The sequence below is a fragment of the Streptomyces sp. NPDC030840 genome (assembly GCF_055572015.1).
The window spans coordinates 244,965-700,623 of record NZ_JBVIEE010000002.1 but is presented as its reverse complement, the minus strand read 5'-3'; the positions used below and the strand labels follow the sequence as shown (position 1 = coordinate 700,623).

At 71.6% G+C, this 455,659-nt stretch carries 399 protein-coding genes, 1 tRNA gene and 23 pseudogenes; 220 read left to right on the top strand and 203 right to left on the bottom strand.

Going from position 1 to position 455,659, the window contains the following annotated elements; translation table 11 throughout:
- Positions 1–103 precede the first annotated feature (103 nt).
- Positions 104–1,741, top strand: coding sequence for a serine/threonine-protein kinase (locus ACZ49J_RS07160; RefSeq protein ID WP_467452243.1), 1,638 nt, complete (start codon positions 104–106; stop codon positions 1,739–1,741).
- An 18-nt stretch (positions 1,742–1,759) separates the two neighbouring features.
- On the opposite strand, the gene ACZ49J_RS07155 is transcribed toward ACZ49J_RS07160, so the two are convergent.
- The 3 genes from ACZ49J_RS07155 to ACZ49J_RS07145 all read right to left on the bottom strand — a co-directional run bounded on the left by ACZ49J_RS07155 (position 1,760) and on the right by ACZ49J_RS07145 (position 4,312).
- Positions 1,760–1,891: a hypothetical protein gene (locus tag ACZ49J_RS07155; RefSeq protein WP_468348209.1), complete on the bottom strand. Its 132-nt coding sequence runs from the start codon at positions 1,889–1,891 to the stop codon at positions 1,760–1,762.
- Positions 1,892–2,134: 243 nt separating this feature from the next.
- Positions 2,135–2,422 carry a DUF1905 domain-containing protein gene (locus tag ACZ49J_RS07150; protein WP_467452240.1) on the bottom strand — a complete coding sequence of 96 codons (288 nt, stop codon included), beginning with the start codon at positions 2,420–2,422 and terminating at the stop codon, positions 2,135–2,137.
- Positions 2,423–2,464: 42 nt separating this feature from the next.
- Positions 2,465–4,312, bottom strand: coding sequence for a helix-turn-helix domain-containing protein (locus ACZ49J_RS07145; protein WP_467452239.1), 1,848 nt, complete (start codon positions 4,310–4,312; stop codon positions 2,465–2,467).
- 249 nt (positions 4,313–4,561) lie between these two features.
- Here ACZ49J_RS07145 and ACZ49J_RS07140 point away from each other — a divergent pair, with 249 nt between their 5' ends.
- The 4 genes from ACZ49J_RS07140 (at position 4,562) to ACZ49J_RS07125 (ending at position 9,280) form a co-directional block, all read left to right on the top strand.
- The gene (locus ACZ49J_RS07140) at positions 4,562–6,319 is read left to right on the top strand and encodes an FAD-dependent oxidoreductase (RefSeq protein ID WP_467452238.1); all 1,758 of its coding nucleotides are present in this window, start codon (positions 4,562–4,564) and stop codon (positions 6,317–6,319) included.
- A gap of 40 nt (positions 6,320–6,359) precedes the next feature.
- Positions 6,360–7,232 carry an intradiol ring-cleavage dioxygenase gene (locus ACZ49J_RS07135; RefSeq protein WP_467452236.1) on the top strand — a complete coding sequence of 291 codons (873 nt, stop codon included), beginning with the start codon at positions 6,360–6,362 and terminating at the stop codon, positions 7,230–7,232.
- Between the two features lie 26 nt (positions 7,233–7,258).
- On the top strand, positions 7,259–8,296 hold the full coding sequence (locus tag ACZ49J_RS07130) for a maleylacetate reductase (protein WP_467452289.1): 1,038 nt from the start codon (positions 7,259–7,261) through the stop codon (positions 8,294–8,296).
- Positions 8,297–8,368: 72 nt separating this feature from the next.
- Positions 8,369–9,280, top strand: a complete 912-nt coding sequence (locus tag ACZ49J_RS07125; protein ID WP_467452234.1) for a YceI family protein — start codon at positions 8,369–8,371, stop codon at positions 9,278–9,280.
- A 24-nt stretch (positions 9,281–9,304) separates the two neighbouring features.
- On the opposite strand, the gene ACZ49J_RS07120 is transcribed toward ACZ49J_RS07125, so the two are convergent.
- A complete protein-coding gene (locus ACZ49J_RS07120) occupies positions 9,305–10,666 on the bottom strand; it encodes a 6-phospho-beta-glucosidase (RefSeq protein WP_467452233.1) in 1,362 nt (453 codons plus the stop codon).
- Positions 10,663–11,415: a DeoR/GlpR family DNA-binding transcription regulator gene (locus ACZ49J_RS07115; protein ID WP_467452232.1), complete on the bottom strand. Its 753-nt coding sequence runs from the start codon at positions 11,413–11,415 to the stop codon at positions 10,663–10,665. Before ACZ49J_RS07115 ends, ACZ49J_RS07120 begins: the two co-directional genes overlap by 4 nt.
- 338 nt (positions 11,416–11,753) lie before the next feature.
- Between ACZ49J_RS07115 and ACZ49J_RS07110 the strand changes: the two genes are divergently transcribed.
- The 3 genes from ACZ49J_RS07110 (at position 11,754) to ACZ49J_RS07100 (ending at position 14,915) form a co-directional block, all read left to right on the top strand.
- Positions 11,754–13,031 (top strand): extracellular solute-binding protein, encoded by a 1,278-nt coding sequence (locus ACZ49J_RS07110; protein WP_467452231.1) that lies wholly within the window; start codon positions 11,754–11,756, stop codon positions 13,029–13,031.
- 163 nt (positions 13,032–13,194) lie between these two features.
- Positions 13,195–14,085, top strand: a complete 891-nt coding sequence (locus tag ACZ49J_RS07105; protein WP_467452288.1) for a carbohydrate ABC transporter permease — start codon at positions 13,195–13,197, stop codon at positions 14,083–14,085.
- Positions 14,086–14,135: 50 nt separating this feature from the next.
- Positions 14,136–14,915 carry a carbohydrate ABC transporter permease gene (locus ACZ49J_RS07100; RefSeq protein ID WP_467452286.1) on the top strand — a complete coding sequence of 260 codons (780 nt, stop codon included), beginning with the start codon at positions 14,136–14,138 and terminating at the stop codon, positions 14,913–14,915.
- A gap of 32 nt (positions 14,916–14,947) precedes the next feature.
- On the opposite strand, the gene ACZ49J_RS07095 is transcribed toward ACZ49J_RS07100, so the two are convergent.
- A complete protein-coding gene (locus tag ACZ49J_RS07095) occupies positions 14,948–16,630 on the bottom strand; it encodes a CocE/NonD family hydrolase (protein WP_467452230.1) in 1,683 nt (560 codons plus the stop codon).
- 100 nt (positions 16,631–16,730) lie between these two features.
- On the opposite strand from ACZ49J_RS07095, the gene ACZ49J_RS07090 reads away from it, so the two are divergent.
- Positions 16,731–17,447 (top strand): TetR/AcrR family transcriptional regulator, encoded by a 717-nt coding sequence (locus ACZ49J_RS07090; RefSeq protein WP_467452285.1) that lies wholly within the window; start codon positions 16,731–16,733, stop codon positions 17,445–17,447.
- A 131-nt stretch (positions 17,448–17,578) separates the two neighbouring features.
- Here ACZ49J_RS07090 and ACZ49J_RS07085 read toward each other — a convergent pair whose 3' ends face one another.
- From ACZ49J_RS07085 to ACZ49J_RS07050, 8 genes are all read right to left on the bottom strand, one after another.
- The gene (locus ACZ49J_RS07085) at positions 17,579–19,792 is read right to left on the bottom strand and encodes an MMPL family transporter (RefSeq protein WP_467452229.1); all 2,214 of its coding nucleotides are present in this window, start codon (positions 19,790–19,792) and stop codon (positions 17,579–17,581) included.
- 5 nt (positions 19,793–19,797) lie between these two features.
- The gene (locus tag ACZ49J_RS07080) at positions 19,798–20,013 is read right to left on the bottom strand and encodes a hypothetical protein (protein ID WP_467452228.1); all 216 of its coding nucleotides are present in this window, start codon (positions 20,011–20,013) and stop codon (positions 19,798–19,800) included.
- A 380-nt stretch (positions 20,014–20,393) separates the two neighbouring features.
- Positions 20,394–21,062 carry a response regulator gene (locus ACZ49J_RS07075; protein WP_467452227.1) on the bottom strand — a complete coding sequence of 223 codons (669 nt, stop codon included), beginning with the start codon at positions 21,060–21,062 and terminating at the stop codon, positions 20,394–20,396.
- Positions 21,059–22,222 (bottom strand): sensor histidine kinase, encoded by a 1,164-nt coding sequence (locus tag ACZ49J_RS07070; protein WP_467452226.1) that lies wholly within the window; start codon positions 22,220–22,222, stop codon positions 21,059–21,061. Before ACZ49J_RS07070 ends, ACZ49J_RS07075 begins: the two co-directional genes overlap by 4 nt.
- A gap of 25 nt (positions 22,223–22,247) precedes the next feature.
- The gene (locus ACZ49J_RS07065) at positions 22,248–23,426 is read right to left on the bottom strand and encodes an amidohydrolase family protein (RefSeq protein WP_467452225.1); all 1,179 of its coding nucleotides are present in this window, start codon (positions 23,424–23,426) and stop codon (positions 22,248–22,250) included.
- Between the two features lie 5 nt (positions 23,427–23,431).
- Positions 23,432–24,835 (bottom strand): type I glutamate--ammonia ligase, encoded by a 1,404-nt coding sequence (locus ACZ49J_RS07060; protein ID WP_467452223.1) that lies wholly within the window; start codon positions 24,833–24,835, stop codon positions 23,432–23,434.
- A 29-nt stretch (positions 24,836–24,864) separates the two neighbouring features.
- The gene (locus tag ACZ49J_RS07055; protein WP_467452222.1) at positions 24,865–25,668 is read right to left on the bottom strand and encodes an SAM-dependent methyltransferase; all 804 of its coding nucleotides are present in this window, start codon (positions 25,666–25,668) and stop codon (positions 24,865–24,867) included.
- Positions 25,669–25,713: 45 nt separating this feature from the next.
- Entirely contained in the window at positions 25,714–26,271 is a 558-nt protein-coding gene (locus ACZ49J_RS07050; protein WP_467452221.1) for a hypothetical protein, read from the bottom strand.
- A 500-nt stretch (positions 26,272–26,771) separates the two neighbouring features.
- On the opposite strand from ACZ49J_RS07050, the gene ACZ49J_RS07045 reads away from it, so the two are divergent.
- Positions 26,772–27,542, top strand: coding sequence for an NPP1 family protein (locus ACZ49J_RS07045; RefSeq protein ID WP_467452219.1), 771 nt, complete (start codon positions 26,772–26,774; stop codon positions 27,540–27,542).
- Positions 27,543–27,587: 45 nt separating this feature from the next.
- On the opposite strand, the gene ACZ49J_RS07040 is transcribed toward ACZ49J_RS07045, so the two are convergent.
- Positions 27,588–28,559, bottom strand: a complete 972-nt coding sequence (locus tag ACZ49J_RS07040; RefSeq protein ID WP_467452218.1) for a TauD/TfdA dioxygenase family protein — start codon at positions 28,557–28,559, stop codon at positions 27,588–27,590.
- Between the two features lie 186 nt (positions 28,560–28,745).
- Between ACZ49J_RS07040 and ACZ49J_RS07035 the strand changes: the two genes are divergently transcribed.
- Positions 28,746–28,822: transfer RNA gene (locus tag ACZ49J_RS07035), tRNA-Pro, on the top strand.
- Between the two features lie 113 nt (positions 28,823–28,935).
- On the opposite strand, the gene ACZ49J_RS07030 is transcribed toward ACZ49J_RS07035, so the two are convergent.
- The 4 genes from ACZ49J_RS07030 to ACZ49J_RS07015 are packed head-to-tail and all read right to left on the bottom strand — an operon-like array spanning position 28,936 to position 32,907.
- The gene (locus tag ACZ49J_RS07030; RefSeq protein WP_467452217.1) at positions 28,936–29,553 is read right to left on the bottom strand and encodes a GTP-binding protein; all 618 of its coding nucleotides are present in this window, start codon (positions 29,551–29,553) and stop codon (positions 28,936–28,938) included.
- Positions 29,501–29,944, bottom strand: a complete 444-nt coding sequence (locus tag ACZ49J_RS07025) for a DUF742 domain-containing protein (RefSeq protein WP_467452216.1) — start codon at positions 29,942–29,944, stop codon at positions 29,501–29,503. The genes ACZ49J_RS07030 and ACZ49J_RS07025 overlap by 53 nt, the downstream gene beginning before the upstream one ends.
- Positions 29,945–29,962: 18 nt before the next feature.
- A complete protein-coding gene (locus ACZ49J_RS07020; protein ID WP_467452215.1) occupies positions 29,963–30,439 on the bottom strand; it encodes a roadblock/LC7 domain-containing protein in 477 nt (158 codons plus the stop codon).
- A complete protein-coding gene (locus tag ACZ49J_RS07015; RefSeq protein ID WP_467452213.1) occupies positions 30,436–32,907 on the bottom strand; it encodes a sensor histidine kinase in 2,472 nt (823 codons plus the stop codon). Before ACZ49J_RS07015 ends, ACZ49J_RS07020 begins: the two co-directional genes overlap by 4 nt.
- Before the next feature lie 421 nt (positions 32,908–33,328).
- Here ACZ49J_RS07015 and ACZ49J_RS07010 point away from each other — a divergent pair, with 421 nt between their 5' ends.
- On the top strand, positions 33,329–34,486 hold the full coding sequence (locus ACZ49J_RS07010) for a substrate-binding domain-containing protein (RefSeq protein WP_467452211.1): 1,158 nt from the start codon (positions 33,329–33,331) through the stop codon (positions 34,484–34,486).
- A gap of 134 nt (positions 34,487–34,620) precedes the next feature.
- Here ACZ49J_RS07010 and ACZ49J_RS07005 read toward each other — a convergent pair whose 3' ends face one another.
- Together ACZ49J_RS07005 and ACZ49J_RS07000 are read right to left on the bottom strand one after the other, a co-directional pair.
- Entirely contained in the window at positions 34,621–36,432 is a 1,812-nt protein-coding gene (locus tag ACZ49J_RS07005) for an alpha-L-fucosidase (protein WP_467452284.1), read from the bottom strand.
- A gap of 5 nt (positions 36,433–36,437) precedes the next feature.
- Complete coding sequence (locus ACZ49J_RS07000; RefSeq protein WP_467452210.1) at positions 36,438–36,752, bottom strand: hypothetical protein; 315 nt, start codon at positions 36,750–36,752, stop codon at positions 36,438–36,440.
- A gap of 82 nt (positions 36,753–36,834) precedes the next feature.
- Between ACZ49J_RS07000 and ACZ49J_RS06995 the strand changes: the two genes are divergently transcribed.
- Entirely contained in the window at positions 36,835–37,005 is a 171-nt protein-coding gene (locus ACZ49J_RS06995) for a LacI family DNA-binding transcriptional regulator (protein ID WP_467452209.1), read from the top strand.
- Between the two features lie 380 nt (positions 37,006–37,385).
- Positions 37,386–37,631: a hypothetical protein gene (locus ACZ49J_RS06990; protein ID WP_467452207.1), complete on the top strand. Its 246-nt coding sequence runs from the start codon at positions 37,386–37,388 to the stop codon at positions 37,629–37,631.
- Positions 37,632–37,850: 219 nt separating this feature from the next.
- On the opposite strand, the gene ACZ49J_RS06985 is transcribed toward ACZ49J_RS06990, so the two are convergent.
- The 3 genes from ACZ49J_RS06985 to ACZ49J_RS06975 form a co-directional block, all read right to left on the bottom strand.
- Complete coding sequence (locus ACZ49J_RS06985; protein ID WP_467452206.1) at positions 37,851–40,070, bottom strand: NADP-dependent isocitrate dehydrogenase; 2,220 nt, start codon at positions 40,068–40,070, stop codon at positions 37,851–37,853.
- Between the two features lie 821 nt (positions 40,071–40,891).
- Positions 40,892–41,983 carry a mechanosensitive ion channel family protein gene (locus ACZ49J_RS06980; protein WP_467452205.1) on the bottom strand — a complete coding sequence of 364 codons (1,092 nt, stop codon included), beginning with the start codon at positions 41,981–41,983 and terminating at the stop codon, positions 40,892–40,894.
- A gap of 312 nt (positions 41,984–42,295) precedes the next feature.
- Positions 42,296–43,276, bottom strand: a complete 981-nt coding sequence (locus tag ACZ49J_RS06975) for a lysylphosphatidylglycerol synthase transmembrane domain-containing protein (protein ID WP_467452203.1) — start codon at positions 43,274–43,276, stop codon at positions 42,296–42,298.
- A 273-nt stretch (positions 43,277–43,549) separates the two neighbouring features.
- On the opposite strand from ACZ49J_RS06975, the gene ACZ49J_RS06970 reads away from it, so the two are divergent.
- Entirely contained in the window at positions 43,550–45,535 is a 1,986-nt protein-coding gene (locus ACZ49J_RS06970; protein WP_467452282.1) for an ABC transporter ATP-binding protein, read from the top strand.
- An 89-nt stretch (positions 45,536–45,624) separates the two neighbouring features.
- Here ACZ49J_RS06970 and ACZ49J_RS06965 read toward each other — a convergent pair whose 3' ends face one another.
- The 5 genes from ACZ49J_RS06965 to ppk2 form a co-directional block, all read right to left on the bottom strand.
- Entirely contained in the window at positions 45,625–46,374 is a 750-nt protein-coding gene (locus ACZ49J_RS06965; RefSeq protein WP_467452202.1) for a metallophosphoesterase family protein, read from the bottom strand.
- Positions 46,371–46,664, bottom strand: coding sequence for a hypothetical protein (locus tag ACZ49J_RS06960; protein ID WP_467452201.1), 294 nt, complete (start codon positions 46,662–46,664; stop codon positions 46,371–46,373). The genes ACZ49J_RS06965 and ACZ49J_RS06960 overlap by 4 nt, the downstream gene beginning before the upstream one ends.
- A complete protein-coding gene (locus ACZ49J_RS06955) occupies positions 46,636–47,301 on the bottom strand; it encodes a nucleotidyltransferase family protein (RefSeq protein ID WP_467452199.1) in 666 nt (221 codons plus the stop codon). The genes ACZ49J_RS06960 and ACZ49J_RS06955 overlap by 29 nt, the downstream gene beginning before the upstream one ends.
- 75 nt (positions 47,302–47,376) lie before the next feature.
- The gene (locus tag ACZ49J_RS06950; RefSeq protein ID WP_467452198.1) at positions 47,377–49,089 is read right to left on the bottom strand and encodes a SulP family inorganic anion transporter; all 1,713 of its coding nucleotides are present in this window, start codon (positions 49,087–49,089) and stop codon (positions 47,377–47,379) included.
- 304 nt (positions 49,090–49,393) lie between these two features.
- Positions 49,394–50,197 (bottom strand): polyphosphate kinase 2, encoded by an 804-nt coding sequence (gene ppk2, locus ACZ49J_RS06945; RefSeq protein WP_467452197.1) that lies wholly within the window; start codon positions 50,195–50,197, stop codon positions 49,394–49,396.
- A 259-nt stretch (positions 50,198–50,456) separates the two neighbouring features.
- On the opposite strand from ppk2, the gene ACZ49J_RS06940 reads away from it, so the two are divergent.
- The 5 genes from ACZ49J_RS06940 to ACZ49J_RS06920 all read left to right on the top strand — a co-directional run bounded on the left by ACZ49J_RS06940 (position 50,457) and on the right by ACZ49J_RS06920 (position 54,467).
- Positions 50,457–50,966, top strand: coding sequence for a flavodoxin domain-containing protein (locus ACZ49J_RS06940; RefSeq protein WP_467452196.1), 510 nt, complete (start codon positions 50,457–50,459; stop codon positions 50,964–50,966).
- Between the two features lie 227 nt (positions 50,967–51,193).
- A complete protein-coding gene (locus tag ACZ49J_RS06935) occupies positions 51,194–52,207 on the top strand; it encodes a 2-hydroxyacid dehydrogenase (RefSeq protein ID WP_467452194.1) in 1,014 nt (337 codons plus the stop codon).
- 101 nt (positions 52,208–52,308) lie between these two features.
- Positions 52,309–53,379 carry a zinc-dependent alcohol dehydrogenase family protein gene (locus ACZ49J_RS06930; protein ID WP_467452193.1) on the top strand — a complete coding sequence of 357 codons (1,071 nt, stop codon included), beginning with the start codon at positions 52,309–52,311 and terminating at the stop codon, positions 53,377–53,379.
- Positions 53,380–53,397: 18 nt separating this feature from the next.
- Entirely contained in the window at positions 53,398–54,087 is a 690-nt protein-coding gene (locus ACZ49J_RS06925) for a helix-turn-helix domain-containing protein (protein ID WP_467452192.1), read from the top strand.
- A gap of 101 nt (positions 54,088–54,188) precedes the next feature.
- Positions 54,189–54,467 carry a hypothetical protein gene (locus ACZ49J_RS06920; RefSeq protein ID WP_467452190.1) on the top strand — a complete coding sequence of 93 codons (279 nt, stop codon included), beginning with the start codon at positions 54,189–54,191 and terminating at the stop codon, positions 54,465–54,467.
- A gap of 234 nt (positions 54,468–54,701) precedes the next feature.
- Here the strand turns inward: ACZ49J_RS06920 and ACZ49J_RS06915 are convergent, their stop codons facing one another.
- The gene (locus ACZ49J_RS06915; protein ID WP_467452189.1) at positions 54,702–55,760 is read right to left on the bottom strand and encodes a hypothetical protein; all 1,059 of its coding nucleotides are present in this window, start codon (positions 55,758–55,760) and stop codon (positions 54,702–54,704) included.
- 384 nt (positions 55,761–56,144) lie between these two features.
- Here ACZ49J_RS06915 and ACZ49J_RS06910 point away from each other — a divergent pair, with 384 nt between their 5' ends.
- The 3 genes from ACZ49J_RS06910 to ACZ49J_RS06900 are packed head-to-tail and all read left to right on the top strand — an operon-like array spanning position 56,145 to position 58,973.
- On the top strand, positions 56,145–57,344 hold the full coding sequence (locus tag ACZ49J_RS06910) for a hypothetical protein (RefSeq protein WP_467452187.1): 1,200 nt from the start codon (positions 56,145–56,147) through the stop codon (positions 57,342–57,344).
- 11 nt (positions 57,345–57,355) lie between these two features.
- Entirely contained in the window at positions 57,356–57,946 is a 591-nt protein-coding gene (locus ACZ49J_RS06905) for a hemerythrin domain-containing protein (protein WP_467452186.1), read from the top strand.
- A 37-nt stretch (positions 57,947–57,983) separates the two neighbouring features.
- Complete coding sequence (locus tag ACZ49J_RS06900) at positions 57,984–58,973, top strand: SDR family oxidoreductase (RefSeq protein ID WP_467452184.1); 990 nt, start codon at positions 57,984–57,986, stop codon at positions 58,971–58,973.
- Between the two features lie 93 nt (positions 58,974–59,066).
- Here the strand turns inward: ACZ49J_RS06900 and ACZ49J_RS06895 are convergent, their stop codons facing one another.
- The gene (locus tag ACZ49J_RS06895) at positions 59,067–60,353 is read right to left on the bottom strand and encodes a cytochrome P450 (RefSeq protein ID WP_467452183.1); all 1,287 of its coding nucleotides are present in this window, start codon (positions 60,351–60,353) and stop codon (positions 59,067–59,069) included.
- Between the two features lie 250 nt (positions 60,354–60,603).
- Here ACZ49J_RS06895 and ctaD point away from each other — a divergent pair, with 250 nt between their 5' ends.
- The 7 genes from ctaD (at position 60,604) to ACZ49J_RS06860 (ending at position 71,830) form a co-directional block, all read left to right on the top strand.
- Complete coding sequence (gene ctaD, locus ACZ49J_RS06890) at positions 60,604–62,328, top strand: aa3-type cytochrome oxidase subunit I (RefSeq protein WP_467452182.1); 1,725 nt, start codon at positions 60,604–60,606, stop codon at positions 62,326–62,328.
- On the top strand, positions 62,328–62,699 hold the full coding sequence (locus tag ACZ49J_RS06885; RefSeq protein WP_467452181.1) for a hypothetical protein: 372 nt from the start codon (positions 62,328–62,330) through the stop codon (positions 62,697–62,699). Before ctaD ends, ACZ49J_RS06885 begins: the two co-directional genes overlap by 1 nt.
- Positions 62,700–62,890: 191 nt before the next feature.
- Complete coding sequence (locus ACZ49J_RS06880) at positions 62,891–64,480, top strand: TIGR02677 family protein (protein WP_467452179.1); 1,590 nt, start codon at positions 62,891–62,893, stop codon at positions 64,478–64,480.
- Positions 64,480–65,817 (top strand): TIGR02678 family protein, encoded by a 1,338-nt coding sequence (locus ACZ49J_RS06875; RefSeq protein WP_467452178.1) that lies wholly within the window; start codon positions 64,480–64,482, stop codon positions 65,815–65,817. Before ACZ49J_RS06880 ends, ACZ49J_RS06875 begins: the two co-directional genes overlap by 1 nt.
- Complete coding sequence (locus ACZ49J_RS06870; protein WP_467452177.1) at positions 65,814–70,019, top strand: TIGR02680 family protein; 4,206 nt, start codon at positions 65,814–65,816, stop codon at positions 70,017–70,019. The genes ACZ49J_RS06875 and ACZ49J_RS06870 overlap by 4 nt, the downstream gene beginning before the upstream one ends.
- A complete protein-coding gene (locus ACZ49J_RS06865) occupies positions 70,016–71,311 on the top strand; it encodes a TIGR02679 family protein (RefSeq protein ID WP_467452176.1) in 1,296 nt (431 codons plus the stop codon). Before ACZ49J_RS06870 ends, ACZ49J_RS06865 begins: the two co-directional genes overlap by 4 nt.
- A gap of 129 nt (positions 71,312–71,440) precedes the next feature.
- A complete protein-coding gene (locus ACZ49J_RS06860) occupies positions 71,441–71,830 on the top strand; it encodes a hypothetical protein (RefSeq protein WP_467452175.1) in 390 nt (129 codons plus the stop codon).
- A 66-nt stretch (positions 71,831–71,896) separates the two neighbouring features.
- Here the strand turns inward: ACZ49J_RS06860 and ACZ49J_RS06855 are convergent, their stop codons facing one another.
- Entirely contained in the window at positions 71,897–73,891 is a 1,995-nt protein-coding gene (locus tag ACZ49J_RS06855) for a flavin monoamine oxidase family protein (protein ID WP_467452174.1), read from the bottom strand.
- Between the two features lie 264 nt (positions 73,892–74,155).
- Here ACZ49J_RS06855 and ACZ49J_RS06850 point away from each other — a divergent pair, with 264 nt between their 5' ends.
- Positions 74,156–76,054, top strand: coding sequence for a CASTOR/POLLUX-related putative ion channel (locus tag ACZ49J_RS06850; protein ID WP_467452173.1), 1,899 nt, complete (start codon positions 74,156–74,158; stop codon positions 76,052–76,054).
- Between the two features lie 35 nt (positions 76,055–76,089).
- On the opposite strand, the gene ACZ49J_RS06845 is transcribed toward ACZ49J_RS06850, so the two are convergent.
- From ACZ49J_RS06845 to ACZ49J_RS06785, 13 genes are all read right to left on the bottom strand, one after another.
- Complete coding sequence (locus ACZ49J_RS06845; RefSeq protein ID WP_467452172.1) at positions 76,090–77,028, bottom strand: ABC transporter permease; 939 nt, start codon at positions 77,026–77,028, stop codon at positions 76,090–76,092.
- Positions 77,015–77,812, bottom strand: coding sequence for an ABC transporter ATP-binding protein (locus ACZ49J_RS06840; protein WP_467452171.1), 798 nt, complete (start codon positions 77,810–77,812; stop codon positions 77,015–77,017). The genes ACZ49J_RS06845 and ACZ49J_RS06840 overlap by 14 nt, the downstream gene beginning before the upstream one ends.
- Before the next feature lie 54 nt (positions 77,813–77,866).
- Positions 77,867–78,973, bottom strand: coding sequence for an aliphatic sulfonate ABC transporter substrate-binding protein (locus tag ACZ49J_RS06835; RefSeq protein ID WP_467452170.1), 1,107 nt, complete (start codon positions 78,971–78,973; stop codon positions 77,867–77,869).
- Between the two features lie 304 nt (positions 78,974–79,277).
- Positions 79,278–79,388: a putative leader peptide gene (locus ACZ49J_RS06830; protein ID WP_467452169.1), complete on the bottom strand. Its 111-nt coding sequence runs from the start codon at positions 79,386–79,388 to the stop codon at positions 79,278–79,280.
- A 213-nt stretch (positions 79,389–79,601) separates the two neighbouring features.
- Positions 79,602–80,501, bottom strand: coding sequence for a TauD/TfdA dioxygenase family protein (locus ACZ49J_RS06825; protein ID WP_467452168.1), 900 nt, complete (start codon positions 80,499–80,501; stop codon positions 79,602–79,604).
- 171 nt (positions 80,502–80,672) lie between these two features.
- Complete coding sequence (locus ACZ49J_RS06820; protein WP_467452167.1) at positions 80,673–82,043, bottom strand: LLM class flavin-dependent oxidoreductase; 1,371 nt, start codon at positions 82,041–82,043, stop codon at positions 80,673–80,675.
- A 131-nt stretch (positions 82,044–82,174) separates the two neighbouring features.
- Positions 82,175–83,104 (bottom strand): ABC transporter permease, encoded by a 930-nt coding sequence (locus ACZ49J_RS06815; RefSeq protein ID WP_467452166.1) that lies wholly within the window; start codon positions 83,102–83,104, stop codon positions 82,175–82,177.
- Positions 83,101–83,937, bottom strand: coding sequence for an ABC transporter ATP-binding protein (locus ACZ49J_RS06810; RefSeq protein WP_467452165.1), 837 nt, complete (start codon positions 83,935–83,937; stop codon positions 83,101–83,103). Before ACZ49J_RS06810 ends, ACZ49J_RS06815 begins: the two co-directional genes overlap by 4 nt.
- A 4-nt stretch (positions 83,938–83,941) precedes the next feature.
- Positions 83,942–84,979: an ABC transporter substrate-binding protein gene (locus ACZ49J_RS06805; RefSeq protein ID WP_467452164.1), complete on the bottom strand. Its 1,038-nt coding sequence runs from the start codon at positions 84,977–84,979 to the stop codon at positions 83,942–83,944.
- A gap of 246 nt (positions 84,980–85,225) precedes the next feature.
- The gene (locus ACZ49J_RS06800) at positions 85,226–85,318 is read right to left on the bottom strand and encodes a putative leader peptide (protein ID WP_467452163.1); all 93 of its coding nucleotides are present in this window, start codon (positions 85,316–85,318) and stop codon (positions 85,226–85,228) included.
- A 233-nt stretch (positions 85,319–85,551) separates the two neighbouring features.
- Positions 85,552–86,781: an acyl-CoA dehydrogenase family protein gene (locus ACZ49J_RS06795; protein WP_467452162.1), complete on the bottom strand. Its 1,230-nt coding sequence runs from the start codon at positions 86,779–86,781 to the stop codon at positions 85,552–85,554.
- A 19-nt stretch (positions 86,782–86,800) separates the two neighbouring features.
- Positions 86,801–87,364, bottom strand: a complete 564-nt coding sequence (locus ACZ49J_RS06790; protein ID WP_467452161.1) for a winged helix-turn-helix domain-containing protein — start codon at positions 87,362–87,364, stop codon at positions 86,801–86,803.
- A 380-nt stretch (positions 87,365–87,744) separates the two neighbouring features.
- Positions 87,745–88,044 carry an AMP-binding enzyme gene (locus ACZ49J_RS06785; protein ID WP_467452160.1) on the bottom strand — a complete coding sequence of 100 codons (300 nt, stop codon included), beginning with the start codon at positions 88,042–88,044 and terminating at the stop codon, positions 87,745–87,747.
- Positions 88,045–88,169: 125 nt separating this feature from the next.
- On the opposite strand from ACZ49J_RS06785, the gene ACZ49J_RS06780 reads away from it, so the two are divergent.
- Complete coding sequence (locus ACZ49J_RS06780; protein WP_467452159.1) at positions 88,170–88,337, top strand: hypothetical protein; 168 nt, start codon at positions 88,170–88,172, stop codon at positions 88,335–88,337.
- Between the two features lie 251 nt (positions 88,338–88,588).
- Here the strand turns inward: ACZ49J_RS06780 and ACZ49J_RS06775 are convergent, their stop codons facing one another.
- Positions 88,589–90,874, bottom strand: a complete 2,286-nt coding sequence (locus ACZ49J_RS06775) for a glycoside hydrolase family 3 C-terminal domain-containing protein (protein WP_467452158.1) — start codon at positions 90,872–90,874, stop codon at positions 88,589–88,591.
- 319 nt (positions 90,875–91,193) lie between these two features.
- Positions 91,194–91,898, bottom strand: a complete 705-nt coding sequence (locus ACZ49J_RS06770; protein ID WP_467452157.1) for a Clp protease N-terminal domain-containing protein — start codon at positions 91,896–91,898, stop codon at positions 91,194–91,196.
- Between the two features lie 150 nt (positions 91,899–92,048).
- Here ACZ49J_RS06770 and ACZ49J_RS06765 point away from each other — a divergent pair, with 150 nt between their 5' ends.
- Entirely contained in the window at positions 92,049–92,999 is a 951-nt protein-coding gene (locus ACZ49J_RS06765; protein ID WP_467452156.1) for a Rieske (2Fe-2S) protein, read from the top strand.
- 166 nt (positions 93,000–93,165) lie between these two features.
- Here ACZ49J_RS06765 and ACZ49J_RS06760 read toward each other — a convergent pair.
- Positions 93,166–93,306 (bottom strand): annotated as a pseudogene (locus ACZ49J_RS06760) (MmcQ/YjbR family DNA-binding protein); the annotation flags it as partial.
- Between ACZ49J_RS06760 and ACZ49J_RS06755 the strand changes: the two are divergent.
- Positions 93,301–93,672: pseudogene (locus ACZ49J_RS06755) on the top strand (helix-turn-helix domain-containing protein); the annotation flags it as partial. The pseudogenes ACZ49J_RS06760 and ACZ49J_RS06755 overlap by 6 nt on opposite strands.
- On the opposite strand, the gene ACZ49J_RS06750 reads toward ACZ49J_RS06755, so the two are convergent.
- The 3 genes from ACZ49J_RS06750 to ACZ49J_RS06740 are packed head-to-tail and all read right to left on the bottom strand — an operon-like array spanning position 93,635 to position 94,423.
- A complete protein-coding gene (locus tag ACZ49J_RS06750; RefSeq protein WP_467452154.1) occupies positions 93,635–93,979 on the bottom strand; it encodes a hypothetical protein in 345 nt (114 codons plus the stop codon). The pseudogene ACZ49J_RS06755 and the gene ACZ49J_RS06750 overlap by 38 nt on opposite strands.
- A gap of 49 nt (positions 93,980–94,028) precedes the next feature.
- Entirely contained in the window at positions 94,029–94,223 is a 195-nt protein-coding gene (locus tag ACZ49J_RS06745) for a hypothetical protein (RefSeq protein WP_467452153.1), read from the bottom strand.
- Positions 94,220–94,423, bottom strand: coding sequence for a hypothetical protein (locus tag ACZ49J_RS06740; protein WP_467452151.1), 204 nt, complete (start codon positions 94,421–94,423; stop codon positions 94,220–94,222). The genes ACZ49J_RS06745 and ACZ49J_RS06740 overlap by 4 nt, the downstream gene beginning before the upstream one ends.
- 95 nt (positions 94,424–94,518) lie before the next feature.
- Between ACZ49J_RS06740 and ACZ49J_RS06735 the strand changes: the two genes are divergently transcribed.
- Together ACZ49J_RS06735 and ACZ49J_RS06730 are read left to right on the top strand one after the other, a co-directional pair.
- Positions 94,519–94,653, top strand: a complete 135-nt coding sequence (locus tag ACZ49J_RS06735) for an ATP-dependent DNA ligase (protein WP_467452149.1) — start codon at positions 94,519–94,521, stop codon at positions 94,651–94,653.
- Between the two features lie 50 nt (positions 94,654–94,703).
- Positions 94,704–95,807 (top strand): GNAT family N-acetyltransferase, encoded by a 1,104-nt coding sequence (locus ACZ49J_RS06730; RefSeq protein ID WP_467452148.1) that lies wholly within the window; start codon positions 94,704–94,706, stop codon positions 95,805–95,807.
- A gap of 127 nt (positions 95,808–95,934) precedes the next feature.
- Here ACZ49J_RS06730 and ACZ49J_RS06725 read toward each other — a convergent pair.
- Both ACZ49J_RS06725 and ACZ49J_RS06720 read right to left on the bottom strand, forming a co-directional pair.
- Positions 95,935–96,009 (bottom strand): annotated as a pseudogene (locus ACZ49J_RS06725) (hypothetical protein); the annotation flags it as partial.
- A 322-nt stretch (positions 96,010–96,331) separates the two neighbouring features.
- The gene (locus ACZ49J_RS06720) at positions 96,332–97,411 is read right to left on the bottom strand and encodes an AraC family transcriptional regulator (RefSeq protein WP_467452147.1); all 1,080 of its coding nucleotides are present in this window, start codon (positions 97,409–97,411) and stop codon (positions 96,332–96,334) included.
- A gap of 255 nt (positions 97,412–97,666) precedes the next feature.
- Here ACZ49J_RS06720 and ACZ49J_RS06715 point away from each other — a divergent pair, with 255 nt between their 5' ends.
- The 3 genes from ACZ49J_RS06715 to ACZ49J_RS06705 are packed head-to-tail and all read left to right on the top strand — an operon-like array spanning position 97,667 to position 101,306.
- On the top strand, positions 97,667–99,013 hold the full coding sequence (locus ACZ49J_RS06715; RefSeq protein WP_467452146.1) for a flavin-containing monooxygenase: 1,347 nt from the start codon (positions 97,667–97,669) through the stop codon (positions 99,011–99,013).
- Complete coding sequence (locus ACZ49J_RS06710) at positions 99,010–99,888, top strand: SDR family NAD(P)-dependent oxidoreductase (RefSeq protein ID WP_467452144.1); 879 nt, start codon at positions 99,010–99,012, stop codon at positions 99,886–99,888. The genes ACZ49J_RS06715 and ACZ49J_RS06710 overlap by 4 nt, the downstream gene beginning before the upstream one ends.
- On the top strand, positions 99,885–101,306 hold the full coding sequence (locus ACZ49J_RS06705) for an aldehyde dehydrogenase family protein (protein ID WP_467452143.1): 1,422 nt from the start codon (positions 99,885–99,887) through the stop codon (positions 101,304–101,306). The genes ACZ49J_RS06710 and ACZ49J_RS06705 overlap by 4 nt, the downstream gene beginning before the upstream one ends.
- Before the next feature lie 107 nt (positions 101,307–101,413).
- Here ACZ49J_RS06705 and ACZ49J_RS06700 read toward each other — a convergent pair whose 3' ends face one another.
- From ACZ49J_RS06700 to ACZ49J_RS06680, 5 genes are all read right to left on the bottom strand, one after another.
- The gene (locus ACZ49J_RS06700; RefSeq protein ID WP_467452142.1) at positions 101,414–101,857 is read right to left on the bottom strand and encodes a Fur family transcriptional regulator; all 444 of its coding nucleotides are present in this window, start codon (positions 101,855–101,857) and stop codon (positions 101,414–101,416) included.
- Between the two features lie 308 nt (positions 101,858–102,165).
- Positions 102,166–102,411, bottom strand: coding sequence for a hypothetical protein (locus ACZ49J_RS06695; protein ID WP_467452141.1), 246 nt, complete (start codon positions 102,409–102,411; stop codon positions 102,166–102,168).
- A gap of 292 nt (positions 102,412–102,703) precedes the next feature.
- Positions 102,704–103,876: a GTP-binding protein gene (locus tag ACZ49J_RS06690; protein ID WP_467452140.1), complete on the bottom strand. Its 1,173-nt coding sequence runs from the start codon at positions 103,874–103,876 to the stop codon at positions 102,704–102,706.
- Between the two features lie 323 nt (positions 103,877–104,199).
- A complete protein-coding gene (locus tag ACZ49J_RS06685) occupies positions 104,200–104,463 on the bottom strand; it encodes an ArsR/SmtB family transcription factor (RefSeq protein ID WP_467452139.1) in 264 nt (87 codons plus the stop codon).
- Positions 104,464–105,041: 578 nt separating this feature from the next.
- Complete coding sequence (locus tag ACZ49J_RS06680; protein WP_467452138.1) at positions 105,042–106,241, bottom strand: YncE family protein; 1,200 nt, start codon at positions 106,239–106,241, stop codon at positions 105,042–105,044.
- Between the two features lie 95 nt (positions 106,242–106,336).
- Between ACZ49J_RS06680 and ACZ49J_RS06675 the strand changes: the two genes are divergently transcribed.
- The 14 genes from ACZ49J_RS06675 to ACZ49J_RS06610 all read left to right on the top strand — a co-directional run bounded on the left by ACZ49J_RS06675 (position 106,337) and on the right by ACZ49J_RS06610 (position 120,907).
- Complete coding sequence (locus tag ACZ49J_RS06675; RefSeq protein ID WP_467452137.1) at positions 106,337–107,320, top strand: ABC transporter substrate-binding protein; 984 nt, start codon at positions 106,337–106,339, stop codon at positions 107,318–107,320.
- A gap of 104 nt (positions 107,321–107,424) precedes the next feature.
- Positions 107,425–108,510, top strand: coding sequence for a FecCD family ABC transporter permease (locus tag ACZ49J_RS06670; RefSeq protein ID WP_467452281.1), 1,086 nt, complete (start codon positions 107,425–107,427; stop codon positions 108,508–108,510).
- A complete protein-coding gene (locus ACZ49J_RS06665) occupies positions 108,507–109,514 on the top strand; it encodes a FecCD family ABC transporter permease (protein WP_467452136.1) in 1,008 nt (335 codons plus the stop codon). The genes ACZ49J_RS06670 and ACZ49J_RS06665 overlap by 4 nt, the downstream gene beginning before the upstream one ends.
- A 17-nt stretch (positions 109,515–109,531) precedes the next feature.
- Entirely contained in the window at positions 109,532–110,353 is an 822-nt protein-coding gene (locus tag ACZ49J_RS06660; RefSeq protein WP_467452135.1) for an ABC transporter ATP-binding protein, read from the top strand.
- 58 nt (positions 110,354–110,411) lie between these two features.
- Positions 110,412–110,525 carry a streptamidine family RiPP gene (amiA, locus tag ACZ49J_RS06655; protein ID WP_381027742.1) on the top strand — a complete coding sequence of 38 codons (114 nt, stop codon included), beginning with the start codon at positions 110,412–110,414 and terminating at the stop codon, positions 110,523–110,525.
- Positions 110,526–110,619: 94 nt separating this feature from the next.
- Positions 110,620–111,441 carry a hypothetical protein gene (locus ACZ49J_RS06650; RefSeq protein WP_467452133.1) on the top strand — a complete coding sequence of 274 codons (822 nt, stop codon included), beginning with the start codon at positions 110,620–110,622 and terminating at the stop codon, positions 111,439–111,441.
- On the top strand, positions 111,438–112,919 hold the full coding sequence (locus ACZ49J_RS06645) for a CocE/NonD family hydrolase (protein WP_467452131.1): 1,482 nt from the start codon (positions 111,438–111,440) through the stop codon (positions 112,917–112,919). Before ACZ49J_RS06650 ends, ACZ49J_RS06645 begins: the two co-directional genes overlap by 4 nt.
- Complete coding sequence (locus ACZ49J_RS06640; RefSeq protein ID WP_467452130.1) at positions 112,916–114,295, top strand: YcaO-like family protein; 1,380 nt, start codon at positions 112,916–112,918, stop codon at positions 114,293–114,295. The genes ACZ49J_RS06645 and ACZ49J_RS06640 overlap by 4 nt, the downstream gene beginning before the upstream one ends.
- A gap of 9 nt (positions 114,296–114,304) precedes the next feature.
- A complete protein-coding gene (locus tag ACZ49J_RS06635) occupies positions 114,305–115,426 on the top strand; it encodes a nitroreductase family protein (protein ID WP_467452128.1) in 1,122 nt (373 codons plus the stop codon).
- Positions 115,423–117,162 carry an ABC transporter ATP-binding protein/permease gene (locus ACZ49J_RS06630; protein ID WP_467452127.1) on the top strand — a complete coding sequence of 580 codons (1,740 nt, stop codon included), beginning with the start codon at positions 115,423–115,425 and terminating at the stop codon, positions 117,160–117,162. The genes ACZ49J_RS06635 and ACZ49J_RS06630 overlap by 4 nt, the downstream gene beginning before the upstream one ends.
- A complete protein-coding gene (locus ACZ49J_RS06625) occupies positions 117,159–118,919 on the top strand; it encodes an ABC transporter ATP-binding protein (protein ID WP_467452126.1) in 1,761 nt (586 codons plus the stop codon). Before ACZ49J_RS06630 ends, ACZ49J_RS06625 begins: the two co-directional genes overlap by 4 nt.
- Positions 118,920–119,075: 156 nt before the next feature.
- Positions 119,076–119,810: a YqjF family protein gene (locus tag ACZ49J_RS06620; RefSeq protein ID WP_467452124.1), complete on the top strand. Its 735-nt coding sequence runs from the start codon at positions 119,076–119,078 to the stop codon at positions 119,808–119,810.
- A 70-nt stretch (positions 119,811–119,880) separates the two neighbouring features.
- Complete coding sequence (locus tag ACZ49J_RS06615) at positions 119,881–120,453, top strand: hypothetical protein (RefSeq protein ID WP_467452123.1); 573 nt, start codon at positions 119,881–119,883, stop codon at positions 120,451–120,453.
- A 49-nt stretch (positions 120,454–120,502) separates the two neighbouring features.
- On the top strand, positions 120,503–120,907 hold the full coding sequence (locus ACZ49J_RS06610; RefSeq protein ID WP_467452121.1) for a hypothetical protein: 405 nt from the start codon (positions 120,503–120,505) through the stop codon (positions 120,905–120,907).
- Between the two features lie 156 nt (positions 120,908–121,063).
- On the opposite strand, the gene ACZ49J_RS06605 is transcribed toward ACZ49J_RS06610, so the two are convergent.
- The 7 genes from ACZ49J_RS06605 to ACZ49J_RS06575 form a co-directional block, all read right to left on the bottom strand.
- Positions 121,064–121,597: a hypothetical protein gene (locus tag ACZ49J_RS06605; RefSeq protein ID WP_467452120.1), complete on the bottom strand. Its 534-nt coding sequence runs from the start codon at positions 121,595–121,597 to the stop codon at positions 121,064–121,066.
- 252 nt (positions 121,598–121,849) lie between these two features.
- Positions 121,850–122,014 carry a hypothetical protein gene (locus ACZ49J_RS06600; protein WP_467452118.1) on the bottom strand — a complete coding sequence of 55 codons (165 nt, stop codon included), beginning with the start codon at positions 122,012–122,014 and terminating at the stop codon, positions 121,850–121,852.
- Between the two features lie 498 nt (positions 122,015–122,512).
- Positions 122,513–123,469 carry a cytochrome c oxidase assembly protein gene (locus tag ACZ49J_RS06595; RefSeq protein WP_467452117.1) on the bottom strand — a complete coding sequence of 319 codons (957 nt, stop codon included), beginning with the start codon at positions 123,467–123,469 and terminating at the stop codon, positions 122,513–122,515.
- On the bottom strand, positions 123,466–123,957 hold the full coding sequence (locus ACZ49J_RS06590; RefSeq protein WP_467452116.1) for a DUF2243 domain-containing protein: 492 nt from the start codon (positions 123,955–123,957) through the stop codon (positions 123,466–123,468). The genes ACZ49J_RS06595 and ACZ49J_RS06590 overlap by 4 nt, the downstream gene beginning before the upstream one ends.
- A gap of 304 nt (positions 123,958–124,261) precedes the next feature.
- Positions 124,262–124,525: a hypothetical protein gene (locus ACZ49J_RS06585; protein ID WP_467452115.1), complete on the bottom strand. Its 264-nt coding sequence runs from the start codon at positions 124,523–124,525 to the stop codon at positions 124,262–124,264.
- An 83-nt stretch (positions 124,526–124,608) separates the two neighbouring features.
- Positions 124,609–125,283 (bottom strand): hemerythrin domain-containing protein, encoded by a 675-nt coding sequence (locus tag ACZ49J_RS06580; RefSeq protein WP_467452114.1) that lies wholly within the window; start codon positions 125,281–125,283, stop codon positions 124,609–124,611.
- Positions 125,284–125,441: 158 nt separating this feature from the next.
- A complete protein-coding gene (locus tag ACZ49J_RS06575; RefSeq protein ID WP_467452113.1) occupies positions 125,442–127,106 on the bottom strand; it encodes a RecQ family ATP-dependent DNA helicase in 1,665 nt (554 codons plus the stop codon).
- A gap of 253 nt (positions 127,107–127,359) precedes the next feature.
- On the opposite strand from ACZ49J_RS06575, the gene ACZ49J_RS06570 reads away from it, so the two are divergent.
- From ACZ49J_RS06570 to panD, 4 genes are all read left to right on the top strand, one after another.
- Positions 127,360–127,935: a hemerythrin domain-containing protein gene (locus ACZ49J_RS06570; protein WP_467452280.1), complete on the top strand. Its 576-nt coding sequence runs from the start codon at positions 127,360–127,362 to the stop codon at positions 127,933–127,935.
- A 277-nt stretch (positions 127,936–128,212) separates the two neighbouring features.
- Positions 128,213–128,680 carry a hypothetical protein gene (locus ACZ49J_RS06565; RefSeq protein ID WP_467452112.1) on the top strand — a complete coding sequence of 156 codons (468 nt, stop codon included), beginning with the start codon at positions 128,213–128,215 and terminating at the stop codon, positions 128,678–128,680.
- Positions 128,677–129,852 carry a zinc-dependent alcohol dehydrogenase gene (locus tag ACZ49J_RS06560; protein ID WP_467452111.1) on the top strand — a complete coding sequence of 392 codons (1,176 nt, stop codon included), beginning with the start codon at positions 128,677–128,679 and terminating at the stop codon, positions 129,850–129,852. The genes ACZ49J_RS06565 and ACZ49J_RS06560 overlap by 4 nt, the downstream gene beginning before the upstream one ends.
- Before the next feature lie 144 nt (positions 129,853–129,996).
- Complete coding sequence (gene panD / locus ACZ49J_RS06555) at positions 129,997–130,416, top strand: aspartate 1-decarboxylase (RefSeq protein WP_467452110.1); 420 nt, start codon at positions 129,997–129,999, stop codon at positions 130,414–130,416.
- A 512-nt stretch (positions 130,417–130,928) separates the two neighbouring features.
- On the opposite strand, the gene gndA is transcribed toward panD, so the two are convergent.
- The gene (gene gndA, locus ACZ49J_RS06550; RefSeq protein WP_467452109.1) at positions 130,929–132,368 is read right to left on the bottom strand and encodes an NADP-dependent phosphogluconate dehydrogenase; all 1,440 of its coding nucleotides are present in this window, start codon (positions 132,366–132,368) and stop codon (positions 130,929–130,931) included.
- 311 nt (positions 132,369–132,679) lie between these two features.
- Between gndA and ACZ49J_RS06545 the strand changes: the two genes are divergently transcribed.
- Positions 132,680–133,873, top strand: a complete 1,194-nt coding sequence (locus ACZ49J_RS06545) for a transglycosylase family protein (protein WP_467452108.1) — start codon at positions 132,680–132,682, stop codon at positions 133,871–133,873.
- 17 nt (positions 133,874–133,890) lie between these two features.
- On the opposite strand, the gene ACZ49J_RS06540 is transcribed toward ACZ49J_RS06545, so the two are convergent.
- Entirely contained in the window at positions 133,891–135,027 is a 1,137-nt protein-coding gene (locus ACZ49J_RS06540) for a DMT family transporter (RefSeq protein WP_467452107.1), read from the bottom strand.
- A 210-nt stretch (positions 135,028–135,237) separates the two neighbouring features.
- On the opposite strand from ACZ49J_RS06540, the gene ACZ49J_RS06535 reads away from it, so the two are divergent.
- The 7 genes from ACZ49J_RS06535 to ACZ49J_RS06505 all read left to right on the top strand — a co-directional run bounded on the left by ACZ49J_RS06535 (position 135,238) and on the right by ACZ49J_RS06505 (position 145,251).
- A complete protein-coding gene (locus ACZ49J_RS06535) occupies positions 135,238–135,981 on the top strand; it encodes a (2Fe-2S)-binding protein (protein WP_468348128.1) in 744 nt (247 codons plus the stop codon).
- A gap of 103 nt (positions 135,982–136,084) precedes the next feature.
- Positions 136,085–137,236, top strand: a complete 1,152-nt coding sequence (glgA, locus tag ACZ49J_RS06530; RefSeq protein ID WP_467452105.1) for a glycogen synthase — start codon at positions 136,085–136,087, stop codon at positions 137,234–137,236.
- A gap of 66 nt (positions 137,237–137,302) precedes the next feature.
- On the top strand, positions 137,303–138,523 hold the full coding sequence (gene glgC, locus ACZ49J_RS06525) for a glucose-1-phosphate adenylyltransferase (protein ID WP_467452104.1): 1,221 nt from the start codon (positions 137,303–137,305) through the stop codon (positions 138,521–138,523).
- A gap of 137 nt (positions 138,524–138,660) precedes the next feature.
- Positions 138,661–139,173, top strand: coding sequence for an SPW repeat protein (locus ACZ49J_RS06520; protein ID WP_467452279.1), 513 nt, complete (start codon positions 138,661–138,663; stop codon positions 139,171–139,173).
- 252 nt (positions 139,174–139,425) lie between these two features.
- Positions 139,426–142,053 (top strand): PA14 domain-containing protein, encoded by a 2,628-nt coding sequence (locus ACZ49J_RS06515; RefSeq protein WP_467452102.1) that lies wholly within the window; start codon positions 139,426–139,428, stop codon positions 142,051–142,053.
- A 239-nt stretch (positions 142,054–142,292) separates the two neighbouring features.
- Entirely contained in the window at positions 142,293–143,630 is a 1,338-nt protein-coding gene (locus tag ACZ49J_RS06510) for a wax ester/triacylglycerol synthase family O-acyltransferase (protein WP_467452101.1), read from the top strand.
- Positions 143,631–143,754: 124 nt separating this feature from the next.
- On the top strand, positions 143,755–145,251 hold the full coding sequence (locus ACZ49J_RS06505; RefSeq protein ID WP_467452099.1) for an SDR family NAD(P)-dependent oxidoreductase: 1,497 nt from the start codon (positions 143,755–143,757) through the stop codon (positions 145,249–145,251).
- Positions 145,252–145,315: 64 nt separating this feature from the next.
- Here the strand turns inward: ACZ49J_RS06505 and ACZ49J_RS06500 are convergent, their stop codons facing one another.
- Positions 145,316–146,122, bottom strand: coding sequence for an SDR family oxidoreductase (locus ACZ49J_RS06500; protein WP_467452098.1), 807 nt, complete (start codon positions 146,120–146,122; stop codon positions 145,316–145,318).
- A 504-nt stretch (positions 146,123–146,626) separates the two neighbouring features.
- On the opposite strand from ACZ49J_RS06500, the gene ACZ49J_RS06495 reads away from it, so the two are divergent.
- The 3 genes from ACZ49J_RS06495 (at position 146,627) to ACZ49J_RS06485 (ending at position 148,055) form a co-directional block, all read left to right on the top strand.
- Positions 146,627–146,803, top strand: coding sequence for a hypothetical protein (locus ACZ49J_RS06495; RefSeq protein WP_467452097.1), 177 nt, complete (start codon positions 146,627–146,629; stop codon positions 146,801–146,803).
- A gap of 54 nt (positions 146,804–146,857) precedes the next feature.
- Positions 146,858–147,340, top strand: coding sequence for a GNAT family N-acetyltransferase (locus ACZ49J_RS06490; protein ID WP_467452095.1), 483 nt, complete (start codon positions 146,858–146,860; stop codon positions 147,338–147,340).
- Between the two features lie 76 nt (positions 147,341–147,416).
- A complete protein-coding gene (locus ACZ49J_RS06485; protein WP_467452094.1) occupies positions 147,417–148,055 on the top strand; it encodes a LysE family translocator in 639 nt (212 codons plus the stop codon).
- A 41-nt stretch (positions 148,056–148,096) separates the two neighbouring features.
- On the opposite strand, the gene ACZ49J_RS06480 is transcribed toward ACZ49J_RS06485, so the two are convergent.
- Positions 148,097–149,443, bottom strand: coding sequence for an amidase (locus tag ACZ49J_RS06480; protein ID WP_467452093.1), 1,347 nt, complete (start codon positions 149,441–149,443; stop codon positions 148,097–148,099).
- A 250-nt stretch (positions 149,444–149,693) separates the two neighbouring features.
- Between ACZ49J_RS06480 and ACZ49J_RS06475 the strand changes: the two genes are divergently transcribed.
- The 3 genes from ACZ49J_RS06475 to ACZ49J_RS06465 are packed head-to-tail and all read left to right on the top strand — an operon-like array spanning position 149,694 to position 152,664.
- Entirely contained in the window at positions 149,694–151,541 is a 1,848-nt protein-coding gene (locus ACZ49J_RS06475; protein WP_467452091.1) for a family 20 glycosylhydrolase, read from the top strand.
- Between the two features lie 22 nt (positions 151,542–151,563).
- Positions 151,564–151,968 carry a VOC family protein gene (locus tag ACZ49J_RS06470; protein ID WP_467452090.1) on the top strand — a complete coding sequence of 135 codons (405 nt, stop codon included), beginning with the start codon at positions 151,564–151,566 and terminating at the stop codon, positions 151,966–151,968.
- Positions 151,969–152,016: 48 nt separating this feature from the next.
- Positions 152,017–152,664: a dihydrofolate reductase family protein gene (locus ACZ49J_RS06465; RefSeq protein ID WP_467452089.1), complete on the top strand. Its 648-nt coding sequence runs from the start codon at positions 152,017–152,019 to the stop codon at positions 152,662–152,664.
- An 81-nt stretch (positions 152,665–152,745) separates the two neighbouring features.
- Here the strand turns inward: ACZ49J_RS06465 and ACZ49J_RS06460 are convergent, their stop codons facing one another.
- Entirely contained in the window at positions 152,746–153,459 is a 714-nt protein-coding gene (locus tag ACZ49J_RS06460; protein ID WP_467452087.1) for a FadR/GntR family transcriptional regulator, read from the bottom strand.
- Between the two features lie 189 nt (positions 153,460–153,648).
- Between ACZ49J_RS06460 and ACZ49J_RS06455 the strand changes: the two genes are divergently transcribed.
- The 8 genes from ACZ49J_RS06455 to ACZ49J_RS06420 are packed head-to-tail and all read left to right on the top strand — an operon-like array spanning position 153,649 to position 161,590.
- Positions 153,649–154,722: a sugar ABC transporter substrate-binding protein gene (locus ACZ49J_RS06455; protein WP_467452085.1), complete on the top strand. Its 1,074-nt coding sequence runs from the start codon at positions 153,649–153,651 to the stop codon at positions 154,720–154,722.
- Positions 154,719–156,239, top strand: a complete 1,521-nt coding sequence (locus tag ACZ49J_RS06450) for a sugar ABC transporter ATP-binding protein (RefSeq protein ID WP_467452083.1) — start codon at positions 154,719–154,721, stop codon at positions 156,237–156,239. Before ACZ49J_RS06455 ends, ACZ49J_RS06450 begins: the two co-directional genes overlap by 4 nt.
- Complete coding sequence (locus ACZ49J_RS06445) at positions 156,232–157,266, top strand: ABC transporter permease (protein WP_467452082.1); 1,035 nt, start codon at positions 156,232–156,234, stop codon at positions 157,264–157,266. Before ACZ49J_RS06450 ends, ACZ49J_RS06445 begins: the two co-directional genes overlap by 8 nt.
- A gap of 45 nt (positions 157,267–157,311) precedes the next feature.
- Positions 157,312–158,691, top strand: a complete 1,380-nt coding sequence (locus ACZ49J_RS06440) for an L-fuconate dehydratase (RefSeq protein WP_467452081.1) — start codon at positions 157,312–157,314, stop codon at positions 158,689–158,691.
- On the top strand, positions 158,688–159,443 hold the full coding sequence (locus ACZ49J_RS06435) for an SDR family NAD(P)-dependent oxidoreductase (RefSeq protein ID WP_467452080.1): 756 nt from the start codon (positions 158,688–158,690) through the stop codon (positions 159,441–159,443). The genes ACZ49J_RS06440 and ACZ49J_RS06435 overlap by 4 nt, the downstream gene beginning before the upstream one ends.
- Entirely contained in the window at positions 159,440–160,414 is a 975-nt protein-coding gene (locus ACZ49J_RS06430; protein WP_467452078.1) for an aldo/keto reductase, read from the top strand. The genes ACZ49J_RS06435 and ACZ49J_RS06430 overlap by 4 nt, the downstream gene beginning before the upstream one ends.
- A 13-nt stretch (positions 160,415–160,427) precedes the next feature.
- Positions 160,428–160,742 carry an L-rhamnose mutarotase gene (locus ACZ49J_RS06425; protein ID WP_467452076.1) on the top strand — a complete coding sequence of 105 codons (315 nt, stop codon included), beginning with the start codon at positions 160,428–160,430 and terminating at the stop codon, positions 160,740–160,742.
- On the top strand, positions 160,739–161,590 hold the full coding sequence (locus ACZ49J_RS06420; protein ID WP_467452074.1) for an amidohydrolase family protein: 852 nt from the start codon (positions 160,739–160,741) through the stop codon (positions 161,588–161,590). The genes ACZ49J_RS06425 and ACZ49J_RS06420 overlap by 4 nt, the downstream gene beginning before the upstream one ends.
- On the opposite strand, the gene ACZ49J_RS06415 is transcribed toward ACZ49J_RS06420, so the two are convergent.
- Positions 161,578–163,014: a lipase maturation factor family protein gene (locus ACZ49J_RS06415; protein WP_467452073.1), complete on the bottom strand. Its 1,437-nt coding sequence runs from the start codon at positions 163,012–163,014 to the stop codon at positions 161,578–161,580. The genes ACZ49J_RS06420 and ACZ49J_RS06415 overlap by 13 nt on opposite strands.
- Positions 163,015–163,215: 201 nt before the next feature.
- Between ACZ49J_RS06415 and ACZ49J_RS06410 the strand changes: the two genes are divergently transcribed.
- Positions 163,216–164,076 (top strand): Fpg/Nei family DNA glycosylase, encoded by an 861-nt coding sequence (locus ACZ49J_RS06410; protein WP_467452072.1) that lies wholly within the window; start codon positions 163,216–163,218, stop codon positions 164,074–164,076.
- Between the two features lie 36 nt (positions 164,077–164,112).
- Here ACZ49J_RS06410 and ACZ49J_RS06405 read toward each other — a convergent pair whose 3' ends face one another.
- The 3 genes from ACZ49J_RS06405 to ACZ49J_RS06395 form a co-directional block, all read right to left on the bottom strand.
- Complete coding sequence (locus ACZ49J_RS06405) at positions 164,113–164,766, bottom strand: hypothetical protein (RefSeq protein ID WP_467452071.1); 654 nt, start codon at positions 164,764–164,766, stop codon at positions 164,113–164,115.
- A gap of 146 nt (positions 164,767–164,912) precedes the next feature.
- Complete coding sequence (locus ACZ49J_RS06400) at positions 164,913–165,428, bottom strand: hypothetical protein (RefSeq protein ID WP_467452070.1); 516 nt, start codon at positions 165,426–165,428, stop codon at positions 164,913–164,915.
- A gap of 199 nt (positions 165,429–165,627) precedes the next feature.
- Complete coding sequence (locus ACZ49J_RS06395; RefSeq protein ID WP_467452069.1) at positions 165,628–166,173, bottom strand: sigma-70 family RNA polymerase sigma factor; 546 nt, start codon at positions 166,171–166,173, stop codon at positions 165,628–165,630.
- 223 nt (positions 166,174–166,396) lie between these two features.
- Here ACZ49J_RS06395 and ACZ49J_RS06390 point away from each other — a divergent pair, with 223 nt between their 5' ends.
- Positions 166,397–167,563 carry a CapA family protein gene (locus ACZ49J_RS06390; protein WP_467452068.1) on the top strand — a complete coding sequence of 389 codons (1,167 nt, stop codon included), beginning with the start codon at positions 166,397–166,399 and terminating at the stop codon, positions 167,561–167,563.
- Between the two features lie 33 nt (positions 167,564–167,596).
- Here ACZ49J_RS06390 and ACZ49J_RS06385 read toward each other — a convergent pair whose 3' ends face one another.
- Complete coding sequence (locus tag ACZ49J_RS06385) at positions 167,597–168,052, bottom strand: universal stress protein (RefSeq protein WP_467452067.1); 456 nt, start codon at positions 168,050–168,052, stop codon at positions 167,597–167,599.
- A 157-nt stretch (positions 168,053–168,209) separates the two neighbouring features.
- On the opposite strand from ACZ49J_RS06385, the gene ACZ49J_RS06380 reads away from it, so the two are divergent.
- Positions 168,210–169,070 (top strand): polysaccharide deacetylase family protein, encoded by an 861-nt coding sequence (locus tag ACZ49J_RS06380; RefSeq protein WP_467452066.1) that lies wholly within the window; start codon positions 168,210–168,212, stop codon positions 169,068–169,070.
- A gap of 115 nt (positions 169,071–169,185) precedes the next feature.
- Here the strand turns inward: ACZ49J_RS06380 and ACZ49J_RS06375 are convergent, their stop codons facing one another.
- Positions 169,186–169,851 (bottom strand): class F sortase, encoded by a 666-nt coding sequence (locus ACZ49J_RS06375; RefSeq protein WP_467452278.1) that lies wholly within the window; start codon positions 169,849–169,851, stop codon positions 169,186–169,188.
- 334 nt (positions 169,852–170,185) lie between these two features.
- Between ACZ49J_RS06375 and ACZ49J_RS06370 the strand changes: the two genes are divergently transcribed.
- Positions 170,186–170,674, top strand: coding sequence for a hypothetical protein (locus ACZ49J_RS06370; protein WP_467452065.1), 489 nt, complete (start codon positions 170,186–170,188; stop codon positions 170,672–170,674).
- Positions 170,675–170,879: 205 nt separating this feature from the next.
- Here the strand turns inward: ACZ49J_RS06370 and ACZ49J_RS06365 are convergent, their stop codons facing one another.
- Complete coding sequence (locus ACZ49J_RS06365) at positions 170,880–171,644, bottom strand: bestrophin-like domain (RefSeq protein WP_467452064.1); 765 nt, start codon at positions 171,642–171,644, stop codon at positions 170,880–170,882.
- A 16-nt stretch (positions 171,645–171,660) separates the two neighbouring features.
- The gene (locus tag ACZ49J_RS06360; RefSeq protein ID WP_467452063.1) at positions 171,661–172,251 is read right to left on the bottom strand and encodes a hypothetical protein; all 591 of its coding nucleotides are present in this window, start codon (positions 172,249–172,251) and stop codon (positions 171,661–171,663) included.
- Between the two features lie 269 nt (positions 172,252–172,520).
- Here ACZ49J_RS06360 and ACZ49J_RS06355 point away from each other — a divergent pair, with 269 nt between their 5' ends.
- The 3 genes from ACZ49J_RS06355 (at position 172,521) to ACZ49J_RS06345 (ending at position 176,862) form a co-directional block, all read left to right on the top strand.
- Positions 172,521–173,537, top strand: coding sequence for an SCO0930 family lipoprotein (locus ACZ49J_RS06355; RefSeq protein ID WP_467452062.1), 1,017 nt, complete (start codon positions 172,521–172,523; stop codon positions 173,535–173,537).
- Between the two features lie 371 nt (positions 173,538–173,908).
- Positions 173,909–174,721: an SAM-dependent methyltransferase gene (locus ACZ49J_RS06350; RefSeq protein WP_467452061.1), complete on the top strand. Its 813-nt coding sequence runs from the start codon at positions 173,909–173,911 to the stop codon at positions 174,719–174,721.
- Positions 174,718–176,862 carry a putative bifunctional diguanylate cyclase/phosphodiesterase gene (locus ACZ49J_RS06345; protein ID WP_467452060.1) on the top strand — a complete coding sequence of 715 codons (2,145 nt, stop codon included), beginning with the start codon at positions 174,718–174,720 and terminating at the stop codon, positions 176,860–176,862. The genes ACZ49J_RS06350 and ACZ49J_RS06345 overlap by 4 nt, the downstream gene beginning before the upstream one ends.
- A gap of 246 nt (positions 176,863–177,108) precedes the next feature.
- On the opposite strand, the gene ACZ49J_RS06340 is transcribed toward ACZ49J_RS06345, so the two are convergent.
- Positions 177,109–178,005 carry a LysR family transcriptional regulator gene (locus ACZ49J_RS06340; RefSeq protein ID WP_467452059.1) on the bottom strand — a complete coding sequence of 299 codons (897 nt, stop codon included), beginning with the start codon at positions 178,003–178,005 and terminating at the stop codon, positions 177,109–177,111.
- Between the two features lie 119 nt (positions 178,006–178,124).
- Between ACZ49J_RS06340 and ACZ49J_RS06335 the strand changes: the two genes are divergently transcribed.
- The 5 genes from ACZ49J_RS06335 to ACZ49J_RS06315 all read left to right on the top strand — a co-directional run bounded on the left by ACZ49J_RS06335 (position 178,125) and on the right by ACZ49J_RS06315 (position 183,366).
- A complete protein-coding gene (locus tag ACZ49J_RS06335) occupies positions 178,125–178,796 on the top strand; it encodes a succinate dehydrogenase (RefSeq protein WP_467452277.1) in 672 nt (223 codons plus the stop codon).
- Position 178,797: 1 nt separating this feature from the next.
- On the top strand, positions 178,798–180,747 hold the full coding sequence (locus tag ACZ49J_RS06330; RefSeq protein ID WP_467452058.1) for a fumarate reductase/succinate dehydrogenase flavoprotein subunit: 1,950 nt from the start codon (positions 178,798–178,800) through the stop codon (positions 180,745–180,747).
- Positions 180,744–181,493, top strand: a complete 750-nt coding sequence (locus ACZ49J_RS06325) for a succinate dehydrogenase/fumarate reductase iron-sulfur subunit (RefSeq protein WP_467452057.1) — start codon at positions 180,744–180,746, stop codon at positions 181,491–181,493. The genes ACZ49J_RS06330 and ACZ49J_RS06325 overlap by 4 nt, the downstream gene beginning before the upstream one ends.
- Positions 181,494–181,780: 287 nt before the next feature.
- Complete coding sequence (locus ACZ49J_RS06320) at positions 181,781–182,554, top strand: GNAT family N-acetyltransferase (RefSeq protein WP_467452055.1); 774 nt, start codon at positions 181,781–181,783, stop codon at positions 182,552–182,554.
- The gene (locus ACZ49J_RS06315; RefSeq protein WP_467452054.1) at positions 182,554–183,366 is read left to right on the top strand and encodes a lysophospholipid acyltransferase family protein; all 813 of its coding nucleotides are present in this window, start codon (positions 182,554–182,556) and stop codon (positions 183,364–183,366) included. The genes ACZ49J_RS06320 and ACZ49J_RS06315 overlap by 1 nt, the downstream gene beginning before the upstream one ends.
- On the opposite strand, the gene ACZ49J_RS06310 is transcribed toward ACZ49J_RS06315, so the two are convergent.
- From ACZ49J_RS06310 to ACZ49J_RS06300, 3 genes are all read right to left on the bottom strand, one after another.
- Positions 183,363–184,361 carry an LLM class flavin-dependent oxidoreductase gene (locus tag ACZ49J_RS06310; RefSeq protein WP_467452052.1) on the bottom strand — a complete coding sequence of 333 codons (999 nt, stop codon included), beginning with the start codon at positions 184,359–184,361 and terminating at the stop codon, positions 183,363–183,365. The two genes, ACZ49J_RS06315 and ACZ49J_RS06310, sit on opposite strands and share 4 nt — an antisense overlap.
- A gap of 74 nt (positions 184,362–184,435) precedes the next feature.
- Positions 184,436–185,635, bottom strand: a complete 1,200-nt coding sequence (locus tag ACZ49J_RS06305; protein WP_467452051.1) for an epoxide hydrolase family protein — start codon at positions 185,633–185,635, stop codon at positions 184,436–184,438.
- A gap of 78 nt (positions 185,636–185,713) precedes the next feature.
- Positions 185,714–185,881 (bottom strand): hypothetical protein, encoded by a 168-nt coding sequence (locus ACZ49J_RS06300; protein ID WP_467452276.1) that lies wholly within the window; start codon positions 185,879–185,881, stop codon positions 185,714–185,716.
- Between the two features lie 374 nt (positions 185,882–186,255).
- On the opposite strand from ACZ49J_RS06300, the gene ACZ49J_RS06295 reads away from it, so the two are divergent.
- From ACZ49J_RS06295 to ACZ49J_RS06275, 5 genes and pseudogenes are all read left to right on the top strand, one after another.
- A complete protein-coding gene (locus ACZ49J_RS06295; RefSeq protein WP_467452050.1) occupies positions 186,256–186,735 on the top strand; it encodes a hypothetical protein in 480 nt (159 codons plus the stop codon).
- A gap of 105 nt (positions 186,736–186,840) precedes the next feature.
- A pseudogene (locus ACZ49J_RS06290) lies at positions 186,841–187,175 on the top strand (YceI family protein).
- A gap of 400 nt (positions 187,176–187,575) precedes the next feature.
- Positions 187,576–188,175 (top strand): sulfite oxidase-like oxidoreductase, encoded by a 600-nt coding sequence (locus tag ACZ49J_RS06285; protein WP_467452049.1) that lies wholly within the window; start codon positions 187,576–187,578, stop codon positions 188,173–188,175.
- Positions 188,145–188,909: a ferredoxin reductase gene (locus tag ACZ49J_RS06280; RefSeq protein ID WP_467452048.1), complete on the top strand. Its 765-nt coding sequence runs from the start codon at positions 188,145–188,147 to the stop codon at positions 188,907–188,909. Before ACZ49J_RS06285 ends, ACZ49J_RS06280 begins: the two co-directional genes overlap by 31 nt.
- A 1-nt stretch (position 188,910) precedes the next feature.
- Positions 188,911–189,192 carry a DUF6510 family protein gene (locus ACZ49J_RS06275; protein ID WP_467452047.1) on the top strand — a complete coding sequence of 94 codons (282 nt, stop codon included), beginning with the start codon at positions 188,911–188,913 and terminating at the stop codon, positions 189,190–189,192.
- Between the two features lie 125 nt (positions 189,193–189,317).
- Here the strand turns inward: ACZ49J_RS06275 and ACZ49J_RS06270 are convergent.
- Positions 189,318–189,691: pseudogene (locus tag ACZ49J_RS06270) on the bottom strand (MBL fold metallo-hydrolase); the annotation flags it as partial.
- Between the two features lie 117 nt (positions 189,692–189,808).
- Here ACZ49J_RS06270 and ACZ49J_RS06265 point away from each other — a divergent pair.
- Positions 189,809–190,681, top strand: coding sequence for an endonuclease/exonuclease/phosphatase family protein (locus ACZ49J_RS06265; RefSeq protein WP_467452046.1), 873 nt, complete (start codon positions 189,809–189,811; stop codon positions 190,679–190,681).
- 325 nt (positions 190,682–191,006) lie between these two features.
- Here the strand turns inward: ACZ49J_RS06265 and ACZ49J_RS06260 are convergent, their stop codons facing one another.
- Positions 191,007–191,252, bottom strand: coding sequence for a hypothetical protein (locus tag ACZ49J_RS06260; protein WP_467452045.1), 246 nt, complete (start codon positions 191,250–191,252; stop codon positions 191,007–191,009).
- A gap of 1 nt (position 191,253) precedes the next feature.
- Complete coding sequence (locus ACZ49J_RS06255) at positions 191,254–191,682, bottom strand: DUF1622 domain-containing protein (protein WP_467452044.1); 429 nt, start codon at positions 191,680–191,682, stop codon at positions 191,254–191,256.
- Positions 191,683–191,944: 262 nt separating this feature from the next.
- Between ACZ49J_RS06255 and ACZ49J_RS06250 the strand changes: the two genes are divergently transcribed.
- Complete coding sequence (locus tag ACZ49J_RS06250) at positions 191,945–192,829, top strand: alpha/beta fold hydrolase (protein ID WP_467452043.1); 885 nt, start codon at positions 191,945–191,947, stop codon at positions 192,827–192,829.
- 47 nt (positions 192,830–192,876) lie between these two features.
- Here the strand turns inward: ACZ49J_RS06250 and ACZ49J_RS06245 are convergent, their stop codons facing one another.
- A complete protein-coding gene (locus ACZ49J_RS06245; RefSeq protein WP_467452042.1) occupies positions 192,877–195,681 on the bottom strand; it encodes a beta-L-arabinofuranosidase domain-containing protein in 2,805 nt (934 codons plus the stop codon).
- A 463-nt stretch (positions 195,682–196,144) separates the two neighbouring features.
- On the bottom strand, positions 196,145–196,912 hold the full coding sequence (locus ACZ49J_RS06240; protein ID WP_467452041.1) for an SDR family NAD(P)-dependent oxidoreductase: 768 nt from the start codon (positions 196,910–196,912) through the stop codon (positions 196,145–196,147).
- A 479-nt stretch (positions 196,913–197,391) separates the two neighbouring features.
- Here ACZ49J_RS06240 and ACZ49J_RS06235 point away from each other — a divergent pair, with 479 nt between their 5' ends.
- From ACZ49J_RS06235 to ACZ49J_RS06180, 12 genes and pseudogenes are all read left to right on the top strand, one after another.
- Positions 197,392–198,381: a response regulator transcription factor gene (locus ACZ49J_RS06235; protein WP_467452040.1), complete on the top strand. Its 990-nt coding sequence runs from the start codon at positions 197,392–197,394 to the stop codon at positions 198,379–198,381.
- A gap of 276 nt (positions 198,382–198,657) precedes the next feature.
- Positions 198,658–198,948 (top strand): annotated as a pseudogene (locus ACZ49J_RS06230) (cytochrome P450); the annotation flags it as partial.
- A gap of 45 nt (positions 198,949–198,993) precedes the next feature.
- Positions 198,994–199,191, top strand: coding sequence for a ferredoxin (locus tag ACZ49J_RS06225; RefSeq protein ID WP_467452039.1), 198 nt, complete (start codon positions 198,994–198,996; stop codon positions 199,189–199,191).
- Entirely contained in the window at positions 199,188–200,372 is a 1,185-nt protein-coding gene (locus ACZ49J_RS06220; RefSeq protein ID WP_467452038.1) for an NAD(P)/FAD-dependent oxidoreductase, read from the top strand. The genes ACZ49J_RS06225 and ACZ49J_RS06220 overlap by 4 nt, the downstream gene beginning before the upstream one ends.
- 191 nt (positions 200,373–200,563) lie before the next feature.
- Entirely contained in the window at positions 200,564–202,393 is a 1,830-nt protein-coding gene (locus tag ACZ49J_RS06215; RefSeq protein ID WP_467452037.1) for a flavin-containing monooxygenase, read from the top strand.
- Positions 202,390–203,187: pseudogene (locus tag ACZ49J_RS06210) on the top strand (SMP-30/gluconolactonase/LRE family protein). The gene ACZ49J_RS06215 and the pseudogene ACZ49J_RS06210 overlap by 4 nt, the downstream one beginning before the upstream one ends.
- Before the next feature lie 66 nt (positions 203,188–203,253).
- Positions 203,254–203,814 (top strand): annotated as a pseudogene (locus tag ACZ49J_RS06205) (EamA family transporter); the annotation flags it as partial.
- 107 nt (positions 203,815–203,921) lie between these two features.
- On the top strand, positions 203,922–204,572 hold the full coding sequence (locus ACZ49J_RS06200; protein ID WP_467452036.1) for a GntR family transcriptional regulator: 651 nt from the start codon (positions 203,922–203,924) through the stop codon (positions 204,570–204,572).
- A gap of 164 nt (positions 204,573–204,736) precedes the next feature.
- Positions 204,737–205,495 carry a PIG-L deacetylase family protein gene (locus tag ACZ49J_RS06195; protein ID WP_467452035.1) on the top strand — a complete coding sequence of 253 codons (759 nt, stop codon included), beginning with the start codon at positions 204,737–204,739 and terminating at the stop codon, positions 205,493–205,495.
- Positions 205,495–206,205 (top strand): 4-carboxy-4-hydroxy-2-oxoadipate aldolase/oxaloacetate decarboxylase, encoded by a 711-nt coding sequence (locus tag ACZ49J_RS06190; protein ID WP_467452034.1) that lies wholly within the window; start codon positions 205,495–205,497, stop codon positions 206,203–206,205. The genes ACZ49J_RS06195 and ACZ49J_RS06190 overlap by 1 nt, the downstream gene beginning before the upstream one ends.
- Positions 206,202–207,347, top strand: coding sequence for a 4-oxalomesaconate tautomerase (locus ACZ49J_RS06185; RefSeq protein ID WP_467452033.1), 1,146 nt, complete (start codon positions 206,202–206,204; stop codon positions 207,345–207,347). Before ACZ49J_RS06190 ends, ACZ49J_RS06185 begins: the two co-directional genes overlap by 4 nt.
- Before the next feature lie 10 nt (positions 207,348–207,357).
- The gene (locus tag ACZ49J_RS06180) at positions 207,358–208,308 is read left to right on the top strand and encodes a catechol 2,3-dioxygenase (RefSeq protein ID WP_467452032.1); all 951 of its coding nucleotides are present in this window, start codon (positions 207,358–207,360) and stop codon (positions 208,306–208,308) included.
- Between the two features lie 128 nt (positions 208,309–208,436).
- On the opposite strand, the gene ACZ49J_RS06175 is transcribed toward ACZ49J_RS06180, so the two are convergent.
- The 5 genes from ACZ49J_RS06175 to ACZ49J_RS06155 form a co-directional block, all read right to left on the bottom strand.
- Entirely contained in the window at positions 208,437–208,985 is a 549-nt protein-coding gene (locus tag ACZ49J_RS06175) for a DUF1062 domain-containing protein (protein ID WP_467448302.1), read from the bottom strand.
- A gap of 380 nt (positions 208,986–209,365) precedes the next feature.
- Positions 209,366–210,319, bottom strand: coding sequence for an alpha/beta hydrolase (locus tag ACZ49J_RS06170; protein ID WP_467448305.1), 954 nt, complete (start codon positions 210,317–210,319; stop codon positions 209,366–209,368).
- A gap of 157 nt (positions 210,320–210,476) precedes the next feature.
- Positions 210,477–211,199, bottom strand: a complete 723-nt coding sequence (locus ACZ49J_RS06165) for an FAD:protein FMN transferase (protein WP_467448307.1) — start codon at positions 211,197–211,199, stop codon at positions 210,477–210,479.
- 1 nt (position 211,200) lies between these two features.
- Positions 211,201–211,599 (bottom strand): FMN-binding protein, encoded by a 399-nt coding sequence (locus tag ACZ49J_RS06160; RefSeq protein ID WP_467448308.1) that lies wholly within the window; start codon positions 211,597–211,599, stop codon positions 211,201–211,203.
- Positions 211,600–211,618: 19 nt separating this feature from the next.
- Positions 211,619–212,905, bottom strand: a complete 1,287-nt coding sequence (locus ACZ49J_RS06155; RefSeq protein ID WP_467448833.1) for a ferredoxin reductase family protein — start codon at positions 212,903–212,905, stop codon at positions 211,619–211,621.
- Between the two features lie 215 nt (positions 212,906–213,120).
- Between ACZ49J_RS06155 and ACZ49J_RS06150 the strand changes: the two genes are divergently transcribed.
- The 8 genes from ACZ49J_RS06150 (at position 213,121) to ACZ49J_RS06115 (ending at position 224,053) form a co-directional block, all read left to right on the top strand.
- Positions 213,121–213,819, top strand: a complete 699-nt coding sequence (locus ACZ49J_RS06150) for a response regulator transcription factor (RefSeq protein ID WP_467448310.1) — start codon at positions 213,121–213,123, stop codon at positions 213,817–213,819.
- On the top strand, positions 213,816–215,291 hold the full coding sequence (locus ACZ49J_RS06145; RefSeq protein ID WP_467448312.1) for a sensor histidine kinase: 1,476 nt from the start codon (positions 213,816–213,818) through the stop codon (positions 215,289–215,291). The genes ACZ49J_RS06150 and ACZ49J_RS06145 overlap by 4 nt, the downstream gene beginning before the upstream one ends.
- 53 nt (positions 215,292–215,344) lie before the next feature.
- Positions 215,345–215,863: a MarR family winged helix-turn-helix transcriptional regulator gene (locus ACZ49J_RS06140; protein WP_467448314.1), complete on the top strand. Its 519-nt coding sequence runs from the start codon at positions 215,345–215,347 to the stop codon at positions 215,861–215,863.
- Positions 215,864–216,586: 723 nt separating this feature from the next.
- Positions 216,587–219,493 carry a SpoIIE family protein phosphatase gene (locus ACZ49J_RS06135; protein WP_467448316.1) on the top strand — a complete coding sequence of 969 codons (2,907 nt, stop codon included), beginning with the start codon at positions 216,587–216,589 and terminating at the stop codon, positions 219,491–219,493.
- A gap of 174 nt (positions 219,494–219,667) precedes the next feature.
- Positions 219,668–221,215, top strand: a complete 1,548-nt coding sequence (locus ACZ49J_RS06130) for a sugar ABC transporter ATP-binding protein (protein ID WP_467448317.1) — start codon at positions 219,668–219,670, stop codon at positions 221,213–221,215.
- Positions 221,212–222,345, top strand: a complete 1,134-nt coding sequence (locus ACZ49J_RS06125; RefSeq protein ID WP_467448319.1) for an ABC transporter permease — start codon at positions 221,212–221,214, stop codon at positions 222,343–222,345. The genes ACZ49J_RS06130 and ACZ49J_RS06125 overlap by 4 nt, the downstream gene beginning before the upstream one ends.
- The gene (locus ACZ49J_RS06120) at positions 222,342–223,496 is read left to right on the top strand and encodes a substrate-binding domain-containing protein (protein ID WP_467448321.1); all 1,155 of its coding nucleotides are present in this window, start codon (positions 222,342–222,344) and stop codon (positions 223,494–223,496) included. The genes ACZ49J_RS06125 and ACZ49J_RS06120 overlap by 4 nt, the downstream gene beginning before the upstream one ends.
- A 35-nt stretch (positions 223,497–223,531) precedes the next feature.
- Positions 223,532–224,053, top strand: a complete 522-nt coding sequence (locus ACZ49J_RS06115; RefSeq protein ID WP_467448324.1) for a phosphatase domain-containing protein — start codon at positions 223,532–223,534, stop codon at positions 224,051–224,053.
- A gap of 33 nt (positions 224,054–224,086) precedes the next feature.
- On the opposite strand, the gene ACZ49J_RS06110 is transcribed toward ACZ49J_RS06115, so the two are convergent.
- The gene (locus ACZ49J_RS06110) at positions 224,087–224,302 is read right to left on the bottom strand and encodes a dodecin (RefSeq protein ID WP_467448326.1); all 216 of its coding nucleotides are present in this window, start codon (positions 224,300–224,302) and stop codon (positions 224,087–224,089) included.
- A 232-nt stretch (positions 224,303–224,534) separates the two neighbouring features.
- On the opposite strand from ACZ49J_RS06110, the gene ACZ49J_RS06105 reads away from it, so the two are divergent.
- Positions 224,535–225,797, top strand: a complete 1,263-nt coding sequence (locus ACZ49J_RS06105; RefSeq protein WP_467448327.1) for an extracellular solute-binding protein — start codon at positions 224,535–224,537, stop codon at positions 225,795–225,797.
- Between the two features lie 64 nt (positions 225,798–225,861).
- On the opposite strand, the gene egtD is transcribed toward ACZ49J_RS06105, so the two are convergent.
- The 4 genes from egtD to egtA are packed head-to-tail and all read right to left on the bottom strand — an operon-like array spanning position 225,862 to position 230,259.
- Positions 225,862–226,824, bottom strand: coding sequence for an L-histidine N(alpha)-methyltransferase (gene egtD, locus ACZ49J_RS06100; protein WP_467448329.1), 963 nt, complete (start codon positions 226,822–226,824; stop codon positions 225,862–225,864).
- Positions 226,821–227,651: an ergothioneine biosynthesis protein EgtC gene (gene egtC / locus ACZ49J_RS06095; RefSeq protein WP_467448331.1), complete on the bottom strand. Its 831-nt coding sequence runs from the start codon at positions 227,649–227,651 to the stop codon at positions 226,821–226,823. The genes egtD and egtC overlap by 4 nt, the downstream gene beginning before the upstream one ends.
- Positions 227,651–228,988: an ergothioneine biosynthesis protein EgtB gene (gene egtB, locus ACZ49J_RS06090; protein ID WP_467448333.1), complete on the bottom strand. Its 1,338-nt coding sequence runs from the start codon at positions 228,986–228,988 to the stop codon at positions 227,651–227,653. Before egtB ends, egtC begins: the two co-directional genes overlap by 1 nt.
- Positions 228,985–230,259, bottom strand: coding sequence for an ergothioneine biosynthesis glutamate--cysteine ligase EgtA (gene egtA, locus ACZ49J_RS06085; RefSeq protein ID WP_467448334.1), 1,275 nt, complete (start codon positions 230,257–230,259; stop codon positions 228,985–228,987). The genes egtB and egtA overlap by 4 nt, the downstream gene beginning before the upstream one ends.
- A gap of 264 nt (positions 230,260–230,523) precedes the next feature.
- Between egtA and ACZ49J_RS06080 the strand changes: the two genes are divergently transcribed.
- Positions 230,524–231,345 (top strand): TIGR02452 family protein, encoded by an 822-nt coding sequence (locus ACZ49J_RS06080; RefSeq protein WP_467448336.1) that lies wholly within the window; start codon positions 230,524–230,526, stop codon positions 231,343–231,345.
- A 54-nt stretch (positions 231,346–231,399) separates the two neighbouring features.
- Here the strand turns inward: ACZ49J_RS06080 and ACZ49J_RS06075 are convergent, their stop codons facing one another.
- The 8 genes and pseudogenes from ACZ49J_RS06075 to ACZ49J_RS06040 all read right to left on the bottom strand — a co-directional run bounded on the left by ACZ49J_RS06075 (position 231,400) and on the right by ACZ49J_RS06040 (position 238,916).
- On the bottom strand, positions 231,400–231,846 hold the full coding sequence (locus ACZ49J_RS06075; protein WP_467448337.1) for a type II toxin-antitoxin system PemK/MazF family toxin: 447 nt from the start codon (positions 231,844–231,846) through the stop codon (positions 231,400–231,402).
- A gap of 64 nt (positions 231,847–231,910) precedes the next feature.
- Positions 231,911–233,288: pseudogene (locus ACZ49J_RS06070) on the bottom strand (SPFH domain-containing protein).
- Between the two features lie 138 nt (positions 233,289–233,426).
- Positions 233,427–233,573, bottom strand: a complete 147-nt coding sequence (locus tag ACZ49J_RS06065; RefSeq protein ID WP_467448338.1) for a hypothetical protein — start codon at positions 233,571–233,573, stop codon at positions 233,427–233,429.
- 15 nt (positions 233,574–233,588) lie between these two features.
- A complete protein-coding gene (locus tag ACZ49J_RS06060) occupies positions 233,589–235,010 on the bottom strand; it encodes an amidase (RefSeq protein ID WP_467448340.1) in 1,422 nt (473 codons plus the stop codon).
- Between the two features lie 135 nt (positions 235,011–235,145).
- Complete coding sequence (locus ACZ49J_RS06055; RefSeq protein ID WP_467448342.1) at positions 235,146–236,162, bottom strand: helix-turn-helix domain-containing protein; 1,017 nt, start codon at positions 236,160–236,162, stop codon at positions 235,146–235,148.
- A 293-nt stretch (positions 236,163–236,455) separates the two neighbouring features.
- Positions 236,456–237,424: an alpha/beta hydrolase gene (locus ACZ49J_RS06050; RefSeq protein WP_467448343.1), complete on the bottom strand. Its 969-nt coding sequence runs from the start codon at positions 237,422–237,424 to the stop codon at positions 236,456–236,458.
- Positions 237,425–237,587: 163 nt separating this feature from the next.
- The gene (locus tag ACZ49J_RS06045) at positions 237,588–238,595 is read right to left on the bottom strand and encodes an FkbM family methyltransferase (RefSeq protein ID WP_467448344.1); all 1,008 of its coding nucleotides are present in this window, start codon (positions 238,593–238,595) and stop codon (positions 237,588–237,590) included.
- A 90-nt stretch (positions 238,596–238,685) separates the two neighbouring features.
- Positions 238,686–238,916 carry a hypothetical protein gene (locus ACZ49J_RS06040; protein WP_467448346.1) on the bottom strand — a complete coding sequence of 77 codons (231 nt, stop codon included), beginning with the start codon at positions 238,914–238,916 and terminating at the stop codon, positions 238,686–238,688.
- A gap of 114 nt (positions 238,917–239,030) precedes the next feature.
- On the opposite strand from ACZ49J_RS06040, the gene ACZ49J_RS06035 reads away from it, so the two are divergent.
- From ACZ49J_RS06035 to ACZ49J_RS06025, 3 genes are all read left to right on the top strand, one after another.
- Positions 239,031–239,936: a LysR family transcriptional regulator gene (locus ACZ49J_RS06035; protein ID WP_467448347.1), complete on the top strand. Its 906-nt coding sequence runs from the start codon at positions 239,031–239,033 to the stop codon at positions 239,934–239,936.
- 105 nt (positions 239,937–240,041) lie between these two features.
- The gene (locus ACZ49J_RS06030) at positions 240,042–241,076 is read left to right on the top strand and encodes a LacI family DNA-binding transcriptional regulator (RefSeq protein ID WP_467448348.1); all 1,035 of its coding nucleotides are present in this window, start codon (positions 240,042–240,044) and stop codon (positions 241,074–241,076) included.
- A 329-nt stretch (positions 241,077–241,405) separates the two neighbouring features.
- Complete coding sequence (locus ACZ49J_RS06025; RefSeq protein WP_467448350.1) at positions 241,406–242,842, top strand: benzaldehyde dehydrogenase; 1,437 nt, start codon at positions 241,406–241,408, stop codon at positions 242,840–242,842.
- A gap of 36 nt (positions 242,843–242,878) precedes the next feature.
- Here the strand turns inward: ACZ49J_RS06025 and trxA are convergent, their stop codons facing one another.
- Positions 242,879–243,271 carry a thioredoxin gene (gene trxA / locus ACZ49J_RS06020; protein WP_467448352.1) on the bottom strand — a complete coding sequence of 131 codons (393 nt, stop codon included), beginning with the start codon at positions 243,269–243,271 and terminating at the stop codon, positions 242,879–242,881.
- Positions 243,272–243,400: 129 nt separating this feature from the next.
- Here trxA and ACZ49J_RS06015 point away from each other — a divergent pair, with 129 nt between their 5' ends.
- On the top strand, positions 243,401–244,852 hold the full coding sequence (locus tag ACZ49J_RS06015) for a dihydrolipoyl dehydrogenase family protein (RefSeq protein ID WP_467448354.1): 1,452 nt from the start codon (positions 243,401–243,403) through the stop codon (positions 244,850–244,852).
- Positions 244,853–244,904: 52 nt separating this feature from the next.
- Here the strand turns inward: ACZ49J_RS06015 and ACZ49J_RS06010 are convergent, their stop codons facing one another.
- Positions 244,905–245,561, bottom strand: coding sequence for a peptide deformylase (locus ACZ49J_RS06010; RefSeq protein WP_467448355.1), 657 nt, complete (start codon positions 245,559–245,561; stop codon positions 244,905–244,907).
- A gap of 183 nt (positions 245,562–245,744) precedes the next feature.
- On the opposite strand from ACZ49J_RS06010, the gene ACZ49J_RS06005 reads away from it, so the two are divergent.
- The 4 genes from ACZ49J_RS06005 (at position 245,745) to ACZ49J_RS05990 (ending at position 249,108) form a co-directional block, all read left to right on the top strand.
- Entirely contained in the window at positions 245,745–247,139 is a 1,395-nt protein-coding gene (locus ACZ49J_RS06005; protein ID WP_467448357.1) for a PepSY-associated TM helix domain-containing protein, read from the top strand.
- Positions 247,140–247,240: 101 nt separating this feature from the next.
- Positions 247,241–247,588 (top strand): tetratricopeptide repeat protein, encoded by a 348-nt coding sequence (locus ACZ49J_RS06000; RefSeq protein ID WP_467448361.1) that lies wholly within the window; start codon positions 247,241–247,243, stop codon positions 247,586–247,588.
- Positions 247,589–247,750: 162 nt separating this feature from the next.
- A complete protein-coding gene (locus tag ACZ49J_RS05995; RefSeq protein ID WP_467448364.1) occupies positions 247,751–248,716 on the top strand; it encodes a pirin family protein in 966 nt (321 codons plus the stop codon).
- 35 nt (positions 248,717–248,751) lie between these two features.
- Complete coding sequence (locus ACZ49J_RS05990; RefSeq protein WP_467448368.1) at positions 248,752–249,108, top strand: hypothetical protein; 357 nt, start codon at positions 248,752–248,754, stop codon at positions 249,106–249,108.
- Here ACZ49J_RS05990 and ACZ49J_RS05985 read toward each other — a convergent pair.
- Both ACZ49J_RS05985 and ACZ49J_RS05980 read right to left on the bottom strand, forming a co-directional pair.
- Positions 249,105–249,689: a GNAT family N-acetyltransferase gene (locus tag ACZ49J_RS05985; RefSeq protein WP_467448373.1), complete on the bottom strand. Its 585-nt coding sequence runs from the start codon at positions 249,687–249,689 to the stop codon at positions 249,105–249,107. The two genes, ACZ49J_RS05990 and ACZ49J_RS05985, sit on opposite strands and share 4 nt — an antisense overlap.
- Positions 249,690–250,507: 818 nt before the next feature.
- Positions 250,508–250,897 carry an ArsR/SmtB family transcription factor gene (locus ACZ49J_RS05980; protein ID WP_467448374.1) on the bottom strand — a complete coding sequence of 130 codons (390 nt, stop codon included), beginning with the start codon at positions 250,895–250,897 and terminating at the stop codon, positions 250,508–250,510.
- Positions 250,898–251,039: 142 nt separating this feature from the next.
- Between ACZ49J_RS05980 and ACZ49J_RS05975 the strand changes: the two genes are divergently transcribed.
- Together ACZ49J_RS05975 and ACZ49J_RS05970 are read left to right on the top strand one after the other, a co-directional pair.
- Complete coding sequence (locus ACZ49J_RS05975) at positions 251,040–253,019, top strand: heavy metal translocating P-type ATPase (protein ID WP_467448376.1); 1,980 nt, start codon at positions 251,040–251,042, stop codon at positions 253,017–253,019.
- Between the two features lie 41 nt (positions 253,020–253,060).
- A complete protein-coding gene (locus ACZ49J_RS05970; RefSeq protein ID WP_467448378.1) occupies positions 253,061–253,420 on the top strand; it encodes a (2Fe-2S) ferredoxin domain-containing protein in 360 nt (119 codons plus the stop codon).
- 167 nt (positions 253,421–253,587) lie between these two features.
- On the opposite strand, the gene ACZ49J_RS05965 is transcribed toward ACZ49J_RS05970, so the two are convergent.
- From ACZ49J_RS05965 to ACZ49J_RS05930, 8 genes and pseudogenes are all read right to left on the bottom strand, one after another.
- A complete protein-coding gene (locus tag ACZ49J_RS05965) occupies positions 253,588–254,163 on the bottom strand; it encodes a metal ABC transporter permease (protein WP_467448379.1) in 576 nt (191 codons plus the stop codon).
- A 15-nt stretch (positions 254,164–254,178) separates the two neighbouring features.
- The gene (locus ACZ49J_RS05960; RefSeq protein ID WP_467448382.1) at positions 254,179–255,504 is read right to left on the bottom strand and encodes an MDR family MFS transporter; all 1,326 of its coding nucleotides are present in this window, start codon (positions 255,502–255,504) and stop codon (positions 254,179–254,181) included.
- A complete protein-coding gene (locus ACZ49J_RS05955; protein ID WP_467448384.1) occupies positions 255,501–257,336 on the bottom strand; it encodes an ABC transporter permease subunit in 1,836 nt (611 codons plus the stop codon). Before ACZ49J_RS05955 ends, ACZ49J_RS05960 begins: the two co-directional genes overlap by 4 nt.
- 95 nt (positions 257,337–257,431) lie before the next feature.
- Entirely contained in the window at positions 257,432–258,928 is a 1,497-nt protein-coding gene (locus ACZ49J_RS05950; protein WP_467448386.1) for an ABC transporter substrate-binding protein, read from the bottom strand.
- Positions 258,929–259,356: 428 nt separating this feature from the next.
- Positions 259,357–260,118: a TIGR03943 family putative permease subunit gene (locus ACZ49J_RS05945; RefSeq protein ID WP_467448388.1), complete on the bottom strand. Its 762-nt coding sequence runs from the start codon at positions 260,116–260,118 to the stop codon at positions 259,357–259,359.
- Positions 260,115–261,053, bottom strand: coding sequence for a permease (locus tag ACZ49J_RS05940; protein WP_467448834.1), 939 nt, complete (start codon positions 261,051–261,053; stop codon positions 260,115–260,117). The genes ACZ49J_RS05945 and ACZ49J_RS05940 overlap by 4 nt, the downstream gene beginning before the upstream one ends.
- 940 nt (positions 261,054–261,993) lie before the next feature.
- A pseudogene (locus ACZ49J_RS05935) lies at positions 261,994–262,236 on the bottom strand (STAS domain-containing protein); the annotation flags it as partial.
- Between the two features lie 134 nt (positions 262,237–262,370).
- Positions 262,371–262,637, bottom strand: coding sequence for a twin-arginine translocase TatA/TatE family subunit (locus tag ACZ49J_RS05930; RefSeq protein WP_467448390.1), 267 nt, complete (start codon positions 262,635–262,637; stop codon positions 262,371–262,373).
- Positions 262,638–262,780: 143 nt separating this feature from the next.
- On the opposite strand from ACZ49J_RS05930, the pseudogene ACZ49J_RS05925 reads away from it, so the two are divergent.
- Positions 262,781–263,044: pseudogene (locus ACZ49J_RS05925) on the top strand (transporter associated domain-containing protein); the annotation flags it as partial.
- Positions 263,044–263,238: pseudogene (locus ACZ49J_RS05920) on the top strand (CNNM domain-containing protein); the annotation flags it as partial. The pseudogenes ACZ49J_RS05925 and ACZ49J_RS05920, both read left to right, overlap by 1 nt.
- On the opposite strand, the pseudogene ACZ49J_RS05915 reads toward ACZ49J_RS05920, so the two are convergent.
- From ACZ49J_RS05915 to ACZ49J_RS05900, 4 genes and pseudogenes are all read right to left on the bottom strand, one after another.
- A pseudogene (locus ACZ49J_RS05915) lies at positions 263,238–263,573 on the bottom strand (transposase family protein); the annotation flags it as partial. The pseudogenes ACZ49J_RS05920 and ACZ49J_RS05915 sit on opposite strands and share 1 nt — an antisense overlap.
- A gap of 49 nt (positions 263,574–263,622) precedes the next feature.
- Positions 263,623–264,261 carry an HAD family hydrolase gene (locus tag ACZ49J_RS05910; RefSeq protein WP_467448835.1) on the bottom strand — a complete coding sequence of 213 codons (639 nt, stop codon included), beginning with the start codon at positions 264,259–264,261 and terminating at the stop codon, positions 263,623–263,625.
- 140 nt (positions 264,262–264,401) lie between these two features.
- A pseudogene (locus tag ACZ49J_RS05905) lies at positions 264,402–265,171 on the bottom strand (transposase family protein).
- A 379-nt stretch (positions 265,172–265,550) separates the two neighbouring features.
- The gene (locus tag ACZ49J_RS05900; RefSeq protein ID WP_467448391.1) at positions 265,551–266,957 is read right to left on the bottom strand and encodes a hypothetical protein; all 1,407 of its coding nucleotides are present in this window, start codon (positions 266,955–266,957) and stop codon (positions 265,551–265,553) included.
- 601 nt (positions 266,958–267,558) lie between these two features.
- Between ACZ49J_RS05900 and ACZ49J_RS05895 the strand changes: the two genes are divergently transcribed.
- From ACZ49J_RS05895 to ACZ49J_RS05875, 5 genes and pseudogenes are all read left to right on the top strand, one after another.
- Positions 267,559–269,079 carry a DUF1996 domain-containing protein gene (locus ACZ49J_RS05895; protein WP_467448394.1) on the top strand — a complete coding sequence of 507 codons (1,521 nt, stop codon included), beginning with the start codon at positions 267,559–267,561 and terminating at the stop codon, positions 269,077–269,079.
- A 195-nt stretch (positions 269,080–269,274) separates the two neighbouring features.
- Entirely contained in the window at positions 269,275–270,411 is a 1,137-nt protein-coding gene (locus tag ACZ49J_RS05890; protein ID WP_467448398.1) for a molybdopterin-dependent oxidoreductase, read from the top strand.
- Complete coding sequence (locus tag ACZ49J_RS05885) at positions 270,408–270,809, top strand: hypothetical protein (protein WP_467448400.1); 402 nt, start codon at positions 270,408–270,410, stop codon at positions 270,807–270,809. The genes ACZ49J_RS05890 and ACZ49J_RS05885 overlap by 4 nt, the downstream gene beginning before the upstream one ends.
- 483 nt (positions 270,810–271,292) lie before the next feature.
- Positions 271,293–271,523: a hypothetical protein gene (locus tag ACZ49J_RS05880; RefSeq protein ID WP_467448402.1), complete on the top strand. Its 231-nt coding sequence runs from the start codon at positions 271,293–271,295 to the stop codon at positions 271,521–271,523.
- 52 nt (positions 271,524–271,575) lie between these two features.
- Positions 271,576–272,314 (top strand): annotated as a pseudogene (locus tag ACZ49J_RS05875) (NAD-dependent epimerase/dehydratase family protein).
- 117 nt (positions 272,315–272,431) lie between these two features.
- Here ACZ49J_RS05875 and ACZ49J_RS05870 read toward each other — a convergent pair.
- Complete coding sequence (locus ACZ49J_RS05870; protein WP_467448404.1) at positions 272,432–273,544, bottom strand: sensor histidine kinase; 1,113 nt, start codon at positions 273,542–273,544, stop codon at positions 272,432–272,434.
- Positions 273,534–274,268, bottom strand: coding sequence for a response regulator transcription factor (locus tag ACZ49J_RS05865; protein ID WP_467448406.1), 735 nt, complete (start codon positions 274,266–274,268; stop codon positions 273,534–273,536). The genes ACZ49J_RS05870 and ACZ49J_RS05865 overlap by 11 nt, the downstream gene beginning before the upstream one ends.
- A gap of 139 nt (positions 274,269–274,407) precedes the next feature.
- Here ACZ49J_RS05865 and ACZ49J_RS05860 point away from each other — a divergent pair, with 139 nt between their 5' ends.
- The 8 genes and pseudogenes from ACZ49J_RS05860 to ACZ49J_RS05825 all read left to right on the top strand — a co-directional run bounded on the left by ACZ49J_RS05860 (position 274,408) and on the right by ACZ49J_RS05825 (position 281,203).
- Positions 274,408–275,139, top strand: coding sequence for a glycosyltransferase family 2 protein (locus ACZ49J_RS05860; protein ID WP_467448407.1), 732 nt, complete (start codon positions 274,408–274,410; stop codon positions 275,137–275,139).
- The gene (locus ACZ49J_RS05855) at positions 275,136–275,783 is read left to right on the top strand and encodes a TIGR04282 family arsenosugar biosynthesis glycosyltransferase (RefSeq protein WP_467448408.1); all 648 of its coding nucleotides are present in this window, start codon (positions 275,136–275,138) and stop codon (positions 275,781–275,783) included. Before ACZ49J_RS05860 ends, ACZ49J_RS05855 begins: the two co-directional genes overlap by 4 nt.
- Entirely contained in the window at positions 275,780–276,694 is a 915-nt protein-coding gene (locus ACZ49J_RS05850; RefSeq protein WP_467448409.1) for a class I SAM-dependent methyltransferase, read from the top strand. Before ACZ49J_RS05855 ends, ACZ49J_RS05850 begins: the two co-directional genes overlap by 4 nt.
- A 185-nt stretch (positions 276,695–276,879) precedes the next feature.
- Positions 276,880–277,221, top strand: coding sequence for a hypothetical protein (locus tag ACZ49J_RS05845; protein ID WP_467448411.1), 342 nt, complete (start codon positions 276,880–276,882; stop codon positions 277,219–277,221).
- 146 nt (positions 277,222–277,367) lie between these two features.
- Positions 277,368–278,675 carry a cation:proton antiporter gene (locus ACZ49J_RS05840; RefSeq protein WP_467448413.1) on the top strand — a complete coding sequence of 436 codons (1,308 nt, stop codon included), beginning with the start codon at positions 277,368–277,370 and terminating at the stop codon, positions 278,673–278,675.
- Positions 278,676–278,969: 294 nt separating this feature from the next.
- Positions 278,970–280,020, top strand: a pseudogene (locus ACZ49J_RS05835) (PP2C family protein-serine/threonine phosphatase).
- A gap of 34 nt (positions 280,021–280,054) precedes the next feature.
- On the top strand, positions 280,055–280,588 hold the full coding sequence (locus ACZ49J_RS05830) for a MarR family winged helix-turn-helix transcriptional regulator (RefSeq protein WP_467448414.1): 534 nt from the start codon (positions 280,055–280,057) through the stop codon (positions 280,586–280,588).
- 462 nt (positions 280,589–281,050) lie between these two features.
- Positions 281,051–281,203, top strand: a complete 153-nt coding sequence (locus ACZ49J_RS05825) for a hypothetical protein (protein ID WP_467448415.1) — start codon at positions 281,051–281,053, stop codon at positions 281,201–281,203.
- Positions 281,204–281,250: 47 nt separating this feature from the next.
- Here ACZ49J_RS05825 and ACZ49J_RS05820 read toward each other — a convergent pair whose 3' ends face one another.
- Positions 281,251–282,015, bottom strand: a complete 765-nt coding sequence (locus tag ACZ49J_RS05820) for a DUF4142 domain-containing protein (RefSeq protein ID WP_467448417.1) — start codon at positions 282,013–282,015, stop codon at positions 281,251–281,253.
- 620 nt (positions 282,016–282,635) lie between these two features.
- Here ACZ49J_RS05820 and ACZ49J_RS05815 point away from each other — a divergent pair.
- The 4 genes and pseudogenes from ACZ49J_RS05815 to ACZ49J_RS05800 form a co-directional block, all read left to right on the top strand.
- Positions 282,636–282,761, top strand: a pseudogene (locus ACZ49J_RS05815) (pirin family protein); the annotation flags it as partial.
- A 207-nt stretch (positions 282,762–282,968) separates the two neighbouring features.
- On the top strand, positions 282,969–283,337 hold the full coding sequence (locus ACZ49J_RS05810; protein ID WP_467448419.1) for a hypothetical protein: 369 nt from the start codon (positions 282,969–282,971) through the stop codon (positions 283,335–283,337).
- Positions 283,338–283,830: 493 nt separating this feature from the next.
- Positions 283,831–285,594, top strand: a complete 1,764-nt coding sequence (locus ACZ49J_RS05805; protein WP_467448421.1) for a hydroxysqualene dehydroxylase — start codon at positions 283,831–283,833, stop codon at positions 285,592–285,594.
- Between the two features lie 280 nt (positions 285,595–285,874).
- Complete coding sequence (locus ACZ49J_RS05800) at positions 285,875–287,392, top strand: glycoside hydrolase family 43 protein (protein ID WP_467448422.1); 1,518 nt, start codon at positions 285,875–285,877, stop codon at positions 287,390–287,392.
- A gap of 129 nt (positions 287,393–287,521) precedes the next feature.
- Here ACZ49J_RS05800 and ACZ49J_RS05795 read toward each other — a convergent pair whose 3' ends face one another.
- The 5 genes from ACZ49J_RS05795 to ACZ49J_RS05775 all read right to left on the bottom strand — a co-directional run bounded on the left by ACZ49J_RS05795 (position 287,522) and on the right by ACZ49J_RS05775 (position 290,140).
- On the bottom strand, positions 287,522–288,370 hold the full coding sequence (locus ACZ49J_RS05795) for a CAP domain-containing protein (RefSeq protein ID WP_467448423.1): 849 nt from the start codon (positions 288,368–288,370) through the stop codon (positions 287,522–287,524).
- 429 nt (positions 288,371–288,799) lie between these two features.
- Positions 288,800–289,417 (bottom strand): zinc-binding dehydrogenase, encoded by a 618-nt coding sequence (locus ACZ49J_RS05790; protein WP_467448425.1) that lies wholly within the window; start codon positions 289,415–289,417, stop codon positions 288,800–288,802.
- A gap of 120 nt (positions 289,418–289,537) precedes the next feature.
- Complete coding sequence (locus tag ACZ49J_RS05785) at positions 289,538–289,684, bottom strand: hypothetical protein (protein ID WP_467448426.1); 147 nt, start codon at positions 289,682–289,684, stop codon at positions 289,538–289,540.
- A gap of 2 nt (positions 289,685–289,686) precedes the next feature.
- A complete protein-coding gene (locus tag ACZ49J_RS05780; RefSeq protein WP_467448427.1) occupies positions 289,687–289,968 on the bottom strand; it encodes a DUF2218 domain-containing protein in 282 nt (93 codons plus the stop codon).
- A gap of 49 nt (positions 289,969–290,017) precedes the next feature.
- Positions 290,018–290,140, bottom strand: a complete 123-nt coding sequence (locus ACZ49J_RS05775; RefSeq protein ID WP_467448428.1) for a hypothetical protein — start codon at positions 290,138–290,140, stop codon at positions 290,018–290,020.
- 254 nt (positions 290,141–290,394) lie between these two features.
- Between ACZ49J_RS05775 and ACZ49J_RS05770 the strand changes: the two are divergent.
- Positions 290,395–290,562, top strand: a pseudogene (locus ACZ49J_RS05770) (cupin domain-containing protein); the annotation flags it as partial.
- A gap of 13 nt (positions 290,563–290,575) precedes the next feature.
- On the opposite strand, the gene ACZ49J_RS05765 reads toward ACZ49J_RS05770, so the two are convergent.
- Complete coding sequence (locus ACZ49J_RS05765; RefSeq protein ID WP_467448433.1) at positions 290,576–292,642, bottom strand: SpoIIE family protein phosphatase; 2,067 nt, start codon at positions 292,640–292,642, stop codon at positions 290,576–290,578.
- Positions 292,643–292,912: 270 nt separating this feature from the next.
- Between ACZ49J_RS05765 and ACZ49J_RS05760 the strand changes: the two genes are divergently transcribed.
- The gene (locus ACZ49J_RS05760) at positions 292,913–293,476 is read left to right on the top strand and encodes a hypothetical protein (RefSeq protein ID WP_467448435.1); all 564 of its coding nucleotides are present in this window, start codon (positions 292,913–292,915) and stop codon (positions 293,474–293,476) included.
- 36 nt (positions 293,477–293,512) lie between these two features.
- Here the strand turns inward: ACZ49J_RS05760 and ACZ49J_RS05755 are convergent, their stop codons facing one another.
- The gene (locus tag ACZ49J_RS05755) at positions 293,513–294,271 is read right to left on the bottom strand and encodes a class I SAM-dependent methyltransferase (RefSeq protein WP_467448438.1); all 759 of its coding nucleotides are present in this window, start codon (positions 294,269–294,271) and stop codon (positions 293,513–293,515) included.
- Between the two features lie 187 nt (positions 294,272–294,458).
- On the opposite strand from ACZ49J_RS05755, the gene ACZ49J_RS05750 reads away from it, so the two are divergent.
- The 4 genes and pseudogenes from ACZ49J_RS05750 to ACZ49J_RS05735 all read left to right on the top strand — a co-directional run bounded on the left by ACZ49J_RS05750 (position 294,459) and on the right by ACZ49J_RS05735 (position 297,906).
- Entirely contained in the window at positions 294,459–295,256 is a 798-nt protein-coding gene (locus ACZ49J_RS05750; RefSeq protein ID WP_467448439.1) for a VOC family protein, read from the top strand.
- 385 nt (positions 295,257–295,641) lie between these two features.
- A complete protein-coding gene (locus ACZ49J_RS05745) occupies positions 295,642–296,499 on the top strand; it encodes a DMT family transporter (RefSeq protein ID WP_467448440.1) in 858 nt (285 codons plus the stop codon).
- 104 nt (positions 296,500–296,603) lie between these two features.
- A pseudogene (locus ACZ49J_RS05740) lies at positions 296,604–296,929 on the top strand (beta-L-arabinofuranosidase domain-containing protein); the annotation flags it as partial.
- 230 nt (positions 296,930–297,159) lie between these two features.
- Positions 297,160–297,906 (top strand): flavodoxin family protein, encoded by a 747-nt coding sequence (locus ACZ49J_RS05735; protein ID WP_467448442.1) that lies wholly within the window; start codon positions 297,160–297,162, stop codon positions 297,904–297,906.
- Between the two features lies 1 nt (position 297,907).
- Here ACZ49J_RS05735 and ACZ49J_RS05730 read toward each other — a convergent pair whose 3' ends face one another.
- Together ACZ49J_RS05730 and ACZ49J_RS05725 are read right to left on the bottom strand one after the other, a co-directional pair.
- Positions 297,908–298,924 (bottom strand): PP2C family protein-serine/threonine phosphatase, encoded by a 1,017-nt coding sequence (locus ACZ49J_RS05730; RefSeq protein ID WP_467448444.1) that lies wholly within the window; start codon positions 298,922–298,924, stop codon positions 297,908–297,910.
- Between the two features lie 209 nt (positions 298,925–299,133).
- Positions 299,134–300,072 carry a phytoene/squalene synthase family protein gene (locus tag ACZ49J_RS05725; protein ID WP_467448445.1) on the bottom strand — a complete coding sequence of 313 codons (939 nt, stop codon included), beginning with the start codon at positions 300,070–300,072 and terminating at the stop codon, positions 299,134–299,136.
- Positions 300,073–300,289: 217 nt separating this feature from the next.
- On the opposite strand from ACZ49J_RS05725, the pseudogene ACZ49J_RS05720 reads away from it, so the two are divergent.
- A pseudogene (locus tag ACZ49J_RS05720) lies at positions 300,290–301,124 on the top strand (SpoIIE family protein phosphatase); the annotation flags it as partial.
- A 160-nt stretch (positions 301,125–301,284) separates the two neighbouring features.
- Here the strand turns inward: ACZ49J_RS05720 and ACZ49J_RS05715 are convergent.
- From ACZ49J_RS05715 to ACZ49J_RS05705, 3 genes are read right to left on the bottom strand one after another with little or no spacing between them, the layout of a single operon-like run.
- A complete protein-coding gene (locus tag ACZ49J_RS05715; RefSeq protein WP_467448447.1) occupies positions 301,285–302,412 on the bottom strand; it encodes an ABC transporter ATP-binding protein in 1,128 nt (375 codons plus the stop codon).
- Entirely contained in the window at positions 302,405–304,174 is a 1,770-nt protein-coding gene (locus ACZ49J_RS05710; protein ID WP_467448448.1) for an ABC transporter permease, read from the bottom strand. The genes ACZ49J_RS05715 and ACZ49J_RS05710 overlap by 8 nt, the downstream gene beginning before the upstream one ends.
- 30 nt (positions 304,175–304,204) lie before the next feature.
- Positions 304,205–305,410 carry an ABC transporter substrate-binding protein gene (locus tag ACZ49J_RS05705; protein WP_467448449.1) on the bottom strand — a complete coding sequence of 402 codons (1,206 nt, stop codon included), beginning with the start codon at positions 305,408–305,410 and terminating at the stop codon, positions 304,205–304,207.
- 586 nt (positions 305,411–305,996) lie between these two features.
- Between ACZ49J_RS05705 and ACZ49J_RS05700 the strand changes: the two genes are divergently transcribed.
- The gene (locus ACZ49J_RS05700) at positions 305,997–307,490 is read left to right on the top strand and encodes a DUF1996 domain-containing protein (protein WP_467448450.1); all 1,494 of its coding nucleotides are present in this window, start codon (positions 305,997–305,999) and stop codon (positions 307,488–307,490) included.
- A gap of 126 nt (positions 307,491–307,616) precedes the next feature.
- Here ACZ49J_RS05700 and hypE read toward each other — a convergent pair whose 3' ends face one another.
- The 6 genes from hypE to hypA form a co-directional block, all read right to left on the bottom strand.
- Positions 307,617–308,606, bottom strand: a complete 990-nt coding sequence (gene hypE / locus ACZ49J_RS05695; RefSeq protein WP_467448837.1) for a hydrogenase expression/formation protein HypE — start codon at positions 308,604–308,606, stop codon at positions 307,617–307,619.
- Positions 308,607–308,685: 79 nt separating this feature from the next.
- Entirely contained in the window at positions 308,686–309,789 is a 1,104-nt protein-coding gene (gene hypD / locus ACZ49J_RS05690) for a hydrogenase formation protein HypD (protein WP_467448451.1), read from the bottom strand.
- Positions 309,786–310,094: a HypC/HybG/HupF family hydrogenase formation chaperone gene (locus tag ACZ49J_RS05685; RefSeq protein WP_467448452.1), complete on the bottom strand. Its 309-nt coding sequence runs from the start codon at positions 310,092–310,094 to the stop codon at positions 309,786–309,788. Before ACZ49J_RS05685 ends, hypD begins: the two co-directional genes overlap by 4 nt.
- Positions 310,094–312,460 carry a carbamoyltransferase HypF gene (hypF, locus tag ACZ49J_RS05680; RefSeq protein ID WP_467448453.1) on the bottom strand — a complete coding sequence of 789 codons (2,367 nt, stop codon included), beginning with the start codon at positions 312,458–312,460 and terminating at the stop codon, positions 310,094–310,096. Before hypF ends, ACZ49J_RS05685 begins: the two co-directional genes overlap by 1 nt.
- Positions 312,457–313,221, bottom strand: a complete 765-nt coding sequence (hypB, locus tag ACZ49J_RS05675) for a hydrogenase nickel incorporation protein HypB (RefSeq protein WP_467448454.1) — start codon at positions 313,219–313,221, stop codon at positions 312,457–312,459. The genes hypF and hypB overlap by 4 nt, the downstream gene beginning before the upstream one ends.
- Positions 313,221–313,574, bottom strand: a complete 354-nt coding sequence (gene hypA, locus ACZ49J_RS05670; protein ID WP_467448455.1) for a hydrogenase maturation nickel metallochaperone HypA — start codon at positions 313,572–313,574, stop codon at positions 313,221–313,223. The genes hypB and hypA overlap by 1 nt, the downstream gene beginning before the upstream one ends.
- A gap of 146 nt (positions 313,575–313,720) precedes the next feature.
- Between hypA and ACZ49J_RS05665 the strand changes: the two genes are divergently transcribed.
- The 10 genes from ACZ49J_RS05665 (at position 313,721) to ACZ49J_RS05620 (ending at position 322,494) form a co-directional block, all read left to right on the top strand.
- Positions 313,721–315,427: an enoyl-CoA hydratase-related protein gene (locus tag ACZ49J_RS05665; RefSeq protein ID WP_467448839.1), complete on the top strand. Its 1,707-nt coding sequence runs from the start codon at positions 313,721–313,723 to the stop codon at positions 315,425–315,427.
- Positions 315,428–315,517: 90 nt separating this feature from the next.
- The gene (locus ACZ49J_RS05660) at positions 315,518–316,576 is read left to right on the top strand and encodes an NADH-quinone oxidoreductase subunit B family protein (RefSeq protein WP_467448456.1); all 1,059 of its coding nucleotides are present in this window, start codon (positions 315,518–315,520) and stop codon (positions 316,574–316,576) included.
- Between the two features lie 46 nt (positions 316,577–316,622).
- The gene (locus ACZ49J_RS05655; protein ID WP_467448457.1) at positions 316,623–318,413 is read left to right on the top strand and encodes a nickel-dependent hydrogenase large subunit; all 1,791 of its coding nucleotides are present in this window, start codon (positions 316,623–316,625) and stop codon (positions 318,411–318,413) included.
- An 11-nt stretch (positions 318,414–318,424) separates the two neighbouring features.
- Positions 318,425–318,985 (top strand): hypothetical protein, encoded by a 561-nt coding sequence (locus tag ACZ49J_RS05650; RefSeq protein WP_467448458.1) that lies wholly within the window; start codon positions 318,425–318,427, stop codon positions 318,983–318,985.
- A complete protein-coding gene (locus tag ACZ49J_RS05645; protein WP_467448459.1) occupies positions 318,982–319,641 on the top strand; it encodes a DUF5947 family protein in 660 nt (219 codons plus the stop codon). The genes ACZ49J_RS05650 and ACZ49J_RS05645 overlap by 4 nt, the downstream gene beginning before the upstream one ends.
- On the top strand, positions 319,626–319,832 hold the full coding sequence (locus ACZ49J_RS05640; protein WP_467448460.1) for a hypothetical protein: 207 nt from the start codon (positions 319,626–319,628) through the stop codon (positions 319,830–319,832). Before ACZ49J_RS05645 ends, ACZ49J_RS05640 begins: the two co-directional genes overlap by 16 nt.
- Entirely contained in the window at positions 319,829–320,527 is a 699-nt protein-coding gene (locus ACZ49J_RS05635) for a DUF6084 family protein (protein ID WP_467448463.1), read from the top strand. The genes ACZ49J_RS05640 and ACZ49J_RS05635 overlap by 4 nt, the downstream gene beginning before the upstream one ends.
- Positions 320,524–321,567 carry a hypothetical protein gene (locus tag ACZ49J_RS05630; RefSeq protein ID WP_467448465.1) on the top strand — a complete coding sequence of 348 codons (1,044 nt, stop codon included), beginning with the start codon at positions 320,524–320,526 and terminating at the stop codon, positions 321,565–321,567. Before ACZ49J_RS05635 ends, ACZ49J_RS05630 begins: the two co-directional genes overlap by 4 nt.
- The gene (locus tag ACZ49J_RS05625) at positions 321,564–322,328 is read left to right on the top strand and encodes a hydrogenase maturation protease (RefSeq protein WP_467448466.1); all 765 of its coding nucleotides are present in this window, start codon (positions 321,564–321,566) and stop codon (positions 322,326–322,328) included. The genes ACZ49J_RS05630 and ACZ49J_RS05625 overlap by 4 nt, the downstream gene beginning before the upstream one ends.
- Positions 322,329–322,335: 7 nt before the next feature.
- Positions 322,336–322,494: a DUF6893 family small protein gene (locus ACZ49J_RS05620; RefSeq protein WP_467448468.1), complete on the top strand. Its 159-nt coding sequence runs from the start codon at positions 322,336–322,338 to the stop codon at positions 322,492–322,494.
- A 76-nt stretch (positions 322,495–322,570) separates the two neighbouring features.
- Here ACZ49J_RS05620 and ACZ49J_RS05615 read toward each other — a convergent pair whose 3' ends face one another.
- Positions 322,571–325,756, bottom strand: coding sequence for a glycoside hydrolase (locus ACZ49J_RS05615; RefSeq protein ID WP_467448843.1), 3,186 nt, complete (start codon positions 325,754–325,756; stop codon positions 322,571–322,573).
- A gap of 287 nt (positions 325,757–326,043) precedes the next feature.
- Between ACZ49J_RS05615 and ACZ49J_RS05610 the strand changes: the two genes are divergently transcribed.
- From ACZ49J_RS05610 to ACZ49J_RS05600, 3 genes are all read left to right on the top strand, one after another.
- Complete coding sequence (locus ACZ49J_RS05610) at positions 326,044–327,339, top strand: DUF1479 domain-containing protein (protein WP_467448469.1); 1,296 nt, start codon at positions 326,044–326,046, stop codon at positions 327,337–327,339.
- Between the two features lie 302 nt (positions 327,340–327,641).
- Positions 327,642–328,856, top strand: a complete 1,215-nt coding sequence (locus ACZ49J_RS05605; protein ID WP_467448470.1) for an ABC transporter substrate-binding protein — start codon at positions 327,642–327,644, stop codon at positions 328,854–328,856.
- Between the two features lie 116 nt (positions 328,857–328,972).
- Positions 328,973–330,172, top strand: a complete 1,200-nt coding sequence (locus ACZ49J_RS05600; RefSeq protein ID WP_467448471.1) for an ROK family transcriptional regulator — start codon at positions 328,973–328,975, stop codon at positions 330,170–330,172.
- A gap of 201 nt (positions 330,173–330,373) precedes the next feature.
- Here the strand turns inward: ACZ49J_RS05600 and ACZ49J_RS05595 are convergent, their stop codons facing one another.
- The 8 genes from ACZ49J_RS05595 to ACZ49J_RS05560 all read right to left on the bottom strand — a co-directional run bounded on the left by ACZ49J_RS05595 (position 330,374) and on the right by ACZ49J_RS05560 (position 341,059).
- Complete coding sequence (locus ACZ49J_RS05595) at positions 330,374–331,411, bottom strand: LacI family DNA-binding transcriptional regulator (protein ID WP_467448846.1); 1,038 nt, start codon at positions 331,409–331,411, stop codon at positions 330,374–330,376.
- A 96-nt stretch (positions 331,412–331,507) separates the two neighbouring features.
- Positions 331,508–333,580 (bottom strand): alpha-L-fucosidase, encoded by a 2,073-nt coding sequence (locus tag ACZ49J_RS05590; RefSeq protein ID WP_467448472.1) that lies wholly within the window; start codon positions 333,578–333,580, stop codon positions 331,508–331,510.
- A 26-nt stretch (positions 333,581–333,606) separates the two neighbouring features.
- Positions 333,607–335,229 (bottom strand): hypothetical protein, encoded by a 1,623-nt coding sequence (locus tag ACZ49J_RS05585; RefSeq protein ID WP_467448473.1) that lies wholly within the window; start codon positions 335,227–335,229, stop codon positions 333,607–333,609.
- A complete protein-coding gene (locus ACZ49J_RS05580; protein WP_467448474.1) occupies positions 335,226–336,308 on the bottom strand; it encodes an ABC transporter ATP-binding protein in 1,083 nt (360 codons plus the stop codon). The genes ACZ49J_RS05585 and ACZ49J_RS05580 overlap by 4 nt, the downstream gene beginning before the upstream one ends.
- The gene (locus ACZ49J_RS05575) at positions 336,292–337,392 is read right to left on the bottom strand and encodes an ABC transporter ATP-binding protein (protein WP_467448476.1); all 1,101 of its coding nucleotides are present in this window, start codon (positions 337,390–337,392) and stop codon (positions 336,292–336,294) included. Before ACZ49J_RS05575 ends, ACZ49J_RS05580 begins: the two co-directional genes overlap by 17 nt.
- Positions 337,385–338,314 carry an ABC transporter permease gene (locus tag ACZ49J_RS05570; protein ID WP_467448478.1) on the bottom strand — a complete coding sequence of 310 codons (930 nt, stop codon included), beginning with the start codon at positions 338,312–338,314 and terminating at the stop codon, positions 337,385–337,387. The genes ACZ49J_RS05575 and ACZ49J_RS05570 overlap by 8 nt, the downstream gene beginning before the upstream one ends.
- Positions 338,315–338,321: 7 nt before the next feature.
- Positions 338,322–339,404 (bottom strand): ABC transporter permease, encoded by a 1,083-nt coding sequence (locus ACZ49J_RS05565; protein WP_467448479.1) that lies wholly within the window; start codon positions 339,402–339,404, stop codon positions 338,322–338,324.
- An 11-nt stretch (positions 339,405–339,415) separates the two neighbouring features.
- Positions 339,416–341,059, bottom strand: a complete 1,644-nt coding sequence (locus tag ACZ49J_RS05560) for an ABC transporter substrate-binding protein (RefSeq protein WP_467448482.1) — start codon at positions 341,057–341,059, stop codon at positions 339,416–339,418.
- 422 nt (positions 341,060–341,481) lie between these two features.
- Between ACZ49J_RS05560 and ACZ49J_RS05555 the strand changes: the two genes are divergently transcribed.
- Positions 341,482–344,544 (top strand): alpha-mannosidase, encoded by a 3,063-nt coding sequence (locus tag ACZ49J_RS05555; RefSeq protein ID WP_467448483.1) that lies wholly within the window; start codon positions 341,482–341,484, stop codon positions 344,542–344,544.
- Here ACZ49J_RS05555 and ACZ49J_RS05550 read toward each other — a convergent pair.
- A pseudogene (locus ACZ49J_RS05550) lies at positions 344,541–345,335 on the bottom strand (IS481 family transposase); the annotation flags it as partial. The gene ACZ49J_RS05555 and the pseudogene ACZ49J_RS05550 overlap by 4 nt on opposite strands.
- 54 nt (positions 345,336–345,389) lie before the next feature.
- On the opposite strand from ACZ49J_RS05550, the pseudogene ACZ49J_RS05545 reads away from it, so the two are divergent.
- Positions 345,390–346,217 (top strand): annotated as a pseudogene (locus tag ACZ49J_RS05545) (glycoside hydrolase family 2 TIM barrel-domain containing protein); the annotation flags it as partial.
- A gap of 5 nt (positions 346,218–346,222) precedes the next feature.
- Here ACZ49J_RS05545 and ACZ49J_RS05540 read toward each other — a convergent pair.
- Positions 346,223–347,293 (bottom strand): DUF2235 domain-containing protein, encoded by a 1,071-nt coding sequence (locus ACZ49J_RS05540; protein WP_467448484.1) that lies wholly within the window; start codon positions 347,291–347,293, stop codon positions 346,223–346,225.
- A 124-nt stretch (positions 347,294–347,417) separates the two neighbouring features.
- Between ACZ49J_RS05540 and ACZ49J_RS05535 the strand changes: the two genes are divergently transcribed.
- From ACZ49J_RS05535 to ACZ49J_RS05520, 4 genes are all read left to right on the top strand, one after another.
- Positions 347,418–348,587: a caspase family protein gene (locus ACZ49J_RS05535; RefSeq protein WP_467448486.1), complete on the top strand. Its 1,170-nt coding sequence runs from the start codon at positions 347,418–347,420 to the stop codon at positions 348,585–348,587.
- Positions 348,584–349,858 (top strand): hypothetical protein, encoded by a 1,275-nt coding sequence (locus ACZ49J_RS05530; protein ID WP_467448487.1) that lies wholly within the window; start codon positions 348,584–348,586, stop codon positions 349,856–349,858. Before ACZ49J_RS05535 ends, ACZ49J_RS05530 begins: the two co-directional genes overlap by 4 nt.
- A gap of 32 nt (positions 349,859–349,890) precedes the next feature.
- Positions 349,891–350,931: a ComEC/Rec2 family competence protein gene (locus ACZ49J_RS05525; RefSeq protein ID WP_467448489.1), complete on the top strand. Its 1,041-nt coding sequence runs from the start codon at positions 349,891–349,893 to the stop codon at positions 350,929–350,931.
- Between the two features lie 112 nt (positions 350,932–351,043).
- The gene (locus ACZ49J_RS05520) at positions 351,044–351,403 is read left to right on the top strand and encodes a cupin domain-containing protein (RefSeq protein ID WP_467448491.1); all 360 of its coding nucleotides are present in this window, start codon (positions 351,044–351,046) and stop codon (positions 351,401–351,403) included.
- A gap of 24 nt (positions 351,404–351,427) precedes the next feature.
- On the opposite strand, the gene ACZ49J_RS05515 is transcribed toward ACZ49J_RS05520, so the two are convergent.
- Positions 351,428–352,264, bottom strand: coding sequence for an EamA family transporter (locus ACZ49J_RS05515; RefSeq protein ID WP_467448495.1), 837 nt, complete (start codon positions 352,262–352,264; stop codon positions 351,428–351,430).
- A 266-nt stretch (positions 352,265–352,530) separates the two neighbouring features.
- Between ACZ49J_RS05515 and ACZ49J_RS05510 the strand changes: the two genes are divergently transcribed.
- Entirely contained in the window at positions 352,531–353,325 is a 795-nt protein-coding gene (locus ACZ49J_RS05510; protein ID WP_467448496.1) for an RNA polymerase sigma factor SigF, read from the top strand.
- 215 nt (positions 353,326–353,540) lie between these two features.
- Here the strand turns inward: ACZ49J_RS05510 and ACZ49J_RS05505 are convergent, their stop codons facing one another.
- Complete coding sequence (locus tag ACZ49J_RS05505; protein WP_467448498.1) at positions 353,541–353,885, bottom strand: ANTAR domain-containing protein; 345 nt, start codon at positions 353,883–353,885, stop codon at positions 353,541–353,543.
- A gap of 135 nt (positions 353,886–354,020) precedes the next feature.
- Between ACZ49J_RS05505 and ACZ49J_RS05500 the strand changes: the two genes are divergently transcribed.
- Positions 354,021–354,713: a UdgX family uracil-DNA binding protein gene (locus tag ACZ49J_RS05500; RefSeq protein ID WP_467448500.1), complete on the top strand. Its 693-nt coding sequence runs from the start codon at positions 354,021–354,023 to the stop codon at positions 354,711–354,713.
- Positions 354,714–354,733: 20 nt separating this feature from the next.
- On the opposite strand, the gene ACZ49J_RS05495 is transcribed toward ACZ49J_RS05500, so the two are convergent.
- Both ACZ49J_RS05495 and ACZ49J_RS05490 read right to left on the bottom strand, forming a co-directional pair.
- Positions 354,734–355,528, bottom strand: coding sequence for an SAM-dependent methyltransferase (locus ACZ49J_RS05495; protein WP_467448502.1), 795 nt, complete (start codon positions 355,526–355,528; stop codon positions 354,734–354,736).
- 179 nt (positions 355,529–355,707) lie between these two features.
- Positions 355,708–355,867, bottom strand: a pseudogene (locus ACZ49J_RS05490) (ATP-binding cassette domain-containing protein); the annotation flags it as partial.
- 239 nt (positions 355,868–356,106) lie between these two features.
- Here ACZ49J_RS05490 and ACZ49J_RS05485 point away from each other — a divergent pair.
- A complete protein-coding gene (locus ACZ49J_RS05485; RefSeq protein WP_467448503.1) occupies positions 356,107–356,934 on the top strand; it encodes an SAM-dependent methyltransferase in 828 nt (275 codons plus the stop codon).
- Between the two features lie 92 nt (positions 356,935–357,026).
- On the opposite strand, the gene ACZ49J_RS05480 is transcribed toward ACZ49J_RS05485, so the two are convergent.
- The 13 genes from ACZ49J_RS05480 to rhaI form a co-directional block, all read right to left on the bottom strand.
- Positions 357,027–357,851, bottom strand: a complete 825-nt coding sequence (locus ACZ49J_RS05480) for an ATP/GTP-binding protein (protein WP_467448504.1) — start codon at positions 357,849–357,851, stop codon at positions 357,027–357,029.
- A 113-nt stretch (positions 357,852–357,964) separates the two neighbouring features.
- Positions 357,965–358,669 carry a 3-oxoacyl-ACP reductase FabG gene (gene fabG, locus ACZ49J_RS05475; RefSeq protein ID WP_467448506.1) on the bottom strand — a complete coding sequence of 235 codons (705 nt, stop codon included), beginning with the start codon at positions 358,667–358,669 and terminating at the stop codon, positions 357,965–357,967.
- On the bottom strand, positions 358,669–358,953 hold the full coding sequence (locus ACZ49J_RS05470; protein WP_467448507.1) for a hypothetical protein: 285 nt from the start codon (positions 358,951–358,953) through the stop codon (positions 358,669–358,671). The genes fabG and ACZ49J_RS05470 overlap by 1 nt, the downstream gene beginning before the upstream one ends.
- On the bottom strand, positions 358,950–359,402 hold the full coding sequence (locus tag ACZ49J_RS05465) for a hypothetical protein (protein ID WP_467448509.1): 453 nt from the start codon (positions 359,400–359,402) through the stop codon (positions 358,950–358,952). Before ACZ49J_RS05465 ends, ACZ49J_RS05470 begins: the two co-directional genes overlap by 4 nt.
- Before the next feature lie 312 nt (positions 359,403–359,714).
- A complete protein-coding gene (locus ACZ49J_RS05460) occupies positions 359,715–360,725 on the bottom strand; it encodes an AvrD family protein (protein ID WP_467448511.1) in 1,011 nt (336 codons plus the stop codon).
- Positions 360,726–360,996: 271 nt separating this feature from the next.
- A complete protein-coding gene (locus ACZ49J_RS05455) occupies positions 360,997–361,482 on the bottom strand; it encodes a MarR family winged helix-turn-helix transcriptional regulator (protein WP_467448512.1) in 486 nt (161 codons plus the stop codon).
- A 178-nt stretch (positions 361,483–361,660) separates the two neighbouring features.
- Positions 361,661–363,361 (bottom strand): MFS transporter, encoded by a 1,701-nt coding sequence (locus ACZ49J_RS05450; RefSeq protein ID WP_467448513.1) that lies wholly within the window; start codon positions 363,359–363,361, stop codon positions 361,661–361,663.
- A gap of 142 nt (positions 363,362–363,503) precedes the next feature.
- On the bottom strand, positions 363,504–364,196 hold the full coding sequence (locus ACZ49J_RS05445) for a LutC/YkgG family protein (protein WP_467448514.1): 693 nt from the start codon (positions 364,194–364,196) through the stop codon (positions 363,504–363,506).
- Entirely contained in the window at positions 364,193–365,671 is a 1,479-nt protein-coding gene (locus ACZ49J_RS05440; protein WP_467448515.1) for a LutB/LldF family L-lactate oxidation iron-sulfur protein, read from the bottom strand. The genes ACZ49J_RS05445 and ACZ49J_RS05440 overlap by 4 nt, the downstream gene beginning before the upstream one ends.
- The gene (locus tag ACZ49J_RS05435) at positions 365,668–366,423 is read right to left on the bottom strand and encodes a (Fe-S)-binding protein (protein WP_467448517.1); all 756 of its coding nucleotides are present in this window, start codon (positions 366,421–366,423) and stop codon (positions 365,668–365,670) included. Before ACZ49J_RS05435 ends, ACZ49J_RS05440 begins: the two co-directional genes overlap by 4 nt.
- A 155-nt stretch (positions 366,424–366,578) precedes the next feature.
- Positions 366,579–368,030, bottom strand: a complete 1,452-nt coding sequence (locus ACZ49J_RS05430) for a rhamnulokinase (RefSeq protein ID WP_467448849.1) — start codon at positions 368,028–368,030, stop codon at positions 366,579–366,581.
- Between the two features lie 26 nt (positions 368,031–368,056).
- Entirely contained in the window at positions 368,057–370,096 is a 2,040-nt protein-coding gene (locus ACZ49J_RS05425) for a bifunctional aldolase/short-chain dehydrogenase (protein WP_467448518.1), read from the bottom strand.
- Between the two features lie 188 nt (positions 370,097–370,284).
- Positions 370,285–371,445: an L-rhamnose isomerase gene (gene rhaI / locus ACZ49J_RS05420; RefSeq protein ID WP_467448521.1), complete on the bottom strand. Its 1,161-nt coding sequence runs from the start codon at positions 371,443–371,445 to the stop codon at positions 370,285–370,287.
- A gap of 284 nt (positions 371,446–371,729) precedes the next feature.
- Here rhaI and ACZ49J_RS05415 point away from each other — a divergent pair, with 284 nt between their 5' ends.
- From ACZ49J_RS05415 to sigJ, 10 genes are all read left to right on the top strand, one after another.
- Positions 371,730–373,247, top strand: a complete 1,518-nt coding sequence (locus ACZ49J_RS05415; RefSeq protein WP_467448523.1) for a sugar ABC transporter ATP-binding protein — start codon at positions 371,730–371,732, stop codon at positions 373,245–373,247.
- On the top strand, positions 373,244–374,284 hold the full coding sequence (locus ACZ49J_RS05410; protein WP_467448525.1) for an ABC transporter permease: 1,041 nt from the start codon (positions 373,244–373,246) through the stop codon (positions 374,282–374,284). The genes ACZ49J_RS05415 and ACZ49J_RS05410 overlap by 4 nt, the downstream gene beginning before the upstream one ends.
- Positions 374,277–375,293, top strand: coding sequence for an ABC transporter permease (locus tag ACZ49J_RS05405; protein ID WP_467448526.1), 1,017 nt, complete (start codon positions 374,277–374,279; stop codon positions 375,291–375,293). Before ACZ49J_RS05410 ends, ACZ49J_RS05405 begins: the two co-directional genes overlap by 8 nt.
- Before the next feature lie 74 nt (positions 375,294–375,367).
- Positions 375,368–376,450, top strand: a complete 1,083-nt coding sequence (rhaS, locus tag ACZ49J_RS05400; protein WP_467448528.1) for a rhamnose ABC transporter substrate-binding protein — start codon at positions 375,368–375,370, stop codon at positions 376,448–376,450.
- An 18-nt stretch (positions 376,451–376,468) separates the two neighbouring features.
- Complete coding sequence (locus ACZ49J_RS05395) at positions 376,469–376,789, top strand: L-rhamnose mutarotase (protein ID WP_366828391.1); 321 nt, start codon at positions 376,469–376,471, stop codon at positions 376,787–376,789.
- A 54-nt stretch (positions 376,790–376,843) separates the two neighbouring features.
- Positions 376,844–378,274 (top strand): BNR repeat-containing protein, encoded by a 1,431-nt coding sequence (locus tag ACZ49J_RS05390; RefSeq protein WP_467448530.1) that lies wholly within the window; start codon positions 376,844–376,846, stop codon positions 378,272–378,274.
- Positions 378,275–378,397: 123 nt separating this feature from the next.
- Positions 378,398–379,423 (top strand): LacI family DNA-binding transcriptional regulator, encoded by a 1,026-nt coding sequence (locus tag ACZ49J_RS05385; protein ID WP_467448532.1) that lies wholly within the window; start codon positions 378,398–378,400, stop codon positions 379,421–379,423.
- Between the two features lie 123 nt (positions 379,424–379,546).
- Positions 379,547–380,848 (top strand): alpha/beta fold hydrolase, encoded by a 1,302-nt coding sequence (locus ACZ49J_RS05380; protein WP_467448534.1) that lies wholly within the window; start codon positions 379,547–379,549, stop codon positions 380,846–380,848.
- Positions 380,849–380,896: 48 nt separating this feature from the next.
- Complete coding sequence (locus tag ACZ49J_RS05375; protein ID WP_467448538.1) at positions 380,897–381,640, top strand: PIG-L deacetylase family protein; 744 nt, start codon at positions 380,897–380,899, stop codon at positions 381,638–381,640.
- A 12-nt stretch (positions 381,641–381,652) separates the two neighbouring features.
- Complete coding sequence (sigJ, locus tag ACZ49J_RS05370) at positions 381,653–382,570, top strand: RNA polymerase sigma factor SigJ (protein WP_467448539.1); 918 nt, start codon at positions 381,653–381,655, stop codon at positions 382,568–382,570.
- 135 nt (positions 382,571–382,705) lie between these two features.
- Here the strand turns inward: sigJ and ACZ49J_RS05365 are convergent, their stop codons facing one another.
- Entirely contained in the window at positions 382,706–384,487 is a 1,782-nt protein-coding gene (locus ACZ49J_RS05365) for a protein kinase domain-containing protein (protein WP_467448541.1), read from the bottom strand.
- 136 nt (positions 384,488–384,623) lie between these two features.
- A complete protein-coding gene (locus tag ACZ49J_RS05360) occupies positions 384,624–384,824 on the bottom strand; it encodes a DUF5999 family protein (RefSeq protein ID WP_467448543.1) in 201 nt (66 codons plus the stop codon).
- A gap of 168 nt (positions 384,825–384,992) precedes the next feature.
- Here ACZ49J_RS05360 and ACZ49J_RS05355 point away from each other — a divergent pair, with 168 nt between their 5' ends.
- Positions 384,993–385,823 (top strand): pentapeptide repeat-containing protein, encoded by an 831-nt coding sequence (locus ACZ49J_RS05355; RefSeq protein WP_467448546.1) that lies wholly within the window; start codon positions 384,993–384,995, stop codon positions 385,821–385,823.
- Here the strand turns inward: ACZ49J_RS05355 and ACZ49J_RS05350 are convergent.
- Positions 385,785–387,326: a cytochrome P450 gene (locus tag ACZ49J_RS05350; RefSeq protein ID WP_467448547.1), complete on the bottom strand. Its 1,542-nt coding sequence runs from the start codon at positions 387,324–387,326 to the stop codon at positions 385,785–385,787. The two genes, ACZ49J_RS05355 and ACZ49J_RS05350, sit on opposite strands and share 39 nt — an antisense overlap.
- A 121-nt stretch (positions 387,327–387,447) precedes the next feature.
- Here ACZ49J_RS05350 and ACZ49J_RS05345 point away from each other — a divergent pair, with 121 nt between their 5' ends.
- Together ACZ49J_RS05345 and ACZ49J_RS05340 are read left to right on the top strand one after the other, a co-directional pair.
- The gene (locus tag ACZ49J_RS05345; protein ID WP_467448548.1) at positions 387,448–388,059 is read left to right on the top strand and encodes a TetR/AcrR family transcriptional regulator; all 612 of its coding nucleotides are present in this window, start codon (positions 387,448–387,450) and stop codon (positions 388,057–388,059) included.
- A 188-nt stretch (positions 388,060–388,247) separates the two neighbouring features.
- Positions 388,248–388,973: a DUF2470 domain-containing protein gene (locus ACZ49J_RS05340; RefSeq protein WP_467448549.1), complete on the top strand. Its 726-nt coding sequence runs from the start codon at positions 388,248–388,250 to the stop codon at positions 388,971–388,973.
- On the opposite strand, the gene ACZ49J_RS05335 is transcribed toward ACZ49J_RS05340, so the two are convergent.
- From ACZ49J_RS05335 to ACZ49J_RS05315, 5 genes are all read right to left on the bottom strand, one after another.
- Positions 388,941–390,128, bottom strand: a complete 1,188-nt coding sequence (locus ACZ49J_RS05335; RefSeq protein ID WP_467448550.1) for a lactonase family protein — start codon at positions 390,126–390,128, stop codon at positions 388,941–388,943. The genes ACZ49J_RS05340 and ACZ49J_RS05335 overlap by 33 nt on opposite strands.
- A 177-nt stretch (positions 390,129–390,305) precedes the next feature.
- On the bottom strand, positions 390,306–391,379 hold the full coding sequence (locus tag ACZ49J_RS05330) for a hypothetical protein (RefSeq protein ID WP_467448551.1): 1,074 nt from the start codon (positions 391,377–391,379) through the stop codon (positions 390,306–390,308).
- A gap of 57 nt (positions 391,380–391,436) precedes the next feature.
- A complete protein-coding gene (locus tag ACZ49J_RS05325; RefSeq protein ID WP_467448553.1) occupies positions 391,437–392,699 on the bottom strand; it encodes an FUSC family protein in 1,263 nt (420 codons plus the stop codon).
- Positions 392,700–392,831: 132 nt separating this feature from the next.
- On the bottom strand, positions 392,832–393,326 hold the full coding sequence (locus ACZ49J_RS05320; protein ID WP_467448554.1) for an FBP domain-containing protein: 495 nt from the start codon (positions 393,324–393,326) through the stop codon (positions 392,832–392,834).
- A 223-nt stretch (positions 393,327–393,549) separates the two neighbouring features.
- Positions 393,550–394,233 carry a helix-turn-helix transcriptional regulator gene (locus tag ACZ49J_RS05315; protein WP_468348026.1) on the bottom strand — a complete coding sequence of 228 codons (684 nt, stop codon included), beginning with the start codon at positions 394,231–394,233 and terminating at the stop codon, positions 393,550–393,552.
- Between the two features lie 136 nt (positions 394,234–394,369).
- Between ACZ49J_RS05315 and ACZ49J_RS05310 the strand changes: the two genes are divergently transcribed.
- The 3 genes from ACZ49J_RS05310 (at position 394,370) to ACZ49J_RS05300 (ending at position 398,951) form a co-directional block, all read left to right on the top strand.
- Positions 394,370–397,594, top strand: coding sequence for a cytochrome P450 (locus tag ACZ49J_RS05310; protein ID WP_467448557.1), 3,225 nt, complete (start codon positions 394,370–394,372; stop codon positions 397,592–397,594).
- A 74-nt stretch (positions 397,595–397,668) separates the two neighbouring features.
- Positions 397,669–398,625, top strand: coding sequence for a phosphotransferase family protein (locus tag ACZ49J_RS05305; RefSeq protein WP_467448558.1), 957 nt, complete (start codon positions 397,669–397,671; stop codon positions 398,623–398,625).
- Positions 398,626–398,702: 77 nt separating this feature from the next.
- Positions 398,703–398,951: a hypothetical protein gene (locus ACZ49J_RS05300; RefSeq protein ID WP_467448560.1), complete on the top strand. Its 249-nt coding sequence runs from the start codon at positions 398,703–398,705 to the stop codon at positions 398,949–398,951.
- Between the two features lie 77 nt (positions 398,952–399,028).
- On the opposite strand, the gene ACZ49J_RS05295 is transcribed toward ACZ49J_RS05300, so the two are convergent.
- The 5 genes from ACZ49J_RS05295 to ACZ49J_RS05275 form a co-directional block, all read right to left on the bottom strand.
- Positions 399,029–400,057, bottom strand: a complete 1,029-nt coding sequence (locus ACZ49J_RS05295; protein ID WP_467448561.1) for an SDR family oxidoreductase — start codon at positions 400,055–400,057, stop codon at positions 399,029–399,031.
- 142 nt (positions 400,058–400,199) lie between these two features.
- A complete protein-coding gene (locus tag ACZ49J_RS05290; RefSeq protein WP_467448562.1) occupies positions 400,200–401,177 on the bottom strand; it encodes an SDR family NAD(P)-dependent oxidoreductase in 978 nt (325 codons plus the stop codon).
- A gap of 322 nt (positions 401,178–401,499) precedes the next feature.
- The gene (locus tag ACZ49J_RS05285) at positions 401,500–402,630 is read right to left on the bottom strand and encodes an FUSC family protein (protein ID WP_467448563.1); all 1,131 of its coding nucleotides are present in this window, start codon (positions 402,628–402,630) and stop codon (positions 401,500–401,502) included.
- A gap of 71 nt (positions 402,631–402,701) precedes the next feature.
- Complete coding sequence (locus tag ACZ49J_RS05280) at positions 402,702–403,367, bottom strand: HAD family hydrolase (RefSeq protein ID WP_467448565.1); 666 nt, start codon at positions 403,365–403,367, stop codon at positions 402,702–402,704.
- A gap of 118 nt (positions 403,368–403,485) precedes the next feature.
- A complete protein-coding gene (locus ACZ49J_RS05275; RefSeq protein WP_467448566.1) occupies positions 403,486–404,523 on the bottom strand; it encodes a PHP domain-containing protein in 1,038 nt (345 codons plus the stop codon).
- A gap of 156 nt (positions 404,524–404,679) precedes the next feature.
- On the opposite strand from ACZ49J_RS05275, the gene ACZ49J_RS05270 reads away from it, so the two are divergent.
- Positions 404,680–405,483: an SDR family oxidoreductase gene (locus ACZ49J_RS05270; RefSeq protein WP_467448568.1), complete on the top strand. Its 804-nt coding sequence runs from the start codon at positions 404,680–404,682 to the stop codon at positions 405,481–405,483.
- 77 nt (positions 405,484–405,560) lie between these two features.
- Positions 405,561–405,797, top strand: a complete 237-nt coding sequence (locus ACZ49J_RS05265) for a hypothetical protein (protein WP_467448569.1) — start codon at positions 405,561–405,563, stop codon at positions 405,795–405,797.
- Here ACZ49J_RS05265 and ACZ49J_RS05260 read toward each other — a convergent pair.
- The 3 genes from ACZ49J_RS05260 to otr(A) all read right to left on the bottom strand — a co-directional run bounded on the left by ACZ49J_RS05260 (position 405,794) and on the right by otr(A) (position 409,285).
- The gene (locus ACZ49J_RS05260) at positions 405,794–406,435 is read right to left on the bottom strand and encodes a VanZ family protein (RefSeq protein WP_467448571.1); all 642 of its coding nucleotides are present in this window, start codon (positions 406,433–406,435) and stop codon (positions 405,794–405,796) included. The genes ACZ49J_RS05265 and ACZ49J_RS05260 overlap by 4 nt on opposite strands.
- 119 nt (positions 406,436–406,554) lie before the next feature.
- Positions 406,555–407,220, bottom strand: a complete 666-nt coding sequence (locus ACZ49J_RS05255; RefSeq protein ID WP_467448572.1) for a DUF4230 domain-containing protein — start codon at positions 407,218–407,220, stop codon at positions 406,555–406,557.
- Between the two features lie 181 nt (positions 407,221–407,401).
- Positions 407,402–409,285, bottom strand: coding sequence for a tetracycline resistance ribosomal protection protein Otr(A) (gene otr(A), locus ACZ49J_RS05250; RefSeq protein ID WP_467448573.1), 1,884 nt, complete (start codon positions 409,283–409,285; stop codon positions 407,402–407,404).
- A 224-nt stretch (positions 409,286–409,509) separates the two neighbouring features.
- Here otr(A) and ACZ49J_RS05245 point away from each other — a divergent pair, with 224 nt between their 5' ends.
- A complete protein-coding gene (locus tag ACZ49J_RS05245; RefSeq protein WP_467448575.1) occupies positions 409,510–410,463 on the top strand; it encodes a ribose-phosphate diphosphokinase in 954 nt (317 codons plus the stop codon).
- Positions 410,464–410,594: 131 nt separating this feature from the next.
- On the opposite strand, the gene ACZ49J_RS05240 is transcribed toward ACZ49J_RS05245, so the two are convergent.
- Together ACZ49J_RS05240 and ACZ49J_RS05235 are read right to left on the bottom strand one after the other, a co-directional pair.
- Complete coding sequence (locus ACZ49J_RS05240) at positions 410,595–410,981, bottom strand: anti-sigma factor antagonist (protein ID WP_467448576.1); 387 nt, start codon at positions 410,979–410,981, stop codon at positions 410,595–410,597.
- A gap of 236 nt (positions 410,982–411,217) precedes the next feature.
- Positions 411,218–411,646, bottom strand: coding sequence for a MarR family winged helix-turn-helix transcriptional regulator (locus ACZ49J_RS05235; RefSeq protein ID WP_467448577.1), 429 nt, complete (start codon positions 411,644–411,646; stop codon positions 411,218–411,220).
- Between the two features lie 116 nt (positions 411,647–411,762).
- Here ACZ49J_RS05235 and ACZ49J_RS05230 point away from each other — a divergent pair, with 116 nt between their 5' ends.
- The 3 genes from ACZ49J_RS05230 (at position 411,763) to ACZ49J_RS05220 (ending at position 415,771) form a co-directional block, all read left to right on the top strand.
- On the top strand, positions 411,763–413,220 hold the full coding sequence (locus ACZ49J_RS05230; protein WP_467448578.1) for an aldehyde dehydrogenase family protein: 1,458 nt from the start codon (positions 411,763–411,765) through the stop codon (positions 413,218–413,220).
- 27 nt (positions 413,221–413,247) lie between these two features.
- Complete coding sequence (locus tag ACZ49J_RS05225) at positions 413,248–414,357, top strand: NAD(P)-dependent alcohol dehydrogenase (RefSeq protein WP_467448579.1); 1,110 nt, start codon at positions 413,248–413,250, stop codon at positions 414,355–414,357.
- A gap of 187 nt (positions 414,358–414,544) precedes the next feature.
- A complete protein-coding gene (locus ACZ49J_RS05220) occupies positions 414,545–415,771 on the top strand; it encodes a cytochrome P450 (RefSeq protein WP_467448581.1) in 1,227 nt (408 codons plus the stop codon).
- Between the two features lie 43 nt (positions 415,772–415,814).
- Here ACZ49J_RS05220 and ACZ49J_RS05215 read toward each other — a convergent pair whose 3' ends face one another.
- The 9 genes from ACZ49J_RS05215 to ACZ49J_RS05175 all read right to left on the bottom strand — a co-directional run bounded on the left by ACZ49J_RS05215 (position 415,815) and on the right by ACZ49J_RS05175 (position 425,026).
- Entirely contained in the window at positions 415,815–417,077 is a 1,263-nt protein-coding gene (locus ACZ49J_RS05215; protein ID WP_467448582.1) for a cytochrome P450, read from the bottom strand.
- Complete coding sequence (locus ACZ49J_RS05210) at positions 417,074–417,691, bottom strand: GTP-binding protein (protein WP_467448584.1); 618 nt, start codon at positions 417,689–417,691, stop codon at positions 417,074–417,076. Before ACZ49J_RS05210 ends, ACZ49J_RS05215 begins: the two co-directional genes overlap by 4 nt.
- Positions 417,672–418,028 carry a DUF742 domain-containing protein gene (locus ACZ49J_RS05205; RefSeq protein WP_467448585.1) on the bottom strand — a complete coding sequence of 119 codons (357 nt, stop codon included), beginning with the start codon at positions 418,026–418,028 and terminating at the stop codon, positions 417,672–417,674. Before ACZ49J_RS05205 ends, ACZ49J_RS05210 begins: the two co-directional genes overlap by 20 nt.
- The gene (locus ACZ49J_RS05200; RefSeq protein WP_467448586.1) at positions 418,025–418,444 is read right to left on the bottom strand and encodes a roadblock/LC7 domain-containing protein; all 420 of its coding nucleotides are present in this window, start codon (positions 418,442–418,444) and stop codon (positions 418,025–418,027) included. Before ACZ49J_RS05200 ends, ACZ49J_RS05205 begins: the two co-directional genes overlap by 4 nt.
- A 119-nt stretch (positions 418,445–418,563) precedes the next feature.
- Positions 418,564–420,378, bottom strand: coding sequence for a sensor histidine kinase (locus ACZ49J_RS05195; RefSeq protein ID WP_467448587.1), 1,815 nt, complete (start codon positions 420,376–420,378; stop codon positions 418,564–418,566).
- Positions 420,379–420,838: 460 nt separating this feature from the next.
- A complete protein-coding gene (locus ACZ49J_RS05190) occupies positions 420,839–421,414 on the bottom strand; it encodes a TetR/AcrR family transcriptional regulator (RefSeq protein WP_467448588.1) in 576 nt (191 codons plus the stop codon).
- Complete coding sequence (locus ACZ49J_RS05185) at positions 421,411–421,773, bottom strand: DUF1304 domain-containing protein (protein WP_467448589.1); 363 nt, start codon at positions 421,771–421,773, stop codon at positions 421,411–421,413. Before ACZ49J_RS05185 ends, ACZ49J_RS05190 begins: the two co-directional genes overlap by 4 nt.
- A 220-nt stretch (positions 421,774–421,993) precedes the next feature.
- Positions 421,994–423,346, bottom strand: coding sequence for a cytochrome P450 (locus ACZ49J_RS05180; RefSeq protein ID WP_467448590.1), 1,353 nt, complete (start codon positions 423,344–423,346; stop codon positions 421,994–421,996).
- Between the two features lie 240 nt (positions 423,347–423,586).
- A complete protein-coding gene (locus tag ACZ49J_RS05175) occupies positions 423,587–425,026 on the bottom strand; it encodes an MFS transporter (RefSeq protein WP_467448592.1) in 1,440 nt (479 codons plus the stop codon).
- A 311-nt stretch (positions 425,027–425,337) separates the two neighbouring features.
- On the opposite strand from ACZ49J_RS05175, the gene ACZ49J_RS05170 reads away from it, so the two are divergent.
- The 9 genes from ACZ49J_RS05170 (at position 425,338) to ACZ49J_RS05130 (ending at position 438,005) form a co-directional block, all read left to right on the top strand.
- Positions 425,338–427,116: a fatty acyl-AMP ligase gene (locus ACZ49J_RS05170; RefSeq protein ID WP_467448593.1), complete on the top strand. Its 1,779-nt coding sequence runs from the start codon at positions 425,338–425,340 to the stop codon at positions 427,114–427,116.
- Positions 427,113–431,087: a beta-ketoacyl synthase N-terminal-like domain-containing protein gene (locus tag ACZ49J_RS05165; RefSeq protein WP_467448595.1), complete on the top strand. Its 3,975-nt coding sequence runs from the start codon at positions 427,113–427,115 to the stop codon at positions 431,085–431,087. Before ACZ49J_RS05170 ends, ACZ49J_RS05165 begins: the two co-directional genes overlap by 4 nt.
- Before the next feature lie 63 nt (positions 431,088–431,150).
- On the top strand, positions 431,151–432,110 hold the full coding sequence (locus ACZ49J_RS05160; RefSeq protein ID WP_467448597.1) for an alpha/beta hydrolase: 960 nt from the start codon (positions 431,151–431,153) through the stop codon (positions 432,108–432,110).
- Between the two features lie 18 nt (positions 432,111–432,128).
- Positions 432,129–433,448 carry a crotonyl-CoA carboxylase/reductase gene (ccrA, locus tag ACZ49J_RS05155; RefSeq protein WP_467448598.1) on the top strand — a complete coding sequence of 440 codons (1,320 nt, stop codon included), beginning with the start codon at positions 432,129–432,131 and terminating at the stop codon, positions 433,446–433,448.
- 218 nt (positions 433,449–433,666) lie between these two features.
- Positions 433,667–435,376, top strand: coding sequence for a sensor histidine kinase (locus ACZ49J_RS05150; protein ID WP_467448599.1), 1,710 nt, complete (start codon positions 433,667–433,669; stop codon positions 435,374–435,376).
- Positions 435,373–435,783, top strand: coding sequence for a roadblock/LC7 domain-containing protein (locus ACZ49J_RS05145; protein ID WP_467448600.1), 411 nt, complete (start codon positions 435,373–435,375; stop codon positions 435,781–435,783). Before ACZ49J_RS05150 ends, ACZ49J_RS05145 begins: the two co-directional genes overlap by 4 nt.
- Positions 435,780–436,154 carry a DUF742 domain-containing protein gene (locus tag ACZ49J_RS05140; RefSeq protein WP_467448601.1) on the top strand — a complete coding sequence of 125 codons (375 nt, stop codon included), beginning with the start codon at positions 435,780–435,782 and terminating at the stop codon, positions 436,152–436,154. Before ACZ49J_RS05145 ends, ACZ49J_RS05140 begins: the two co-directional genes overlap by 4 nt.
- Entirely contained in the window at positions 436,135–436,740 is a 606-nt protein-coding gene (locus ACZ49J_RS05135) for a GTP-binding protein (protein ID WP_467448602.1), read from the top strand. The genes ACZ49J_RS05140 and ACZ49J_RS05135 overlap by 20 nt, the downstream gene beginning before the upstream one ends.
- Positions 436,737–438,005 (top strand): cytochrome P450, encoded by a 1,269-nt coding sequence (locus tag ACZ49J_RS05130; RefSeq protein WP_467448604.1) that lies wholly within the window; start codon positions 436,737–436,739, stop codon positions 438,003–438,005. Before ACZ49J_RS05135 ends, ACZ49J_RS05130 begins: the two co-directional genes overlap by 4 nt.
- A 112-nt stretch (positions 438,006–438,117) precedes the next feature.
- On the opposite strand, the gene ACZ49J_RS05125 is transcribed toward ACZ49J_RS05130, so the two are convergent.
- Positions 438,118–439,149 carry a 7-epi-alpha-eudesmol synthase gene (locus ACZ49J_RS05125; RefSeq protein WP_467448606.1) on the bottom strand — a complete coding sequence of 344 codons (1,032 nt, stop codon included), beginning with the start codon at positions 439,147–439,149 and terminating at the stop codon, positions 438,118–438,120.
- A gap of 551 nt (positions 439,150–439,700) precedes the next feature.
- Here ACZ49J_RS05125 and ACZ49J_RS05120 point away from each other — a divergent pair.
- Positions 439,701–440,093 (top strand): VOC family protein, encoded by a 393-nt coding sequence (locus ACZ49J_RS05120; protein ID WP_467448607.1) that lies wholly within the window; start codon positions 439,701–439,703, stop codon positions 440,091–440,093.
- Between the two features lie 74 nt (positions 440,094–440,167).
- Here ACZ49J_RS05120 and ACZ49J_RS05115 read toward each other — a convergent pair whose 3' ends face one another.
- Together ACZ49J_RS05115 and ACZ49J_RS05110 are read right to left on the bottom strand one after the other, a co-directional pair.
- On the bottom strand, positions 440,168–440,467 hold the full coding sequence (locus ACZ49J_RS05115; protein WP_467448608.1) for a DUF4235 domain-containing protein: 300 nt from the start codon (positions 440,465–440,467) through the stop codon (positions 440,168–440,170).
- 74 nt (positions 440,468–440,541) lie between these two features.
- A complete protein-coding gene (locus ACZ49J_RS05110) occupies positions 440,542–441,558 on the bottom strand; it encodes a glutathione S-transferase family protein (protein WP_467448611.1) in 1,017 nt (338 codons plus the stop codon).
- Positions 441,559–442,422: 864 nt separating this feature from the next.
- Here ACZ49J_RS05110 and ACZ49J_RS05105 point away from each other — a divergent pair.
- Positions 442,423–443,361 carry a cation diffusion facilitator family transporter gene (locus ACZ49J_RS05105; protein ID WP_467448612.1) on the top strand — a complete coding sequence of 313 codons (939 nt, stop codon included), beginning with the start codon at positions 442,423–442,425 and terminating at the stop codon, positions 443,359–443,361.
- 78 nt (positions 443,362–443,439) lie between these two features.
- On the opposite strand, the gene ACZ49J_RS05100 is transcribed toward ACZ49J_RS05105, so the two are convergent.
- Positions 443,440–443,889, bottom strand: coding sequence for a nitroreductase family deazaflavin-dependent oxidoreductase (locus ACZ49J_RS05100; protein ID WP_467448613.1), 450 nt, complete (start codon positions 443,887–443,889; stop codon positions 443,440–443,442).
- Positions 443,890–444,112: 223 nt separating this feature from the next.
- Between ACZ49J_RS05100 and ACZ49J_RS05095 the strand changes: the two genes are divergently transcribed.
- The 3 genes from ACZ49J_RS05095 (at position 444,113) to ACZ49J_RS05085 (ending at position 449,137) form a co-directional block, all read left to right on the top strand.
- Complete coding sequence (locus ACZ49J_RS05095; RefSeq protein ID WP_467448615.1) at positions 444,113–445,318, top strand: MFS transporter; 1,206 nt, start codon at positions 444,113–444,115, stop codon at positions 445,316–445,318.
- A gap of 120 nt (positions 445,319–445,438) precedes the next feature.
- Complete coding sequence (locus ACZ49J_RS05090; RefSeq protein WP_467448616.1) at positions 445,439–447,838, top strand: beta-galactosidase; 2,400 nt, start codon at positions 445,439–445,441, stop codon at positions 447,836–447,838.
- Between the two features lie 225 nt (positions 447,839–448,063).
- On the top strand, positions 448,064–449,137 hold the full coding sequence (locus ACZ49J_RS05085) for a LacI family DNA-binding transcriptional regulator (RefSeq protein WP_467448617.1): 1,074 nt from the start codon (positions 448,064–448,066) through the stop codon (positions 449,135–449,137).
- A 4-nt stretch (positions 449,138–449,141) separates the two neighbouring features.
- On the opposite strand, the gene ACZ49J_RS05080 is transcribed toward ACZ49J_RS05085, so the two are convergent.
- Positions 449,142–449,690: a TetR/AcrR family transcriptional regulator gene (locus ACZ49J_RS05080; RefSeq protein WP_467448619.1), complete on the bottom strand. Its 549-nt coding sequence runs from the start codon at positions 449,688–449,690 to the stop codon at positions 449,142–449,144.
- A 124-nt stretch (positions 449,691–449,814) separates the two neighbouring features.
- Here ACZ49J_RS05080 and ACZ49J_RS05075 point away from each other — a divergent pair, with 124 nt between their 5' ends.
- The 4 genes from ACZ49J_RS05075 (at position 449,815) to ACZ49J_RS05060 (ending at position 453,656) form a co-directional block, all read left to right on the top strand.
- Entirely contained in the window at positions 449,815–450,273 is a 459-nt protein-coding gene (locus ACZ49J_RS05075; RefSeq protein WP_467448620.1) for a nuclear transport factor 2 family protein, read from the top strand.
- A gap of 40 nt (positions 450,274–450,313) precedes the next feature.
- The gene (locus tag ACZ49J_RS05070) at positions 450,314–450,871 is read left to right on the top strand and encodes a flavoprotein (RefSeq protein ID WP_467448621.1); all 558 of its coding nucleotides are present in this window, start codon (positions 450,314–450,316) and stop codon (positions 450,869–450,871) included.
- A 332-nt stretch (positions 450,872–451,203) separates the two neighbouring features.
- Positions 451,204–452,685, top strand: coding sequence for an APC family permease (locus tag ACZ49J_RS05065; RefSeq protein ID WP_467448624.1), 1,482 nt, complete (start codon positions 451,204–451,206; stop codon positions 452,683–452,685).
- Positions 452,686–452,696: 11 nt separating this feature from the next.
- Complete coding sequence (locus tag ACZ49J_RS05060) at positions 452,697–453,656, top strand: hypothetical protein (RefSeq protein ID WP_467448625.1); 960 nt, start codon at positions 452,697–452,699, stop codon at positions 453,654–453,656.
- Between the two features lie 61 nt (positions 453,657–453,717).
- Here the strand turns inward: ACZ49J_RS05060 and ACZ49J_RS05055 are convergent, their stop codons facing one another.
- Positions 453,718–454,524 carry a phytanoyl-CoA dioxygenase family protein gene (locus ACZ49J_RS05055; RefSeq protein ID WP_467448626.1) on the bottom strand — a complete coding sequence of 269 codons (807 nt, stop codon included), beginning with the start codon at positions 454,522–454,524 and terminating at the stop codon, positions 453,718–453,720.
- Between the two features lie 64 nt (positions 454,525–454,588).
- Here ACZ49J_RS05055 and ACZ49J_RS05050 point away from each other — a divergent pair, with 64 nt between their 5' ends.
- Positions 454,589–455,497, top strand: coding sequence for a helix-turn-helix domain-containing protein (locus ACZ49J_RS05050; protein ID WP_467448628.1), 909 nt, complete (start codon positions 454,589–454,591; stop codon positions 455,495–455,497).
- Positions 455,498–455,659: the final 162 nt, after the last annotated feature.

Below are 455,659 nucleotides of genomic sequence, written 5' to 3'. Positions count from 1 at the left end.
TGAACTCACTTACACGCTGATCACATGCTCTCCTCCCCGCCCCCGGCGACCGGCCGCTCACCGCGTCACCTAAGCTCCTCGCCATGAACGAGGGGGAGAGTGCATGAACGACGGGGAGAGTGGCAGACGCGTCGTCGACGGGCGCTTCGAGCTGGAGTCCAGGCTGGGCGGCGGCGGTATGGGCACGGTGTGGCGCGCCCGCGATCTGCTGCTGCACCGCTACGTGGCCGTCAAGGAGGTACGGCCGGCGGACCCGGACCTCGCCGAGTACGACCCCGGCACGGCACGGATGCTGCGCGAGCGGGTCCTGCGCGAGGCCCGGGCGCTGGCCAGCATCCAGCACCCGAACGTCGTGACGATCCATCACATCGTCGACGGCGGCGAGGGCACGTACCCGTGGCTCGTCATGGAACTGGTCGGCGGCGGTTCCCTCGCCGACCGGCTGGCCCGGGGGCCGATGAGCCCCGCCGAAGCCGCCCGTGTCGGCCGAGGCGTGCTGGACGCCCTGCGCGCCGCCCACGCCGCCGGAGTCGAGCACCGCGACGTCAAGCCCGCCAACGTCCTTCTCCGCACCGACGGCCGGCCTGTGCTCACGGACTTCGGCATCGCGGCGATCCGGGAGGCCACCGCCCTCACCGCCACCGGCTCGATCATCGGCACCGCCGACTACATGGCCCCCGAGCGCGTCTCCGGCGACCCCGGCGGGCCCTCGGCCGACCTGTGGTCCCTGGCGATGATGCTGTACGTGGCCGTCGAGGGCGACCATCCGCTACGGCGGGGAACGACGCTGGCCACGCTGGCCGCGGTACTCCACGAGGACGTGCCGCCGCCCGTGCGCGCCGGGTCTCTGACCCCGGTACTGGGGCGCGTGCTGGTACGGGACCCCGCGGCGCGGCCGGACGCGGAGACCCTCGACCGGATGCTGGCCGCCGCGGCGGAGACGGTGCCCGAGCAAGCGGCGAAGTCCGGTGCCGCTCCCGCCACGACGTCCTACCGGCTGGCGCCGCCGCAGGACGCCGTCCCCGTCCCGCAACCGCCGACGCACGTCGTCCCCATGGCGCGGGCGCGCGGGCGGCGGAACCCGCGCCGCACCGCGCTGGCCACGCTCGCGGCCGGTGCCATGCTGGCGGGCGGACTGATCTGGGTCGCCTTGCCCGGCGGCGACGGGGGCGAGGGCGGCAACGGCGGTGCGGCGGCGGCACCCACCGGAGGAAAGACCCGGGCGACGCAGCGGCAGAGCCCCAGCCCCACGGGCTCGACGAAGACGCCCGCCACAGCGGCGTCCACCAACCTGCTCACGCCCGAGAACATCCGGACCGTGATCGCGGCCTTCGAGAAGGCGTCGGGAAGCGACCGCTTCGGCAGCTTCCTGATCTACCCGGACCACGCCTCCGCCGACATGATGGTGGACGGCAGCCAAACCCGGTACGTCAGCTACACCTACCGTCCCGGGGTCGGAGCGGAGGAGGGCATCATCAAGGGCACTCTCTCCGGCGGCAACACACCGGTGAGCCTGAAGGACTTCCGGTGGGACGCCGTGCCCGCCCTGTTCGCCCGGGCGGCCAGGGAACTGAAGGTCGAGGACCCGACGTCCCGCTACCTGTTGATGCGGAAACCGGACAAGGTCTTCGGCACACCCGCCGGCATGGCGGTCTATCTCAGCAACGAATTCGGCGAGAGCGGCTACTTGCAGGCCGACACCCAGGGCAAGGTGGAGAAGGTGATGCCGGCCGGAGGGTGAGCCGTTGGATCGTGTGCGTCAGCGCTTGATGTGCACGGTGATCTGGAGGGCGCCGCCCATGACGCCGGCGGCGCTGATCGCGACGGCGGCCTCCTCGTTGCCGGTGAGGGCGAGGACAAGCACCGTGGCGAGGGTGGCCAGAGTGGTCACGATCGTCGGCCATGGACAGAGGCGATCGGAGGGCTCGGTGCCCGCTGAGGGGCGGTCAAGGTACGTCACGGCTTCTGCCCCCTTACGACGGAACGGCAAGCCAACGTCTGGCGAGGGGAAGAGCCTGTCTCGCGAAGCCGAGATCGGCTCATGTGATGTGGATCACGTCGTTAGTATGCCTGATACATGCACAGAAGCGGAGTTGGACGGATCTCCCGCCGTTCGTGTCGCGGCAGCCGCTCGTCAGAGGCGGACGGTCATCTCCACGGTCACCTCGTCACCCGCCGAGAGCTTCTGCGGCTTGCGTACCGCGGCCTTCAGCGGCAGCAGGTAGACGCCGTCCTTGGGGAAGAGCGAGGTCTCGAAGGTGACTTCGCCGATCCGGGCTGCGACGGGGATCACCCCCCAGCCGTACGTGGCCATCGAGGCCACCTCACGGATGTCGGCGGACTCCATGTCGGGTACGGGGACGAAGTAGTACGGGGCCGGTCCGCGCCATTCGGTCACCGTGCCGGTGAAGGTGAGTTCCATGACGCCAGTCTCCCCGCCGGGTGACCCCGCTCCCACCGGGGGTCAGCCCCGGTAGCCCCGCAGTTTCCGGTACAGCGTGGCGCGGGCGATGCCCAGGGCCGCCGCGGCACGGGCCTTGTTGCCGCCGTGGCGGTGGAGGGCCTCCAGGATGGCGGTGCGCTCGGCGTGCTCCATCGGACTGAGGCGCCGGGCCGCGGGCCCCTCCCGCACGGGGTCCGGCAGCTCGTCGCGCCGGACGGGTCCCGTCGCGCGACGGCTCTCGGTCAACGCCCTTACCAAGTGGGCGAGTTCGGTGACGTTGCCGGGCCACGGATGCCGCTCCAGGGCGCGCAGCGCGTCCAGTGTCCAGGTGAGCGGTGGCTGTCCGGGCGCGGGCCTGGGAGGCAGGGCGGGGAGCAACTCCCTTATGTCTTCAGGTCGTTCACGAAGTGCGGGGAGGGTGACCGAGCGGGCTGCCAGTGTGTCCAGGAGACGTTGGAGACACGGGCCCGGAGGGGCTCCCGGGGTGTAGGTGACCAGCAGGGGCGCGCCCGGGTGCGTGTCGAGCAGGGAGTTGAGGGCCGCCACGTCGGGCTGCGCGAGACGTTCCGCGTGGCGGATGAGGAGAGGACGACCGTCCGCCAGCCCGCCGAGTCCGGCGCGGATCTCACCTTCGGCGGCGTCGACGGTCAGCGGCCCCGCGGCCAACTCCCGTGCGAGCGAGGTCTTCCCGGTGCCGCGCTCGCCGACGAGCAGCAGGGGCTCCCGGGTCAGGGCCAACTCCGTCGCGCGGCCGACGGCATGCCGCCAGGGCACGGAGCGTCCGGCCAGTGCCACGGTGGTTCGTCCGGCCGAGACCACTGGCGTACGAACCGCCGGTTCCAGCACGGCGACCGCACCGATGACGGAGCCGAGGTGCTGGACGAGCGTGACCGTCGCGGAACAGTCCGCACTGTCGGGAAGCCGCATGCGGAACGAGGTCGAAGGCGCCGGGCCGTCCGCGGCTCCCAAGACGGCACCACCGGCCATCGCGTGCGTCACCGCCCCGGGGGCTTCGGCGGGGCCGGCCGCCGCTTGCGCTGTGGCCGCGTGGGATTCGGTGAGCCCCCCGTCCCGCATCCACGCGACCGTGCTCCTCTCCAACGCCTCCAGCCCTTCCGGCGACAGCGACTGCCCCGCGGCCTCGCTGACGAGGCGGTTGCGTCCGTCGAGGGCGACGACCGCGCGCCCGTGCTGCCGTACCGCCCGCAGATACGCGTCCAGCAGCACACGTTCCGCCGCCCGCGACCGGGCGAGGAGTTCCGCCTCGACGGCGGTCGCCGCGGCCTCCGCGAGAGGGGCCCCCGGATGGGGGGTGACCTCGGCACGGAGCCCGGAGGCCACCGTCACCGTGCCGAGTGTCCGGCCGGTCTCCGGTGCCAGCACCGGCACACTCACCGCGGAGACGTCCTGCCACGCGTCGAGGAAGTGCTCAGGGCCGTGGACCTCGGCGCGGCGGCGCGTGTGGAGCGCGAGGGCCGCGCTGTTGTGGCCGACCGCCCGCTCGGAGAGGTCACGGCAGCGCGGGTCGCCCGGAGCGCATCCCGTGGCCCACAGCACCCGCAGCCGCTCGTCGGTGAGCACGAGCGCCCCCTGCCCGGTGCCGAGGGCCGGGGCGATCCGTTCGAGCACGGGCCGGGCCGCGGTGAGGAGGGTGGACTCGGCCGGTCGTACCGAGGTCCGCGGCGCCTGCGGAGCCGAGTCGGAGCCGGTCACGTCGTGCCGTACGCCGAAGAACCGGGCACGCTTCCACGCGGCGACGACTTCCTCGGGTACGTCGTCCGGCAGTTCATGCCCCGTCAGGAACAACTCACGGGCCCTGCGCAGGGAAGCGAGCGCGGGGCGGACGGAGGGATGCTCTGTGGTGGTCACAACGCCACTCACCGTACCGGGCGCGCTTGAACCGGCAACAGACGCCTGCGGCTCGCGGGGGCCGACCCGTGTCGTGCCCCACACCCGCGGTCGTGAACGAGCGCGTCCGCCGTCCCGTATCCAGTCTGGACGCGCACTGCCCCCTGCCCGGCCCACGCACTGTCTCCAATTGAGACACCCACGCTCCCGAACCCCCCTCCATGATCTTGAACGTTCGGCGCCTGTTCTCATTCCCTGGAGCGTCTCCCCGTGCACACCGTCGAGCCCGATGTCGTGACCGACGTACTGATCGTCGGCAGTGGCCCCGCGGGCGCCTCCGCCGCGCTCGCCCTGAGTACCTACGGCGTACCGAACATCGTCGTCACCCGCTACGCGAGCCTCGCCGACACGCCCCGGGCCCACATCACCAACCAGCGGACCATGGAGGTGCTGCGCGACCTCGGCGTCGAGGACGAGGTCGTCGCGAAGGCCACGCCCCAGCACCTGATGGGCAACACGACGTTCTGCACCAGCCTCGCCGGTGAGGAGCTCGGGCGGGTCCGCTCCTGGGGCAACGACCCGCTCGTCCAGGCCGCGCACGAACTGGCCAGCCCCACCCGCATGTGCGACATGCCCCAGCACCTCATGGAGCCGGTGCTCGTCGACGCGGCGGTCGCGCGCGGCACGAACCTGCGTTTCAGCACGGTCTACAAGTCCTTCGCGCAGGACGCCGACGGTGTGACGGTCACCGTCGAGGACCGGCTGCGCGGCGACGAGTACACCATCCGCGCCAAGTACCTCATCGGCGCCGACGGCGGCCGCTCGCAGGTCGCCGAGGACGCCGGGCTGCCGATGGGCGGACAGATGGGCGTCGCCGGCAGCGTCAACATCGTCTTCGACGCGGACCTGACGAAGTACACCGCCCACCGGCCGTCCACCCTGTACTGGGTGCTCGCCCCCGGTGCCACCGTCGGCGGCATCGGCGCCGGTCTCGTCCGCTGCGTCCGGCCCTGGAACGAGTGGCTCATTGTCTGGGGCTACGACGTCACCGCGGGCGCCCCCGACCTGACCACCGAGTACGCCGAGTCCGTCGTCCGCAAGCTGGTCGGTGACGACGAGATCCCGGTGACCATCAGGTCGTCCTCGGCCTGGACCGTCAACGAGATGTACGCGGAGACGTACTCCAGCGGACGGGTCTTCTGCGCCGGTGACGCCACGCACCGCCACCCTCCCTCCAACGGCCTCGGCTCCAACACCTCCATCCAGGACTCCTACAACCTGGCCTGGAAGCTCAAGCTGGTCCTCGACGGCACGGCGTCCCCGAAGCTGCTGGACTCCTACACCGCCGAGCGCGCCCCGGTCGGCCGGCAGATCGTCACCCGCGCCAACAAGTCCATCGGGGAGACCGCCCCGATCTTCGAGGCGCTCGACGGGCTGTCGCCCCAGACCCCGGAGCAGCTGTGGGCCAACATCGCCGCCCGCAAGGAGGACACCGAGGCGGCCGAGAAGCAGCGGGCGAAGCTGCGCGAGGCGATCGCCTTCAAGGTGTACGAGTTCAACGCGCACGGCGTCGACCTCAACCAGCGCTACACCTCACACGCGGTGGTCCCCGACGGCACCGACGACCCCGGCTTCGACCGCGACCCCGAGCTGTACCACCAGCCCACCTCCCGCCCCGGCGCCAAACTCCCGCACGCCTGGATCACCTCGGGCACCCGCACCCTGTCGACGCTCGACACGGTCGGACGGGGCCGATTCACCCTGATCACCGGCATCGGCGGCCAGGGCTGGGTGCGGGCGGCCGGCGCCCAGGACCTGGAGATCGCCACCGTCGTCATCGGGCCGGGGCAGCAGTACGAGGACCCGTACGGCGACTGGGCCCGGCTGAGTGAGGTGGCCGACGGGGGAGCCCTGCTCGTCCGGCCGGACGGGTACGTCGCGTTCCGGCACGCCACGGCCGCCGCGTCCACCGAGGACGCCGAGAGGTTGCTGACCGGGGCGGTGCGACGGATCCTCGGACATGCCTGACGGGAACAGGCGCGAAGAGCCGCGGGACCAGGGGAGCCGTATGAGCACCGCGTTCACCAGCCACATCACTGAGGCGGTCGTCGACAGCCTCGAAGGCACCGCCGACCCCCGGCTGCGCGAGATGCTCGGCGCCCTCGTCCGCCACCTCCACGACGCCGTCCGCGAGACCGAGCCGACCATGGAGGAGTGGGAGCGGGCGATCGGCTTCCTGACGGCGACCGGGCAGACCTGCACGGACACGCGGCAGGAGTTCATCCTGCTGTCGGACGTCCTCGGTGTCTCGATGCTCGTCGAGACCCTCAACGCCGACCGCGCCGGGCCCGGGGCGACGGAGTCGACGGTCCTCGGCCCGTTCCACATGAGCGAGTCACCGGTCCGGGAGCTCGGCGCGGACATCGACCTGGTCGGCGGCGGCGAGAGTTGCGTGGTCAGCGGCCGGGTACGGTCCGCGGACGGCACCCCGCTGCCGGGCGCCGTCCTCGACGTCTGGCAGGCGAACCCCGAGGGCTACTACGACGTGCAGCAGCCCGGCGTCCAGCCGCCGGGCAACGGGCGCGGGCTGTTCACGGCGGACGCCGAGGGCCGCTTCTGGTTCCGTACGTGCGTGCCGAGCCCGTACCCCATCCCCACCGACGGCCCGGTCGGTGACCTGCTCCGCGCGACCGGACGGCACCCCTACCGTCCCGCCCACATCCACTTCATCGCCTCGGCCGAGGGGCACGTGCCGGTCACCACGCACATCTTCGTGGCCGGCACCGACTACCTCGACTCGGACGCGGTGTTCGCGGTCAAGGAGAGCCTCGTCCAGGACTTCGCCGAGACCGACGACCCGTCCCTGGCGCGGGAGTTCGGGGTCGCGAACCCGTTCCGGCACGCGCGCTTCGATCTCGTCCTGAGGGAGGAGCGGCCGTGAGGGAGTTCGTCCACGAGGCCCGGCCGATGCGGGTCGTCTTCCGGCCCGGGGCCTCGGTGAGCGCGGTGCCGGGGGAGGCGGACCTGCTCGGGCTGAGGCGGCTGCTGGTCGTGTGCGGCCCCCGGGGCGAGGCCACCGCGCGGGCGGTCGCGGACTCCCTCGGTGACTCCTGCGCGGGGCTGCACGCCCAGGCCCGTATGCACGTGCCCGTCGAGGTCGCCGACCGGGCCGTGGACGTCGCGCGGGCCGCGGGCGCCGACGGTTGTGTCGCGGTCGGCGGCGGCTCCGCGATCGGCCTGGGCAAGGCCATCGCCCTGCGCACCGGTCTGCCGCTGATCGCCGTGCCGTCGACGTACTCCGGCTCCGAGATGACCTCGGTCTGGGGTCTGACGGAACAGGGCGTCAAGCGGACGGGCCGTGATCCGTCGGTGCTGCCGCGCAGCGTGGTCTACGACCCCGAGCTCACCCTGTCGATGCCGGCGGCCCTGTCCGTGACGAGCGGTGTCAACGCGGTGGCGCACGCCGCCGAGGCGCTGTACGCGCCGGACGCCTCGCCGCTGGTGTCGCTGATGGCCGAGGAGGGCGCTCGGGCGATGACCCATGCCCTGCCCGGGGTGGTGGCCGACCCCGAGGACCGCGACGCGCGCGGGCGGGCCCTGTACGGGGCCTGGCTGTGCGGCGCCACGCTCGGTGCCACCACGATGGGGCTGCACCACAAGCTGTGCCACGTCCTCGGCGGCACGTTCGGCCTGCCGCACGCCGCGACGCACACCGTGGTCCTTCCGTACGCCCTCGCGTACAACGCGTCCGCCGCCCCCGAGGCCATGGCCGCCCTGGCCCGCGCCCTGGGCACCGAGGACCCCGCCCTCGCGCTGTGGAACCTCTCCGCCCGCCTCGGCGCACCCCGCTCCCTCGCCGAACTCGGCCTGAGCGAGCCCGACCTGGCACCGGCGGCGGCACAGGCCGCCGGTCAGGCGTACGCGAACCCCCGCGAGGTCACCGCGGACGGCGTGCTGGAATTACTGCAGGCGGCGTACGAGGGCCGGGCCCCGCGGTCGTCGTGACCGCCCCGGCCGGGCCGCTGCCCGCGCCGACTCCACTGTGACCTCCTGATGAAGAACTGAAAGGTGAACTCCATGGCCCTCGGACTGCTCCGGCGGCGACTGAAGGGTGCCTCCGCGGGCACGGCAGGCAGCACGCTTCCGGTCCCGGCCGGCGCGGGCGTCGTCGTCCGTGAGGTCCTCGACCCCGTCAACCAGCCCATGGGCGGCGCCGAGGTGACGGTGACGGAACTGCGCACCCACCGGATCGCGGCACGCGGCACCACCGACCCGTACGGCTTCTTCACGGCCGTTCTGCCGCCGGGCGGCTACAGCCTGCTGATCGTGGCGGAGGGTCTGGAACCGCACCGCGAGACCGTCGACGTCGTCGCCGACACCGGCCTGTCCCCGCAGCGCGTATGGCTCCAGACGGCCCGGCAGCTCGAACTCCCGGTCCCCGGCACCTGGCTCTTCGACCCGCCGCACACGGCTATCCGCTTCATCGCCAAGCACGTCGGCATGGCCCATGTGCACGGCCGTTTCGAACGCTTCGAGGGCGGCATCCAGGTCACGCAGGACGTGTCCGAGTCCCGTGTGCACGTGCGCATCGACGCCTCCAGCATCAACACGGGCAACAACACCCGGGACGCACACCTGCGCTCCGAGGACTTCCTCCACGTCGAGCGCTATCCGCACATCGACTTCACCAGCACCCGCTTCTCCTACCGGGGCGGCAGCAAGTGGACGCTGCTCGGCACCCTCACCATGCACGGCGTGAGCCGGTCCGTGGGGCTGGACACGACGTACCTGGGCATGGTCAACGGCGGCTACGGCGAGGAGCTGCGCTGCGCGGCCCTGGCCAAGGCGGAGCTGCACCGCGAGGACTACACCCTGAACTGGCGTTCCATGCTCGCGCGTGGCATCGCGGTGGTCGGCCCCACGGTCCAGCTGGAGCTGGACGTCCAGGCGATGTACCGCACCCACGACACGCCGACGCCACCGGAGTGACCCGCCGCGGACGCCGGGAAGGGCTCAGCCGCCCAGGTAGGCGAGCTCGGGGAAGTGGCGCTGGTAGGCGTCCAGCAGGCGCCTGGCGACGGTGTACGAGTCGATCAGCGGGTGGATGGTCAGTGCCCTGACCGCGTGGGTACGGTCGCCGGTGGTGGCGGCACGGATGACCGCGCGCTCGACCGCCTTGACCGCGCACACCAGGCCCGCGCCGTGGTCGGGCAGCGGGGATCCGGCGATGGGATGGGCGCCGTTGGCGTCGACGTGGCAGGGGACCTCGATGACGGCGTCGTCGTCGAGGACCGGGATCCGGCCCCGGCCCCGGACGTTGAGGATGAGTGCGGTGCGCTCGTCCCGGGCGATGGCCCGCATGAGGGCGAGGGCCACCTGCTCGTACCCGCCGGACTCCAGGTCGCAGGAGTCGCGTTCGCCCATGCCCACGGCGTCGCGGTTCTCCGCCATGTACGTCGTCTCGCGCTCCAGGCGGGTGGCGTCCCAGGCGTCCCAGGCCGCGCGGGGTGCCGGCGGGCCGGCGCCGTCGGTGCCCATGGCGTCGTAGAAGCGCTGCTGCTGGGCGCGGAGGAAGGCGCCACGGGTCTGCTCGGCGGCCCGGGCGGAACCGACGGACTCGCGGTGGAAGTAGTAGTAGTGCAGGTACTCGTTGGGCAGCGCGCCGAGCGTGCGCAGCAGGCCGGCGCCGAAGAGCTTGCCCTCCTCGAAGGAGGTCAGCGCGCTCTCGTCGGCGAACAGGGACGGCAGCAGGTCCCGGCCGTCGGCGTACAGGCCGCACAGCCAGCCCAGGTGGTTCAGGCCCACGTAGTCCAGGCGGACGCGGGCCGGGTCGGCGCCGAGCGCCCCGGCGACACGGCGGCCGAGGCCCACCGGCGAGTCGCAGATGCCGATCACCCGGTCGCCGAGGTGGGCGGTCATGGCCTCGGTGACCATGCCGGCCGGATTGGTGAAGTTGATGACCCAGGCGTCGGGGGAGCGGGCCGCGACACGGCGGGCGATGTCGAGGGCCACGGGAATGGTGCGCAGTCCGTAGGAGATGCCGCCTGCTCCGACGGTCTCCTGGCCGAGGACGCCTTCCTCCAGGGCGATCCGCTCGTCCGCGGCGCGCCCGGCGAGCCCCCCGACCCGGATGGCGGAGAACACGAAGTCGGTCCCGGTGACCGCCTCGTCGAGGTCGGTGGTGACGGTGACGGCGGGCGGGTCGGGGTGCCCGGCCGCCTGGTCGGCGAGGACCTTGCGGATGGTCGCCAGCCGGGAGGCGTCCAGGTCGTGGAGGGTCACGTCGGTGACGCGTCCCTCGCCGCGGTCTCCCAGCAGGGCCCGGTAGACCAGCGGGACGCGGAAGCCGCCGCCGCCCAGAATCGTGAGTCTCATATCTCGACCACCTCGACTCCCGCCTCGCGCAGCCGGCCGCAGGTCGCCTCGTCTCCGGGGGCGTTGGTCACCACGATGTCGAGGTCCTGTGGCCCGCACACCCGGGCCATGCCGGTGCCGGGGAACTTGCCCGCGTCCGCCACCAGGACCACCTGGGCGCTCGCGGCGATCATCGCCCGTTTCACGGGCACCTCGACGGCGGTGGTGTCCAGCACCTGACCGTCGGGGCGGACGCCGCTCGTGCCGAGGAACAGCCGGTCCGCGTGGATCTGGCGCAGATTGTCCTCGGTGAGGAACCCGACGAGTGAACGGTACTCGCGCCGGACCACACCGCCCAGCAGGATCAGCTGGACGTCCTTGTCGTCCTGGAGCTCCTCGTAGACGGCCAGATTGCTGGTGATCACGGTCAGCCCCCGGCCGTGCAGATGGCGCGCCACCCGATGGGCGGTGGTGCCGATGTCGAGCAGCACCGTCTCGCCGTCCCTCACCAGTTCCGCGCACCACGCGGCCAGCGCGTCCTTGGCCTCCACCCGGACCGCGGCCACGTCGGCGAACGGGTCGTCCTCACCGTCGAGGGGGGCCGCGCCGCCGTAGACGCGCTTGAGCAGCCCCTCCTCCTCCAGCTGCACGAGGTCACGCCGGATGGTGGCCTGGCTGGCCCCGACCTTGTCGGCCAGGGAGGTCACCGTGGTCGGCCCCTCCGCGCGCAGGACGCGCAGGATCAGCTGATGTCTTCGGTCAGGGAGCATGCGCTGACCATACTCGCCAACTCGCCAAACTCAAGCAAAGTCGCGCATGAATGTCTCGATCTCTGCTTGACCCTTGTCAAACTCGCGCACCGGGTGCACTCTCTTGCGTAATTCGAGCCAGGCCCGGACCCCACTCCGGTCCGCCGAAGCGGAGAAGAGGCATATTTCGCCGCCCCGACGCATCGGCGACGTCCGAGAGGACCAGCTCACACCGTTCCGGGTAGCCAGGCGCGTTCGCGGACGCCGACGCTCTTCGGCCAGCCGGAACCCCCGCCGCGCCCGCCGCCGCCCACGACCAGCAGGTCCTTGCCGGACACGCCGAACACCAGGAGAAAACCGTGGACCTTTCCCGCAGACGATTCCTCGAGGCCGCCGTGCTGACGGCCGCGACGGCCGGTCTGACCGCCGCGTGCGGCGGCGGCTCCGGAAAGAGTGGCAGCAAGGACAGCAAGAACCTCAAGTTCTGGTACTGGGCCGGCGGCCTGAGCGACAAGGTCGTGGCCGACGCCAAGAAGCACTTCTCGGACGCCACCCTCAAGACGTCCGTGATCGGCGGTGACTTCAAGACCAAGCTGCTCACCGGCCTGAAGTCCGCCGCGTCCGCCCCCGACATCACCGGCATCAAGGGCGAGGACATCGCCTCCTTCCTGCCCAACGCCAACCGCTTCATCGACCTGAACACGCTCGGTGCCGACAAGCTGGCCCCGGACTACCTGTCGTGGAAGCTGAAGCAGGCCACCAGCCAGGACGGCAAGCTCATCGGCTTCCCGATCGACATCGGTCCCTGCGCGATGTACTACCGCGAGGACCTCTTCGACAAGGCGGGGCTGCCCACCGACCCGGCGAAGGTCTCCGCCCAGCTGTCCACCTGGGACGCCTACTTCGACGCCGGCGTCGAACTGCACAAGGCCCTGCCGAAGACGTTCCTGATCAACAACATCGGCTCGGTGTTCACGATGATGATCGGGCAGGGCACCACGCGGTTCATCGACGAGAACAACAAGTTCATCGGCGACCAGGACCACATCCGCACCGCCTGGACCACCGCGGTCAAGCCCTACACCCTCAAGATCGACGCCAAGATCAACGACAACACCTGGAACGCCGCCATCGGCAACGGCACCCTCGGGACCGAGATCGGTGCCGCCTGGCACGCGCTGGACATCTCCAACGCGGCACCGGGCACCAAGGGCAAGTGGCGGGTGGCGAGCCTGCCCGGCGGGCCCTCCAACCTGGGTGGGTCCTTCCTGGCGCTGCCCTCGACCTGCGCCAACCCGGACCTGGCCTTCAAGGTCATCACCTGGATCCTCAGCCCCGAGAACCAGGCCCGCGGCTTCACCGACGCGGCCCTGTTCCCGACCGCCCCGGCCGCGTACAAGCTGCCCGCGCTGACCGGGGGCGACGCCTTCTTCGGCGGTCAGAAGACCATCGAGATCTTCGGCCCGGCCGCCGAGAAGATCCCCGCCGCCTACGAGGCCCCGGCCGACGCGGCCGTCTCCGCCGCCTACTTCAACCAGCTGACCGCCATCGAGTCCAAGGGCAAGGACCCCGAGCAGGCCTGGAAGGACGCGGTCAGCCAGGCCAAGCAGATCGCCCAGCGGCAGGGAGTGAAGTGACATGTCGTCAAGCCCGGTAGCCGGCCCGGCTCCCACCGGTCCGCCCTCGGGACCCGCTGCCGGCCCCACCGGGCGTCCCGCCCCGGACCACCGCCGTGGTCCGGGGCGGCCCCGCCGGGTCCGGCCGGTGTCGGCCGGGGCCCGGCGCGGGCCGCGGCGCGGGATCGCCCGGTACTGGCCGCAGTACCTGGCGGTCTCGCCGTACTACCTGCTCTTCTCGGTGTTCATGCTCTTCCCGATGCTGTACACCGTGTACCTGGCGTTCCAGAAGTGGGACGGCATCGGGGACATGCAGTTCGTCGGGCTCCAGCAGTTCCGCTTCCTGTGGGACGACCCCATCTTCTGGCTCTCGCTGCGCAACACCCTGGTCATCTGGGTGCTGTCGACCGTGCCGATGCTCTTCATGGCGCTGGTGATGGCGGTCCTGGTGAACTCCACCAAGCGCTTCACCGGCTTCTACCGCGTCGCCCTGTTCATCCCCAGCATCACCTCGCTGGTGGCCATCGCGATCTTCTTCGGCGCGATCTTCAGCAACAACTTCGGCCTGATCAACGCCATCCTGAAGGGGCTGCATCTGTCGGCCGTGCCATGGATGAGCAACGAGTGGACGATCAAGCTGGTGATCGCGGCGCTGATGACCTGGCAGTGGACCGGCTACAACGCCATCATCTACCTCGCCGGTCTCCAGGCGATCCCCTCGGAGCTGTACGAGGCCGCGCGGATGGACGGAGCCGGCCCGGCACGGATCTTCTTCTCCATCACGATCCCGCTGCTGCGGCCCATCATCCTGTTCACCGTGGTGATCTCCACGGTCACCGGCCTGCAGAGCTTCACCGAGCCCCAGGTGCTGTTCGGCAGCGACGCCTCCACCAACCCCAACTCCGGAGGCCCGGGCCAGGCGGGCCTGACCACGCTGCTGTACTTCTACCACCAGGCCTTCGACAACAACGACTTCGGTTACGCCGCCGCGATCGTCTGGGCCTTCTTCCTGGTGATCCTGCTCATCGTCATCATCAACTGGCGCCTGGTGCAGCGTAAGGAGCGACGGCCGTGAACAGCCAGAACCGCAAACGCCTGAGGGGCCTGAGCGTCCACGCCGTCCTGATGATCTGCGTCGTCATCTCGGTGTTCCCGTTCTACTGGATCGTCGTCATGGCGACCAACACCTCGCAGGACATCTACAGTTACCCGCCGAAGCTGTGGCTCGGCGACAACCTGCTGACCAACATCCAGCACCTCTTCGACAAGATGGACTTCTTCGGGTCGCTGTTCAACACCGTGACCGTGGCGGTCTGTACGACAGCGCTCGTCCTGTTCTTCGACTCGCTGGCCGCCTTCGCCTTCGCCAAGTACGAGTTCCCGGGCAAGAGGTTGCTGTTCGGGCTGCTGCTGGCGATGTACATCCTGCCGACCCAGCTCGCGATCATCCCGCAGTACGAGATCATGGTGCAGCTGGGCTGGCTGGGCACCCTCAAGGCGCTCATCGTGCCGGCCGCGGCGAACGCCTTCGGCATCTTCTGGATGCGCCAGTACACCAGCACGGGCGTCCCCGACGAACTGCTGGACGCCGCCCGCATCGAGGGTGCCGGGTTCTTCCGGCAGTACTGGCACGTGGTGCTGCCCTGTGTCCGCCCGGCGCTGGCGTTCCTCGGCATCTACACCTTCATCGCCGCCTGGAACGACTACGTCCTGCCCCTGGTCATGCTGGTCGACCCGAGCCGGCTCACCCTCCAGGTGGCGCTGGCGCAGCTGTACGCCGGCCACTCCACCGACTACAGCATGGTGATGGCCGGGGTGCTGCTGGCGGTCATCCCGCTGGTGCTGGTGTTCACCTTCTTCGCCCGCGGATTCATCGCCGACGCCACGAAGGGAGCCCTGCGCTGACCAACTCCCCTCCGTCGCGTGGTGCGCGTCCCTCAGAGAGGGAGCAGCAGCGCCGAGTCCTCGTGGAGGGTGATGCGTACGGGGGTGAAGTCGACGGCGTCCACCCGTGACTCCCCGGTGCCGGGGTTGAGCGCGTAGCGCGGGTGGGCGCCCGCGCTGATCTGCCAGCGGACGCGGTGTCCGACGGCGAACCGGTGGGCGGTGGCGCTCATCTCCACGGTGACCTCGGTGGGAGCCGCGCCGGACGTCCGCACCGGGGCCAGCCCGTCACAGACGTTGACGGAACGGCCTTCGGTGTCCACGTCGCACAGGCGGGTGAAGACGTCGGCGTGTCCGGTGTCCGTCGCTACGGTCAGCCGTGCGGAGACCGGGCCGACGACGTCGACGGGCTCGGTCAGCGGAGGACCCGTGAAGGTCAGGACGTCCGGCCGCACCTCCAGGGTGCCGTTGTCGCGGGGGCCGGCGTCGGGGGAGAGCAGGGGCCCGCCGAGGGACGGTGTGGGGTCGGCCGGGTCGTGGCGGAGGGAGGCCAGAGGGGCGTTGTCCGTGGGGGCCTGCTGGACGAGGTGCCCGTCCGGCGTGGGAAACCACGCCGTGGTGGCGGCCGGGTCCGTCGGCCAGTCATCGAGGTCCCGCCAGGTGTCCTCCCCGCCGAGGTGGACGCGCACCGCGGTGGGGCGCAGCCCCGAGGCGTCGCCGCACAGGTGCGCGCGCAGCCAGGCGAGGCTCTCGGTGAACACCTCGGGCCAGCCCTGTCGCAGGGCGGAGGTATGGGTCCAGGGGCCGACGAGCAGAGCGGCCTCGCATCCGGCCCGGCGCAGTCGGCCGTACTGCTCCAGCGTCTGGTCGAGCAGGGCGTCGTGCCACCCGCTGATCAGACCGGTCGGGACGGTCAGCCCCTCCGCGGCCGCGGCCACTGACGCGCCGTGCCAGTAGGGGGCGTCGGCGTCCGGATGTGTCATCACGTCGTCCAGCCAGGGCACTTCGTCGCCGAGGGCTGACCCGTACGCCCCGCGCAGTGGCCGCGCCGTGGTGATCCCGCGCAGTCGGCGCTTCAGGCGCAGGGTGGCTTTCGCCAGGGGTAGGAGACCTCGGTGCTGGTACGTCATCCCCACGGCGACAGCGAGGGCGGTGTCCAGGCGCAGGGCGCCGTTCCCGTAGAACAGGGCGTGGGGGTCGTGCAGGCCCACCTGCACGACCATCGCCTTCAGCTCCGGTGGCGGATCCAGGGCCAGTGCCCACTGTACGTAGCCGAGATAGCTGGGGCCGATCGTCCCCAGGGCGCCGGTGAACCAGGGCTGGTCCCGCAGCCAGGACACCGTGGCCCGGCCGTCGGCGGCCTCGTTGCGCCACAGGTCGAAGGCGCCGCCCGAGCCGCCGGTGCCGCGGCAGCTCTGCAGGACAACGTGGAAGCCCTGTTCGGCGAAGAGCACGCCGTACATCGGGGACCACGGTATGCCCCTGCCGTAGGGCGAGCGCACGAGGAGGGTCGGGAAGTCGCCCTCGGCACGGGGGAAGTAGTGGTCCGTGACCAGCGGGCTGCCGTCGGCGCCCGGGACGGTCAGCCCCGGCTCCCGTCCGACCTCGTACAGCCTGGCCGGAAGGCGGCGCCAGGTCGCCCTCAACAGCCGGGAGGACAGCGGCGGTTTCCCGCCGGGCGGTGTCCAGGCAGGCCGGGGCGAGGCGTGTGCGGTGTCGTGGGTGTGTGAGGTCATCGGGGTCCCCCTTCTCTATTTCCGTACGTTGTACGAGAATAGAGCATGCTTGGATGACGTCCGCAAGGGCCGCAGTGACGAGGAGAGGAACGCGAGGACCGTGACCCGTGAGGGCGGGTCCGGCGCCACGGGCGTCGACCCCCAACAGCTCTGGCTCGGCGACGCCCGGCCCCGCAGGGGACGCAGGCCCGCCTTCAGCCGCGAGGCGATCACGGAGGCGGCCGTCTCCCTGGCGGACGCGGAAGGGCTCGAAGCGGTCACCATGCGGCGGGTCGCCGAACGCGTCGGAGCCGGAGTCATGTCGCTCTACAGCTACGCGCCCGACAAGGAGACGCTGGTGGAGCTGATGGTCGACCACGTCAGCGGGGAACTGCCGACGGCTTCCCCACCCAGCGGTGACTGGCGTGCCGACCTGCGGGCCGTCGCCCATCTCCAGCGTGACCTCATGCTGCGGCATCCCTGGCTGCCCGCCGCGCTGTCCACCCGCCGGGTGCCCGGCCCCAACACCCTCGCGTTTCTGGAGCGCGTGCTCGCCGCGCTGCGGCCCACCGGTCTCGACGGTGCGGCGAGGCTGGAGGCGTTCGCCCAGCTCACGGCGTTCGTGGCGGGGCATGTCGCGCATGAGCTGGCGCAGGCGTCCGTCGCCAGGTCCCCCGACCGGGCGGCGGCCGAGGCACGTTACCTGGCGGCCGTCGCGGCCGACGGCCGCCATCCGGAACTCGCCGACGTGCTCGCCTCGCCCGGGCGCGCCCTCGACCCTGCGGCCACGTTCGGGCGCTTTCTGAATCGGCTGATCGACGGTTTGGACATGGACTGATGTGGCGGGTCGGGGGACTCGTCCGCCGGCCGGGGCCATTGAGCACCTCTCCGTGGGGCCCGGCGGCCGCCGGGCCCCACGGCCGTCCTGAGGGAACCGACCGTGCGGCGACGGCCGCCGGAATCCACCTGTCAGTGACCGGGCTCCTCCAGGGCGGGCGTCAGGTGTTCAGCGGGGCGTTCGAGCGCCACCGTGGGCAGTCGCCGGGCGAGGGGAGCGGGCAGCCACCAGGCCCACGTGCCGAGCAGCTGCATGGCTGCCGGGACGATGAGGCAGCGGATGATCAGCGCGTCCATCAGGATCGCCACGGCGAGGCCGAGACCGAACTGCTGGAGCATCCGGTCGGTGCTCAGCATGAAGGCGCCGAACACCACGATCATGATGGCCCCGGCCGCCGTGATCACCTTGCCGGTGGCGGCCAGCCCTTCCCGCACCGCGAGGGAGTGGTCCTTCGTACGCTCCCACTCCTCATGGATCCGCGAGACGAGGAACACCTCGTAGTCCATGGAAAGACCGAACACGATCGCGAAGATCAGCACGGGGAGGAAGGCCTCGATCGGCCCCTGCTGCACCCCGAACCAGCCCTCCTGGAACACCAGGGTCATGGCGCCGAGCGCGGCGGAGATCGAGAGCAGGTTCAGCACAGCCGCCTTGACGGGGATCAGGACCGACCGGAAGACCAGCATCAGCAGCAGTGAGGACAGTCCGACGACGACGGCGACGAACAGCGGCAGCCGTTGCGAGACCGTGTCCGCGAAGTCCTGGGAGGCGGCGGTGGAACCGCCGACCAGGATGCCGGCGCCGGTGTCGCGCTCAATCTCCGGAGCCACGTCGTCGCGCAGGTGATGCACGAGGTCCGTGGTGCCCTCGTCCTGCGGCGCCGCCTCGGGGTAGACGATCACGGTGGACAGGGCGCCGTCCTCGGAGGGCATCGGGGGACTGGCCGCGGCCACGCCCTCGGCCTTGGCCAGTTCGTTCCGGACGGCCTCGCCGGCGGCCTCGTCGCCCTGCGCCAGGACCACCAGCGGACCGTTGAAGCCCGCGCCGAAGCCCTCGGCGAGCAGGTCGTACGCCTTCCTGGAGGTCGAGGTCCTCGGGTCGTTGCCCGCGTCGGCGAAGCCGAGCCGCATGCCCAGCGCCGGGGCGGACAGGGCCAGCAGGGCGAGGACGGCGACCAGCAGGGCCGGAAGCGGACGGCGCTGCACGCCCGCCGCCAAGGCCCGCCAGCGGCGGCCTTCGGCCCTGCCCTTGGCCGCGGCCCTGGCCGCGTGCTTCAGCACGTGGCGCTGGATGCGCCTGCCGAAGAGCGCCAGCAGCGCGGGCAGCAGGACCAGGGACGCGGCCATGGTGGTCAGCACGGTCAGGGCCAGGGCCAGCGCCACGCCCTGCAGTGAGCCGAGGCCGAGCGCCACCAGGCCGAGCAGGGCGATGATCACGGTGCAGCCGGCGAAGAAGACCGTGCGGCCGGCGGCGTTCAGGGCTTTGCGGGTGGCGACGGCCGGGTCGGCGCCGTCGGTGAGCTCGTGCCGGTAGCGGTAGAAGATCAGCAGGGCGTAGTCGACGCCGACGCCGAGTCCGACGAGCATCGTGATGGGCGGCGTGAAGTCGGCGACGGTGAAGACGTGCGAGGCGAGGGCGATCAGGCCGAGGGCCGAGCCGACCGCGAACAGGGCGGTGATCAGCGGCACGGCGGCCGCCACCAACGAGCCGAAGAGCAGACCCAGGATGACCAGGGCGGCCACGATGCCGGCCAGTTCCGCGGTCGGGCTTCCCTTGTCCTCCGCGCCTCGCACGGCGTCGCCGCCGAGCTCGACCTGGAGCCCGTTCTTCTCGGCACCCTTGGCGGTGTCGATGATCGCGGTGACGTCCTTTTTGGGCACGGACTCGGCCTTGCCGTCCAGCGTCACGGTGGCGTAGCCGATCGTGCCGTCCTCGGACACGGCGGAGGCGTCGGCGTACGGACTGCGGATCTCGGCGACGCTCGGCAGCGCCTTCACCTCGGCCAGCATCTTCTCGACGGCTTCCTTGGACCCGTCGACGCCCCGGCTGTCCTTCAGCACGATGTCGACGCTGTCGCCGGCCTGGGCGGAACCGTGCCGCTTGAACAGGTCGGTGGCGGCCTGGGAATCGGTGCCCGGCAGGGAGAAGTCGTTCCTGTACGCGGAGCCCGCGGCCTGCGAACCCAGCGTGACGGCGGCCAGGACGGCCACCCAGAGCAGCAGGGCAGTCCAGCGGTGACGCTGCGCCCAGCCGGCCAGGGCGCCGAACCGGCCGCCGTGCGGCGGATCCGACCGGCCCGGTGCGGGTGGGGCGACGGACGCGGCTGCGCCGCGAGTGGGAGACATGGTGACTACCTCGTATTCGAACGGGAGTGGCCTGGCGTAAGAAGCACGCCCACCACGGCGCCGCACACCGTGGGCACGCCCGTCCCGAGGGCGATCAGCACGCCGCCGATCTCCATCGCCAGGGCCCCGGCGGCCGTGACCAGCAGCATTCCGAAGGCAGCCCCGACGAGCGCGCCGACGAACGCGGCGATGCCCCGTGCCGGGAAGGTGGGTGTGTTCACGCACTGGATCGTCCCTGCGCGGCCGGGCCCGGGTCGTCAGTCCCCGGACGACACCTGGCGTACCCCAGCGGATGTAGGACACCATCGCGGCGTACCTCAGGGGTTGCCGAGCGGCTCGCCGTTGACGGCCCCGGGTTGTTGGTCTCCCGGCTCCGGGTTGCTGGGTGTCGCGTGGTGGGCGGCTCCGGGTTGCTGGGTGTCCCGTGGTGGGCGGCCCTGGGTTGCCGGGTCATCCCCGCCGGACGGCACCGGGTTGCCGGGTGATACCCCGACGGACGGCCCCGGTCGCCCGGGCTGCCTCGTGACGGGCGGTCCGGGCTGTCGGCTGCCCGGCGACCGACGGCCCAGGTCGCCGGCTCCCGTGCCCGGCCGCGGCCGGCCTACTCCGCCAGCCAGCCCGGGCTGACCATGCCGGACTCGTACGCCAGCACCACGACCTGCGACCTGTCCCGCGCCCCCAGCTTCGACATGATCCGGCTGACATGCGTCTTCGCCGTCGACGGTGACAGCACCAGCCGCGCCGCGATCTCGTCGTTCGTGAGCCCCGCGGCCACCAGCCGCATGACCTCGCGCTCCCGGCCGGTGAGGACATCGAGCCGAGGATCCGGCTCCGGGCCCTTCACCCGGCCCGCGAACTCGGCGATGAGCCGCCGTGTGACCGACGGGCTGATCAGGGCGTCGCCCCGGGCGGCGACCCGCACCGCGTGCAGCAGTTCCTCCGGCTCCGTGTCCTTCACCAGAAAGCCCGTCGCCCCGGAGCGCAGCGCCCCGTACACGTAGTCGTCCAGATCGAAGGTCGTCAGGATGACCACCTTCACCGACGCCAGCCGCTCATCCCCGGCGATGGCCCGGGAGGCTTCCAGACCGTCCATGCCCGGCATCCGGATGTCCATCAGCACCACGTCCGGACGGAGTTCGCGGCACGTCGACACCGCGGCCTGCCCGTCCGCGGCCTCCCCCACCACCTCGATGTCGTCCTCGTCATCCAGGATCGACCGGAACCCGGCCCGGACGAGCCGCTGGTCGTCCGCCAGCAGGACCCTGATCATCTGTCACTCCGCTCCATCTGTTCTCCTGTGACCCCGTACGGCAGCCTGGCCCGCACCGCGAAGCCGCCCTCCGGCCGCGGGCCCGCGGTCAGCTCGCCGCCCAGTGCCCGCGCCCGCTCCGTCATGCCGGCGATCCCGCTGCCGCCACCCGCCCCGGCCGAACGGGCCGCCGAGCCCACGCCGTCGTCCTGGACTCCCAGGGTCAGCTCCCCGTCCCCGTAGACGACCCGGACCGTGACCCGTCCGGCGCCGCTGTGCCGGACGGCGTTGGTCAGCGACTCCTGCACGATCCGGTAGGCGGCCAGGTCGACCGGGGCCGGCAGGGCACGCTCGGCCCCGGTCCGCTCGAACCTCACCGAGAGCCCCGCCAGCTTCGCCGAGCCCACCAGCTCCTCCACCCGTGCCAGACCCGGCGCGGGTGCCGTGGGCGCCGCCTCGTCGACCTGCCGGAGCACACCGAGCGTGGCCCGCAGCTCCCGCAGGGTCTCCCGGCTGCTCGCCTTGATCGCTCCGAGCGCCTCCTCGGCCCGGCCAGGGTCCTTCTTCAGCCGGTGCAGGGCCGAAGCCGCCTGCACGTTGATCATCGACACGTTGTGCCCGACCACATCGTGCAGCTCCCGGGCGATGCGCAGCCGTTCCTCGGTGGCCCGCAGCCGCGCCTCCTCCTCGGCGTACGCCACCCGGCCGTACCGCACGCTGCCGAGGGCGACGACGGCGACAAGCCAGCCGGCGAGCATGAACACCGCCGTGCCGTTGACATCGCGGTTGCCCGCGAGGGTGCCCGCGCCCACGCCGATCACCATGGTCGCCGCCATGGCGATGGCCGCTCGCAGCCGGCCCTGCGCCGCGATGGCGTACAACGCCACGATCGGAACAAGGATCAGCGGGCCGTCGACCACGCTCAGCAAGTAGTAGGCGCCCGTGACCACCACCGTGAACCAGCCCACGGTCACCGGATACCGGCGCCGGAACAGCAGCGCCCCGCACACCGCCGTGATCAGCAACCAGGACGCGATCAGTGAGGGCACCGGGACCCGGCCATGACTCAGCCGCTGCCCCTCGGCGCCCAGCGCCACCAACACGAACACCCCGCCGGCCAGCGCGGCGTCGGCGCGGGCCCCACGGGGCAGCCGCAAACGGGTCCGGTCGAAAGGCGGCACGCGTCCATTCTGCAGTGCCGCGCCTCTAAAGGCCCGGCGACCGCCGGGAGTTGAAGCCGTAGACGCGGCTCGCGTTGTCGCGGGCCGTCCACCTGGCGATGCGCAGGGCGTCCGGCAGGCTCAACTCGTCGCTGTCCACCCGGGACTGGAGCAGGGCGGCCAGGCCGTGGCGGAAGGTCAGGGAACCGAGGTGGTGGAACTCGGCCGCCCCGTACGCGTCCGAGCTGTGCAGGAGCTTGCGGAACGGGGTGATCTCCAGGGCCTCCTCCAGCACGGCCCGCGCCCGGGCGGGGCCGACGTGGTGCAGGGTGAGACCGACGTCGAGGTACACCTGCTCGAAGACCGCCGACAGGTAGGCGGCCTGGCGCTGGTAGGGCCAGCAGTGCAGCAGCATGACCGGGATGGTGCCGGACGTCAGATGCAGCCAGTCGGTCAGGTGGGTGGGGTCCACCCGGTGCATCCGGATGTCGTTGTCCCCGAAGCCGACGTGCAGTTGGAGGGGGAGCCCGAGGTCCACGGCGGTCCACAGCACGTGGCGCACGAGGACGGGGTCGTTCAGCCGGGGGACGGCTTCCGTGCTGTTCAGCCAGCGTGCGGCCGCCGCCGTGACGTCGGCGGCCGAGGGGCGGGCCGGGTCCAGGTCGAAGCCCGTGCGGTAGGCGGCCACCGACTTCACCGCCACGACGTCCCGCCGTTCGACCGCGTCCTGGACGGCGACGCGGAAGGCGGTGGCGTACTCGGCCGGCTCCACACCCTCCGCCGCCACGGCCTCGGCGACGCTCTCCAGACGTACGACCTCGTAGGCGACGGCGTTCCCGGCCGCCGCGGCGAGTTCCGCGGGTGTCGTGACGTCGTCGGGGGCGTACCCGGTGTCGACGCAGAACACCTCGGTGCCCGCGGCCGTGAGGAACCGCCCATTCACCTCGTGCGGTCCCAGCTCCGCACGCCGTGCCAGGTACGCCGTGGCGGGCGCGTGCCGCGGCAGGTCCAGGACGGGAGCGCAGTGGCGGCGGATCGCCACGCCGACAGGGGTGTCGAAGAGGGAGATCCCGCTGCCTGGCCAGGCATCACCCTCGGTGATCAGCGACTCGAACCCGTCCGGGCCCGGATCGGTGGTGACCACGCCGTGGCAGTGGTGGTCCACGAGGGGGAGGGCGGCGAGGGCCTCGTGCACCGGACCGGTGGCGGAGGACGGAGGGCTCACGGTGGTCAGTACTTCCAGCGGTACGCCGCCGCCACGAGCTCGTCGTCCAGTCCGGACACGGCCTCGATCTCGCCGGCGCGCACGGCGATCACCGCGTCGGCGAGGACCGGTTCCAGCGCGGCGCGCAGCACCTCGTCCCGGCGGAACTCCTCGACGGACGCCGCCAGTGAGGTCGGCAGGCGGCGCACGCCACGGGCCGCCGCCTCCTCGGCGGCCAGTCGTGCCGGGTCGCCGCTGGTCTCGTCGGGCAGGGCCGCGGCCGACTCCAGGCCGTCGAGCCCGGCAGCGATCAGGCAGCCCAGGGCGAGGTACGGGTTGGCGGCCAGGTCGACGGGCTTGACCTCCAGGTTCGCGTCCTGTGCCTGGCGGCCCGTCATCCCGGTGATGACGCGCACCGCGGTCTCACGGGTCTCGTGCCCCCAGGCGGTGAACACCCCGGCCCACTGCGAGGGCCGCAGCCGCAGATGGCTGGCCGGGGACGGGGCGGTGACGGCCGTCAGCGCCGGGAGGTGCCCGAGCAGGCCCGCCACGAACGACTCGGCATCGGCCGTCATGCCGTACCGCCGGTCGCCCCCGGCATGGAGGTTCACCCCGTTGCGCCAGGCCGAGAGGTGGATGTGCCCGCCGTTGCCGACGCCCTGGGCAAGGACGGCCGGTGAGAACGACGCCCTGAGCCCGTGGCGCCGCGACACCGCCCGGATGGTCTGCCGCACCAGCACGCTGCGGTCCGCGGCGGCCACCGGGTCCAGCGCGCCCACGGAGATCTCGAACTGGCCGGACGCGTACTCGGGGTGGATCTGGTCGACCGCGACGCCCTGTTCCGCTAACGACGTCAGCAACTCCAGTGCGTAGTCGCTCAGTTCGACCTGCCGGGTGGCGCTGTAGGCCGGGCCGGTGACGCCGGGGACGAACGTGTCGCCGGGCGCCGTGGCCTGCCCGACGGCCCACTCGACCTCGACGGCCGCCTTGAACTCGATGCCGTGGCGCAGGGAGGCGTCCCTGACGATCCGGCGCAGGAACGTGCGGCTGCACGCCGGGTGCCGCGCCCCCTGCTGGGTGATCCGGTCGACCGGGGCCCACGCCCAGCCGGGCTGCGCCGACAGGGCCACGACCTGGTCGAGGTCGGGATAGAGACGCAGGTCGCCGTCCGGTGAGCCGAGCACGTCGGTGGTGACGATGGAGTCGTTCGCGAGGAACGTGTCGAACACCGGCGACATGCCGACGCCCCAGGCCGACGCGGAGGCGAGCCGGGACACCGGGATCGTCTTCACCCGGCAGATGCCCGCGGTGTCGACGTAGGCGAGGACGACACCGTGCACGCCCTTGGTGGACAGGTCCTTGGCCTGTGCCCTGGCCCGCCCGACGTCTTTGGGGCGACCGCCGGGGACGGGGTCGGCCAGGGTCGTCATACGTCCTCCTCGCGCGCTCGCTGCTCCGCTCAGGGTTTCACGGCAACCGCCCCGAACTGCGGTACCACGACGGGGGAGCCGGAGTCGGCACGCCAGTGCGAGCACGACACCAGACCCGGATCGAGCAGTTCCAGTCCCTCGAAGAACGCCGTGACATCCGCGCGGGTGCGGGCGGTGATGGGCGGGGTGGCGTTCTCGTTCCAGAACCTCATGGCCGGGATCTGGCCCTCGCCGCCGAGGTCGGCGTCGGCCGTGGGGTGCGTCAGGACGAGGAAACTGCCGGAGGGCACCGCCGCCATGATCCGCCGTACGATGTCCCGCGCCTCGCCGGTGTCCAGGACGAAGTTGAGGACGCCCAGCATCATGACGGCGACCGGCCGGGTGAAGTCCAGTGCGCGCGCGGCCCGTTGGAGCAGGGCGTCCGGATCGCGCAGGTCGGCGTCGACGTACTCGGTGACGCCTTCGCGGGTGCCCGTCAGCAACGCGCGGGCGTGCAGGAGCACGACGGGGTCGTTGTCGACGTAGACGATCCGCGACTCGGGCGCGATCCCCTGGGCGATCTCGTGGGTGTTCTCCGCCGTCGGCAGCCCGGTGCCGATGTCGAGGAACTGCCGCGCCCCGCGATCCTCGGCCAGGAAGCGCACCGCCCGGCCCAGGAACTCGCGGTCGGCGCGGGCGATGTCCCGGATGACCGGGAACATCGAGGCGACGTGCTCTCCGACCCGCTGGTCGACCTCGTAGTGGTCCCTGCCGCCGATCCAGTAGTTCCAGACGCGTGCGTTGTGCGCCACGGAGGTGTTCAGCCGGCCCGGCAGTCTCTGATCCGCACTCACGTCTCTGCCCCTTTCGAACCGTCCGCCATTGTGCCGCCCGGTTGATCACCGTGTCAGCACCTCGACTCCTCCGCGCCTCGGCACGTCGTGGAACGCGGCTGCCCGGCGCGTCCGTACGCACCGGGCAGCCACCGCGAGCCGAAGCGGACTCAGTCCTCCGCGGGCCGCGGGCGGCGCGGGATGCCGAGCGCGCACAGGGCACCCGCGAACATCACGGCCACACCGACCCACACCGCGGGCCGCGGCCCGTCGACGAAGTCCTGCGGGGTGCGCGTGCTGCCGTACGCCACGAACACGGTGCTGAGGACCGCGATGCCGAGGGCGCCACCGACCTCGCGGATCCGTGGTGTTGGCGCCGGACGCCTTGCCCGCGTGCTCCTTGGCGACGGAGCCGAGGACGACGGCCGCGGTGGGCGCGAACACGAAGCCCATGCCGGCACCGGCCACGATCATCGGACCGACCAGGGACGAGTACGCCGTCTCGGTGTCCACGACGAGGTTGATCCAGCCGAGCCCCACACCCTGGAGGAACAGCCCGAGTGCCATCAGGCGGCCGCCGCCCACCTTGCCCGTGAGCAGACCGGCGACGGGTGCCACGAACATCGGCATGAGCGTCGGGTTGTCGAGCGCGACCACGCCGGGCGCGTCCCGTGTTTCGGCGGGGGCCCGGCCCCTTGGTGGTCGGAAGTGGCCCGGAGGCGGCCGGGGCGTATGGCTGCGCGACAGTGGTCCACCGTCGGGTACGGCGCGTGTCCCCGCCCTGGATCGTGGCCGGGGCGCCCTCCGAACCGACCGGGGGAGGGGGACTGTCGTTCCCGGCTGATCGCGCCCGGGTTCTGCCGTCCGGGCCGTGTCCTGGAGGGGCTCCCGCAGTGCGCGGGAGCCCTCTCCCCGCCCCGTCTCCGCCGGCCCTTCTCCCGGGTCCCGTCCGGGCGGCTGCCCAACTCCTCCGTCGGCAATGCCCGTTGTCCGACCCGTCATGGCCGTGGCATCGGTTGATCTTCGGTGCGTCAACGTGATTCGCAGGTGCTGTTCTGGGCATGTCAATCCTGTTCGCATGCCCCCACCCCCACCTCCCCCCACGGCAGCACCAGGAGGACGCAATGAACACGCGTGCGCGAAGGCTCCGCAGAGCATCCGTCATTTCCGGCAGCGCCGCGGCGCTGGTGATCGCCTTCCCCGGCAGCGCGCTCGCGGCCCCGCCCCAGGCGCTGCCCGCCAACGCGGACACGACCGAGCAGACCTGGCAGCCCGCGTACGACTACGACACGGACGGCTGCTACCCCACGCCCGCCATCGGCCCCGACGGAACCGTCAACGGCGGCCTGAACCCGGCAGGCGCCGTCAACGGCGAGTGCCACGACGCCTCGGACCTCGACAACACCAACGGCTACTCCCGCTACAAGTGCAACAACGGCTGGTGCGCCGTGATGTACGGCCTGTACTTCGAGAAGGACCAGGCCGTGGCCGGCAGCGGCGTCGGCGGCCACCGCCACGACTGGGAGCACGTCGTGGTGTGGGTGCAGAACGGCCAGGCCCAGTACGTCTCCACCTCGGCCCACGGCGGCTTCGACATCCACACCCGCGACCAGATCCGCTGGGACGGCAACCACCCCAAGATCGTGTACCACAAGGACGGCGTCAGCACGCACGCCTTCCGCCCCGCCGGCGCGGGCGACGAGCCTCCGGAGAACGACAAGGGCACCTGGCAGTACCCGCCCCTGGTCGGCTGGAACGGCTACCCCGCGGGCCTGCGCGAAAAGGTGAGCGCGTACGACTTCGGCAGCGCCAACTTCGGCCTGAAGGACGCCAACTTCACCTCCCACCTCGCGGCGGCCAAGCCGTCGGGTATCGCGTTCGACCCCAACGCCTGACAGCAGGACGGCGCCGGGCGCGCCCCTCACCGTCGGACAGCACACCTACGATGCGTCCGGCTGGTGCAGGGGCGCCCCGCTGACCGACTCGGACGGCCTGCCGTCCACCCCCACGGGAACGTCCCCCGCCGTCATGACCCGGTGCATGACGCGGGGGAAGTCCAGGTGGGCGGTGTCGCCCGGGGCCAGGTGGATCGTGGCGCGGTTGTCCCACATGGCCACGCTGCCGGGCTCCCAGCGGAAGCGGACGGTGTACTCGGGCCGCGTCACCTGCTCCACGAACATCTCCAGCAGCAGCCGGTTCTCGGCCCGCGAGACACCGATGATGTTCTCCACGTAGTACGGGTTGACGTAGAGCACCCGCTCGCCGCTCTCCGGGTGCACACGGACCACCGGATGCGCCGACGCCACCTGGTGGTCCTGCAGGTGCAGCATGTACGCGTCGGGACCCGAGCGCGGCAGGTAACCGACCCCGAGCCGGTGCTCCGCGCGGAGCCCCTCGGCGAACCTCCGCACGGGCTCGGACAGTCCCGCGTAGGCGGTGGCCAGGTTGGCCCAGGTGGTGTCCCCGCCGTACGGCGGCACGCGCTCGGCGCGCAGAACGGTCAGGGCCGGCGGGTCGATCCGCGCCGTGTGGTCCGCGTGCCAGCCCCGCAGCGTCGAGTGGCGCCGCCGCTCCAGCCACTCCGCGTGTGACATCCCGTGCCGCCCCGCCAGCTCCAGCCGGTCGGCCGTCGTCTCCACCTGCGGGAACTCGGCGGGCGAGGCGGAGCCCCGGGACCGCGGCGTGATCGGCTCCCCGAAGCGGCGGGCGAAGGCGACGTGCCCGGCGTGGTCGAGCTCCTGCTCCCGGAAGAACACCACCTTCCAGCGCAGCAACGCCGCCCGGACCTTGGCGACCGTCTCGTCCGTCAGAGGACCGGCCAGGTCGACACCGTGGATATCGGCCCCGATGTGCCCGGCGACCGGCCGCACCTCGACCGTGCCCGACCCGTTCCAGGACGTCCCCACATCCATCAGCTCCCCGCGACGCTCTCCGCCGGCCGACCCTCGTGCCGGATCTTCCCACCCCGCCGCAGGCCCATGCCGGACAGCCGCGAAGCGACCCGTTCCGGACGCGGCGGCCGTCACCCGGGGCGATGGTTCCCGTCCATGTGCGGTAGGGTTGACGTGCGTGATCACGCGGGACACCCGCGGACGCATCGGGACGTGGCGCAGCTTGGTAGCGCACTTGACTGGGGGTCAAGGGGTCGCAGGTTCAAATCCTGTCGTCCCGACCAGCTTTGTCGCAGGTCGGAAGCCGTTCTCTCCTCGGGGAGGACGGCTTTCCGCGTTGTCGGAGGAGGCGACGGTGAGGGGAGGCCGCGGCTTCGCGGGCGGCCTCCGGTACCGCTCAGCCCCCGGCGGCGGCCTTCTCGGCGCGGGACAGGGCGACGTCGAGTACGACCAGGAGCGCGTCCCTGACCGAGCCCGTCCTTCGTGCGTCGAAGGCGATCAGCGGTACCTGTTCGGTCAGGTCCAGCGCCCAGCGCACCTCGTCGAGGTCATGCTCGATCTTCCCGTCGAACGCGTTGACGGCGACCGCGAAGGGTATGGCTTTGTGCTCGAAGTAGTCCACGGCCGCATGGCAGTCGTCCAGGCGGCGGGTGTCCACGATCACCAGACCGCCGAGCGCTCCCTGGACCAGGGCGTCCCACATGAAACCGAACCGCTCCTGTCCCGGTGTGCCGAACAGGTACAGCTTCAGCGTCGGGTCGATCGTGAGGCAGCCGAAGTCCATGGCGACGGTGGTGGTGGTCTTGTCAGGGGTGTGCCTGAGGTCGTCCACGCCCGCCGCGACCTCGGTGATCGCGGCCTCGGTGGTGAGCGGCCGGATCTCGGAGATGGCGCCCACCGCGGTGGTCTTGCCCACCCCGAAGCCACCGGCGATGACCAGCTTGACCGGCAGCGGCGGCTGCTCAACCGCTGTTGCGGAGTGTGCCCCGTGAGTCGGGGACGGCACGGAGACCATCGATGACCCTTCGCAGTACGGAGATGTCCTGGGATGTTCTGGCATTCGGCACGTACACCGCCAGGTGGCCGGCGGCGCACAGGTCCTCGGTCAGCACCCGGACGACGTTGAGGTGCAGTCGCAGCCGGGCGGCCAGTTCCGCCAGCGACTGCGGCCGTTGGCAGGAAGTGACGAGGTCACGGTGTTCGAACTTGAGTGAACGAAGGGCGGCGAGCCCGTCCGAGGTGGCCACGACCTGCGTTTCGAGCGGGAGCGCGGACCCGGCGCCGCCACCCGACACCCGGCCGGCGGTCAGCAGGAACGGCCGGATGGCGGGGGCGCGGCCCACGGGCTCCGGTGCGCTGTCGCCGTCCCCTGCTGCCTCGCGTGGTCCTGGTCCACGGACGGCCATCACCATCCCTCCTCAGGGTCATCCGGCCGACGTGGCGCCGACGTTGTTCTTCAGTTCCAGCACCAGTTGGGGGGTGAGAGCGGCCCCGGCCCGGTTGGCGAAGAGAGCCATCTCGTAGGCGATGGTGCCGAGCTTCGCCTCCTTGGACGTGACCACTCCCAGTACGGCGCCGCTGCCTATGGCCGACACGAGCACATGGCCGCCCTCCATGTCGATGATGACTTTGTTGAGGCTGCCCAGGCCGTAGTTGCCGGAGGCGCCCGCGGCCAGACTCGTGAGGCCGGAGACGATCGCCGCGAGCCGCTCGGAGTCGGCCTGGTCGCGCAGTTGGGTGACCGCGATCAGCAGGCCGTCGGACGACACCGCGATGGCGTCGACGACCCCGGCGGTCTTGGTGGCGAACCGGTCGAGCAGCCAGGTGAAGTCGGCCGCCGCGGCTCGCAGGTCGGTGGGTTCCGTCTGCTCGGGACGGCTGTCACCTGTCGACGTGGTCACTGGCCCGGCTCCTTCTGGGATTGCTGTTCTGACGATGGCGACCGGTCCTCCTCAGGACCCGGCTGGGGCATGCTGCTGTCCCGCTCCGCCCTGCGGAAGGCGTCCTCGAACTCGTCGACTTCCGCACGGACCGCCTGGGCGTCGACGGGCCGCAGCACCGTGGGGATCGCCCGGTCGGCCGGAGGTGTGGTCATGGCGAGCGTGGCGCCCCGGACCCGCCGCCGCAGTGGAGTGCGCGACTCCTTCGCGGGTTCGTCGGATCCGGCGCCGAGCCCCGTTCTCGTACGGCGGGGCAGGTGGCCCTCCGGCGACGGGACCACCGGCCGGCGTTGCAGGACGGACGCGGTGGCGGCGGGCATCGGCAGGAGGGCGCCGGGCTCCCGCTCGGACGTGGCCGGGACGGTGGCCGGCCCGTCGGCCGGAACGGTCGCCGGTGCGCCGGCCGGGTCAGGCCCGGAGGGTGGTGTGGCGAACACGGGGCTCATCGTCAGCAGGAGTGTCGAGGGGATCCAGACCGTACTGGTGACGCCGCCACCGGGTGTGCGGCTCAGGGCCACCCGTATGCCCCAGCGCCGGGCGAGGGCTCCGACCACGAAGAGACCGAGGACCTTCGTCGGCACCAGGTCGAGGCGTTCCCGGCGGACCAGCCGGGCGTTCTCCTCGGTGAGGCGCTCCGCGCTCATGCCCAGGCCGTGGTCGATGACCTCGATCAGAGCCCCGCCGTCCGCGGTGACATCGGTGCCGGGCCGCACCGTCACCTCCACCGACGTGTCGGACGGCGAGAACTCGACCGCGTTCTCCAGCAGTTCGGCGAGCATCAACGTGAGGTCGTCGTGGATGTCGGGCGCGATGGTGACCTCCGTCTCCGACCGCAGTGACACCCGTTGGTACCCCTCGATCTGGCCGAGCGCGGCCCGGATGACATTGCCGAGGGTGGTGGGGCGGGCCTCCACGGCGGTCTCCCGGATACCGGCCAGCAGCATCAGGCTGTCGGCGTTGCGCTGCAGGCGCACGGCGATGTGGTCGATGCGGTAGAGCTGGTCCAGGAGGCCCGGATCGGTCTCCTCGCGCTCGACGGCGTCGATCAGCAGGAGCTGACGCGAGGTCAGGTTGCTCACCCGGCGCCCGACGTTGCCGAACATCTCGGCGACGTTGCGGCGGCTCTGCACCTGCCGCTCCAGCAGTTGGGCGGCTGCCGACTGCACCTGGTTGAACGCCTCGGCCAACTCGCCGATCTCGTCGCGGACCGGGACCGGGATGGGCCGTGTCCGCAGCGGAGCGCCGTCGGCGGCGTCGTCGTCCGCGACCCGTGCGAGTTCCTCACCCGCGACCTCGACGACCTGCTGCGCGGCACCGGTCAGGGCCGTCACCGGGCGCAGGACCGAACGCCGGACCAGGACGGAGAAGGCCATCCAGGCGGCGAAGCCCAGCACGAGCAGACCCACCATGAGCAGGGCCCTGCGCAGGGCACTGGCGGACGCGGCGTCGGCACGGGCGGCGATCTGCTCGGTCAACGACCCGGTGATCTCCAGGCGGGTCGCGGCCTGCTTGGTCGCGGTGGTGATCCCCTCGCGCAGCTGCGCCGGAGTCCGGCCCTGCAGCGACGCCGGATCGATCTGGAGCTCCGCGAACTGCGACTCGATGCCGTTCTGCTCGGCAGCGCGCTCGATGCCGCCGAGGAGCATGACCTGTTGCCGCGTGGCGATCCGCTCGAAACGGGCAGCGTGCTGCTCGTACAGCTCGTGGGCGCCGGCCGCCCGCGTGTACTCGGTGAGCGCGTTGGCATCACGGCTCTGCGCGGAGAAGACCGCACTCTCGAATGCCGCGTGCGCGGCGTCGGCGCGCAGGACCGTGTCGAGCAGGGTGATGACCGACGAGGACGAGCTGCCGGAGAAGCGGTCGAGCCCGATGCCGTCGATCAGGTAGTCGACCGCCGCGGCGTAGGCGGGGTCGATGTCGGCCGCGGGAACGTATCCCCTTTCCAGCTTGTCGCGCAGGACGGCCAGATCCCGGAGGTAGTCCAGGCCCCGCTCCTCATCCTTCGGCAGGCTCGAACCGAACGCCGAGCGCACGGCGGTGATCTGCGCGTCCGTGGCCCGCTGCGCCTTGCGGTACTCGGTGGTCGACGGCTGGGCGGCTCCCGGGCGGGCCGAGTCGTACCGCACGGACAGCACGAGTGCCAGCCGGTGCTCGGCCTGCACCTCGTTGATCAGCCGCGTGACCTGCTTGCTGTCGCGCACCAGCGCCGCGATCCGGTCGGCCTCCTGGGCCTGTTCCACCTGGTCGCCGACGCCGACGCCGAGCAGTGCGCCGACGACCACGACCGGTGCGATCACCAGGGTGTTGAGCTTGCGCCGGAACGGCCATCGGTCGAGGAGGGTCGCGGCCCGCCGCCGCCACAGGGGCGAAGGGCCCGCGGGTTCAGGCGGCGGTTGTGCGAGTGATGGGTCCACGGTGTTCGCGGGCACCCGGCCTCCTTCGACGGCTCGTGAGCGGCGACCGGCTGTCCTTGCCTCCGGACCGCGCCAACACCGGAGAGCGGACATGGCACCGGCCAGGTGCGCCCCGCAAGCAGTGAGAACATTCGGCCACTTGTCCGGAACTGGCCGTGTGAGAGTACCGCCTGCACGAGCGTTGACAAGGGGGCACTTGAACAACGGTTGATTACAAATCCCGTCTTTCGTCCGTCGCCGCGCGTAGATACCGCGTGCACCGTCCGTTGCCGACAGCCTCTCTCGGCACCTGCTACATTCCCACCCCAGCACGCCCGGGTTGCGACCCCGGTCGCCCTGACGCCGGGCCGTGCGCCGGGACCGTCGCCACCCGAGACCCGTCCCTCTCCTCCCCCACGCAAGCCCCCGTACCTCTCGCGCCCTGTGAGGAGACCCCGTGCACCACACCCGCAAGGCCGCCGTGGCGGCCGCCGCGCTGCTGGCGCTGACCGCCACCGCGATGGCCGGCTGCGAGGGCGGTTCCAGCGGCACCGCGTCCAGCGCCGGTTCCCCCGAGTCGTCCGCGGAGCCCGGCTGCCCCACCGTCCTCGCCAAGGCGAAGCGGGTCGTCAAGAAGGCGGAGGACGTCAACGCCCCCTGGAGCGGCCCCACCACCGGCCCCAGGGCCGTCCCCGACAGGACCGTCGTCTACATCGCCCAGACCCTGACGAACCCCGGTGTCGCCGGCGTGGCCCAGGGGGTCCGGGAAGCAGCGCAGGTCATCGGCTGGGACGTGCACACCATCAACGGACAGGGCACGCCCGCCGGCATCCGTGAGGCCTTCGACGAGGCGCTCGCGCTCAAACCCTCCGGGATCGTCATCGGAGGCTTCGACCCGAAGTCCACCGCCCGCCAGGTCGAGCGGGCCCGGCTCGCCGGAATCCCGCTGATCGGCTGGCACGCCGTCGCCGCCCCCGGCCCCAGCGAGGACCCCGAGCTCTTCAGCAACATCACCACCAGGGTCGAGGACGTCGCGAAGATCAGTGCCGACTGGATCATCGCCCGGTCGGAGGGCCGCGCGGGCGTCGTCCTGTTCACCGACGCGTCCATACCCTTCGCCAAGCGCAAGTCCGACCTGATCAAGAAGGAACTCGCCACCTGCTCCGACATCCGTCTGCTCAGCTACGAGGACATCCCCATCCCCCAGGCCAACAGCCGCACCATCAAGGCGGTCTCCTCCCTCCTGTCCCGCTTCCGCGGCAAGTGGACCTACTCCGCCGCCATCAACGACCTGTACTTCGACCACGCCGCCGCGGCCCTGCGCGCCAACGGCAAGGACGGGGACGGCGCCCCGTACAACATCGGCGCCGGCGACGGCGACCCGTCGGCCTTCGAGCGCATCAACGGCAGACAGTTCCAGGCGGCCACCGTCCCCGAGCCGCTGTCCGAGCAGGGGTGGCAGATCATCGACGAGTTCAACCGTGCCTTCGCCGGAAAGCCGGCCAGCGGATACGTCGCGCCCGTCCACATCAGCACCGCCGCCAACAGTGGCGGCGCGCTGTCCTGGGACGCCGAGGGCTACCGCGAGGCCTACCGCACGATCTGGAACAAGTAGCCGCACCGACTGCCGGCGGGGCCTGGTCGGGTTCGGCCGGCGGTGCGGGCCGGCCATGGCCGGCCCGCCGGTCTCACGGACCTCCAGCTGAGGCCTGGGCGAACCGGGCCTCAAGCCGCGCCGGGCCGGGTTCCTCAGACACGGGCGCCTCCTCCCGGGTGGTGCGTGGCCACGCCGATGTGGTCGATGCGCAGCTTGCGGTGGAAGGCGGGCACCGTTTCGGCCGCCCACGTGGAGTCGACGTCGAGCCGTACGTACCGGCAGCGCACCCCGAGACCGATGAAGCGGACGCCCTTCGCGCTCTCCAACACCCCTGCGGCTGTCGGCTCCTGACTCCATGCCACGCCGTCGTCGCTGACGGACACGCGGTAGTCCTTGATGCGGGCGGAGTCCTCCTTGCGGCCGAACGTCTCCCGGTTCTGCGTCGGCGACCACTCCCGCTGGTTGATCGCCAGGTACGCCAGGTGCCGCACTCTGCCCACGTCCAGCGTCACGGACACCGGAATCGTGTCGCCCGCGTCCCAGTACGTCGTGAAGTCGCCGTCGACCAGGTTCGCCGCGGGGTGACCGGACGCGGAGCTCGTCGCGGTCGCCGTGATCTCGGCGGGCGGGATCAGGCCGGTGCGGCGCGGTGCGGTGCGGATCTTCAGGACGGTGTCGTAGGCGTCCCAGCGCGTGATGCCCGAGACGGTGAGATACCCGTCCCGCTGCTCGAAGGCGAGCCGGCGCCCGGTGCGGAAGTCCTCGACGCGCCGCACCGTGTGGGCGTTGTCCCGGACCCTGACCGTGTCACCGGACGGGCGGGTGGTGATGTGCAGGTACTGCGTGGCCGGGTCGTCCCTGTCGACGGTGACCGTGACGAACCCGCCGTCGGGGATCCAGCCGGGCTGCAGCCCGCCGTACAGGTAGCCGCCGCCCTCCGTCCCCCCTAGCGAGCCCCACACACCGTCGAGCCATGTCTTCGCGGTGTTGTTGAACGCCTCGGTCCGCGCCGGGAACCGGCCGCCGTGCTGTGCCCCCTCGGCCACCAACGACCGTATGGACGCACCGCAGTTGGAGATGATGCGGCGCAAGGTGAGGGCCTCGTTGACCGCGTTGTCCGTGCCGTTGTACCACCAGCGTCCCGCGATCGTGAAGCAGCCCTCCGCCAGGCGCGGCAGCGGAGTCCAGGTGGCCGCCGCGTAGTCGTAGTCCGGCAGCATCCCGCTCTTCTGCTCATGGCTGACCATGTCCATGATCGGGGTGTCCTCGTTGTTGTTGCTGAGCGTCATCTCCGGACGCTCGCGGCGGATCCGCTCGTAGAGGCCGTTGCGTTCCCAGTACGCGTTGTCGTTGTCGATCCAGAACCCGGCGAGGTCCGGGTAGTCGGCCATGACCTCGACGAAGTTGTCGTAGGAGAACATGCCGAAGCCGTCGCGCGTCGTCAGGTCGACCGACTGGCCCTTGTAGGCGGAGTACGCGGCCGAGTCGAGGTACTCGAAGCCGGACTCGTCGTGCCACTGCGGGTCGTCCGTCATGTAGAGGACGACCTTGAGGCCCTTGGCCTTGGCGGCGGCGATCAGCTCGCCCAGGAAGTCGCGCCGGGTGCGGGGCGAGCCGGGGATGCGGGACGGCCAGGTGCGGGCATAGCCGAGCCTGGAGTGGAACGAGGCGAGGACCAGGTACGAGGCGTGCAGCTTGACCGCCTCGTCGACCCAGTAGCCGGCGTTCCAGCCGTCCCCGGTGACGCGCGCCTCCCACGCCTCGACGTCCGTGTACTCGGGGATGGTGCGCATGCCCCAGTGCAGGAACAGGCCGATGCGCGCGTCCCGCAGCCAGCCACGGCCTCGGTGGTGGGTGGGGGCCGCGGCGTACGCGGGGAGGGAGCCGAGGGCGCCGCCGAGGGTGACGGCGGCGGAGACGGCGACGGCGGAGGCGAGGAAGCCGCGTCGGTTCATCGCGGACATGGTGGTCACGACTCCTGGAGGTGTCGGGGACGGGTGGGCTTGGGCGGGTACGTGGCTCTGGGGCGTGTGGGCCAGGTCAGGACCGTGTACCGCATCCCCGCGTACCGGGCGGCGCCGGCCCAGGCCTCGGGGGCGTACAGGTCGGGGGCGAAGGGCAGAGCGGCGGCGGAGAACGGCGTGCGGCTGTGCGGCGTGCGGACCGTGCGGGGCCGGGACGAGCCCGTGGAGACGGTGCGTGCGGTGCGGTGCGTGCTGTGCGGGGCGAACTCTGCGCAAGCTTTCGCGACTTCGGCCGATTGGCCGTAACGTAAGAGAAACATCGGATGTCGTCAAGGACTCCCGCCGGTTGCCTCTGTGCCCCTTCGCTGTCTGAACTCGGAGGGGATCAAGGAGAGTTGCGTAGTGGCGAGGCGAAGGGTGCTGGCGCTGATCGCCGGCGAGACGGTGGTCTCCATGCCGACGGTCTCCAAGGTCCTGCATGGGAGTTCAGATGTATCGGCGGACACGCGGGAGCGGGTAGGGCGTCTGCTGCGGCAGTACGGCGGCTCGACGAGATGGCCGCCGTCACGGTGACCCGGCCGCGACGACGGGTACGGGCGCGCAGGTCGCCGTGAAGGTCCTGGACGACGCCATTGACAGGTGGGGAAAGCCTGCTTGGGTTCGCCGATACACCCGATGTCTCGAGGAGAGGATGCATCGGGACTGGAGGACGACGATGATCTCGCAGCCGGGCAAGCGCTCGCGAGCGCCGCACGTGCTGCGAGCTGTCACCCTGGGCGTCGTCACCGCACAGGCCGACCGCTCCATGGACGTCCGGCGCGCTCGCGGCACGCCACTCGCAGCCGGTCCCAGCGATCGCCGACCACCGCCACGCATCCGGGGGCCGCCGCACAGATGTCCCGTGGCGGAGCGGGGACGACGACTCAGGACCACGTTCGTGAAGGGTGGCGCACGTGAGTTCGTCCATCGGACTTGTCGTGCACGCAAGCCGCCGCGGGGTCTTCGAGGAGGCCGTCGAGCCGCTGTCCGGGATCTCGCTGAAGTGGGTCACCTACGGGCACGAGCAGGACATCCGGCCCCTCGTGCGGAGCCTCGTCGACGGGCACGCCCTGGACGGACTGCTGGTGGGCTCTTCCGCAGCGACAGCGTCTGCACACGCCTGGAGCGGGCTCCCCAGGCCCAACCGGTCAGCCCGATGACCAGCGCCACCGCGAACGGCCCTCCACGGCCCCGCAGATACCCGGCGAGGACGATGACCAGCGGCAGCCCGGGCAGGACGAGGAAGAAAGGCGGGGGCCGTTCACGGGCCGGGGACGGAAAACATGGGGCCGCCCCGGCCGGAAAGGCTTCCGGTCGGGGCGGCCGAGGCGCGGATCCGTGGTCCGCGGTGGTGCGTGCCGGTGGTGCCGGCGGATGCGTCAGGCGAGCGACGCCAGCGTCTCGTTCCAGGTCGCCGACGGGCGCATGACCGCCGCGGCCTTGGCCGGGTCGGGCTGGTAGTAGCCGCCGATGTCGGCCGGCTTGCCCTGGGCGGCGATCAGCTCGTCCACGATCGTCTGCTCGTTCGCGGTGAGCGTCTCGGCGAACGCGGCGAAGGCCTTGGCCAGGTCCGCGTCGTCGGTCTGCCTGGCCAGCTCCTGGGCCCAGTACAGGGACAGGTAGAAGTGGCTGCCGCGGTTGTCGATGCCGCCGACGCGACGGGTCGGGGACTTGTCCTCGTTGAGGAAGGTCGCCGTGGCGCGGTCGAGGGTGTCGGCCAGGACCTGCGCGCGGCTGTTCCCGGTGAGCTTGGCGTACTGCTCCAGGGACGGCACCAGGGCGAAGAACTCACCGAGGGAGTCCCAGCGCAGGTAGTTCTCCTTGACCAGCTGCTGGACGTGCTTCGGGGCGGAGCCGCCCGCGCCCGTCTCGAACAGGCCGCCGCCCGCCATCAGCGGGACGACCGACAGCATCTTGGCGCTGGTGCCCAGCTCCAGGATGGGGAACAGGTCGGTCAGGTAGTCGCGCAGCACGTTGCCGGTGACGGAGATGGTGTTCTCGCCGCGGCGGATGCGCTCCACGGACAGCTTGGTCGCCTCGACCGGGGACAGGATCTTGATCTCCAGGCCCTCGGTGTCGTGCTCCGGCAGGTACTGGTTGACCTTGGCGATCAGGTTGGCGTCGTGGGCGCGGGTCTCGTCCAGCCAGAAGACCGCCGGGTCGCCGGTGGCGCGGGCGCGGGTGACGGCCAGCTTCACCCAGTCGCGGATCGGGGCGTCCTTGGTCTGGCAGGCGCGGAAGATGTCACCTGCGGAGACGGTCTGCTCGATGACGGCGTCGCCGTTCTGGTCGACCAGGCGGACCGTGCCCGTGACGGGGATCTCGAAGGTCTTGTCGTGGCTGCCGTACTCCTCGGCCTTCTGCGCCATGAGGCCGACGTTCGGCACCGAGCCCATGGTGGACGGGTCGTAGGCGCCGTTGGCGCGGCAGTCGTCGATCACGGCCTGGTAGACGCCCGCGTAGCTGGAGTCCGGCAGGACCGCGAGGGTGTCGGCCTCCTGGCCGTCCGGGCCCCACATGTGGCCGGAGGTGCGGATCATGGCCGGCATGGAGGCGTCGACGATCACGTCGGACGGGACGTGCAGGTTGGTGATGCCCTTGTCCGAGTCGACCATCGCGAGCTCCGGGCCCTCGGCGAGCTCGGCGTCGAAGGAGGCCTTGATCTCGGCGCCCTCGGGGAGCGACTCCAGGCCCTTGTAGATGCCGCCGAGGCCGTCGTTCGGGGTCAGGCCGGCCTTGGCGAGCACCTCGCCGTACTTCGCGAACGTCTTCGGGAAGAAGGCGCGCACCACGTGACCGAAGACGATCGGGTCGGAGACCTTCATCATCGTGGCCTTCAGGTGCACGGAGAACAGCACGCCCTCAGCCTTGGCCCGGGCGACCTGCGCGGTCAGGAACTCGCGCAGCGCGGCGACGCGCATCACGGAGGCGTCGACGACCTCGCCGGCCAGCACCGGTACGGACTCACGCAGAACCGTGGTGGAGCCGTCGTCACCCTTGAGCTCGATGCGCAGGGTGCCGTCCTCGGGGATCACCACGGACTTCTCGGTGGAGCGGAAGTCGTCCACGCCCATGGTGGCGACGTTCGTCTTCGACTCCGGGCTCCAGGCGCCCATGCGGTGCGGGTGGGACTTGGCGTAGTTCTTCACCGAGGCCGGGGCGCGGCGGTCGGAGTTGCCCTCACGCAGGACCGGGTTCACGGCGGAGCCCTTGACCTTGTCGTAGCGGGCGCGGATCTCGCGCTCCTCGTCGGTCTTCGGGTCGTCCGGATAGTCCGGCAGCGCGTAGCCCTGGCCCTGGAGTTCGGCGATCGCGGCCTTCAGCTGCGGGATCGAGGCCGAGATGTTGGGCAGCTTGATGATGTTCGCCTCGGGGGTCTTGGCGAGCTCGCCCAGCTCCGCGAGGGCGTCCGGGATGCGCTGGCCCTCTTCGAGGTACTCGGGGAAGACGGCGATGATGCGCCCGGCCAGCGAGATGTCACGGGTCTCGACGGCGACTCCGGCCTGGCCGGCGTACGCCTGGATCACCGGCAGGAAGGAGTAGGTCGCCAGGGCGGGCGCCTCGTCAGTGTGCGTGTAGATGATGGTCGAGTCAGTCACCGGTGCTCCGCTCCACGTCTGCAACATTGCTCGACATCAAGATATCTCGTGGCGGACCTGGTCTCGACAGGGGTGCGGTATCTCTGGGGACGAGGGTGGGGCGGGGGCCGGCCTGGAGGGTTGTCGCCCCCGCCGCCCCTACCCGTCCCATCCCTGGGGGCTGCGCCCCCAGACCCCCGCTGTCGGCCTTCGGCCTCGTCCTCATACGCCGGACGGGCTGCAAATCAAAGCCCCGGCCGGCGAAGAATCCAGCCCCTCCGGCGTTTGAGGAGCGGGTCCGGGGTCGGTCCCCGGGAACAGGGTGCGGGGGCTGGGCCCCGAGAAGGGGGTTCGGGGGTCGGTCCCCGAGAACAGGGTTCGGGGTCGGTCCCCGAGAAGGGGGTTCGGGGGTCGGTCCCCGAGAACAGGGTTCGGGGTCGGTCCCCGAGAACAGGGTTCGGGGTCGGTCCCCGAGAAGGGGGTCCGGGGTCGGTCCCCGAGAAGGGGGTCCGGGGTCGGTCCCCGAGAACAGGGTGCGGGGGCTGGCCCCCGAGAACGGGGTCCGGGGGTCGGCCCCCGAGAACAGGGTTCGGGGGTCGGTCGCCGGGAACGGGGTCCGGGGGCTGGCCCCCGAGAACAGGGTTCGGGGGTCGGTCGCCGGGAACGGGGTCCGGGGGCTGGCCCCCGAGAACAGGGTTCGGGGGTCGGCCCCCGAGAACAGGGTGCGGGGGCTGGTCCCCGAGAACGGGGTCCGGGGCGGAGCCCCGGCGGGGTCGAAGGGGCAGCGCCCCTGGGGACGGGACGGGTAGGGGCGGCGGGGGCGAGGAGGAACCGCGCAACCCCTACGGCGCCACCTCGCTCACCTCCGCCGTCACCGCATCCCGCTGGTGGGGAATCCCCACCGCACCCGGCTGCTGGACCGTTACCGTGCGCCGCGGAGCCGGAATGCGGATGCCCTCCGTCTGGTACCGCTTGTGCAGCCGCTTGATGAACTCGTGCTTGATCCGGTACTGGTCGCTGAACTCGCCCACACCCAGGATGACCGTCATGCCGATGCGCGAGTCACCGAAGGTGTGGAAGCGGACGGCCGGCTCGTGGTCGGGCACGGCCCCGGAGATCTCCGTCATCACCTCGGCCACGACCTCCTCGGTCACCCGCTCCACGTGCTCCAGGTCGCTGTCGTACCCCACTCCCACCTGGACGAGGAGGGTCATCTCCTCCTCGGGCCGGTTGAAGTTGGTCATGTTCGTGCCGGCCAGCTGACCGTTGGGGATGATGACCAGGTTGTTGGAGAGCTCCTTGATCGTCGTCTGACGCCAGTTGATGTCGGTGACGTAGCCCTCCTCGCCACTGCTCAGCCGGATGTAGTCACCGGGCTGCACCGTCTTCGAGGCCAGGATGTGGATCCCCGCGAACAGGTTCGCGAGGGTGTCCTGCAGCGCCAGCGCCACCGCGAGACCGCCCACACCCAGAGCGGTCACCAGCGGGGCTATGGGAATGCCCAGCGTCTGGAGCACCACGAGGAAGCCGATGGCCAGCACCACGACCCGCGTGATGTTGACGAAGATCGTGGCCGATCCCGCGACCCCGGAACGGGACTGCGTGAGCGTGTGCACCAGCCCGGCGATCAGGCGGGCCGAGGTGATCGTCACCACGAAGATCAGCAGCACGGTCAGCGCCTGGTTGACGTTGTGCCCGACCGTCCGGGTCAGCGGAAGCACCGCCGCCGCGGCCGCCGCGCCACCGACGATCGCCCCCCAGGGCACCAGCGCGCGCAGCGCGTCGACGATGACGTCGTCACCGTTCCAGCGCGTGCGCGTCGCGTGCCTGCCGAGCCACCGCAGCAGCATGCGCAGCAGGAACGCCAGCAACAGGCCCGCGGCCAGGGCCACTCCGGCCATCACGAGGTCGTCGAGCGTGAGGTCCCGGTTCATCGGTCGCCTCCCGAAGGACGCGGGGAACGGCCCACGGGCCGGATGTGATGTGTCGTCACCTTGCCACCTGCTCGAATTCCGGTCTGCACGATCACGCCCGGATGTGTGTACGAAGGCGGGCGCGACCGCTCATCCTGCCCCATGCGGGTGGCCATCCGTCACAAGACCTGCGCTAACCGGCCACTGACGTCGTACGTGTATCTCGCATCAGTACTCATCGCGGCGTACGAGGGCATACGGTCCCGCGGCGCGGCCCGGGATTCCCGCGGTCCCGGCCCCGCCCGTGCCCGCCGACGGCCCCGCGCGCACCGTTCAGATCACCTTCAGGCGGACGAGCGCCCCCAGCGTCAACGCCCCCGGCAGCAGCGGCAGCCACACCGTGATGATCCGGAACGCCAGCACCACCGCCGTCGCCACGGCCACCGGACCACCGGCAGCCACCAGCGCGATCACCAGCGCTGCCTCCACGGAGCCGATGCCGCCCGGCGTGGGGATCAGCGCGACCGCGACCGTGGCGGCGAGATACGCGACGACCATGTGGGCCACCGGCACGTCGAGGCCCAACGCCAGCCCCACGGTGGTCAGTACGGCGGCCTGGAGCAGGGGGAAGGAGAGCGAGCCGCCCCAGAGGGCGAGCACACGGGCCGGCCGGGTGTGCACCGAACGGGCCTCGGTGAGCGCCGTGCGCAGAAAGGTCACCGCGGCCGTACGTACCCGTGGTACGGCGGCCAGGACCGCCACCGCGACACAGAGCACGGCTCCCGCCGCCGGCACCAGGGGGCCGGCCGCCGCGTCCGGAAGCAGGGCGCCGAACCGGAGTGCGCCGGGGAACGCCAGCAGCAGGGCGAGCAGCAGGCCGACGCGGGCGATCGACTCGGCCAGCAGGTAGAGCGCGAGCGCGGCGGAGGAGCGGGCCACGGACACCCCGCACACCGTCATGAAGCGCAGGTTGACCGCCGTCGCGCCGAGGCCGGTGGGCAGCAGGTGGTTGGCCGCGCCCGCCGCGAACTGCGTGGCGAGCAGCCGGCGCGCGGGCAGCCGCTCGACGAGCGCGCCCTGCCGGGTGACCGCCGCCGCGACCCAGGTGAGGCAGGTCGCGCCCACGGCCGCCACGAGCCACGGCCACTGGGCCGTCCCCAGGTGCCCGAACCCCTCCACGAGCACGTCGCGGTGGCGTACGGCCACCACCAGGACGAGCACGAGCGGGAGAAGGCAGAGGATCTGGCGGAGAGGGATACGCGGGGCGCGGCCGGAGGTTCCGGAACGGCCCTGGGGGAGTCGTACCGCTGTCACGTTCGAAGAGGTTCTCCGCCGCGCGCCAACAGGGAGTTGCAGCAGAGGGGACAGCGGCTGACGCTCCGGACAAGGGGAGGCGGCGGACGCCGGGGGGAGGCCGACGGAAGCCGGTGGAAGGTCGATGGAAGCCGGAGGACGGCCGGCGGAGGCCCGGGGAAGGGCGGCGGAGGTGTGCGCGAGACCGGCCGGTACCCGCGGAAGGCCCGCGGAGTCCCGCGAAACGCGCTTGACCTCAAGGAAGCTTGAGGTTCTACCGTCGCCTCCATGAGCATGGAGACCACCGCCTGGACCCAGTTGCACAGCGTCATGAACGCGCAGGAGGGCAGACCTCTCGCCCGCGCGACGCTGCGCCGCATCGCCGCCTTCGCCCGCCCGCACCGTCCCCGGATCGCGCAGTTCGTCCTGCTGAGCGTGGTGACGGCCTTCCTCGCCGTCGCCACACCGGTGCTCGCGGGGCGCGTCGTGGACGCCATCGTGTCCGGACACGACCAGGGAGTCGTCGTACGCCTTGCCGTGCTCATCGCCCTCATCGCGCTCGCCGAGGCGGGCCTCGGCCTGCTCGGCCGGTGGCTGTCGGCGACGCTCGGCGAGAGCCTCATCCTGGATCTGCGCACGGCTGTGTTCGATCATGTGCAGCGCATGCCCGTAGCGTTCTTCACACGTACCCGTACGGGAGCGCTCGTCAGTCGTCTCAACAACGACGTGATGGGCGCGCAACGGGCGTTCAGCAACACCCTGTCCGGAGTGGTCGGCAACCTCGTGACCCTGCTGCTCACCCTCGCCGTGATGCTCACCCTGTCCTGGCAGGTCACGCTGCTCGCCCTCGTCCTGCTGCCGGTCTTCGTGGTGCCCGCCCGGCGCATGGGCCGCCGCATGGCCGCACTCCAGAGGGAGGCGGCGAACCACAACGCCGCGATGGGCACCCGCATGACCGAGCGCTTCTCCGCCCCCGGCGCCACCCTCGTCAAGCTCTTCGGACGCCCCGGCGACGAGTCCGCGGAGTTCGCGGCGCGGGCCCGGCGGGTGCGGGACATCGGAGTCCGGACCGCGATGGCGCAGTCGGCGTTCATCACCGCGCTCACCCTGGTGTCGGCCCTGGCCCTCGCCCTGGTCTACGGCCTCGGCGGCTGGCTCGCGCTGCGCGGCACCCTGGAAGCCGGCGCGGTGGTCTCCCTCGCCCTCCTGCTGACCCGCCTCTACGCGCCGCTCACCGCGCTCGCCGGGGCACGCGTCGAGATCATGAGCGCCCTGGTGAGCTTCGAGCGCGTCTTCGAGGTACTGGACCTCAGGCCGCTCATCGAGGAGAAGCCGGACGCCCGTGCGGTGCCGGACGGCCCGGTCGCCGTGGAGTTCGAGGACGTCCGCTTCGGCTACCCGTCCGCCGACAAGGTCTCCCTCGCCTCACTGGAGGAGGTCGCCTCCCTCGACACCCGGGGCGGCGCCGAGGTCCTGCACGGCATCTCGTTCCGCGCCGAACCCGGGCAGACCGTGGCACTCGTCGGCTCGTCCGGCGCGGGCAAGTCGACCATCGCGCAGCTCCTGCCCCGCCTGTACGACACCGACAGCGGCAGCGTCCGCATCGGCGGCGTCGACGTCCGCGACCTGACCGCCGCGTCGATGCGCCGGACCCTCGGCATGGTCACCCAGGACGGCCACCTGTTCCACGACTCGGTACGCGCCAACCTGCTCCTGGCCCGCCCCGACGCCACGGACGACGACCTGTGGGACGTCCTGCGCCGCGCCCGCCTCGACGCCCTCGTACGCTCCCTGCCCGACGGTCTGGACACGGTCGTCGGGGAGCGCGGCTACCGGCTCTCCGGCGGCGAACGCCAGCGCATGACCATCGCCCGCCTGCTGCTCGCCCGCCAGCGCGTCGTCATCCTCGACGAGGCCACCGCCCACCTGGACAACACCTCCGAGGCGGCGGTCCAGGAAGCCCTCGCCGAAGCCCTGGAGGGCCGGACCGCCGTGGTCATCGCGCACCGCCTGTCGACGGTACGGGCCGCCGACCTGATCCTCGTGATCGAGGCCGGTCGGATCGTGGAGCGCGGCACGCACGAGGAACTCCTCGCGGCGGGCGGCCGCTACGCGGAGCTGTACCGCACCCAGTTCGAGAAGCACGCGGGCGAGGCCGAGACGGGGGGCGGGACCGGGCCACGGCCGAGGGCGGGCGCGGACGGCGACCACCCGCCCGTCCCCGGGAGCCCCGCACCCGTCACGACGGCGATCACTCCCCGTGAGGAGGCCGCGGCGTAGACAGGGCACGAGGGGGCGGCGGCGCGGCGCGGTCGGCCGAGGAGGCCGGGCCGCGCCCCGACGCGGGCACGGTGCCGTCGTGCTGTCGCCTACGCGCCGTGCGCTTCCGCCTCGCCGTCCAGGGGCAGCCGGTAGACGGCGAAGGCACGCCGGATGACCGGCTGCGCCACGTTCCGCACCCGGACTCCGCCGTCCGTGATTCCGTGCTCGCTGCCCAGGTGGGCGTGACCGTGAACGGCGAGGTCGGCTCCCGCCTCGTCCACCGCCTCGGCGAGCAGATAACTGCCGAGGAACGGGTAGATCTCCAGCGGTTCCCCGACCAGCGTGTCCGGTACGGGGGAGAAGTGCGTGAGCGCGATACGGACGGCGCACCCGTCCCGGGCCAGCCCGTCGAGGGCGCGGCGCAGACCGTCCGCGCACCGGCGGCTGTGCCGGACGAAGGCCTTCATCTCCGGTTCGCCGAACTCGCCGCCGCTGCGCCCGGCGAAGCCGCCTCCGAACCCCTTGGTCCCGGCGACGCCCACCCGGACACCGCCGGCCTCGACCACGGTCCCCTCGCCCTCCAGGACGGTCACGCCCGCCGCCCGCAGCACGGCCGTCACGTCGTCGGGCCGCTCGGCGTGGTGGTCGTGGTTCCCGAGGACGGCGATGACGGGCACCGGCAGCCCCGCCACCTCGTCGGCGACGACCCGGGCCTCCTGTGGGGTGCCGCGCCGGGTGAGGTCCCCGGCGAGCAGCAGGAAGTCGGCGTGCTCCGGCAGGGTGTCGAACGCCGGGCGGAGGAGGCCCCGGCTGTCCGGCCCCATGTGGATGTCCCCGACGGCCGCGACCCGGATCACGACAGCTCCTCGGGATGGTCGGGGGCGGTAGCGTCCGCCAGGGCGATGTCGGCCCTGATGGTCATGCCCGGCAGTTCCTCCGCGGCGATACGCAGAACCGCCTCTCGCCGGCCGGCGGTGGGCGCGGTGCCGGTGATGTGCACGGTGTCGCCGTGGGCCTCGATCCGCATGCCGAGCTCGGCGAGTTCGTCCCGGGCGAGCCGCTCCTCCAGGTGGGCGATGCGGTACTCGACGCCGTGCGCCGGGGGCCCGGCCCCGGCGTCATGTCCCGTGCCGTGTCCTGCTGCCATGCCCGTGCTCCTCCGGCTCGATCACATGGAGGCGTTCCAGCAGATAGAGGAAGGCGGCCGGCATGGGGTCGGAGCCGCACTCGCGCCGGACCCGGTGCCAGTCGATCTTCTCCCGCAGGGTCCGGGCGATCGGCAGCACGGCCCCGAAGTCGCAGTAGTGCTCGGTGAACGCCTTGAGACGGCCGATCAGCAGGTCGGTCGCCGCCAGGACCGGCATCCGCACGGACTCGACCGACAGCTCCTCCGCCCTGTCCAGGAGCTCATGGCTCACCGGGGCATGGGCCAGCTGGAAGATCAAATCGACGTCCTGCCCCTCGGACCGGGACTTCAGCAGCCAGTCCTCCGGAGGCTCGAACACCTCCAGCCCCGCGGCGGCCAGTGTGGCGGTGACGGCCTCCGTGTCCTCGGGCAGCACGCAGAAGTCGACGTCGTGCTGGAGCGTCCCCGGGCCCCCGTGGGCGTACACGGCGACACCACCCGCCAGCGCGAACCTGTGTCCCCCGGCCTTGAGCAGCCCCGCGACCTCCTTCGCCGCTTCCAGGATGGCCGGCGTGCGGTTCGGGGGGAGCTCGTCGGCGGGTTCGGCCAGGTCACCCGGCGGACGGCCGTTCCGCCCCTTGACGAACGGGGTCTCCATGCCTCCCACCATAGTGCGATCAACGCCGACGGCCAGGCGGAACGGGCTGTACGAGGACACGGCCGCAGACGGCACCTAACGGCCGCGCGACCACGTCCGGTACGCGGCCACGGCCGTCGGCAGGGTGGGAAAGATCCGTTCGTCGCCGACGGCGTCCGCGAGGCCGTAGGCCTTCAGGTCGTCCAGCAGGTCCTGTTTGACGCGGGCGAGCGCGAAGACGATGCCGCGGCCGGTGAGTTCGCGGCGCAGGGCGTCGACGGCGTCGAGGGCCGTGATGTCGACCTCCACGTTCGCCTCGGTGTTCAGGACGAACCAGCGCACAGGGCCCTCCTGGTCGTCCACGGCCGCCAGGGCCCGGCGCCGGAAGTCCTCCGCGTTGGCGAAGAACAGCGGGGAGTCGTAGCGGTAGACCAGCAGGCCGGGGATCGTACGGGCCTCGGGATAGTCGTCGACGTCGTGCATGCCGGCCACGCCGGGAACCAGGCCCTCGACGGCGTCGTGCGGCCGGGCCACCCGTGTCAGCAGCTCCGCGATGGACAGACCCACGGCGACCAGCACCCCGTACAGGATGTCCAGAGCCAGCACCCCGGCGAGGCAGCCGAGTGCCAGCAGCAGTTCCCCGCGCCGGAAGGAGGCCAGCCGCCGGAAACCCGCCAGGTCGATCATGCGGACGGCCGCGTAGACGACGAGCGCCCCGAGCACGGCCGACGGGGTGCGGGACAGCAGCGGGCCGAGGAGGAGCAGCACGGCCAGGACGGCCGCGCCCGCGACGAGTGAGTACGCCTGGCTGTGCGCGCCCGCCGAGGAGGCCAGCGCGGTTCGGCTGGCGCTGCTGCTCACCGGGAAGCCGTGCAGTGCCCCCGCCCCGAGGTTGGCGGCGCCCAGCGCGAGGAACTCCTGAGAGGCGTCAAGGGCGGTCGCGTCCGCGTCCCGGCCGGCGAAGGCCCGTGCGGTCAGGATGAAGTCGGTGTACCCGACGAGCAGGACGCCCAGCGCGGGCAGCAGCAGCCGCGGCAGCTCGGTCAGGTCCGGCCGGGCGAGTCCGGGCAGGCCCGCCGCGATGTCGCCGACGACCCTGACGCCGTGCCGCTCGTCGAGTCCGAGGAGGACCACCACCGCCGTACCGAGCGCCACGGCCAGGAGCGGGGCGGGCACGGCGCGGACGTACCGGGCGGTGGCGAAGAGGAAGGCCAGCGCGACGGCGGAGAGGACGACGGTGGGCGGATGGACGTCGGGCAGGTTCCGGACGAAGGACCACAGCTGCGGGAAGAACGCGGAGCCCGTGCTGTCGGCGCCGGTGAGCTTGGGCAGCTGGTCCGCCGTCATGATCAGCGCCACACCCGCCAGATACCCGATGAGCACCGGCCGGGACAGCATGTCCGCGACGAAGCCGAGTCGCGCCGCCCACGCCACCAGGCACAGCAGCCCGACCACGACGGCGAGCGCGGCCGCCAGCGTCGCGTACCGGGACGGATCCCCGGCGGCCAGGGGAGCGACCACCGTCGCCGTCATCAGCGCGGTCGTCGACTCGGGGCCGACCGAGAGCAGCCGGGAGGAACCGAGCAGGGCGTACAGGGCGAGCGCGGGCAGGATCGCCCACAGCCCGGCGACCGGCGGCAGCCCGGCCACCGAGGCGTACGCCATCACCTGGGGCACGAGGTACGCGGCCACCGTCACCCCGGCAAGTACGTCACCCCTGAGCCACGAACGCCGGTAGCCGAGGAGCGTGCCGAACCCGGGGGCCAGGCGGCGCCACAGCGGTACGTGGCCGGCCGCGCTGCGGTCCATGAGTCTCCCTTCAGCACGTCGTCGCAGGATCCGACGACGCGGCCCCCAGCGTGACCGCGGCTGTCCGTGCGGGCCAGGGGTCGTTCGGCCCAGGGCGGGGACCTGCGACCCCTGCACCGCGAACCCCCGCGTCGCGGGGCGGAGCGCGGCAGCGGAGCACCACCCGTGCGTGCCGAGGGGCCGGCGCACCGAGGAGGGCCCCGAACGCCGGACGGGCTGAAGGCTTCGGCGACTTGGGGGCACCTGTCAGCGGTGGCCGGGGAGTTCGAGGAGCGGGGTACGGGGCTCCGCCCCGGCTACCGGCTCAGAGGTTCGCGGCGTGATCGGGGACGTACGTCTGCAGCTCGCGCGGCGTCCGTTCGTAGCCGGTCGAGGGCGGGCGGGGCGGCAGGTCGAGCACGGTCGGCGGCACCTCGCGGTAGGGCACGGTGCCGAGCAGGTGCGCGATCATGTTCAGCCGGGCGCGCCGCTTGTCGTCGCTCTCGACGACGTACCACGGTGCCTCGGGGATGTCCGTGTGCACCATCATCTCGTCCTTGGCCCGGGAGTACGCCTCCCAGCGCGTGATCGACTCCAGGTCCATGGGCGAGAGCTTCCAGCGCTTCGTCGGATCCTCCAGCCGCTGCCGGAACCGCTCCTGCTGCACCTCGTCACTCACCGAGAACCAGTACTTGCGCAGCAGGATCCCGTCCTCCACCAGCATCCGCTCGAAGATCGGGCACTGGCGCAGGAACAGCTGGTGCTCCTCCTTGGTGCAGAAGCCCATCACGTGCTCGACTCCGGCGCGGTTGTACCAGCTGCGGTCGAACAGCACGATCTCCCCGCCGGCCGGGAGTTCCCCGACGTACCGCTGGAAGTACCACTGGGTGCGCTCGCGCTCGGTGGGCTTGGGGAGGGCCACGGTCCGGGCCACCCGCGGATTGAGGTGCTCGGAGACCCTCTTGATGGTGCCGCCCTTGCCGGCCGCGTCCCTGCCCTCGAAGACGACGACGAGCCGGGCCCCCTCCGCCCGCACCCACTCCTGCAGCTTCACCAGTTCCGTCTGCAGCCGCAGCAGTTCACGCTCATACAGCTTGCGCGGCACCCTTGCCGCGTCCTTGCCGGCCATGCCGCCTCCACCGCTCGATGACCCGACGGAACCCGTCCAGGGTCGAACACCTGAACAGAACCGTACTGACCGGCGCCGGACCACGCACCGTGGCGGGGCGTCCCCGGCCGTGCCGCCGAGCCGGGGGAACAGGGCCGCCCGGCCCTCGGATCGACCCCGGTCAGCCCATGGGGCGGCCCGGCGTACGGCTGGATGCTCGCAGTGCGGGAAGGGAAACTGGACATGCGGCAACCACGCTGCTGAGAGGAGGCGGACCGCCATGCCCGACAACGTGCTGGTCGCCTACGGAACGACGAACGGATCGACCGCGCGGATCGCCGAAACCATCGCGGAGGTCCTGCGCAAGGAGGGACTCACGGCCGAGGCGCTCCCGGCCCGGACCGTGCGGAGCGTGGCGCCGTACGAAGCCGTGGTGGTCGGTGGCGGACTGTACGCCGGGCGCTGGCACAAGGACGCCCGCCGATTCGTCCGCCGCCACGGCCACGACCTGGCCCAGCGCCCGCTGTGGCTGTTCAGCAGCGGCCCGCTCGACCCGTCGGCCTCCGAACGGGACATCCCGCCCGTACCCGGTGTGAAGAGGGCCATGGACCGACTCGACGCCAGGGAGCACGTCACCTTCGGCGGATGCCTGGAGGAGGGCGCCAAGGGATGGGTCGCGCGGATGATCCTCCGCAGCGGAAAGGGCGGCGACTTCCGCGACTTCCCCGCGATCGAGGCGTGGGCCGCCCGCGTCGGGGCGGAGCTCGCGGGTGTGTCGGGGAGGAGGTGACCACCGGCCGGGCGGTCCAGGTGCCGTCCTGAGCCCGGGCGCGAGACCTCGCGCGACGGCCGTCGCCCCCGCCAAGCTCAGGGGGCGACGGCCGTCGCGTCCACGCCTTCACTCCGCGCGTCCGTCGCCCAGAGGGCAGGGCCCCGCCGCCGCGGTCCTCCGCCCCCGTCGCCCTACGGTGGAGAAGTGACCACTCCGCCCGGAAGACCAGAGGGAGGACAGCACACGTGGAGATCGTCGCGTACGGCGTACTGAAGGACGAGGAGCCACTGTTGCGGGCGGCGTTCCACCGGTTGTTCGGAGACCGGCACGGGCTGCGCTGCCTGGGGCTGTTCCTGGACCGGGACACCGCACCGACCGCCGAGGGGTACGAGGTCGTCCTCTGCGGGGTCAACGACACCCTCGACGCCGAGGTCCTGCGCACGCTGGCCGCGGGCGGCACGCGGATGCTCGCCCAGCGGGCCACCGGCTTCAACAACATCGACCTGACGGTGGCCGAGGAACTGGGGCTGACGGTGGCCAGGGTGTCGTCCTACTCGCCGTACTCGGTCGCCGAGTTCGCCTGGGCCCTGGCGCTCGCCGTCGACCGCCGCATTGTCCGGGCCGCCCACCGGACCCGGGAGTTCGACTTCCGGCTCGACGGGCTGATGGGCCGCGACCTGCACGGCCGCACCGCGGGGATCGTGGGTACGGGCAGGATCGGAACCGCCTTCGCCCGCATCGCCCACGGGTTCGGCATGCGGCTGCTGGGCTGGGACATCACCGAGAACCCCGACTGCCTTGCGCTCGGCATGCGGTACGTCGAACACGAGTGGCTGCTCGCCGAGGCGGACCTGGTCAGCCTGCACGTGCCGCTGCTGTCGAACACCCACCACCTGGTCGACGCCGAAGCCCTGGCGCTGATGAAGGACGACGCGATCCTGATCAACTCCAGCCGCGGAGGCCTCATCGACACCGACGCCCTGCTGGAGACCCTGCGCGCGGGGCGCCTCGGCGGCGTCGGGCTTGACGTGTACGAGGAGGAGGCCGGGCTCTTCTTCCTCGACAAGTCCCTGGAGGTGATGACCGACGAGCGCCTCGCCCGGCTGATGACCTTCAACAACGTGCTGGTCACCTCCCACCAGGCGTACTTCACCCGGGACGCCGTCGAGCAGATCGTCGAGACGACCGCCCGCAACGTCGAGGACTACCTCGCCGGCCGCACCGGCGACAACACCCTCGTCCAGCCCGCGCGGGTCTGAGCACGGGCGACGCCGGGGCCGGCCGGTCCCGGGCGAACCTCCCCGGAGCCGGTCACTATGGAGATGAGGAACAGCCCACACATCGCAAGGTGGGGATCGTCATGAAGGGCTTCGTCTTCCACGGTCCGGGGCAGTCCGCCTGGCAGGACGTTCCGGATCCCGCCATCAAGGAGGCCACCGACGCGATCGTTCGCGTCGACGTCGTCACCATCTGCGGCACGGACCTGCACATCCTCAAGGGCGACGTGCCCGAGGTCCGCCCCGGCACGGTCCTGGGGCACGAGGCGGTCGGCGAGATCGTCGAGACGGGCCGGGACGTGCACACCGTGCGGCCGGGGGACCGGGTCCTCGTCTCCTGCATCACCGCGTGCGGCCGCTGCCGCTTCTGCTGGGAGCGGACGTACGGCCAGTGCCGGGGCGGCGGGGGCTGGATCCTCGGCCACATGATCGACGGGACGCAGGCCGAGTACGTCCGCGTGCCGTACGCGGACATGTCCGTGCACGCACTGCCGGGCGCGCTGGACAGCAAGGACGCCGTCCTGCTGGCGGACATCTTCCCCACCGGCTACGAGGTGGGCGTGCTCAACGGGCGCGTGCAGCCCGGCGACACCGTCGCTGTCGTCGGGGCCGGTCCCATCGGACTGGCCGTCGCCGCCACCGCCCAGCTGTACGCGCCGGAACGCGTCATCGCCGTCGACGTGGCCCCCGCCCGGCTGGACGCGGCCAAGCGGCTCGGCGCCGACGCCGTGGCCGACGCCCGCGAGGGTCCCGAGCAACTCGTCGCGGACCTCACCGACGGGCTGGGCGCCGACGTGGTCGTCGAGGCGGTCGGCGAGCCGGAGACCTTCGAGCTGTGCACGCGCATGGTGCGACCCGGCGGACACGTGGCCAACGTCGGCGTGCACGGAAAGCCCGCGACGCTGCACCTCGAAGACCTGTGGATCAAGAACGTCACCATCACCACGGGCCTGGTCGACACCTACTCCACGCCCACCCTGCTCCGGATGGCCGCCGCCGGCCGGCTGCCCACCTCGTCGCTGGTCACCCACAACTTCCCGCTGGACCAGATGGAGGAGGCGTACGACGTCTTCGCCGGCGCCGCCGACACGGGCGCGCTCAAGGTGGTGCTGGGCGAGCCGCAGCACGACGTCCTCGCCGTCCGGGCGGCCTGACAGAGGGAGTGAGGGGCCATGACCGACCAGGAACAGGCACCCTCGCACACGCGGGGCACAGCCGACGGACCGTCGCCCGGTGACCTCGGGCGCCGCCTCGCCGCGCGGCGCGCCGAACTCGGCCTGACCCGAAGGCAGGCCGCCACCCGGGCGGGCATCGCTCCCAGCTACCTCCGCTACCTGGAGGAGTACCCCGGTGCCGCGCCGGACGCGGGCGCCCTGCTCAGGCTGGCGGGAGTCCTGGAAACCACCGTGACGGAGCTGGGGGGCGGCCACGCCGGTCTTCCGCCCGGCCCCGGACGTGCCGCGGCGAACCCTCGGTTCACCGACCTGAGCGCGGAGGAGTGCAGGGCGCTGCTCGGTACGCACGGAGTGGGCAGGCTCGCGGTGTCCACGTCCTCGGGACCGGTCATCGTCCCCGTCAACTACAGCGTCGTCGACGGCGCCATCGTCTTCAGGACCGCGCCCGGGGCGGCACCTTCCCAGGCGTCGGGCCGCCAGGTCGCCTTCGAGGTCGACCGCATCGACGACGCCTTCAGCCAGGGGTGGAGCGTGCTCGTGCGGGGGCGGGCGCGGGCCGTCACCGATCCCGGCGCCGTACGCCTGCTCGCGGACCGGGTGTACAGCGCTCCCTGGGCGGGCGGACAGCGCGAGGTGTGGATCGGCATCGACCCGCTCGTCGTCACCGGGCGCCGGATCACGGCCTGAGGGGGCCACCCGGAAGGCCGAACGGCCCTGGTGGTGGCGTGCGGGGGATGGTTCGATGGAAGCGGCGGGAAGGCCCCGCGAAGGGCGCGGAGAAGCGGTCCGTGAGCCGCGCACCGCGCAATCAGGATCCGCGAGAAGCGGGTACGGGCCTTCCCGCCCTGCCGCTCCCCGCCGCGGCCCGCGGCGCCGCGCCGGTCAGCACCGCCGGCACCGCGACGACCGCCCTGTGGCCGGGCCGGCACGGGCCGCTCGCCGACGTAGACGCCCGCCAGGCCGGAGCCGTGCACGACGTGGTCGAGCTGGACCAGGGGCGTACGAGTGGCATGCCGACGGCCCAGGCGCGGACCCACCCGTGCCCGGGTTCGGCGTGGAAGCCGTGAGTCCCGCCGCGAGCGGCTCGCGCATCGGCGCGTGGTCGAGTGAACTGGGCGCTGGGCGCCGGCGCGCTGATCCGGGGCCTGCGCGGAGTAGCAGGGCGGGGCGGTGCCGGACGGCTTCGCCGTCGTCACCCGGGCCGCACCGGGGAAGGCGGCGAACCCCTCGGCCGAGCCGTCCTCCGCGGCGAGCGCGCGCCGGAGCGCGGTGGGCCGCGCGCGGCCGAGCGGTCACGAGGATCAGGAGGAGATGCGCGCCTCGGCGGCGGAGATGGCCTCCTGGCGTCGGCGGTGGCGCCGTTCGTACTCCAGGACCTGGCGGGCCTGGCTGGAGGGAGCGTCCCGCAGGCTCGCGGTGATCTCGCCCGTGTCCATGGCGTCGTAGCCGGTCCACGGCTCCTCCGCGCGCAGCTGCCCGATGGTGTCCAGAACCGTCTTCCGCTGGGCGTGTGCGCGCTCGTAGCCCTCGATCACGGTCAGTTCCAGCTGGGACAAGGTGGGCAACCGCGTCTGGATCTGGTCCGTGCTGAGCCGGCCGTACCCGGGAATCGGCAGGTCCTCCTCCCGCCGGACCGCTCCCAGGATCTCCTCGGCGACGGGGCCGGGCTGCGGCCTTTCCCGCACCGCGTCCTCGGCGTCTGCGACGGGCCGCCGGCCACCGTGCAGGGCGACGTCCCGCACCCGGTCGAAAGCGGTCCACACCGTCCGCACCGCCGATCCGACCAGGCCCGCGTCGCGGCTCTCGGCCGGCCCGAAACCGATCGTGGACGCCGCGACAGCGCGTGCCTGCTCCACGAGGCTGTCCTCCAGTTCCCGCAGCAGTTCCTCGTCCTGGCGGCGCAGTGAACCGAGCAGCTCCGCGGTGGCCTCGTCGGCGGTCTGCTCGGCGAGGACCTCCCCGGCCCTGCACGCCGCCAGTGCCCGCGCCGCGGCCGCGTACTCGACCTCCGCGTTCTTCAGCAGCTGGAGTGCGCCCGCCGGGTGCCTGTCGGGCCGCATGCCCGCCACGGCTTTCGCACCGACCGTCAGTGGCAGCATCGCCGTGCGCGCCGCGCTCCGTGAGACGAACCGCGTCAGATCGGCCGCGGCACCCAGCCATCCCTGGGGCCGCATGTCGCGCACCTGATGCTGGATGCGCTCCAGACTGACCTCCACCTCGCCCGCCTGACGTTCGAGCTTGTGCCGGTACGGCCCCGGCGGCGTGACCAGCGCGTCGGCCCGGAACCGGTCCAGGACGGCGACGTGAGCCTGGCGCGCGTTCTCCAGCGCCGGCACGAGTTCCTCCGTCATAACAGCCATGCGGGCTCCTGATCGAACAACGGGGCGGCGTTCTGCCGCTCAGGGGAAGGGACTGCCTCAGTGGCCTCCACGACAGGGCAACCGGCACCATCCTGCGGGACCCGCGGCCAGATCGCGCGGCGGGCGCACCGGGTGGGTGGCGCCCAGCCGGAGCGCGCGGCGGCCGAACGGGCCACCGGGTGCCGCTGACGCGGCACATGCCACAGGCCGAGCCGGCCGTCGAGCCGTCTGAGCCGGCCGGGGGAACCCCGTCGGCGCTCGGGTGCCGGCGGTGGCCGGAACCTGTCCGTGGTGCACAGACTGCGGTGGCGGATCCGTGTTCGTCGTCAGCGGCGGGGTACTCCGCCGACCCACGTGTTCCTTCCGTCGCCAGGAGGCACCCGCATGACGTTCAACCCACTGGAGCAGCGGGGCATCCCGCTGGACCGCCAGCTGCGGAGCTGGCGCGAGCTGGACGTGAAACCGATCGATCCGGACCGGTGCGATCCGTACACCCGGTGCCGGATCATCACCATGAACGGGATCGAGGTGGAGGCGATCCTCTTCAGCCACCAGCTCGCCCGCAACACGGTGGACCCGGAGATCAAGCGGCAGCTCGCCCGGACCCGCTACATCGAGGCACAGCAGCAGAAGGCCGTGAACTGGCTGCTGCCAGGGGTGGCGTCGGTGCTGGAGACGACGATCGCCTACGAGCAGGTGGCCGTCGACCTGACGGCATGGGTGGCACGGATGGAGCCGGATCCGTACCTGAAGCAGGCCTACCAGTTCGGTGTGCTGGAGGACTTCGACCACCTGTACCGGTACGCGAACCTGTACGAGATGATCGAGCACCGCAAGGCGGAGTCGATCGTCGACAACCTCACCGAGGTCATGCCGGGCCGGCCCACGAAGTACCACCACCGCGACCCCGTCGACAACGTCCGCGACCCTTACGACAAGGACACCACGAACCCGCTGTCGAAGCTGCACGCGCTGACGATCCTGTCGGCGGAGCAGCAGACGATGAACTTCTACATGAACACCGGCCCCACCTACATGGAGCCGATCGCCCGCCGGCTCTACCAGGAGATCGGGCTGATCGAGGAGGAGCACGTCACCCACTACGAGTCGCTGGTCGACCCGGGGGAGACGTGGTGGGAGCAACTGGTCAACCACGAGTACAACGAGTGCTACCTGTACTACTCCTTCATGGAGCAGGAGAGCGACCCGAAGGTCAGGGCGATCTGGGAGCTGCACCTGAACATGGAGCTGGAACACCTGCACGTCGCCTGCGACCTGATGCGTCGTCACGACGGGCGTGAGCCGCAGGAGGTTCTGGCGCCGGAGCTGCCGAACGTGCTCACCTTCGAACCGAACAAGCAGTACCTGCGTGAGTTGCTGGACACACAGATGGACCTGACCACGCTGGGCGCCGGCTATGTGCGCGAGGCGCACGAGCGGTTCGAGAGGATGCAGGAGCGCATCCACGGCGGCGAGGAGCCGCCGAGCGAGCGGGTCATGGCCGAGCACGACGAGATGTTCGGCCGCGAGTACCGCGTGCAGTCCGAGGGCGAGCACCCCGACCCCGCGATGCGCGAGAAGTGAGGCGGCCGGTCATGTCCGAACTGCACACTCCCCAGGCCGGTGACGACCGGGCCAAGGACATCGACGTCGTCGCGCTGCTGATGCGTCAGCACGGCGACATCCGCAACCTCTTCGACGAGGTCGAGCAGAGCGAGGGCGAGGAGCGCCGCGACGCCTTCCGTCGCCTGGTGCGGCTGCTGGCCGTGCACGAGACAGCCGAGGAGGAGGTCGTCCACCCCTTCGCCCGGCGGGCGCTGCCGGGCGGTGAGCAGGTCGTCGAGGACCGGCTCGCCGAGGAACGCGCGGCCAAGGAGACCCTCGCGGCCCTGGACGAGATGGACACCGACGACCCCGGGTTCCTGCCTCGGCTCAGGGAGTTGCGCACGGAGGTGCAGGAGCACGCCCGGGCGGAGGAGCGCTACGAGTTCACGCACATCCGCCGCAGCACCGACGTCACCAACCTCGCCGCCATGGCCAAGGCCGTCAAGGCCGCCGAAGCCATGGCCCCCACCCGCCCGCACCCCGGCGTCGAGTCAGGCGCGGCCAACGTGGCCCTGGGCCCCGTGGCCGCCCTCATGGACCGCACCAAGGACACCGTCCGCAAGGCCATGGGCAAAGGGTGAGCCCGCCGCCGGAGGACAGTCGGAGAGGAGGTAGGGCATGCGACTGAAGGATCACGTGGTGGTGGTGACCGGAGCGTCCAGCGGTATCGGGCGGGCCACGGCCGAGGCCTTCGCACGCAAGGGGTGCGCCGTGGTACTGGCCGCGCGCCGCGAAGAGGCACTGGAGGCGGCCGCGCGGGAGTGCGGGAAGCATCGCGGGGCACGGACGCTGGTCGTGCCGACCGACACGACGGACGTCGGCGAGGTCGAGAACCTGGCGCGGCGTGCCGTGGAGGAGTTCGGCCGGATCGACGTCTGGGTGAACAACGCGGCCGTGAACGCCTTCGGCCGCTTCGAGGACGTGCCCCTGGAGGACTTCCGCAAGGTCCTCGACGTCAACGTGATGGGCTACGTGCACGGGGCCCGCGCGGCCCTGCGGGTGATGCGGGAGCGGGGTACGGGCACACTGATCAACGTCTCGTCCGTCGCCGGAGCCGCGGCTCAGCCCTACAGTCACCCGTACAGCATGTCGAAGCACGCCGTCCAAGGGCTCGGATCTAGCCTCCGGCAGCAACTGCGCGTGGAGGGCGTGAAGGGCATCCATGTGTGCACCGTGATGCCCGCGACCATCGACACCCCGCACTTCGAGCAGGCGGCCAACTTCACCGGGCGCAAGGTGGTCGCCATGCCGCCCGTCTACAGCCCCGAACGGGTCGCCCGGGCCATCGTCGACCTTGTCCGCCACCCGCGCCGCGAACGCGTGGTCGGCCCCGCGGGCAGCGCTCTGGTACGGCAGTCCCGGTGGACACCGGCGATCGCGGAGCGGGCCATGGCACATCAGACGGACAAGAGCCATCTGTCGCACACCGAGGAGGCGCCGGCCACGCACGGTGCGCTGCACGTACCGGCTCCCGGACCGGGGGCCGTACACGGCGGCTGGGGCGGGCGGCGGCGCACCGCGATGCGCCGGACGGCCGTGGCGGCGGCACTGGCGGGAGCCGCCGTGACCGCCGGCCGGCGGATGAGCCGCGGCCTGGCGGGCGCCTGAGCCCGCCCGGCACGGGCCGCGTACGGGCTCCGGCCCGTACGCGGCCCGTGGCGTATGAGGGAAAGGCACGCACCGCGCACGGGCGCGCTGCGTTCAGCCGCCCTGCCCGGCCACCATGGCGTGGTCGTGGTGAGCCGGGACCGGGACGCGGACGTCCTCGATCACGAATCCACTGCGCACCCGGGTCGGCAGGCGGTTCAGCGGAATCCTCAAATCCTGTTCGGGCAGGGTGTACTCCAACCGGGCCAGCCGTGGCCCGAGGGCCCGCAGCAGCGCGATCGTGACGTCCTCCCCGGGGCAGCGATGGCCGGTGGCGCGGTCGCCACCGCCCTGCGGAACCAGTTCGTCCCGCTGGGGCGGCTGCTCCAGGAAGCGCTGTGGGGCGAAGGTGTACGGATCGTCCCAGAGGCCGGGGTCGTGGTTCTGCCCGTACAGGTCGAGCAGGATCAGGGTGCCGGAGGGGATCGGTTCTCCCTGCCACCGCAAGTCGGTGACGGCCCGTCCGCCGACGAAGGGGGCGAACGGGTAGAAGCGCCGGAGCTCGTGGGCGAACGCGACGGCGTACGCGGGGTCGTCCTCGCCCAGCCGCCCCCGGGCATCGGGCCTCAGACGCAGCGCATGGCCGGCGTAGGCGACGAACCAGGACACCGCCACGGTCGGACGGATGACATTGAGCAGTTCGACGGCGGCGGTGTGCGGGTCGAGAAGCCGGCCGTCGGCGTCCCGGTGCCGTACCACCACGTCCAGGGCGGACCGCGCGGGCGCGGTGGCGGACCCCTCCCGTACGTCCTCGACCAGGCGTCCCAGCCATGCCTCCGTACGGGCCCGCGCACGGCGAGCCCGCCAGTGGCGCGGCCCGGGAGTGGCGAAGCCGTCGACCATGGCCACCAGGTCCCCGGCCGTCGACGCCACATCGGCCAGGGGAATCCCGGCCCACTCGCAGACCCCCCGGGTGAGGATCCGGCTCGCCTCGTCGAACAGCACGATCGAGGGGCGGCCCGGCCACGACTCCACCGCCTCGTCCCATGCCGCGGCGACGCGTTCCACCAGGCCGGCGACCGCCTCGGGCCCGGTGAGCAGGGAGAGGAACATCTCCTTGCGCACGCGGTGGTCCTGGCCGTCCAGGGTGTGCACGGCTCCGTGCCCGAACAGTGTGCTCAGCACCGGACCGGGAAGTGCCGTCCGGCGCTCCACATGCCGCTCGTCATAGAAGAAGCGCACCGCTTCCGGACCGTGCAGGGCGACGACGTGCTGTCCCATGAGCCGGGCGCGCACGACGGGACCGGAGGCCCGGCGCCGGCGGTCGGGCAGCCAGGCGTACCCCTGGGCGAGGAGGGCGAGTGAACTGTCGACGAGTGGGGGGCGACCACGTTGGTTCATGGCGCCCCGGGTCCCCACCGACCGCGACGGAAAACGCGGTCCGGCCCCTGCCCACCCGAACGGCGGTCAGAATCCGTGGTGTGCGACCCACGCGGTCAAGGACGCGGAAAAGAATCACCCCGATCGGTTCCACGTCGGTGAAACGAACGCGTCGCCGTGCCTTCCACCGCGATGTCATGCGTAGCGTTCGGGAGGGCGGAATTCAGGCACGCCGCCGCGGACCTGCTCGTACTCGCGCTGGGAAATTCGCATGGTCACATCGACTGAGCCGGTAGCCCCTGTTCCGGTGAAGGGCCGAGGCTGGGGGAAGGTGATCGTCAGCTGGATGACGACCACCGATCACAAGAAGATCGGTCACCTCTATCTGATGACCTCGTTCACCTTCTTCCTGTTCGGTGGAGCGCTGGCCCTCCTGATGCGGGCGGAACTGGCCCGGCCCGGTATTCAGATCATTTCGAACGAGCAGTACAACCAGTCGTTCACCATGCACGGCACGGTGATGCTGCTGCTTTTCGCCACCCCGACGTTCGCGGGATTCGCCAACGCGGTCATGCCGCTGCAGATCGGTTCGCCCGATGTGGCCTTCCCACGGCTGAACATGCTGTCCTACTGGCTGTTCCTCTTCGGCGGTCTGATCGTTGTCGGCGGAATGCTGACCAGCAACGGAACCGCCGACTTCGGCTGGACCGCCTACACCCCCCTGAGCCGGGAGCAGCACTCGCCCAGTACCGGCGCCGACATGTGGATCATGGGCCTGGCGCTGTCCGGATTCGGCACCATCCTCGGCGCGGTCAATTTCATCACCACGATCATCGCCATGCGCGCCCCGGGGATGACGATGTTCCGGCTGCCGATCTTCACGTGGAACGTGCTGCTGACCTCGGTGCTGGTGCTGTTCGCGTTCCCGGTGCTGGCCGCGGCGCTTCTGGTGCTGGAGTCCGACCGCATCTTCGGCTCGCACGTCTTCGCGCCCGCGAACGGAGGGCCGATCCTGTGGCAGCACCTGTTCTGGTTCTTCGGCCACCCCGAGGTCTACATCCTGGCGCTGCCGTTCTTCGGGGTGGTCACCGAGATCCTGCCGGTGTTCTCCCGCAAACCGATCTTCGGATACATGGGCCTGGTGGGGGCCACCATCGCGATCACCGGACTTTCGGTGACGGTCTGGGCCCATCACATGTTCGCCACCGGAGCTGTGCTGCTGCCGTTCTTCTCCTTCATGACCTTCCTGATCGCCGTGCCGACCGGAGTGAAGTTCTTCAACTGGATCGGCACGATGTGGAAGGGCTCGATCACCTTCGAGACGCCCATGCTGTGGGCCGTCGGTTTCCTGGTGACGTTCCTGTTCGGCGGGCTCACCGGCGTCATTCTGGGATCGCCCCCGATGGACTGGCACGTCACCGACAGCTACTTCGTCGTGGCCCACTTCCACTACGTCCTGTTCGGCACGATCGTCTTCGCGATGTTCGCGGGATTCCACTTCTGGTGGCCGAAGATGACCGGCACCATGCTCGACGAACGACTCGGCAAAATCCACTTCTGGACGCTGTTCGTCGGCTTCCACATGACGTTCCTGGTGCAGCACTGGCTGGGCGCCGAGGGAATGCCCCGACGCTACGCCGACTACCTCGCGGCGGACGGGTTCACCGCCCTGAACACCCTTTCCTCCATCGGTTCGTTCCTGCTCGGACTGTCGACGCTGCCGTTCCTGTACAACGTGTGGAAGACCGCGCAGCGCGGCAAGCGCATCGAGGTCGACGACCCCTGGGGCTACGGGCGCTCCCTGGAATGGGCCACCTCGTGCCCGCCCCCGCGCCACAACTTCACCACCCTGCCCCGGGTCCGCTCCGAGTCCCCCGCCTTCGACCTGCACCACCCCGAGATCGCCCGCGTCGAGGCGCGCACCGAAGGACGGCGGGACGTCATCGAACCCGGCAAGGGCATCGCCAAACCCCTGTCGGACGACCAGGACACGTGATGGCGCGGCAGCCACGAGAGGACCACGACACCGCCGCCGGCATCGCCCGCCTGGAGGGCTACCTGCTGTGCCAGGCCGAGATCCAGCGGGCCCGCACGGAGGCCGAAGCCTTCGCCCGGCGGCTGCCGTGGCTGACCACCGCCCAGCAGGAGGAGGTCGTCCGCCACTACGCCGAGGATCGCCTGGCCGTGTCCAGGCAAGCCCTGCGGACGGTGGCGGCACGCTGTGCGGAACTGCGGGACGAGTACACCGTCCGCTACGACGCCCTCCGGCAGCGGCTGCTGCGCCGATGCGTGGCCCTGACGCTCGCGTCGGCCGCCCTGTGCGCGACCGCGTGCCTCGTCACGTTCAGCGGCGGGTATCCACGCTGACCGGGGTCACCCTCGTCTCCCGCAGCACAGCAGCCCGGACGCGCCGGCCCGGCGCCTGTACGGCATGCATGCCGACCGTGACGGCTTCCGCCACCGCGCCGAGCCCCTGCCCGACTGAGTCGCCCCCCTGAACGGCCGGTTTTCCGCGACTTTCCTCCAGAGTGTCAGTGCCGGTCCGTAGGCTCGACGCCATGGAGGGGAACGAGGGGAATGCGCCGGACGGTGAGGAAACCGGCGCGGAGGCGTGGCAGCGGCTGAGCGCGTACACGTACCTCAGCACGCGCGAGCGCCTGGAGTACGTCGCGGTGATGCGGGTGTTCTGCGGCACGCTGCTCGCCGACCTGTCCGTACCCGACCTTCTCGTCAGACTGGCCGAGACGGACGGCCCGGGGTCGGCGCTCGACGCGGAAACGCTCACACGCAGGCTCGAATTGCTCGTGCAGTGGGGCAATCTGCTGCGCAGCACGCACACCGTCAGAGCGACGAGCATCGCCGAGTACCAGCGCTCACGGTCCCGCTACCAGCTGTCGAAGCTCGGAGAGCGCGTGCAGCGGGACGCGGACGAGGTACTGGCCGGGGCGGACGCGGCACGCGAGGTGAGCAGTGAGCTGCTGGCCCTCGTCGACCGCGGCCTGCGCGAGATCGCCGCTCTGGCCGCGGCGCCGGGTGGTGCCGATCCGCAGCAGGCGCTGGAGCGGATCAGCACGCTCTTCGTGCAGTTCACCGAATTCGCCGAGTCCGTCCGGGACTTCTACGCCTATCTGGGCCAGGTGCTGGCGCGTTACGACCTCGACTCGGCCGAGTACCAGGGGTTCAAGGAACTGCTGCTCGACTACGTGGAGGCCATCACCGAGGACGTCTCCTTCCGGGCCCCGCGCATCGCGGCTCACCTGGACGCCGTGTGGCCGCACCTGCCCGCGCTGCTCGCCCGCATCGACGCGCACGCGGCGGGCATCGGAGCGCTCGCCGACGGGCTGCCCGAGACGCGGATCCAGCGCAGCCGCGGACGGGACCTGGCCGACTGGGAGGGGCTGCGCGAGTGGTTCACCGCCACCGGCGGGCACTCCAGCCAGGTGGACCAGCTCCGGGACGCCACCCTGCGCGCCCTGCAGTCGCTGCTCGCCAACGCCAAGCGGATGCTGCGCTCGGCCTCCGGCGAGATGTCCCGCCGCAAGGACCTGCTGCGGCTCGCGGCCTGGTTCGACGCCGCGGAACCGGAAGAGGCCCACGACCTGGCGGTCGCCGCCTTCGGGCTCTACGGCGCCCGCCATCTGGGGGTGGCACCGGACCCCGACCGGTCCGTGCCCGCGTACGTGAGCTGGTGGACCGGACCCGTGGTGGACGTGCCGGTGGCGCTGCGCGAGCGCGGCAGCAGGACTCCGCGCGGACGCGCCGCGACGGCCGAGGACCACTCCGAGCAGAAGCGCCGCCTCGTGGAGCAGGCGCGGCAACAGGCCGAGGCCCGGCGGGCGGCGGCCGACGAACTGCGCAGCGCCTCGGGACGATTCGAGCAGACGCGCCTCAGCACCCCGGCCATGCGACTGCTCCTCGAACTCCTCACGACCGCTCTCGGCAACGCCCGACTCGACAAGGAAGAAAGTGACTTCCTGCTCGACGGCGCGCAGGCCGACGACGCGGACCTCGGCATCCGGCTGACCGCCTGGCGCACACCCGGCCGGTCCACGGTCCTCAAGTCCGTGGACGGCGACCTGACCGCGGACGACCTCACCGTGGCCGTCGAGAGCGCCTCCGCGTCCGTGGTGGGAGAGGCGAGCGCCTGATGCCCCTGCCCTCCGCGCACGACGTCGCCCTCGCGGCCGAGCGCCGCACCGCCGCCCGGCTCCTGCTGGCCCACCCCCTCGTCACCAGCACCGGACCGCACAGCGACGCCTTCCCGCTCATCCGGCGGCACGCCGACTGGCTCGCCCAGCGCTTCCAGCAGGTGTTCGGATACCGCCTGCTGGTGGAGGCGTCGTACGCCCGCCTGTTCAAGGCCGGCCTCGGCCCGGGCTCGGGCCACCGCCTCGAACGGCCGTCGACAGGAACGCCGTTCACCCCACGGACGTACGCCTACCTGGCCCTCGCCCTGTCGGTCCTCGTCACCGCCCCGGAGCAGCTGCTGCTCTCCCAGCTCGTGGCCGACCTGCGGGCCGCGGCCGTCGACGCCGGCATCGAGATCTCCGACTCCGGGCGGCAGGCCGAGCGACGCACCCTCGCCGCCGCGCTGCGGCAACTCGTCGACTGGGGCGTCCTGGTGGAGACCGAGGGGCACGTCGCGGCCGTCGCCGAGGAAAGGGCGGGGGAGGCCCTGCTGACCGTGGACCGCGAGATCGCGCGTGTCGTCGTCGCCGGCCCGCTCGCCCAGAGCCGCGACGGCGCGGACCTCGTGCGCCGGGCCGCCGACCCCGGCTTCGGAGGGCCCCGTACGTACGTCCGCAGGCGGCTCGTCGAAACCCCCGTCGTCCATCTCGACGACCTCACGGACACCGAGCGCGAATGGCTGCGTACCCGGCAGCGGCGCGAGGCACAGGCGTTCTCCGAACTGCTCGGCCTGGAGGCCGAGATCCGCGCCGAGGGCATCGCCCTGGTCGACACCGACGACGAACTCACCGACCTCCACCTGCCGGGCACCGGGACGGTGGCTCAGGCCGCGCTGCTCCTCGTGGAGCGGCTGGTACACCGGCTGCGTCCCGACGACCCGGGCCACCCGGCGGTCGGTGGCCGGCTGGTCATCGGCGTGCCCGTCCCGGACGGACTGCTGCCCGATCTGCTCGGCGAACTGATCGACGAGTACGGCAGGCGCAGCAACTGGCAGCGCGGTCACCTTCAGGACCGGGACGGATTCCTCGCCGCCGTACTCGACCTCCTCGTCCGGATGCGTCTGATGGCGCCCGCCGGACCCGTGCGCGCGGACGGCCACGGCCTGCCCGAGGGATACGAGGAGACGGTGGCCGACGGCCGTTCCGTCACCGATGTCTCCCGGGCGCGCGGCCAGGGCCGCACGGACGGCGGCTGGATCCTGCTCGCCGCGGCCGCCCGGTACGCCACCACGGTGGCGGTCACGTCCCGTACCGACCGGCCCCCGGCCGACGACGTCCCCGAGGAGTCGCCCCGATGAACCGCCCGCCGGCCCCGCACCGCTACCGACTCCACCGCGCGGGCATCCGGAACGTCTGGCAGTACGACGAGCAGGAGTTCGCCTTCGGGGAGGGACGCCTGCTGCTGCGCGGCAAGAACGGCGCCGGCAAGTCCAAGGCGCTGGAGATGCTGCTGCCCTACCTCCTCGACGGTGACGCCCGCGCGCTGGACGCCACGGGAACCGGGCGCACCACCCTGGCCTGGCTGATGCTGGACGGCTTCGAGCAGACCAACCGGCTGGGCCACCTGTGGCTGGAGTTCGCGCGGACGGACCAGGAGGGCAACGACCACCATCTGACCATCGGCGCGGCCGTCCGCGCCTCCCAGTCGACCAGAACGGCCAAGCCGTTCTTCTTCACCACGCGGCTGCGGGTCGGCGAGGAGCTCCACCTCGCCCCCGCCGGGCAGCCCCTCCCCGTCGACCAGCTGAGGTCCCTCGTCGGCCCGGAGAACGTCACCGACCGAGCCGTCGAGCACCGGGCCACGGTCGCCCGCGAACTGTTCGGCCTCACCGACCCGGCGCGCTACCGCAACCTGCTCCACCTGCTGCACCGGCTGCGCCGTCCCACCATCGGCGACCGCATCGACTCCGGCGGACTCGTCTCGGTCCTCGCCGAGACCCTGCCCGCCCTCGACGACGACGTCGTGGAGAAGGTCGCCCGCAGCCTGGACGACCTCGACTCCGTAAGGGCATACCTCGGCCGCCTCGAACGCACCGACCAGGCACTGCGCACCTTCCTCACCACCTACCGCGGCTACCTGCACGGGGCGCTGCGCCACCGCACGGACCAGGTGAGCGGTGAACTCGACCGGCTGACGGAGTACCACAGGTCCGCGGGCGACGCGGCGCGCACGGCGCAGGGCCTCCGCGAGCGCGAGCAGGAGCTCGATCGCCGCGTCGAAGCCCTCGAAGGCGAGTCGAGTGCCGCCGAGACGGACCTGGCCGCGCTCCATGCCGGCGCCGGATACCGCAGCCTGAGGGAACTCGGGGAGAAACGCGCCACGGTCACCGCCCTGCACAGCGCGGCTGCCGCCGCCTTCAAGGCCGTCCGTCAGGCCCACAGCGCCCAGGAGGAGGCAGGGCGGCGGCTCACCGCCGAGGCCGGCCGGTTCGGTGAGGAACTCGTCGAACTGAGCACCGCACACGGCGATCTCGTGCGGGAGGCCGAGCGCTCCGGGATCGACCCCACGCACCTGGGGGAGCCCGTGGCGACACCCGCCGTGCCCGTGGCGCCCGCCACCACAGCCGAACTGACCGCTCCCGACGGCGACTTCCACCTGGTACGGCACAGTGAGGTGCTGGCAGTCGACACCGAGACCTGCACGACCGCGCTGCACGCCTGGGACGTACGACTCGACGCGGCCCAACCGGTGATCAGGAACCGCTCCCGGTTCGTCACCGAACTGGGAGCCCTCATCCAGCGGTCGAACGAGGCCCAGAGGGAGGCGGCCGAGGCCGACGCGGCCCGCGAACGCCTGGAGGAGCAGGCCGACCACGCCCGCGACCAGGCCGAGCAGCGCCGGCGGGAGACCGAGCGCGCGTCAGAGGCGTACGCCCTCGCGGCCAGAGCCTGGAGCGAGGAACTGCGGAACTCCACCGGGGTGCCCCTGGACGCGGTGCTCGCCCTGGTCGCGCACGACCCGGCAGACGGCCCGCTGCCCGCGCAGACCCCCGACGACGTGGCCGAAGCGGCCCGGTCGGCCGTCGACCCGTGGCTGGCGGAACTGGGCGCCGAGCGCGACGACCTCGCCCTGACCGTCCGGGAACTTCAGGCCGAACAGGGCAGCCTCCGGCACCGGCGCGAGGAATGGGAACGCCGCACCGACCCCGAACCCCCACCCCCGCCCCACCGCACCGCTCCCCGCACAGCCGGCACCGGAGCTCCCCTGTACCGGCTGGTGGACTTCGCGCACCACCTGGCGCCGGACGCGCGGGCGGGCGTGGAGGCCGCGCTGGAGGCGAGCGGCCTCCTCGACGCCTGGGTGTGCGCCGACGGCACCGTCCTGGACCCGGCCACGCGGGACACCCTCCTGGTTCCGTCGGCGCCCGTGGCCGGGGCGTCGCTCGCGCGGGCGCTGCGGCCTGTCGCCGCGCCCGACAGCGGAGTGACGGCGGAGCAGGTCGAGCGGGTGCTCGGGGCGGTGGCTCTGACCGAAGGCGGGGCGCTCACCAGCGGTATCACCGTGAACCCGACGGAGGCGGGGCCAGCCACAGCGATCGGCACCGACGGCTCCTGGAGGCTCGGCATCGCCCACGGCCGCCACACCAAGCAGTCCGCCGAGTACGTGGGCGCGGAGGTGCGGGCGGAGACACGCCGCCGGGCGCTGGCCGGACTCGACCGCCGACTCGCCGAGCTGGAGGACGACTTGGCGGAACGCGGACACAGCCTGCGCATCCTCACCGAGCACCGCGACCGGATCGGCGACACCCTGCGCCGCCCGCCCTCGGCACGTGGGCTGACCGACGCGTGGGCCCGTACGGTCGAGGCCGAGCGCGTCGCCGGGTCCCTCGCCTCGCAGGCGTCCGCGGCCGCCCGGGAGGCGGAGCAGGCACGTGCCCGCGCGGTCGCCGCGCGGCGCGAAGCCGAGGCCACGGCGAGTGCCCAGGACCTCCCGGCGGACCCGGCCGCGCTGGAGACGGTGGGTGTGGCCCTGGACCGCCTCGGACAGGGGACGAGGCAGCTGCGGCGGCGGGTGCGCGCGGTCCTCTCCGCGGCCGAGGGCCACCGCGGTGGCCGGACGGACTACGAGCGCGCCGAGTCGGCCCGCCGGGAGGCCGCGTCGGACTACGCCGAGCCGCTCGGCCGCCTGGAGGCCGCCCGCCGTACCGTCCGGGCGCTGGAAGAGGCCCTCGGAGCCACGGAACAGGAGATCCTCGCCCGCGAGGCCGACGCGAAGCGCCGCGTCGACGCCGTCGGACGCCAGCTTCCGCGTGTCCGGGAGGACCTGGCGGACCTGCACGACCTGCGCGTGAGAGCCGAAGAGGACGAGAGGGTGCGTCGCGAGACGCTCGCCGCCCAGGAGACCGAGGTGCTGGCCCGCGGCAGGAGACTGCGTGCGGCCCTCGCGCTGCCGGGCGTGATCAGAGGAGCGGGGCTCGACGCGGGCGCCGACGACGCGGCCCTGAAGTCCCAGGACCCCGTCCACCACGATGTGCGGGAGCGCGTCGAGGCGCTGCGCCTGCTGGTCGACTCCGTGCGCCACGGCCTGGACGCCGAGGGCCGTGACATCTCGGACACCACCCTCCTCAACCGCCACACCGAACTGCGTGACCAGCTCTCCGGCGGCTATGACGCGACGCTGGAGGAACACGACGGCATCAAGCTGTGCCGGCTCGTCGACGACCACGGCCCGCACGACATCGCGGCGGTCGGCGAACGCATCGCGGCCGAGGCCGCCGAGGCGCGGGACCGGCTGACGGAGCGCGAACGCGAGGTCTTCCAGCGCTTCCTGACCGGAGAGCTGGGCGACCACCTCTCCTCCCAGGTGCTGGCCGCCGGCGCCCTGGTCGCCGCCCTCAACACCACGCTCGGCACGGTCCGTACGTCACACGGCCTGGGCGTCACCCTCGACTGGAAGCTGGCCGACGGTGTGGAGGCGGACGTCAAGGCGGCCGTCGATCTCCTCCGCGGCCCTTCCGGTCTGCGCACCCGTGAACAGTCCGAGCAACTCCGCGACGTCCTCCAGCGCCGTATCGAGGACGCCCGCCGCGCCGACCCGGCCGCGGGTTACGCGGCCCACCTGCGCTCCGCCCTGGACTACCGCGACTGGTTCACCTTCACTCCCTGGGTGGTGAACGACGCCGCACCGGGCAGCCGCCGCAAACTCTCCGGCCGCACGGGCCTGAGCCAGGGCGAACAGCGGGTCCTCTCCTACCTGGTCCTCTTCGCCGCGGCGGCGGCCCACTTCACCAGCCTCGCCGAAGCAGCCCCGCACGCACCCCGCCTGATCCTCCTCGACGACGCGTTCGCCAAAGTGGACGAGCCCACGCATGCCCGCCTCGGCCGCATCCTGGTCGACCTGGACCTCGACTTCGTCCTCACCAGCGAGCGGCTCATCGGCAACTGGCCCGACGTACCGTCCCTCCACATCTACGAGTGCCTGCGCGACCCGCACGTACGGGGCGTGGCCACGCTGCACTACACGTGGAACGGGCGGCAGCGGAGGCTGATGTCGGTATGACAGGACCCGGACGAGCCGACGGACACTCCCTCGCCTCCGAAACGCTCGCGTTCCTCACCCGGCCGGGCCTCACCCGTCTCTGGACGGCGGCACGCGCCCGGCTCGAACGAGGCGGCCTCCAGCCGGCCGGGACCGTCAGACTGGAGCACCTCGACGCAACGGAGCGGGAGGCACTGTCCCTCCTCCTGGCCCGACCGGTCACCGGCCCCACCACCGTCCGCCTGCGGGACCTGGACACCCGCCTGCGCACCAGCGCGGCCGGACGGGGTCTGGCCTCGACGCTGGAGGCACTGGGCCCGCCCCTGACGGACCGCCGGGCGACCCGTGACGCGGCGGCGGCCGAACGAGCCCGCGTCTGGTCGGCGGCACAGGCCGAGGCGGAGGCCACCTCGCTGTCGGCCCGGCCCTGGACGGCACAGTGGCTGGAGGAGATACGACGCGGCGGCACACTCGCACGCCAGGACCCGCACACGGCGACCACCGTCATCACCCAGGCCGTCCACACCCTGGCGACACTCTTCCCCGGCACGGACGCACGCCCCGCCCCCGCCTCCTGGGGCCGCGGCGAGCTGGCCACCCGCGCCACCGGCTCGGCGCACGGCCTGGACGACGGCACGCTGCTGTCCCGGCTGGTCCTGCGGGGCATCGCGCTGGCGCACGGCGCCGAGTCCCCCACCGACGCGCCGGCGCGCCGGGCTCTGTGGCGCCTGGCTTCGGTGGTCCCCGACGAGGTCTCCAGCACCGTGCTCGCCTACGGACTGCGCCCCACCGGCGGCACCTGGCGTGAGGCCGCTCTGCGTGAGCGCGCCGACCACCACATGGAAACCCATCTGACCCTGCGCGAACTGCGCACGCTCACCCTGAAGATGCCGCCCGGCACCCGGGTCCACGTCTGTGAGAACCCCCGCGTCCTCGAAGCAGCGGCCGACACCGCCCGTACGGCGCCCCTGATCTGCACCTCGGGGAGCGCGACCACGGTCGTGCTCACCCTCCTGGAGGCGTTGGCGGCGGCCGGCTGCGCCTTTGTGTACCACGGTGACTTCGACTGGCCCGGCATAGCGCTGGCCAACCGGATCATGCGGCGGTACGGCGCCGAGCCGTGGCGTATGCGAGCGGCCGACTACGAGTACCTCGCGACCCGCACGCAGGTGAGCGGCACACCACGGATCGCCCTCAGCGGAACGCGCGCCGAGGCCGTGTGGGACACCGAACTGGCCCCCGCCATGAGCGCCCTGGGAATCGCCCTGCACGAGGAGGCCGCGCTCGATCTCCTCCTGGACGACTTGGGCTGATCCTCCCGGGCTCCGGTGAGAGAGGCTCTGGTGAGAGAACCTCTTGGCTTGCTCAAGGGGAGATTGAAGGTGCCGGAGCGGGGGGCATGGTCCGGACACCTGGGACGCCTGTCCCGGTGGAGGGGGGAAGTGATCGTGACTGTTCTGGTCGTGGTGGCCGCTGCCACGCTGGGAGTGGCCGGGTTGTGCGCCTGGTTCGTGCGGCGTGCCTGGCGGCGTGCCTGGGACGATCTGGGCCGGCAGGCGTCCGGGTACGGCTGGGGGAGTGGGCAGTCGTACCGGGCATGGCCGACGAGCGGCGGTGCGGGTGCGGCATCGGCGACAGGGGGCGCCGGCACGGGGTCCAGCTGTTCGTCCTGGTACGTGGCGGGTGACGCCTCCGCCGGATCGGCGTCCGGTTCCTCCTGCGGCGGTTCCTCCTCCTGCGGAAGCTCGTCGTCCTGCGGCAGCAGTTCGTCGTCCTGCGGAAGCTCGTCGTCCTGCGGCAGCAGTTCGTCGTCCTGCGGCAGTTCCTGCTGACGGCTGGGGCCCCGGCGCCGGTGCGTCGGAGCCCCAGCCGCGTCGTCGCTCAGCGGACCTCGTCGCTCATGAGGTGTGGATCTCCAGGGCGGCACGCACCGCGGACTCCACGGCTCCCTCGATCCACGCCGGTTTGACGGACGTGTGGTCCCCGGCGAAGTGCAACGGCCCCTCCCTCACGGGGATGGCGGGCAGCAACTCCGTGTGCTGCCCCGGCAGGAGCACGGACGCCTCCCCGTAGGCGTACGGGTCGCGCAGCCAGCTCTGGGTGCGGCCCGCGCCGGTGTAGAAGACCTCGATGCGCTGTCCGTAGACCTGCTGGAGGCCGCACAGTGCGTGCGGGTACCGCGCCTCGTCGTCCAGGGAGTCCCAGCGCAGCGCGTCGTCCGCCCAGCTGTAGGACGCCAGCACGACACCCCCCGCGCTGCCCGGAACCGGATGGGAGGGGTGGAACATGAACCGGTTGGCGTTGTCCGACACCGAGCCGCCGCCCACGACGCCGACCGCCTCCGGCTGGTCGCGCGCGATCGCGCGGTTGGCGGCGTAATGGGTGCGCTGGCCCGCTGTGATGTGCCCGCCGGGCACGGAGGGATGGGCGCCGAGCAGGCTCCCGTCCGCGGCGGCGCGGCCGGTGCGGTAGGCGTCGTACAGGCCCGGGTCGACGGCGTTCAGCTCCCGCTTCCAGTCTGCCTCGTCGAACTCCCACCAGCGGCGGCTGAACTCCAGCAGCACCTTGGTCGCGCTGTCGTAGTGCAGTTCGCAGACCGCGCGGCGCTTGCCGTACGACATGGGCGGGTCGATCTGTACGTGACGCAGTCCGGAGAACGGCACGGTGACCACGGCGACGTCCGCGGTGAACTGCTCGCGCACGACGGGACCGCCGCGGCCCTCGGACACGGTGTCCACCCAGACGTGCGGACCCTTGCGCCGGACGTGGCCCGTGTCCGGTGAAGGGCGGTCGGGGTGGTGGTACTCGACGCGCGTGACACGGCGGTCGAACCGCACCTCCTCGCGCACGCGTTCCAGCAGGGCGTCCGGCAGTACGGCCGTGCCGCCCTCCAACTCGTAGAACGGCGTGTCGGGGCTGATCAGCGAGGAGCCGATGAAGCTGTGGATGAAGGACAGCGGGAGGCGCGAGGTGAGGTTCTCCAGGGTGCCGATGAGGTCGATGGTCCGCTCGTCGAGGCCGGCGTGCTCGGTCAGGAAGCGGTACATCGACCAGTCACCGAACCGTTGCACCACGCGGGACCAGCCCCGCAGCCGCTCGGGGAGCGGCTTGCCGACCCGCTTGCCGTCGCGGCCGACGTAACTGAACTCGTCGCGGACCGGGTCCAGCGCGGAGCGCAGGATGGCGGACGCGGGTGTGTCCCAGTGGGCCCGGGGCACGCCGAAGGACCGGTTCACGCGCCGGGGCGTGCGGGCGTAGTCGGCGCGCCGCACACGGATACCGTTGACGTGGATCCAGGTGCGGGCGGCGGGACGTCCCTCGTTGTCGACGTCGACGTAGTGGAAACGCCGCTTCTTCAGGCCGAACTGGTCGATCAGCTCCATCACCAGGGGATGGCTGCCGGGGATGCGCATCGCGCCCGCCTCGGCGTACTGGCGGGGATCGGCGAAGGGCTGCTTGGCCTGTTCGTGGCCGCCGCTGCGGAAGGTCTTGACGCGTCCGCCGGCGCGGTTGCCGTTGGCCTCGAGCACCGTCACCCGGTGACCGGCCTTCTTCAGCAGCCACGCGGCCACAAGACCGGCCGGACCGGCGCCGATGACCAGGACGTTCTTGGGGCGTGTCCGCCGGTGGGACGGCAGCCCCTCCTTGAGGACGCGTTGGTAGCGCGGGACGAGGGGGCGGTCGTCGGAGTCCAGTACGAGGAGCGCGCGAGCGACGGCGAGGCACCGGTCGAAGTCGGCGCCACGGTTCCCGGCCGGGGCGGACGGTGCGGGCGCGGCCACGGCGACACCGTCGGTGAGGGCCGTCGCCACCGTGGCGGTGCCGACCGCCGCCGCGAAGCTCCTCCGGGAGAGACCGCCATCTGAACGCACCACCGCGTGATCTTCAGTCATGGCGGCTTTTGTACTGGCGGACGTGACCGGGCGCCCGGCCTTCGCTCCGGCGTTGACCCGAAGGAGCGAAGCCGCGACAAACCCTGACGTCACAGCAGGTCCGCCGACGTGGGCGGCTCGGGAAACCCGAAGGGATGAATGCCGAGCGAACCCCGTCCGCCGCCGCGACCGATCTCTCAGACTGCTCCATGCGTTTCGACATCCGTGCTCTTGGGCGGCCCCGACCCGGCCTCACGAGCGTGCGGGCCGACGGAGGGGAGAAGGGTGGCGCAGCGGTGCACCCGGTTCGGTGACAGAGCCCGTTACTGGTTCGACAGCACGCTGGCCCGCGGTGCCTCCGTTCTCGTCGGCTGGATGGCGCTGCTGTGTCTGGCCGTCGTCGTCCCGGCCAGCGCGGTGCTGGTGTGGACCGACCCCGACGCGCCGGCCCCTCTCACGGACCGGCTGGCGGCGGTATGGCGCCTCACCGGGGAGACGCTGCGGCTGGGCGGTGCGACGGGTACGCCGCTGCGCGTGACGATGTCGGTGCTGCTCGCCCTGGTCGCTCTGCTGTACGTCTCGACGCTCGTCGGCCTGATCACCACGGCGCTCACGGAACGGCTCACCGAGTTGCGGCGCGGCCGCTCCACCGTGCTCGAACAAGGGCACGCCGTGGTCCTGGGGTGGTCGGAGCAGGTCTTCACGGTGGTGAGCGAGCTGGTGGCCGCGGGCGCCAACCAGCGGCGGACGGCGGTGGCCGTGCTGGCCGACCGGGACAAGACCGCCATGGAGGACGCCCTGAGTACGAAGGTCGGTCCCCTCGGCCGTACGCGGCTGATCTGCCGCAGCGGCCCCACCACCGACCCGGCCGTGCTCACGCTGACCAGCCCGGCCACGGCCGGTGTCGTGCTGGTCCTGCCCCACGACGAGCCCGATGCCGACGCCGAGGTGGTCAAGACGCTGCTCGCGCTCAGGGCAGCCCTGGCCGGGGAGGAAACCCGTCCGCCCGTCGTGGCCGCCGTCCGGGACGACCGGTACCGGCTGGCCGCCCGCCTCGCCGCCGGACCGGGCGGCGTCATCCTGGAGAGCGACACCGTCACCGCCCGGCTGATCGTCCAGGCCGCGCGCCGCCCCGGGCTCTCCCTCGTCCACCAGGAACTGCTCGATTTCGCCGGCGACGAGTTCTACCTGATCACCGAGCCCGCCCTGGCCGGCCGCCCGTTCGGCGAAGCGCTGCTGTCCTACCCGACGTCGAGCGTCGTCGGGATCATGCGAGGAGACACCCCTCTGCTCAACCCCCCGTCGCAGACGGCCATCGCTCTGGACGACCTGCTCATCGTCATCTCCCGTGACGACGACACGGCCTGGCCGGCCGACTGCGCGGACCTGGTCGAGAAGGCGGCCATGGCGTCCGGCCCTTCGACGCCCGCACGACCGGAGCGTGTTCTCCTGCTGGGCTGGAACCGCCGGGCTCCGCTCATGGTCGAGGAGTTGCGCCGCCGGGCCCGGCCAGGATCAGCCGTCGAGGTGGTGGCGGACGGTGGTGAGGCGGCAGTCCGGCAGGTGAGCGAGGCCGACGCGCACAGCGGCACGGACCTGACCCTGACCCTTCACCACGGGGACGCCACCCGCCCCGAGACCCTGCGACGCCTGGACGTCCATTCCTACGACAGCGTGATCGTGCTCGGTCAGGACCCCGCCTCCGATCATCCGCCGGACGACCCCGACAACCGCACGCTCGTCACCCTCCTGCTTCTGCGCCAGCTGGAGGAAGCCACCGGGCGCGAACTGCCGGTCGTCACCGAACTGATCGACGACCGCAACCGGGCGCTGGCCCCCGTCAGTCCCGGAGCCGATGTGATCATCAGTGGCAAGCTCATCGGCCTGCTCATGGCACAGATTTCTCAGAACCGGCACTTGGCAGCGGTGTTCGAGGAGTTGTTCTCCGCCGACGGCACCGGAGTCCGCCTGCGTCCGGCCACCGACTACGTGCTGCCGGGACGTGAGACGTCCTTCGCCACCGTCGTGGCCGCGGCCCGTCAACGCGGCGAGTGCGCCATCGGTTACCGAAGCCACGACGACGCCTCGACGAGTCCACGCTACGGTGTGCGGATCAACCCGCCCAAAGCCGAGCGGCGCCGCTGGGCGGTCGAGGACGAGGTGGTCGTCGTCGCCAGGGACTGACTCCGGGCGCGTCCCCGGCGGTGGCGTCGCCTCCTTCAGCGGGTGACCAGCAGACCCCGGCCGCGCAGCACCCACCGCTCCAGCGGGCTGAAGACCAGCAGATCGATGGCGATACCGACGAGCAGGATCAGGAAGATGGCCAGGAACACCTGCGACATGCTGGCGTTGGTGCGCCCGTTCTCCAGCAACTGGCCGAGACCGACGCCCAGATCGGGTGAGTGGGCGATGATCTCGGCGGCCATCAGCGACCGCCAGGAGAACGCCCAGCCCTGCTTCAGCCCCGCCAGATAGCCGGGCAGCGCCCCCGGCATCACGATGTGCCAGGCACCACGCAGCCCGGTCGCGCCCAGCGTCCGCCCGGCGCGCAGGAACAGCGGCGGGATCTGGTCGATGCCCGCGACGAGCCCGTTGGCGATGGACGGGACCGCGCCGAGCAGGATCACGGCGTACATCATCGCGTCGTTCAGGCCCAGCCAGATCACGGCGGGCGGCACCCAGGCCACCGACGGCAGCGACTGCAGACCGGAGAGGATCGGGCCGATGGCCGCCCGGACGAACCTCACCCGGGCGACGAGCAGCCCGAGCGGCGTACCGATGGCGAGCGCCATCAGAAAGCCGAGCAGGCCGCGCGAGACACTGGTCCAGATGTAGTCGAGCAGCGTGCCCTGGAGCCAGGCGGTGCGCACCTCGCCCCACACGGCGGACGGCGCGGGCAGCTTGTAGTCGGGCGCCGCCCCGGACCACACCAGCGACTGCCAGACCACCAGCACCAGAGCGACAGCGGTGACGGGTGGCAGGACCTTGCGCGTCAGGGTCTCGCGCAGCGGTGTCCGGCCGGCCTGCACCGAGTCCAGCGCGTCGAGCCCGGCCTCCAGTCCGGCCAGACCGTTCGTGTCCTGGGGCTTCCCGGCTGCCGGGGAACCGCCTCTCCTGACGTCGGCCTCGACGTCGCCGCTGGTGTCAGTGCCGGCCATGGCGGCGGATCTCCTCACGCAGTTCCTCGGTGATCTCGACGGACAGCTCGGCGACCGCGCTGTCCTCGATGCGGCGCGGCTGCGGGATGCCGACCGTCCATTCCCTGGCGATCCGCCCCGGCCGCGAGGACAGCAGCACGACCCGCTGCGCCAGCTTCACCGCCTCGCGCACGTTGTGCGTGACGAACAGCACCGACAGTCCCGTCTCCTGCCAGATACGCGTCAGTTCGTCGTGCAGCACGTCCCGGGTGATGGCGTCCAGCGCCGCGAACGGCTCGTCCATCAGCAGCAGGCGGCTGTCCTGGGCCAGTGCCCGGGCCAGCGCGACGCGCTGGCGCATACCGCCCGACAGTTCGTGCACCCGCTTGCGGTGTGCGTCCTTCAGCCGTACGAGCTCCAGCAGCCGTTCCGCCTCGGCTCGGCGCTCGGGCCCGGCGACTCCGCGCAGCTTCAGCGCGAGTTCGATGTTCCTGCCCGCGGTCAGCCACGGGAACAGGGCATGCTCCTGGAACATCAGGGCGGGCCGGCCGTCCGTGCCGATGGAGCCGGCGGACGGCCGGTCCAGCCCCGCGACCAGGTTCAGCAGAGTGGACTTGCCACAGCCGGAGGCCCCCAGGAGGGTGACGAACTCGCCCGGTGCGACATCGAGCGTGATGTCGTCCAGCACGAGCTGCTGTCCGCCGGGCGTGCCCGGCGCGGGGAAGGACTTCGAGACGTGCTCGATACGGGCGGCGTGCGTCACCGCCGTGGCGTCCTGGACAGCCTTGGCGATCGTGGTGGCCATGGTCGTCACCTCCTGGGTACTCATCGGGGCGGTTGCCGTTTGTCAGCTGTTCGACTACTTGGCGCCGAGACCGGCGTCGTCGACCTCGTCCTTGCCCTCGGCCTTGAGGACCTTGTTGAGCGGTGCGAGGTCGTAGATGCCCTTCAGGTCGGGCTTCTCCAGCAGACCGGCCTTCACCGCGTGCTCCGCTTCGGTGTTGAGGGTGGAGGCCAGCGGGTCGTCGAGGAAGGTGATGGACTTCCAGGCCGGGTCGATGACCTCGGCGGGCAGGGCCTTGCCCGACTCCGCCTTCAGTGCCGCGTTGGCGGACGCCTTCGCCTTCTCCGGGTTGGCGTTGATCCACTCGTTGGTCTTCACCGAGCCGCGCAGCACGGCCTGGACGACGTCCGGGTGATCCTTCAGGAACTTCTGCGACACGATGATGTTCGTGATCACGAACTTCTTGTCGGGCCACAGGTCGGCCTCGTCGAGGATCACCTTCGCGCCCTCGGCGACCAGCTTCGACGCGGTCGGCTCCGGCACCCAGGCGCCGTCGATGGAACCGGACTTGTAGGCGTCCGGGGTGATCTTGTTGTCCGTGCGGACGACGGAGACATCGCCCTTGCCGCTCTCCGCGTCGACCTTCCAGCCCTTCTCCGCGATCCAGTTGAGGAACGCGACGTCCTGGGTGTTGCCGAGCTGCGGCGTGGCGATCTTCTTGCCCTTGACGTCGTCCAGGGACTTGATCTTCTTCGGGTTGACGACGAGCTTCACGCCACCGGAGGCGGAACCGCTGATGATGCGCAGGTTCTTGCCGCCCGACTTGGTGTAGCCGTTGATGGCGGGGGAGGGGCCGATCCAGCCGATGTCGATGGAGCCGGCGTTGAGCGCCTCGATCTCGGAGGGGCCGGCGTTGAAGGTCGAGGCCTTGATCTTGGTGCCGCCGAGCTCCTTTTGGAGCAGGCCTTCCTGGACGCCCACCAGGGCCGTGGCGTGGGTGAGGTTGGGGAAGTAGCCGATCTTCACCTCGTCGGCGGAGAGCTTCTTGGCGTCCGCCGCCACCTCGGTCTTCTTCCCGTCGTCGGTCGACTCGGATCCGTACCCGCAGGCGGTCAGCAGGACAGGGAGCGCCGCTATGACGGCGAGGGTGCGCAGGGTGGTGAGCGGTCTTGCGGCAGACACGGAGGTGTCCTCTCAGGGAATGGACGATCAGGGAGGTACGGAACAGCGAGGAGTGAGGCCCCTGGCGCGCACCAGTGGTCCACTCGCCGGCCCCCGGCAGACAGAACGCGGCCTGGGGCTGATGAGCGGATCGTGGGGGGAGTGGATGTCGCACCTCCGCCGCAGCCCCGTCTCGTCCGGAGCACGCGGTCAGGCAGGGGCGGTGGGAGCAGCCGGTCGAAGGGCGACCGGTCTGCCGAAGCCGACAGGCCGGGGGAGGAGCCCAGCGGTTGTCCGTGCGGTGCCGGACGGTTCCGCGGAGGTCTCAGACGGGCCGACAGATGGCACTGGACGTACGGACGAAGTCGATGTGGCGACGCGAGGTCAGCCGGGGCAGCAGGGGCAGCCACAGGGCTGTGCGGTTAAGCGTTCGCATGGCCACACCCCCTGGTTCCCTAGTTTTCCTACCTGGCTGATAGGGATCGTGGCAGAAGGTGCCGTCCATCCCAAGGGGGTGTTCACATGATGGACAGCACCGTCTCGATCTTTGGGATCAATAGGCGAATGGGTCGACGCGCCAGGGGTGGACGAGACCACCACGGGCGAGCCGCCGGGCGGGGACGGGTGCCCCCGCCCGGCGGCCGGGGGTTCAGACCACGGCGGGGGTGTAGTGGGAGGCGTCGTCGCCCTCGACGACATGGCTGAGAGTGCCGTCGACGCCGGCGGGGACGTCACCCGCGACGGTCACCCGGTGCAGCAGGCGCGGCAGGTCGCCGTAGTCGTCGGGTGCGTAGTGCTGGGTGATGCGGTTGTCGAACAGGACCAGGTCACCCGGTGTCCAGGCCACGCGCACGATGTTCTCGGGACGCGTGACGTATGACTGGAAGATGCGCAGCAGGTCGCGGGAGTCGGAGGGGCCGAGGCCGACGATGCTCTGGGCGAAGCCGCCGATGAACAGCCCGCGCTCCCCGGTCTCGGGGTGGACGCGGACGACCGGGTGCGCGGTGCGGTACTTCCGCGAGACGAACCGCCTGCGGTACTCGGCGGCCTTGTCGCTCTTCGGGGCGGCGTAGTCGTAGTCGTTGGTGTGCACCGCCCACAGCCTGTCGGCCAGCTCCCGCAGCGGGTCGGGCAGGTCGCGGTACGCGGCGGCCGAGTTGGCGATGAGGGTGTTGCCGCCGTAGGGCGGTACCACGATGCTGCGCAGCGTGGACGCCTTCGGGGGTGTCCGGACGAAGGTGACGTCCGTGTGCCAGCGGTTGGCGCGGATGCCCTCGTCGCCGTCGACGGGCAGGATCTGGGGCCGGCCGTCGACGGAGGGGACGGTGGGGTGCGCGGTGGTGAGCTCGCCGAAGAGGGAGGCGAAGCGGAGCTGGCCCGCGTCGTCGAGGTGCTGGTCGCGGAAGACGAGCGCCTTGTGTTCGAGGAGCGCGGAGTTGATCTCGGTGACGACGGCCGGGTCGAGGTCGGTGGAGAGGTCCACGCCGAGGATCTCGGCGCCGATACGGCCGCCGATCCTGCGGATGTCGAAGCCGGTGCTGGTGGTCATGCGCGGGTGTCCTTTCAAGAGGTGATCAGGTCCAGAGGTGATTGGGTCGAGAGGTGAATGGGGCGGGCGGTGAATGGGGCGAGAGGCGATCGGTGCGAGAGGCGATCAGTGCGAGAGACGATCGGTACGGGAAGTGATCAGTGAGGTGATCGGCGGTGAGTGCGGGTCCGGTCACGCGGGCGCCGCTCGCCAGGAGCGCTGTGCCGCTGCCGCTGCCGCGACCAGCCGGTTGGCGGGGCGGGCCAGGCCGTAGTTCTCGCGCAGGGTGCGGCCGGTGTACTCGGTGCGGAACAGGCCGCGCCGCTGCAGGATCGGCACGACGTGGTCGACGAAGTCCTCCAGGCCGCCCGGCAGATGGGGCGGCATGATGTTGAAGCCGTCGGCGGCGCCGTGGGTGAACCACTCCTGGAGCTGGTCGGCCACCTGCTCCGGGGTTCCGGCGAAGACGCGGTGGCCGCGGCCGGCGCCGAGACGGGCGATGAGTTCGCGCAGGGTGAGGCCGTCACGGCGGGCGAGTTCGGCGACGAGCGTGAAGCGGCTCTTGTTGCCGTTGATGTCCCGTTCCTCGGGCAGTTCGGGCAGTGGCCCGTCCAGCGGCAGCCCGGCCAGATCGGTGCCGAGCATCCCGGAGAGCTGGGCGAGACCGTACTCGGGGACCTGAAGCTCCGTCAGCTCCCGCTCCAACGCGCGGGCTTCGGCTTCCGTGGAGCCGATGACGGGGGCGATGCCGGGGAGGACCAGCAACTGGTCCGCGGTGCGGCCGTGGCGGGGCAGCCGGGACTTGAGGTCCTTGTAGAAGGCCTGGCCGTCCGCGAGCGTCTGCTGGGCGGTGAACACGGCCTCGGCGTACTGGGCGGCGAACTCCTTGCCGTCCTCCGACGAACCGGCCTGCACCAGCAGCGGGTACCCCTGCGGGGCGCGCGGTACGTTCAGGGGGCCCTGTACCCCGAAGTACTCCCCGCGGTGGTTGATCTCCCGCACCTTGTGGGTGTCGGCGTAGACGCCGTGCTCACGGTCGAGCAGGATCGCGTCGTCCTCCCAGCTGTCCCAGAGCTTGGTGGCGACCTCGACGAACTCCCGCGCCCGGTCGTAGCGCCGCCGGTGCTCCAGGTGCTGGTCCTGCCCGAAGTTGCGGGCCTCGTTCACGGTGCCGGAGGTGACGATGTTCCAGCCGGCCCGGCCACCGCTGATGTGGTCCAGGGAGGCGAACTTGCGGGCGGTGTGGAAGGGCTCGTTGAAGGTGGTGGAGACGGTGGCGATGAGGCCGACGTGCTCGGTGACCGCCGCCAGGGCGGACAGCAGGGTCAGTGGTTCGAAGCCGCCGAGCGCGTTGTGCCGGACCTTGCCCCACAGGGCGAGGCCGTCGGCGAGGAAGACCGAGTCGAGCAGGCCGCGTTCGGCGGTCAGCGCGAGGTGCTGGAAGTAGCGCAGGTCGGTGACGCGTTCGGGCTGGGTACGGGGGTGCCGCCAGGCGGCGTCGTGGTGGCCCGCGTTCATCAGGAAGGCGTTGAGACGCAGTTGACGAGGGCTGGTCGTGGGCATGCGGTTCCTCGGATCGGGGGAGCGGGACGAACGGGGGTAAGGGGCGTGGCGGTGGTCGTGAGCGGTCGCGGTCCACGAGTCGCGTGGCCCCACGCGAGGGGACCGGGAAGGGAGACGAGCCGGCGGCCGGGTCAGCCGCCCGCGGGTACCCGCCAGGAGCTGAGCCGCCGCTCCACGGTCACCAGGAACTGGTTGAAGACGACGCCGATGGCGGAGATCGTGATGATGCCCGCGTACATCTGCGGGATCGCGAAGTTGTACTGCGACGCGTTGATCAGGTAGCCGAGGCCCGCCTTGGCGCCGATCATCTCGGCGGCGACCAGGACCAGAATGGACGCCGCTCCGGCCAGCCGGATCCCGGTGAAGATCACGGGTACCGAGGACGGCAGGATGACCTTCTGGAACAGCCGGAGCGCCGACAGGTCCATCGACTTCGCCAGCTTCAGCAGGGTCGGGTCGACGTTGCGGACCGCGCTGATGGTGTTCAGCAGGATCGGCCAGGTGCAGGCGTACACCACGATGGAGATCTTCGAGGTCTCGCCGATGCCCAGCAGCAGCACGAACACCGGCAGCAGGGCCAGCGCCGCGGTGTTGCGGAAGACCTCAAGGAGCGGTCCGAGCAGGTCGGCGACCGGCCGGTACCAGCCGATCAGCAGGCCGAGTGGTACGGCGACGGCCACGGCGAGACCGAAGCCGCTGAACGAACGCACCAGACTGTCGCGTGCGTTGTCGGCCAGACTGCCATCGGCTGCCAGTCCCCACCAGGCACGGGCGACCTCGCTGAACGGCGGCAGGAAGGTCCGGTCGACCAGACCGAGCCGCGGTGCGGTCTCCCACAGCAGCAGCAGAGCGACGATCGCCGCGGACTTGGTCGCCCCCTTCCCCAGCAGGTACGGCAGCCGGCGCACCGCCCGGCGGGCCCTGGCCGTCGGGAAGGGCATTCGGCGCACGCGCGGCGCCGGTGCCCCCGGTGGCGTGGACGTGGCCGGGACGGCCTCGGCGGCACTCGCGGAGCCCGGTGTCGTGGTCCTGTCGGTGGTCGTGCCGGTCGTGGGGCTCATACGGAAGCCTCCTCCTTCTCCAGCTGCTGGGCCCTGGCCACCTCGTCGTGCAGCAGCGACCAGATCTCGTGCCGGTGGCGCGCGAACTCGGGACTGGAACGGAGGTCGTCCGTCGTCGTGCGGGAGTCGAGGGCGACCGGCACGATCTGCTTGATGCGGCCCGGCCTGGACGTCATGACGGCGACGCGCTGTCCCAGGTAGACGGCCTCGTCGATGCCGTGGGTGATGAAGACGACGGTCTTGCCGGTGCGCTCCCAGACGCGCAGCAGTTCGTCCTGCAGCGACTCCCGGGTCTGGGCGTCCAGCGCGGCGAACGGCTCGTCCATCAGGAGCACGTCGGGGTCGTAGGCGAGGCTGCGGGCGATCGCCACCCGCTGCCGCATCCCGCCCGACAGTTCATGGGGGTGGCGGTCCTCGAACCCCGTCAGGCCGACCAGATCCAGGAAGTCCCTGGCGCGTGCGGCCCGTTGGCGCCGTGGGACGCCGGTGGCCTCCAAGCCGAACTCGACGTTGCCCCGTGCCGTTCGCCACGGCAGCAGCGCGTACTGCTGGAACACGACGCCGCGGTCCAGCCCCGGTCCGGTGACGGGTTCGCCGTCCAGCAGGATCTGTCCGCCGGTGGGCTGGGCGAGGCCGCCGAGGAGATCGAGCAGGGTGGACTTGCCGCAGCCGCTGGGTCCGACAAGGACGACGAACTCGCCGGCCGTGATGTCCAGGTCGATGCCGTCGAGGGCGGTGAACCGGGTGGTCTGCCGCGCCCTCGTCCGGTCCTTGACGGTGAAGTCCTTCCGTACGTTCTCGAACACGATCTTGGGCTTGGTGGTTTCTGACATGGGGTCAGCTCCCGCTCGCAGAGGAAGTGGTGGCCGCGTTGAACTCGTTGGTGTAGAGGTCGGACACCTTGACCTGGCCCTTCTTGATGTCGCCGCGCTCGGTCAACCAGTCCGCCCACAGCCGCAGTTCCTTGCCGGCGATTCGGCCCGCCGTCTCCGCGACGCCGTAGGACCGCCAGTACTTCAGCGGGGCCGGGTCCTCGTTGCGGCCGCGCTTCTTGACGATGTCCGTCATCCGGGCGACGACTTCTTTGCGCGGGGTGGAACGGGACCACTCGATGGCCCGCCCCACGGCGGTGACGAAGACGCGGGCCGTGTCGGGGTTCTGCTGCAGGAAGCGGTCGGTCATCACATACGTGCCGGCGCTGAACGCGCCCAGCAGTTGGTAGTCGGTGAACAGCGGGCGGATACCGCCGGTCGCCAGGGCCTTGTCCCGCAGGATGCCGCCGAGTACGGCCACGTCGATCTGCTTCTGGCGCAGGGACTGCTCGGTGTTGACCGGGGGCACCACGAGCGGCTCGACCTTGCCGATCTGCGCCTGGGACAGACCGCCCCGCTGCAGGTAGATGTCGAGCATGGCCTCGGAGTGGGCTCCGAGGGTGTTCATCCCGACCTTCTTGCCGATCAGGTCCCGGCCGGAGCGGATCGGGCTGTCCTTGAGGACGTAGAAGCCGTTGTAGGCGTACTTGTCGGCGCCGTAGTAACTGATGACGGACCTGATGGGGGCCCCGTTCGCGGCCAGTTTGACGACCGCGCCGTTGAACGCGCCGCCGAAGTCGACCTGGCCTGTGGCCGCGGACTGGATGTCCTGCGGCCCGCTGATCGTGTTGCCGATCCACTTCAGTTTCACATCGCCGAGATAGCCGAGGTCCTCGGCCAGCTCGGGCAGGATGACCTGGCCCGCCCAGCCCTGATACCGGAGCGTCCTCGTCTGGCCCTGGCCGGACGTGGCTCCGGTCGCGGTCGTGCCGCAGCTCACCGACACCGCCGAAAGACCGAGCAGGGAGAGAAACTGACGTCGGGTCGAAGCCGTCGTGGCCATGAAAGAGGTCCTGTTCGAAATCGATGGAACGGCTGGAGTGCGCAGGGCGTTTCCCGGGTGCGCCGGTGCCGCCGGAGAAGTCCCGGGGGAGAAAGGAAAATGATGAGAAGAGGTTGCACGCAACGCCGGAAGGCGGAAGGAAGTCCTCACCGGAAATGGCGTGCGAAGCCCACCGTCTGCACAGGCAGAGGAAAGAGCTGGGCGCAGGAACCGACTGCGGATCGCGGCGCGGGAGAGCCGCGTTCGTCAGCGCGTACGACGGCCGACGGCACAGATGGCGCTGGCCTGACGTCGCAGGTCGACGTGCAGACGCGCGGCGAGGTTCCGGGACTTGCGCATAGCCATGAGAGTCGCAGCGAAATCAGGTCAGGTCAATGTCGTTCGCGTGGGCGTCTCACATTCTGAATCAGCTGACATGCGGGCGAAGTACGGCGTTCACAATTGTCCGGACGGCAGGCATGGTGAATTCACCCGTGCCACCCTTGCCCGGTTGCCGCGAGAGATCGGGGAAACGTCATGTGTGCGGCCATGCTCTTTCCTGTTGACCCGGGGCCCGGGTCGGCCCGTAGTCGTCAGGCAGGCAGGATGAACGGCGGGTGCGCGCCGTTGAGGAAGTAGTCCCCCACATCGCGGAGCCGGTGGGCGACGGGCTCGTACAGGGTGTGGGTCCGGGCATTGCGCCAGAAGCGGTCGAAGCCCAGGCGCGACGAGGCCGAGTGGGCGCCGACGATGTCGAGGGCGCGGGCGGTGGACTCCTGCGCGGCCCTGGAGGCGGCGGCTTCGGCCATGGCCACGAGGACGGCGATGTCGGCGCACTCGTCGTAGGTGAGGTCCTCGCCGCGCGCCAGCCCGCCGTGCACGGCCTCCAGTGCCTGATCGGCCAGTGCGGACGCGGAGCGGGTGAGGACGGTGAGTTCCCCGTAGGCGGTCAGCACCTGCGGGTCCTGAAGAGAGCCGAGGGGCCAGGCGGGGTGCGAGGAGGAGCGGCCCGCCCGGCTGTACTCCCGGGCTTCGGCGAGGACTCCTTCGGCCATGCCGAGACGGAGCTGTACGGAGAGGAGACGCCCTACGGGCGATACCAGAGCGGCCAGGGGGGACAGGAGATCCTCGTCCGCGGACAGGGAGCCGAGTACGTCGTCGGCGGCGACTGGCAGAGCATCGAACTCCACGCTCCCGCCGGCCGCGAGCCGCTGGCCGAAGGTGTCGGCGTCGTCGTCGATTCGCACGCCGCGCTGGGTGGGGTCGACGACGACGGCGAGCGGTTCGCCGGTGCCGGCCCGCACGGCACGCACGGCGAGGCGGTCGGCGACCAGAACTCCGGTGGCGTGGCTCTGCCGGCCGTCGAGCACCTGGCCGCCACCTGCCCTGCTCAGGGTCGGCAGGGATTCCTGAGGGGCGAAACCACCACCCCAGCACCACTGTTCCGCCGCGGACCGCCCCTCGACCCGGGCGGCGAGGGAGGGTTCGGTGAAGAACCGGGCGCACCACGACAGGAAGTAGTGGCAGCCGAGCAGTTGGGCGATCGCGCCGTCGGCCGCGGCGATCTCCCGGACCACGGAGTAAGCGGTGGGCCAGTCCCCGCCGCCGCCACCGGACCCGGCCGGTATGAGGAGCGTCAGCAGTCCCGCCTCACGCAGCCGGGACACCTCGTCGAACGGGGCCTTGCCCGCCTGCTCCCGTGCCACCGCGTCCGTGGCCAGGTCGTCCGCCGTCTCGCGGGCCACGCGCAGCCAGTGCGCACGGCCGGGCCCGGTGCGGCCGGATTCCGACGTGGGGCCGGACGGCGCGGTGGCAACGCCCATGGAAGCGGTCTCCTCGAGGTCAACGGCACGGTGGGGTGGGGGAGTTCTCTTGCTGGTCGGGCACGTACTTGTAGCCCACGCGCCGCACGGTGACGATCCGGTGCCGGTGGGCGGTGCCCAGTTTGCGGCGCAGGCGTGCGATGTGGACGTCGACGGTGCGGCCGTCGCCGATGTGGTCGTAGCCCCATATGTGGACCATCAGCCGCTCGCGCGAGTGCACCTGGTGGGGATGCAGCACGAGATGGGCCAGCAGTGCGAACTCCAGGTAGGTGAGGTCGAGTTCGACACCGTCCACTTCGGCCACATGCCGCGCGGGATCGATACGGACGGTGTCGCCTCCCGCGTGCGGCGCGGTAGGCGGGGCCGTGGAGGCGACCGGCCGGATCTCCGGCCGTGGTACGTCCTCGGCGAAGAGCCGGTTGGGGTCGGTGCCCTCGGGGACGAGCACGAGGTAGCCGACGAGGGGAGCGGAACCGTGTCCCTCGGCGCCGTCCTGCGCGCTGTCCCCCACGAGGCGGAGATGGCGCATGTCGGAAGGCGCCGCAGGGGATGGGGTGGCCGGGCCCGGAAGTGCCGTGGTCATGGCGGGTCGTCCTTCGGAAGTACGTGAGGCCGTCAGGCGCTGTGAGGTGGGTTCGCCTGATCACCTGGGAGGAGAGAGAAGGAACCGAGTGGCGCGCGCACCGTGTCAGCCGCGTGCCCTACGCACGACAGCAGGCGGCGCTGACGACGTGACCGAAGTCGACATGCCGACGGCGAACGAGTCGCTGCTGAGTGTGGGGCATGTGCATCATCCTGCGCACCCCGCCGGGAGGGCGTCAACACTTCCCCAGTAAATCGATCGGAAATATAGGGAACGCCACACCGCGGGTGGGCTCACCAGTGGACCAGTGGGGCGGCGACCATCAGCAGCCTGCCTGGTCGGCGTCGGCGGGCGCGCCTCCGGGCAAGGGCGGGACCCCGTCAGCCGTGCGAGTTCCTGAGCAACTGGGATCTGACCTCGTTCTTGAGGACTTTGCCGACCTTGGAGCGGGGCAGGTCGGGCCATACCTCGATCTGCTTGGGAGCCTTGCCGCTTCCGATCCGGGCCTTGACGAAGGTGTGCAGTGCGGAGTCGGTGACGCTCGTGGCGCTCGCCCCGGCGTGGAGCTGAACGACCGCGGTCACGCGTTCGCCCCACGTGTCGTCCGGCAGCCCGACGACCGCGCAGTCCTGGACGGCGGGGTGTTGCATCACCGCCTGTTCGACCTCGGTGGAGTACACGTTGAATCCGCCGGTGATGACTTCGCGACGAGGGTGGCCTACGCCTCCGCCCGTACGAGCCTGCGCGAGATCGCGCGGAACTCCGGGTTCTCGCACGGCGTCCCGCACTACTACTTCCCGACAAGGTGGAGCTGATCACCTACTGCGTGCGGCAGTGCAAGGCGGAGTGCGTCACCCGCTACGACCAGATCGTCATCACCGCCGGCTCGGCCGAGGAGTTCAAGGAGGGCTTCGCCGAGGCGATGGCCGCCACCCTGCCGCGCCGATGCAACAGGCGCTGCTCAGACACCTGACCGGTCACGACAGCGCGGCCGCCGACCTGCGGACGGGCGTGGAACGGCTCCTGGACCAGCTGGTCGTTCACCCCTGAGCAGGCGGGAGCAGCGACGCGCACGCGGCCCGCGAGGGCGGCCGGCTCCACCTGGCCGTCGAGGCCGGGGATCTCCGGGCCGCGCGTGCGAACCGGCAAGAGCGGCCCGCTGAGTGTCAGGGCACAGCGGGCCGCGGTCGGTGAGGCCGGTCACCAGGACCGGGCGCGTGGTGATCAGGTGTCGGCAGGTTCCGGGTGCGTCTCGCTCATCCTGATGAGCCGCTCCAGTACCTCGTGCGGAACGGGCCGGGGAAGGAACCCGGCGAACTGACGCATCGCCATGGACGACAGCGGGAGCAGCGCGTCGGCGTTCCCGTCCGCGTTCCCCTCCGCGTCCGCGCCGGACTCGTCCAGGGGGAGCCCGGACGACAGCGCCGCTGCCAGGGCGGGGCCGACGGTCGGGTGGCCGAACCACTCGCTGATGGGGGAGTCGAGGGTGAGCGGCGGCCGCGGCAGGACGTCGCCCGCCAGGTCGAGGGTGGCGGTGGCGACCACGTCGTGGGCGTTGTCGGCGAGCTGCACCTGGTACTGCCCGGCGGCGACGGTCCAGTCGTCCCGGGTGGTGTCCCAGTAGGCGAAGGCGCGGCGGTCGAGGGCGATCTCGACGGTCGTGCTCTCTCCCGGGTCGAGCGCGACCTTGGCGAAGCCGCGCAGTTCCCGGGCCGGGCTGCTGACCGGGCGTTTCGGCGCGGCGACGTACACCTGCACCACGTGCTTGCCGGAGCGCTCGCCGGTGTTGGTGACCGTGACGCTCGCCGTGGCGGTGTCCGGGCCGGTGGGTGTGACCTGGAAGCCGGTCTGTTCGAAGGTGGTGTAGCTCAGTCCGTGGCCGAAGGGGTGGCGGACTGCGACGTCGGCGGTCTCGTAGTAGCGGTAGCCGACCATGACGCCCTCGCCGTATCGGACGTGGCCCTGCTCGCCGGGGAAGTTCAGGAAGGACGGGGTGTCCGCGAGCCGGAACGGGATGGTTTCGGCGAGTCGACCCGACGGGTTGACCCGGCCGGTGAGCACGTCGGCGATCGCGCCGCCGCCCGCCTGTCCGGGCAGCCACGCCTCCACCACGGCGTCCACGTCGTCGTGCCAGTCCTCCAGGCTCACCACGCCACCGTTGAGGAGCACGACGACCGTACGTCGGGCGACACGGGCAACCGATCGCACCAACTCCACCTGGGTAGCCGGTAGTTGGAGATGGTCGCGATCGAATCCCTCGGACTCGTCCGCCTGGCGCAGGCCGATCACCAGGACGGCGGTGTCCGCCCGGCCCGCGAGGGCGACGGCCTCCTCGCGCAGGCGCCCGGCGTCCGCGGACCCGGCGATGTCATAACCCTGCGCGAAGTCGACCCGTGCCTCGGCCAGCAGGGCCCGCAGTTCCTCCAGGGGGCTGTCGACGCGGGTGGCGTTGACGTGCGAGCTGCCGCCGCCCTGGTAACGCGGGGCCGTGGCGAACTCGCCGATGACGGCGAGGTAGCCGGTGGGAGCGAGTGGCAGGGTCTGACGGCGGTTCCTCAGCAGCACCAGAGAGTCGGCGGCGACCTCGCGGGCCAGCTGGTGGTGCGCGTCGAAGTCCACCGTCACGGGGCCGGCCTGGGAGCCAACCCGCTCGGCCAGGCCACGCAGCCGGGCCACGGCGGTGTCGACGACGGTCTCCTCGAGCTCGCCGGAGCGGACGGCGGCGGCGACCTCCGCGCCGGTCTCGCGGTGGGTACCGGGCATCTCCAGGTCGGTGCCGGCGAGCAGCGCGGCGACGCGGTTGTTGACGGCGCCCCAGTCGGAGACGACCAGGCCGTCGAAGCCCCACTCCTCGCGGAGCACCTCGGTGAGCAGCCACCGGCTCTCGGCCGCGTAGGTGCCGTTGACCTTGTTGTAGGCGCACATGACGGTCGCCGGGCGGGCCTGGACCACGATCCGCTCGAACGCCGGGAGGTAGATCTCCCGCAGCGTGCGCTCGTCGACGTCGGCGCTGACCCGCATCCGTTCCGTCTCCTGGTTGTTGGCCGCGAAGTGCTTGACCGACGCGCCCACGCCCCGGCTCTGCACCCCGGCCACATGCGCCGTCCCCAGCACGCCGCTGAGCAGCGGGTCCTCGGAGAAGTACTCGAAGTTGCGGCCGCACAGCGGCGAGCGCTTGATGTTGACGCCGGGACCCAGCAGGACGTCCACTCCGAGCGCCCGTGCCTCGCGGCCGAGCGCCTCTCCCACCCGGCCGATCAGTTCCGGGTCCCAGCTGGAGGCCAGCGCGACCGCGGGCGGGAAACAGGTCGCCGGATGACTGCCGTGGAGGTCGAGGGCGCCGGAGTCCGGGCGCGGGCGCCGGAGACCGTGCGGACCGTCACTCAGGACGAGTGAGGCGATCCCCGCCCGTTCGGCGGGCCGGGTCGTCCACATGTCCCGGCCCGAGAGCAGTGCGGTCTTCTCCTCCAGGCTCAGCTCGGCTGCGCCGTGATCGTGGCTGTTCGCCATGGTACGGATCCTTGGGTGGGTGAGGGGTGCGGGATGGTTGCCGTCGCGCACCGGACGGGCACCGAGGCCGTCCGGCAGCGTCGCCGGCCAGGGTGAAGTCCACGAGCCGGTGCCCTGACGCAGGATCAGGCGTTGCCGTCCGGACCCGAGTTCGCCGATGACCTGTGGGGAGTACCAGCCTTCGGGCGGGAGGAACCGTCCGCCGGCCGCGGTGGACCGGCCGGACCGCAGTCGACTGGCTCCACCTCGCCCGGAGGTCCTGTCCCGTCCCGGGAACTCGCCGCTGTCCCCAGCCTCTGCGGACGCTTTGACTGCTCCGCTACGTGGTGACGGGCGATTCGTCCGCGGCGTTCGCGACGAACCTCTCGGCTGCCGCCGCGTCGACACCCAGCGAGGACAGCACCCCGGCACCGTCCTCCTCCTCCAGCAGCCCCAGCAGAACATGACCGGTGCCGACCCTGTCGTGGTCGAGCCGCAGGGCCGTCCGGAAGGTCAGTTCGAGCGCCTTCTTGGCGCGGGCGTCGTAGGGGATCAGCACGGGATCGGCGTCGCTGCGCTCCGGCAGGGCCGCCACCACGGTGTCCCGCGCCTGGCCGAGGTCGATGCCCTGCGCCCGCAGGGCGTCGACCGCGGTTCCCTCGGTCCCGAGCAGGCCGAGGACGATGTGCGCGGGGACGATCTCGGCGTTGCCGGCCAGCTTGGCCTCGTTCATGCCGCCGATGATCGCGCTGCGGGCGATCGGGGAGAACTTCTCGAAACCGTGCGACGGGCCGGCGTCGGCCTTGCCGACGAAGCGCTTCTGCGCGGCCTGCCTGGTGACGCCCATGCTGCGGCCGATGTCGGTCCAGGACGCGCCGGAGCGACGGGCCTGGTCGACGAAGTGACCGATGAGATGGTCGGCGACCTCGCCGATGTGGTCGGCCAGCAGCACCGCGCTGGCCAGCTGGTCGAGGGCGTGGGCGTGGTTGCTGGTGATCGCCGTGATCAGGTCGTCGAGCCTGACCGGCGGAGTAATCTGCGTCATGGTGTCAACCTTAGGTTGTCAGTCCAGGCCTTTGTCAACCCCGAGTTGACACTCCTTACCGCCGGCACGCACGCCACCCACGTTGCCGGACGCCTCCGGTCGGGGCCCCATGTCCGTTTGCCGTGTGTGCAGGTGGGGGACTCGGCGCCCATGACCACAACGCCACGTCGCCGTCGGGCGAAGCAGAACCGTGTGCTGTGGCTCCTGGACCGTCTGGAACGGGCGTCCTGGGCCGACCCGGTGATCGACAACCTTCGGACGGGCGTACGCTCCCTGCCGCTGGGGCGCGGACGTGACCTGCTGCACGGCAGGTGGCTGGGGCACCCCGTGCATCCGCTGATGGTGCAGGTACCGATCGGGAGCTGGCTGTCCGCCGCCGTGCTGGACACGCGGCCCGGCCGCTCCCGCGAGGCGGGTCTGCTCGTCGGGGTCGGGCTGGCCGCCGCGGCGCCCTCCGCGCTCGCGGGCGCCGTCGACTGGGCGGACCTGCACCGTGAGCAGGCGCGGGTGGGGCTGGTGCACGCCATGGCGAACTGGACGGCCGTGGGACTGTACGCGACGTCACTCGCCCTGCGTCTGCGGGGGCGGACGGGCGCCGGCCGGGCCTGCGGCTTCCTGGGGCTGGCAGCGGTCGGGGCCGGCGGCATGCTGGGCGGCCACCTGGCCTACCGCCAGGCGTCCGGCGCGAACCACGCGGAAGAGGTCCCGCACGTCGTCCGGGACCGCTGGCACCGGATCGGTGCCGTGGCCGACCTCCCGGCCGAGCAGCCCGTGCGGCGCCTCGTGGACGACGTGCCGGTCCTGGTGGTCCGCGAAACGGGTGGGACGATCCACGCGCTGGCCGAACGGTGCAGCCACCTGGCCGGACCGCTGTCCGAGGGCACGATCGCCGACGGGTGCGTCCAGTGTCCGTGGCACGGCAGCGTCTTCCGGCTCTCGGACGGCTGGAACGTACGCGGCCCCGCCACCGCACCACAGCCCGCCTTCGACACCCGGATCGTCGACGGTCATGTCGAGGTGCGCCTGCGCCGGTACGGCCGGGAGACGGACGGCGAGTGGAGCGCGAGCGGAGCGCACAGGGCCCATGGACACGCCGGCTGACGGTCGCCCGGCACGACGAGCGCACGGGTATCCGCGGCGCACCCGGCGGGAACCAAACCACTCGCTGGGGCGCCGCTACCACACGCTTCTGGGCGTCCGTGGCTGACACCGGGGAGGGCGAGGGCCACCTGGCGGGCGGTGTCCTGAAGCCGGTCGCCGGCCGCGCTCACCGGGCCGCCCGCGTGCCGTTGCCGTAGGTGTGCGGGTCGATGGGCTGCTCTGCCTTGGGCAGGTTGGCGACGACGAGCAGGTAGGACTCGGTGACGAGTTCCTCGACCAGCTTCCTGTCGACGCGCTGTCCGCCTTTTCGCCCGGCATCGCCCCCGCCGACGCGACGGCCGGCACGGGGCGTGGTGACACGTACGGACGGTTCGTGGACGCCCTGGAGCTGCGCTTCCGCGAACTGCACTGGGCCGCGGACTACGCCGGGCTGCTCGGCTGCTCGGGCCGCACCCTCAGCCGCGCCGCCCGGGACGCCACCGGCAAGGGGGCGCGGGAGCTCATCGACGAGCGGCGGCTGCTCGAAGCCCGGCGCCTGCTGGGAAGTGCCCAGTGGGACGCCCGGGCTGTGGCCGCCCACCTCGGCTTCACCGATCCCTCGAACTTCGGCCGCTTCTTCCGCGACCGCACCGGTCTCACGCCGGCCGCGTCCGCGGCCACCACCGACCCGTGAGCGGGGCGGCCGGAACGTGTCGGACGCTGTCCATGGCCGCCCGCGCGGCCCGGGTCGGCCGACGCCGGGTGCAGGTGGCCAGCGTCTCCAGGTAGCGGGCCCCTTCGGCGTACCGCACGTCGAGGGCGGCGAGGACTTGCCCGAGCCGGCAGCGCCGGCGCGCGACCAGCTTGCCCCGCGGCACCCTGACGTCGACGTCCTCCAGGTTGTTGCTCACGCTGCCCCCGTGCACCTTGATCACACCCGGCGGGAAGGCCGGGCCGAGCCGGCCTTCCCGGTTCGACGGCTTGCCCACGGTTCCGGGCATGCCGCGGGCCGACTGGCTCTGACCGGCGCAGACCAGGATGTGGATGTCTTCAGTCGTCGAGCAGCACCACGTGCTTGCCCGGGGGCGTGCCGGACTCGATGCCGGCCTGGGCGTCGCGCACCTGCTCCAGACCTCGGTGGATTTGCGCGACGGGGGCCTTGAGCCGGCCGTCGGCGATGGCCTGGAGCTGCTGCTGGAACACCTGGGCGGGCAGGTCGGTGGCCTCGCCCGCGTAGCTGGTCACCGCACCCCGTTGGGGATCATGAACGGGGCGAAGTCGGGGATCGTCCACTGGCCCGCCAAGGCGCCGGTGAAGCAGACGGTGCCGTGCCCGCACACGCATCCGAAGGTGTCCGGCAGGACTGTGCAGCCCACCAGTTCCAGCGCGGCGTCCACGCCATTCGGCGCGATGTCCGGCCATCCGAACCACGGAACGAGGAACATGAGCAGCTCCGCGACGACCAGGTCCCTCGATCCCGAACTCCGCGCTACCCATCGCCAGCAGCACCCTCGATGCCGTCCGGGTGCAGCCGGAGGTCGTGAGGGAAGTCGACATCGACGTCGCCCGCGACAGCGCCGGACGGTGGCGGCACCCGGCCCGCCCCCACCGCATCCGCGCGGACGCCGACGTCCAAGAGGTGCCACTGTCCGGCGAAGGCTGCGCCCTGCCCTGAGTCGACGCCAGGCCGTGGTCGGCTCCGAGGTCGGGCCGAACCAGGCGGGCATGGCGATCGCCGGACTGCTCGCCTCGCCCGCGGTGCACCTCCGTGGTGCGATGGAAAGAGGGGCGGGCCGCCGTGGCCGTGCAGTTGGCCTCCCGGGTGAGCGCCCGCTCCCACGTCGGAGGGAAAGAGCGATGATCCCACCAGCAGCGGAGCGCAAGAGTGGCGCGGCCCCGGTATCAGTCCGCCCGCTGGGGGAGGCGGACCTGGATCGGGCCGATGAGATCTGCAGGATCGCTTTCGGGACCTTCCTGGGGGTACCTGATCCGTTCGGGACCGTCGACTATGTCCGTACGCGCTGGGCGGCCGATCCGCGGGCGGCGTTCGCGGCCACGGTCGAGGATGAAGTGGTCGGATCGAACTTCGCCGCCGACTGGGGCAGCGTCGCCTTCTTCGGACCACTGACCGTACGCCCGGATCTGTGGGACCAAGGCATCGGCAGGCGCCTGATGGAGCCGGTCATCGACTGCTTCGACGCCTGGGGGAATCGCCACCTCGGCCTGTTCACCTTCGCGCACAGTCCCAAGCATCTTGAGCTGTACCGCCGGTACGGTTTCTGGCCTCGATTCCTCACAGCCATCATGAAGAAGCAGGTCACGGACGGCGCCGCGGTCCCCGGCCGGGTGCTCTATGGCGAACTGCCCGCTACCGAGCGGCCTGACGCGCTGAGTCTGTGTGGCGCACTGACCGGAGCCGTGTACGAGGGCCTGAACCTGGAACGCGAGATCGTGGCCGCGCAGGCGCAGGGACTCGGTGACACCATCCTGCTCCATGGCGCCGGCTCCGAGCTCGACGGCCTGGCCGTCTGCCACTGCGGGGCCGGGTCGGAGGCGGGCGTGGACGTGTGCTTGGTCAAATTCGGCGCCGTACGTCCTGGTCCGGGGGCCGCCGACCGGTTCGAGCGACTGCTCGACGCATGCGAGCGGCTGGCCGCCGAGCGCGGGCTGGGGCAACTGGACGCCGGCATGAACCTGGGTCGCCCGGATGCCTACCGGCGCATGATCGACCGTGGTTTCCGCACCTGGTTGCAGGGCGTGACCATGCACAGGCCCAACGAACCCGGGTACAGCCACCACGACGCGTATGTGATCGACGACTGGCGCTGAGACCACCGCCGCGCTCGGCCAGGCAGCAAGGCCGGAACCCGTGAAGCCGGCCGACCGCGGCAGCCGCGGTGAGCTGCTGGCGCAGGTGCAGGTAGCAGCGCAGCCGTACGCCGGGCTGACCGGCGTCCCATGTCGTCTGCTCCGCTGTGGCCGTCGCCCACCGGTCGGCGAGCAGTTGCTGGAAAGCAAACCTGGAAAGCAAGCCTGGAAAGCAGGCGCGGTGGCGTCGTCGGCCGCCGCGACGCGACGACGAGCAGGCCCGGCTCGCTCACGTGCGTCTGGTGGATCGGGCCCGGGGTCGTCGTGGACGCGGCCGTACACGCGGCCGCGCAGCAGCTGCTCATCGTCGCCGTTCATGCCGTTCATGCCGTGCAGCGGGGCACGCGGGCACCGCAGTCCGGACAGGGCCCCGTCACCTCGTCTTCGGCGGGCGCAGCAGGACGACCGCCATGGCGGCGGTGATGAATCCTGAGATCCCTCAGCGGGCAGGCCACCCCTTCCGGACATGCTGTACGACGGCACCGTCACGTGCGTGCCGGGCCGGTGGGCGGTGCCTCCCGAGCCAGCAGGCCAGTGCGCAACTCGAGCGGGGTCGCGCCGTGCCACCGGCGCACCGCCCGCCGAAGCGCACTCATGTCGGCGAACCCCGCCTGACGTGTGATGTCACGGAGCGTCAGTTCAGGCCGCCGCAGCAGCTGTTCGACCCGTTCGCGGCGCACTCCGTCGACGATCGCCTCGTACGTGGTGCCGCACTCGGCGAGGCGACGGCGCAGGGTGCGCTCGCTGGACGCGTGCCTGCGAGCCTGCTCGACGAACGACGGGACGACGGGAAGGCTCTGCGCGATGGAGATCTCCAGCACCTCGAGGAGGTCCTGCTGGCCGCGCCGTGACGCCATCTCCGTATCCAGCAGCTGCAGCACCGACGCGTAGGTGATGGGATCTCGCCCCGGCATCGCCGCACGGACCCACCGGGCGGGGATGACCATGCGGTTGCCGGCGGCTTCGAATCGCAGTGGGCAGCGGAACAGTTCGTCGAACGGGCGCCTGTCGCGCGGGGCGGGGAAGGCGAACTCCACTGCCTCCGGGGCGAACGAGGCACCGACGTTCAGACGGATGAGCGTGACGACGCTGGAGTACGCCTCCTCGATCAGGAAGACGGCGACCGTCGGATCCAGTGCGGGGTCCGGCAGGTCCGCGCGCAGCACGTAGCCGGCGTCCTCCCAGCGGGCCGACCACACCGTCATCGCTCCGGAGAGGTTCTGATAGCGCACCCCCGTCTCGATGGCGTCCTGCTGAGTGTCGGCGGCCATCACGGCGAAGCCGAGCAGTCCCCACGCGGTGAGGTGCTGCGCCGCGCCCACGCGCAGACCCAGGTGCTCGTCACCGGTCAGCTCCACCGCCTGGCGGATGACGTCACTGCCCTGCCGGTAGGAGACCCGGAGCGCGGCGGAGCCCATCACCGCCGGGTCCAGCCCGACCCGGCTGAGCAGCGGCTGCAGGTCGGCACCGTACTCGTCGGCGACCCGGACGAGGTAGCGCAGGATGTTCGGCGCGATGGTGGCCGAGGTGCTGCGGCTGGTTCCCGGGGCGGGGGCATCGGGCATCGCGTTCCTTCTCACCAGGGCGTTCTCGCCTCACTGTAGGCGGCCGGGTCCCGCCTGTCGCGGGCGTGGCCGCCAGACCTCAGAAAGTGTTCGAGCCGGAGCCGGGCCCCTGAGGGCAGCCTGGGGCGGCAAGCGCCTGGCCGCTCAGGCCCCCTCTTTGACCGCGTGGACCAGTTCCCACTGAACGGCCGATGAATAAGTTCTCTTCAGCCCTTCGGAAATGGGACCGCGAACAGTTGGAAAAAGGATCGGTTCATGGGAAAAGGCCAGTACGACACGTGTGTGATCGGAGCGGGACCTGCCGGGCTGGCGGTCGCCAGAGCGCTGACGGAGCGGAAACTGCCGTACACGCACCTTGAGCGGCACACGGGGCCCGGCGGCATCTGGGACATCGACAACCCCGGCAGCCCGATGTACGAGTCGGCCCATTTCATTTCCAGCAAGACCCTCTCGGGCTTCGGAGGTTTTCCCATGCCCGACGAATTCGCCGACTATCCACCGCACCGGCAGATCCTCGCGTACCTGAGGTCGTTCGCCGACGCCTACCAGCTGACGGAGCGCATCCAGTTCGGCGTCGAGGTCGAAAGCGTCGAGAAGAACGCGGACGGCACCTGGGTGGTCACCCGGACCGACGGACAGCGAACCGTGCACGGCCAGGTCGTGGTGTGCACGGGCGCCCAGTGGCATCCCAACGTCCCTGATCTGCCGGGGAACTTCACTGGCGAGGTCCGCCACACGGCCGGCTACCGCAGCGCGGACGAACTGCGCGGCAAGCGGGTCCTGGTCGTGGGAGCCGGGAACTCCGGCTGTGACATCGCCTGCGACGCGGCACGGAGTGCGGACCACGCGGTGATCAGCATGCGCCGCGGGTACTGGTTCATCCCGAAGCACCTCTTCGGGCGGCCGGTGGACACCATCGCGGCCGGCGGGCCGCATCTGCCGATGTGGCTGGCGCAGCGCGTCTTCGGCACCCTCCTGCGCATCCTCAACGGCGATCCGACGCGCCTGGGCCTGCAGAAACCGGACCACAAGCTCTTCGAGACCCACCCGGCGATCAACTCCATGCTGATGCACCACCTCCAGCACGGAGACCTCACCGCCAAACCGGGGATCGCCCGCACCGAGGGCAGGACGGTCCGTTTCACCGACGGCACCCGCGACGACTTCGACCTGATCCTGCTGGCCACCGGCTACGTCCACAAGGTGCCGGTCGCGCAGAAGTACTTCGGCGACGAGCAGCACCCCGACCTGTACCTGTCGTCGTTCTCCCGCGAGCACCAGGGACTGTTCGGCGTCGGCTTCGTCGAGACCAACTCCGGCGCGTACCGGCTCTTCGACACGCAGGCCCAGCTGATCGCCGGGTACATCCACGACGCGGGACACAAGCTGCCGAACGCCGAGCGGTTCGCCCGCATGATCCGTACCGATCGCCCGGACCTGTCCGGCGGCATCACATTCGTCGACTCGCCCCGGCACACCGGCTACGTCGAAAGCGGTGCCATCGTGAAGCACCTCGCCAAGGTCGCGGCTGAGATGGGGTGGCGCACCGAGGGCCAGCCGCCGCCCGCGCGGTCCCTGCGGCACGCCCGGGCGATGTCATGAGCGGCTTCGACTTCCACGACAAGGTCATGATGGTGACCGGCGGCGCAGGGGGCATCGGCAGCGCGCTGTGCGGTCGCTTCGCCGCCGGGGGCGCCCGCTGCGTCGTCGTCGACCTCGACGAGGCCCGCGCCAAGCAGGTCGCCGCCGCGCTTCCCGGCGCCGGCCACACCGCCATCGGCTGCGACCTGACGGACCGGGCCCGGGTGGAGCACCTTTTCGATCAGGTCGCCCGCGCGTACGGCCGCCTCGACGTGCTCGTCAACAACGTGGGGATGACCAGCGCCGAACGCTTCGACGTGCGCAGCGTCGAGAGCATCGAGCAGGAGATCACCGTCAACCTGACCTCGCCGCTGGTCGCCACCAGGATCGCGATCCCCCTGCTGCGAGCCTCCCGGGACGGCCGCGTGGTCACCACCGTCTCCCTCGGCGGGATCTTCCCGCTGGGCGAGACCCCGGTCTACACGGCCTCGAAGTTCGGGCTCCGCGGGGCGATGCTCGCCATCGGGCTCGACCTGAGGAGCAAGGGCATCCTGGCCGGGTCGGTGCTGCCGTCCGCGACCGACACCCGGATGCTGCGCCAGGAGGCCGTGGAAGGCGGGAACTCCCTGCAGTTCCAGGAACCACCGCAGCAGCCCGCCGATGTCGTGTCGGCGGTGGTGAGCCTGCTCGACAAGCCGCGCCTTGAGGCATACCCCCGGGCCGGTGAGTCCCGCCTGGTCCGCCTCGCGATGCTGGCGCCGAACCTGTTGCCGAGGCTGTTCCCGCTGTTCCGCAAACGTGGTGAGCGGGGCATGGCCCGCTACCTCGAGGAACTGCGCCGCCGCGGACTGGCACGCGAGGCCGACGGACACTGGGAACTGGCGGAGGAGAAATGACCACCAGTGGAAGCCGCACCACGATGGGCGTCGTCAACCCCACCACCGGGGAACTGATCACCACCGTGCCCGCCGCGAGCGCCGAAGACGTCGCCAAGGCCGCTGAGCGGGCCCGGCAGGTGTTCGCGTCCGGCGTGTGGTCGCGGCTGCGGGTGCGGGAGCGCAGCGGCGTGCTGCTGCGGCTCGCCGACCTGATGGAACGCGACACCGGGATCCTGGCCCGGCTGGACAGCGAGGACGCGGGGAAGCCGATCACGGAGTGTCTCACCGGCGACGTGCCCGGTGCTGTCGAGTCGATCCGCTGGTTCGCCGAAGCGGCCGACAAGGTGTTCGGCAGGATCGCGCCCGGCGGACGGGACGGCCTGGGCCTGATGAGCCGCGAACCGGTCGGGGTGGCGGCGGCGATCCTGCCCTGGAACTACCCGCTGGCCATGACCGCGTGGAAGGTCGGGCCCGCCCTGGCCGCGGGCAACTGCCTGCTGGTCAAGCCCGCCGAGGCGACCCCGCGCTCGGCCCTGCACCTGGCCGAACTCGCCGCGGAGGCCGGCCTGCCCGAGGGTGTCCTCACGGTCCTGACCGGCCACGGCTCCGTCACCGGCGCCGCCCTGGCCCGCAGCCCCGTCGTGGGCGCCCTGTCGTTCACCGGCTCCACCGGGACGGGGCGCCGCATCCTCAAGGACGCGGCCGACAGCAACTTCAAGCGCGTCTCGCTGGAGATGGGCGGCAAGAGCCCCCAGGTGCTGATGGCCGACGCGCTCACCTACGGGGACGAACTCATCGACCACATGATCGAGGCCGCGTTCCTGACGATGGGGCAGAACTGCACCGCCGGTTCCCGCGTCCTGGTCCACGACAGCATCGCCGACGAGGTCCTTGAGCGGTTCACGACCGCCGCGAAGCGCCTGGTCATCGGCGACCCCGCGGACCCGCGCACCCAGGTGGGGCCACTCATCGACCGGGCGGCCTTCGAACGGGTCGCGGCGGCGGTGGAAGCCGCCCGGGCCAAGGGAGCCCGCATCCACACCGGAGGTCTGCCGCACGGCCTGCCGCCGCACGGGTCCTACTACCCGCCCACCGTGATCACCCACGCGCCCGAAGGCAGCGACGTACTCACCAAGGAACTGTTCGGCCCCGTCGCCACCGTCCAGACCTTTGCCTCCGAAGAGGAGGCGGTGCACCTGGCGAACGCCACCGAATACGGGCTTGCCGCCTCGGTGTGGACCCGTGACCTCGACGCCGCACTCCGGTTGGCACGCGGCGTCCAGGCCGGCGTGGTCTCCGTCAACGCCTACAGCGAGGGCGACATCACCACACCGTTCGGCGGCTGGAAACAGTCCGGATTCGGCGGCGTGGAGAAATCGACCAACGCCTTCGAGCAGTGGACCCGGGAGAAGACCGTCTGGATCCGCGCCCGCTGATCCCGTCGGGCCACTGACGCCGGCCGTGCCCCGGTGCACGCACGAGGGCGCAGCCGGCCTGATGCCGCGTCACGCCATGAGGTGGTCGCCAAGAGTTGACCTTGTCACTAGGGGCGCTGCGCGTCCTGATCGGACCGCGGCCGGCACTGCTCGCAGATTCCTGTGAGTTCCACGGTGTGCTCCACCTCGGAGAACCCCGTGTCCGCGGCCACGTCGTCGGCCCAGCGCTCGACCGCTCCCGCTTCCACGGCACGACTGAGCCCGCAGCGCCGGCAGACGAGATAGTGCCGGTGACCGTCGGTGGGCCGCGGGCGGTAGAGCCGTTCCCCGGACATCTCCCGTATGACGTCGACGCGTCCGTCCCGCTCCAGCATCCGAAGGGTCCGGTACACCGTGGTGAGCCCCACAGCGGCGCCCCCGGCGGAGAGCGCCTCGTGCAGCTCCCGCGCGGAGACGAAGCCGGGGGAGTCGCGTAACACGCGCAGCACGGCGGTCCGTTGCCGTGTCGAACGCCAGATCGGCGATCGTTCCTCGGTCGATGAACCGTGCATGCCGCATACCTCCCGCGATGCTGGTACCGACTCGCCACGCCAGGCGAGTCGAACACGATGTCCATGACTACGGTGACGCGGTCGGCCGGCCTCACTCCTCGATGGCGTCGATTCGCGGTGAGCGCATCTTCCGGAGCGAGACGGACGGCGTCCCCTCGCTCAGTGCGTCCGGGCCGGCGCCGTCCCGGACCGGCAGGGGGGCCGGGGCAGCGGCCGGGGGCAGTCCGACGACCTGCTGTTCGTCACCCTCGCCCGGATACGAGCGGACGGCTTCGGTGGTGAAGAAGTACGGGCCCCGGCTCGGGAGGTCACGGTGTGGCCCAGTCCGCGTCTGTCACCGAAGCGGCGATCGCCGTCCGGTGCGGGGTGTCCCTGGAGAAGGCACGGCGCAGGACGATCGCATCGGGCAGGCCGAGGTCGAACCGGCGTGTGCGGCCCTTGTCGAGGCGCTCGTACCGTGCGTCGAGCCCGGTCCCGGCCTCGACGACCGCTCCGGTGGGGTGGGTGCCGGGGATGCCGGCGACCCACCGGCCGAACAGGCCGGTGCGCAGCACCGCATCGGTCGGACTCGGCAGGCCGCCGAAGCCGGGGGAACAGGCCGTCGAAACCGGGGGAAGTCGTGGTCGGTCGGGGCGACGATCCCCTTCGCCGCGTGACGCGCGGGACGGCGTCGGGCTCCCGGCTGTCCACCGCGTGCCCGTACGACGGGATCAGCAAGGTCTCCTGGGCCGCGCCCAGCCGTTCACCGTGCTCCGTCATGCCGGCCTCCCGATCCGGTGTCCGTGGTCAGGGGACGTACCGGGCCGGGCGGTGCCGTGGCTGCGTCCACCGCCCGGCCCGGAGCCTTCAGGGGCGTGCCACGAGTTCGGGCTGTTCGTGGTCGCAGGTGTCGTCGATGCCGTAGGTGTCCCAGGCGGGGAACGGATCCTCGGCGGGCGGGTTCTCGCCGTCCGCCATCAGGCAGTCGGTGAGCGCGGCGTGGAGCGCCTCGGCCTTCAGGTGCGTCCCGATGAAGACCAGCTCCTGGCCTGCCGGGCTGTCGGTGTCGCGGGCGGCGGAGGGCTCGAAACGGGCGACGGAGCCGGCCTGCGACCACAGCCCCGTCACGTGCGCGCGTCCGGCCAGGGTGAAGAAGCCCTTGGAGCGCAGGATGTGCCCGTGGCCGCCGCTGTCCATCTCCTCGGTCACGAACCGCCACAACCGCCCGGGATGGAAGGGCAGTTCGGCGCGGAAGACGGTGGAGGAGATACCGTACTCCTCGGTCTCCGGTACATGGTCGCCGTTGAGCTCCATGACCCAGCCGGGGGCCTGCTGGGCGCGCTCCAGGTCGAACAGCCGGGTGCCGAGTACGTCCTTGAGCTCCACGCGGCCGTGGACGGCGGGCACGATCCGCGCCATCGGGTTGAGGCGTGTGAGCGTCGCCCGCAGCCGCTCGGCGTCGGCGTCGTCGACCAGGTCGAGCTTGTTGAGCACGATGACGTCGGCGAACTCGACCTGGTCCATCAGCAGGTCGCTGACGGTGCGTTCGTCGTCCTCGTACTGGTCGAGGCCACGCTCGGCGAGCTCGTCACCGCTGGTCAGTTCGGGCAGGAAGTTGGCCGCGTCGACGACCGTGACCATGGTGTCCAGGCGTGCGAGATCGCCGAGGGTGGCGCCGTCGTCGCGGGTGAAGGCGAAGGTGGCCGCGACCGGCATGGGCTCGGAAATGCCGCTGGACTCGATGAGGAGGTAGTCGAAGCGGCCCTCGCGGGCCAGCCGGTCGACCTCCTCCAGCAGATCGTCGCGGAGCGTGCAGCAGATGCAGCCGTTGGTCATCTCGACCAGGCGTTCCTCGGTCCGCGACAGCGCGGCCTCGCCGCCGCGCACCAGCGCCGCGTCGATGTTGACCTCGCTCATGTCGTTCACGATGACCGCGACGCGCAGCCCCTCACGGTTGCCGAGCACGTGGTTGAGCAGCGTGGTCTTCCCCGCCCCGAGGAAGCCGGACAGAACGGTCACCGGCAGCCGGTCGTGCGTCATCCTCGTCCCCCTCAGCTCTCCGGCCGCAGCAGGACCGGAACCGGCGTCGGCAAGGTGGCCTTCCGCAGCGCGTGGCGGTGACGGGTGCTGCCGGGGGGCGTCTTCCACTGGGGGACGGCCATGGTTCTCCTCCTCGGGTGGGGCGAGGAAGAAGCTACATGAAAATGGATCCCATTACTAACGCGAGGGTGGCGGTCGGTCGGTGCTCGGCGGTCGGGTCGGGCGGTGGGCGTGCGGCGGGTGGGGGTCGGCGGGCTGTTGTGCGGAAACGGCGACGGTCACCCCGCGAAGGCCGGGCGGCCGTGGCGTCGTGGCCGTGATGGCTATTCCTGTGCGTGCCGGATGGCGTCCAGCACGATGTGCGCCACGTGGTCGTCGGTGAGGCTGTACTGCGTTTCCCTGGCCCGGCGGCGGGCGGTGACGCTCCGGGAGGTCCGCAGGACCCGCAGGTGCTGGGAGGCCAGTGGCTGGCTGACGCCCAGTGCGGTCACCGGTTCGTGGACGTACTTCCCGCCGCCGGCCAGTTCGCGCACGGTGCCGAGGCGCACCGGTGAGGCCAGGGCGCGCAGCAACTCGCCGGCCGCCATACAGCGATTCCCGCATGTGTCTGGCGCTCGTCTGTCGTCGAGCGCCACGCGGATCCTCCCTGCCGGCAGGTCACCGGTGGACCAAACGGTGGTAATGGTTTGCGGATGATCGGACTTCGCGGGCGGGATGCCGCAACGACCGTCACGGGCAGACGGCCGAGGGGTGTCCGGCCGGCGGGTGGGCCGGCCGGCGGCCGGCGCATCGCGATGACGGCATGACTGTCGCCGCACTGCCGGACCGCGCCCAGGCATTCCCTCGGGCCCGGCAGTTCCTCGATCTGCGCCGAGCAACGCCGTACACGCCCGCGAGGACGGCGAGGGCCGGCCCCGGCGCCCCTGGCGCGCCCGACCCCTCACCGCGGTTCGTCCTGCAGGCCGTGTCCAGTCCTCGGTCGCTTGACGCCCTGTTCGGCCTGTGCTGGGACGTGGCCTTCGGCGGGTGGCTCCGCGGTGGCCGGCGCAGGTGCGGTCTCCTGGGCTACGGCGCGGGCGCGGTCCCTGGGCTACGGCGTGGGCGCGGTCCCTGGGCTACGGCGTGGGCGCGGTCCCTGGGCTACGGCGCGGGCGGCCAGGGCCCTTTACCGCCCCGCGGGGTCACCTTCGGCCTCGTCGGTCCGCGTGCGCAGTATCACGTGGCCGCCGTGATGCAGAGGCGTGCCCAGCTTGAGACAGGCTGCCTCGCTGCCCGTTCGGGCATCGAAGAGGTGAACCTCGCCGTGACCGCCCCGGGTGACGGCGATCCAGTCCGAGCCCGGTGACGCCGCCACCGCCCGGCGCTGTACGCCCTCCCACGGAGTGCCGTCGCGGCGGGGTGCGCCGTCCATGGCGGGGAGGGGGACGCGGTGGGTGGTCCTGCCGTCGGCGTCCAGCAGGATCAGTTCGTCCCCGTCCGGGTGGATGCGGGTGAAGGCGGTGTGGTCCTTGGCGAGGGCGAGCCGGAAGACCAGCCCTGGGCCGAGCTCTGTCAGGGTCGTACGGCCGGTGTCCAGGTCGTGGCGCCAGGCCTGGTTCGTCCACTCCGGCCACCGAGGGGGGTCCGCCGGGCCGCCCCGTAGTGTCGACCACAGGGCCGGCCGCCGCGTGTCGAGCCGCAGATACCAGCCCCGTGCGGGCGCGCCCCACGGGATCACCGGCTGCGCGACGAGTGCGTCGCCCTTCCGGCGCGCCCGGTGCACACCCCCGCCGGTGGCCGCGAACACCTGACAGAGGGCCGGGACCTGGGCGTCCCCGTGCCCGTCGTCCGGCAGCGGAAGGTGTGCGTGGGGCGTCGCCGTCGGGCAGCCGGGCGGCGCGCCGAGCAGGTCGGCGAACCGGTGGACGGCCAGGGCGCCGGGCTCCCTGTGCCGCAGGACGACGAGGGGGTCTCCGCCCCCCAGTACGCTCACCCCCGGCTCGCCCACGCGCGTGCGCACCCGGGCCGCGTCTCCCGTGGCCAGGTCGACGACTGTCAGCAGATCGGACCACGGCTCGCCGTTCTCGCCCAGGCCCGTCGTGACGGCCACCCAACGGCCGGACGGGTCCACGGCGAGGTGCTCGGCCGGCACGGCGACCGGAATGGCGTCCTCCACCAGCTCGTGGCCGAACGGGTCGAGCACCAGCAACTCACCCCTGCGGTCGTCGACGCAGGCCACCCGGCCGCCGGGCAGCGCCAGGAACCCGGCGTGCTCGGAGAGATGGCGGCCCGTGAGGCGGCCCGTCTCGGTGCCGTCCGGCACGGTCAGCACATGGACGGATCCGCCCACGTGGTCGGAGACGAGCAGCAGTGGACCGACGGTCATCGGTGCCTCCCTCGCTAAAAAGGGGTCAGTTGAAAACGATTATCATGTATGTTCGACGGGTCTGAGGACCATCAAGGAAGAAGCGAGGGCAATCGATGCTGCGCTCACCGTCGAGATTCGTCCGAAGCGGCCTCGCCGCAGCGGTAGTGGGGTCGGTCCTGGTCGGATGCGGAGCGTCCACCGAACCCGCCGGCGAGCAGAACGCCGCGGCCGCGGCCGGTCCGAAGACCGCCGTCACCGTCGAACCCATCAAGGCCACGCGGGAGTTGACAGACGCGGGCGGCGTCAAGATCTCCCTGAAGGACGAACCGAAGCGCATCGTGTGCCTCTTCGCGCTCTGCGACGACATCCTGACCGAGCTCGGCATCGTCCCCACGGCCACGAACAGCGCACTGCTCGCCCACCCCGACTTCCTGGGCGAGGAGAAGGCCAAGGACGTCGACGTCATTCCCGGCGGTTTCATCGCTCCCGAGGTGGAGGCGATCCTCTCCCACAAGCCTGACCTCGTGATCGGCCTCGAGGACACCCACGGCAAGCTCGCCCCGGCGCTGAAGGGCGCGACCACGTTCTGGCCCATGCAGCCGGAGACCTGGCAGGACAGTGTGGGTTACCTGCGTGATGCCGCCGCGCTCACCGGCCGTACCGCCGAGGGCGAGAAGGCCGAGAAGGCCTTCCGCGCCAAGCTCGCCAAGGCCGAGCAGGCCAGGAGCGACAAGACGGCGCTCGTCATCTACGGCAGTGACGAGAACTTCGGCGTCGCCACCCCGGAGACGGATGTGGTCGCCGGCCTGTTCCCCAAGCTGGCCGACTATCCCTGGAAGTCGCGTGGCGTGGAGGGAAGTCACAGCCTTGAGGAGATCCTCGCGGCGGACGTCGACGTGATCTTCTCCGAGACGATCAGCTTCGGCGAGACGGACGGCAAGCTGTCCGAGAAGCTGGCCGAGAACCCGCTGTGGGGGAAGATCCCGGCCGTGCGGAACGGGGAGGTCCACGAGGTCGACTCCGAGGTCTGGGCCAAGGGGCGCGGCACGCGCTCGCTGGGAATCGTTCTCGACGAGGCCACGGCCGCGCTGCGGTGAGCGCGCCCCCTGCGACCAGGGCCGCGGCGTCCGACGTGACCGTGCGCCGCTGGAGGGCGGTACGGTCCGGGCGGCTGTGGCGACTCGCCTTGCCGGCCGTGCTGTTGCTGGTCGCCTCCGGCTGCGCACTGAGTCTGGGCACCCCCTATGTGCCGCTGTACCGGTTGCCCGGGGCGCTGGGGGAGGCCGACGCCACGCTCGCCGGGATCGTCGTCACCGAACTCCGCGTGCCCCGGCTGGTCCTGGCGCTGGTCGCCGGGGCCTGTCTGGGGGCCGCGGGGCTGGTGCTGCAGGAGGCGCTGCGCAATCCCCTCGCCATCCCCGAGATGCTGGGGGTTTCGTCGGGAGCCGCGCTCGGGGTCGCCGCACCCCTGGTGCTGGCGGTGTCCATCCCGGCCGCCGTCCAGCCGCTCATGGCGATCGGCGGGGCCGTGCTCGGCGGCGGACTCACCCTGTTCGCGGCCGGGTTGGGGCGCAGTCCGTCCGCCGTGCTGCTCACCGGGGCCGCGGTCGCCGCCGCGTTGCAGGCGGCGCTGCTCGTGCTCATGGTGATGGCGGACCAGCTCGACCTCCAGCTGATCTACCGGTACCTGCTCGGCTCGCTCTCCGCCCGCACCTGGGACGACGTCACCGGGCTGTGGCCATGGCTGCTCGTCGCGGCGCCCGCGCTCGTGCTGTGCGCACCGGTGCTCTCGGTGCTGCGGCTGGGGGACGAGGACGCCGAGGCACTGGGCGTCCGGGCGCAGCGGGCACGGTTGGCCGCGCTGGCCATCGCTGTCGTGCTCATCGCGCCCGTGACGGCCGTGTGCGGGCCGGTGGCGTGGGTCGGCTTCCTCGCCCCGCACCTGGCGCGACGGCTCAACCCCGCCGCGGACGCGGTGCGTTGGCTGCCCTGGTCGGCTGCGTGGGGTGCGGTCGTGGTGGCCGTCGCCGACCTTCCGGCCCGGCTGGCCCTGGCGCCCGTCGAGACACCGGTTGGCGCCTGGACGGCCCTGCTCGGTGTGCCGGCCGGAGTCGCCCTGCTCCGGTCGGGCAGGCGGAGGCCGGTTGCTCCGCGCCCCGCGGCGGTCTCCGGTGTCCCGCGCTCCGAGCTGTCGGGTTCGCGGGGCAGGGAACCTTCCCCGGAGGCCCGCGGGCATGACCAACGGCAAAGGCCCGATGCGCCGACGGGAACGGGGGAGGCCCGGTGAGCCGGCGTGTGGGGGCGCTCACCGCGCTCGTCGTCGTGTGTGCCTGCGCCGAACTGCTGGCGGGGCGTGGTATGTCCCCGGCCCTGGTCTGGGACGTTCTCGGCGGAGGCGGCGACGCGACGGAACGGCACATCGTGTTCCAACTCCGGCTGCCCCGGATGCTGGTGGCCCTCGGTGCGGGCGCGTGTCTCGGCGTCGCGGGCCTGGTCCTGCAGTCCGCTCTGCGCAACCCGCTCGCCGGACCCGAGGTCACGGGTGTGACGCCGGGCGCCGTGCTCGGGGCCGTCACCGCGACCGGCCTCGGCCTCGCGGGGTGGGAATCGCCCCTGGCCGTGGTCGTCGCCGCGTGCGTGGGGGGCTGCGCGGGGGCCGCGCTGCTGTGGTCGCTCGCCGGACGCGGCCGGGGCGACCCGGCACAGACCGCCCTGCACGGGGTCCTCGTCTCGGCGGTGCTCGGCGGACTCACCGCCATGGTGCTGCTGGTCGCGCCGGGCGAGTTGGGCAGCGTCGTCCAGTGGCTCGTCGGCACGACCGAGGGCAGGGTGTGGCAGCACTGGCACCTGCTGTGGCCCTGGGCGCTGGTCTGGGGAGCGGCGGCATGGCTGCTCGCCGGGCCGCTGACCCTGTTGCGCTGCGGGGACGAACTCGCCACCGCCGCAGGGCTGTCCGCTCGACGGGCCCGCACCCTCGCCCTGCTGTGCGCGGTCGCGCTGACGGCGGGCGCGGTGGCCGCCGTGGGCGCGCTGGGGTTCGTCGGGCTGCTCGTACCGCATGTCGCCGTGGCCGTGTTCGGCGCGGACCTGCGGTTGTCGCTCCCCGGCGCCGCCCTGGTGGGCGCTGCCGTGGTGTGCGGGTCGGACGCGGCGGCGCAGCTGCTGTCACGGCTGCTGGCGGCCGCCCTCGACTTCGGGCGGCTCACGCTGCCGGTCGGGGCACTCACCACCTGCCTCGGGGCCGTGCTGCTGCTGGTCGTCGTGCGTCGCGCGCCGAACCGAACGTTCTGATGTCGACGGAGGGAAGCATGACCGAGTCCGTGGGGATCCGCGTCGAGGGGGTCCGCTTCGGCTACCCCGGCCGCCCGGTGCTGCGCGGCGTCGACATGACCGTCGCGCCGGGCGAACTGACCGCCCTCATCGGGCTCAACGGCTGCGGCAAGTCAACCCTGTTGCGGCTGGCGGCCGGGCTGCTGCGGCCGGACGAGGGACGCGTCCTGCTCGGCGGGGACGACCTGGCCCGGCTCTCCCGGCGCGCCACCGCCCGGCGTGTCGCGCTGCTGCACCAGTCGGCCCCGGCCGTCCCCGGCATGACCGTACGGCAGCTCGTCCGGCAGGGACGGTACGCGGCCCGGGGGCCGCTCGGCATGCTGCGCGAGGGCGACGACCCCGTGGTGCGGCGTGCCCTGCGCGACGTCGGCGTGGAGCGGTGGGCAGAGCGCGACGTCGACGCGCTGTCCGGGGGCGAGCGGCAGCGGGTGCGGCTCGCGATGGCACTCGCCCAGGACACCCGCGTCCTGCTGCTCGACGAGCCGACCACGTACCTGGACCTGCATCACCAGCTCGACGTGCTGCAGACCGTGGTGCGGCTGCGCGAGGAACGCGGTCTCACCGTCGTGATGGTGCTGCACGACCTGGCGCACGCCGCCCGGTTCGCCGAGCGGATCGTGGCGCTGCGGGACGGCCGCGTGGTGGCCGACGGGGCGCCGAAGGAGGTGGTCACGCCCGGACTGCTGGCGGATGTCCTCCAGGTGGCGGGCCGGGTCGGTCAGGACCCCGAGGGCGGTTGGCCGGTGTGTTACCCGGATCACCCTCTTCAAGGACTAGTAAATGATAATCATATTCATTAAGGTCGCTGGTGCGGCGCTCACCAGAACGCCGCACCTCCCTTGCGGATAAGGAGAGTTCATGGAGAACGAGCAGGTCTTCGCGCCGATCGCCGACCAGGGCCAGCTGGCCCACGCCTCGGCCACCCACTCCAACGCGCTCGTCGAGAACCCCTTCGACGACACCGAGGAGTGAGCAAGGGATAACCGCCCTTGACCGTGGGCCCGCCCGCTGCCTTCCGGGCGGGCCCGCACCCGCCTCCACGGCCCTTCCCGACAGGAGAACCGACGTGTCCCGCAGTCAGCTCGCACCCGGTGTCGAGGTCGTCGCCGTGCCCGGGCGGGGTCTCGCCGTCCGTACGGCCGACGGGGAGTTCCTCAGCGTGCGGGCCGGCGAGGCGGACCAGAACGCACTCCTCGCCCGCCTGTCCGGCGCGGCGACGGACGAGCCGGACGTCGAACTCGACCGCCTCGTCCGTGCCTTCGAGGACGCCGGATACCTGGCACAAGGTCCGCGGCGCACGGCATGGCCCGCCGAGCGCCGGGACGTCCGGCTGGTGGGCGACCCCGTGCTGACCGGACCACTGGCCGCCTTCCTGCGGGCCGAGGGAGCCGATCCGCAGCCGACAGCGCCCGAGGAAGCGGCGGACGGACAGCCCGCCGCCGTCGTGTGGTGCCTCGACGGTCCCGTGCCCGAAGGGCTGTGGGACGCGGCCGACCGGCTGCCCGAGCGCGGTGTGGCCTGGCTGCGCTGTCACCGCGAGGGCTGGCAGGCCTACGTCGAACCCCTCGCGGCCACCGCCGGTGACGTCACCTCCGCCCACGTCCGCGCCCGCCGGCTCGCCGCCACGCCCGCGCACCGCGAGCTGGACGCCTACTGGACCGGCCCTCGGACCACCGGCCGATCCGTCCGCCTGACGGCTCCCGCAGCCGGATATCTCGCCGCCCTGCTCGCCGACGACCTCACCCGCTGGGCCACCGGCGCCCCCGAGACCGGCGGACTGCCCGCCCGGCGCCGGCTCCGCCGTGTCGACCTGCGCACGCTGACCGTCACCGAGCACCCCGTACTGCCCGTCCCCGACGTTGCCCCGATGCCCGAGAAGACCGGATGACGCCGTCCACCGCGGCCGTCGAGGGCCTCGCGACCGACATCCAGCTCCCGGACGGCGATGGGCCCTTCCCCGCCGTCCTCATCCGCACGCCCTACGACCGGCGACGCCATCACGCCGAGCTGCGCGGGTGGGCGCGGCGTGGGTTCGTCGCACTGGCCCAGGACGTACGCGGTCGGCACGCCTCGGCAGGGGAGTGGCACCCCTACCGGAACGAGGCCGCCGACGGAGCGGCGACCACCCGCTGGATCCGCCGGCAATCCTGGAGCGACGGGCGGCTGGTGGCGGCGGGCGCCTCCTACGCCGCGCACTGCGCGCTCGCCCTGGCGCTCGACGCACCCGAGGACGCCCGACCCGACGCCGTCATCGCGGCCGTGCCCGCGCTGGGCTTCGCCGAGACGGCTCGTGAACCGTCGGGCGTGGAACGGCTGGCGGCCCGCGCCGGGTGGTGGGCGGCCCACGGCGACCGTCGCGACTCCGACGAGGAAGCGCTACGGAAGGCCCTCGCCGGCGACCCCGGGCTGCTCGCCCATCTGCCGGTGTCCGGGCTCCCCGCGCGACTGGGCCGCGAGCTTCCCTCCTGGCCGGGCGTGTGGCGGCACCACGAGCGTGACCTGTCCGGCCCACGGGCCGAACGTGCCGCGATGCCGCTGCTCGCGGTGGGCGGCCACCACGACCACTTCACCGAGGACACCATCACGCTCTGGAACCGCTGGGGAGGGTCCTCGGCGCGCCTGCTGATGGGCCCCTGGGGCCACAGCCTCGTCGCGAACCCCGGAGCCGACGCCACGCCGGCACACCGGGTGAACCTCGGCGACCTCTACGCCCGCTGGGCCCACCTCGCCCTCGCCGGGGAACTCGGCCACGGGCACCGCGGCGCGGTGGGGCTGGGCGGCAGCTCTCTGTGGATGTCCGCCGGCACGGAGGGAGAGCCGTACAGTCCGCACGTACGGCTGCTGCACGGCGCCTCCTTCACCGCTGACCCCGAACAACCCGTGAAGTCGGCCGAGTTGACGGTCCCCGTGGATGGCACGCCCGACCGCTGCCTGCTCGTCACCCCTCCACTGCCTCGCCCGCTGGACGTCGTCGGACCCGCCGAGGTGCGGTTGCGGGCCACCGCCGACACACCCTCCGCCGACTGGTTCGCCAGACTCGCCGCGGTCACACCCGACGGCACGGCCGAACGGCTGGCGGTCGGCGTCGCGCGACGTGAGGAGCCTCCCGGCCGGGCCGCCGAGTTCGGCGTGGCGCTCGGCCGGCTCGCACGGCGGCTGCCGGCGGGCACCCGGCTCCGCCTCGAGATCGCCGGGCACCACTTCCCCGCCCACGCACGCAACCCCCACACCGGCGACGACCCGGTCACGGCCACCCACCTGCTCGCGTCCCGGCGCACGGTCGACCCCGGGCGCGTGGCGCTGCGGCTGCCCGTACTGCGTACCCGTCCCACTCCCACCGATCCCGCAGAGGAGATCCTGCGATGACGGCGCTGCCGCTGGAAGCTCTCGTCGACCCCGTCTGCGGCATCGTCCGCACAGTCGAGCCCGTCGAGCACCCCGCGGGCGCTCCGCCCCGCTACACCGCGCTCACGGCCGAGATCGCCGACGCGCGCAGGCTCGGGTTGTGGCCCGCCGACCGGGTGTCGCTCGGCACCACCTTCGGCGACCCCGAGGGCGCCCGCACAGCCGCCATAGCCGAGGGCATCGAACGGTACTGCGGCAACCGCGTACCGCCGCCCGGCCACCCCGACGCACCGCTGCGTGCCACGGCCGCCGAGCTGGCCGAGAAAGGCCTGCGTCTGTACGGACCGGACGAGCTGCCCTCGTACGCCGAATGGCAGTACGCCCGCGACAAGTTCCCCTACCGCCCCCTCACCCCCGACACCCCGTCCCTGTGGACGCGCGGCGAGGAACGACTGCCCGGCGGGGAAAGGACCGAGGTCTGGGCCCCGGTGGCCCTCACCCACCTCAACTGGCGCCAGGGCGGCCTGCGTTCGCTGCCCCGCACCCACCACCTCAACTACGCGGGCATCGCCACCGGGCAGGGGTTCGACGACGCCGTCGAGCGCGGCCTGCTGGAGGTCGTCGAGCGTGACGCGCTGGAGCTGTGGTGGCACCTCGACGGCCCGACCCGTGGCATCGAACCGGCCAGCGTGCCCGGTCTGACCGACGACCTCGCCGGATCCGGGCTCGACGTATGGGTTGCCGAGATGCCCTCGGAGTTCGCCCCCTGCATGGCCGCACTCGTCCACGACCCCCGGCTCGGCCTGTACGCCGCCGGGTTCGCCTGCAAGTACGACCCGGCCGAGGCCGCCCGCAAGGCCGTGCTCGAAGCCGTCCACACCTGGGTGTTCACCCAGGGCCTCACCGACCCCGGCGGCTGGGTGTTCCGCGCGGTCGAGGCCGGGCTGCTCGCCCGCGGCCTCTACCTGGACCACCGGGAGGACGGCCGGTATCTCGACTCCTGCGGCGACCACTTCGCGCACGTACGCGACCTGGGCGCGCACGTGCAGGTGTGGCTGGACGAGCGGATGGCACCCGAGGCACGGCGGTTCACCGAGCCCGCCCACGGAGTCGTGTCCGTCGAGGCGGTCGAACCCGGCAGCCGGGACCGGCTTCAGCACACGCTCCACGACCGGGGCCATCGGGTCATGACCTTTGACGTCACCACCGAGGACGTCGCCGAGACCCCGCTGCGCGTCGCCAGGGTCCTCGTCTCCGGTCTCCTGCCCAACGCGCCCGCCGCCTTCGGCTACTTCGGCTGTCCGCGCCTCGCCGAGGCCGCCGTCGAACGATGCTGGCGTACGACCGCGCCGATCGGGCCGGAGGACTTCACCCTCGCTCCTCCGCCCCACATGTGAGGGCCACCCGTGGATCTCGTCGCCGCCCTCGCCCACGCCCGCTCTCCCGAGCGGCCCGGCCCGGACACACCCGCCGGTCGCGCCGTCCGCGCGTGGCCGCAACCGCCGCGCCGGCTGCCGGAGCCCGGCCCCGACGAGCTGGACCCGGGCCGGCTGCTCCGCCTCTCGCTCGCGGCCTCGGACGATTCCGGACGGCTGCGGCCCGCACCGTCAGCGGGCGCGCTGCACCCGGTCGACGCCCAACTGGTCGTCGGCACCCACTGCCCACTGACGCCCGGGCGCTACGGCTACGACCCGCTGGCCCACCGCGTGCACCACCTGGGCCCAGGACCCGACGACGCGTCGCCCGGAGCCACCGTCGAACTCTCCGTCACCCCGCGACGCACAATCTCCCACTACGGCCACCGCGCCTGGCCGCTCATCCTTCTGGACACCGGGCACGCCGCCGCGGCGCTGTGGCTCGCGGGACGGGCGCTGGGCGTCGCGGAGCCCGTACTCGGCTTGGACGGGCTCACTGAAGAACCACTTGCCGCGGTGCACTTCGGCCTGCCCGACGGTGCGTCCGGCGGAGCGGCCCGGGCCGCGGACGGGCCCACGCCCCGCGACCTGCTCGCCCGCCGCAGTGCCCCGCCACCGCTGCGGGGCACCCCGCCCCGCGACGCCCTGAGGGCGCTGCTCGCCACCGCCGTCGACGCAAGCGCCGGCGAGCTCTCCTGGTGCGTCGCTGTCGGCGAACCACAGCCCGAACTCGTCGAGTTGGCACCGGACGGCACCCTGCGGCGCCTCGCCGCGGGCGAGGCCCGGCCGACGCTCGCCGCCTGGGCCGCGGGGCAGGGCTGGATCGCGAAGGCCGGCGCCGTCCTGCTCGGGTACGGCTGCCCGACGGACGCCGGAGCCCCGCTGATCCGCCGGGCGCACCTGCGCGCCGGGTTCGCCGTCCACCTGGCCCACGTGGCCGCCGCAGGACAGGGGCTGGCCGCTCGGCCGGTCGGCTCCTGGCAACAGGCCGACCTGGGCGCCGCGCTCGGCTCCGCGCGGGGCAAGGACTGGATCGTCCACGGCCTGGCCCTGGGCCGTGTCCGCACAGTCCACGGCCCAGGCACCACCCACCCCGAGGAGAGGACCTCGTGATCGTCCACCCCGAGCTGCGCCGCGCCGCACGGCACGCCCGGCGCCCCCTGCTCGCGGCCACCCTCCTGCAGGGGGCCGTCACCCTCACCCACCTCGCGCAGGCCGCGCTGCTCGCCGTCGCCCTCGCCGACCTGGCCGGGGGCGACACGGACCGGCTTCCTCCGCTCCTCGGGACCGTGCTCGCCGTCGTAGCCGTCCGGGCCGTGCTCGACAACCGGCAGCGACGCACCGCCACACGTGCCGGGGCGCAGGTCAGGGTGCGGCTGAGGGACGAACTCCTCGCCCACCTCGGACGACTGGGGCCCGCGCATCTCACCACCGCCCGCGCCGGGGCCGTCCGCACCACACTCGTCGACGGGGTCGAGGGCGTCGACGCCTACGTCTGCCGTTACCTGCCCCAGCTCCTCATCACCCTCACCGTGCCGCCCCTGCTGCTCGCCGCCCTGGCCGCCGTCGAACCGCGCGTCCTCCTCGGCCTCGTTCCCGCCCTGCTGCTCGCCCTGGCGGGGCCGCGTGCCTGGGACCGGCTCCTCGCCCAGCGCGGCAAGGAGCACTGGGACACCTACGAGGGCTTGGGCGCCGACTATCTGGAGGCCCTGCAGGGCATGCCCGCGCTGCGGGCCGCCGGCGCCGTGGGGCGTACCCGGGAGCGGCTCCAGGAGCGTTCGGCGGCGCTGCACCGGGCGACCGTCGCCAAGCTCCGCGTGTCGCTCGTCGACACCGGCCTGACCGATCTGGCCATCCAGGGTGGCGTCGTGGCCGCCGCCCTGCTCGGCTGCTGGTCGGCGGTCACCGGAACCACCACCGCGACGGGGACCTACCTGGTGCTGCTCCTCGCCTCAGAGTGCTTCCGGCCCGTCCGCGACCTGTCCCGCGAATGGCACGCCGGGTACCTGGGCGTGTCGGCCGCCGACGGGCTCACGGCGCTGCGCACCGCCGAACCCGCCGTCCCCGACACGGGAACAGCACAGGCGCACTGGCCGGCCCCGCCGGAAGTGCGCTTCCAGGACGTCGAGTTCCGTTACGACGGAGCGGAGGCCCCCGCGCTCCGCGGCGTCACCTTCACCGCCGAGGCGGGGCGCACCACGGCGATCGTCGGCCCGTCGGGCGCCGGCAAGTCCACGCTGCTCGCCCTGCTCCTGCGCCGGCGCGACCCGCAGCGGGGCAGGATCGGCATCGGCGACCGGGACGTGGCCGCGTACGCCCTCGACTCGCTGCGACAGGGCATCGCCGTCGTCTCCCAGGAGACGTACCTCTTCCACGCCACCATCGCCGACAACCTGCGCCTGGCAAGGCCGGACGCCACGGACGACGAGCTCGTGCGGGCGGCGCGCACCGCCGGCGTCCACGACGAGATCGCCGCCCTCCCCGAGGGCTACGCCACCGTCCTCGGCGAACGCGGCGCCACCCTGTCCGGCGGTCAGCGGCAGCGGCTCGCCCTGGCCCGTGCCCTGCTGGCCGATGCTCCGGTGCTCGTCCTCGACGAGGCCACCAGCGCGGTCGACGAACGACGTGAGGCGGACATCGTCCGCGAGCTGCTCGACGCCGCGGGCGGCCGAACCGTCCTGGTGGTCGCCCACCGGCTCGCGGCCGTCCGGCACGCCGACCGCATCGTGGTACTGGACGGCGGACGCGTGGACGCCATCGGCGAACACGCCGCCCTCGTCGAAGCCGGGGGCGTCTACGCCGGCCTCGTCAAGGCGGGACGCACCCATGAGGAAGGGCTCGCCGCATGAGCAGCACCACCGACAGCACCGTGGCCGAGCTGCCCGCCGTGCCCGCGCGTGGCTCACTGCGTGCTCTGCTGCCCGCCCTCACCGGGCACCGCACGATGATGGCCCGCACCTGTGCCGCCGCGCTCCTCGAACAGGGGTCCCTGGTCGCGCTCCTGACGCTGGCCGCGCACACCGTCGGAACCGCCGTCACCGAGGACCGAGCCCCCTCGGCCGGTACGGTCATCGCCCTGATGGTCCTCGTCCTGGTACGCGCCCTGACGACCTGGCGCGAGATGGACCTCTCGCACGACCTCGCCTACCGGGTGCTGGCCGAGTTGCGCGTGCGGATCTTCGACGGGCTCGCCCGCAGCGCGCCCGCCCGGGTGGCCGGCAGGCGCAGCGGAGACCTGGCCGCCACCGCGATGGCCGACGTGGAGGCACTGGAGTTCTTCTACGCCCACACCACGGCCCAACTCCTCGCCTCAGGTGTCGTGTTCACCGGCGGAGCCGCGGCACTGGCCACGGTGGAGCCGTGGCTGCTGGTGGCGGTGCTGCCGGTCGCCGTGCTGCTCGCCGTGGCGCCCTTCGCCGACGCGCGCGGACGTGCGGTGCGGGGAGCCCGCACCCGGTCGGCCGCCGCGAAGCTCTCGGCCGACACCGTGGAAACGGTCGACGGGTTGCGCGAGCTGCTCGCCTTCGGAGGGCTGGCCGAGCGGCGCGGTCAACTCGCCGCACAGGGGCGGAGGGTGGGTGAGGCGCAGCGGGCCGAGGCCACCTGGGAGGCCATGGCCGCCGCTGTTCGCGACGCCCTCATCGTCCTCGCGGTCCTCGGCGTGGTGGCCGCCGCGGCGCAGTCCGTGGCCTCCGGCCGCCTGCACGGCGCATGGGCCCCGGCGGCGATGGCGCTGGCCCTGTCGGTGCTGGGCCCGGTCGCCGAGTCGGCCAGAGCGGTGAGCCAGGCGGTCGGACTGCGCGCCGCGGCCGCCCGCGTCGACGCGGCGCTCCAAGCCCCCGCACTCGCCCCGCCGCCTGCCTCACCCCGCCCGCTCCCCCCAGGCCCGCTGGGCGTCCGGCTGCACCGGGTGAGCTTCGACTACGGGGGCCGGCCCGTACTGGAGGGGGTCGACCTGACGGTGCCGGCGGGGCAGACCCTCGCCCTGGTCGGCGCCTCGGGGGCCGGCAAGTCGACGTGCGCCCACCTGCTGGCCCGCTTCTGGGACCCCGCCGAGGGAGCCGTCCAGCTGGTGCCCGACGGAGACGACCCTGTCGATCTCCGTGACCTGACCGACACCCAACTCCGCGGTGCCGTCGCCGTGGTGGGCCAGGACACCCCCCTCTTCCACGGCACCCTCGCCGAGAACCTGCGCCTCGCCGCACCCGACGCCGACGAGGACCTCCTCGCCGAAACGGCCCGACGATGCGGCATCGACCGGATCGCCACCATGGACACACTCGTCGGGGAGCGCGGCTCCACCCTCTCCGGCGGCCAGCGCGCGCGCATCGCTCTCGCCCGCGCACTGCTCGCCGAACCCAGGGTCCTCGTCCTGGACGAGACCACCGCCCACCTGGACAACGCCTCGGACGCCCAACTCGCCGCCGCTCTCGGCAAGGAAGACCGCACCACGATCGTCATCGCCCACCGCCCCGCCACCATCCGCCGCGCCGACCGCATCGCCGTCCTCCGCGCCGGCCGCATCGCCGAGGAGGGCACCTGGGAGGAACTCATCGCCCGCCCCGACAGCGCGCTCAACCGCGTGCTCGCCGTCACGGCGTCCTGAAGGCCGCAGGCCTGGGCTGACTACCTTCCCTGAGCCGGGCGAGGCGTTTCGCCCGGGCGGTCCGGCGTCCTGGCCCCCTTCACGGCCGGTGCCGTTCCGCCCGCGGTGCAGGGCCCCGCGGGTTTCCTTCGATCGTGCGCGGGGGACCCGACGCCCGTGGTGGCATACGGAGCAGAGCAGCGGGTGCGCCTGCCGGCGCTGCGGGCGGGTTGGCTGACGCAGACGTTCGTCCACTGGCCGTTCCGGCCTGACGCGGTCCAGGCGCTCCTGCCCGGGGGACTGGTCGTGGACGAGTACGAGGGGGCCGCCTGGGTGGGGTTCACCCCCTTTGTCATGGCGGACGTGCGACCCCCCGGTGTTCCCGCCTCGATGCCTGGCCTGCCGACGTTCGCGGAGACCAACCTGCGCACGTACGTACGGCACCGTGACGGCCGGGACGGGCTCTGGTTCCTGTCCATCGAGGTCGCCTTCCCCCCGATGGTGGCGGCCCGCGCCATCGGCGCACCGTACAACCCGGGGACCCTCCGCGTGTCCACGGACGGGGACACCGTCTCGTACTCCGGTTCCCGATGGATCGGTGACGCCTCCTACCGCCTGGTCGTCCGGCCTGGCGACCCGATCGAGCCGTCGGATCGGGACGTGTGGCTGACCTCGCGCTGGCGGGCGTACACCCGCAGGCTCGGCATGCTCTGGGAGACGCCCGTCGAGCACGAGCCGTGGCCGCTGGCCGGCGCCGCTGTCGATGTACTGGAGGAGACGCTGACCGCCGCGGCGGGCCTCCGGGAAGCCCCCCTCGGTGAGCCCCTGGTGCACTTCTCGGAAGGAGTCAGGCATGTACGGCTCGGGCCCTCCAGGCCGTGCGTCCCGGAGCGTGTGTCCCAGCCTTCCTGACTCCCCTCGACGGCGTTCCGGCGCTGTCACGCGACGCCGACGCGTGCGCTTCGACGGCTGGATCGCGGGCATGGGCACCTCCTCCGGCACACGGATCGTGCTCGGACACTGGCAGGGGTCACCCTTCGGAGCGTTCAGCGACGTGATGCTGGAGCGGGCCGACGGGGACAGGATGCTGCTGGCCCCCACGCGGGAGACAGCGGACTTCATCAGTGGCACCTACGTCTTCGACACGGTCTGTGCCGTCCCCGTCGAGGTGAGCGTCACGGACCGCACCTGGACCGTCACCGCCGGGCCACTCGACCTGCGTTTCACCACCGGTCGTCGAGGGCTTCTGGGCTTCGCGCTGCGGACCGTACCCGGCGCGCTCGCCCGCCGTCCGGTATGGAGCGCGCTGACGGACCGGCCCGCCCGCCTGCTGCTGCCGGGCGTGCGCACCCGCGGCAGCGCCGGGCAGGGCCGCCGGGAATGGTACGGCGCCCGGGACCTGCTGCCGATCCGTGCCGTCTCGGCCGCCTACGGGGGCGCGGACCTCGGGGCGATGGCACCCGTCGAGCCGCCCGTGCGCTTCGGGTTCGGTTCGGTGCCGAGGAACCCCTCCGTCACCCGGGTCACGACGACGGTCGAACTGGGCCCGGAGTGAGTGCGCCCGGGCAGGGGTACCCGGCCGGAACCCAACGGAGGGATGTCCCTTGAGCAGAACCGGAGTGCGGGAGCCCGCCCACACGCTCGCGGTCGCGCACGGTGCCTTCAACATCGTGGGCGGGCTGTGGCCCCTGCTGCACCTGCGCAGCTTCGAGTGGGTCTTCGGCCCGAAGAACGACGTGTGGCTGCAGATGACGACGGGCGGACTGCTCGCCTCCGCCGGTATCGCCCAGCTGGCGGCGGCCGGGGACGCGCAGGGCCCGGCCCACGCCCGCCGGATCGGGCTGGGCACCGCCCTCACCCTGCTGGCCGTCGACCTGGTCTACGTACCCAAGGGGCGGATCCGGCCGACGTACCTCCTCGATGCCGCGATGCAGACCGGATGGATCGCCGCCTGGCTGCGTTCGTCCCCCGCGCCGAGTACGGGGGACGTCAGGAGCGGCCGACGGTGACGAGCGGCTCTCGTTCTCACCGCCCGGACGGTAACGACGCCCATCGAAGCGCTGGGCCCCCAGGTCACGCCTGATCGTCTCGGTGGTGTTCCACCCGACCCGGCCGGTGACACCGAGCCGACAAGCTCTGAACACCCGCAACTCGGACCGCTGGGTTCACGCCCCGTAGGCATGCCCGCGGGGCAGGGGTCCGACGTGGGCGTGGCGGCCGGGGCGGGCGGCGGCGTGGCGCTGTCCGGGGCCTGGGCCGCCACGGGCGGCCAGGGCGTCTGCGACGGCACCCGTGGCGAATGCGTAAACGCTCTTGTGCAGCAGGTCCACGACGAGTTCCTTGCGGGGCCAGGTCTGCGGTGGGGCGCCGACGCCGGTCGCGTTCTCCAGGATCTGGTCGTTGGTGAGACGGACGACGGCGAACTTGGCGGAGGCGACCGGTCCGCGCAGTCCGGCCTGGGCCATGACCGACCGGAGCACCCCGAGGAGGGCGGCCTGGCCGTAGTGCATGCCCCAGTTGACCGGCACCGGCTGGCGGCCGGGTCGTTCGGGCAGACCGGTCAGCCGCTGCAGGACCCGCGCGGGCACATGGGAATCGGGCCGGCCGGTGACGGCCTGCTCGATCTTCTCGCCGAGGGTCATCACGACGCCTCCGGCGGTACCGGCGAGCAGTCCCTGCCACAGTGCGCGCTTGATCATGCCCTGGCGAGTACCCGGTACGACCGCCTTCACCCACCGGCCGGGCGGCAGTCGGTGTCCCGGTGCGCGCCGGCGCGCGGAGAGTACCCCGACCGTGTCGCCCTGTCTCTCCCACGCCGCCCGGGCCCGGCACACGGACCGCGCAAAGCAGCGGACCGAGCTGGTCAGCGGAAGCGTCGCGCCCAACTCAGGCCCTGACCCGCCAGCCGGAGCGCCACGGACCCCGGGCCAGTAAGGTGCTGTCGTCTGCGTTCATGGTCCACCGTGCCGGGTTCGGACGGCTATCCGTCCTTGCCCTTGGCTTTCGTTGTCCAGCGCCGACGCCGGAACCACCACGACGGTGGCGGCGGTGATGATCAGTCTGGCGTCATCGGCGTCGGACCCGAGAAGCGCCTCCACGTGCTCAGGACGGATCATGAGGGTGTCTCCTCCCCCGGTGGCGGTCACACCTGTCGCTCCCCCTCGACGGGGCGGGGGACAGCAGCCCTGCGGTGGCCCTGTCGTGCAGGGAATCCAGCGTCTCGCTCTGCCGGCGGGCCCTGTGGGGCAGCTGGTCCAGCCGCCCCGAGTCCAGACGGGCGTCCTGCGGCGCCGCGGCGAGCAGAGCAGCCCGGACGGCGCCTTGCAGTGCGTCCCCAGCCGCAGCGCTTCCGGCTCGGCCAACAAGGAGAGGCCGGAGCGGCGCAGCAGGCGCCCGTTGGGCTTCACCCGCCCGGCCTTCTCGCCCAGCCGTGCCCCGTGGAGCATGTAGCGATCGACGGATACGCCGAGGTCCGCGAGGAGCCGCGGCCGGGCTTGCCGGTCCTGCGAGATCTTCTCCGCCGACGTCCTCAGTTCGTCGCCGTAGGGCGAATCTCCGTGCTCGTGAACCATGCGCCGGGCAAACTCCGCTCGGCCGCCCCACCGGCCAAGTGATCATTGAGAAAGATGTCCAGCCTTCTCGGCCGCATCCGGCTGTCGCCGGTCCCCGGTGCCGTCCCGCTCATCATGTCCCTCGGGGTCTCGAAGCTGCCGACGGTCACCGAGTGCCCCGGTTGCGCCGGTCAACCTCTGTTGGGAGCTGGCCGGGGCAGCTCCACGGCGGGTGCGACGGGCGCGGACACGTCCGCCGGCCGTGTACCAGCCCACCCCCAGCACCACCGCCAAGGCCGCGTCGACCACGTCGCCGCCGTAGTACATCCATTGGACGCCGCTGTGCAGGTCGGCAGGAGTGAAGTCGGTGCCGGGCGGCGGCAGTGCGTACAGGCTCTTGGCGAGCACCGCGTGCCCCGCGCCGGCGACCAGCAAAGTGGCACCGCGTACGGCGACACCCCAGCGACGGCGCACCGGATCCAGCTGGCACACGGCGAAGGTGAACACGAGCCCTGCCGCGAGCATGTGCGCGTGCACCACGCCGTGCAGCAACGGCTGGTGCCGCATGGCCGCGAACAACTCCGTCCGGTACAGCAGCCAGAGGCCGCCCACGTCCACCAGGGCCGCCAGCGGTGGGAGGACGAGCCAGCCGACGGGACGGGATCGCGCGAGGGTCAGCAGGCGTCGTCGTGCCCGGCCTGGACTGAGGGCTCGCAGGGCGAGGGTGAGGGGGCGGGCCACGACGAACAGCAGCGGGGCGGCCATGCCCACGACGAGGTGCTGGATCATGTGCCCGGTGAACGGCCCTCCCGGCACGATTCCCCCCGACGCCCAGGCCGTACCCACGCCCCCGGCGGTGAACGACACATCCCGCCACCCGGGCCAGGCATCCCCGCGCCGCCGCAGACGCCCCGCGGCCAGCAGATACGCCACCGCCACCAGCAGCGCGGCCACGGCAGTGAGCAGCTGGCCCGTCCCGGGTCCGGTGGCCGCGCCGGGGTGGACGTGCGCGAGTGTCACGACGCCGGCCCGGCCCCGCCGCGGCGGGCCGCACGCAGGGCCAGGATCACGCCGATGAGCAGCAGGACCAGACCGACGATGTTCCACGCCCAGTCGTACGGAGTGACATCCACCCCGTAGCGGATCTGGTGCAGACGCAGCAGCTTGTGATCCACGATTCCGTCGAACAGCTGGAAGACGCCCATCCCGAGGAAGAAGCCCGACCACGCGTGGGCCGGCGCCAGGGCCCTGCGGCGGCGCAGATCGGCGTAGAGGAAGAACCCCGCGACCAGACCCAGCAGTTCGGCGGTGTGCAGCAGTCCGTCGGACAGCAGGCCCACGCCGGAGGTGGACCGATCGTAGAAGTGGTGCCACCCCAGGATCTGATGGAAGACGATCTCGTCGACCGAGGCCATGACCGCCGCCCCGAGCAGCGCGCAGACGGCCATGGACCTGCGGGGCGCGGAGCCGGTGCCCGGCGCGGTGTCGGACCGGACGGAGTCGCTCATGGCTCTTCCTTCCTGCCGTACGACGACGTCGGCTGGGGATGCCGACGCCGGGTACCCGCCAGGACAGGGTCAGGCACAAGTACACCGGCCCTCAGAGGAGAGGAGAACACGATTCAGGACAGGAGGGGGGCGCCGCTCATGCGCGACCTCGCAGGAGCCGGAGCCCGGTTCCCGCGCCAACCGGCATCGCGGTGGTCACTCAGCGGGCGGGACGGCGAGGACATGGCAGATGCGGCACCCGGACGGCCGGCAGTCCAGCCCGAACGCCTGCTCGGCGATCACCGATGCCCTTAGGTGTCTTTCCCTACGTCGATTTCGTGGTCCCGTCGCCCTTTCCGGTGTCCGGTTCGGCGCGCTTCTCGGCGCCCGTCTCCAGGTAGCCGGGGTCGTCGCCCGCGACCCGGCCCACGAAGACGTCGTTGGGCGTCGTCCCCGTCGTGCTGTGCCGGTCCGCCGCCCCGGTGTCCGGCTTACCGCCCGTGTCCTCCGGCCGACCCGAACGGACCTCTGCGGAGGGCTCGGTCGTGCGCGCCCCCAGGTGTTCGCGGACCCATGACCACACGGACATGATGCCTCCCGATCACCAGATGCGTGCCGGCGTCGACGGCCTGTCCTCGGTGCCCTCGGCACTCAGCGACGCACCCGGTTGGCTCAACGTCGTCTGCGGCGCGTCGCGACGGCCGCGACCAGCACCAGGACCCCGGCGAGCCCGGTGAACACCTTCTTGGCAGCGGCCATGGACGTGCTCAGTCCGAAGGCGTCGCGCATCCGGTCGTAGAGACCGAGCGGTACGCCCAGGACCGCGTTGCCGGGCGGGCGCCGCGGGATGACGGGGTGGGGGTGGGTGGGCGCGCTGCGCCGCACCGTGTCCCATGCCGTGCCGAGCCGGCGCAGCTGCGCGGCGGGCAGCGCTTCCTGCAGCCGGGGCAGCACGAGGTCCTCCTCGTCGCGGATGTCCTGCCGTATCAGCGCGAAGGCACGCCGCACCTTCTCCTCACGCTCAGGAGAACCCGGACCCAGGCGTTCGATGTCGGCGACAAGATCGTTGATCTGCTGGTGTTCCTCCTCGACCCGCGAGGTCAACTCGTGCCCGTCCGCGACCGAGCGCCGGACGGCCGGCCACAGCACGGTCTCCTCGGCAAAGGCGTGGCTGAAGACCAGCTGTACGGTCTCCCGCAGGACCCGTTCGCGGTCCTCGTCGTCCGCAAGGGTCTGATAGCGGTCCATCAACCTGTCCATCTCGGCATGATCACGGCGTTGCCGGGCCAGCACGCTGCTCGGGCCGCCCAGTTGCCCAACCGTCTGCTCTTTGATCGTCTCGGGCATGGGGCCCTCCTCTGCGCAGACCGCCCGCAGACGCCCGTCGTACCGACGGCTGCCGGCAGTGTCCGGTTGCGGGTACCCCGATGCGGCGTTTCATGCCGTTTGTGGCGTTCTCACCTGTTGCTCGGCCCGGTCATGGCCCGGCCCGGTCGCCGGGCGCGTCAGGTGCCGGTGAGCAGGTCTCCCTCCTCTACCGCTGTCAGGGACAGCGTCTTGTAGCCGACCTGCTCGAACAGCACGACGAGGCGGTCCTCCTCCGTGCGCATCACGGTGCCCGCACCCCACTCCGCGTGGCGCACCCGGTCGTTCGTCTCATAGAGCCCGCCGTGTCCGGGCGGGGGAGCGGCGTCCCGGTGCCCGGCCCTGGTGGCGGGGTGCTCGGCCTCGCGGTCGCACACGTCGCACCGCCCGCACGGTGCGTCGAGCTGCTCGCCGTAGTAGCCCAGAAGGTACTGGCGGCGGCAGGTAGGAGTCTCGGCGTAGCCGCGCATCATCTCGATGCGCGAGCGGTCGACGCGGCGCCGCCGCTCGAACACCCGTGCCGCCTCTTCGGTGGCCTCGTCCGCCGTGCGGCCGGGCAGGGCCCGGACCGCGCGACGCCTGCCCTCGACAGTCACCGCTCCCGCCTCTTCCAGCAGGTTCAGCAGATCGCTGGTTTTCCGGCGCGACAGGCCGCACAGCTGCGCGGTCCGGCTACGGCTCTGCGGGGCGTCCTGGCCGAGCAGCGTGGTCATGATCCGGGCCAGTGCCTCGGCGTCCAGGGTTCGGGCCGTGAGGAACTTCTGCAGTCCCAGGTCCTCGGGGCGGTAGAACAGCACCGCGCGGGCCGGCTCCCCGTCCCGGCCGGCGCGTCCGATCTCCTGGTAGTAGGAGTCCAGGGACTCCGGGACGGACGCGTGGGCGACGAACCGCACGTCCGCCTTGTCGATGCCCATCCCGAACGCGGAGGTGGCCACCACCACGGCGGAAGCGCCGGCCATGAAGCTGTCGTGGATCCGGCGGCGGTCGGCTGCCTTCATGCCCGCGTGGTACGCCTCGGCGTCCACGCCGTCCTGCCGAAGTCGTTCCGCGTACGCCTCGGCGTCCTTGCGGGTGGCGGTGTAGAGGATGCCCGGGGAGGACGCCTGGGCCGTCCAGCGTGCGACGGTCTCGCGTTTGGCGGGGTCGTCGGTGAAGGTGCGCACCGCCAGATGGATGGTGGGCCGGTCGGTCCCGGTGGTCACGACGTGGGCCTCGCGCATGTGCAGGTGCTCGACGATGTCCGCTCTGACCGGGGCCGCGGCCGTCGCCGTCAGAGCGAGTACCGGCGGGCGGCCCAGCCGTTCGGCGGCCTCGCCCAGATTCAGGTAGTCGGGACGGAAGTCGTGTCCCCAGGCGGAGACGCAGTGGGCCTCGTCGACGACGAACAGCGAGGGGCCCAGTTCCCGCAGCTGTTCGACGACGCTGTCCTTGGCCAGCTGCTCGGGGGACAGGAACAGGTATTCGGCGTCACCGTCCCGGATCGCGCGCCAGCCCCTGTCGGTGGCCGAGCGGGGCTGCGCGGAGTTCACGGCCACGGCGTCCGGTGCCGCGCTCTCCCGCAGGCCGGTGACCTGGTCGCGCTGCAGGGCGATCAGCGGCGACACCACGACCGCGGGACCACCGAGCATGACGGTCGGCACCTGGTAGATCGCCGACTTGCCGGAACCGGTGGGCATGACGACCAGCACGTCGCGCCCGTCGAGCAGTGCCTCCATCGCCTCCGTCTGCTCGGCGGCCAGGTCGCTCCACCCGAACCGTTCCCGGGCGGCGCGGCGCAGCTCGGCGATCCGTTCGTTCCCGCTCATCGCGACGCCCCCTTCACGGCCCGGCACTCCTGGGGCCTGGCCCGGGTACCCCCGTCGCCGGCCGCGATGCGGTACGGCGCGGCAGCCGTGAGGGGTCGAGATCCCGGCTGCTCGCCTGGGTGATCACCTGCGCCGTTCGGGCCCGCGCGGTCGCGGCCGCCCGTCACCAGGCAGAACCTGGACAAAGCCCAGGTGCCCGCTTTCTGCGGGCCGACGCCGCCCGCACCCCAGGGAGAATCCCTTGACCGACGCCATGCCCCACCTCGACGACGCCGGCGAGAGCGACGACGTCGTGACACTGCTGATGCAGCAGCACCACCACATCCGTGATCTTTTCGCCGAGGTCGAGAACGCCACTGCCGACGACCGGGCGGAGGCATTCCGCAGGCTCGTCCGCCTGCTGGCCGTCCACGAGACCGCCGAGGAGGAAGTGGTCCACCCCTCAGCCCGCCGTCTCCTGCAGGACGGTGAGCAGGTGGTCGACGACCGTCTTCAGGAAGAGAGGGCCGCGAAGGAGAAGCTGAGCCGGCTCGATGACATGAACCCCGACGACCCCGGGTTCATGCCCGCCTTGCGGGAACTGCGCGCGGACGTGCTCCAGCACGCGGCTTCGGAGGAACAGTACGAGTTCCCCGGGCTGCGCGAGAAGGCCGGAGCACAGCAGCTTGCCATGATGGCCACGGCTGTACGCGCTGCCGAGGCCATGGCGCCCACCCGCCCGCATCCGGGAGTGGAGACGGCGGCGGAGAATGTCGCCGTCGGGCCCGTGGCAGCCGTGATCGACCGGACTCGTGACGCCGTCCGCAAGGCGATGGGCAAGGACAGCTGATCAGGTCGGAACAGAGTGGCCACACCGGCCCGCGCCTGAGCAGCTCAGCGTCGCGCTCGTCCCGGACACGGACGACGGCCGGCGGAACGGCATGACGTGAGCATCGGACGCCGGGGAGATTGCACGCCTGAGTGGGGGTACTCGCCGCGCACCGCGAGGCGCTCCGGGAGAGAAGGCCCACCATGACCCCGCGCACCCGTGCTCCCCTCTGCACGGGCCTGATCGCCCGGGGCGCTGCTCACCCGTCGTACCTGACCATCCGAGGATGTGACCGTCCATGACGCTCCGGAAAACACTGTGGGCAGCCGCTGCGGGACTCACCGCGGGTGCTGTCGTCGCCCTACGGCGCTCGACGGCACGTCCGGCGGACCCGGCCGCCGCTGACCGCTGGCTCACGGTGACGATCAACCGTTCACCTGCCGACATCCAGGCCGACAAGCTGCCGACGCCGCTGCAGGAGTACGGCGACCGGATCGAGACCCGGATCCGACCCGCACCCGGCGACCGGGGCACCGAAGTGGCGGTGCGCCTGAAGGACGTGCCGTCGGATGCCTCGTCCGTGCCCGCACGGCTCACGGGCCAGGATCCTCGTCAGGACCTGCGCCGTTCCCTGCGTGAAGCGAAGGCGCTGCTGGAAGCGGACGAGGTCCTGCTGCCCGACACACCGCCCACCACCCACGACACCCCCGGCGGGAAGCTCGTCGGTCTGCTGAGTCGCCGCGCGGGCGGGGAGGGAGTGCTGTGAAGGCGCTGTGCTGGGAAGGCGTCAACAAGCTCGCCGTGGAACAGGTGCCGGATCCCGTCCTGCGCAACGACCAGGACGTGATCGTACGGCTCATCGCGGGCACCACCTGCGGCTCGGACCTCCATCTCATCGGTGGCTACATCCCCTTCATGCGGTCCGGGGACGTCATCGGTCACGAGTTCCTTGGGGAGGTCGTCGAGGCCGGCGCCGGGGTACGCCGGCACAAGGTGGGGGACCGGGTGGTGGTCTGCTCGTTCGTCGGCTGCGGCCGCTGCTGGTTCTGCACCCACGACCTGTGGTCCCTGTGCGACAACACGAACACCAACCCCGGCATCGGGCAGGCCCTGTTCGGCGCCGACACCGGCGGCATCTTCGGCTACTCGCACGCCATGGGCGGACTGCGCGGCAGCCACGCCGAGTACGTACGGGTCCCCTTCGCCGACTACGGTGCCTTCCCCGTGCCGGAGGGCGTAGACGACACCAGCGCCCTGTTCGTCTCCGACTCGGTCCCCACGGGATGGATGGGCGCGGACCTGGCGGGCGTGAAGCCGGGTGACGTGGTGGCCGTGTGGGGCTGCGGGGCCGTGGGGCAGATGGCGGCGCGCGCTGCCATCCTGCTGGGCGCGGAGCGCGTGATCTCCATCGACCGGATTCCCGAGCGCCTGGAGATGACCGAGCGGCACGTCGGCAGTGAGGTCATCGACTACACCAGCACCGACATCGGGGCGGAACTGCGCGAGCGCACCGGCGGCCGTGGCCCCGACGTGTGCATCGAGGCGGTCGGCATGGAAGCCCACAGCGACAGCCCCGTCCACCTCTACGACCAGGCCAAGCAGCAGCTCCGGCTCCAGACGGACCGTCCCACCGCCGTACGGCAGGCCATCCACGCCTGCCGCAAGGGCGGCACGGTGTTCGTCCTCGGCGTCTTCGCCGGGGCGGTCGACAAGTTCCCGCTGGGCGCGGTGATCAACAAGGGCCTGACCGTGCGGGGCGCCCAGCAGCACGGCCAGCGCTACATCCCGATGCTGCTGGACCGGCTGGCGGCCGGAGAGCTGAGCACGGCCCACCTGGCGACCCATACCGTGCCCCTGGACGAGGCGCCGCGGGCCTACGAGATGTTCAAGGAGAAGAACGACGGCTGCGTGCGCGCGGTGATCCGGCCGGGCGGCTGACCGTGGTCCACCGCAGGCGGAGCCTTCGCGTCAGAGTGAAGCGATGTTCCTCACGATCTTCGAGTCCCAAGCATGCCCGTGTACAGTGAAGAACGCCCTTGACCTGCAAAAAGCTGGCAGGGAGCCGACTTCTAGGAGCACAGGATGCTGCGCACCATGTTCAAGTCCAAGATCCACCGAGCCACCGTCACCCAGGCCGACCTGCACTACGTGGGATCCGTGACGATCGACGCCGACCTCCTCGACGCCGCCGATCTCCTCCCGGGAGAGCTCGTGCACATCGTCGACATCACCAACGGCGCCCGCCTGGAGACGTACGTCATCGAGGGCGAGCGCGGCTCCGGGGTCATCGGCATCAACGGGGCCGCGGCCCACCTCGTCCACCCCGGAGACCTGGTGATCATCATCAGCTACGCGCAGGTCTCCGACGCCGAGGCCCGCTCCCTGAAGCCCCGGGTCGTGCACGTGGACCGCGACAACCGCATCGTGGCTCTCGGCGCGGACCCGTCCGAGCCGGTTCCCGGCTCGGACCAGGAGCGCAGTCCGCAGGCCGTCACGGTCTGAACAGGGTGACTGCCCGGCCACGCTCCGGGTACCCGTGGGGTAGGTCCAGAGCCGACGCACCGCATGGCTGGAGGACACCATGACGCACCCGTATCCCGACCCGGCGAAGCCGGGGCCGACCCCGGGACCGGGGCCCGACCGCCCGGAGCCGTTCCCGGAACCGGGGCCGACCCCGAGCCCCCCTGACCCCAACCCGGAACCGCGTCCCTCGCCGGAGCCGCCCCCGTCACCGATTCCGAAGCCCCCGGGGCCGGACCCGGTACCGGAACCCGAACCGGGGCCACCGCTTTCCTAACCGCATGAGAAACAGTTCGACGGCCCGGCGCGGCACACAGACCACGCCGGGCCACATCACGCGCGCCCCGTAAGGGGCGCGGGGAACTGCGCTAGAACCACGACCCACCCGCAGCATCACGACACGGCCGCAGCCCCGAACATCAGGGGCGCGGGGAACTGCGCAAAAAAACCGCGACCCACCCGCGCCCCACCCACCGGCGAACCCAGCGGAGCGCCTACGCCTCGACCTCCGAGCGGTCCTGCCCCCACAGCGTGTGGAACGACCCCTCCCGGTCCGTCCTCCTGTACGTGTGCGCCCCGAAGTAGTCACGCTGCCCCTGCGTCAGCGCGGCCGGCAGCCGCTCCGCGCGCAGCGCGTCGTAGTACGCGAGCGCCGCCGCGAAACCAGGGGTCGGCACACCCTGCCGGGTCGCCGCGATGACCACCTCGCGCCAGTCGTCCTGCGCGGCGGCGATCTCCTGCGCGAACGTGTCGTCCGACAGCAGGCTCGGCAGGTCGGGCCGGGTGTCGTACGCGGCACGGATACGGTCCAGGAACGCCGCGCGGATGATGCAGCCACCGCGCCAGATCGAGGCGACCTTGCCGAGGTCGATGTTCCAGTCGTACTCCTCGGTGGCCGCGGTGATCTCGTGGAAGCCCTGCGTGTACGACACGATCTTCGACGCGTACAGCGCCTGCTCCACCCGGTCCGCGAAGGCGCCCGCCTCGGCCGCGCTCAGCGCCGTGGGCTTCGGGCCGGCGAGTCCGCGTGAGGCCTCCCGCAGCGCACTGTGGCCCGAGAGCGAGCGCGCGAACACCGCCTCCGCGATCCCGGAGACGGGGACGCCCAGGTCCAGCGCGATCTGCACGGTCCAGCGGCCCGTGCCCTTCTGCTCGGCCTGGTCCTGGACGACGTCCACGAACGGCTTGCCCGTCGCCGCGTCCACGTGGGCCAGCACCTCGGCGGTGATCTCGATGAGGTACGAGTCCAGACGGCCGGTGTTCCACGTGCGGAAGATCTCGGCGATCTGCGCGGGGGTGTAGCCGGCGACGTCGCGCAGCAGCTGGTACGCCTCGCCGATGAGCTGCATGTCGGCGTACTCGATGCCGTTGTGCACCATCTTCACGAAGTGACCGGCGCCGTCCGGGCCCACGTGCGTCACACACGGCGCCCCGTCCGCCGCCTTCGCGGAGATCTTCTCCAGCATCGGACCGAGCGATTCGTACGACTCGGCCGGGCCGCCCGGCATGATGCTCGGACCGTTGAGCGCGCCCTCCTCGCCGCCGGAGATGCCCGCGCCCACGAAGTGGATGCCCTGTTCGCGCAGTGCCGCCTCGCGGCGGCGGGTGTCGGCGAAGTGAGCGTTGCCACCGTCGATGATCATGTCGCCGGGCTCCAGGAGCGGGGCGAACTCCTCGATCACCGCGTCGGTCGGGCCGCCCGCCTTCACCATCACGACCAGGCGCCGCGGCCGCTCCAGCGCCGCCACGAAGTCCTTGGCGCTCTCGGCCGCGATGAAGTCGCCCTCGTGCCCGTGTTCCTTGACCAGCGCGTGGGTGCGGGAGGCGGTGCGGTTGTGCACGGCGACCGTGTAGCCGTTGCGTGCGAAGTTGCGGGCGAGATTGCTCCCCATGACCGCGAGACCCGTGACGCCGATCTGGGCTGTTGTGCTCATACGGTTGGCTCCTAAAGGGATCCTGGTATCGGTGGTGCCGGTAGGTCCTGATATCGGTGGTGCCGGTTCGTGCCGTCAGTATTGCCCTTCGTATCGACTCTGCGGCCATCCTGACGTGCCGTGGCGCCGATCGCACTGCGCGGCCTGACGTGCTTGATTACGCAGGGATGGCCCCACCTGCCTCAACTGCTGACCGAACCCGCGTCGCTTACTCGCCAGTTCACGGCTCAGGGCGGCTGATTGCCGTCTTGTCATGGCCTGTTCCCCGCCCTTACTTTTGCGGCCTCTGGCATATGTGAGGGGGCATCTCGATGGCCGTACGCGGTCGGCACCGCCGGTACCAGCCGAACAGGATCAACCGGGCCTCGCTGACCGTCACGGCAGGTGGCGCCGGCATGGCGATTCCCCTCATCGGAACCGGCGTGGCGGACGCCGCCGACGTGAACACCTGGAACAAGGTCGCGGCCTGCGAGTCCACCAGCAACTGGAGCATCAACACCGGCAACGGCTACTACGGCGGGCTTCAGTTCAGCCAGTCGACGTGGGAGGCGTACGGCGGCACGGCCTACGCGGCCCGCGCCGATCTGGCCACCAGGGACCAGCAGATCGCCGTAGCCGAGAAGGTCCTCGAAGGCCAGGGCCCCGGCGCCTGGCCGGTGTGCTCGGTGCGCGCGGGCCTCACGCGCGGTGGGGACACACCGGACATCAACCCCCAGGGCACGCCGGCCTCGACCGCCAAGCCGAAACGGACGATCCGCGACGTCACCCCGCAGACCACTCCCCAGTCCCAGGCGGGCACCGCGGAGATGTACACCGTCGTACGCGGCGACACGCTTTCCGAGATCGCCGACTCGCGCAAGGTCCGGGGCGGCTGGCAGAAGCTGTACCAGGCCAACCGCAGGACCATCGGCGGCGACCCGGACCTGATCGTCCCCGGCCAGCGTCTGAACCTGCGGTCGAACGCACCGGGCGGGAAGCCCTCGAAGCAGAGCGCCTCTTCCAGCCGGCACAAGGCCACCGAGGACAAGAAGCCGGAGAAGAAGGCGGAGCGGAAGCAGGAGAGGAAGCAGGAGCGGAAACCGGAGAAGAGGGCGACGTCGGCCTCCTTCGTCGCTCCCGTGGACGCCTCGTCCGGCACGCCCTACCGCGCCGCGGGCTCCTCCTGGTCCAAGGGCTACCACACCGGTCTCGACTTCCCCGTGGCCACCGGTACGACCGTGAAGTCGGTGGCCGCGGGCGAGGTCGTCAGCTCGGGCTGGGGCGGCTCGTTCGGCTACCAGGTGGTCATCCGGCACGCCGACGGCCGCTACACGCAGTACGCCCATCTGTCGGCCATCTCCGTGAAGTCCGGGCAGAACGTGAGCGCCGGCCAGCGGATCGGCCGCTCCGGGTCCACGGGCAACAGCACGGGCCCGCATCTGCACTTCGAGGTGCGGACGGGGCCCGGCTTCGGCAGCGACATCGATCCGGTCGCCTATCTGAGGTCCGGCGGGGTCCGGGTCTGACCCCTGCCGGCGACGGATCAGGAGGTGACCCGGGTACGGTGCCGGTCGAGTACCGGCACCGGCACGTACGGGCCGCTGTGAAAGGGACCGTAGGCGTGTGGCGGGTCGTCGGACCGGCGCGGTCCGTCGTACGCGCCCTCCTGTTTCACCAGCGCGGGGGCCGGGATGAGAGCATCCCGGACCGGCCCGTGGTCCCCGCGGCCTCCGTGGACCGGCGCGACGGCCGGCTCGGGCAGCGCGGCGGCCAGCAGCTCCTCGACGGCGTCGCGGTCGGCCGGGACACCGGCCGCCGCGGGAGCCGTCGCGTCCACCGGCTCGGGCCGCGGGCTCGCGATCCGCTCCGTGGTCAGCAGGATCAGGCCACCCGCCGCGACGACACCGCAGCCCAGCGCCAGGACGGTACCGGTCGTGCCGTAGCGGAAGGTCTCGCCGAACATCGTGAGGCCCACCGCGGCCGCCACCACCGGGTTCACCACGGTCAGCGTGGCGAGCGGGGCTGCGAGCCCGGCGCCCCGGTACGAGGCCTGCGACAGCAGCATGCCGGCCGTCGCGAGGACGCCTATCACCGCGAGCGTCGGCACATCGGCGAGGGAGACCCCGCCCGTCCAGTCCACCGCGACCGTCTTGGTGAACACCGACGACATACCGAAGGCGACACCGGCCGCGACCGCGAGGAGGATGCTCCGGACCGCCGGGTGCCGGTGCGCCGCGCGCGCCGCCACCATCAGCGCCGCCACCGCGCCGCCGGTGGCCAGGGCCACCGCCACCCGCTGGGCGCTGTTGAGGGACTGCGCATCCGACGCGCCGACCAGCGACAGCAGACCCGCGAGACCTACCGTGGCCATGATCGCGCCCCGCCACGCCGTCGCGCCGGCCCTGCGGCCCACGAAGATCGCGGCCATCGGCAGCGCGCACACGATCGTCAGCGCGCCCAGCGGCTGCACCAGGCTCAGCGGGCCGTACGCGAGCGCGACCACGTGCAGCAGTCCACCGAGGCCGTTCAGCGCGACGGCCGCCCACCAACCCGGCCTGCGCAGCGGTGCGTAGCGCTTGTCGGGGGAGGACACCGCGACCCGCTCCTGCACGATCGCCCCGCCCGCGTAGGCGACGGCGGAGACGAACGACAGCAACACGGACAACGCGAGGGCGCTCATGAGCTGCTCCTCTGCGAGCGGCGGGGGCACGTGGCCCGGCGCGGCGTACGGTCGGCTTCCATGCTTACAACGATGCCTCGCGAACAGGCCCGCGTCGTCGTCCCTGAGCACTCATTGAGTCCTACTGCCGATGGAGTAGGACGGGCCGTTCGTCATCCCCAAGAGGGGGGACACCATGCGCCACCCAGCCGGTGAAGCCCCCTAGGGGGCTTGGTACTACTGCTCTTCGTGGCTCTCGACCCCGATCTCGGCGCGCTCAAGGCACTCGGCGGCTTCTTCGTACTACGCACGGGAGAACCGCCGGACGGCCGGCTCCCCACCCTCGCCCGGGCGTACACGGCGGGGCACGCGGACGAAAGTGGTGCCCCTGACGAGGTTTACACGAATCCCGTGATTTTCCGTGCCCAGAAGGTCGCAGACGGTATCCGCGCGCCGGAGCGGCGCGTCGCGGTCTCCATTGCGCACCAGGGACTCGTGGCCCGGCTGTGGGCGGTCGCCCTCGGATCCGCCGCCCTGGAGGACCAGGTTCCCGACCTGCGTCCGGAACTGCTGCGCTGGGACCCGGACGGCGGCGCCCCGGACGATCTGTGGCTGACCGAGGTGCGCGCCCTGCCGGCCGAGGCGATCGGTGAGGTCGTCCGCGAGGGGCATCTCGTCCCGCTGGCGGCCCTGCTGCGCGAGCGGTTCCGCATGTCGGAGCGGCTGTTGTGGGGCAACGCGGGCTCCGCGCTCATGGGCGCCGTACGCCAGCTCGACCGCTGGGCGCGTACCCACGGGCGCCCGGAGGTGGGGGACAGGGCCCGCGCGCACGCCGCGGACCTCTTCGGGCGGCCCGGCCTGTCGGGCAGCCTCGACCCGGCCACCCTGCGGCGCCGCAGCTGCTGCCTCTACTACCGGGTTCCCGGCGGCGGCCTGTGCGGCGACTGCTGCTTCGACCGCCCGCCCCGCCACTGACCGCGGGCCCGGGTCCGCGGTCTGCCGGAGGATCGCGGTCTTCCCCCCACCGGCACCTCTGGGTGACCATGGGGGAACCAACCGCTGAGACAGGGGGTTTCGGGTGCGAGTCGGCCTGCTGACCCGGGAGTACCCGCCGGACGTGTACGGCGGAGCGGGGGTTCATGTCGAGTTCCTCGCCCGGGAGTTGAGGTCGCTCACCGACCTGGACGTGCACTGCTGGGGCGAGGGCGCCGCGGGCGGGGTCGTCCGCCACCGCCCCTGGCCCACGCTCGACGGCGCCAACGACGCGCTGCGCACCTTCTCCGTGGACCTGTCCATCGCGGCCGCGCTCGAAGGCCGCGAACTCGTCCACTCGCACACCTGGTACGCGAACCTCGCCGGCCACTTCGGCAAGCTGCTGTACGGCATCCCGCACGTGATGACCGCCCACTCGCTGGAGCCGCTGCGCCCGTGGAAGGCCGAGCAGCTCGGCGGCGGATACGCGCTGTCCAGCTGGGCCGAGCGCACCGCCGTGGAGGCCGCCGACGCCGTCATCGCCGTGTCCGGCGCCATGCGTGAGGACATCCTCAGCTGCTACCCGGCGCTCGACCCCGACCGGGTCCGCGTCGTGCACAACGGCATCGACACCACGCTCTACCAGCCGGACCACGGCACCGACGTCCTCGACCGGTACGGCGTCGACACCGGCCGCCCCTACGTCCTGTTCGTCGGCCGGATCACCCGCCAGAAGGGCGTGCCCCACCTCCTGCGCGCCGTACGGGACATCGCGCCGGCGGCTCAGGTGGTGTTGTGCGCCGGCGCTCCCGACACCCCGGAGATCGACCAGGAGTTCCGCGCCCTCTTCCAGGAACTCAGCGCCGTGCGCGAGGGCGTGCACTGGATCCCGCAGATGCTGCCGCGCGCGGAGGTCATCCAACTCCTCACCCATGCCGCTGTGTTCGTGTGCCCGTCGGTCTACGAACCGCTGGGCATCGTCAATCTGGAGGCGATGGCGTGCGGGACACCTGTGGTCGCCTCCCGGGTCGGGGGTATCCCCGAGGTCGTCGAGGACGGTGTGACCGGGCTGCTCGTGCCGACCGGGGACGACTTCGAGGCGGGGCTCGCGCGGGCTCTCGACACGGTGATCGCCGACCCGGTGACCGCCTCGCGGATGGGCGCGGCCGGACGGGAGCGGGCGGTGGGGGAGTTCGGCTGGGACGCGGTGGCCCGACGTACCGTTCACCTGTACGAGGAAGTCCTCAAACAGGGGTAACAGGGGCGGGCAGCGGGCAGGGCAGAGCTGAGCACAGCGGCACAACGGGCGTAGAGGGGCGGCGGCATGCGACGCGGTGGACCTTCGGTACTGGGAATCGTACTGGCGGGCGGCGAGGGCAAGCGGCTGATGCCCCTGACCGCCGACCGGGCGAAACCCGCGGTGACCTTCGGCGGTACGTACCGCCTCGTGGACTTCGTACTCTCCAACCTCGTCAACGCGGACATCCTGCGGATCTGCGTGCTGACGCAGTACAAGTCCCACTCGCTGGACCGCCACATCACCACGACATGGCGGATGTCGAGCCTGCTGGGCAACTACGTCACGCCGGTCCCGGCGCAGCAGAGGCTCGGCCCGCGCTGGTACCTGGGCAGCGCGGACGCCATCCTGCAGTCCCTGAACCTGGTCCATGACGAACAGCCCGACTATGTAGCGGTGTTCGGCGCGGACCACGTCTACCGCATGGACCCGAGGCAGATGCTGCAGCAGCACATCGAGGGCGGCGCGGGCGTCACGGTCGCGGGGATACGGGTACCGCGTGCCGAGTCGTCGTCGTTCGGCGTGATCACCCCCGGCTCGGACGGGCAGATCGTCGAGCGCTTCCTGGAGAAGCCCGCCGACCCGCCGGGCCTCGCGGACGACCCCGAGTGCGTGTTCGCCTCGATGGGCAACTACATCTTCACCACGAAGGCCCTCGTGGAGGCGCTCCAGCGGGACGCCGAGGACGAGGAGTCCGTGCACGACATGGGCGGTTCGATCCTGCCGCAGCTCACCGACCGCGGCGAGGCCCAGTTGTACGACTTCAGCGCCAACCACGTGCCCGGCGAGACCAACCGCGACCGGGGCTACTGGCGTGACGTCGGCACCCTGGACGCGTACTACGAGGCCCACATGGACCTCATCGCCGAGCGTCCCGCCTTCAACCTGTACAACCGCAGCTGGCCCATCTACACGCACTCGTACCAGCTCTCCCCGGCCCGCTTCAACGCGGGCGGAATGGCCAGCGAGTCGATCATCAGCGCCGGCTGCCTGATCCGGGGGCAGGTGACGCGGTCAGTGCTCTCACCCGGTGTCGTGGTCGACCCCGGCGCGGTCGTACAGGGCTCGGTGCTGCACGACAACGTCCACATCGGGCGGGGCGCGGTCGTACGCGGCGCGGTCCTCGACAAGGGCGTCGAGGTGCCGCCGGGCGCGACGATCGGCGTCAATCCCGAGCGGGACGCCGAGCTGTACACGGTCTCCAAGGGCGGAGTGATCGCGCTGGGCAAGGGGCAGCGGGTCTCGTAGGGCGAGTCAGGCCAAGCCTGACATGTGCAGACATTTCACCCCATGCTGGGTATTTTCTTCTTATGGGTACCCGAGTGTGGAAAGAGCGCTGCTAGCCCCAGGAGGTGATGGGAGTGAGCACCACTCCCCGGTCGTCGATGGAAACCCATCCCGACATCCTCGAAATGCGAAGTCGTCACGAGAAGGCGGAGCGCGCCACGACCACCATGGCTGGGCAGGCCATCGAAACGCTGGCCCTGCTCACGGGTGTGTACCTCGCCATCTCGCCCTGGGTCGTCGGGTTCGTCACCTTCCCGACCCTGACCACCAACAACCTGATCGTAGGGATCGCCTACGCGCTGCTCATGAGCGGCGGCTTCGGGCGGGCTTACCACCGGACGCACAGCATGGCGTGGGCCAGCTGCGCACTCGGCCTGTGGACGATCATTTCGCCGTGGGTGATCTCGGCGAACGTCGACACCACGAAGACGGTCGTCAACAACGTCCTCGTGGGCGTGATCGCCCTTGTGCTGGCCATCGCCGCCACCATCGCCGCGACGCTGAGCGCGCGCAGCTCGCGCGGTCAGCGGGCCGCGCCGTACGAGGGCGAGCGAGCCGGGCGTTACGAGGACGAGCGGGCCGGGCGCTACGAAGGAGGCGCCGGTTCCTGAACTCCAGCAACCGCTGCCCTGCGGGGGAGAGCCCCGGCGGGACACCGGGGTCGGCGCGGCACGCGGCGCAGCACGCCCGCGTTCCGCGCCGACGCGTCTTCCGGTAGCCATCCGCGAACCTCTCACGCCGAGCGGTACGGATCTGGACGGCAAGCGCGATCCGTGCTGTCATGCCCATTGCCGTTCGTGACAACGTTGTACCGCTGAGAACTGAGCACCGAGCCGCCACCCGTCCTCACCCAAGGGGAATCCGTGCGCATCAGACGACTCAGAGACCGACTCGCGTTACCACTGGTGTTACTCCTCGCGGTCGCCCTCGGCATCACGGGACTCACCGCCGCCCCGGCCGCGACCGCCGCCGACCAAGACCCCGTGGAGGTCCACGGCCTGAAAGGCGAGTACTACACGCAGTCCGCCCCGGGCGTCTTCGACTTCCACGAGCTGAAGGCCACCCGTTTCGAGCAGAACCTCGACTTCGACAACCTTGAGCCGCGCCTGGCCGCCTCCGCCGGCCGGTCGGACGACGTCAGCGTCCGCTGGACCGGAAAGATCGTGCCGGAGAAGACCGGAGCCCACACCTTCTCGGTCATCGCGGACAACGGCTTCCGGCTCTGGATCGACGGAAAGATCGCCATCGACCACTGGGTCGACGACTGGGACCGCGAACAGACCGCCCAGCCGATCGAGTTGACCGCCGGCAAGGCCTACGACATCAAGGTCGAGTACTTCGAGCACTACGGCGGCTCCAACTTCCATCTGCGCTGGACCCGGCCGGGCGCCGCCAAGCAGCCCGTCCCGCAGTCCGCGTTCCGCCTGCCCGACGGCTTCGACTACGACGGCGCGGTCGCGGCCACGGTCCTGAGCGACGGCCGCACCCTGAAGCTGGACTTCGCACAGGCCCTCGCCGCGCCCCCGGCCTCCTTCACCGGCCACCTCACCGCGGTGATCGGCGGCGCCACGTGGCCCCTCGGCACGGCGAAGCCCGACCCCGCCGACCCGAAGGCCCTGCTCGTCGCCCTGAAGGAACCCGTCGTCGGCAACAAGACCGGCACGGCACGCGGCGCCACCGACCTCCACTACGACGGCCGGGGTGGCCTCACCGGAGCCGACGGCAACGTTGTCAGGGAGTTCTGGAGCAGCGGCCCCAACCGCTCCACGTACGAACTGCGCACCCGCTGGGCCGACGAGGTCGGTCCCGGCGACGCCGTCCTCCCCGAGTACCCCCGGCCCCAGCTGACGCGCGACGCCTGGCGGAACCTCAACGGCCGCTGGCAGTTCGCACCGGCCGAGGCGGGCGAGCGCCCGCCCGTCGGCAGGACCCTGGGGGAGCGCATCCTCGTGCCGTACCCCGTGGAGTCCCAGCTCTCCGGCATCCAGCGGCACGAGGACCGCATGTGGTACCGCCGCACCTTCACCGTCCCCCGCGACTGGCGCATCGGCTCCGGCAAACGGCTGCGGCTGAACTTCGGCGGTGTCGACTGGCGGTCCGAGGTGTACGTCAACGGCACCAGGGTCGCCGAGCATGAGGGCGGCTACGACAAGTTCGGCGCCGACATCACCGACGCGCTGAAGCCCGGCCGGGCCCAGGAACTCATCGTCGGCGTGTACGACCCGACCGACGCCGCGAACGGGGAGAACCCGCCGCTGGGCAAGCAGCGCCTGGACCCGAGCGGCATCTGGTACACGCCGTCGTCCGGCATCTGGCAGACGGTGTGGATGGAGCCGGTCGCGCCCGACCACGCCGACTCGCTCAAGCTGGTCCCGGACGCGGCGAGCGGCCGGCTCACCGTCGAGGCCAAGGGCGTACGCGACGGCGTACGGATCACGGCGACGGCGTACGACCGCGGGCGCAGGGTCGCCACGGCGAGCGGCCGCACCGGCGCTCCGCTGACCCTGACCATCCGCGACCCGCACCTGTGGTCGCCCGACGACCCGTTCCTCTACGACCTGAAGGTGAGCGTGGGCGCCGACCGCGTCGGCAGCTACTTCGGGATGCGCTCCGTCTCCGTCCAGAAGGTGAACGGCACCCCGCGCACCCTGCTCAACGGCGAACCCGTCTTCATGATGGCCACGCTCGACCAGGGCTTCTGGCCCGACGGCCTGCACACCGCCCCGACCGACGAGGCGCTCGCGTACGACCTGAAGGCGCACAAGAAGCTCGGCTTCAACGCCGTGCGCAAACACATCAAGGTCGAGCCCGACCGCTGGTTCTACTGGGCCGACAAGCTGGGCCTGCTGGTCTGGCAGGACATGCCCGCGATGACCGCGGGGGTGAACCCGGGAGCCGCGGCCCGCGCCGCGTACGAGCGCGAGATGAAGGAGATGATCGACGAGCACATCAGCAGCCCGTCGGTCGTCATGTGGGTCACCTTCAACGAGGGCTGGGGCCAGTACGACGTGGGCCGCGTCGCCGAGCAGGCCAAGTCCTGGGACCCGACACGGCTGGTCAACGGCCAGTCGGGCCTCAACCTCGGGGCCGACGGCGGCACCGGCGACATCATGGACGAGCACGGCTACCCGAGCCCGGCGCTCCCGCCCCGCCCCGACGGGGAACGGGCACTGGTCAGCGGTGAGTACGGCGGCCTGGGCCTCGCGGTGCCCGGGCACGCCTGGTCGGTCCAGCAGTCCTACGTCGACGTCGATCCGGCGACGTACACCGACGACTACCTGAAGAAGCTCGACGAGGTGCGCGCGCTGGTCTGCCGGGGCAGCAACGGCGCCGTCTACACCCAGATCACCGATGTCGAGGGCGAGTTGAACGGATTCCTGACCTATGACCGCGCGGTCATGAAGCCGGACGCCGGGCGGCTGAGGGCGGCACACGAGGCCCTGATCCGCGACGCGTCCCAGGCGGCTCCCGCGGGATGCCCGGCACCGTGACGGCCGACGGCGGGGCTCGGGCCGTCACGGACGGCCCGCACCCGAACGGGTGGGAGGTGTTTGCAAGGGTGATGCCCCTCCTGCCTACATGACCACAGGTGCCTCATGAGTCCCGCCCCTTTCGGAGGGGCGGGACTTAATCTGCTGTTAACTGTGTGTAGCCTGATCGTACTTGACCGTAATCGCTTGCCGACGATTGACTGCTGGTTTCCCACACTTCGTCGACGCGAGGCAAGCCATTGACTTCTGACCTGCTCGCACCACTCGACCTGGCGTTCTGGAACATCGAGTCCGCCGAGCACCCGATGCACCTCGGTGCCCTCGGGGTCTTCGCGGCCCACTCGCCCACCGCCGGCGTCCACGCGGCCGACCTGCTCGCGGCCCGCGCCGCCGCCGTGCCCGGGCTGCGCATGCGGATCCGGGACGTGTGGCGCCCGCTGGTGCCCTCCTTCCCGACCGCCTTCGGGGGCGCCGTCCGCGAGCCCGCCCCGGACTTCGACCCCCTCGACCACGTCAGGCTGCACGCGCCGACCGCGGACTTCCACGCGGTGGCCGGCGGCCTCATGGAGCGCCCGCTGGAGCGCGAGCGGCCCCCGTGGGAGGCCCACGTGCTGCCCGGCGAGGACGGCACCTCCTTCGCGGTGCTCTTCAAGTTCCACCACGCCCTGGCCGACGGCCTGCGCGCCCTGACGCTCGCCGCCGCCGTCCTGGACCCGACGGACATGCCCGCGCCACGCCCCCGGCCCGTCGAGCCCCCGCGCGGCCTGCTGCCCGACGTGCGCCGACTGCCGGGGCTCGTGCGCGGCGCGCTCTCCGACGTGGGCCGCGCCCTCGACATCGGCGCCTCCGTCGCCCGCTCCACGCTGGACCTGCGCCCCTGCCCCGCGCTCACCTCCCGGCCCAGCGGCACCCGCCGCACCGCCGGTGTGGTGCTGGACCTCGACGAGGTGCACACCGTGCGCAAGGCGGTCGGCGGCACCGTCAACGACGTCCTGATCGCGATCGTCGCGGGCGCCCTGCGCCGCTGGCTGGACGGGCGCGGGGACGGCAGTGAGGGCGTGGCGCCCCGCGCCCTGATCCCCGTCTCCAAGCGCCGCCCGCGTACCGCGCACCCACAGGGCAACCGGCTCTCGGGCTACCTGATACGGCTCCCCGTCGACGAGCCCGAGCCACTCGGCCGCCTCGCCACGGTCCGTAACGCCATGGACCGCAACAAGGACGCCGGCCCCAACCGGGGCGCGGGCGCCGTCGCGCTGCTCGCCGACCACGTGCCGCCGCTCGCCCACCGGCTCGGCGGACCGCTGGTCAGCCAGGCGGCCCGGCTCTGGTTCGACATCCTCGTCACCAGCGTGCCGCTGCCCGGCCTCGGCCTGAGGCTCGGCGGGCACGCGCTCAGCGAGGTCTACCCCTTCGCGCCGCTGGCCCGCGGCCAGTCCCTGGCGGTGGCGATCTCGACCTACCGCGGACGCGTCCACTACGGGCTCGTCGCCGACGCCGAGGCCGTACCCGACCTCGACCGGTTCGCCGAGTCCGTCTCCGCGGAGGTGGAGACCCTGCTCGACGCGTGCGCTCCGTGACCGGCCCCCGCCGCCGGTGACGGGATCGGGTTTGGCCACCCGGCCCGGCGCTCCGTACAATTCCGCGTTCGACAGCGAGCGCGGAAGGAGCGCCGCGACGGGTGACCAGGAAGCGGCAGCGGCGATGACGGTGACACAGGACGGCCCGGCGACCACGGACGAGGTGCCGTCGTACGGCCCCGGCATCGACCCGGAGCGGCTGGCGGTCTGCCTCAGCGTGCTGGAGGAGCTCGACAAGCTGGAGATCGACCACCCGGACGCGATCGCCGTGCGCCGGGCCACCGCGGGCATCTACCGCACGGTAAAGCAGCGCCGCCGCCAGGAGCGCAGGGCCGCCAAGACCGCCCACGACAAGGCGGTCACCGAGGCCACCGCCACCGGCTCGGCCCAGCGCATCGACGACGAGACGGAGGGACTGCTGCCCTCGTCGAACACCGAGGAGGGCCGGATCGCGGGGATACTCCAGCGCCCGCGCTCCTGCTACACCTGCAAGACCCGGTTCGTCGAGGTCGACTACTTCTACCACCAGCTCTGTCCGGACTGCGCGCGCACGAACCGCGCCAAGCGCGACGCCCGCGCCGACCTCACCGGCAAGCGCGCCCTGCTCACCGGCGGCCGCGCCAAGATCGGCATGTACATCGCGCTGCGGCTGCTGCGCGACGGCGCCCACACCACGGTCACCACGCGCTTCCCGAAGGACGCCATCCGCCGCTTCAAGGCCATGGACGACTCCGGCGACTGGCTGCACCGCCTGGAGGTCGTCGGCATCGACCTGCGCGACCCGGCCCAGGCCGTGGCCCTCGCCGACCAGGTCGCCGAGGCGGGCCCGCTCGACATCCTCGTCAACAACGCGACCCAGACCGTACGGCGGCTGCCCTCCGCGTACGCCGCCCTGGTCGAGGGCGAGAGTGCCCCGCTGCCCGCCGGGGAACTGCCCGCCCACCACGTCATCGGCGCCTTCAACTCCGGCGCGGTCGACGGCCTGGCCGCGCTGCCCGTCGGCACCAGCGGCCTCGACGCGCAGAAGGTCGCCGACCTCGCCCTGGTCGCGGGCAACGCCAGCGTGGCCCGCCACCTGGACGGCACCGCCATCGACGCGGGCGGGCTGGTCCCGGACGTGGTCGACTCCAACACCTGGGTGCAGACCATCGAGCAGATCTCCCCGGTGGAGCTCCTCGAGACCCAGCTGTGCAACTACACGTCGCCGTTCATCCTGATCAGCAAGCTGCGCCAGGCGATGGCCGAGGCCGCGCGCAAGGCGCCCAGCAAGCGCGCCTACGTCGTGAACGTCTCGGCGATGGAGGGCGTCTTCGGCCGCGGCTACAAGGGCGCCGGCCACCCGAACACCAACGCCGCCAAGGCCGCCATGAACATGGTCACGCGGACCAGCGCCCAGGAGATGTTCCAGACCGACGGCATCCTCATGACCTCCGTCGACACCGGCTGGATCACCGACGAGCGCCCCCACTACGACAAGCTGCGCCTCGCCGAGGCCGGCTTCCACGCCCCGCTCGACCTGGTGGACGGCGCGGCCCGGGTCTACGACCCGATCGTGCGCGGTGAGCAGGGCGAGGACCTGTACGGCGTCTTCCTGAAGGACTACGCGCCCGGGAAGTGGTGAGCCCCCCCTTGACGTGTCCGGGCGCCCGGACAAGACCGGGCGCCCGGAGAAGAGCTGGGCATCGTCACGAGTGACGTGGTGCCTGCGACCGCAGGCGGTCGTGGACGGCGTACGTGGGAGAGGCGTGCGCCGTCCTGACCCGGGTCCCGCCGTCCACCAGCAGGTCGGTCCCCGTGACCCACTCCGCCGCGTCCGAGGCCAGCCATACGACGGCCCTGGCCACGTCCTCGGGCGTGCCGAGCCGGCCCAGCGGGAGCCCCGCCGAGAGTTCCTCCTCCGCGCCCTCCCACACGAACCGTGCCATGTCGGTGCGGACGAGCCCGGGTGAGACGGAGTTGACCCGTACGGCCGGTGCCAGCTCGCCGGCGAGCTGCCGGGTGAGGTGCAGCAGGGCGGCCTTGCTGGTGCCGTAGGCGCCGACGTGGGGGCCCGCGTGGGTGGCGCCCTCGGTGCAGACGTTGACCACGGCGCCACCATGCTCGCCCATCCAGGCCCGCCACGCATGCTGGACCAGCCGCAGGGGTGCCTCGACGTTGACGGCGAAGGCGTCGCGCCAGCGGTCGGGATCGACACGCATGAGCGGTCCGTACGGCTCGTTCGTGCCCGCGTTGTTGACGACGAGGTCGATCCGGCCGAACTCCCGCAGCGTCAGTCCGGTCACCGCCCGCAGATGCGCCGGGTCGGCCACGGACCCCGCGAGCCCGACGCCGCCGAGTTTTTCGGCGGCCCGCGCCACGCCCGCCGCGTCACGCGCCGTGACGCACACCCGCGCACCGGCCGCCACCAGCGCCTCGGCGACGGCCAGTCCGATCCCGCGCGATGCCCCGGTGACGATCGCGGCCCGGCCCTCGAGTCCGTGCGGTGGCGTCATCCGCGTACGGTCTCATGACGGGCCGTCAGTTCACAGAGCGATGACGAAGACGTACAGAAGACGTCCGGCGGACCGGCGTGAAGGCGCAAGCGGGGCGTGGCTGAATCCGGATGCCGTTCTTCCGCGCGTGGCTGCGCCCGCCGTTGGTCCATCAGGGGGACGCCGGCTCGCCGCGGTCAACTGGGGTGCCGTGACCGGCGCCTGTGCCGCTGCGTCGCGGGCCGGACACGGAATGACTCAAGACAGTTACCTCGTGTTTTCAGCCCCATCGAGCGCTCATCCGCTCAAATGGGTACTCTGTAGCCGACGGACAGCCTTATATGGGTTCCACCCACACCCAGTCCGTCCCGGGACAAGCCGGTCACCACGGCTGATCTCGCCACAACTCGACAGGCGCCACCGCGTCCGATCCCTTTCCACACCACACCCCAGCGGGCGCCGAGCGCACGGAAGAACGGTGAGCCGGCCCGTCCCGAGGGTGACCCGACACATAAGGAGTGCGCGGTGACACCGGAGAAGAGCAATCGCGATCAACGCCCCAAGGATCGTACGGAGCGCGCGGGGCGCCGCCCCAAGAAGGAGCTCGGCAGTCTCGACGTGTGGGCCAGGTCCGCCCCGATCCGCCTTGCCGGGTACGAGGACGACCTCGCTGAGCCCCACATCCTCCCCAGCGTGGACTGATTCGGGCAGGACCATCGCGATCGCCGGCGGCACGGGCGTGCCAGACTCGCGCCCATGCTGATCAGAGAAGCCACGGCCGAGGACTGGCCGCGCATCTGGCCCTTCTGGCACCGCGTCGTCGCCGCCGGTGAGACCTACACCTGGGATCCGGACACCTCCGAAGAAGCCGGTCGCGCCCTGTGGATGGCGCCCGCCAAGCGCGTGTACGTCGCCGAGGACCCCACCGGGACCGTCGTCGGCTCCGCGTACCTCACGCCCAACTACGGCGGTCCCGCGGCCGCCGTCGCCAACGCGGGTTTCATGGTGGACCCCGACCACTCGGGGCGTGGCATCGGCCGCGCCCTCGCCGAGCACGTCCTCGCCGCGGCCAAGGCCGACGGCTATCGGGCCATGGTGTTCAACGCCGTCGTCGAGACCAACCCCGCCGTGGGGCTGTGGACATCACTCGGCTTCACCGTGCTCGGCACCGTGCCGGAGGCTTACGAACACCCCCGGCACGGGCGGGTCGGGCTGCACATCATGTACCGGGCCCTGTGACCCGGGGTGCCGGTCGCGTGTCCGGCCGCCGGAAAACCACTGGGGGCGGGAGCCGGCGCCGTGCTTGCATGAGCCCATGGTGCCCACCGACCGTCTCCTCGCCTTCGCGGCCATGTCGTTCCTGCTGATCGTGATACCCGGCCCCAGTGTGCTGTTCGTGATCGGCCGGGCCCTCGCCCAGGGCCGCCGGGCCGCGCTCACCACCGTGGTGGGCAACACGGCCGGTGCGTACGTCCTGGTGATCGCCGTCGCGCTGGGCGTCGGTTCCGTCGTGGAGCGTTCGGTGCTCGTCTTCACGGCGCTGAAACTGATGGGCGCCGCCTACCTGGTGTACCTGGGCGTGAAGGCGTGGCGCGGGCGGGGTTCACTGCGGGCCGCGTTCGACACCGACGGAGTGGCCCACGGCAGCCGCCGTACGTTGTGGGAGGGGTTCCTGGTCGGCGTGGCCAACCCCAAGACCATCGTGTTCTTCGCCGCCGTGCTGCCCCAGTTCGTGGACCGCGCCCAAGGGCACGTCGTGCTCCAGATGCTGTTCCTCGGGCTCGTCTTCAACGCCATCGCGGTGACCTTCGACAGCCTGTGGGGGCTCGTCGCGGCCACCGCGCGGGACTGGTTCGCCCGCTCGCCCGGGCGGCTGTCACTGGTCGGCGGAGTGGGCGGCCTCACCATGATCGGCCTCGGCGTCACCGTCGCCGCGACCGGCCGCAAGGACTAGTGCCTGTCGCGGCACCAGGCGCCCTCGGCGCCGCGGTGCTGTCAGGGCAGGGGTGCCGTGCGCTGCCAGGGGCGCAGTTCCTCCAACTGGGCCGCCACGGCGAGGAGATCGAGCTCGCTGCCGGGCCGGCCCACGAGCTGGACGGCACAGGGCGCACCGCTCGGCAGCGTGCCGAACGGCACCGACATCGCCGGCCAGCCGGTCAGGTTCCAGGGTGGCGTCAGCGGCGAGTAGTTGGTGTTGACCAGCACGTTGCGCAACCAGCCGCGCTCGTGCCAGGGCGCGGCGGCGGGGCCGCGCCGGGCCAGCGTCGGGGTGAGCAGGACGTCGTGCTCGGCGAAGAACGGCTCCATACGGCGGCGTAGTTGCTCACGCCGGTCGCCCTCGCGCACGCTCCGGACGAAGCGGCGGCCCAGGGCCGCGTGGACCCGGGTGCGGCGGGCGAGGCGCCGGGCGTCGAGCCCCTGGGCGTCGACCGATGTGCCCGCCGTCCAGTGCGCCAGGGACGTCGTGCCCAGCCAGAGCGGGTACGGCGGGTCGGCGCGGCGCACCTGGTGGCCGGCCCCTGACAGCACCTTCGCCGCCTCGCGTGCCGCGGTCGTGTACGGGCGGCTGACGGTGACGCCGAGCAGCGGGCTGCGCACGGACACCGCGATCCGGCGGGTCGCGGGCTCGGCCGGGCGGACCGCGTCCGGGGCGTCCGCCAGCACTGAGAACATCAGACGGGCGTCCTCGGCCGTGGTCGCCAGCGGCCCGTTCTCGGACATACCGAACCAGTCGCCGTCGCTGACGCCCGCCGGGACGACGCCGGAGCCCGGCTTGATGGTGATCAGACCGCAGTTGGCCGCCGGTATGCGCAGCGAGCCCATCCCGTCGTTGCCGAGCGCGATCGGCACCATCCCGGCGGCGACCGCCGCGGCGCTGCCGCCGGACGAGCCGCCCGCCGTGCGCGTGGTGTCCCACGGGTTGCGCGCGATGCCGTGGACGCTCTCCGACGTGCCGAAGACGCACAGCTCGGGCACGTTCGTCAGGCCCACGACCACGGCGCCCGCGGCACGCAGGCGGGCCACCGTGACATGGTCGTGGCCGGCCGGTGTGTCCGGCGTCGCCGCGCTGCCGACGCGCGTCGGCTCGCCCCGTACGGCGAGGTTGTCCTTGACGGCCACGGGGACGCCCGCGAGGGGGAGGCCGGCCAGGTCGGCGCGGTTTCCCACCTCGTCCGCCTCGGCCAGGGCCGCCTGCGCCCGCACCGAACGGAACGCCCCCACGCGGGCGTCCAGCAGCTCGATCCGCGCGAGGTGCTCCGCCACCACCTCCCGGGGCGTGATCCGCTTCTCGCGAACGGCGGCGGCGATCTCGGCGGCGGTACGGCCGACCCAGCTGGTCACGGGCGCTCCCTGTGCGTGAGAGGTGGGCGTACTCGCCAGTAGCCGACGTGTACGAGGAGCACTGTGCCCTGTGGGAGGCGTTACGTCGAGAGTCCGTTCCTCGTTCGTCCGTTCCTCATCCGACGAGTCCGTCCCCGTCTGTCGGCGGGAGTTTCAACTTCCCTGTGAGGACGTGCCATTGACAGCACACGTGTCGCACTCCAAGGATCAGGGATCCGATGACTGCGAACTGCCTGTGAGGTGGTGCGGTATGGCGTGGTCCAGAGTGGTCGGTGCCGCGGCCGGGCTGGTGCTGCTCGCGGCGGCCGTTCCGGCGGCGGCCCAGACACAGAAGGCGGGGCCGCCGCCCGTCACGGTGCCCGCACTGACCAACTGGTCGCCGGGAGAGGGAAGCTACGCCTTCGCGCGCAGTACCCGCATCGTCGCTCGCGATCAGGAGTCACGTGAGGTCGCGGACACCCTGTCCGATGATCTGCGCGCGGCGGGCCGCGGTGCCGTCCCCGTCGTCCGGGGCGTCGCGCCACGAACCGGAGACATCGTTGTCGACATCGATCCCTCGGCAGCGCGTCTCGGGGCCGAGGGATACGAACTCCGCGCGGGCTCCCGCCTGTCCATCACCGGCAGGACCGACACCGGCGCCTTCTACGGCACCCGCACCCTGCTCCAACTCCTCAACCAGGGCGACCGCGTGCCCGCCGGACGCACCGTCGACGTGCCCGAATACAAGGAACGCGGCGTCGGCGTCTGCGCCTGCTACATCCACATCTCCACCGAGTGGCTGGAGAACCTGGTGCGCGACATGGCGTACCAGAAGCTCAACCAGCTCCTGCTCGAACTGAAGGTGAGGAGCGACACCCACCCCGAGGCCAACACCTGGGGCTACTACACCAAGTACGAGATCCGCCGACTCGTCGCCCTCGGCGAGAAGTACCACGTGGAGATCATCCCGGAGATCAACTCCCCGGGCCACATGGACCCCTGGATCGAGAACCGCCCCGACCTGCAGCTCACCGACTCCGACGGCGTCAAGCAGCCGTCCCGGCTCGACGTCACCCGGCAGGCCGCCTTCGACTACTACACGAGCCTGATCGACGAGTACGCCCAGGTCTTCCCGGCCGCCTCCTGGCACATGGGCGCCGACGAGTACATGCTCGGCTCCGACTTCGCCAAGTACCCGCAGGTTCTGGCGTACGCGCGCCAGAAGTACGGTACGAACGCCACACCTCAGGACGCGTTCATCGACTTCGTCAACCGCGTGCACGCGTACGCGGCGAGCAAGGGCAAGAAGCTCCGCATCTGGAACGACGGGCTCACCGGCGCCAACACCGTGCCGGTCACGGCGGGGACGACCATCGAGCACTGGCTCAACGTGGCGGTGAAACCCAGCCAACTCATCGCGCAGGGCCATCCGTTGATGAACGCCTCGTACTCCCTCTACCTCGTGCGCGGCGGCTTCCACTCGGACACCAAGGGTTTGTACGACCAGAGCTGGGACCCGCGCGGCTTCGAAGGCGAGAAGCTCACCTCCCGCACCGGTGTCACCGGCGCGAAGATCAGCCTGTGGCCGGACAACGGACGCGGCGAGACCGAGAACGAGGTCGCCGTCTCCCTCGATCCGGCCCTCAGGCACCTCGCCCAGGCCACCTGGGGATCGCCCCACCCGGACGCCACCTACGCCGAGTTCACGGCCCGCGCGCGAGCCGTCGGCCACGCCCCCGGATGGCGGGACCTGACCCGCGTGCCCCTCGCCGACGGGACGTACACCTTCCGCGGCGGCGGTGTCACACGCGACCTCCGGGTCGCACGCACCCCCGACGGCTACGTGACCCTGAGGTCCGCCACGAACGGCACGTGCCTGGAGACGCGCGACGGAAAGCTCACCCTCAACGTGCCGCTGGAACCGGGAAGCGCCGTCGCCGAGGAGACCTGCGCCGCCTCGAACACCCTGCAGCGCTGGGTGCCCGTGCCCGCCCCCGGAGGCTACGAGCTCGTCAACGCGATCACCCGCATGGCCGTGCGCGTCACGGACGGCGGACGCCTCGTCCAGTACCCGCCGGACCAGCGCACGCCCACCGTGTGGCAGGTGACCGCCCGCTGAGATCCCAGGGCTACGATCACGCATGGATGCCTTGTATCCCCGCCTGCTCGTCGAGGACTTCGAGACCGCCGCTCGTTTCTGGACGGCGGCGCTGCGAGACCTCCTGGGCGTCGAACCCGCCCGGGTGGTACCCGCGGCGGGCTACGCCGGCTGGGACCTGGGCGGTGAGACGGTGTTCGGCCTGTTCTCACGCAAGGCCGTCGCCCAGGTCATCGGCACGGGCGGCCTGCCGTCGGACGTGTCCGTCCAGGACTCCGCGATGGTAGTCCTGCGTGTCGCCGACGTCGCCGACGCGGCGAGCTGCCTGAGCGGGCACGGCGCGTCCGTCCTCGCCGAGGCCCAGGACCGCCCCGAGTGGGGCCCGGCCCTGCGTACCGCGCATCTGCGGACTCCGGGAGGCACACTCGTGGAGCTGCAGTCCTACTAGAGCCTGTTCCGTCAGGCGTAACCAGCGGAAGGAAGGGAGGCGTCGGCCATGTCACTCGCCCGTGTCCACAACTTCTCCGTCTCGCTCGACGGCTTCGCCACCGGTGAGGGGCAGAGCCGTGACGCGCCGTTCGGCCACGCCGGCGAACGGCTGCACGAGTGGATGTTCGCCACCCGGTGGTGGCACGAGAGGATCGGCCGGCCCGGCGGGACCGGCGGCCTCGACGACGCCTTCGTGCGGCAGTTCGATCCTGGAATCGGTGCCGAGATCATGGGCGCGGGGAAGTTCGGCTACCCCGGATGGCACGAGGACCCCGAATGGAGGGGTTGGTGGGGGCCCAACCCGCCCTTCCACACCCCGGCCTTCATCCTCACCCATCACCCGCGCCCGTCGATCGAGATGGAGGGCGGCACGACGTTCCACTTCCTCGACGCCACGCCCGCCGAGGCACTCGAAACGGCCCGCCAGGCCGCGGGCGGCCAGGACGTCCGCATCGGCGGGGGGCCCACCGTGATCCGCGACTTCCTCGCCGCCGGGCTCATCGACCACCTGCACGTCGTGGTCGTCCCGATCCTGCTGGGCCGAGGCGTACGCCTCTGGGACGGGCTGGAGGACCTCGACAAGGACTACGTGGTCGAGGCGGCCTGCTCGCCCAGCGGCGTCACGCATATGACCTTCACCCGTACGGGCCTGTAACCGCCTCGGCCGAGGACCGGGTCTGTGAACCCCCTCGGCCGAGGACCGCCCGCCCTCCCGGCCGGCCCCCGATCCCCGGGGTCACTCCCGGAGCTGCGTCCGTAGCCACTGCTCCACCTCGCCCACGTGCGCGGCGGCGGCCGCCCGTGCCGCCTCCGGGTCGTGGGCGAGCAGGGCGCGGTGGATGGCGGCGTGCTCGCGGCGGGTGCGGGCGAAGGCGCCCTCCTCCTGGTAGCCGCGCCAGACGCGGGCCCGGAACGTGCGCGAGGACAGGCCCTCCAGGATCGCGGCCATGGTCTCGTTGCCCGCGGCGGCCACGATCTCGCGGTGGAAGGCGAGGTCGTGGGCGAGGATCTCCTCGGGGTCGTCCGTGGCGTTCATCGCGGTCAGGTGCTTCTCGACCTCCGCGAGTTGGTCCTCGGTGATGCGCGCGGCGGCCAGCGCGGTCGCCGTCGACTCCAGGATGCGGCGCACCTCCAGCAGCTCGACCAGCCGGGGGCCGCGGGAGAGGTCGGCGACCACACCGAACGTCTCCAGCAGGTCCCCGGCCTCCAGCTGCGTGACGTAGATGCCCGAGCCGTGGCGGGCCTCCAGGACCCCGAGGACCGTGAGCGCGCGGATCGCCTCGCGCATCGAGCTGCGGGAGATGCCCAGCTGGACCGCGAGGTCGCGCTCGGTGGGCAGCCGCTGTCCCGGCTCCAGGCGGCCCTCGGCGATCATCGCCTTGATGCGCTCGATGGCGCGCTGCGTCACCGTGCCCTTCTGCGGAGCGGCCTCGCTCTGAGTCTCGTCCACGCCACTCCTCCTGTCGTCCGTGCGCGGAAGTCTAACCAGCCAGGTGGTCGGACCACTACTGTCCAAAGGCAGGGAAATTTGGCGTAGGAGGGTGTTGTGGAGGGGAAGTGGTCTGATAAATATGCGACCACTTGCTCATGACTGCGTTATCCATGCTCGCTTGAACCACGCTCGACGAGGAGCTGACAGATGGCCGGCACAAACCCACGGAACGGGCAGACAGGGGCACGGAGGGCGCGCGCGGTGGTCGCCGCCTCCTGTGCCGCCCTCGTGCTCGCGGCGTGCGGCAGCACCAAGGACACCGCCTCCTCCGCCGGGGAGGGTGGCGGCGACGGCAAGGTCGGGGTGATCCTGCCCCTGCTGACCTCGCCGTTCTGGCAGTCGTACAACGACTACGTGCCCAAGATGGCCAAGTCCGAGGGCGTCGACGCCCTCAAGACGGTCAACTCGAACAGTGACCCGTCCCAGCAGATCACCGACATCAACAACTCCCTCAACCAGGGAGTCAAGGGCCTCGTCGTCGCGCCCCTCGACAGCGCCGCGATCGTCGCCGGACTCGACCAGGCCGAGCGCAAGGGCGTGCCCGTCGTCGCGGTCGACGTGGCGCCGGACAAGGGCAAGGTCGCCATGGTCGTCCGCGCCAACAACGTGGCGTACGGCGAGAAGGCCTGCGATTACCTCGGCAAGCAGATACCCAGCGGCAAGGTCGTACAGATCATGGGCGACCTGGCCTCGGTCAACGGCCGCGACCGCTCCGAGGCGTTCCGGGCCTGCGTCAAGAAGAACTACCCCAAGCTGAAGGTGCTGGAGATCCCCGCCAAGTGGGAGTCCGACACCGCGGCCTCCAAGCTGGACACCCTCCTCAACGCCAACCCCGACATCAAGGGCATCTACATGCAGGCGGGCGGCGTCTACCTCGCGCCCACCCTGCAGACCCTGAAGTCCAAGGGGATGCTGAAGACGGCCGGACAGAAGGGCCACATCTTCATCGTCTCCAACGACGGCATCCCGCAGGAGTTCGACGCCATCCGCAAGGGCCAGATCGACGCGACCGTCTCGCAGCCCGCCGACGCCTACGCCAAGTACGGCATGTACTACATCAAGGCGGCGATGGAGGGGAAGACGTTCAAGCCCGGCCCCACCGACCACGACTCCACGATCGTCAAGCTGCCCAGCGGCATCCTGGAGGACCAGCTGCCCGCCCCGCTGGTGACCAAGGACAACGTCGACGACCCCAAGCTCTGGGGCAACACGGTCAAATGAGCGCTGCCACCGCCACCCCCCTGGTCGAGGCCACGGGCATCGTCAAGCGCTACGGCCCCACCGTCGCCCTGCAGGACGGCCGGCTGACCGTCCTGCCCGGCGAGTCCCACGCCCTCGTCGGCCGCAACGGCGCGGGCAAGTCCACCCTCGTCACCGTCCTCACCGGACTCCAGGCCCCCGACGCGGGAACCGTCCGCTTCGACGGCGAGCCGGCACCCGCACTCGGCGACCGAGCCGCATGGCGGAGCAAGGTCGCCTGCGTCTACCAACGGCCCACCGTCGTCCCGGAGCTGACGGTCGCCGAGAACCTCTTCCTCAACCGCCAGCCCGACAGCCGGCGCGGCTTCTTCAGCTGGCGCCGGCTGCACGCGGAGGCCACCGAGGTCCTCGACACCTGGGACGTGCGCGTCGACCCCGACGCCCGCACCGCCGACCTCAAGGTCGAGGACCGGCAGATGGTGGAGATCGCCCGGGCCCTGAGCCAGGGCGCCCGCTTCATCGTCCTGGACGAGCCCACCGCCCAGCTCGACAACCGGGAGATCGAGCGCCTCTTCGACCGGATGCGCGCACTCCAGGAGTCCGGAGTCACCTTCCTGTTCATCTCCCACCACCTCCAGGAGGTGTACGAGGTCTGCCAGACGGTGACCGTGCTGCGTGACGCCCGCTGGATCACCACCGCACCCGTCGCCGAACTCCCGCGCTCCGCGCTGGTGGAGGCCATGGCAGGGGAGGCGGTCGCAGAACGGCAGGCGGCCGCGGCGGAGGCCGTGGCCGAACAGGACGGAGTCGACGCTCCCGTAGTCCTGGACGTGCAGAACCTGACCTCCGACACCTACCAGGACGTCGCCCTGACCGTCCGCCGCGGTGAGGTCCTCGGGCTCGCCGGTTCCAGCGGCAGCGGGAAGATCCCGCTCGCCGAGACGTTCGCCGGACTGCACACGCCGACGTCCGGAACCGCCCTGCTGGACGGCACACCGCTCCCGTTCGGCGACGTCCGGGCGGCGCTGAAGGCCGGCGTGGGCTGCGTGCCCCGCGACCGGCACGTCCAGGGGCTCGTCTTCGGCATGACCATCGGGGACAACGCCACGATGAGCGTCCTGGACCGGCTCGGCCGGTACGGGCTCGTCGGCACCGCCCGCAAACGCGGGGTCGCCACCGAACTGATCGACCGCCTCGACATCCACGCCGAGGGCCCCGACCAGCCCGTCTCGGACCTCTCCGGCGGCAACGCGCAGAAGGTGGTGATGGCCCGCGCCCTCGCCTCCGACCCGCGCCTGCTGGTGCTCATCAACCCCACCGCGGGCGTGGACGTGAAGTCCAAGGAGTCCCTGCTCTCGCGTGTGGACAGCGCCCGCGAGGACGGCACCGCCGTCCTGGTCGTCTCCGACGAGCTGGACGACCTGCGCCGCTGCGACCGCGTCCTCGTCCTCTTCCACGGCCGGGTCGTCGCCGAGCACCGGGCCGGCTGGCACGACCACGAGCTGATCGCCTCCATCGAAGGAGTGGAAAATGGCTGACACGAAGGCCCCGTCGGCCTCGACCACCATCTCCGCCAAGGCGCCCGACCCCGGGGCCGCCAGGGCCGTCCTGCTCCGCCGCGCCCGCGAACTCGCCCTCGTACCGGCCCTGTTGCTGCTCATGGTGTTCGGGGCGTTCGTCAACGACTCGTTCCTCACCGAACGCAACATCATCTCCATCCTGGGCGCTTCCGCGGCCCTCGCGATGGTGGTGCTGGCCGAGTCGCTCGTGCTGATCACCGGAAAGTTCGACCTGTCGCTGGAGTCGGTCGTCGGTATCGCCCCCGCCGTGGGCGCCCTGCTCGTGCTGCCCGCCGCGCAGTCCGGCTGGGGGACGGAGTTCCCGGCGGCCCTGGCCCTGCTCGCGATCCTCGTCGTGGGCGCGGCCATCGGCGCGTTCAACGGCGTCCTCGTGGTGAAGTTCAAGCTCAACGCGTTCATCGTGACCCTTGCGATGCTGATCGTGCTGCGCGGGCTGCTGGTCGGCGCGACCAAGGGCAAGACGCTGTTCGGCATGCCCGACGCGTTCTTCTCACTGGCGACCACCACCTTCCTCCGTGTGCCCATGTCGGTGTGGCTGGCGGCCGTCGCCTTCGGTGTCGCCGGTCTCGTCCTGCGCTACCACCGTGTCGGCCGCGCGATGTACGCGATCGGCGGCAACGTGGACGCGGCCCGCGCGGCCGGCATCCGCGTCGAACGGGTGATGCTCGGCGTGTTCATCGTTGCGGGCACCCTCGCCGCCGTCGGCGGCATCATGCAGACCGGGTACGTGGGGGCGATCAGCGCCAACCAGGGCAACAACATGATCTTCACCGTGTTCGCGGCGGCGGTCATCGGCGGCATCAGCCTCGACGGCGGCAAGGGCACCATGTTCGGCGCCCTCACCGGCGTACTCCTCCTGGGTGTCGTACAGAACCTGCTCACCCTCGCGCAGGTGCCGTCCTTCTGGATCCAGGCCATCTACGGAGGCATCATCCTGGTCGCCCTCATGATCGCCCGCGTCACCACGGGACGCGCCCAGGACTGACCCGCCGACTCCTCGTCACCGAGTTACCGACCGAAAGGGCCTTCCGTGTCCCCGACCTCCGACACCTCCTCCTGCGTAACCGCGGTCGACACCTACGACATCCGGTTCCCGACCTCGCGCGAGCTCGACGGCTCCGACGCGATGAACCCGGACCCCGACTACTCGGCCGCGTACGTCGTGCTGCGCACCGACGCGGACGACGACGCCGGTGCGACCGGCACGGCCGCCGGGCTGGAGGGGCACGGCTTCACCTTCACCATCGGGCGGGGCAACGATGTCCAGGTCGCCGCGATCGACGCCCTGCGGAGCCACGTGGTCGGACGGTCCGTGGACGAGCTGTGCGACGACCCGGGCTCCCTGTTCCGGGACCTGATCGGCGACAGCCAGCTGCGCTGGCTCGGACCCGAGAAGGGCGTGATGCACATGGCGATCGGCGCGGTCGTCAACGCGGTGTGGGACCTGGCCGCCAAGCGCGCCCACAAGCCGCTGTGGCAGCTGCTGGCCGACGCCGAGCCCGAGTGGCTGGTCCGGCAAATCGACTTCCGCTACATCACGGACGCGCTGACGCCGGACGAGGCGCTGGAGCTGCTGAGACAGGGCAAGGAAGGGGCCAAGGACCGTACGGCGCGGCTGCTGGAACGGGGCTACCCCGCCTACACCACCTCCCCGGGCTGGCTCGGCTACGGCGACGAGAAACTCACCCGCCTGGCCGCCCAGGCGGTCGCCGACGGGTTCCGGCAGATCAAGCTGAAGGTGGGCGCGGACCTCGCCGACGACGTACGGCGCTGCCGCGTGGCCCGGTCCGTCGTCGGCCCGGACATCCGCATGGCCATCGACGCCAACCAGCGGTGGAACGTCGACGAGGCCATCCAGTGGGTCAAGGCTCTCGCCGAGTTCGAGCCGTACTGGATCGAGGAGCCGACCAGCCCCGACGACGTGCTCGCCCACGCGGCGATCCGCGAGGCCGTCTCCCCCGTCAAGGTCGCCACCGGCGAACACGTCCAGAACCGCATCGTCTTCAAGCAGCTCCTCCAGGCGGGCTCCCTCGACGTCCTCCAGATCGACGCGGCCCGCGTCGGCGGCGTCAACGAGAACCTGGCGATCCTGCTGCTCGCGGCCAGGTTCGGGGTGCCCGTCTGCCCGCACGCGGGCGGGGTCGGGCTGTGCGAGCTCGTCCAGCACCTGTCGATGTTCGACTACGTGGCGCTGTCCGGCACCACCGAGGACCGGGTCATCGAGTACGTCGACCATCTGCACGACCACTTCCTCGACCCGGTGGTGATCCGCGAGGGACACTACACGGCACCCACCGTGCCGGGCTTCTCCGCCACCATGCGGCCGGAGTCCATCGCGGAGTACACGTTTCCGGGCGGCACCTTCTGGGCCGCCGACCTGAAGAAAGAGAAGAAGGGACAGGCGGCATGAGCGACTTCGAGGGTCTCAGGGCGCTGGTGACGGGCGGCGCCTCCGGCATCGGCCGGGCGACCGCCGAACTCCTCGCCGCCCGCGGCGCCCAGGTCGCCGTCCTGGACCTCGACCCGTCGTCGGTGGAGAAACCCCTGGTCGGCCACCGCGCCGACGTCACCGACGACACGTCCGTACGCGAGGCCGTGGCCGCCGCCGTCGCCGGCCTCGGCGGACTCGACGTGCTGATCAACAACGCGGGCATCGGCGCCCAGGGGACGGTCGAGGACAACGACGACGACCAGTGGCACCGGGTGCTGGACGTCAACGTCGTGGGCATGGTCCGGGTGGCCCGCGCCGCCCTGCCGCACCTGCGCGAGTCGGCGCACGCGGCCATCGTGAACACCTGCTCCATCGCCGCCACCGCCGGTCTGCCGCAGCGCGCGCTGTACTCCGCGTCGAAGGGCGCCGTCCTCTCCCTCACCCTAGCCATGGCCGCCGACCACGTCCGCGAGGGCATCCGCGTGAACTGCGTGAACCCCGGCACGGTCGACACCCCGTGGGTGGGCCGTCTGCTGGACGCCGCCGCCGACCCGGCCGCCGAGCGGGCCGCGCTCGAAGCCCGCCAGCCCACCGGACGCCTCGTCTCGGCAGCCGAGGTCGCGGGCGCCATCGCCTACCTGGCGAGCCCGCTGTCCGGCGCCACCACCGGCACGGCACTCGCGGTCGACGGCGGCATGCAGGGGCTGCGCCTCAGGCCGGTGGGCCAGTGAACACGCTCGGCCGGAGCGGCGTCGAGGTCAGCTCGCTGTCCTTCGGCGCCGCCGGCATCGGCAACCTGTTCACCGAGGTCGGCGACGAGCAGGCGGAGGGGGCCCTCGACGCCGCCTGGTCGGCCGGGATCAGGTACTTCGACACCGCGCCGCACTACGGCCTCGGCCTGTCCGAGAGGCGCCTGGGCGCGTTCCTGCGCGAGCGGCCGCGCGGCGCGTACGCGATCTCCACCAAGGTGGGCCGCCGCCTGGAGCCCACCGACGCGGGCGGCGACGACCTGGCCAACGGCTTCGCCGTACCCGCAACCCACCGCCGCGTGTGGGACTTCAGCGCCGACGGCGTACGCCGCTCACTGGAGGACAGCCTGGAGCGGCTCGGCCTCGACCGCGTGGACGTCGTCTACCTCCACGACCCGGACGACCACGCCGAACAGGCCTTCCGCGAGGGCTACCCCGCGCTGGAACGGCTGCGTGCCGAGGGCGTCGTCGGCGCGATCGGCGCGGGCATGAACCAGACGGCCATGCTCACCCGCTTCGTGACGGACACCGACGTCGACGTGGTGCTCTGCGCGGGCCGGTACACCCTCCTCGAACAGGGCGCGCTGGCCGACCTGTTGCCCGCGGCCGAGGAGCGGGGGACCTCCGTGGTCGTCGGTGGTGCCTTCAACTCCGGCCTGCTCGCCGACCCCAGGCCCGGAGCCACCTACAACTACGCGTCCGCACCACAGGAGTTGGTAGCCCGCGCCCTGCGGCTGAAGGGGATCGCCGAACGGCACGGTACGACGCTGCGTGCCGCCGCACTCGCCTTCCCCGGCGCGCATCCGGCCGTCGCGAGCGTCCTCGTCGGCGCCCGCTCGGCCGACGAGGCCCGCGACGGCGCCGAGCAGTTCGCGGCCGCCGTGCCCGCGGCCTTCTGGCAGGAGCTGGTCGCCGAGGAACTGCTGCCCAAGGACGCACCCGTACCCGCGTGAGGAGCAAGACACTGTGAGAGTCGCCCTGCACACCAAGGTCCGTGCCGACCGTGTCGAGGAGTACGAGGCCGCGCACCGTGAGGTCCCCAAGGAGCTCACCGACGCGATCCGGGCCGCCGGAGCCACCTCCTGGACCATCTGGCGCAGCGGCACCGACCTCTTCCACGTCCTGGAGTGCGAGGACTACGCCCGTCTCCTCGCCGAACTGGAGAAACTGCCGGTCAACGTCGCCTGGCAGGCCCGCATGGCCGAACTGCTCGACGTCGTCCACGACTACTCCGACGAGGGCGCCGCCGCGGGCCTGCCCGTCGTGTGGGAGCTGCCGTGACCGTGGACGCGCACCACCATGTGTGGGACCTCTCCGTACGGGACCAGGACTGGATCACCGGGCCCCGACTCCAGCCGCTGCGCCGCGACTTCACCATGGCGGACCTCGAACCCGAGGCCCGCGCCCTGGGCATCGACCGCAGCGTCCTCGTGCAGACGATCACCGTCGCCGAGGAGACCCCGGAGTTCCTGGCGCTCGCGGAGCGGCACGAACTGATCGCGGGAGTGGTCGGCTGGACGGACCTGACGAGCCCCGGCGTCGCCGACGAACTGGCCCGGCTGCGCGAGCTGCCCGGCGGACGCCACCTGAAGGGCATCCGCCACCAGGTCCAGGGCGAGCCCGACCCCGAGTGGCTGCTGCGCCCGGACGTGCGCCGGGGGCTCGAAGCGGTCGCCGCGGCGGGACTCGTGTACGACCTGGTGGTGCTGCCCCACCAGCTCCCCGCCTGCGTGAAGGCGGCCGCCTCCCTGCCCGGCCTCACCTTCGTCCTCGACCACGCGGGCAAGCCGCCCATCGCCTCCGGGGAACGCGAACCCTGGGCGTCGGACGTGAGGGCGTTCGCGGAACTGCCCAACACGGTGTGCAAGCTGTCGGGGATGGTCACGGAGACGGACCCGGGGACGTGGCGCTCGGGCTGGCCGACCGGGGAGCTGCGCCCGTACGCCGACACGGTTCTGGACGCCTTCGGCCCGGGCCGGGTCATGTTCGGGTCCGACTGGCCGGTGTGCACGCTGGCGGCGACGTACACCGAGGTCGCCCACGGCACGGGCGTGCTGCTGCTCGGCCTGAGCCCGGACGAGAAGAAGGACGTCTTCGAGAACACCGCCACCCGCGTCTACGGCCTCTGACCCCGTGCGGCCTGAGCGCCGGCCAGCCGGGTCGGCGGCAGGTACTCCCGTACGTAGGTCCGCTCCCAGCACGCGCCCGTCTCCCGCAGCTCCCGCCAGGTCGTGAAGCGGTAGCGGAACAGGCGGGCGCGGACATGGCGGGGAGGGGTGTCCGGCGGGAACGGGGAGTGGCGCAGCAGCTTCAGTGTGTCCCGGTCGTTCTCCAGCAGCCGCTCCACCAGGCCCCCGAACCAGGCGCCGGCGTACGCGGGGGAGAGCGCGGCGAACCACATCAGCCAGTCGAGCCGCAGGTGGTACGGCGCGAACTGACGCGGCCAGCGCCGGGGATCACCCGGCTTGCCGCGGAACTCGTACTCCCGCCACTCGGAGTCCTCCCGAGGCACCTCGTCCGCCGTGCCCTCGACCACCACCTCGTACCGGACGCGGCTCACGCTGCCGAACGCGCCGTAGGTGTTGACCAGGTGCAGCGGGTCGAAGGAGCGGTTCATGACCTGACCCCGGGAGATCATGTTGCGGACCGGGTGGTAGCTCAGTCCCGCCACCAGCGCGGTCGCGGCGATGACGACCGCCTCGTACCAGAGCGGCGCTCCGGACACGCCGACCGGCGCGGTGCCGCCGTAGTCCACGACGGACAGGGCGAGCACGATGGTGATCCAGTTCAGCCAGGAGAAGTTGCCCGACAGGACCAGCCACAGCTGGGTGAGGATCATCAGTGACGCGGCGGCCGTCGCCACCGGCTGCGGGGTGAAGAGCAGAATCGGCACGACGAGTTGGGTGAAGTGGTTCGCGGCCACCTCGACCCGGTGGAGCGGCTTCGGTAGACGGTGGAAGAACCAGCTCAGCGGGCCGGGCATCGGCTGCGTCTCGTGATGGTGGTCCAGGCAGGTCAGCCTCCGCCAGCACTCGTCCCCGCGCAGCTTGATCAGCCCGGCCCCGAACTCCAGGCGGAACAGCACCCAGCGCAGCAGGAAGAGCACCAGGACGGGCGGAGCGACCTCGTTGTTGCCGAGGAAGACCGCCAGGAAGCCCACCTCCAGCAGCAGCGACTCCCAGCCGAACGAGTACCAGGTCTGGCCGACGTTCACGATCGACAGGTACATCACCCACGGCACGAGCCACAGCAGCATCGCGCCCCACAGTGGAAGCAGCGAGTCCAGCCCGGCGAGCAGCGCGACCGACACCGCGCAGCCCGCCCAGGCCCAGGCCGCGAAGAAGCGGTCCGAGTAGTACAGGTGGAACACGCCGGGCGCCTGACGGAACGTGACCCGCCGCAGGAACACGGGCACCGGCAGCATCCCGCGCTCGCCGATCAGGGCGCGGAACTGCAGGGCCGCGGTGAGGAACCCGACGAGGTACACGCCGGCGAGGGCCCGCTGGAAGACCAGGCGGCTCGTCCAGTACTCGGGGGCGGTGAACCACTCCACGCTCGGTGCTCCTGGGGTGTGGGCCGAACAGGTGCACTACCGACCATAGTGACCGAAGACCGGCGTGAGCGATCTGCAGACGAGTGCCTGCACAGTGTGCGCGCCGGGGCTCTCGGCCCGCGCGTCCCCAGGGGCTCCCGCTCCGTACCGGCATCGCCCGCCCCGTATGGCGGCACCCGCCCCGGGTGGCACTCTGGACGTATGCCGGAACTGCCCGAGGTCGAAGCGCTGCGGGACTTCCTGGCCGAGCGTCTCGTCGGCCACGAGGTCGTCCGGGTGCTGCCCGTCGCGATCAGCGTCCTCAAGACGTACGACCCTCCCGTCAGTGCCTTCGAGGGCCGCGAGGTGACCTCCGTGCGCCGCTACGGAAAGTTCCTCGGCATCGAGGGGGGTGGCTTGCACTTCGTGACCCACCTGGCCCGCGCGGGGTGGCTCCAGTGGCGCGACCGCCTCCCCGACGGCCCGCCCCGGCCGGGCAAGGGGCCCCTCGCCCTCCGGGTCGCCCTGGAGACCGGCGAGGGGTTCGACCTCACGGAGGCCGGCACCCAGAAACGGCTCGCGGTGTACGTCGTGCGCGACCCGGACGAGGTGCCGGGTGTGGCCCGCCTCGGCCCGGACCCGCTGGCCGCCGGCTTCGACGAGGCACGCTTCGCGGAACTGCTCGCCGGGGAGCGGCGCCGGATCAAGGGCGCGCTGCGCGACCAGAGCCTGATCGCGGGGGTGGGGAACGCCTACAGCGACGAGATCCTGCACGCCGCGAGGATGTCCCCGTTCAAACTGGCCTCCTCGCTCGGGCCCGAGGAGATCGGCCGGCTGTACGAGGCGTTGCGCGGCACGCTCACCGAGGCCGTCGAACGTTCCCGCGGGCTGGCCGCGGGCCGCCTGAAGGCCGAGAAGAAGACGGGACTGCGGGTCCACGGCCGTACCGGCGAACCCTGCCCGGTCTGCGGCGACACCGTCCGCGAGGTCTCCTTCAGCGACTCCTCGCTGCAGTACTGCCCGACCTGCCAGACGGGCGGCAAGCCGCTCGCCGACCGGCGGATGTCGCGGCTGCTCAAGTAGCGGGCCCTGCGAGCGCGACCCGGTCGCGAGGCGCTCTCAGTGCCACGGTGCCTTGAGCTCCACCAGCCGTTCGCCGTCCGAGCGCACCTCGAACCGGACGATGTCCTTGCGGGGCATGGCCGCGCCGCCGTGCATGTCGGAGGGTTCGGCGTTGTCCTTGGGCGCCATCCAGCTGGCGATCGTCTCCTCGGAGCCGTCCGCGCCGATCGCCACGAGCTCACAGGCCCGTCCCCCGGAGGGGTCCTTGACCAGGACGTCGATCTGGCTGCCCCAGAGCTTGTCCTCGGCCCGGACCTCGGCCCACACGCCCGTCCCCGCGTCGGTCGCGGCGACGGTGTCCGCCTGCTCGCCCGGCCCCGCGAAGACCGCGACGGCGGGCCCGCCCACGGCGAACACCACACAGGCGGCGACCGCGAACAGCCAGCGCCGGCGTCCGGCCCGCTGCCGGGCGGCCACCTGCTCCAGCAGCCGGTCCATCATCCGGGGGCCGGGGCCCGCGAAGGGGTGCACCGCGCGCGGTGTCGCCTCCCGGTACAGCATCAGCTGGCGGGCGGCGGGCCTGAACTCGGTGACCTGTACCGCGCACCGGGGGCACTCGCGGAGATGGTCCTCGAAGTGGAAGGCATCCATCTCGTCCAGCACGCCCAGCGCGTAGGCGCCGACGTCATGGTGACGATCCTGGGACCACATGGTGAATTCCTCGAGCCGGTGATGCGGTGGGGGTTGCTTCTTGCTACCACCGGTACGCACCGGACCGGCGAATCACTCAAGTGCCGGTGTCACGGAATGGCAACCGAGACATTCGGAGACGTCGGGCCCGCGGATTGGTCCGAGTTCTAGAAAAGATGGATCGCCAGGTGGCCGAGGGGCAGACCGAGCCGCCAGGCGGGCGTCCACACCTTCGGTCCGTCGTCCTCACCGATGACCGGACCGCCGCCCGGCACCGCGTCCAGATCGGGGGCGAGGAGCTCGGTCTCCTCCAGCCAGCGCCAGGCCGCGGCGGCCAGGTCCAGGTCCGGGGAGGGCCCGCCCGACTCGGCCGCCTCGGCGGTCAGCCGCGCCATGCGCTCGCGCACCCAGTCCTGCCACGGCTGGTCGTAGGCGGTCAGCGACAGCCAGTTCTCCAGCTGCGAGACGACCCGGATCCCGGAGAGCTCACCGCCGGTGTCCGCGAGGAAGATGGTCAGCGCCAGGGCGTCCCGTCCCGCGCGGAACTCGAAGGACGTCGGCGGCATCAGGTCGCCGGTCCTCAGCAGTTCGTCCGCGATGTACTCGGCGTACAACCACGCCATGGGAACGGTCAGTTCACCGCCGCCGGTGCCGTCCGTGCTCTCTTGACCTCTGTGCAGCATCCCTTCCTGCCTTCCTCCGGTGCGTGCGCGTCGCCCGAACCCGGGTCCTGGGGCCCCTCACCGGATTCGCACCCGCCCGTCGGGCGGACGGCGCGAACCCCGCGACAGGGCCCCATCCGGAACACGGATGAAGACAGCTGATTGCTCAACCATGGTCCTCAGCAAGGCGCTTTACGAAGGCTTTGCTCTGGCATGGGTTTCACTGCAGGTCGGCCGCGTATCCCGGAAGCACCCGGCGCAGGGCGCGCAGCGCGTAGTACGCGCGGGACTTCACCGTACCGGGCGGGATGCCGAGGGCTTCGGCGGCCTCCGCCACACTGGCCCCCTGGAAATACACCTGCACCAGGACTTCACGGTGCTCGGGAGTGAGTGTCTTCACAGCCCGCCGTACGTCGAGGGCGGCGGCGGACCGCTCGGCGTGATCGGCGCACACGCGCGCGTTCTCCAGCACGGCGTCCCCCACCTCGGCAGGCCTGGCCTGACGGGCCCGGCGCGCGTCGATGGCGAGACGGCGCCCTACAGTGAGCAACCAGGGGCGCACGGAGGTGAAGTCGTCCGCGCGGAGCGCTTCGGGGTGCTGCCAGGCGCGCACGAGGGTCTCCTGCACCAGATCCTCGGCGCGCTGACGGTCACCGTCGGACAGTCGCAACATGAGGGCGAAGAGGGGCCGGCCGTGCTCCCGCTGCAATGCGGCCAGCTCGTGCTCGGCGGTCGTCCCGTTCGTGATCGTGGTTCCGGCCGTCATGGCCGTATGGGAACGCGGGACGCCCCGCGGGGACAGGGGGCCGTCACGGGTGTGCGGCGGGCGGTCGAACCTGTCGACGAACGGTGCGACGAACGGTTGGTTCCGGAACGCGCCGGGGCCCGCCCGGGCACGCCGGACGGGCTAGGAGTGTCCGGGACCGAGTAGCCCCGTATGCGGATTCGTGTTGATTTATAAGTCAATACGACAGTAACGGGGTGGATCAATGACGACACGCACGCGGCAGACCACTCTCGCCCTCACGTTCCTCCTGACAGCGGGCATCACCGCGTGCCAGGCGGACCCGGAAACGCCGGCGCGGATACCGGGGAACGCCACGCCCTCCACCGCCGCCACGAAGCCCCGTGGCTTCACGCTCGTCGCCTCCGGAGACGTCCTACCGCACAGCTCGATCATTCGCCAGGCGGGCGCGGACGCGGGCGGCACGGGCTACGACTTCCGGCCCATGCTGGCGGGCGTCAAGCCCGTCGTGTCCGGCGCGGACCTCGCGCTCTGTCACATGGAGACCGTTTACGGCGCGAACGGCGCCTACACCGGCTACCCCGCCTTCAAGTCCCCTCCCGAGGTGGCCGAGGCCCTCGCAGCCACCGGCTACGACGGCTGCTCCACCGCCTCGAACCACACGCTCGACGACGGCGCCGCCGGTATCCACCGCACCCTCGACGCACTCGACCGCGCGGGCGTACGGCACGCGGGTTCGGCCCGCACGGCGCAGGAGGCGGCCAGCACGACCCTCATACGCGCGGGCGGGGCCCAGGTCGCCCACCTCGCGTACACGTACGGCACGAACGGTCTCCCGCTCCCGGCCGGACAGCCATGGGCCGTCAACCTCATCGACCACGACCGGATACTCACCGACGCCCGGACCGCACGGAAGGAGGGAGCCGACGTGGTCGTCGTCTCCCTGCACTGGGGCTCCGAATGGCAGGAGGCGCCCGACGCCCAGCAACTCGACCTGGGACAGCGCCTCACCGCGGCCCGCACCGGCGACCGCCCCGACATCGACCTCATCATCGGCACCCATGCCCACGTCCCCCAGGCGTACGAGAAGGTCAACGGCACCTGGGTCGTCTACGGCATGGGCGACCAACTCGCCGGCGCCATGGTCAACCACCAGGGCGCCCACGACCCGCGCGGCAACGAGAGCTCCCTCGCCCGTTTCACCTTCGCCCCGCCGGCCCGCGACGGCGCCCGCTGGGAGGTGACGAGGGCCGAGTTCATCCCCCAGTGGTTCGACCTGGGCCCCGGCCGCGTGGTCAATCTCAACGAGGCCATCGCACAGGGAGCGCACGGCACCGCCGTACGCGACCGCATCCGCAGCGTGGTCCTGAGCCGGGGAGCCGCCGAGGACGGGCTGGTCATGGGGCGGTGACCGGTGAGGCGGAGGGAGGCAGCCCGCGTGGTCCTAGGGAACGACCGTCACCGGCCAGCGGCCCGCCCGCACCAGCCGGATCGCCACGGAACCGATGATCCGGTGGCCCGCCTGCTCGGAGGCGCCCACCACCACCGCGTCCGCCTTCAGGTCGTCCGCCGCCGTCACGAGCCCGTTGTACGGGTCCCCGCGGAAGGTGTGGAACTCCCAGCGGACGTCGAAGATGCCCTTGACGCGTTCGGTGGCGTCCCGGATCTCCGCGATGAGGCCCTCGGCGATCTCGTCGGTCGTCTGCGCGGCCGGCACACCGAACGCGGCTCCCGCCGCCAGCACAGGCTGGACGTACACCACCGCGAGGAGGGCGTGCTGCCGTCTGGCCAGGCCGCCCGCGTAGGCGGCCGCGCGCAACGACGACTCGGAGCCGTCCACCCCGACGAGGATCACCTTGGGCCCGTCCGTGCCCCGCTCGAACCGGTGCTGCTCTGTCACGGCTGCGAGGCTACCGAAACGGCCGGCCCCTGGTTCCTCCGGGCGTCGCCCGACCGGCTGTACGGAACCCGGACGCGCTGCTCCCCTCGGGTGCTTTCCTGCGTCCACACCGGTGTCCTTGTGGTGCGTCGTCCGTGCGACCGGTCAGTGATGAGTCATGACGACGCATCACATGTTCACGCGACGCCGACTGCTGATGGCGGGCGCCGCGGTCCTGGGCACGTCAGGTGCCGCGGGCGCGGCCGCTCTGTTCGGTGGGGAGACGACCCCGGACAGCGCCGGTCGCAGCTCCATACCCCGGAGGGCCCCTGCCGCCGGCGCGCAGCCGCGGGGCGGGACCAAGCCCTCCACGTACCGGCTGCAGCCCCTCACGGGGTACGGTCCGCCGCGCGCCCAGGCCCGCAGGACCCTCGTCCGGCGCGAGCCCTTCCTCCGTGTGGCAGGCATGGGCCGCTCCATAGTGCTGACCTTCGACGACGGCCCCGACCCCCGCTACACCCCCGAGATACTGCGCATCCTGCGCGAGTACGACGCCCGCGCCATGTTCTTCGTCTGCGGCTCGATGGCCGCGGACCACAAGGACCTGCTGCGCGAGATGGCCTACGAGGGGCACGTCGTGGGCAACCACACCTGGTCCCACCCCTTGCTGACCGGCTTGTCGCCCTCCGCGATCCACTGGGAGATGCAACGCACCAGCGAGATCGTCGAAGAGACGTGCGGCGAGGCACCACGGTGGTTCCGCGCACCCTACGGCGCCTGGAACCGCGCGGCGTTCCACATAGGCGCCGAACTGGGCATGGAACCCCTGGGCTGGACACTCGACACGTTCGACTGGAGGAGCCCGGGCACCCGCGCCATCGTCGACCGGGTCAAGCGCTACGCGGAGCCGGGCGTCGTGGTCCTCTCCCACGACGCGGGCGGCGACCGCTCCCAGAGCGTACGGGCGCTGCGCTCCTATCTGCCCGGTCTGCTGGACGCGGGCTACGAGATAGCCGTGCCGCGGCGGAGGCTGGTGTAGGGCCCGTCCTCGGGAGGACGGGCCCCGGGCCCCGCGGGCGGACGGCGGGAATCCAGAACACGAGCGGGCGGACGGCGGGAACCCGGAACGGGCCCCGCCCCGCCCGGCCGGGCCCTCAGCGGACCTCGACCATACGGGCGAACACCACGACGTTCCCGGCGTAACCGTTCTGCGGGGAGAAGCCGCCCCCGCACGTGATGACCCGGATCTCGGGCACGCCGCTGTTCCCGTAGACCCGGTCACCGGGGAAGTTGTCCTTCTCGAACACCTCGACGCCGTAGATCTCGAAGACGGCCGTCTTCGCGTCGCTGCGCTGGACCTCGACCCGGTGGCCCTTCTGCAGCGCACCGAGTCCGTAGAAGACGGCGGGGCCGTGCTGGTTGTCGACGTGGCCCACGATGACGGCCGTGCCGTTCTCACCCGGCGACACCGCGCCGGTGAACCAGCCCGCGAGGTTCGGGTCGTCGGGCGGCGGAGCGTCGACCCAGCCCTGCAGGTCCAGGCCCACGGGGATCACCGGTGTGTCCACCTGGATCGACGGGATCCTGACCCGCTCGACCGCGGCGTACGGCAGCGGCGACGGCGAGTTGGCGAACACCCCGTGGGGGGTGGCGTCATGGTCGGCGGCCGCCGCCGACGCCGGCTGCGGCGGACCCACGTCGAACTCCCCGGAGCCGTTCCGGATGAGAGCGAGGCCGGTCAGCAGAACAAGCGCTATCACGCCCCAAGGGGCGCGCTTCCTGCGCCGCTCCTCCTCTTCGGCCAGCTCGGACGAAGACATGCGCCATCCCCTCTCGCCCCGGCCGTGGTCGCGTCCGTCGCGCATGGCACAACGCTAAGCGCAGCACGCGGACTCGGCGACGGGGCCGGTGCGAATGGGTGGGCGGCCGGACACGGGGCGTGCGCCATCCGTGTCGCCGACCCCGAGAATTTTCCGACATCCGTTGACCTGCGGCGATGTCCGATCGTGCCTGGCTTTCCCGGCGTGTCCGCTCACCGGGACGGAGCAATCCCGAAATGCGGCCCAGCGCGCGGCAACTGAGGGTCTGGTCAGGAGGCGCTTTCTCGTCGATCGACCGGGGACGGGTCCCGGGGCGCCTTCCCCGGAGGCTCACATGCGTACTACTCGTGCCCTGGCGGCGTCCGCCGCCGCGGTCGCCGTCCTCGGGTTCGCCGCGCCCACGGCCGCCGCGTGGAACGATCCGACCTCGGTCACCGCCCAGCCCAGCGTCATCGCCCGCGGCGGGCAGATGGTCCTCACCGTCAAGGGCGAGGCGTGCACCGCCGCGAACAGCACCGTCAGCTCACCCGCCTTCCCGACGACGAAGCTGAGGTCGATGGGCGGCGACACGGCGACGGCGACCGTGACCGTCAGCTCGAACGCCACTCCCGGCGCGCAGAGCGTCACGACCCACTGCGAGGGCCGGCAGAGGACGTTCAACAACGTCTTCACCGTCATCGGCGGCGTCCGCGGCGGCATCGGCGGAAGCAGCACCTCCGGGGCGACCCCGACCGACATCGCGATCGGCGGCAGCCTGGTCGCCGTCGCACTGATCGGCGGCGGGGTGTTCTGGATGCGCCGCCGCTCCGAGAACAAGATCTGAAGCCCAGCCGCCGGCACGGGCGGACGAGGACCGCGCGTGCCGTGCGACGAGGCCGGCAGCGAGCGACACGTAGGTCTGAGCGCCGCTTTCCCTCCGGAGACCGATGGCCTTCGCGGACCGGAGCACACGTCGACAGCCTTTCGCCCCGGAACCCCCTCGGCGGGTACCGGGGCGAAACGCCGTGCGGCGGTCTGGTGAAGGGCCGTCAGCCGCGCGCCCCGGGGAACAGTTGCAGCAGCGGTTCCGCCGACACCGCGAGCTCCCGGTTGTACGGCGCGTCGAAGTCCCAGACGAGGAACAGCAGGAAGGCGATGAGAGCCGAGAACAGGCCGGCGAGGATCAGCTCGCGCGGCGTGCGCTGGATCTGCAGGGCGAACACCATGCCGACGGTCACGACGGCACCGGTGAGCAGCCCGAACCACACCACACCCGGCAAGGTGGCGTCCGTGGAGTCGGCGCGGGCGTTGCGCGCGGCGTCGGCGGCGGCCACCTGGTCCACGAGCGGCTGGTAGGCCTGCGCCTCGAAGTCCGACCGGGGCTCGTAGTCGGTGACGTCCTGGCGGATACGGTCGAAGAGACGGGCGCCGCGCTCGGTCATCTCACCGTCCTCGGCCATCGCCTTCCACTCCTTGGTCACGACGTGGCTCACATACGTGTCGACGTCGTCCCGGATGAGGTCGCGCACGTCCTCCGGGTAGACGCGCACCCGTTCCGTGATCTCGTGCAAAGCCTGTGCCTCCGCCTGGACATGGTCCTGGGCGGCGCCGCGGGCCTCCCAGACACCGGCGATGGCCAGACCCAGCACGATGGCGTACACGACGCCGATCATCATCGTGATGTACTCGATGACGTCGGGGGTCTCGGACGGGTCGTCGTCCTCGGGCGCCGTGTGATGCCGCAGCACGGCCACGATGAGCACGACGACACAGGCGGCCGCCATCGCGAGGGTGAGAACAAGCCATTCCGACAACAGGTTCCTCCAGGGATCAGCGCGGACGCAGCGCGGCGGCGGCGAACAGCGCGGGCACGGTGACGAGCAGGGTGAGCGAGACGATGGACGGACCGCCGCGCTCGGCCTGCCCGCGGGCGGACGGCCGGTACGGCGGATAACTCACCGGGGACGGCGACGGCTTGGGCCGCGTCTTCGGTGTGGGCTCCGGGGACTTCGGTGCCGCCGGGGCGGGTGGCGGCAGGGGCGGTACCGGCCTGGGCGCGAGCGTGGGGGCGGGAGGCGGCGTCGGCTTCGGCCTCGGCGCGGGAGGCGTCGGGGTGGGCGTCGGAGTCGGTGTGGGCTTCGGCGGGGGCGGTTTGGGTGTGGGCGTCGGGGTGGGTGTGGGCGTCGGTGTGGGGGAGCACGACGGTGCCGGGGTGGGCGTCGTCTTCGCCGGGATCACCGCACCGCGGGTGCCGCTGCCCGCGAACGACGCCGCGACGACCCGGCCGCCGTCCGTGGGGACGTACGCGCAGGGGGTGGCGGCCGCCGTCCCACTCGGCGCACCCACGAGGAGCCAGGTCAGGGCGAACAGGGCCAACAACCGTACGGCGAGGGCGGATCGGGTCCGCTGGGGTCCGTGCACGACGGCGATCATCCGTGCTGACGCGCCCCCACACGCCCGAGTGCCGGGTGATTGCCCCGAAAGGGGGACAAGCGGGCACGACGGAGTTGATCGGCCGCGCGAAAGCCGCCCTCGGGCGCTTCTGTACACGACTCGCGGCGGGGCTCGTCACAGGTTACGGAAAGAAATTTGTGCAGTGGTTGAACACACCTGCCACCTCCCTCCGTACCTAGGGCCAGCGAGCGGCGCGGCAGGGCGCCGCAACACCCAAAGGATGACGGGGAGTTACGATGAAGACCTCCTGGCGGAACGCCTCACTCGTAGCGACAGCTGCGTGCGTGCTGGCGCTCACGACGGCGTGCGGTCAGGAAAACGGCAGCACGTCGAGCCAGAACGTGGGCGCCACCCAGCCGGCCGGCGGTATCGATCTGGGGGCCGGCGGTTCGGCGACCGGCTCGGGCGCCGGCGCCGACACGGGCGCGCAGGAGCAGGAAGGTGCCTCGGCACAGGGCGCGGCAGCGGGGAAGCTGGCCGTGTGGAACAGCAAGAAGAACGGCAAGGTCCTCACCGACAGCGCCGGCTTCACGCTCTACCGCTTCGACAAGGACACGGCGGAACCGCCGAAGGCGACCTGTGAGGGCGACTGCGCCACCACCTGGCCGCCCGTTCCGGCCTCCGGTGCCACGGCCGCCGAAGGCATCGACAAGTCGCTGCTCGGCGAGGTGACCCGCCCCGACGGCACCAAGCAGCTGACGATCGGCGGCTGGCCCATGTACCGGTACGCCAAGGACACCAAGGCCGGTGACATCAAGGGCGAGGGTGTGGGCGGCTCCTGGTACGCCTCGGCCCCCGACGGCAAGAAGGCCTCGGGCGGCGCGTCCGACGCGGGCGACGACGGTGGCGTGGGTTCCGCCGAGGCGATCGGGAACCTGCCGGGTCTGTCGACCCGTGAGGACCCCGAGCTCGGCACGATCGTCGTCGACAAGAACGGCATGACGGTCTACCGCTTCGAGAAGGACACGCCGTGGCCGATGAAGTCGGCCTGCGTCGGCGCCTGCCTGGAGAAGTGGCCGGTCGTCGCCCCGGTCGACGCCGCCGACACCAAGGGCATCGACAACAAGAACGACGGCCGCAGGGGCTACGTCGTCCTGAACCGTCCGGACGGACAGAAGCAGCAGAGCATCGACTGCTGGCCGCTCTACACCTTCGCGGGTGACAAGAAGCCGGGTGACACCAACGGCCAGGGCGTCGGCGGTACCTGGTACGCCATCTCGCCCGAGGGCAAGGCGCTCGGCAAGCCGAAGTAGACACTTCCCTCTCAGGGCCCTCCCCAGGGTGATCGCAGCACCGCAGCCGGTCGAAGATCCCCGGTCCGCCCCTTCCGCACCGCGCGGAGGGGGCGGACCACTTGCTGTGCCCGGGTGCGCCCCGAGCGGCCGGAAACCGCGAGTACCCCGCGTGACCGGGCGGTGACTTCACGCGTTTTCCGCGTACTGTCCGGATCGGGCCGCGTTCATTCCGTGAACGACCTCACAGGGCGACAATTCGGCTCTTGCCGGAGGCAGTGCCCCGGAACGGACGGTCAATTTCCGTTTCCGCTCGCTCCATTGGCGGGCGATCAGTAGCCTCAGCTCGAACACTGGATCGCCTGCGCAACACCCGAGCGTTGGAGTGATGGATGGAGCGTCCCGCCTGGGCTCCGCGGAGCATCGACATCACGGTGCCGTCCGTGGCCCGGATCTACGACTACTACCTGGGCGGTTCGCACAACTTCGAGGTCGACCGGGAAGCGGCCCGCAGGGCCATGGAGTTCATGCCGGGGCTGCCCAGGATCATGCAGTCCAACCGGGCGTTCATGCGTCGCGCCGTACGGTACGCGGCCGGTGACGGCGTCACCCAGTTCCTGGACATAGGCTCCGGCATCCCCACCTTCGGCAACGTGCACGAGGTCGCCCGCAAGGCCTGCCCCGGTGCGCGCGTCGTGTACGTCGACCACGACCCGGTGGCCGTCGCGCACAGCCAGGCCGTCCTGGAGGGCGACGGGGACGCCGACGTGGTCGCGGCCGACCTCCGCAAGCCCCGGGACATCCTCGAAAGCCCCCAGGTGCGGCGCCTCATCGACCTGAACCGGCCGGTCGCGCTGCTCCTCGTTGCCATACTGCACTTCGTGGAGGACGCGGACGACCCGTACGGAGCGGTGGCCGAGCTGCGCGACGCGCTCGCGCCCGGCAGTCTGCTCGTGCTCTCGCACGCCGCGTACGAGGGAATCCCGCTGCCGCCCGAGCGGGCCGAGGGAGCGGTCGACGTGTACAAGGACATCCGCAACCCGCTGATCATGCGCTCGCGCGACGAGATCGCGCGGTTCTTCGAGGGGTACGACATGGTGGAACCCGGACTGGTGCCGATGGCGAACTGGCGGCCCGACACGGCTCCCGAGGACGAGGATCCGTACGCCTTCTCCGGATTCGCCGGCGTGGGGCGTACGGCATGACCGCGGAGCCGGACGGGCCGGAGGACAGACTGCGCCGGTTCGCGACGATCTGGAGCCGGGCGGTCTTCCCGGTGACCTCCACGTCGCTCACCCGCCCGGAGCTCGAGGAGCGGCTCCTGCCACTCGCACGGCGGCTGAGCGAGGCGCTGCGGGCCCGGAACTTCGACGCGGACGCCGGCAAGCAGGTCGGCGCCGCACTCGTCGACGCGCACTGCACCGACCCCGAGGCCCTCAGTCACTCGCTCGACTGCGTGGACGCCTACCTGGTGCTGTACTGCGGCGAGGACGGCTCCGCGGAGGACCTTCGCGCCCGTTCCTCCCGGCTGCAGCACGCCATGGCCGCCGGGTACGCCGAGGCACTGCGGGCGCGGACGCTGGCCGAGCAGGAGGCCATCGCCCAGGCCGCCCTCAACGCCCAGGGACTGGTCGCCCAGGCGCTGCACGAGAGCGAGGCCCGCTTCCGCGCCGTCTTCGAGGGCGCCGCCATAGGCATCGGCATCGCCGACCTCGAAGGCAACATCCTGCAGGTCAACGGCGCGCTGCTGCGCATGTTCGGCGGCTCCGAGCACGCGGTGCGCGAACGCAACGTGCAGGAGTGGACCCACCCCGAGGACGCCCCCCAGGTCTGGCGCCTGTACGAGGAACTGGTCCGGGGAGAGCGCGAGCACTACCACACCGAGAAGGCTTTCTACCGCCCCGACGGAACGGTTCTGTGGACCAACCTGACGGTCTCGCTCCTCCGGGACGCGGAAGGGCACCCCCGCTACCAGCTGGCGCTCATGGAGGACACCACGGAGCGCCGCCTGCTCAACCTCCGCCTGCGCTACGAGGCCACGCACGACGCGCTCACCGGACTGCCCAACCGCACGCTCTTCTTCGAACGCCTGGAGAAGGCGCTGTCGGCGGGCGAGGGTCAGCGCTTCGGTCTGTGCTACCTCGACCTCGACGGCTTCAAGGCCATCAACGACAGCCTCGGCCACGCGGCCGGTGACCGGCTGCTGGTGGAGATCGCCGACCGTCTGCAGTCCTGCGCCACCGCCCCCGGCGAGATGGTCGCCCGGCTCGGCGGCGACGAGTTCGTGGCGCTGACCACCGGCACCGACACCCAGCGCGGGGTCGACGAACTGGCCGACCGCATCATGAACGCGCTCGTCACCCCGGTCCGTATCGACGGCCGTGAGCTCCTCGTGCGCGGCAGCGTCGGCATCGTCGAGGGCCCGGCGGGGGAGCGCGGCCCGGCGGAGGTGCTGCGCAGCGCGGACATCACCATGTACCGGGCCAAGTCGGCGGGCGGCAACCGCTATGAGATGGCCGACGCGGAGGCCGACGCCCGCGCCATCACCCGGCACGGGCTCACCACCGCCCTGCCCGCGGCGCTCGACCGCAGCGAGTTCTTCATCGAGTACCAGCCCCTGGTGCACCTCGGCGACGGCACGGTGCGTGGTGCCGAGGCCCTGGTGCGCTGGCTGCACCCGCAGCACGGTGTGCTCGGGCCGGACCGTTTCATCCCGCTGGCCGAGCACACCGGGCTGATCGTGCCGCTGGGCCGGTGGGTGCTGGAGCAGTCGGTGCGCCAGGCCCGGGACTGGCAGGAGCGGCACAAGGACAAGGTGGGCACGGGCCCCCTGCGGGTGAACGTGAACCTGTCTCCCTGCCAGCTCACCCACCCTCGTCTCGTGCAGGACACGGTGGACATCCTGGAGCGTGCGGGGCTCGAAGCGGACGCGCTCTGCCTGGAGGTGACGGAGTCGGCGTTGATCGGCGCCGACAACGAGGTGCTCAAGCCCTTGCGCCGACTGGCCGAGATGGGCGTCGACATCGCTCTGGACGACTTCGGCACGGGGTACTCCAACCTGGCCAACCTGCGGCGGCTGCCGGTGAGCGTGCTCAAGCTGGACCGTTCCTTCACCCAGGGCATGCAGCAGTTCCCGGCGGATCCGGTCGACCTGAAGATCGTCGAGGGCATCGTGTCCCTCGCCCACAGCCTTGACCTCACGGTCACGGTGGAGGGTGTGGAAACGGGCGCGCAGGCCGAGCAGCTGCGGATACTGGGCTGCGACACGGCCCAGGGCTGGTACTACGCCCGCCCGGGGCCGCCGGACCGGTTGCACGAGCTGGCGCTGGTGGACGCGACGGGCTGACGGCCCGGGGGTTGAACGGGGTTTCCTCGCCCCCGCCGCCCCTACCCGTCCCGTCCCTGGGGGCTGCGCCCCCAGACCCCCGCTGTCGGCCTGACGGCCTCGTCCTCAAGCGCCGGAGGGGCTGAGAATTCAGCCCCTCCGGCGCTTGAGGAGCGGGGTCCGGGGCGGAGCCCCGAGCGGGGTTGAAGGGGCGGAGCCCCTGATGACGGGACGGGTGGGGGCGGCGGGGGCGAGAAACCCTCGCGCTCAAGCCCCCGTCGTGGTCGACAGCAGCATCCGCTGCAGCTCCCGCGCCGCCCGAGGCGGAGCCACATCACTCCGGTGCGCCAGCGCGATCGTCCGGTGCAGCCCCGGCCGCGCCAGCGCCGTCACCCGCAGCCCCCGCCCCGCCCGCGTGGCCACCATCCGCGGCACCACGGCCACCCCCAGCCCCGCCCGCACGAACCCCAGCACCGCGTCCATCTCCCCGCCCTCCACCGCGAAGTCCGGCTCGAAGCCCTCGGCACGGCACGCGGCGACGGTCAGTTCCCGCAGGTCGTACCCGTGCCGGAACATCACCAGCCGCTCACCCTCCAGATCGGAGATCCGCACCGCACGCCGCCCGCGCCCGGGCCGGGTGGCCTCCGGCGACGACACCACCACCAGGTCCTCCCGCAGCACCTCCACCGTGGTCAGCGCGGGGGAGGGGCTGGGCAGCGGCAGCACGACCAGCGCCAGGTCCAGCGCGCCCCGCGCGAGCTCACGCACCAGATCGTGCGAGCCGCCCTCCTCGATCAGCAGCCGGATCCCGGGATAGCGGTCGTGGAAGGCGCGCAGTACGTCCGGCAGCAGGCCCGTGCACAGGCTCGGCGTCGCACCGAGCCGCACCCGCCCCCGCCGCAGCTGGACCAGCTCGGCCACCTCCTGCCGCGCCGTGTCCGCGTCCGCCAGTATCCGCCGGGCCAGCGGCAGCAGCGCCTCGCCCGCGTCGGTCAGCGTGATGTTGCCGCGCGCCCGCCGGAACAGTTCCGCGCCCAACTCCCGCTCAAGCGACCGGATCTGCTGGGACAGCGAGGGCTGGGCGACATGCACGAGCTCCGCGGCCCGGGTGAAGTGCCGGGTCTCGGCGACGGCCACGAAGTACTGGAGCTGCTGGAACTGCACCCTCCCACGATAGGACAGCCCTATCGAAACGAGCCGTACCATGTCTTGGACCGATCACGTGTCCCCGCTCTAGCGTCGTGTGCATGGCACTGGCAACGCGGACGGACCGACGGCCGTCCATGGCACGCACCGTGTGGGACAGCTCCGTCGGCAAGAAGACCGTCATGGCGGTCAGCGGCCTGATCATGCTGCTCTACCTCGTCGTCCACATGATCGGCAACCTGAAGATCTTCTTCGGGGCCGGGGAGTTCGACGGCTACGCCCACTGGCTGCGGACCGTCGGCGAACCCTTCATGCACTACGAGTGGACGCTGTGGCTCGTCCGCGCGGTGCTGGTCGTCGCGGTCGTCGCCCACGCCGTCTCCGCGTATCAGCTCAGCCGCCGCGACATCAAGGCCCGGCCCAGCAAGTACGTGCACAAGAAGCCGCGGGCGAGCTACGCCACGCGCACGATGCGCTGGGGCGGGATCATCCTCGGCCTGTTCATCGTCTGGCACATCCTGGACCTCACCACCGGCACCGTGCACTCCGGCGGCTTCCAGGAGGGCCACCCGTACCAGAACGTCGTGGACACCTTCTCCACCTGGTACGGCAACGTCATCTACATCGTCGCGATGCTCGCGCTCGGCCTGCACATCCGGCACGGCTTCTGGAGCGCGGCGCAGACCCTCGGCGTGGGCAGCCGCACCCGCGACCGCGCCCTCAAGACCTTCGCGAACGTCCTCGCGCTGCTGCTCACGGCCGGTTTCATCGCCGTGCCCGTGGGCGTCATGACCGGAGTGGTGAGCTGACATGACTACCTACGCCGAGTACCGGACCGGTGAGCCCGTCGTCGACGGCAAGGCGCCCTCCGGGCCCGTCAACGAGCGCTGGGACACCCGGCGCTTCGAGGCCAAGCTCGTCAACCCCGCCAACCGGCGCAAGCACACGGTGATCGTGGTCGGGACGGGCCTGGCCGGTGGCTCCGCGGGGGCCACGCTCGCCGAACAGGGCTACCACGTCGTGCAGTTCTGCTACCAGGACTCCCCGCGCCGCGCCCACTCGATCGCGGCGCAGGGCGGCATCAACGCGGCGAAGAACTACCGCAACGACGGCGACTCCATCCACCGCCTGTTCTACGACACCGTCAAGGGCGGCGACTTCCGGGCCCGCGAGTCCAACGTCCACCGGCTGGCGCAGATCTCTGTCGAGATCATCGACCAGTGCGTGGCGCAGGGCGTGCCGTTCGCGCGTGAGTACGGCGGTCTGCTCGACACCCGGTCGTTCGGCGGCGTGCAGGTGTCGCGTACCTTCTACGCCCGCGGCCAGACGGGACAGCAGCTGCTGTTGGGCGCCTACCAGGCCCTCAGCCGGCAGGTCGCGGCCGGGAACATCGAGATGCACCCGCGCACCGAGATGCTCGACCTGATCGTGATCGACGGGCGGGCGCGCGGCATCGTGGCGCGCGACCTCATCACCGGCCGGATCGACACGTACTTCGCGGACGCCGTCGTGCTCGCCTCCGGCGGCTACGGCAACGTCTTCTACCTGTCGACGAACGCCATGAACTCCAACGCCACCGCGATCTGGCGGGCCCACCGGCGCGGCGCGTACTTCGCCAACCCGTGCTTCACCCAGATCCACCCCACGTGCATCCCGCGCACCGGCGACCACCAGTCCAAGCTGACCCTGATGAGCGAGTCGCTGCGCAACGACGGCCGCATCTGGGTGCCGAAGGCCAAGGGCGACACCCGCCGGGCCGCCGAGATCCCCGAGGACGAGCGCGACTACTACCTGGAGCGCATCTACCCGTCCTTCGGCAACCTCGTGCCCCGCGACATCGCGTCCCGCGCCGCGAAGAACGTCTGCGACGAGGGCCGGGGCGTCGGTCCCGGCGGACAGGGCGTGTACCTGGACTTCGCCGACGCCATCAAGCGGATGGGGCGCAAGGCCGTCGAGGCCAAGTACGGCAACCTCTTCGACATGTACCAGCGGATCACCGACGAGGATCCGTACGAGGTGCCGATGCGGATCTACCCCGCCGTGCACTACACGATGGGCGGCCTCTGGGTCGACTACGACCTGCAGACCACCATCCCCGGCCTGTTCGCGATCGGCGAGGCCAACTTCTCCGACCACGGCGCGAACCGGCTCGGCGCGTCCGCCCTGATGCAGGGCCTCGCCGACGGTTACTTCGTGCTGCCGGCGACCATCAACGACTACCTCGCGCGCAACCCGCTGCACGAGGCCGTCACGGCCGACCACCCCGTCGTCCAGGAGGTGCTGGCCGAGACGGAGGACCGCCTCAACCTGCTCCTGTCCGTGGACGGCGACCGCACCCCCGACTCCTTCCACCGCGAGGTCGGCGAGCTGATGTGGGAGTTCTGCGGCATGGCCCGCACGGACTCGGGGCTGCGCAAGGCGCTGGAACGCATCCCGCAGATCCGCGAGGAGTTCTGGCGGCGCATCAAGGTGCCGGGCACGGGGGAGGAGTTCAACCAGTCGCTGGAGAAGGCCAACCGCGTCGTCGACTACCTCGAACTCGCCGAGCTGATGTGCCTCGACGCGCTGCACCGCACAGAGTCCTGCGGCGGCCACTTCCGCGAGGAGTCCCAGACGGCCGACGGCGAGGCGGCCCGCAAGGACGACGAGTTCGCGTACGCGGCCGCCTGGGAGTTCACCAGTACGGGCTCTGCCCCCGTGCTGCACAAGGAAGACCTGGTCTTCGAGTACGTCCACCCCACTCAGCGGAGCTACGCATGAAGCTCACCCTGCGCGTCTGGCGGCAGAAGAACGCCGACGCCGACGGAGCGATGTCCACGTACGAGGTGGACGGCATCTCGTCCGACATGTCCTTCCTGGAGATGCTGGACACCCTCAACGAGGAACTCATCCTGCGCGGTGAGGACCCGGTGGCCTTCGACCACGACTGCCGCGAGGGCATCTGCGGCGCGTGCAGTCTGGTGATCAACGGGGAGGCGCACGGGCCCGAGCGCACGACGACCTGCCAGCTGCACATGAGGTCCTTCAAGGACGGCGACACGATCGACATCGAGCCGTGGCGGGCCTCCGCCTTCCCGGTCATCAAGGACCTGGTGGTCGACCGGTCGGCCTTCGACCGGATCATCCAGGCCGGCGGGTACATCACCGCGCCGACCGGTGCCGCGCCCGAGGCCCACGCCACGCCGGTCCCGAAGCCGGACGCCGACTTCGCGTTCGAGCACGCGGAGTGCATCGGGTGCGGTGCGTGTGTGGCGGCGTGCCCCAACGGGGCGGCGATGCTGTTCACCTCGGCCAAGGTCAACCATCTGAACGTGCTGCCCCAGGGGGCGCCCGAGCGGGAGACGCGGGTGCTGGACATGGTGGCGCAGATGGATGACGAGGGGTTCGGGGGGTGCACGTTGGCCGGTGAGTGCGCGACGGCGTGCCCGAAGGGCATTCCCTTGGTCTCCATCACGAGCATGAACAAGGAGTGGCTGCGGGCTGCTCGGAAGGTCGCGAAGCGGTAGCGGCAGCGCCGTAGGGGTGTTGTTGGTTTCGGGGGGCGCACGCCCCCTCAAGAACGTTCGCCGGTCAGGTGCGGACGGGCGGGGCCGGGAGTGGTGCTCCCCGGCCCCGCCAAGATCTGTCGCGCCGCAGCCCCCTGGCATTCAGCAAGCCCACACCCCGCCTCTCTGCGAAGGTCACGCGCCGGTCAGTCGGTGTCGGGAAAACAGGAGCGAGCACGCCGTAACCAACCGGCGGCCCGCTCAGCTCCCGCCGCACAGGCCCGTCCGTCCCCAGGAGAGAGCCAGCCATGACCGGCGTATCCACGCTCGACAGCCCGCCCCAGGCGACCGCGCCCACCCGCTACACCGTCACCCTCGCCCGTGACGAGGCCGACGTGCGTGCCGCGCAGCGGCTGCGGCACGACGTCTTCGCCGGCGAGATGGGCGCGCTGCTGACCACTCCGCAGCCCGGCCTCGACGTCGACGCCTTCGACGCGTACTGCGACCACCTGCTCGTCCGGGACACCCTGACCGACCAGGTCGTCGGTACGTACCGGCTGCTGCCGCCGCAGCGCGCCGCGGTCGCCGGGCGGCTGTACTCGGAGGGCGAGTTCGACCTCGCACCGCTGGACGCGATCCGTCCCGGGCTCGTCGAGGTCGGGCGCTCCTGCGTGCACCCCGACCACCGTGACGGAACGGTCATCGGCCTGATCTGGGCCGGGATCGCGCGGTACATGATCCAGGGCGGTCACGAGTGGCTGGCGGGCTGCTGCTCGCTTCCGCTCGCCGACGGCGGCGCGCTCGCCGCGGGTACATGGGACCGCGTACGGGCCAAGCACCTCGCTCCCGAGGGCTACCGGGTGCGGCCCCTGCTGCCCTGGGCCCACGACGACGTGGTCCGGCCCGGGCAGCGCGCCGAACCGCCGCCCCTGCTGCGCGGCTACCTCCGCCTCGGCGCCTGGGTGTGCGGTGAGCCCGCGCACGACCCGGACTTCGGCGTCGCCGACCTGTACGTGCTGCTGCCGATGAGCAGGGTCAACCCGCGCTATCTGCGGCACTTCCTGTCGCTGCTGCCGGCCTGATGAGCGTCTGGCTGCCCAGCGCGCCGTGCACTCCGAAGGCGTGCGTGGAGCCGACGGGGTCCACCGCGGCCCTGCCCCGGGCGGTGCTGCGGCTGACGGCGGTGACGGTCCTCCTGCTCGGGGGGATCGCGCTGTTGCCGATCGGCAGGCGGGTACCGGACCGGCTGGTGCGGTGGTGGTGCCGGGCGATGGTGCGGGCCGCGGGCGTCCGGGTCCGTGTCACCGGCACCACCGCGCCGTCGGGCGGGGTGCTCCTCGTCGCCAACCACATCTCCTGGCTGGACGTCCCGCTGCTCGCCGCCGTGCGTCCGGCCCGGATGCTCGCCAAGACCGAGATCCGGCGGTGGCCGGTGGCGGGCCCGCTGACGGCGCGGGCCGGTGTCCTGTTCATCGAACGGGACAGGCTGCGCGTCCTGCCGGGGACGGTCGACCGCGTCGCCGGTGCCCTGCGCGCCGGCGCGGCGGTCGCGGCCTTCCCCGAGGGCAGCACCTGGTGCGGGCGGGGCGGCGGCACCTTCCGCCGCGCCGTCTTCCAGGCCGCCCTCGACGCCGGCGTCCCCGTCCAGCCCGTCCGCATCCACTACCGGCACGGCGACGGCACCGCCAGCACGGCCCCCGCCTTCGTCGGAGAGGACACCCTGCTCGCCTCCCTGTGGCGGGTGGCGACGGCTCGCGGTCTGGTGGCCGAGGCCGAGGTGCGGGACGTGGTGCCGCCTGGCACCTGCCCCGACCGCCGCTCCCTCGCCCGCGCCGCCGAGGTGTCCGCGGGGCTGGGGGAGCGCGTGGAGCCCCACCACAGGGCCGTGGTCTAGCCGGCGGTGATCCGGGCCAGTCGCCGGTAGGAGTCCAGCAGGGCCGCACGGTCGTAGGTGCTGGTGGTGACGAGGAGTTCCTGCGCTCCCGTCTCCTTCAGCACCGTCTCCAGTTCGTGGGCCACCTGGTCCTCCGTACCGGCGATGTGGCCGGTGAGGCCGGACTCGTAGAAGCCGCGCTCCTTGGCGGTCATCGCGCGGGTCTCGACCTCGTCGGCCGGCGGCAGCGGGGGGAACGTGCCGTACGTGCGCGAGTACGCCATCGACCAGGCCTCGGGGAGCAGCAGGCGCCGGGCCTCCTCGGGCGTGGCGGCCACCGCGACCGTGCCCGAGATGACGACGTACGGCTCCCGGGCCCAGCGAGAGGGCCGGAAGGCCGCGCGGTAGTGGTCGATGCCGCGCTGCATCCTCTCGCGGTCGCGGAGGTCGCCGATGACCATCGGCAGGCCCGCCCGGGCGGCGATCGCGGCGCCCTCGCCCATCGCGAGCACGAACGGCGGCACCGCCAGACCCTCCGCCGGGCGCGCGTGCGCACGCGTCGGAGACGTGCCGCGGAACCAGCCGAGCAGTTCGTCGAGTTGCCCGGCGAAGTCGTCCGCGTCGCCCTTGTCCCGCCCCAGGGCCCTGCGCACCCCGTCGGTGAAGCCGACGGACCGGCCCAGGCCCATGTCGATCCGCCCGGGGAAGAGGGCCTCCAGAACCCCGAACTGCTCGGCCACGACGAACGGCCGGTGGTTGGGCAGCATCACCCCGCCGGTGCCCACCCGTATGCGTCGCGTGGCCGCCGCGACGGCCGCGGCCAGCACGGTCGGCGCCGAACCGGCGACTCCGGGCACACCGTGGTGCTCCGACACCCAGATCCGGTGATAGCCCAGGTCCTCCAGCTCCCGCGCGAGTGTGACCGTGTCCCGCAAGGCCTCGGTGGCGTCGTGCCCCTCACGGGTGCGGGAACGGTCGAGGACCGAGAACCGGGTCTGTGCGATCACTGAGGTCACATGGAGTTCAACGCGCGGCGGGCTCCGGGATTCCCGCGTGTTTTACACAACCGGAGCCGAACACGATGGCGTAGTCAGCGCAGTGAGCCGAACGCAGCCCGCACCTCCTTGGAGAAGAGCTCCGGTTCCTCCCATGCGGCGAAGTGGCCGCCGCTGTCGACCTCGTTGAAGTACGTGAGCTTGGGGTAGACCGTCTCGACCCAGCTGCGCGGGGCAGCCCAGAGCTCGCCGCGGAACGTCGTGAAGCCGACCGGAACCGAGACCGCCGGAGGAGCCTGGCCGGCCGCCTGGGCTGCCGCCAGGGCCCGTCCGAACTCCCAGTACCACCGGGCGGCCGAGGTTCCGGTGCCCGTCAGCCAGTACAGCGTGATGTTGTCGACGATGTTGTCCCGGGTGAGATTGCCCACGGGCTCGCCGTCCACGAACGCGCGGGAGATCTTCAAGTAGCTGTCCGTGTCGTGGTCGAGCAACCAGGCCGCCAGCCCGACGGGTGAATCCAGCAGGGAGTATCCGATCGTCTGCGGCCGGGTGGACTGCTCCAGGAAGTAGCCGAAGCCGTCCGTCATGAACGTGTCGACCGCTTCGTGCGCCGCGCGTTCCTGCTCGGACTCCGCAGGCAGTTGGTCCTTGAAGCCGAGCGCCCCGGCGAGCAGGTTCATGTGGATGCCGAGCAGCCCCTCGGGTGCCTGGCGGCCCATCGCGTCCGTGACGGTGGCGCCCACGTCGCCCCCTTGGGCGACGTGGCGCGTGTAGTCGAGGCGGCCCATCAGCTCCGCCCACGCGCGTGCGATGCGGCCCGACTCCCAGCCGAGCTCGGTCGGCTCGCCCGAGAAGCCGTAGCCAGGCAGGGACGGCAGCACCAGGTGGAACGCCTCCTCGGGGGTGCCGCCGTGAGCGGTCGGGTCGGTCAGCGGGCCGACGGTCTCCAGCAGCTCGATGACCGAGCCGGGCCAGCCATGAGTCATGATCAGCGGCAACGCGTGCTCATGCCGCGACCTGACGTGGATGAAGTGGATCCCGACCCCGTCGATCTCGGTCGTGAACTGCGGCAGCGCGTTCAGCCGCGCCTCGCATCTGCGCCAGTCGTACTCGGTCGTCCAGTAGCGGGCGAGCGCCTGCAGCGTCGCCAGTCGCACGCCCTGCGACCGGTCGGCGACGAGTTCTTCAGAAGGCCAGCGCGTCGCCTCGATCCGGCTGCGCAGCTCGGCGAGTTGCTCCTCCGGAACCTCGATCCGGAACGGACGGATGGCTGTTGCTTCGGCCGTGACGGGCATAGCGGCGCTCCTCGGTTCGCGGACGGGCGGGAAGCCTCGTAACCGGTGGCGTGGCGAACCGTTCGTACGACGCGGTGTTCATCGCCGTGTCGGCGACCGGGTATCGCATCGACTGCTGCACGAGTGTTCGCCGCGTTCCGTGGCCATCAGCGCCGGCGCGGTCGTCATGCTGCCGTCCACCGATTCGCCGGCCACCGCCATGCGACTGGCGTCCAGGGCCTTTGGCTGCTCCGTCTTTGGTGTGATCCACTGGGCGGCGGCGTAGCCCTGCTCTTCAGCTTCCCGTCAACCAGGCAAACGCGGCCTGGTGGATGCCCGCTGTTGCGGCACGTCTCCATTTTCGTGACGCTTTCCATCTAACACCCGCAAAAGGGGCAGTTCCAGTCCGGGGCGAACGCCGTCGGCTGCGCGGCCCGCGTCTCCGCGCGCTCGGGGTCCTCGCCGAGTCCGCTCTGCGGCGGGGGCGGGCCAGGTGCCGGCCCCGTCACGCCCCACAAGCGTCGCCGTTACGGTACTGCCACCCGCCCGGTTACGCGCCCCAGGCAGGGACTACTGCCCGTTTGACATGGTTCGGACCGGTGGCATGGTGGTAGGCGGGGGCGAGAGTCGGGAGGCTGGACGTGGCATTCGATTCGGCATGGCGCTCCGCAGCGCGGCAACTGCCGCTCAGGCTCACCGTCGGTGCGTTCTTCCTCAACTCCGGACTGTCGAAACGCGACGCGGACCAGGCAACCGCTGAGGGACTCCAGCAGTTCGCCACCGCCACTTACCCCTTCCTGGGCAGGCTCGACGCCCAGAAGCTCACCCGGCTGCTCTCCACCGGGGAGATCGCCGTTGCCACCGCGCTGCTCCTGCCGGCCATGCCCGCCGCCATCGCCGGAGCCGCCCTCACCGCCTTCTCGTGCGGCACTCTCGGGCTCTACATGCGTACGCCAGGCATGCGCCAGGAAGGCAGTCTGCGCCCCACCGAGCAGGGAATCGCGCTGGCCAAGGACGTCTGGTTGCTGGGCGTCGGTATTTCCCTCATCACCGAGGGCGTGACCAAGGACCGGGGACCCGTGGAGGCCACCCTCAGCCGTTGGCGCATGCTCCGGCGCTGATCAACTCCCACCCCAGGGGAAAAGGCTCCAGGGGAGCCAACATGGCCACGGCCAAATGGTTCTTCGAGCCCGGCCATACCGGGCGCGGAACTCCGCGCCAGGCGCATGATGGTCACTTACGTGCGCGGGCAGTTCAAGAACGTGCACGGCTGGCTGGAGGTCGATCCGGACGAGCCGGAGAAGGCCCGCGTCAAGGCGACCATCGACGCGCCACAGGTGTACACCGGTCAGCCCGGCGTGACGCCCACCTGCGCAGTGCCGACTTCGTCGACGTCCAACACCACCCGACGTGGACATCCCTCGGCTCACGCGTTCATCAGCTCAGCGCAACCGAATGCGAGGTCACCGGGGATCTCGCTGTAAGGGGACGGCCCGGGGGCCCAGGAGGCGTACGGGCTCCACGGCCACCACCCGTATCAATCGCCATGCTTTCGGGGTGAGTGGAACGACGTGGTCGACCGGGGCGGAGTAGTCGTCAGCGCCATCGTCGATGTCGTGGTCGACATCGAGGCCGTCCTCAAGGCCGGCGAAACAGCCGCTGACGTGTGACTGCAAAGGCTGAGCCGCTGTCTGGTCCGCAGTGGACCTCCATCATGGCGGCGCCGCCTTGCTGAACGGGCTGCCCATGGCCCACGGGCAGCCCGTCGCCCACCTCACCGGCCTGGCGGTCCACCGGGCCTCGGCCACCTACCGGGGTGAGCCCTTGGCCGGAGGTCACGGGCGTTGTCCTCGGGCGGCGCGAAGCCACGACGTGTGAATTCCGCTCGCGTCTTTCACAATGGAGATGTCGTCCCCGGGGTCGTCGGCGTCGTGTCTCCCCTGACGGAATGGGGCAGATCCATGGGAATCGTTTCGCGAGGCTTTCACGGCCGGGCACGCCCCGCCGATGTGAAACTGCCTCCCGGGCAGTACCTGACCGAGGACTTTCCGGTGTTGTCGGCCGGTCCTACGCCGAGCATCGCACGGGAGGAGTGGGAGTTCACCATCACGACCGAGAGCGCGACGCGCCACAGCTGGTCGTGGCAGGAACTGCTGGCGCTGCCGAGCGAGCGGCCGACAGTGGACCTGCACTGCGTGACCAAGTGGTCGAAGCTGGGCACCGGCTGGCAAGGGGTGTCGCTGGACACGCTGTTCGCCGATGTGGAGACGGCGGCCGAGTTCGTGCTGGTCCACTCCTACGGCGGCTACACGACGAACATCCCGCTGGAGGACCTGCTGGGTGGCAAGGCGTGGATCGCCTACCAGTATGAGGGGGAGGACCTCGCTCCGGTGCACGGCGGCCCGGCCCGGCTGCTGGTACCCCATCTGTACCTGTGGAAGTCGGCCAAGTGGGTGCGGGGCATGCGGCTGCTGACCGAGGACGAGCCGGGCTTCTGGGAGAGCGCCGGCTACCACGACTACGGTGACCCATGGCGCGAGCAGCGGTACCAGGGCGACTGACGGCGCCCCTGACCTGGCAGGCCGCCCGGCTGGTCGGTCTGCGTGACGAGACGCCTTCGGCTCGCACGCTGGTCTTCGACGTGCCCGGCTGGTCAGGGCACTTGCCCGGCCAGCACGTGGACGTGCGGCTGACCGCCGAGGACGGCTACAGCACCCAGCGCAGCTATTCGGTGACCTCGGCACCCGACGGCGAGCGGATCGAGCTGACGGTGCAGCGCGTGCCCGACGGGGAGGTCTCGCCGTATCTGGTCGATGTGATGGAGACCGGTGATCTGGTGGAGATCCGGGGCCCGGTGGGCGGCTGGTTCGTCTGGCGCCCGGCCGATACCCGGCCGGTGCTGCTGGTGGGCGGCGGATCGGGGATCGCCCCGCTGATGGCCATGATCCGCACGCGCCGCAGCCTCGGCAGCCGTACCCCTTTCCGGCTGATCTACTCGGTCCGTACCCCGGAGGACCGGTACTACGCATCCGAACTGCGCTTCCCGCAGCCCGGTGACGGAGGTCTGGAGGTCACCCACCTCTACACGCGGCACACGCCTGACGGCTGGCCGCGACCCGCCAAGCGTCTGCAACTCGCGGACCTGCAGACCCACGGCTGGCCACCGGAGTTCGAGCCGGTCTGCTTCATCTGCGGGCCGACCGGCTTCGTCGAGACCGCAGCGGCCCAGCTGGTGGCCCTGGGCCACGAACCGCGCCGGATCAGAACCGAACGCTTCGGGCCCACGGGAGGCTGATATGGACCAACACGACACCATGGACTACCAGGACGGCAACGCGCTCGCCGGTCCCCTGGGCGAGCTGTTCACCGCGGACGTCACCGTGGCCTCCGGGCGCTGCACCGGCTGTGGGCACACCGCTCTCGTCGCCGACCTGCGCGTGTACGCGCACGCCCCGGGCATGGTGGCCCGCTGCCCGAACTGCGGCGCGGTGATCCTGCGACTCGTGCGGGCCCCCGACGCCGCATGGCTGGATCTGCGCGGCACGGTCTGCATGCGCGTCCCGCTGCCGCCCGTATGAAGCCACCGCCCGTGGCAACGCCGTCGTTGACGGTGGTCGTCGCGATGCGGGCGCCGTCATCTCTGTCAAGTCCAGCATGTCGAAGCGGTCGCGCACGCCAGCCGTCCGGTGCCTGCGCCTCTCGGGACGGGGACGACGCGGCGGGTGCCGAGGATCCGGGCGGCCTCGGCGGCCTGGGCGCTGTCCAGGACGACGGGCAGGCCGTCGAAGAGCCCGGGGAAGCGGGGTGCTCCGGAGAAGAGGAGGGCGGTGTCCACCAGGGCGAAGCGCTCGGCGATCTCCCTGACCGGGTCGAGCGAGGCGTTGTCGCCACTGACGTAAACCCTCGGCAGGCTCTCCCCCGTCAGGACGAAGCCGACGACCTGGCCGGTGAACGGCTCGACCTCCTCACGCGATCCGGGCCGCGGATGGCGGGCACGTCGGTGACGGTGACGGTGCCGCCGCCCGGCCGCTCCAGCTCGATCGACTTCCAGTCGGCCAGGCCTTTGGCCTTCGCCCCGCGGCATCGCTCGCGGATGCGCTGCGCGCACCCTCGACTTGAACACGGGAAGATCAAGGCGTTGCGATCGAGACGGGCAGGGCTGAGGTGGCAGATGCGCGCCTCGCGGGAAGAGGGATGTCGGCCATGGGCGGCGGAAAGGCAAGGCCCCGTTCCGGGATCTTCCGGGCGATGACGGTGAACGTGTTGGCGAGGCGGCATGCCGATTGGCAGCGGCGCAGGCGCCTGTTGGAGCGGGGGGTGCAGGACTGGCAGCCGCATGTCGTCGCCCTGCAGGAGGTCGTCCGCCGCGAGGGCTATGACGGTGTGAGGGAACTGCTGGGAGAGGGCTGGCATGTGGCCGCACACCCGCGTTGGTCCGAGGACGGGGTGGGGGCAGCCGTCGCCAGCCGATGGCCGATCACGGCCGTATGGGCGGATGCGTTCGGCGATGTCGGACGGGAGGCGATGGCAGCGTGGTGTGGGGTGACGGTCGCGGAGGTGCAGGCGCCCAGTCCGTTCGGGACAATGCTGGTGGTGCACCACAAACCGAGCTGGGAGCGCGGCCAGGAGCGGGAGCGGGAGGCGCAGGCCGTCGCTGCCGCCCGTCTCGTGGAAGCCATGGCGGGAAACGGTCATGTCGTGTTGCTCGGGGACTTCGATGCCCCTCCTGACAGCGCGAGTGTGCGGTTCTGGACGGGTCGGCAGTCGTTGGGCGGCCTGAGCGTGTGCTACCGCGACGCATGGGAGACGGCTCATCCGGGCGAGCCGGGTCACACCTTCTCCCCTGTCAACCCTCTCGTGCGGCAGGGTGAGATGCCCGAGGAGGAAGGGCGGCGCGTCGACTACATCATGGTTCGGTGCGACGACTACGGACCGACCCTGCGTGTCGATCTGTGCGAGCAGGTCTTCTCCGAGCCCGTCGACGGCGTATGGGCGAGCGACCACTACGGTCTCGTCGCCGACCTGCTGCTCCCCGCCCATAGGCCCGGCTCATGGGCCTTGGACTGAGCGACGCTGTCCTGACGCTGCGCAGAAGCGGGAAGGGCGCACGCGAGGAGGTTCGCTACAGGGCTGGACACAGGCGCAGACCACCCGCTGGTTACCGCGCGACTCGCGCACTCAAGTGACCATTCAGTCGAGTCAGTGAGGGACCTACGAGGGGCAGTTTACCTACGGGTGAACTGGTGAGCCGGTAGTCCTGTGGGCCGCTGGCAGCGGTCCGGTGCCGTCTGTGTCCGGCAGAAGCGCGAGGGGGCAGGTGTGGGGGAAGTGGGGCAGAGCGGGGGACAGCCGGGACGCCATATCGTCTGCCGCACTCCATCATGCTCATCACTCATGCCGTGCTCTTCTCGGCGACGCCGAAAGCGGCGACCTTACGGACGGCGATGATGGAGACCGTCAGCGCGATACTGCTCCACGACAGATCACCCGCGAGGCGGATCAGGCCGGCGGCCATGAGAAAGTCCAGGAGGAGCGGCAGGGCGGAGCGGATCGTGCGCGTGGCCGCGTAGGCCGTCAGGAACGACACGACGCCGGCTGCGACAACCAGCAGCGCGGCTGCCTCGATCACCGCGTTCACGCTACGTCGCCTTTCGTCGTTCGGCCCTGGCTCCCGCGTCCTGCTGGGGTTCCCTTTCTGTGTCCCGTTCGAGCTCGGCACGTTCACGGGCGATCTCACGGCCCAGGATGTAGTTGAGCGCCGTCCGGATGGCGGCGATCGCGGCGAGCTGCCCGATCTCGGTGAAACTGGGCGCCACCGCGGTACGCAGCACATCGCCCGCCAGCTGGAACTCGAGTCCCAGCACGAGAAACCTGCCCAGTGTCAGCCGGATCCGGTTGAAGCCCTGCCCCTGCCCCCCGCCACGCACCACGGCCGCGATGAAACGGGCGAACGCCCAGACCGCCCCCACAAAGATGATCAATGCGCCTGCGGTTTCCACCACACGTACGAGCCCACCGATGGCCTCACGCAGGTCCGACTCCGGCAGTACCTCCCACGACAGGATCATGCCTGGCGGTTACCCGCCCTCAGGAGCCCTCTCACCGAGCGGCTGCGAGGCCCGTCCAATGGCAGACAGCAGACGGACCCACCGCCACGGCCCACAGCCGGCCGCGTGCTCGCCGTGCACATGTCTTCCGTGCCTGGCCGCGACCCGCGGTACCAGCGCCGAGGCCGCCGACTACGGATCTGCCTCGCGACAGAATGACTGCCCGAAAAAGGGGGCACTCGGCGCTTTCCCGGCCATCGCCCCGCCCCGTTCTGGAGGAGCCATGCCGTCCGAACTCGTCCCCGTGGCCCACCGGACCGTCGACGTCGACGGTGTCGAGGTCTTCTACCGGGAGGCGGGACCCCCGGGTGCGCCCGTCGTGCTGTTGCCGCACGGGTATCCGTCGTCGTCCTTCCAGTACCGCACCCTGATGCCCGTGCTCGGCGACCGGTGGCGGCTGATCGCGCCGGACTTCCCAGGGTTCGGGTACAGCGAGACGCCGGACCGGGACCACTTCGACTACTCGTTCGCGGGGTACGCCCGGCTGCTGGAGCGGTTCACGGAGGTGCTCGACCTGCACCGTTACGCGCTCTACCTGTTCGACTACGGCTCACAGGCGGGGCTGCAGCTGGCCGTGCGGCACCCCGAGCGGATCGCCGCGCTGGTCATCCAGAACGGGGACGCGTACGCCGACACGCTCGGACCCAAGTACGCGGCGCTGCGCGAGTACTGGGCCGACCCCACGCCCGAGCGGCGGGCCGCTCTCGCCGAGGCGGTCACCGAGCGCGGGCTGCGGGAGGAGGTCATCGGAGAAGTGCCCCCGCACATGGCCGAGCTGATCAGCCCGGATCTGTGGGAGCTGTCCTGGCCGGTGCTCGGGCGGTCACCCAACCGCGAGATCATGGTCGACCTGTTCGCCGACATCAAGAACAGCGTCGGCCGGTTCCCCGACTACCAGGCCTATCTGCGCGGAGCCCAGCCGCCCGCGCTGATCGTCTGGGGACCGCACGACGGCTACATGCCCGAGGAGGCGGCGCACGCGTACCTCACCGACCTGCCCGACGCCGAACTGCACATCCTCAAGGACGCCGGGCACTGGGCGCTGGAGACCCACCTCCACGAGATCGCGGGGCTGATGAGGGAGTTCCTGGGCCGCGTGCATCCGTAGGGCCGTGATCAGCCGGCCGGCGGCGGTGAGCACCGCCATCCTGGCCATCAGCTCACGTACGTCGCGTTCTGCGCCGTGGTGACCACCTTCTGCCCGTCGGCCCGGGTGAGCAGCCCCGCCGACACCCACGCGTCCACGGTCGACCGTACTCGCGTCACCAGCGCGCCCTTGCCGGCGAACGGTGCCCCCGCCCAGACCTCGTCCAGGAGCGTCGTGCCGTCGGACCTCGCCGGGTTGGCCACACCGGAGTCGGTGGTGCCGAAGACGACCTTGGGCTCGGAGCGCCGGACGTACGCGTGCGTCGGATCCTCGGTGCCCTCGGAGAAGGGGGCGAACTCCGTGCCGTTCAGCGTGTAGTGGAGCGGCTTGCCCGACACGGGCGTCAGTGAGGGCAACAGGTCGCCGGACAGCGCCGCGTTGGCGTACAGCCCGGCCTGGAGGTAGCTGGTGCTCGCGTTGCGGCCGACCAGGTTGACCGGGCCGTAGAACAGCGTCTGCAGGGACGGGTCGTCGAGTGCCTTCTCCACGCGCAGCCGGAAGGGCATGGTGACGCGCACCGTGTCTCCGTTGCGCCAGGTCCGGGAGACGGTGAAGTAGCTGCCGGGGGCCGAAGTGCCGCTGACCGTACCGCCGTTGACGGTCACCTTGAAGCCGCTCGTCGCCCAGGACGGCACGCGCAGCTTCAGCTCGAAGGCCGCGCTGCCCCCGCCGATGGTGAGCGTGGTGCCCTGTTCCCTCGGGTAGTCCGTGGTCTGTGTGACGGTGACGCCCTTCTGGGACCAGGTCAGGGTGGACGGGCTGTAGAGGTTGACGTACAGCGCGCTGCCGTCGGCCTTCTGGAAGTACACCGAGTCCTGGTACTTGGTGGCGCTCTCCATGCCCGTGCCCTCGCAGCAGGTGGTGCCCTGCTTGGGCGTGTAGTCGCGCACGTGCCCGGGCCTCAGGCCGATGAAGTACGTGACGAGCGGCTTCTCCGCGTCGGCCTTGTCCTGCTTGGAGCCGAGGACCTGGTTGTACAGGGCCCGCTCGTAGTAGTCCATGTACTTCGGGTCCTGGTCGTGGAGGAACAGCATCCGGCTCAGCTTGAGCAGGTTGTACGCGCAGCAGGTCTCGGCGTTGGTGTCGCTGATCGTCCCCGCGATGACCCCGCGGGCCTTCCAGAACTCGGCGGTGCTCGTCCCGCCGATGCCGTACATGCGGTGCGGGACGACCATGCCCCAGAAGTTCCTGGCGGCGGTGAGGTAGCGGGTCTCGCCCGTCGCGTCGTACAGCCGGACGTAGCCGGTGAAGATCGGGATGTGCTGGTTGGCGTGCAGCCCGTCGAGTGTGTCCGTGTTCGCGGCGCAGGCGTCGATGAGTTTGTCCAGGTCGAACAGCTTGGCCAGCGCGAGGTGTGCGGCCTTGCCGGTGATCGCGTGCAGGTCGACGATCGTCTCGACGATGCCGCCGAACTCGCCGCTGGAGAAGATGCCCCACATCCGCTGCAGGGTGGCGTCGGGCAGCTTCGACAGCCGGGAGTACATCCAGTCGCACATGCCGGACGCCAGGTCGAGCGCCCGGTCGTCGTCCGTGGCGAGGTACGCGTCGAGCAGACCCTTGAGGATCTTGTGCGCGGTGTAGTAGGGCGCCCACACCTTGGTGTAGTCGCCGCTGGTCATGGACTCCAGCGCGATGAACTGGGTCTCCGGGTACGCGGCGAGGAACCCGGCGTGGCTCGGCCCGCCCCAGGTGCGGCGCAGGGTGGCGGTCAGCCCGCGCCCCGAGGCGTCCGCGAACGTGCCGCCCGTGGTCTCGAAGAAGTCGTACGAAACCAGGTCGCCCCGGCCGGCCGGGGTCGCGGAGGCCCGGTTGCCCTGCAGCGCCGTGATCTCGGCGGCGGTCAGGGCCCGCGACCAGACGTTGAACTCGTCGAAGGCGCCCGCGAACACGGGGTCGGTGGAGAAGTTGGAGCGGCCCAGCCAGTTGTTCGCCAGGGTGCCCAGCGCCGCCGGGTTGAGCGTCATCGACGTGTTGGTGGCGACGGCCGTGCCGTTGACGTAGAGGGTGCCGGTGCTGCCGCTGACGGTGACCGCGAGGTGGCTCCACTGGCCGATCGGGAGCGCGGCGGTGCCGTTGAGGCCCTGCTCACCGCCGGGCCCAGTCGTCGTGATGGCGAAGCGCGGGACGCCGCTCGCGTTGCGGGCGGCCAGGTACAGGTACCGGGTGGTGTTGTCACCGAAGTCGAAGACGCGGGTCCAGTTGGCGTCGTGCGTGGGCTTCACCCAGGCCGACAGGGTGATCGCCGAGGCACCTCCGAGTACCGTGTTCGGCAGGTCGACGTACTGGTACGAGCCCCGGACGTTCTCGTGGGCGGTGCCGAACCTCCCCGTCACACTGAGCATGACCGGGTCCGCGCGCAGCGCCGCGCGCACGTCCGTCAGCGCGCCCACCATCGTCCGGATCTTGTCGGCGTACACCTGGTCCCCGGTGGACGCGTACGCCTGCGACAGCATGGTCAGGAAGTGGCCGGTGTAGTGACCGCGCAGGTTGCCGTTGGCCTCGCCGTCCAGCCCCTCCCAGCCGCCGGGGGCGACGGCACCGCCCGTGGAGAGCCCGGCGTTGGCGCGGAACACCTGCAGCAGCCGGTTCACGTCGTAACCGCGCCCGTGATCGAGCATCAACTGGCGCTTCGTGGCGAAGACGCCCTGGCCCAGCTTGACGTCCTTCAGCTCGAACGGCCGCAGCGCCCAGGCGGACGGCGCCGGGACCGTCGTCGCCGCCGCCCGGCCGGTGGCGGCGTACGTCATCGCCGGCATGGCCGTGGCGAGCAGCGCGGCCTGGAGGAGGGCTCGTCGGGGGAGGGCGGGTGCCATGCGTTCCTCGTCTCTGCGTGGGGGTTGAGGCCGGCCTTGCCGGGCGAGGCCGCAGTGCGTTCGAAATGCCGTACGCTGTGCGACAGTTCGACCAGAAGATAGGTTTGGGGAGCGATCACGTCAACGCTTGCGACGCGTTCTGTTCCGGTTGACGCGTGCGGGGGCCCGGCGGCGGTGGGTGGTCATCTTCCGCGGTCCGTGAGGCTGTTGGGACTCCCGCCGGGCGGGGCCGCTGGAAATCCGCGCGTCACGGGCCGTCGTCCTGCTCAACCGCGCCTCCGGCGCGCGGAACATGACCGCCCGCTGGGCCGACCGCGGCCTGACGGGCGCCTCCGCGACGGCCGCAACCTCCGCTCGACGAGGAGCGGCCCGCCGCGGACCTGGTCCGCGGCGGGCCGCCCTGTGTCGTGGGTCCTCTGCCCGTCTCCTTCCGCCCCGTCGCCGGCCGGGGCGGAAGCGGGGGTCACACGGCGGCCCAGCCGTCGTCGACGGGCAGGACGGCGCCGTTGACGAAGGCGGCGGCGTCGGAGGCGAGGAAGACGATCGCGGCGGCCTGTTCCTCGGCCGTGCCGATCCGGCCGATGGTGGCGCCGATGAACTGACCCACGACCGCGGGCCCGTGGGCCGCCTGGTCCGCGTCGACCTGGATGCCGGTCATCGTGGGGCCGGGGGCGATGGCGTTGGCGCGGATGCCCTGCTTGCGGTACATGACGGCCAGGTTCTTCACCAGGCCGATGACGCCGTGCTTGGAGGCGGTGTACGCGGCGCCGGCGGCGCTGCCCCGCAGGCCCGCCTCGGAGGCGGTGAAGATGATGGAGCCCCGCTCCGCGGCCAGCATGTGCGGCAGGGCGGCACGGGTCAGCAGGAACGGAGCGGTCAGGTTGATCCGGATGACCCGCTCCCACTCGGCGTCGTCGACGTCCGCGAGGGCGGACATGCGGTCCATGATCCCGGCGTTGTTGACCAGCACGTCCAGCCCGCCGAAGGCCTCCACGGTCCGCTCGACGACCGTGTCCACCACGGCCTGGTCGCTCAGGTCGCCGATGACCGCGAAGGCGGTGCCCCCGGTGCTCTCGATCGACTTGACGGTCTCCTCGGCTCCCTCCGGGTTCAGATCCGCGACGACGACCTTCGCGCCCTCCTCGGCGAACCGCAGGGCCGCCGCCCTGCCGATGCCGCTTCCGGCGCCGGTGACGACCACACTGCGGTCCTGAAGCCCGGTGCTGCTCATGCTGCCTCCTCATCTGGGTGGACGGAGCGGGTTCCGGCTGGATACGCGTGGTACGGCTGGTGGCATGTGCGATGGGGCCGGTAATTGAGTCAGGCAAGCACAGGGGTTTACTTAAGTCAAGCAATCGCAGCCATATTGCTTGACTTACGCAAGTGCGCGGTATGCTGGTGTGCATGTCCACACCACCGCCGGCGGGCGCGGCCCTCGAATCGGCCATGGGTGAAGCGCCGGCCCGGGCCGCGCCCCCGGCGTGACGCGCGGGGCCCCGTCATACGAGCGGCGAGTGGTCCGGGTGGCGGCGAGGGGGTCCTCGATCCGGCTGCTCGGTGGGGGAGTTCGCCCCCCGCCGACCGAGGTCACCGCCGTGCCCGTCACTCCTTCGCCCTCCCGCGGCCCCACGGGGCCCTCAGTGACGCCCGCGTGTGCCGGCCGCCGCCGTCCCGGTGCGCGGCGCGAGCCCTGGATGAATGGTCTGTCCCATGTACGGCAGCATCAGTGAGAAACCCTCGGTCGCCCGTGGAGAGGGGCAGCGCCTCCTGATCGTCGCCGACGATCCGGGCACGTACGAACTGCTCTCCACGACGCTGGAACTGGCGGGCTACCGGACCGGTGTGACGATGACGGCCGGCGAGGCGGTGGCAAGGCTGGCCGGGGAGCCGTTCGATCTCGTGGTCCTCGACACGGCGCTGCCGGACCTGGAGGAAGTCGCCCAAGGGCCCCGCCCCGTGATGGCCCGCCGCCCGCCGGTGCTCCTTCTGGCCGGGTACGACGAACTGGGCGCCATCGTCTCCGGACTGGGGCCGGGAGAGCTCGACTACGTCACCAAACCCCTGCGGATCGCCGAAGTGCTGGCGCGGGTCCAGGTGTTACTGCGCGGCAAGGGGCCGTCGAGGCGGGCGGGCGTGCTTGAGTACGAGGATCTGGTGCTGGACGACCTCACCTGTCAGGCGCGCCGCGGAGAGCGCGTGCTGGACCTCACGCCCGCGGGGTTCCGGCTGCTGCGCCATCTGCTGGGCAACGCGCACAAGGTGCTGTCGAAGGAGCGGATCGCCCGGTACGTCTGGGGGGAGTACCGAGGGGACAACGCGATCGAGCAACTCGTCTCCCGGCTGCGGCGCAAGGTCGGCCAGGGTGGTCCGGCGCTGATCCACACCCGCCGGGGCTTCGGCTACTGGCTCGGCCGTTCGGGGGCGGGGCGTGAGGTGAGCTCTATGTGGCGTTTTCAAGAAGCAAACACGTCAAGGTCGCGGCGGGTCGCCTGGCGTACCTCCGGCCTCCCCGGAGTGTGGGGTGGGACGTCCTCGCGACGGTCCTCTCGCGGGCCCGTTCGGCCGCTCGGCTCCTTGGTGTGGCCATGCGAACGCCCTTGCCATGCTGGTGTGTTGGGTGTAGGTGTCCTGTTCTGCCAGCCCTCTGCCCGGCCGTCTTCATGTGATCCAGGTCATGTCAGCTGTCTGTCAGGAAACTGACCGGGAGGTGTCAGTCCACTCTGTTTGCATGTGCTCATTGATGCCTCGACTTCAGCCGGCGCTCCGCTCCGACCGGAGCCCCCACCACCGAGGAGAGACATGGCCGACACGCTCGCCGGCACCACGCCCGAGTCCACTCCGGCTGTTCCCGAGTACCCGATGCCCCGGGACATGGGCTGCCCGCTCGCCCCGCCGCCGGCCCTGACGCCTCTGCGGGACGGCACACCCGTCTCCAAGGTCCGGATCTGGAACGGCAGCAGGCCCTGGCTGATCACCCGTCACGCCGACCAGCGGCTCTTCGACCTGCACGCCGCCAACTGGGACCCCGAGGCGTTCCCCGAGAGCGAGCGGCTGGACCTGAACCGTCCCGCATTCCGGCACAACGCCTTCGGCTACGGCCCCCACCAGTGCCTCGGCCAGAACCTGGCCCGCCTGGAGCTCCAGGTCGTCTACGGCACGCTCTACAAGCGCGTTCCCACGCTGAGCCTCGCCGCTCCGATAGAACAGCTGCCGTTCAGCCACACGGGCACCACCTACGGCGTCAAGTGCCTGCCCGTCAGCTGGTGACACCCCCACGAGAGACCCACCCCCCAGAGGAACGAGGAGCAGACCATGCGTGTGGAACTGGACGAACCGAAAAGCGTGGCATCCGGGCAGTGCGACATGGCGTCCCCCGAGGTGTTCGACCAGTGCGACGACGACGGCGTGGCGATCCTTCTGGAGGAGGAGCCCGGCGAGGAACTCCTCGACGGGGTGCGCGAGGCCGTGGCGATCTGCCCGGCGGCGGCGATCCGGCTGGTGGAGGAGTGAGGCGCGTCGTCGTCGTGGGCGCCTCGGCCGCCGGACTCGCGGCCGTCGAGACGCTGCGCCGCGAGGGCTACGACGGCACCCTCACCCTCGTCGGCGACGAACCGCACGCCCCGTACGACCGCCCGCCGCTGTCCAAGCAGCTCCTTGCGGGCGAGTGGAGCCCCGAGCGGCTGGCGCTGCGCCCCTCGGCCGACCTCGACGCCCTCGACCTCTCCTTGCGTCTCGGCGTCGCCGCGACCGGGCTGGACGTGCCGGACCGTACGGTGCGTCTGGCGGACGGTTCGGCACTGCCGTACGACGGTCTGGTCGTGGCCACGGGGGTGCGCCCGCGCCGGCTGCCCGGTGAGGCTGCCCATGTGCTGCGGACGCTCGACGACGCGGTGGCCCTGCGGGACCGGCTGGAACCCGGCGTGCGGGTGGTCGTCGTCGGCGCCGGGTTCCTCGGGGCCGAGGCCGCCGCGGTGGCGTCGCGGCTCGGCGCCGAGGTGACCCTGCTCGAACCGGCGCCCGTTCCGCTGGCCCACGCGGTCGGTGAGGAGATCGGCCAGGTGCTCTCGCGGGCCCACCTCGACCACGGGGTGAACCTGCGCACCGGGGTCACCGTGACCGCGGTGACCGAGGACGGGGTACGGCTCGCGGACGGTGAACCGGTCGACGCCGACGAGGTGCTGGTCGCCATCGGCTCGCTGCCCAACACCGAGTGGCTCGCCGGCAGCGGCCTGGCCCTCGACGACGGGCTGAACTGCGACGAGTACTGCGAGGCCGCCCGGGGCGTGTACACGGCCGGTGACGTCGCCCGCTGGTACAACCCGCTGTTCGGGGTGCCCATGCGGATCGAGCACCGCACCAACGCCGCCGAACAGGGCATGGCCGCCGCCCGCAACCTCCTGCACCCCGAGGCCCGCAAGCCGTTCTCCCCGGTGCCGTACTTCTGGTCCGACCAGTACGACATGAAGGTGCAGGCGTACGGCTACCTGCGCGGCCACGACGAGGTCGCCGTGGTGGACGGGGACCTGGCCGAGCGGCGGTTCGTCGCGGCCTACCGCACCGGCGGGCACGTCAGCGGCGCCCTCGCGGTCGGCATGCCGCCCAAGGCGATCCGTTCGTGGCGGCAGGCCATCGCGGCCCGCGCGACCTGGCGTGAGGCGGTGACGGCGAGGGACACCGGCGGTGGCCGCTGACACCGAGGAGGTCGCCGTGGTGGATCGTCCCCCCGACGAGCGCCGCGACGTGGTCGTGGTCACCGGCGCCGGAGGGACGGGCATGGCGGTCGCACGCCCGCTCGGCAGCGGGAGGACCCTGTGCCTCGCCAAGGCCTCGCGCGAGCAGCATCCGAGGACACAAGACACAAGACACAAGAGAAGAGGGCACCATGTCCACCCCCCACAGCCCGTCCGCCGACACCCCCCTCACCCCCGAGGAGCTGGGCTTCGACCCGGACGCCCTGCGCGAGAAGTACCGCGCCGAGCGCGACCGCCGGATCCGCCCCGACGGCAACCGCCAGTACCAGCGCGTCACGGGCGAGTTCGGCTCCTACGCCGACGACCCGTACACCGAGTTCACCGAGCGGGAGCCCCTGCGTGACCGGGTCGACGTGGTCGTCGTCGGGGGCGGGTTCGGCGGCCTCCTCGCCGGCGCACGGCTGCGGCAGGCCGGAGTCGTGTCGATCCGGGTGATCGAACAGGCCGGGGACTTCGGCGGCACCTGGTACTGGAACCGGTATCCCGGCATCCACTGCGACATCGAGTCGTACATCTATCTGCCGCTGCTCGAAGAGGTCGGCTACGTCCCGAAGTGGAAGTACGCGCCCGGCGAGGAGATCCGGCAGCACGCGATGGCGATCGGCCGGCACTTCGGCCTCTACCGGGACGCCTGCTTCCAGACCCAGGTGACCGGACTGCGCTGGGACGACACCGAGCTGGAGTGGATCGTCAGCACCGACCGCGGCGACGAGATGCGGGCACGCCATGTGGTGATCTCCAGCGGAACGCTCAGCCAGCCCAAACTCCCCGGCATCCCCGGCATCGAGACCTTCAAGGGGCACACCTTCCACACCAGCCGCTGGGACTACGCCTACACCGGCGGCGACTCGGGCGGCGGCCTGACGGGGCTCGCCGACAAACGCGTCGCCCTCATCGGCACCGGCGCGACCGCCATCCAGGTCGTGCCCCACCTCGGGGCGGACGCGGGGCACGTGTACGTGTTCCAGCGCACGCCCTCCTCGGTCGACGTCCGCGGCCAGCGCCCCACCGACCCGAAGTGGGCGAGGTCGCTCCAGCCGGGCTGGCAGAAACGGCGGATGGAGAACTTCCTCAAGGTCGTCACCGGCATCCGGGTGGACGAGGACCTCGTGGACGACGCCTGGACCAGCAGCGCCCGCCTGCAGGAGAAGCTGATCCCGACCAACGCCTACGCGGACGTCCCGCCCGAGGAGCGGGAACGGCTGTACGAGATCGCCGACTTCCAGAAGATGAACGAGATCCGCGCCCGCGTGGACGCGATGGTCGAGGACCCGGATACCGCCGAGCTCCTCAAGCCCTGGTACCGCTACATGTGCAAGCGGCCCACGTTCAGTGACACCTACCTGCAGACCTTCAACCGGCCCAACGTCACCCTGGTCGACACGGCCGGCACCCACGGCGTGGAGAAGATCACCGAGAACGCCGTCGTGGTCGGCGGGGTGGAGTACGAGGTCGACTGCGTCATCTTCGCGACCGGCTTCGAGGTCGGCGTCTCCGGAATCCTGTCCGGGCGGCTGCCGGTGTCCGGCCGGGACGGCGTCAACCTGCTGCAGTCCTGGATGAGCACCGGCCCGAAGACACTGCACGGGTTCTACAGCCAGGGCTTCCCCAACCTCTTCCAGCTCGGCCCGCTGCAGAACGCCTCGGCCGTGAACTACGTGCACATCCTCGACGAGCAGGCCACGCACGTCGCGGAGGTCGTCGCCGAGGCGCGCAAACGGCGCGCCCGGTACGTCGAGCCGACCGCCGAGGCCCAGGACGCCTGGGTGGCCGTGATCCGTCAGAAGGCCGCCGACCTGCACAAGTTCCAGGCCGAGTGCACGCCCGGCTACTACAACAACGAGGGCATGCCGAGGGAGCGCAGCGAGTCGTTCGGTGACGGCCCGGTCGCCTTCCACGAACTGCTGCGGAGCTGGCGTTCCGACGGCGGCATGCGCGACGTCCTGGTCGACGCCGAATGAGCGGGGAAGGACGCGAGACGATGGAGGAGGCGAAGACAGCGCGCCCCACCCGGTTCGACGAGACCGGCCGCCGACGGCCCGTCAGCACCCGCTGGGAGGCGAAGCGGCTCAACCCGCCCAACCGGCTGTGGGGTTCCAACGGCGTTGCGTTCGGCCCGGACGGGCGGCTGTACGTCGCCCAGTTCCTCGCCGGGCAGATCAGCGCCGTGGATCCCGCCACCGGGGACGTCGAGGTCGTCGTACCGATGGACAGCCCGGTCCAGTCGCCGGACGACCTGGCCTTCGGCGCGGACGGCTCGATGTACATAGCGGATCTGGTGCCCGGCCGGGTGTGGCGGCGCGGTCCGCGGGGCGAGTACACCCTGGTCTCCGAGGAGGTGATCAACCCCAACGGCATCACGTGCGTCGGCGACCGGCTGTAGGTGAGCGACGACCGGCTCGGGGCGGTGCTCAGGATCAAGGACGGCAAAACGGTGGTCGTCGCGGACGGCCTCGGGGCACCGCAGGGCCTCGTAATCCTGGGCGACGAACTGTTCACGGTGGAGACCGGGCCCCGCAGCCTCCGGGCGATCTCCCTGACCACGGGGGAGAGCAGGACCGAGGCGGAGGACCTGCCGGTCGGGCCGCCCCCGGGGGCCGTGCCGCGCACCGACCCCGCCCTGTTCGCCGGCGGCATGCCCGGCGCGGCCCTCCGCTTCGCGGGCCTCGCCGTCACCCCGGACGGAGACCTGCTGCTCTCGGCCAACGGCGAGGGCACGGTGCTGCGGCTGAGCAGGCCCGGCCCGCGGCGGTGACGGGCCGAGTGCCGCACGGGCCGGGGCTCACGCCGTGCGGTAGAGCTCCGTGAGCAGTTCGATCACGGACTGGCGGTGACCTTGGAGTTCCTCGGCCCGCTCACTGTCGACCTCGCCGCGTCCCGGCGCCGTCCGGACGCGTGCTGCGCGGTGCTCGCGGGCGCGGGAGCCGTCGTCCTCATGCGTCCCCGGCCCTCGACCGACTACGTGGGGATGGGGCTCGGCCTGCTGGCCGCCGTCTGCTGGGCGTCGTACATCCTGCTCAACCGCACTGTCGGCCGGAGGGTCCCGGGAGCGCGGGGAGCGGCGGCCGCCGCCGGTGTGTCCGCGCTGGTGTTCCTGCCGGTCGGTGCCGTCGTCGTGGTCCAGCACCCGCCCACGGCCGCATCCCTCGGGTACGCCGTCGCCGCCGGGGTCCTCTCCTCCGCCGTGCCGTATCTCGCGGACCTGTCCACCCTGCGCCGCGTACCGGCGCGTGCCTTCGGCCTCTTCATGAGCGTCAACCCGGTTCTCGCGGCGGCCGTCGGCCGGGTGGTCCTCGGGCAGGGTCTGGGCGGGGCCGAGTGGGCGGGCATCGGGGCGATCGTCGCCGCGAACGCGGTCAGCATCCTGACGACGCGGTCCTGAGCCGGGTCGTGCGCGGGGAAGTGCCCGGAAGAATCATGTCGGCGAAATTGTTGACAATTTTGTTGGCCTAGATTTACCTTCGACAGGCACTCACTCAGGGAGGGCAGATGGCCGAGGAAGCCCGTCCGGGCACCGGAGAACAGGCCAAACAGCTCGCGCTCGCGAAGCTGCGGCAGGCGATCCTGCGGGGCGAGATGGCGCCGGCCCAGCGGCTGGTGGAGAACGAACTCGCCGAGCAGTTCGGTGTGACGCGGGCCAGTGTCCGCGCGGCACTGATCGATCTGGCGTCCGAGGGGCTGGTCGAGCGGATCCCCAACCGCGGCTCACGCGTGCGGGTGGTGACCGTCGAGGAGGCGGTCGCCATCACCGAGTGCCGCATGGTCCTGGAAGGACTCTGCGCGGCCAAGGCCGCCGTCGAGGCCAGCGACGAACAGCTCGCGCAGCTGACCGAGCTGGGCGAGGCGATGTCCAAGGCGGTCGCCGACGGTGAGCCGGTGACGTACTCCGAGCTGAACAACGAACTGCACAGCCGGATCCGGGAGTTCTCCGGCCAGCAGGTGGCCGTGGGGCTGCTGGAGCGGCTCAACGCGCAGCTGGTGAAGCACCGGTTCCAGCTGGCGCTCAGGCCGGGGAGGCCTCAGCAGTCCCTGGGTGAGCATCTGGCCGTGATCGAGGCGATCCGGGCCAGGGACCCGCGGGCGGCCGAGGAGGCCGTGCGTGCCCATCTTGGGAGCGTGATCGAGGCGTACCGGGACTGATCCCCTCCGGGGGTGGCCGGGTTCGTCTCGTCTGCCGGGTTGTTGTCCGGTGGTCGGCTGCGGGTCTGTTGTGGCTGGTCGCGCCCACGCGGCGGAGCCGCATATTCGACACAGCCCCGCGCCCCTTTCAGGGGCGCACCCCTGTCCAGAGGAGGACCCAAGCAATGACGCAAGGCGCAGCATCCGCCGGCCCCCGACCGCCGCGATCGACCCTCGTCGTCACCGCGCACGCCGGCGACTTCGTGTGGCGGGCCGGCGGAGCCATCGCTCTGGCCGCCTCACGCGGGGAGAAGGTCACCATCGCCTGCCTGACCTTCGGTGAACGCGGGGAGTCGGCCAAGGCGTGGCGCGAGGGCAGGCAGCTCGACGAGATCAAGGCGATACGCCGGGAGGAGGCCGAGAAGGCCGCGGCGATCCTGGGTGCGGAGGTCGTCTTCTTCGACGCGGGTGACTATCCCCTGATCTCCACACCGGAGCTGACCGACCGGCTGGTGACCGTCTACCGGCGCGCCCAGCCCGACGTCGTCCTCACCCACCCGCTCGACGACCCGTACAACGGCGACCACCCGGCGGCTGCCCGCATGGCCCTGGACGCACGGGTCCTCGCCCAGGCCATCGGCTACCCGGCCGAGGGCGAGATCATCGGCGCACCGCCGGTGTTCTTCTTCGAGCCGCACCAACCCGAGATGTGCGGCTTCAGGCCCGAGGTGCTCCTCGACATCACCGCGGTGTGGGACACCAAGCGCAAGGCCATGGAGTGCCTGGCCGCCCAGCGGCACCTGTGGGACTACTACACCGACCTCGCCGTCCGACGCGGTGTCCAGCTCAAGCGCAACGCAGGCCCGAACCTGGGCCTGGCCCACACGACGATGGCAGAGGCGTACATGCGTCCGTACCCGCAGGTCACGGAGGTACTCGACTGATGGGCGGCGTGATCGTCACCAACCCGCCGAAGGCGGACGCCAAGGACGTCGAGGCGCTCGCGGCCTTCGGCGTCGCGACCGTGCACGAGGCGATGGGCCGCACCGGCCTGCTCGGCACCCATCTGCGCCCGGTCCAGCGGGACACCCGGGTCGCCGGCACGGCCGTCACGGTGCTCTCCTGGCCCGGCGACAACCTCATGATCCACGCCGCCGTGGAGCAGTGCGGCGAGGGCGACATCCTCGTGGTCACCACCACCTCGCCCTCCACCGACGGCATGTTCGGCGAACTCTTCGCCACAGCACTGAGGCGGCGCGGCGTACGCGGACTCGTCATCAACGCGGGCATCCGCGACACCGCCGAACTGCGTGAGATGGGCTTCCCGGCCTGGGCCGCGGCGGTCAGCCCGCAGGGCACGGTCAAGGCGACCGGAGGCTCGGTCAACGTGCCCGTGGCCATCGGCGGCCAGGTGATCCGGCCCGGCGACGTCATCCTCGCCGACGACGACGGAGTGGTCTGTGTGCCCCGCGAGGGGGCCCGGCGCGCGGCCGAGGCGTCCGAGGCCCGGGAGGCGAAGGAGGCCGCGTCCCGCGCGGCGTTCCTGGAGGGCCAACTCGGCCTGGACCGCTATGGGTTGCGTGAGACGCTCGCCCGGCTGGGCGTGACGTACGTGCCGTACGACGAGCACGTCCGCGAGGAGGCGGGATCGTGACCCCGCAGTCCGAGGAGGTGCGCTGCACGCTCATGCGCGGCGGCACCTCCAAGGGCGCCTACTTCCTCGCCGCGGACCTGCCCGCCGACCCCGCAGCCCGCGACGCCCTGCTGCTGCGGATCATGGGCAGCCCCGACCCCCGCCAGATCGACGGACTCGGCGGGGCGCACCCCCTGACCAGCAAGGTGGCCGTGGTCTCCGCCTCCTCCGACCCCGAGGCGGACGTCGACTACCTGTTCCTCCAAGTCGCAGTGGAGCGACCGGAGGTGACCGATCGTCAGAACTGCGGCAACCTGCTCACCGGAGTCGGCCCGTTCGCCGTCGAACGCGGCCTGGTGGCCCCCCGGGACGGCGAGACCGCGGTGCGCGTCCGCATGCTCAACACCGGGGGACTGGCCACCGCGACGTTCCCCACTCCCGGCGGGCGTGTCGCGTACACCGGCACCGCGGAGATCTCAGGGGTGCCCGGGACCGCCGCGCCGGTGGTGATCGAGTTCCCGCCGGGCGGCGGGACCCTGCTGCCCACCGGAAACGTCCGCGACACCGTGGCCGGCACACCCGTGACGTGCGTCGACAACGGCATGCCGACGGTACTGATCGCCGCCTCCGCGCTGAACGTCAGCGGCTACGAGGACCCCGGCGACCTGGAGGCGGACCTGGCGCTGGCCGACCGGCTCCACGCGATCCGCCTGGAGGCCGGCCGGCTCATGGGGCTCGGCGACGTCGAGGGCACCACCGTGCCCAAGCTCAGCCTGCTGGCGCCACCCAGGCACGGCGGCGCGGTCATGACACGCACGTTCATACCGGTGCGCTGCCACACCTCCATCGGCGTCCTGGGCGCCGCGAGCGTCGCCGCCGGGCTGCGCCTGACGGGCGGGGTCGGCGAGGACATCGCCCGGCTCCCCGGCGAGGGGGACCGGCTGCGCATCGAGCACCCCACCGGCTATCTCGACATCGAGGCCGGTGTCGATCAGGGCACCCCGGGAGCGGACTCGGCGCCCGTGGCCCGCCGCACCGCCGTCGTCCGTACGGCACGCAAGATCTTCGACGGGACGGTCTTCCCCCGCCCGGCGCACACCACCGCCCCCGAACCCCCGCCAGCACCTGCTCACGCCCCCGCCTCCGCGCCCGAACGCCCCTAAGGAGAACCGGATGACTCCGCCCCTGGGAGACATCGCCCACCTCGGGCACGTCGAACTGCTCACCCCGGAACCGGACCGCAGCCTGGCGTTCTTCACCGACTACCTCGGCCTGACCGTCAGCGGACGGCGCGGCGACTCGGTCTATCTGCGGACCTGGGACGACTACGAGCACCACAGCCTGGTCCTCACCGCGCACGAGACCTCCGGAATCCGGCGCACCGCGCTGCGGGCCTCCAGCGAGGAGGCCCTGCGACGCCGGGTCAAGGAGGTGGAGTCCGCCGGCCACCAGGGTCACTGGACCGAGGACGAGCCCGGCCTCGGACCGCTGTACGTCACCACGGACCCCGACGGCCACGAGATCGCCCTGTACTGGGAGTCGGAGTGGTACCGGGCACCGGACGAGCTCAAGCCGGGCCTGAAGAACCAGCCCCAGGCCAAGCCCGGCCACGGCGTGGGCGTACGCCGCCTCGACCACGTCAACTACCTGGCGGCGGACGTCGCCGCCAACGCCGACTTCCACCAGCACGTCCTCGGCGCCAGGCCGACCGAGCAGATCCAGCTCGACACGGGCAGGATCGCCGCGAAGTGGCTGACGTTCACCCACAAGTCGTACGACGTCGTCCACACCGAGGACTGGACGGGCTCGCGCGGCAGGCTGCACCACATCGCGTTCGCCACCGACACCCGCGAGGACATCCTGCGCGCCGCCGATCTGGCCCTGGACACCGGTGTGTTCATCGAGACCGGCCCGCACAAGCACGCCATCCAGCAGACGTTCTTCCTGTACGTCTACGAGCCGGGCGGCAACCGCGTCGAGCTGTGCAACCCGCTCACGCGTCTGGTGCTCGCCCCGGACTGGCCGCTGATCACCTGGACCGAGGAAGAACGGAAGAAGGGCCAGGCCTGGGGCCTGAAGACCATCGAGTCCTTTCACACCCACGGCACACCACCGGTCGCCTGACGGTCACCCCTTCTGGGCGGTCCTGAGCGTCTGGCGCACCCCGTGGTCCACGCCGACGAGGGGACGGGCCACTCGGCCGGGGCCGGTCCGGCGGATCACGCCGGACCGGCCCCGGCCCCGAGGAGGGCTCAGCGCTTGAGCGTGAAGGTGAAGTCGCCGGAGAGCCTGCTGTTCAGCCGGGCCGCCGAGACGAGCTTCCCCTCCGCGATCAGTCGCTCGGCCTCGGCTCGCGAAAGACCGCAGACTTCAGCGATCAGTCGCACCGGCCGGACGGGGATCCGCGCCGCGAAGCGGACCGAGACGTCGATCACCTCGCGGTCCAGGTGATCCGATCCGCCGGTGTCGAGGCGCCAGGCGCCCGCCCAGTCGAGGGCGATGCGATTGCGGCGCCGCACGGCCGGATCCTGGAGCAACTCGGCCGCGAGGCCCGGGTCGTTGTCATGCAGCCGGTCGAGCAGCCCGGGCCGTACGGAGCGCACGTTCATGCGCTCCAGGACCGTGAGCTTCGCCGTGTCCCCGCAGGCGGTACAGAGCACGAGGAGCCAGGCGTCGAGCAGCTTGTGGTTCGCGTTGACGCGAAATTTGCCGTTTGCCCGGAAGCGCCCGGACGCGCACGCGTGGCAACGGAGGAGAACGGTCGGCAGGCAGGTGGGCGCGACCACCCAGGTATTGAGCACAGAAGTACACCGGTTTCAGTGAGAAGTCCGCAGCAGAAAGCAGCGCGGCGCACATGCGCGACGCGCGACACATCAGCACTCGGGGGGTCTCACAGGGTGTACAACGGCACGTCCTTGCTCAGGCGACTTGGTCCGGCAGCACGGTAAGGGCACACAGCCGCGCGGCTCCACTCATTTTCGAGCGCACCGCCGGGCGTGGCCCGGGACGGTGAGCGTTCAGCCGCGTGCTCCGGCAGCCGTGGCCATCGCCCTCGCGCGGGGTGGCCGACCCTCCCACGCGGCGACGGCGGTCCAGCCGATGCCGTCGGCCGCGGCAGCGGCCAGGAGCTCCGGGGCCGGAGGGTCGTCCCCGGTGGTGGACCGGCCGGATCGCCGGCGGCTCAGCCGTCCGTGCCCGTCTTCGCCTCGGTGGCCCTGCGCAGGTGGTCCGCGATCAGGGCGTAGACCGGCCGGGCGGCCTCGGCGTCGTCGAGGTCGTAGCCGTGGTCGACCCCGCGGACGTCGTGGTGCTCGACCAGCGCTCCGGCCTTGTCGAGCCGCTCGGCATAGCGCTTTCCCTCCGCCCGCAGGAGATCGTGCTCCGCCGTGACGACGAGTGCCGGGGCGATGCCCGTCAGGTCCACGGTGTCCGCGGCGTTGGCCGGAGAGATCAGGCGATCGGAGCGCCGGAGCCGGTCCGGCGCGTACGCGCTGTCGAAGATGTCCCCGAGCCACGGGCGCAGCATCGGCTTGGCGATGACGGCGTGCTTGTTCCGGGGATCAGTGGCGAGATCGAGCGGCGGGTAGTGGAGGACCTGGAGCGCGATGGAGGGGCCGTCCTCCTCGAAGGCCTGGCGGGCCACCGCTGCCGCGAGGTTGCCCCCGGCGCTCTGGCCGCCCACGGTGAGCCGGCCGCCGTCCCAGCCCTGCTCGGCCCCGTGCTCCGCGACCCAGCGGACGATGTCGTACGCCTGGCGGGGAGGGGCGGGGAACCGGTGCTGCGGGGCGACGGCGTACTCCACGTTGATCACGGCCACGCCCGCTTCCGCGGCGAGGAAGCGGCACAGCGCGTCGTCCATCTCCGCTCCCGGCAGGACGAACCCGCCGCCGTGGAAGTTGACGTGGACGGGTGGCAGCGCGCCTTCGGGGGAGTCCGGCAGGTGGATCACCGCCGGGGCCGGGGCGACGGAGGCCGGGATCGTCAGCTCGCGGGTGTTGCGCGGGAACTCGGGGAGGCGCCCGAGCCAGGCGGCCCTGGAGCCGCGCCCGCTGGGGCGCCGGGCGGCCAGCGCGGTGCCACGCTGCATCATCCTGGCGGCGACGGAGGCCACCGCCGGCCGGGCGAGTATGGACAATGCGGCTCCTTCGGTCGAATGGGCGCCGATCGAGGCCACGCGACGTCGCATGCCCGGCACGCCCGGCCTTCTTGAGGTTATCAATCATTCTTTTCTGTGATGATTGATGACGTCAAGAATTTGGGGCCCCGGGCAGTCACGGCGGGGGCCGGCCACCTCAGGCCGCCACAGGCAACCCCGGAGTGCGAAGCACCTGCCGTTCGGCGTCCACGGCGAACACCTCGCAGCCCTCGCGGGAAGCGGCCCACTCGATGCCCTCCGTCCCCATCGCGAACGCCGCCGTCGCGACCGAGTCCGCCTCGGTCAGCGACGGCGCCACGACGGTCAGGCTCAGCAGACCGGTGGCCGGGCGGCCGGTGCGCCCGTCGACGATGTGGTCGCCGCGCTCGTACCGCGCGGACGTGGCCACCGCGCCGTCGGTGATCTCCAGCACCGCGCACAGCCGGTCGGCCCGCTCGGGGTGGCGTACGCCGACCCGCCACGGGCCGTGGGCCGCGACCACGTCACCGCCGGCGTTGAGGCAGAACCGCTCCGCCCCCGCCGCCCTGAGCAGCTCCGCGGCCCGCTGGACCGACCAGCCCTTCACCACCGCGCACGGGTCGAGCCCGCGACCGGGCAACCGCACGTCGAACGCGCCACCCGTCGCCTCCCGGAAGTGCTCGCACAGATCGAGCACCTCACGCAGGTCCGCGCCGAGGTCGTCGGCCGACAGCTCGCCCCGGTCCAGCCGCGACACCTCGCTGTCGGGCTTGAAGGGGCTGAACCGGGCGTCGACCTCGTGCAGCCAGGCGAAGACCGCGTCCACCGCCTCCTCGGGTACGTCCGCGTCGTCGACCCTCAGCGACACCGGAAACCCCATGACGTGTTCGACGCGCCGCACGTCAGGCGCCCCTCGCGTCGATGGCGGCCTGGAGGGACTCCTTGTAGCCGTCGCTGGTGATGGTGGCGCCGGACACGGTGTCGATGCCGGCGCTCTGTGCCGCCAGTGTCTCCTTGATCAGCTTCGGTACGGCGGCCGTGGTCTGCGGGTGGTCCGGCTGCTTCAGCATCCTGACGGCGGTGATCTTCTCGCCGTCGAAGGTCACCTGGACCTGGACGTCGCCCTTCTCGGTGCTCACCGTCGAACCCGCGACCACCTGGCCCGAGGAGCCGGTGGAGGAGGAAGGCGCCGGGGCGGGCGCGGCGGTCTCGGTGGTCGTCGTGCCGGTCGACGGCGCGTAGCGCCACACCGGGACGAGGCCCGCGATGGTCAGGGCCAGGACAGGGAGTGCTCGCTTCACGGTGTTCTCCTCGTCTCCCTCATCCCGCCAGGCTGAAGCGCTCGAAGTGGATCTGCGGTTTGGGCACGCCCAGCTCACGCAGGCTGCCGAGAACGGCGTTCATCATCGGGGGCGGTCCGCAAAGGAACACGTCCCGGTCCGCGATGTCCGGGACGAGCTTCACGAGCTCGCCCGGCGCCAGCTTGTCGGGGCTGGCGGGGCCGGTGACCAGGTGCAGCTCGGCGCCCTTGGCGTGGGCGAGGTCCCGCAGCTCCTCGTACAGGACGGCGTCCCGGTCCGTGGCCACCCGGTAGATGACCACGGCGTGACCGTGCAGCTCCTCCAGCAACGCGCGGATCGGGGTGACGCCCACGCCGCCGGCGATGAGCAGGGACTCCGGCCGGGTTCGGTGCATCGCGGTGAAGGCGCCGTAGGGGCCCTCGGCGAAGACGCGCGTGCCGACCTTCACGTGCCTCAGGGCGGCGCTGCCGTCGCCGGCCGCCTTGGCGGTGAGCCGCAGCGTGCGGCCGTCGGGCGCGGCCGACAGGGAGAACGGGTTGGCCTGCCACCAGCGGTCCTTCGTCAGGAACCGCCACAGGAAGAACTGGCCGGCCCGGGCGGGCATGCGGTCGAGGTCCTTGCCGGTCATGTGGATCGAGACCACGTCGTCGGCCTCGGGGACGACCGCGGTGACGCGCAGCTGGTGACGCCAGTTCCGCCACAGCGGGAGCACGAGCCGACCCGTGAACACCGAGGCGAGGGCCACGCCCCACACGCCGTACCAGTACGCCGTGGCCGCGGGCGACGAGGTAAACGTCGTACCGGCCGCGACCTGGTGGGTGAAGGCCAGCACCACGGCGACGTAGGTGTACAGGTGGATGAAGTGCCATGTCTCGTAGGCCAGCCGGCGCCGGGCGAAGCGGCCCGAGACGGCGCCCACGACGATGATGATCCCCAGCGCGACGACGGCGCGCAGCACGCCCTCCACGGTCTCGGCGAGGTCGACCAGCTGGTTCACCGGGTCAAGGGAGGAGGACTCGGCATAGCCGAAGACGATGAACACGGCGTGCGCGAGCAGCGTCCACAGGATGCCGAAGCCGGTCCAGCGGTGCCAGGAGGTCAGCCGGTCCATGCCGATGCGGCGGTCGAGCCACGGCAGCCGGGCCACGAGCAGCAGCTGGAAGGCCATCAGGAGCGCGCCGTACAGACCGGTCAGCCGGCCCAGCACGATGAGGGTGTTCGAGGCGAAGCCGGCCTGAGTGAAGAAGAAGGCAACCACGGCCACATTGACGGCGAGCACGGCGTACAGCCCCGTACGGGCCACCACCCGGGGGCGTATCGCTGCCGTTGAGGGCGGCGAGACGCTTTCAACAGTCGTCACGGACAGAAACTCCTCGCTCGGATCGTGGGGATACCGAGCCTGCCTGGTCAGGGCTGTCGTTTTGCTGTCGATTAACTTTCAAGTTCTTAGCGAAGTGCTTCCGGCCGGTCCAGGTGGGGGGCCGCTGTGGCCTCATGGAGGACGTGAAGCAGTATGAGCACGTGGACAGAGTGCGACTCCTCGTGGTGGACGACGACCCGCCCATCGCCGACCTCGTGGCGACCGTCGCCCGATACGAGGGCTGGGACGCGGTCACGGCGAACTCCGGCGAGGAGGCGCTGCGCCGGGCCGGGGAGTTCCATCCGGACATCGTGGTGCTCGACCTGATGCTCCCCGACCTGGACGGCTTCGGCGTGCTCGACCGGCTGAGGGCCTCCGGGACGATGGTGCCCGTCGTGTTCCTGACCGCACGTGACGGCGTCGCCGACCGGGTCGCGGGCCTCACCCGGGGCGGCGACGACTACCTGGTCAAGCCGTTCGCGGTGGAGGAGCTCATGGCCCGGCTGCGCACCGTGCTGCGCCGCAGCACCGGCCCCGGCTTCCAGCGGTCCGTGCTGCAGGTGGCGGACCTGACGATGGACGAGGACACCCGCGAGGTCCGGCGCGGCGACAAGCCGCTCACCCTCACCCCCACCGAGTACGAGGTGCTCCGCTACCTGATGCGCAAGTCGCCGACCGTGCTCACCAAGGCGCAGATCCTCGACCACGTCTGGGAGTACGGCTTCGGCGGGCGCTCCAACGTGGTGGAGCTGGTCGTCAGCCGGCTGCGCCGCAAGCTCGACGACACCGACGACGGTGGCGCGTCCCTCATCCACACCGTCCGTGGCGTCGGCTACGTGGTGCGGCAGGTCACCGAGTGATCCGCCGGTTGCGGCGGGCCGGCCGCAGGATGCCCCTGGGCACCCGCCTGGCACTGGGCCTCGGCGCCCTGTCACTGGTGGTGTTCGCCGTCGTAGGCACAGCCCTCACGACCTACATGCGGGACTACCTGTCGGCCCAGCTCAACGACCAGCTGAAGCTCGCCCAGGTGGCCCAGTCCAAGAGCATCGCGGACCACGGCACGCTTGAGGGGAAGAAGTACTACCGCTGGTACTACGCCGTGTACGACGTGTCGGACGGCACCCCCACCCTGCGCAAGCCCGAGGATCCCGGCGACGTACCGAAGGACGTCGACGACCTCACCGCCCTGGCCCAGGCCCAGGCCGCAACGGACACGGAGCTCATCCGCACCGAGCACCTCAAGGGCGACGGCCTGTACCGGCTGCGCGCCTGCGAGGTGGAACCCGGAGTGGTCCTCGTCAGCGGCGCGCCCATGCAGGACATCGAGGACACCGTCGGGCGGCTGATCACGGTCCAGGTGGTCGCCTTCGCCCTGGCGCTGCTGGCGCTCGTGGTGTTCGGGCGGTCGCTGCTGCGGCGGGGCCTGAAGCCGATCGGCGACATGGCGCACACCGCGCGCGACATCACCTCGCACGACCTGACGACGGACTCGGCACGGCTGCCGGTGCGTGCCGACGGCGGGAAGGGCGGCCCCGAGGTCGAGGAACTGCGCACCGCCTTCAACAGGATGCTGGAGCACATCGACGACGCGCTCGCCGTGCGCACGGAGGCCGAGCAGCGGCTGCGCCGTTTCGTCGCGGACGCCTCGCACGAGCTGCGCACGCCCCTGATGTCCGTGCGCGGCTACGCCGACCTGTTCCAGTACGCCGCCGCCAACGCACCCAAGGAGAGGGACAAGCACCTGGCCCGGCTGCGCGCCGAGGCCGCCCGGATGGGCGTCCTGCTGGACGACCTGCTGCTGCTCGCCCGGCTGGACGCCGCCGACGTCGAGACGCCGCTGCGGCCGGAGGACGCGGACCTCGTCGAGCTGGTCCGGCAGGCCGCCGACGCGTTCCGGGCGGGCCGCCCGGACCACCCGCTGACCGTGACGGCGGGGCCCGACCCCGTACGTCTGCGCGTCGACCCCCTGCGGATCCGGCAGGTCCTGGACAACCTGCTGACCAACGCGGCCGTGCACACCCCGGCGGGCACGAAGGTGGCCGTCGAGGTGGCCGTGGAAGAGACGGGCAGGGGAGAGCCCGCCGGGGGCGGCGCGGGCGGTACGGCCGTGGTCAGGGTCACCGACTCCGGGCCGGGCATCCCGGCCGCGGACCGGGAGCGGGTCTTCGACCGCTTCTACCGGGTCGACAAGGCGCGCAGCCGCGACCGCGGCGGCAGCGGTCTGGGCCTCGCCGTCGCCCGCTCGCTGGTCGTGGCGCACGGCGGCACGATCGAGCTGACGAGCGAGCCGGGCTCGACGGCCTTCGTCCTCAGACTGCCCAGGCGCACATGAACGGCGACCGGGAATTTACTTGAGTTAGGCAACAAGATGGTAAAGTGGACCGCATGCCCACACCACCGCTCCCCGACGTCCCCGCGTCACCCGAAGTGATCGAGATCGAGCGCGCGCTCACCCGCATCACCTATCTCAGCACCCGGGCCCGGCACCACGAACGTCTCATGGCCCTGGCCGGAGTGCCGCTCGACCGGGCGGCCGTGGCGCTGCTGCGGCAGATGGCCGACTCCGAGCCGCTGCGCCCGGGGGAGCTGGCCAACCGGCTGGGCGTCGAGGCCTCACACGTCACCCGCCAGGTGCAGCAGCTGCAGAAGTCGGGGTACGTGGACCGCATCCCCGACCCCGACGACCGCCGCGCCCAGCGCATCAAGCTGACCGAGGCCGGCCGGCAAGCCGTCGACCGCATCCGCGAGGCCGGCGCCCGGGGCATGCAGCTGGCCCTGGACGACTGGTCGCCCGAGGAGCTCCGCCGGCTCGCCTCTCTCTTCCACCGCATGGTCGACGACTTCCTGCGTCATGGCGAGGACCTCGTCGAGCAGGAGAAGGCCGCCTCGGCGAACGCGCACTGAAACCCGCCGCTGACCGGGGTGGCGCCCGCTCACGCCGCCCCGGGCGCGATGACCGCCGCGGGCAGGGCCCAGGGCCGTCAGCGCTTCCCTCCCGCATCGAGCCGGTCGGCCCGGCCCAGGGTCGGGCCGAAGCTCGTGGGGCGGGTCCAGCGGTGCGCGGAACGCCGTTTCGGCGCCCTCGAACGGGAACACCCCGTCTGCGCGGGGCCGCCGCACCGGACGGCGGCAGACGCACCGCCGCCGGTGACGACCGCCGGGCCGTTGATCCGGGTACCCCGACCCGGGGCGTGCACCGTGCGTCTGGGCCGGTCGCCGCTCCGCGCGTCCATCGGGGACCGGGGCGGGAAGGTCCCGAGGCCGACGGTCACCTCGGTGGGGCATGCGGTCGAGCAGGAGGGCATGGCCGGGTCCGTCGGCGCCGCGGCGAGGGTCGCCGTCCGCAGGGTGATGGGTCCCGCCCGGCGCGGAACTCCCCCAGGAATTCGCCCTCCGCCCCGTCCGTCGCCCTCCTCCACCTCGCCTGGCCTCCACATGTACGAGGCACGCCGCCGGCTTCCCCGGCCGAAGGTCGCCGCATCCTGGTGAGCGATGTCCCGACGAGCGATTTACCCGTATGCTCGTCAATGCCACCAAGTTTCGGAAATCGCCAACTTATCCGAAAGGCGTGCCCCTGAAGAATATGTGCCCGAGGAGTGAATGACCGAGGAGTGAGTGGGGCGGAGCGTGGTTCGTTCCGGCGAGGAGCCGATACCGGCGGGGCGTGCGGCAGACGGCGCGGCGCCCGCGCACAACCGTGAGCGGTTCATGCAGGGTGAGCCGGTCGGGGGAGGAGTGCGGCCCTCGATCCTGAACTCCTGGCAGCGCTGCCGCTCCCTCGGCCTGTCACCGGACCAGACGGAGCTCCCCTTCCAGGAGGACTTCGACGCGGACGGCCGACTCGTCCGGGCCGCCACTCCCGTGCTCGACCGGCTGCAGAAGAGGTTCGCGGGCAGCAGCATGAACATCTCCGTCGCCGACGCGAACGGGACGGTCCTGCTGCGCCGATTCGGAGAGGTCTCCATGACCAGGAGCCTCCCGGCGATCCAGAGCGTCCCGGGATTCGTGTTCGCCGAGCAGGTCGCCGGCACGAACGGCATCGGGCTGGCGCTCGCCGAGAGACGGCTCATCCGGGTTTACGGGGCCGAGCACTTCGCCGAGCGCTCGCAGACGAGCGCCTGCCGCGCGCTGCCCGTCCGCGACCCCCTCAGCGGGAGTGTCGAGGGCGTCCTGTGCCTGGGTTATCCGCGCTCCGCCGAGGACCCGGAGCTGGTCACGGTGATACGCAAGGCGGCTGAGGCCATCGAGGGGCGGCTGCTCGGCCAGAGGTCGGCGCGGGAGCGCGCTCTCCTGCTCGCCTACCTGGACGCCTCCGCGACCGCCACGGGCCCCGCCGCCTGGCTCGGCCGCGCCATCGGAGTGGACGAGCTGTCCCGGGAGCTGCACCCCGGTGATCGAGCGGTCCTCCGGGAGAAGGCCGCGGAACTGCTCTCCCTGGGGCAGCGTGCCGCCGTGGAGGTGGCGCTGTCCGGCGGGCGGCGGGTGACGCTGATGAGCCGCCCCATGACGAGTCCCTCCGGGGTGGCGGGCCTCGCCGTAGAGGCCGTCCTCCCGGGCGCCGAACCCCGCCAGCCGCTCGCCCTCCCGCCCCCCACCGACCGGTTGCCCGGCGCCCGCGCCGAGGCCACCGCCCTCCCCCTCGTCTCGTCCGCACCTGCCCCGATCACCCAGCCGCACGGGCCCCCGCAGGTCATCGCCCTCTCGGAACCGTGGTCCCACTCCGCGGAAGGTCCCGGTGTCGCCGGCGCCGACGGGGGCGGGGCCTACGGTGCCGCCGGAGCCGGCGCCGACGGGGGCGGCCGCTCCGACGAGTCGGCACCGGCCGGAGGGCTGGTGCTCGTCGGTGAGCCGGAGGTCGCGAAGTACGCCCTGGCCGCACGCCGCCGCCTGGAGCTGCTCTCCGAGGCCAGCGGCCGCATAGGCACCACCCTGGACGTCCGCCGAACCGCCGAGGAACTCGCCGAGACGGCCGTCCCGCGCCTCGCCGACTTCGTCACGATCGACCTGTCCGAAGCCGTACTGCGCGGCGACGAGCCCGCCGACCCCCGCGGCGACCTGCTCCGCACGGTCGTCCACGGCATCCGTGACGACCTCCCCTTCAGCCCCGTGGGCAAACGGATCGACTTCCCCCCGACGACACCCCAGCTGCGCTGCCTGTCCACCGGGCGGGCGGTACTGGAACCCGACCTCAAGGCCGCCGTGGGCTGGCTGGCCCAGGACCCCGAGCACGGCGAGCGGCTGCTCACCCACGTCCACTCCCTCGTCACCGTGCCCCTCGCCGCACGGGGCGTCGTCCTGGGAGTCGCCAGCTTCTACCGTGCGCGGGACCCGGCACCCCTCACGGACGACGACCGTGCCCTGGCCCTGGAACTGGCCAACCGCGCCGCCCTCTCCATCGACAACGCCCGGCGCTACACGCACGAACGCACCATGGTCCTGGCCCTGCAGCGCAGCCTGCTCCCGCGCGGGCTGCCCGAGCTGGACGCCGTCGAGGTCGCCCACCGCTATCTGCCGGCCGAGTCCGGAGTGGGCGGGGACTGGTACGACGTCATCCCCCTCTCCGGCACCCGGATCGGCCTGTTCGTCGGGGACGTCGTCGGCCACGGCATGCACTCGGCCGCCACGATGGGCAGGCTGCGGACCGCCGCCCGCAGCTTCGCCGAACTCGACTTCCCCCCGGAGGAAGTCCTCACCCACCTCGACAAGCTCGTGGTGCGCCTGGACCGCGAGGAGGGCAAGGACGACCCGGCCGCCCTGGGCATCATCGGCGCCACCTGCCTGTACGCCATCTACGACCCGACCTCGAAGCGGTGCGCCATGGCCCGCGCCGGCCACCCGCCGCCGGCGCTGGTCCGCCCCGACGGCACCGTGTCACTCGTCGACCTGCCCGCAGGGCCTCCCCTCGGGCTCGGCGGCCTGCCCTTCGAGACCGCCGAGATCGACATCCCCGAACACAGCCGACTGGTCCTCTACACCGACGGGCTCATCGAGGACCGGGAACGGGACATCGACGAGGCCCTCGGCCACCTGCGCGAGGCTCTGGCCCACCCGGACAACACACCCGAGGACACCTGTCGGGCCGTACTGGACGCCGTCGCGCCCGCCCACCCCGGTGACGACATCGCCCTGCTCGTCGCCCGCACCCACGCGCTGGACCCCCGCCGGATCGCCACCTGGGAGCTGCCCGCCGACCCCGCCCGGGTGGCAGAGGTCCGCACCGCCGCCACCCGGCGGCTGGCCGACTGGGGACTGGACGAGATCGCGTTCTCCGTGGAACTCATGCTCAGCGAGCTCGTCACCAACGCCGTCCGCCACGGAAACGGACCCATCCGGGTGCGGCTCCTTTACGACCGCACCCTGATCTGCGAGGTCTCCGACACCAGCAACACGGCCCCGCACCTGCGCCGCGCGGCCACCACCGACGAGGGCGGCCGGGGCCTGTTCCTCGTCGCCCAGCTCGCCCAGGCCTGGGGCACGCGCTACATCCCGGAGGGCAAGGTCATCTGGGCCGAATGCCGGCTCGACACGCTCTGAGGGCCAGGCTCCGCGGGCAGGGCCCTGCCCGCCGCGCCATCGGGCGGAGACACGCCAGGCCCCCGCATGCCGTATATGCGATGATCTGTACCATTGGTGCCACTCGTGTGCCTCATGCTCGTGTACCGCGTACACGTCGGGAAGTACTTGCCAGGCCGACCCCCGGAGATGTCCGTGCATGACACTCCCGACACCTCTGCGACGGCGCCCCCGCCCTTCGGCGCGGAGCCGCTGGTCCGCATTCGTGGCCTCAGCAAACACTTCGGCGGCACCCGCGCCCTGAAGGGAGTCGACCTCGACATCCCGGCCGGCAGCGTCCTCGCCCTCCTCGGCCCGAACGGCGCCGGAAAGTCGACACTCATCAAGGTGCTCGCCGGGGTCCACCGCGCCGACGCGGGACGGATCACGGTGGCCGGGCATCCCCTCGGCAGCCATGACGCCACCCGGAGCATGTCCTTCATCCACCAGGACCTCGGGCTCGTGGAGTGGATGACCGTGGCCGAGAACGTCGCCCTGGGCGCCGGGTACGGTCGCCGGGCGGGGCTGATCTCGTGGCGGCGGACCAGGGAGACGTGCGCCGAGGTCCTGCGGACCGTCTCCGGACGGCTCGACCCCGACGCGCGCGTCGCCGACCTCGCCCCGGCCGAGCGCTCGCTCGTCGCCGTCGCCAGGGCCCTGGCGACACGGGCGGAACTCATCGTCCTCGACGAGCCGACCGCCCGCCTCCCCGCCGCCGACTGCGCCCGCCTCTTCCGCGTCCTGCGCACCCTCCGCGACAGCGGACGCGGCATCCTCTACGTCAGCCACCGCCTGGACGAGGTGTACGAGGTCGCCGACACCTTCGCCGTCCTGCGCGACGGCCGTCTGGTGCGCCACGGCCCCCTCGCGGGGCACAGCCCGGCCCGCCTGGTGCACGACATCGTCGGCGAGGAACCGGCCGCCCGCCGGCCCGCGGCGGCCCCCGCCGACGGCCCCGCCGTCCTGATCCTCAAGGACGTGCGCACACCCGGCGCGGGCCCGGTCAGCCTGGAACTCAGGGCCGGAGAAGTGCTCGGCCTGGTCGGGCTCACCGGAGCCGGGCACACGGACCTGGGACGGGCCCTCGCGGGCTCCCGGCCCCTCCTCGGGGGCCGGGCCCTGCTCGGCGGCCGGCCGTACCACCCCCGTCTGGTCGCCGACGCCGTCGGCCTCGGGGTCGGCCTCGTGACCGGGGACAGACAACGGGAGGGCTGCGCCGCCGAGCTCACCGTGCGGGAGAACCTCCTGGCCAACCCGCGCGCGGGAGGCCTGCCGGCGCTGTACTGGATCAGTCCCCGCCGAGAACGCGCGGAGGCCACCACCCTGATGGAACGGTTCTCGATCCGTCCCCGCGACAGTGAGGCGCCCATCGCCACGCTCTCCGGCGGCAACCAGCAGAAGGTCGTGATCGGCCGCTGGCTGCACCTGGGACTGCGTGTGCTGATCCTCGAGGAACCCACCGCGAGCGTGGACGTCGGCGCCAAGGCCGCGGTCCACCGCCTGCTCGACGAGGCACTGTCCGCCGGTCTCGCGGTCCTTCTCCTGTCCACCGACTTCGAGGAGGTCGCGGGCGTGTGCCGGCGCGCCCTGGTCTTCGTCCGGGGCACCGTGACAGCCGAACTGAGCGGCGCGGACCTCACGGTGGCGGGGCTCACCCGTGCGGCCTCGGCCCTGCCTCCCTCCGGAACCGCGACGAGCCGATGACCACCCCGCCCAGCCCCTCCACCCCGCCGGGGGCCCGGCCACCCCGACCGGGCCCGCCGGGGCGGCTGCGCGGGCTGGGCGGTCCGGTCGGGCACCTCCTCGGCACCTACGGCCTGCTCGCGCTCACGGCCCTGCTCTTCCTGGTCTTCTCCCTCGCCCTGCCCCGCACGTTCCCCACCCTGGACAACGTCGACTCGATCCTGTCCAGCCAGTCGATCCCGGCCATCCTCGCGCTGGGCGCCATGGTTCCCATCGTGACCGGGAAGTTCGACCTCTCCATCGGTTACGGCCTCGGCCTGGCACACGTCATGGTGATGCAGCTCGTCGTGAACGAGGGGTGGCCCTGGCCGCTCGCCTGCCTCGCCGTGATCGCCGGCGGGACGGTCGTCGGCGTCCTCAACGGCGTCGTCGTGGAGTTCGGCCGGATCGACTCCTTCATCGCCACGCTCGGGACCGGCAGCATGATGTACGCCGTCACCGGCTGGATCACCGACGGCGGACGGATCGTCCCCGGCCCCCAGGGCCTGCCCGCCGCCTTCACCGACCTCTACGACTCGACCTTCCTCGGCCTTCCCGTTCCGGCGTTCTACGTGCTCGCCCTCGCGCTCGTCCTCTGGCTGCTGCTGGAACGGCTGCCGCTCGGCCGGTACCTGTACGTCGTCGGCTCCAACCCCCGGGCCGCCGACCTCGTGGGCATCCCGACCCGCAGGTACTCCGTCTACGCGTTCGCCGCGTCGGGACTGATCGTCGGCTTCGCGGGGGTCCTGCTGGCGGCCCAGCAACAGATCGGGAACCCCAGCGTCGGCCTCGACTACCTGCTGCCCGCCTTCGTCGGCGCCCTCCTCGGCTCGACCGCGATCAGGCCCGGACGCCCCAACGCCCTGGGCACCCTCGTCGCCGTCGCCGTCCTCGCCGTCGGCCTCTCCGGCATCGGCCAGCTGGGCGCGGATTTCTGGGTCATTCCGCTGTTCAACGGCGCCACCCTGCTGATCGCGGTCGGCCTGGCCGGCTGGTCGGCCCGCCGCCGGCTGAGCACCGGCGCCGCCTCGGCCCCCGAGGCGCCCACCGGGCCGCCGCACTCCCCGCCCTCGTCCCCGCCCGACGGAACCACCCCAGGGACCACCTCATGAACCGCACCACCGTGCCCACGGGCTTCCCGTCCCGGATCGCCGCCGCGGCCCTGCTGGCGGCGGCCCTCCTCGCCGGCTGCGAAAGAGGATCCTCGACCGGCCCGCAGAACCCCACCGCCGGCCCGAACGGCTGCCCCACCGTGCACGCCCGCGCCGAGTCCGCCGTGGAACGGGCCGAGCGGACCGACGTCCCCTGGGACGGCCCGACGAGCGGTCCCGCGGCGGTGTCCGGACGGAGCATCGTCTACGTCGCGCAGACCATGACCAACCCCGGAGTGGCGGGTGCCGCGCAGGGCGTGAGGGAGGCGGCCGGGGTCGTCGGCTGGAACGTCCGGGTGATCGACGGCGGCGGCACACCCGCCGGTATCCAGTCGGCCTTCAGCCAGGCCGTGGCCCTGCGGCCCTCGGGCATCGTCATCGGGGGCTTCGACCCCAACTCGACCTCGCAGCAGGTCCAGCAGGCGGGCGCCGCGGGCATCCCGCTGATCGGCTGGCACGCGGTCGCCGCCCCGGGGCCCAGCGAGAATCCCCGGCTCTTCACCAACGTCACCACCAGGGTCGAGGACGTGGCCCGGATCAGCGCCCAGTGGATCATCGCCCACTCGAACGGCAACGCCGGGGCCGTGGTCTTCACCGACGCCTCCATCCCGTTCGCCAAGTACAAGTCCGACCTGATCACCAAGCAGCTCGCGACCTGCTCGGGGGTACGGTTGCTGGCGAGCGCCAACATCCCGATCCCCGACGCGAGCAGCCGGACCCCCCGGGAGGTCTCCTCCCTGCTGTCGCGCTTCCGGAGCGAGTGGACCCACTCCGTCGCCATCAACGACCTGTACTTCGCGGACGCCGCCCCCGCCCTGCGCGCGGCCGGCGAACCGGGGGAGGGCCCGCCCTTCAACATCGGCGCCGGCGACGGCGACCCCTCCGCCTTCCAGCGGATCAACAACGAGCAGTACCAGTCCGCCACCGTGCCCGAACCGCTGTCCCTGCAGGGCTGGCAGATCATCGACGAGTTCAACCGCGCCTTCACCGGACAGCCCGCCAGCGGGTACGTCGCCCCCGTCCACATCAGCACGGCCGACAACAGCGAGGGCGCCACCACGTGGGACCCCTCGGGTTACCAGCAGGGATACCGGCAGATCTGGAACCGGTGACGGCCGTCCGGGCGCGGGCGCCTAGGGTGGGCCGCGTGACGGAGCACAACAGCGGTCCGCGGGCCGCCGCGCGCGAGGACCACCGGCCCCTCGCCGTCTTCGACCTGGACAACACCCTCGCCGACACCGCGCACCGGCAGCGGTTCCTGGAACGCAGGCCACGCGACTGGGAGGCGTTCTTCGCTGCCGCGCCCGGTGATCCGCCGCTGGCACAGGGGGTGGCGCTGGTGAAGGAGAGCGCCGAGGAGTGCGAGGTGGTGTACCTGACCGGGCGGCCCGAGCGCTGCCGGCGGGACACGCTGGACTGGCTCGCCGCGCACGGGCTTCCTGGGGGGCGGGTGTTCATGCGCCGCGACGGTGACCGCAGGCCCGCGCGCCGCACCAAGCTGGAGATCCTGCGCCGTCTCGCCCTCACGCGTGAGATCCGTGTGCTCGTGGACGACGACGAACTGGTCTGCGAGGACGCCGAAAGGGCGGGCTTCACGGTCGTACGCGCGCGGTGGGCGGCCACGTCGGCGGCGCTGAAGGTGGCGCAGGAACGGGAGGGGCGGACCTGACAGCGCGGTACCGGCACGGCGCGCCCGGCGCGGTCAGTGCGGGTCCTCCAGCCGGAAGCCGACCTTCAGGCCGACCTGGAAGTGCTCGATCTCGCCGTTCTCGATGTGGCCCCTGATCTGCGTGACCTCGAACCAGTCCAGCAGGCGCAGGGTCTGTGAGGCGCGGGAGATGGCGTTGCGGATGGCCTGGTCGACACCGTCGGGGGAGCTGCCGACGATCTCGGTGACGCGGTAGGTGTGCTCGGACATGCAAGTGATCCTCTCTGCGCGGTGCCACGCGTCCCTCCACGGTGCCGCAGAGTTCGGCGGTCCGCGAGACGTCGGGGGAGCGAACCGAGGACCTCCCCCGACGGCAGGCCCTTGACGACAGTCAATGGTCTATACCAAAATCCGGCCAACCCGTACGAGCGACCAGCTCGTCCCCCACGTCGGGCGCATCCTCCCTGTCCGGACCTCCGGCAAGGCAGAACAGGACCCCCTCGTGAGACGTCGCTCCGCTGTCGTGTTGCTCGCCCTCTCCCTGCTCACCGCGTGCGGCGTCCTCCCCGGCGGCGACGAGCAGCGGACCGTCACCGTGTGGCTCATGAAGGACAGCGCCTCGGACGCGTTCCTCAAGCGGTTCACCGCCGACTTCGAGCGCAGGCACACCGACCTCCGCCTCGACATCCGCATCCAGGAATGGACCGGCATCGGCGACAAGGTGAGCAAGGCGCTCAAGGCGGACGACGGCACCGCACCCGACGTCATCGAGGTCGGCAACACCCAGGTCGCCCAGTACGTCGACGAGGGCGGGCTGCTCGACCTGACCCTGGAGTCGATGCGCGACTGGGACATGAACCACTGGCTGCCCGGTCTCGCCGAACCCGGCCGGTACCTCCACCACCAGTACGGCATCCCCTGGTACGCCGCCAACCGTGTCGTGATCTACCGCAAGGACCTGTTCGCGCGGGCCGGCGTTGAGAAGCTGCCGAAGACGCGGGACCAGTGGCTCGCCGTCACGAAGAAGCTCGACTCGGGGCAGCAGCAGGGCATCTACCTCGCCGGACAGGACTGGTACACACTCGCCGGGTTCGTCTGGGACGAGGGCGGCGAACTCGCGGAGGAGTCCGCGACCGGCTCCGGCCGCTGGACGGGCACGCTGGACACCCCCGAAGCCCTGCGCGGCATGGACTACTACCGCCGCCTCCAGGCGCTCGGCGACGGGCCCATGGACGCCGACGAGGACCACCCGCCCCAGGCGGACGTGTTCGCCAAGGGGAACGTCGCGCAGATCGTGGCCGTGCCCGGGCTCGCCCAGGCCATCGTGAACCAGAACCCCGGTCTGAAGGACGACCTCGGCTACTTCCCCGTCCCCGGCAGGACGGCCGCCAAGCCCGGTGCCGTCTTCACCGGCGGCTCCGACCTCGTCATCCCCGAGCGCACGGACGACCGCGCGGGAGCCGTCGCCGTCGTCTCCGCCCTCGTCGGTGCCAAGTGGGCCACCGAACTGGCCCGGGCGATGGACTACGTGCCCAACAAGACCACCCTCGCGGGCCGGGTCGCGGACGAGGAGGGCGTCGCGGCCATGGCGGCGGGCGCCGCGCAGGGCCGGGCCACCCCCGCCTCGCCCCAGTGGGGCGCGGTCGAGGCCAACAACCCCATCAAGGACTACATGACCGCCGTTCTCACCGGCGCCGACCCCAGGGCGGAGGCCGAGCGCGCGTCCCGGCAGATCACGGAGGCCCTGACCGAGCACCTCGGCTGACGCGGGGGCAGGCGGACCGGCCGCCGGGCCGGCCCCGTGCGGCGGACCGGCCCGGCGGCACACCTCACTGTGCCTGGCTCAGTGACAGGGCGAACCTCCCCTCGCGGTCCGTCCACCAGTGCGTCAGCTTCAGGTCGACGGCGGCCAGTTCGGCGCGCACGCCGTCCTCGCGGAACTTCGCCGAGACCTCGGTGCGCAGTTCCTCCCCGGCGGCGAAGTCGATGGCGAGGTCGACCGCCGGTATCTTCACGGTCTGCGCCGTCCGCGACCGCAGCCGCATCTCGATCCACTCGTTCTCCGTGTCCCACACGGCGACGTGGTCGAAGGCATCGGGGTCGAAGTCCGCGTCGAGCTCGCGGTTCACGACCGTCAGCACGTTCTTGTTGAACTCGGCCGTCACCCCGGCCGCGTCGTCGTACGCGGCCACGAGCACCGACGAGTCCTTGACCAGGTCCGTGCCGAGCAGCAGCGCGTCGCCCGGAGACATCAGAGCCCGTACGGAGGCCAGGAACCCGGCGCGTTCGACGGGCAGCAGATTGCCGATCGTGCCGCCCAGGAACGCCAGGAGCCGCGGCCCCGGCGTCCGAGGCGGACTCAGCGCGGCGGTGAAGTCGGCGATCAGCGCGTGCACATGGAGGCCGGGCCGCTCGGCGACCAGTGCCTCGCCCGCCTGCCTCAGCGCGCTCTCGCTGACGTCGACGGGTACGTACGTGTGCAGGCCGGGCATGGCGTCGAGCAGGTGCCGGGTCTTGTCCGAGGAGCCGGAGCCCAGCTCCACGAGGGTGCGGGCACCGGTCGCGGCCGCGATCTCCGTGGCACGGGCCAGCAGGATCTCGCGCTCGGCGCGCGTCGGGTAGTACTCGGGCAGTTCGGTGATCCGCTCGAACAGCTCACTGCCGTGGGCGTCGTAGAACCACTTTGGCGGCAGTGTCTTCGGTGTGCGGGTGAGGCCGTGCAGGACATCGGCGCGCAGGGCGGCGCCGGTGGCGTCCTCGGGCAGGGTGCGGGTCAGCTGGAACGGGCTCACGCGATGGGCTCCTTGGGCGGTGCGGGTGCCTTGTCGTCGGATGCCGTGGTGGTGTCGGTGGTGTCGAGCGCCAGGTTCTCGATGTCCTTCAGCGGGGTGAGCAGCACGTCCGTACGGCTCGCCGCGAGCAGCGTGCGGTCGGGCACCTCCTGCCAGTGCGGGTCGTCGTCGTACGGCTCGGACGCGACGACCGTGCGGCGGCCGGGCTCGGACAGGTACCAGAGCGTGTCGCCCCAGGCGGTGGCGGCGATCGTCTCGCCATTGGTGAGCAGCAGGTTGAGCCGGGAACCGGGTGCCGCTTCGGCGACCTCCAGGACCGTGTCGGCGAGTGCCTGTCCCTCCTCCTGCCCGGCGCGCAGCCGGTTCAGCACCAGCGCCCAGACGAACGCCGAGTCGGAGCGGGCCTCCATCGACAGCAGGTCCACCGGAGGCAGGGCCGGGACCAGCGGGGCCAGGGAGCGCGGCCATCCGGCGACGGCCCCGTTGTGGCTGAACAGCCAGGTCCCCGCGGCGAACGGCGCCGCCGCGGCCTCCCCGTCGGCCCCCGCCACGGTCGCGTCCCGCACGGCGGCCAGCAGCCCGGTGGTCCGCACGACCCGGGCCAGGTCCGCGAAGCTCTGGTCGCCCCAGATCGGCCCGGCCCGCCGGTAGCGGCCGGGCACCGGATCGCCCGCCGCGTACCAGCCGACGCCGAAACCGTCGGCGTTGACCGTTCCGTACCGCTGCCGCCGCGGCGCCCACGACTGCCGGTACAGGCTGTGCGGCGGGTCCACGAGGACCCGGCCGAGCGGCTCCTCGGGGCCCAGGAACGCCAGGTGCCGGCACATCAGCCCAGCTCCGCGAGTTCCGGCGAGGCGTCCCGCGCCGTGCGGAAGCCGGAGAAGATCTGCCGCCGGACCGGATAGTCCCAGTTGCGGAACGTCCCCCGGCACGCCACCGGGTCCACGGCGAACGCACCACCGCGCAGCACCTTGTACTCGGAGCCGAAGAACACCTCCGAGTACTCCTTGTACGGGAAGGCCGCGAACCCCGGATACGGCAGGAAGTCGCTCGACGTCCACTCCCACACGTCACCGATCAACTGGCGTACTCCCAGCGGTGATTCGCCCTCCGGGTAGCTGCCCGCCGGTGCCGGGCGCAGGTGGCGCTGGCCGAGGTTGGCGTGCTCCGGCGCCGGGTCGGCGTCACCCCACGGATAGCGCCGGGAGCGGCCGGTGGCCGGATCGTACCGGGCCGCCTTCTCCCACTCCGCCTCCGTGGGCAGCCGGCGCCCCGCCCAGCGCGCGTACGCGTCGGCCTCGTACCAGGACACGTGCAGGACGGGCTCGTCCGGCGGCACGACCTCGGTGACGCCGAAGCGCCGCCGCAGCCACTGCCCGCCGTCACGGCGCCAGAACAGGGGCGCCGAGATGCCGTGCGCCTTGATATGGTCCCAGCCCTCCGGGGCCCACCAGCGCTCGTCGCCGTAGCCGCCGTCCTCGATGAACGCCTGGTAGGCGCCGTTGGTCACCGGTGTGGTGTCGATGTGGAAGGGCGGCACCAGGCGCCGGTGCGCGGGCCGTTCGTTGTCCAGCGCCCAGGGCTCGGTCGACGTGCCCATCATGAACGGGCCACCGGGCACGAGCACTTCGGCGGGCCCCGTGAACGGCGGCACCGGCTCCGGATCGGGAGCCGTCAGGGCCACGTCGCCCTTGCGGAGCTGGTGCGTGATCAGCATCGTCTCGTCGTGCTGCTGTTCGTGCTGGGCGATCATCCCGAACGCGAAACCCGCCTCGGTGAGCCGCGTGCCGTGGAACGCGGTGCTCTCCAGCACGTCGAGCGCCCGGCCGCGCACCTCGGCCGCGTACCGGCGGGCCTCGGCGGGCGGCAGCAGCGGCAACGAGGGCCGCTCCGCCCGCGGGTGCTCGAACGCGTCGTACAGCCCGTCGATCTCGGGCCGCATGGCCTCGCGCCCCGCGACGTTCCGCAGCAGCCACAGCTCCTCCTGGTTGCCGATGTGCGCGAGGTCCCACACCAGCGGGGACATCAGCGGCGAGTGCTGGGCGGTCAGCTCGGGGTCCTCGACACAGGAGGTGAGCAGCGCGGTGCGGACGCGGGCCCTGGTCAGCGCCTGGAGCGCGCGCTCACGGAGTATCTCCGGGTCGGTCGTCTCGGGCGCGGTCATGTGCGGATGTCCTTCCCGTGGAGCTGGTCGAGCAGGTCGTCGGCGGGGCAGCGGCCCCTGGCCACATAGCGGTCGGTGAAGGCGGCGACGGCCGCCCGTACGCGGGCGTCAGCGCCGAGCCGGGGCAGCGCCTCGGCAGCCGCCCGGAAGCAGGCGAGAGCCGCCTCGTGCAGTTCGGGGTCCGCCAGACCCGATCGGGCGGCCGCGATCCACAGCGGATTGTGCGGGGCGGGCAGCGAACCTGCCCGCTCCGCCAGCGGCTTGACGGTCCGGTAGGCGGTCTCCGCCGCCTCGGGGTCCTCGAACAGGGCGGCCGTCACGGCGAACGGCACGATCCACCCGTCCTCGCCGGGCTGGGCGTCGATCATGCGCAGTTCGAGGTGACCGCGCGGCCGGACGGGTGGAAAGAGGGTCGTCAGGTGGTAGTCGAGATCCGCACGACCGGGCGGATCGGGTGCCCGGGTCCAGTCCCGGAAACTCATGCCCCGCGGGACGCCCCAGGGGCCTTCCTCGGCGCGGACGCACATCACCGGAGCGTCCAGGACGTGCCGCGCCCAGACCGCCCGCGGATCGCCGTCGAGCGGGGGAGCGCCGGCCCGGCCGGGGTCCATCGCCGCCCAGAGCGACTGCCGCGTGGAACGCCAGCCGGTGACGCGGCCACGGGCGAGCGGGGAGTGGGCGAACGCCGCCAGCAGGATCGCGCCCACCTGGTGCGCCAGCCACCAGCGCCGCCCGTAGCCCAGGGGGCCCGGCTCCTCGTACCCGGCGTCCAGGCACACCTGGACGGACGCGGAGGAGCACATCATCGCCCGGCCCTCGGGCCCGAAGCGGTCGAGACACTGCTCCATCGCGTCGTAGCGGGGCTCGTGCAGATAGCGGCGGGGAAGGTTCCAGGGGTCCTGGCCGAAGCCGTTCAGGACGAGTCCCGCCTCGCGCAGTACCGCGCGGACGGCGTCCAGATCGGCGGAGACGGACTCGATGACGCCTGTCAGGGAGGCGGCGGGTGCCGAGCTGAGCTCCAGCTGGCCGCCCGGTTCGACGGTGAGCGCCGAGGAGAGGGGCAGGGCCCGCAGTGCGGCGTAGGCCGCTTCGAGACGTTCGGGTGGTACCGGGAGCCGCGGGTCACGCAGCTCGTGGACGAGCCATTCCACTTCGACACCGAGGGTGCGGGGCGGGCCGGTCTTGAAGCAGATGCCGCGGACCAGGGCCTCGACCTCTGCCTCGGTGACGGCGGAGCGCCGCTCCGTACAGCCACTGGGTGAATCGGACATGTAGGGATCCTCCTGAGATTCCGCCATGCCGCCGGTCCGGCTTCGGTTGGTGCCCGACCGGCAACGCTCGTCCCACCCAAAACCCTTGCGCCGGTTCGCACAAGGGCGCACATCGTGTCTTTCGGTATTCGAAAACTCTTTCTCCCGGGGTGCCCACGCTCTGTTCTCGCAGCCTTCACGAGCCGCTGCGGACCAGGAAATTCCGTTGCGGCTCAGGATCAGCATCGCTCAGGATGCGTGCATGAGCACGACGGGGGAGTCGTCATGAGCGCGCGCCTGCGCGGCATCGCGCGGGAGACGGAGGAGATCGTCGCCAAGGGCGCCTACTGTGCGGCCGACGGGCGCGAGGTGTCCATCGCGGCGAGTGTCGCGGCGGCGCGGGCCGGCGCGCGGCTGTTCGGCCCGGACCCGATCGAGACGCCGCGGGTCGACCCCACTCCCACGCGGATCGAAGTCACAGGGGAAAGCAGCCTGGAGGCCGCACGGCGGCTGGTCCGGGACGACGGCCCGCCGGTCGCCGTCCTGAACTTCGCCTCCGCCCGCAACCCGGGAGGCGGCTTCCTCAACGGCGCGCAGGCCCAGGAGGAGGCCCTGTGCCGAGCCTCCGCGCTGTACGCGTGCGTCCGCGAGGTCCGCGCGTTCTACGACCACCACCGCGCCCACCGCGACCCCTTCTACACGGACCGCGTCATCCACTCACCCGCCGTCCCCGTCTTCCGCGACGACCGGGGACGGCTCCTGGACGCGCCGTACACCGCGGGCTTCCTGACCGCGGCCGCACCGAACGCGTCAGTCATACGCCGTACGGCGCCGGAGCGCGTGCCCGAACTGCCGCGAGCCCTCGCCGCGCGCGCCGAACGGGTACTGGAGACGGCCGCGGCGTGCGGTTACCGGAAGGTGGTGCTGGGCGCGTGGGGATGCGGGGTCTTCGGGAACGACCCGGGGCAGGTGGCGGAGGCGTTCAGGGAACTGCTGGTGAAGGGTCGTTTCGAGGGGCACTTCGAGCAGGTGGTGTTCGGCGTGCTGGACCGCACACAGGGGGCGATGACCCGGGGTGCCTTCGAACGGGCGTTCACAGGCTCTTAAGGGGCGCGAGGAACTGCGCGACAAGCCACAACGGACCCGCACCCGGCACACGGCTCAAACCCACCCGTACCGCTCCCGCAACCGCCGCACCACGGAGTTGAACCGCATCCGGTCAAGCGCACACGCCTCCCGCCGCATCCCCGCCTCGTACAGCCGCAGCACCCGGTCCACGTCCACCCAGGACTCCCGCCCCGACCGGTCCCACGGCCCGCTCCCGATCGGCACCCACTCCCTGTCGCCGTCGTGCCGCTTGCTGGAGAGCTGTACGGCGAGCAGGGTGCCCGAGGGCTCGCGGGCGACCACCAGCACGGGCCGGTCCTTGCCCCGCCCGTCGTTCTCCTCGAACGGCACCCACGTCCAGACGATCTCCCCGGGATCGGGGTCGCCGTCGTGGGCGGGCGAGTACTCGGTGCGCACACGGCCGACCTTGCGCGGGTCGGCCTCGGTGGTGGCGGAGGGGCCGTGGCGGCCGGGGACGTCTTCAGCGGCGAACGCAGTCACGCGGGCCACGTTAGAGCCTCAGGTCGACCCCGGTACACGCCAGGCCCCCCTCGCCCTCCTCACGTCACCTTTCTCCCTCGTCGACCGGCACCGTCTCCGCCCGCGGCGGAACGAACCCGTTGAGCCCGGCGGCAACACCGCTGCCGCCTCCCGCGGTGCCGCACTGGTTCATCGACGCGAGGAGCTGACGGGCGAGCCCCAGCCCCGTACCGCCCATGGCGAGCGCCTTCGCGAACATGTCGGCCATGCCGTCGGCGCCGTTGAGCAGCACCATGTTGTCGACGCTGCCGAAGGCGCTCGCGCCTGCCAGCACGATCTCCGGCCCCCTTTCGGCGAGTTGCTGGGCGACCACGGCCTCCTGGTTCTCCGCGAGGGCGGCGGCACGCGCCTTGATGGCCTCGGCCTCCGGGAGACCCCTGGCCCGTGCGGCCTCGGCGACCGCCAGGCCCTTCGCCTGCTGGGGTGCGGCCTCCGCCTCACCGGTGGCGCGGGTCGCGGTCGCGGCGGCGGCGGCGCCCCGCGCCCTCGTGTCCCCGGCCTCGGCGCCCGCGGCGGCCTTGACCCGGGTCGCCTCGGCCGCGGCCGCCAGCTCCGTCTCCTTCGCCTTGGCCTGGGCGGCGGAGATCCGCGCGTCGCGCTCGGCCTCGGCCAGCGTGCGCTTCTCGTACGCTGCCGCGTCCGCGGGTTTGCGGACATCGGCCTGGAGCTGCTGTTCCCTGCGGTGGGCCTCCAGTTCGGCGACCCGCGTCTCCTGGACCACGACCTCCTGGCGGGCGGCGGCGTCCTCCAGCGGTCCGGCCTGCCGGGCCCGCGTCGCGGTCTTGTCGCGCTCGGCCTGGTAGCCGGCCTGGAGGATCTCGCTGTCCCGGGTCGCCTCGGCCATACGGGCGAACGACTGCTGCTCGGCCTCCGTGGCCAGGCGGTTGGCCTCGGCCTGCGCGATGCGCGCGTCCCGCTGCACGGCCGCCGCGTGGGGCATGGCCAGGTTCTGCGTGTAGCCCGTCGGGTCCTCGACCTCGTGGATCTGCAGCGAGTCGACGATCAGCCCCAGCTTCTCCATCTCCGTCCCGCAGGCGGCCCGTGTCTGCCCGGTCAGCTTCTCCCGGTCGTGGATCATGTCCTCGACCGTCAACCCGCCCACGATCGACCGCAGATGACGAACACGTTGTGCACGCGTTCCGAGATCAACTTCTGCTGGTCCAGGAACCGGCGGGCCGCGTTGGCGATCGACACGAAGTCGTCGCCGACCTTCAAGATGACCACGTCCCGCACCTTCAGCGGGATGCCCTGGTGGGTCACGCAGTCGACGGACAGCTCGGTCTCGTTCAGGTCGAGCGACAGCTTGCGCACCGCCTGCACACCGGGCGCCACATGAGCTCGAGAACACCGTCGATGAAAATGAGCGCGAGGACGGCGGCCCCCGCGACGACGCCGATGACCATCGGCACTCGCCCCCTTTGCATGGTGCCCTGACGGCACCGAACGAACGCGAGTGTCCCTCCGCGCAAGCCCCGGGTACAGGAGCCGGTGAAACCTTGCCGGAACCTTGACGCACCGCTCTCACCTGGAGTGCGGCGCACTCAACTGTCGTACACCGCCGTCACATGGACCGTCCGCGGCGGAAGGTACTCCACCACCATCACCACGGTCCCCGGCTCGATCCGCTCCTTGGCGGACGCCGCGTACGCGAGGAAGTGCTCGGCGCCGCCCCGCACCCGGACGATCACGTCTCCGACGCTCCCTCACGCGGCAGTGGGATCCGCGGCGGACGGCAGGGGCGGCCACCGTTCGTGCCACCGCTGGTCCGCCTCCAACTGCGCGGCCAGCGACACGAGAAGGGGTTCGCTGTTCGCCGGGCCGAGCAACTGGGCACCCACGGGCAGTCCGTCGACGAACCCGGCGGGGACGTTCATCCCGGGCCAGCCCAGCACGTTCCACGGCCAGGCGTACGGGCACGCCGCGATCATCGCCCGGTCGGTGCCGAGCCCGCCGAGGTGCAGCATGGCGCCGATACGCGGTGGGGGAGCGGCGGTCGTCGGCGCCAGCATGACGTCGTACGACGTGAAGAGCGCCCCGATCCGCCGGTGCAGCGAGGCCTCCGCGCGGCGGGCCACCCGCAGGGGCGTCCCGGCCAGCAACCGGCCCAGGCGGGCGGAGTCGAGTGTGCGCCGGTCGAGGAGGTGCGGGTGGGGGACCTCGCGCACCCACTCGGCGATTCCGGCGGTGGCGCGCGGCACGAACGTCAGACCGATCCGTCCGTAACTCGGCTCCGCCTCCTCGACCTCGTGCCCCAGCGCGGCCAGCCGCTCCGCGACGGCCAGGACACGCTCCCGCACACGGGGATCGAGTCGCGCGGGCAGTGCGGTGAAGGGCGGTTTGAGGGACACGGCGATCCTGAGCCGTCCGGGGTCGCGGTCCACCGCCTCGGAGACCCTCAGCGCGGGCGGGCGGTGCAGGTCGCCCTCGTGGTTGCCGCTCGCCGCGTCCAGGAGGAGGGCGGCGTCGGCGACCGTGCGGGCGAGCGTGCCGTTGACCGTGATGCCCTGGAAGGACTCCGGGCGTGGCCAGGTCGAGATGCGTCCGCGCTGCGGCTTGATGCCGACGAGGTGGGTCCAGGACGCGGGGATGCGCACCGAGCCGGCGCCGTCCGAGCCCAGCGCGGCCGGGACCAGGCCCGCGGCGACCGCGGCAGCCGAACCTCCGGACGAGCCGCCCGGGGTGTGGTCGGGGTGCCAGGGGTTGCGGGTGGCGCCGAAGGCGGGCCCTTCGGTGAACGGCCACTGGCCCAGCTCGCAGGTGTTGGTCTTGCCGACGACGATCGCGCCGGCCGCGCGCAGCCGCCGTACCGCCTCGCCGTCCTCAGTGCGCGGCGGGAACTCCCCCTGGCAGCCGAACGCGGTGGGTTCGCCGGCGACGTCCATGTCGTCCTTCACGGCCACCGGCACCCCGAGCAGTGGGCGCCGCTCACCCGCGGCCAGTGCCTTGTCCGCGGCGTCGGCCTCGGCGAGGGCCGCCTCCGCCCGTACCCGGCGGAAGGCGTTGACCGTCGGCTGGGTCGCCTCGATGCGGGCCAGCGCCCGCTCGACGAGCGTCCGCGACGTCACCTCCCCGGCGGCCAGCGTGCGAACGCACTCCGCCAGACCCGCGGATCGGTCGGGAGCCATACGGGACACCTCCGGGTGGGACGCTCCGGTGGGACGTTGTCTACCGAACGGTAACGTCCTGGCGGGCCCGGTGGCACGAGATGCGGAACGTCGCAGGCTGGGACGGCGGTTCGCGGCGCGGACCCGCTCGTTCCCCTACCCCCGCGCCAGCCGCCGCACGGCGAGGGCGAGCTGCAACCGCAGCCGGCCCTGAGGAGGGCGGACCGGCCAGCCGAGGAGCGACTCGGCGTGGGCCAGCCGGTCCTGGAGAGTCGAGTGGTGGACGTTGACCTCGGCGGCCGCCGCGCGCAGGCTCGCCGTGGAGGCGACGGCGTACAGGGTGGCCAGCACCCAGGGAGCGTCCGCCGCGGCGCTGTCCAGGGCGCGGACGTCGGGCGGCGGCTCCGCGCCCGCAACGACGGCATCGGCGAGGAGGGCGATACCTCCCAGCTCGTCGGCGTGCACGACCCTGGGGCCCGGATCGCGCGCGGTCCCCTCGGCGGTGAACCGGAGGGCGGTACGGGCGGCGGCCCAGGAACGGGGCAGGTCGAGCACGGGCACGGCCGGGCCGACACCGAGGCGTCCCCCGGGCAACCGGGTGTCCGCCGTGGGCGCGGACAGGATCCGTGGCGGGCCGGCGAGGGACGCGAGGGCGCGGGCCCGCGTGGCCGGGTCACCGGTGTCGAGGCCCAGGAGCCGGGCAGCGTGCCGGCGGGCCTGTTCGGTGGCGTTGGCGTCGAGGACGGTCTCCACGAGGGCCGGGTCGTCGGCGGGGGAGACGGGTGCCCGGCCCCGGGTACGGTCCAGGACCAGTTTGATCGCGCCCGCCGCACGCTCCAGGATCACCGCGTCGACCACGCTCGGCCCGGGCTCGGCGCGCTCCAGCCACAGGGCCGCGGCGCCGTCCGGCGTCAGCGCCTCCCAGGGCCAGTCGGGGGCCGGGGGGAGGCCCGCGGGGTCGTCCCGGCGGCTGCCGTCGGGCTCGACGCGCACCCGCACGCGCCGACCGTGATCGACGAGCCGTGCCGGGCAGCCGGCCAGTACGGCCGCGCCACGGACCAGCGCCTCCAGGCCGGCCCGGGACTCGGCCAGTCGGTCGAAGTAGGCGATGACCCGTACGGCGGCACCGGCGTCCGGGTCGAGCGCGGTCAGGCGCCCGGCCAGCTCTTTCATAGGCCCATGGTGCGGTATTCCTGCCGGATGTCGTAGGCCTGAGGATGTGTTCTGCCCCCGCCGCCCCTACCCGTCCCGTCCTCGAGGGGCTCCGCCCCTTCAACCCCGCTTTCGGGGGCCGGCCCCCGGACCCCTGCTCCTCAAACTCCCCCAGCCACCGCTGGGAGGTGCCCCCAGGGGCTGAACCATCAGCCCGTCCGGCGTTCGAGGACGAGGCCGCACGGCCGATAGCGGGGGTCTGGGGGCGCAGCCTCCAGGGATGGTGGGGGAGGGTAGGGGCGGCGGGGGCGAGATCACTCGCCCAGCAGCCGCCGCAGCCACGCCAGCCGCGCGGCCACCGTGGCCTGCGAAACGGCGGCCTGCGGCGCGAACCCCTCGTAGCCGTGGAAGCCGCCGGGCCAGACGTGCAGCTCGGCGACCCCACCCGCCTGCCAGATCCGCGAGGCGTACGCCACCGTCTCGTCCCGGAAGGTCTCCGCGGACCCCACGTCGAGAAGCGCGGGCGGAAGCCCGGACAGGTCCTCGGCCCGGGCCGGAGCCGCGTACGGGGACACGTCCGGCCCACCCCGCCGGTCGCCAAGGAGCGCGGTCCACCCGGTCTCGTTGGACGCGCGGTCCCAGACACCGAGCCCCGCCATCTGGTAGGAGGACGGAGTGTCGTTGCGGTCGTCCAGCATCGGGCACAGCAGCATCTGCCCGATCGGCCGAGGACCCCCGCGGTCCCGGGCCAGCAGGGCCAGCGCGGCCGTCAGACCCCCGCCCGCGCTGCCGCCCACGATCACGATCCGCTCGGGATCGCCGCCGATCTCCTTGGCGTGCTCCGCCGTCCACAGCAGGCCGGCGTAGACGTCCTCGACCGGCGCCGGGTGCGGATGCTCCGGCGCCAGCCGGTACTCCACGGACACCACGACCGCGTCCAGCTCCCGCGCCCAGTCCAGGGCGAGGTCGACGCCGATCCTGTTGTTGCCGAGGATCATCCCGCCACCGTGGGTGTGGTAGATCACCGGCCGCCCGCCGACGGAGCCGGCGGGCCGGCAGATCAGCAGCGAGATGTCGGGCGCGCCCTGCGGCCCCGGCACCGTCCGGTCCTCGACCTCGAAGAACCCGTCACGGGCCAGTGCCTCCTCGGGGTGGTCCAGGAAGGCCAGGCCCTGGCGCATCTCGGCGATCCCGTCGAGCGTGAACGACGAGGGCAGCGACTCGGCGACCACTTCCAGGGCGGCGGCGAGCTCGGGGTCGAACGGCGGCGGGGTCCGGGTCATGGGGTTCTCCTCACGGGCGTGCCGAGCCGACGGCTCGTACGGCCCATGATCCGCACGCCGGACCCGCCCCCGCAGTCCGCCGTACGGCGGCACGTGCCCGCCAACCGGCGGGTGGCACCGTACAGGGCGGACCACCGTACAGGGCGGACCGCGGCGGGAGCCCTCAGCCCTGCGCGGGAGCCGCGTCCGCGCGCATCATCACGCAGTCGAACTCGACCACCCGGCCCGTGCTCTCCTCCCGCGTGACGGGATACATGCCGGTGATCCCGAACCCGGCGCGCTCGTACGTGGCGATCGCCTCGCTCATCTCCGGGCTGCCCTCGTACAGCCGCAGGGCGGCGACCTCCGACTGCAGGCCCACGAAGTCCTCGACCCGCTCGCCGGCGCCCGCGAAGACCTCCAGGTCGTAGCCCTGCGTGTCCATCTTGAGGTAGGGCCGGGGGTCGTCGATGCCGTCCAGGGCCTTCTCGAACACCCCGTCGAGCCGCCGGATCTCGATCTCCTCCGTCTGCGACTTCGCGAACCGCTTGTAGCGGCCCCGGCCGTAGTCGCTCGGCGGCAGCAGCGAGTTCATCGACTTCCAGCCGGTGTGGATGGACTGCGTGGTCTCCTCACGTCCCAGGGCGAAGTGGTGCACCTGCCACTCGGGGTCGTCCGCCGAGGCCCGTTCGAGGCGGGCGAAGGCCTCCGCGGTGGGCTCGAAGGAGACGATCCGGCCGGTGTAGCCGAACCGGCGCAACCGCCTGGCGTACTGGCCGGCGTTGGCCCCCACGTCGAACACGCAGTTCACCTCGTAGGCCGCCAGCATCCCCGCCACGTGCTGGGCGCACAGGTACTCCCCGGCCGCCAGCTGGAACCGGCGCTCGTCCGCCCTGGCGTTCTCGGTCATCAACAGGTGGGCGCCGGTGTCGCCCAGGCGGACGTCGGTCCACTTGCCGGGCGACTGAGCGGTGCTGTGGGCCTTCTTGTCGAGGACCACCCACATGCCCTTTCCCGCGCGGGTCACGGAATACCGGCCGGCGCCCCTGGCCAGCAGGTCCGCGCCCGGCTGCAGCGGGATCCGGGCGGGCCCGCCACGCCGGGACACCACCGCGGTTCCCGGCCCGAGGTCGGTGACCTGCAGACCCATACGGGGCATCAGCCTGAGCAGTCTCCTGTAAAGCGTCTCCATCCGCCCACCCTCGCAGAGTTGGCGTGATACGGGTGCACGCTTGAGCGAATTCAAGTCGGGAGTCGCTCGCCTGCCCGCCGCGCCGCGCGGTCAGCCGCCGGCCGAGCCGCACGGTTCGCCCACACCGTCCGGGGCGGGGCGGCTTCGGGAGACGACGCGCATGCCGCGCTCGTCGACGACGCGGACCTGGAGCGAGCCGCACCCGCAGCGGATCCAGACGGTGTGACCCGCGCCCGTGACGTGCCGGGACACGACCTGGAAGGGCTCGGCGCGGTCGGGCCAGCCGCAGTGCGGGCAGGCTCCGGCCAACGTGCTGGTCATGGCAACTCCTCCTGAGGCGGACATGGTTGACCGTCGCGACACAGCCAGGGTGGGCCGAAGCCGTCGTACACGTCCAGGTTGACTTTCTGCACTCCACCTTGAAGCGTAGCCTTCATGATTGACCTGCGCCGACTGCACGTCCTCAGGGCGGTCGCCCACTACGGCACGGTCACCGCGGCCGCCCGCGCCCTGCACTTCACACCGTCCGCCGCCTCGCAACAGATCCGTCAGCTCGCCCGCGACCTGGACGTCGACCTGCTCGAACCGCAGGGCCGCGGGGTCCGGCTCACTCCGGCGGCACAGAGCCTGCTCGCGCACGCCGACGCCATCCAGGCCCGCTGGGAGCAGGCCGAACTCGACCTGCGCGCCGACCAGGGGTCCCCGTCCGGCATCCTGCGCGTGAGCGGATTCCCCGTCGCCGTCTCGGTGTTGCTCGCCCCGACGGCGGCCCGCCTGCGTACCCTCCACCCGCGGCTGAGCGTACGGATCCAGGAGGCGGGGGTGCCGGAGAGCTTCGACCTGCTCTTCGAAGGAGAGATCGACCTGGCGGTCGTCGAGGCGACCCCGCACAACCCGCCTCTCGCCGACGAGCGCTTCGACCAACAGCCGCTTCTCGACGACCCGTTCGACCTGGTCGTCCCCGACGACCACCCCCTCGCGGGCCGCGGGCGCGTCGATCTCGCGGAGGCGGCGCACGAGGACTGGATCGCCCCGGTGCCCGAGAGTCCGTGCAGGCCGCACGTGCTGTCGGCCTGCGGTGGCGCCGGCTTCAGCCCCAACATCGTGCACCATGCACTGGACTGGAACGTCTCGGCGCATCTCGTCGCGCACCGGCTCGGCGTCGCGCTCATTCCGCGCCTCGCCCAACTGACTCCCCACCTGCCCATCACCCGCGTCCGCTGCGCCGGCGACCCCCATCGCAAATTGCTGACGTGCACGCGTGGCGGCGGCGCCCAACGCCTTGCCGTCGTCGCGGCGTTGCGCGAGTTGCGTATGGTGGCACCTACGGCGGTCGCGTGACCGTCCCGCAAGGGACCGGCCCGTGCGACACCGCAACCTGCCCTGCCACCGCCCGACGGCCCCTGCTCAAAGGCCCGTCACAGCTTCTGCAAAGATGCGTACGTCATGGTCCAGATACCGAACCAGCCCGCCCCTCCGCCGCCCGCACAGCGATCCGTGCCGACGAGTGCCGATGTGGCGCGCCTTGCGGGTGTTTCTCGCGCGACCGTCAGCTACGTCCTCAACAACACCAGCGCCGTCCGGATCAGCGAGCCGACTCGCCGCCGCGTCCACGAGGCGGCCAAGGAACTCGGATACGTGCCGCACGCCGCCGCACGCAGCCTGCGGGCCGGACACAGCCGCCTGGTGCTGATGCCCGCTCCGCACGTCCCCGCGAACCCGCTGTACAGCGGGTTCATCTATGAGATCCAGTGGGCGCTCAGCCGCCTCGACTACACAGTCGTCCAGTACGGCAGCATCGGTCTCCACGGTGACGACGCCGCCCGTGCCTGGGCCGAACTGCGCCCGGTCGCGGTGATCGTGCCCGGCTCCGGTCTCGGGCCGAAGGGGGTCGCCGTGCTCAAGCGGTCCGGCGCCCGGGCCGTCGTCACCATGGGACCCGAGCCCGTCGAGGGCTCGCACGGGATGCTCCTGGACCACCGTGAGGTCGGGCGCAGCGCGGCGGAACACCTGCTGGCCCGCGGCCGCCGCCGTATCGGTGTGGTGCTGCCCGAGGAGCGCGGGCTGGGCATCTACTCCCGGCCCCGACTCGCCGGTGTGCAGCAGGCGGTGCGGGACACGGACGCCACCGTGACCGAACTGCCGCTCGCGTACGAGGAGAAGGCCGCGGCCGAGCTCGCGGGGCGCTGGCGCTCCCTCGGCCTTGACGCGGTGTTCGCGTACAACGACGAGTACGCGATGTTGTTGATGCGCGCCCTCCAGGACGAGGGCATCGCCGTCCCCGAGGAGACGGCGGTGATCGGCGCCGACGACCTGATGCTCGGCCGGCTGTGGAGGCCGCGCCTGAGCACCGTCCACATGGAGCTGCCCGCCGGGCGCGATTTCGCGGACCTGGTGGACCGGGTGGTCAACGATCCCGGCGGGGTTCCCGAGACGAACCAGGTACTCGGGTTCCGGGTGGTGCACCGGGAGTCGACCTGACAGGCCGGGGTACCCGGTGCGGCGACCGAGCGGGTCACGCGACTCCTCGGCAGCCACTGGCCTTGTGTGTCGATCAGGTGTGGCAGGCGACACGTTTTTCCCACGACTTTGGCTAGGATGTTGCACGCTCAACAAGATGGGGCGTCTTCGACCACCGGCTTCAGCTCGCGCGGCTGCGGCCGACCACGGCGTCCCGCCGCGCGGCCGCCGAACCGGCCGCCAACCACACGGGACTCCCGCCCGCACGGGTGAGCCCCGGGCGCGAGCCCGGTTCGTGCGTCGGGAGTCGTCAGCCCCCCCGGTGATCAGTGAACGATCGGAGCGCCGTCATGCCGCTGCTCGACCCGAAGACCTGGCAGTCCCGCACCCTGTCGGGCGGTGAGTACGCCGTCACCGAGCCCGCGACCGGCGAGCAGCTCGCCACCGTCACGCTGGCCTCCGCCGACGACGTGGCGACGGCCACGCGCGAGGCCCGCGCCGCGCAGACCGAGTGGGCCCGCACGCCGCACTTCGTCCGCGCCGGCGTGCTGCGCAAGGCGGGCGACCTGTTCACCGCGCACGCCGAGGAACTGCGCGACTGGATCGTGCGGGAGTCCGGCTCCATACCCGGCAAGGCCGAGTTCGAGCTGCATGTGGCGGCCCAGGAGTGCTACGAGGCGGCCGCGCTGGCCTCACGGCCGTCCGGCCAGATACTTCCCTCCGAGGCGCCCCGGCTGTCGTACACCCGCCGGGTGCCGGTCGGCGTGGTCGGCGTGATCTCACCGTTCAACGCCCCGCTGATCCTGTCCATCCGCTCCGTCGCCCCGGCCCTCGCCCTCGGCAACGGCGTCGTCCTGAAGCCCGACCCGCGCACCGCCGTCTGCGGCGGGCTCTCCCTGGCCGCCGTCCTCGCCGAGGCAGGGCTCCCCGACGGCCTGCTGCACGTGCTGCCCGGCGGTCCGGAGGCGGGCCAGGCGCTGGTCGCCGACCCGCTCGTGCCGGTCATCTCCTTCACCGGGTCCACGGCCGCCGGACGCGCCGTCGGTGAGGCCGCCGGCCGCCACCTCAAGCGCGCGCACCTGGAACTGGGCGGCAACTCGGCGCTCGTCGTGCTGGAGGACGCCGACATCGACGCGGTGATCTCCACGGCCGCGTGGGGGTCGTTCTTCCACCAGGGCCAGATCTGCATGACGACGGGCCGCCACCTCGTCCACGTCTCGCTCTACGATAAGTACGTCGAACGGCTCGCGGCCAAGGCCGACTCGCTCGCCGTGGGTGACCCGTACCGCGAGCAGGTGCACCTCGGGCCCATCATCGACGACAACCAGCTCGCCAAGATCCGGGGCCTGATCGAGTCCAGCACGGCGGGCGGTGCCAAGCTCGCGGCGGGCGGCACCCACGAGCGGCTGTTTTACCGGCCGACCGTCCTCGCCGGAGTCGACGACTCCACGCCCGCGTACGCCGAGGAGGTCTTCGGCCCGGTCGCGCCCGTGCGGTCCTTCAAGGACGTCGACGAGGCGGCCGCCCTCGCGGCGGACGGCCCCTACGGGCTGTCGCTGGGCATCGTCACCCGTGACACCGCACGCGGCCTGGACCTCGCCGAGCGCATTCCGACCGGCATCGCCCACATCAACGACCAGACCGTCAACGACGAGGCCGTCGCACCCTTCGGCGGGATCGCCGCCTCCGGCACCGGCGCCCGCTTCGGCGGCGAGGCCAATCTGGAGGCCTTCACCGAGCTGCGCTGGACGACGGTGCGCGGGGACGTGGCGGCGTACCCGTTCTAGGCGACCGGCCGCATCGGGTCCAGTGGCCTCGCGGGACTACTGGACCTGGCCGTTCCCCTCGGCCTGTGCCTGCTGCTCGGCGACCGCCTTGCGGACCTCGTCCATGTCCAGGTTCCGGGCCTGCCCGATGACGTCCGTCAGGGCGGACTCGGGCAGGGCGCCCGGCTGCGCGAACACGGCGACCTGGTCACGGACGATCATCAGCGTCGGGATCGACTGGATGCCGAAGGCCTGGGCCAGCTCCGGCTGGGCCTCGGTGTCCACCTTCCCGAACACCAGGTCCGGGTTGTCCTCGGCCGCCTTCTCGTAGACCGGTGCGAACTGGGTGCACGGCCCGCACCAGGACGCCCAGAAGTCGATCAGGACGAAGTCGTTGTCCGTGACCGTCTGGTCGAAGTTCTCCTTGGTGAGCTCCACGGTGCTGCTCATCGCGTGTATCCCTCTCCTGGGGTTCATGGCTCGGGGGCCAAACAGGTGTCGACAACGTCGCCGTCCGGCGGCGTATTCCGCGCGCGTACCCGTGTGGCCACGGCGCACACCACCCACCAGACTGACCTCATGACGGACACGGAAACCGCAGAACACACAGCACCCCTCACGTACGACGTCGTTGTGCTCGGTGCCGGGCCCGTGGGGGAGAACGTGGCCGACCGCACCCGCGCGGCCGGCCTGTCCACCGCGGTCGTGGAGAACGAACTCGTCGGCGGCGAGTGCTCGTACTGGGCCTGCATGCCCAGCAAGGCCCTGTTGCGCCCGGTCATCGCCCGCGCCGACGCACGCCGCGTACCGGGACTGCGGCACCTGGCCGAGGGGGCCCTCGACGCGGCCGAGGTCCTCGCCCACCGCGACTACCAGACCTCGCACTGGAAGGACGACGGCCAGATCCAGTGGCTGGAGAGCATCGGCGCGGATCTGTACCGGGGCCACGGACGCCTCGACGGCACCCGCCGGGTCACGGTCGACGGCCCCGACGGCGCCCGCCAGGTGCTGACCGCCCGGCACGCCGTCGCCGTGTGCACCGGCAGCCGCGCCCTCGTGCCCGACCTGCCGGGCCTGGACGGGGTTCGGCCCTGGACCAGCCGCGAGGCCACCAGCGCGCGGGCTGTGCCCGGACGGTTGGTCGTGGTCGGCGGCGGCGTCGTGGCCGTGGAGATGGCCACGGCCTGGCAGGCGCTGGGCTCCCGGGTCACCATGCTGGTCCGCGGCAAGGGCCTGCTGCCCCGCATGGAGCCCTTCGCCGGGGAACTCGTCGCCGAGGCGCTGGGCGAGGCCGGGGTGGACGTGCGCACGGGGACGTCGGTCGAGTCGGTCACCCGCGAGAACGGCACCGTCGTCGTGCGCACCGACGCCGGGGACCGGGTCGAGGCCGACGAGATCCTCTTCGCCACCGGGCGCGCCCCGCGCACCGACGACATCGGCCTCGACACGGTCGGCCTGGAGCCGGGCTCCTGGCTGCCGGTCGACGACAGCCTGCGCGTCACGGAGAGCGACTGGCTGTACGGGGTCGGTGACGTCAACCACCGTGCGCTGCTCACCCACCAGGGCAAGTACCAGGCCCGTATCGCCGGCGCCGCCATCGCCGCCCGCGCGGCCGGCGTACCCCTCCTGGAGTCCGACCCCTGGGGCGCCCACGCCGCCACCGCCGACCACGCGGCCGTACCCCAGGTCGTCTTCACCGACCCGGAGGCCGCGGCCGTGGGCCTCTCGCTGGCCGAGGCCGAACAGGCGGGCCACCGCGTCCGCGCCGTCGACGTCGACCTCGCCTCGGTCGCCGGGGCGGGCCTCTACGCGGACGGCTACCGCGGCCGCGCGCGCATGGTCGTCGACCTGGAGGAGGAGATCCTGCGCGGCGTCACCTTCGTCGGCCCCGGCGTCGGCGAACTGATCCACTCGGCGTCGATCGCGGTCGCCGGACAGGTCCCGATCAGCCGCCTCTGGCACGCGGTGCCGTCCTACCCGACGATCAGCGAGGTCTGGCTGCGGCTGCTGGAGGCCTTCAGGGACGCCTGAGCCGGGACAGGGGGGCGGGGACGGCCTGACCGCACAGGCCGGTCGCCGCCCGTCAGCCGGGCAGCGTGAAGCCGAGGGACCGCGCCGCCCGGCGCGGCACCGGTTCGTTCCAGAGATCGGCCACGGCCTGGTTCGAGGACAGGGAACGCGGTTCGGCGCGGTCGAGGTAGAGCGTGCCGTCCAGGTGGTCCGTCTCGTGCTGGACGATACGGGCGGGCCAGCCGGAGAACTCCTCGTCCACCGCGCCGCCGTGCTCGTCCAGCCCCGTGAGCCGTACCCGGGCGGGCCGGGCCACCACGGCCTGCCAGCCCGGCACGCTCAGGCAGCCCTCGAAGAACGCGGCACGCTCGGTGCCCACGGCCTCGTACCGCGGGTTGACCAGGACGCGGAACGGCTGCGGCACCCGGCCGCGCGCGAGCCGCACCTCCTCGGGAACCGGCGCCGGGTCCTCGATGACGGCGATCCGCAGCCCCACGCCCACCTGCGGTGCGGCGAGCCCGACTCCGGGCGCGGCGTGCATGGTCGCGCGCAGGGCGACGACGAAGCGGACGAGGAGTGCGGGGTCCAGCTGGCCGTCGAAGGGCTCGGCGGGTCGGCGCAGCACCGGGTCGCCCGCGGCGACGATCGGCAACGGGCCCTCGTGGGAGAGGAGTTCCTCGACCCGGTCGCGGAGCGGGAGGGAGGTCGGACGGTCGCTCTCTGATGCCATCGCGCCAGCATGCCAAGACGCGTCGCGCGATGTGGGGCGGATCGGCCGGAAGAGGTACAGACCACACGGCCGGGCGTCGGCCTTTGTGGCGCGCGTCACAGGAATGTCCGGGAACTGCAGGCCTTGCGGCTCCGACTACTGGACCGCAAGCGACGTCCCCTTCCTCCCCGGAGCAGCCCGCCGATGTCCACCGTTCCCACGACCGAGACGGGCGAGTCCCCGAAGCCGGTCCCCGCCGCCCTCGAACCCCGGGCCGCCGCCCTCCGGACGCTCAAACCGCTCGTGCTGCGGCTGCACTTCTACGCCGGCCTCCTCGTCGCCCCGTTCCTGCTGGTCGCCGCTCTGACCGGCCTGCTGTACGCGGCCTCGTTCCAGGCCGAGAAGATCGTGTACGCGGACGAACTGACCGTCCCGGTCGGCGACCGCGAGCTGCCGATCTCCGAGCAGGTGGCCGCCGCCCGCAAGGCCCACCCCGAGGGCACGGTCTCCGCCGTGCGGGTGTCGCCGGAGGACGACGCCACGACCAGAGTGCTGCTGTCCGGCGTCCCCGGCGTCGACGAGACCCACACGCTCGCGGTGTTCGTCGACCCGTACACCGCCGAGGTGCGCGGCTCGCTCGAACAGTACGGCTCGACGGGCGCGCTGCCGCTGCGGACGTGGCTCGACGAGTTCCACCGCGATCTGCACCTCGGGGAGAACGGCCGCCTCTACAGCGAACTCGCCGCCAGCTGGCTGTGGGTGATCGCGGCCGGCGGGATCGCGCTGTGGTTCGGTCGTCGCAAGGCCCAGCGCAAGGTGCGCGGCACCAGTGGCCGGCGCCGTACCCTCGGCCTGCACGGCACCGTCGGCGCGTGGGCCGCCGCCGGGTTCTTCTTCCTCTCCGCGACCGGCCTGACCTGGTCCGCGTACGCCGGGGCCAACATCGACACCCTGCGCACCTCGCTCGGCCAGGCGACCCCGGCGATATCGGCGGCTGCGGGCGACCACGCGGGGCACGGCGAGGGCGGGGACTCGTCCGGCAAACCGGCCGAGGGCGACCTCGACAAGATCCTCGCGGCGGCGCGCGCCAAGGGCCTCGGCGACCCGGTCGAGATCGTGCCGCCCGCCGACGCGGCCTCCGGGTACGTCGTCCGGCAGATCCAGCGCGGCTGGCCCACGAAGCAGGACGCGGTGGCCGTGGACCCGGCGACCAGCGAGGTCACGGACACCCTCCGGTTCGCCGACTTCCCCGTGCTCGCCAAGCTGACCCGCTGGGGCATCGACGCCCACACCGGTGTCCTGTTCGGCCTGGTCAACCAACTCGCCCTGATGGCCGTCGCGGCCTCGTTGATCCTCCTCATCCTGTGGGGCTACCGCATGTGGTGGCAGCGGGGACGCGACTCGGCCTTCGGACGCCCCGTCCCGCGTGGCGCCTGGCAGCAGGTACCCCCGCAGATCCTGGTCCCGGCGCTGGCGGCCGTCGCCGTCCTCGGGTACTTCGTCCCGCTCCTGGGCATTCCGCTCGCGGCCTTCGTCGTGGTGGACGTCGTGCTCGGTGAGATCGCGTACCGGAAGGGGAAGCGGACGTACGCGCCGTAGGACTGCCTCCGGGGGGCAGGTGGCGTCCGTGTGACGGGCGCGGGCAAGTAGTGGAATGTTCAACCTCCCAGCTCCGTTGTAAGCCGCGAAGGAGGTCACGAGTGGACACGACGTACTACGACCACGGAACGGCGGCGGAGCGCTGGGAGCGGGCGCGGATGTTCTTCGACGCCAAGGACTACACCGCCGCGGCGCGGACCCTCGGCGGGCTGGTCGAGGAGGTTCCGGAGCAGACCGGACCGCGGCTGCTGCTGGCGCGCGCCTACTACCACTCGGCCCAACTGCACCGAGCGGAGGCCGAGTTGCGCGTGCTCGTCGAGCGTGATCCGGTGGAGCACTACGCCCGGCTGATGCTGGGGCGCACCCTTGAGCGGCAGGGGCGGCACGAGGAGGCCAAGTCGCACCTGCGGATCGCCTCCGCCCTCGCCGGCGAGTTCGAGCAGCTCTGAGAACCGAACGGCGGGCTCCCCCCCAGGGGCGAGCCCGCCGTCGCACGGATGCCGCCGCGCCCTCGGCGACCGGCGGACACCAGGGCACGGGCCGCATCCGAACGCCCCGTCGCGGACAGGGATGGCCTGACGCGGAGGGGACGAGAGGTCTAGGTTGAGCGCATGAGCAATCTTGATCGTGAGGCCGTCCCCGCGGTGTGCGGTGGCCGGGGGTTCGTGGTGGCCGAGCCGGTGCGCGAACTCCTCAGCCCCCGCCGGGTGCAGCTCGGCGAGTCCACCGAGGTGCGCCGTCTGCTCCCCAACCTGGGCCGCCGCATGGTGGGGGCCTGGTGCTTCATCGATCACTACGGCCCCGACGACATCGCCGACGAGCCCGGCATGCAGGTCCCGCCGCATCCGCACATGGGTCTGCAGACCGTGAGCTGGCTGCACGAGGGCGAGGTGCTGCACCGCGACTCCACGGGCAGCCTGCAGACGATCCGCCCGCGTGAGCTGGGCCTGATGACCTCCGGCCGGGCCATCAGCCACTCCGAGGAGAGCCCCAGGTCGCACGCCCGCTTCCTGCACGGCGCCCAGCTGTGGGTCGCCCTCCCGGACGGCCACCGCCACACCGACCCGCACTTCGAGCACCACGCCGAACTGCCGGTCGTCACGGCACCCGGTCTCCGGGCCACCATGGTCCTGGGCACCGTGGACGGCGCGACCTCGCCCGGCACGACGTACACCCCGATCGTCGGCGCCGACCTGTCCCTCACACGCGGCGCCGACGTACGCCTCCCGCTGGAACGGGACTTCGAGTACGCCGTCCTCTGCATGTCCGGCGAGACCCACGTCGACGGCGTCCCCGTCCTCCCCGGCTCGATGCTCTACCTCGGCTGCGGCCGCACCGAACTCCCGCTGCGCGCCGAGTCGGACGCGGCCGTGATGCTTCTCGGGGGTGAGCCGTTCGAGGAGGAGCTGATCATGTGGTGGAACTTCATCGGGCGGACGCAGGAGGAGATCGAGACGGCCCGGAGGGACTGGATGGAGGGCTCCCGCTTCGGTGAGGTGAAGGGGTACGACGGGGGGCCGCTGCCTGCTCCCCAACTGCCGCCGGGGGCGCTGAAGCCGCGGGGGAGGGTGCGCTGAACTGGGGTGATGTGCCCTGGGCGCGTCACCGTCAGATGCCTTGTCCTTCCCCGGCCGTCGAACTACGCGACCAGATCGAGCACCTCACCGCCGCTCTCACCGAGACCGAAGCACGTCTCGCGGAGCTGACCACCGCCCGGAAGGTCATCTCCGAACTCGCGCCGGCCGGAGCCCAACCCGATCCGCCCGAACAGGCCACCGCCTACCAGTCCATCGTTAACGCCTTCAACCAGCACCCCGATCAGACGTTCCGGGTCCGCGAACTGCACGAACTCCTCGGCATGGCTACCGACGATCCGGCCCTGAACGGCACCCGAAGCCGCCTTGGACGCCCCACCCGCCAAGGCTTCCTCACCCAACCCGGACGAGGCCGCTACAAGAAACGGACTTAACGCCGCTCTTCGCGGGCTGGAATCGGCACAGCCGACGGCCGCCACTCTCGCTTGATCAACCCGAACACCCACGAGTCGGAAACCTCGCCGTTCACGACGCAGTCCTCCCGCAAGGTCCCTTCACGCACGAATCCGATCTTCTCGAGAACCCGGGCAGATGCCACGTTGCGCGTATCGGTCTCGGCCTGCACGCGATTCAGGTCCAGTGTGTCGAACGCCCACCGCAGCAAGGCGTGCGCGGCCTCCGTCGCGAAGCCGTGGCCCCACATCGCTTCGCCAAGGAGGTAGCCCAACGACGCGCTGCGGTAGTCCGGGTTCCATCCGGTCAGACCGCACCAGCCGACGAAGGCCCCATCAGAAGCACGGTCGATGGCCACCCGCACCCCGGTGCCTTCGTCCCCCATCTTCCGGCACAGCGCGATGAACCGCTCGGCGCGGGCCCGTTCGGTCCACGGCGGGGAGTCCCAATAGCGCAGCACGTAGGCGCTGCTGTGCAGCGCGAAGAGGGAGTCCGCGTCGGCGTCGGTGAAGGGGCGCAGTCGCAGGCGAGCGGTGTGCAGTACGGGGGTGGCCAAAGTCATGCGCACCATCTTGTGTCCTCATGGAGCGGGCAGAACACCGAATATCCGATCCCGGTCCGGCCCTCATGAGCTGGGCACCGCCTACCAGGAGATCGTTCATGCCTTCAACCAGCACCCCGACCAGGCATTCACGGTCTGCAAACGGCACGACTATTCGGCCTGCCCACCGATGGCCCAGACACGAACGTCGTCCGCAGCCGCCTCGGGGCGCCGAGGCTTCCTCACCCAACCCAGACCAGGCCGCTACTAGAAACGGACTTGACGACCTCTGAGGACGACGACATCGGTTCCTTGCCGGGCGGTGCCCGGCTCTCTCATCGGCGAAGACGCAGAGCTGGCTGATGTTCTCGCAATAGACGTCTGGCGTGCCGTGGTGCTCCTTACAGCCGTCCTGGCGATTCCTTTCGACGGAGGTGCAGGTTCCCAGCGGTGGACCATCAATGACCCGGGGAAACGCCGGATTGGCTGACCGGCGATCCCGCGCTGTGTTGCTTGGCTTCGAAGCTATGTGGTCGGCTGTTGCAGCGTCGGCCCCGCCACCGCTCCGGCCTTCCACTGGGTCGTGCCCCGCGAAGTGGTGTAGGGGATCAAGCGCTACGCGTTCCGGCGCGCCTCCTTCGAGCGCCTGGGCAGGAGCGGGGACGCAGCGCACGTCGCGAACCGCTTCGACAGCAACGATCTGGTGGCCATTCGGTGATCTGCGCCGCCACTGCCTCGGCCCGTCCGGCCAGCACCGCCAGGGTGCTGTGGGTGCCGTGCGCGGCCCTGGCGGCCGGTTCCGGATTCGGTGCCGGGATGAGGTGGCACAGCCGGCCGGCTCAGAGAGCCCCGGCCACGGCGGCCGGGGCCGACGTCGGGGTGTCGCGCAGTCCGAGGCGCAGGTGCTCCACGTGGTAGAGAGCCTGCTCCAGGAGTTCGGCGACGTGGTCGTCGTAGAGCGCGTAGATGATCGAGCGGCCCCGGCGCTCGCCGGTGACGAGGCCGAGGTTGCGCAGCAGGCGCAACTGGTGGGAGCAGGCGGACTGTTCCATGCCGACGGCGTCGGCGAGTTCGGTCGCCGCGCACGGGCCCTCCTGGAGACGGGCCAGGATGCGCAGCCGGGAGGGCGTGGCCAGGGCCTGGAGGGTGGCGGCCACGTCGGCGGCGCCCACAGTCTCGAGTCGCTCGCGCGCGGTGGCGGTCGTCTTGGCGTCAACTCCATGGCCCATGGTCCTCATCCTACGGAGTCGAATCCATGAACGTATGAATGGGTCTTCATGCAGTCCTGTACGGTGGAGGGAGCGGAGCCGACAACCCGGCTGACCGCTGTGCCGTCATGCCGTCATTCCGTCCTGAAGGACTTCCGCTCCGATGATCTCCACCCTCGCTCCAGCCCCGGCCGACCGGGCCACGTCTCCGCGCGACGGCGTCGTACCCCGGCGGCGTACGCGTGTCCTCGCCCTGCCCGAGGCGCGCTGGGCGGCCGCGGCCACCGTCTTCTTCCTGCTCGCGCTGCCGTTGCAGCTGGCCGGTGCCCCGGCGTGGGCGTGGGGGCCGCTGTACGCGGTGACGTACGTGGCAGGCGGCTGGGAGCCGGGGTGGGCGGGCCTGCAGGCGCTGCGGGAGAAGACCCTCGATGTCGACCTGCTGATGGTCGTCGCCGCGCTCGGGGCGGCGTCGATCGGGCAAGTGATGGACGGCGCGCTGCTGATCGTCATCTTCGCCACGTCCGGTGCGCTGGAGGCGCTGGCCACGGCACGGACCGCCGACTCGGTGCGCGGCCTGCTCGACCTGGCGCCGGCCACGGCCACCCGCGTCGACGCCGATGGCCGCGAGGCGTCCGTCGCCGTGCAGGAGCTGTCCGTCGGCGACACCATCCTCGTACGGCCCGGAGAGCGTATCGGCGCCGACGGCCGGGTGCTCGACGGGGCGAGCGACGTCGACCAGGCGACCATCACGGGTGAGCCGCTGCCCGTGGCCAAGGAGCAGGGTGACGAGGTCTTCGCGGGCACCCTCAACGGCACCGGCGCCCTGCGCGTCCGCGTCGAGCGCGACGCCTCCGACACGGTGATCGCCCGGATCGTGCGGATGGTGGAGGAGGCGTCCGAGACCAAGGCGCCGACCCAGTTGTTCATCGAGAAGGTCGAACAGCGCTACTCGCTGGGCATGGTGGTGGCGACCCTCGCGGTGTTCCTCGTCCCGCTGGCCTTCGGCGCGAACCTCACCGACGCGCTGCTGCGGGCGATGACCTTCATGATCGTGGCCTCGCCGTGCGCGGTCGTCCTGGCCACGATGCCGCCCCTGCTGTCGGCCATCGCGAATGCCGGACGGCATGGTGTGCTGGTCAAGTCGGCGGTGGTGATGGAGCGGCTGGGGCAGGTCGACGCGGTGGCGCTCGACAAGACCGGCACGCTGACCGAGGGCACGCCCCGGGTCACGGACCTCCGACCGCTGGCCGGATCCGGGCTGGACGAGGGCGAGCTGCTGCTCCTCGCGGCCGCCGCCGAGCACCCGAGCGAGCATCCGCTGGCCCGTGCCGTCGTGGACGCGGCACGCGAACGCGGGCTCGCGCTGCCGGTGGCGGAGGGCTTCGACTCGACGCCCGGCGTCGGGGTGACCGCCACTGTCGACGGGCGCGTGGTCGCGGTCGGCGCCCCGGCGCGGTTGCTCGGCGGGGCGGAGGACGCGGGTTCCGCCCGTGCGGTGGTGCTTGCCGGGGAGCTGGAGGACGGCGGCCGGACCGCCGTGCTGGTCACGGTGGACGGCACGCCGGTGGGCGTGCTCGGTATCGCGGACCGGTTGCGCCCCGACGCCACCGCCACCCTCACCTCGCTGACGTCCCTCACCGGGACTGCACCCGTACTGCTGACGGGCGACAACCCGCGCGCCGCCGCACGCCTGGCTGCCGAGGTCGGCATCGAGGACGTACGGGCCGGCCTGCTGCCCCAGCACAAGGTGGACGCGGTCCGGGAACTGGAGGACTCCGGCCGCAAGGTGATGGTCGTCGGCGACGGCGTCAACGACGCCCCGGCGCTGGCAGCCGCCCACACCGGTATCGCGATGGGCCGGGCCGGCTCCGACCTCGCCCTGGAGACCGCCGACGCCGTCATCGTCCGCGACGAACTCGCCACCGTCCCCGCCGTGATCGCCCTCTCCCGCCGCGCCCGCAGGCTCGTCGTGCAGAACCTGGTCATCGCGGGAGTCTTCATCACCGGCCTGGTGATCTGGGACCTGGCCGGCAACCTTCCGCTGCCGCTCGGCGTCGCGGGACACGAGGGCTCCACCGTCATCGTCGGCCTCAACGGGCTGCGGCTGCTGCGCGAAGCGGCCTGGAAGCGGGCCGCCGAGTGAGCCGCCGCAAGGCTCCAGCCCAGGCAACGCCCCGGTGCACGGTGACCGTGTGCCGGGGGTGCTGCTGCGGCACGGCCAAGATCCCCGGCGTCGACCACGCCGCCCAACTCGCCACGCTGAAAGCCGAACTGGGGCCAGTCGCCCAGGTCCGGGCGGTGAACTGTCTCGACGCGTGCGAGCAGGCCAACGTCATCGTCGTACAGCCGTCCTCGGCCGGGCGGGCCGCGGGTGGGCGGCCGGTCTGGCTCGGGCTGGTCAACGACCCCGACGCTACGGGCGACATCGTGGCGTGGGTGCGTTCCGGCGGGCCGGGCCTCGCCGAACCGCCGGACATCCTCGACCTGTACGAGTTCGGTCCGTCCCGACGCGTACGGCGGGCCGTCGAGGGCGCGGGCCCGTGAGGGCTCCACGGTCCTCGTCGGACTGAACGGACTGCGCCTGCTGCGGGGAGGCGGCTCAAGCGGGCCGCGTCCGAGTGGCCGGCTGACGGCGGGCGTGGGGGCCTTTCCGCCTCACCGACGGGGCCGCTCTCGGGCGGTACCGCAGCGATCAGCGGCGTCCGTCCGGGCTACGGCGGCCAAATGGGGTTGAGCCGGTAATCCTCGACCTGGGGCAGCCGTTGGGCGGCGAGGCCGGAGAACTCCTGGTACGCGGCCGGGAGCTCGTCGCGCATCTGGGGCGGCAGACTGGTGAGCGTGTGGGAGGCGAGGAGGCGTGCTCCCGGTCGCCGGTCGGCGAGTCGGGCCGGGTCCGCGCAGGAACACCGCATGCGGGCCTCGACCTTGCTCAGCGCGTCGCGCTGGTTCTGGGCGCCGATGACGCCGGGGCCCGCGGTGTCCAGGGCCAAGCCGCCGGCCGCCAGGTCGTAGGCGTGCGAGACGTACAGTCCGGCCAGCGCGCCCGTGCCGCCGAACAGGGAGGCCAGCAGGGTCATTGCCCACAGCCGTGCGGTGAGCCTGCGGGCCGCGGCGGCCGGGGTGATCAGGAGGGACAGGGACCGGTAGTTGCGGCGGGTGTCCGTAGGTCCGGAACACCGCCGGCGCGGGCCGGCCGGAGTGGACAGTGTGAGACAGAACAGGGACGGGTCCCCCTTCGCGTGAGGTTCCTGCGCCGCCCGCGCCGATCGCTTCCGTCCGTACCGCACGGGCCGCCCGGTACCTCAGTGCGCTGGGGTGGAGCTCCCGGCCGGTCTGGTCCGCTCGGTCTGCACGGCCTGTCCCGTCCGCTCCGGGCGGCGTGGCACCAGGACCATGCCGAGAGCCGGTACGGCGGCGAGGACGAGCCACGGTACGGCGGCCGGGAGTCCCAGGTCGAGCAGGGAGCCGGTGGCCGAGCTGCCGATGAGGACGATCAGGCCGGAGACGGAGGACAGGGCGCCGGTGCAGAGGCCGATGCGGCCTTCCTCGGCGAGGTCGGGCACCCAGGCTCGGGCGGCCGGAACGACCAGCATCTGGCCGAGCGTCAGCATGACGATGTACACGGCGGCGGGCAGCAGCCCCGCGATGCCTGTCCGGTCGGCGGGTCGGGCGGCGGCCACGACCGCGAAGCCGACCGCGATCAGCAGTAGCCCCCACACCATGGAGCGGCGCAGGTCGAGCCGGTCGCCGGCCCAGCGGGCGACCGGGAGCTGGGCGACGACGACCAGCAGGGAGGACAGGGCGAACAGCCAGGACAGAGCCGCCTGGGAGCCGGTCGCGCGCTGCACCTCGTCCGGGAGGGCGAGGTAGAGCTGGTTGTAGGCGAGCAGGTAGGTGCCGTACGCGCAGCACAGGGCGAGGAAGCGGCGGTTGCGCAGCAGCGCGCGGGCCCCGCCCCGTTGCCGGGTGCGGACCCGGCCGGGGATGTGGTGCGGCATCAGCCGGGCGTGCCCGGCCAGGACGAGGACGAAGACGGCGGCACCGGCGAGGCAGGCGGTGCGGAAGTCCACGAGCAGCAACAGGCCGCCGAGCAGCGGGCCGACGAACGCGCCGGCCTGGCCCGCCGCGGACAAGAGGGCCAGGACGCGGGTCCTTGGGCCGTGGCCCTCCTCTTCCCAGACCACCGCCTGCCGGGCGACTTCGGACTCCACCGCAGGGGAGAACAGCGCGGCGGCGAAGCCGATGACCAGCACCGCGCCTATGACCGTCCATGTCGTCTGCGCGTATCCAAGCCAGGCGAACCCGGCGATCCGCAGCACGCACCCGGTCAGCACGACCGGGCGTACGCCGTAGCGGTCGACGAGCCAGCCGCCGACCACGAACAGGCCCTGCTGGCTGAAGGTGCGCAGGCCGAGGACGAAACCGACCATCCACCCGGCCATGCCGATGGCGGTGCCGAGGTGCTCGGCGAGGAACGGCAGCACGGCGTAGAAACCGATGTTGAAGGCGAGTTGGGTGACGATCAGCAAGCGCAGGAGCGGTGACAGGTGCTTCCAGGTCCGCTCGCGCTCAGGCTTTGGGGCACGGATGGATGGGCGGTGCAGGACACGTGCGATGAGGTTCGTCATGAGGTTTCTGCCGGGGAGGCCATGGGGTTTTCCGAGGGCGAGATGGATGAGGCGGAAAAGGGCGGCGGACCTGTGTCCGGGGCGGGTCCCTCCGGCGCGAGGGGGGCCTGCTCGGCGGAGACGCCGGGGCGTGTCCCGGACCGCCTGCGCAGTCGGGGCAGGCATATGCCTCCCGCCGCCGTCACGGCGAGCGCGCCGAGCAGGGCGAGGACGGCGGCCGGGGCGAGGACGGCCCAGGGGGCGCGTTCGGTGTAGGGCTGGTTCTCTGCGAGCAGCAGCCCCCACTCGGGGGAGGGCGGCTGGACGCCGAGGCCGAGGAAGCCGAGGGCGGCCAGGGCGAGGGCGATGCCGGGCAGCCGGAGCAGGGCGTGGCGGGTGACAGGTGAGAGGACGGCGGGCAGCAGCTCGTGCCACAGCACGTACCAGTCTCCGGCGCCGAGGGCGCGCGTGGCCGTCAAGTGGGTGGTCGCTCGCTCCTGTTGCAACAGGGACGCGGTGTGGGTGGCCAGCGGTGCCCACGCGACGGCGGCGACGGCGAGGGCGGGGGTCCAGGTGCCGCTGCCCGCGATTCCGGTGACGAGGAGGCCGGCCAGTACGGGCGGTACGGCGTTGACGGTGTCGACCACAGGGCCGGACAGCTTTGGGAGCAGGCCCAGGAGCACGCCGGTGACGAGGGCGGCGGCGCTCACTGCCAGGGCGATGCCGAGGGTGTTGAGCGCGCCGTGCGCGATGCGGGCCAGGATGTCGCGGCCGAGCGCGTCGGTGCCGAACGGGTATGCGCGGGAAGGGGCTTGGAGCCGGGCGCTGGTGTCCAGGGCCAGCGGGTCGCGGAGCAGACCGAGGCCGACGACGGCGGCGAGCAGCGCTCCGTACAGCAGGGGCATTACGCGGCGCGCGGGCGGTGCGGGCCGGTGCAGGGAGTGCAGGGCGCCGTCGCGCAGCGCGGGCCCGATCAGCAGCCGGGCCGTGAGCCGGGCCAGGGCACTCGCGACCGCGGCGAGCAGGACCAGCGTCAGCGTGCCGGTCTGCAGGGCGGGCAGGTCCTGGGCGAGGGCGGCGTTCAGGGTGAGCCGGCCCAGGCCGGGGATGTCGTAGATCTGCTCGACGGCGACGGCGCCGCCGGTCAGGCCGACCACGAACAGTCCCAGGTTGGGCAGGAGTCCGGGTATGCAACGCCGCAGCGCCTGCCGGGCCACGGACCTGGGCGAGATGCCGCGGGCGGCGGCAGCCAGCGCCCATGGTTCGGCGAACGCCCCGGGCAGCAGGTCGTCCAGCATCCGCCCGAGGATGGCGCCGGCGGGCAGGCCGAGGGCGAGCGAGGGCAGCACCATCCACTGCGGCCCGTACCAGCCGAGGGCGGGCAGCCAGCCGAGCTGCACGCCGATGACCGAGGCCAGCAGGGAGGCGACGAGGAACTCGGGCAGCGCGGCCAGCACCGCGGATCCCGTGCCGCCCGGGCCCCTGGCACCGAGCTGACGGCGCGATCCCAACCACAGGGTGCGGGCGCACACCGCCGAGGCTGTGCACAAGGCAACCGCGAGAGCCCCGGCCATCAGCAACAGGGAGACACCCAGGGCCTGCACGGCAGACGGCAGCACTTCGCTGCCGGAGACCCAGGACCGGCCCGCGTCCCCGTGCAGCAGCCCGCCCAGCCAGCGCCCGAGCAGCGGCAACGGGCCGTCGCTCAGGCCGAGTTCATCCCGTACGGCGGCCAATGCCTCCTGGGTGGGATCACGTTCCGCCGACCGGGCCTTGAGCACGGTCAGCGCGGGGTCGGTGCGCGACAGCCACGGCAGCAGGCCGATCCCGCACACCAGGGCGGCGGCGAGCACAGCCCGCCACAGCAGGGTGAGGCCACCGCCCCGCGCGAGAGCGCGCAGGGCGGCTGGCAGAGCGGAGGGGCTGCCGAAGCGGCCGGATGTGCCGTTCAGCGCCGGGTTCCTGTTCCGACGTACTGCCGCTCGTCGGAGCTGAACAGCGAGCCTTCGACCGATGTGCTGATGCCCATGACCGCCTTGACATGGACCAGCGGGATCACCGCGTCTGTGCCGAGGATCGCCGTCTCCGTCCTCATGGCTGCGTCCTGCCGCCTGGCGGTGTCGGACTCGACCTGGGCGGCGGAGACGAGCCTGTCGACGTCCTTGTCGCACAGCAGCGACAGGTTGTATGTGCCCTCGCAGGTGAAGTCGCTGGCCAGGACGGAGACGGGGTCGCCGGTGTCGAGCATCATGTTGCGGGTTGTCACAGCGGCGTCGTACTTCCCGGCCAGCAGGTCGCCCTCGAGGCGCGAGTCGCCGCGGACCTCCAGCTTGACCTTGAACCCGGCCTTCTCCAGGTCCTGCTGCAGCACCTGGGCGATTTCGGCCAGCTCGGGCCGGCTGGTGTAGGTGGCGATGGTGATGCTCTTGCCACCGGGGTCGGTGGCCTTGGTCCGTCCGGTGGGCTCGGTCCGCTTGCCCGCAGCCCAGGGCAGGGCTGGGCCGAAGAGGCCCTTGGCGGGTTCGGCGTAGCCCTCGTACACGTCCTTGGCGATGACGGAGGTGTCGATCGCCTCGCGGGCGGCGGCCCGCAGACCCGCATCGGCGAACACGCCGGACTTGGTGTTCAAGTGCAGGTTGGCGTTGCGGGCGGTGCTTGTCTCGTGGACGGTGTCCTTGTCCAGGGAGGCGATCTGCGCGACGGGGATCGCCTGGGCGACGTCCGTCTGGCCGGTGCGCAGGGAGTTGGCGCGGGCGGTGCCGTCGGCGACGAACTTCACGTCGATGCCGGGGGCCTGGGCGCGGCCGCCCCAGTAGTCGTCGAAGCGGTCCAGGGCGGCCGCCGTCGCGCCAGTGATCTTGGTGAGCTCGAAGGGGCCGGTAGCGGTGCCGACCGGGTTCACGGTGCCCTTCTTCTCGTACGCCCTGGGAGAGAACACCGCCAGGCTGGGGTTGGACAGCCGCAGCGGCAGCACCGGGTCGGCCGTGCTGGTGCCGACCCGCACCTGGTCGTCGCCCACCGCTTCGGCGGTCAGCTTCACGCCGGTCAGGGCGGTGGGCACCGGCTCGGCCTCGGCGGCGTGGTTGATCGCGGAGGCGACGGCCTTCGCGGTGAGCTCGGTGCCGTCCTGGAACTTGGCGTGCCGCAGCGTGAACACCCAGCTCCTGCCGGCCTTCTCGCTGCTCCACGACTCGGCCAGCGCAGGGATCGCGGTGCCGTTGGCGTCCAGCTTGGTCAACCCTTCCGAGACGCCCAGTCGGGAGAGGGTGAAGGCGTCCTGACCGTACGGGGAGTAGTTCTCCGTCGGCGGGAAGGCCAGCGCCACCCGGAGCCGTGCTCCCTCCCCGGAGCCGGAGGACGACGAGCCGCCGTCGGAGGCGAAACAGCCAGTGAGGAGCGGAGCGAGGAGCAGGCTGGCTATGAGCTGGCGGCGGGGTCTTCTCATGGTTCGCGTACTTGTCTTCCGGTTGCGCCGATCAAGGGGACATCACCGGAAGAATAAACGATAACCGTTTTCATTTGAATGGGGGGCGGGGCAATGTGAGGAGTGCCCTTCCCGCCGCCGTCCTCGGGCCGCAACGTACACCCGCCGCAAGTGCGCGCGTCCGGCGTCGCCGTGGTGGCAATCGCCCCTCCCGGGCGTCTCCACGCCGGCCGCGCTCGGCCTCGTCTGTGCGGCCGCGCTGTACGGCCTGCACGCCACCGGCCGCCTGAAGGCTCCCGTCCCTCAGGCGCAGCCCGACACTGTCTGACCTGCCGGCCCACAGGTCCAGGGGCGGGCACTGCTTGGGTGCCGCCCCTGCCGGGCCGGTGCTGGGACGGACTCCCCGTCAGGCTGGTTGAACAGATATCCATGACTGTTGCGGGTGTCATTCACCTCGTGGTAGGCAGCGGAAGAGCGTCGGTGTACGCGTTCACCGGGCGGGCGACCTTCGTGACAGTGAGGGCGTCGAGTGCGACCGGGGCGGATCTCGTGCCCAGGGCTCCGCCGGGGTGCCAGGCCCCCGTGACGGACACCCAGGTGTCGGCAGGCAGGTCCGGGGCCCCGTGGATGCGTACCTTGACGGACTGGGCGTCCGCGGCGCAACAGTTGAGGATGAGCCGGGTCAGGTACCAGCCGTCGCCTCCTGCGTCGGGGGTGACGAAACCGGTCATACGGACACTGCGTCCCTTGATGCCCTGTTCGTGGTCCTGCTGCACGCGGCTGGTGAACTCGGTGAGGGTCAGGGGGACCGGCGAGATCGCGGGCAGCGGATCGAAGTGGTTCCGCTGCTTCACCGCCTTGGGGGCTTCACGGGCGGCGGTGTACGCGCCGAGGGCCGGAGGGGCGTAGAAGAGCAGGCTCAGCGCCGGAAGGAGCAGCAACCAGGCGACGCGGGGCACGGTGGCGTGGTCGTGGTCGTCGCCGTCGTGATTCACATCTTGATGAGCCGTACTGGGTTCGCCGCCCCTGCCCGGCCTCCAGTGCGACATCGCCTCCGCCGCTCCCAGGAGGAGGAGAAGTACCCCCGACGCGATCAGGAACGGCCGCATCCCCTCCTTGACGTATCTGAGGTAAAGGTCGGTGAGGAGCGAGGCGTGCAGCAGGCCGAGGCCGCTCAGGACGAGCAGGGACACCTGGAATAGTCGTCTCACAGCACCACTTCTCCGATCAGTACGCTGCACAGGACCGCCACGACCGCCGTCACGGCAGAGAATCGGACCGCGAAGGCCCGGCCGAACGTGCCCGCCTGAAGGGCGAAGAGCTTCAGGTCGACCATGGGTCCGACCACCATGAACGCCAAGCGGGCGAGGGGCGAGAAACCGGTGAGCGAGGCCGCGACGAACGCGTCGGCCTCGGAGCACACCGAGAGCACGACGGCGAGCCCGGCCAGGAAGACCACCGACAGCCAGGGCGAACCGGAGAACGCCTCGAGTACCGAGCGCGGGACCGCCACGTTGAAGGTGGCCGCCGCCATGGCCCCCAGGACCAGGAAGCCGCCCGCGTGCAGGAAGTCGTGCTGGAAGCCACGCCGGAACTCCGTCCAGCGACTGTGCCCCGGCCGGTGTCCGGTGTGCCGCAGGGTGGGACGCAGCCACTTTTCGCGGCCGAACCGGAGCCACAGCCAGCCCATCACGGCGGCGGTCGCGAGCGAGGCGAGCAGGCGGGCCAGCACCATGGCGGGGTTGTCGGGAAAGGCGATGGCCGTGGCGGTCAGCACCACCGGGTTGACGGCGGGGGCCGACAGCAGGAACGCAAACGCGGCGGCGGGGGTGACGCCCCGGCCGATCAGGCTGTTCGCGACCGGCACAGACGCGCATTCGCAGCCGGGCAGTACGACTCCGGCGCCTGCGGCGACTGGAACGGCGAGCGCGGGCCGCTTCGGCAGCAGGCGGCTGAACACCCGTGCCGGCACGAACGCGTTGATCGCACCGGACAGGGCCGTTCCCAGCAGCAGGAAGGGCATCGCCTGCACGGTGACGGCGAGACAGACGGTCCGCCATGCCTGCACGGCCGGTGCGTCCGGCCAGTCTCCGTCCACGAAGAGCACCACATCGAGAAGGACGACCGCTCCCAGCAGCAGGAGCATCCCCGACCGGAGCCGTTCCCGTAAGGAACTGACGTCGGCCGTCTCGGCGGCCGTCCCCGTCTCTTCGGTACTTCCTTCTGTTCTCTGCACGCCAGCCCCATGGATGTCGGATGTCGAACGCCGGGTCGAACATAGCGGGCGCCTACTCCCGAGTACCGACCGGTCTGCTCCGGACAGGAGTTCTCCGAAGACGGGCGCGGGAAGCGGGGCGGGATCAGAACCGCATCGCTCTTGTCGGAGCCCGACCTGCGCCTGACCTGACGCTCGACGATGAGCCAGACCACGGGCAGCAGGACCAGCCACAGCAGCATCACACTCACCGGGCCGGTCTCCGCTTCGTAGCCGACGAAGCCCGCCGGCAGAGAGGCGAGCACGGAGGGCCACCGATCCGGGCAGTGATCGCTGCCGTGCGTGGCGTATCGCCGTGACTGCCGCGTAGCCGCCGAAGCCTCCCGCCGCCGGCAAGTCGAGTGCGAGGACGGTCTGGCATTCGGGCAGACCCTCCGGAGCGTCGCTGGACTCCTGGGCGACCCCGTTCTTGGTGACCGCGGTCGTGTAGTCGCGCGATCCCGTAGTCCTCCGCCAGGCCGCCCAAGAGGCGGGTGTACGCGACGGTGGATCCCGGCCAGGGGTCCGCGCTCACGTCCCGGGCTGTTGCCCTTCGGGTAGCTGAAAGCGACCCTCGCTCGGCGGCAGCCCATCCGAGACCGCTGGCACGATGTCGCCCTGCCCCTAGCGGCCCTCGTCATGGGAAACGCCATGCCCAAGGCCATCCGCGTACTGCGGGGAAAGCGAGGGGGAGGAGGGTTACCCAGAGCTCATGCAGGCGGTAGCCCATGAGGCTTGCGCTCCCGGACGGCGCCGCCGTGGATCCTCCCGTGGGGAGGGAGCGGGCCGAGGAGAATGGTGTCTCCGCGGCCTTCTGTCGAGTGTATGCCGGTCAGTGGCTGCCGGTGAGTTCGCCGCTGAGCGTCTTGTGGATGCGGGCGTTGGGTCCGTTCAGGCCGATGATCTCGACGGTCTTGCCGCGCTGGGCGTATTTGGTCTCGATGGCGTCCAGGGCAGCGACGGAGGAGGCGTCCCAGATGTGGGCGGCGGACAGGTCGACAACGACCTTGTCGGGGTCGGTGGCGTAGTTGAACTGGCCGACGAGGTCGTTGGAGGAGGCGAAGAACAGCAGGCCGACCGCCGGGTCGACCCCGGCGATGATCGAGAACGAGATCGCCTCGGGGATCAGGGCGAGTGCGACGACCAGGCCGGCCAGGACCCGGCTGGCGTGCCCCTGGGCTGTTGGATCGGGGCCCTGGCTCGCGGTCTTCAGTCCTGAGGTGTCGTTGGCCGCCCGGTACCTGGAGCCTGAGGGTGAGGTGCGGAGGGCCGGGTGGTGTCGGTCGCGTTGCTGGTGCCGGGGGTGATGGCCTCGCCCTGGATGACGTGGGGTGGCGTCTGTTCCGCCGGCTGTGTGGGCGCGGCTCGTTCCTCCTTTTCCTCCTTGATCGCCTTGGCATCGGCCTTGAGAATGCGGGCCGACTTGCCGGCGGAGCGGGCGAGGTCAGGGAGGCGTTTGGCGCCGAGGAAGAGCATGACGACGATGAGGATGATCGCGAGTTCGCGCAGTCCGAACTTGCGGGTCCTGCCTTCTGGTTGCCCGGGCCGGGTACGGCGCGAGCGCGAACGGGGGTTCGGGACCGTGGTGGCGTCCTGGGATCTGGCTGGCTGTGCGTGCAGTGGTGGACGCCGGGCGCCGCCTGGACGAGGTGGCCGCCGCCGGCATCCAGATGCCCGAGGAGGAGGACTACGAGTCCGTGGCCGGCCTGATCGTCGACCGGCTCGGCCGCTTCCCGGCCATCAGCGACCGCCTCACCGTAGAGCTGGCCGGCGACGGCAGCGCGGTGATCGACGTACGAACCCTCGACCGGCACGTGCCGGAACGGGTACGGATCGAGCGGCTCGCGACCGAGACGACCAGGACGACGGAGGAGCAGGCATGATGGCGCTCTTCGTCACCGTGCTGTTGCTGGCCGACAGCGGATTCTTCGTCGCGGCCGAGTTCGCGCTGGTCGCCGCCAAACGACACCGTATGGAAAAGGCGGCGGCCGAAGGGCAGCGCGGCGCAAATGCAGCGCTCGCCGGAATGCGCGAGCTGTCGCTGATGCTGGCCGGCGCCCAGCTCGGCATCACCGTGCGAGTGGGCACCAGGGTTCCGTCCACGATCAGCACGGCGTCCTTGCGGAACCGCTTGCGCTGTTGGAGGGCGAGCGACGGCCCGAGATGGTCGATGATGCGGTCCGCCGTCGACTTCGATATCCCGAACAGCGGTGCCGGCTGGCGCAGCGTGAGGTTGGTGCGCCAGTAGGCGGCGACCGGCAGGACCCGGTCCCCCAGCGGCAGGCTCCACGGCCGGTTCTTGCGAATCGGGTCCGCGCCTTCGCGCCGCAACGCCGTGATCAGCTTGACGAACTGTCGCGGGCTCAGTCCACTGAACGGGGCTATCCAGGAAGGCTCCGACGCCGTGATCACACCGTCACTGCATGATCATCCCAGTGCTGCCCGGTGTCAGCGGACGGGCTCAGACTGCGGCACTCCCGTGAGGACCGGACGCGAAGGCCAGGATGTGAGGAACTGCCTCGCGAAGACTGACGAAGTGGCGATGCACGCCCTCCACCGCGACGGCGGCGTTCACACTCCACACCGTCATCCCGGCCCGCAGCCCGGACCGCACTCCGGACGGGGCGTCCTCGATGACCAGGCAGTCTCCCGGACTGGCGCCGAGCTGCTCCGCGGCTCGCAGATAGGGGACGGGAGAGGGCTTGCCCTCCTCGACCGCGGCCGCGTCCACGATCACGTTCGGCACCGGCAAACCCGTTCGCAGGAAACGGCCGCGCACCCGGTGCTCGTAGTTCGAGGTCACCAGTGCCCAGGACTCAAGTGGCAGGCCGTGCAACAACTCCGACGCGCCGTCGAAAGCCGCATAGACGCCGGAGCGGACGTCTTCGTCTTCCAGCTCGTGCAGTGTGGCCAGGCACTCACGCGGATCGTGGTCCGCCGCGATCTGGGCGAACGTCTCCATCGGCCGCGTCTGTAGAGCCACCAGGTAGACCTCGTCTGCGTCCAGCCCGTACCGCTCCGCCCAGGTTCCCCAGACCTGACGCTGGTTGCTCACCGCGTTGATCAGCGTGCCGTCGACGTCGAACAGCACGTACTTCATGCGGCCTTGCCGCCCAGGTTCACTGGTCACGCGTCGATCATGCCAGGCAGCGGGCAGGGGCCATTTTGCGGGACAGCTCTTGAAGGGTGTTGCAGAAGGCCTTGATCATGCAGCCTGAAGCGGCGGCTGGCCTGTCGGCTTCATGCGGCGAGGGCGAGGTTGTGCATGCGGGCGACGGCCTGGACCGCGTGACGGAGGCCGTCGCCGCGCTGCCGGCAGTCGCGGAGGATCTTGTGGTTCTTCATGCGGGAGAGGGTGTGCTCGACTCGGGCGCGAACCTTGCGATGCTGCGCATTGTCTTCTTCCTCGCCCTTGAGTAGGGGCCGTCCGGGGCGTTTGCCGTGCGGGACGATCAGGGCGGTGTTGATGTAGGCCCCGTCGCCGAGGACCGTCACGCCCTCGCAGTGCTGGGCCAGGCCGGAGTCCCGCCAGGCCTTCGCGTCCGCTGTGGTACCGGGCACCGGCCGGGCCGCGGCCACCACCAGGCGGGACTCGGCGTCCACGATGACCTGCACGTTCGCCGAGAACTGGTGTTGCGTGAGGACGCTCCGACCTTGCGGTCGCGGACCGGGACGAGGGTGCCGTCCACGATCCACAGCCGGCCGGCGGCATCGGCGGGGGCCCGGGCCGGCTCGAGCGCGAGCAATGGACCGAGCCTTTGGACCACCCGGCACACGGTCGCGGGCGAGACGCCGAACAGCGGGGCGAGCTGCCGCATGGTGAGGTTCGTGCGGTAGTACACGGCCACCAGCAGCACCCGTTCGGCCAGCGGCAGCCGCCACGTACGGCCCCAGCCACAGCCCTCGCCGCCACGTTCCCGCACCGCTTTCAGTAGCCGGCCGAACTGATCCACCCGCAGGCCCGTGAACGTCTCCACCCACACCCGCTCGGCCCTCAACACCCCAGCCATACAACGGAGATGCCCTGTTCAAAGCCTTCTGCAACACGCTTTAGGAAGGACTGGATAGAGGGCTCCCGCTTCGGTGAGGTGAAGGGGTACGACGGGGGTCCGCTGCTTGATCCCCAACTGCCGCCGGGGGCGCTGAAGCCGCGGGGGAGGGTGCGCTGAACTGGGGTGATGTGCCCTGGGCGCATCGCCGCTCGATGCCTTCTCCATCCCCTCGGCGGACCCGGTGGAAGGGGGCGGAGGTGCCTGGCGATGATCAGCTCGGGTGAGCTTCAGATTCTGCGGGCCATGCCTGTGGTCATGCTGGGCTGTGTGGTGGTGTCCTCCGGGCAGCCCCTGCGCATCGGCCAGTCCGAGTTGGCGCGCCAAATCCCGGAACGGGTCACCAGCCGGTCATCAGCAGGTGGTTGAGGAGCAACGCCAGCACGGCCTGCCCGGTGAGCCAGGCGCGGGGCCGGGGGAGGAGCGCGCCCACCGCGAGCAGCCACAGGGCGAAGGGAAGCCAGATCCGTTCGGTCTCCGCTTTGCTCATCCCGGACAGGTCGGCGGCCAGGAGCGCGAGGAGCGCGGCGAGCACGAGCAGCATCAGACGGATCTCGGCGGAGAGCCGGGGGATGTCCCGAACGGCCAGGAGCCGCCCGCGATCCCGGGCGAGCAGGAGGATGGCCCGTCGCAGCCCCGCCACCGTGGCCGGGCCGACCACCAGCACCGTGCAGGCGAGGTTGGCCCACACCCAGTAGCCGTACGGTCTGAAACCGCCCGCTCCTTGGTAGTAGCGCTCGACCAGCAGGTGGTACGCCTCCCACCAGTCGAACCCTGCGAAGGTGAACGCCAGCGGTATGACGGCGGTTCCGGCCAGCAGGAAGGGCAGTACTCGCATTCGCCTGCTCCCGAGCACCAGCACACCCGCCCCGATCAACGCGAAGAGCGTGAGCCCGTATGAGAGGTAGCAGGTCAGGCCGAACAGCAGTCCCGAGCCGAACGCGGCGATCCGTGACCGGTGTGCCGTGCGTGCCGTCACCGCGAGCGCGAGCAGGGCGACGGACCATGCGGCGACAGCGGTGAAGTAGCCGTCGGCCGACGTTCCCATCCACACCGCGGCCGGCGCGAGCACCAGGAACGGCGCCGTCCGGCGGGCGAAGGTCTCGTCGGCCAGTGCCCGTACGGTGACCAGGATGGCGGCCGCCGTGGTCGCGCCGACGGTGACGCACCACATGCCGGCCCACCCTCCGCCGCCCAGGCCGATCCGGTCGAGGAGAACGAAGGTGAGGGTGGCGGCCGGAGGGTGCCCGGCGACGTGCGGGGGCCACTGGTCCGGTGAGCCGAGCAGGATGTGGTGGGTGAAGTCCCGCAGGGTGGCGGGGATGTCGTGGAAGCGGTCGATGACCTGGAGGTACTCGTACCGGGTGGTCAGGCGTCGGGCGATGCCGCGGTGCCAGCCGTCGACTAGGGCGAGGGAGAAGGTCCAGGCCGTGGCAGTGGCCCAGGAGGCGAGCAGCAGGGTGCGCCAGGGCAGGCGTGCGGCGAGGGTGGGGCCGTACGCGACGACGGCCACCGCGACGGCGAGCGCGGCCGGGGTGCCGGGACCGATGTGGGGCAGCCAGTTGGCGTACAGGGGCGGCCAGCCGACATGAAGGACGTCCTTCGACCGTTTGATGGCGACGCCGACCAGCGCGGCCGTCACGACGAGCAGAGCGGCGGCCGCGACGGCGTACAGGTCGCGGCGGAGATCACGACGAAGGCCGAGGTCGGCATCGCCACGCGGGTCACTGCGGAGATCACGGTTCACGCGGGAACGTTAGGCCGGATGGCAGCGGCCGGGCGCGTGCCGGGCGTGGACGTCAGCGTTTCGTCATGAGTCACCGTCGCCGTCGGCACAGATACCGGGTCCGCCGTCGGGGCATGGCACGGTCATCCTCCTTCCCGGTCCTTCTCCAGTCCTTCTTCACCGGCTTTCCGGCGCAGGCCGTGGACCGTGATGGGGACGAGGGTGCGCGTAGCCCGGCGAGCGGGGTGCGCGGGTCGTAGCAGATCCAGGTGAGAACTCGCGGTGGGACGTCTCCAGCGCTCCTTCCCGCTCACGGGAGGCGGAGAAAAACCGGTCCCACGAATCCTTACAAGAGCCTGACGAGGCATCCGATTTTCCTCACCCTGCTCGCCCCATCCGTAACTCTGATCACGAAGAGCCCAACAGAGCAGCGGGTACGCCAGGCCGGGAGCCGGGGATACGTCGGCGGATTCCGGTTCCGAGAGGGCGGCTTGCACACCAAGACCACTGCGGCCTCACAACCGTCCGGGTTCGCCGGAACCAGCATCTGGTGCTCGGCCGCACGGTGATCAGAAGCGGCACCGCAGCGGCACTTGATCCAGAGATCTCAGAGGAGAGTCCCATGCGACGCAACACGCGAAAGCGATCGAAGACGACCCGCCGGACCGTAGCCGCACTGGCTGCGACCGCCCTGGGGGCAGGGGGGCTGGTTGCGGCGAATGTGTATGCCTCGGCCGGTGAGCACGACAGCGGCAACACCGTCAGGAACTCGTCCCAGGATCGAATCGAACAAGCCATGGCGGCGGGGGCCGCCACCATCGACTGCCCCGATGTCGGTATGCGTCTGAAACAGGTTCCCGATCAGGCCCGGGCCGAGGTCGACAAGGAGCTCGCACGGCTGGACCAGCAAGTCGCGGAAGCCTACCAGCGGTTGCGGAACTCGACCCGGGCCATACAGCAGGACAGCAGCTTCGCGGGCAACGCGGTCCTGGGCCCGCTGAAGGACAAGCGGGCCGCGACCATCGACCGCATCGCCATCGCCATCGGCCGTGTGGCGGACCGGCCGCAGGGCCTGGAGTCCCTCGCCGCCTGTACGTTCCGCGCCTCCGGGAACCAGGCCGGCGGCGGCGAGGGCGGCGAGAACCAGAACGGCCAGGTTCAGAACCAGGACACCGGCCAGGACCAAGGGAACGGGCAGGGGGAGACCGGCAACGGTGCCCAGGTCGGCAACGGTCCCGTCGCCTCCGACTTCGTGGACATCACCAGCGTCCAGCCCAATGTCAGCTCACCCCAGAAGCAACAGAACGCCTCACTCGGGAAGTTCACCACCGACTGCGGCGTGAACGAGAACAAGCTGTACAACACCGACAACATCATCGTCGCCCCCGGCGTGGCCAACGGGGCGCACCACACACACGACTACGTGGGCAACCAGGCGAACGACGCCTTCGCCGACAACGAGGACTTCGCGGCCGGCGAGACCACCTGCCAGAACCAGGGCGACAAATCGTCGTACTACTGGCCGGTACTCCGCCTGCAGGACGGCACCCAGGAGTTCGACGCCAACCAGCCGGGCGGTGGTGCGGAGGGCAACGTCGGCAGGATCCTCACCGCGTCCGAGGTGACCCTCGAGTACGTGGGCAACCCGACCAGCAAGGTCGTGGCGATGCCGAAGTTCCTGCGCATCATCACCGGAGACGCCAAGGCGTTCACCAACGGAACGGCCAATGCCAACGCCGCATGGAGCTGCACCGGCTTCGAGGACAGGCAGCTGACGGACAAGTACCCGATCTGCCCCGACGGCAGCAGTCTGGTCCGGACATCCAAGTTCCAGAGCTGCTGGGACGGCCAGAACATCGACAGCGCCAACCACCGTGATCACGTCGCGTTCGCCGACCCGGACACCGGTGCCTGCCCGAACGGCTTCCAGGCCGTTCCGCAGCTGGTGCAGCGCCTGGTGTACGACGTGGACGCACCGAGCCTGAACGACGACGGCCGGTCGAGCGCCTTCTACGCGGTGGACGGCTTCCCGGAGCAGATGCACAAGCCCATCACCGACCACGGCGACTTCGTCAACGTCTTCGACGAGCAGCTGATGAACCAGATGGTCGAGTGCATCAACTCCGGCCGGGAGTGCCAGTGACACCGATGAGGTGAGCCACCGCACGGGCCTGTCCGCGGCCGTCACCTACCGCGGACAGGCCCGCACTCGTGTCGGTTGCCCTGGTCCGATCGGCTCCAGAACGGGGGCGGCTGAGCCCGGCCGATCCGGCGACGTCCGTGTTCCGTAAGGCGCCCAGATGTTCCGGTACGGCTCGCCACCGAGTGGGATGAAGGCATGAAACTGCGTGTCTTCCCGCCGGTGTTCAAGGGCAGTTTGCACGATGCCCGCACGGCGACCTCGATCGGCCGCTGGCTGGGGCCGGCGTTCGCCGTGTGCTTTGTCACCGGGCTGGTCAGCCACTTCATGCAACACCCGCCGGGCTGGCTTGCCGACAGCATCCCGAGCCGCCCGTCGTGGGGTTACCGGCTCACTCAGGGCCTGCACGTCGCTTCCGGCATAGCGGCGGTTCCGCTGCTGCTGGCCAAGCTGTGGACGGTCTACCCACGGCTGTTCGCGTGGCCGCCGCTGCGGTCGCTCCGGCACGCGCTGGAGCGTCTGTCGATCGCGGTGCTGGTGGCCGGAGCCGTCTTCGAGCTGGCGACCGGGCTGTTGAACACGGTCCAGTGGTATCCCTGGCCGTTCTCGTTCGTGCCGGTGCACTACGCGGTGGCGTGGCTGGTGACGGGGGCGCTGCTGCTGCACATCGCGGTCAAGGCTCCGGAGATCCGGGCGCATTGGGGCAGGCGGTCGTCCGGGACTCTCGCCCTGCCGGCGCGGGACGCGCCCGACCGGCGGTCGCTGCTGGCCGCGGTGGGCGCGGCCGTCGGGGCCGTCACCCTCACCACGGTGGGTCAGTCGCTCACCCCGCTGAAGGACTTCATCCTGTTCGCGGCCCGCCACCCGGACCGGGGCCCGCAGGGCCTGCCCGTCAACCGGACCGCTGCGGCGGCCGGGGTCGGCCGGATCGCCGACGAGGAGTACCGCCTGGTCGTGGACGGCCCGCGGCCGTACACCCTGACGCTGGACGAGCTGCGCGCACTGCCCCAGCACGAGGTGGAGCTGCCGATCGCGTGTGTGGAGGGCTGGAGCAAGTCGGCGCACTGGACGGGTGTGCGGGTCGCCGATCTGCTGGAGCGGGCGGGCGCGCGGCCGGATGCGCGGGTGCGGGTGGTGTCGTTGCAGCTGCGCGGCGGCTACCGGGTCTCCGAGATGGGCCATGAGCACGCCCGCGACCCGCTGACCCTGCTCGCCCTGCGCCTGAACGGAGCGGAACTCGACCCCGACCACGGCTATCCGGTGCGGCTCATCGCCCCGAACCGGCCCGGAGTGCTGCAGACCAAGTGGGTGGGCCGGCTGGAGGTGCCGGTATGAAGGTGACGCGTGTCCTTGTGGGTGTGGCCGGGGTGGCGCTCATGGGCGTCGGTGCGTCGCTGCTGACGGACGTCCGTGACCCGGTCGGCGTTCTGGTCTGGCTGGGCGGGGCGGTCGTCCTCCACGACGCGTTGATCGCGCCGCTGGTGCTGCTGGCCGGGCTGATGCTGGTGCGCGGTCGTGCGCGTGGCACGGTTCGCGGGGCGCTCGTGGTCGCGGGCGCGTTGACGGTGGTGGCGCTGCCGGTGCTGCTGCGCCCGGGACGAACGGCCAACTCCTCCGTGCTGCCGCTGGATTACCCGCGCAACTGGCTGATCGCGCTGGCGGCCGTGGCCACGGTGACGATGCTCCTCCTGGCCGCGCGGGGCATCACCCGCCGACGGCGGCCACCGTCATGAGGAAGGCGCCGGCCCACACCGCGCCGTCTTACGGGTGTCTTACGCGCTCCCGGCGGCGCCCTCGCGGCGCCGGGCGGCCTCCTACGGTGACCGGATGCGATCCCTCGGTGTTCTTCCTACGACGGCGCTGGTGACGGCCGCGCCACTGGTGCTGGCCGTTGCGGGTGTGCTGCATCCGCGGCATCTGACGGCGGCGACGGCGGGTGACTGGGCGGGGCTGCACATCGCCCTGCTGCCCGTGTTCCCTTTCCTGGTGCTCGGTCTGGTTGTCCCGCTGTGGGGCAGGCCGGGCCGCGATGCGGAGGGAGCCTTGACGGTGCTCGCCTGGTCCGGGTGCCTCGTCTACGCGGCGTACTACTCGGGGCTCGACGCGGTGGCGGGGATCTCCGCCGGCACGGTGGTGGACCACGGCGTTCACGGGCGGCCGGGCGGCTGTTCGCGATCGGTGGCGAACTCGGCCGGACCGGGGTGTACGCCCTGGCCGTGGCCTGTCTCGCCACCTGCGCGGTGCTGTGGCGCCGGCACGGGATACGGGTGCTGCCGGGGGCCGTGGCGCTGCTCGCCGCCTGCTGGTCCTTCGTCGACAGCCACATCTTCTGGCCGCGGGGCGTGTTCACCATGCTCGGCTTCGCCCTCGCCTTCACGCTGCTGACGGTGGCGACGGCCCGGACCGCAGAGGACACGGGACGGGCCGAAAGGCTTGCGAACCGCTGACGTCCCCGTGCTCGACGGCTCGCGACCGGATGGACGGCCCTACGGCCGGGGCATGTTGATCCTGGTCACCGGAGGTGCGGGCTTCATCGGCTCGCACATCGTTACCGCCCGGCGCCGGGCACGAGGTGCGTGTCCTCGACGCGCTGCTGTCCGCCGCCCACCGCACCGCCCCGCAGGTCCCCGAGGAGGTGGACTGGCGCCACACGGACGTCCGCGACGCGGCGGATGTCACCGACGCCCTGCACGGTGTGGACGCCGTCTTCCACCAGGCCGCGGTGGCCGGGCTCGGCAAGGACTTCACCGACGCGCCGGACTACGTCGGCTGCAACGACCTCGGCACCGCGGTGCTGCTCGCGGGCGTGGCGGAGGCCGGCGTGCCGCGCGACACCCCCGTACGCGAGGGGCGCGTCCCTGTTCCGGTCCGCGCTCGCGCGGGGTGAGGCTCCGCGTGTGTTCGAGACGGCGGGCAGCGGCGGGACTTCGTCCCCGTGCGGGACGTGGCCGGCGCCGACCTCGCGGCGCTCGACGGCGTGCACGCCCTTCCGGAGGGTGGCCTGCGGGCGTACAACGTGGGCAGCGGGGAGCCGCACACGGTGGGGGAGACGGCCGCGGCACCGGCCGTGTCGTACGGCGACCAGGTACCGGTCGTCACCGGAGAGTTCCGGCTCGGCGACGTCCGCCCCATCACCCCATCCTCCCGTCGTCCCCGCGACGAACCGGGGTGGAAGCCGCAGGTCCCCTTCGCGGAGGGAACGGCGGAGTTCGCGGCGGCACCCCTGCGAGCCGGGTGAGCCGGGAGGGAGCCGACGTCGCGGCGGCTTTCTCCGGGCGTGACGGAAGGAACCGGCCAGGTTTCCCCCGGCCGGTCCGGTCTCTCCAGGTCACCTCAGGCCGCCCTCCCGCTGCCTTCAGACCGCCGCGGGCAGGTGGACCTCGAAACGGCAGCCGCCCGGAACGTTGCAGACAGCCGCGCGCCCCTTGTGGGCCTCCACGATGCCGCGCACGATGGCCAGGCCCAGTCCGGCTCCGGCAGGCGGGGTGCGGGCGTCGGTACCGCGCCAGCCGGTGTCGAAGACACGGGGCAGGTCCTCCGGGGCGATGCCGCCGCAGCCGTCGGTCACCGCCAGCACGACACGGTCGGCCTCCTGGCGGGCGGAGACCGCGACGGTGCCGTCGGCCGGGGTGCGGCGGATGGCGTTGACGAGCAGGTTGGCCAGGACGCGGGACATCTCGCGGCCGTCGACCTCGACCGGCACCTGTTCCACCCGGTCGCCCACCAGCCGCACCCCGTGCTCCCTGGCCAGGGCGTCGGCACCGGCGATGGCGTCGCCGACCAGGTCGTAGACCGACATGCGGGTCGGGGACAGGGCGAGGACGCCGGCTTGGATTCGGGAGAGTTCGAAGAGGTCGCTGACCATGCCGCTCATGCGCTCGACCTCGGTGCGGATGCGGGTGTGGTAGACGCGCGGGTCGTCGACCATGCCGTCCTCCAGGGCCTCGGTCATCGCCTGGAGCCCGGCCAGCGGCGTGCGCAGGTCGTGGGAGATCCAGGCCACCAGCTCGCGGCGGGAGGCTTCCAGTGCCCTCTCCCGTTCCCGGGAAGCGGCCAGCTTGGCGCTGGTGGCGGCCAACTCGCGGCTCAAATGGGCGAGTTCGGCGGTGGGTGCGATGGCGGGCGGCACGAAGCTGCCGTCGTCGCCGAGGGCGCGGGTGGCCTCGGCAAGGGCCCTGCTGCCCCTGACGACGCTGCGGCCCAGCAGGAGGGCGACGGCGAAGGAGGCGACCGCGGCCATGGCGCACACCATCGTCACCACCCACAGGTCGTGCTCCGAGAGGAACATCGCCCAGGACACCAGCATCGTTCCGGCGAGCATCGCGGCGACCGTGACGGCCGCGACCACGGCCAGCGACAGTGCGACCGACCGGTCGCGCACAAGCCGCAGTGCCATCGCGCCGGTCAGCCCGGCGGCCGCCGCGCCGATGGCCGCGTACAGGGCGATGAGCAGCGTGTCACCGACCATCGCCGGCTCCCCCCTCGTCCGTGTCCGCCGGCCGGGGAGGGTCGAAGCGGTATCCGACACCCCAGACGGTGCTGATGAGGCGGGGAGTGGCCGGGTCGTCCTCGACCTTCTCGCGCAGCCGCCGTACGTGGACCGTCACGGTGGACAGGTCGCCGAACTCCCAGCCCCACACCCGGCGCATGAGTTCCTCGCGGCTCGTCGCCCGGCCGGGGTTGCGCAGGAAGAACTCCAGCAGGTCGAACTCCCGAATGGTGAGGGGCAGTTCGGTGTCGTTGCGGGTGGCACGCCGTGCGGTGGGATCCAGGGCGAGCGGGCCGCTGCGCAGCCAGGGTTCCGCGGGCTCGGTGCGGGTGACGGCCAGGGATCCGGCGCGGCGGAGCACGGACTCCACCCGCAGTACCAGCTCACGCGGGCTGAAGGGCTTGGTGACGTAGTCGTCCGCCCCGACCTCCAGGCCGAGAACGCGGTCCTCCTCGTCACCCCGCGCGGTCAGCATGATCACGGGCAGAGGGCCGTCCTCGCGGATGCGGCGGCACACCTCCAGCCCGTCCATGCCGGGCAGCATCAGGTCCAGCACCACGAGGTCGGGCGGCCGGGCGGCGGCCCGGGCCACGGCGGCGGGACCGTCGGCGGCGACGTCGACGGCGAATCCGGCCCGGTGCAGGTACCCGGCGACGACCTCGGAGACAGTGGGGTCGTCGTCCACGACAAGTACGCGTTTCACACCAGCGAGTCTCGCACCATAGGTCCGCGGCCCACGGGAGTGGCGGCAGATGTCAGCGATCCGTAAGGAAGAGCGACGTCAGCGATCCGTAAGAACACCAAATCCCTTATGCCCCCTTTGTGTTCGTAGGGTGAGTGGGGTGATCGAGACAACCCCTTCCTCCGTGGACGTCGTGCTGCCCTGCCTCGACGAGGCCGAAGCCCTGCCCTGGGTACTGGGCCGGATTCCGCCCGGCTGGCGCGCGATCGTCGTCGACAACGGCTCCACCGACGGCTCCCCGGACACAGCCCGCGACCTCGGGGCGTACGTGGTCCACGAGCCGCGCCGCGGCTTCGGCGCCGCCTGCCACGCAGGGCTGACCGCCGCCACCGCCGACATCGTCTGCTTCTGCGACTGCGACGCCTCCCTCGACCCCCGTCTGCTGCCGCGGGTGGCGGGGCCCGTCCTCGACGGCTCCGCCGATCTGGTCCTGGGACGCCGGCGGCCGACGACTCTCGGAGCCTGGCCGGTGCACGCCCGTCTGGCGAACCTGGAACTGGCCCGGCTGATCCGCGGCCGCACCGGCCTGCGCCTGCGCGACCTCGGTCCCATGCGCGCGGCTCGTCGCGAGGCACTGCTGGCTCTCGGGCTGACCGACCGGCGTTCCGGCTACCCGCTGCAGATGGTGGTCCGCGCCGCCGACACCGGCTGGCGCGTCCGGGAGACGGACGTGCCGTACCACCCGCGTACGGGTCGTTCGAAGGTCACCGGCACCTGGCGCGGCACCTGGCAGACGGTCCGCGACATGCGCGCCGTGCTCGCCGAGCACCCCACCATCGGCGGCCACCCCGCCCCCGGCCCGGACGCGACGGCTCCGGGAGGCGCGCGATGACCGCCGTCACGGGAGCGGCCACGCTGCTGGTCATCGCCAAGGAACCGGTCCCCGGCCGCGTCAAGACCCGGCTCACCCCGCCCTGCACGCCGCACGAGGCGGCCGCCCTGGCCGAGGCGGCCCTCACCGACACCCTCCGTACGATGCTCCGGGTCCCCGCCCGGCGCAGGGTTCTCGTCCTCGACGGAACCCCGGGTCCCTGGCTGCCGTCAGGCTTCGAAGTCGTCCCGCAGGTGTCCGGAGGACTGGACGAGCGGATCGCGGGCGCCTTCGCCCTCTGCGACGACGGGCCCGCACTGCTGGTCGGCATGGACACCCCGCAGCTCACCGCCGACCTGCTGGCCGATGTCGGCAGCGACGGTCGCGACGCCTGGTTCGGCCCGGCCGCCGACGGCGGCTTCTGGGCCCTCGGCCTCGCCGACCCCTCCCGCGCCGGATCCCTCGTGCGGGGCGTACCGATGTCCACCGACCGCACCGGCGCGATCCAGCGGTGCAGGCTCGCCGAGGCGGGGCTGACGGTCCGGGACCTTCCAGTGCTGCGGGACGTCGACACCGCGGCCGACGCCGCCGCAGTGGCCGGCCTCTGCCCGCCCGGTTCGCACTTCGCCACCGCACTGGCCTCACTATCGGAGGTCGCCCGGTGAGCAGCGCGGCAACCGGTATGAAAACCGCCACCGCCGAGTGGTACGACCCGCTCACGGCGGCGCCCCAGCCGCAGACCGGCATCCTGCCGTCCCTCGATCTCGTCGCGCCGCCCGTGGAGCCGGGCGAGCCCTGGACGGACGACCCCTACGCCCAAGCCCTGCGCATCGGCCGCGGCCCGCTGTACCTGCGCCGCCTGGAACCCCACGCCCACGGCAGGGCGGAGCTGATTCCGCTGGACGTGGAGCGCTGGTGCGCCGCACCCGACACCGCCGACACCAGCGTGCTGCAGCGTTGCACCGGCCCCGCCCTGGACGTCGGATGCGGACCCGGGCGCCTGGTGGCCGCCCTGACCGCACGCGGCGTTCCAGCCCTCGGCGTGGACGTCAGCCCGGCCGCCGTCGCACGGACCCGGCAACACGGCGCAGCCGCCCTGCGGCGCTCCGTCTTCGACCGCCTGCCGAGAGAGGGCAGCTGGGGCACCATCCTGCTGATGGACGGCAACGTCGGTATCGGCGGCGACCCGGCGGTCCTGCTCGCCCGCCTGCGCGACCTCGTCGGCCCCGGCGGCCGTCTGCTGGCCGAGGCGGCCGACGACGACGTGGACCAGCGTCTCACCGTCCGCGTCGAGGACGCCCACGGCCGCCACGGCCGCCCCTTCCCCTGGGCCCGCGTCGGCGCGACCGGCCTCCTCCGCGCCGCCGACTCCACCGGCTGGATCCTCACCGGCCGATGGAGCGCCGACAGTCGCCCCTTCTTGGAACTCCACCGCGCCACCACGGAGTCAGAGGAGCTACCGACGGCCCAGGACAGGCACTCCACGGCCAACGACGAGGATTTCATTTCCTGTACGCGCAGGCCGCGGTCTCCGGCACGGCCGACGGCTTCCGCATCGGCAGGAACGGTTCCCTGACGAAGGTCACTACGGCCACGGGGCTGCCCGCCTTCACGGCGTCCGGGATGGAGGGCATCGCCGCGGTGTGAAGGGAAAGCGGTCAGCGCGGTGGTGGCGCCCCGGAGCTTTCCGTGCGGTGCTGACCGCCCAGGCTGGTCACTCTCGCCGAGGCACTGCAGGCGGCGCCGTCGACCGCCATGCGCATGAGCGACCGGCGCATCGCCGCCGGGCTCGCCGACCGGCAGATCAACTCCGGCAGCCGCCGCGAAACCATGCTGCGGCTGACCGACAAGGGTCGGCGTACCGTCACCGATGTCACCGACCGGCGCCGTGCAGAGAGCGGCACGATGGTCGAACGGCTCACCGCGAAGCAGCGGGCGGCGATGGTCGAGGCACTCACCGCCTGCAACGAGGTGGGGGAGAGAGCCCTCGGCCCTGGAGGCGGACGATCGTACCCGGGGCAGCGGACGCTTCCTTCACGCACCGTCTGGTTGGGCGTTTCTTTGCCGGAATGCCGCGTTATGTATGCATGGTCCGTTCCGTAGTGCTGTGCTCCTGAGCTGGGTACGCGGGGCAGGACCGACGTCGCGTCGGCCTCCCACGGGGTGGGATCGAGAGCGAAGCCGGTGACGGTCCTGTGCGGTGCGCGCGGGTTCGTGCGGTGGCGTGGCGGAAGGGCAGGCGCAGCGTAGTGACGATCGCCGATGCGGTGTTCGCGTGGTTGGGTGTGGGATCGCTGCTCGCGGCTGTGCTGCCCCGGGTGGTGGCCGGACGGCCGTTGTCGCTGCCGCTGGTGTTCCTGACAGCCGGCATCGGCGTGTACCTGCTGCCCCTGCCGTTGCCTGCCATCGATCCGGTGGAGGACCGGCTGCTGGTGGAGCACGTCACCGAGATCTGCGTGATCATCGCGCTGATGGGCGCCGGGCTGGCGCTCAACCGGCCCGTCGGCCGGCGCCGCTGGGCCACGACATGGCGGCTGCTGGGTGTCACGATGCCGTTGACCGTCGTGGGCACCGCTCTCGTGGCGTGGTGGCTGCTGAACTGGCCGCCGGCCGCCGCGCTGCTGCTGGCTGCCGTCCTCGCGCCGACCGATCCGGTGCTCGCGTCGGAGGTGCGGGTGGGGGAGCCCACCGAGGACCCCCACGACGAGGACGAGGTGCGGTTCGCCCTCACCAGCGAGGCGGGCCTCAACGACGGGCTTGCCTTCCCTTTGACGTACGCGGCCGTGGCCCTGGCCGCTGCCGCGGGCAGCGGCTGGTCGGCCGACTGGGCCGGCGCGTGGGTGGTGGAGGACGTCGCGGTCAAGTGCGCGGTCGGTGTGGTGGGCGGGTTGCTGGTCGGCCGACTGCTGGGCTGGTTGTTCTTCCGGACCCGCTCGCCGGTGCTGCGGCTGTCCGAACACCGGGAGGGCTTCGTCGCGCTGGGCGCCACCTTCCTGTCGTACGGGGTGACCGAGCTGGCCGGGGGCTACGGCTTCCTCGCCGTGTTCATCACCGCGTGCGCGATCCGGGCGGCCGAGCGCGCCCACGGCTTCCACAACGTCCTGCACGACTTCGTGGAGCAGATCGAGCGCCTGTTCACCGCCGCGTTGCTGTTTCTGCTGGGCGCCTACGTCGCGCTGGGGGGCCTCGCCTCGCTGACCTGGCAGGGCGCCGCCACCGGGCTGGTACTGCTGGTGGTGATCCGGCCGCTGTCCGGGTGGGCCGGGTTGCTCGGTGGCCGTCCGCGGGGCCGGGAGCGCTGGGTGGTCGCGGCGTACGGCATCCGGGGCGTCGGTTCGTTGTACTACCTCGCCTACGCACTGGGGCAGCAGAACTTCCCGGTGCCGGAACGCGAGTTGTGGGCGGTGATGACGTTCACCGTACTGGCCTCGGTCGTGCTGCATGGTGTCACGGCGGGGCCGGTGGTGGCCCGGCTCGACCGGCTGCGGACCGCCCAGCCCCCGCAGCAAGAGGGAACCGGCCGAGCGGGAGGCGCCGGGCGCGGCCCGGGAACGTGATCGTGCCCGGCCGTGATGCCCGGCTCCGGCGTGAGACCTGTGGGGAAACTCCTCATAACAGGTGTGGTGCTCAGCCTCCCCGCGCACCGGAAGCACCGCTGTCGGGCAGCGAGGGCGCGGTGTCACGCCGCGCGTGTCCCGGAAGTCGCGCGTGAAGTACGTCTGCGACACGTGAATCGCTCAGGCAGGGAGGGCGACGGCCGAGCAGGTGTTGGCGGACTTCGGACCATAAAGGTGGGGGAGGGTGCCCGGGTGGGGTGGCTCTCCGGGGCCGCGACGCAGTTGGAGTGCACCATGACCGTGAAGAGGCCACCGTCCAGTGTCACGGTGCTGTCCCTGATGCCGATCGTTCTGATGGCCGGGGTGGCGTCTGTGGACGTCCTGGTCGGGCCGGGGGTGGGGCTGTTGCCGCTGGTGTCGCTCGGGCCCGCGTTCTCCGGACTGGTCGGTACCTGGCGCCGTACCGCGCTCATCGGCGTCGTGGCGCTCCTGCTGTGTGGTGCTCGGAATCTACGACGGGCTGTTCGAGGAGCGGCGCGGGTTCGCGTTCTCTGGTGTCGGTGGCGGGGGTGACCGGGGTGGGGATCGCCGCCGCCGTGACGCGCTCGCGCCGCGAGGCGGAGCCGGCGAGTGTGCGCTCCATGGCGAGGTCGCGCAGCGCGTGCTGCTGCGGCAGGTGCCGCTGACGGCGGGTCCGCTGCAGGCCGCGGTGTCGTACACGTCGGCCGTCGCGGAGGCGCGGATCGGTGGTGATCTGTACGAGGTGGTCTCCTCCCCGCACGGCATCCGGGTGATCGTGGACGATGTGCGAGGCAAGGGGCTGGCCGCGGTCGAGACGGCTCGGTGAACGGGTGCAGCGGTGGCCCGGGAGCTGGAGGGGGAGAAGTTCGTGACCGCGGTCCTCGCCGAGGTCGGCGCCGACCACGAGGCAGTCCTCCTCAACTACGGGCATCCGGCACCGATGCTCGTACGCCAGGATGGAACCGTCGACTTCCCCGAGCCCCCCTCGTACGCGCTTCCCCTGGGCCTGGGTGCGCACGGACACGAAAGTTCCAAGCCCTTCCGAAAGGTGGGCTTCGCGCCGGGCGAGCAACTGTTGCTGTACACCGACGGCGTCAATGAGGCCCGTGACGAACAGGGGCGCTTCCATCCGCTCGCGGAACGGGCCGACTCACTCAAGGACCCCGACGCGAGCAGCGCCCTGGACGGCCTGCGCGAAGACGTGGCGCGGCACGCCTCAGGGCCGCCGCACGACGACGCCGCGATGCTGCTCCTGCGCTACCGCGCCCACGGGAACCGCGAGGACGAGGGTCATGAGAGAGGAAAATCTGGTCCCGTCCCGTGAACACGCGCGGCTTCGGGCACGATAGAAAGGTTGTATGGCGGAGCGCAAGGCCACTGGTGGTGGCGAGAAGGATGTCGAGGCGGTGACCCGTGCGGTGGTGACTGCCTCTCGGCTGCTGGTGGCGGTCTCCGCCCGGTCGCTTGCCGAGGTCGAGGAGCGGGTGACGCTGCCGCAGTTCCGCATGCTCGTCGTGCTCTCCTCCAGAGGCGACACCAAGCTTGTGACTCTGGCGGAGCTGCTCCAGGTGGCGCCGTCCACCGCCATGCGCATGATCGACCGGCTCATCGCGGCCGGGTTCGCCGACCGGCAGACAAACCCCACCAACCGCCGTGAAACCATGCTGCGGCTCACCGACGAGGGACTGCGTGTCGTCGAGCACGTCACCTCCCGCCGGCAGGCGGAGATCGCCGCGATCGTCGAACGGCTGGGCCCGGACCAGCGGGCGGCGCTCGTCGAGGCGCTCACCGCCTTCAACGAGGCTGGTGCGGAGCCGGTCGCCGCGGCGCTGGACGACCCGGAGATGTATCCGCTGGGCTGGGCGGACACCCATGCCCGACGGGGAGCGTGAGAGCTGCGGCGGAGCGTTTCTGCTGATCATCGATGCTCTGGGGCAGTCCGGTACCCGTTGACGGGTTTTGCGTAATGCAAGGGAGTCGTGAAGGGCCGTCCGGGTCGGGACTGAGGAGCGTCCTGCTGCCGGACCCCGGCAGCGCGCGGTGCGTACCCAGGGGTCGTGAGGACGGTGCGTGCTGTCGCTGGAGGCGCCTCGATGAGGCGCCGCGACGTGCCGGACATATGACCGCCCGGGGGTGGCGGAACGGATGCGCAGGCTGCGTCGGCAACCGCCCGTGGCGGAAACAGGGCTGATGGCGCGCCTGAGGTCCGTGTGTGGGGGCCCGCGGAGTTCGTTGGCATGCCCCCGGTGGCTCCTCGCCGAAGGGCTGTCTGGCGCGGCTGCGGGCCGTCGACCAGGCCGGGAGGCGCGTTGGCGATCGTCTACGACCCTCAGAGCACGGTTCCACCACGTGGCGTGGCACGCGCCACGGAGTACGGCCCGCTCGTCGGCGTCGCCACGCCGGCACTCGCAGTGGTCGCCGGGTGCGCGCTCGCGATCGTGCGCTCCTTCCGGCTCGGCCCCGTCCCCGTGCCGGCTGATGCCCGGCCTCGCCCCTTCGCCGGTTGAGGGTGAGACCGGAACAGCCGTCTGTGGTGGGATCGGAGGGTGGCGCGTCACTGGCTCCCGGAGGAGGGCGCGGGTGAGGGGGAGCCGGTGGGCGCGGACGGGGCGGTGGTGTTGACGTCCAGGTCCGGGCGCGGTGTGAGGACGACCATGGGGGCGCCCGGCTGGGGTGCCGGCGGGGTCGTCTGGTCCTTGGGGAGCTTTGGCGGAGCGGTCTGCTGGTAGTTGACCTGTTCGTGGTTGACCAGGCCGGTCTTCTCCAGCACGGTGATGTGGTCCAGCACGGTGTCGTTGGCCAGGTCGGCGAGCTGGCGCACCAGCGTGTTCCTGGTGCTGGCGCGGATTTTGGCGATCGCCGGGAAGATCTGACCGTGGGTCACCCGCATGATGGTGACCGCGGTGGAGTCGAACTCCTTGCCGGACGCCGCGGCGGCGGTCTGCACGAACTGCTGTTGCTGTGGGCTCGCCTGGTTGTTCAGGGTGATGTTCAGCTCGGGTGCGATCTGACGGCACATCTTGTCCAGGCCGGCATGCCCGACGACCAGGTGCTCGCCGGCCTCCTTCATCTCCGGTGTCGTGCCCCGCTCCATGGCCATCTCGCCGAGGGGGTACTCCCACAGCCCGGCCGAGCGGACCTTGATCACGAAGTCGCGGTCGGCCTCGGTCAGGGGGCCGTACCGGGTGTTGGCGATGATGCGCTCGGTGTTGGTGGCGGTGTTCTCGATCCCGAGCATCGCGGGATAGGCGAGCGCGGCGACGGTCAGTAGCAGGCCACCGCTGATGAAGACGGTTCCCGCGCTCCGAGACAGACGCATGGCACCTCCTGGCAGGAGTTGTGGATCCCTCGCTGGATCTCCTGTTGTCGCGTCGCAGGGGATCCGTCCGGGGGTGGTCGCCTGGAGGTACGTAGACGACGCACAGTGCAATCATTGCGCTGAGCAAAATTTGCAGTGATGTGCATCACATTGCCGCGGCAGGGTGAGGCTCAAGGTGCATCGGTGCAGGCGGTCGTCGGCCCGCGTACGGGACCCACCGATGGGGGAGAAGTGCCGTCACTCGTCGCGACCCGACGGCACGCCAAGTGAACGACGTGAGCTGTGGCGCCGTATCCCGCAGGGACGTGCGGCGGTGCTCACGCCGCACGGGCGAGCGGTCTGTGTCCAAGAGGCCTGGGGAGCGTCATCTGGTGGGCCGCGTTGCGTTTCGCCCGCGATCGGCCCGACCCGCAGCGGACCGATGTCTTTGGCGCCCGTGCCGGAACGGGGCTGTTCGCCCTTGCCGGCAGCCCCCTGGCAGTACTGGGGCACTTCACTGTCGCGGATGGCTCGGTGCCGCGGCGTCTCGTGACGTCGCTGATCCTCCTGCAGTTCGCCGGTGCCTGGCCCGCCGCACGGCGTCGTTTCTCCCTGACGATCACGGTGGGGTGCACGCTCATGAGGCGGCCCGGCGGGACGGGATGGAGGGTTCGCGGCTCGGTGGGGTGAAGAGGCACGACGGGGGTCCGCTGCCTGCTCCGGAACTGCCGCCTGTGCCCCTGAAACCACGCGGGCGGGTGCGTTGACTGCGGGAATCCGTGGAATCGATTGCGGGGGCGAGTGTTGCCTTGACTCGTCGACATGCCGCGTATGCCTTCGGCCAGGGTTGGGGTCTTACCCTCAGGCGGCCTCGGTGGGGCCCCGCGGGATGGGCCGTGGTCCCCGGCTGTCGGCCCAACAAGCGCCCCAGGAACGGAAGTCAGTCGCACGACACCGACATCAGGGAGGTTCGGATGCTTCAAGGAGTACTGATCGCCGAGAGCCTGCGGGTCGGAGCCCGGCTGACCGGGATTCCCCTGCAGATCACCAAACTGACCCGGGTCGAGATGACGAACCGCGGAGAGGGCCAGCCACGGCACTGGACACTCCTGGAATTCTCCGCCGAGGAGTCCGCCGCCCAACGGCTTGCCGAGCGGCTCTCTTCGTGCCTCGCCGCACCGGGAGGTTGGTACGCCGACTTCCACACTGCTGATGAATCGTTCGTGATCTTCGCCGACAAGGTCTTCCGCTATCCCCGCGGGCAGGCCGAAGGTCGCACCGAAGCCCAGCGATATGGACGCTCTGTCGGCGTACCCGAGCCGCAACTCGACTGGCAGGTCTGACTTCGGGCTCCGCGAGAGCGGAGCCGAGGCCATGTTCCGAACAGTCAGGAGCAGCGGTCCGAGCTGTCGGTGCCGGGCTGTCCGCTGGGGAGGTCGTCGTGGCCGGCGGTGAACGTGCCCAGCGCGGGGCCGGGCGTCCGTCCTGGCGGAACTGACGGCCGAGCGCGAGCGGCACCGCGGGTCCACCTCGGTCGTGGGCGGCCGTCGCCGCGCGGCGGCGACCGTGTCGCCCTCGCCGTATGCGCCTTCTCCCGGACGCGCAGGGGCTCGATCGCGGCCAGCCACTCCGGCAGGAAGCACCGTGCTGAAGCCGGCCTGCGTTGCCGACTGGGCTGCGTGCACAGGAACCGCGGACGGACGGCTCGAACGGAACCTCGACCGTGACCGCCGCCGAGTGGGGCGGCATCGAGCCAAAGTCAGGTCGGCCGTCTTCCGGGATCGTTGCCCCGCCCATATCCTCGTGCGCCGATGTTACCGACGGTAAGGGGTGGGGATGAGCGGCAGTACGCGCAGAGAGTTCCTGGGCACCGCCGCGGCCGCCGGGGGCGGGGTCGTTCTCGGCACCCCCCAGGGGGCCTCGGCCGACAACGGCGCCACAGCGCAGACCGTGGCCGTACTGGGAGGGGGCGTCGCCGGACTCACGGCCGCGCACGAACTCGCCGAGCGCGGCTTTCGGGTCACGGTCTACGAGCGCAAGGCGCTGGGCGGCAAGGCCCGCAGCATCGACGTACCGGGCAGCGGCACGGGCGGCCGCCGCCCCCTGCCAGGGGAGCACGGCTTCCGCTTCATCCCCGGCATCTACCACAACCTGCCCGACACCATGCGGCGCATCCCGTTCCCCGGCAACCCGGGCGGTGTTCACGACAACCTCGTCGCCCCCAAGGAGATGCTGTTCGCCCGGTCGGGCGGCCGCGAGGACATCCGGCTCCCGCTGCCCGGGCACGGCGGCGCCCCGGCCGAGCTCACTCCCGACGAGATCCGCCGCGCCCTCACCTCGGTCCTCGACACGGCCTTCAACCTCCCCCTCCACGAGGCCCTCTACTTCGCCAACCGCTTTCTGGTCTTCCTCACCAGCTGCGACGAGCGCCGCGACGACGTATGGGAGCGGACGCCGTGGTGGGAGTTCGTACGGGCCGGACAGATGTCCCAGGACTACCAGCGGATCCTCGCCGTCGGCATCACCCGCAACATCGTGGCCACCAAGGCGGAGGAGGCCAGCACCCGTACGGTCGCCACCCTGATGGAGGCCTTCGTCTTCAACCTCCTCGGGCGGGGCGCGGACGGACCACTGGACCGGATCCTCAACGCGCCCACCAACGAGGCCTGGATCGACCCCTGGGAGACGTACCTGAGATCACTCGGGGTCGAGTTCCGCGTCGGCTGGACCGTACGGGACCTGACCCTGGGCGCGGGTGTGATCACCGGAGCTGTCGTGGAGGACCCGGCAGGCGCGCGCCGGACCGTCACCGCCGACCACTACATATCGGCGATGCCGGTCGAGCACGCCCGCCGCACATGGAACTCCGCCGTACGCGCCGCCGATCCCCAACTGGCCGAGTGCGACCGGCTGGAGACGGACTGGATGACCGGCATCCAGTTCTATCTGACCGAACGTACGCCGATTCTGCACGGCCACCTCAACCTCATCGACTCCCCGTGGTCGCTGACCGCGATCGCCCAGGCCCAGCACTGGCCGGGCCACGACTTCCCCGCCGACTTCGGCGACGGCACGGTCGCGGACTGCCTGTCCGTGGACATCTCCGAGTGGGACCGTCCGGGCATCCTGTACGGCAAGACGGCCAAGCAGTGCACCCGTACCGAAGTCGCCCGCGAGGTGTGGGCGCAGTTGAAGGCGGCGCTCAACGACACCGGCCGTACGGTCCTGAAGGACTCCGTGCTGCACTCCTGGTTCCTCGATCCGGCTGTGGACGGACTCGGCACGCCACACCCTGTCAATGAAGAACAGCTGCTCATCCATCCGGTGGGGACCTTCCACCACCGCCCGCGGTCGGCCACGAAGATCCCCAACCTGTTCCTGGCCGGCGACTACGTGGCCGTGCCCATCGATCTCGCCACCATGGAGGGCGCCAACTCCTCCGCCCGGCAGGCCGTCAACGCCCTTCTGGAACAGGTCGGCTCGACCGCCGAGCGGTGCACCGTGACCCCCTTGTACCGGGCTCCCGAGTTGGAGCCACTCAAGCGGCACGACCGCACCCGTTACCTCCTCCGGCTGCCGAATGTCTTCGACCTCGGCTGAACATCGGTGCTCAACGCGCTGCTTTCCGCCTCGGACACGGCCTGCCGGCGGCGCCTGGCCACCAGCGGGGGCGCGGTCAGTCGAGCGGGACGCCGGTGTGGTCTTCCAGGGCCTGGATGAGGCCCACGGAGACGGTCGTCGTTAGCCTCTCACCGGAAATTATCCAAAGTTCAGTGCGAAAGTTTCTTCCCCAGCCCCAGCTCCCCGGTGACCGTCAGGCACGATGCGGAAGCCGGCCCAGGCGCGTACCGCGCGGCGGCGGGGTCAGTGAAAGGACGCGATGAGCTTGCCGAGTACACCCCAGCCGGTCACTGCCGTCGACAATCCTGTGCTCCCCGGCTTCCACCCGGATCCGAGCGTCTGCAGGGCGGGGGAGGACTACTACCTGGTCTGCTCCAGCTTCGAGTACTTCCCCGGAGTGCCCGTCTTCCACAGCCGGGACCTGGTGCACTGGAGCCAGATCGGCAACGCGCTCGAACGGCCGAGCCAACTGCGGCTGCCTCCTGACGCGCCGGCGTCCGGGGGGATCTACGCGCCCACCCTGCGCCACCACGACGGCCGCTTCTGGCTGATCGTCACGAACGTGAGTGGGGACGGCAACCTGCTGTTCACGGCCACCGACCCGGCCGGCCCCTGGTCCGATCCGGTCAGGTTGCCCGGAGTGCGCGGTATCGACCCGGATCTCGCCTGGGACGACGACGGCAACTGCTGGTGCACCACCGCAGGAGTCGGGCAGGTCCGTATCGACCCCCACACCGGGGAGACGTTCGGACCGTCGCGGCGCCTGTGGTCCGGCACGCCCGGCGCCAAGGCCCCGGAAGCCCCCCACCTGTACCGGATCGGCGACTACTGGTACCTGCTCATCGCCGAGGGAGGCACCGAGCGGTGCCACAGCGTCTCGATCGCTCGCGGACCTACCGCCGAGGGCCCGTTCGAGCCCTGTCCGGCCAACCCGATCCTGACCCACCGCGGCTCCGACCACCCCATCCAGAACACCGGCCACGCCGACCTGGTCGAGGGCCCCGACGGATCGTGGTGGATGGTGCTGCTCGGTGTGCGGCCGGGCGGTGGTACTCCCGGGTGGCACGTACTCGGCAGGGAGACGTTCCTGGTTCCGGTCGACTGGGTCGACGGCTGGCCGGTCGTCGGTGAACTGTCACCTGAACTGCTCGCTCCTCCATGGCCGTTGGGGCCTCCCGCGCCTGCGCGGAGCAGGGACGACTTCGAGCTGCCGGCGTTGGCACCCCATTATGTTTCGCTGCGGAGCCGCCCCCAGGAGGCCTGCACCACCAAGGAACGGCCGGGCTGGCTGACGCTGCACGCCCGCGGCGATTCGCTCGACGACACGGAGGTGACGTTCGTCGGCAGGCGGCAGCAGCACCTGTCCTGCCGGGTGCGCACCCTGATCGACCCGTCCCATGGCCGCGGCGGCCTGGCCGTGCGCCTCGACGAACAGCACCATTACGAGATCGAGGCAGCGCCCGGCGAGGTGCGCGTGCAGGCGCGTATCGGCCCGCTCAAGAGCGTCGTGGCATCCCTCGCGACCGTGTCCGGCCCCCTCGTGCTCCGCATCGAAGTGACCGCCGTACAGGCCGTGGACGACGCCCGCACTGGTCCCGACACCATCTCGATCGGCGTCGAACGACCGGACGGGACAGTCGCCGAACTGACCTCGCTGGACGGGAAGTACCTGTCCACGGAGGTAGCGGGTGGCTTCACCGGCCGGGTCATCGGAATGTTCGCGTCAGCCGGCTCCGTCCACTTCGACTGGTTCGACTACGAGCCACTCGACGGGTGAGGGCGCCGCCCGGCACCGTGACGGGCGTGGGGCGGCGCCTTCTCCCGGGGGCGCACCTGTCTCCGGGCCGGCTTCCTCCGCTCTCCGCGCCCGCTCCCGAGTGCCGGGCTCGACCGCGAGCAGCGGTAGTCACCGGGCGGTTGCGAAGTCCTGGGTCCAGTAGTTGTCGGGCTGTGCGAGCCCGACACCGATCTCCTTGAACGCGCAGTTGAGGATGTTGGCCTTGTGGCCGGGGCTGGACATCCAGCCCGCCATCACCTGCTCGGGAGTGGCGTAACCGTAGGCGACGTTCTCGCCGTAGGTGCGCCAGGTGTAGCCGGCACGTGTGAGCCGGTCGCCCGGGGAGGACCCGTCGGAGCCGGTGTGCGACATGTTCCGGTGGGCCGCCATGTCGTTGCTGTGTGCCTGTGCGGCCTTGGTCAGGGTCGCGTCCAGGGTCACACGCGAGCAACCGGCCTTGGCGCGCTCGGCGTTGACGAGTTCCACGATGCGAGCGGTGGTGCCGGACGCCGTGGGGGTGGTTTTCGGAGTGCTGGACGGTGCGGTGGTCCTGGGCTTGGGGGCGGTGGTCTTCGTCGTGCGCGACGGTGCCGTGCTCTTGGGCTTGGGGGCCGTGGTCTTCGCGGTGTGCGACGGGGTGGTGGCCTTGGGCTTGGGGGCGGTGGTCTTCGCGGTGTGCGACGGGGTGGTGGCCTTGGGCTTGGGGGCCGTGGTCCTCCGGGTGCCTGCCGAGGGGGTCGGAGTCGCCGGTGCCGCCGAAGCGCGCCTGCCGTCCTCGTCGCGATTCCAGCCGTGATGCCAGTCGGCGTCCGTCCGCCAGTCCTTGGCACCCTTTCTCTCGGAGCCGTGGGACCGATGCCCCCCGCTGTCCCGCCAGTCGCCACAGGCCATGGCGACGGACGGCACCCCTACGGCACCGATGGTGACGGCAGCGATGACTATGCGCCGGTAATGCTTGTGTTGGCGGTGCTTCCCCATGTGTGACCTCATTCGGTAATCACCGAGCGTCCTTGCGCGGCTGACTCTGCGCAGACCCCTCCTGAACTGCGGAAAGGCCTTGCGGGTCGTCATTCTTAGGACGGCTTCACACAGAGCACAAAGGGCCGGGATACTACGTGGCTTCGTAGCTTTGGGCAGCCCTTGCCAGGGCTGCGGGAGGGTGCTGTTCCGGCTTCCGGGGGCTCGGCGGAGTTCTGTCGTCCTGTCAGGAACGCGCGGTCGTACGAGGACGCGTGCGAGGGCGGCGCGGGCGGACCGCTGTCAGGGCGGGCGCGATGCGGGGCTGAGTCAAGCCGGACAAGTCCCATATGTCGCCTGGGAGTCGTCAACTATTCGGCATGCCTAGTAGTGCAGTCCCGTGTGACGCATGTCACGGAATCGGGCGGCGTTCCAGGCGGACGCCCGCGCTCAGAGAAGGATGACCCTCTTGCCGCGGACGTGGCCGAAGCGGGCGTCGGCCACAGCGGCAGGGGCATCGGCCAGAGGGACCCCGGCGTCGACGGTGATACGGAGCCTTCCGGTGGCGGAGAGATCGGCGATGGCTTCCAGTCCGGGCCGGGTGGGACTGCTGGAGAGGTTGACTCCGCGGATCTGGCGGGCGGCCAGGGCGTCGATGCCGTCGTCGCCGGGGTGGGTGACGAGGTCGAGGACGGCGTCGATGCCGTCGGGGTGGGCGGCCAGGACCTGGTCGCCGGTGGGTGCGGTGGTGAAGTCGATGGTCTCGTCGGCGCCGAGGGCGCGGAGGTGGGCGGCGATGTCGGGGGTGGCGGTGGCGAGTACCCGGGCTCCCGCGTGGGCGGCGAACTGGATCGCGGACTGACCCACGCCTCCGGAGGCGCCGTTGATGAGGATGACGTGCCCGGCGTCGAGCCGGGCCGTCTCGATGGCCTGACGGGCGGTGATGCCGGCTGTGGGCAGTGTGGCGGCCACGGCGAACGGCAGGTCGTCGGGTATGCGGGCGATCCTGCCGTCCTCGGCGGCCACGGCGTGCTCGGCGTACGAGCCCCGCCCGTGCCGGACGTTCATGAACTGCCCGTAGACCCTCTCGCCCGGCCGGAAGCGGTTCACGCCGGGGCCGACACGCTCGACGACGCCGGCCGCCGTCCGAGCCCAGGACGAAGGGGAAGTGGTGCTCGACGACGTTCTTCAGGGCTCCGTCGGCGACCTTCCAGTCGAACGGTTGAGTGCGGCGGCGTGCAGGCGGACCAGCAGCTGGCCGGGGCCCGGTTCCGGCGTGGGCAGATCGGTGAGCTGCGGGTCGGCACCGAAGTGGGTGGTGACGACGGCCTTCACGACTACTCCCAGACGACCGTCAGCTCGTTGCGGCGACCGAAGCGTTCGAGATGGCTGCCCACGACGTCCTGGATGGTGGTGAGCGTGGGCTCGTCGGGTGCGGTGACGCGGATCAGCAGGTGGTCCTCCGCGGGCTGGAGCAGGACGTCGGTCTGCTGGAACGTGAGGCGGTGCCCGCCCTCGGGGGTCTCCTCGGTGGGGATCTTCCGGCCGAAGTGCGAGGCGAGCTGCTTGGCGTAGCGCGGGGCGGCGTCGGTGGTGGCGCGGCCGAGGGCGGTGGGCATGGCGGAACTCCAGGGAAGGGAGGGCGACGGGTGGGGGCGCGGGGCGGGATCAGCCGGCCGGCGCCGGGCCGAAGACGTCGCGGGTCAGGCACGCGGAGTGCAGACGTACCAGCGGAGCCGGGGTGACCGCCTCGGCGGGAAGGGCCCGGGCTGCGGAAGGGGTGGCGTTCACGGTTGCTCCTGCGAGGGAAGGCGCCCTGCGGTGAAGGCGCCCTGCGGTGAAGGCGAAGTCATTGATTCAAAGTTGAACCAGATGTGCTCGACCATAGCCCCGGCTGCTTCAAGTTTGAAGCGAAGGCTCAGGTCGGAGTGATGTGGCGTCAATCACATCCCGGTGGTCATCGCCTGTGGGGAGCCGGCCGGGGTGCCCTGACGTGCGATGCGCGGGACTGTAGCGGGCGGGCGTGATCCGGTGGAGGGTGTGCCTCCGGCCGGATGACCCTGGTCGTCGACAGCACGGAGCACGCCGTCGAAGCCGGCCAGACCGCCACGTTCGACGGAGACACCCCGCATACCTACCGCGGCTCCGGTACCGGAACGTGTCACCTGATCACGACAGTCCAGCTGCCGCCCGGTCCCGCTCCGGCAGCCTGACACATCGAGTCGCTCACCCGCCCTTCCGCCGGGCGAGGAGCAGTGCCACGTCGTCCTCCGGTGCCCGGTTCAGGGCGCCGAGCAGCATGTCGCAGGTCTCCTCCAGCGGGAGCCGGGTACCGTCCAGGATCCGGATCAGATTCCGCAGCCCGGCGTCGATCGACGCTTCGTGGCTCTCCACCAGGCCGTCGGTGAACAGCGCGAGAAGCGTCCCTTCGGGGAGTTCGCGTTCCCCGGCGGTGAACGGCACGCCGCCCACCCCGAGTGGCACTCCGGCCGCGACGTCGAGGAGCGCGGCCCTTCCGTCCGGTCCCACCAGGACAGGCGGCGGGTGCCCGGCGCGGGAGAGTTCGCATCGGCCGCGCAGTGGGTCGCAGACGACGTAGAGGCAGGTGGCCAGCGAGTCCGCGTCGCCGAGGTCGGTGGCGATGTCGTCGAGGTGGTACAGCAGCTCGACCGGAGGCAGGTCCAGCCGGGCCAGGGCACGGGTCGCCGTGCGGAGCTGGCCCATGATCGCCGCGGCGTGCACCCCTTTGCCCATCACATCGCCGACGACCAGACCGACCTTGCCGTCCCTGAGCGGCAGCACGTCGAACCAGTCCCCGCCCACGCCGCTGACCGCGGGCAGGTAGCGGGAGGCCACCTCGATGCCGTGGTAGTGCGGTGGCTCCGCGGGGAGCAGGCTGCGCTGGAGGGTGAGCGCGATGCTGCGTTCGCGCCCGTACAGCCGGGCGTTGTCGATGCCGATGGCGGCGCGTGTGGCGAGTTCGGCGGCGAGCGTCAGGTCCTGGTCGTCGAACGGCCGGTGGTTCACCGTCCGGCCCAGGCTCAGCGTGCCCAGTACCTCGCCGCGGGCCATCAGCGGAGCGGCCAGCCAGGAGTGGAGGCCGGCCCGCCGGAGTGCCTCGGCCGCCGAGTCGTCCCTGGCGACACGCCGTATCGCCGTGTCGTCCACCTGGCGCAGCAGGATCGGCCGCGCCTCGCGTACGCACTGGGTGATCAGCTGCGACGAGCTGTACGCAGCCGACTCGCCGACCGGGCCCCCGGCACCGATCGCGTCCTCGAGCGAGCCCGCCTTCACCGCGAGCGTCCGGAAGCCGAGCGAGTCGTCCGCCCGCAACGCGGCCGTGCCCTCCAGGCCGACCACTGAGTCGAGTAGATGCACGGCCGCCAGGTCGCCGACCTTCGGAACCGCGACCTCCGTGAGCTCGCGTGCCGTCCGGGGGAGATCCAGCGTGGTGCCGATGCGGACGCTCGCGTCGGCGAGCAGCGCCAGCCGCTCCCGTGCTTCCGCGACCTCGGCCGCGGCCCGCTGCCGCTCCGAGACGTCGAGCACCGCCATCGCCAGCCCGAGCACGCGGCCACTGGAGTCCTCGATCCTGTGGTACGACTCCGAGTAGGCGTGTTCCTCGCTGTCGGCGGCCGTCCGGCCGATCGTCTGCTGGTCCAGCAGCTGTTCACCGGTCCGCAGAACGTGCCGCATCCGCGACTCGATGGCCTGCACGTCGAGCGCCGGCAGCACCTCGCCGACGCGGCGGCCCAGCACGGCCGCCTCGGGCACACCGTTCAGCCGCTCCAGCGACGGATTGACACGCACCCACCGCAGGTCGGTGTCGAACACCGCGATGCCCACCGGCGACTGGCGGACCAGGATGTGGGACAGGGCGAGGTCACGCTCGACGTTCTGTACGGTCTCTGCGTCGGTGCCCAGGCCCAGGGCGTGAATGTCGCCACGCGCGTCACGCAACTGCATGGTGCGGAACTCGACCCGGCGCGTCGAGCCGTCCTTGTGCCGCGCGGGAAAGACTCCCGCCCAGCGCGCGCCCGTGCGCACGCGCCGGAACAGTTCGCGGGCCCGTTCCCGGTTCTCCGGGGCCACCAGCAGCGTGCCCGCGTCCCGGCCCAGCGCCTCGTCGGCGGAGAAACCGAGCAGCAGTTCGGCCTCGGGGCTCCACAGTGCGATACGGCCGTCGCTTCCCAGAACCAGGGCCGCGACCTGCAGCAGGTCGAGCAGCCCGCCGGGCGCGGCGGTGACGCCGTCCTGTGGGCCGTACCCGGCCGGGGTCTCTCGCTCTGGCATACCGCGTACTCCTCCCCCGGCGGCGCCGGAACCGCGCTGGGTCCGGTTCGGGGGCTTCCTTGTCAGTCATACCTCGCCCGGGGGAGCGCCGCATGCCACGACCGCCCTGTCGTAGGGTTGCCGACGGCCGTCATACGGGGGGCGAGGCGGGGCGGCAGCTCTCCCCCTTATGGCACAACAATCCAGCGAGCGGTGTGTGGCGCCGCGTTCCGTGACGTCCCACGGGTCAGCATGGTCGGACCCAGCCCTCTCCCCGCACGAGGCGATGCGATGCCCGACCGCGCCGACCGCGCCGACCGCGCCGACTGTGCCGGTTCTGCCGACCGCGAGACCGTCGCCCCGGGATGGGTCCGGCAGCACCGGCCGACGGAGCAGTCGCTGTTCAGCGGTGTCTACGGACTGGTGCTGGCCAGCGCCCTGGCGTCCGCACTGGACGCGACGGGCGAGAAGGCCGAACCGGGTGCGGACGCGCTGTGGGTGGTGCTCACCGCGCTGGCGGCGAGCGCCGCGCACGGGTACGCGCACGTCATCGCCCGGCGTGCGTCCGCCGACACGTCAGCCACCCCGAGCAGATGGCGGCTGGTGCTCGCCGAGTGGCCGCTGTTCGCCGCCGCGCTGCCCACGGTGGCGATGCTGCTCGCCGCGGCAGCCGGGTGGTGGGCGGAGTCCACGGCTGTCGACTGGGCCCTGCTGTTCAACACCGCCGCCTTGTTCTGCTGGGGTGCCTGGGCCGCCCGCACCTCAGGGCACAGCTGGCCGTCCTCGTTCCGGGCCGGGGTCATGGACATGCTGATCGGCTGCCTGATCATCATCGCGAACGCCGTGATCAAGTAGACCGGGCGCGTGTCCGTGTGCTGATCCCCCTCCCGCTCAGCCGTGGGCCGTGGCGGGTCGTGCGACGGTCAGGCCGCACCGGTACGGCTCGTCGAGCAGGCCGTCGGGGAAGAGCCGTGCCAGCGCCGTACGGTTCGCTTCGAGCAGGCACGCCCGTTCGACGGGGTCCATGACCACGAAATGCGAGTGGGTGGCGAGGTTGCGGATGTGCTCCTCGACGGTGATCCGCCGCGACCACGCGAACTCGCGTGTGGCCACCCGGACCGGATACGGGGTGAGCAGCTCGGCCACGGTGGTCGGGAAGCCGCGGGTGAAGGGCGCGAGCCGGTCCTCCTCCGCCGCAACCCAGGGGACGCGGACGTCGGCCTGGTTCCACCACAGGGCCAGCGCGCCGTGCGGGCGCAGCACGCGCAACGCCTCCGGGAGGGAGCGGGCGGGGTCGGTCCAGTGCCAGGCCTGGGCGTAGGTGATCACGTCGAAGCTGCCGGCGGCGAAGGGCAGACGGTCCCCCTCACCCCGCACCAGCGGGACCTCCGGCTGGGCCCCGCGCAGCTCCGCTGCCATACCGGCGCCCGGCTCCAGGGCGACGACGCGGGCACCGCGCTCGCGCAGCAGCCGGGTGGCGATGCCGGTGCCGGCCCCGCAGTCCAGCACGTCGGCTCCGGCCAGTGCCTGGCCGGCCAGCTCCTCCAGCGAGTCGAAGAGGGCATGCGGGTAGTCCGGGCGGGCGGCGGCGTACTGCGTGGCGACGGTGTCGAAGGACAGGGCGCGGGCTCGGTTCGCGTGGGAGGCCATGCCGCTGATCCTTCCGGGCGGAGGGCGGAGTTGTCAGCGGTGCGGGGCGGATCGGCGGGCGGCCCCACGCAGGGGGAGCCGGGCCGCATGCGCGCGGGACAGCGGGGCGACCGCGACGCGGCCGACGCGCGGTCGCCCGCGTCGGATGTCACGCTGAAGTCACCAGGACCTGCGAAAGGGGATCGCCGTGATCACCACTGACCTCACTCCTGGCTCCCCCTGCTGGCTCGACCTCGGTGCCCCCGACGTCCGGGCGACCGCGGCCTTCTACGGTGCGGTGCTCGGCTGGGAGTACGAGTCCATGGGCGACGGGGAGGACGGGGAAGGCGGGATGTTCAAGAAGGACGGCAAGACCGTCGCCGGGCTCGGCAAGCTCACCGAGGAAGGCGCGCGCTCGGCCTGGATGATCTACTTCACCGTCACGGACGCCGACGCCACGACCCAGGCCGTGGAGCGTGCGGGTGGCACGGTGCGGGTGGCGCCGAGGGACCTCGGCGAATGGGGCCGGATGGCCCAGTACAGCGATCCGCTGGGCGGTCAGTTCGCCGTCTGGCAGCCGGGGAAGAACGCGGGCTTCGAGCTGGTGGAGGAGCCGGGCTCGTTGTCCTGGACCGAGCTGTACACCAGCGACGCCGCGGCCTCCCAGGAGTTCTACGGCGATGTCTTCGGCTGGCAGTTCAGCGACATGCCGCTGCCGGGCGGCGAAGGCACGTACACCCTCATCACCGCCGCCGGGCTTCCCGAGGAGCGGATGCAGGGCGGCCTCATGGAGGTCAGCAAGGAGGACCTCGCCCTGGCGGGCGGGCGGCCGTACTGGCACCCGGTCTTCGCCGTGACCGACTGTGACGCCGTGGTCGGCGACGTCACCGGCAACGGTGGAAGCGTGCAGATGGGACCGGAGGACGCGGAGGGCGTGGGCCGGCTGGCCGTCTGCCTCGACCCGTCGAACGCGGACTTCGTGGTGCTCGCCCCGGCCCGGACCTGAACCCGCGGGGCCGCGCCGGTTCGGCGGTCCCCACCATCCGTGGCGGGACCGGCGCGGCGACTCCCCGCGGGCGGCCTGACCCGACCGCCGGCCACGCACGCTGTCCGCTTGCGCTGTCCGCCCGCTCTGTCCGCCTGTTCTGTCCACCCGTTCCGTCCTCCCGTCCGTCGGTCGTCTGTCCGTCGTCGGCCCGTGTATCTGTCTGTGCGCGACGGTCCGTCTGTCTGTCTGTCCGCGAGCCACCGGCCGCGCGGCCCGTGGCCGTCCAGCGTCGGCATCCAGAGGCTGACTCACGGACCGGACCGTTCGATGCCCTGTGCCCCTCCGCCCGGCGGTCCCGCCGCGCTGTCCGGCGAAGCCACGGCCGGGCGGGCATGGTGTACCCATGATCGTGCTCGCCCTGCTCTTCGCGGTCCTCGGAGCTTTCAGCAACGCGCTGGGCACGGCCTTCCAGCGCAAGGCCGCTTCCACCGTGGCCCGGGGCGGTGGGCTGGGCCTGCTCCTCGCCCTCGTACGGCGACCCGCGTGGGCCCTGGGGATCGCGGGTGTGACGGGCGCCGCGGTGTTCCAGGCCCTGGCCCTGGTCAACGGGCCCATGGCGCTCGTCCAGCCCGTGTTCATCCTCGAGCTTCCGTTCGCGCTGCTGGTGGCCGTGCCCTTGCTGCACCTCCGGCTGCCGGGCGCCGGCTGGTGGGCGATCGGGGGAGTGGTGGCCGGGCTCGCCGTGCTGCTCGCCTCGGCGGCCCCTTCCGGGACCGTGCACCAGGCCTCGATGGAGCGATGGATTCCGGTTCTGGCGCTCACTCTGGGGGTGATGGGTGCCGCGGTCGTCCTCAGCCGGTCCTCGTCGTCGGCGTTGTTCCGCGCCGCCGTGCTGGCGGCGGGGGCCGCGGTCGGCAACGCCCTGACCGCCGCACTCATGAAGTCCGCCACGGGACGCCTCGCCGAGTCGGGACTGCCCGCCTTCTTCACCACCTGGCAGACCTACGGATTCGCGGTCACCGGTGTCGCGGCGCTCCTGCTGCTGGAGAACGCGCTGCAGGCGGGCCCGCTCACCGCGTCACAACCCGCGCTGACCATCGGTGACGCTGCGGTGAGCCTCATGCTGGGTGTCGTGCTGTTCGACGAGAGGGTCCGTACCGGGTGGTGGCTTCTGCCCGAGGCGGCCGGCGCACTCCTGATCCTGTGGGGCGTGCTGCGGCTGACCCGCGTGGTGCCCCGGCTCGGCGATGTGGTGCGCTGAAGCGAACTCGTCCGATTGAACGTTTGACTCAGGGTTCTTGTCGCCGCATCTCCCTCGGGAGTCCGTCAATGCCCGCGAGGAGTCCTGACGCTCGCTATGGCCGAGCCGACAGTCCCTTCCTGGCCAACATGCGCCGCACCTGCGCCCATCTGCTCTTCGTCGACGCCGACCGGCTGCTGCACACCTTCCGCCGGACGGTGGGCCTGCCCTCGTCGGCGGAGCCCTGCGGCGGCTGGGGGGTCCCCGACGTCCAGCTGCGCGGCCACACCATGGACATCTGCTCAGCGCCTTGGCCCAGGCGCACGCCGGCACCGGCGAGTCCGCGTACGCCGCCAAGGGCCGCACCCTCGTCTCCGCACTCGCCGAGTGCCGGCGAGCCGCGCCGGCCGCCGGCTTCACGCGCGGGTACCTCTCGGCGTTCCCCGAGTCGGACGCTCCGACCCGGACGCCCTCAGCCGGACGCTCAGACCCGGAAGTCCTCGACGACGAGCGCGGCCACCGGGCCTGCCGCGCAGGGCGGAACCAGTTGCCGGACCCGCCGGAAGTGCGTGTGCCGGTGCGTCGAAGCGGGGCAATCCAGGCTTTCCGCGAGACGCTGCCGCCGGGGCGGCGTCACGTGCCGCCCCGGTCCCTGACCGCCCTCCTCGCGGGAGGTTCTCCATGGCAGCACAACCCACCCCCTCCACCGCCCCCACCGACGACAACGGCCGCTTCGACGACCTGAGCGCGCTCTTCATCAACTGCACACTGAAACCGTCACCCCAGGTCAGCCATACCCAGGGACTCATCGACAGGAGCCGGGCGATCATGGATTCCCAGGGGGTCACCACCGGACTCGTCCGGGCCGTCGACCACGACATCGCGCCGGGCGTGCAGCCGGACATGACCGAGTACGGCTTCGCCACCGACGCGTGGCCCGAGTTGTACGAGAAGGTGATGGCCGCGGACATCCTGGTGCTGGCCGGGCCGATCTGGCTGGGCGACAACAGCTCGGTCACCAAGCAGGTCATCGAGCGGCTGTACAGCTGCTCCAGCCTCCTCAACTCCCAGGGCCAGTACTCCTACTACGGGCGAGTCGGCGGCTGTCTGATCACCGGCAACGAGGACGGGGTGAAGCACTGCGCCATGAACGTCCTCTACAGCCTCCAGCACCTCGGCTACACCATCCCGCCGCAGGCCGACGCCGGCTGGATCGGCGCCGCGGGGCCCGGTCCCTCGTATCTGGATCCCGGTTCGGGCGGCCCGGAGAACGACTTCACCAACCGCAACACCAGCTTCCTGACCTGGAACCTGATGCACCTGGCCGCCATGATCAAACGCGCCGGTGGCATCCCGGCCCGGGGCAACCAGCGCTCTCAGTGGGATGCCGGCTGCCGTGCGGAAGCGGACAACCCCGAGCACCGCTGAGCTACGGGCACCGCACGGCGAGGGCGGCGATGTCGTCGTCGAGTCGTCCGCCGCTGAAGAGGAGCAGGTCCCGGTGGAGCCGGTCCAGGAGTCCCGGGGGCGACTGCGGGCCCTGCCGGCGCATCCAGTCCTGCAGGGGGAAGAACTCGCCGGCGGGGTCCCGGGTCTCCGACACGCCGTCGGTGTAGAGCAGCAACTGGTCGCCGGGGGTGAAGTCCACGGTGTCGACGCAGTAGTGGTCTCCGATGAGCGTCGCGAGATTGAGAGGCGGCGAGGGGGCGGTGGGCTCCAGGACGAGCATGCTCCCGCGGTGCACGAGCAGCGGCGGGGGGTGCCCGCAGTTGAGGATCCTGACGTGGCCGCCGCCGTGCGGGATCTCGGCGAGAAGGGCCGTCGCGAAACGCTCGGGCAGGTCCTGCGCGGGGAACGCGGCACTGTGGCGGCCCATGCTGGTCTCCAGCCGGTGGATGACGCTCATCAGGTCGGCCTCGTCGTGCGCGGCCTCCCTGAAACAGCTGATCACCGCAGAGGCCGCCCCCACGGCGGAGAGACCCTTGCCGCGTACGTCACCCAGGAGCAGCCGGACGCCGTGCGGTGTGTCGGCCACCTCGTAGAAGTCGCCGCCGATCCGGGCCTGAGCCTGGGCCGCCACATACAGCGACTCGATCTCGATGTCCTCGAAGCGGCTCGGCAGCGGACGCAGCAGCACCTTCTGGGCCGTGTCGGCGACGAGCCGGATCTGGAAGAGGGTCTCCTCCCGCCTCAGCCGGACATGGCTCGCGTACGCGGCCGCCAGGGTGACGGCGGCGATCGCCGCCGCCGTGTACGGAGTCCCGAGGTCGGTGTAGACGAGGCTCAGCCCGATCATGACCAGCAGGCAGAAGGCCCCCAGCAAAATCGTGGGCAGAACGGGCCACATAGAGGCGGCCAGGGCGGGCGCGGCGGGCAGGAGGCGGCTGATGGCGATCTCCCGCGGGGTCGCGAACGCCAGCGAGGCGATGAGAACGGTGACGAACACCGGTGACAGCCGGACAGCGTCCCATCGGCCGCCGTCAGCGTCCCATCGGCCGCCGTGCGGACGACGGCGCCGCAGTCGCCTCAAGGTGGGCACAAAACGCATCATATCGACAAACGAGGGGGGTGCTGAGCTCGGTGGAAACGCGTGGCTCACACCCTTGGCCAACGGTGGGCGGGACGCCGTGTCCCCGTGCCCGATGCCCCGGGCCGCTATGCGGCTCCGGCGGCCCCGGCCGTCACCGGACCCCGCTTGGCCCGGGCACGCTCGCGGAAGAGCAGCCTCAGGGTCCTCGGCAGCGGCGGCCGCGCGGAGCCGCGCAGCAGGGCAGCCCCCTTGGCCTGAGCCGCCTGGGCCGTCAGGTCCTCGATGCCGGTCATGGCGCGGAACAGAGGACGGCCCTCGGGCGGCACGAGATCGGCCAGCGGCCGTCCGGCGTCCAGCGACCGACGGGCCAGGTCGAGGACGTGGGCCAGCAGGGCCCGGGTGCCGGGCGTGTCCCGGGCGCTCTCGAGATCGGCACGGGCGACCCCGAAGGCGTCCAGAGTCTCCTGGGGGAGGTTGAGACGGCCTTCCGCGAGATCCTCGGCCAGGTCGTTGGCGAAGTCGAGGCGCTGACTGCCGTCGATGTACGTACGGCAGGCCTCGAGGTAGCCGGCCGGGGTCTCCTCACCCGTCAGGAGGCCGGCGATCAGCATGAAGGCGGGAAGAGTGTAGCCATCGACGTACGCCTGGTAGTCGGCCTCCGTGGCGAAGCCCGCGAAGTCGAGGTCGGCCGGGGCGGCGGCGAGGAAGTCCGTCACGCGGGTCCGCAGCGGCGGGTGGACGGCGACGGTGTGCAACAGCGGCCGGATGTCGGGGTGGTCGGTGTCACCGTCGGACAGACCCGCGTGGACCCGCTCGGCCCAGTCCGCGAAGGCGGCGGCCCGCCCGTCCGGCGGGCCGCTGTCGAGGAGGTTGTCGGAGAGGTGCATGAAAGCGGTCACGGCCAGGAGATGGGGAAGGAGATCGCGGCGCACCAGGAGACGCGTGGCCAGATAGCTGCTGGGGCGGTAGCGGGCGACGATCCGGCGCTGTCGTGTGTAGTCGGCGCGCAGCTCCGCCGCGTCGATCCGGGCCGCGTCCAGCGCCCCGCCCCACCACAGTCCCACGGTCGGCCTCCTCGGTCCCCGGCCCCGGCGACTCCGGGAGCCGGACGGCAACTCCGCCACCGTAGTCGCTGACCGGACCGCGGACCGACCGGCGTGGCGGGTGCCGGAGCGCCCTCCCGGCGGCTGCTCGCCTCCCCCTTCGCGCAGCGGTGCTGGACGGCGTGCATGCCGTCCCGGAGAGTCACGTCCTGGACGCACGGTTCTGGCGCCGGCGGGCCTGTACGCCGTCTACGACCCCGTCAGTCTCCGCTGCACCCTCGCCCGGGCCGGACACGTGCTGCCCGCGGTGGTCGCCCGCGACGGAACCGTCGACATCCTCGACCTGCCTCCGGGCCGCCCCTGGGTCTGGCGGTCTGCCGTTCGAGTCGGTCGAGTACGTCCTGCGGGAAGGCAGCGTCCTCGCCCTCTACACCGACGGCCTGATCGAGGCCCGCGACCACGACGTCGACGAGGGCCTCCGCGGACTGCGCACGGCCCTGGCTCGGCCCGCGCCCTCCCTGGAGGCCGCCTGCGACAGGGTTCTCGACACCCTGCTGCCCGCGCGACCGGACGACGACGTCGCCGTGCTCCTGGCCCACACCTGTGCCCTCGGGGGCCACCAGGTGGCGACCTGGGACCTGGACGCCGATCCCGCCGTGGTCGCCGGGGCACGGTCGGACGTCTCACGCCGGCTGCGCGACTGGGGGATGGAGGACGTCTCCTTCACCGCCGAACTGGTGGTCAGCGAACTGCTCACCAACGCCATCCGTTACGGCCGGCCGCCCATCCGACTGCGCCTCATCCGCGACCGCGTCCTGCTGTGCGAGGTCTCCGACGCCGGCAGCACGATCCCGCACCTGCGCCGGGCCCGCGCCTTCGACGAGGGCGGGCGCGGCCTGCTCCTGGTCGCCCAACTCGCCGAGCACTGGGGAACACGGCACGCCCGCAACGGCAAGACCGTCCGGGCCGAGCTGAACGAGGCATGGGGAGCCTCAGCCGGTGCCGGGCTGGGCGGGCTTGTAGCGGAGGCGGCCAGGCGGGGAAGAGGGCTTCGGACGCGAGGGGCGCAGTAGCGCGCGGCGAGGACCGCGCTGATGACGAGGGCGGCTACGCCCGGACCCCGTGCGGCTTCGAACGGAAGGGGGACATCCCTGACGACCGGGACACCGGGGTCCGGGGAGTCATGGGCGGACTCCCCGGACCCCGTTCTGCGGTGCCGACCGCCTTCCGCACTCAGGAACTGACGGTCAGCAGGTCGCGCTGTTCCTCGGGCAGCTCGACCTTGTCCTGGTACAGCAGAGCCTGCGCCGGATCGAAGACGAGCACCACTTCACCCGTGAGGCCGCCGTTGCCGCTGAGGACCTGGACGGCCTGGTCGCCGAGGCGGACGTCGTACTCGTAGCGCGAGCCGACGTAGGAGCTGGTGAGGACCTGGGTCCTCAACTGGTTGACGTCGGACGGGGTGCCGGAGGGCGGGACGACCTCCAGCCGCTCGGGCCGGACCGCCACGGTGACCGACTGACCCGAGGGCACGCGCTCGTCGCTGTCGACCTGCACCACGTCGTCACCGCAGTCCAGGAGGACGCGGTAACGCCTGCCCTCCTGCCCGACCACCCGGCCGGTGAGGAAGTTGCAGCGGCCCACGAAGGCGGCCACCGCCGGGGCGGCGGGCCGCTCGTAGATCTCGTGCGGTGTGCCGATCTGGATCATGTTGCCGCCCTCCATGACCGCGATGCGGTCGCTCAGGGCGAGAGCCTCCTCCTGGTCATGGGTGACGTAGACGGTGGTGATGCCCAGTTCCTCCTGTAGTCGCTTCAGCCAGGCGCGCGCCTGCTCGCGGAGTTTGGCGTCGAGGTTGGACAGCGGCTCGTCGAGCAGCAGCACGGTGGGGGAGTAGACCAACGCGCGGGCGAGCGCGACACGTTGCTGCTGGCCTCCGGAGAGCTGGTGCGGATAGCGGTTGCTCAGCTCCGCCAGGCCGACCTTGTCGAGAGCGTCGTGGATCAGCGTTTTCTGCTTCTCCTTGGGGACCTTGCGGATGGTGAGGGGCAGGGCGAGGTTCTTGGCGATGGTCATGTGCGGCCAGAGCGCGTAGGACTGGAACACCATGCCGAGGTTGCGTTCCTCGGGAGGCAGGAACACCCCGGCCGAGGCGTCGACGAAGGGTCTCCCGCCGACGGTGATGGAGCCCTCCGTGGGCTGTTCGAGGCCGGCGATGCAGTTGAGCGTGGTGGACTTGCCGCAGCCGCTCGCTCCCAGGAGGGTGAAGAACTCGCCGTCCTTGATGGTGAAGGTGACGTCGCGCAGCACGGAGTTGTCCCCGAAGGTCTTGGCGAGGTTCTTCACGGTCACCTCAGGCATGGTGCTTTCCCTTCATGAGCAGTCCTGCGAGTGCGACGAAGACCGCGGTGATGGCGATCTGGAGGGTCGCCAGTGCGGCGACGGACCCGGCCCGGCCCTGGGTCCAGAGGCTGAGCATGGTGGTGCCCAGGATGTTGTTGTCCGCGGAACTCAGGAACACGGCCGGCGAGTACTCCTTGAGCATGATCACGAAGGTGAGCACGAGGGCTCCGGCGAAGGCGGGGGTGACGAGGGCCCGCAGGACCCGGAAGAACGTCATCAGCCAGTCGGCGCCGGACACCCGGGCCGCGTTGTCGAGTTCACCGCCGATCTGCATGATGGCCGGGGCGACCGAGCCGAACGCGCTGGGCAGGGCGCGCATGCCGAAGGCGATGATGACGGCGTAGACCGTGCCCTGCAGCAGTGTGCCGATGCCGAACGGGGCGAGGGCGAAGGCCCAGAAGAAGCCGATACCGATGATGATGCCCGGCAGCGACTGAGGGATCAGCGCCAGGTACTCCACTGCCCGCCCGAAGCGGAAGGCGGAGCGGCGGGAGACCATCACCGCGACCACCGCCAGGGCGCTGACCAGCACCGAGCCGACACCGGCGACGATGAGGCTGTTCCACAGGGACTGCACGTAGTTGTCGGAGTCGAAGACGATCTCGTAGTTCTGCGTGGTGACCGTCCTCAGCGGTGACTGGAGCGGGGTGAAGATCAGCGTGAAGGAGCGGAAGACCAGCCCGGCGATCGGGACCAGGGCACCGACGACCACGTAGAACCAGATGCAGACGATGCTCACCCACTTCAGCCAGCCGAGGTCGAGCTTGCGGGGGCGGGTCACCTTGCCGCGCACGGACACGAACCGGGCGGCGTCCTTGAGGAGTTTGGCCTGTACGGCCACCAGGCTCACCGTGACGAACAGGATGATCGTCGAAGCGGCGCCCAGCATCGTGTAGTCGGGGTCCACCGACTGCAGACCGTTGTGGTACAGGAACGTGGAGAACACGTCGATGTTCACCGGCTGCCCGTACAGCAGCGGCACGCTCAGGGTCTCGATGGAGACGGAGAAGACGAGGATGGCGCTGTAGACGATCGGCGGTCGCAGCATGGGCACGACCACCTGCCCCAGGATCCTGAGCGGCCCGGCGCCGCAGACCTGGGCCGCGGACTCCAGGGACGCGTCGGACTGCCGCAGCGCGTTGGCGCAGAACACGTAGGCGATCGGGGCGAGCGCCACGGCCTCCGTGAGGGCCATCCCGGGGATCGAGTACAGGTTCCACGGCACACCGCCGAAGACCTGCTGGACCTTGATGCTGACGAACCCGGCGGGCCCGTACATGATGATCCAGCCGAAGCCCAGGATCAGCGAGGAGATGAAGAACGGCCACTGCATCGCCAGCGCGACGAGCCGGCCTCCGGGAAGCTTCGTGCGGACCACCACGATGGCCATCGGGATGGCGATGGCCAGACTCAGCAGGGTGGTCAGCCCGGCGAACAGCAGCGTGTTGAGGGCCACTTCGCCGAAGCCGGCGTCCGTGAAGAGGTCGACGTAGCCGCGGACCGTGAAGGCTCCGCCGGCTTCGTAGAGCGGCCGGTTGCGGATGCTCTGGTAGAGCGTCGGGACGATCGGAGCCAGTACGAGGACGGCGAGGAACGCGAGGACCGCGTACTGGACGACCTGGTCCCGTCCGATGCCGAGGGGGCGGCGGTAACGTGGCGGCTTGAACGCCTCTTCATGCTCGTCGGCAGGAGCGCCGACCGGTCGAGTGAGGGTTGACATCTGGTTCGACTCCGATCGTCCCGTGGCTGCCTACTTCTTGAGGAGCCGGTCGAAGTGCTCGAGCCAGGCGTCGGTGTCGTTCTTCGAGACGGCGGCGTACTCGACGTGGATGATCTTGTCCTCGCCGACCTTGTCGACGACCTCCTGGTAGGTGTGCAGGCCCTCGCCCTCGACGCCCTTGCGGTAGGAGGCGAGACCCCCCTCCGCGACGGCCCGCTGGCCCTCCTCAGAGAGCGCGAAGTCCAGGAACAGCTTGGAGGTCGCCGGGTGCGGCGCCTGGGCGGCGATACCGAGACCACGGGGAAGGACCACGGTGCCGTCCTCCGGGAAGACGATCTTCACCAGCCCGGCGCTGTCCTCGACGACCGGGTACGCCGGTGAGGCGCTGATCAGGAAGCCCGCCGTGTACTCACCGGAGACGATCTTCTCCAGCTGCGTCCCGGAGGAGGTCTCCGGACGGGTCAGCGGGAGGATCTCCTCCAGCGCGTCCCACGCCTTGGGGTTGCCCTCGGTGAGCGCGCGGGTCACCGAGAAGCCGAACGAGCCCTCCGGGTCGCGGACGGTCACCTTGTTCTTGAACTTGCCCTTGTCCGCGCTCACGATCTTCGCCAGGTCGGCCATGCCGGTCGGCGGCTTCTCCATCAGTGAGGTGTTGTAGGCGATCGTCATCGGGTCCTGCGACATCGAGTAGACACTGGGCAGGAGTTCCGCACTGGCCCCGAGCTCGGACAGCTCCGGGGTCTTGTACTCCAGCACCGTGTTCTTGCGCTGCGAGAAGCTCGTCCAGGCGCTCGCCGCGCTGGAGATCAGCACGTCCGCGGGCGACTTGCCGGCCGCGTTCTCCGAGAGCACCTTCTGGAACAGCTCGTCGCTGTCGAGCTCGTTGACCGAGACGGTCTTGATGAAGTCGTACTTCTTCTTGAAGTCCCGCACGACGGGGGCCATGTTCTCGTCGCCGAGGTTGGAGTAGACGGTGAGCTTGCCGCCCTCCTTCTTCGCCGCCTCGATGAGGTCGCTGTAGCCCTTGGGGTAGTAGCTGGGCACCTTGCCGGCGGAGATCTTGTTCTCCGCCACCGTGGGCGTGCCGTCGTCGCCGCCCCCGCAGGCGGCCAGGAGTCCGAGCGCCAGAACCACGCCGAGGGCGGTCGCGGAGCGGCGACGGGGGGAGGGGCGGAGCCCGGGAACGGTGCCCCCGGTGGCGACGTTGCGTGAGCCGAGGTGGCTGGATCTGGCCATGGTTCTCCTTCTGGCGCGTGCCGTCTGGCAGCTGTTGCCGGGAGGTTAGAGACCCAGGTCAGGCCGGTAAATCCTTGAGCCCTCAGAGCTCATACTGTGTATTGTGGTCGTTTTGTACGTGACGCGAGTCACCCATGGCGTGCACGGTCGGCGGCTTGAAATGTGCGCCTCATCGGCATCGTCTCGTGGGGTGTGAAGGGCTGCACGGCCAAGGGCGCGTACCCGGTGTTCACCAAGGCCGGCTGCTTCGCCGGGGTCACCCAGCCGTGCGTCGACGACAGCGACTGGTGTCAGGCCGGCTGCCGGAACCAGTTGAACGCCACGCCCGGCCGGAGATTCCCGGCCGGGCGTCGCTGTCGGGGTGTCCAACGGTGCGTCAACACACCTCCGGACAATGCCTTTTATGGTCGGTTTACTCGTGTACTGCCGGACTCATGGGCCGATGCCTCGCTTATGGATGGAGGAAAGTATGAATCTGAGAATTCGCTGAACAATCGCCGCTCAGATCCGTATCGAAGAGTGCTTCGCCCATACCGGATGTCCTGCCGGCTCAGAAGAAGTACTTGAGAAGTGTCAGAGAGGCCTGATGAGACGCAACACGCGAAAGAGATCGAAGACCACCGTTCGGGCGGTGGGCGCGGTGGCAGCACTGGCCCTGGGGGCCGGTGGAATCGTGGCAGCGAACATCTACGCCTCTGCCGGTGAGACCAGCACGGCGCAGAAGTCCACCCAGGCGCAGTCGGCGGCGGCGACGTCCACGATCGACTGCCCCGACGTGGGGCAGAAGCTGACGGCGGTTCCCGCCCAGGCCCGTGCTCAGGTGGACAAGGAACTGGCACTCCTCGACAAGCAGATATCCGAGGCCTACCAGCGACTGTCGACGTCCCAGCGGGCGATCCAGCAGGATGCCAACTTCGCGCAGAACGCGATCGTGGGCCCCCTGAAGGACAAGCGGAAGGCGACGATCGACCGGATCGTCATCGCCATCGGTCGTGTGGGCACCAAGCCGCAGGGCCTCGACGCCCTTGCCGCGTGCACCCTGCGGCCCACCGGCAACCAGACCAACGCCGGCCAGGGCAACAACCAGGGCGGCAACAACAACCAGGGTGGCAACAACCAAGGCGGTAACAACCAGGGTGGCGGCAACGGCAACGCCGCCCAGGCCGCCGGCCCCGTCGCAGCCGACTACGTGGACATCACCAAGGTCCGCCCCAACGTGAGCGCGCAGCGCAAGTCGGGCAAGGCGTCGAAGGGCACCTTCGTCACCAAGTGCGGGGTGAACGCCAACAAGCTCTACAACACCGACAACGTCATCGTCGCGCCGGGTGTCTCCAACGGCGCCCACCACACGCACGACTACGTCGGAAACCAGTCCAACAACGCCTTCGCGACCGACCAGGACTTCGCCAAGGCCAAGACCAGTTGCCGCAACCAGGGTGACAAGTCCTCCTACTACTGGCCGGTGCTGCGCCTGCAGGACGGCACCAAGGAGTTCGACGCGGCCCAGCAGGGCGGCGGCGCCGAGGGCAACATCGGCAAGATCCTGACGGCCAGGCAGTCCACCCTGACCTTCGTCGGCAGCCCGCGCGGCAAGGTGGTGGCGATGCCGAAGTTCCTGCGCATCATCACCGGTGACGCCAAGGCGTTCACCAACGGCCCCGCCAACGCCAACGCCTCCTGGAGCTGCACGGGCTTCGAGAACAAGGTGCAGCTGAAGGACAAGTACCCGCTCTGCCCGTCGGGCAGCGACGTGGTGCGTACGTTCAAGTACCAGAGCTGTTGGGACGGCAAGAACATCGACAGCGCCAACCACCGGACGCACGTGGCCTTCGCCGACGCGAGCGGCAACTGCCCGAGCGGTTTCAAGGCCATTCCGCAGCTGGTGCACCGTCTCGTCTACGACGTCGACGCGCCCAGCGTGAAGGACAACGGCAAGACCCGTCCCTTCTACGCGGTGGACGGCTTCCCGGAGCAGGCGCACAAGCCGATCACGGACCACGACGACTTCATCAACGTGTTCGACGCGCGGCTGATGAACAAGGCGGTCCAGTGCATCAACACCGGACGTAAGTGCAGCTGAGCACCGCGGACATACCGAGGGGTGGGCACCGTTTTCACGGTGCCCACCCCTCGGCACAGCACCTCGCGTCACACGGCGGCGAACCCGGCCCGCCCGGAGGAAACGGGCCGGGTGGTCCGGTGCCGTTCAGCAGATGCGCGGCAGTTGCTCGCCCAGCGGCAGATCGACGACCCGGGTGCCGCCCAGCCCTGTCCGGGCGACGACCATGCCAGGGTGCTCGGCCACGCACACACCGATGACGGCCGCGCCCGCGCCCTGCGGGTGGGCGCGCATCGCGGCGAGGACGGCGTCGGCGTGCTCGGGCGGCACGAACGCCACCAGGCGCCCCTCGTTGGCCACGAACAACGGGTCGAGGCCGAGGAAGCCGCAGGCGGCCGCCACCGGTTCGGGTACGGGGACGGCGCTCTCGGTGAGGACGACACCGGTGCCGGACGCGGCGGCGATCTCGCAGAGCGAGGTGGCGAGCCCGCCCCGCGTCGGGTCGCGCAGCACGTGCACGTCCGTCGTGACCTCCAGCATCGCGGCCACCAGCCCGCCCAGCGGCGCGGTGTCGCTGACCACGTCGGAGCCGAACTCCAGCCCCTCGCGCACGCTCAGCACCGCCACACCGTGCGCCCCGATCGGCCCGCTGACGATGATCACGTCTCCCGGCGTCGCCCGCTGCGGACGGATGTCGACGCCCCGCGGGATCAGGCCGATGCCGGAGGTGTTCACGTAGACCCCGTCACCGTGACCGGCCTCCACGACCTTGGTGTCACCTGTCGCCACCGTCACCCCCGCGGCGGCCGCGGCCGCCCCCACGGCCTGCGCGACGCGCCCCACCACGTCCAGGGGTACGCCCTCCTCCAGAATGAACGCCGTCGACAGGTAGGCCGCCCGGGCTCCGCTCATCGCCAGGTCGTTGACCGTGCCGTTGACGGCCAGGTCCCCGATGCTGCCGCCGGGGAAGAACAACGGCCGTACGACGTAGGAGTCCGTGGAGAACGCCAGCCGTGCGCCGCCCAGTTCGACGGCCGCGGAGTCGGCGAGCGCGGCGAGGGTCTCGTTGCCGTACGCCGCGGCGAACAGGTGCTGCGTCAGCTCGGCGGAGAGCGCCCCGCCACCACCGTGGCCCATCACCACCACCGGGTGGTCGCGCAGGGGCAGGGGGCACGACCAGTTCGCGGGATCCACGACCGGCGAGATCGCGTCGGTGTCAGCCAACGGGGGCCACCTCCAGCCGCCGGTACAGGTAGTACGCCGCGCAGGCACCCTCGCTGGAGACCATCGTCGCGCCCAGCGGGGTGCGCGGAGTGCAGGTCGTGCCGAAGGCGGCGCACTCATGGGGCTTGATCAGACCCTGCAGCACCTCGCCGCTGCGGCACTCGGGGGACTCGACGGTCGTCACGTGGCCGACGTCGAAGCGGTGCTCCGCGTCGTACGCCCGGAAGGCCTCCGACAGCCGCCAGCCGCTGTCCGGGATCACGCCGATGCCGCGCCAGGGGCGGTCGGTGACCTCGAAGACCTCCTCGATCATGCGCAGCGCGGCCGGGTTGCCCGCCTCGCGCACCGCGCGCGGGTATGCGTTCTCCACCCGGTGCTCCCCGCGCTCCAGTTGACGGACCGTGCGGCGCACGCCCTCCAGGATGTCCAGCGGTTCGAACCCGGTCACCACGATCGGCACGCGGTGGCGCTCGGCCAGTTCGGGATACTCGGCCGTGCCCATCACACTGCACACGTGGCCCGCCGCGAGGAAGGCCTGGACACGGCACTCGGGCGCCCGCATGATCGCCTCGACCGCGGGCGGCACGCGCACGTGCGACACCAGCAGGCTGAAGTTGCGGATGCCCTGGCGGCGGGCCTCGTGGACGGTCATCGCGTTGGCCGGGGCGGTGGTCTCGAAGCCGATGCCGAAGAACACGACCTCCTTGTCCGGCTCGCGCCGCGCGATCTCCAGGGCGTCCAGCGGCGAGTACACCACGCGGACGTCACCGCCCTCGCCCTTGACCCGGAACAGGTCGCGGTCGGTGCCGGGCACGCGCAGCATGTCGCCGAAGGAGCAGAACACGACGCCCGGGCGGGACGCGATCGCGAGCGCCTTGTCGATCATCTCCAGCGGCGTCACACACACCGGGCAGCCCGGCCCGTGGATCAACTCGACCTCGTCGGGCAGCAGTTGGTCAATGCCGTGCCGGATGATGGAGTGGGTCTGCCCGCCGCAGACCTCCATCATCGCCCAGGGCCGGGTCACGGTGGCGCGGATCTCGTCCAGCAGCCGGCGGGCCAGCTCCGGGTCGTTGAACTCCTCGATGTACTTCACCGCACGCCCTCCCGCTCAGCGGTGTCCGTGGCCGCCCCCTCCGCCTCGGCCCGCGCCCAAGCGTCGCCGAACTCCTCCTCCAGCAGCCCGAGTTGCTCGAACAGCTCCAGCGAGGCGCGCGCCGACTCCTCGTCCAGCCGCTGCAGCGCGAAACCGACGTGGACGATGACGTACTCGCCCACCTCGGCGTCCGGGACGTAGGCCAGGCACACCTCCTTGACCACGCCGCCGAAGTCGACCCGCGCCATGCGCGTGCCGTCCCGGTCCTCGATCCCGACCACGCGGCCGGGCACCGCAAGGCACATCAGCGTCCTCCTTGTCGTTGCCGTCGATCCCCGTGCGCCGCCACGACCAGCTGGCCGAGCGCGAGACCGCCGTCGTTCGGCGGCACCCGCCGGTGGCGGAGCACCGTGAAGCCGTCCGCGTCCAGCAGCGCCGCGCACTCCGCGTCCAGCAGCGCGTTGGCGAACACCCCGCCCGACAGCGCGGCCACGTCCGCCCCCGTCTCGCGGCGGGCGGCCCGGCAGACCCTCACCACGGCCGCCGCCACCGCGCGGTGGAAACGGGCGGCGATCACCGGCACGGGCACCCCGTACCGCAGGTCGGCCACGATCGCGGCCAGCACCGGACCGGGGTCCAGGCCGTCGGCGAAGCCGTACGCCCCGGTCTCCTCCGGCCAGGCGAGCGCCGCCGCCGCTTCCAGTTCGATCGCGGCCTGCGCCTCGTAGCGGGCCCGGTGGCAGACCCCGGCCAGGGAGGAGACCGCGTCGAAGAGCCGGCCCATGCTGGACGTCGGCACACAGGCGATGTCCTGCTCCAACTGCTGTTCCAGCAGGCGCAGTTCGATGGGCGAGCAGGCGGCCACACAGGGCATGTCCGCGTCCCAGGGCAGGCACGCGGCCCGCAGCCGGGCCAGCGCCGTACGGCACGGGTTGGCCACGCCCGCGTCACCGCCGGGCAGCTGCGCGTACGGCAGATGGGCGAAGCGGCGGTAGCCGTCGTAGCCGGCGATCAGCACCTCGCCGCCCCAGACCGCCGTGTCGTCGCCGTACCCGGTGCCGTCGAAGGCGACGCCGATGACCCGCGCGCCACCGTCCAGACCGTGCTCGGCCATCACGGACGCGATGTGGGCGTGGTGGTGCTGCACCGGGTGCAGGGGCAGGGCACGCGCCTCGGCGGCCCGGCGCGCCCAGCGGGCCGAGTGGTACCCGGGGTGCCGGTCGGCCGCGACCAGCTCCGGTTCGACCCCGGTGAGCGCGCACAACCGGTCCTCGGCCCGCTCGAAGACCCTTACGGTGGCCAGGTCGCCCATGTCGCCGATGTGCGGGGAGAACCAGGCACTGCCGTCCGCCCCGAGACACAGGGCGTTCTTCAGGTCACCGCCCACGGCGAGCGCGGGGGAGACGGGGACCGGCAGCGCGACCGGCTCCGGGACGTGGCCACGCGACCGGCGCAGGACGACCTCGCCACCCCCGTCCGCACGGACACGCACCACCGAGTCGTCACAGGGCACCTCGATGGCCCGGTCGTGCCACAGCCAGGCGTCCGCGATCCCGGCGAGCCGCTCCCGCGCCTCGGCGTCGTCGGTGACGATCGGCTCCCCGGACCGGTTGCCACTGGTCATCACCAGCACCTGCGGACCCGGCGGATCATCCGGAAGGCCGAACAGCAGCCGGTGCAGGGGGGTGTAGGAGAGCATCACCCCGACGTCAGGGCTCCCGGGGCACACCGCCTCGGCCAGCACCTTGGCACCCTCCCGGCGGCGCAGCAGCACGATCGGCCTCCGACGGCCCGTCAGGACCTCCCGCTCCTCCCCGCTGACGTGGGCCAGCCGCTCGGCAACCGCCGGGTCGGCGCACATGACGGCGAACGGTTTGCCACCGCGCTCCTTGCGTCCGCGCAGGGCGGAGACGGCCCGCTCGTCGGTGGCGTCACAGGCCAGGTGGTAGCCGCCGAGCCCCTTGACGGCCAGTACGGCGCCCCGTGCCAGCAGCTGCCGGGCCTCGGCGAGAGCCGGCCCGCCTTCGTACGCACGTCCGCCGGGGACGGTGAGCCGCAGCCGGGGCCCGCAGTCGTGGCACGCCACCGGCTGGGCGTGGAAACGGCGATCGCCGGGGTCCGCGTACTCGGTGGCGCACTCCCGGCACAGGGGGAACGCCGCCATGGTGGTCGTCGCCCGGTCGTAGGGCAGGGCAGTGGAGATGGTGAAGCGGGGACCGCAGTGCGTGCACGTGATGAACGGGTGCCGGTGGCGGCGGTCCGCCGGGTCGGCCAGCTCCCGCAGACAGTCCTCGCAGGTCGCCGTGTCCGGCGGGATGAGCGTCCGGCCGGCGCCGCCGCCCTCGGAGGTGTGGATGACGAAACCGGCCGCGCCGAGGGCCGGCACGTTCTCGTACGCCACCTCCCGCACGTCCGCCAGCGGTGGCGGCCGCTCGGTCAGGGCCCGGCAGAACTCCGCCACGCACTCCGGCGCGCCCTCCACCTCGGCGACCACGCCCTCGGTGCCGTTGCGTACGTGGCCCGCGAGGTCCAGCTCCGTCGCCAGACGGTGCACGAAGGGCCGGAACCCCACGCCCTGCACGGTCCCGCGCACGGTCACCCGCCGCCGTACCGCGGTCGTGGCGGCCGTGCCCGGATCGGCCGTGCCCGGGGCCCTCGTCGCGGAGGTCACGCGGTGGGGGCCGGGGACGCGTGGCCGGAGTGATGCGCGTCCGGGCCGTGGTCGTGGCCGTGGCGGCGCAGATGGTCCGCCGCGAGCAGCGGGGAGTGCGGCACCGCCCCGTCCGCGACGGCGAGGACGCGGTCGAGCAGCGTGTCGACGCCCTGACCGTCGCGGGCCGAGGTGCGCAGGATTTCGACGCCCGGATTGACGCGCTCCACCGCCGCCGAGAAGGCGTCACCGTCGAAACCGACGGCATTGGCGAGATCGGTCTTCGTCAGGACCACCAGATGGGCGGCGCCGAAGGCGGTGGGGTACTTCAGCGGCTTGTCCTCGCCCTCCGTCACCGACATCAGCGTCACCCGCAGCGTCTCCCCCAGGTCGTAGGAGGCCGGGCAGACCAGGTTCCCGACGTTCTCGACGAACAGCAGGCGGGTGCCGTCCGGGAGCCACCCGTCGATGAGGCCGCGCACCTGCGCTGCCTCCAGGTGACACAGGCCGCCGGTCAGCACCTGCCGCACGGGGGCTCCCGAGCGGGCGAGGCGCCGGGCGTCGTTCTCCGTGGCCAGGTCCGCGGTGAGGGCGGCGACCGCCAGTCCGCGCTCGCGGGCACGGCGCAGCACCAGCTCCAGCAGCGCGGTCTTGCCGCTGCCGGGACTGGAGAGCAGGTTGACGGCGGTCACCCGCCGCTCGGCCAGATCGGCGCGGAGCTCCGCGGCGAGACCGTCGTTCTTGGCCAGCACGGCCGTTCGTACGTCGACGCTTCGGCACATCACGGGCTCCCTGCCATTCGTACCTCCGCCAGTTCCAGTTCGCGGCCGGTCAGCAACTCGGCCGCCGGGGTGTCGCAGTGCGGGCACCACAGCGCGGGCGGCGAACCGACCGCGAAGCACGCGTCGCAGCCGCCGCAGCGGGCCCGCGCCGGCACCTCCTCGATGACCAGCTCGGCCCGGTCCAGGGCGGTACCCTCGGCGACCAGCGAGAAGGAGAAACGCAGCGCGTCCGGGACCACCCCCGCCAGCTCGCCGATCCGCAGCGTCACGCCCGCCACCGAGTCCGCGCCGTGTTCGCGGGCGACGTCCTCGGCGCTCTCCACGACGGCGGCGGCGATCGACAGCTCGTGCATGGTCCGTCACGGTAGGCAGGACCGGGGCCCCGGCCCTGCACGCGCGTACGAACGACGTGTGTTTTCCCTCGCGCGGCCCAAGCGCGCGACCCTCGGTGGCGTGCCTCGCCCGTCGTGCGGCGACGGCCGGAGAGCATCGCCGCGTGATGCGGATCCTCCTTCTCGCCAGCGCCTTCAACAGCCTCACCCAGCGGGTCTTCGCGGAACTGCGCGACCTGGGGCACCCGGTCGCCGTGGAGCTGGCGGTCGGTGACGACCAGCGCCTCACGGCCGCCGCACGCCGCCACGCGCCCGACCTGATCATCGCCCCCATGCTGACGACCGCCGTCCCGGAAGAGGTCTGGTCGGCGTACCCCTGCCTGATCGTCCATCCGGGGCCGCCCGGCGACCGGGGCCCGTCGTCCCTCGACCACGCGCTGCAACAAGGTCTCGAACAATGGGGTGTCACCGTCCTGCAGGCGGTGGCCGAGATGGACGCGGGGCCGGTGTGGGCCTCTGCGGACTTCCCCGTGCCCCCGGACGTCGGCAAGAGCGACCTGTACCGGGGCGAGCTGGCCGACGCCGCCCTGCGCGCGGTTCTGCTCGCCGTCGAACGCTTCGCCTCGGGCACGTACGAACCCGTCATGCCGGCCACACACACCTGGAAGCCGTTCCTGCGCCAGGAGGAACGGCGCATCGACTGGACGCGCGACACCACCGAGACCGTGCTGCGCAAGCTGCGCGCCGCCGACTCGCAGCCGGGTGTGTTGGACGAATTCCTGGGCGGCGAGTGGTACCTCCATGGCGGCCACCCTGAGCATGCCCTGACCGGCACTCCGGGCGAGATCCTGGCGACCCGTCACGGCGCGATCTGCCGCGCGACGGTGGACGGAGCGGTCTGGATCCCGGAGCTGCGCCGTCGCCGCAAACCAGGAGACCCTGCATGGTTCAGGCTGCCTGCGGCGGATGCGCCCCGAAAGGGGCGCGGGGAACTGCGCGAGCAACCCACCACAGCCCGCAGCCAACAACCAACAAGCGGGAGCTATGGAGACATCACCTACGAGGAACAAGGAACCGTAGGGTTCCTACGCTTCCGCTTCCCCGGCGGAGCCATGAGCACCGACCAGTGCCGCCGCCTCCTCACCGCGTACAGACACGCCCGCACCCGCCCCCTCGACCTCATCGTGCTCGGCGGAAGAAGGGACTTCTTCTCCAACGGCATCCACCTCAACGTCATCGAGGCCGCCGACGACCCCGCCGCCGAGTCCCTGGCCAACATCGAGGCCATCGACGACCTGGTGGAGGAGATCCTGACCACCACCGACCGCCTCGTGGTCGCGGCGCTCCCCGGCAACGCCGCCGCCGGGGGCGCGATGCTGGCCCTCGCCGCGGACGAGGTGTGGTGCCGCGCGGGGGCGGTCCTCAACCCGCACTACCGCCTGATGGGCCTGTACGGCTCGGAGTACTGGACCTACACCCTGCCGCGCCGGGTCGGCCCCGAGGCCGCGGCGCGGCTCACCGAGGACGCGCTGCCCCTCACCGCCGCCGCGGCCCGGGCACTGGGCCTGGTGGACCGGGTCGTGGAGTGCGCTCCGTGCGAGTTCGCCGGGGAGGTCGCCCGGCTCGCGGCACGGCTGGCCCGTTCCCAGGGGCTTCCCGCCCGGCTGGGCGCCAAGAAGGCCGCGCGGGAGCGTGACGAGGCCGCCCGCCCGCTCAGCGCCTATCGCGCGGCCGAACTGGAGCGCATGCGTGCCGTCTTCGACGACCCGGCCGCCCCGTACCACGCGCTGCGTTCCGCCTTCGTACGCAAGCGGCGGCCGAAGGAGACACCGGAACACCTGCGCACCGCGACACCGGAACACCTGCGCACGTGACAGCCGGGCTCCTCGAACGGAGTGTCCGAATGGTGGCTGATTGTCATTTATGTCAGCCTGCTGCGGGGGACGCCGTCAGGAAGGGATCCCATGAGCACCGACATCCAGGAGGCCCCCGCGGCCGTGGAGGAGGTTCACATCCTGTGGACCTCGGAGGGCATGAGCTGCGACGGTGACACCGTCTCGGTCACGGCGGCCTCGCTGCCGAGTCTGGAGGACGTGGTCCTCGGCGCCATCCCGGGGCTGCCGAAGGTCGTCCTGCACAACAAGGTGCTCTCCTACGAGACGGCTGACGACTTCACCCGGCCCTTCCACCAGGCCGCCGACGGCGAACTCGGCGCACCGTACGTCCTCGTCGTGGAGGGCTCGATCCCCAACGAGCGCATCAACGGCGACGGTTACTGGACCTCGATGGGCAACGACCCGCGCACGGGCGACCCCATCACGTTCAACACCTGGATCGACCGGCTGGCGCCCGGCGCCTTCGCCGTCGTCGCGGTCGGCACCTGCGCCACGTACGGCGGCATCCACGCCATGGCGGGCAACCCCACCGGCTGCATGGGCCTGGCCGACTACCTGGGCTGGGACTTCCGCTCGGCCGGGGGACTGCCGATCGTCAACGTGCCCGGCTGCCCCGTCCAGCCCGACAACTTCATGGAGACCGTGACCTGGCTGCTCTACCAGGCCGCGGGGATGGCGCCGCCGATCCCGCTGGACGACCAGCTGCGCCCCACCTGGCTGTTCGGCAAGACGGTGCACGAGGGCTGCGACCGGGCCGCGTACTACGAGCAGGGCGACTTCGCGAAGGACTACAACTCGCCCAAGTGCCAGGTGAAGATCGGCTGCTGGGGACCGGTCGTCAACTGCAACGTCCCCAAGCGCGGCTGGATGGACGGCATCGGCGGCTGCCCCAACGTCGGGGGCATCTGCATCGCCTGCACCATGCCCGGATTCCCCGACAAGTTCATGCCGTTCATGGACGAGCCGCCCGGCGGCAGCATCTCCTCCGGTCTCATGGCCTCCACCTACGGACCGCTGGTACGCACGTTGCGCGCCATCACCAACCGCTCGGTCAACAAAGAGCCCAAGTGGCGCCACAACCGCCCCGAGCTCACCTCCGGCTTCGCGCCGCGCTGGCCCGGCAAGTGACCCCCGAACCCCACGCCCGTCCCTTGTCCCGAAAGGAATCCGTCGAGTGACGACGAGCCAGGCCGCCCCCACGGAGCAGCGCACCCTCACCGATGTCGCGTTCGACCCGATCACCCGGATCGTCGGCAACCTCGGCATCTACACGAAGATCGACTTCAACGCCCGCGAGGTCGTGGAGTGCAAGAGCACCTCATCGGTCTTCCGCGGCTACAGCGTCTTCATGAAGGGCAAGGACCCGCGCGACTCCCACTTCATCACCAGCCGCATCTGCGGCATCTGCGGGGACAACCACGCCACCTGCTCGGTGTACGCGCAGAACATGGCGTACGGGGTGAAGACTCCGCCGGTCGGCGAGTGGATCATCAACCTCGGCGAGGCCGCCGAGTACATGTTCGACCACACGATCTTCCAGGACAACATGGTCTTCGTCGACTACTGCGAACGCATGGTCAAGGAGACCAACCCGGGCGTGTGGGAGCGCGCCGAGCGCACTCCCGCCCCGCGCGGCGACCAGCACGGCTGCCGCACCATCGGCGACATCATGCGCTCGTACAACCCCTTCGAAGGGGCCACCTACAAAGAGGCGCTCGTCATGAGCCGGGTCACGCGCGAGATGATCTGCCTCATGGAGGGCCGCCACGTGCACCCCTCCACGCTCTACCCGGGCGGCGTCGGCACGATGGCCACCCCGCAGGTCTTCACCGACTACCTGGTGCGGCTCACCCGCTGCCTGGACTTCATCAAGCGTGCCGTCGCCATGAACGACGACGTCTTCGACTTCTTCTACGAGGCCCTGCCCGGCTACGAGGAGGTCGGCCGGCGCCGCACCCTGCTCGGCTGCTGGGGCGCCTTCCAGGATCCCGAGATCGTCGACTACAGCTACAAGAAGATGAACGAGTGGGGCAACCGCATGTTCGTCACCCCGGGCATCGTGGTCGACAACCAGCTCGTCACCACCGACCTGGTCGACATCAACCTCGGCATGCGCATCCTGCTCGGCAGCTCCTACTACGAGGACTGGACCGGCGAGGAGACGTACGTCGACAAGGACCCGCTCGGCAACCCCGTCGACAAGCGCCACCCCTGGAACCAGACCACCCTGCCCGCCCCGCAGAAACGCGACCTGAACGGCGGCAACTACAGCTGGGTGATGAGCCCCCGCTGGTTCGACAAGCGCACCAACGACTTCCTCGCCCTGGACACCGGCGGCGGCCCCATCGCCCGCCTCTGGGTCACCGCCCTCGCCGGGAAGGTCGACACCCCCTACGTGCGCTCCACCGGCCACAGCGTGCGGATCACCCTGCCGAAGACGCCCTCCTCGCCGGAGCGGCAGCTGGAGTGGACGCCTCCGCCCTTCCCCAACACCATCGAGCGCAACCGGGCCCGCATGTACTTCGTCGCCTACGCGGCGGCCATGGCCCTCCACTTCGTCGACCAGGCCCTGAACGAGGTCCGCTCCGGAGTCACCAAGACGTTCCAGGACTTCAAGGTGCCCAAGGAGGCCATCGGGGTCGGCTTCCACGAGGCCGTACGCGGCGTGCTCAGCCACCACCTCGTCATCCGCGACGGCAAGATCGCCAACTACCACCCGTACCCGCCGACCCCGTGGAACGCCAGCCCGCGCGACTTCTACGGCACCCCCGGCCCGTACGAGGACGCCGTGCAGGGCTGCCCGATCTTCGAGGAGAACGGGCCGGACAACTTCAAGGGCATCGACATCATGCGCACCGTCCGCAGCTTCGACCCCTGCCTGCCGTGCGGAGTCCACATGTACCTCGGCGGCGGCCGCACCCTCACCCAGTCCCACTCGCCGACCTTCGGCGCCCTCGCCGGTTAGGCGGACCGCCGATGCCCTTCGAACCCTGGGACGACGCGTACGCACGCGGTCAGGTGGCGCTGGCCGAGGAGAGGCTGTCCGGGCTGGACGCCCTGCCCGACAGCCTCGCCGCGGCACGGGCCGCGCAGACCGTCGAGACACTCGTCGCCCTGTACGGGCAGTGCCTGGGACGCATCACCGACCGGCTGGCCGAACACCCGGACGTGCTGGGCCCGCTGGCCGCCGACGAACTGGTCGGGCATCTGCTGCTGGTGCACGACCTGCACCCGGACCCGGTCGAGACCCGGGTACGGCAGGCCCTCGCCGACCTGCCCGGCCCACCGGAGCTGGTGGAACTCTCCGGGACCGCCGTACACATCCGCGTCCAGGGCGGCGGCTGCGGTTCGGACCGGACCGAGCAGGCCGTGCGGGACGCGGTGGCGGCACGGGCACCGGAGATCGAGGACGTACGCGTCGAGACCGGCCCCGCGCAGGGGGCGCTGATCCCCGTCGACGCGCTGTTCCGTGCCGGCGACCGTGATCGTGACGGCGGTCGTGACCGTACGCCCGTCGGTGGAGGTGCCTGCGGATGAGCGGGTTGCGGCGCGTGGCCCGCCGGGCGGCCCGGGGCGACGACCGGCCCGACCGGGAGCCGCGGTGCGACCTGTGCGCCGGGCCGCTGCCGGGCGGGCCCCCGCACCGCCATGTGGTTCAGCTCGCCACCGGCACCGTCTCGTGCGCCTGCCGCGCCTGTGCCGTGCTGTTCGACCACGGCGCCACCTCGGCCGGCGGTTACCGGCTGCTGCCGCAGGAGCGGCGACGGCTCGACGACTGCCGCATCGACGACGCCGTGTGGGCGGGCCTCGGCGTCCCCGTCTCCCTCGCCTTCTTCACCCGTTCGGGCGAGACCGGCGAGGTCACCGCGGCGTACCCGAGTCCGCTGGGCGCGATGCGGGCCACCGTTCCCCCGGACAGCTGGCAGGAGGTCGAACGGTGCCATCCCGACCTGCCGGAGTCCGTCAGTGACGTCCGCGCCCTCCTGGTGAACCGGGCCCGCGGGGCGAGCGAGCACTGGCTCGTCCCGCTCGACGACTGCTTCCGCCTGGTCGCCGTCGTGCGCGCACACTGGAGGGGACTGGACGGTGGCCCCGAGGTGTGGCAGCGGGTCGAGGACTTCTTCCGAGCACTCATCGAACCGACCGAACCCACCCCCTTCACCATCGAGGAGGCGTCATGGGCATCACCGTAGGCAAACCCGATGTCGAGCCCGACAAGCCGGCGCACGTCGCGGGCGTACGGCGCGGCAACCACAAAGGCCTGATCAAACACCAGCCGGGGCACCGCCGCGACGACCGCACCACGGCCCGCAGCTACACCGGCATCAACGCCCGGCGCCGCAACCCGGTCGACCGGGACATGCCGAACCTGCCCACCCCATGACGGCACCGCCCGCGCTGTCCGCTCCGGTGGCGCCGGTCCTGGCCTTCACCGTCACCGGAGCGGATGAGGAGCGCTTCGCCGCGCTGCCCACCCTGCGCTTCCGGCTGGAGATCGCCAGGACCGCCGGCAGCCCCGTCGGCTCCATCGCCCTGAACACCGTCCTGCGCATCGACGTCGCCCGCCGCCGCTACGCGCGGGAGGCGGTGGACGCCCTGGCCGAGCTGTTCGGGGCACGGGAGCAGTGGGCGAGCAGCATGCGACCGCTCACCTGGGCGCGGACCACCGTCCACGTCCCCGCGTTCGACGACCGCACGACGGTGGACATCCCCGTCGAGTGCCCCTACGACACCGAGCTGGCCGTCACCAAGTACCTGCGCGCGGTGGGAGACGGCGACGTACCGCTGGACTTCGTCTTCAGCGGCACCGTCTTCCACCGCGCCCCGGGCGGGCGCGGGCTCGCCGCCTCCCGGATCTCCTGGACGGACGGCGACACGCGCTACGCCCTGCCGGCCGGCATGTGGCACTCCCTCACCGACCGCTACCACGCGGGCAGCCCCTGGCTGCGGCTCTCCCGCGAGACCTACGACCGGCTCGACGCCTACCGCGCCCGGCACGTCCTCGGCAGCCCCGACGACGCCGTACGCGCCCTGCTCGACAGTGCCGCCCTCCACCACTCGGGGACCTCCATCTCATGACCCTCACCGACCATTCGGACCTCTCGGATGCCTCGACCGTCCCGGACCAGGACCTCTGCGACGTCGAGAAGATCACCAGGACCTGCCTGTACGAGGGCTATCTGCTGTGGCCCTACCGGCGGTCCGCGCTGAAGAACACCAAACGCTGGACCTTCGGCGGCGTCTTCCCCGCCGTCTGCGCGGACGCGCTCGGCGAACGGTCCACCATGACCACCCAGGTGCTCCACGAGGGGCCCTCCGACGACCTGCTGGTGCGGGTGCGGTTCCTGCAGGTGGTGGACCGCACGGTCATGCGGGACGGCCACCCCGTCGACGAGCTGACCGTGGCGGGGGAACGGTACGTCAGCTGGCAGGAGGTGACCGAACGCGAGGTCGTGCTGACCGGCGGCCCCGGCACCGTGGCTGTCGACATCCCCGAGGGCACCGACACCGAGCTCCTGGAAGGTTCCGCCGCCCTCGTCCGGACCTGGCGACGGCTCACCGGCACGGTGGAGGTCACCGCGGAGCCGGTCGCGGACGGCGTTCACCGGCTGACCGTGCGGATCGCCAACACCACCGACTGCCCGGTCCCCGAGCAGGGCGCGCGGCACGCTCGGGAGGCCGCCGCGGCGTACGCGTTCGTCTCCACCCACACCGTGCTGCACAGCGAACGCGGCCGCTTCGTCTCCCTCCTCGACCCGCCCACCGCCCTGCGCGACCACGTGGCCGCCTGCCGCAACGAGGGCACCTGGCCCGTCCTCGTCGGCACCGACGAGGGCGACGGCCGGGCGCACACCGTCCTGTCCTCGCCGGTCACGCTGTACGACTTCCCGCGCGTGGCGCCCGAGAGCCCGGGCGACCTCTTCGACGGAACGGAGATCGACCAGCTGCTCGTCCTGAGCGTGCTGAGCCTGACCGAGGAGGAACAGGCCGAGGCGCGGGCGAGCGACCCGCGGGCACGCGAGATCCTCGACCGCTGTGCCGGGCTCGGCACCGACGAGCTGATGGGGCTGCACGGCGCCATCCGGGAGTTCCGCGCGGCCACGGGGGAGGGCATGTGAACGGCGTCTCCTACCGCCCCGGCACGCGGGTGCGGCTGCGGCCGTCCCGGCGGGCGGACATCATTGACCTCGCGCTGGCCGGACGGATCGCCGAAGTCGCCGCGGTGGAGGAGGACTTCGAGGGACAGGTGCACGTCGCGGTCGTCCTCGACGGCGACCCGGGCCGCGACCTCGGTTCCGCCAGCCAGATCGGCCACCGGTTCTTCTTCGCCCCCGACGAGCTCGAACCGCTCGAAGGACCTCAGGGCGGTCCGCCGGGGCACCGCGTGCTCGTCGCGGGCGTCGGCAACATCTTCATGGCCGACGACGGCTTCGGTCCCGAGGCCGCCACCGCCCTCGCCCGCCGGCCCTGGCCCGACGGTGTCCACGTCGCCGACTTCGGCATCCGCGGGATGGACCTGGCCTACCGCATGCTGGACGGCTACGACACGGTGGTCCTGCTGGACGCCATGCCCCACGGGGAGTCACCCGGCACCCTCACCCTCATCGAGCCGGATGTCGCCACGCTGCCCGGTGAGGGCGCTCCCGAGGCCCACGCCATGGACCCCGGCAAGGTGCTCGCCCTCGCCCGTCACCTGGGCGACGGGGAACTGCCCCGCGTGCTCGTCGTCGGGTGCGAGCCCGAGGTCCGTATGAGGGGCGACGAAGCCGATGTCGTCGTCGGCCTCAGCGAACCCGTCCGTGCGGCCGTCGAGCGGTGCGTGCCGTTCGTCGAGACCGTGATCGCCCGCCTGCTCGCCGACGCAGCGGAGAGGAGGTGAATCTGCCATGAGGATGAAATCCGCCATGAGGATGAGGAAGAAGGGCCTCTTCATTCCCTCCCGCGTCGTGAGGGCCTCGGTCGGAGCCGTCACTGCCGTCCTGGTCCTGATCGCCCTGACCGAACTGCCGGAGGCGCGCCGCTACTTCAAGCTGAAGTCGATGTGAGCGGGGCAGCGGATGGTGACGGGGGCGGGGAGCCCGGCCCGGGCTCCCCGCCCCGATGTCCTGTGACGGCCGGGCCTCAACGGCGCACGAGGTCGATCCGGTAGGTCCGCGTCTGTGACCCGTCCTCACTGGTCACGGTGACCACGGCCCGCGTCCGGCGGCCGTCGGTGCTCCGGTCGACCGCGACGCTCGCGTAGGGGTCGCGTGCCGTCGCCGTGACCGTGCTCCGGCCCGGGTCGTCGGTGCGGACCCGGTAGTCGGTCGTACCGGGGTCGAACGCCGTGACGGGGACGCCGTCCACCTCGATGGACGCGGCCGCCGCGTCCGGGGAGACGCCGGGCGCCCTGGCGTACACCTCGATCTCGCTCATGGTGATGTAGCCGCCCTGGCGTGCGGTCATGACGACGCGTACCGCGGTCGCCGGTCCCGCGTCGAGCGGGACGTCGACGACCGGGGTGCCCTCGGTCCCGACCTCGACGGTGCCGCTCGCATCCGTCCAGGTGCTGTCGCCGGCCTCGCGTACCTGTGCCTTCAGGCTCCCGGGGAAGGACGTGTTGGCCCCGTCCCGGTGGAAGTGGGCCACGACCCGGTCCAGGTCGCGCGGAGCGGGCAGTGTGAAGGTGATGGTGTCGGAGGGGTTCTTGTTCCCCGGCTTCCAGTTGGACCAGGCCTTCTCGGAGAGGTCGCCGTTGCGCAGGCGTTCCGCGGAGTAGCCGCTCTCGGTGAACGTGGCGTCGACCGAAACGCCGTCGCCGGGCGCGATGTTGGTCTCCACCGGTTCGGTGACCTGCACGCGCACGGACGCGTCGGCCGTGCTGCCGCCGACGACCTGCGCGACGCCGGGCAGTGTCACGACCCCGGCCTTGGTGAACGCCCCGTCCGGTGCCGGTTTCCAGGTCACCGGGAGATCCGCTCTGCCGCCGTTCCTGCCGACGCCGACGACCCTGGCGGGCAGCTCCGGCTTCCCTCCCACGTAGGTCTTGGCGCGGCCGGGGAGGGTCGAGACGATCGTGTCGACGGTGACGACCGCCTTCGCGGGGATCCTCCGCCCGAGGGGGTCGGTCGCCTCGCCCGTGACGCGCACGGTCCCGGGCTTGTGCCACTCCCGGTCGGGCGGCAGGTTCCACACCACGGGCAGGGAGCCCCGGGCGCCGTCCCGGAACACCGGCGTCACGGTGTCCGGGAGCTTCGGTGCCAGGCCGGGGACGGTGAACGCCTCGGCAGGCTCGGTGCGCAGCACCGTCTCGTCGGTCACGGCCCAGCGCTGGTTGGCCGCCGAGGTGGGGGTGTACGTCGACACCTTGGCGCCGTCCGCCGTGGACTGTCCGGTGACGTCGATCAGGCGGCCGGTGGCGGCGTTGACGAAGGTCCAGGTGTTGTCGCCGGTCGTCGACATGATCCACTGGGCGGCTTGGGCGACCTTGCCGTCCTGCGCGTCCGGGGCCTCCAGGACCGCCTGGTTGTCGCGCACGGCAAGCCGCTTGCCGGTGGTGGCGTGGGTGATGGCGTAGCGTTCGCGGTGGTCCGTGCCGTGCGTCAACTGCCGGATGGACCACAGCTGTTCGGCGCTGCCGGCGTCGGTCGTGCGGATGACGACGCCGCCGCCGTCGGCCGACGGGGCCAGCGACTTGCCGCTCTGCGCGCCCTGGAGCCGGTACACATGGCCGGGTCGTACGAGGGCGGCGTCCTTCGCCACGCCGCTGACGCCCTTGACCAGGAAGGTCGTGACCGACTTCGCGGGAACGGAGAGCGTGGCCGACCGGCCGGTCACCGGGACCGGTGTGCCGCGTACGAGGGCGCCGTCCGCGCTGGTCACCACGGGTGTCACCGTGGCCTTGGGCGTAACCTTGCCGAAGCGCGAGAGGTCGAGGGTCACGGAGCGAGCGGAGGTGCCGCTGTTGACGTGGACGACGGTCGCCGCACGGCCGGACTTGCCGACGGCCGCGACGCTGGAGGGGTCGTCGACCTTCACGAAGTGGTCGCCGGGGCGGATGTGATGGGTGAAGTTCCGGATGGTGTGGAACTTCGAGTTGGTCCGGATCGGGCAGGTCTCCAGGGTGTCCTCGGCCGTGCAGTTGAACGGTACGTGGATGCTGCCCCAGTTCTTGCCGGCCGCGGCCTGGGGGATGGCGTCCTCGACCGGCTGCCAGAACACCCAGGCGGAGGGCTCCAGTTCACGCATGTCGTCGACCATCCGGGTGGCGATGCCGAGCCCCGGCTCCATGCTGGTGAAGTCGGTGCCCGTGCCCCAGGTGCCCTCGACCTCGCTCATCCACAGCTTCTTGCCGGCGCCCTTGGCGATGTCGCGTGCGCTGGTGCGCATGCCCGTGCCGTACGTGTGCACGTTGAGCTGGTCGACGGCGTCACGGGCGGCGGTGCCGTAGGCGTTCCAGTTCTGGGTGAAGATGCCCGGGTTGGTCTCGTCCATGGCGGAGACCTCGGCGCGGGTCTTCGCTCCGTCCAGCGCCTTGTCGAGGGCGAGGACCACCTTCTGCTGGAGCTCCGGCCCGGCGTGCGCGCCCTCCTGGCGTCCGCCCGTGGGCTGGCCGTCCGCTCCGATCTGGGTGCCCCAGTAGGAAGTGTTGGGCTCGTTGAGGGGGTCGATGGTGTCGAACCTGATGCGGTGCTTCTTCTCCAACTGCTCGGTCACCCGCACCAGATAGGTGGCGAAGTCGTCGACGCGGTCGGCCCGGATCTGGTCGGTGCTCGCGTCGAAGCCCCCGGAGACGTACCCGCTGACCGTCTGGAACCACGGCGGCGAGTTGCTGAACGCCTCCCAGCGGGTGACCTTCTTCTTGACCTGGTCCACCCACCAGCGCTGGCCCGCGTCGGCGTCCCAGTTCCAGTGGTCCTCGTTGTTCGGGTCCCACCAGTCCATGTCCTCGCGGGTGGTTCCCTCGGGGGCCTTCCAGAAGCCCTCCATGGTCGCGCCCGCCTTCATGTAGTCCTTGCGGACGTCGGGCGCGTTGCCACCGCCGATGTTGTACCGGGCGATGTTCAGGGCGAGACCGTCCTCACCGAACAGCATGTCGACGAGCCGTCTTCGGATCAGGTCCGGATAGCCGCCCGTGGCGTTGGCGAACCAGACGAGACTCGTGCCCCATCCCTCGAACTCCCGCTGCTGGTAGGACGGGTCTATCCGTACCGTGACCGCGCTCCGAGGCGCCGCGTCCGCGGCGGCGGCCGGGCCGGCGGCGGCCGGTACGGCGACGAGACCCGCGCCGAGCACCAGGGGAACTGCTGGGGCCAACGCCCGGATCATGCGATGTCGGCTGGACACGGCACTCCCTTCCAGAACACTCCGGAACACAGAGGCGAACAGAATCGAGCAGAAGCCATCGAGCCCCCCGATGCTTGATGACAGATGTGAACACGTCAAGGCGTCGAGCGGGGTGTGGCTCGAATGTCGCGGGCCTCTCGCTGTCGTGCCGGCTGAGCGAGTGTGTGCGGGAGTGGGCGAGATTATTTAGTCAGGAGCCCTGTCTGAAAACGGATGGTGGATGCTAGGTTCCCCGGCAAGTAAGGAGACCTGACCAAAGGGGGTTCGGTATGACCTTCACCGCCGACGGGGAGGGCGTGCACGCCGCCCTCCCTCACTGGGAGAGCATCCCCGAGGACCTGCCCACCGCGATCCGCCAGACCAAGGCCGCGCTGCGCGCCCGTATCGAAGCGTCGGGCCGGAGCGTGGAAGAGGTGTTCGCCGTAGTGGAGCGGCAGATCGCCGAACGGGTGGCCGAGATCGCCGCGGAGAAAGGGCACGGCGAGACCGTCTGGCCCGTCATCGACTACGCCGAGATCGCGAACGGCACGGTGCCCCGTGAACAGCTCGAGAAGCTCAGGCGGCGCGGCTGCCTGGTCGTGCGCGGGCACTTCGACCGCGAGCAGGCCCTGCGCTGGGACGCGGACATCGTCGACTACGTGGAGCGCAACCAGTTCTTCGAGAAGTACTCGGGCCCCGGTGACGACTTCTTCGGCACCGTCGGCTCCAAACCCGAGATCTATCCGATCTACTGGTCGACGGCCCAGATGGAGGCCCGTCAGAGCGACCGCATGGCCCGCGTCCAGTCCTTCCTCAACTCCCTCTGGAAACACGAGTCCGGCGGCACGCGGTGGTTCGACCCCGGCCGGGACGCGATGTATCCCGACCGCATCCGCCGCCGCCCGCCGGGCACCGACTCGGGCGGACTGGGCCCGCACTCCGACCCCGGCAACCTCGACCTGTGGATGACCCAGGGGTACCAGCGGGCGTTCCGGCACCTGTTCGACGGCACGGTCGAGGAGTACGACCCCTGGGACGCCTCGCACCGCACTCAGGGGCCGCAGTACCCCGGGTCGACCATGTGCTCGGCCTTCCGCACGTTCCAGGGCTGGACAGCGCTGTCCGACATGGACCACGACCAGGGCGTCCTGCACACCGTCCCGATCCCCGAGTCGATGGCGTACCTGATGCTGCGGCCGCTGCTGTCCGACGTCCCCGAGGACGACATGTGCGGTGTCACGGTCAACCGGGTCTTCCCGGCGAACGAGAAGTGGCATCCGCTGCTCATGGCGGCGCTCACCGGCATCCCGGACGTGCGGGCCGGGGACTCCGTCTGGTGGCACTGCGACATGATCCACAGCGTCGCGCCCGTGACGGACCAGAAGGGCTGGGGCAACGTCATGTACATCCCCGCCGCCCCCTGGTGTCCGCGCAACGAGGAGTACGCGGCCCACGTTCTGGAGGCCTTCGCCACCGGCTCAAGTCCGAGTGACTTCCCGGACGAGCACTACGAGCGCGGCTGGTCCGGCCGCTTCACCTTCGACCAGCTCAACGAGACCGGCCGCCGAGGACTCGGCCTGCACTGAGGCGGCCCCCGGGCGGGAACGGGCCCTGGTGTTCGCCGGCCGCCAGGGCCCGCTCGGAGATCTGCGTCCCGGGTCTTGTCGGCACAGGTCGCCACTGTTGGCTTCCAGGCCTCTTTGGTCAGGTCACCTCCCTGACTAATCCTCCCCAGGGAGTGCCCGCACCCTCCGGGACCTTCCCCGGGGACGGGCCGCCCCCCTTGCCCTCAGCCCCACCGGCCGACCGGCATGTCTGAAGAAGCGCCGGTCGCCCGGACATTCCCCTTCCGCGTCAGGCGCGGAGAGCGAGTTCGAAGGAGAGCCGCATGAGTGTCCGCAGCAGTGTCCGCAGAACCAGATACTTGCTCGCCACAGCGACGGCGGGAGCCCTCGCAGCCGTGTCCGCCTGTGGCGGCGGAAGCAGCACGTCCAGCGGGGGCGGATCGGACGCCCGGCAACTGGAGGTCTTCTCCTGGTGGACCTCCGGGTCGGAGGACGCGGCTCTCAAGGAGCTCATCGCCGGCTTCAGGTCCGCGAACGCCGGAGTCAAGGTCGTCAACGGAGCGGTGGCGGGCGGAGGCGGAGGCAACGCCCAGGCCGTCCTGCAGACGCGCCTTCAGGGCAACAACCCGCCGGACACCTGGCAGACCCACCCCGGCGAGGCGATCGAGCAGTACCTCGACTCCGATCTCCTCACCGACCTCTCCTCCGTGTACGAGAAGGACGGCCTCTCCAAGGTGGTTCCGGAGGAACTCGTCACGTCCGTGAGCAGGAAGGGCAAGATCTACGGCGTCTCCACGGGCGCGCATCGCGGCAATGTGCTGTGGTTCAACAAGAAGCTCCTCGCCCGCGCCGGAGTCGAACTGTCGGCCTCCACCACTCCGGAGGAGTTCGTGCGGTCGCTGGGCACGCTGAAGGACAAGGGGATCATGCCCCTGTGCCTGGGCGCCAAGGACGCGTTCGCCACGGCCGAGCTGTTCGAGAACACGCTGCTCGGTGAGGTAGGCGCCGACGGCTGGAACGACCTCGTCGCCGGCAAGGCCCCGTGGACGGGCCCGGGGGTGAGGCAGGCGGCCGAGCTGTTCTCGAAGATGCTGCCGTACGCCGACCCGGACGCCTCCGCGCTGTCCTGGGACCAGGCCACCAAACGGCTCGCCGCGGGCGACTGCGCGGTCATGAGCATGGGCGACTGGGCCTATGGAGAGCTGGTCAAGGCCGGCGCGAAGGACGGGACCGACTTCGGCTACGTGCCCGAGCCCGGCACCGACGGCACCTTCGTCCTGGTGGTCGACACCTTCGTCGTGGCGGAGAACGCCAAGCACCGCGAGCTCGGGCTGAAGTGGGCCTCCGCGATCGGTTCGAAGGACGTGCAGCTGGCCTTCAACAAGGCCAAGGGGTCGACGCCGATCCGCACCGACGTGCCCGTCGACTCCCTCCCCGACTACCAGCGGCAGGCCGCCGCCTCCTTCCGCGGTGACCGTCTCGTGCAGTCCGTGCCCTCGTCTACGTCCTGCTCGGACGCTGGTTCGTCCGCGGGCTGACCGCCGGGTCCGTGAAGTGAGGCCGGCACACCGGTGACGTAGTCTCGTCAACTGGAGGGCGGCACCCGCCGTCCCCCCCCGCAGGGGCGGCGAGGCATCTGACGACAAGAGGTGTGATGGAGATCGGCCGGGGGTTCGCGGGCTCGGCTCTGCCCAGCATGGCGCTGCTGCGTGAACTGACCGACCAGATCGTGCTGGACATCGTCTTCGAGCAGGCGCCCATCACCCGCGCGGAGATCGCGCAGCGGACCGGCATCTCCAAGACCACCGTCTCGGAGTCGGTGCGCAGGCTGGAGAGGATGAAGCTGCTCCTGCCTGCCGGGGAGCAGCGCGGCAGACAGGGGAGGGTCGGCACCTACTACCAGGTCGCCACCGACGCCGGCTTCGTCGTCGCCGTCGACCTGCATCCCACCGAGCTCAGGGTGTGCGCCACCGACCTCTTCGGCCGCGCGTTCCTGGAGAGCACGCACCAGCCCGCCCAGCCGCGCAACCCCGACCACATCGCCCGGCAGTTGCGCACCCTGGTCACCGGGGCGATCGAGCAGGGCACCGTGGGCCACGGTCAGCCCCTGGCCGTCGGCGTGTCGGTGGCCAACCCCGTCGACCCGAGGACCTCCGCCGTGATCCCGCTGGAGGACACCCCCTACCCGGAGGGCGTCTTCCAGCCCCAGGAAGCCCTGGCCGGGCTGACCGACGCCCCGCTCCTGGTCGAGAACGACGTCAATCTCGCCGCCGTCGCCGAACGCTGGCACGGAGCCGCCCGCGAGGCCGAGAGCTTCGCCTACGTCTTCATCGGCGCCGGTATGGGCATGGGGCTGGTCGTCGGCGACCGGCTCGTACGGGGCGCACGCGGTGGCGCCGGGGAGATCGGCTACCTCAGCGTCGGCTCCGAACCCCCCGGAACCCAGGCCCGGCAGGGGTTCGCCCGCGCCGTCGCCGCCGCGGGTTTCCGGCCGCGGCACCTGCCGGGCACCGACAGCGTGGACTCCGTCGCCGTGGCCCGTGAGATCTTCCGGCTCGCCGACGAGGGCGACGAGGAGGCCCGCGCCGTCATCGCGCAGGAGGGCCGCACCATCGGCGAGGCCATCGCCACGGTCTGCGCGGTCGTCGACCCCGAACTCGTCCTGCTCGGCGGCCCCATCGGCAGCCACCCCGCCCTGCTGGACCCCGTCCGCGAGGCCGTGAACGCGCTGGCCCCCCTGCCCCCGCCCGTGGAGTCCGGCGCCCTCGGCGACGCCGCCCCCCTCCGCGGCGCCCTCACCATCGCCCTGCGCCGCGCCCGCGCCGACCTGCGCAGCAACGCCGGCGACAGCTGAGGGCCCGGGCGCCCGGACCCGCGCCCGACAGGTCAGGGCGACCCGATGGCCTCCCCGCCGGGGCCCGGCGCCGAGGGCCCTCACCGACCCCGTCCGGACCGCGGCAGCGCCCTGCGGCCCTGGCCGTGTCTGGTGGACAAGAAGCGGGCCCGCGTCGAGGACGACGCATGGCAGGGACACGGAACGAACGGAGCGCGCGCGTCACGTCGAGGCGCGGACGATCAGTTCCGGTATCACCCAGGCGCCCTCACCCACCGCGGGCTCCTTGCCCTCGAGCATCTCCGTCACCTGTTCGACGGCCAGGCGCCCGACCTGGCGCTTGTCGATGCACAGGGTGCTCAGCGCCGGCTCGACCAGTTCCCCCAGGGTCAGCCCGTCGATGCCGAGGAAAGCGATGTCGTCGGGCACCCGCAGGCCGCGCCGGCGAGCGGCGCGCATGGCACCGATCGCGACGAGGTCGTTGAAGCCGACGACGGCGGTGACGTCCGGATGCCGCTCCAGCAGTGCCTCAAAGGCCCTCTCACCTCCCGCCAGGCTGTGGCCGCCGCACGGGACGAGCCAGTCCGGGCCCACCGGCAGCCCGTGGGCCCGGGCCTCGGCGAGGAAGTAGTCGCCACGAGGGCTGCGCGTCCCCGGGAGCGCGCAGTCCAGCATGCCGATCCGCCGGTGCCCGCGCTCCGTCAGATGGGCCACGCCCTGCCGCATGCCGGAGGCGAAATCGATGCCCACCGACCCGAACCGGGTCTCGTCCGGCGCCCGTTCCAGGAGCACGACCGGCAGACCGGAGGCGTACTGGGCCAGTACGTCGTCGTCGCTGTCGCAGTAGCCGACGATCGCGTCCGCCTGCCGCGCGAGCAGGTCGAGCGCCTCGCGCTCCTCCTCGGCGTCGTTGCGGGACTCGCACACCGTCACGTTCCAGCCCTGCGGCTTGGCCGACTCCAGCACTCCGGCCGCGACCTCCGGAAAGTACGGGTTGGCCAGATCGGAGATGATCAGTCCGACCATCACCGAACCGGCCCTCCTGAGGCCCTGGGCGTGCCGGCTGGGACGGTAGTCGAGGGAGCGTGCCGCCTCGAGCACCCGTTCCTTCGTCGCGGGATCGATCTCGCCCTTGTCGTTGATCGCGCGGGAGACAGTCTGCCGGGACACTCCGGCCAGGCTCGCGACGTCGAGTATCGTGGCTCGGCCCGCTCGCTTCAGCGGATGACGAGCGAGTCGCTCCTGTTTGCCCGGTACCACGCTCAACCGTCCTCGTATCTCGACGCCACTGGCACGCTCGTTCCGGCGACCGCCCGGACCAGGGGATTCAGCCCGTCCGAGCACTCTAACGCGGCCTCAGCCGACCGCGACGGCGAAGATGTGCACCCCTGGCTCCTCAGGACTGGCCCCCTCTCCGTAGCGGGGAAGTGTGATCGACTCGAGCGTCTTCGCGGGGTCGATCGGTGCCGCGCACCAGCCCACGCGGGCGGGTTCGTCCACGCGCCCGGTGGGCCGGTTGTGGTACGGCGTCGACACGACCGTCTGCGCGGCGGCCGGGTAGTCGCCCTCGCCGAGGGTGTCGAGGGCCAGCAGCGGGATCTCCTGCTGGGTGCCGTCCGTGTAGGTCGCGAGTCCCGGCCCGAAGCTGCGGTCCGCGGTACCGGCGAGCAGGAAACCGATCCGGGAGCCCGACCCGCCGATCCGGATGGTCTGGCCGTCGGCCCGCACGTTGTCCGGCTCGCCGGGAGCGACGTCGGGCCACCGGAACTCCAGGCCGCCATGCGCGACCGGGCCGCCGGGGACCACGCCGGCGGCGGCCAGTGCCTCGGCGGACAGGCTCATTCCGGTGCCGTCGAGGTCGGCGAGCCGGGGCGCGTCGTCGCTGCTGATCCCCCTGTTGTCGCGGGCCTCGGCGAAGGAGCTGTGGACAACGGGCTCGGGCACGGTCGGGTCCAGGAAGAGGGAGACTCCCAGCCCGGTCGCGACACGCGCGTCGAGGACACGCACCCGCACACCGTCGGACGTGACCGGGCGGGGAAGGGACACCAGACGCCGGTGCCCCACCGTGGTACCGGTCGCCACCCGCGTCCAGGCCCCCTCCAGCCGTGCGTCGACGGCGAAGGCCCCGACCTGCTGGCCCTGTGTGATGTCCTCGCCGAGGCCGACGACGTTGAAGGTCCGCGGTTCGGGCAGGTCGACGACGACCGCGTTCCCGGACGGGTCCCCGGCCGGCCGGGCGCCGGCCGCCAGGTCATGGCCGTACACCTCACGCAGGACGCGGCCGAACTCGGTGAGCCGCGCCACGTCCGGGCCGGCCAGCAGGCCGCGCCGGTCCGGTGGCACGTTGAGCAGCAGCACCGCGTTGCGGCCCACCGAGTGCCGGTACAGGTCCATCAGCCGGGGAAGCGACTTCACGGCCCCGTCCTGGGAGGTGTGGTGGAACCAGCCCGGCCGGATGGAGACGTCCACCTCGGCCGGGTACCACTTGAGGTAGTCCGCCCGACGCAGAGGGCCGGGGCCGGCCAGGTCGTGCTCCTCCTCCGCGACGGCGGTGGTCTGCCCGAACTCGGAGGGCTCGCCGCGCAGCGGTACGACGCTCCACTCGCTGTAGCGGGCGTACCCGCTCTCGTTGCCGACCCAGCGGACGTCGGGCCCACCGACCGCGCAGGTGGCGTTCGGCGCCAGCGCGCGCACCATGCCGAACCACGCGTCGTGGTCGTAGCTCTGCTTGGTGGCGGTCGGATCGGCGCCGTCCAGCCACACCTCGTTGATCGGCCCGTACTCCGTGAGCAACTCGTAGAGCTGGTTGAGGTAGTAGCGGTTGTAGTCGTCCACCGCGTAGGAGAAGGACGGCAACTCGCCCGACTCGACCCGGCCCGTCCGGTCGTCGCCGGGCACGAGGGTGGGGATCACCGAGTCGACCAGGGGGCTGCCGTTGCCGTAGCAGCCGTCGGGGGCGTGCGTCTGGTGCAGGTCGGCGGGGGAGAGGTACACCCCGAGGCCGAGGCCGAACTCACGGACGGCGTCGGCGAGTTCACGCACCACGTCGCCGCGGCCGGCGCGCCAGGGCGTGGCCGCCACCGAGTGACCGGTGTAGCGGCTGGGCCACAGGACGAACCCGTCATGGTGCTTGGCGGTCAGGATCACGGACCGGAAGCCGGCCTCCGCGAGGACGCGCACCCACTGGCGGCAGTCCAGCTCCGCCGGGTCGAACAGCGAGAGGTCGTCCAGGCCGGTTCCGCACTCCAGACCGGTGAAGGTGTTGATGCCGAAGTGCAGGAAGGCGACGAGCTCCTGACGCTGCCAGGCGACCTGCCGGGGCGCCGGCCGGACCAGTGACGCCTTGCGGCGCAGCTCGTCGTCGCTGTCGCCGGGGCCTACGGCGACCCAGAGGGCGGGGGAGGAGGGGCCGGGGGGTTCGGAGGTCATGGGGTTCCCTGATTCCCTGGGGCTGCTCACTGGGCGTGGTTGTCGTTGATCAGGCGGACGAAGGAGCGCGGGGTAACGACCTCGACGTGGGGACCCAGTCCGTCCACGACCGTCCGCACGTCGGTCAGGCTCTTCGTCCAGCAGTGCACCAGGACCAGCGTGTAGCCGTCGGCGGAGGACGGGTCGGCGGGCCGCTGGTTGATGTGGTCGATGAGCTCGGGTTCCTCGGTGAGGCCTGCCCACAGGACGTCCCGCTGTGCGATCACGGGCTTGTCGTTCACCCATCGGATGCCGCCCTTCGTTCCGGAGCCCTTCGGTCCGGGGCCGAAGTAGAACAGGGCGTCGATGTTGGGCTGCCGCAGATAGGGCGCCCACAGGTCGGAGCGCTTGAAGACCGGCGTGTCGTCGAGGATCTCGCAGATCCGCAGGTCCCCCTCGCCCATGTACGCGTTGAGAGTCGCCGCGTGGGCTTCGAGCGCGTCGGCGGTCATGTGACTCGGGTAGGTGTAGCCGCGGCCGCTGGGTCCGGCGATGAAGTCGTCCCGGCCCGGGCCGGCGGAGGCGTTCTCGTAGTACCAGCGCAGGGGACCGGGGGCCAGGTCGACCAGGGAGGGGCTGATGCCCCAGCCCACGTCGAAGCTCCCGCGCACCGGGTTCGCGAAGTACTCGTGCAGGCCCCACAGGTTCCAGGCCACGTTGTCGCCGTCGCTGATGACGAAGGTGACGTAGTGCTTGTCCGCGGTCACCGGGGCGGGCTGCGGCTTCTGGGTCAGGCCGTCGGTGCTGTGGATGCCGCTCATTACCGAGAGGTTGGGGGCCAGGTCGGAGGGGATGGAGGTGACGCCCTCCTCCGAGGCCTGCTGGATCATCGCGGTCTCGTCGTTGCCGTATCCCATCAGCGTGGCGGCGGGCCCCAGGTCGCCCAGCACGCCGGCGCGCCACTTGGTCACCCCGTCGTAGAAGGTGAAGGAGTCCGTCAGGGCGATGTAGTCGCGCAGGTGGTAGTAGACGGTCGAGTTCAGCTCCGCCGCGATGGTGTCGGCGAACAGGCCCCGATACGTCGCGTAGGCCCAGTGTTCGTCCTTGTCGGAGACGTCGAGCAGCAGACGGGTGACGCCGAGGGCCTGGACGGCGCTCTCCTGGCTCCGGTCGACGACGAGGGCGTTCAGGGGGCCGCTCAGGGAGGAGGCGACGTTGAGGGAGACGGGGTTGCCGGTCATGTCGTAGCGGATGTAACCGCGTACATGGCTCTGGAAGCGGGTCAGCAGCTGCTGCCACGTGGAGAAGGAGTCGTCGAGGACGATCCCGTAGGTGGTGTGGAGGTAGTTCTTCCACAGGGCCCCGGGACCGCCCTCGTCGATGAAGATGCCTTCGGGGGACGTCTTGGCGACCAGACCCTGGAGGCAGGCGACCAGGACCCGGTCCGGGTTGGTGGTGAGGCTGGAGGACGGAATCACGTCAAGCGAGCGCAGGGCGGTTCCCCTGGGCAACGCGATTCCGGTGCTGGTCGCCCCGCTCGCCCCGGTCGCCCCGGCGGAGCCGGCCTCCTGGACGGTGGCGGCCGCGCCGGCGGCGGTGGAGGGCGCGACGGCCGGCCCGGCGGAGGCGGCGAGGACCGACTTGCCGAGGGTTCTGCGGCTTATCTTCATGATCGTGCTCCTGTGAGGGTTCCGGCGGGGTACAGCCAGCAGTGCACCCACTGGCCGGTGGGCTGTTCGGTGCGGGCGGGGAACTCCGCGCGGCAGTCGTCGGTGGCGAACGGGCAGCGGGGGTGGAAACGGCAGCCGGGCGGCGGGGCGGCGAGGTTGGGCGGTTCGCCGGAGTCCTCGACGTCCGCGAAGACGGACCCGGCGCCGGCGCCCGCGGTGACGGTCCGGGCGGGGTCGGGCGAGGCGTCGAGCAGCAGGCGGGTGTAGGGGTGCTGGGGGTTCTGGATGATCTCCTCGGCCGGGCCGCCCTCGACCATCTGACCCGCGTACATCACGTGGATCTCCTCCGCCAGGTACCGGGCACCGGCGATGTCGTGGGTGATGTAGAGCAGAGCCATGTCCTCCTCGTCGCGGAGTCCGGCCAGCAGGTTGAGGATGTCGAGCCGCATCGACACGTCGAGCATGGAGATCGGTTCGTCACCGAGGACGACCTTGGGGCCGACCGCCAGGGCCCGGGCGATGGCCACGCGTTGCCGCTGGCCGCCGGAGAGTTCGTGCGGCAGCTTGCCGATGAAGTCGGCGGTGGGCGTGAGACTCACCCGCTCCAGGAGGTCGTGCATCCGCTCCTCGATGTCGTCGCGGCCGGCCCGGCCGTGGATGCGCAGCGCCCGCGCCAGGTTGTGGCGGACGGTGTGCATGGAGTTGAGGGAGGCGAAGGGGTCCTGGAACACCATCTGGACCTCGGAGTAGTACTCCCGGGCCGCCCGGCCGCGGCGTGGCCGGACCGGCTCGCCGCGCAGCCGGATCTCACCGGAGGTCGGGGTGTACATGAGCGCGAAGAGCCGGGCCAGGGTCGTCTTGCCGCTGCCGCTCTCACCGACCAGGGCGACGATCCGTCCGCGCCGCAGCCGCAGCGAGGCGTGCTCCAGGGCGCGTACGGTCGTCGTGCGGCCGAGGCCGGCGCGCACCGTGAAGTGCATGGAGACGTCCGCGGCCTCCAGGACCGGTGGTTCGGCGCCGGCGTCCGGCCCTTCGGCGTGGGCGCGCACGGCTGCACCGTCGTCAGTACCCGACAGCATCGTCGGTCTCCTTCCGTGCTCGCCGGAGGATCGTTGGCTGTGGCTGTGGCAGGTCCTGGGGCGGCGCCGCGGTGTGCAGCAGGCAGGCCGCCTGCTGCGTACCGGGCCCGCCGGGCCCGCCGACGTCATGGAGCACCGGGACCGTGGTGTCGCACGGCGCGAACCGGTGCGCGCATCGGGGGTGGAAGGCGCAGCCGGAGGGCGGGTCGCGCAGGTCCGGCGGAGAGCCGGGGATGCCGCTGAGCCGGCGGACCGGTTCCCGCAGCGGAGGGAAGGAGGCCCGCAGGCCCTCGGTGTAGGGGTGCCTGGGCCGGTGGTAGAGGTCGAAGGCGGTACCGACCTCGACGATCCGGCCCGCGTACATGATGGCGATCCGGTCGGCGAGTTCGACGAGCAGGGACAGGTCGTGGGTCACGAACACCACGGCGAAACCGAGCCTCCCGCGCAGCCTCAGGATGTTGGCGAGGATCTGACGCTGCATCACCACGTCGACGGCTGTGGTGGGTTCGTCCATCACGACGAGGTCGGCGCCGCAGGCGAGCGCGAGGGCGATGGTGGCGCGCTGCCGGGTGCCGCCCGAGAGTTCGTGCGGGTAGCGGTTCGCCTGCTCGGCGGTGAGGCCGACGAGGGCGAGCAGTTCGCCGGTGCGGGTCCGTGCCTCCTGGCGGCCGAGTGCCCGGTCGTGTTCGCGCAGGACGTCGGTGAACTGGGCACCGAGCCGCATGACGGGGTTGAGGGCGTTCATGGCGCTCTGCAGCACGATGGCCAGGTCCCGCCAGCGGAGTCTCCTCAACTCCCGCTCGGTCAGGCCCACCAGGTCGAGGGGTTCGGCCGCGCCCCGGGGGCGGAAGAGGATCTGGCCGGCCGTGGTCACGGCGGGCGGCCGTTCCAGCCGGGTGAGGGCGGTGATCAGGGTGGACTTGCCCGAGCCGGACTCGCCCGCTACGCCGAGGATCTCGCCGCGGCGCACCGTGAAGGAGAGGTCGTCGCAGGCGCGCACGGCCCCTCGTTCGGAGACGTACTCGACGGTGAGTCCGCGTACGTCCAGCAGGGTCGTGCGGCCACCGTTGTCCTCGTCAGGCATGGGTCATCTCCTTCGCCTGCCGTGCGTCCCGCTCCTTCGCCCGCCGTGCCCGACGCGTCCGCTTCACCAGGACCCGGTTGGCGTCGCGCAGCCGCGGGTTGGAGATCTCGTCGACCGCGAAGTTGATCAGAGCGACGGAGGCGCCGAGCAGCGCGATGCACAGGCCCGGCGGGGCGAACCACCACCACATGCCGCTGATGAGGGCGTTGCCCTGCTGCGCTTCGCTGATCATGACGCCCCAGCTGACGGTGGAGGCGCTGGACACCCCGAGGAAGGCGAGGCTGGACTCGGCCAGCACGCCTGAGATGAAGCCGGTGAGGAACATGGCGGATATCCAGCCCGTCAGATGCGGCAGTACCTCGACCATGGCCAGCCGCCAGCGGCTCTCGCCGAGCATCCGCATCGCGTGCACGAAGTCCCTGCCGCGCAGGCTCAGGGTCTGCGACCGCAGCGCCCGGGTCCCGCCCGCCCAGCCGAAGACGCCGATGATGACGCCGATGGCAACCGGGCCCGCGCCCTGGGTGTAGCCGCTGATCACGAAGATCAGCGCGAAGGAGGGCATGGTGAGGAAGACGTTGGTCAGGCCGGTGAGGGCGGAGTCCACGACGCCGCCCGCCAGACCCGCGGTCACCCCGACGACGACGGCGATGAAGGTGCCGAGCACGGAGGCGACCAGACCGGCGATCATCGACTCGCGCGCCCCGGTGATGACCTGGGCGAGGACGTCGTGTCCGCTCGCGGTGGTGCCGAGGAGGTGTTTCCCGCCGGGCGGGGAACTGACGGCGTCGAGGTCCAGTGCTGTAGCACTCTGATGGAGCAGATGCTCCGTCATCCACGGTCCGGCGAGGGCGAGCACGCAGAAGAAGGCGAACACGGTGAGGCCGAGCCGCACCTTCCAGCCGGCCAGCAGTCGCTTGGTCATCGGGGCGTCACCTCACTTCCCTGGTGCGGGGGTCGAGCAGCGCGTAGAGCGAGTCCGCCAGGAAGTTGGCGAGCAGCACGGTGAGGGTGATCAGCAGGAACACGGCCTGCATGGTCGGGTAGTCGCGCTTGGAGACCGCGTCGAACAGCAGGAATCCCATGCCGGGGTAGGAGAAGACGATCTCCGTGAGCAGGGAGCCGCCGACCAGTCCGCCGATGGCGAGGGCGAAGTTGGTGACGCTCGGCAGCAGCGCGTTGCGGGCCGCGTACCGCAGCATGACCTTCCAGCCGGGCAGTCCCTTGGCCCGGGCGAGCAGGACGAAGTCCTCGCTGAGCGTGGTGACCATCATGTTGCGCTGGCCGAACACCCAGCCGCCGAACCAGGAGAACACGATGGTGGCGACGGGCAGCAGTCCGTAGTGCAGGGTGCCCAGGAGGAAGTCCGCGTTGAAGCCGGGCACGCTGTCCGGGGGGTAGCCGCCGGAGACGGGGGCCCAGCCGAGCTGGACGGCGAAGATCCACACGCCCAGCAGGGCGACCCAGAAGTACGGTACGACGCTGAGGACGGTCGACAGCGGGGTCACCACGGTGTCGAGGCGGCGCCCCGGCCGCCAGCCGACGACAATGCCGAGCCCCACGCCGATGACGAACGAGATGACCGTGGTACTGCCGACGAGGGCCAGTGTCCACGGCAGCGCCGCCTTGACGAGGTCCGCCACCGGCACCGGGTACTGGCTGACGGACAACCCCAGGTCGCCGTGGGCGAGTTCGCCGAGGTAGCCCAGGTACTGGGAGAACAGGGACTGGTCGGGGTTGCCGAAGAGCAGCTCGACGGAGCGGACGGTGGCGGCCGAGGGCGGGGTGCCGGTGCGCTCGGTCATCGCCTGGAGGATGGCGCTCGCCGGGTTCCCCGGCATCAGCCGGGGAATGAAGAAGTTCAGCGTGATCGCGATCCAGCTGACCAGGAGATAGAAGCCGAGGCGGCTGCCGAGCCAGCCCAGCCGTCCCCGGCGGCGGGCCGGGCGGTCGGCCGGCCCGGCCTCACCTTTCGGGGCGAGGCCGGCGTCCGCGGCGGTCAAGGGGGCGGTCATGGGGACTCCCGTCAGCCCTTGGCGGGCTTGAGGCGCAGGAGCGTGGTGATGAACTCCGAGCCCGACCCGGTGTTCGCGAGGTAGGACGGGTTCTCGGCGTCGGGCCATCCGGTCCACCGCAGGCTGCTGGCCACCCCGGCCGCGCCCGAGGCGAAGAGCGGGATGGTGGGCACCTGGTCCACGAAGATTGCCTGGGCCTGCTTCGAGAGGGCCTTGATCCGGGACTGGTCGTCCGTCCCGGCGATCTGGCTGAGGATCCTGTCGAACTCCGCGTTCTTCCAGCGCATGGTGTTGTTGCCGCCGACGGACTCGGTGCCGAGCGGCTGCGCGAGGCGCCCGTCGAACTGCTGGAGGGCGTAGTACATGCTGTCACCGCGGGACAGCCAGGTGGCGGCCATGTCGAACTTGCCCTTGTTGATGTCGGAGCCGGTGTTGGCGCCGGATCCGCCGTTGAGGGTGACCTTGATGCCGAGGCTCTGTTCGATCTGCTGCACCACGAGCTGGCCGATGGTCTTCAGGAACGGCGTGTCGCTGGGGGCGACATAGGTGATCGGGTACTTCTTGCCGTCCTTCGTCAGCGCGCCGCCGCTCACGCTCCAGCCGCCGGCCCGCAGATCCGCCTCGGCCGCGGCGACGTCCTGCGTGCGCGGAGCCAGGTACTTGGGGTCGATCCATCCTTCATAGGTCTTGGTCGACAGCCCGGTTGGGCTGGCGGGCGGCTGGGTGAGGGGGAGTTTGCTGGAGGAGAGCTTGGCGATCGCCTCGATGTCCACCGCCTTCGCGAAGGCACGGCGTACGTTGACGTCGTTGAAGGGCGCCTTGGCGTTGTTGAGCATGACGGAGACCACGGACCCGTCCCACGCCATGATGAAGTGGTGCTTCTTGGGGTCGGAGGCGATGTAGCTCTTGGCGTCGATGTCGCAGGTGCAGAAGTCGATGCTGTTGTTCTGCAGTTGTGTCTGGACGTTGGCGCTGGTGGCGGCGACGTACCGCAGACTGCGCATGGCGGGCTTGCCGCCCCAGTAGTCGCCGCGGGAGGCCATCGTGACCGCCTGGGGCGAGAACGTCCTCATGCTGAACGGGCCGGTGCCGACCGGCTTCTTGTCCACGTAGGTCAGCGGGTTGCGGCCGGCCCAGAGCTTCTTCTCGACGATGTTGATGTTCTTGATGTTGACCAGCGACTGGTACGCGGGGTCCTTCCAGGTGACCGCCACCTTGTCGGACCCCACCGCCTTGACCGAGGTGTAGTCGGCTCCGGCCACCTTGGGGTTCTTCAGGGGCAGTTGGAGGCTGTAGAGCACGTCCTGCTGGGTCAGCGGGTTGCCGTCGGAGAACGTGACACCGGGCCGGATGGTGAAGGTCGCCGTGCGGCCGCCGTCCGACCAGGCCCATGACCTGGCCAGCCAGGGCATGAGCGTGCCGCCCTTCGCGCGGTTGGTGGCGACCAGCGGCTCGTAGATGATGTTCAGCCCCGGTCCGGTCTCCGAGGCGCTGAACGGGTTGAAGTTGTTGGTGAAGGTCGGGGCACTGTTGGGCGCCTCGACGGTGATCGTGCCCGCGGCCCCCGGCGTCTGCTTCGTGGCGCCCGACGAGCAGGCGCCGAGCGACAGGGCCAGCCCGAGTGCGACGGCACCCGGCCACAGCCGCTTTCTCATGTGTGTTCCTTCCACGCTTGTACGACTCTCGGCGTGCTCTTCGCGACGCGGGATGTGGCCTGGATGTGCTGGGCCGACCAGAAGGAGAAGGTACGAATACATCGGATCTCTAGCCGTGCGGGGCCCGGAAGGGCGGCGCACGCCGATAACGATCCCGGGATCGTTCACGGGCTTCGTTGCGAACCGACTATGGGCGGGGTTCAGCCGGTTGTCAACACCCCTGGCGCAACCTGGATAAGCCGAGGTGGCAAGGGTGTGGGGAAACCGCTTGCGGGAGTCTGGGGCATTCGCCAGGCGTGGCCGGGGAGTTGTGCGGCCGCCGGGCATTGACACCTCTCAGTCTCGGTGTAAGCCTCAGAAAGATCCGATGACTGGGGGAGTCGCTCAGGCCGTGACCCTCCGACGCCACAGGGAGCATCCCCATGCATGACGACAGGAGCCTGATCGAGACCAGGCTCGCGCAGGCACTTCGGGAGCGGATCCGGCCGCGGATCCACCCCCGGTCGGTGCCTTTGGACGTGCAGGCGTGGAGCGCCCCCGGCGAACCCGTACCGGTGGCCGAGGGCCTGACCGCGCCGTACGAGCCGGTGAAGGCCGGCCAGGCCTGGGGGCGCCCCTGGGGAACCGTCTGGTTCCGCGTCCGGGGCACCGTGCCCGACGACTGGGCCGGGTCGGCCGTCGAGGCCGTGCTCGACCTCGGCTTCACCGGCGCCGGCCCCGGTTTCCAGGCCGAGGCGCTGGTGTACCGCCCGGACTCCACGGCCGTCAAGTCACTCAATCCGCGCACCCGTTGGGTACGGATCACCGACAAGGCCGGGGGCGGGGAGGAGATCCTGCTGTATCTGGAGGCCTCGTCGAACCCGGAGATCGACGGCCCGGTGAGCCTCATGGGCGACTGGGACACCGCCGGGGACGACCCGCTCTACCGGCTGCGACGGATGGACCTGGCGGTCTTCGACACCGAGGTGTGGGAGCTGGTCCAGGACTTCGAAGTGCTGCAGCAGCTGATGCTGGAGCTGTCCGTCGACGATCCCCGCCGCTGGGAGATCCTGCGCACCCTGGAACGCGCCGTCGACGTCCTCGACTTCCGCGGCGACGTGAACGCGGCCGCATCCGAGGCCCGCGGTGTGCTCGCCGGGGCCCTGGCACGGCCCGCGCACTCCTCGGCCCACCGGATCAGCGCGGTCGGCCACGCCCACATCGACTCGGCGTGGCTGTGGCCACTGCGCGAGACGGTCCGCAAGGTCGCCCGTACGACGGCCAACGTCACCGATCTCATGGACCGCGACCCGGAGTTCGTCTTCGCGATGTCCCAGGCACAGCAGCTCGCCTGGATCAAGGAGCAGCGGCCCGAGGTGTACGCCCGGGTCAGGGAGAAGGTGGCGAGCGGGCAGTTCGTGCCGGTCGGAGGCATGTGGGTGGAGGCGGACACCAACATGCCGGGCGGCGAGGCGATGGCCCGTCAGTTCACCCACGGCAAGCGGTTCTTCCTCGACGAGTTCGGCATCGAGACCGACGAGGTCTGGCTCCCCGACTCCTTCGGCTACTCCGCCGCGCTGCCCCAGCTGGTGCGGCTGTCGAACTCCACCTACTTCCTGACCCAGAAGATCTCCTGGAGCCAGTTCAACAAGTTCCCGCACCACACCTTCTGGTGGGAGGGCATCGACGGCACCCGCGTCTTCACCCACTTCCCGCCGGTCGACACCTACAACGCCTCCTTCACCGGCGCGGAGATGGCGCACGCGGTGCGCAACTTCCAGGAGAAGGGCTCGGCCACCCGTTCCCTGGTGCCGTTCGGCTGGGGCGACGGCGGTGGCGGACCCACCCGCGAGATGCTCGCCCGCGCCCGGCGCCTCGCCGACCTGGAGGGGTCGCCGCGTGTCGCGATCGAACCTCCGTCGGCGTTCTTCGCCAAGGCCCGCGCCGACTACCCGAACGCCCCGGTGTGGCTGGGCGAGCTCTACCTGGAGCTGCACCGCGGAACGTACACGTCCGTCGCGACGACCAAGCAGGGCAACCGGCGCAGCGAACACCTGCTGCGCGAGGCGGAGTTGTGGTCCGCGACGGCCGCCGTGCGGAGCGGGTTCCCCTACCCGTACGAGCGGCTGGACCAGCTGTGGAAGACCGTGCTGCTGCACCAGTTCCACGACATCCTGCCCGGGTCGGGCATCGCGTGGGTCAACCGCGAGGCCCGCGCCACCTACCGGGAGGTCATGACCGAGTTGGAGGACATCATCGGCGCGGCGCAGCGGGCGCTGGCCGGTGACGGTTCGGCGGACGGCAGCGTGGTCTTCAACGCGGCCCCGCACGCACGGGACGGGGTGCCTGCGCTGGGAGGCGCCCGCCGGGAAGCCCGGCGCCCGGAAGCGCCGCCGGTCACCGCCGCCCGCTCCTCGGAGGACGGCCACGTGCTCGACAACGGCCTGGTACGTGTCGTCATCGACCACCGGGGCCTCGTCACCTCCGTGCGCGACGCCGCCACGGGACGCGAGGCGATCGCCCCGGGAGGCTACGGCAACCTGCTGCAGATCCACCCCGACCTGCCGAACAACGGCGACGCGTGGGACATCGACCACTACTACCGCCACACCGTCACCGATCTGACGGACGCGCAGGAGGTGACGCCGGCCGAGGCCTCTCCGGCCGCCGCGAGCGTGAAGGTCGTCCGTCGCTTCCGGTCGTCGAGAGTCGAGCAGACGCTGCGGCTCGCCGCCGGTTCGCCACGGCTCGACATCGACACCACCGTCGACTGGCGGGAGACCCGGACGGTCCTCAAGGCCGCGTTCGCGCTCGACGTCCACACCGACCACTCCACCTCGGAGACGCAGTTCGGGCATGTGCGGCGCCCCGCGCACACCAACACCTCCTGGGACGCGGCCAAGTTCGAGATCTGTGCCCACCGCTGGATCCACGTGGGTGAACCCGGCTACGGCGTGGCCGTCGTCAACGACTCGACGTACGGGCACGACGTCACGCGGACGCGGCGGGACGAGGACACCGGCGGGGACGGAGGCGTCACCACCACCGTGCGGCTGTCGCTGCTGCGCGCGCCGACCTTCCCGGACCCCGACCCCGACCAGGGAGTGCACCGGCTCGGCTACGCGCTCGTGCCGGGCGCGACGATCGGCGACGCGGTCCGTGAGGGGTACCGCGTCAACCTGCCCGAGCGTGAGGTGCGCGGAGACGCGGAGACCGCCCCGCTGGTCGCCCTGGACAACGACGCCACCGTCATCGAGGCGGTCAAGCTGGCTGACGACGGCTCCGGCGATGTCGTCGTCCGGCTCTACGAGGCGCACGGCGGCCGCGCGCGGAGCGTTCTCACCCCCGGTTTCGCCACGGCCGGGGCGATGGAGACGGACCTGCTGGAACGGCCGTGGACCGGCCGGCCACCGCGGCCCGCGGTCACCGCCGTAGGCGAGGACGGCGCCGTCGAACTGGACCTGAGGCCGTTCCAGATCGTCACGCTGCGGCTGCCCCGCGCCTAGGTGTATTGACCTGGAGCGTTGTTCACACGGCTGATCGGTGGGTGGCCGCCGAGTGCGGTGCGGCAGCGGTGGTGGTTGTAGGTGTGCAGGAAGTCTGCCAGGGCGTCGGTGTGCTCGGTGTTGCTGTTGTAGGGCCGCAGGTAGGCCCACTCTTCGAGCAGGGTGCGGTTGAAGCGTTCGACCTTGCCGTTGGTCTGCGGCCGGTAGATGCGGGTGAGCTTGCCCATCGCGCCGAAATCGGCCAGAGCCTGCCGCCGGGCGAAGCTCTTGCGGTAGGGCCAGGCGTTGTCGGTCAGGACCCGCTCGATGCGGTCGATGCCCGACGCAGCGGAGAAGACCGCGGCCCGGCGCAGGAAGGCGGCGCAGATGTCGGCTTTCTCGTCCGGGTGGATCTCGCTGTAGGCGAGGCGGCTGTGGTCGTCGACGGCTGAGTGGATGTAGTCGAAGCCCATGCTGTTGCGTGTGGCGCGGCCGGCCTGGCGGCCCAGCGTCTTGTGGCCGCCGCCGTCGGGGATGCGGCCGAGTTTCTTGACGTCCACGTGGACCAGCTTGCCGGGCCGCTCGCGTTCGTAGCGGCGGATGACCTGGCCGGTGGGCCGGTCCAGGAAGGACAGGCGGTTCAGGCCGTGCCGGAGCAGGATGCGGTGGACGGTGGAGGCGGGCATGTGCAGGATCGGGCCCAGCCGGGCGGGACCGAGCGACGCCCGTGCACCGCCGGGTTCCTGCCCGCGGGATGGCACGTCTCCGGGGAACTCGAGGACCCGCGGGGCACGGTCCGGCCGCTCGTCCCGGAACCCGTCGAGGCCCGCCGTGCCTAGGACTGGCGGGGCCAGGCCACCCTGACCGCCACCGTCCCCGACGTTCGCGCATGGACCGCCGAGACCCCCGAGCTGTACGGACTGACACTCCGGCTCCACCGCCCCGACGGCACCGTCGTGGACCGGGCGCGCTGCCGCGTCGGTTTCCGCACGGTCGAGATCCGCGGCCGGGACCTGCTCGTCAACGGCGAGCGGATCTTCCTCCGGGGCGTCAACCGGCACGACTTCCACCCGCTCACCGGACGCGTCGTGACCGAGGCCGACCTGCGCGCCGACCTGACGACCATGAAACGGTTCGGCTTCAACGCCGTGCGCACCTCGCACTACCCCAACGATCCCGCGCTGCTCGACCTCGCCGACGAACTCGGCCTGTACGTGGTGGACGAGGCCGACATCGAGAGCCACGGACACTACGACGAGATCGCCCACGACCCCGGCTACCGCGCCGACTTCCTCGAACGGGTGGCGCGGATGGCGACCAGGGACAAGAACCACCCGAGCGTCGTCGTCTGGTCGCTGGGCAACGAGAGCGGCTACGGCCCCCATCACGACGCCGCGGCCGGCTGGCTGCGCCGCTACGACACCACCCGCCCGCTGCAGTACGAGGGAGCGCTCGCCGACGGCTGGTCCCGGCCGGGACCAGCCACCGGCATCGTCTGCCCCATGTACCCGCCGATCGAGCGGATCGTCGCGCACGCCACCTCGGGTGAGCAGACCAAGCCGCTGATCCTGTGCGAGTACTCGGTGGGCACGGCGTCCTGCGGCCCTGACACCCTCCCTCCCTACCTGGTGGGGCCGGGCCGCCACCACCGGTCGTGGACCCTGCGAGGACAGCCCACCACGAGGCGCTCGTAAGGCGCTCAGCCGTGGGCGACCAGCCAGTCCTTGTCCGACCAGGTCACCGTGGCGGGGATGCGGGCCCCGTACGCCGGATCCCTCTCCACTCGCGCACCGACGCTCGCGTGGACGTGCGCATCCGCCGGCAGGCGACGCCGCCGATAGGTGAGCAGGGCCCAGATCCGGCCCGTGCGGTGCCTCTTGCCGAAGGCGTGCTCGGGGGCGAGGCACAACTCGCGGGCGTACGCGCCCGGCTTCAGCCGGAGGCCCGCGTCGAGGGCGCCGTCCACGACCCATTTGAGGGCGATGGTGGCGAGCCGGGGATCGTCCTCGAAGGTCCCGCCGACATCGGAGTGCACCCCGGCGAACCATACCTGCTCGACCGCGTCGGGCACGGGCCGCTCCCTGTCTCCCGAGGTGACGAGGTACTCCCGGTAGGGTCGGCGCTTCTCGTCGATGGACACGGCGTGGCGGACCCGGCGGACGTTCGGGATCCGGCGGGTGTACAGCCAGTGCAGGTTCCACCGCAGGATGCCCGCCGCCTTCACCGAGTCCCAGATGCCCAGGTATTCCACCTCAATCGCGGAACGCCCGTCGGCGGAATGACAGAAGGCCCCGGTGAAACGGTGGAGTTGGTCCCAGTCGTCCGGTGCCCAGTCCTTGTTCTTGGCGTACACGGACACGGCGTACGGGACGAGGTTCTCCATGCCCGGCCGCATCAGCCCGACCGCCCGGAGCATGCCCACGAGCGCCCGTGCCGTGTACGCGCCGCGGCTGAACCCGAAGACGAGGATGCGGTCGCCCGGTTCGTAGTGGCGCATCAGATAGGTGTACGCCTCGGCCAGGTTGGTCTTCAGACCCGAGCCGAAGGCGAGACCGAACAGCTTGGACAGGGCGCGGCTGACGGGGGTCCAGGCAGCGGCAGCCGAGAACGTGCCCACGCCGGGGTCGTAGTAGGCGATCTGCCGCTCGGGATCGGAGACGTCCAGCATTTCGAAGAGCCGGACCACATTCGTGTTCCCTTTCGCCTTCAACTGGTTTCCCGTGCCGTCCAGACAGATCACGAGATTTCTTCCGGCGGGTGCCTCGGCCATGGCGCACCTCAGGTGGGAATCGGGCTCGATGATGTGTGCTTCTCAACGCCTTATCAGGGCATATCCCCTCCCAAGGAATATAGTAGGAGAAACGTGGTGTCGCAGAGGAACCACCGGAGGAACCATGGCCGGTTCCGTGATCCATCTCGATGGCGAGACCACCTCTCCGTGCACCCACGCGCTGGTCATCGGCGTCGGCAAGTACCCACGGCTGGCCGGGGGCGAGGCGCCCGTCGCGGACCCCGACGGAATGCGGCAGCTCAGCTCGCCCCCCGTCTCCGCACGGGCCTTCGCCGACTGGCTTCTCGCGGACTACCACGACCCGCTCAAGCCGCTCGGCAGCGTCGCCCTGCTGCTCAGCGAGGACCAGCCGGCCCCGTACGTGAACCCCCGGACCCGGTCACCCCACGACGTCGACGTCGCCACGATCGGCAACATCCTGGAGGCGGTCCGGCAGTGGTACGACCGCGGGAACAGTCACATCGACAACCGTCTCGTCTTCTACTTCTGCGGACACGGAATCTCGCAGGGAGAGGACATGTCGCTCCTGGCCGCCGACATCTTCGAGGACGAGCACAACCCGCTCAACGGGGCTCTCGACTTCGCGGGCCTGATGAACGGGCTCAAACGCTGCAAGGCCACCCAGCAGGTGTTCTTCGTGGACGCCTGCCGCTCCAACTCCGATGTGCTCATCGAGAGTTCGGGCACGCGGTTCGCCGGACAGCTGCCGCTCGGGGCGGGCACGCGCCCACTGGACCTGCCGCGGCGGTTCCACATCCCGTACTACGCCACGCTGGCCGGGGACCGCTCGCACGCGCGCCCCGGGCAGGTGAGCCTGTTCACGGAGGCCCTGCTGAGGAGCCTCGCCGGCGCGGCGAGCGACGACCCCGAGGGCGACTGGCGGGTCAACACCTCCCATCTACTGGAGGCGATCGACCACTTCATGCACCAGCCGCGCTTCGCCGGCGCGGTCGCGGGCGTCCAGGTCCCCTCGGTCGGCGAACTCCCCGTGTTCGTCCTCCACCAGCTGCCCGGTCCGCCGGTCGTCCCGGTGTACGTGGGCTGCGATCCCGCGCAGTGCAACGCCGAGGCCGAGTTCGTCTGCCGCGAGGGCGGGTGCGAGCGGCTGCGCCGGGCGCTGGACGACGTGGACGACACGGACCCGGAGAGCGAGTGGATCATCGAACTGCGCAGCGGGAACTACGACTTCGAGGCACGGCTCGGTGACCAGGTGCTGACCAAGACCGTCACCGTACGGCCGGTGTTCCGGCGTGTGCACCTGGGGAAGCGATGAGTGCCGCCCTCAGCGTGACCGTGGCGCTGAACCTCCACGAACCCGACGTCTCCGACGGGGCGACGGTCGTCGGCAGCATCTACCCGTCCGACGGAGGCCGGGCCGCCCACCGCAACGTCCTCTTCCCGTGCGGGACCTCGGCACCGCCGGTCCGGTACGAGGTCGACGCCGGCCACTACGTCGTCTCGGCGACGCTGCCCTCCGGCGTCGTGCTCTCCAAGGACGTCGAGGCACGCGAGGGCGCGGAGACCTCCGTGACGCTCCGCACCGGCCGCTCACCCTACGAGTCGCACTCCTGGCAGTACCTCATGGGCAACATCGAGCCCTACGACGCGTACCACGACGACAAGGTCGTCCCGGTGCCCCGCTCCCTCGGTTCGCGCTCCGGGGTGAGCGGCCTCGCCTCGCCCGGCCGGGCGGTGTGGGTCGGCGACCCGAAGGCCACCGCCTGGCACTTCGCCCAGATGCTCGCTCTGTCGGACCGGCGCGTCCGGCAGCCCGCCGCACTGGACATCGCGCGGTCCTCGCCCCACGGCATCCCCAGCCTCCAGCTGGGCGACCCGGCCGCACGGCTCTACCGCTTCGGCCCGCACGGCCCTGTCGACGAGCGCGGCGAGCCCACCTTCGGCCTGCCCACGGGGCGCCGCCAGTTCCTCGTCGTCTCCCTGGCCGGCGTCGAGTACCTCGTCACCCTCCCGGTGCCGTGGGGCTCCGCTCAGGTCGAGGTCCTCGTCAACGAGCGGCAGAGCCCCACCGGCAGCGCCGTCTCCGTGACGGTGCGCGACCGCCGTGTCGGACCCGCCCTCGGGTACATGGCCCGCGGCGCCTTCGACGCGGCAGCGACCCTCGTCCGGGACGCGGAGTCGATGCTGTACGGCGAGATGGAGAACACCCTCGCGGCCGTGGCCGGCGCGTACGTCCTGGTCGGCAGCGAGCTGACGGAGGAGCCGCAGCGCTGGGACCCGTGGCTCGACCGGCTCCGCGCCGGGTTCGACTGGCTCCCCGACGGATCGTTGCTGTGGGCGATGCGGCACCTGCGCCGGGCGCACACGGAGACGGAGCGGTGGGAGGCGCGGGACGCGCTCGTGGAGGCCTACGACCGGGGTGTCCCGTTGTTCACCCTTGGCCTGAGCCGGCTCATCCACGGGCTCGCCGAGTTCCCCTACGACCTGGAGTGCGCGCACCGCTTCAACGACGCCCGCAGACTGTCGTACCACGTCGACACGCGGGAACCGTTCGTGATCGTGGCCCTCCGGGGGAGACAGCAGTGATCAGGCGGAGGTTGTGACGCGGTGAGGCGGCGATGATCAGGTTCACGATGATGCCCGGCGAGGACGGCGACTGCCTGCTCCTGGAGTACGGCGACGACACCTCTGTGCGCCGGATCCTTGTCGACGGCGGCCGCACGGGCACGTACCCGCGCGTCAAGCCGACGCTCGCCTCTCTGGACGGGCTCGTCGACGTCCTCGTCGTCACCCATGTCGACCAGGACCACATCCTGGGCGTGCTCGCGCTGATGGACGACCCCGACCGGCCGGTGGAGTTCGGGGACGTGTGGTTCAACGGCTTCGACCACCTGCTGGACACCGAGGGGTTCGGCGCCCGGGACGGCGAGAAGCTCACCACCGCCCTCCTGGCGGGGCGGGTGCCGTGGAACGACGCGTTCGGTGGGCGCGGCGTCGAGGTCGGACGACCGCTCGGCTGGTTCGACGACGGATCCACACTGGAGGTGCTCTCGCCGGACCGGGGGCAGCTGGAGCGACTGGCCCCCGCCTGGGTCAAGGAGTGTGCCCGGCACGGCCTCATCCCCGGCCGTGACCCCGACGAACTCCCGCCCGTGGCCGGCTTCGAGCAGTTCGGCGGGGTGGACGTCGACGAACTCGCCGCGTCGCCGTTCAAGCCGGACACGTCGAGGACGAACCTCACGAGCATCGGCCTGCTCTTCGAGTACGAGGGCCGGCGTCTCGTCCTCACCGGCGACGCGGACGACCGCCGGCTCGTGGCGTCGCTGCGGCCCCGGGCCGAGGCCGAGGGCGGTCGCCTCCACGTGGACGCCCTCAAGGTCGCCCACCACGGCAGCGGCCACAACCTCTCCAACGAACTGCTCGGGCTGCTGGACTGCGACCGCTATCTCATCTCCACGAGCGGTGCCCGGCACGCCCACCCCGACGACATCGCCATGGCCCGCATCCTCAAGCACGGCGGCACCGAGAAGGAGCTCGTCTTCAACTACCGCGACCGTGCCGCGATGTGGGACGTCGAGGCCCTCAAGGACCGCTTCGGCTACACGGTGACGGCACCGGGGCCGGACGAGGACGACGGGTTCGTCAGCCTGGACCTGTGAGGTCCGGCATCGTACGGCCGGCGGGCCGCCACGCGGTCCCCCGGATGGCACCGCCGGTTTGACAGGCGGACGATGGAGACAGGACCGGAACGGCTGGGACGGAGGAGCCGTCATGATTGAGGCAAAGATGGTTGGCAAGCCCGACGAGCGGCGCGATTACCCGCGTGGCCACTTGGAGGCGGTCCACCTGACCGGACTGGACTTCGCTGTGGCCACCTTCGAGCCCGGATGGCGCTGGACGGAGTCGGTGGGCCCGATCCAGGGCACCGAGAGCTGCCAGTTCCACCACAACGGGTACGTCGTCCAGGGGCGCCTGCGCGTCCGCATGGACGACGGTGAGGAGGCCGAGCTCGAAGCCGGTGAGGCGTTCGTCGTCACGCCCGGGCACGACGCCTGGGTCGTGGGTGACGAACAGTGCGTGGTGTACGACTTCGCGGGCGGCATGGCGAAGGACTACGCCAAGAAGGAATAGCCGGCGAGTCCCGCACGCCCGCGGTCATCCGAGTGTCAGCAGGACGATCGCCGCCGCCGCGCTCACCAGGCCGACCGCCTGGCCGCGCGACACGCGCTCGTCCAGCAGGGTCACGCCGAGGAGGGTGGGGACCGCCGGGTACAGGGAGGCCAGGACGACGGCGAGAGCGAGCATCTGCCGCTGGGCCGCCCACAGGTACAGGATGAGCCCGAGGGCGGCGCCCGCACCGGTCGCGAGAGCCTTGCCCCACGCCTCCGGCGGCTGCCGGAACCGGGCCGCGCACCTGCGGGCGTTCGGTAACAGCAGGAGCACGGCGGCCAGCCGTCCCGCCGCCACGGGCCACACCCCGCTCGCCGCGCCCGCCTGGGCCAGACCGATGTACTGCACGGCCACCCCCAGGCTGGCGAGGAGCCCGTCCACCGACGCTCGCGCCGTGCCCTCGGCGCGGGCGCCGGTACCGCCGGACACCAGCCACAGGGCCGGCACCGTGACGCAGATGCCCAGCCACGCCATGAGGGTGGGCCGGTCCCCGAGGAAGACGACACCGCACACCACGGACAGCGCCACCCCGGTCACGGCGCTCACGGGGACCACGACGCTCATGCTCCCGCGGCTCAGCCCACGGTTGAGGAAGTGCATCGCGGCGCCGCTGCCCACCCCCGACACCGCGCCCCACAGCAGATCCGCGGACCGCACCTGCGCCGCGGGAACCAGCAGCGCGACCCCGACCGCCAGGATCAGCCCGCCGAGCTGCCCCAGGAAGCTCACCACCGCGAAGTGGACCCGGCGGGACAGCACCCCGCCCGCGTAGTCGACGACGCCGTACACGAGCGCCGAGGCCAGCGCGAGGTAAGCACCCATCCGGGGTGGGTTCCCCGGGCCGCGCTGCAGAACCCACCGCTTCGTCCGCCGGCCCTCGGCCGCGAACCCACCGTGAAGCGACCGTTCAGCGATCAAATAGTCCGGATTGTTTTGTTCGTCGCGAAAGAGGGAATTGACCGTTTAGTGCTTCGGACAGGAGGCACGTCCGTGGGAGCTGGTGCGCCAGGCCCCGGGTGTCTCCCGTGCGGTTCGCGCGCCCTCCCATGGTGACTGCCCGTTCACTCGTGGAGGGAGATGCGACACACATGCGCATCACCGTCAGAACGAAGCAGCACCCACACGACGACGCCCCCGACACGGCCGACGCGTTCGACAGGCTCCGTGCGCTCGAGGACGGACCCGAGCGCCAGGCGTTGCGCGACGAGATCGTCCAGGCATGGCTGCCCATGGCCGAGCGGATCGCCGTACGGTTCCGGGGACGCGGCGAGTCCCTCGAAGACCTCTGCCAGGTAGCCGCGCTCGGCCTCGTCAAGGCCGTCGACCGGTACGACCCGGTGCGGGGAAACGCCTTCGAGAGCTACGCCGTCCCCACCATCACCGGCGAGATCAAGCGGCACTTCCGGGACCACATGTGGGTCCTGCACGTACCGCGCCGTGTCCAGGATCTGCGCAACCGGGTCCGCTCGGCGGCGAAGGAGCTCTCGCAGGAGGTCTCCGGGCACAGCCCGACCGTCGCCGAGATCGCCGAGTACACCCACCTCAGCGAGGAGGACGTGCTCGTCGGCATGGAAGCCCTGGATTGCTTCAGCACCCTGTCGCTGGATGCCGAGCTCCAGGGCAGCGACGACGGCTTCTCGCTCGGGGACGCCCTCGGCGGACCCGACCTCGGCTTCGACCTCGTCGTCGACCGCGAGTCCGTCAAGCCGTGCCTGCGCGCGCTCCCCGAACGCGAGCGCACCATCCTCTACCTGCGGTTCTTCCGTGGCATGACCCAGAGCTGCATCGCGCAGCAACTCGGTATCTCCCAGATGCACGTCTCCCGGCTGATCAGCGGCTGCTGTGCGCGGTTGCGCGACGAGATGCTCACCGAGTCCGTCTGACCCGTGAGAAGGCATGGTGCTCAATCCATCCGCCCGGCCGGGAAACCTCGACCGGGCGGCCGGATGGCGAGCTCACTGTCGAACCCTCCCGGGACGGGCTCGTCAGAAGGATGCCTCAACGCTTCGAACTAACCAGGATGAAGCGGATGAAACGCGTGGGGGTCGCCCGAGCGACCCCCACGCGTCCGTCTGCCCCCCACCTAGGGCGCTGTTGGCTACTCCGGGAGCTGGGTCGGCCCGTAGCGGTCGAGGGTGTCCTCCAGCTCGGCCCGGATGTCCGGCGGAAGTTCCCCGCTGCGGCCCCAGATGATGATCATCTCGGCTATGTTGCGCAGCTTGATGTTCGTGTGCTGCGAGACCTCCCGCAGCACCGACCAGCCCTGGTCGGGCGTGACCCGGCCCCAGGCGACCATCATCCCGATCGCCTGGTCCACCACGGCGTGCGAGGTGACGGCCTCCTTGAGCTGATGGACCTCTTCCTCGAGCTCGAAGATCCGCTCGGTGGCGTCGGTCGCCGTCTCCGGGAGTCCGTTGCCTTCCGGATGGATCTGTGAGGGCATCGTCCCTCCCGCGTGACGCGAGCCGTGTCTTGTCTCCATGGCACTGCGCCGAGCGTCTGTCCGCATCTCGGGGGGCCTTCCCGACGCTTTCGCCGCGCCCGAGGGGGGTACTCGGGCGGCTGGAGGTGACGTCGCATGTGCCCTTCGAAGACCGCGAGGGAACAGACGGGGGACAGCCAGGCCTACGACGCCGGCCCCTATCTGCCCCGCAGCGGTGGCCTCGCCGCGCACCGGCGCGCCGCCGCCCGCTGCCAGGGCTGCCCCCTGCACGAGAACGCCACCCAGACCGTCTTCGGCACGGGCTCCGAGTCCGCCCGCATCGTCCTGGTCGGTGAGCAGCCAGGGGACCAGGAGGACAAGCGGGGCGAACCCTTCGTCGGACCGGCCGGGCGGCTCCTCGGCAGGGCGCTGGAGGACGCCGGTATCGACCGCGACGAGGCGTACGTGACCAACGCGGTCAAGCACTTCAAGTTCACCGTGGCACCGGGCGGAAAACGCCGTATCCACAAGGCGCCGGACCTGCGCGAGGTCTCCGCCTGCCGTCCCTGGCTGCAGGCCGAACTGCACCTGCTGCGTCCCGACGTCGTGGTGGCGCTCGGGGCGACCGCGGGCAAGGCCCTGATGGGCAGCTCGTTCCGGGTCACCAAGGACCGTGGCGCCCTGCTCCGGATGCCCGGGGAGGAGGAGGGCGCGTACGTCGTGGCGACCCTCCATCCGTCGGCGATCCTGCGGGCCTCCGACGAGGACCGGGAGGCCGCGTACGCGGGGCTGGTCTCCGACCTCGGCGTCGCCGCGAAGGCCCTCGCGGAGAGCGAACCGACGGCCTGACCGGCCGCAGGCGAACAGTCCTACGGCTTGCGGGCGACCCCTCCGAAGCTGTCCACCTCGGTCGGCAGGTGGGCGTCGGCCTGTTCCGGGCGCCACTGGGCGACGGAGAGCAGGCCGGGCTCCAGCAGATCGAGACCCTCGAAGAAACGGGCCAGCTGGTCCGGGGTGCGATTGGTGCGCGGGTTGTCGCTCGCCTCGTTCCAGCGCTCGATCATCGCGCGCATGGCCTGGGGCCGGTACACCTCCGTGCTGTCGCAGAACACGAGGTGGCTGCCGGACGGCAGCGCGTCCACGAGCCGTCCGACGATTCCGTACGCGCTGTCGTCCGGGACGTGGGCGGCGATCCCCAGCATCATCAGCGCGATCGGCCGGTCGAAGTCCAGGGTGTCGGCCGCGCTCCGCAGGATGACGTCAGGGCAGCGCAGATCGGCGTCCACGTAGGCGGTGGCGCCCTCGGGGGTGCTGTTGAGCAGGGCCGTGGCATGCGCGAGCACGACAGGGTCGTGGTCCACGTACACGATCCGCGCGTCCGGCGCGATCCGCTGGGCCACCTCGTGGGTGTTGTCCAGCGTCGGCAGGCCCGTGCCGACGTCGAGGAACTGGCGTATGCCGGCCTCTGTGGTCAGGTGCGTGACGGTGCGGCGCAGGAACGCCCGCTGGGCGCGGGCGATGTCGACGATCTCCGGGTTCACCTTGCGGATCTCGTCGCCGACCTGGCGGTCGATCTCGTAGCAGTCCTTGCCGCCGAGCCAGTAGTTCCAGATCCGGGCCGAGTGCGGCACGTTGCTGTTGATCAACGGGCGGTCTTGTCGCACGGGTGCTCCCGGGGTCGGTCTCTGCGAACACCAACCAGCCTAATCACACGGGTGGTTGGCCGGCGAGGAATTTGATGATCTTGACGGTGTGACGGCGTCGTCACGCCCCACGCGGTGGGCGGCCACCGGAGGCGACCGCGCCCTGCCGTACGGGACGCGCGCACGCGACCACAGCCACCGCGTCCACCGCGGGCGTCCGTGCCGGCCGGCTCGTCTGCGAAGGTCACCCGCGGTTCGGGTGACCGGCGCCCGGGCGATCGCCACCCGCTGCCGCTGCCCTCCGGACAACCGGTCGGGCCGGTGTCCGAGCCGGTCACCGGGATCGGCCGCCGTCAGGATTCGGCCGTGCCCGCCCGCTGCGCCGAACCAACTCATGCCTCCCCGTCCCGCACGCCTCGTGCCTCGCCGACGACCCTACGGAGGGTGGGGTCGGGGCACATGGGGCGCAGAGTCCGTATCGGCGGGTGTACTCAGCGACACCCCAGCCGGGGTGCACGGGTACGCGGCAGGGGCGGGAGCCCTCCGGCCGTCTACGTTGGGGACGTACTGATCGCGACGACCCCGAGGAGGCCGGCGGCATGTCGGATCACTTGTCGGCCCATGAGGAAGGCGCAGTGGAGAACTCCGGGCTCCGCACCGACGTCTCACACTCGGCCCGCGTCTGGAACTACTGGCTGGGCGGCAAGGACAACTACCCCGTCGACCAGGAAGTCGGCGACCAGATCCTCAGTCTCGTACCCGCCCTGCCCCGGTCGGCCGTGGCCGACCGCAGGTTCCTGGCCCGCGCCGTGCGGTACCTCGCGGGTGAGGCGGGTGTCCGGCAGTTCCTCGACATCGGCTCGGGACTGCCCACCGTCGACAACACCCACGAGGTCGCCCAGCGGGTCGCGCGGGACGCGCGGATCGTGTACGTGGACAACGATCCGGTCGTCCTCGCGCATGCCAACGCCCTGCTCACCAGCACACCGGAGGGCGCGACGGCGTACATCGAGGCCGACGCACACGACCCGGACGCCATCCTGGAACGCGCCGCCCAGACCCTGGACCTCAGCAGGCCGGTCGCCCTCATGATGCTGGGCGTCGTCAACTTCATCACCGACACGGACGAGGCCCGTGCCGTCGTACGCCGGCTCCTGGACGCCGTGCCGTCCGGCAGCCACCTCGTGATCTCCCATCCCACCACCGAGGTGGACGGCGAGGCGATGACGGAGGCCGTCCGCTACTGGAACAGTCAGGGGTCGGCGCCGATGACCCTGCGCACGAGGGCAGAACTGCTGCGGTTGTTCGAGGGAGCCGACCTGGTCGAACCCGGGGTCGTCACCTGCTCGCGCTGGCGTCCGGACCCGTTGGACCGGGGCCGGATCACGGACGTGACGCACTTTTGCGGCGTGGCGAACAAGCCCTAGTACATCCGGCGGGCTTCCGGCTCCGCCGTCCGCGAACCAGTGGTGCGGTCACGCGGACGGCGGGCCCGGGGCGATACCTCACCCGCACGCGGTCAGAAGCGCATCGCGTACGAGAACCTTCGGCGCAGGGACTTGGTGCGCTGTGCCTCGTGGAACCGGTCGTCCTGTTCCAGGACCTCGATCGCCTGCCGCACGCGGACGTGGGCCTGGTCGATGGCCTCGTCGACCGGCATCACCAAGGGCAGGTCGAATATCTCGACTATCCGCTCCACGCGTTCCCGGACGCTGCCGCCCACGACGTGGTACGGAATCTGCAGTTCTTCGAGAGTCTCGATCAGCAGGTCGTCGGACAGCTTCCGGAACCTCTCCGAGACCGGCCGGTGGCCGTCGGGTTTCATCGCGAACTCCACCGGGAGGTGCACGTACGCGTCGTAGATCCGCTTGGCCCGGGACTTGGCAACCGCGCCGTACGCGTTCATGTAGTCGCGGTAGAACCGCTTCACCGGGAGCCCGGCGATGTTCTTCACCGTCTTGAGGAGGAAGTTGGCCCCGGGGTTGATGCCGACCCGCATCCGGGCCTCACCGTAGATCCACTCGTGGATCACCGAGCCGTCCGAGATGAACGGCCCCTCACCCGCCTCGTGGTGGATGCGCTCCTCGAGCCGTCGGAGTCCGAGCATGGTCAGCTCCGACGCGGTGAGTTCCTGGACCTGTTTGCCCGGGATGAGTTCCATCAGGATCTCGCGGGAGGTCATGGCGTGCGTGCGCGGGATGCCCGTCGCTATCGACAGGGCCTCGGTCGTCGTGCTCTTGCCACTGGAGTACGTGCCGGAGATGGCGAGGTGCAGACCGCGCTTCCCGGCGGGCGCAGCGGGCGGCGAGCCGGCCGGACTGCTCGGGGTGCTTGGGTTCCCCATGGTGTGCTCTCTTCTCGTCGTGGGTGTGTCCGGCCGGAGCCGGGATGTCGGATGATGCGGATGCCGCAGGTCGTGGAACCGGCGCCGCCCGCGGGCCGCGCGGCGTCCCCGGGTCATCCGCCCAGGCCGAGGCCGCCGCTCACCGGCAGGACCGCGCCGGTCACGAAGCGGCCCGAGGCACCGGTCAGATAGCGCACTGCCGCGGCGACGTCCTCCACCTCCCCGGATCGGCCCAGGGGCGTGATGCTCAGCAGGTGCTCGCGTCGGCGGTCGGTGATCTCGCGGCTCATGTCCGTGTCGATCAGGCCCGGCGCGACGACGTTGACCGTGATGTTGCGGGGACCGAGCTCCCAGGCGAGGGAGCGGGCCATGCCGAGCATTCCGGCCTTGGCGGCGCCGTAGTTGACCTGCCCCGGAGCCCCGTACGCGTAGGTCATCGAGGACATCAGGACGATCCGGCCCCAGCGGGCGCGCACCATTCCGCGTACGGCGCGCCGCACGGTGCGGAAGGCCCCGTGCAGGTTGACGTCGATGACGTCCGTGAAATCCCGCTCCTCCATGCGCAGGAACAGCGTGTCGCGGGTGATGCCCGCGTTGACGACGAGTACCTCGACCGGCCCGTGCTCAGCCTCCACCTTCGCGAAGGCGGTGTCGATGCTCTCCGCGTCCGTCATCTCGGCGCGTACGGCGAACAGCCCCTCGGGCGGTTCGGTGTCACGGTGCGTCACGGCGACGCGGTCGCCGTCGGCGGCCAGCGTACGGGCGACGGCGAGCCCGATGCCGCGATTGCCGCCGGTGACCATGACTGAACGTCCCATCAGTGGCTCCTTCGGTCGGCGGGACCGGCACCGCGATGTGCGCGGCGCTGACCCACGGTCCGCCGGTTGGCGAGCGCCAGGTTGGCGGTCGCGGTCACGGCGATCAACGAGCGGATCTCCTCATGGCTGGGCATCTGGCACAGGCCGGCGAACAGGCCGCCGTCCACATCGCCGCGCCGGCCGTCGCCGCGCTCGCGAGGCCCGTCGGTACCCGAACGCGGGCCGGCCCCGGTCACGGACCGCGTGCCCGTGCCGGGACGCTCCCTGTGACGTGTGCGCGTCACTTGCCCACCTCGCCCAGGTGGCTTCCGGCCGCGCACTTCTGCGGACCGTCGGCGAACAAGTGCTCGACGGCTGCCATGAGCCGGTCGGCTGTCAGCGCGGTCGGCAGGAGCCGCCGGGCGAAACGTGGACTCGGCGGCAGCTCGGCGTGCGTCTCCTCGGTCATCAGCGCCGGAAGGAGCGCCACGGGCGTGCGGGACAGCGCCGCGTCGCTGTCCGCGAGGAAGCGGGCGGCGCGGTCACGGTGCGTGGGCGGCAGCCAGTCGAGGAACGGCAGTTGCAGTTCGAGGATCTCGTCGTCCACGAGGTCCTCGGAGGAGGTGCCCGTCAGATCCTTGAGCAGTCGGCAGGGTGCGGCCTGCCATTCCTCCCGCAGCATCGGTACGGGGCTGCGCGCCTCGTCCAGCAGGACGAGCAGCGGCCGCTCGCTTTCCAGGTGCTCGCGCACCATCGCCAGTTGTCGTTCGTCCGGCCAAATTCCCGTGGGTGTCCAGCGGCTCGCACCAGGGCTTGGCACGGGCTCCTTCCACAGCATACGAGCCGGTCCTTCGAGTACGACGAGCACTTCTCCGAAGCGCAACGTCGGTGAAAAACGCATGACTGATTCCCCCGTTGATTTCTTGCAATTACCGCGGCGGCGCGACACCCGGCTATGCGCCCGCGTCTCATCCATTTCTCGTGGTCGGGTGCGGCAGCGAACGGGGTGGAATCCACCGTTCACTGCGATGAAGAGGGTCCGCTCGCCCGGGTGAACGCGGCGCGGCTAGGCGGCAGTGGGCAGCCGGTGTGCGAGAGAGCACTGACCGCCGATCCCCGAGAAGCTGTCGACGGCGAGGTCCGCGGTGCGCCAGGTCTCTCCGCCCATGCTGACGAGCCGGCTGCCGGCCGTGCGGACGGTCGATGCGAAGCTGCGGCCGAGAGGCCGTACCGGCGTCCGCGCACTGATGACGAAGCGCCTCATCCAGAGCGTGTTGCTGCTTCCCCGGGAGAGCCCGTCCTGTGCGTAGAGCAGGACCTGGGCGAGTTGAGCCACCCCCACGAGTGCGTCGACCAGCGAAACCGAAGGTGCGTACGCCGCTTCCGCCCCGAGTGCCTCCGGGGGCGTCTGCGTGGCCACGACGCGATGCCGTCCCAGGACACGCTGCCGGTCCAGGTCGACCTGGACCTGGTCCGCGTGCTGGTCGCGGTTCTTGTAGCCCTCGCCGTAGTGCCGGGCCCGCGCGGGCCCGAGGACCTCCGAGGCGTCGGCGTAGGTGGTGGGGCCCGCAGACCCCGCACCACGCGGGTGGGCGAGCGAGCAGCGCACCCGCAGCCTCCCGATACGGCAGTCGAAGGTGCTGGTCAGCGTGGGCTCCTCCGAAGCCGGGCCGTCACCTCCGAGGAGCCGGCCCAGCACGGGAAAGTCCGCGAGGTCCTCGTGCGGACTGCTCCCGGCGCGTACGTCCGCGTGCCGGAGCCAGGTGCGGCGCTGCTCCGTGGCTGTCAGTCCGAAAGCACGGCTGACATGCACTTCGGCCAGGGTCGCGGCCATGACCAGTGCGTCGATGCTGCTCAGATGGGGCCGCAGTTCGCCGGAGCCGGACTTGCGGGACCAGTCCTGCGGATACGTCAGGGTGCCCCGTGCGGTGATGAGCGCGCCCGGCTCGGCCGAGCCGTCGGTGGTGATGTCCCTCAGTTCCTGGACGACCCGCTTGTACCCGCTCCCGAAAAAGCGCGCGCTTCCGGGACCGAGGCAGCTTTCCAGAGATCCGTAGAATAAATTCTTGCTGTTCATTACCCCCGTTTACCTTTCCCCCGTGTCGCGGATCTTGTCCGCGTACCGGAGTCGCTCCAATATGAGCGACCCTGGACAGGGGAAGGTTAACACGGCGGGGATGGCGCAAGTAAAGAGATCAAGGACGTGTGTGACGTCTTCCACAATATCATCGAAAGACGCACTCGTAAACGGATCCTCAAGTTTCGCGCAAGTCGGATGCGCGCGTACGCGGATTCCGGATTTCCGTTTTTACTGGAATTTCGAAATCCGCGTACACGGCTGGAAGGGGTTATTCGCAGGCGATCACGCGCGGCCAGCGGTCGGCGAGCAGGTCGCCGAGCAGTGTCCGCAGCCGGTCCCGGTCGGCCTCGGGCACGGCCGAGAGGAAGTCCCGCTCCACCTGGTCGACGGCGCGCCCGGCGCGCTCAAGGGCCTCGCGGCCGCTGTCGGTGAGGCGCAGGATGTACCGCCTTCGGTCCGACGGGTTGCGGCGACGCTCCACGTGGCCCGCGCCCTCCATCTCGTCGATCAGCGCCACCATGGTCGTCGGATCCAGGTTGAGCAGCCGGCTCAGATCCTGCTGGGACAGGCTGAGCCCGCTCTCCAGGGCCGCGAGGACATAGAAGTAGCGCATGCGCATGCCCTGCGCCATGAGCGCCTGCTCCGCGTCCTCCATCAGGAGCAGGCCCGCTTTGTGCAGCAGGTAGCCGGTCCTGCGGATGAGGGGGAAGTCGAGCCCGGCGGGCTCCGCCGGGGTGGGCATCGCCTGTGTCATTCGGGCCGCTCCTGTTGCCGTTGGGTGAGGGACCCGGCATCCCCACCCTTGGCGATGCCGAGCGTCCCTTGAGCCGATCATCGGAGTTTCGAGGGTAGCTGCCCTGACTGCGGCCTCCAAGGGCGGTCTCGCCGTCAGGGCAGCCAGGGCAGCCAGGACAGTGTGAGCGGCTCCGGCCTCAGAGCGACGCGGTGGTCGACACCTGACCGTCCGCGGACGAGGCGGGCGCTCCGGTGTTCCGGGTGTCCGTGAGGCCTTCCTCGACCTCCGCGGTGCCGGAGGGGTGGCTTGCGTCGGCGGGTGTTTCCATGCGGGCACTCTCGTGGAGGTCCCGGGTGCGGATGAAGGCGAATCCCACCACCGCGCCGACCGCCGCGACGACGGCGCAGATGAGCATGACGTCGGTCAGTCCGTTCACGAAGGAGGTGCGTGCCGCCTCCTCGAGGGCCGGGGCCAGTTCACGGGGTGCGCGGCCGGCGGCTTCGGCACCGCCGCCCGCCGCGACCGCCTCACCGAACTCGTGTGCGGCGGGGCCCAACTGCCGCCCCGCCTCGGACTCGGCGAACAGGTCCGCCACGCGGCTCTGGAAGGCGGCACCGAAGCCGGCGATACCGATGGCGACACCCACCTGCTGGAACGTCTCGCTGATGCCCGAGGCCATGCCCGCCTTGGACGGTTCCACGACGGCGATGGACAGGGAGGCGCGCGGCGGGTTGAACAGTCCCATGCCCAGGCCGATGCCGAACATGCTCGGCAGCAACGCGGTCCAGGAGGTCTCCGGGCCGGTGAGCGCGACGAGAACCAGCCCGGTCGCGATGAGCGCGAGCGAGGTCCCCATCAGCAGTCGCTGCGGCACACGGGTCGTCAGCGAGCCGGCCACCGCCGCGGCGACGAACAGGGTCAGGGTCAGCGGGAGGAACCGCAGCCCGGTGTCCCAGGGGGAGAACGCCAGCACGTTCTGTACGTAGGAGACCAGGAGGAAGATCGCCGACATGGTGGCCGCGGAGCACAGCAGCGTGACCGCCGACACCCCGTTGAACGTCACGTTCCTGAACAGCGACAACTGGAGCATGGCCTGTTCGCCGAGTCGCCTCTCGACGGCTCCGAAAACCGCGAGGAGGACCGCCGAGGCGACGAACATGGCGACGATCGGCGCGCTGCCCCACCCGTCGGCCTCGCCGCGAAGCAGTCCCAGGACGAGCAGGGTCAGAGCGCTGGAGAAGAGAACCAGGCCCCACCAGTCGACGGGAGGTGCGGACTCCTCGCGGGACTCGCGCATCCGGAGCAGGCTGACGGCCAGAGCGATCAGGCCGACCGGGACGTTGACCAGGAAGATCCACCGCCAGCTGAGCCCATCGGTGAGCGCGCCACCGATCAGCGGCCCGAAGGCGATGGACAGGCCCACGACACCGCCGAAGACGCCGAAGGCCCAGCCGCGGTCCTTGCCCCGGTACTCCTGCCCGATCAGCGCGGGCCCGATGGCGAACAGGACGGCGCCGCCGAGGCCCTGGACGCCGCGGGCGGCGGACAGCGTGACGGCGTCGTTCGCGAGTCCGCAGGCGAGCGAGGCCAGCAGGAAGACGACGAAGCCGAAGTTGAACACGCGTTTGCGGCCCAGCCGGTCAGCCAGCGAGCCGGCGGTCAGCAGGACCGCGGCGAGTCCGAGGGCGTACGCGTCGAGCACCCACTGAAGGGAGGTGAAACTCGCGTCGAAGGCCTCCCGGATGTCCGGCAGGGCGACGTTCACCACGGTCAGGTCGAGCAGCAGCATGAACGTGGCCACGCATACGACGGCCAGTGTCCACCCTCGACCGTCTCCACCTGCCCCGGTGCCGGGCCCGACGGCCTGTGGCGGCGCCTGCGCAGATCGTTCGGACATCTTTCCCCCGAGTCTCGATGATCAATAGCTTCGATCATTTGTGTTTCCGATGATTCGAGAAGCTATGGATGCTCCGAGTCACTGTCAACGCACCCAGGGGTTTTCGGCCGACATCGGGCCGGAAAGCGCCCGTCTGGTGCCCCTACGGCATGACCTCGTCCCTGGGACGGCCGCTCACCAGCACCACCTCCAGGGTGCGCGGCCCGTGCACCCCCTCGACCCGGTCCAGCTCGATGTCACTGGTCGCCGAAGGACCGGAGATCCAGGTCAACGGGCGGGCCGGATCGAGGCGTTCGAGGCCCTGGGGTACCGAGGAGACGACCTGCCCGGGGACGCGTACGACGCAGATGTGATGGTCGGGGACGAGGGTGATGCGGCGGCGGCCCTGGTCGGGGGAGCCGTCCAGGACGATGGTGCCGGTCTCGGCGATCGCGACCGCGCAGCCCGTCACCACGCTGTCCACCCGGTCCAGTTCGTGCGGGGTGCTCTCCGGGCGGTCGTGGACACGCATCGCGTCCACCGCCTTGAGCCAGTACGGCGGCAGCTGCGGCGGGACCAGCACGCTCGTCGCCCCCCGCTCGGCCAGCAACCGCATGAGCACGTCCGCCAGCTCCCCGTCCGAACAGCGGTGCACGATCGCCCGGTAGTCCGCCAGGTTCTCGGCCAGGAGGTCCACCGTCTCCTCGACGCTCCGGTCGCCGTGCTCACGGAGATAGTCGCGCTGAATCGCCTGGTCGTACGGCGTGTCGTCCTGTCGTACGTCCTGTCGCTGGTCCGGTCGTACGTCCGCGAGCGCGCGCCGTACGCGGCCCAGGATCGCTTCCCTGCTGCTCACTTGCCGCTCTCCTTTCCGCCGCGCGTACGCTGCCACCAGTCGCGGAACGGTTCCGCGGGCACGGCGGGCAGGTCACGGCTCCCGCTCCACGCCCTGCCCGGCCCCGGCAACGCGCGGGGGTGGAAGCGGCGGGTGCGGGACGCCAGCCGCTGACCGGTGCGCAGGGCACCCGGGTGGCTGAACGCCCACCGGGCCGCACGCATCGCCGCGCGCTCGGCCGCGTGCCCCTTCGCGGGCTTGAGTACCACCTTGTTGCCCCGCTGGGTGACCTGGCCGCCCTGCGCGACCCGTTCCCGCAGGTGCACCAGCACCTCGGGGATGTCGATGGCGACCGGGCACACCTCGTAGCAGGCGCCGCACAGTGAGGACGCGTAGGGGAGTGACGCGTCGATCTCGCTCCCCGTGCCCCGGAGTTGAGGGCTGAGGATGGCGCCGATCGGACCGGGGTAGACCGAGCCGTACGCGTGGCCGCCCGCCCTCTCGTACACCGGGCAGACGTTCAGACACGCCGAGCAGCGGATGCACCGCAGGGCCTGGCGCCCGACCTCGTCGGCGAGGGTGTCGGTGCGGCCGTTGTCCAGCAGGACCAGGTGGAAGGCACGTGGGCCGTCGCCGTCGGTGGTTCCCGTCCACATCGACGTGTACGGGTTCATGCGCTCGGCCGTCGAGGAGCGGGGGAGGGTCTGGAGGAACACCTCCAGGTCCTGCCACGTGGGCAGGACCTTCTCGATGCCGACGACCGAGATCAGGGTCTCGGGGAGGGTCAGGCACATGCGGCCGTTGCCCTCGGACTCGACGACGACCAGCGTGCCCGTCTCCGCGACCATGAAGTTCGCGCCCGAGATGCCCACCTTCGCGCGCAGGAACTTCTCGCGCAGGTGGAGGCGGGCCGCCTCGGCGAGTTCGGCGGGCGTGTCGCTGAGGCCCTCCGGCGCCGGGCGGCCCCACTCGCTCATCTCGCGGGTGAAGATGTCGCGGATCTCGCCGCGGTTGCGGTGGATCGCCGGGACGAGGATGTGGGAGGGCCGGTCCTTGCCCAACTGCACGATGAGCTCGGCCAGATCGGTCTCGTAGGCGTGGATGCCCTCCGCTTCGAGGGCTTCGTTCAGGCCGATCTCCTGCGTGGCCATCGACTTGACCTTGACGACCTCGCTCTCGCCGGTCGCCTTCACCAGGTCCGCCACGATCCGGTTGGCCTCGTCGGCGTCGGCCGCCCAGTGGACCGTACCGCCCGCCCGCGTGACCGACTCCTCCAACTGCACCAGGTAGCGGTCGAGGTGACGGAGCGTGTGGTCCTTGATCCGCTTGCCCGCCTCGCGCAGCGCCGCCCAGTCGGAGACCTCGGTCACCGCCTTGGCGCGCTTGGCGCGGATGGTGTGGGTGGCGTGGCGGAGGTTGGCGCGGAGGGTCGTGTTGTTCACGGCCTCGTGGGCCGCCTTCGGGAACGCCGGCATCCCGACGAACGTCCCGCTCATCCCAGGGGCTCCTCTTCCGTACTCGCCAGGATCTCGGCGATGTGGACCGGACGCATCCCGGTCCGCAGCCGGGCCATCGTGCCGCCGATGTGCATCAGGCAGGAGTTGTCGGCCGCGCACAGCACCTCGGCGCCGGTGGACTCGGCGTTGCGCACCTTGTCCGTCCCCATGGCCGCCGAGACATCGGAGTTCTTCACCGCGAAGGTGCCGCCGAAGCCACAGCACTCGTCGGCGCCGGGCAGCTCGCGCAGTTCGAGGCCCTTGACCGCCTTCAGGAGCCGGTGCGGACGGTCACCCAGGCCCAGACCGCGCAGCCCGTGACACGTCGGGTGGTACGTCACCGTGTGCGGGTAGTACGCGCCCACGTCCGTCACGCCCAGCACGTCCACCAGGAACTCGGTGAGCTCGTACGTCTTCGGCACGACCGGCGCCAGCGTGCGCGCGAGCGTGTCCCCGCGGCCCTCCGCGCGCGCCCGCTCACCCATGCGCGGGTACAGCTCCCGTACCATCGCCCCGCATGACCCGGACGGTGTCACGATCGCCTCGTAGTCGCCGAAGACATCGGAGAACTGCCGCGCCAGCGGCTCCGCCTCGTGCCGATAGCCCGTGTTGTAGTGCGCCTGCCCGCAGCATGTCTGGCCCATCGGGAAGTCGACTTCGACGCCCAGCCTGGTCAGCAGTTTCACCACGGCCCGGCCGGTGTCCGGATAGAGCGTGTCGTTGACACAGGTCAGGAACAGAGCGACACGCATCGCGGCTCCTTGGGGTCGATCATCGGATGAGTGCAGGTTACGACGTGGGCGCGCCGACCGGGAGGGGGCCCGCCCCGCGGGGTGCGGGGGAGTGGAAGGGGCCCCGCCACCGGATTCGGACCTCGGCGGGCGGGGCCCCGGTCACGGGTGGTCGCTCACCGGCCGGTGAGCCGGGCCTCCGCCGCACGCCACGCCGCCGTGTCGCCCCGCGGCTCGTACCGCTCCAGCGGCTGCGTGGCGGCCAGCAGGCGCCGCATCGCCGCACGGTCGCCGACCAGCCCCTGGGCCCGGGCCTGGACGAGGACGTTGCCGAGCGCGGCCGCCTCCGCCGGGCCCGCCACCACCGGGAGCCCGCAGGCGTCGGCGGTGAGCTGGCAGAGCAGCGCGTTGCGGGTGCCGCCGCCGACCACGTGGACCACGTCGACCGGGTGGCCGGCGAGCTCCTGGGCCTCGGCGACCGCCCGGCGGTGGGCGAGGGCGAGCGAGTCGAGGATGCAGCGGGTGATCTCGGCCGGGGTCTGGGGAACGGGCTGCCCCGACTCGCGGCATGCCTCGGCGACGCGCCCCGGCATCCGGCCGGGCGCCAGGAACGCCGCGTCCCCCGCGTCCACGACCGACCGCAGCGCCGGTACCTCGCCCGCCGCCCGCAGCAGCTCGCCGAGATCCGTCTCGCCCCACTCCCGCACGCACTCCTGGAGCAGCCACAGGCCCATGATGTTCCGCAGGTAGCGGACCGTGCCGTCCAGGCCGAGCTCGTTGGTGAAGTTGGCCGCCCGGCTCGCCTCCGTGAGGACCGGCGCGTCCAGCTCCAGGCCCGCGAGGGACCACGTGCCGGTGCAGATGTACGCGAAGCGCTCACCGGTCGCCGGGACGGCGGCCACCGCGGACGCCGTGTCGTGCGAGCCGACCGTCGTCACCGGCACCGGACCGGTCAGCCCGGTCTCCTCCAGCACCCGCTGCCGCAGCGGCCCCGCCGGATCGCCGGGCCGCCGCAACGGCGCGAACAGCTCCAGGTCGATGCCGAGACGGGCCGCCACGTCGTACGCCCAGTCACCGGTGCGCGGGTCGATCAGCTGGGTCGTCGAGGCGTTGGTGAGCTCGGTGCCGGGCTCGCCCGTGAGCCAGTACGTGAGCAGGTCCGGAATGAGCAACAGGCGCTTGGCGTGGGCCAGTTGGTCCGAGGAGCGGGCTGCCACGAGCTGGTACAGGGTGTTGAAGGGCGCGTACTGCAGTCCGGTCGCGGCGTACAGCTCGGGGGCGGGCAGCGTGGCCCACACCTTCTCCGCGACGCCCTCGGTGCGTGAGTCCCGGTAGTGGACCGGGTTGCCGAGCAGGGCGCCGTCGGCGTCGAGCAGGCCGTAGTCCACGGCCCAGCTGTCGATGCCGACGGAGTCGAGTCGTCCGCCGCAGTGGGCACCGGCGGCCCGCAGCCCGTCCAGCACACCCCCGTACAGCGAGAGGATGTCCCACCGCAGCCCCTCCGGCACCCGTACCGGGCGGTTCGGGAAGCGGTGGGCCTCGGTGAGGTCCAGGGAGCCGGCCCCCACCCGGCCGACCATGACGCGCCCGCTGGACGCGCCGAGGTCGACCGCGGCGAAGGCCTTCACAGCCGTGTCCGTACCCATGTCCCCACTCACCGCAGGAACGCGGCGGCCACGCCGGCGTCGACCGGGACATGCAGCCCCGTGGTGTGCGTCAGGTCCCCGCCCGTCAGCGCGAACACGGCGTTCGCGACGTGCTCCGGCAGCACCTCCCGCTTGAGGATGGTCCGCTGGGCGTAGAACTCGCCCAGCTTCTCCTCCTCCACCCCGTACACCGCGGCGCGCTGGGCGCCCCAGCCACCGGCGAAGATCCCCGAGCCGCGCACGACCCCGTCGGGGTTGACCCCGTTGACGCGGATGCCGTGCTCGCCGAGCTCGGCGGCCAGCAGCCGGACCTGGTGGGCCTGGTCGGCCTTGGTGGCGGAGTAGGCGATGTTGTTGGGACCGGCGAAGACGGCGTTCTTCGAGGCGATGTAGACGATGTCGCCCCCGAGCTTCTGCCGCACCATCACCCGGGCCGCCTCACGCGAGACGAGGAAGGAACCGCGGGCCATGATGTCGTGCTGGAGGTCCCAGTCCTTCGTCGTGGTCTCCAGCAGCGGCTTGGAGATGGAGACGCCGGCGTTGTTGACGACGAGGTCCACGCCACCGAAGGCGAGCACGGCCGCCTTGAAGGCGGACACGATCTGCTCCTCGTCCGTGACGTCGACGGTGACGGAGACAGCCTTGTCGGGGCCGCCCAGCTCCTCGGCGACTGCGGCGGCGTTCTCACCGTTCAGGTCGGCGACGACGACACACGCCCCCTCGGCCACGAGCCGGTGCGCGATCGCCTTCCCGATCCCGCTCCCGGCACCCGTCACCAGCGCCACCCGGGTCGCGAGCGGCTTGGGCTTCGGCATCCGCTGGAGCTTGGCCTCCTCAAGGGCCCAGTACTCGATGCGGAACTTCTCCGACTCCTCGATCGGCGCGTACGTCGACACGGCCTCGGCCCCGCGCATCACGTTGATCGCGTTGACGTAGAACTCACCGGCCACCCGCGCGGTCTGCTTGTCCTTGCCGTACGAGAACATGCCCACGCCGGGGATCAGCACGATCGCCGGATCGGCGCCGCGCATCGCGGGGGAGTCGGGCAGTGCGTGCCTCTTGTAGTAGGCGGCGTACTCCTCGCGGTACTCGGTGTGCAGCTCGCCCAGCCGGGCGATCGCCTCGTCGAGCGGGGCGGTCGGCGGCAGGTCCAGCACCAGCGGCCGCACCTTGGTGCGCAGGAAGTGGTCGGGGCAGGACGTCCCCAGCGCCGCGAGCCGCGGGTGCTCGGCGCGGGCCACGAAGTCCAGCACCACGTCCGAGTCGTTGAAGTGGCCCACCTGCGGCCTGTCCTGCGAGGCGATCGCCCGGACGTACGGCGCGAGCGCGGCGGCCCGCTCCCGGCGCTCGGCCTCGGGCAGCGCCTCGTATCCGTCGATGACGGGCCCGAAGGGCTCCGGCCTGCCCCGCTCGGCGAGGAAGGCCTCAGCGGTCCGGATGATGTGCAGCGAGTTCCGCTCGCACTCCTCGGCGGTGTCGCCCCACGCCGTGATCCCGTGCCCGCCGAGGACGCACCCGATGGCCCGCGGGTTGTCGGCCTTCACCGCGGCGATGTCCAGACCTAGCTGGAACCCGGGCCGCCGCCACGGCACCCACACCACGCTGTCCCCGAAGCACTCGGCGGTCAGCTTCTCCCCGTCGGCGGCGCAGGCGAGCGCGATTCCGGAGTCGGGGTGCAGGTGGTCCACGTGGGCCGCGTCCACGAGCCCGTGCATGGCGGTGTCGATGGAGGGGGCAGCGCCGCCCTTGCCGTGCAGGCAGTAGTCGAACGCGGCCACCATCTCGTCCTCGCGCTCCACACCGGGATACACCTCGGTGAGCGCCCGCAGCCGGTCGAGGCGCAGCACGGCGAGCCCGGCCTCGGTGAGTGTCCCGAGGTCACCACCGGACCCCTTGACCCACATCAGCTCGACATCACCCCCGGTCACGGGATCGGTCTCGCTGCCCTTCGCGGACGCGTTGCCGCCGGCGTAGTTGGTGTTGCGGGGATCGGCGCCCAGCCGGTGGGACCGGGCAAGGAGGGCGGCGGCTTCGGGGTGGGGTGCCATGTGATGATCAGTCCTTCAGGAAGAGTGGGTACGTGTTACGAAGCCCCGGAGGGGCGTGGGGAGCCCCGAAAGGGGCGCGGGGCTGTGACATGTCCGCCGCGTGGGCGCGACCAACCACAATCCGGCCCGCAGACGGCGTCTGACCTGGCGTGGCAGACGAGTCCCATCGGCTTCACCAAGCGGAGCGATCACGCCCCCCAACCCGCCTGCTCCCCACCGACTCGCTCCTCAACGATCCTCGTCGCCCACCCGGACGAGGCGTACGCCGCAAGCGGGTCGGGGTCCAACCCCATCTCCTCCCGCACCTCACGAAGCAACGGCCGCACATCCGTGTTGTACGCATCCATGAGCACCGCATTGGCTGCGAGCACATCACCGGACCTCTGAGCCGCACCCAACGCCTCCCGGTCCACCAGCAGAGCCTTGGCGGTAGCCTCCTGCACGTTCATCACCGACCGGATGATCGCCGGAATCTTCGCCTCGATGTTGTGGCACTGGTCGAGCATGAACGCGACCTCGGGCGTGAACCCGCCCCCGCGCACCACCTCGTACATGATCCGGAACAGCTGGAAGGGGTCGGCGGCCCCCACCATGAGGTCGTCGTCCGCGTAGAACCGGGAGTTGAAGTCGAACCCGCCGAGCTTCCCCTCCCGCAGCAGCGTCGCCACGATGAACTCGATGTTCGTGCCCGGCGCGTGGTGACCGGTGTCGACGACGACCTGCGCCTTCGGGCCGAGCTTCAGGCAGTGGGCGTAGGCGGTGCCCCAGTCCGGGACGTCCGTCGTGTAGAAGGCGGGCTCGAAGAACTTGTACTCCAGGAGCATCCGCTGCCCCTCACCGAGCCGCTCGTAGACCTCGGCGAGCCCCTCGGCGAGCCGGTCCTGGCGGCCTCGCACATCGTCCTGACCGGGATAGTTCGTCCCGTCGGCGAACCACAGCTTCAGATCCTTCGAACCCGTGGCGTCCATGATGTCGACGCATTCGAGCAGATGATCAACAGCCTTGCGCCGCACCGCGGCGTCGGGGTGGCAGATGCTCCCCAGCTTGTAGTCGTCGTCCTGGAAGGTGTTGGAGTTGATCGCGCCCAGCATCACGCCCCGGTCCTCGGCGTGCTTGGCGAGCGCGGCGTAGTCGTCGACCTTGTCCCACGGGATGTGCAGCGCCACGGTGGGCGCGACACCGGTGAAGGCGTGCACCTGGGCGGCGTCGTCCAGCTTCTCCTGCGGAGTGCGGGGGACACCCGCCTGCGCGAACACCTTGAAGCGGGTCCCCGAGTTCCCGTACGCCCACGACGGTGTCTCGACGGCCTGGGTCTTGAGCGCGGCCTTCACCGCGGCGAGCTCGGTCACTTCGGGGCTCCTGTGACATCGGTCCGGACAACGGGCGACGGTCGCCTGGAAGGACGTCCGCCTGAAACGATTCAGAAGGTGAAGCTAGGAGGCGCCAGGATGACTGTCAACCCCTGCGGCGCAGTCCGCCCGCCGTGACCTGGACGTTACCTCTGGCTATCGAAAAAATTTCGATCCGGACCCATTGACGCGACCTGCGAGTCGTGCCTAACGTCCCGGCAACCCAGTTGAAACCTTTCACGACGCCGTGAGGCCCGACCCACGGGTGTCGTCGAGGAGCCCCCATGACCCACCCGTCCGACACGGGTCCGGCCCCGGTGCTGGCGCTCAGGGACATCTCGAAGTCCTTCGGAGCGGTGCGCGCCCTGCGGGACGTGTCCCTGGAGCTGTTTCCAGGAGAGGTGCACGCCCTCGCCGGTGAGAACGGCGCGGGCAAGTCGACCCTCATCAAGACGCTCGCCGGGGTGCACCGTCCGGACGCCGGCCAGGTGCTGCTGGACGGCGAGCCCACCGTCTTCCACGGCCCGGCCGACGCCCGTGACGCCGGCATCGCCGTGATCTACCAGGAGCCCACGCTCTTCCCCGACCTGTCGATCGCCGAGAACATCTTCATGGGCCGCCGGCCCAGGCGTTCCCTCGGCCGCATCGACCACAAGGCCACGCATGCCGCCACCCTCGCGCTGATGCAGCGCCTCGGCGTCGAACTCGACCCCGACCGGCCGGCGCGGGGCCTGTCCATCGCGGACCAGCAGATCGTCGAGATCGCCAAGGCACTCTCCTTCGACGCCCGTGTCCTCATCATGGACGAGCCGACCGCCGCCCTCACCGGCAGCGAGGTCGCCCGTCTCTTCGGAGTCGTCCGCACCCTGCGCGAGCAGGGCGCCGCGGTGCTGTTCATCTCGCACCGCCTGGAGGAGATCTTCCAGATCTGCCAGCGGGTCACGACCCTGCGGGACGGCGCCTGGATCTCCAGCGAGCCGGTCGACGGCATGACCGAGGACGACCTCGTGCGCCGTATGGTCGGCCGCGACCTCGACGAGCTCTACCCGAAGCAGGAGGTCGAGGCGGGCGAGGTGGCGCTCAGCGTGCGCCGGCTGACCCGGGAGGGCGTCTTCACCGACGTCTCCTTCGACGTGCGGTGCGGCGAGATCGTGGGCCTCGCCGGACTCGTCGGGGCCGGGCGCACGGAGGTCGCCCGGGCCGTCTTCGGCGTCGACCCCTGGGACGCGGGCGAGGTCGAGGTCGACGGGAAGGCGCTGACGAACGGAGCACCCTCCACCGCCATGGCCGCCGGGCTCGCCCTCGTCCCCGAGGACCGCCGCGCCCAGGGCCTGGTGATGGACATGTCCATCGAACGCAACATCGGCCTCACCGGCCTGCGGACGACCGTGAAGGCCGGCCTGATGGACCGCGGCGCCGAACGCAGCCGCTCCCTCGACTGGGCCGTCAAGCTCCAGGTCAAGTACGCGCGGATCGCCGACGCCGTCTCCACACTGTCCGGCGGCAACCAGCAGAAGGTCGTCCTCGCCAAGTGGCTCGCCACCGGCCCCAAGGTGCTGATCGTCGACGAGCCCACCCGCGGCATCGACGTCGGCACGAAGGCCGAAGTGCACCGGCTGCTCAGCGAGTTGGCCGCCGACGGGGTGGCCGTCCTGATGATCTCCTCCGACCTGCCCGAGATCCTCGGGATGGCCGACCGCGTGCTCGTGATGCACGAGGGCCGCCTCACCGCCGAGATCCCCCGCTCCGAAGCCACCGAGGAATCCGTGATGGCCGCAGCCACGGGGAGGGCCGCCGCATGACGGTGATCGCCCCGAACCAGACCCCTGTCGCCGAGGTGCCCAAGTCCAGCGGCACCCGGCTCGTGGACCGCGTCTTCAAGATGCGTGAACTCGCCATCCTGGTCGTCTTCCTGGTGATGATCGTCATCACCCAGCTGGGCAACAGCCAGTTCCTCACCGAGCAGGGCATCAAGGACCTGCTGCTGAACGCCACCATCCTGGTCCTCGTGGCCACCGGCCAGTCGCTGGTCGTCATCACCCGCAACGTCGACCTGTCGGTCGGCTCCACGCTCGGCATCAGCGCCTTCGCCGCCGGCACCTACCTCCAGGGCGGCGGCAACTCGCTCGTCGCCGTCCTTCTGGCGGTCCTGATGGGCATCGGCTTCGGCCTGCTCAACGGACTCCTCGTCAGCCTCGGCCAGGTACCCGCGCTCGTCGTCACCCTCGGCACGCTGTACATCATCCGGGGCATCGACTCCATCTGGGTCGGCTCCCGCCAGATCACGGCGGCCGACCTGCCGGACGGCTTCGTGGACTTCGGATCCGGCGGCATCTCCGCGGTGCCGTGGCTGGCGCTGATCGCGCTCGTGGTGCTCGTGGCGACCGCCTACTACCTCAAGCACTTCGGCAGCGGACGCGAGCTCTACGCGCTCGGGTCGAACCCGGAGGCCGCACGCCTCGCCGGCATCCCCGTCCGCAAGCGGATCCTCGCCGCGTACACCTTCTGCGGCGCCCTCGCCGGGCTCGCCGGCGCCATGTACCTGGCCCGGTTCGGCAACGTCGACTCCGGTACCGGCAACGGCTACGAACTCACCGTCGTCAGCGCCGTGGTGGTCGGCGGCGTCGTCTTCACCGGCGGCTCCGGCAGCGTCTACGGCGCCGCGCTCGGCGCCCTGCTGCTGACCTCCATCAACAGCGTGCTGCCCGCTCTCGGCGTCAGCTCGGTCTGGGTGCTCGCCATCAACGGCATCCTGCTCATCCTCGCCATCGCCGTCGACCGGATCGTCGCCCTGCGCGTGGCGTCCGCCCTGAAGAAGAGGAACGCCCGCCATGGCTGACTCGTCGCTCGCGCGCGCCGTCCGCTGGGACACGGTCGTCGGCGCCCTCCTCATCGTGGTCCTGCTGCTGTCCTTCGGCACCGTCGACGGCTTCGGCAACGCCCTCAACCTGTCGTTCCTCATCGGCAACACCCTGCCGATCGCGCTGATCGCCCTGCCGATGACCCTGCTGGTCGTCGCCGGCGAGATCGACCTCTCGGTCGCCTCCACCGCCGGCCTGTCCGGCGCGGTGATGGGCGCCCTGTGGAACCAGGGCATGACCATCGAGACGATCATCCCGATCTGCCTGCTGCTCGGCGTGGTGTGCGGCCTGGTCAACGGCCTGCTCGTCACACGGCTCGGGCTGCCCTCCCTCGCCGTCACCATCGGCACCCTCGCCGCCTACCGGGGCATCGCACAGATCGTGCTCGGCTCCGACGCGGTGACCGACTTCCCCAGCCAGTACCTGGACTTCGCGGCCGGACGCCTCGGGGACACCTTCGTCCCGTACGCCTTCCTGCCCTTCCTGGTGCTGCTCGCGATCGCCGTGGTCACGCTGCACGCCACTCCGTTCGGGCGGTCGCTGTTCGCGATCGGCGCGAGCGAGGAGGCCGCGCGGTTCGCGGGCATCCGGGTCAAGCGGCAGAAGCTCATCCTGTTCACGGTGACCGGCCTGATGGCCTCCCTCACCGGGATCTTCTGGGCGCTGCACTACGCCAGCGCCCGCTACGACAACGCCACCGGGCTCGAACTGTCCGTCGTCGCCGCGGTGTTGCTCGGCGGCATCGACTTCGACGGAGGCAAGGGCACGCTCGGCGGCGCCATCGCGGGAGTCTTCCTCCTCGGCGCGCTGCAGAACGTGATGAGCCTTCAGGACGTCTCCGCCCAGTCGCAGATCGTCGTCACCGGTGTGCTGCTCGTCCTCTCCGTGCTCGGCCCGCGGGTCGCACGCCAGATCGCGGTGGCACGGGCCGGCCGACGAGCCACCTCGGTGCCGGTGTCCAAGGCACCGCCCACGCAGGCCCCCTGACCGCCGTACCACCCCCACGCCGTACCTCCCCCCGCGCACTCCACATCCCCTCCGCTCCCTCGAAGGAACCCACCATGCGCAAGTCATCGATCCGCCGTGCCTGCGCGGCCCTCGCCGCCGTCACCTCCTTCGCCCTCGCCGCCACCGCCTGCGGCGGCACCACCAAGAAGGACGTCAGCAAGGAGAACGCCTCGGCCGCCTCGAACGCCAAGGCCAACCCCAACGCCGAGCTGAAGAAGGGCCTCACCGTCGGCTTCCTGCCCAAGCAGGTCAACAACCCGTACTTCACCTCCGCCGACAAGGGCGGCGAGAAGGCGCTCACCGAGCTGGGCAGCAAGTACAAGGAGGTCGGCCCCTCCAGCGCCACCGACACCGCCGGCCAGGTGAGCTACGTCAACACGCTCACCCAGCAGCAGGTCGACGCGATGGCCGTGTCCGCGCAGGACCCGGGCGCCCTGTGCACCGCGCTCAAGCAGGCCATGAAGAACGACATCAAGGTCGTCACCTACGACTCCGACACCAAGACCGACTGCCGCAACGCCTTCGTCTCGCAGGCCAGCGCCGAGGACCTCGGCCGCACCGAGGTGCAGCTGCTCGCCGAGCAGATCGGCTACAAGGGCGAGATCGCGATCCTGTCCGCCGCGCAGACGGCGACGAACCAGAACACCTGGATCGACTACATGAAGGACGAGCTCAAGGACCCGAAGTACAAGGACATGAAGCTCGTCAAGGTCGCCTACGGTGACGACGACGCCCAGAAGTCCTTCCAGCAGACCCAGGGCCTGCTCCAGGAGTACCCGAAGCTGAAGGGGATCATCTCCCCGACCACGGTCGGCATCAAGGCGGCCGCCCAGTACCTGTCGGGCTCCAAGTACAAGGGCAAGGTCAAGCTGACCGGCCTCGGCACCCCCAACGACATGCGCAAGTACGTCAAGAACGGCACCGTCGAGGCGTTCGAGCTGTGGGACCCGGCGAAGCTCGGGGAACTGGCCGCGCGTACGGCCGTCGCGCTGGCCTCCGGCCAGATCACCGGCAAGGAGGGCGAGACGTTCAAGGCCGGTGACATGGGCGAGTACACCATCGGCAAGGACGGCGTGATCAGCCTCGGCAAGCCGACCGTGTTCGACAAGAAGAACATCGACCAGTTCGACTTCTGATCCACGAAAGGGTCGTTGATGAAGCGCGTGTGCTTCCTGCTGAAGGTCCGGGCGGACCGCCTCGACGAGTACCGCGAGCGGCACGCCGCCGTGTGGCCCGAGATGCTGCAGGCGCTCTCGGCCACCGGCTGGCACAACTACTCGCTCTTCCTGCGCGAGGACGGTCTGCTGGTCGGCTACCTGGAGACCGAGGACTTCGAAGCAGCCCAGGCCGGCATGGAAGCCACCGACGTCAACGCCCGCTGGCAGGCGGAGATGGCGCCGTTCTTCGAGTCGCTGGACGGCGCCCGGCCCGACGAGGCCATGAAACCGCTCACCGAGGTCTTCCACCTCGACTGACCCCCCACCCCGCTCGCTCCCTCCCCACCTCGCCCGACAACGGAGTCCCCCGAGATGAAGAGACGCACGCTGCTGGGCGCCGCCCTCGCAGGAGCCGTAGTGACCCCCGCCCTCGCCTCCGGCACCGCCCGGGCCGCCGACCCGGGCCCGTCCGTCACCCTGACCGGCAGCACCCTCCTCGACTCGCAGGCCATCTACTTCGTCTCCTACGACGGCCTGGTCAACAACAACGCGTTCCAGAAGAACGGGCTGCTGACCTACAAGGGCTACCAGTACGCCGTCTGGTACACCGCCGACCGCAACGCCGTCGTCGGCCGCCGCGTCCTCGGCCAGAACACCTGGTCCACCGTCAAGGTCGGCCACACCCTGAGGTACGACGACTCCCACAACGTCATCTCCATGGGCGTCTCCAAGGTCGACGGCCGCCTCCACCTCAACATGGACTCCCACAGCGACGGCTTCACCTACGTCAAGTCGGTGGCCGGGCTGATGGACAACCCCGCCGGGCTGAGCTGGACGGCCAGCCGCTTCGGCGCCCCCCAGCCCACGCTCGACGGGCTCGCGCTCACCTCGCAGTTCACCTATCCGCAGTTCGTCTCGACACCCGAGGGCAAGCTCCAGCTGAGCTACCGTGTCGCCGTCTCCGGCAACGGCCGCAACGCGCTGGCCGAGTACGACGGCACGTCCTGGACCAACCTCGGCGAATGGTCCAGCTCCACCGGCACGTACACCAGCGAGCACGGCTCGTCGACGGCCCGCAACATGTACCTGCACGGCATCGACTACGACCGCAACGGCCGGCTGCACTCCTTCTTCACCTGGCGCGAGCAGAACGCCGCCGTGATGTGCAACAGCGGCGGCATCACCAACCACGACACCGGCTACGTCTACTCCGACGACCGCGGCCGCACTTGGCGCAACAACGCGGGCACCGTCGTCGGCACCACCGGCGGCTCCGACAAGGTCGCCGTCACCGACGCCGGGCTGGTCGTGGACCCGCTCAACCCCGACCACTCGCTGATGAACCAGGAGAGCCAGTTCACCGACTCGGCCGGACTGCCGCACGCCATCATCAGCTACGTGCCCGGCCGCTTCGGCCAGTGCACCACCGACTACGTCGCCAACCGCACCGCCAACGGCCGCACCTTCCACGTCCGCAAGAACTCCTCCGGCACCTGGCAGAAGACCGAGATACCGGTCCCGCTGAACTCCAGCCAGCGCACCAAGCTGATCCTCGACAAGTACGACAACGCGTACGCCGTCTTCCCGTTCTGCCGTATCGCCGGAGCCTCCAAGGCGTCCGGATACACGGACTGGACGATGCTGTACGACGGCGTCGGCGCCGGGCTGAACGCCTTCGGCGAGGTCGTGATCGACGAGACGCGCATCGCGCAGGACAACTTCCTGTCGATCATGTACCAGGAGAAGTCCAGCGGTACGACGCCCTCGGCGCTGCGCAACCTCAACTTCCGCCTGCCCGCCTGATCCACGGCGCCGCGACCGGGTAACCGCGACCGGCGCGACCGCGACGGGTGCGCTGGTCACGGCCCTTGAAGGTAATGTGAACCCGCACCCGCCGCTCCGCATCTTCCTGGAGGTCCTCGCCCGATGACCCAGTCGGTGGGTATCAAGGACGTCGCCCGTGCCGCCGGAGTCTCCGTGGGCACGGTCTCGAACGTGATCAACCGCCCGGACACGGTCGCGTCCGAGACCCGTGCCCGTGTGCTGTCGGCGATAGACCGCCTCGGCTACGTCCGCAGCGAGTCGGCGCGCCAGCTGAGGGCCGGCCGCAGCCGCATCATGGGGCTGCTCGTGCTCGACATGGGCAACCCCTTCTTCGTGGACGTCGCCCGCGGCGCCGAGCGGGCCGCGCGCGAGGCCGGGCTCGGCGTGATGGTCTGCAACAGCGCGCAGAGTGCCGGGGAGGAGGCCGAGTACCTGTCGCTCTTCGCCGAGCAGCGGGTCCGGGGCGTCCTGCTCACCCCCGCGGACGCCACGGGCCGCAACATCAAGGCGTTCCGCCGTCACGGCATCCCCTTCGTGCTCGTCGACCGGGTCGCCGAGGGCACCTCCGAGTGCTCGGTGTCCGTCGACGACGTGGCGGGCGGCGCCCTCGCCGTACGGCACCTGATCGACGCCGGGCACCGCTCCATCGCGTACGTCAGCGGCCCGCCCGGCCTCAACCAGGTCCGCGACCGCCGTACGGGCGCCCTGAGCGCGCTGGCCGAGGCCGGACTGGGCACCGGCTCCCTGCGCGAGCTGCCCACCGAGCGGCTCGACGTGGCCGCGGGCCGCGACGCCGGCGCCCGCCTGCTCGGCCTCGCCGATCGCCCGACCGCCGTGTTCTGCGCCAACGACCTGCTCGCCCTCGGCGTCCTGCAGGCCATGTTCGCGGCCGGGGTGAGCGTCCCGGACGACCTCGCCATCGTCGGCTACGACGACATCGAGTTCGCCGCCGCGGCGGCCGTCCCCCTCACCTCCGTGCGGCAGCCCGCCGTGACCATGGGGGCCATGGCCGCGGAACTCCTCCTGGAGGAGACCGAGGCGGAGACCGCACCCACGCCGCACGAGCACAAGCGGGTCGTTCTCCAGCCGGAGCTCGTGGTGCGCAACTCCAGCCTGTCCGCGCGCTGACCGGACGTTCAGAAGGAACTGATCCCGGGTTCAGTAAATTTTCTTGATCCACGGGGTCGGCCACGCGAAGAATCTGTGGTGGACTGGGGGGCGGCCTGGAAACCGTATGCCTCGGGAGCCCTGTTGACCGCCAGCTACCGCCAGCCCGGTGTCGTCCTCACCGACCGCCGCTTCACCGTGCCCCTCGACCACGACGACCCGGCGGGGGAGCGGATCGAGCTCTACGCGCGGGAGGTCGTCGCGAGCGACAGGACGGACAAGGACCTGCCCTGGCTGGTCTACCTCCAGGGCGGCCCCGGCTTCGGCGCGAACCGGTTCGTCGGCAAGCCCGCCTGGCTCGGCCGCGCCCTGAAGGAGTTCCGCGTCCTGCTCCTCGACCAGCGCGGCACCGGCGCCTCCACGCCCGCCAACCGGCAGACCCTCCCGCTGCGCGGCGGCCCCCGCGAACAGGCCGACTACCTGGCCCACTTCCGCGCCGACTCCATCGTCCGCGACTGCGAGGCCATCCGCGCCGAGGTCACCGGCGGCGCCCCCTGGACGGTCCTCGGCCAGAGCTTCGGCGGCTTCTGCACGGTCACCTACCTGTCCACCGCGCCCGAAGGACTGAGCGCCGCCGTCATCACCGGCGGCCTGCCCTCCCTCGACGCGCACGCGGACGACGTATACCGGGCGGCCTACCCGCGCATCGAACGCAAGGTCGCCGCCCACTACGCCCGCTACCCGCAGGACGTCGAACGGGCCCGGCGGATCGCCGAGCACCTGATGACCGACGAGGTCATCCTTCCGAACGGCTTCCGGCTCACCGTCGAGGCCTTCCAGTCGCTCGGCATCGTCCTCGGCAGGAGCGACGGCAGCCACCGCCTGCACTACCTCCTGGAGGACGCCTTCGTCCGGACCCCGCAGGGTCCCGCCCTCTCCGACGCCTTCCAGGAGGAGGTGCAGGGCATGCTGTCGTTCGCCGGCCACCCGCTGTACGCGCTCGTCCACGAGGCCTGCTACGGACAGGGCGAGAGGCCCACGGCCTGGGCGGCGGAGCGGGTGCGCGCCGAGTTCCCGCAGTTCGACGCGGCCAAGACGCTCGCCGGGGACGGCCCGCTGCTGTTCACCGGTGAGTCCGTCCACCCGTGGACGTTCGACACGGACCCGGCGCTGCGTCCCCTGCGCGAGGCAGCGGAGGAACTGGCCGCCCGCACCGGGTGGAAACCCCTGTACGACCCCGCCCGGCTCGCCGTCAACGAGGTGCCGGCCGCGGCGGCCGTCTACCACGACGACATGTACGTCGACACCGCCCACTCGCTTGAGACGGCCCGCGCGATCCGGGGCCTGCGCACCTGGGTCACCGACGAGTACGAGCACGACGGCGTACGGGCCTCCGGGCCCCGCGTCCTGGACCGGCTGCTGGCGCTGACGCGGGACGAGGTGTGACGCGATGGCGTCCCGGGCGATGTCAGTGGCGCGGACTAGGGTGACCGCATGACCGAGCCGCCGGCCGACCAGCTCACCCCCATGCCCGACGACTGGCAGCGCGCCCTCGCCGTCGTCGCCCACCCGGACGACCTCGAGTACGGATGCTCGGCGGCGATCGCCGCGTGGACCGACGCGGGCAAGGAGGTGGCGTACGTCCTGGCGACCCGCGGGGAGGCGGGCATCGACACGCTGGAGCCCGCCGCGTGCGCTCCGCTGCGGGAACGGGAACAGCGGGCCAGTGCCGCCGTCGTCGGGGTGTCCGTGGTGGAGTTCCTCGACCACAGGGACGGCGTCATCGAGTACGGCCCCGCGCTGCGCCGGGACATCGCCGCCGCGATCCGCCGGCACCGGCCCGAGCTGGTGATCACGCTCAATCACCGGGACACCTGGGGCGGTGTCGCCTGGAACACCCCGGACCACGTCGCCGTCGGCCGCGCAACCCTCGACGCGGCCGCGGACGCCGGAAACCGGTGGATCTTCCCCGAGCTGACCGAGCAGGGCCTTGAACCCTGGAGCGGCGTCCGCTGGGTCGCGGTCGCCGGTTCCGCCGTGCCCACCCACGCGGTGGACGCGACGCCGGGCCTGGAGCGCGCGGTGCGCTCGCTGCTGGAACACCGCACATACATAGAGGCGTTGACCGACGAGGACCCCGAGACATACGTCCGGGGGTTCCTCACAGGGTTCGCGCAGAGCATGGGGGAGCGCTTCGGCGGGAAGCCGGCGGTCACGTTCGAGCTGTTCAGCCGATAGGGAGACGGGGAGATGACGGGGGAACACGAACTGCTGGCCGAGCGGTTCGAGGAGCACCGGGGCCATCTGCGGGCAGTGGCCTACCGGATGCTCGGCTCGCTCAGCGAGGCCGAGGACGCCGTGCAGGAGGCGTGGCTGCGTCTCAGCCGCTCCGACACGAGCGAGGTGCACAACCTCGGGGGCTGGCTGACGACCGTGACCGGCCGGGTGTGCCTGGACGTGCTGCGCTCGCGCCGCACCCGGCGCGAGGAGTCCATGGACGCGTACGAGACGTTCGTACCCGATCCGGTGGTCGGCCCGCTGGACCGCGTGGACCCCGAGCAGGAGGTGCTGCGGGCCGACGCCGTCGGGCTCGCCCTGCTGGTGGTGCTGGAGACGCTGGAGCCCGCCGAGCGGCTCGCGTTCGTCCTGCACGACATGTTCGCGGTGCCTTTCGACGACATCGCGCCGATCGTGGACCGCTCCACGGCCGCGACCCGGCAGCTCGCCAGCCGGGCCCGGCGCCGCGTGCAGGGTTCCGAGCCCGCCACGGACCCCGATCCGACACGGCAGAGGCAGGCGGTCGACGCCTTCCTCGCCGCCTCGCGTGGCGGCGACTTCGAGGCGCTGCTGTCGGTGCTCGACCCCGAGGTGGTGCTGCGCGCCGACGCCGGGGCCCTGGCGGTGGGTGTGGCCGCGTCCAAGGTGGTGCGGGGCAGGCAGTCGGTGGCCGAGGGCGCCTTCATGTTCCGGCAGTACGCGCGGTACGCGCGTCCGGTGCTCGTCAACGGATCGGTGGGCCTGCTCACGCTCGTCGACGGCAAGCCCTTCTCGGTCACGGGGATCACGGTGGTGGAGGGGAAGATCACCGGGATGTACATCCTGTCGGACCCCGAGCGGCTGGCGCGGCTCGATCTCGGGGGTCTGGAGGAGAAGACGGCGGAGCGGTAGGGGACAAGGCCCTTCCGGGCCCCTGTCTCCGGCGGGCCCCGTCGGCAGTCGGTTCGCGTCCCGCAGGACGAGGCCGCCGACGGGGCCCGCCGTGGCGGGGCCGGTCACGGCGCAGGGGCCACGGCTCCGGCCCGCCTACTCCGTACTGCGCAGCGCGGTCCAGGTCGACCGGTCCACCACGCCGTCGGGGTCCAGCCCCTTGACGCTCTGGAAGTCGCGCACCGCGGACTCCGTTCCGGAGCCGAACTCGGCGTCCGACTGCTCGTCGCCCACGCCGTAACCCCGGTTGACCAGCATGCACTGCACCTGCAGCACGCGTTTGCCGTTGTTGCCCCGGCGGGTCAGTCCCTTGCCGGAGTAATACGTGCACTCGGAGATCCAGGGCGGGGTCCCGGGCCGGTCCGGGCTTCCCGTCGACGAGCCGGAGGGGGTGGCACCGGCCGGGCCGGACCCGGTGCCCGGGGGATCGTCCCGCCCGTCGGCTCCGCCGCCGCCGGCGGAGCCGGAGGACTCGGGCCGCCGCGAGGCGTCGCGGACGTCGGTGGCGTCGGCGGATCCGCCGGTCCCCTTGCCGGCGGAGGCCGGGGCGGACGTCCCGTCCGGGGTCACGTGCTCCTGCGAGACGGTGACGTCGCCGGGCGCGGTGGAACGGGTGGTGGTAGCGCCGGCCCTCGGGGCGGAGGCGCTCGCGGGGGCGTCCTGACGGGTCAGCACGAAGACGCCCGCGGCCACCGCGCAGAGCATGACGCCCGCGGCGACGGCCAGTACCGGCCTCTTCCGTGCCCAGGCGCGCGCTCCCGCCGGGTCCAGCCCTTCGGGCGGCGCGTCCGCGGATCGGTCTGCCGCCTCGGCCGGGGATCCGGAACTGTGGGGAGCGGGCCGGGCCACCGCCTCTGCGGGGACCGGCGGCACCGCCTTCGCGCGGTCGTCCCGGGGCCGGAAGCGCGCCGTGCGTTCGGCGGAGAAGCGCTGCAGTGTCTCGTACGCCTGCTGCCGGGTCAGGACCTTGCGGCCCAGCGGCTCGGGCCAGGCGGAGCTCCCGGCGTGCGTCCCGGCCGCGTCGACCAGGTCCCCCGGGGTGGGCCGCCGCTCGGGATCCTTGGCGAGACAGGCCGACAGCAGGGAACCGAGCGCCGCGTCCGCCGCGGTGACCTCACCGATCAGCTCCGGATCGGGCTCCTCGAAGGCCACCCGGTGCATCACGTCCACGCCCGTGCCGTCACCGAAGGGCGCGTGCCCCGTCGCCGCGTAGACCAGTGTCCCGGCCAGCGAGAACACGTCCGACGCCGTGTCGGACCGGCCCGACCTCAGGTGCTCCGGAGACATGTAGGCCGGCGTTCCGACCCGGTTGCCCGTGCCGGTGATCGCGCTGGCGTCCACGGCCTTGGAGATTCCGAAGTCGATCACGTGCGCGCCGCGGACGGACAGCAGCACGTTGGACGGCTTCAGGTCCCGGTGCACGATCTCCGCGGCGGCGAGGTCGGCGAGTGCCTGTCCCAGCTCCGCCACCAGCCGCCAGACAGCGGCAGCGCCAAGGCCGCCGTCCGCACGTACGACGTCGGCCAGATCGAGTCCGGGGATGTACTCGGTGGCCATCCACAGCAGTTCCTCCCGGAAGCCCGTGCCGCACAGCTGGGGTGTGTGCGGCGTACGGACCCGGGCGTGGACCAGGGCCTCACGTTCGAACCGGCGCCGGAACCGGGCATCCTCCGAATACTCCGGCCTGATCACCTTCACCGCGACCAGACCGGGACTGTTGTCCACGGCACGCGCCAGGTAGACCCGCCCCATCCCGCCGCTGCCGAGCAGCCCGAGCGGCAGATAGGGACCGACGCGGTCCGGGTCGCTGGGCCGCAGCGGTGCCGCACCGGCCTCCCGTAACGCGGCGGCCTCGGTCGTCGATAAGTCCGGCGGCACCGGTCGCTGCTCCGACAATGAATCCCCCGAAGTGATGTTCGGCGTACGCTTGTTCGTCGCCCCCGTGGAAGACGAGGCTAACCCGGCTCGGGCGTACGTTCAGGGATTCGATCACATCTGCCACGTCGCCTGTAGGTCAGGCGGCGGCCAGGGCGCGGTCGAAGGTCCGCCTCGGGTGCACGATCCGGCCGTCCGGCAGGAGTTCACCGGTGTCGTCGAAGGCGATGGTGCCGTTGCAGAGCAGGCTCCAGCCCTGCTCCGGGTGGGCGGAGACGATCACGGCGGCGTGGTGGTCGGGGCTGTCGGCGGTGGGGCACACGGGCGAGTGGGTGCACATGATGTTCCTCCCCCTTCAAGGGCGCTTCCTCAGCGCCTGCCTCCAGTGGTAGCGGAGTTTGTTTTCGGCTGTATCAGGGACTTCTCCGGTGCCGGAAACTCATCGGTGAGTTCGTTCCCCGCAAGGGAGTTGAACGGGTGAGACCGCGCCGTCGTTAGGCTGAACCGCATGCGACAGAACACCGCCGGCCATCCGCCGGAGCTGCGGGCCGACTGCTCCCGGTGCTTCGGGCTGTGCTGTGTGGCCCTGCCCTTCGCCGCCTCGGCGGACTTCGCGGCCGACAAGGCGGCCGGCGTGCCGTGCGGCAACCTGCGGGACGACTTCCGCTGCGGCATCCACAGCGAGCTGCGGCAGAGGGGCTTCACCGGCTGTACGGTCTACGACTGCTTCGGGGCCGGGCAGAAGGTCTCCCAGGTCACCTTCGCCGGGCGGGACTGGCGGGCGGAGCCGCGTGCGGAGGCCCGGCGGATGTTCGACGTGTTCCCCGTCGTCCGCCAACTCCACGAACTGCTCTGGTACCTGACCGAGGCCCTGACCCTGCCCGCTGCCCGTCCGGTCCACGCTGACCTGCGTGCTCTGCTCGCCGAGACCGAACGGCTCACCCTCCGCACCGCGGACGAACTGGCGGGGCTGGACGTGCCCGCGCACCGGCAGCGCGTCAACGTCCTGCTGCTGCGGGCGAGCGAGCTGACGCGGGCGGGCGCGGGGCGCCGCAAGGAACGCCGGGGCGCCGATCTGGCCGGTGCCCGCCTCAACGGTGCCGACCTGCGAAAGGCCAGCCTCCGTGGCGCGTACCTCATCGCCGCCGACCTGACGGGCGCCGACCTGCGGGGCGCGGACCTGATCGGCGCCGACCTGCGCGACGCCGACCTCACCGACGCCGACCTGACCGGTGCCTTCTTCCTCACCCAGCCGCAGCTGAACTCGGCCCGGGGGAGCGGCGGTACGAGACTGCCGGGTTCAGTCAGCCGCCCCGGTCACTGGACAGCGGGCAGCTGACGGAGCGTCCGCCGTGTGCGCCTCGGGATCCGCCGAGGCGGCCGTTCGCTCGCGCTGGTCCAGGTGCAGCGTCAGCCCCTCCGGCATCAGCGTCAGGCGCTCGGCCACTCGCAGCCGGTACGCGGGGTCCGGCCGCAGCGCGTAGCGGCGCAGCAGCAGGCCCAGCACCAGCGTCGCCTCGTGGAGGGCGAACTGACGGCCTATGCAGGCACGCGCCCCCGTGCCGAACGGCTTGAACGTGTGCGCGGGGCGGGCCCGGACGGCTTTGGCGTCGAAGCGGTCCGGGTCGAACTGCTCGGCGTCGGCGCCCCACACGGCCGGGTCCCGGTGCAGCATCACCGTCAGCACCAGCGCCCACGCTCCCCGCCGCATCGGATGCACACCGCCGAGCACGGTCTCGTCCAGCGCCTCGCGGGCGAAGGCGGGCGCGGTCGGCCACAGTCGCAGCGACTCGTCGAGGACCCGCCGGACGTACCGCAGCCGGGCCACCTGTTCGTAGCCGGGCCGGGGAGTGTCTCCCCAGACGCGGTCCACCTCGGCGCGGGCGCGGGCGGCCACGTCGGGGTGCTGGGACAGGTAGTGCAGGGCGAAGGACAGGGCGCCCGACGTGGTCTCGTGGCCCGCGACCAGGAAGGTGATGACCTGGCGGCGGACGTTCTGAGGGGACAGCCGCTCGCCGGTTTCCGGGTGCGCTGTCTGCAGCATGCGGTCGAGCAGGTCACCGTCGCCGCCGTGGCGCTTTCCGGAGCCGCGCCGCGCCTCGACCACCTCGTCCACCGTGCGGTTCAGGAACGCCATGTCCGCCTCGTTGCGCCGGGCCGCGCGGCGCAGCAGCAGCGGGGCCAGCGGCTCCGGCACCTGGTTGCGGCGCTGCGCGAACGTCAGGGTGCCCACCATCGCGGTGATGAAGGGGTGCGGACGGGTGCGCTCGAAGGAGCCGAAGTCGTGGCCGAAGCCGGTGCGGGCGATCGTCTCCAGCGTCAGCTTGGTCATGTCGCCGGGCACGTCCACGGCCCGGCCCGCCGCCCGCTCCCGGTCCCAGCGGTCCATCAGCCGCCCGGCCACGTCGAGCATCATCGGGTGGTAGCCCTCCATGGCCTCCCGGCTGAAGCCCGGGGCCAGGACGTCGTGCGCGAGCTGCCAGTTGGGTTCGTCGTTGTACGCGGTGAACAGTCCGTCCCCGGCGATCGGCCGCAGATTGGCGACGCCGAGGCCCACGTGTTTGGCGAACCGCGACTCGTCGGCCAGCTCGGCGGCGAGGTCGGCGCCCCCCACGAAGACGATCTCCTTGCCGAACCCCTTGCGCCGGAAGATCGGTCCGAGTTCACGGCCGATCCGCATCGAGTCCTGTACGGGCGACCGGAGCCGCGCGCCCAGCGCGTCACCGAGGACCGGGATCCGGTGCGGCGGATGGGGGATGCGGTGCAGCTCCGGCCAGCCCAGCTCCGCCCCGCGGAACCCCTTCGCGACCGTGGCCTCCGGCACCCGAGTCGTCTCCGCCATGACGCCAACCCCCTGCACCCGTAACCCTTGCACCCGCATCGCGGCGCATCTGTTGTACGTGGATTCAATAGTGGCCCCAGCCTCGACCTGTTGTTGAACCCGTGTCAAGTAAAGTGACGGCATGACCGGTCAGCAGTCAGGGCGCACGCGCCGCCGGCTCAGCACCGAGGAGCGCAGGGAGCAGCTTCTGGCGGTCGGGGCGCGGCTCTTCTCGGAGAGTCCGTACGACGACGTGTGGATCGAACAGGTCGCCGAGATCGCCGGGGTGTCGCGCGGGCTGCTGTACCACTACTTCCCGACCAAGCGGGACTTCTTCGCGGCCGTCATGGAGCGCGAGAGCGAGCAGATGCTGCGGATGACGGCCCCGGTCCCGGGGGTCCCGGCGCGTGAGCAGCTGGGCGCGGGGCTCGACGCGTACCTGGAGTACGTGGAGGTGCACGGGCACGGCTACCGCGCCTTCCACCGCGCCGCCGCGGCCGGTGACCCGGCCGTGCGGAAGACGTACCGGCGGGCGATGGCGGAGATGGAGCGGCGGATCCTGGCCGCCATCGCCGCGGACGCCGAGTTCGGCTGGACCGTCGAGGACCGGCCGGAGCTGGGGATCGCGGTGCGGGGCTGGCTGGCCTTCACCAGGGCCGTCTGCCTGGAGTGGGTGGGCGGCGCGGAGCTGTCCCGCGATCAGGTACGCGACCTGTGCGCCCGCGCGCTGTTGGGCGCCATCGCGCGCCCGTAAAGGGCGCGGGGTGGTGTCGGCATGCGGCTCCGCCGCGTGGGCGCGACCAGCCGACGGCGCCCGGCAGTCGCCCTCGATGAATTCACCAACGGCGGACAGGCGCCCCAGCTCGACCCAGCGGGGCGCCAGGGTTGGCGTACCCCCGGATCTTCGATAGGTTAGGCAAGGCTTACCTAAGGGAGGTTCGGATGGCTGACCGTCACACCTGGACGGCCGCGCCCGCCGCGGCCGAGCGCGCCCGTTCGGTGCTCGCCGCGGCGTGGTCCTGCGCGGTGACCGCGGAGGGCGGCAGGGAGGAGTTCGTCGGAGCGCACACCGTGGCCGACGACGGCCGTGTGCTGCTGCAGGTGCCCGAGGACAGCACGCTCGTCACGGCCGCGATCTGCGCGCCGCGCGGCGAGCCGTCCGCCGTGCTGGAGTTCGCCGACGTGGCGCCCGTCGCCGTGCGGGGCCGTATCCGCGCCCGGCTCTGGATGGCCGGCTGGTTCGCCTCCGACGACGGGCAACTGGCCTTCCGGCCCACCCGGGTCGTGCTGCGCCAGCCGTCCGGCGCGGTCGTCGTCGATCTCGACGAGTACGCCGCCGCCGCGCCCGACCCGCTCGCGACGGCCGAGTTCCAGCTGCTCACCCACCTCGCCGACGCCCACCCCGACGCGGTCGAGCGGCTCACGCGCCTCGTCGACTCCGACAGCCTGCAGGGCGCCGTCCGCGTCCAGCCGCTCGCCGTGGACCGGCACGGGCTCACCCTGCGCATCGAGCGGACGCGCGGCCACGGGGATGTGCGCCTGACGTTCCACAAGCCCGCCGACGACCTGGCGCAGCTCACCGAGCGCATGCACATCCTGCTCGCCCAGGCCGGCGCCGCCCGCCGCCCGCGCGCCCTACAGCGGCAGCGCACAGACGGCGACGGGTGACGCGAACGGCGCGCCCGCGCGCCGCAGTTCACCGCTCTCGCGGTCCACGTGGAACACACTGACCGCATTCGACTTCTGGAGCGAGGCGAACAGCAGCGTCCCGTCGGGGGAGAACGCGATCTGACGCGGGAAGTCCCCGCCCACCGGAACCGTGTCCAGCAGCTTCAGCCGCGCCCCGCCCGCCTCGACCGCGTAGCGCGTCAGGCTGTCGTGGCCGCGGTTGGCGAGATAGGCGTACGACCCGTCCGCCGTCACCAGGAGCTGCGCGGGATAGTTCGTGCCGGAACCCGTCCCGGTGGACTGCGGGTCACCCGGCGTCAGCCTGCCGCTGCCCGGGTCGTAGGCGCACACCACGACCGTGTTGTCGACCTCGTTGGCGAGGTAGGCGTAACGGCCCCCGGGATGGAACGTCAGATGCCGGGGCCCGGCTCCCGCCCGCGTCCGCGCCCGCCCGACCTCCGTGAGCGAGCCCTTCGACTCGTCCAGCCGGTACGTGTACACGGTGTCCGTGCCCAGGTCCACGGCGAGGACATGACCGCCGTCGGGGCTGGTGACGATCTGGTGCGCGTGCGGGCCATCCTGTCCCGGTCCGGGCTGCGGACTGTCGTGTACGACGCGGTCCGTGCGCTCGCCGAGCGCGCCCGAGGAGTCGATGGGGTGCACGGCCACGCTGCCCGAGCCGTAGTCGGCGCTCAGCAGCCACCGCCCGCCCGGGTGCACCGACAGATGACAGGGCGCCGCGCCACCGGTGCTCCGCGCGCCCAGGACGCGCTGGTCGGAGAGGCGTACGGCGGTCACCGTGCCCTTGGTCCGCTCGTTGACGGCGTACAGGGTGCCGCCGTCCGGATGCGGCGCGAGGTACGACGGGTCGGCGACACCGGTGATGGTCTCGCCGCCCTCGACCCTGCCGGACTCCGCGTCGTACGTCGCCACGCGGATACCGTCGCCGCCGCCGTCGACCGAGGTGTACGTACCGATGTAGAGCGGGTGGGGGCCGGTCGGGCGGGGGGAGGGAGAGGTGGTCCGGGAGGAAGTGGAAGGGGACGCGGCGGCGGAGGTGCTCGGTGTGGCCGGTGGTTCCGGGTCGGCCGTCGTGGTGGACTCCGAGCATCCCGCCAGCGACGCCGGGACCGCCGACGCCGTGAGTGCCGTCATGAAACGGCGCCTGGTCCAGTCGTGTCGGTACCGCGCCGGTCCACTCGTCACTAGCCGCACCTCGGTCAGTCGGTCGTCGTCCGTCAGTGATCCACCTTCACCCGCGAGGCCGCCGCAGCGCAAAACAGGGCGGTGGGCGCGCGCCACGCGCGGGCACCCACCGCCCCCGGGCCCGGTCTACCAGTCGCCGTCCTCGACCGGCTCACCCGGAGCGTCCCCCAGCGGCTTCACCTGGTGCGGCGAGGGCTGCTGCCAGGGCTCGTGGTCGTCGCCGAGCCAGTCGCCGACCGGCTTCACCTCGCCGAGGGTGTCCGTGGGCGCCAGGTCGTGGGCGTCCTGGTCGTAGTAGTCGAACCAGGGCAGCCCGGCCCGGGTGTAGGCCGCGCGGTCCACGGGCGACGGCGGGGGCGTCTCGCCGGTGATCCGGCGCCACTCCGGCGGGGTGACGAGGTGCACGAAGACGCGCCCCGCGGGCTCCTCGGCCCAGCTGCCGCGCGGCCAGGTGTCCCGGTAGACCTCCTGGCGCATCGAGCCGCCGACGCCGAGACCCATCGCGGCGGGAGCGCGGGGCGGACCGGCGGGAGCACCGGCCCGCACGGCGCGCGGTGCGGCGCCCGGCGCGGGCGGAGCCGCCAGGGGCAACGCGGCGCCGTAGCCCCCGGCCGTCTGCACGGACCGCGTGACGGGATGCTCCTCCGAGGCCCGCCGCCGCTGCTCCTCCCGCCACTCGGCCAGCCGCTCGCCGTGCAGCGGGAACGACTGAAGCTGTACGCCGCCCCACACCTCCTCGCCGCTGACCTGGCCCTCGACCGTGGCGCCCAGGCCCAGCGGGACGGCCACGAACTGGCGGACCGTGCCCTTCCCGGAGTTGATGCCGTCCAGCCACGGTTGCCGTGGCAGCACCACGTAGTTCTGCGGGTCACGGCTCAGCCGGCTGCTCCACGGCTTGCCGGAGACCGCGCACACCTTGCCCACGCCCACCTGGAGCGCGGCCGGCTCCGTCGTACCCCCGAAGTGCAGCCACATGGCCTCGCGCAGGTACACCGGCAGCATGACGCCGCCACGGGCCCGCATCCGCTCCGGCGCCGTCCGCGGGTAGTCCTCGACGCGGCGCACCGGGAAGTCGCCGAGCCCGGGCGGCAGCTGGTGCGTCCCCGTCTCGGGCAGACGCAGGGTCCGCTTGAACCGCACCTGGACGCCTCCCGGCAGACGCAGTGTGGTCCCGTCGATCCGCACGGTTCCCTCGGCCATCCCGTACGCCCCCCTCGCTTCGTGCCGTTCTCGCGTCGGCGCTCTGTACGCCGCCCCTCACTTGGAACGCCGGATGAGGGCGGGCCGGTTCCGGTTCCGCAGGGACTTGCGGGTGCGGCGCACGCCGTCGCGTACGCGGGTGAGTCGGGGGCTGCGCTCGCGCTCCTCGCGGGTGCAGCGGTCCAGTTCCTCCAGCAGGCGGCGGGAGCGGTGCTCGGTGTCGAGCTCGTCCAGGATGCGGTTGACCTCGGTGAGGACGGCGCCGCGCAGCTGCCACTGGCGGGCGTCCCGCTGTACGTCGTCGAGCAGCAGCTGGGCCAGCTTGTCGCGGGTGGCCGACGCCGTGGCCAACTCGGCGGCGAGCCGGGCCTCGGCGGACTCGGCGTTGCGGCTGACGTCGGTGGTGACCAGCACTGCGAAGCTGACGACCGCGTCCGCGATCTCGGCGAGCAGCTGCTCCAGGACCGCTCCCGTCTGGGGCTCGAACAGGGGCTCGGGCTCCCGCTCCCGGGCGAGGTCGGTGAGGGTGCGGGCGATGACCCGCAGGACGACCGTGCAGATCTCCAGCGTGTCGAGGCCGGTACGCAGTACGACCCGGTGCAGCAGCCCCTCCCGTACGCGCGGGTTCAGCCTCAGGCTGTCCTCGGCCTGCTTGAGGGCCGCGTCCACCTCGACGATGTCGTGGTCGAGCTCCCGGGCCTCGTGCAGTTGAGCGGCGGCCTCCTCGGCGGCGGTCCGGCCGGCCGCCTCCTCGCCGACCCGCAGCATCAACTGCCGCATCCGGCGTGCCATGTCCTCGATGGACTCACCAGCCGCCTCCACCCACACCGGGGGAGCGAGCAGGAAGTTGAAGGCGAGCCCCACGACGGCTCCGATCAGCGTCTCCAGCACGCGCGCCCACGCCGTGTCCCCGACGCGCGTGACGCCGAGCACGAGCATGGCGCTGATCGCCACCTCGGGTACGAACTCGCTGACCCGCACGAGATGCCCGACCGCGAGCGAGGCGAGGATGATCAGCGCGAGACTCCACCAGGTGAGCCCCACCAGGACGCTGAACGAGATGGCGATGACGACGCCGGCCACCACCGCGTTCACACGGCGGATGCCCGCGGTGAGCGTGGCATAGAGGGTGACCTGGACGACGAGGAGCGCGGTCAGCGGGGCGGTCAGGGGCGCCGCCTCAGGGCTGAACTGCAGCGCGACCACGTACGCCAGCGTGGCGGCGGCCGCCGCCCGCACCGACTGCACGACCACGGGGTCCTGGCGCCACTTCTCCACCTGTGTACCGATCACGGCCCACACGTCACGTACGTCTCGCATCCTTGGGCTGTTCCCCCTCGACCGCTGCCCGGAACGTTTCTCCACGGACGTCGACCGTCCGCCACGGGAGCGTAGGCCGTCCTCACCGGGCGCGAGGTCGCGGACCAGGGGATGAGAGCCGCCGGGGCCGGATCACTCGTACAACTTCCGCAGGAATGAGGACAGGTTGCCCACCGTCCGGGCGATCTGTTCCTCCTGGGTGAGGGTCTCCTCGAAACGGCCCCCGGAGTCCGGGGTCTTCTTGCCGCGTACGTAGAGGGAGCAGGCGAGGTCGGAGCACATGTACACGCCGACCGAGTTGCCCTCGCGGCCGGCCGCGCCCGCCTTGCGTGCCGTCATCAGGGAGACGCCGTTGCCCGGGTGCGTGGTCAGGCAGACCGAGCACAGGCTTCGGTGGAGGAGGCCGCGGCGAACGTTCGGGAAGCGCAGTGCGACGCCCACCGGGGTGCCGGCGTGTTCGGTGACGAGGTAGCTCCGGTCGGGGGCCCCCGGGTCACGCCAGCCCAGGAAGTCCAGGTCGTCCCAGGGGCGTTGGTCGAGGTCACGGGGTATCGCGAGGCGCTTCGCCTCTCCCTTGGTGCAGTTGACGAAGGACTTGCGGATGTCGTTCTCGGTGAGTGGCCTCATGGGGCCTCCTGGGTCGGTGGGCGAGTGCGGAAACCTAGGGGTACTAGGTTGTGGCCCATGTTATGTAGGCAGATCCCAGTAAAACCAATGGATTTCGGGGTGGGGTTCCGCGAGGGCGTGTTGCGTTCCGGCGGGCGGGTTTTCGCGGGAGGGCGCGGGGCCACGCCCCGTAGGGGGCGCGGGGAACTGCGCTACCAGCCACACCTGACCCGCAGCCAGCCACTCACCCCGGAGAAACCCTCGGCGGCCACTCCCCGGGCGCCAGCACCCCCAGCGCGTAGGCGCGCGCGACGAGTTCCGTACGGTTGGCCGCGCCCAGGCGGGTGGACAGGCGCCGGAGGTGGTAGTTGACGCCGTCCACGGTCAGGGACGTCTCACGGGCCACCCGGGCGGTCGTGGCGCCGCCGGCGACGAGCTCCAGGATGCGGGCCTCGGACGGGCTCACCGGGGGAGGGGAGGACGGGGTCCCGGCAGGGTCCGCCTCGGCGCTCAGTACGCGCACCAGGACCAGCAGGGTCGTCGTGCCGTCGGGCCCGTCGCTGACCGGGTCGGCGGTCAGCTCGCCCTGCCGGCGGGCACCGTCGGCCGCGTCCCACCGCACGGACACCGGGTAGCGCGAGCGGTGGCCCAGCCTCAGCGCCTGGGCGATCCGCTCGACCTGGGCGGCCTCCTGCGGCCGGAACAGCTCCAGCACCTCACGGCCACGCAGACTCCCCGGCGTCGTACCCCACTCGGCCGCCATAGCGGGATTGGCGATCATGACGAAGCCGTACACGTCGCACACCGCGACCGGCATCGGGATGCGGTCGAAGAGCCGCATGGCCCGGTTGCGCCACACGACGCCGTCCAGCCGGAGCGGGTCCACCTCGCACCCCCGATCCGTCGCCCGCCTGGCCGCGCCTGCCATGTCCGGCAGGCCGGGGCAAGTGCCGTTCGCCCTTCGCCCACTACACAATCATGCAGTCCAGTGGTCCGGGCGAGCGGCCCCCGGCACGCACAGTGGATCGCAGTGATCCCGCACCGCGAAAGGCAGTTGTCGCGCCATGTCCCCCACCGTGCCGCACTCCCGGGACGCCGGCCCGATGCCCGGCGTCCCCGTCGTGGACATCTCCGCCACCGGCCCCGGCAGCACCCCGCTCCAGCAGATCATGGACCTCATGCGCCGGCACGGGCCGGTGCTCGTCCGCCGGCTGCACGGGCGGGACACGCTGTTCGTCAGCGACCTGGACCTGGTCACCGAACTGGCCGACGAGCAGCGGTTCGCCAAGGCGATCGGGCCCGCGCTGCACAACGTCCGGGAGTTCGCCGCCGACGGGCTCTTCACCGCCTACAACGACGAGCCGAACTGGGCCAAGGCGCATGACATCCTGATGCCCGCGTTCGCGCTGGGCTCGATGCGGACGTACCACCCCGTCATGCTGCGGGTGGCGCGCAGGCTGATCGACGCCTGGGACCGGGCCGCCCGTGACGGGCAGCCCGTCGACGTGCCGGACGACATGACCCGGATGACGCTCGACACGATCGGGCTCGCCGGGTTCGCCTACGACTTCGGCTCCTTCGAGCGGGACCGGCCGCACCCGTTCGTGGAGGCCATGGTCCGCTGCCTGGAGTGGAGCATGAACCGGCTGAGCCGGGTGCCGGGCGGCGACTACGCGGCGGCCGACGCCGCCTTCCGGGCCGACGCCGACTACCTCGCCCAGGTCGTGGACGACGTGATCGCCGCCCGCGTGGACACAGGCAAGGCGGACACGGGGCAGAGCGACACCGGGGACCTGCTCGGGCTGATGCTCTCCGCGGTGCATCCCGCCGACGGCACCACGCTCGACACCGCCAACATCCGCAACCAGGTCATCACCTTCCTCATCGCCGGCCACGAGACGACGTCCGGCGCGATGTCCTTCGCCCTGTACTACCTGGCCAAGCACCCGGCGGTCCTCCAGCTCGTGCGGCGGGAGGTGGACGCCCTGTGGGGCGACGACCCCGGCCCCGACCCGACGTTCGACGACATCGGGCAGCTCAGCTACACCCGGCAGGTCCTCAACGAGGCGCTGCGGCTGTGGCCCACCGCCGCCGCGTTCAGCCGGGAGGCCCGGGAGGACACCCTCCTCGGTGGCCGTATCCCCCTGCGCGCCGGCGAGGCGGCCCTGGTCGTGGCACCGATGCTGCACCGCGAGCCGGTGTGGGGCGACAACCCGGAGCTGTTCGACCCCTCCCGTTTCACACCCGAGGCGGAGGCGGCCCGCTCGGCACACGCGTTCAAGCCGTTCGGCACCGGTGAACGCGCCTGCATCGGGCGGCAGTTCGCGCTGCACGAGGCGACCATGCTGCTCGCGCTGCTCGTCCACCGCTACCGGCTGCACGACCACGCCGGCTACGAGCTCAGCATCAAGGAGACCCTCACCCTCAAGCCCGACGGGTTCACCCTGACGCTCTCCCCGCGCACCACCGCCGACCGGTCGCACGCGCCCCTGCCGGGCACGGCCGCGATGGCACGGCCGGACGCGGACGCCACGGAAGGCGCTCTCCCGGCCCGTGTCCGCCCCGGCACCCGCGCCCTCTTCCTGCACGGCAGCAACTACGGCACCTGCCGGGAGTTCGCCGCCTCCCTCGCCGACGAGGCCGCCGCGCTCGGCGCCGAGACCGAGGTCGCGCCCCTGGACGCGTACGCCGGCGGACTGCCCGCCGACCGGCCCGTGATCATCACGGCCGCCTCCTACAACGGCCGCCCCACGGACGACGCCACCGCCTTCGCCGCCTGGCTCGACAGCGACACGGCGGCCTTCGACGGCACGTACGCCGTGCTCGGCGTCGGCGACCGCAACTGGGCCGCCACCTACCAGCACGTCCCCACCCGCTTCGACGAACGCCTCGCGGAACTCGGCGGCACCCGCCTGACGGACCGTGCCGCCGCCGACGCCTCCGGCGACCTGGGCGGCACGGTGCGCGCCTTCACGGCCGGCCTGCGCACCGCCCTGCTGGAGCGGTACGGCGACCCCGACGCCACCACGCCCACCGACGAGCCCACGGCCGCCTACGAGGTCCGCACGATCAGCGGCGGACCCCTCGACGCCATCGCCTCGCGGCACGACCTCGTCCCCATGACCGTCACGGAGGCGTACGACCTGACCGCGCCCGGCCACCCGCGCGCCAAGCGGCTGGTCCGGCTCGCCCTCCCGGACGGCACCACCTACCGCACTGGCGACCACCTGACCGTCCTGCCGGTGAACGACCCCGCCCTCGTCGAGCGGACCGCCACCGCGCTGGGCCTCGACCTGGACGAGGTCCTCGACATCCGGTCCCGGCGGCGCGACGGCATCGCCGTGGACCGGCCGCTGACCGCGCGCCGGCTCCTCACGCACCACGTGGAGCTTCAGGAGCGCCCGACCGCCGCCCAGCTGTCCGCCCTCGCGGCCGCCAACCCGTGCCCGCCGGAGCGCGCCGCCCTCGACTCCCTCGCGTCCGGTGCGGACGACCCGCGCACCCTGGTCGAGATCGTCGAGGCGTACCCCGCCCTGCGCGGCGCACTTCACTGGCCGGACCTCCTCGCCCTCCTCACGCCGCTGCGCCCGCGCCACTACTCGGTGTCCTCGTCGCCCGCCGCCGACCCCGGTCACGTCGACCTGATGGTCTCGCTGCTTCAGGCGCCGGCCCTCCCCCACTCTCGGCTGCGCTCGAGCGGGGGGACCCCCATGGGCAACGGCACCTACACCGGTGTCGGCTCCGGCTACCTGCACTCGGTCAAGCCCGGCGAGACGGTGCTCGCCCGGATCCAGCCCTGCCGCGAGGCCTTCCGCATCGTCCACGACGACCCCGCGCCGGTCATCATGGTCGCGGCCGGTACGGGGCTCGCCCCGTTCCGGGGAGCGATCGCCGACCGGGTCGCGCGGCTCGCCTCCGGGACGCGGCTCGCCCCCGCCGTCTGCTACTTCGGCTGCGACGCCCCCGACGCCGACTACCTCCACGCCGACGAGCTCCGTGCCGCCGAGGCCGCGGGCGCGGTCCTGCTGCGCCCCGCCTTCAGCGCGGCTCCCGTCGACGGTGCCGCCTACGTCCAGCACCGGATCACCGCCGAGGCCGACGAGGTGTGGGACCTGCTGGAAGCCGGGGCACGGGTGTACGTCTGCGGCGACGGCTCCCGCATGGCACCGGGCGTGCGCGCGGCGTTCCTCTCCCTGCACGGGGAGCGATCCGGCGGGGACTCACACGCGTGGCTGGACTCCCTCGTCGCCGAGGGGCGTTACGTGGAGGACGTGTACTCGGCCGGATAAACGGGATGTGTCCGCCGGGCCGACCTGCCAGAGTGTGGTCGGCCCGGCGGACACGGACGAGAGGGAGACGCACGGTGACGGACGCGGGGAAGCGGGCACGGCGGATCCTGGCCGCGGCCGGGATCGGTGAGGACGACCTGGTCACGGTGCGGACACTCGACGGCGGCACCTACAACACCGTCGAGGAACTCCTGCTCACCGAGGGCCGCCGGCTGATCCTGAAGACACCCCCGCCGCCCCAGACGCCGATCCTGCGCTACGAACACGAACTCCTCGACCAGGAAGCCGAGTTCTACCGCGGAGCCGCCACCGTCGGCGTACCCGCCCCCCGTGTGCTCGTCGTGGCGGACGGCCGGCTCCTGATGACCGCCTGCCCCGGGACGCCCTGGCACCTCGCCTCCCTGGAGGCAGCCGAACAGCGGACGCTGCGCCGGGAACTGGGCGGTCTGGTGGCCCGCCTCCACCGCGTGACCGGCCCCGGCTTCGGCTACCCGTCCGGCGCCGTGGGCCCGCTCACCCCCGACTGGCGCACCGCCTTCACCGCCATCTACGACGCCGTGCTCGCCGACGCCCGCCGCTACCGGGCCTGGCTGCCGCGCCCCGTGGACGAGGTGGCGCGACAGGCCAAGACCGCGTACGACGCCCTCGACGAGGTCACCGTCCCGCGCCTCGTCCACTTCGACCTGTGGGAGGGCAACATCCTCGTGGAGCGCGACGGTGCTCCGCGTATCGGCGGACTCATCGACGGCGAGCGCATGTTCTGGGGGGACCCGCTGGCGGACTTCGTGTCGCTCGCGCTGCTCGGGGACATCGAGCAGGATCCGGACTTCCTGACGGGCTACCAGGAGGAGTCAGGCCCGGCCGTGTTCACGTCGGTCGCCCGGCAGCGCCTCGCCCTCTACCGCAGCTACCTCTATCTGATCATGCTCATCGAGACGGTGCCGCGCGCCGCGGACAAGGAGCACGTCAGCTGGGTGCGCGAGGCGGTGGCACCACAGCTCACCGCGGCTCTGGACGAACTCGGCGGCTGACACCGCGCGCACTCGCCGCGCCCCGTTTCGGCCGCTCCGCACGAGGTACTCGCCGGGCCGGATGAAGGGAGCACACCGTGACCGAACGCCGTCAGGACGCTCCCGGTGAGAACGGGGAGCCCGTACCGCGAGACATGCCCGACCAGCAGGCCCACGGCGGAGACGACCCGTGGGACGTCGCCCCCGAGGGCGATGGCCACAACGGCGAGGGCACACCCGCCACCGACGTGCCCGACACGGAGGAGGCGGGCTCGGGCAGGCGCGGTGCCCCGAAGTCGGGAAGCACTCACCCGGAGCAGCCGGTGCCGAACGAACCCACCGACTGACGCCGCCTCCACGGGAGGACACCGCACGGTGCCTTCCCGTGGAGGACGGCCCGGAACCGGGCCCTCCCGTGGCCCGTTCAGCCCACCTTCCGCCCCCGCATCGGCTCCGTCTCCGCGCCCTCCCCGCGCCGCATGCCGTCCAGGAACTCCTGCAGAACCTCGACCGCCGTGCGCTCGGGGCGCCAGCGCAGTTCGTGGCGCGCACGCGTGCAGTCCATCAGGGGCAGCCGCAGCACGGCGTCGAACAGGTGGGGCGACGCGGGCAGCAGATGCAGCCCCCAGGCCGCGGCGATGGCCGAGCGGGCGGCCGCGCGGGGCAGCCGTACCGGACGGGCACCGAGCATCTCGCCCAGCACGGCGGCGTCGACGGGTGGCTCGGCCGCGAGGTTGAACGCGCCGCGCACGTCGCTGTGCAGCGCCAGCCGGTACGCCTCGGCCGCGTCGTCCGTGTGCAGGGTCTGCACCCGCAGCCCGGGAACATCGGGCAGGACGGGAAGCAGATCGGGGCGGACGATCTGTCCGGGCAGGAACCGCCCGCCGAAGATGCGCCGCTGCTCGCTCGCGGACTCCTGCTTGAACAGGAACGCGGGCCGCATCCGCACCACCCGGATCGACGGGTGCCGGTGCTCGAACGAGTCCAGGGCCCGCTCCAGATAGGCCTTCTCCCGGCAGTACGCGGCGTCCGGCCACCCGTGCGTCGGCCACGACTCGTCCACCGAGCGGTCCTTGGGGCCCGGCGAGTACGCGCCGACCGAGGAGGCGTGCACCAGGGCGGGCACCTTCGCGGCCGCCACCGCCTCGAAGACGCGGATGCTGCCGAGGACGTTGGTGCGCCAGGTGAGGGCCGGATCGTGGGTGGGCTGGAAGGCCCAGGCGAGGTGCACGACGGCGTCGGCGCCCTCGAACTCCTCCACCAGCCCGGTCTCCTCGACCGCCAGATCCACCGCCGACCACTCCGTCTTCGCGGGCTCCCAGTCGGGAATCCGCCGGGCCAGTCCCCGTACGGATCCGACCCGGTCGTCCTCCGCGAGCAGACGTACGAGACTGGTACCCACGTTGCCGGTGGCACCCGTGACGACGATCCTGCGTCCGGTTTCACTGCTCACCGCTGGCTCCTCTCACAGGGCTACCCCGCCCGTCCCGAGGCGGGAAGCCCGAGTACCCGCCCCTACGGAGGTCCACGCGATGTGCCGCGCATTCCGGCCAGGCGTTTTCCGTTCGGGCGTATTCGGTGCGGATGCTTTCCGGTCAGTGCCGGGCCGCGAACGCGTCCACCCCGGTGAGGTCCGCCGACAGGGCCCAGAGGCGGGCGGCACCCTCCGGGTCGATCGCGTAGGCCTGTACGCCGCCCCGCCCGCCCTCCGCAGGCGCGACTGCGGCGACCTCGCAGTCCTCGCAGTAGAGCCCGCCCAGGCCGTCGAGCCGCGGCGAGGTCGCGGCCCACACCTGGGTGGCCGCGCCCTCCTGCGGGGTCTTGAAGCTGTCGCTCACCCTGCCGTCCGCGTCGATCCAGCCGCGCTCGATCATCTCCTCGCGGGTCAGATGGCGCACCAGCTCGGTGAGGATCTCACCGGGATGCAGCGAGAACGCCCGCACCCCGGTCTCCCGGGCGAGGGCGTCCAGGTGGACGGTGAACAGGACGTTGGCGGTCTTCGACTGGCCGTACGCCTCCCACTTGTCGTACGCGCCGTCCGCGAAGTGCGGGTCGTCCCAGCGGATGTCCGACAGGTGATGCCCGGACGACGACACGGTGACGACCCGGCCGCCGCCCCGTTCGATCGCCGGCCAGAGCCGGTTCACGAGGGCGTAGTGGCCCAGGTGGTTGACCGCGAACTGGAGCTCCCAGCCGGGTCCGACCCGTGTCTCGGGGCAGACGGCGATTCCGGCGCTGTTGACGACGATGTCGAGCGTGCGCCCCGAGGCCAGGAAGCGCTCGGCGAAGCCGCGCACGCTCTCCAGGTCACCGAGGTCCAGTTCGTCCACCTCGGCTCCGGCGACGCCGTCCAGCGCCTCGCGGGCCACGTCGACGCGCCGCGCGGGGACGAGGACCCGGGCGCCCGCCGCCGCGAACGCCCGGGTGGTCTCCAGGCCGAGCCCCGAGTATCCGCCCGTGACGAGCGCGAGCCTGCCGGTGAGGTCGATGCCCCGCAGGACGTCGTCGGCGGTGCTCCGTGCGCCGAATCCCGATCCGATGGTGTGCTGTGCAGAGGTCTGTGCAGTGGTCATGCGGCGCACGCTACGAATTGAAGAGCGCTCGAAGTCAACCGCCTCAGGTGCCCGCGGCGGCGGGCAGGAGAAAGCCCCGACCGGACGGGGGAATCACGGTCGGGGCGGCCTGTGGTGGGCACGGACGGCGGTCGCCTCTCGGCGAAAGGCTCCACAGGGCTTCAGCCGAACGATCGTCCCTGTGGGCGGATGGTGAGGCCCGGGGACACTGTCCCATCCGCACCCACGGCTGGTTCAACGGGAAAGTACCGGAGGGTGTTCCTGCGGGATGGGGGCATTCACGGTGATCTGCGTCACGCGATGTGCGGTGTTTCGGTCACTTCTACCGTACGGTTTCGGCCCACACGTTCTCCGCCTGGAGCAACAGCGCGCCCAGGACGGCGGTCCGCGGGGCGCTGTCGCTCGCCTGCTCACGCAGCCGGGCCTCGAGTTCGCCGCGCAGTTCCTCCATCGTGGCCCGCGCCCCCTCGTCGGGGCCGTCACCTGCCGAGCCCCTGATGCGGCGGCCCTCCGCGTGGCACGCGTCCCCGAGCAACTCCAGCAGACGCGCGTACGACCCCAGCGCGCTGACGTCGGGCGGGCTCGGCTCCCGCTCGGTGTCGGCCGCCACGGCCAGGGTGCGGGCCAGGGCCATCACATACCCGGTGACCCGGCTCCAGCGCTCGTCCTCGTCGGCGGGCGGCACGTCGAGCGGCACCCGGTGGAGGGCGCGCAGCCAGCCCGCGGTCAGCCGCAGGCTCTCCTCACTCCACCGCCGTGCCGAGCGCAGCCCGTCCAGCCGCCGCTCCAGGGCGAACGCGGTCCGTGACCAGCGGGCGGCGGTGGACGGGTCCCAGTCGCCGTCCCGCAGGTGGGCCGCGGCGGCGTGCAGGACGTCGCCCGTCTCGTGTGCCAGCGACGCGAGGTTCTCCCGTATGTCCCGCAGGTGGATCGGCGGCAGCACGAGAGCGTTCACGGCGACGCCTATCACCGCTCCCAGCGCCGCCTGGCCCAGGCGATGGGTCACCGCCGACGCCGTGACCGGGCCCGCGGTGAGCGTGAACAGGGCCGTCGTCGCGGCGTAGACACCCTGGTCGCCGAAGCGGGGCCAGTTGCCGAGCAGCATCAGCACCGGAAGGCACAGGGCGAGCGCGGCGGTGATGTCGCCGGTCAGCTCCTGCGCCCCGGACGCCAGTAACGCGCCCAGACAGATCGCGGCGAACTGCTGCGACGCCCGCAGCAGCGAGCTGTACACCGTGGCCTGCACCAGCACCACGGCCACCCAGGGCGCCATCATCGCCATCGGGTCCCCCAGCCAGTTCCGCGCGATCACCCAGGCGAGCAGCGCCGCCGCCGCGGCCTTGAGCGACTGGATGATGAGATCCCGCTCGCGACCGGGACCGCGCGCGGCGTCGCGGGCGGCGCGGAACAGGGCATGGGCTTCGGAACGGACAACGCGGGCCGGGGACGTCATACGGTGCGGGGCGCCCGAGGCGCCGGTGGCTGGACAGTCATGCGGGACGGGTGTCCGGGGAACGCGCAGGATCACATGTCCGCCGCCAGAGGACTCTCCTCCAGGGACGCCAGCAGATGCGCCGGGTCACGGTAGACCGCCTCGGCGCCCGCCGCCTCCAGGTCGCCACGGGGGATGCCGCCGCTCAGTACGCCCACGCAGCGCACCCCGGCGCGGGTGCCGGCGCGCATGTCCCACACCGTGTCACCGACGAAGACCGCATGCTCGGCGGGCACCCCGGCCAGGTCCAGGGCGTGCTCGACCGGCTCGGGAGAGGGCTTCCCGGCGTCCACGTCGTCCGCGCTCGCCGTGGCCGTGATCGCGTCGTCGGCGTCGATCGCCCGGCGCAGCGCGGACAGCTCGGAACCGCCGGCCGAGGTTGCCAGAACGACGCTCCAGCCGTCGTGGTCCAGACGCCGCAACAGCCGCCCGGCGCCCCGCAGCGCGGGCAGCCGTTCGAAGTACGTGCCGTACAGGGTCTTGTGGGCGGCGCTCAGCGCGGACACCTCGTCCGGATCCCGGGTCTCGCCCAGGACGTGGGTGATCAGATCGCCCGAGGCGAGCCCCACGGCCCGGTGGATGGCGTGCATCTCCACGTCGTGACCGGCCTGCCGGAACGCCTCCCACCAGGTCGTCACATGGAGATGGTTGGTGTCGACCAGTGTCCCGTCGACGTCGAACACGGCTGCTCGGCCCATGTACATGTCCTCCTTTCTCGCGGCGGCCACAGCACCTGGCAGGTCTCACGGCGCCACGGCTCGCACGGCTCTCACGGCCCGAGGCCGTCGGCGCGGGTCCCGCGCCCCGGGTACCGCGTCACGCGCTCCCCACGCGCGACGGCACCACGCCGTCACGCGTCCACGCCAGCAGCTCGTCCGCGGCCCACGTCGTGATCACCCGATCGGCGGGCACACCGCACTCCTCGGCCCGGGCACAGCCGTTGATCTGCCAGTCCAGCTGGCCGGGAGCGTGCGCGTCGGTGTCGATCGAGAACAGAGTGCCCGCGTCGAGCGCCCGGCGCAGCAGCCGTACGGGCGGGTCGAGCCGCTCGGGGCGGCTGTTGATCTCCACGGCCGTACCGGACTCGGCGCAGGCCGCGAAGACCTCGTCCGCGTCGAACTCGCTCTCCGGCCGCCCCCGCCCGGACAGCAGCCGTCCGGTGCAGTGCCCGAGGATGTCGGCGTGCGGGCTGCGGACCGCGGTGACCATGCGCCTGGTCATCGCCCGCGCGTCCATGCGCAGCTTCGAGTGCACGGACACCACCACGACATCGAGCCGCTCCAGCAGCTCCGGCTCCTGGTCGAGCGACCCGTCGTCGAGGATGTCGCACTCGATGCCGGTGAGCAGCCGGAACGGAGCCCAGCGCTCGTTGAGGGCGGCCACCACGTCGAGCTGCTCGCGCAGCCGGTCCGCGGACAGCCCCCGGGCCACCGTCAGCCGGGGCGAGTGGTCCGTGAGCGCCGCCCACTCGTGTCCGAGGAGAGCCGCGGTGCGCCCCATCTCCTCGATCGGGCTCCCGCCGTCCGACCAGTCGGAGTGCAGGTGGCAGTCGCCGCGCAGCAGCGCCCTGAGCCGTTCGCCGCCCGGTGCCACCGGCTCCCGGCCCTCGCCCTGAAGCTTCCGCAGATAGCCGGGCACCTCGCCGGCCAGCGCCTCCCGCACCACCTGCGCCGTCTTCGGTCCGACCCCGCGCAGCGACTCCAGCGAGCCGTCGGCCGCGCGCTCCGCCACCTCCCCCGCGGGCAGCGCGCCGACCACGGCGGCCGCGGTACGGAACGCCCGTACGCGATAGGTCGGCTCCTGGGACCGCTCCAGCAGGAACGCGATCCTCTCCAGGGCCTCCACGGGATCCATGGGCACCTCCTCGTCCAGGGTTGCCCAACCGCACCGGTACCGCACACGGGGCCGGTTTGTCCCCCGCGTCCCCGGGTACTGCGAGGAGTCGTCCGAACTCCGAACGTCTCCGCACGTCTTCGTACGTCGCGGTCGTCACGCAGTCGAGGAGGCGCGATGTCCGCGCGCGAACGCAGCGGGGTGGCCGTCGTCACCGGCTCCGACTCCGGGATCGGCCGGGCCACCGCGGTCCGGCTCGCGGAGGAGGGGATGGACGTCGGCATCACCTGGAACAGCGACCTGAAGGGTGCCGAGGAGACGGCCGAGGAGGTACGGGCCAGGGGGCGGCGCGCCGCCGTCGCGCAGATGGACCTCACCCGGCTGCCCGGCGCCGCGGGCACGGTGGACGAGCTGTGCGACCGGCTCGGCCGCATCGACGTGCTCGTCAACAACGCCGGTACGGGGACGATGACCCCCTTCATGGATCTGGAGTTCGACGACGTGCGCCAGGTGCTGGACGTCGATCTCGTCGGGCCCTTCCTGTGCGGCCAGCGGGCCGCGCGGCACATGATCCAGCAGGGCGACGGCGGCCGGATCGTCAACGTGACCTCCGTGCACGAGCACCAGCCCCGCGTCGGCGCCGCCCCGTACTGCGCGGCCAAGGGAGGCCTCGGGCTGCTCACGCAGGTGATGGCCCTGGAACTCGCAGAGCACGGCATCACCGTCAACGCGGTGGCGCCCGGCGAGATCGCCACGCCCATGACCGGGCAGGAGGACGTCGACGTGCACACCCGGAGCCGCCCGGGCATCCCGCTCGGGCGCCCGGGCGACGCCCGCGAGGTCGCGGCCCTGATCGCCTTCCTGGCGGGCCCCGACGCCTCCTACGTCACCGGCGCCTCGTGGGCCGTGGACGGCGGCATGCTGCGGATGGGGCCACAGGCGGGCTCCCATCTGGAGAGCGACGACTGGCGGCGTCCCTGAGCGATCTGCCCGGGCCACCCGGGACCGACGAGTCCGCTTCGGGGCTCATTGACCCGATGCGATCTACGCTTTCTTGTATGACCGAAATCGCGAGCCCCTACCTGCCCCACCCGCGGATCATGGTGCTCGGGGTGCAGCCCGGCACACCTCCGTTCCGGATCGTGGAGATCGACGGGCAGGTCGTCGGAGAGGCCACGGCCATCACCGACGTCCTGCTCGCCGCCTCGGCGGCCGGCATCACGGTCCACGACCTGGACGACCCGGACGTGGTGCGCTGGGTCGGCGGCGACAAGTTCACCTGGTCGCTCCGCTAGACCTTGCGGCGAAGGACGGGGAAGCGAGGACGCTTGACGCCCCTGCCTCCCTTGACGCCTTTCCCGGCTGCGCCGCCTTTCCCGGCTGCGCCGCCCTTGGCGTTCACGGACTTCGTCTGCTCGGGCGGGTGCACCGCGCGGCCCAGCCGCCGTCCCAGCAGCACGTACCCCAGCAGCGCGCCCGCCGTGTTGAGGATGACGTCGTCGATGTCGAAGGCGCGCCCCGTGACGACCGCCCCCTGCGCCAGTTCGACCAGCAGCATGACCAGGGCGGTCAGCAGCGGCACGCGCAGGAGGCCCCGCGCCCCGGGCGCCAGCATGGGCAGCAGCACACCGAACGGCACGCCGAGCAGGATGTTCCCGCCGATCTGCTTGACGGCGTCACGCAGCGCGGGCTGGTTCAGATAGGCCTCCAGGGACCGGCCGGGGCGCAGGTTGCTGTGGGTCAGCGCCTCGGAGGCCGGTGACGGCTGGAGCGTCAGCCGGGCCAGCGCCGCGGCGAACGCGACCATGGCGGCGAAGGCCACCACCATCGCCAGAAGGCGCAGCGGGAACGGGAGCGGTGGCCGGCCGCGCGGGACTGGCTTCCCCCGGCGGCCGGATGTCGAGGTGCGGGAACGTGACGTGGTACGGGCCATGTAACCCTCCCAGTTTCAACTTCCCTTCTCCCCAAGGTGGTTACCCCCGATAACTGCTCCGATGCCGCCCTGGGCGTGGCATCGGCCACCGCGTCCACCGGTTCTCCGCCCAAGTGGGCTCAGGCGTCGCCGTACGTCACCTTCACCTCCTTGAAGCCGAGGGAGCGGAGCAGCCCTTCGAGCATGCCGGTGGTGTTGGACTCGGCGCGGGCGGTGAGGCGGCTGTCCTCGGCCGCGTCACCGATGTGCTTCGACGCGAGTTTCTGGACGGCCTGTTCGCTGTTGGGGTTGTCCGAGAAGAGGTCGCCGATCCGGTCGAGCAGACCGCGCTGCTTGGAGACGGCGTAGGAGCGTTCGGGGTCGAGGGCGGGCTTGCCGAGCTCCGCGTGGGGCAGGTGGAGCGTGGCGGACGTGCGGTCCTTGTTCACCGTCACGTCCCTCTCGCCCACCTTCCCCAGGTCGACGTAGGCGTCGACCGTGCCCGCCCCCACGTACAGGGTGCGGGTGCCGCGGATCGCGTCCGGCAGGTACTTGGCGTCCTTCTCCAGGTCCACGACCACCTGGAAGTTGCCCGAGGCCGCGTCGTAACGGCTGAGGTCCTGGATGGACTTGAGGAGCGCGGGGCCCGACCGGTCGTGCGTCTCCTCGCCGAACACGTCCTTGATCGCGCCGAAGAAGAGCAGTCGTACGGCGGCGAACACGACCACGAGGAGCACCACGATGATGGTGAGGAGCTTCGCCCAGCCGGGCAGTCGGCGGGCGCGCTCGATGGACGGCGTCGTCATGTCGACGGTCCTCCTTCCTGTTTCAACGAGTGCCCGCCAAATCCCTTGCCAGAACGCACGGTTGGCTGTTTGAGGACGTCGGTCCGGGGCACGGGAGCCCTGCGACGTACCCTGTTCGGCGTACGGGGACGCCGCACCGCGTCCGCCCGCCGTACGGGATCGTGCCGAGGCGGCCTCCGCGCTACCGCTCGGCCCTCAGCGGCCGGTCACCCGACGGCCGCGACCACCACACGCCCTCGCCGTGCGTGAGCCCCGGCAGGGCCAGCTCCACCTCCCGCACGTGCCGGGCCGGGAGCTCGCCCGTCACCAGCCACGAGGTACGGCCGCCCGTCGTCTCCCCGAACTCCGTGCCACAGGCGGCGAGCCGGGCCGTCACCGGGGCCAGCGCGTCCAGCGGAAGCTCCGCCTCGAAGGCGTGGTACGGCTCGTACACGCACGTGCCCGCCCGCTGGAGGGCCCCGCGCAGCACGACCGGGGTGAGCCCGCGGAAGTCGGCCGCCGTGCTGACCGGCGCGCAGAAACCGGACCGGACGAGTGTGACCCGGCAGTCGGTCACCGCCCACCCGTGCGGGCCCGAGGACAGCGTCGCGTGGACCGTGTCCTCGATGGCCTGGTGGAAGGCGCGGGGCAGGGCGCCGAGTTCGGTCTCGTACGCGAAGACCGCGCCCGAACCGCGCGGTCCCGGATCCACGCGCAGACCGATCGTGGCCCAGTGGCGCGTGTGGTCGAGCCACGGCATCTCCTCGTACGCCTCACCGGTGCCCGCCGGGCGCTCCAGGAACCGCACACGGCTCGGCTCGAAGTCCGCCTCGATCCCGAAGTCCTGCGCGAGCGTCGCCGCGAGGACCTCCTTCTGCACCTCGCCGTACAGGAGCAGCGCGGTGGCGCCGGAACCCGCGGGGCGGGCGTGCAGCAGCGGGTCCTGGTCGGCCAGGGTGAGCAGCGCGGACCGCAGGGACGCCGCCTGCTCGGTGTGCCGCGCCCGCACCAGGGTCTGAAGGGTCGGCGCGCTGAACTGCGGGGCACGGCCGGAGACATCGCCGAGCCGGTCACCGACGCGGATGCCGGGCACGCCGCGCAGCTCGGCGATGTCGCCCGCGGTGAGGGACGGGGCCCCGGGCCGCCCGACGACGGTGAGGTCCAGGGCCCGCCCCGGCACCTCAGTGGTGCGTCCGTCGGCCTCGCGCCGCACGAAGGTCAATCGCTGACGGTTCCTCACCTCGCCCTCGTACAGGCGGAGATAGGCCCTCCGCTCGCCGCCGGGGCCGGGCCGTACGGCGAAGACCGTGCCCCGGGGGGTGTCGGTGGCCTCGCTCTGCTGGGGCCGGGGAACGAACCGGACCACACCCTGGACCAGTTCGGCGACTCCCTGTCCGTCCAGTGCGCACCCGAAGAACAGCGGGTGCACCGAGCCGTCGGCGGTGCGGGCGGTGAGCGCGGTCCGCAGGTCGTCCTCGGTCGGCGCGGGGCCGTCCACGAGGGCGGTGAGGATGCCCGTGTCCACCTCGGCGAGGGTGGAGGCCACGTCCGGGGCGGTGAGGGGGCGCCGTACGACGCGGGCGTGCGGGGTGCCGATGTCCTCGACCCGGGTGAGCGGTACGACGTACGGCGTGAGCAGGCGGCGGACGTCGTCGAGCAGGCCCTCCTCGCGGGCGCCCCTCCGGTCGATCTTGTTGACGAAGACGAGCGTGGGCAGGCCGAGCCTGCGCAGGGTCCTCAGCAGGACCCTGGTACGGGCCTGGACGCCCTCCACGGCGGAGAGCAGCAGCACCGCGCCGTCGAGGACCTCCAGGGCACGCTTGACCTCGGCGACGAAGTCGGAGTGCCCGGGAGTGTCGATGAGGTTGATCTGGACGTCGCCGGCGGTGAAGGCGGCGACGGCCGAGCGGATGGTGATGCCGCGCCGGCGCTCGATCTCCCCGTCGTCGGTGCGGGTGTCGCCGGTGTCGACGCTGCCGAGCCGGTCGATGGCGCCGCCGTCGAAGAGGAGCCGCTCGGTGAGGCTGGTCTTACCGGCGTCGACGTGGGCCAGGATGCCGATGTTCAGGGTGTGCGGGGTGTGCATGCGTGGTCGAGTCCTCGGGAACCGTGAGCCAGTGGGGGCGCTGGGGTGTTCCGAGGAGTCGGCGCATTCGGGGTCTCCCGGGGTTCGGCAGTACGGTCGCCGCCATCATGGCGTGCCCCCGGTGACCCTCCGCAACCGAATTTCCCGGGCCGGGACGCGTGGGGCACGGCCAGTAGCATGAGGCGCGCAACCCGTAATGATCATGCTCATGCGAGGAGCGGACCGTGCGTGACATCGCCGTGTTCAGCGGTAGTGCCCATCCCGAGCTGGCGGAGGAGGTCTGCGCGCATCTGGGAGTCCCGCTCCGGCCGACCCGGGTCAGCCGGTTCGCGAACGACTGTCTGGAGGTCCAGCTCCAGGCCAACTGCCGTGAGCGTGACGTGTTCCTGGTGCAGCCGCTGGTGGCCCCCGTGCAGGAGCACCTGGTCGAGCTGCTGCTGATGTGCGACGCCGCGCGCGGCGCGTCCGCGGGACGCATCACCGTGGTGATGCCGCACTACTCGTACGCCCGGTCCGACAAGAAGGACGCGCCCCGGATCTCGATCGGCGGCCGGCTCGTGGCCGACCTGATGGTGGCGGCGGGCGCGAGCCGCGTGCTCGCCATGACGCTGCACTCGCCGCAGGTGCACGGCTTCTTCTCGGTTCCCGTCGACCACCTGCACGCGCTGCGCGAACTGGCCGCGCACTTCCGGCAGTACGACCTGTCGCGCACGACGGTCGTCTCGCCGGACCTGGGAAACGCCAAGGAGGCGGCGGCATTCGCCCGGATGATCGGCGCGCAGGTCGCCGCGGGCGCCAAACAGCGGTTCGCGGACGACCGGGTCAGCATCAGCTCGGTGATCGGCGAGGTCGCGGGGCGGGATGTGATCATCCTGGACGACGAGATCGCCAAGGGCAGCACCGTTATCGAACTCCTGGGGCGGCTGCGGGAGTTGGGGCCGCGTTCCATTCGGGTGGCGTGTACCCACGGCCTGTTCGCGGCCGGGGCCCTGAAGCGGATCGGCGAACAGCCCGACGTTCTGGAGATCGTGTGCACCAACACGGTGCCGATCCCGGCCGAGGAACGCACCGAGAAGCTGCGGGTGCTCTCCATAGCCCCGGCACTTGCCGAGGCCGTTCGCCGCATCCACAACGGCGAGTCCGTCAGCGCCCTGTTCGACGCGCCCGCGGGCGAATAGACCGGAGGAGGAGAAGCGGGGAGAGACGGGGGAGGGGGGAGGGAGAAAAGGGGAGGGAAGGAGGGGGAAAAGGGGAGGGGGTCGAGGTGACACGGGGGCCTCGCGCCGCGGGAGGCGGTCGCGTGCCCCGGTCATAAGGTGCCCGACGTGGCCTCCGGACGGGCCAGGGCCTCCTCCAGGGATGCCGACGGCGGCAGCAGGCGGGCCAGGCCGGTCGCCTTCAGGACGCGCAGGGTCAGCTCGTGCGTGCACAGCAGGTGGAGCCGTCCGCCCTGGGCGAGGACCCGGCGCCGGGCCCGGTACAGCAGACGCAGCCCGGAGCAGTCGAAGAACTCCACGGGCCGCAGGTCGATCACGATCAGTGGTTGCGGGCGCGCGGTCGCGGAGTCCAGGTACGGGATGATCTCCTGCGCGGCGACGATGTCGATCTCGCCGTGGAACTCCAGCACGGTGTGCCCGTGCTCCCCACGGACACGCAGATGCCTGAGGGGCGGCTCGGGGTCGTCACGCACCGACATTCGCCTCCATCCGGCTCCCTCACGGCAGGGCTCTCACGTCACCGGGGGCCGGGATGACACGTCAGGCGAGCCTGCACGTGTCACCGGGTCCCCGCGATGGCAAAACCGTTCCTCGCTCTGCAAGTTACCCCCGTAGGGGTGAATTTCAGCATGTTCGATTGACATATGTCTTCGATTTGCGACGCGAGTCGTCCGGCACGTCGCGTGCCCGTTCTGCGACGGGGCGTGCGCCGGAGCTAGGACAGGGCGTGCCAGGCCTTGGACAGGGCCTGGCGGAACTGGTCGGCCTGATGGGCGGTGAGGTCCCTGACCATGCGTTCCTCAAGATTCCGCACGGGCTCGGCGAACCGCGCGAGCAGCTCGCGCCCCTCGTCGGTCAGCAGGATGAGCAGCTCGCGCCGGTTGCGGGGATTGCGCTCCCGTCGTACCAGCCCGCGGTTCTCGAGGCTGCGGACCACATCCGCGATCGACTGCGCGGTGACGAACGAGTCGCGTGCCAGCTGGGCCGCGGACAGGCCGTCGTGCCGCTCCAGGACGGTGAGCGACGTGTACTGCAGGGCCGTGATCCCGGCCGGCTTCACCAGGTCGTCGAGGTGTGAGCGGACAACGAGCTCGACCTGCTTGACCATGTAGAGGAGGTTGGGAGGTGCCTTGGTGCCGACCATGCGTTCAGCGTAAGGCATTGACAGGAAACCTGTGTGTAATGAAACTGCGAACCAACAGGAATCCTGTTTGTTGAAGACTAAGCGATCAAGGCTGGATCAAGGCTGAGGAGTGGGCAATGACGACCACCTTCGAGAGCGAGCCCGGGCGGCTGTTCATCGGTGGACAGTGGCTCGAGGCAGCTGACGGGGCACGCACGGACGTGATCGACCCGTCCACGGGTCAGGTGGTCACGACCGTCGCCGAGGCGGGCGCGGGCGACGTCGACGCCGCCGTACGGGCCGCACGCGAGGCGTTCGACAAGGGGACCTGGTCCGGGCTGAGCGGACGCGAGCGCGGGCGGATCCTGCACCGCGTCGCCGAGCTGATCCGGGAGAACGCGGACGACATCGCAGCCCTGGAAAGCCGGGACGTCGGCAAGCCGATCACGCTGTGCCACGCGGTCGACGTCACCAACGCGGCCAACGACTACGAGTACTACGCCTCCCTCGCCTGGACCCTGGACGGCGCGACCCGTGACACCCCCCTCAACGGCCTCGCCTACACCCGGCGCGGCCCCATCGGTGTGGTCGCCGCGATCACACCGTTCAACTTCCCGCTGATCCTCGCCGGTTCCAAGATCGGCCCGGCCCTCGCGGCCGGCAACACGGTCGTGCACAAGCCCGCCGAGGAGACCCCGCTCAGCGCCCTGTACATGGCGGAGCTGCTCAAGAAGGCCGGCGTCCCGGACGGCGTGTACAACGTCGTCACCGGCACGGGACCGGTCGCCGGCGAGGCGCTGCTGCGCAACCCCGGCGTCGACAAGATCGCCTTCACCGGCTCCACCGCGGTCGGCCGGCACGCCGCGAGCGTCGCCGGAGAGGGCCTGAAGTCGGTCACGATGGAGCTCGGCGGCAACGCGGCGCACATCGTCTTCGACGACGCCGACATCGAGAAGGCGATCGGCGCGATCATCAAGGGCTTCGTCTTCAACACCGGCCAGTTCTGCATGGGCGGCCCGCGCCTGCTCGTGGCCCGCCCCGTCTACGAGACGGTCCTCGGCATCCTCTCCGAGGCCGTGCCCGGTGTGCCCGTCGGCGACCCCCGGCAGCCCGAGACCGTCGTCGGGCCGATGGCGGGGGAGAAGCACCTCAAGAAGGTCGAGGAGTACGTCGAACTGGCCCGCAAGGAGGGCGCCCGCGTGGTGTGCGGCGGCGAGCGCCTCGACCTGGGCGGCGGCTTCTACTACAAGCCCACGGTCCTCGCCGACCTCACGAACGACTCCCGGGTCGTCCAGGAGGAGATCTTCGGCCCGGTCCTCACCGTGCAGCCCTTCGACTCCGAGGACGAGGCCGTGTCGATGGCCAACTCCACGCCGTACGGGCTCGCTTCGGGCATCCAGACCACGAACCTCGCCCGCGCCCACCGCGTCGCCGACCGGCTCCAGGCGGGCATCGTCTGGGTCAACGACTGGGCGATGCTCGACCCCGCCGTGCCCTTCGGCGGTGTGAAGGCCTCCGGCTTCGGCCGCGAGTACGGACCCGAGGCCCTCGAGGCCTACACCAAGGTCAAGTCCGTCGTCGTCTCGCTCGACTGAGCGCCTCCCCGCAGAGGAGTTCCATTCATGTCCACCACCACTCGTGCCGCCGTGGTCGAGTCCGGGGGAGCCCCCTTCACCCTGTCCGAGGTCGTCCTGGAGGAGCCCGGGCAGGGCGAGGCCCTCGTCCGCATGGTCGCCGCCGGGCTGTGCCACACCGACCTCGGAGTGGCGAGCGGCGGACTGCCCTTCCCGCTCCCCGGCGTCCTCGGCCACGAGGGCGCGGGAGTCGTCGAGGCCGTGGGCCCGGGCGTCACCGGCGTGGCCCCCGGTGACCACGTCCTGCTGTCGTTCACCTCCTGCGGCGGCTGCCGCAACTGCCGTGACGGTCACCCCGCCTACTGCGCCGCCTGGCTGCCGCTGAACCTGCTCTCCGGCCGCCGCGCCGACGGCAGCAGCACCATCAGCCGCGGCGGCGAGCCGCTCGGCGGCCACTTCTTCGGCCAGTCCTCCTTCGCCGAGCGCGCCCTGGTCGACGAGCGCAGCCTCGTCAAGGTCGACCCGGACGTGCCGCTCGACTCCATCGCCCCGCTCGGCTGCGGTGTCCAGACGGGTGTCGGCGCCGTCTGGAACGTGCTGGAGCCGCGCGCCGGCAGCACCCTCGTCGTCCTCGGCGCCGGAGCCGTCGGCCTCTCCGCGGTGATGGCCGCCGCGCTGACCCCCGCCACCACCGTCATCGCCGTCGACCGGGTCGGCGAACGCCTCGAACTCGCCAGGGAGCTGGGCGCCACCCACACCGTGAACGCGGACGAGGTCGCCGACATCACCGAGGCCATCATGGACATCACCGGCGGCCAGGGCGCCGACGGTGTCGTCGAGACGACGGGCAGCGTGGCCGTGCTGCGCAAGGGCGTCGACTCCCTCGCCCTGCGCGGCACCCTCGTCATCGTCGGCGCCCCGCCCTTCGGCACCGAGGTGTCCCTGGACGTCAACGGGATGCTCGGCGGCAAGCGGGTCGTCGGCCTCACCCTCGGCGACAACGAGACCCAGACCGCCATCCCGGTCCTCGTCCAGCTGGTCAAGGAGGGCAAGCTGCCACTGGACCGCCTGATCAGCCGCTACACGTTCGAGGACATCGACCAGGCCGTGGCGGACATGAGCGGCGGAAAGGCCATCAAGCCCGTCCTGACGTTCTGACCCGCACCCCGCCCCCGGCGAGCCGCCGGACGTCCGCATCTCCCTGCCTCCTCAGAGGGGGGGACACGGCGTTCGGCGGCTCGCCGGGGGAGCGGACATGCGCGACGGGCCGGGACTCGCCTGTCCCGACACCCCGAATGATCAATAGCCTTGTGCGGAACGCCCATTGCTGATCTCAGGGAGTTTCATGTCCACCGCGCAGCAGGCCCCCGACATCCTCTCGCCCGAGTTCGCCGCCGATCCCTATCCGGCCTACCGGGTGATGCGCGAACGTGCCCCCCTCATCTGGCACGAGGCCACCCAGAGCTACATCATCTCGCGCTACGAGGACGTGGAGCGCGTCTTCAAGGACAAGAACGGGGAGTTCACGACCGACAACTACACCTGGCAGATCGAGCCGGTCCACGGCAAGACCATTCTCTCGCTCAGCGGGCGGGAGCACGCGGTGCGGCGCGCACTGGTCGCCCCTGCCTTCCGCGGCAGCGATCTGCAGAGCAGGTTCCTTCCCGTGATCGAGCGCAACTCCCGTGAGCTGATCGACGCCTTCCGGCACACCGGATCCGTCGACCTGGTGGCCGACTACGCGACCCGCTTCCCCGTCAACGTGATCGCGGACATGCTGGGCCTGGACAAGGCCGACCACACCCGGTTCCACCGCTGGTACACCTCCGTCATCGCCTTCCTCGGCAACCTCTCGGGCGACCCGGAGGTGACCGCGGCCGGCGAACGGACCCGGGTGGAGTTCGCCGAGTACATGGTCCCGATCATCCGGGACCGCCGGGAGAACCTCGGTGACGACCTGCTGTCCACGCTCTGCGCCGCGGAGGTGGACGGCGTGAGGATGAGCGACGAGGACATCAAGGCCTTCTGCAGCCTGCTGCTCGCCGCGGGCGGTGAGACCACCGACAAGGCGATCGCCAGTATCTTCGCGAACCTCCTGCAGCACCCGGAGCAGCTGGCGGCCGTCCGGGAGGACCGCGGGCTGATCGCCCGGGCCTTCGCCGAGACGCTGCGCTACACACCGCCCGTCCACATGATCATGCGGCAGTCCGCCACCGAGGTCGCGCTCAGCGGCGGCACCGTACCGGCCGGCGCCACCGTCACCTGCCTGATCGGCGCCTCCAACCGGGACGAGAACCGCTACGCGGACCCCGACCGCTTCGACATCTTCCGCGACGACCTGACGACGGCGACCGCCTTCTCGGCCGCCGCCGATCACCTCGCCTTCGCGCTCGGCCGGCACTTCTGCGTGGGGGCGCTGCTCGCCAAGGCCGAGGTCGAGACCGGAGTCGGCCAGCTCCTCGACGCCATGCCGGACGTGCGGCTCGCCGACGGCTTCGACCCCGTGGAACAGGGAGTCTTCACCCGAGGACCGTCGTCCCTGCCGGTGCGTTTCACACCCGTCACGGGCTGACCACGCGCAGGGTGTCCTGCCGTCACCGCGCCGGTGGGGCGGTCTACCGCACCACCGGCGTGAACCGCACGGGCAGTGCGGTCAGTCCGCGCATCCAGATGGAGGGGCGCCAGCTCAACTCGTGCGGCTCCACGGCCAGGACGAGGTCGGGCAGCCGTTCCAGGAGGGTCTCGACCGCCGTACGGGCGATGACGTCGGCCAGCAGCGGGGCCGGGTACGGGCACCGGTGCTCGCCGTTGCTGAAGGACAGGTGTGCGGCGTTCTCGGCGCCGACGTGCCCGTCGGGCCAGATCTGCGGGTCGGTGTTGGCCGCGGCGAGCCCCAGCACGAGGCAGTCTCCCGCCCTGATCTGCCGTCCGCCGAGCTGGGTGTCGCGCACGGCCCAGCGGCCGATGAAGTTCTGCGTCGGTGTATCGAGCCACAGCACCTCGTTCAGCGCCTCGCCGACGCTGAGCCGGCCGCCCGAGACGTTCAGGGCGAAGCGCTCGTCGGTGAGCAGGAGCCGCAGGGTGTTGCAGATCCAGTTGGCGGTCGGCTGCTGTGCCGCGGCGATGACGGAGATCAGGTCCTGGACGACCTCCTCGTCGGTCAGCCCGGCCGGGTGCAGCAGCATGCGCGAGGTGACGTCGGCTCCGGGTGTGGTCCGCTTCTCCTTCACCAGCTGCTGGATCCGCTCCCCGACCCGCGTGTACGCGGCCACCGGGTCGTCTCCTTCCGCGGCGTCGAGGGAGATGCGCAGGTCGTCCACGAGCTGCTGGGTGTCCGTGCCGGTGTGCGGCATCCCGCACATCTGGACCGCGGCCCGCATCGGCAGGGCGTGGGCGTAGGCGCTCATCAGCTCGGCCTGCCCGCTGCCCGCGAAGGAGGTGATGAGCCGGTCGGCGATCTGCCGGCAGTCACGGCCCAGCTCGAACTGATCGACGTCCTCCAGGGCCTGAGTGATCACTCCGGCCCGCCGCTGGTGCTCGGCGCCCTCGGTGAACAGCACCGAGGGCTGGTATCCGACGAAGGGCAGCAGCGGCCAGTCCGCGGGGATGTTCTCCCACTGGTTCCAGCGCCGCGAGTCCCGTGCGAACAGCTCGTCGTGGGCCGTCACATAGCCGACCTCGGAGTAGCCGAGGACCAGCCAGGCGGGAACGTCCCCGTCCAGCAGCACGGGAGCCACCGCGCCGTGCTCCCTGCGCAGGGTGCGATACAGCTGCGACGGTGTCTGCTGGTACTCCAGACCGGCCAGGCGCACCGCGCCCGGGTGGGCGGGGCAGCCCTCGACGGCCGCGTGCGCGGAGGTGGATCCGGTGTCGGTCACGGTGTCGTCTCCCGGGTCATGGCCTGTTCGTAGAGGTGGTGCACGAGGGTGATCAGTACGTCCTTGCCGGACGACCTGACCCGCGCGTCGCACTCGATCAGCGGCACGTCCCCGGGCAGGGCGAGCGCCTGGCGGATCTCGTCCAGGGAGTACCGGGACGGGTCGTCGTCGAAGCGGTTGACGGCCACCACAAACGGCGTCCGGTGGTGTTCCAGCCGGTCTATCGCGTACCAGGAGTCGTCCATCCGGCGTGTGTCGACCAGGACGACCGCGCCGAGTGTGCCGGAGAAGAGCCGGTCCCACAGGAACCAGAAGCGCTCCTGCCCCGGAGCGCCGAAGAGGTAGAGGACCATGCGCTCGTTGAGGCTGATCCGCCCGAAGTCGAACGCCACGGTGGTGGTGGTCTTGGCGGCCACCCCGTCCGTCTCGTCGACGCCGACACCGGCCTGGGTCATCACCTCTTCGGTGTTGAGCGGCCGGATCTCGCTGACCGAGCGGACCAGGGTCGTCTTGCCGACGCCGAATCCGCCCACGATGACGATCTTGAGGCCTGCTTCGGCGGCGTCGGCCAGGGGCGTACGCCGGGACGTCAGCTCAGAGGCGGCGGAGCCCATGGAGCACCTCCTGGAGAAGGGCGGAATCGGGGAGCGAGGCGACGGACCGCGCCGCGCGCGGGTGGCGGGCGGTGATCCTGCTGGTGGTGAGGAGGTCACCGAGCAGGATGCGCACCACCGTGATCGGCAGCCGCAGCTCCGCGGCGATCTCGACCACGGCCGTCGGATGGCGGCACAGCTCGAGGATCCGGGCGTGCTCCGACTGCATTCCGGCGGTGGGTTCGCACTCGCTGACCACGAGAGTGACCAGATCGAAGGTGTCGTCGGCGCGGCTGCGTCCGCCCGTGACGGTGTACAGCCGGTCCGGATCACCGGTGTCCACGGGCCTGCGCATCACGACGAGGTGTTCGCCTGGGCGCCCAGGCGGGGCTCGGCCCGCAGATGCTCACCGATCTTGTCGATCAGTTCGGTCATCTGGTGACCCACCACCCCGGGGTCGGCGTCCTCCTCGGCGACGACCGCCAGATGTGCCCCTTCGCCGGCCTCGACGATGAAGAGCAGCCCGCCGTGGAACATGGTCATGGAGTGGCGGACACCACCGGTGCCGTCTCCGAACTCCACGGACGCGCCCTGGGCCAGGGCCTGGATCCCCGAGCAGAGTGCCGCCAGCTGGTCGGCCTGGTCGAGCGTCAGGTGCTGGGTCCAGCACAGTTTCAGGCCGTCCCGGGACAGGACCAGGGCGTGTCGCGTACCCGGAGTGCGCTCCAGAAGGCTCTGCAGGAGCCAGGTGAGGCTGTTGTCGGTGGTCTGCATGGTGAGTGATGGGACGGTAGGCCCGGCTGTCGGGTTACCGGCCCGTTCCTCCAATCCTCGGGAATGCGAGCAGGGCGTCGGCGCCAGGACCCCGAGCGCCGTGATGGGGGAGAGGGGGCTTACGGGCTGGTCGGCGGCTCGGGATCGGAGTCGGGACCGTGGTCGGGGCGGGCCCACGATCCGGTGTCCCCGGTGCCGGACCGGCGCCCGCGATCGAAGGCGCCGAACAGCGACCCCGCGTCGCGCGTCGCCGGGCGTTCCCCCGTCTGCCGCTCGACCGGTGCGGCGGCATCGGCCGTCGCCCTGCGCCGTTCCCGCTCGGCTTCCGCCTCGGCCATGGTGCGGCCGGGGGCACGGACGGGCAGGCCGTTCGAGGTCGAGGCCACGGGACCGCGGCGCGTCTCCCGCCCGGCGGGTTCCGTCCGGTGCCGCTCGGGGAGCTCCGTACTGGCAGCGGGCCGGACCGTGGCGGCCGGCCGCGCCGCCGGGTCGGGCGGTCCGGCCGCCGTGCCCTGCGCGACGCCGGTGGGCGTGAGCGCCGGTGCCGCCGCCGCGGGAGGTGGCGCGGTCCGCTGGGGCGCGGGTTCGCGCTGCTGGGCGAGGAGTTGCGGGGGCAGCAGGACGACGACGCCGGTGCCGCCGCGTGACGAGGGCCGGTAGTTGACGCTGATGCCGTACTTGACGGCCAGCCTCCCGACCACGGCCAGACCGAGGCGCGTTCCCTGCAAGGAGGCGAGGTCCGTCATCCGCCCCGTCACCGCCTCCTCGGCACGCCGCATCGCGGCGTCCGCCATCTTCAGGCCGCTGTCCTCGATCGTGACGACGATTCCGGCGCTGCGCTCCTCGACGTACACGTGGACCTCGTCGATCGGCGGCGAGAAGTTGGCGGCGTTGTCCACCAGTTCGGCGAGCAGGTGCATGACGCCTTCCGCGGCGAACCCGGAGATCGCGGCGTTCGTCGAACAGTGCAGCCGGACGCGCCGGTATGCGGCGATCCGGCCCACGGCGCCCCGGAGGATGCTCTCCATCACGATCGGCTTGTTCCACGCCCGGCTGGAACGGCCGCCCATGAGCAGCGCCAGCCGGTCGGTCATCAGGCCCAGCTGCGAGGTGCTGTGATCCAGCTTCAGCAGGTCACCGAAGACCTCTTCGCCGTGGCGCTCCTGCATCTCCCGCAGATCGGCGAGCATGCTGACGGCCTTGGCCTGGACCCGGCTCAGGGCCTTCGCCGAGGCGGCCTGCGCGGCGGCGGCCCGCCGTTCACTGTGGGCCAGTTCCCGAATGAACGATTCGGCCGGGGCCCGCAGCAGAGGAACCTGCGGCAGCTTCAGGTCGGCGACGACCGTGTCGGCGGAACCTCCCTCCCGTAGCTGCGTCAGCGCGGCGGGGAGGGTCTCCTTCGTCAGCCGCTCCAGTTCGGCGGCGATCCGGGTCAGCTCCTCCTGAGCCTGCCGTCGCTCGGAGTCCAGGGCCTCGGCACTCTTGACGTCCTGCTCCACCGCGGTGGAGAACGCGTGCATGAGCTTGCGCAGCTGTGCGTCGGACGGCTGCGTCACGCTCGTCAGCGTGTCACTCGCGCTCACTCCCTCACGCAGCCGTGCGGCGACGGCGGGCAAGGTGACGTTCACCAGATGCGCGGACTCGGCCGCCCGCTGCGCCAACTGCGCCTCGAGCAGGCCCGCTTCGGCTGCCTGAGCCGCGGCGGACCGGTGCGAGCGCCGGACCAGCGACGCACTGACGACAACGGTGACGGCCACACACAGCCAAGCGCCCAGCACTGACGTCATCGCCCAGGTGCGGGCACTCGTGGGCGCCGCCGCGACCGCCGTTCCAGCCGCCGCCGCACTCACCACCAGCACGGCCACGGGTATGAGGCGTGAGGCGTGGGGCGCCTTCCCTGACCGGTGCTGGCTGAGCGGTGAAGGCACTGACATTCAGCGGTCCTCGGTCCTTTGACGGCAGAAAAGAACAAAGCGGCCGAGCGCACGGCCGCGGACAGACGGAGATGCGCCAAGAGGACGACGATCGTCCGGTAGGCGTTTGCTCATGCTAGTCATCCATCACCGCGCCGAGATCCGACGAGCCGCATAGTTTGCTCAGGACACTATTTCGACGTGAAGCTGCCACCCCGGCGGGCGCGACATGGTAGAGCGAGCGGATGTGCCTCCCTCGCCCCTGACGACCGTGAACGTCCACCGGCACGTCGTCGCGGGCTGGTCGGCACCTACGGAACCACTGTTGTTACGGCGTGTCGGCGACGACGGATCGGCCTGTTTCCGGCCAACCTGTAGGACGGTGCGTCAGATCGACCGGCCGGACGGAGCCGAGAACGGCGACCGCGTACCGATCACCGACGTGCCCGCCTCCGAGGCCCGGTGCGTGCCCCCGGCCCCCTCACCGGCTGCGGTGGAGGGTGACGAGCAACTGCCACGACTGGTCGGCGATGTCGTCCGGCGCCGCGTCGATGAGGCCGTGCAGCCAGTCCGCGAGGACCCCCGTGAAGGTCGCCGCCACGGCGGACGCGACCAGCGGGGCGTCGGCGGCACCGGCCAGTTCGCGTTCGCGGAGGCTGTAGGCGCGCAGGTCACGGTGGAGAACGCGGCCGAGCGGGCCGCCGCCCCCCGGGGTGAGCAGGGCGCGGTACAGGCCGGCGTGCGGCGCGAGCCCGGCGAAGAACTCCCGCAGGGACGCTGGTGCCCGCACCGGGTCGGGGCGGCCCCGCCACGCGTGCAGGGCCTCCACGGCCTCGCGCACGAAGTCGGCACAGGCGTCCACGGCCAGTGCCTCCAGGTCGGTGTAGTGCAGGTAGAACGTGGCCCGGCCCACCCCCGCCCGCCGGACCAGCGCGGCCACACTCAGGTCGGCCAGCGGATGCCGGGCGCACTCGTCGAGCAGGGCCTCGCGCAGCCTGGCGCGGGTGCGGGCGGCCCGGGGATCCTCCGGGGCCGATGGCCGGTCGCCCGGGGTCACTGGGCGACGAGGACGGCGGCGAGGGCGAGGGCGCCGGGGAGCGCCTGGGCGACGAGGATGCGGCGGTTGGCGGTGGCGGCGCCGTACACACCCGCGACGATCACGCAGCAGAGGAAGAAGACCTGGACCCGGAAGCCGGTCGGGTCCCCGGCGACCAGCCCCCACACCAGTCCGGCCGCCAGAAAGCCGTTGTAGAGCCCCTGGTTGGCGGCCATGGCGGCGGTCCGCCTCGCCATCTCCGGATCGAACCCGTGGAACCCGAACCCGGGCTTCCTCTGCCACAGGAACATCTCCATCACCAGGATGTACACGTGCAGGGCAGCCACCAGCGCGACCAGCACGTTCGCGAATATCTCCATCGTCTGCGGACTCCGTCGTACGTTCGTTCACTTCATGGGCAGGTGTCCACTATAGCTGGACACCTGTCCACGAAGTGAGGAGCGTCGGACCCGGCCGTTGGCTGCGGGCATGGGTGATCACGAAGTGACCGTGCGGCGCGAACGCATCGAGGACCGGCCGTGAGGGGAGCGGCGGCCCCGCATCGAGGACGGTCCGGGAGCGGGGGCCCGCGATCCGGTTCTACGAGAGGGCCGTCGCCCGCGGCCGGGCCGTCATCAGCAGGGTGCTCGGCCGTACGGTCGCCCGTGCCACGGGGCGGACCGTCTGTCCCGGAGCGAGTTCCAGGCGCCAGTCCCGGACGATCGTGGCGATCGCCGTGGTCAGCTCGGCCTGGGCGAACCGGTCTCCGATGCACTTGTGCTTGCCCGCGCCGAAGGGCAGGAACGCCCCGTCGGGCAGGGCGGGTCGGCTGTCGTCGAGCCAGCGGTCCGGGTCGAAGGACAGGGGGTCGGGGAAGAGCGCGGGGTCCCGGTGGAGGGCGTGCTGGCAGTACGCCAGCTCGGTGCCGGCCGGGATGTCCCAGTCGCCGAGGCGGGTCGGTCGCAGCGTGCGGCGGGTGACCAGCCAGCCGGTGTGGTGCAGCCGCAAGGCCTCCGTGATCACCCGGCCCAGATACGGAAGCCGGGCGAGGTCCGCGAAGGCCACGGGGCGCTCGCCCACGGCCTCCGCCAGCTCCGCGCGTACCCGCTCGTCCACCTCCGGGGCGCGTGCCAGCTCGTACAGCACCCAGGACAGCACCGACGCCGTGGTCTCGGTCCCGGCCACCGCCAACGTCAGGATCTCCGAACAGATCTGATGGGCGGTCAGTGGCTCGCCGGTCTCCTCGTCCGTCGCCCGAAGCAGCAGGGAGAGCATGTCCCCGGTGTCGCGGCCGGAGGCGCGCAGCGCGTCCACGGCCTCGCCGATCGTGGTCCGCACCGCGTCCCGGGCCGCGACGAACCGCCGGTTGGCGGGCAGCGGGAGCCGTTCCGCCCAGTCGGGCAGCATGATGCGGGTGCCGACACCGTTCATCACCACGGACAGGTCGCGTCGCAGCCGGTCGAAGGCGCTCTTGTCGATGCTGGACGAGAACACCGTCGCGGCGAGCATGTCGAGGGACAACTCGACCATCACCTCGCGCACGTCGAGCACGCGTCCGGCGCGCCAGCCGGCCGTGGTCCGGGTGACCTGCTCGCGCATCAGGTCGACGTACCCGGTTATCTCGCTCTGCTTGAACGCGGGCTGCAACTGGCGCCGTTTGCGGACGTGTTCGGTGCCGGCCGCGGTGACCACACTGTCGCCCAGCAGCTGGCCCATCTTCTCGAAGAAGCGGCCCTTGTCGAGCGTCGGACCGAGGTCCACCAGCATCGTACGGATCAGGGCGGGGTCGTTGACGACGATCATCGGTTTGGGGATGCGGATCTCGACGAGACGGCCATAGCCCCGTAGGGAGGCGATGAAGCCGAGGTTGTCGCGCATGAGGGGCTTCGCGTGACCCAGCAGCGGGAGCGAGCCCGCGGCCCTGGGTATGGGGGGAGGCGCGGTGGTTGTCACGACGGTTCACCGGCTTTCTTCAGGGTGATCCCAGCGCGTCTATGACTTCCCGCTTCCTCACCGGCCCCATACGTGTCCATGACCACTGGGGCATCGCAGGTTGCCGCGTGGACGTCGTGGGTAACCATGCGCTGTTCGCCCGCGCGAAGACGAGTCCGGCCGCCGCCGCCCCCGAACGCCCCATTCCGGGCTGGCGCCGGCTCCTCACCAGGGCAATGGCTCCTCACAAGGGCCGGCTCCTCACTTGGTGAGGCTCGGCAGCCGTACCCGCGCCACCACCCGCCGGTGCCGGCCCCGTCGGTGCAGGGTGAGGAGGGTGACCGCCGCCCCGGCCAGGACGCAGCACGCCGCGAGCCGCAGCCCGAGGTCGTAGCCCTCCAGGAAGGCGCTGCGGGGATCCGCTCCGGCGCGCAGCTCGGAGCGTTCGCGGCGGGTGAGCACCACACCCACCAGGACCACGCCGAAGACCCCCGACACCTCCCGTGCCGCGCTGAGGAGTCCGGTGGCCATGCCTGTACGGGCCTGGGGGACCCGCAGCAGCGAACGCACCGTCAGGGGAGTGGTCAGCGCCGACCCCGCCCCGATCAGCAGCAACCCCGGCTGCACGTCCCAGTACCCGGCGCGCCGGCCCGTCCCCGACACGGAGAGCAGCCCGACCGCCACCAGCCCCAGCCCGGCGGAGATCGACACGTGCGCGCCCAGCGTCCGCGCGGCGCGCTCGGCGAGCGGCGTGCACAGCAGCAGCGCGCCGGCCAGCGGCAGGAAGGCCAGGCCCGCCCTGGTCGGGGAGAAGCCGAGGACGCGCTGGAGGTAGAGAGCGGTGAAGAAGAACACGCCGTTGACGCCGATGCCCCACAGCATCTGCGCGAGCACCCCGCCGGTGAGGAACCGGTCGCTCAGCAGCCGCAGGTCGACCAGCGGGCGCTCGGCCCTGACCTCCACGACCACGAACACACACGCGGCGAGGGCGGCGACACCCAGGCAGAGCCGCACGGGTGTGGTCGTGAACCCGTGCTCGCCGCCGCGCACCAGGCCGTAGGTGAGGAGGTACAACGCCAGCACGGACCAGCACACACCGGGCAGGTCCAGCCCTCCGCGCAGCGGCGCCGCGGAGCTCTCCGGGGGCGGGACCGGGACCGCCGGCACCAGCAGCAGCGTCAGCAGACCGAAGGGGACGTTCAGGGCGAACACCCACTCCCAGGACCACCGTTCCGTGACGTACCCGCCGACCACGGGGCCGAGCGCCAGCGCCACCGCCAGAGCCGCCGTCCACAACCCGACGGCCGTGGATCGCCGGTGCGCGGGGAGATCCGCGGCCACGACGGCCAGCGAGGCCGGAACGACCAGCGCCGCACCCACGCCCTGCGCCGTCCGCGCCGCGATGAGCGTCCCCCCGCTGTCCGCGAGCGCCGCCGCGGCCGAGGCGACCGTGAACACCACGATCCCCGCGGCCACCACCGAGCGGCGACCGAGCAGGTCGGTCAGCCGTCCGGCCGGCAGCAGCAGCGCGCCGAAGCTCAGCACGTAACTGGCTGCCACCCACTCCAGATCCGTGACCGACAGGCCGAGTTCACGCTGTACGGTCGGCAGCGCCACGTTGATCACCGTGTTGTCGAGCGTCGTGACGAAACCGGTCAGCGTGAGCAGCGCCAGCAGCGCGAACAACCGTGCACGTCCCACCGTCGCCCCCTTCACCGCGGGTGTGGTGGCAGGAATTCTCGGGGGCGGGACGGCACCGCGGCTCTGCCCCCGAGCACCGAATCGGGATCCGCGTTTGTCAGCGAGCTGACAGAACCGGCGAGACGAACTGTCAGCACGTCGTCTAACCCCACCGGCACCCGACGGCGGAACCTGGTGCACCGCGCCACGACCGACAGCTCTCCCGCGCGACAGCACCCCCGCGCCACAGCACCCCCACGCGAGAAGCTCCGCACCCCCGACAACTCCCTACGCCCACAACGGTTCGACCGTTCCGGTCAGTTGGAGCCGCCATGCCTTCCGCTCGGCCCGCCCCCCAGGCCTTACTGACGGACCATCTGCGGCACTGGGCCCGCCACCGGCCGCAGCAACGCGCCCTCACCCACGTGGACTTCCCGGCCCCCGACTCTCCGGGAGCGCACCGCACCCTCGGCTGGCGGGCCCTCGACGCCCGTGCCCGAGCGGTCGCCGGACGCCTCGCGACCGCGGGCGCGTCCCCCGGCGACCGTGCCGCCCTCCTCCTGCCCCAGGGCCTCGACTACGCGGCGGCCTTCCTCGGCTGCCTGTACGCCCGGGTGATCGCCGTCCCCCTCTTCGGCCCCCAACTGCCGGGCCACGAAGGCAGACTGGCCGCCGTCCTCGCCGACTGCGAACCCGCCTGCCTGCTCTCCGACACGGGGACGGCGGACTCCGTACGGGACTTCCTTCGGGACTACGGTCTCCCCGAGCCGCCGGTCGTCCCCGTCGACCGACTCCCCGCCGACCGGGTCTCCGCCGGTCGAACCCCTTCCGTCAGCCCGGACCCCGGACACGACGCCCAGGACGCGCCCACCGGTCCCTCCGTGCCCGCCGACCCCCCGCCGAACCCCGACGACATCGCCTATCTCCAGTACACCTCCGGCTCCACCCGCACCCCCGCCGGTGTGATGATCAGCCACGCCAACGTCGTCGCCAACGCGCACCAGGCCATCGAGGCCTTCGTCGCCGACCCGGAGACCGCGACAACGGTCGGCTGGCTGCCCCTCTTCCACGACATGGGCCTCGTACTGAGCATCGCCGCGCCCGTCGTCGGCGGCTTCCCGTCCGTCCTCATGGACCCCGCGGCGTTCCTGGCGGACCCCTCCCGCTGGCTGCGCCTCCTCGGCTCGTACGAGGGCACGATCAGCGCCGCGCCCAACTTCGCGTACGACTACTGCGTGGCCCGCACCGATCCGGATCTGGCCGACGAACTGGCCCTCGACCGCGTACGGGTACTGATCAACGGCAGCGAGCCGGTCCGGCCCGGCACGGTGGAACGCTTCCAGGCCGCGTTCGGCCCGGCCGGGCTCGACCCGGTCGCCCACTGCCCGGCGTACGGGCTCGCCGAGGCCACCGTGTTCGTGACGGCCGACGCGCGCCCCGCGCCGCCGGCCACCGTGCCCTGCGACCCGGACGCGCTCGCGGCCGGACGCGTCGAGGAGTCGGCGGACCCGGGGGCGACCGTTCTCGTGTCCTGCGGCGCCCCCGTCGGACAGGAGGTACGGATCACCGGGCCCGACGGGAGCGAACTCCCGGAGGGCCACGTCGGGGAGATCAGGCTGCGCGGGCCGAACATCGGACTGGGCTACTGGAAACGCGACGCGGACGACACCTTCGGCGAGCCGGAAGGGTGGCTGCGCACCGGAGACCTCGGCGCCCTGCACGACGGCCGGCTCCTCGTCACCGGCCGTCTGAAGGACCTGCTCGTCGTGGACGGCCGCAACCACTACCCGCAGGACGTCGAGGAGACCGTCCAGACGGCCCTCCCCATGGTCCGCAGGGACCGCCTCGCCGCCTTCGGCGTGCCCCGCCCGGACGACGCGGGTGAGGAACTCGTCGTGGTCGCCGAACACCGCCGGGACACCGCACCGACCCCGCGGGAACGCCGGGAGGCCGAAGTCCGCGTGCGCGGCGCCGTGTCGGCACGCCACGGGCTGCGGCTGGGCGCCCTCGTGCTCGTACCACCGGGAGCGGTGCCCCGGACGAGCAGCGGAAAGGTGGCGCGGGCCGCCAGCCGGGCCCGCTTCCTCGACGGCGGGTTCGGTCCCCGGTGACCGCCACGGCCCTGACCCCCGGTGAGGTCCGTACCGTGGTCGTCGAGCGGCTGTGCGCCTGGTACGGGCTCGCCGCGCACGAGATCGCCGACGACCGGCCGCTCACCGAACTCGGACTCACCTCGCGGGACGCGGTCGCCCTGGCCGCGCTGCTGGGGGACCGCGCCGGGCGGCGGCTGCCCAGCACGCTGCTGTGGGAGGCCGGGACGATCGAAGCGCTGGCGGCGCGGCTGGGCGGGGAGCGGGCGGGCGGGGCCGCCCCCGACCGGCCTGTGACCGACGGGCCTGTGACCGACGGGCCTGCGCCCGGCCGACCCACGACACAGGACTCTCCGGCCGGCACTCCCGTCGCCGACACCCCCGTCGCCGTCATCGGCCTCGGCTGCCGCTTCCCCGGAGGCGCCGACTCGCCCGGCGCGTACTGGCGGCTCCTCACCGACGGCCGGGACGCCGTCGGCACCGTACCGGACGGGCGCTGGGACCCCTTCCCGGGCGCAGGCGAAGCACCACGGCACGGCGCGTTCCTCACCGATGTCGCCGGCTTCGACGCCGAGTTCTTCGGGATCGGCGCGCACGAGGCCGCCGCCATGGACCCGCAGCACCGCATGCTTCTGGAGGTCACCCGCGAGGCGCTCGACCACGCGGCGGTGCGCGTCCACGGCACGCGCACCGGAGTCTTCGTCGGTATCAGCGGCAACGAGTACGCCCATCTCACCAGCACCGCCCCCGACGCCTGGACCGCCACGGGCGGGGCCCTGAGCGTGGCGGCCGGCCGCCTGTCGTACGCCCTGGACCTGCGCGGCCCGAGCATGGCCGTGGACACGGCGTGCTCGTCGTCGCTGGTCGCCGTGCACCACGCGGTGGCGGCCCTGAGGACGGGGGAGTGCGACACCGCGCTCGCCGCCGGGGTCAACCTCCTGCTCACCCCGGCGGTCACCCTCGCCTTCCACCGGACGGGCGCGCTCGCACCGGACGGCCGGTGCAAGGCGTTCGACGCCCGCGCGGACGGGATCGTGCGCGGCGAGGGCTGCGGTGTCGTCGTCCTGAAGCGGCTCGCCGACGCCGAACGCGACGGCGACCGCGTGCTGGCGGTCGTCCGTGCCTCGGTGGTCAACTCCGACGGCCGCTCCAACGGCCTGACCGCCCCCAACGCCCACGCCCAGCGCGCCCTGCTCACCGAGGCGCACGCCGGCCCGACCACCGTCGACTACGTCGAGGCACACGGCACCGGCACCGCACTCGGCGACCCCATCGAGGCGGGCGCCCTCGGCGCGGTGCTCGGCAGCGGCCGCGACCTCGACCAGCCCCTGCTCCTCGGCTCCGCCAAGACCAACCTGGGCCACCTGGAGGCCGCCGCCGGAATCGCGGGGCTCATCAAGACCGTCCTGGCGCTGCACCACGGTGAGATCCCGCCCCAGCTGCACTTCACCCAATCAGGACCGCACGCCGACCTCGACGCGCTGGGCCTGCGCGTGGTGACCTCCCGCGAGCCGTGGCCCCGCTACAGCGGCACGGCGACCGCCGGCGTCTCGTCGTTCGGCTTCGGCGGCACCAACGCACACGTCGTGCTCACCGAACACCGGCCGGGAGCACGACGCTCACGCCGGTCCCCGCGGCCCGGCCCGACCGCCCCCGCCCTGCTCCTCCTGGACGGCCCGACACGCGACCGCGTCCGCTCCCACGCCGCCGAACTCGCCGACCGGCTGCCGCCGCGCGCGAGCGACAGCGACGTGGCGTACACCCTCGCCGGCCGCACCCCCCGCGGCGGCCACCGGGCCGCCCTCGTCACCCGCGACCGCGAGGAGACGGCGGAGGCGCTGCGGCGCCTCGCCGCGGGCGAACCCTCCCCGCACGTCGTCACCGGCGAGGGACGACACGGCGACGCCGTCTGGGTGTTCTCCGGCTACGGCTCCCAGTGGCCCGGAATGGGACGCGGACTCCTCGCCACCGAACCGGCGTTCGCCGACGCCGTGGCCCGCCTGGAACCCCTGCTGCGGCGCCACGCGGACCTCTCCCTCACCGAGGGCCTCGCCCCGGACGCCGACCTGTCGTCACCCGCCACCGTCATGCCCGTGCTGTACGGCGTCCAGGTCGCCCTCGCCGCGCTGTGGCGCTCCTACGGCCTGCGCCCCGCCGCCGTCATCGGGCACTCCCTGGGCGAGATCGCCGCGGCCGTGGTGTCCGGGGCGCTGGACGAGGACACCGGGGCGCGGATCGTCGCCCTGCGCTCCCGGCTCCTCGACCGGCTGACCGGCGGGGCCATGGCCGTGGTGGACCGCCCTGCCGACCGGATCCACGCCCTCGCCGGGGACCTGCCGACCCTCGATGTGGCCGTGCACGCGTCCCCGGTGCAGAGCGTCGTCACAGGCTCGGCCGAGGACGTGGCCGCGCTCGTCGCGCGGGTGACGGCGGAAGGCGGGTTCGCCCGGCCCATGAAGGTCTCCGGAGCCGGACACTCGGTGCACGTCGAGCCGCTGCTCGGGGAGTTCGCCCGGGCTCTGGGGAAGGTACCGGCCACGGCGCCCGGCTGCCCGCGCTACTCGACGGTGCTGGACGATCCACGGGACCCGGCACCGTACGACACCGCCTACTGGGTCGCCAACCTGCGCAATCCGGTGCGCTTCCTGCACGCCGTGCGGGCCGCCGCCGAGGACGGGCACCGCGTCTTCCTCGAAGTCGCCCCGCACCCGACGCAGTCGCATCCCCTCGGCGACACCCTGCCCGAGGACGCGCTCGTCGTCCCCACCCTGCGCAAGGACACCGACGACGCCCTCACCTTCCGCACCTCCCTCGCCACGCTCCTCGTCCACGGCGTACCGGCGCCGAAGCTGCGCGAGCGGCTGGGCGGCCGCGTCGTGGACGTACCGTCGCCCCGCTGGCGGCACCGCCGTCACTGGTTCGGGGAGCGGGCCGACGCACCCCCGGCCGAGGCCGAGCGGCCGGCGGCGACCGGTCCGCTGGACCGGCTGCGGCGGTGCGTGGCCGGGGTGATGGGCTTCGGCCCGGACCGGCTCGACCCGGACACGCCCCTCACGGACCTCGGCCTCGACTCGCTGACCGCCGTGCGGATACGGTCCGCCGTCGAGAGGGAGTTCGGGGTCACGCTCGAAGCCGGGGTGATGCTGCGGCGCGGCACCCTCCGGGCGGTGGCGGACCTCCTCCGGGCGCCCGCCCCCCTCCGCACGCTTCCGGCCGACGGCCCCGGCACCCCCCTCTTCCTCTGCCACGCGGCGGGCGGCGATTCCGGCGTCTACACCCGCCTCGCCGAACGTCTCGACGGCGACCGCCCGGTGTACGGCTTCGACCGGCAGCCCGACCCCGACGACGTACCCGGCAGGGCGACGGAGTTCGCACGGCGCGTCCGGGAACTGCGTCCCGACGGGCCGTGGATCGTGGGCGGCTGGTCGTACGGCGGACTCGTGGCGCAGGAGGCCGCCCGCCGGCTCGCCGCCCACGGCACCGTGTCCGCCCTCGTCCTGCTCGACTCGGTGCTGCCGCTGCCGGCACCGGCCGGTGTGACACCGGGCGACATCGAGCGCAGCCACTTCGAGGGCTTCGCCGCGTACGTGGAGCGCGCCTACGGCACCCCGCTCCGTCTCCCTCACGACGAACTCGCCGCCCTGGACGACACCGAGCGCATCGACCTCGTCCTCAAACTCCTAGCCGAGGCCGTCGACCCGCCGCCGTCCGTGCTGGAGCACCAGCGCACCTCGTACCTGGACCTGCGCAGCGGTGAGCGGCACCAGCCGGCGCCGTACGACGGCAGGACGCTGCTCTACCGGGCGAGCGGGCCGGCCCCGCACACCGTCCGCGACACCCGCTACGAGCGCGACGACGCCGCCCTCGGCTGGGACGCGCACTGCGCCGACCTCACCGTGGCCCCGCTGCCCGGCCACCACCTCGCCCTGCTCGACCCACCCGTCGTCGACACCCTCGCGCGGCTCCTGAGACGGGACCTGGCCGACGCCTGACGGTGACGGGCCCGGAAAGCCCGGCACCCCCCGGAAAGCCCGGAAAGAGACGAGGACCACCCCATGCCCCTGCCCCGACCCACGCGCAGATCCGTCCTTCTCGCGGCGGCCGCCGCGACCGTCGCCCCTGCCGTCGCGGCCACTCCCGCGGCGGGCGCCGGAGCCCGCATCACCGGCGAGCGGTGGCTCGACGCGCGGACCGTCGACCTCACGGTCGCGTCCCCGTCCGTCGGCGCGTCCCTACCCGTTCGGGTGATTCTCCCGACCGGGTACGCGGCGCAGCCCACCCGGACCTGGCCCGTCCTGCACCTCCTCCAGGGCGCGCACGACGACTACACGTCCTGGACACGGGAGACCGACATCGCGGCCTTCCTCGCCGACAAGGACGTCATCGCCGTGATGCCGTCCTCCGGGCCCACCGGCATCCCCACCGACTGGTGGAACTACGGGCTCGGCTCCCCGGACTACGAGACGTTCCACGTCGACGAGGTCATGGAGTTGCTGCGCACCACCTACCGGGCGGGCACCCGGCGCGTCGTCGCCGGTGTGTCGACCGGCGGCTACGGCGCGTTCGCGTTCGCCGCCCGGCGCCCGGGCCTCTTCACCGCGGCCGCCTCGTACAGCGGCATCCTCGACACCCTCGCCCCCCGCATGCCCCTCGTCATGAGCGCGATCGTCGCCCGCGAGTCACTGATCCCGCTGACCCTGTGGGGGGCCTCGGTGCTCCAGCGCACCAACTGGGAGCGGCACAACCCCTACACCCTGGCCGCCGCCCTCAGGGGCACCGCGCTGTACCTCTCCCAGGGCAGCGGGCAGTCCGGCGGCGCCCCCGACAACCTCGAAGGAGCGCTGCTCGAAGGGACGCTGTGGGAGCAGTCGCAGCGGTTCGCCGCGCGGCTGGGCGCGCTCGGCGTCCCCGCCACCACCCACTTCTACAGCGGCGGCGCGCACGCGTGGCCGTACTGGCAGCAGGAGTTCCGGGCGTCGTGGCCGATGCTCGCCACGGGCCTCGGCCTCAGCTGACCGAAGGAGGACACACTCATGGAGCCCCTCGACCCCCTTGCCGAGGCCGTCGTGGCCGGAGCCACCGCTGACGAACTCCAGCGACTGCCCCTGCCCGACCGGTTCACCGCCGCACACCTGAGAAAGGAGGACGTGGGCGGCTTCACCGGAGTCGCCGACAAGGACGTCCGCAAGACGATCCACGTCGGACCGGTCCCGATGCCCGAACTCGCCCCCAACGAGGTGCTCGTGGCCGTCATGGCGAGCGGCATCAACTACAACACCGTCTGGTCGGCGATGTTCGAGCCCATCCCGACCTTCACCTTCCTGAAGCACTACGCGCGCCAGGACCGCTGGGCTGCCCGGCACGACCAGCCGTTCCACGTCGTCGGCTCCGACGCGTCCGGCGTCGTCGTGCGCACCGGGTCCGGGGTGCGCAGGTGGCGGGCCGGTGACCACGTCGTCGTCAGCCCCGTGTCCGTCGACGAGGAGGACCCGGCCACGCACGCCGACGGCATGATGGACGCCGGCCAGGTGGCGTGGGGCTTCGAGACCAACTACGGGGGCCTCGCCCACTACGCCGTGGTGCGCACCACCCAGCTCCTGCCCAAACCCGCCCATCTGACCTGGGAGGAGGCCGCCGCCAACCCGCTGTGCGCCGGCACCGCGTACCGCATGCTCGTCTCCGACCGGGGCGCCCGGATGACCCAGGGCGACGTCGTGCTGATCTGGGGCGCGGCCGGCGGACTCGGCGCGTACGCGATCCAGTTCGTGCGCGGTGGCGGGGGCATCGCGGTCGGTGTCGTCAGCAGCGAGGCGAAGGCCGAGTACGTGCGGGGCCTCGGCTGCCAGGTCGTGATCAACCGGGAGGAGATCGGCCTCACCGGCGACGCCCAGGCCGACCCGATCGCCGTGGGCAAGCGGCTGGGACGGCGGATCCGGGCGGAGACGGGGGAGGACCCGCACATCGTCTTCGAGCACGTGGGCCGCGCCACCTTCGGGGCCTCCGTCTTCGTCGTACGGCGCGGAGGGACCGTCGTGACGTGCGGCTCCAGCTCGGGCTACGCGCACGAGTTCGACAACCGCTACCTGTGGATGCGGCTGAAGCGGGTCATCGGCAGCCACGGCGCCAACCTGCGGGAACAGGCCGCGGTGGGGCGCCTGTTGGACATCGGCCACCTCCGGCCCGCGCTGACCGCGACCTACCCGCTGGCCGAGACCGCGGAGGCCGCCCGGCTCGTCCAGGACAACGCCCACCTCGGCAAGGTCGGCGTCCTCGCCCTCGCGCCCCGGACCGGCCTCGGCGTCACCGACCCGGAACGGCGGGGGCGGCTCACTCGTACACAACCGCGAAGGTGAGGGGCGGGAGTTGTCGACATGAGGAACTCGGGCGGAGGGTGACCAATACTTGACGGACGGGCGGCGGAGTGGTTGATCATCTCGCTCGCCTACCCTATAAGCTCCTTTGCGGCGCCGGGGGTTGACGCGATCGCAATGGGGTCGGCTCTCGGTGCGTACGCATGAGTGCGACTCCCTTGCCCGCCCCTTGCTCGATCGTGTTGCTTCGAAGGATGCAGATGGAACTCGCCACTCCGCCTCCGGCGGCACGGCCGCCCGTCGCCTGGTACAGCTGGTGGCTGCTGCCACTGGCCTCAGGGGGTGGAACGGTCGCCGTGGCGGCCGCGGCCCCGGGCTGGGCCGGCCCGGCCGTGGCCGCGGGTGGGGCCGTGACGGCCGCCTGTGCGGCCTGTGTACGCCTGCTCATCCGTTCGCGGCGTCAACTGCGCGATAGTGCCGACTCCTTTCGGGGGGCACAGGCCGAGCACTCCCAGCGGTGGCAGCAGCACGTGGCGGGCCTGGAACAGTCGTTCGCCGCCGAGCGCGCCGCGTACGAGGAGCGGTACGCCGAGCAGACGCGCGAGTACGAGGCCCGGCTCGCCGAGCAGAACCAGGCCTGGCAGGAGCAGTTGGACAAACAGCAGGCCGCGGTGGCCCAACTCGCCGCGCGGCAGCTGCCCGACGCCCTGAAGCGGCTGCGCGAGGGCGAGGCCATCGACGACGTGCTGCCCACCATCACCCAGTGCGCGGAGGTGAGCGCCGACCTGCGGGCCGAGCTGCGCAAGGTGCTGCGGACCTCGCTCATCGCGGTCGAAGCGGAGTTCGACCGCTCGACCGCGGCGGAGCAGGCCGTCGTCAGCATCGGCAACCGCATCCACGTACTCACCAGCAAACTCCGCGGCCGACTGCACGAGTTGCAGGGCGAGCACGGCCGGCTGCCCGCCGTCGCCCGGGGACTCATGGAGCTCGACCAGGCGATCGGCCCCGCCGACTGTCTCGCCGCCAGCGTCGGCGTCCTCGGTGGCTCCGACCGGCCCGGGCGGCAGTGGCAGGAGCCGCAGCGGCTGCTCAGCGTGGTCCGCGGCGGCATCGGCCGCATCAAGGACTTCGACCGCGTCCAGGTCCGCCATCTGCCCGACCTCGGCGTCGACGGCGGACTGGTGGACCACCTCACGCTCGTCTTCGCCCACTTGCTGGACAACGCGGCCCGCTACTCGCCGCCCACCGAGCCCGTGCTCGTGTCCGGCAAGGAGGTCCCGAACGGCGTCGGCATCGAGATCCAGGACGCCGGCAAGGGCCTGAGCGAGGAGAAGAAGCGCGAGGCCGAGCAGGCCCTCGCCGGTACGGCGGCCGGACCCGGCCTCGGCGGCATCTCCGAGGACGCCAACCTCGGTCTGCGTGTCGTCGGCGCCCTCGCCCGCCGCTACGGCATCCGCGTCACCTTCGCGGACTCGCCCTGGCTCGGCACGTCCGTGGTCGTCGTGGTCCCGCACAAGTACTTCAGCCCGCTGCCCGCGTCCTCCGGCGTCACCGCACCGGCCGACCGGTCCGGGGCCGACGCGCCCGCCGCCGGCCGTACGCCGGCCGCGACGGCGCCCACCGGCCGTGGTGAGCACACGGACGGCGCGGAGGACGGCGAGGAGCCGGACACCACGCCCGGCGGACTGCCGCGGCGCCGCAGGCGCGGTGAGCCGGCCTCCCGGACCAGGACCACGGAACAGGCCGAAGCCGCCGCCTCGGCCGTACCGCCGGACACGTCCTTCCGGGGTCTGGCCGCCTTCGCCACGGCCGGGCGCGGGATCTCCACGGAGCGCGTGACCACCGGGCGCGGGACGGACACCGCCGCCGACCGGGCGACCGCCGGACGCGACAGCGACGTCGCGGACGAGCAGACCGGCACCCGCGCGTCCACCGAGCAGCACACGGAAGAAAGCGACCAGTCCTCATGACGCACCACGGAACCGACGTGAGCTGGGCGCTCCGCGACCTCGTCGAGAGCATCCAGGAGATCCGCTTCGCCCTCGTCGCCTCCAGCGACGGCAAGGCCATCACCTCCTTCGGCGCCGAGGACCCCGACGACGTCGACCGCTTCGCCGCCGTGGTCGCCGGCCTGCAGGCGCTCGCGCAGCCCGTCGCGGAGCAGTTCCCCCAGCACGCCGGACAGCTCCGGCTCGCGATGATCGAGGTCGACGGCGGCCACCTCTTCGTGGTCCGGGCCGGAGTCGAGACGTACCTCGGAGTGCTCGCCAGGGAGGGCCTCGACCAAGGGCTCCTGGGCCACCAGATGATGGACCTGGCCCGCAGGATGGGCGACCTCCTCGGCACCACTCCGCGCCTGGAGGACCACTCTGGATGAGCGCTCCCCGCCGGCCCACGGACCCTCCCGGTCTCGAGCGCTACTACGTCCTCACGGGCGGCCGCAGCGGACCGGGCGGCGGTTCGGCGTCGAGCCTCGACGTGGCGACCCTCATCCTCGCCCGCTCCGCCCCCGTACCGGGCATGCAGCACGAGCACGAGGAGATTCTCCGGCGCTGCCGTGATCCGCTGTCGGTGGCCGAACTCGGCGCCCACCTCCAGTTGCCCTTCAACATTCTCGCGGTGCTCCTCGCCGACCTGCTCGACGCGGACCGGATCGAAGCCCGTGACCCCATCCCGGCGTCCGACGCCGACCGCGGGCCCGACCTCGCGCTCCTTGAGGAGGTACTCAGTGGACTTGAAAGGCTTTGACCACCCCCACGGGACGGCGGCCGGAGGCACCCGGTCCGTGAAGATCATGATCGCGGGCGGGTTCGGGACGGGCAAGACCACCCTGGTCCGCTCGGTCAGCGACATCAGGCCGCTCACCACCGAGGCGACCCTGACCGAGGCCAGCGCCGGCGTCGACCATCTCGTAGGGGTGACGGACAAGCAGGAGACCACGGTCAGCCTCGACTTCGGCAAGATCGGCATCAACGACGAGCTGGTCCTGTACCTGTTCGGCACCCCGGGCCAGGAACGGTTCTGGTTCCTGTGGAACGGCCTGTTCAAGGGCGCTCTCGGCGCGGTCGTCATCGTCGACACCCGGCGGCTCGCCTCCAGCTTCCGGGCCATAGAGGAGATGGAGCGGCAGAGCGTCCCCTTTGTCATCGCGCTCAACGTCTTCCCCGACTCCACCGAGCACCCGGTCGAGGAGATCCGCGACGCCCTCGACATCTCCGAGGGAATCCCGGTCGTGGCCTTCGACGCCCGCGACCGCGCGTCCAGCCGGGACGTGCTCGTCGCCCTGATCCACCATCTCAAGGATCGCTCCGCCGTCGCCCTGGAGTCCCGATGAACGACCAGCCTCCGACCACGGAACAACCCTTGAGCGATCCAGAGGCAGAGCGTGGGTGCCCCGTCGCCCACGGTGACGTCACCCGCCTGTACGGCCCCGACGCGTCGGTCGACCCCCAGGGCATCTACGCCCGGCTGCGCAAGGAGTACGGCGCCGTCGCCCCCGTCCTGCTCGAAGGGGACGTTCCCGCCTGGCTGGTGCTGGGCTACCGCGAATGCCGGCGCGTGCTCGACAACCCGCTGCAGTTCAGCCGCGACTCCCGCATCTGGCGCGACTGGAAGGAGGGCCGGATCGAGGCCGCCTCACCGCTGATCCAGATGGTGGGCTGGCGGCCCGACTGCGTGTCCCAGGACGGCGAGCCGCACCGCAGGCTGCGCGGCGCGGTCACCGACAACCTGCACGCCGTCGCGAGCCGCGGCATCCGACGGCACGTCACGCACTTCGCGAACAAGCAGATCGACGCGTTCGCCGCGGTCGGCACCGCCGACCTGGTGGCCGACTTCGCCGAGTACCTGCCGATGCTGGTCCTCACCCGCGTGTTCGGGCTCGCCGCCAGCGAGGGCCGCACCCTGGCCGAGTCCTGCGCCCACGTCATCAAGGGCGGCGCGGACGCACTCGCGCACAACGACCGCATCATGCGCATCCTCGGTGAACTCGCCGAGCGCAAACGGCGGGAGCCCGGCTCCGACTTCACCACCGGGCTTCTGGAGCACCACGCCGGTCTCGACGAGGACGAGGTGCTCAACCACCTGCGCCTGGTGCTGATCGCCGCGCACACCACCACCAGCAACCTGCTCGCGCGGGTGCTCCAGCTGATCCTCACCGACACCTCGCTGCTCGCCGGGCTGGTCAGCGGCGAACTGAACGTGTCCTCGGTCATCGAGGAGGTCATGTGGAACACGCCCCCGCTGGCCGTCCTGCCGGGCCGGTTCGCCACCGCCGACCTCGAACTCGGCGACACGGGCGTCAAGGAGGGCGACCTGCTGGTGCTCGGGCTCGCCGCCGGCAATCTGGACCCGGAGATCCGCCCTGACAGCGGCGTCTCCCTGCAGGGGAACCAGTCCCACCTGGCGTTCAGCGGCGGCCCGCACGAGTGCCCGGGCCAGGGCATCGGCCAGGCCATCATCGAGGGCGCGGTGGACGCCCTGCTGCACCGGCTGCCGGGCCTCCATCTCACCGTACCGGCCGAGGAGTTGACCTCGACGGCCTCCACCTGGGAGTCGCGGCTGGACACCCTGCCGGTGGCGTTCGCGCCTGAGCGCTGAGCACTGATCCCTGAGCGCTCAGCGCTCAGGCGCGGGGCGCTCCGCCCGGTCGGCCGTGTCCGTGCGGCCGGGCGGGGCGGGAACCCGTCGTACAGAGGCCCCACCGGGCTCCTCACACGGCGAGCAGGTCGTCCAAGGACCCCTTCCCCGCCAGCTCCGCCGAGGCCGCGGGCCCTTCCTTCGCCGTCGCGTACCGGCCCGAGGTCAGCGCCCACTCGTAGTTGCCGTTGATCCAGTGCTGGATGGCCTCCACCCCCATGCGCACCTGATCGCGCTGCTCGTCGGTCAGCCCCAACTCGGCGCACATCTCCGGTACCTGGGCCTCCAGCGCGAGGTACTCGTCGAGGCACTTGATGGTCATCCGGTACGCCTCGTCGGCGGCCTCCTCCCAGGAGCAGCCGCGCTCGCGGTGGAGGACGGCGATGAGGTTGTGCCCGTCGCCCCGGCGCTTCTCGCGCTCGAAGGAGTGGATGTCGTTCATGAACCCTATGGTGTCGGCGGCCAGATCACGCAGGCGCACCATCAGCGGGTGCGCCTGCACCTGCGCCGGCACCTCGAAGCCGCGGCTGCGCTCACCGGCATCGATGCTGTGGTGGATGCCCACCGTGCGGCGCCGGAACTCGGCGTACTCCGCGAGGCTCAGCGTCCCGGCGAGGCCCCGGGCCGCGAGATCCACCTCCTCGGTGTGCGCCACGAGGAACCGGCCCCAGGAAGCCGCGAACCGGGTGCGCCAGGTCAGCGACATGCCCTTCGAGAGGTGCGTCCAGACCTCCGCCCAGGCCAGCGTGATCGGGCAGACCACTCTCGGTGCGGTCCCCGCCGGGCGCAGCGGAGTGGCGACGAGTTCCCGCGCCACCTCCGATATCCGGTCCGCCCGGTCGGGCTGTGCGGTGTCGAACTGGTCGTCGAAGAGGAAGGCCAGGGAGAACCAGTTCATGAGGACGACCATGTCCTCGGCCGACGCGTGGGGGTAGGTCCGGGCCGCCGCCTGCGGCAGGTCCCAGGACCGGTACTCGTCGAAGGCCTCCTTGCTGCGGACCAGGCGCATGTCCCAGACCCAGCGCAGATGGCGGCCGCGGGCGTGTTCCAGATGCTGACTGACGGGGGTGTCGAAGGGGAGATCGAACGTGACGTTCTGCGGCATGCCGCATCCTCTCGCAAGACTCAACCACGCATTTCCAGCCGCAAGTTGAGGGCTCAAAATGCGCTACGAGACTGCCCATGCCGCAAACGATCCATGGTGTGACGTGGATTACTGGCGGTGCGGTTGTGGCCACAGAAACGCGTCGCGCGGACGGGTTGGATTCGCCCCGCCGCCCCTACCCGTCCCGTCCTCAGGGGCTCCGCCCCCAGACCCCCGCATCGGCCTTGCGGCCTCGTCCTCAAACGCCGGACGGGCTGCACTGTCAGCCCCTCCGGCGTTTGAGGAGCGGGGCCCGGGGCGGAGCCCCGTGCGGGGTCGAAGGGGGGAGCCCCTGAAGACGGGACGGGTAGGGGCGGCGGGGGCGAAAACCCTCCCTGGGCGGGCGCCACAGCGGCAAGGACCACCCCGGACCCACACCAACCGGCCACATTCCCCCCGCACTTCGCGCCGACCCCGGCCCCGCGGCCGACTGATTCCCCGGTACGGGGTACCCGGCAGCGCACAGGCGCCGGCGGACCGCCGCCCGCGCCCGGGATACCGACGGAGGAACGATGGCACTCGTACAGACAGGGGTCGTGGTACTGGACTGCGCCGAGCCCGAGAAGCTCGCCGCCTTCTACAAGGAACTGCTCAACGCCGAGGAGACGGACGCGACCGCCAACCGGGTCGAGATCTGCGGCGCCGGCGGCACCCGGATGGCGTTCCGCCGTGACGTGAACGCCACCCCGCCGAGCTGGCCGCGACCGGAGAACTCGCTCCAGGCCCACCTGGACTTCCTCGTCGACGACCTCGACGAGGCCGAGCGCAAGGTCGTCGGTCTCGGCGGGCGCCCGGTGGACACCAAGGAGCCGGCCGGGCCGTTCGAGGAGCGCGGATACGCCGACCCGGCCGGCCACTCCTTCACCCTGCGCCGCGTACGGTCCACGGCACCGAAACAGGGCTGAGACCCCCGGGGCCCGGCGCCATCGGCCAGGCCCCGGCGGTCCCGGCGGTCCCGTCGGAGACGACGCGCACAGTCTCAGGCTGCCCGGCCCTCCTTGTCGGACGAAGGCCACACCCCCGTCCGGTGCTCGATGACCGTCGCGCCCGCGCGGTCCACCGCGCTGCGGACCACCGCGAAGATGGCGCCCTGTACGGCCGCGGCCAGCAGGATCTCGCCCCAGTCGCGGTCCTGGTCCAGCGCGTCGGGCGCGTCCTCCTCGTTGCGGATGGCCTTCCACGTGGCGCGGAACGCCATCCCCGCCAGGGCACCGCTCAGCCAGCCGAGTACGAACCCGGCGGGCTTGTAGACGAGCGGGAGTGTCTTCTTCTTGGCCACCTGGATCTCTCCTCTCTTCACTGCTCAGGGCTCAGGGCTCAGGGCCCAAGGGGGGAAGGGGCAGGGCTCAAGGCTCAGGGCCGTCCCTCGGCCGGGACCGCCTCCGGCTCACGCACCGGACCAGGCGGGGTGCCGTCACCGAACGGACGGCCCCCGAGGTCCTGACGGCCGTGCGGGGAGAGCCAGCCGGACAGGTCGGGGCCCAGCGGCACGATGCCGGTCGGGTTGATGCCCGTGTGCACCTCGTAGTAGTGCCGCTTGATGTGGTCGAAGTCGACCGTGTCGCCGAACCCGGGCGTCTGGAAGAGATCGCGGGCGTACGCCCACAGCACCGGGTCCTCCGCCAGTTTCCAGCGGTTGCACTTGAAGTGGCCGTGGTAGACGGCGTCGAAGCGGACGAGCGTGGTGAACAGGCGGATGTCCGCCTCCGTGATCGTGTCGCCGACCAGGTATCGCCGGCCGGCCAGCCGCTCGGACAGCAGCGCCAGCCGGCGGAACACCGCCGTGCACGCCTCCTCGTACGCCTTCTGGTGGTTGGCGAAACCCGCCCTGTACACGCCGTTGTTGACGTCCTCGTAGACGTCCGCCATCACCTCGTCGATCTCGTCGCGCAGCGCGGCCGGGTACAGGTCGGGCGCGCCCTCGCGATGCAGGTCCGTCCACTCGGTGGCGAGGTCCAGGGTGATCTGCTGGTAGTCGTTGGTGACAAGGCGGCCGCTCGCCACGTCGACGAGCGCGGGCACGCTCACCCCGCCCGGGTAGCCGGTCTCACGCGCGTCGTACGCCTCCTTGAGGTAGCGGATGCCGAGCACGGGATCACGGCCGTCCGGGTCCAGGGTGAAACGCCAGCTCCGGTCGTCCTGGATCGGGTCCGCGATCGCCAGCGACAGGGCGTGGTCGAGTCCCAGGAGGCGCCGCGATATCACGGCACGGCTCGCCCAGGGGCACGCCCGGCTGACGACCAGCCGGTAGCGGCCGGCCTCCACCGGCCAGCCGTCCCGCCCGTCGGCCGTGACGCGGTCGGTGAAGTGGCTCTTCGACCGCCTGAACTCCTTCCGTCCGTACGCGCTGTTGCCCTCGCCGACTGTCATGAGCCCCTTCCTTCCCGGTGTGGCCGGTACGAGTACCCCTGGCGAGCGTGATCAGTACCCCGGTGTGAACGCCGCCGGCCGGGGCAGTCGGCGGGAGTGAAACGGACGGAGGACCACGCAGACCGAGGCGGCGACGGTGAGTGGCCGCGAAACCGCGAGGGGTACGCGGAACGGACCCCGCCCCCGCCGGGGGGCCAGGGGACGTCGCCCCCGGACGGAGCAGCCGGAGCAGCCGGAGCAGCCGGAGCAGACGGAGCAGACGGAGCAGACGGAGCAGACGGAGCAGACGGAGCAGACGGAGACGGAGCGGACCGACCAACCGGACCGGACGGATCAGATGGCTTCGACGGGCCGGATGGACCGGACGGTCCGGGCGGACTCGACGGGCCGGATGTGCCCGACGGACCCAACGGACCCGACGGACTCGACGGGCCGGATCGACCGGGCGCACCCATTGCACCAGGCGGACCGGATGGACTCGACGGACCAGATGGACTCAACGGGCCGGATGGACCCGACGGACCGGGCGGATTCGACGGGCCGGATGTGCCCGACGGACCCGACGGACCCAACGGACTCGACGGATTCGACGGGCCGGATGGACCGGGCGCACCCACGGCACCAGGCGGACCGGATGGACTCGACGGACCGGACGGGCCGGACGGACTCGACGGGCCGGGCGGACTCGACGGGCCGGGCGGACCGGAGGGCCCCGAGGGGCCAGGCGGACCGGCCGGATCAGACGGAGACGGAGCAGACGGACCAACCGGACCGGACGAGCGGCGCGCCGAGCGCGCGCGGCGCTCGAAGCGGAGGGCGCGTGCCGAGCGGAAGGCGCGGTCCGACCGCAGGACGCGGATCACCGTGCTGGTCGCGCTGGCGGCGAATCTCCTGATCGCCGTGGCGAAGGCGGTGGGCGGGGTGCTCGCCGGCTCGCCCGCGCTGCTGTCCGAGGCGGCCCACTCGGTCGCGGACAGCCTGAACGAGGTGTTCCTGCTCGCCGCGCTGCGCCGCAGCCGCCGGCCCGCGGACAGCCGCCACCCCTTCGGCTACGGCAAGGAGCGCTTCTTCTGGTCCCTGCTCGCGGCCGTCGGCATCTTCGTCATGGGCGGCTGCTTCTCCTTCTTCCAGGGTGTCGAGGCGTTCACCGGCGGAGCCGAGGAGTCGTACGACGGCTATGTGGCGGGTCTGATCGTGCTCGGCATCGCGCTGCTGTCCGAGGGGGCCTCCTTGCTGCGGGCCCTCCACCAGGTGCGCCGGCAGGGCGGTGGCGCCGACGGCCTGCGGGACCCCGCCCTGCGGACGGTCGTCGCCGAGGACGGTACCGCCGTGCTCGGCGTGACCCTGGCGATGGCCGGGATGGCGCTGCACATGGTCACGGGCCAGGTCGTCTGGGAGGCGTCCGCGTCGTTGGCCATCGGCGCGCTGCTGGTGTACGTCGCCTTCTGGCTGGGCCGGGACGCCCGGGACCAGCTCATCGGCCGGGCCGCCGACCCGGAGCTCAGCGAGAGGGTCCGCGCCCTGCTGCGGAGGCAGCCCGAGATCGACAGCGTGGAGGCCCTCCAGACCATGCAACTCGGCCTCGAATCCACCCTCGTGGCCGCCCGCGTGGACCTTGTACCCGGTCTCGACAGCGAGGAGGTGGAGGAGGTCTCGGTGCGCATCAAACGCTCCATCGCCGACGCCGTCCCCGAGGTCGAGCAGGTCTTCCTCGACGTGACGGATGCGTCGGCCCGCCGGGCCGGCACCGGCATGGAGACAGCGGAAAGCCCCGCCGCGACGGGGGAGCGCGGCGGGGCCTGACGCACAGGTGCCCGGCGGACGACGGTTCATGCGTCCCGAACCGAAGATTCTTCCGGATTCCTCCGCCGGGCTCGGCCGTCAGCCTCCCGCCGTCGGCTCCAGCACGAAGACGGGGATCTCCCGCTCGGTCTTCTTCTGGTAGTCCGCGTACGGCGGATACGCCGCGACCGCGCGCTCCCACCACACCTTCTTCTCGTCCCCGGTGACCTCGCGGGCCACCATGTCCTGGCGCACGGGCCCGTCCTGGAGCTCCACGTGCGGATCGGAGACGACGTTGTGGTACCAGACCGGATGCTTGGGCGCGCCGCCCTGTGACGCCACGAGGGCGTACCGGCCCTCGTGCTCCACGCGCATCAGGGGAGTCTTGCGGATCTTGCCGGTCCTGGCGCCCCGCGTGGTGACGATGACAACGGGAAGGCCCGTGTCCAGCAACGTCGTTCCCTCGGTCCCGCCGGAGCTCTCGTACAACTCGACCTGCTCGCGTACCCAGTCCGTCGGGCTGGGTACGTACTCGCCCTCAAGAGGCATGGCTTCCGTCCCCTCGTCGTGATGTGGTTCTTCCCACGGGTAACACGAGCCGCCCCCGGAATTCATCCACTCCGATCCGCGAGTCGCGTCCACGATCTTGACGCGCGGAATGTTACCGGTAACATCAGGTTCGTCGCGCCGCCGCCGTACGGCAGCAACGACCGGTCAACTCCCTCGTGACATCGGCCCTTTACCGTCCCGCCAGCCAAGGAGCGTGTCGCCTGTGACCACGGAAGCCGAACGACCGGCGAACGGTGCCGCCGCCGCGGGCGCCGTGCTCTTCAGCCCGGCCGCCGTGGTCGCGTCCTGTGCGGGCTTCGTACTCATCGGCGTCCTCCAGGCCCTGTACGGTCCCGCGATCCCGGCCTTACGCGAGGAGTACGGGCTCTCCCCCTCGGCCGCCGGGCTGGGCCTGAGCGCCCACTTCGTCGGCGGTGTGGCCGGAGTCCTGCTCCTCGACCGCGTCTTCGGGCGCGTCGGCAACCGGCGGATCCTCGGCGCCTCGTACGTCCTCATGGCCGTCGGCGCGGCGGGCTTCGCGCTGGCGCCGAACTGGCCTCTGGGCCTGGCCGCCGCCCTGCTGGCCGGGCTGGGGTTCGGCGGTATCGACTACGGCCTCAACCAGTTGTTCGCGGTCGGTTTCGGCCACCGGTCGACCGCGATGCTGAACGTCCTCAACGCGCACTTCGGCATCGGCGCCATCCTCGGCCCCGCGCTGATCGGTGCCGTCGGCTCGGAGAACTACCCGGCGGTCTTCCTGGCCTTCGCCGCCGCCAACATGCCGCTGCTGCTGTGCCTGCGCGGCGTGCGCGACCGTGCCCCGCAGCCGGAGGGCGCGGCGACGGCGGAGGCCGGCGGGCAGGTCCTCGCGCGCAGCCTCGGCTCGGTGCTCGCCGTGTTCGTCGCGCTCTACGTGCTGCACGTCGGCATCGAGGCGGGCGTCGGCGGCTGGGAGCCCACCCATCTGGAGACGGTCGGGTACGGCGCCGGTGTCGCCGCGACCGCCACGTCCGTGTACTGGCTGATGATGACGGTCGGCCGTTTCCTGGTCGTCCCGCTCGCGCTGCGGTACTCGGCCCAGGCCATCATCACCGTCTCCTGCGCGGGCATGACCGTCTGCCTGCTGCTGGCCGCGATCCCCGGGCTCGCCCCGTACGCGTACGCGGGCGTCGGCCTGTTCATCGCGCCGATCTTCCCCACCGGGCTGCCCTGGCTGGGCAGGGCGGCACCGCGGGCCCGAAGGGCGGGCGCGGTGGTCATCGCCGCGTCGATGGCCGGCGGGGTCGCGGCGGGCCCGGCGCTCGGCAAGGCCATCGAGTGGTCCGGTATCCGCGCGGTCCCGCTCCTGCTGTGCGGCGTCTCCGCGCTGTGCCTGGCCGCCACGCTGTGGCTGATCCGGGCCACGCGTCCGCGTACGACAGCTGGTTGAGGCAACCTCCCGAGCCCGTTCGGCCCCGGTCCCGTTCGCCCCTCTTCGGCCTCGACCGAGCCCGTTCACTCACCTGTCCCGCACCTGTCCCGCACCCCGATCACGGCCAGGAGCCACCCGATGACACCCCCGCACCGCCTTCGTGTGCCCACGCCCTCAGCGCTCCCGCTCACCGGACACCTCCCCTTCGCCGACGTACCCGGAGTGCCCGACCCGATCGAGGTGACCAGCCGCTGGCTCACGCGCGGCGGCCGGCCCTGGTTCCCGGTCTCCGGCGAGTTCCACTACTCCCGCTGCCCGGCGGGGGAGTGGGAGGAGGAACTGCTGAAGATGAAGGCGGGCGGGGTGACGGCCGTCGCCAGTTACGTCATCTGGATCCACCACGAGGAGGTGGAGGGCCGCGTCCGCTTCGACGACCACCTGGACCTGCGACGTTTCGCCGGACTCTGTGCCCGCCACGGACTGGACTTCATCCCCCGGATCGGCCCCTGGAGCCACGCGGAGGTTCGGGGCGGCGGCCTGCCCGACTGGGTCCTCGCCCGCACCCACGCCCCCCGCACGGACGACCCCGCCTACCTGGAACCCGTACGCCGCTGGTACGCGGCCGTCGCTGAGCAACTGCGCGGACTCGACCGCGCCCACGGCGGCCCCGTCGTGGCGATCCAGATCGAGAACGAGCTCTACGACCAGCCCGGCCACCTGCTCACCCTGAAGCGGATGGCCCAGGAACTCGGCCTGAGCGCGCCGCTGTGGACGTCGACCGCCTGGGGTGGCGTCCAGCTGCCGCCGGACGAACTCCTCCCGCTGTACGGCGGTTACCCGGAGGCGTTCTGGACCGAGGCCGACGGCGGCTGGCCCGACACCTGCCGCAAGCACTTCTTCTTCACCCACCACCGCGACGACGAGGGCATCGGCGCCGACCTGCGCCCCACCACCGTGCGGGGCGCCGACCCGTCCGCCCTCGCGGACCGCTTCCCCTGGGCCACCTGCGAACTGGGCGGCGGCATGGCCGTCGCGTACCACCGCAGGCCGCGCGTCGACGCCGCCGACGTCGGCGCCCTCGGCCTCACCAAGATCGGCTGCGGATCGGTGTGGCAGGGCTACTACATGTTCCACGGCGGCACGAACCCCGCCGGGGAGCTGACGACCCTGCAGGAGTCCCACGCCACCGACTACCCCAACGACCTGCCCGTCCTCACCTACGACTTCCAGGCGCCGCTCGGCGAGTACGGCCAGTACCGGCCCTCGTACCACGAACTGCGCCTCCAGCACCTGCTGCTGGCGGACTTCGGCCACCGCATCGCGCCCATGGAGTCCGTCCTCCCGGAACGCCCGCCGACGGGCCAGGACGACCGGGACACGCTGCGCTGGGCCGTGCGCGGTGACGGCACCTCGGGCTTCCTCTTCGTCACCAACCACCAGCCGCACGAACCGCTGCCGGACCACCCGGACACGACGTTCACCGTCGAACTTCCCGGTGCCGCCGACACGTTGACCCTGCCCAGCGCACCCGTCACCGTCCCCGCGGGTGCGTACTTCTGCTGGCCGCTGCGCCTCGACCTCGGCGGGCTGCGGCTCGACTGGGCCACCGCGCAGCCGGTGTGCACGGTCGACACCGGTGACCGCACGGTCCTGGTCCTGGCCGCCACCGACGGCATCACCCCCGAACTCGCCCTGGGCTCCAGCACGTTGACGTCGGTCAGCACCCCGTCCGGCGATATCGGGCAACTCGGCGACCGCACCCTCGTCACCGGCCTGCGGCCGGGCACCGACGCCCTGGTCGAGGTGGACACCGCGGCCGGCGGGCGGGTCGGTCTGCTGGTGCTGGACGCGACCACGGCACGCACCCTCTACCGGGGCGTGGCCTGGGGCGCCGAGCGGCTCGTGCTGTGCGGCGACGGGGTCGTCTTCGACGAGGTGGCCGGGGAGGTACGGGTGCACGGCCCGTCGCCGGAACCGTCGTTCGCCGTCCTGCCCGCGCCCGGCCGGACACCGGTGGTGCCCGGGTCGGACGTACGAGCCACGGAGGACGGGGTGTTCACCCGCTACACGGTGCGGGCCGACGGAGCGCCCGGCGTCACCGCCGCGCGGGTCACTCGGCTCCGGCCCGCCGGCCCGGCACCCGAGCACGTGACGGGAGTGCTGGGCCGGGCGAGCGCGCCCGCAGACAAGCACTACGAGACCACGGCGGCCGAGTACCGCGTCGATCTGCCGGACGACCTGCCGGACGACCTTGTGGAAGGCACCCTGCTCCGCGTCCACTGGACGGGCGACGTGGCGCGCGCGTACGTGGGGGACACCCTGGTCGCCGACCAGTTCCACTCCGGGCGCGTCTGGGACATCGGCCTCGGCCGGCTGCCCGCCGAGGCCCTGCGCAGCGAGGGGCTCAGGCTGAGGGTGCTGCCCCGGCACCCGGACGCCCGCGTGTACGTGCCGGAGGGGGCGGGCGACGGGGGAGTGGCAGCGGTCGAGCGGGCGGAGTGGATCACCGTACGGTCCTGGTCGGTCAGGGCCGGCTGAGGGGCCGGACGCAGCCCTGTCCCGCCGTCCTGGAGCGGCCCGCCCGGCCCGTCCCGTGCCCTGCCCGGCCCGTCCCGTGCCCTGCCCGGCCCGTCTTGTGCCCTGCCCGGCCCGTCTTGTGCCCTGCCCGGCCCGTCCCGCGCGCCCCGCCCGGCCTATCCTGTGGCCTGCCGGGCGGGACGGAACCGCCGGGTCGTCACCACGAGGTCGAAGAAAGCAGCCGTCATGACCCCAGGCGCCACGAACGGCGCTGCCCCCAAGGGCCGCAGCAGGCGCAACTTCGCCGGATCGCGGCCCGTGATGGACGACGTGGCGCGGCTGGCCGGGGTCTCCAAGCAGACCGTCTCCCGAGTGCTCAACGACCACCCGGCGGTCCGGGCCGAGACCCGTCAGGCCGTGCTCGACGCCATGCGGTCACTCGGCTACCGGCCCAGCCGCAGCGCCCGGTCCCTGGCCAGCGGCAGGACCCGCATGCTCGGCGTGATCTCCTTCGACGCGGCCCGCTACGGCCCCGCCTCGACCCTGACCGCCATCAACACGGCGGCCCAGGAAGCCGGTTACCTGGTCAGCTCGATCGCCCTCGACACGGCCGACCAGGACACCGTGGTCCGCGCCGTGGACCGGCTGTCCGCCGAGGGCGCCGACGGCGTGATCGCCATCGCCCCGCAGCGCTGGGTGGGGCGGGCACTGGCCGAGGCCCGGCTCGACACCCCGCTGGTCACACTCGACAACGCCCTCGGGGACGGCACCCCCATGGTCAGCGCCGACTCGCGGGCCGGAGCGCGCGCCGCCACCGCACACCTCCTCGGCCTCGGGCACGCGACCGTCTGGCACATCGGCGGCCCGTCGGGCTGGACCTCCGCCGAGCAGCGGCTGGCGAGCTGGCGCGAGACGCTCGAAGCCGGCGGCGCCGAGGTCCACGAACCGCTCCTCGGGGACTGGAGCGCCGACTCCGGCTACGCGCTGGGCCGCCGGCTGGCCCACCGGGCCGACGTCACAGCGGTGTTCGCCTCCAACGACCAGATGGCGCTCGGCGTCCTGCGCGCCTTCCACGAAGCCGGGCGCCGCGTCCCCGACGAGGTCAGCGTCGTCGGCTACGACGACATCCCCGAGGCCGCCCATCTGCTGCCCCCGCTGACCACGGTGCGCACGGACTTCGCCGAGCTCGGCACCCGCTCCCTGCGGTTCCTCCTCGACCGGCTCGACGGCACGGACCGGCCGCGCGCCGACCGGGTCGACCCGGTCGTCCCGGTGCGGCTGGTCGTCCGCGACAGCACGGCGCCGGCTCCGGTCCGCTGAGCGCTCACACCGTCAGCAGTGCCCGGGCCGCGCTCCGAGCCTGTCCGGCCGGTTCCGTGCTTCCGGTGATGCCCGCGGTGACCATGGCGCCCTCCGCCAGCAGGAACAGCTGGCCGGTGAGGGAGCCCGGCAGGCCGGCGGCGGCCACGAGCCCGTCGAGGTAAGCCCGGAAAGCCCGCTTGTGCGCCCGCACCCGGGCCACCACGCCGGGCGAGGTGGCGCCCAGTTCGCCGTAGGAGTTGATCCACGCACAGCCCCGGAAGCCGGGCTCGCCGCACCACGCCTCCAGCCAGTCGAAGACCGCCAGGATGCGCCCCCGTGGGTCCTCCTGCCGGTCCACGAACTCCGCCAGCCGCTGCCGCCAGCGCACGTCGCGCCGCTCCAGATACGCCACCACCAGCCGCTCCTTCGCGGGGAACAGCTGGTAGAGCCGCTTGAGCGACACTCCGGACGCGCTGCGGATGTCGTCCATGCCGACACTGTGGACACCGCGCCCGTAGAACAACTCCTCCGCGGTGTCCAACACCCGTTCGCGGGCGGTCGCGCTGTCCATGTGCGGCACTCCTTGTACAGGCGCTCCTTGACGGGAGAACGGGCGTTCTCTAGGTTAGCAGCGCAGGGGGAGAACGCACGTTCTCCCCCTTCCTCCGTCACCGTCGACCCGTAGGGACGCCCCCATGACCGACCGCCCGCCCCTGCCGCCCTTCACCCGCGAGACCGCCGCGCGGAAGGTGCAGGCGGCCGAGGACGCCTGGAACACGCGCGACCCCCACAAGGTCTCGCTCGCCTACTCGGAGGACTCGGTCTGGCGCAACCGCGACACCTTCGTCACCGGGCGCGCGGAGATCGTCGAGTTCCTCACCGCGAAGTGGGAGCGCGAGCGGGAGTACGCGCTGCGCAAGGACCTGTGGGCCTTCGACGGCAACCGCATCGCCGTCCGCTTCCAGTACGAGTCCCGCGACGCCGACGGCCAGTGGTGGCGTTCCTACGGCAACGAACTCTGGGAGTTCGACGAGCACGGCCTGATGACGCGGCGCGAGGCGAGCATCAACGACGTACGGATCGAGGAGGGAGAGCGGCGCGTCTTCGGGCCCCGGCCGGAGGCGGAGCGCGGGCAGTCGTTCCCCGTTCAGTAGGTTCCTTCAGGAGGGCTTTCGCGTTCAGTAGGGTTTCCGGGTGACCGAACAGGCCGGGAAGCCCTTCCTCTACGTCGTCGTCTGCGCGGCCGGGATCGCCGCGGACGTCGGCAAGCTGATCACCGCGGCGCAGGGGCGGAACTGGGACGTCGGTGTGATCGCCACCCCGGTAGCCATGGGCGGCTTCTTCGACACCGCCGCCGTCGAGGCGCTGACCGGCCGGCCCATCCGCTCCGCCTGGCGGTCCCCGGGTGATCCGCGTCCCTTCCCGGCGCCCGACGCCGTGGTCGTCGCGCCCGCCACCTTCAACACGATCAACAAGTGGGCGGCGGGCACGGCCGACACCCTCGCCCTCGGAACCCTCTGCGAGGCGTACGGCCTCGGCGTCCCGATCGCCGTCCTGCCCTGCGTGGCCGACGCGTTGGCGGCCCACCCCGCCTACCGCGCGAGCCTCGCCCGGCTGCGCGACATGGGCGTCCGGTTCGGCGACCCCTACTCCGGCACACCCCAGCAGGACGGAGAGGCCGCCGACTTCGTCTGGGAGCGGGCCCTCGACCTGCTCGCCTCCGACACGGGAAGCGCTGCCCGGCCCTCGTAGCGCACGGTGTCACCTGCGGGACGACCGCGGCCACAGGTGGCGGGCCGGTGCAGTGCCCCGCACTGCGTGAGAAGGCGCCAAGAGTGAAGTCTTGACCAAGGAATCACATTACTCACTGGTTTATCTTGAATGGTCAAGAAGCGCGGATATCATCGCACGCACACACGGTGTGATCGTCCGCACGTTTCAACCGGTGCGGGGCGGTCACGTCACCGTTCCCAGCCCCGGACCCGAAGCCCTCCCCCTCCGGGTCCGAGGCTGTGCCCCCCGCCACCACCCACGTCGACGGGCGATGCCGCCTGCCCGCGTGCGAGCACGAAAGCAGCGCACCCATGAGCAACTGGAGGGGCAGAGGTCTGCAGGCCAACGTCCTCGGCACGTTCGACACGGTGGTCATGGCGGTCGCGGGCAGCGCGCCCGCCTACTCCATCGCCGCGACCACCGCGGTCCTCGTGGGAGCGGTGGGCCTCGCCAGCCCCGCGGCGCTGCTGTACTGCGCGATACCCATGCTGGGCATAGCCCTGGCCTTCAGCTACCTCAGCCGCATCGACGTCAACGCGGGCGCCAGCTACTCCTGGGTGGGCCGCACGCTCCACCCCTTCCTCGGGTTCATCAGCGGCTGGGCCCTGGTGATCTCCGCGACCATCTTCATGGTGGCGGGCTCCCTGCCCGCCGGCTCCATGACCCTGTCCCTGTTCGACGAGAACCTCGCGAACGACACCGCGCTCGCCACCACGGTCGGCGCCTTCTGGTTCGTCGTCATGCTGCTGGTGGTCCTCGGCGGTGCCCGGCTCACCGTCCGCGCCCAGATCATCATGTCCGGCGTCGAGTTGGTCATCCTGGTCGCGTTCGCCGTCGGCGCGCTGCTGCACAGCGGTCACGCCCGCGCCTTCGACTGGTCCTGGCTGGGCTTCTCCCACTTCGACGGCATGACCGGTTTCGCGTCCGGCGCGCTCATCGCCGCCTTCTACTACTGGGGCTGGGACGTCACCAGCAACCTCAGCGAGGAGACCCGCGACAGCCGCCGCACCACGGGCCTCGCCGGACTGATCGGCGTGGGCATCGTCTTCCTGCTCTTCGAGGTCTTCACCATCGCGGTGAACGTCATTCTCAGCGACCAGCAGATCCAGGCGGGCGACGCCAACGTACTGGCCGTCCTCGGCGAGGAGGTATGGCCCGGCTGGGGCGGCAAACTGCTGATCGTCGCCGTGATGCTGTCCACCATCGCCACCCTGGAGACCACGCTCATCCAGGTCACCCGCTCCCTGTTCGCGATGGGCCGGGACCGTACGATGCCCGAGGCACTGGGCCGGGTGCACCGGAAGTGGAACACCCCCTGGCTGGCGATCACCGTCGTCGGCGCGGTGGCACTGGTGCTGTTCATCGCCTCCAACACCCTGGGCTCGGTCGGCGACATCCTCTCCGACGCCATCTCCGCGATCGGCCTCCAGATCGCCGTCTACTACGGACTGGCCGGCCTCGCCGTCGTCGTCGCCTACCGCAGGATGCTGCTGAAGTCCGCGTCCCACTTCGTCTTCGGCGGACTGTGGCCCCTGCTCGGCTCGCTGTTCATGTTCTGGGTCTTCGTCGAGTCGCTCGGCGAGCTGAGTACCGCTGCCGTCGCGATCGGCGTCGGCGGGCTCGGCATCGGCCTGATCCCGATGCTCTGGTACTGGAAGCGGGGCAGCGACTACTACCGCCCCGCCAGGCTGGACGCCGCCCGGGCCGTCGACATGGACCACTCCGCCGACGGATACGCCGCGGCGGCGGCCGAACGCTCCCATGCCCACGAGGGTCTCCCCACCGACTTCTGAGAGGGGCCCCGATGGCGCGAGAGCGCTTCATGCCCGACTTCGACCCCGACTGCGGGGACGCGCCCCTCACCCGCGCCCGGCAGGACATCGTCATCGGCCGCTGGCAGGGGCTGCGGGACCTGCTGCGCGTGACCGGCCCCGCGTGGCTCGCGCGGGGACACCGCGTCCGGCTGCTCGCCCAGGCCTGCGCCGGCACGTCGACGGTGGAGGCCTGGCTGTCCGCCGAACCCCGCAGCGCCGACGCCCTCCTGCTGCGGGCCGCGACCGAGACGGCACGGGCCTTCCATCTGGCCATCGCCGCGGGCCGGGGCACCCCCATCGACCAGCGGCGCATCGACAGCGCGGCGATGGCCTGCTTCGACGCCGCCGACGCGTATCCCGACGACCCGACACCATGGGTCTCCCTGATCTCCGTCGCACGCCTCTACCCCGGAGGAGTGCGCCGCCAGGAACTCGCCCGCTGGTGGGACGAGGTGTACGACCGTGACCCGTACAGCGTGGAGGGCCACCTGCAGGTCCTGCACTACTACTCGTCGCGCTGGCACGGCTCGCACGGTCTGATGTACGACTTCGCGCGCGACGCGGCCGGTGTGGCACCGCCCGGCTCGGCGCTGCCGGTGCTCGTGCAGTACGCCCGCGTCGAGGAGTACCGCTCCCTGCGGGAGGACACACAGGGCCGGAAGACCGCCCTCGGCATCGGCCGGCACTGGAACCACGAGGGCGCCGCGGGCGACGTCCAGCGCACCTGGCAACGCTGGATCGCGCACCGTGCGGACGCCCCCGTCGAGCCGGGAGAGCTCCGTGACCTCAACTACCTCGCCCACGCCGCCTGCCAGGCCGGACTGAGGGACGTCGCCACCTCACTGTTCCGGCTGCTCGGCCGACGCGCCACCCGCACTCCGTGGTCGTACACCGGGGACCCGGAGAAGCAGTTCGCCAAGTGGCTCAAGGAGTTCGCGCCGCGCGGTTGAGCGGCCGCCGTACCAAGCCCCCGCAACGCACGGCGGCCCGCCGTCACCTCGCCGCGCGGACTCAGTGCGCGCCCGCGGCCTCGAACTCCGTGCCGCACGGGCCCGCGCCCTCGCTCTCCGGCAGGGGGACGGGATCGCCGCTCATCGTGAGGGTGTGGTAGAAGGCGCCGATGCGCTCGGTGGAGCGGCCGACGTAGTGACCGATGAAGGAGCGCCGGAAGCGGTCGGCGGTGCGGTTGGGCTGTGAACCGTGCACCAGGCTGCCGTTGAAGAACAGCACGTCACCCGGCTCCATGTCGACGGGCACGGCGGTCAGCCCGGGCGGCGGCGGCACGTACTCCCGCACGAAGGACACCTCGGCGTCCGCCTCCTCCGGGCAGAACAGGTCCATGCGGTGGGTGCCCGGCACGACCTCCAGACCGCCGTTCTCCCGGTCGATCACGTCGCACGCGATCCACGCGGCCACGCACGTGCCGGGCTCCACCCGCAGATAGAAGTTGTCCTGGTGCAGCGCCTGACCACGGGCGCCCGGCGGCTTGAAGTAGAACATGCTCTGCGCGGCCAGGACCTCCTCGCCCAGCAGCTCTTCGAGGATCCTCCGCAGCCGGGCGTCGAGCAGGACGCGCAGCGACAGGTCGTTGACGCGGTGCGGGTGCATGACCCGGGGGTAGACGTGCAGCGGGTCCGCGGGGTCGCCGACCCCACTCGTACGGGGCTGGAAGTGCCCGGGAATCGGGCCGCCCGCATGCAGTTCCGCGAACTCCGCGCACAGGTCGTCGATCTCGGCGGCGGAGAACAGGCCGCGCACCACCAGATAGCCGTTCTCCTCGAAGTCGGACCTGCCGTCCACCCTGTCCGTGACTGTCATCCGTGTGTCCCTTCTCGCCGGTGTCCCTCGTGCTCCACGCTAGGGCGGAGCGTCTTCCGGGAGGATGCCTGTGCGTGCTGACGACCTTTCCGAGACCGCTGTCCCGTCGCCACCCCCGGGGCTGGTGACCGTCGGCCGTTTCGACCAGGGACCGGGCTACCGGGTCAACCGGCCGGGCGGATCGGACAGCTGGCTGTTCACCTGGACCACGGGCGGCGGGGGACTGCTGCGCCAGGGCACTACCGAGGTGGCCGCGGGCCCGGGCGATCTCGTCGCCCTCGGCCCCGGCGTGCCGCACCGCTACGCGGTCCTGCCCGGTGCCGGGCACTGGGCGTTCTGCTGGGCACACTGCCGGCCCCGGACGTCGTGGGCCGACTGGCTGCGGCCGTACGGGATCGGGGACCGGCTCCACGTCCTCACACCCACCCACGGCGGCGTCCGGGACCGCGTCACCGCCGCGTTCGGACGGATGATCGCCGACGCACGCTGGACGGGGGAGGGGGCGCCACCGGCTCCCGACGCTGCCCCGGCGGCCGGTGAGGTGGCCGTGGCGCACGGCACGGCCGCCCGTGAGCTGGCCCTGTGCTCGCTGGAGGAGGCCGTACTGCTCGCATCCGCCCGTTCGGAGGGTTCGGGCCGGTCGGAGGCCGATCCCCGGATCCTGCGGGCCGAAGCCCTCATCGCCGCGGACCCGGGCGCTCCGCACACCGTCCGGTCCCTCGCCGCGGGTGTGTCGCTCTCGCCGTCCCGGTTCGCACACCTCTTCACCGAGCAACTCGGCCGCTCTCCGATGCGGGTGCTCCTCGACGCCCGGCTGGTGCACGCGGCCCGGCTCCTCGAAGGGACGGACCTGCCGGTCGAGCGGGTGGCCGCCGCGTCGGGTTTCCGCAGTCCGTTCCACTTCAGCCGGGTGTTCAGGCAGCGGTACGGGGTCCCTCCGGGGTGTTACCGGAACGGGGTGAGGGGTGAGTGACGAGGCTTGCCCAGGCGCCGTAGGGGTTGGGTTGTCTGGCGGCTGCCGGTGACGGTGTGGCTTGTTTGGGGGGGGTGCTCGCGCCGCGAAGAGGGGGGGGGAAGAGGGGGGGGAAAAAAATGTGGTGCCGGCCCCACCCAAACAAAACCACCCCAGTGGGTT

Bases quoted from the DNA above. Each gene is read 5' to 3' on its own strand.
- ACZ49J_RS05535 (WP_467448486.1), top strand. From the start codon at position 347,418: ATGGCCGGTTCCGTGATCCATCTCGATGGCGAGACCACCTCTCCGTGC.
- ACZ49J_RS06950 (WP_467452198.1), bottom strand. From the start codon at position 49,089: ATGGACCGCAGCGCGGCCGGCCACGTACCGCTGTGGCGCCGCCTGGCC.
- ACZ49J_RS05270 (WP_467448568.1), top strand. From the start codon at position 404,680: ATGTCCGCGCGCGAACGCAGCGGGGTGGCCGTCGTCACCGGCTCCGAC.
- ACZ49J_RS07005 (WP_467452284.1), bottom strand. From the start codon at position 36,432: ATGTCCGCGATGAACCGACGCGGCTTCCTCGCCTCCGCCGTCGCCGTC.
- ACZ49J_RS06215 (WP_467452037.1), top strand. From the start codon at position 200,564: ATGTCCACCCCCCACAGCCCGTCCGCCGACACCCCCCTCACCCCCGAG.
- ACZ49J_RS06980 (WP_467452205.1), bottom strand. From the start codon at position 41,983: ATGAACCGGGACCTCACGCTCGACGACCTCGTGATGGCCGGAGTGGCC.
- ACZ49J_RS07150 (WP_467452240.1), bottom strand. From the start codon at position 2,422: ATGGAACTCACCTTCACCGGCACGGTGACCGAATGGCGCGGACCGGCC.
- ACZ49J_RS07130 (WP_467452289.1), top strand. From the start codon at position 7,259: ATGCGGGTCGTCTTCCGGCCCGGGGCCTCGGTGAGCGCGGTGCCGGGG.
- ACZ49J_RS06405 (WP_467452071.1), bottom strand. From the start codon at position 164,766: ATGTGGTCCCAGGATCGTCACCATGACGTCGGCGCCTACGCGCTGGGC.
- ACZ49J_RS06765 (WP_467452156.1), top strand. From the start codon at position 92,049: ATGACCACAACGCCACGTCGCCGTCGGGCGAAGCAGAACCGTGTGCTG.
- ACZ49J_RS06795 (WP_467452162.1), bottom strand. From the start codon at position 86,781: ATGGGCGTTGCCACCGCGCCGTCCGGCCCCACGTCGGAATCCGGCCGC.
- ACZ49J_RS06845 (WP_467452172.1), bottom strand. From the start codon at position 77,028: ATGGCCGGCACTGACACCAGCGGCGACGTCGAGGCCGACGTCAGGAGA.
- ACZ49J_RS05640 (WP_467448460.1), top strand. From the start codon at position 319,626: ATGGGCATCACCGTAGGCAAACCCGATGTCGAGCCCGACAAGCCGGCG.
- fabG (WP_467448506.1), bottom strand. From the start codon at position 358,669: ATGGGACGTTCAGTCATGGTCACCGGCGGCAATCGCGGCATCGGGCTC.
- ACZ49J_RS06730 (WP_467452148.1), top strand. From the start codon at position 94,704: ATGGCGATCGCCGGACTGCTCGCCTCGCCCGCGGTGCACCTCCGTGGT.
- ACZ49J_RS06280 (WP_467452048.1), top strand. From the start codon at position 188,145: ATGGCGCGAGCAGCGGTACCAGGGCGACTGACGGCGCCCCTGACCTGG.
- hypA (WP_467448455.1), bottom strand. From the start codon at position 313,574: ATGCACGAGCTGTCGATCGCCGCCGCCGTCGTGGAGAGCGCCGAGGAC.
- ACZ49J_RS07045 (WP_467452219.1), top strand. From the start codon at position 26,772: ATGAACACGCGTGCGCGAAGGCTCCGCAGAGCATCCGTCATTTCCGGC.
- ACZ49J_RS05310 (WP_467448557.1), top strand. From the start codon at position 394,370: ATGTCCCCCACCGTGCCGCACTCCCGGGACGCCGGCCCGATGCCCGGC.
- ACZ49J_RS05320 (WP_467448554.1), bottom strand. From the start codon at position 393,326: ATGAGGCCACTCACCGAGAACGACATCCGCAAGTCCTTCGTCAACTGC.
- ACZ49J_RS05510 (WP_467448496.1), top strand. From the start codon at position 352,531: ATGCGCATCACCGTCAGAACGAAGCAGCACCCACACGACGACGCCCCC.
- ACZ49J_RS06710 (WP_467452144.1), top strand. From the start codon at position 99,010: ATGAGCGGCTTCGACTTCCACGACAAGGTCATGATGGTGACCGGCGGC.
- ACZ49J_RS05255 (WP_467448572.1), bottom strand. From the start codon at position 407,220: ATGACGACGCCGTCCATCGAGCGCGCCCGCCGACTGCCCGGCTGGGCG.
- ACZ49J_RS06750 (WP_467452154.1), bottom strand. From the start codon at position 93,979: ATGCCCGGAACCGTGGGCAAGCCGTCGAACCGGGAAGGCCGGCTCGGC.
- ACZ49J_RS06505 (WP_467452099.1), top strand. From the start codon at position 143,755: ATGACGGTGACACAGGACGGCCCGGCGACCACGGACGAGGTGCCGTCG.
- ACZ49J_RS05395 (WP_366828391.1), top strand. From the start codon at position 376,469: ATGAAGCGCGTGTGCTTCCTGCTGAAGGTCCGGGCGGACCGCCTCGAC.
- ACZ49J_RS05065 (WP_467448624.1), top strand. From the start codon at position 451,204: ATGAGCAACTGGAGGGGCAGAGGTCTGCAGGCCAACGTCCTCGGCACG.
- ACZ49J_RS06805 (WP_467452164.1), bottom strand. From the start codon at position 84,979: ATGGCCACGACGGCTTCGACCCGACGTCAGTTTCTCTCCCTGCTCGGT.
- ACZ49J_RS05500 (WP_467448500.1), top strand. From the start codon at position 354,021: ATGTGCCCTTCGAAGACCGCGAGGGAACAGACGGGGGACAGCCAGGCC.
- ACZ49J_RS05805 (WP_467448421.1), top strand. From the start codon at position 283,831: ATGAGCGGCAGTACGCGCAGAGAGTTCCTGGGCACCGCCGCGGCCGCC.
- ACZ49J_RS05665 (WP_467448839.1), top strand. From the start codon at position 313,721: ATGCGGATCCTCCTTCTCGCCAGCGCCTTCAACAGCCTCACCCAGCGG.
- egtB (WP_467448333.1), bottom strand. From the start codon at position 228,988: ATGACCGCGCCCGAGACGACCGACCCGGAGATACTCCGTGAGCGCGCG.
- ACZ49J_RS07125 (WP_467452234.1), top strand. From the start codon at position 8,369: ATGGCCCTCGGACTGCTCCGGCGGCGACTGAAGGGTGCCTCCGCGGGC.
- ACZ49J_RS06565 (WP_467452112.1), top strand. From the start codon at position 128,213: ATGACGCTCCGGAAAACACTGTGGGCAGCCGCTGCGGGACTCACCGCG.
- ACZ49J_RS06400 (WP_467452070.1), bottom strand. From the start codon at position 165,428: ATGCTGCACAGAGGTCAAGAGAGCACGGACGGCACCGGCGGCGGTGAA.
- ACZ49J_RS06715 (WP_467452146.1), top strand. From the start codon at position 97,667: ATGGGAAAAGGCCAGTACGACACGTGTGTGATCGGAGCGGGACCTGCC.
- ACZ49J_RS06930 (WP_467452193.1), top strand. From the start codon at position 52,309: ATGAAGGGCTTCGTCTTCCACGGTCCGGGGCAGTCCGCCTGGCAGGAC.
- ACZ49J_RS05415 (WP_467448523.1), top strand. From the start codon at position 371,730: ATGACCCACCCGTCCGACACGGGTCCGGCCCCGGTGCTGGCGCTCAGG.
- trxA (WP_467448352.1), bottom strand. From the start codon at position 243,271: ATGAGCAGCACCGTGGAGCTCACCAAGGAGAACTTCGACCAGACGGTC.
- ACZ49J_RS05845 (WP_467448411.1), top strand. From the start codon at position 276,880: ATGAGCGACCGGCGCATCGCCGCCGGGCTCGCCGACCGGCAGATCAAC.
- ACZ49J_RS05440 (WP_467448515.1), bottom strand. From the start codon at position 365,671: ATGAGCGGGACGTTCGTCGGGATGCCGGCGTTCCCGAAGGCGGCCCAC.
- ACZ49J_RS06125 (WP_467448319.1), top strand. From the start codon at position 221,212: ATGACCACCCCGCCCAGCCCCTCCACCCCGCCGGGGGCCCGGCCACCC.
- ACZ49J_RS05950 (WP_467448386.1), bottom strand. From the start codon at position 258,928: ATGAGAAGACCCCGCCGCCAGCTCATAGCCAGCCTGCTCCTCGCTCCG.
- ACZ49J_RS05540 (WP_467448484.1), bottom strand. From the start codon at position 347,293: ATGGCCGAGGCACCCGCCGGAAGAAATCTCGTGATCTGTCTGGACGGC.
- ACZ49J_RS05230 (WP_467448578.1), top strand. From the start codon at position 411,763: ATGACGACCACCTTCGAGAGCGAGCCCGGGCGGCTGTTCATCGGTGGA.
- ACZ49J_RS06325 (WP_467452057.1), top strand. From the start codon at position 180,744: ATGAAGCTCACCCTGCGCGTCTGGCGGCAGAAGAACGCCGACGCCGAC.
- ACZ49J_RS05240 (WP_467448576.1), bottom strand. From the start codon at position 410,981: ATGTCGGTGCGTGACGACCCCGAGCCGCCCCTCAGGCATCTGCGTGTC.
- ACZ49J_RS06055 (WP_467448342.1), bottom strand. From the start codon at position 236,162: ATGAAAGAGCTGGCCGGGCGCCTGACCGCGCTCGACCCGGACGCCGGT.
- egtC (WP_467448331.1), bottom strand. From the start codon at position 227,651: ATGTGCCGGCACCTGGCGTTCCTGGGCCCCGAGGAGCCGCTCGGCCGG.
- ACZ49J_RS05635 (WP_467448463.1), top strand. From the start codon at position 319,829: ATGACGGCACCGCCCGCGCTGTCCGCTCCGGTGGCGCCGGTCCTGGCC.
- ACZ49J_RS06455 (WP_467452085.1), top strand. From the start codon at position 153,649: ATGGCCGGCACAAACCCACGGAACGGGCAGACAGGGGCACGGAGGGCG.
- ACZ49J_RS05120 (WP_467448607.1), top strand. From the start codon at position 439,701: ATGGCACTCGTACAGACAGGGGTCGTGGTACTGGACTGCGCCGAGCCC.
- ACZ49J_RS06770 (WP_467452157.1), bottom strand. From the start codon at position 91,898: ATGACGCAGATTACTCCGCCGGTCAGGCTCGACGACCTGATCACGGCG.
- gndA (WP_467452109.1), bottom strand. From the start codon at position 132,368: ATGAGCACAACAGCCCAGATCGGCGTCACGGGTCTCGCGGTCATGGGG.
- ACZ49J_RS05265 (WP_467448569.1), top strand. From the start codon at position 405,561: ATGACCGAAATCGCGAGCCCCTACCTGCCCCACCCGCGGATCATGGTG.
- ACZ49J_RS06025 (WP_467448350.1), top strand. From the start codon at position 241,406: ATGCCGCTGCTCGACCCGAAGACCTGGCAGTCCCGCACCCTGTCGGGC.
- ACZ49J_RS05325 (WP_467448553.1), bottom strand. From the start codon at position 392,699: ATGCGAGACGTACGTGACGTGTGGGCCGTGATCGGTACACAGGTGGAG.
- ACZ49J_RS06880 (WP_467452179.1), top strand. From the start codon at position 62,891: ATGGAGGGGAACGAGGGGAATGCGCCGGACGGTGAGGAAACCGGCGCG.
- ACZ49J_RS06685 (WP_467452139.1), bottom strand. From the start codon at position 104,463: ATGGCGGCCGGCGAGTTGCTGCGCGCCCTGGCCTCACCGGTGCGCCTC.
- ACZ49J_RS05355 (WP_467448546.1), top strand. From the start codon at position 384,993: ATGCGACAGAACACCGCCGGCCATCCGCCGGAGCTGCGGGCCGACTGC.
- ACZ49J_RS05615 (WP_467448843.1), bottom strand. From the start codon at position 325,756: ATGATCCGGGCGTTGGCCCCAGCAGTTCCCCTGGTGCTCGGCGCGGGT.
- ACZ49J_RS05605 (WP_467448470.1), top strand. From the start codon at position 327,642: ATGAGTGTCCGCAGCAGTGTCCGCAGAACCAGATACTTGCTCGCCACA.
- ACZ49J_RS06690 (WP_467452140.1), bottom strand. From the start codon at position 103,876: ATGACGCACGACCGGCTGCCGGTGACCGTTCTGTCCGGCTTCCTCGGG.
- ACZ49J_RS06800 (WP_467452163.1), bottom strand. From the start codon at position 85,318: ATGCGCAAGTCCCGGAACCTCGCCGCGCGTCTGCACGTCGACCTGCGA.
- ACZ49J_RS06585 (WP_467452115.1), bottom strand. From the start codon at position 124,525: ATGTCCGTGTGGTCATGGGTCCGCGAACACCTGGGGGCGCGCACGACC.
- ACZ49J_RS05795 (WP_467448423.1), bottom strand. From the start codon at position 288,370: ATGGGGAAGCACCGCCAACACAAGCATTACCGGCGCATAGTCATCGCT.
- ACZ49J_RS06720 (WP_467452147.1), bottom strand. From the start codon at position 97,411: ATGCCCGATGCCCCCGCCCCGGGAACCAGCCGCAGCACCTCGGCCACC.
- ACZ49J_RS05890 (WP_467448398.1), top strand. From the start codon at position 269,275: ATGAAACTGCGTGTCTTCCCGCCGGTGTTCAAGGGCAGTTTGCACGAT.
- ACZ49J_RS06005 (WP_467448357.1), top strand. From the start codon at position 245,745: ATGTCCACCGTTCCCACGACCGAGACGGGCGAGTCCCCGAAGCCGGTC.
- ACZ49J_RS06915 (WP_467452189.1), bottom strand. From the start codon at position 55,760: ATGGCTGTTATGACGGAGGAACTCGTGCCGGCGCTGGAGAACGCGCGC.
- ACZ49J_RS06910 (WP_467452187.1), top strand. From the start codon at position 56,145: ATGACGTTCAACCCACTGGAGCAGCGGGGCATCCCGCTGGACCGCCAG.
- ccrA (WP_467448598.1), top strand. From the start codon at position 432,129: ATGGAGCCCCTCGACCCCCTTGCCGAGGCCGTCGTGGCCGGAGCCACC.
- ACZ49J_RS05195 (WP_467448587.1), bottom strand. From the start codon at position 420,378: ATGTCAGTGCCTTCACCGCTCAGCCAGCACCGGTCAGGGAAGGCGCCC.
- ACZ49J_RS06195 (WP_467452035.1), top strand. From the start codon at position 204,737: ATGACGCAAGGCGCAGCATCCGCCGGCCCCCGACCGCCGCGATCGACC.
- ACZ49J_RS05995 (WP_467448364.1), top strand. From the start codon at position 247,751: ATGAGCAATCTTGATCGTGAGGCCGTCCCCGCGGTGTGCGGTGGCCGG.
- ACZ49J_RS05735 (WP_467448442.1), top strand. From the start codon at position 297,160: ATGGCAGCACAACCCACCCCCTCCACCGCCCCCACCGACGACAACGGC.
- ACZ49J_RS06390 (WP_467452068.1), top strand. From the start codon at position 166,397: ATGACGACACGCACGCGGCAGACCACTCTCGCCCTCACGTTCCTCCTG.
- ACZ49J_RS05235 (WP_467448577.1), bottom strand. From the start codon at position 411,646: ATGGTCGGCACCAAGGCACCTCCCAACCTCCTCTACATGGTCAAGCAG.
- ACZ49J_RS06570 (WP_467452280.1), top strand. From the start codon at position 127,360: ATGCCCCACCTCGACGACGCCGGCGAGAGCGACGACGTCGTGACACTG.
- ACZ49J_RS06895 (WP_467452183.1), bottom strand. From the start codon at position 60,353: ATGAACCAACGTGGTCGCCCCCCACTCGTCGACAGTTCACTCGCCCTC.
- ACZ49J_RS05755 (WP_467448438.1), bottom strand. From the start codon at position 294,271: ATGGCCTCCCACGCGAACCGAGCCCGCGCCCTGTCCTTCGACACCGTC.
- ACZ49J_RS05050 (WP_467448628.1), top strand. From the start codon at position 454,589: ATGCCTGTGCGTGCTGACGACCTTTCCGAGACCGCTGTCCCGTCGCCA.
- sigJ (WP_467448539.1), top strand. From the start codon at position 381,653: ATGACGGGGGAACACGAACTGCTGGCCGAGCGGTTCGAGGAGCACCGG.
- ACZ49J_RS06370 (WP_467452065.1), top strand. From the start codon at position 170,186: ATGCGTACTACTCGTGCCCTGGCGGCGTCCGCCGCCGCGGTCGCCGTC.
- ACZ49J_RS06060 (WP_467448340.1), bottom strand. From the start codon at position 235,010: ATGGCTCCCGACCGATCCGCGGGTCTGGCGGAGTGCGTTCGCACGCTG.
- ACZ49J_RS05565 (WP_467448479.1), bottom strand. From the start codon at position 339,404: ATGACCGCCCCCTTGACCGCCGCGGACGCCGGCCTCGCCCCGAAAGGT.
- ACZ49J_RS05975 (WP_467448376.1), top strand. From the start codon at position 251,040: ATGATCTCCACCCTCGCTCCAGCCCCGGCCGACCGGGCCACGTCTCCG.
- ACZ49J_RS05645 (WP_467448459.1), top strand. From the start codon at position 318,982: ATGAGCGGGTTGCGGCGCGTGGCCCGCCGGGCGGCCCGGGGCGACGAC.
- ACZ49J_RS06265 (WP_467452046.1), top strand. From the start codon at position 189,809: ATGTCGGCCATGGGCGGCGGAAAGGCAAGGCCCCGTTCCGGGATCTTC.
- ACZ49J_RS06490 (WP_467452095.1), top strand. From the start codon at position 146,858: ATGCTGATCAGAGAAGCCACGGCCGAGGACTGGCCGCGCATCTGGCCC.
- ACZ49J_RS05140 (WP_467448601.1), top strand. From the start codon at position 435,780: ATGAGCGCTCCCCGCCGGCCCACGGACCCTCCCGGTCTCGAGCGCTAC.
- ACZ49J_RS05745 (WP_467448440.1), top strand. From the start codon at position 295,642: ATGATCGTGCTCGCCCTGCTCTTCGCGGTCCTCGGAGCTTTCAGCAAC.
- ACZ49J_RS07060 (WP_467452223.1), bottom strand. From the start codon at position 24,835: ATGACGACCCTGGCCGACCCCGTCCCCGGCGGTCGCCCCAAAGACGTC.
- ACZ49J_RS05590 (WP_467448472.1), bottom strand. From the start codon at position 333,580: ATGACCTCCGAACCCCCCGGCCCCTCCTCCCCCGCCCTCTGGGTCGCC.
- ACZ49J_RS06740 (WP_467452151.1), bottom strand. From the start codon at position 94,423: ATGTTCCTCGTTCCGTGGTTCGGATGGCCGGACATCGCGCCGAATGGC.
- ACZ49J_RS05335 (WP_467448550.1), bottom strand. From the start codon at position 390,128: ATGACGGCACTCACGGCGTCGGCGGTCCCGGCGTCGCTGGCGGGATGC.
- ACZ49J_RS05220 (WP_467448581.1), top strand. From the start codon at position 414,545: ATGTCCACCGCGCAGCAGGCCCCCGACATCCTCTCGCCCGAGTTCGCC.
- ACZ49J_RS06015 (WP_467448354.1), top strand. From the start codon at position 243,401: ATGACGGACACGGAAACCGCAGAACACACAGCACCCCTCACGTACGAC.
- ACZ49J_RS06905 (WP_467452186.1), top strand. From the start codon at position 57,356: ATGTCCGAACTGCACACTCCCCAGGCCGGTGACGACCGGGCCAAGGAC.
- ACZ49J_RS06355 (WP_467452062.1), top strand. From the start codon at position 172,521: ATGAAGACCTCCTGGCGGAACGCCTCACTCGTAGCGACAGCTGCGTGC.
- ACZ49J_RS06465 (WP_467452089.1), top strand. From the start codon at position 152,017: ATGTCACTCGCCCGTGTCCACAACTTCTCCGTCTCGCTCGACGGCTTC.
- ACZ49J_RS07095 (WP_467452230.1), bottom strand. From the start codon at position 16,630: ATGACCTCACACACCCACGACACCGCACACGCCTCGCCCCGGCCTGCC.
- ACZ49J_RS06345 (WP_467452060.1), top strand. From the start codon at position 174,718: ATGACCGCGGAGCCGGACGGGCCGGAGGACAGACTGCGCCGGTTCGCG.
- egtA (WP_467448334.1), bottom strand. From the start codon at position 230,259: ATGTCCGATTCACCCAGTGGCTGTACGGAGCGGCGCTCCGCCGTCACC.
- ACZ49J_RS05455 (WP_467448512.1), bottom strand. From the start codon at position 361,482: ATGACACAGGCGATGCCCACCCCGGCGGAGCCCGCCGGGCTCGACTTC.
- ACZ49J_RS06680 (WP_467452138.1), bottom strand. From the start codon at position 106,241: ATGACCGTCGGTCCACTGCTGCTCGTCTCCGACCACGTGGGCGGATCC.
- ACZ49J_RS06435 (WP_467452080.1), top strand. From the start codon at position 158,688: ATGAGCGACTTCGAGGGTCTCAGGGCGCTGGTGACGGGCGGCGCCTCC.
- ACZ49J_RS07160 (WP_467452243.1), top strand. From the start codon at position 104: ATGAACGACGGGGAGAGTGGCAGACGCGTCGTCGACGGGCGCTTCGAG.
- ACZ49J_RS06080 (WP_467448336.1), top strand. From the start codon at position 230,524: ATGAGCGCGCGCCTGCGCGGCATCGCGCGGGAGACGGAGGAGATCGTC.
- ACZ49J_RS06675 (WP_467452137.1), top strand. From the start codon at position 106,337: ATGCTGCGCTCACCGTCGAGATTCGTCCGAAGCGGCCTCGCCGCAGCG.
- ACZ49J_RS05290 (WP_467448562.1), bottom strand. From the start codon at position 401,177: ATGACCACTGCACAGACCTCTGCACAGCACACCATCGGATCGGGATTC.
- ACZ49J_RS07135 (WP_467452236.1), top strand. From the start codon at position 6,360: ATGAGCACCGCGTTCACCAGCCACATCACTGAGGCGGTCGTCGACAGC.
- ACZ49J_RS05930 (WP_467448390.1), bottom strand. From the start codon at position 262,637: ATGCTCTTCCTCGGCGCCAAACGCCTCCCTGACCTCGCCCGCTCCGCC.
- ACZ49J_RS06580 (WP_467452114.1), bottom strand. From the start codon at position 125,283: ATGCCCGAGACGATCAAAGAGCAGACGGTTGGGCAACTGGGCGGCCCG.
- ACZ49J_RS05060 (WP_467448625.1), top strand. From the start codon at position 452,697: ATGGCGCGAGAGCGCTTCATGCCCGACTTCGACCCCGACTGCGGGGAC.
- ACZ49J_RS05080 (WP_467448619.1), bottom strand. From the start codon at position 449,690: ATGGACAGCGCGACCGCCCGCGAACGGGTGTTGGACACCGCGGAGGAG.
- ACZ49J_RS05760 (WP_467448435.1), top strand. From the start codon at position 292,913: ATGCCCGACCGCGCCGACCGCGCCGACCGCGCCGACTGTGCCGGTTCT.
- ACZ49J_RS05170 (WP_467448593.1), top strand. From the start codon at position 425,338: ATGCCTTCCGCTCGGCCCGCCCCCCAGGCCTTACTGACGGACCATCTG.
- ACZ49J_RS07100 (WP_467452286.1), top strand. From the start codon at position 14,136: ATGATCTGCGTCGTCATCTCGGTGTTCCCGTTCTACTGGATCGTCGTC.
- ACZ49J_RS05570 (WP_467448478.1), bottom strand. From the start codon at position 338,314: ATGACCAAGCGACTGCTGGCCGGCTGGAAGGTGCGGCTCGGCCTCACC.
- ACZ49J_RS06815 (WP_467452166.1), bottom strand. From the start codon at position 83,104: ATGAGCCCCACGACCGGCACGACCACCGACAGGACCACGACACCGGGC.
- ACZ49J_RS05940 (WP_467448834.1), bottom strand. From the start codon at position 261,053: ATGCTCCTGCTGCTGGGAGCGGTCGTCCTTCTCGATGTGGTGCTCTTC.
- ACZ49J_RS06190 (WP_467452034.1), top strand. From the start codon at position 205,495: ATGGGCGGCGTGATCGTCACCAACCCGCCGAAGGCGGACGCCAAGGAC.
- ACZ49J_RS05340 (WP_467448549.1), top strand. From the start codon at position 388,248: ATGGCTGACCGTCACACCTGGACGGCCGCGCCCGCCGCGGCCGAGCGC.
- ACZ49J_RS05530 (WP_467448487.1), top strand. From the start codon at position 348,584: ATGAGTGCCGCCCTCAGCGTGACCGTGGCGCTGAACCTCCACGAACCC.
- ACZ49J_RS05870 (WP_467448404.1), bottom strand. From the start codon at position 273,544: ATGGTCGGTGACACGCTGCTCATCGCCCTGTACGCGGCCATCGGCGCG.
- panD (WP_467452110.1), top strand. From the start codon at position 129,997: ATGCTGCGCACCATGTTCAAGTCCAAGATCCACCGAGCCACCGTCACC.
- ACZ49J_RS07120 (WP_467452233.1), bottom strand. From the start codon at position 10,666: ATGAGACTCACGATTCTGGGCGGCGGCGGCTTCCGCGTCCCGCTGGTC.
- ACZ49J_RS06245 (WP_467452042.1), bottom strand. From the start codon at position 195,681: ATGGCACCCGCCCTCCCCCGACGAGCCCTCCTCCAGGCCGCGCTGCTC.
- ACZ49J_RS05960 (WP_467448382.1), bottom strand. From the start codon at position 255,504: ATGACGAACCTCATCGCACGTGTCCTGCACCGCCCATCCATCCGTGCC.
- ACZ49J_RS05830 (WP_467448414.1), top strand. From the start codon at position 280,055: ATGGCGGAGCGCAAGGCCACTGGTGGTGGCGAGAAGGATGTCGAGGCG.
- ACZ49J_RS06050 (WP_467448343.1), bottom strand. From the start codon at position 237,424: ATGACCCGGACCCCGCCGCCGTTCGACCCCGAGCTCGCCGCCGCCCTG.
- ACZ49J_RS05390 (WP_467448530.1), top strand. From the start codon at position 376,844: ATGAAGAGACGCACGCTGCTGGGCGCCGCCCTCGCAGGAGCCGTAGTG.
- ACZ49J_RS05435 (WP_467448517.1), bottom strand. From the start codon at position 366,423: ATGCGTGTCGCTCTGTTCCTGACCTGTGTCAACGACACGCTCTATCCG.
- ACZ49J_RS06545 (WP_467452108.1), top strand. From the start codon at position 132,680: ATGGCCGTACGCGGTCGGCACCGCCGGTACCAGCCGAACAGGATCAAC.
- ACZ49J_RS05710 (WP_467448448.1), bottom strand. From the start codon at position 304,174: ATGTCAACCCTCACTCGACCGGTCGGCGCTCCTGCCGACGAGCATGAA.
- ACZ49J_RS06250 (WP_467452043.1), top strand. From the start codon at position 191,945: ATGCCGTCCGAACTCGTCCCCGTGGCCCACCGGACCGTCGACGTCGAC.
- ACZ49J_RS05375 (WP_467448538.1), top strand. From the start codon at position 380,897: ATGACCGAGCCGCCGGCCGACCAGCTCACCCCCATGCCCGACGACTGG.
- ACZ49J_RS05985 (WP_467448373.1), bottom strand. From the start codon at position 249,689: ATGACTTTGGCCACCCCCGTACTGCACACCGCTCGCCTGCGACTGCGC.
- ACZ49J_RS05405 (WP_467448526.1), top strand. From the start codon at position 374,277: ATGGCTGACTCGTCGCTCGCGCGCGCCGTCCGCTGGGACACGGTCGTC.
- ACZ49J_RS06200 (WP_467452036.1), top strand. From the start codon at position 203,922: ATGGCCGAGGAAGCCCGTCCGGGCACCGGAGAACAGGCCAAACAGCTC.
- ACZ49J_RS05705 (WP_467448449.1), bottom strand. From the start codon at position 305,410: ATGGCCAGATCCAGCCACCTCGGCTCACGCAACGTCGCCACCGGGGGC.
- ACZ49J_RS05185 (WP_467448589.1), bottom strand. From the start codon at position 421,773: ATGGAGATATTCGCGAACGTGCTGGTCGCGCTGGTGGCTGCCCTGCAC.
- ACZ49J_RS06575 (WP_467452113.1), bottom strand. From the start codon at position 127,106: ATGAGCGGGAACGAACGGATCGCCGAGCTGCGCCGCGCCGCCCGGGAA.
- ACZ49J_RS05560 (WP_467448482.1), bottom strand. From the start codon at position 341,059: ATGAGAAAGCGGCTGTGGCCGGGTGCCGTCGCACTCGGGCTGGCCCTG.
- ACZ49J_RS05125 (WP_467448606.1), bottom strand. From the start codon at position 439,149: ATGCCGCAGAACGTCACGTTCGATCTCCCCTTCGACACCCCCGTCAGT.
- ACZ49J_RS06035 (WP_467448347.1), top strand. From the start codon at position 239,031: ATGATTGACCTGCGCCGACTGCACGTCCTCAGGGCGGTCGCCCACTAC.
- ACZ49J_RS05450 (WP_467448513.1), bottom strand. From the start codon at position 363,361: ATGTCCGAACGATCTGCGCAGGCGCCGCCACAGGCCGTCGGGCCCGGC.
- ACZ49J_RS05275 (WP_467448566.1), bottom strand. From the start codon at position 404,523: ATGGATCCCGTGGAGGCCCTGGAGAGGATCGCGTTCCTGCTGGAGCGG.
- glgC (WP_467452104.1), top strand. From the start codon at position 137,303: ATGCGACGCGGTGGACCTTCGGTACTGGGAATCGTACTGGCGGGCGGC.
- ACZ49J_RS06590 (WP_467452116.1), bottom strand. From the start codon at position 123,957: ATGAGCGACTCCGTCCGGTCCGACACCGCGCCGGGCACCGGCTCCGCG.
- ACZ49J_RS05520 (WP_467448491.1), top strand. From the start codon at position 351,044: ATGATTGAGGCAAAGATGGTTGGCAAGCCCGACGAGCGGCGCGATTAC.
- ACZ49J_RS05580 (WP_467448474.1), bottom strand. From the start codon at position 336,308: ATGCTGTCGGGTACTGACGACGGTGCAGCCGTGCGCGCCCACGCCGAA.
- ACZ49J_RS06500 (WP_467452098.1), bottom strand. From the start codon at position 146,122: ATGACGCCACCGCACGGACTCGAGGGCCGGGCCGCGATCGTCACCGGG.
- ACZ49J_RS07025 (WP_467452216.1), bottom strand. From the start codon at position 29,944: ATGGCCGTCCGTGGACCAGGACCACGCGAGGCAGCAGGGGACGGCGAC.
- ACZ49J_RS07050 (WP_467452221.1), bottom strand. From the start codon at position 26,271: ATGTTCGTGGCACCCGTCGCCGGTCTGCTCACGGGCAAGGTGGGCGGC.
- ACZ49J_RS06120 (WP_467448321.1), top strand. From the start codon at position 222,342: ATGAACCGCACCACCGTGCCCACGGGCTTCCCGTCCCGGATCGCCGCC.
- ACZ49J_RS06640 (WP_467452130.1), top strand. From the start codon at position 112,916: ATGACGGCGCTGCCGCTGGAAGCTCTCGTCGACCCCGTCTGCGGCATC.
- ACZ49J_RS06925 (WP_467452192.1), top strand. From the start codon at position 53,398: ATGACCGACCAGGAACAGGCACCCTCGCACACGCGGGGCACAGCCGAC.
- ACZ49J_RS05465 (WP_467448509.1), bottom strand. From the start codon at position 359,402: ATGGTGCGCGAGCACCTGGAAAGCGAGCGGCCGCTGCTCGTCCTGCTG.
- ACZ49J_RS05620 (WP_467448468.1), top strand. From the start codon at position 322,336: ATGAGGATGAAATCCGCCATGAGGATGAGGAAGAAGGGCCTCTTCATT.
- ACZ49J_RS06885 (WP_467452181.1), top strand. From the start codon at position 62,328: ATGGCGCGGCAGCCACGAGAGGACCACGACACCGCCGCCGGCATCGCC.
- ACZ49J_RS05130 (WP_467448604.1), top strand. From the start codon at position 436,737: ATGAACGACCAGCCTCCGACCACGGAACAACCCTTGAGCGATCCAGAG.
- ACZ49J_RS06810 (WP_467452165.1), bottom strand. From the start codon at position 83,937: ATGTCAGAAACCACCAAGCCCAAGATCGTGTTCGAGAACGTACGGAAG.
- ACZ49J_RS05885 (WP_467448400.1), top strand. From the start codon at position 270,408: ATGAAGGTGACGCGTGTCCTTGTGGGTGTGGCCGGGGTGGCGCTCATG.
- ACZ49J_RS05200 (WP_467448586.1), bottom strand. From the start codon at position 418,444: ATGCAGACCACCGACAACAGCCTCACCTGGCTCCTGCAGAGCCTTCTG.
- ACZ49J_RS05575 (WP_467448476.1), bottom strand. From the start codon at position 337,392: ATGCCTGACGAGGACAACGGTGGCCGCACGACCCTGCTGGACGTACGC.
- ACZ49J_RS06875 (WP_467452178.1), top strand. From the start codon at position 64,480: ATGCCCCTGCCCTCCGCGCACGACGTCGCCCTCGCGGCCGAGCGCCGC.
- ACZ49J_RS06235 (WP_467452040.1), top strand. From the start codon at position 197,392: ATGTACGGCAGCATCAGTGAGAAACCCTCGGTCGCCCGTGGAGAGGGG.
- ACZ49J_RS06180 (WP_467452032.1), top strand. From the start codon at position 207,358: ATGACTCCGCCCCTGGGAGACATCGCCCACCTCGGGCACGTCGAACTG.
- ACZ49J_RS05285 (WP_467448563.1), bottom strand. From the start codon at position 402,630: ATGACGTCCCCGGCCCGCGTTGTCCGTTCCGAAGCCCATGCCCTGTTC.
- ACZ49J_RS05650 (WP_467448458.1), top strand. From the start codon at position 318,425: ATGCCCTTCGAACCCTGGGACGACGCGTACGCACGCGGTCAGGTGGCG.
- ACZ49J_RS05765 (WP_467448433.1), bottom strand. From the start codon at position 292,642: ATGCCAGAGCGAGAGACCCCGGCCGGGTACGGCCCACAGGACGGCGTC.
- ACZ49J_RS05410 (WP_467448525.1), top strand. From the start codon at position 373,244: ATGACGGTGATCGCCCCGAACCAGACCCCTGTCGCCGAGGTGCCCAAG.
- ACZ49J_RS06045 (WP_467448344.1), bottom strand. From the start codon at position 238,595: ATGGAGACGCTTTACAGGAGACTGCTCAGGCTGATGCCCCGTATGGGT.
- ACZ49J_RS06010 (WP_467448355.1), bottom strand. From the start codon at position 245,561: ATGGCATCAGAGAGCGACCGTCCGACCTCCCTCCCGCTCCGCGACCGG.
- rhaS (WP_467448528.1), top strand. From the start codon at position 375,368: ATGCGCAAGTCATCGATCCGCCGTGCCTGCGCGGCCCTCGCCGCCGTC.
- ACZ49J_RS05085 (WP_467448617.1), top strand. From the start codon at position 448,064: ATGACCCCAGGCGCCACGAACGGCGCTGCCCCCAAGGGCCGCAGCAGG.
- ACZ49J_RS06330 (WP_467452058.1), top strand. From the start codon at position 178,798: ATGACTACCTACGCCGAGTACCGGACCGGTGAGCCCGTCGTCGACGGC.
- ACZ49J_RS06700 (WP_467452142.1), bottom strand. From the start codon at position 101,857: ATGCACGGTTCATCGACCGAGGAACGATCGCCGATCTGGCGTTCGACA.
- ACZ49J_RS05260 (WP_467448571.1), bottom strand. From the start codon at position 406,435: ATGGCCCGTACCACGTCACGTTCCCGCACCTCGACATCCGGCCGCCGG.
- ACZ49J_RS05980 (WP_467448374.1), bottom strand. From the start codon at position 250,897: ATGGGCCATGGAGTTGACGCCAAGACGACCGCCACCGCGCGCGAGCGA.
- ACZ49J_RS06315 (WP_467452054.1), top strand. From the start codon at position 182,554: ATGAGCGTCTGGCTGCCCAGCGCGCCGTGCACTCCGAAGGCGTGCGTG.
- ctaD (WP_467452182.1), top strand. From the start codon at position 60,604: ATGGTCACATCGACTGAGCCGGTAGCCCCTGTTCCGGTGAAGGGCCGA.
- ACZ49J_RS06285 (WP_467452049.1), top strand. From the start codon at position 187,576: ATGGGAATCGTTTCGCGAGGCTTTCACGGCCGGGCACGCCCCGCCGAT.
- ACZ49J_RS06900 (WP_467452184.1), top strand. From the start codon at position 57,984: ATGCGACTGAAGGATCACGTGGTGGTGGTGACCGGAGCGTCCAGCGGT.
- ACZ49J_RS05855 (WP_467448408.1), top strand. From the start codon at position 275,136: ATGACCGCCGTCACGGGAGCGGCCACGCTGCTGGTCATCGCCAAGGAA.
- ACZ49J_RS05110 (WP_467448611.1), bottom strand. From the start codon at position 441,558: ATGACAGTCGGCGAGGGCAACAGCGCGTACGGACGGAAGGAGTTCAGG.
- ACZ49J_RS05790 (WP_467448425.1), bottom strand. From the start codon at position 289,417: ATGAACGTCCGGCACGGGCGGGGCTCGTACGCCGAGCACGCCGTGGCC.
- ACZ49J_RS07115 (WP_467452232.1), bottom strand. From the start codon at position 11,415: ATGCTCCCTGACCGAAGACATCAGCTGATCCTGCGCGTCCTGCGCGCG.
- ACZ49J_RS06615 (WP_467452123.1), top strand. From the start codon at position 119,881: ATGGGCACCTCCTCCGGCACACGGATCGTGCTCGGACACTGGCAGGGG.
- ppk2 (WP_467452197.1), bottom strand. From the start codon at position 50,197: ATGGCCGGCAAGGACGCGGCAAGGGTGCCGCGCAAGCTGTATGAGCGT.
- ACZ49J_RS05685 (WP_467448452.1), bottom strand. From the start codon at position 310,094: ATGTGCCTTGCGGTGCCCGGCCGCGTGGTCGGGATCGAGGACCGGGAC.
- ACZ49J_RS06660 (WP_467452135.1), top strand. From the start codon at position 109,532: ATGACCGAGTCCGTGGGGATCCGCGTCGAGGGGGTCCGCTTCGGCTAC.
- ACZ49J_RS06445 (WP_467452082.1), top strand. From the start codon at position 156,232: ATGGCTGACACGAAGGCCCCGTCGGCCTCGACCACCATCTCCGCCAAG.
- ACZ49J_RS05360 (WP_467448543.1), bottom strand. From the start codon at position 384,824: ATGTGCACCCACTCGCCCGTGTGCCCCACCGCCGACAGCCCCGACCAC.
- ACZ49J_RS05820 (WP_467448417.1), bottom strand. From the start codon at position 282,015: ATGCGTCTGTCTCGGAGCGCGGGAACCGTCTTCATCAGCGGTGGCCTG.
- ACZ49J_RS05330 (WP_467448551.1), bottom strand. From the start codon at position 391,379: ATGGCCGAGGGAACCGTGCGGATCGACGGGACCACACTGCGTCTGCCG.
- ACZ49J_RS07085 (WP_467452229.1), bottom strand. From the start codon at position 19,792: ATGTCTCCCACTCGCGGCGCAGCCGCGTCCGTCGCCCCACCCGCACCG.
- ACZ49J_RS05555 (WP_467448483.1), top strand. From the start codon at position 341,482: ATGCATGACGACAGGAGCCTGATCGAGACCAGGCTCGCGCAGGCACTT.
- ACZ49J_RS06305 (WP_467452051.1), bottom strand. From the start codon at position 185,635: ATGCCCGTCACGGCCGAAGCAACAGCCATCCGTCCGTTCCGGATCGAG.
- ACZ49J_RS06830 (WP_467452169.1), bottom strand. From the start codon at position 79,388: ATGCGAACGCTTAACCGCACAGCCCTGTGGCTGCCCCTGCTGCCCCGG.
- ACZ49J_RS06970 (WP_467452282.1), top strand. From the start codon at position 43,550: ATGGAGACCACCGCCTGGACCCAGTTGCACAGCGTCATGAACGCGCAG.
- ACZ49J_RS06865 (WP_467452176.1), top strand. From the start codon at position 70,016: ATGACAGGACCCGGACGAGCCGACGGACACTCCCTCGCCTCCGAAACG.
- ACZ49J_RS06375 (WP_467452278.1), bottom strand. From the start codon at position 169,851: ATGTCTTCGTCCGAGCTGGCCGAAGAGGAGGAGCGGCGCAGGAAGCGC.
- ACZ49J_RS05350 (WP_467448547.1), bottom strand. From the start codon at position 387,326: ATGGCGGAGACGACTCGGGTGCCGGAGGCCACGGTCGCGAAGGGGTTC.
- ACZ49J_RS07040 (WP_467452218.1), bottom strand. From the start codon at position 28,559: ATGGATGTGGGGACGTCCTGGAACGGGTCGGGCACGGTCGAGGTGCGG.
- ACZ49J_RS06040 (WP_467448346.1), bottom strand. From the start codon at position 238,916: ATGACCAGCACGTTGGCCGGAGCCTGCCCGCACTGCGGCTGGCCCGAC.
- ACZ49J_RS06625 (WP_467452126.1), top strand. From the start codon at position 117,159: ATGAGCAGCACCACCGACAGCACCGTGGCCGAGCTGCCCGCCGTGCCC.
- ACZ49J_RS05075 (WP_467448620.1), top strand. From the start codon at position 449,815: ATGACCGACCGCCCGCCCCTGCCGCCCTTCACCCGCGAGACCGCCGCG.
- ACZ49J_RS05505 (WP_467448498.1), bottom strand. From the start codon at position 353,885: ATGCCCTCACAGATCCATCCGGAAGGCAACGGACTCCCGGAGACGGCG.
- ACZ49J_RS05515 (WP_467448495.1), bottom strand. From the start codon at position 352,264: ATGGGTGCTTACCTCGCGCTGGCCTCGGCGCTCGTGTACGGCGTCGTC.
- ACZ49J_RS05090 (WP_467448616.1), top strand. From the start codon at position 445,439: ATGACACCCCCGCACCGCCTTCGTGTGCCCACGCCCTCAGCGCTCCCG.
- ACZ49J_RS06855 (WP_467452174.1), bottom strand. From the start codon at position 73,891: ATGACTGAAGATCACGCGGTGGTGCGTTCAGATGGCGGTCTCTCCCGG.
- ACZ49J_RS05630 (WP_467448465.1), top strand. From the start codon at position 320,524: ATGACCCTCACCGACCATTCGGACCTCTCGGATGCCTCGACCGTCCCG.
- ACZ49J_RS07030 (WP_467452217.1), bottom strand. From the start codon at position 29,553: ATGGTCTCCGTGCCGTCCCCGACTCACGGGGCACACTCCGCAACAGCG.
- ACZ49J_RS05895 (WP_467448394.1), top strand. From the start codon at position 267,559: ATGCGACGCAACACGCGAAAGCGATCGAAGACGACCCGCCGGACCGTA.
- ACZ49J_RS06840 (WP_467452171.1), bottom strand. From the start codon at position 77,812: ATGGCCACCACGATCGCCAAGGCTGTCCAGGACGCCACGGCGGTGACG.
- ACZ49J_RS05315 (WP_468348026.1), bottom strand. From the start codon at position 394,233: ATGGCAGGCGCGGCCAGGCGGGCGACGGATCGGGGGTGCGAGGTGGAC.
- ACZ49J_RS05910 (WP_467448835.1), bottom strand. From the start codon at position 264,261: ATGAAGTACGTGCTGTTCGACGTCGACGGCACGCTGATCAACGCGGTG.
- ACZ49J_RS06030 (WP_467448348.1), top strand. From the start codon at position 240,042: ATGGTCCAGATACCGAACCAGCCCGCCCCTCCGCCGCCCGCACAGCGA.
- ACZ49J_RS06645 (WP_467452131.1), top strand. From the start codon at position 111,438: ATGACGCCGTCCACCGCGGCCGTCGAGGGCCTCGCGACCGACATCCAG.
- ACZ49J_RS05345 (WP_467448548.1), top strand. From the start codon at position 387,448: ATGACCGGTCAGCAGTCAGGGCGCACGCGCCGCCGGCTCAGCACCGAG.
- ACZ49J_RS05480 (WP_467448504.1), bottom strand. From the start codon at position 357,851: ATGGGGAACCCAAGCACCCCGAGCAGTCCGGCCGGCTCGCCGCCCGCT.
- ACZ49J_RS06870 (WP_467452177.1), top strand. From the start codon at position 65,814: ATGAACCGCCCGCCGGCCCCGCACCGCTACCGACTCCACCGCGCGGGC.
- ACZ49J_RS05780 (WP_467448427.1), bottom strand. From the start codon at position 289,968: ATGCCCACCGCCCTCGGCCGCGCCACCACCGACGCCGCCCCGCGCTAC.
- ACZ49J_RS05525 (WP_467448489.1), top strand. From the start codon at position 349,891: ATGATCAGGTTCACGATGATGCCCGGCGAGGACGGCGACTGCCTGCTC.
- ACZ49J_RS06255 (WP_467452044.1), bottom strand. From the start codon at position 191,682: ATGATCCTGTCGTGGGAGGTACTGCCGGAGTCGGACCTGCGTGAGGCC.
- ACZ49J_RS05700 (WP_467448450.1), top strand. From the start codon at position 305,997: ATGAGACGCAACACGCGAAAGAGATCGAAGACCACCGTTCGGGCGGTG.
- ACZ49J_RS05585 (WP_467448473.1), bottom strand. From the start codon at position 335,229: ATGAAGATAAGCCGCAGAACCCTCGGCAAGTCGGTCCTCGCCGCCTCC.
- ACZ49J_RS06790 (WP_467452161.1), bottom strand. From the start codon at position 87,364: ATGACCACGGCACTTCCGGGCCCGGCCACCCCATCCCCTGCGGCGCCT.
- ACZ49J_RS06110 (WP_467448326.1), bottom strand. From the start codon at position 224,302: ATGTCCGAGCACACCTACCGCGTCACCGAGATCGTCGGCAGCTCCCCC.
- ACZ49J_RS05485 (WP_467448503.1), top strand. From the start codon at position 356,107: ATGTCGGATCACTTGTCGGCCCATGAGGAAGGCGCAGTGGAGAACTCC.
- ACZ49J_RS05800 (WP_467448422.1), top strand. From the start codon at position 285,875: ATGAGCTTGCCGAGTACACCCCAGCCGGTCACTGCCGTCGACAATCCT.
- ACZ49J_RS05990 (WP_467448368.1), top strand. From the start codon at position 248,752: ATGCCTTGTCCTTCCCCGGCCGTCGAACTACGCGACCAGATCGAGCAC.
- ACZ49J_RS05100 (WP_467448613.1), bottom strand. From the start codon at position 443,889: ATGCCTCTTGAGGGCGAGTACGTACCCAGCCCGACGGACTGGGTACGC.
- ACZ49J_RS06960 (WP_467452201.1), bottom strand. From the start codon at position 46,664: ATGGCAGCAGGACACGGCACGGGACATGACGCCGGGGCCGGGCCCCCG.
- ACZ49J_RS06820 (WP_467452167.1), bottom strand. From the start codon at position 82,043: ATGCCCACGACCAGCCCTCGTCAACTGCGTCTCAACGCCTTCCTGATG.
- ACZ49J_RS06940 (WP_467452196.1), top strand. From the start codon at position 50,457: ATGCCCGACAACGTGCTGGTCGCCTACGGAACGACGAACGGATCGACC.
- ACZ49J_RS05610 (WP_467448469.1), top strand. From the start codon at position 326,044: ATGACCTTCACCGCCGACGGGGAGGGCGTGCACGCCGCCCTCCCTCAC.
- ACZ49J_RS05660 (WP_467448456.1), top strand. From the start codon at position 315,518: ATGAGCACCGACATCCAGGAGGCCCCCGCGGCCGTGGAGGAGGTTCAC.
- ACZ49J_RS06470 (WP_467452090.1), top strand. From the start codon at position 151,564: ATGGATGCCTTGTATCCCCGCCTGCTCGTCGAGGACTTCGAGACCGCC.
- ACZ49J_RS05280 (WP_467448565.1), bottom strand. From the start codon at position 403,367: ATGGGCCGAGCAGCCGTGTTCGACGTCGACGGGACACTGGTCGACACC.
- ACZ49J_RS06825 (WP_467452168.1), bottom strand. From the start codon at position 80,501: ATGACCACCAGCACCGGCTTCGACATCCGCAGGATCGGCGGCCGTATC.
- ACZ49J_RS05425 (WP_467448518.1), bottom strand. From the start codon at position 370,096: ATGGCACCCCACCCCGAAGCCGCCGCCCTCCTTGCCCGGTCCCACCGG.
- ACZ49J_RS06540 (WP_467452107.1), bottom strand. From the start codon at position 135,027: ATGAGCGCCCTCGCGTTGTCCGTGTTGCTGTCGTTCGTCTCCGCCGTC.
- ACZ49J_RS05055 (WP_467448626.1), bottom strand. From the start codon at position 454,524: ATGACAGTCACGGACAGGGTGGACGGCAGGTCCGACTTCGAGGAGAAC.
- ACZ49J_RS06775 (WP_467452158.1), bottom strand. From the start codon at position 90,874: ATGGCGAACAGCCACGATCACGGCGCAGCCGAGCTGAGCCTGGAGGAG.
- ACZ49J_RS05225 (WP_467448579.1), top strand. From the start codon at position 413,248: ATGTCCACCACCACTCGTGCCGCCGTGGTCGAGTCCGGGGGAGCCCCC.
- ACZ49J_RS05210 (WP_467448584.1), bottom strand. From the start codon at position 417,691: ATGGGCTCCGCCGCCTCTGAGCTGACGTCCCGGCGTACGCCCCTGGCC.
- ACZ49J_RS06605 (WP_467452120.1), bottom strand. From the start codon at position 121,597: ATGATCAAGCGCGCACTGTGGCAGGGACTGCTCGCCGGTACCGCCGGA.
- ACZ49J_RS06380 (WP_467452066.1), top strand. From the start codon at position 168,210: ATGACGACGCATCACATGTTCACGCGACGCCGACTGCTGATGGCGGGC.
- ACZ49J_RS06140 (WP_467448314.1), top strand. From the start codon at position 215,345: ATGCCCACACCACCGCTCCCCGACGTCCCCGCGTCACCCGAAGTGATC.
- ACZ49J_RS06240 (WP_467452041.1), bottom strand. From the start codon at position 196,912: ATGAGCAGCACCGGGCTTCAGGACCGCAGTGTGGTCGTCACCGGCGCC.
- ACZ49J_RS06350 (WP_467452061.1), top strand. From the start codon at position 173,909: ATGGAGCGTCCCGCCTGGGCTCCGCGGAGCATCGACATCACGGTGCCG.
- ACZ49J_RS06395 (WP_467452069.1), bottom strand. From the start codon at position 166,173: ATGACGGCCGGAACCACGATCACGAACGGGACGACCGCCGAGCACGAG.
- ACZ49J_RS06335 (WP_467452277.1), top strand. From the start codon at position 178,125: ATGGCACGCACCGTGTGGGACAGCTCCGTCGGCAAGAAGACCGTCATG.
- ACZ49J_RS06475 (WP_467452091.1), top strand. From the start codon at position 149,694: ATGGCGTGGTCCAGAGTGGTCGGTGCCGCGGCCGGGCTGGTGCTGCTC.
- ACZ49J_RS06705 (WP_467452143.1), top strand. From the start codon at position 99,885: ATGACCACCAGTGGAAGCCGCACCACGATGGGCGTCGTCAACCCCACC.
- hypE (WP_467448837.1), bottom strand. From the start codon at position 308,606: ATGGGCCACGGTGGTGGCGGGGCGCTCTCCGCCGAGCTGACGCAGCAC.
- ACZ49J_RS06955 (WP_467452199.1), bottom strand. From the start codon at position 47,301: ATGGAGACCCCGTTCGTCAAGGGGCGGAACGGCCGTCCGCCGGGTGAC.
- ACZ49J_RS05460 (WP_467448511.1), bottom strand. From the start codon at position 360,725: ATGAACAGCAAGAATTTATTCTACGGATCTCTGGAAAGCTGCCTCGGT.
- ACZ49J_RS07075 (WP_467452227.1), bottom strand. From the start codon at position 21,062: ATGATCAGGGTCCTGCTGGCGGACGACCAGCGGCTCGTCCGGGCCGGG.
- hypB (WP_467448454.1), bottom strand. From the start codon at position 313,221: ATGTGCCGAAGCGTCGACGTACGAACGGCCGTGCTGGCCAAGAACGAC.
- ACZ49J_RS07000 (WP_467452210.1), bottom strand. From the start codon at position 36,752: ATGTTTCTCTTACGTTACGGCCAATCGGCCGAAGTCGCGAAAGCTTGC.
- ACZ49J_RS05385 (WP_467448532.1), top strand. From the start codon at position 378,398: ATGACCCAGTCGGTGGGTATCAAGGACGTCGCCCGTGCCGCCGGAGTC.
- amiA (WP_381027742.1), top strand. From the start codon at position 110,412: ATGGAGAACGAGCAGGTCTTCGCGCCGATCGCCGACCAGGGCCAGCTG.
- ACZ49J_RS06520 (WP_467452279.1), top strand. From the start codon at position 138,661: ATGGAAACCCATCCCGACATCCTCGAAATGCGAAGTCGTCACGAGAAG.
- ACZ49J_RS06485 (WP_467452094.1), top strand. From the start codon at position 147,417: ATGGTGCCCACCGACCGTCTCCTCGCCTTCGCGGCCATGTCGTTCCTG.
- ACZ49J_RS06225 (WP_467452039.1), top strand. From the start codon at position 198,994: ATGCGTGTGGAACTGGACGAACCGAAAAGCGTGGCATCCGGGCAGTGC.
- ACZ49J_RS05150 (WP_467448599.1), top strand. From the start codon at position 433,667: ATGGAACTCGCCACTCCGCCTCCGGCGGCACGGCCGCCCGTCGCCTGG.
- ACZ49J_RS05715 (WP_467448447.1), bottom strand. From the start codon at position 302,412: ATGCCTGAGGTGACCGTGAAGAACCTCGCCAAGACCTTCGGGGACAAC.
- ACZ49J_RS06600 (WP_467452118.1), bottom strand. From the start codon at position 122,014: ATGATCCGTCCTGAGCACGTGGAGGCGCTTCTCGGGTCCGACGCCGAT.
- ACZ49J_RS05810 (WP_467448419.1), top strand. From the start codon at position 282,969: ATGCTTCAAGGAGTACTGATCGCCGAGAGCCTGCGGGTCGGAGCCCGG.
- ACZ49J_RS05160 (WP_467448597.1), top strand. From the start codon at position 431,151: ATGCCCCTGCCCCGACCCACGCGCAGATCCGTCCTTCTCGCGGCGGCC.
- ACZ49J_RS05600 (WP_467448471.1), top strand. From the start codon at position 328,973: ATGGAGATCGGCCGGGGGTTCGCGGGCTCGGCTCTGCCCAGCATGGCG.
- ACZ49J_RS06275 (WP_467452047.1), top strand. From the start codon at position 188,911: ATGGACCAACACGACACCATGGACTACCAGGACGGCAACGCGCTCGCC.
- ACZ49J_RS05145 (WP_467448600.1), top strand. From the start codon at position 435,373: ATGACGCACCACGGAACCGACGTGAGCTGGGCGCTCCGCGACCTCGTC.
- ACZ49J_RS06410 (WP_467452072.1), top strand. From the start codon at position 163,216: ATGCCGGAACTGCCCGAGGTCGAAGCGCTGCGGGACTTCCTGGCCGAG.
- ACZ49J_RS06450 (WP_467452083.1), top strand. From the start codon at position 154,719: ATGAGCGCTGCCACCGCCACCCCCCTGGTCGAGGCCACGGGCATCGTC.
- ACZ49J_RS06320 (WP_467452055.1), top strand. From the start codon at position 181,781: ATGACCGGCGTATCCACGCTCGACAGCCCGCCCCAGGCGACCGCGCCC.